Origin of the sequence: Streptomyces sp. NPDC020807 (assembly GCF_040641575.1) — a bacterium.
Lineage (GTDB): Bacteria > Actinomycetota > Actinomycetes > Streptomycetales > Streptomycetaceae > Streptomyces.
This window is the reverse complement of record NZ_JBFADU010000004.1, coordinates 113,927-518,027: the sequence shown is the minus strand read 5'-3', so window position 1 is coordinate 518,027 and position 404,101 is coordinate 113,927. Positions and strand designations below refer to the sequence as shown.

The following is a 404,101-nucleotide window of genomic DNA, read 5'->3' as shown; positions in this document are numbered from 1 at the left end:
TCGCCCGACCCCCGCCCCGTACCGTGAGGCCATGACGCCCACCTTCGACGGCCCCGCCCCCCTCGCCCTCACCGTCCTCACCACCACCGACAGCCGCGCCAAGGCCGACGCCCTCGCCCGCGGTGCCGTCGAGGCGCGGCTCGCCGCCTGTGCGCAGGTCTCCGGGCCCGTGACCTCCGTCTACCACTGGCAGCGGGCGATCGAGACCGCCGAGGAGTGGCAGGTGGTGTTCAAGACGACGGAGGCGGCCTACGAGGCCCTGGAGGCGCACCTCCTCGCCGCGCACGACTACGAGACCCCGGAGGTCCTCGCGACCCCGGTCGTGCGGGCGTCCGCCGCGTACCTGGCGTGGCTGGGCCGCGAGGTGGCGCACCCGTGAGCGCGCTGCCGTTCTTCGTGTACGGGACGCTGCGCCCGGGCGCGTACAACCACGACCGGCTCCTCCTCGGCCGGACCGTCGCCGAGGAGGACGCCCGACTGCCCGGTGCGCTCCTGCACGACGGCCCGGGCTATCCGTACGCCGTCCCGGGCGCCGGGACGGTCGCGGGCGCGCTGGTGACGGCGGCACCGGAGGCGTACGGCGAACTCCTCGGCGTCCTGGACCGGATGGAGTTCGACGCGGGGTACGAGCGGGCCGCCCGCGAGGTGGTGCGGGAGCGGGGCGGCCGCGAGGTGACCGCCTGGGTCTACACGGCGGCGCCGGGGACGCGGGTCGGCCCGCTCATCCCCGGCGGCGACTGGTTCACGAGGGTTCCGGAACCCGCTCCAGGCGCACCGCGCACACCTTGAACTCCGGCATCCGCGAGACCGGGTCGAGCGCCGGGTTCACCAGCGTGTTCGCCCGCCCCTCCCCGTACCAGTGGAACGGCATGAAGACGGTGTCGGCGCGGATCGCCGTCGTGATCCGGGCCGGTGCGACCGCCCGCCCGCGCCGGGAGACGACCGCGAGCGGTTCGCCCTCGGCGACGCCGAGCCGCTCGGCGAGGCGCGGGTGGAGCTCGACGAACGGGCCGGGCGCCGCCGCGTTCAGCTCGTCGACGCGCCGGGTCTGCGCGCCCGACTGGTACTGGGAGACGACCCGGCCGGTGGTGAGGACCACCGGGTAGTCGGCGTCCGTCTCCTCGGCCGCGGGGCGGTGGACGACGGGCACGAACCGCGCGCGCCCGTCGGGGGTCGCGAAGCGGTCGAGGAAGAGCCGGGGCGTTCCGGTGTGGTCCTCGGCGGGGCAGGGCCAGAAGACCCCCCGCTCCTCCTCGATGCGGCGGTAGCTGATGCCCGCGTAGTCGGCGGGGCCGCCGGAGGAGGCGCGGCGGAGTTCGTCGAAGACCTCCTCGGGATCGGTTGGGAAGCCCTTCTCGCGTCCGGCGTCGAGGAGTCCGGCGAGCGCGCGCAGGACCTCCAGGTCGCTCCGTACGCCCGGGGGAGGGGTGAGGGCCCGGCGGCGCAGCAGGACCCGGCCTTCGAGGTTGGTCATCGTGCCCGTCTCCTCGGCCCACTGGGTCACCGGCAGGACCACGTCGGCCAGTTGGGCGGTCTCGGAGAGGACGACGTCGGCGACGGCGAGGAAGTCGAGCGAGCGGATCCGGTCCTCGACGTGCGCGGCGGCGGGGGCGGAGACGACCGGGTTGGAACCCATGAGGAGCAGCGCCCTGACGTCGCCGCCGAGTGCGTCGAGGAGCTCGTACGCGCTCCGCCCCGGCCCCGGCAGGGACTCCGGCGGGACGCCCCAGACCTCGGCGACGTGGGCGCGGGCGGCGGGGTCGTCGAGCTTCCGGTAGCCGGGCAACTGGTCGGCCTTCTGGCCGTGTTCGCGGCCGCCCTGGCCGTTGCCCTGGCCGGTGAGGCAGCCGTATCCGGAGTACGGCCTCCCGGCGCGGCCGGTGGCGAGGCAGAGGTTGATCCAGGCGCCGACGGTGTCGGTGCCCTTGGACTGCTGCTCGGGGCCGCGCGCGGTGAGGACCATGCCGGTCCCGGGGAACGTGCCACCGTCCGCGTCGCAGAACATCGCGACGGCCTCGCGCAGGCGCGGCACGGACACGCCGGTGATCCGCTCGACCTGCTCGGGCCAGTGGGACATCGTCGCGGCGCGGGCGGCCTCCCAGCCCTCGGTGCGCCCCGCCACGAACTCCTCGTCGACCCGTCCCTCGGCGATCACGAGGTGCAGCATGCCGAGGGCGAGCGCGAGGTCGGTGCCGGGGCGCGGGGCGAGGTGGAGGTCGGCCTGTTCGGCGGTGCGGGTGCGGCGCGGGTCGATCACGATCAGCTTGCCGCCGTTGGCGCGCAGTTCGGTGAGGTAGCGCAGGGCGGGAGGCATGGTCTCGGCGAGGTTGGAGCCGACGAGGATCACGCAGCCGGTCTTCGGGATGTCCTCCAGCGGGAAGGGGAGTCCCCGGTCGAGGCCGAAGGCCCTGCCGCCCGCGGCGGCGGCGGACGACATGCAGAAGCGGCCGTTGTAGTCGATCTGCGAGGTGCCGAGCACGATCCGGGCGAACTTGCCGAGCGTGTACGCCTTCTCGTTGGTGAGTCCGCCGCCGCCGAAGACCCCCACGGCGTCGGCGCCGTGGTCGGCTCGGGCCCGGCGCAGTCCGTCGGCGACGGCGGCGAGTGCCTCCTCCCAGGTCGCGGGAGCCAGGGCCCCGGTGTCAGGGCGTCGGACCAGGGGCTCGGTGAGCCGGACCCGGGAGGAGAGTACGGAGGGGGCGGTGCGGCCCTTGCCGCAGAGCGCGCCCCGGTTGACGGGGAAGTCGGTCCGCTCGACCACTTCGGCGGGGAGGGCCGGGTCGCCGGTGGGGCGCAGCGACATGCCGCACTGCAGGGCGCAGTAGGGGCAGTGGGTCGGCGTCGGGGCCTGGACGGCGGTGGCGCCGCCGGGGGCCTCGGCTGTGGCGTCGGACATGCGGCCAGCGTGCGTCAGGCGTGTTACGCGGGACGGCGCGGCGTATTACGGCCGGGGTGCTCTCCGCTCAGCTCACCGGGCCGGGGCCGGTGAGGCGAGGGCCCCACGTGCCGGGGCCGGTGCGGCGAGTGCCTCGGTGACGCCCGTCTCCCGCGGTCCGAGGAAGTGGGGGTCGGGGCGGAGGCCCGCGTCGAGGGCGGCCTTGCCCGCGGCGAGGATCTCGCGGGTGGTGCCGTAGTACCAGACGCCGTCGTGGGGTTCGGCGACCCCGACGCCGTACGACTCCACTCCGGCGCGGTCGCAGAGGGCGACGGCCCGCTTGATGTGGAAGTCCTGGGTGACGAGGACGGCCCGGTCGACGCCGAAGACCTTCTTCGCGCGGACGCAGGAGTCCCAGGTGTCGAAGCCCGCGTAGTCGCTGACGATCCGGGCCTCGGGGACACCGCGCTCGGTGAGGTACGCGCGCATGGCGCTGGGTTCGTCGTAGGAGGTCCTGCTGTTGTCGCCGGTGACGAGCAGGACCCGGACCTTGCCGGTGCGGTAGAGCTCGGCGGCGGTGTCGAGGCGGTGCGCGAGGTACGGGGTCGGGCGGCCGTTCCACAGTCCGGCGCCGAAGACGACGGCGACGTCCCGGGAGGGGACGTCGGCGGCGGTGCGGAGCTTGCCCGCGGCGGCCGTGTGCATCCAGGTCGCGGGGGCGAGCGCGAGGACGGCGCCGAGCATGACGGCCTGGACGGTGCGGCGGCGGGCCCGGGGGGTGCGGGGGATCAGTCGGGTGAGCCGTCGTCGTCCGGTCATGCGGGGAACCTCCGGGGTCGCTTCCTTGGGCGCTTCCTTGTCACCCCGTCCGACGCGGTTCGGCGGTGTTCGGTTCGCCGGGGCGCCGGACTGTTCCGTACAGCACACCGGCGAGCGCGAGGCCGAGGACCATGCCGAGGAGCTGGGCGGCGGCGTAGGCGGGGACGGAGCCGGGGGCGATGCCGGTGAAGGAGTCGGTGAAGGCGCGGCCGAGGGTGGCGGCGGGGTTCGCGAAGGAGCCGGAGGAGGTGAACCAGATGGCGGCGGCGATGTATCCGGCGACGGCGACCGGGGCGAGGCCGGGGCGGCCGATGTGGCGGAGGCCCTGCACGACGAGGACGAGCCCGGCGGTGGCGACGGCCTCGCCGAGCAGCAGGTGCGGGGCCGAGCGCGGCTCGGTGGCCCAGGCGCCGGGCGCCCGGCCGAACATGGCCTCGGCGAGGAGGGCCCCCGCGACGGCGCCGGCGAGCTGGGCGCCGATGTAGGCGAGGACCTGCCGGGTCGCCTCCGCGTCACGTCGGCGGGACCACCCTTCCGACAGGGTGACGACCGGGTTGAAGTGGGCGCCGGAGAGCGGGCCGATGAGTGCGATGAGCAGCCCCAGTCCGAGGGCGGAGGCGGCGGCGTTGGCGAGCAGCCGGACGCCGATGTCCTGGCTGAGCGCGTCGGCGCGGATGCCGGAGCCGACGACGACGGCGACGAGGGCGGCGGTGCCGATGAACTCGGCGGCGGCGCGGCGGGGGAGTGAGGGCGGTGACATTCTCATGGCGGAAAAGATTTTCCGTGATTCGGAACGAAAAAGGAAGAGAGAGGGGCGGGACCGGACCCGTACGATCCGCCCGTGATCAACAACGACGTCCTGAACGACGCGGTCCGCAACAACGCCGAGTGGTGCGAGGCCATGTGCCGGGCCCACGGCCTCACCGGCGCCTTCGGCCCCCGGGCCTGGACCAGCGCCGCGCGCACGCCGCTCTACTACCCGGACGCGGTGACGCTCACGGCGGACGCCGGGGCGGCGGACGCCCTGGCCGGCGTCGACCGCACCGCTCCCGGCGCCTCCGTCAAGGACAGTTACGCCCGCCTCGACCTCGAAACCGAGGGCTTCCGGCTCCTCTTCGACGCCCGGTGGATCGCCCGCCCGGCGGGCCTCCCGGCCCCCGACGCCGTCGGCGACTGGCGCCCGGTCCGTACGCCCGGCGAACTGGCGGCGTGGGCGCTCGCGTGGAGCGGCGGCGACGCCGAGGAGGCGGCCCTGTTCCGGCCCGAGCTCCTCGCGGACCCCTCGACCACGATCGTCGCGGGCCACGCTGAGGACGGCACGATCCTCGGCGGCGCGGTCCTCACGACGAGCGCCCGGGTCACGGGCGTCTCCAACGTCTTCGGCCCCGACCCGTCCGCGACCTGGGCGGGCGTCCTCTCCGCGGCCCCCGCGGACCGCCCCCTCGTCGGCTACGAAGCGGGCGACGACCTCCTCCCGGCCCTCGCCGCCGGCTTCGAGGAGATCGGCCCCCTGAAGGTCTGGCTGGACGCGTAGCCGGGGCCGCGAGCCGGGTCGTGGCGTACGGGCCGGGCCGCGGGCCGGGTCGTGGCGTACGGGCCGGGGCCGCGGGCCGGGTCGTGGCGTACGGGCCGGGGCCGCGGAGCACGGACCCGGCCGCCGCAGCCTGCCCTCCCGGCCCGGCCCTCCCTGCCGGGCCCTCCCTGCCCTGCCCTGCCCTGCCCTGCCCCGCCCCGCCCCCGGAGTGTGAGGTCGTGGCAATCACCCGTGACCCCCGCGCAACGGGGGCGCAACGTCCCGGCGGCACGATCGGGGCATGAACCAGTCGCGTACCCCCTCCCGACGGCCCGTCCTCGTCGCCGTCGGGCACGGCTCACGGGACCCCCGTGCCCAGGAGACCCTGGAGCGGCTGCTCCAGCGGGTGCGGGAGGTGCGGCCGGAGACCGACGTGCGGCTCGCGCACATCGAGCTCAACGCGCCGCTGCTCGACGAGACGCTCGCCGCGATCGCCGCCGAGGGCCGCGAGGCCGTCCTCGTGCCGCTGCTGTTCGCCCCCGGCCACCACGTCACCCACGACCTGCCCGCAGCCGTCGAGGCCGTCCCCGGCCTCCGTGCCGCCGTCGCCCGGCCCCTGGGGGCCCACCCGCTCCTCGTCGAGGCGCTCGCCGACCGGCTCGCCGAGGCCGGATGGATCACGGGGGACGGCGTGGTGCTGGCCTCCGCCGGGTCGCGGGACCCCCGGTCCGGCGCCGAGACCCGGCGGATCGCCGCCCTCCTCGGCGAGCGGCTCGGCGTCCCCGTCGTCCCCGCGTACGCCTCCGCCGCCGCCCCCACCGTCCCCGACGCCCTCCGCGCCTTCGCAGCCCGCGGCCGGCACCGCGTCGCCGTCGCCTCCTGCTTCACCGCCCCCGGCCTCTTCGCGACCCGCGCCGCCGCCCACGCCCCCTGGATCGCCTCCGCCCCGCTCGGCGACCACCCGGCCCTCGCCCGGCTGATCCTGCACCGGTACGCACGGGCCGCCTTCCCCGTGAGGCAACTCGTCGCCATCTGAGTACTTCTGTCGGTGCCTCCGGTTACCTTCGAGACATGGAAGGCATCGAGGACACCAAGGGCAGCGCGGCCACCGCCGGCACCACCGGAACCGCCGACACCACGGGCACGCCCGGCTACGACCCCGCCGCCACCGAGCGCTGGGCCGCCGAGCCCGACAAGCGACCCGGCCGCACCGCCTTCCAGCGGGACCGCGCCCGCGTCCTGCACTCCGCAGCCCTGCGCAGGCTCGCCGGCAAGACCCAGGTCGTCACCCCCGGCACCCGGGGCCACCGGTGGGACGCCAGCCCCCGCACCCGCCTCACGCACTCCCTGGAGTGCGCCCAGGTCGGCCGCGAGCTCGGCGCCGCCCTCGGCTGCGACCCCGACCTCGTCGAAGCCGCCTGCCTCTCCCACGACATGGGCCACCCGCCCTTCGGGCACAACGGCGAGCAGGCGCTCAACGACGCCGCCAAGGACTGCGGCGGCTTCGAGGGCAACGCCCAGTCGCTCCGCCTCCTCACCCGCATCGAACCCAAACGCTTCGTGAAGAACGACGAGGGCGAGCTCGTCAGCGTCGGGCTCAACCTCACCCGCGCCGCGCTCGACGCCGCCACCAAGTACCCCTGGCCGCGCGGCGGACACCCCGACGACCCCGGCTCGCCCAAGTTCGGGGTGTACGAGGACGACCTCCCCGTCTTCGCGTGGATCCGCGAGGGCGCCCCCGCCCACCGCAAGTGCTTCGAGGCCCAGGTCATGGACTGGTCCGACGACGTGGCCTACTCGGTCCACGACTTCGAGGACGGGCTGCACGCCGGCCACATCGACCCCAACCTCCTCCTCGCCGAGCCCGAGCGCGCCGACATCTTCGCCGTCGCCGTCGGCCGCTACGTCCCCGAGGACACCGACCCCCAGGAGCTCGCCGAGGCCCTCGACCGCCTCGTCGACCAGGAGTGGTGGCCGCACGGATACGACGGCTCGGCCGTCGCGCAGGCCCGCCTCAAGGACGCCACCAGCCAGCTCATCGGCCGCTTCTGCCTCGCCGCCGAGGGCGCCACCCGCCAGGAGTACGGCACCGGCCGCCTCACGCGGTACGCCGCCGAACTCGTCGTCCCCCGCGCCACCCGCAACGAATGCGCCGTCCTCAAGGCCGTCGCCGACCGGTACGTGATGCAACGCGCCGAGCAGGAAGTCCTCCGCGCCGACCAGCGGGTCGTCGTCACCGAACTCGCCGAGGCCCTCGTCCTGCGCGCCCCCGACGGCCTCGAACCGCAGTTCAGGGCCGCGTTCGACGCCGCCCCCGACGACCGGGCCCGCAAGCGGGTGATCGTCGACCAGATCGCCAACCTCACCGACGCCTCCGCCCGCGCCCTCCACACCCGCCTCCACCCCCACCACCGCTGAGCCGGTCCAGGCCCCCGCCCTCTTCCGCCGTCCCGTTCCGTGCGGGACCCTCGCAGGCACGCCCCGGGGGCGTAGGTTGGAAGCGGTCGCAACGAGGAGGAATCGACGTGGTCGACGCAGATCAGACCTTTGTCATCGTCGGCGGGGGCCTGGCAGGGGCCAAGGCGGCGGAGACCCTCCGCGACGAGGGGTTCAACGGCCGGGTGATCCTGATCGGCGACGAACGCGAGCACCCCTACGAACGGCCGCCCCTCTCCAAGGGCTACCTGACCGGCGCGAAGGAGCGCGACAGCGCCTTCGTCCACGAGGCCGGCTGGTACGCGGCGCACGACATCGAACTGCACCTCGGCCAGTCCGTCACCGCCGTCGACCGGGACGCCCACACCGTCCGCCTCGGCGACGGCACCGTCATCCGGTACGACAAGCTCCTCCTCGCCACCGGCGCCGAGCCCCGCCGCCTCGACGTCCCCGGCACCGAGCTCGCCGGCGTCCACCACCTGCGCCGCCTCGCCCACGCCGACCGGCTCCGCCAGGTCCTCACCGGCCTCGGCCGGGACAACGGCCACCTGGTGATCGCCGGCGGCGGCTGGATCGGCCTGGAAGTCGCCGCCGCCGCCCGCGGCTACGGCGCCGAGGTCACCGTCGTCGAGGCCGACCCCACCCCGCTCCACCGCGTCCTCGGCCCCGAGCTCGGCCAGCTCTTCGCCGACCTCCACGCCGACCACGGCGTCCGCTTCCACTTCGGCGCCCGGCTCACCGAGATCGTCGGCCAGGACGGCATGGTCCTCGCCGTCCGCACCGACGACGGCGAGGAGCACCCGGCGCACGCCGTGCTCGCCGCCATCGGCGCCGCGCCCCGCACCGCCCTCGCCGAGAACTCCGGGCTCGCGCTCGTCGACCGCGCCGACGGCGGCGGCATCGCCGTCGACGAGTCGCTGCGCACCTCCGACCCCGACGTCTTCGCCGCCGGCGACGTCGCCGCCGCCCTCCACCCGCTCCTGCGCCACCGCCTCCGCGTCGAGCACTGGGCCAACGCCCTCAACGGCGGCCCGGCCGCCGCCCGCGCCATGCTCGGGCAGCACGTCTCCTACGACCGGGTCCCCTACTTCTTCTCCGACCAGTACGACCTGGGCATGGAGTACTCGGGCTGGGCGCCCCCGGGGACGTACGACCAGGTCGTCGTCCGGGGCGACACCGGCAAGCGCGAGTTCATCGCCTTCTGGCTGAAGGACGGCCGGGTCCTCGCCGGGATGAACGTGAATGTGTGGGACGTCACAGACCCCATCCAGCAGCTCATCCGCGCCCGGACGCCCGTGGACCCGGACGCCCTCTGCGACCCCTCCGTCCCCCTGGAGAGCCTGGTCTGATCCGAGCCGCTTCCCCGTAGACTTCCTGCGTGGCAGGCAGGATCAACGAAGACGACGTGAAGGCGGTACGGGACGCGGTCCCGATCGACGCCGTCGTGTCCGAGTACCTCCAGCTGCGCAACGCGGGCGGCGGAAACCTCAAGGGTCTCTGCCCCTTCCACGACGAGAAGTCGCCCTCCTTCCAGGTCAGCCCCAGCAAGGGACTGTTCCACTGCTTCGGCTGCCAGGAGGGCGGCGACACCATCGCCTTCGTGATGAAGATCGACCACCTCTCCTTCTCGGAGACGGTCGAGCGCCTCGCCGCGAAGGCGGGCATCACCCTGCGGTACGAGGAGGGCGGCTACAACCCCGGCCACCAGCGCGGGGAGCGCATCCGCCTGGTCGAGGCCCACAAGGTCGCCGCCCAGTACTACATCGACCAACTCGGCTCGCCCGAGGCCGAGATCGGCCGCAAGTTCCTCGCCGAGCGCGGCTTCGACCAGGCCGCCGCCGCCCACTTCGGCGTCGGCTACTCACCGGCCGGCTGGGACCACCTCACCCGCTTCCTGCGCGGCAAGGGCTTCTCCGACAAGGAGCTGATCCTCTCCGGCCTCTCCCAGGACGGCCGCCGCGGCCCCATCGACCGCTTCCGAGGCCGGCTCATGTGGCCGATCAGGGACGTCGGCGGCGAGATCGTCGGCTTCGGCGCGCGCAAGCTCCGCGACGACGACAACGGCCCCAAGTACCTCAACACGCCCGAGACGCCGATCTACAAGAAGTCCCAGGTGCTCTACGGCATCGACCTGGCGAAGAAGGACATCGCCAAGGTCAGCCGGGCCGTCGTCGTCGAGGGCTACACCGACGTCATGGCCTGCCACCTCGCCGGCGTCACCACCGCCATCGCCACCTGCGGCACCGCCTTCGGCGCCGACCACATCAAGATCCTCCGCCGGCTCCTCATGGACAACGGCTCGGCCCGCGTGATCTTCACCTTCGACGGCGACGCCGCCGGCCAGAAGGCCGCCCTGCGCGCCTTCGAGGACGACCAGAAGTTCGCGGCGGAGACGTACATCGCCATCGCCCCCGACGGCATGGACCCCTGCGAACTGCGGCTCGCCAAGGGCGACGAGGCCGTCGCCGAGCTCGTCCAGCCCCGCACCCCGCTCTTCGAGTTCGCCCTCCGGCAGATCGTGAACCGGTACGACCTGGAGACCCCGGCGGGGCGCGCCGCCGCCCTCGACGAGGCCGCCCCGATCGTCGCGAAGATCAAGAACATCGCCTCCCAGCACGAGGTCGCCGTCCAGCTCGCCGGCATGCTCGGCATCCTCGACGAGCGGTTCGTCGTCCGCCGGGTCTCGCAGATCGCCCGCTGGCAGCGGCAGGGCGGGGAGCGCGGCGCCGACCGGCAGGCCCGCCCGCAGCGCACGTACGACACGCCCGCCCCGGCCGCCGTCACCCCCGGCCCCGCGCTCAACCTGCGCAGCCCCGCCCACCGCACCGAGCGCGAACTCCTCAAGCTCGCGCTCCAGCGCCCCGAACTGGTCTCCCCGGCCTTCGACGCCTACGGGATCGACGAGTTCACCGCCCCGCCCTACGCGGCCGTCCGCCAGTGCGTCCAGGACGCGGGCGGCGCCACCGGCGCCCCCTCCGACTACCTCGACGCCGTCCGCGAGGCCGCGCCCAACGACTCCGTCCGGGCCCTCGTCACGGAGCTCGCCGTCGAGACGATCTTCGCCAAGTCCGTCGACGAGGCCTACGCGAGCGACCAGCTCGTGACCGTACGGCTCCGGGCCGTCGACCGACGCATCCGCGACGTCCAGGGCACCCTCGCCCGGCTCGGCGCCAACGGCGACCCCGCGCAGGTCGCGGCCGTCCAGAACGAACTGTGGGTGCTCACCCAGTACGGCCAGTCGCTGCGAAACAACGGCGCGGCGGCGCTCTGAAGCACGCTGGGTCACTCGGCGACCTCAAAAAGTGACCGCACGCCCCTCGTGCCGCGATGTGTCGTACCCCACACTGGATGACGGTGTCGTTCCGCCCCTCCCTGGAGGTCGCCCGCCGTGCAGACCGAGATCCAGCCCGAGATCCAGCCGGAGACCCGGCCCGGGAACCAGACCGCCGAACCGGACGACGAGCAGGCCGAACTCCCGGAGATACCCGTCCAGCGCGCCCGCACCGACCTCGGCGGCAACGGCCCCTCCTCCGACCTCTTCCGCCAGTACCTCCGCGAGATCGGCCGCATCCCGCTCCTCACCGCCGTCGAGGAGGTCGAACTCGCCCGCCGGATCGAGGCCGGCCTCTTCGCCGAGGAGAAACTCGCCAGCACCCCCGACCTCGACACCCGGTTGGCGGGCGACCTCGACCGGATCGTCGTCCTCGGGCGGATGGCGAAGCGCAAGCTCATCGAGGCCAACCTCCGCCTCGTCGTCTCCGTCGCCAAGCGGTACGTCGGCCGCGGCCTCACCATGCTCGACCTCGTCCAGGAGGGGAACCTCGGCCTCATCAGGGCCGTCGAGAAGTTCGACTACGCCCGCGGCTACAAGTTCTCCACGTACGCGACCTGGTGGATCCGCCAGGCCATGTCCCGCGCCCTCGCCGACCAGGCCAGGACCATCCGCGTCCCCGTCCACGTCGTCGAACTGATCAACCGGGTCATCCGCGTCCAGCGCCGCATGCTCCAGGAACGCGGGTACGAGCCCACCGCCGAGGAGGTCGCCGCCCAGCTGGACCTCGCCCCCGAGCGGGTCGGCGAGGTCCTCCGCCTCGCCCAGGAACCGGTCTCCCTGCACGCCCCCGTCGGCGAGGAGGAGGACGTCTCCCTCGGCGACCTCATCGAGGACGGCGACGCCGCCTCACCCGTCGAGTCCGCCGCGTTCCTGCTCCTCCGCCGCCACCTGGAAGACGTCCTCTCCACCCTCGGCGAACGCGAACGCAAGGTCGTCCAGCTCCGCTACGGCCTGGACGACGGCAGGCCCCGCACCCTGGAGGAGATCGGCCGCATCTTCGGCGTGACGCGCGAACGCATCCGCCAGATCGAGTCCAAGACCCTCGGCAAACTCCGCGACCACGCGTACGCGGACCAGCTGCGGGGGTATTTGGACTAGGACCCGTGTCGATGATGTGGACATGGGGCGGGGGTGATCTGACGGATGCCGAGTGGGAACGGCCGCGGCTGTTCCTGCCGGTCAGCAACAGGCGTTGCGGCAGGTGGCGGGATCACCGGCAGGTGATCAACGGGATTCTGCACCGGGTGCGGACCGGCGTTCAGTGGCGTGGCCTGCCTGAACGGTTCGGCCCGTGGAAACGGTCTACGAACGCCACCGCCTGTGGTCGGCCGACGGAACCCGGGAACGCCTGCTCCGGCAGGTGCAGCCGAGGCCGACGCGGCCGGGGAGATCGACCGGGACATCCCGGTCGACTCCACCATCGTGCGGGCACATCAGCACGCCGCCGGCGCCCGGACCGAACCACCGACGGCTCCCGGCTCAAAGGGGGGCGCGGCGGCAGAACACCAGGGCGAAATGCCCTGGCAGAGCCTCGTCGAAGAGCGGTACAAGAAACGCAACACCGTCGAACGGACGATCAACCGGCTCGAGCACGCCAGAGCGGTGGCCACCCGCTACCACAAGCGCGGCTACGTCTTCCTCGGCACCGCTGCCGCCGCAACCCTCGCCATCTGGTTCCGCACGTGACGGCCGGACAAGTCCTAGGTAAACACCGCCTTGACCAGTGTCTGCTTCACCCTCTCGAACCTCCCGGCCATGGTGGGCAGGTCCATTTCGACGTCCCCGGAGGTCAGCGAGCCGGTCAGGGTCTTGGTGCCGTCGGGCGTGCTGTACATCAGTGCGCCCCAGCCCCAGAACCCTCCGTTGTGGTGGAGGACAGTGCCGCCGCCGTCCAGCTCCTCCACGAACACCCCCAGGCCGTAACCCATCGTGGGGTCCGCGACGCGCATCTCGGCCAGAAGCTCGGGCGAGACGAGCTTGCCGCTGTTCAGCGCGGAGAAGAACGTGTGGAGGTCCCGGCTGGTCGAGATCATGTCGCCGGCGGCGGATACCCAGGAGGGGTTGAAGCGGGTGGTGTCGACCACCTTCCACTGTCCGGCGTCGTCGTAGCCGAAGTAGCCGTGGGCGTGCGGCTCGGGGATGTCCTCCCGGGTCTCCGGAAGGAGGGTGCCCGTCAGCCCGAGCGGGCCCAGGATCAGCCGGTGCGTCTCCTCGGGCAGCGAGCAGCCGGTGACCTGCTCGATCAGGAGCCTGGCCAGGACGTAGTTGGTGTTGGAGTAGCTCCAGGCCGTCCCCGGATCGAACCGCGACGGCTTCGCCAACGCCCCCCGCACCAGCTCCTCCGGCCGGTAGGTCGCGTGCTGCAGGTCCACCCACTCCTTGCCCCACCCGGCGACCACACCGGGTTCGACCGACCCGTCCTTGGAGAACTCGCCGGTGAAGTTGAACAACCCGCTGGTGTGCTGCAGGAGCATCCGTACGGTGATCCGCCGGTCGAGCCGGAACTCGGGCAAGTGGTCGGCCACCAGGTCCTCGAGGCCGAGCCTGCCCTCGGCCACCAGCTGCAGGACGACGGTCGCGACAAAGGTCTTGGTGACGCTGCCGACCCGAAAGTGCCCGTCGGTCGGCGGCTTCGCGGTCCGGCCCAGCTCGCTCACCCCGGCGCTGCCGACCCACTCGCCGAGCTCGTCGTTCACGCGCAGCTGCACGCCGGCGAATCCGGCGCCGACGATCTCCTGCATGGCCTTCCGCAGCTCGGGGCGGTCCTGCGCGGCGGCGGTGTTCTGCTCACTCATGGTGATTCCTCATCTCGCGTCAGCGGGTGTGAGATGAGCGTGGACCCTGACCCAAGGTCAAGGTCAAGGCGATGGCGGAGCGTTACTCTCACCCCATGGCACAGGGGCTCACGATCGGTCAGGCGGCGGCTTTCGTCGACATCACCGTCAAGACGGTGCGGCACTACCACCGGCTCGGCCTGGTCGCCGAACCGGAACGCGACCATTCCGGCTACCGGCGCTACGGTTCGACCGACCTGCTGCGCCTTGTCCAGGTCCGGGCCCTGGCCGGGGCGGGCGTACCGCTGGCCGAGATCGGCGATCTGCTCGACGCCGAGCCCGAGCGGTTCGCCACCGCCCTGGACGACGTCCGCCGCCGGCTCACCGAACAGATCGAGGAGCTGACCGCCCGCCGCGACACCCTGCACCGGCTCGCCCACGGTGACCGCGCCCTGCTGCCCGACCGGGCCTGCGCGGTCCTGGAGCGACTCGCCGAGCTCGACTTCAGCCCCGACTACGTCACCACCCAGCGGGAGGCCCTGGTGCTGTCGCGGGCGCTGACTCCCGAGGTCTTCGACCTCTTCCTGGCCAACCTCGAACACCGGCTCGACGACCCCGAGTTCGTCGAGCTGACCAAGCGCGGCTGGGAGGCGAGGTCCTGGGATCCCGACGACCCGCGGATCGAGGAGCTGGCCTCAGCGGTGGCCGCCAACCTGCTGGGCGCCCGCGCGCTGCTGACGCTGCCGGCCAAGCAACCGCACGGTCCCGACGCGGCCTCCCGGTACGGCGTGGTCAACCACCACCGGGAGGACGAGGCACCGTCCGTGGCCCGGCTGAACGGGCTGGTCGAGGGGCACCTGCGCGCGGCGGGCATTGATATCCCGCGTCAGTGATGGACTGCTGCCAACTTGATCGCCCGGACAGGGCCTAGGGGACGGCCGACCCTGAGCGGGCTACCCGGGGTCTAGTCGATCTCCCGCACCGTGAGCGTCCACGGCGCGTCCGTCTCGAAGAGCATCAGCAGCGGCCCCGCCGGGATCGGGACGGTGTGCGCCAGCGGGCCGGTGCCGCTCACGGCAACGGCGGGGTGGGTCAGGAGCGTCGTGCGTCCGGCGACCTCGTGGTACGCCATGCTGACGTAGCCCCGTCCCTTCTCGTCTGCCTCGACCTGCACCCGGAGGTCGGCCGCGCCGCCCGTGTACAGCAGGGCCTCGGGGCCGCGCCCGCTCAACGTGCCCGTCAGGTGCCTGGCGGCGGCGACGGGGCTCACGCGCAGGGCCCAGCGGTTGCCGACGCGCGCGTCGACGCGCAGCTGGAGGGGGCGGTCCCCGGGGGCCCGGACGACCGAACTCCCCGCGAAGTCCTGGAGGGTGGTGTTCGCGATGATGTCGTCGTCCCTGCCGAACTTGGCCAGCGAGAAGACGCCGAAGTAGCCCCCGCCCTCGCGCGCGGCCTCGACCAGGACGGGACCGGGCGGCACACGGCCGTCCGTACGCACCACCCGCTCGCCCTCGCCGGTGGCCGTGAAGGGCTCGAAGACCGGCCCGAACTCCCATCCCGCGACGAGCTCGTACGGCCGCGAGGCGTGCGGGAGTCCGGCGGGGAAGGGCGGTGCGACGGGGGCGGGCTGCGCGGTGGGAACGGGCGGTGCGACGGGGGCGGGGGCGGGCTGCGTGGCGGGGGCGGGCGGTCCGCCGGCCTCAGGAGCAGGTCGGGCCGGCGCCGCCTGGGCGGACAGGACCCGCCACGGAGACCGGGCCAGCGCCTGGCTCGGCGCCTCGGTCCCGGCCCCGGCCTCCGCCCCGGACTTTGCCGAGCCCCCGCCCCCGACCCCGTACGCCGTGACGAGCTCGGCGAGCCCGGAGGCGTACCCCTCCCCGATCCCGGTGAACTTCCAGCCGCCCGACTCGCGGAAGAACTCGCCGAACACGACGGCCTCCGCGTCCTCCGGCGCGGCTATCAGCCAGGCGACGACCACCTCCCGGTCCGGAGCCATCGCCGCCAGCGAGCCGGGGCCCGCCGGGCCGGCGATGACGATCCGCTCGACCTCCGGCTCCACCTCGTGCAGCGCGAGGGACAGGACCCCGCTCTCCTTGTGCCGGACGGCGCCGGAGGGATGGACCGGCCGGCCCTCGAAGACCATGTCCGCGTCCCCGCGGACCCGGCCGTCCGCGCCGACGAGCAACGCCGCCGTCCCCGTCCGCCCGATGCCGACCAGAAGGGTGACCGACGGCACCCAGGAACTCTCGTTCGTGTGACCCATGCCGCACATCATGCGGCACGGGTCACACGCCTCGCAGGGGCCGGGTCAGTCGACCTCGGCCACCGCCTGCGCGAACTGCGCCGCGTACAGCCGGGCGTACGCCCCGCCGGCCGCGAGGAGCTCCTCGTGGGTGCCCTGCTCGACGATCGAGCCGCTCTCCATCACCAGGATCACGTCCGCGTCCCGGATCGTGGAGAGCCGGTGCGCGATGACGAAGGACGTCCGCCCGTGGGCGAGGCGCGCCATCGCCTTCTGGATGAGGACCTCGGTGCGGGTGTCGACCGAGCTGGTGGCCTCGTCGAGGACGAGGATCACCGGGTCGGACAGGAACGCCCGCGCGATCGTGATCAGCTGCTTCTCGCCCGCGCTGACCCCGGCCCCGTCGTCGTCGATGACGGTGTCGTAGCCCTCGGGCAGCGTCCGGACGAACCGGTCGGCGTGCGCGGCCCGCGCCGCCTCCTCGATCTCCGCCCGGGTCACCTCGCGCGTCGCGCCGTACGCGATGTTCTCCGCGATCGTGCCGCCGAAGAGCCAGGTGTCCTGGAGGACCATGCCGATCCCGGCCCGCAGGTCCTCGCGGGACATCTTCGCGATGTCGACCCCGTCGAGGGTGATCCGGCCGCCCGTGACCTCGTAGAACCGCATGAGCAGGTTGACGAGGGTCGTCTTGCCCGCGCCGGTCGGTCCGACGATCGCGACCGTCTGGCCGGGTTCCACCGTGAGCGACAGGTCCTCGATGAGCGGCTTGTCGGCCTCGTAGCGGAAGGCGACGTCCTCCAGGGCCACCCGGCCCTTGAGGGCGACGGGCTTCTCGCTCTTCGGCGCGTCCGGCTCCTGCTCCTCGGCGTCGAGGAGCTCGAAGATCCGCTCCGCCGACGCGACGCCCGACTGCACCAGGTTCGCCATCGACGCGACCTGCGTCAGCGGCATCGAGAACTGGCGCGAGTACTGGATGAACGCCTGCACGTCACCGATGGAGAGCGTGCCGCTCGCCACCCGCAGACCGCCGACGACGGCCACGAGGACGTAGTTGATGTTCGAGACGAAGAACATCACCGGCTGCATGACGCCGCTGTTGAACTGCGCCTTGAACCCGGCCTCGTACAGCTCCTCGTTCTGCCGCCGGAAGTCCTCCGCGGACTCCTCCTGCCGCCCGAAGACCTTCACCAGGGTGTGCCCGGTGTACATCTCCTCGATGTGCGCGTTGAGCGTGCCCGTGGACTTCCACTGCTGCACGAAGTGCGGCTGCGAGCGCTTGCCGATCCTCGCCGCGACGACGACCGAGACCGGCACCGTCACCAGCGCCACCAGGGCGAGCAGCGGCGAGATCCAGAACATCATCGCGAGGACGCCGACGATGGTCAGCAGCGAGTTGATCAGCTGGCCCATCGACTGCTGGAGCGTCTGCCCGAGGTTGTCGATGTCGTTGGTCGCCCGGGACAGCACCTCGCCGCGCTTCGCCTTGTCGAAGTACGACAGCGGCAGCCGCGACAGCTTGGTCTGGATGTCCTCGCGCATGCGGAAGACCGTCCGGTTGATCACCAGGATCGACATGCGGGTGGAGACCAGCATGAGCAGGCCCGCCGCCACGTAGACGAGGAGGACCCAGAGCAGGACCTCGCCGACCGCGCCGAAGTCGATGCCCTGTCCGGGCGTGAAGTCCACCCCGGACAGCATGTCGGCCATGCCGCCGTCGCCGTCGGCCCGGAGCTTCGCGAGGGCCTCCGCCTTCGTGACGCCCTCGGGCATCTGCCGCCCGACGACCCCCGCGAAGACGAGGTCGGTCGCCTTGCCGAGGATCTTCGGCCCGACGACCGAGGCCGCCACCGACAGCACACAGGCGACCAGCATCACCCAGAGCGCGGTCCGCTCGGGCGCGAGCTGCTTCAGGAGCCGCTTGGTGGACCCCTTGAAGTCGATCGACCGCTGGTCGGGGCCGCCACCGGCCATCATGCGTCCGCCAGGACCGGCCATCAGGCTGCCTCCGCCTCGGTCAGCTGGGAGAGCACGATCTCCCGGTACGTCTCGTTCTCCGCCATCAGCTCCTGGTGCCGGCCCGTGCCGACCACCCGGCCCTCGTCGAGGACGACGATCCGGTCGGCGTCGCGGATGGTCGCCACCCGCTGGGCGACGATCACCACGGTCGCGTCCGCCGTCTCCGCACGGAGCGCCGCGCGCAGCAGGGCGTCCGTCTCGTAGTCGAGCGCGGAGAACGAGTCGTCGAAGAGGTAGATCTCCGGCTTCTGCACCAGCGTCCGCGCGATCGAGAGCCGCTGCCGCTGACCGCCGGAGACGTTGGTGCCGCCCTGCGCGATCGGCGCGTTCAGGCCGTGCTCCAGCTTCCGTACGAAGTCGGCGGCCTGGGCCACCTCCAGGGCGTGCCAGAGCTCCTCGTCGGTCGCGTCGGGATTCCCGTACCGCAGGTTGGTCGCCACGGTCCCGGAGAAGAGGTACGGCTTCTGCGGCACGAGGCTCACGGTCTTCGCCATGAGCGCCGGGTCGAGCTTCCGCACGTCGACGCCGTCGACGAGGACCTCGCCGCCGGTCGCGTCGAAGAGCCGGGGCACGAGCCCGAGCAGCGTCGACTTGCCGCTGCCGGTCGAGCCGATGATCGCCGTGGTCTCCCCCGGCAGGGCGACGAGACCGACGTCCTTCAGTACGGACTCCTCGGCGCCCGGGTACCGGAAGTCCGCGCTCCTGACCTCCAGGTGCCCGCGCCGGTCGAGGGCCGTCACCGGCTCGGCCGGCGGCACGACGCTCGTCTCGGTCCCGAGGACCTCCTCGATGCGCTCGGCGCAGACCTCGGCACGCGGCACCATCATGAACATGAAGGTGGCCATCATGACCGCCATGACGATCTGCATCAGGTAGGCGAGGAACGCGGTCAGCGCGCCGATCTCCATGCCGCCGCTGTCGATGCGGTGCGCGCCGAACCAGACGACGGCGACGCTGGAGACGTTCACGACGGTCATGACGACCGGGAACATCAGCGCCATCAGCCGGCCGGTCGCCATCGACACGTCGGTGAGGTCGGTGTTGGCGCCGCGGAAGCGCTCCTCCTCGTACCCGTCCCGGACGAAGGCGCGGATGACGCGGTTGCCGGTGATCTGCTCGCGCAGCACCCGGTTCACCGTGTCGAGCCGCTCCTGCATGGTCCGGAACAGCGGCCGCATCCTCCGCACGATGAGCGTCACCGAGATGCCGAGGACCGGCACGACGGCGAGCAGCACGGCGGACAGCGGCACGTCCTGGCCGAGGGCCATCACGATGCCGCCGACGCACATGATCGGCGCGGAGACCATCAGCGTGAACGCCATCAGGGCCAGCATCTGGACCTGCTGCACGTCGTTGGTCGTGCGGGTGATCAGCGACGGCGCGCCGAAGTGCCCGAGCTCGCGGGCGGAGAAGGACTGGACCCGGTCGAAGACGGCTCCCCGGATGTCCCGGCCCAGCGCGGACGCCGTACGGGCGCCGTAGAAGACGGCGCCGATGTTGCAGACGACCTGGACGACGGAGACGCCGACCATCAGCGCGCCGAAGCGCAGGATGTATCCGGTGTCGCCGTTGACGACACCGTTGTCGATGATGTCGGCGTTCAGCGTCGGCAGATAGAGGCTCGCGCAGGTCTGCAGGAACTGGAGCAGGACGAGCAGGGCGATCGGTTTTCGGTAGGGCCGGAGGTGGGTCCGGAGAAGTCTTATGAGCACGGGACCTACTATCGCCCGCGGGCAGTGACCGTTACGAGCGAGTTTGGCGCGTGTCAGGGGAACCGCCCGGCCCCGGCCCGCGAACCCTTGTCAAAGCTTTACGCAGGAGGGCCGGTGGACCCGGGGGACCACCGGCCGGAGAGTCCTCCTACTGTCCCGCGAACGCCCCGGGGTGGATCTGCTCCCGCGTGGCCACGTACTGCTGGCGCACGGCCTGCCCCACGGCGAGCTCCTCGCCGGGCTCCAGGATCTGGGCGGCGGCGCCCTGCCAGGCCGGGGGAGCGCCGGGGGACAGCGTGCCCCGGGCGACGCCGAGGGCCCACGCGGCCTGCCGCGCGGCACCGAGGGCCGCGTAGTCGGCCGGCTGGGGGACGACGACCTGCGCGCCGAAGAGCGCGGGGGCGATCGCCTGGACGGCCGGCAGGCCGGCGGCGGCGCCGAGCAGGAAGATCCGCCGCACGGTGACGCCCCGGCCGCGCAGGACGTCCATGGCGTCGGCGAGGGCGCAGAGCATGCCCTCGAAGGCGGCGCGGGCGAGGTGCTCGGGCTTCATGGACTCGCGGCGCAGGCCGCTGAGGGTGCCGGCGGTGTGCGGAAGGCTGGGCGTCCGCTCCCCTTCCAGGTACGGCAGGAGCACCAGCCCGGACGAGCCCGGCGTGGACTTCAGCGCGAGCTCGGACAGCTCCTCCAGCGACTCCGCGCCCAGCATCTCGGCGGTGCCGCGCAGGGCGCGTACCGCGTTGGAGGTGTGGACGACGGGCAGGTGCATGCCGGTGGCGTCCGCGAAGGAGGTGATCACGCCGCCGGCGTCGGCGAGGGCCTCGTGGTGGACGGCCATGACGGAGCCGGAGGCGCCGAGGGAGACGACGGCGTCGCCGGGCCCGAGCCCGAGACCGAGGGCGGCCGCCATGGTCTCCCCGGTACCGGCGGAGATGAGCAGCCCCTCGGGTGTGGTCCCGGCGGCCTCGGCGGGAGCGAGCACCTCGGGCAGTTCCGCGGGATGACCGAGCGCGAGTTCCAGCAGGTCGGTGCGGTAGGCCCCGGTACGGGCGGACCAGTAGCCGGTGCCGGAGGCGGCGCCCCGGTCGGTGGTGCGGCGTGCGGGGCGGCCGAGGAGCTGCCAGACGAGCCAGTCGTGCGGCTGGAGGACTGCCGCGACGCGCTGCGCGTTCTCGGGCTCCGAACGGGCGAGCCAGCGCAGCTTCGCGACGGGCTGCCCGGCGCCCGGCACGGAACCGACGGCCTCGGCCCACGCCGCACGGCCGCCGAACGACTCGACGAGGTCGGCGGCGGCGACCTGGGCCCGCTTGTCGTTGCCGACGAGCGCGGGGCGCACGAGCGCGCCCTGCGCGTCGAGCGGCACGAGGCCGTGCTGCTGGGCGGAGACGCCGATGGCCTGGACGCCCTCCAGGAGGCCGCCGGTCGCGGCCTGCCCGAGCGAGAGCAGCCAGGCCTGCGGGTCGACCTCGGCGGCCTTGGGTTCGATCTGGTGAGGGGCGTACCCCTGGCGCAGGACGGCACCCGTGTCCGTGTCACAGACGACGATGCGCGTGAAACCTGCAGAGCTGTCGAGTCCGGCGACTATCCCCATGGCAAGTGATTCTGCCGCACTCGACCGCCTGCACGCCTCACGGCTCAGGTGTTGCTGGTGCCCCAGTCGTCGTCCTCGACGCGTCCGTTGCTCCGGACGCGGTCGCGCAGACCGGGGACCCGCTCGGTGACGGAGGCGGGCAGCTTGTCGCCCACCGTCTCGCCGACGACGTGCACCGCCTTCCCGGCGAACTGGCGGCCGGTCTGGGCGGCGGACTCGGCGGCGTTGCGCACGGCCGGGTTCTGCGAGAAGTCCTTCGCGGCCTTCTTCATCTGCTCGTAGCGCTCGCGTCCCGCCCGTGTGCCGACCACGTAACCGAGGGCGAGTCCCACGACGAACGTCAGCTTGTACCGCACGACGGCGATCCTTCCCTGGAGGCCCTGGGGATACCGATTGGCGGAGCACCCCCCTGCTTGCGCTAATGTATGTCTCGCAGCGAGCGACCGCCCGCCCGGTTCGACCGGATCGGGTACGTTCGGTGCAACGCAGCAATCCCCTGTAGCTCAATTGGCAGAGCAGCCGGCTGTTAACCGGCAGGTTACTGGTTCGAGTCCAGTCGGGGGAGCGCGATCCCCTGTAGCTCAATTGGCAGAGCATTCGGCTGTTAACCGGAGGGTTACTGGTTCGAGTCCAGTCGGGGGAGCAGAACGGAAGAGGACCCTTCGGGGTCCTTTTTCGCGTCTCCGGGAACCACGCGCCCCGGGACGCGGTCTTCATGGTCAGCAGAGCCGATCACCCGGAGCAGGAGATCGTATGACCGGCTATGCTGCGGCAGACGGCGCGCACACATGTACGTGCCTCAACGCTCGGGGCGGTAGCTCAGCCGGTTAGAGCAGCGGACTCATAATCCGTCGGCCGTGGGTTCGAGTCCCACCCGCCCCACTACTTCAGGGCGCAACAGAATCGTTCTGACCAGGTACTTTCCCGGTCAGGCGGCTCTGGCTGTGATCGCGCACGGCCTTCATTCTCGCGCTCCTCTATATGTTTGGACAGAGTGTTTGGACGCGAGTGGTCCGACACGCCCAAGTCACCCAGACGCCGCAGAGACGCCCCTGTCCGACCATCATGCTGTGAGCCACCTCACAGCATCCGGCATCGTGGTCCGTGAAAGTGCGAACTGGAGCACCGTGACGTTCAGCCGCTGATCGTCGGGGATGGCGTAGCTCAGGTTCTCGACTCGCAGGAAGACCAGCCGGTTCCCACTGCACCGCTCCTGAGTCACTTCTCAGCCGCTGCAACTGCAGCGCCCTACTCGGAGTGGCGTGCCGGAGCTCAGAGCAGGCCGAGGAGATCGCCATCAGGTCGAAGCCGGGCAGCGACCACCCTCAGTCGGCCGCAGCTCGCGTCCTGGACGTGGTCGAGGGCGAGACCTCCTGGAACGTCGCGTCCGGGATGTGTAGGTGCTTCGATTCTGCGTCACGCGTGCTGCGTCTATCGCTGTCGACCTGAGGAGTGCAACGGACCTACTACAGCCCGGCACCAGCATGGACGTCGAAGAACAGCGCCCCGGCGTGGCTGTGCAAACTGGCCTCCTGTGAGGCCAGGGTCGCCCGCCGGCGTTCATGGTCATGGGCCTGATCGGGACCGCCAGGCCGGGGTCGGTAGGCCCTGGACCCGGCCCGACCGCGTCGTGGCCGACAAGGGCTACTTGGCTGGGAAGATCCGCGCCTACCTGGGGCGACGCGGCATCGCCTGCACGATTCCGGAGCGGGCCGAGTAGATCAACGGACATATTCGTCGCGGCGAAGCCCAGTGCCGCCTCGATCGCATCGCCTGCGCACGCCATGACGCCATCGAACGCTGCTTCAGCTGACCAGAACCGGGCCTTGGTCGCCCGCTACGACAATGAAGCCGTCCACTGCCAAGCCAAGGTCACCCTCGATCGCTTCAAACTCTGGCTCCATTCACATTCCGAACGTGACCCAGTGATGATCAACGGTCACGGCCGCAACTATGTCCCGTCCAACATCACTCAGGAAGCCAACGTTGTGATGTAGGTCTCCTGCTTGGGTGGCGCACGACACGCCGAGGACCGGATTGGGTGATGCGGGACGTAGGTAGAGCCCGGTGAATCGTCGGAGGCCTGCAATAGCATGGTGCGCAGGTCGAGGAGCGACGCCGCGTGCACGGTGTCTTAGCGGCAGGAGAGGCATGTCAGCGTCGGGTCTGGTGGCCCTGCGGAACGTGTGTGTTCCGCGGGAGGATGTGCTCGAAGGCGGGTTGGCGGACAACCACTTCGCAGCGCAACTCGACAAGGTGGTCCGTGACGCGGCCCACTATCCGGTGTATGGCGACGCGGAGGCATTCTTCGCGCAGACCTACCCCACGAGCGGCCTGAAGACGCTGCTTGCCAAGACATTCGGCCGTCTGACCGGAGCGAAGGGTGTCGCGGGGGAGAACGGTGTGCTTCGCCCGACGACCTCGTTCGGTGGTGGCAAGACCCATGGCCTGACTGCGGTCTACCACCTCGCCAAGGGCGCTCGGCCGTCCAACTTGACAGAGTTCCTCGACCTGAGCCTGCTTCCCGACGGCCCAGTCCAAGTTGCGGCCCTAGTCGGCGACGCCCTCGACCCCACCGCGGGCCTTGAAACCAGCGGTCATCGAACCTACACGATGTGGGGTGAGATGGCCGCCCAGATCAGCGAAGACGCTTTCGCGGCGATGGAGGCGAACGACACCCAACGCACCGCTCCAGGCACCGCCACGATTAAGGCCGCCTTCGGCGGCAAGCCCACGGTAGTGATCGTCGACGAGATCGCCAAGCACCTGCGCACGGTGGCCTCCTCTGGCAGTGAAGACGTTCGCCGCATGGCTGGCGCGATCCCTGTCTTTCTCGGCAACCTCTTCGAGGTCGCCTCTGACCCGACAAACAAGGTCTCGGTCATCATCACCTTGGCCGCGACCACTAACGCGTTCGGCGCGGAGACCACTGAGATCAGCGAGCTGACCGGTGAGGAAAAGGAGAAGGCTGACGCTGCCAACGCTGCTTCGGTCAAGGCTGCCCAAGAGACTGGCGATGTGCTGACCCGCGCGGTGCAGCCCAGCGCAGTGATCAAGCCGGCCGATGACAACGAGATCGGAGAGATCCTTAAGAAGCGTATCTTCGCCTCCGTTGACGAGGACGCTGCCAAGGCAGCTGGGGATGCCTACCGGGACTTCTACGAGAAGCTCGCCAAGACCGAACAACTCGCCGGTGGTGCCGAGCACCCGGCCTCCTACGGCGACCTGGTCACCAAGAGCTATCCCTTCCACCCTGAGCTGGTCCGCGTCCTCGATAAGCGCCTGGGCAACATAACGGAGTTCCAGCGCGCCCGCGGCGCCCTGAAACTCCTGGCCGAGGTCGTGGCCAACATCTACACCACCAATGACGACACAGCGATCATCAACGTCGGCGACATTGATTACTCCAGTGAGCCGGTTCTGAATCACCTCACTGACGGCCTTGGCCGCGCCGAGTACGCGAGCGTGGCCAAGGGTGACTTCGCTTCTAACGCCTCCCACGCGGCTGTCGTCGATACTGACGTCTTCCCTGGCAAGCCTGCCTACGCCACCCGGGTGGCCCGCACGGTGTTTACCCACTCATTGGAGATGGTCTCCACCGCGGGAGCAGGACGCAACGACTGGCTAGTTGGCACCCTCCACCCCGGCGAGGACGCCGCCATCTTCGAGAAGGCGCTGACCGAATCGGAGAAAGTCTTCTGGCACCTGTCGTACGACGGTGCTCGCTGGCGCTTCAACATTGAGCCCAACGTCAACGCCATCATCGAAACAGAGAAGCGTAACGTCGCCAACACCGCGGTCGCCGCGGAAGTCGACAGCCTGGTACACAAGGCGTTCGCCAACGACGGCGGCGTCACTGCGATCCATTTTCCGTCAGGCCCTGCCGAGATCCCAGACAAGGCCGCTCTGCGGGTGGTGGTGCTCGACCACGATGTCGTCACGGTCGATCCGCGCCACGCCGACCAGCCGCCGGTACCGATTGTGGAGATGCTTGACAAGGTCGGCTCCGTCGGCACACCGCGCAAGTACCGCAACTCCCTGGTTTTCGCCCTTGCCGATGCCGAGCAGGTCTCCGTACTCAAGGACCGCGCACGTGCTCTGATCGCCTCCAACAATCTTGCTGCAGACAGCCACCGGCTGGGCCAGTTCAGCGAGGAGGTCCGTAAAAAAGTCGAGACCTATGACAAGGAAGCCCGTCTTCAGGCACGCATCGCGGTCACCCGGTGCTTTAAGCACATCTACTACCCGGCCGACGAGAAGGCCACCGACTATCTGCGTCACCGCGAGCTCCCCGCCCAAGCCCAGGGCGACCCGAAGAATGCCACCTCAGCAATCATCACCCTGTTGACTGACGAGGATAAGATTCGCACGAGCCCGTTCACCGCCTCCTTTCTGCGCACCCGCACCTGGGCCAACAAGGAGGCCGCGAGCACGGCCGCGATCGCCGACTACTTCTGGTCCGATCACAAGGTCGCCATCGTCCGCAATGCCTCCCTGCTGCGCGACGCGATCGTCAACGGCGTCAACCACGACAACTGGGTCTACTACGACTCCGCCAGAGGTCGGGCCTACACGGCTAACAACCAGGCTGGCATGTCGATCACCTTCAGCGCCGACACCGAGGTCATGACCATGACCGAGGCGCAGAGGCGCGGCCTGTTGGTCCGTAAACCCACCCAGACCGACCTCCGCTCGGTGCTCACCGGCGATCAGCTCACCGGGGCCGACCTCCGCGCCCGCCTTGAGGCTGTTTGCGGCGGCGAGCCCTCCAAGACTGACGTCCTGGACCTGCTGGCCACCGCCGTCCAGTCCAGCGAGTACGGCTGGTTCGTCGTTACCGATACCGAGCCCGCCCCCGGTGTTCGGGCGCTCTCGCCTTCGGCGATCAAGGACAAGGGTCTCGACAGCCTTCGCATGCTGCCTCGCGAGACCGCCGACGAGATCGGCGTCGAGGTTCCCACCCGTACTGCCACCTCCAAGACCTTCACTGCGAGCGGCCCCGGCGGCGCGGCCATGCAGACCCTGCTCGACGCCGTTTCCGACTACACGATCCGCACCATCTCGACTCTCACTTTGAAGGTGAGTGCGGACTCCGCGTCTGGCACGAGCGACCTCGACCTCGCCGTCGCCTCGCTCGGCATGCTGCAGAAGCAGACCATCACGGTTCGCGCCACCATCCGTGCCGAGTACAAGGGACTCACCGGGGGCGGCATCCAATTCCAGGGCACCGCCGAGCGCGCTGAATTCCAGATAGCCTACGGTCACGCCAAGAAGGCGCTCACCGCCGCCACGAAGGTGGCTGGCGATGTCACCCTCACCTTCCGGTTCAACCCACCACTCGACGTCGACGACCTGCAGTTCGCGCAGATCCACGACGTGATCAAGAAGCTTGGCATCAAGAGCACAACGATGACTGCGGAGGTGACCAAGTGACCCTGCCCCGTGCGACGACCGTCCCGAGCCGACGGCTTGCTGCCGTCGCCGGCGTCCGCGGCTTCCGTCTCATCGTGAAGCCCGGCCGCGGCGAGACCTACGGCCTCACTATCGAGGAGGCTTATGGCGAGGTCGGCTCCGTCTTCGCAACGGCCGTCGTCACCCTTACCCCGCAGCAGACGGGCCGCGTCGTCGACGCCCTCTTCGCTGCCGTGAAGCGATCGGGCCACCAGCCCAGTGTGCTGGCCTTCACCCGCAAGGCACCCATCCGGCTCACCGAACCTGATGGTCTACGCCTAGCACTGATCCTGCTGGTTACCCAGCCCATCGCCAAGAACGAGCGTGTCCGAGCCCTCGTCGCCGGCGTCAATGCCATGAGCACCGAGGAGACCTATTACTGGTACTCCAAGTGCGTTGGGGTCGGCGCTAACCGTGCTTGCAAAGCCCTCCGTACACTCCTCTCTGACAACTGAAAGAGCCACCTCATTGAGTACCAAACCACGTGTCCTCATCGAGGACTGGCTCCCCGTCGCCGAGCTCGGCATCGAGTCCCGCCGCGAACGCGGCGCCGCCTCCGCGCTCCCCCCGCTCTCCTTCCTCCATATCTGGTGGGCTCGTCGTCCCCTCGTCGCCTCCGCCGCTGTTGCTCTCGCGGGTGTCCTCCCCGCATGGTCCGAGGAGCTCGCTAAGGCGTTTCCCGATGCCGCCGAACTCCAGAACGAGGCTGCCTACCGCCGCTGGCTGCTCCACCTCGTTGGCATTTGGGGTGACCCGGTGCATGGGCGGAAGGTCATCGACGCGGCTAACGCCGCAGGCGTGAAGCTCAAGGGAAACGGCTACGGCTACAAGCAGGCCTTCCGTAACCCTGTCCCGCGCAAGGACATCGACCTTCTCCACGCGGTGCTCATCCATACCTGGGGCAAGCTCCCGACATTGGCCGACCCCACCGCCGGCGGCGGAAGCATCCCGTGGGCGGCGTCCCGCCTCGGGCTCCCGGTGGTGGCCAACGACCTTAACGGCGTTGCCGCTAGCGTGCTCAAGGCTGGCGTCGAGATCCCTGCAGCCAGGGGGCTCGACCTGGTTCCAGAACTGAAGAAGTGGGGGCAGCTTCTTGTCAAGCGCGTCGAGGAGCGACTCAAGGAGTACTTCCCCCTCCAGGGTGGAGAGAGCGTCGTCGCCTACATCTGGACGAACGCCATCCCTTGCCCTCGCACGGGCCGCCTTGTACCGCTCCTGCCTGACAAATGGCTGCGCAAGACCGCAGGCAAGGAAGCCGCCGTCCGGATGCTCACCGAGTACGATGGCGTCGAGCTCTCCGAGCCGATCTTCGAGGTTGCCCTCGGCAAGGACGTCGACAAGGCCGATGCGTCAACCGGCACCACGGCGCGGGGCAAGGCCATCTCGCCCTACGACCAGCTCGTCATCGACGGCGACTGCATCAAGCAGGCAGCTCAAACCGGCCAGATGAAACAGGTGCTTTACGCCGTCGCCATCCGCAAACCTTCTGGCGAACGCACCTTCCGTGCCCCCACCCCCTCCGACCTCGAGGCCATTGCTGCCGCTGAGGCGAAGCTTGAGGAAGTGAAGGCGCTGTGGCAGGCGACGGGCGTGTTGCCTTCCGAAGAGATCCCGGTCGAGGCCAACTACGACCGCGGTCACCGTATGTACGGCATCAACACCTGGCTCGACTTCTTCCTGCCCAGGCAGGCACTTGTCCACGGCACATTTGGAGACGAGTTCGCGAAGCTCATCCCTGAGGTGGTGAGCTCACTCGGAGATCAGGCTGAGGCCGTCCTTTTTGAGTTGGCGCTGATGCAAGGCAAGGCTCTCAACTGGAACTCACGCTCGACCTCGTGGAACATCTTCCGGCAAGGCATGCGGAGCGTCTTCGAGAAGCACAACTTTTCATTCAAGTGGACATTCGCAGAGTTCGAAGGTGCGACGGCTCTCTACTCGTGGTGTCTTGAACAACTACTCGATGCCTATGGCGGCATCGCACGTCTACTCGACGAGACTGGCGCCTCAGATTTTAACCTGGAGAATCGACTTAAGCGCGAGGTAACTGTACTTCAGGGTAGTGCGGCACAACTGGCGCTTCCGGATGAATCGATCAGCCACATTTGCATGGATCCGCCATACTATGACAATGTAATGTATGCCGAGTTGGCTGACTACTTCTATGCTTGGGAGAAGAGGACCCTCGGCCGACTCGTCCCGGAATACTTCCACGATGATCTGACCGACAAAGAGAACGAAGCAGTCGCAAATCTGGCACGCTTTGCCGCAATGGGTAAGCGTAAGCGAGAACTTGCAGATCTCGACTACGAATCGAAGATGACCAGTATCTTCGAGGAATCCCGGCGAGTGCTTGCCGGGGGTGGCGTTCTCTCGGTCATGTTCACTCACAAGAAGGCTGACGCCTGGGACACGCTTGGCATGGGACTCTTGCAGGCTGGATTTACCATCGAGACGTCGTGGCCGATTAATACAGAATTTGAACACTCGCTGCACGTTGCGAATGTGAACGCAGCGGAGTCCACTATTATGCTCGTGTGTCGCAAACGCGACGCCCGTGACATCAGCGTCAAAGTATATCTCGATGACATTGAGCAGGATGTTCGCCAGGCAGCCCGTGACGCAGCGATGCGTTTCCAGCATGACGGGATTGAGGGCGTCGACCTGCTGTTGTCGACGTACGGCCCGACGCTCTCGGTGATCTCGCAGAGCTGGCCGGTCTACTCCTCGACCCCGGACGAGAGTGGCCGCGACAGGTTGCTGCGGCCCGAGGAGGCCCTTTCTCTAGCCCGTGAGGAGATCGTGGACCTGCGCCGTTCCCGCCTGGTCGGTAAGGCGGCGAAGGTCGACACGCTCACCGACTTCGTACTGCTGGCGTGGGATACTTTCGCTGCCCGGGATTTCCCCTTCGATACTGCCCGTCTCTTGGCCCTCGCCGTCGGTGGGCTCGATGTCGATGCGCTCGAGCGGGCCAAGGTGGTCTCAAAGTCCGCCGGTAAGGTCACTCTGCTCACCCCGAGCGAGCGGGTGCGGCGTGGTGGCGACTCCGCAGCCCCCGGCGTGCGGCCCGAGGCTCAGTCTTTCGACTTCATCATCGACGCAGTCGACACGACCCTGTACATCGCCGAGCACGATGGCATGCCGGCGGCCAAGCGATTCCTCGACAAGCACGGCTTCACCAACGACGCAGGACTTATCTCCACCCTGCAGGGTCTGGTGAATGCGATGCCGCGCACCAAGGTCAAGGGGGACTGGGTCGTGCCCGAGGCGGGGCGCCTTGACACCCTGTGCACGCTTTACTTCCCTGATGTGACTCTGCCAGAGGCCATCGACGTGGCCACGCTGGTCGAGGATAAGCCCGACGCGCTCTTCGAGATGGAGTGAGGTTGGCCGAGCACGACGATGCTTCGTGCCCTGGTGCCGCCGCCAAGTCGGCGGCACCGGCGCAGGGTGGTCTCTTCGACCACGACCCTGCCACGGCAGAGGAATCGTTCCGCAGCGTGACGTTGAAGGCGATGTACTCGCCCGACGATGCGCCGTTTGACACGTTCTACGAGCCGTTGCTTTCCAGGGCTGTCGCTTACGACCGTGCGGTCGGCTATTGGTCAGGGGCAGAGCTGCAGTTTGCCGCCCAGGGTACGGCATACTTCATCGCTGGTGGCGGCGTGATGAGACTCATCGTCGGAGCCCAGCTCGGCAAGAAGGACGTCGACGCGGTGCTCTCCGGCACTCCGCTCGACGATGTAGTCGCCGAGCGTCTACTGGCTGACCCCGGCCTAGAGGGGACGAAGATCGTGCAGAGCGAGCACCTCAGCGTGCTGGCCTGGATGGTCGCCAACGACCGCCTTCACATCCGGGTCGGCGTCCCGGTCGACAAGCACGGACACCTGCTCACTCACCAAGAGTCGGGCCGCTACTTCCATACCAAGTACGGGATCTTTACAGACCGCTACGGCCACAGGGTGGCATTCAGCGGCTCTAACAACGCCTCGGTTACCGCGTGGGTGAAGAACCATGAGACCTTCGACGCCTACCGCTCCTGGCGTACCGAGTCATGGGAGGACTATGGAGAGCCCAAGGAGCGAGCGTTCGAGCGTCACTGGCGTGCCAACCCCGACGAGGGCTGGGCGATCATCGACCTGCCCACCGCCGTCCGGGAACACCTGATAGAGCACGCTCCCGACGCTCCGCCGTTCCCCTTCGACACGCTCGTGTCGCAGCCGAAGCCCGAGGAGGCCGACCGCGAGGCGCAGCCTGTCGACGTCGATTTGCAGGCGGCCTGGGACGAGTTGGTCTCTCTCCGGGATGCGCCCAAGGTTTCAGCATGGACTGGCGTGGGTACAGCGTGGGCTCAGCCGCTGCCGCACCAGGCCGAGCTGATCCACCGGGTGGTGTCGACGTACCCGCGTGGCTATCTCTTCGCCGACGAGGTCGGTCTCGGTAAGACCATCGAAGCAGGCATGGTGCTACGTGAGCTCTTCACCTCCGGTCGAGCGAAGAGGGCGCTTCTGCTGGTGCCCGCCTCGGTGATGAAGCAGTGGCAGGAGGAACTCCACGAGAAGATGAACCTCGACGTTGCCCGCTACGACAAGGGCGGCTTCTTTGACCGGTTCGACCAGCCCATCGCGACCGATCCGAAGACAAACCCGTGGTCGGCCTTCCCGATCGTGCTCGCCTCCTCCCACCTTGCTCGCCGCCGGACTCGCCGTACGGAGATCCTCGACGCCGGACCGTGGGATGTGGTCCTCGTCGATGAGGCCCATCACGCTCGCCGCCGCGGCTCCAAGGCGACTGACACTCCCAACTCCCTGCTTGCTTTGCTCCAGGAGATGAAGAAGCGCGATCTGTGGCGTGCGCTCTATCTCGCTTCGGCGACCCCGATGCAGATGCACCCCCACGAGGCCTGGGACCTCATCGAGCTCCTCGGGCTGCCGGGCAAGTGGGGTGAGCAGGCATTCTTCTTCACGCAATATTTCACCTACCTCGGCGACCCGCCCGAGCGTCGCGGCTGGAAACTCATCTGCGACATGCTGGAGGACTACTTCTCCGATCCACTCGCCGAACGCGACTATGAGTTGGAGCAGCAGGTCAACGACGCACTCGGATGGGCCGACGCGTTGACAGTGACCGGGATGGCTGACAACCCACCCTCGCCTGACCTCAGAGCACAGTTCCCCAATGTCACCTCCGAGTGGATGGATAGGTGGGCTCGCCGTCACACCCCGATACGTGATCGAATCTTCCGCAACACCCGTAAGACCATGCGGGCCTATCAGGCAGCCGGCATTATTCCGGCTTCGATCGTCATCCCGTACCGGCATGTCACCGATGAGTTCATTCCCCTAGCGCCGAACGAGCGGAAGCTGTACGAACGCATCGAGGAGTACATCCGCCGCCACTACAACGCCTATAAGTCCGACAAGGCCACCAAGGCCCTCGGCTTCATCATGACCATCTACCGGCGCCGGCTGACCTCCTCCTTCGAAGCGATCAAGAAGTCCCTGCAACGCCGCCTCGACGTACTCGAGCAGGGCAAGAGCCTCGCCGATCTCCTCACCGACGACGACGGCGTCGACCTGGAGAACTCCCTCTTCGACCCTGAGGCCTTCGACGTCCGCGCCGACCGCCTCAAGAAGGAGATCGGCGAGCTCCGCTCATTCCTCAACGATCTTGGCGACATCACCGGCGAGGACACCAAGGCCAAGAAGCTCGTCGAGGACCTGGCCGAGTCATTCAAGACGTATGACTCGGCAGTGGTCTTCACTCAGTACACCGACACCATGGAATACGTCCGCGAGCGCCTCCTGGCCGCCGGTTACTACAGACTCGGCTGCTACTCCGGACGTGGTGGGGAGATCTACGATCCCGTAGCAGGGGAGTGGAATCCGGTAACCAAGGCCGAGATTAAAACCCTATTCCGCAACGGCGATGTCGAGGTCTTGATTGGCACCGACTCGATGAGCGAGGGCCTCAACCTGCAGACGTCGGGCCGGCTTATCAACTACGACATGCCCTGGAACCTGATGCGTGTCGAGCAGCGCATCGGCCGTATCGACCGCATCGGTGCCACCTACGAGCACCTACAGATCAGCAACTATTTCTACGAAGACACCGTCGAGGAGCAGGTCTACAAGGGCATCAAGGAGGACTATGACGACTTCACCAACATCCTCGGCGGCGCTGCCCCTGTCCTCGGCACCGTCGAGAAGGCTATCGAAGGCCTCGCTCTTGCCGCGAACCTCAGCGACGGAGTCATCGCCAACGAGATCGCCAGCATCCGAACCCAGATCGACGGCATCAATAGCCAGCCCGTCAGCACCGACGTCCTCGGCACCCCTGACGATGACATCACCATCAGAACCCCGCCGGAGCTGGCCGGAGACGTCACTCCGGCAGAACTTGCCACCAAGCTCACGAACAACCTCCTCTCAGGGCGCTGGCTGACCCCAGACGACGGACGTCCCGGTATCTACAGGCTCTCCCTTCCACGCGACGATGCCCGTGTGTCCTTCGGACGTTCCGACGGAACCATGTCCGTCGAGTGCTATTTGGGCCAGCCGCCCACGACCTCAGTCCCCGTGACGTTCGTCCGCGACATCTGGGATACCAGCAGCGACAGCGATCTCGTCTTCCTGACCTACGGGTCACCCGAGTTGGGCTCGCTCCTGCCCGTTGAACCCGGTGAGTGACCGATAGCTTTAGGGTGCCACGAGAGGAACGCTGAAATGGTTGCCGATGTGGCCCACACTCCCAAGATCATTGCATCAAAGGATTCGCCAGTCTGAACGATGCGCTGGCGAGGTATCGCTGAGTCGTGCTGAAGGTGGCCTCGGATGATAGATATGGCCGATGGAATGGCCATGGAGGCTTCATTCTGGGCGCCAGGGGGAGCCTCCAGGGCTGATAAAAGGTCTGGGTGATCTTGATGGAGTGCAGGTCAGGCCAGGCCGAGCAGGTCCAGTGGCGGGTGAAGGGCGCGTAGGGGGCCTCGCGCAGGCCGGCGGCGATGCTGTTGTGTCCTGCGGTGCGGAGGGTGTTGATCGCCGTGTTCCGCAGCGTTGCCATGTTCTCTGGTCCGTGCCCGGTGCGGATCTTCGAGGCGTCCTCGGCGAATGCGGTGTCCCTGACGAAGTGGACCCGGTTCTCGATCACCCACTGCGACCTGGCCAGCTGTCCGATCCGCTGCGGCGATGCCTGACGGGCTGTCAAGTCGCTGATCGCGTTGACGGTCTGCCGGGTGACCTTGCCGGCCCTCAGGTCGGTCGGTGCCGCAGGATCTTCGCGGCCTGCACTGCGTACGGAAAGTCCAGGCCAAGGCCGGAGACGGTCAGCACCAGGGTCGAGCGGGTCTCGCGGCGACCGTGTCCGCGCTCGCGGTCGTAGCGCCTGGCGGTGACCATGTTCCATGGCAGGGACCGCAGCGCGGCGGACAGGCCCGGCTGGTTGGCCTTGACCACGAACAGGTAGTGCGCATGCTTCTTCTCGACCAGGAAACGGGCATGCTCACGCTGTGTGTGCAGGGCGTCGGCAGTGACTACGGTGCCTGCCAGGTCGAACGGGGCCAGCAGGCGGGCGAAGCCGGTGATCTCGTTGGTCTTGTCGGGGACTCGCAGCTGGGTGACGGTGTGTCCGGCCCCGGTGACCGCAGACAGCAGGTGGGCGGCCGGGGCGTCCACGGTGCGCGAACCACGCGCGCTCTTGCCGTCCAGGGCCAGGCTCTCGACCCCGGCCGGGGCGTATCCGAGCAGGTCGGCCAAGCCACCGGGGCACACGGCCAGCAGCACGCGGCGGACAGTGGAGGTGCTCGGGGCGATGCGTACGCCCAGGGCGCCGGCACGGCGGACCGCCAGGCGGGCGAGGGCGTCTTGCGGAGCGGAGCGGGCCCACTGGTCGATGGCGAGGTAGGAACGGGCACCCGCCAGCACCGCGCAGGCGGCCAGCAGCACCGACGTCAGGGAGTGGCGGCGGCCACGCCGGTCACGCGGATCGGGAAGGGTCTCCAGACGGTCCGCCACCGCCGGGATCTCGCGGTGTTGACGTGAGGGCGACTTGGTCAGGCAGACGGTGGCAGGCTGACGGCACATCGAAGCTCCGGTTGTTCAGGGCGACTTGCGAGGTCACCCCGTAAACCGGAGCTTCGTTGCGTGCGTGACGCCTCTCCAGAAGATCGCCACCCTGCGGTGACCAGCGGCGCCACATGATCACCCAGACTTTGAATCAGCCCTGGGGGAGCCTCTGCGCGTTGGAATGTGAATCCGTCGCGCGCGAGTCCGAAGCCGCCTGCTGAGCTGGCGCGACGCTCGGGCGGCCCGCCGAGTAGCCCCGGATGAGACAGGGTTTGGACGGCGTTTGGACACAAGGACAGGAAAGGACTGGCAAGGGTAGGGGAGAGGGGGACCCCTTCACCCGGCTTGACCAGGCAATACGTCAATCCTGGGCATCAAAAACCAAGGCCGCCAAGATCCCCAAAGGACTCATAATCCGTCGGCCGTGGGTTCGAGTCCCACCCGCCCCACCACGAGAAAGTCGCCGTGACCAGCGAAAATGTTGGTTTCAGCGTAGCGCTGGCGAGGCTTTCGCCACACTTTCGCCACACCGACGCGCCGTACGATCCCTCGTATGGCTTCAATCAAGACGCGTGAACGACAGTCCGGAGACGTCACCTACACCGTCGTTTGTGCGGGACGGCGTCTCCCGCACGGGCGACTGGTGTCGCGAACCCTTCGATGACGTGACGCTGGCGGAACGTTTCCGCGACCTGGTCAACGGTCACGGACAGCAATGGCCGCCGGGGTGGGTCAAGGGTGAGGGCTTCGTCGAGGCTGCTGAGCCAGCGGCGTCCGAAGCGGAGATGTTTCCTGCGTACGCCCCACGCCTATGTGGAACTCCTGACCGATATATCCGAGCACACCAGAACCAACTACACGAGGTTCATCGACAACCACCTGGCCCCGTGGTTCGGAGAGTTGTCTGCTTCGGATCGAGGGGACAGGATCACCCGCGACCACGTCAGCCGGTGGATCCTGGACCTCCAGGACGGGAAGCCGGGTCCCCTGCACCCTCCGGGGACGGAACGCCGCAAGTACGCGGCGAAGACGATCGCCAACCTCCAGGGTCTGCTCTACAGCATCCTCCAGTCCGCCGTGGACGCCGACCCTTCTCTCCGTGACTCGAACCCTTGCGCGCACACCAAGCTGCCCAAGGGGAACGACACGGAGGACGACGAGGTCTTCCTGGAACCTGAGGAGTTTGCCCTCCTGCGCGAGCACGTTCGTGCCGACGCCGTCGACATCATCGACGTCCTGATGAGCACCGGCCTCCGGTGGGGTGAGGTGACGGCCCTCCAGCCCCGGGACTTCACGTTGGTGTCCAAGCGGCCCACGCTTCGCGTGTAGCGCGCCTGGAAGCGACGGGGCGAGGGCGGGACGTTCCTCGGCGCCCCCAAGACGAAGAAGTCGCGCCGGACCCTCGTGCTCACGCCGGAGCAGGTGCAGCTGTTCCAGCGGCTCTGCCGCGGGAAGAAGCCTACCGACCTCGTTTTCACCGCCCCGGAGGGCGGCGCCTGGCACTCCGGCGTGTTCCACGCGCATCGCTGGAAGCCCGCCCTGAACGGAGCCAACGCCGCCGGCCTCACCAAGCGCCCGCGCATCCACGACCTTCGCCATACCCATGCCTCCTGGCTCATCGCGGGCAAGGTTCCGCTGCCCGTGATCCAGGCGCGCCTGGGCCACGAGTCGATCACGACAACGGTCGACCGGTATGGACACCTTCTGGAGTCCTCGGACGACGAGGTCGTGGCAGCCGTCGAGTGGGCGATGGGCGCAGCGATTCCGCGGAACGCCGCCCAGGCGGCCTGAGGAAGCTGTGGGGAGCCGAGGCAGGCCAGCGGCGCTTCCCGTTCCGGCCTCCCGTCCTGATTACGCGCCGGCAGGCATGGCCGTACGACCCCGAGTGTCGGTGGGGCCGAATAGCATCCGGGCGACGCAGGTGGAGTCCGCTTGGCCCCGGACGCCACCTGTCTTCGAGTGAGCTGGTCACATGAGGGGAGACGCGGCTATGGCGTGGGAATCGGTACTGGTGTCGGAGTTCCAGCGGCTCCAGTCCAGTCCGGACGCGCATCGGCGCGGCCGGAAGTTCGAGGAGCTGCTGGAGCGGCTCTTCCAGAACGCGCACTTCCGCGTCCAGCGCAACCCCGGCACCGCTCGCCCCAGGCAGACCGACCTTCTCGCGAGTTATGGGGACACCTGGTATCTGATCGAGGCCAAGTGGGAGAAGGCCCCCATCAACGTGGACACCTTCGATGCCGTGCGATCTCGGATGGAGCGCGCAGTCCCTTCCGCGGTGGGCGTGATCATCAGCATGTCCGGCTTCACGGACACCGTCATCCCAGAGGTAGAGAAGTTCAGAGGGAAGCAGCCCATCCTGCTCATCGGGCCGAAGGACCTGTTGCAAGTCCTCCGCGCGCCGGAGTCGCTTGCCAACCTCCTGCGCATCAAGCGGGAAGAACTCATGGTTCATGGGCGCGTTCACCTGAGCGAGGAGACCACGAGGCGTGCTCGCCGCCGTTCGGTTTCGGACCTGCCGGCCGCAGCGCTGACGGTCCTTGGTGTCGATCAGCAACCGCTCCCGTACGTGACAAAGGAGGGCGGATTCGCAGGGCTGGTCTTTGCGCACGATCTCCCAGATGTTGACTGGGTGATCGCGGGCGGCAGGGGTGTGACGCTGGATCTGCCAGTAAGTCGAATCGACGAACGTGGGCTCATCGATCTCGTTCACACCCTCAACTCCATGGGATGGACAACGTCCCAACCAAGCTGGAGTATCCGGCAGTTGAATGTGGGGTGGCATGGCACCGGAGCGCGCGAGTTCGTTGGGGTTCTCGCTGCGAGGGCGGAGCGCTACCAGGACCTTCCCGAGGAAGAGGTCCATCACTCTGAGCAGGTGACCTACTTCGACACCTGCGCAGGCGGCGGCTTTTACACCCTTAGCGCCGACATCTCCACAGACGGCTCCAGAGTCACCGGCTGCAACGTGTCGTTCCAGCTGGTCGGCGTGCCCGTTGATGTCCATCCCCTTCGGCACCTGTTCGAGCAGTACGACGCAATGCCCGTCGGCTTCTTTCGCCCGCTTGCCGGGGCGTCCGTGACCCGTGGAAACTTGGAAGCTGATGAGCCGCTGCAAGCCGTTGGGTATGTCGTCTCCTCGGACACGTTCCCGGATGGTGCCCTGGTCGGCGATCTGGCGGGCTCGGCGGCGGGGTCTGATCCTCCGGAACGGTGGGTCACGGGCATCGTGGCCCGGAACCCGTACTTCAAAGCGGACGGGGCGTTGACGCCGGAAGGATGGCCGAGTGTGCTCGCCACCAGCGAGGTCATCGTGTGTGCTCTCCGATCCCACCATCCGCTGACGAAGATCCCGGACGCCTACTCCCTGGTCTCGTGGGAGCGTGCGCGCACATCGGACGCGGAGGTCTTCCGGCCCGTGGCCGACTGGTAGTCCGTGGCTGAGGCCGGTGCCACATCGGCAGTGCCTGTAGGGCATCCTGTACGTGCTGATCAACGACATCGCCTGGCAAGGGCTGCCGCTGGAGCTGTGGTTCGGCTCGCGCCAGAGGTGCTGGCAGCGGTTGGACTGGCAGAGGGCCGGGGTCTTCGGTAGGCCGCACCGGATCCTGCTCGCCGAGCTGAACGCGGCCGACGAGCTGGACTGGTCCCGGGGATGCGTCGACGGTTCCCAGTCCGTGTCAAAAATGGGGTGTCGACACCGGTCCGTCGCCGGTCGGCCGGCGGCAGCCGGGCGGAAATCATCATCTGATCTGTGACGGGCGCGGCACCTCATTCAAGGTCATCGCCACCGCTGCCAACGTCAACGACGTCACCCAGCCCCTAGCCTGATCGACGGCATCCCGCCCGTCGTCGGACGCCCGGGCCGGCCCCGACGACGCCCTGAGGCCTGGTGGCGACAAGGGCTACGGCTCCGACCCCAATCGCTGCGAACTGCGTAAGTGCTGGACCCCGCCGGTGATCTCCCGCAGGGGCTCCTCGAGCATCGAGGGCCTGGGTAAGATCCGCTACGTCGTCGAGCAGATCTTCGCCCCGCTCCATCAGTTCAAACGCCTCGCCGTTCGCTGGGAACGCCGCACTGAACTCCACTCGCCTTCGTCTCGTTCGCCTGCAGCCTCATCTGCTGTAGACGCCTCAAGAACACCCGAACATGATCGTGTTGCGAGCTCTTACAGTTGCGTCCAGTCGGCCGCGATCCAACCCGTGATAGCGGCAACGACCCATCAGTGCACGGGCCCTCGCCCGCTGACGCCGCCGTCAACTACTGCCCTCATGCCGCCGATAGGCCCCTCCGGAACCTTCGGAGGGGCCTATCAGTTTGCCTGTGCTACAGAAGTGCGTCGATCATTCGACGGAACCAGACGGACATCTCCATCCCGTCCTGGCGCGGGTCGTAGCACGCTTCAGCCCTATCTAGCCAAAGCGCTGCTAGCTCCTCTTCGCGCGGACCAGAACTCAGCACCCTTTCAATGGCAATTCTCAGTTCCTCGACCAACTCGGGAGGTTCACTGTCTCGGAACTCAGTCAAGATTTGGATAGGATCCTCTGTCTCCAGGTCGTAATCCTGATGGAAATATGCCTGTGCGAGGTATTGAAGTTTTTCCACTTCTATCACGGGCTCGGGTAGGAAGTGACAATGTGGTACCCGTTCGGCATCGAAGGATTCCGTTGCAGGACGGTGGTCACCCCCGAAGGCGAGAGAACGCTCTGCGTGGCACGCTCGTACACCCTCCATCCGCGGCATTCATCGGCCCGTTAATCACCAGACGCCTTCCACTTCCCGAAAGCCATTGAGAGATATCCCCTTGATTGGCGGCAAGGTTTCCACCCGTAGCCCTCTCCGCTGCTGCCAAATCGGTAAAGGTCGAGGAGTGGCGGATGTTGCGGGCTGCCAGTTCAGCGTCAGTCTTGCCTACGTAGCGCGCGATCGCGTGACCACCCGCAGCTTCATGCCGGGCAAGGGGGCAGCTGCTGTTGTGAACGAGGACCGGCGTGGCGCCCGCCAGTACATAGTACGTGGGCTACGCGACCCCTCTCTACCTGCGTTTTCGCAGGTCAAGCGGTATTCAACAGTCCGCTGATGTACGGGTTCGGCCGGGGTTGTTCGTGGCCGTCGCCGTCCCTACTGCCGTCAAGCGCCCTGCTTGATCAGGAAGGCCGGTGGCCTCGCGGCGGCCCGGAGGCGATCTCTCGGCCCCGTGTATAGCGGGACTCGCAACGCCGGACTCTCTGGCGGTGAGGAAGCCGGCCGAGAGGGGTCCAGGCTGGCGCTGGGAACTTCGCTCCCCGCCAGAGGCGACGCCGGCCACCGCCCTCGGTGAGCCCGGCGACAGACGTGAGGGTCGACCCCTGGCTGACCCTGTGCCTGCGATCCAGCCGTAGGACGGTCGTAGGCGATAGCTTGCTCCGCCAGGAGCCTGCCCCGGTCACCCCGACGAGCTGGCTGGTTGCCGCTCCCGCATCCCTGGGTAATGCTCCGGTTGCCGAGGGCGACTCGCCGCCTGCTGCGCCGCAGACTTCCGAGTAAACGGCGGGTTTGTCGGCGAAGGCAGCCAGCCCCAGCGGGCGGGGCCCGCCTTGAATCTCGTAGAGAAAATCTGAACGCACCGCCCTGACCGGCGTCCCGGCGCGGTGGGTCAGCGGCCCCGCTCACCGCTGCCTGACTCCAGGGCCTCGATGCGGCCATGAAGGTCGGCGATCTGCTGAGCAGCCTCGGCCAGCGCACGTTCCAGCGCCTCGACGCGGGCCACCGTCCCGGTGGCGGGCGTGGTCGCCGCGGGGCCGTCGAGGTCATCAGCGTCGCCGACGGCGTGGTCGTGGTGGGCGACGAAGGCGCCCTTGCCGGGCCGGGAGACCGCCCACCCCTCCTGCTTCAGCAGGGCCATGGCCCTCTGCACGGTCAGGCTCGCCGCCCCGAACTCCCGCATCAACACGGCCTGCGTCGGCAACGCATCCCCGGGCCGCAGCCCGCCGGAGCGGATGCGCTCGCGCAGGGTCTCGGCGATGACCTCGAACGTCAGCGGTACCCCGCTGCCCGCCGGCCTGCGCCCGCGCCGTCTCGTCACCACGCCTGGTCACCCCTGCTTTCCACGCCCTCTACCAGCAATGTCCGGCCCTTCCAAGCCGGGAAACCGGCCCACACTACCCGCGTCCCGACCCCACAGAAAGGAATGAGGAGGGATGCACTTGAATCGCAAGGACGCCCTGGCCAAGCTCACCGAGAAGATCGCCGCCAGCAACCGCGGCCTCCCCGTCCCCTCCGCGCAGGGCAGCGTGGCCGCGTACCTGACGTACTGGCTGGAGAACGTCGCCGTCCACCACCTCCGCGAGAACACCCACACCCGCTACACCACCTGCGTCCACCGGTATCTCATCCCCGGCCTCGGCAAGAAGAAGCTCACGAAGCTCACCGCCAAGGACGTCCGCACCTGGCTCAACCAGCTCCGCACCACCTGCCAGTGCTGCACGCGCGGCCTCGACGCCCGGCGTGATCAGCCCCGCTGCTGCGCCGCCAGCCAGTGCTGCCACAAGCTGCTCTCCCCGCTGACGCTCACCTACATCCACTCCGTGCTCAAGTCCGCCCTGGAACACGCCGTCCGCGAAGAGGAGATCCCGCGCAACGTCCGCACCAGCACCCCGCGGCCCCGACGCTTCGAACCCCTCACCGCCAACGAAGCCCGCCAGTCCCTCGCGGCCACGCGCGAACACCGGTTGCACGCGCTGTTCGAACTGGCGCTCCACATCGGACTCCGCAAGGGCGAACTCCTCGGCCTGCGCTGGGAAGACCTCGACCTTGATGCGGGCACCGCCGCCGTCCGCCGAACCCTCCAGCGCACAAGCGCGGGTGGGCTCACCACGCTGCCCACCAAGACACGGGCCTCCGAGCGCCGCATTGCCCTGCCCACGCTGCGTCCAGTTGCTGAAGCTCCACCACCAGCAGCAGAAGCACCAGGGCGAGGCCGCAGGCACCGCATGGCAGCACGACGGGCACGTGTTCACCACCGCGCAGGGCCGACCGATCGACCCGACCAACCTCACCCGCGCCTTCATCACGCTCCTTCGCAAGGCCGGCCTCCGCCGCATCCGCTTCCACGACCTGCGGCACTCCGCTGCCACGCTGCTCCTGGAACAGGGCGTCGAACTCGTCGTGATCAAGGAACTCCTCGGCCACGCCCACATCAGCGTCACCGCCACCGTCTACGCCCACGTCCGACTCCGCCTCCAACGCGACGCTATCGACATCCTCGGCCACGCCCTCCGCAACCCAGCCGAGAGCGCAGGCCAGCCCGACTGCGGTGACGACCCACCGCTCTGCGCAGCCCCCGTCCGCTGACGTTGCCGTCAACTACTGCCGTCAGACCGTGCTGAAGCCCCGCCAGGACGTATCTGACGGGGCTTCACATTTGCACCTGCGTGAGGGCTCTATCGCCCCCAGGCAGACTCACGGAACCGCCGCACCTGAGAGGTGCTCGTCGACCACTCAGAGATGCGGTTTCCATCCTCGTCGACCGACGATCGAGCCTCTACGTACCGCCACGGCTCCTGCGGGTTGAACTGCTCGCTGAGTTCGTCCAGGAAGATGATCGAGTTCTGCACGTAGACCTCTTCCCCGTCCCGATACATCGGCCAACAGGAGATGAAGTTACTGGCCGCCGGATCGGTGATTGAGGCGATGAGGCAGGAGGTTGAATTATCGGCCTCTTCTAGCTTCCTCAGCGCACCATCCCAGCTTCGGCGATAGTCATCCACCGTCCAGAAACTCAGGTCCATCAGGAACGTCTCCGTGAACTCGCCGACCCTGATCCTGCCGACCGCCTCAAGGGGTAGCGAACTCGTACCCTCTGAGGTCGGACAATCGATCACCTCGATCACGAAGTCGTCATTCCTTGAGGTAGTTGAGATCTGGGTCATAGGTTCCGATCCGTTGTCCCTTGCGATTGAACATCTTCCAGCCATCCGACACGTTATGCCCGTCGACATCAGGCGTGATGTAGTTCTTTCCGTTAGAGAAGACCACCTGACCGTGCGAATTGAACGGTGCCTTCTGTGCGGGAATCCTTGTTCTATACCCGAGCGCACCTGCCCGATCAGCCACGGTCCCGGCGTAAAGTTCTCGACTCTGCCGACTGCGCTCAGCCACCGTATCCGGATGGTAGGGGTCACCCTTGAGCGCGGGGGAAGAGGTATACCCCTCCGGGAGGTCACAGTTGCTGTTGTGAACGAGAACCGGCGTAGCGCCCGCCAGTACATAGTACGTGTGCAGGTCGTCGACCGTGAGGTTGTAAACCTCGGCGCTGATCGCAGTGTGGCGCCGAAGGCCCAGTACCCGGACCCGGTTTCCCTTCTGATCCTGCAGCCATTGGCCCGTTCGCAGGTGTGTGGCGTCCGCCCAGCGGTCAAGCCCAGGAAGCCAGAACGGGTGGTGGGCAGTCGCGGTCAGCGATGCGATCCCGTTCGGTGTTCCGAGCCTGATCTCCACGAGTTCCTTGTGACCCTCGCCCTTGATCTCGGCGGTGACCGGCTTGGCGTGGATGGATCCGTCCCGAGTGTCTCCGGCAAGGACCAGTTCGCCGACCTTCACCTCTTCGATCGGCTTCGTGGAACCGTCGGCCATGAGGACCATCGTCCCTGGCGTGAAGCTATTGCAAGGGGGCGTCGGTGTCAGCTTCTTGATCTGCTTGGTGAAGTGCCTCGATATTCCAATTCCTGAAGGCCTGCCGCCGCCTTCGAACGCGCCCGCCTGGGCACCTTTCTCGAGCTCTACGAGCTTGAGAAGATGTTCCATTTCCTCCCCGCAATCAAATGCGTCCGGTCCGGCGCACGTGTTGGAGGCTGCGGAAAGAATGTCGTTCGAAGTTATCCCTCGGGGGCTTCTTTGCTTGTCGAGATTGTCCCCGTAAGCCTTCTTGAAGGCCTGGAGCTTAGCTCCCGAGTAGTAGGTCGATGCTGCCGATTCGATGAGATCCGACGCGGCTGCGGCTTCTAGGTTGAAGACATAGACCGGGTCGCTTGCATCGACTGGTGTGTTGAACTTTTTGAAGTCGCCCGTCGTCCTCTCATCCCACTTTCCATCGGAGCCGATAGAGCAGCTGGTTCCGCGGTCCGCGCAGGGTGAGAGACCCGAAGGGTCGCTCATGGACACCGGGCTGTTGTTGGCGTAGTTGTACCCGTTCATTTGGAGCGGGTCGGTCACGTCGATGAGGGGGTCGGCGGAGATGAAGCGGCCGATGTGCTGGTCGTATTCGCGGGCGCCGATGTGGGTGAGGAGGGTGGCGCTGTCGTCGATTCCGACGCCGAGGTAGCTGCGCTTGTTGGGCCAGCTGGTCGGCTTGGTGCCGCGGGCTTCGCCGTAGGGCTTGAAGGAGCGGCGGGTGACGGGCTGGGTTCCGCCGGCTTCGACGGTTGTGTGAGCGGTGCCCAGGTGGTCCGTCAGGAGGACGTTGTACTTGTGGCCCGTGCTGGACTGGTTCGTCGTGGTGCGGACCACTGTGGGGGCACCGGGATGGCTGTAGGCGCGGGAGGCGCGGGTGATGAGGCCGACGGAGTCGGTGGTGAGCTCGGTTTCGCCGAGGTAGAGCGTGCTACCGCTGGGTGAGTCTTCGAGGAGGCGGTTGCCGTCGGCGTCGTAGACGTAGCTGGTCTTGTTGGTGCCGGCGGTGATCGAAGCGAGCTTCTGCTCAGGCGTCCACTCGAGGTCGTGATTCGGGGCGCTCTGCGGGGGGTTGCGCCACTTGGTCGTGCCCGTGGCGTTGTAGGTGTAGTAGGTGGTCTCGAGCGGTGTGGGGGAGGTTACGCCGGTCAGCGTGTGGGGCTGGGTGGCGCTGTACTTGTAGGTGTAGCTGATGTTGTCTGCTGCGACGCCCGCCGGGTCGTGCTCGACCTTCGTGGCCCGGTTACCGATCCAGTCGTAGGTGAAGGACTGGCGGTAGGCGGCGCTGCCGGTGACGCCGCTGGTGGCAACCGTTCCTGCGTAGGGGGAGGCCTCGGCCAGGTCAGCTGGCGTGGTGTTCGCGGCGTAGGTGGCGTCGACCACGGGGCCGCTGGAGGGGGCGCCGGAGCTGTTGTAGCCCCAGGTGCTTCCTGTGGCGGCCTTGCAGCCGATGCCTGCTCCGTTGGGCTTGATGTTCGAGGTCCAGGCGTTGACCAGCTGCCCCATGACGTCATAGGTGAAGCACTGGTTGTCCCAGGTCGTGCTCGTGGTCGAGACGGCGTCCTGGCGTGCGCTGGCGGTGATCATGCCTGCGTTGTCGTAGGCGTAGCCGGTGTCGGAGATGCGGTGGGGGCCGGCCTTCTCGCGGTCGGTCACCGTGCGCATGAGGCGACCGGTGTGCTCGTCGATGAAGTTGGTCGTCCAGACGCGGTAGGGCTGTGCGCTGGAGACCGAGCGGAGGACTTCGCCGTACGGGGAGTAGGTGACGTCGGAGGTGTACCAGGCGTGGCCTGATGTGGACTCGGGCAGACCGTCTTCGTTGTAGCGGGTGATGACCTTCTCGGTCGGCAGACCGCCCTTGGCAGGCAGCGTGACGGAGAGTGGCTTGCCGGTGAGGGTGTACGAGTAGCCGTAGGTGTACGTGCCGGACAGGCCCGTTGTCATGGCGTTGGACGGGATGATCACCTGGCGGCCCGTGGGGCGGTACTCGGTGTCGTAGCCCGTGACCTTGGTGACGTAGTCGCCGGTGCTGGTGTGACGCTTGGACTCCGAGGGCAGACCGAGTGCGCCGGCCACGTCGTAGGTGTACACCTTGACCGGGTCCTGCAGCTTGGAGCCCTCGTGGACCGTTGTGACGCGGCTGAGCGTGTCGTAGGTGGTGTACGTGGTCTGGCCAGTCGCGTCGGTGACGATGGTGGGGCGGTCGGCGGCGTCGTACTGGGTCTGCGTGATGCCGGTGTCGGGATCCTTGGCCGAGGTCACTCGGCCGCGGACGTCATAGGTGTACGTCCACGAGTTGCCGGCCGGGTCGGTGACGACATCGCGGTTGCCGCGCTTGTCGTAGCTGTACTTGGTCGAGCGGTACTTGCCGGATGCGACGTGGTGCCTGAGTTCGGTGACGCGGCCCAGGGCGTCCGTGACCGTGGTAGTCGTGGGAACGCTGGAGCCGGCCGGGTCGACGGTGGTGGTGGTGTCGCCGTATGTGGTGGTGGTCCAGGCGGCGGCGCGGGGCTTCCCGTTGTACGGGATCTCCCTGACGGGGCGTTCCATGCCGTCATAGACGGTCTTGACCCGCCTCTTGACGAGGGTGGCGGACTGGACCTTGAACAGGTCGGTTGCCGGTTCGCCCTTGACGAGGTAGCCGCTGGTCTGTTCAGCGACGAGACCGTGGTCGTTGTACAGCGTGTCGGTGATGATGCGGCCGGGGCCGTGGGCCTCGGCTTGCGTCTGGACCTGCCGCATCAGGCCGTCGTAGAGCGTGACCTGGCGTGCGTAGCCGCCGTCGTCCTTGAGGGTCTTGACGGTGACCGCCGTAGGGCTGGTCATTCCGTTGGAGGCGACGTTTGCGCTCTGGTAGCTGATGTCGACGTCAGGGGTCTGGGTCCCGGAAGACCGGGAAGGGGTCCAGCCCTTTGTGAGGCGGCCGAGAGCGTCGTACTGCATGCGGGTGACGCGACCGTTGGGGTCGGTGACCGTCAGCGGCAGAGAGCGACCCGGGTCGAAGGTCGTCGTGGTGGCATGGCTCTTGGTGTTGATCGTCTTGACCGAGGTGACCGGTCCTCCGGTGTCGCCCGGCGTGTACTGGGTCTCCGTCTTGCCCGTCGCCGGCTGGGTCACGGTACGCGGACGGCCGAGCGGGTCGTAGGTGGTGCTGGTGGTGACGGAGTGGGTGCTGCCGGTGCCGTCGATCGCGGCCACGCTCGTCACAAGGCCCTTGGTGGGCTCTGTACCGAGGTTGAGGCCGTCGTAGCGGGTCTCGACCGAGCCCTTCAACTCGGTTGCGACGTTGGCATTGGAGTGGTTCGCGCACGTGGTGGCCGTGGTTCGGACCGTGCTGGGCAGGCCGATCAGCCACGCGGTGGTGTTGTGGACGTAGGACGTCTTGGTGCAGGTCTGCTCGGAGAGGGTTTCCGTCGTGCCGTTGTCGGTCACGACGGCGGTCTCGACGCTGGTGGGCAGCCCGTTGCCGTCGCGCGTGAGGGTGGTAGAGCGGACACCCCTCCAGTTCGCGCCGTCAGCCTGGATGGTGTCCGTCTTTTTGATGCCTGTGCGGTAGGCACGCAGCGGGGACAGCACCGTGTCGTTCTCGGCACGACGCTCACGCGACGCGGTTTCCACGGACTCGTCAGGGAAGGTCCGGGTACGGCTCTTGAAGACCGGCTTGGTGGCCGTGTTGTTGTCGAAGTAGGTCTTGGATGTGTCGGAGTTAAGGAAGGTGAGAGTCTCGGCCGTCATGCCGGCGTACTGGGGGGCGTCGTCGGCGAGGAGAACGGTGCCGTCGACGGAGTCCTTGACCTCTCCGCCTATGCCCTGGAAGTACAGCGTCGTGGATCGGGACTGTGACGCGGGCGCGTGCGGAGGGTCCCCCGGCTTCGGGCTGCTTGTGGGAGGAACGGTCTTGGGGCCCTTGGTGACGGTGACTCGTCGGTAGCCGCGCCAGCCGCTGTAGGTGCGCAGGCCGGGGCGGAGGAACTCGTCGTCGCTCTTGGCCCAGGCCGGCCACGCGTACGAGTAGTAGGTCCTGACGGGCTTGCCGAAGATCGTGGCGACCTTGTCGGTCTCGGTGACCGAGTAGACGACGTACCTGTTGAACCATGCCTTCGCGGGAGCCTTTTCCTCCCCGTCAGGCGACCAGCGGACCGGGTAGCAGGAGCCGTTGGCTTCGCCCTTGTCGGTCTCCGGTTCGTACTGGCAGCCGCCGATGTACTCGACCTCGATGTCGGCGCCGGCTTCGGTGGCGACGGTTCCGATGCGGGGGCGGGTGAACCCGGGACGCTTTGTGTCGCCCGCCTTCCTGACGAGGTTGGGAAGGTGCTTGTCGAGGAGGTACTTCTGCAGCGAGGCGGGCGATCGCTTGCCTACTGTGTAGGGAGCGAAGCTGACGCCGTCCTTCGACTGAACGGTCCCGGTCGTGTCACCCGGGGCGAAACCGCGACGGGTGATCGACTTGAGCCACATGCCGGGAGCGGTGTCGTACAGATCCTCGGGGAAGTGCTGGTCGAGCGTGTACGTATCGACTTTGCCGAGCTCGGTCTGGCCGGGGCGGACGGGGCGTTCGGCGTTGGTGGTGACGGTCCTGAGACGGAGCTGCGTCCAGAAGGACGGGAAGCCGGGGCAGAGCTTAGAGGTTTCAGCGCAGTTGAGGGATCCCGGAGTGTCCCACCAGGGACGGTAGGACGTGGGGTTGCCGGGCTTGAATTTCGTGGAGGCGCAGTCGGCAGACGACTTGGTGCAGCGCTCAGCAGTGCCGAAGACGACGGTAGCGGAGGGCTTGGTGAGGTCGTTCGCACGCATGCCGTACTCGATGCTGATCGGATGGGCGGAGCGTTCGTACTGCTCGGGCTTGACCCCGTCGCGCTTGCCACGGACGGCGTAGTAGTTGGACTCCTGGCCCCAGTTGACGACCATGACGTTGCCGTGAACGTCTTCGACCTTGTCCAGGCCCCAGCGCCACGCCTGCTGCTTGCCGGTGCCGCAGCGGGAGGAGGCGAAGGCCGTCTGGTAGCAGGGCTCGCCAGGGTGGTTACCGAAGACAGGGACAGTGGATACGGAGTTGGTGACGGCGTGCCCCCCACCCACGTCGTTTAGCCCGAAGTGGTATTGGGTGCCGTCAGTAGTGGTTACCTTCCACCGCTCGCCGTTGTCGTCGCCATTCGTGCCGCCGGTGATGCGCTCGACGCGGGTGCCGTCGTCCTTCTGGGGACGGTAACGCTCGGTGGCGTTCTCGGGGTTGGTGCTCGCCGAGTCGTCGCGGACGAGCTCGGTGGTGGTGCCTCCGAGGGACATGACCGCGTTGTAGGAGACCCAGCAGAGGTCGCTGGTCTTGTCGGCCTTCGCCGCGTTGTTGGGGGTCTTCGCGGAGAGCGTGCGGGTGTCGTCGTTGCAGGTGCGGTAGCGACGCTCGATGAAGCCCGGGCTGTAGTCCCAGCCTTCACCCACCCACGACGCCTGACCGGAGGAGACGGCGGTCTTGCCGTCGACCGTCTGCGAGTTGTAGGAGAGCGTGACGTTGGGGGCAGGGCCGGCCGGGGCCGGCGGCATGACCATGGGGTAGGACCACGTGAACGCGCCAGAGGAGCCGCCCGCGGACCACTTGCCGCTGGAGGCCAGAGGACTCGCCCTGAAGGAACCGCCCGGGCCTATGCCGGAGTCGACGGTGCCGAGGACCGTCTTGTCGCCGGATGCCGCTGCGGGTGTCGCGGTGTAGGCGGCCTGTATGAAGCCCGAGGTGGGGCCGGTTGCCGTGGCGGCGGTGGGCGTCACCGTGCCGTCAGCGGCGGTGTCGACCGTGGCGGTGAGGGTGTTGGTGACAGGGTCGTTGACCGTTTCCAGTTCTTCGTACTCCTGGCAAGCCGGTACGAGCGGTGTGGTGAGGTAGCACTCGGGGAACTGGGCCAGGGTCAGACGGGATGCCCAGTCCGCGCCTTGAAGGTTCTCGAAGGCGGAGTACTGGATGCCGACGGTGAGAGGAACCGAGCCGGCTGCGGGGGCCTGGACGGCGATGACCGAGCCGACCTTGAGGGCCTCTTGGTCCTCGGTGATCTCTTTGCTGCGATCGACGACGCTGAACTGCCACGTGCCTGTCGGGGCGGGGTAGCCCTCGGCCTGGCCGGCGACGATGGGGAGATTGGGGATCTGCGTGAGATCGCTCGCCTCTGTCGTCTCCGTAGTCGTCGCTGTGTATGCGGCAGGGGTGACAGCCGGAGACCCGAAGGTGAAGGGCTCGGTTTCGGGAGCCGGCGGTGTGGTCGTGCCGGCCGGCGCCTGCTGCTGGTCGGCGGTGACCTCGACCTTGAGCGACTCGAGTTCCTTCTCGAACGTCTCGCCCTCGACGGGCTTTTCGGGCTCGATGGCCTCGAGCTCAAGCGGCTCGGCATCAAGGGTCTCGCGCCCGGTCTCGACGTTCCCGGGGTCCGGCGGCATGGCCAGGGACTGGGCAGGCAACAGGCCTACCAGCAGGGCCGCGCCCAGCGCGGGTATGACGGTGCGCCGAACCCGGCGACGGGCTTGACGGTGACGAGCGAACAAGGCGAGGTCCCTCCGGACCACTTGGAGCGGGCCGGAGGCACGCCACAGGTGATTGCACTTCAGATTCGGAAGATTCTGCGTGCACTTCGTGAAGGAATGCCAGAGGAGTTGTAATCGACGTGAGGATTGTCACGGTGCGTAATCATCTAGATGGTATCGGAATCCTTAATTCCGGATGCATCGTGCATTCATGTCGCTCATGGGCGTAGGGGGCCATGGGGATGTGTGGGGTATCGCGGTGCGAAGTAGCTGTTCGCGACGACTGTTTATGTCGTTTTCCTGTTATCTGTGCCTGCGTCGATGTGTAGCAAGTGCCTGCATGCATCGTGTGCCGTATCGACGCGTGTACGCAGTGAGGGCACGGGGCGCCCTCTGGGTGAGCCGAAGGCGGGGTGACGCAGCGAGGTTGATGGGCCATCATCGGCTCGCCCGGCCATACGCGCGCGGTGTCGATTCCGATCCGGATTCCCACCTTCGCTGACGCGGTGGCGGGCTTCGTGGTTTCAACCGGTGCCGCCAGGGCCCGGAATGCGTGGGAAGAAGGGTCCTCACCCGATGAGACAGACATGGCAGCGGCCGGCGAAACGGCGCGTGAGTGCCGTGGTGGTCGCGGCCGCGCTCGCGGCGGGCGGCATCACCTACGCAGGCTTCCAGGCCGGCCCTGGCGACCAGGCGACGACCGTTCCGGACGAAGGCAAGAAGGGTAAGGGCGGGCCTGCGAAGCGGACGGTGGACGAGGTCTCGGCCGCCTCCTCGGCCCGTAGGACCGGCAAGCCCGTCGAGGTCACCGCGCTGCGGACCATACGCTCGACCACCTGGGCGCGGCCCGACGGGCTTACGACGAAGAAGCTCTACGCATCCCCGATCTGGGCCAAGGTCGGCGATGAGTGGAAGAAAATCGACACGACGCTGAAGCGGTCCGATTCGGGTTGGTCGCCGGCCGCCACGAACACGCGGGTCGTGTTCTCCGGCGGCGCGGCCGGAGCCGGCGCCGCTCGGGCATCGCGTGGGCAGGTTCACCGGGTTTCGCTCGTGAAGAGCCTGAAGATGGAGGGCGAGGCGGGCACTCCGCTGATCACCCTCACCGTCGGTGGCACGGAGGAGATCCCCGAGACCCACGAGATCCAGCTCACGTGGCCGGGGCCTGTCCCCACGCCGATCATCAACGGCTCACGTGCTCTGTACCCGGAGATCCTCCCGGGGGCGGACCTGGTGCTGACCGCGGAGGACAGCGGCTTCGCGCAGATCCTCGTCGTGAAGAACCGCCAGGCCGCAGCTGACCCGCGCGTCGCGCAGCTCTCGTACGGGCTCTCGTCTTCCACGCTTACCTTCAGTCTCGACGACTCGTCCGGCATCGTGACGGCGGAGGACCTCGACGGACAGGAGGTCGCGCTCTCGCCCACGCCTCTGATGTGGGACAGCAGCGGGACGCCGGCCGTCACCGACGGCGAAGTCGGCGCCTCCTCGCAGCCGACCGGGCCCGAAGCCCCCGAAACGCCGGCCACCACCCCTGCCCCTGACCCGTCCAACACGCCCGATGACGCCACGAGCGCGCCGGAGCCGAGCACCAGCACGACGACCGAACCGCCGGCGGACGACAACATCGACCCTGACGTCGAGGACCTGCCCACTGCCACGGACGAAGCCGCCCCCACCGTCACCGACACGCCGCTGCCGTCGGCACCGGCGGAACCGACGCCGGCCCCCTCACAGACCGGGGATGCGGCGACGCTGAACCTGCCGCTCCTCAACGGCCCGTCCCCTGACTCTCATGGCGAGGTCGTCGAGGCCGAGCTCGGTGACGGTACATGGCTCCTCACGCCCAATCAGGACTTCCTCAACGATCCGACCACGGTCTATCCCGTCTTCATCGACCCCACCGTCAAGAAGCACACGCAAGACTGGACCATCGCCTACAAGAAGCACCCCAAGGCGACGTTCTTCAACGGTGCGGACTTCAACGCAGGCGGCACACATGAAGCCCGAGTCGGCTACGAGTCCGACACCTGGGGCACGTCCCGGTCCTTCTTCAACATCGCGTACGACAAGAGCCTCAAGGGCGCGAAGATCCAGAAGGCAACCTTGCGGATGCTCGAGACGTATTCCTGGTCTTGCCAGGCGCGTTCCATGTCCGTCCATTCCACCGGTCGTATCAACGGCAAGACCAACTGGAAGAACGCGCCGCCCCTGACCGACTCGAACCTGGCGGCGCCCGCCCGCAGCTTCGCCCACGGCTACAAGAGCGGCTGCCGTGACGCGTACGAGACGTTCAATGTTCTCGGAGTCGCACAGAAGGCCGCCGACGCGGGCAAGAGCATGATCACCTTCGGCCTGCGGGCCAGGGACGAGAAGTCGCAGTTCTCGTGGAAGAAGTTCCAGGCCGACGGTGACAATGCCCCGTATCTGGAAGTGACCTACAACCGGGCACCCACCGCTCCCACCAACATCGACCTCGGCCCCGACTTCAAGTGCACCACCACCACGCCGTACGTCAGGGTCGGCTCCTCCAGCCTCACCTTCACCGCGCGGGCGACGGACCCCGACAAGAACCTTGACTACCTCGACTTCGCCCTGTGGCCGACCGGCAAGTGGTCCACCACCGGCGACATGCTCAGGTCCACGGGCACCGTCTCCGTGGGCGCCGACACCGACGCCGCCACACGCACCACGTCGGCCTTCTCCACCAGCGGGCTGGTGAACAACACCGTCTACTCGTGGTCCGTGCGGGCCGTCGACGCCGCCGGTGCCACGTCGGCGTACAGGCCGACCGTTCCCTGCCGGTTCATTTGGGACGAAGCGGCCCCTCGGCCCCCTCGGGTCACCTCCACCGACTTCCCCAACGCCGACGGCTCCGAGAACGGTTTCGGAAACGAGCCTGAGGACTCCAACTGGTCGAAGTTCAAGTTCGGGTCCTCCGGAAGCTTCAAGTTCCAGGCCATGGATACCGACGTCATCCGGTTCGAGTACGGCTTCAATGCCAACAGCTACCCCTACTCCCTCTCCCGGACCGCCGGCGCACCCACCACGACCATCAGCACGTTTTCGGGCGCCAAGCCACCTACAGCAGGGCCCAATGTGTTGTACGTGAGGGCCGTTGACGGAACCGGTCACGTCTCCGAACCCACCAAGTACTTCTTCTACGTCACCCCCCGCGACAAGAAGGACTCCCCGGGTGATGTCACTGGTGACGGGCTCCCCGACTTGTTCAACGTGCCGTCCAGCAACAACCTGCGGTTGTTCCCGGCGCATGCCGACAACAGCACCCCGCCCAAGGGCACGGGCAAGTTTGACTACTCCATGTCCGGGGCCTACCAGCTGAACGCGGCCAGGGATCCCAACGGCGGCGACAAGGAACCGGTCTTCACCGCTCCCCCGTCCGCGCATTTCAAGGATGCGCTGATCACCCACAACGGCGACTTCTACGGCGGTGACGGGCTGGAAGACATCGTCGTGCGTACCGGCGGCAAGCTATGGATCTATCCCGGCGACGGATACGGTGCGGTGAACGTCACCAAGCGCCGCGAGATCCTTCTCCCCTCTGATGCCCCTGCCCCCTCCTCGCTTAGCCAGATAGTTGCCGTCGGAGACGTTACCGGGGACGGCCTCCCCGACGTGTTCGCCACTGCTGGAGATGCCCTATGGGCCTTCACCGGCTACACCGGCGCCTCCTTCGCCGACGCCCAGATGCTGACCAGCGCTCCTTGGGCAGACCGTGACATCGTCTCCGTCGCAGACAGGAGCGGAGACGGCGTACCCGACCTGCTCTTCCGCGGTGAGCAGGAAGGGCGCGGACTTCTCCTGCGTCAGGGCAAGCCCGCCGCTGGTGGCGGCGTCGACCTCACGTCTTTGTCCGCCGGCGCCAATTCCAAGACCGGCGAAGACGAGATCTACGGAACCACCGGATGGGGGAAGGCCAGCATGAGATTCGTCATCGGAACCCCCGACGTCAACGGCGACGACATCCCCGACACCTGGGCCGTCTCAACCGACGGAACGATGTACTTCTACGCCGGAGGACGTACCGCCCACGTCAGCCACATCACCGCCAGCTGGATCAACTGGAGTGGCAGCTACACCTTCGGCTGACCACCAACGTGAGGAGAGGGTGACTGCGCATCACGGTCACCCTTTCCCGCCTCCAGGCGTCGCTGTGATGAGCCGCGGGAGCGATGCGGCAATGGGGTGCGCCAGCAAGGGGCGCGGTGTTCGCGTGGAAGGTCGGTAGCTGCGCGGGAGGTGGTGTGGCGAACGCCTAACGGTTCCCGCTGGAACGGGATCGAGGGAGATCCAGCCGGATGGAATCGGAGGGATTTGTCCGACTCTTTTGCATCGCCGCAGGTGAGACGCGTCATCGAAATGGGTTCGAGTCCCACCCGCCCCACCAGCGACGTATGGCTTGAACTGTGGAGACGCCCCCTCGGGGGCGTTTTCTCGTTTCCGGGCACCGGTGTGTGCGTCCACCGCGATGGTGTCACGGCGATACCACCGATCCCGGGTGTGACACGCCGCACACGGTGGTGAACCTCTGCTCCCGCGGCCGCTGGTGCGTACGTGGTGTGCGCGCCTGTCAGTTTCCGGTGGCGTACGGGGAAACGCCCGCGGCCGTGCGGATTGCCGGGAGCGCGGAGTAGAGGGTCGCGCCGGGGCAGAGGGTGGCGTAGCCGTCGCGGTGTCCCGAGACGGTGTTGAGGGTGGCCGCCTGCCCTTTCGTCCACACGCCGGTGTCGGCGGCGGCGGTGAGCGTCACCTTCGCCTCCGGGTCGACGCCGTGCAGACCGAGCTTCCAGGCGGCGAGGTCGGCGATGGCCTGCTTGGCCGCGGCGGTCGGCGTGGCGGTTTCGTAGTTGCCGAGCAGGGAGATGCCGGCGGAGTAGCTGTTGAACCCGTAGGTGTGCGCGCCGAGGACGGGCCTGTCGACGCCGCCCGCGCGGCCCTCGTAGACCGTGCCGCACTTGTCGACGAAGAAGTTGTAGCCGATGTCGTTCCAGCCGTTCGTCTTCACGTGGTACGTGAGGATCGCGCGGATGATGGCGGGGGAGTCGGCGCAGGCGTAGTCGTTCGTCCCGGCGGTGTGGTGGACGAAGACGGCGGAGAGCTTGCTCAGGTACGAGGGCGGGTCCTGGACGAGTGACTCGTCCGCGCCCCAGCCGGCGCGGCTGACGATGGCGGGAGCGGTCGGCGGCGTCGTCGGCGTCGGCGTGGGCGGCACGGTCGGTGTGGTCGGAGCCGTGGTGCTGGGTTCGGTGGTGCCGCTCGGTTCGGTGGTGGGAGCGGGGCTGGTCGGCTCCTGCGTGGGCTCCGCGCTGGAGGTCGGGTCCGCGGGGGTTTCGCCGGCGGTGGGTTCGCCCGTCGTCCCTTCCGTCGGGTCGGTGCCCGGGGCGGACTCGGTCGGGGTGGTGGACGGAACCGGCTCCTCGGGCGCACTGGCCGAAGCCGTCGGCTCCTCGGTCGGAGGCTGCGATGGCTCGCCGCTGCCGGAGCCGCCTTCCGTGCCGCCCGGCGCGGCGCTGCTCGTGGCCGTCGTCGGTGCGTCGGTCGGCGTGGGTTCGGAGGGCTGCGGCGTGGGCGCGGTGGGGGTGGTCTGCGTGGCGTCGGGGGAGGTGGTGACCTTGCCCTTCCCCTTGCCGCCGCTGCGGTTGCCCTTGACGGTCTCGCCGGGGTCGATCATGTCGAGCCGGAGCGCGTCGGGCACCGCGGTCTCCTCGCCGTCCGCGACGACCCGCGCCTCGACCCCGTCCGACGGGCCGACCCACAGCGGCTCCGAGGCGCCCCGCACGTCCGGCTCTCGGCCCTCCGCGGACTCCGGCGCTCGGACGTCGAAGTCGAGGTCGCGCCATGCGCTCCACTCGCCGGTGGCGGCGGCTCGGGTACGGACCTGAGCGGTGCCCTCGAAGGTGTCGCCGCTGTCCTCCCACGAGACGCCGATGAGCGAGAACGTCTGTGTCGCGGTGCGCGGGAGCGCGCGCTTCTTCGCGTCCTTGCCGTCCAGGGTCAGTGCGTGTGCCTTCGCCGACCGGGTTCCGTCACCGGTGCCGGTGTCCTCGCCACCCGCCGAGGCGGCGACGGCGGTCACGCCCGTGCCTCCCAGGAGGACGATCCCCGCCGCGAGCCACGTCGCTCGCCGCTTGCTGCTTGCCCGCCTGGCGCGGGCTCCTCTCGGACTCATGTCCCATCCCTTGCAGGCAGTTGATCAGTATGAGCGGTCGGTCGCCGGAGGCCATGCATTTCGGGAAAAAGGAAACGAGGAGTGAGGGCGCGCGTGGTGACGCCCTCACTTTTCCCTTGCTTTTCGGATTTCAGGGTCGAAGGACCCCGCATTTTGGCCGCGCGGCGCAGTGGTTATACACGATCCGCGCGATCCGGCGCACGCGAGCGGTCAAATCGGACACCGTGCCGACCGGCGGCAACTCCCGCCGGTCGGCCCTACATCACGCCGCCGACCTGGTGCGAACCAGCGGAGCATTCGGTCGAAAAGAGACTCTTCGAGGCGGGTGTTTATCCCTTATGCGGCCAGGGTTGACTCGCCTTCACGAGGGTGACTAGAAAGCCTCCTGCGAATTCGCGGGCTCGTTTCCTATCGCCTTCTCGCGGTCATCTCGCACTGTTCCAAGCCGGGCGGGTGTATCCGCTCCGGCTCGTTCGGCATGCCCCTTTCGCGTCAAGCGGCACGGGTGTGCCGATGACGAGAGGTTTCGTGGTGAAATTCCCACACAGGAGAGTGCTCTCCTGTCTGGTCGTATCGGCGGTGGCGGGCACACTCCTGCCGCAGATCGCCTATGCGGCCCCACCGTCGTCGTCCACGGACGACGGCCCCGGTGTCTTCGACACGATCGCCGGCTGGTTCTCGGACGACGGTGACGATGACGGTGACCGTGAAGAACCGGCACCCCCGCCCGCCGGTGGGGCACTGGAGATACCCAGCCGGGAGAAGCTGCCCAAGGGCGAGAAGCTTCCGAAGGCGAAGCGGGTCAAGGAGCTGACGGGCAAGCGCACCTCACAGGCGCGCTTCTGGCAGCTGTCGGACGGCCGCGTCGAGGCCGAGCTGACGGCGGTGCCGACCTCGTACAGGTCCGGCGCCTCCTGGAAGCCGGTCGACACCACCGTGCGTGCCACCCGGGACAAGGGCTTCGACTTCGCCAACACGGCCAACACCGGCAAGAGCTGGTTCGGTTCGGAAGCCGGCGGGTTCATGCGGTTCGAGGCGGAGACCGGCGGCGCGATCACGCTCGGGCTGTCCGGCGCCGGCCCGCTCAAGCCGGAGGCGAAGGGCGACCGCGTCGTCTACAAGGACGCCGTCGCCGGGGCGGACCTGTCGTACCGGGTCGGCAACGGCCAGGTGAAGGAGGACATCGTCCTGGCCGAACGCCCGGCCGGTCCGGTGTCGTTCACCTTCACCCTGGACACCGAGGGCGGTCTGACGCCGAGGGCGCGCAAGGACGGCTCGATCGCCTTCTTCGGCGAGGCTCCGGGCACCCCGGTCATGGTGATCCCGGCCCCGTACATGACGGACGCCAGGAAGGACCCGCAGTCGGTCACCGGTGGCACGTACAGCACGGCCGTCACCCAGAAGCTGACCCGGGACGCCGACGGCCGGGGCTGGAAGCTGACCCTCACGCCGGATGCCGCGTGGCTCGCCGCGAAGGAGCGCCAGTACCCGGTCGTCATCGACCCGACGATCACGATCACCCCCATCGCCTCGGACTCCGAGGACACGATGGTCCTCTCCGACCAGCCGACGGCCAACTTCAACAACACCTGGAAGCTGTCGGTCGGCAAGACGGACACCGGCATCGCGCGCTCGCTGATCAAGTTCCCGCTGAGTGAGGTTCCGGCGGGAGTGAAGGTCGACGCGGCCCGCCTCAGCCTGTACTACGACCAGTCGCACACCACCAACGGCAACGCGGTCGCCCTGGAGGCGCACCGCGCCACCGGTGCGTGGACCGAGGCGGGCGCGACGCCCGCGAACTGGTCCAACACCAGCGCGCTCGTGGGCGAACTGTCCGGCACCACCGTGCAGCTGGACGACGGTGACGCCGGTACGGCCGCCGTCGGCGAGTGGCCGCGGGGTACGACCACGGGCGGCGCGGCGACCAACGACGACTACGCCTTCAACAAGAACGCGCTCACGGGCGAGTCGTACACCTGGCAGCCGAGGGTCCCGGAGACCGACACCTACCGGGTGGACGCGCACTACCCGGCGGCGGCGGACGCGGCCACGGCCGCCCCGTACACGGTCACCCACAACGGCGGCACCAGGAACTACACGGTCAACCAGACCGGCACCGGTGGCGTCTGGAAGACCCTGGACGCGACGGAGCTGAGCTTCGCCAAGGGCAACGCCGGAAAGATCACCCTCGGTGACACGGGCTCGGGCACGACCCGCGCGCTGGCCGACTCGGTGAGGCTGGTGAACCCCGCCGAGATCACCAAGGCCGCCTGGGACTACAACAAGTGGCACGACTTCCCGGTCGCCGACACGGTCCAGAAGTGGGTCTCCGGCACGGCCGTCAACCACGGCTTCGTGCTCAAGGCCAAGGACGAGTCGGGCACCGCGCCGCCGGGCGGCCCGCGGTACGAGGCGGCCGACGGCAACGCCTACGGCGGCGAGACCTCCACCTACCCGCGCCTGACCGTGACCTACGGGGCGGTCGGCACCTCGCTGAACTCGCCGACCGTGGTCCACTCCACCGGCCCGGAGCTCTCCTGGGCGGCGTACGCCAACGGCAGCGGTGACACCGGCCTGGACATCGTGGAGTACCAGCTGCACCGCTCCACGCAGCAGGCCTTCACCCCGTCCGCCGCGACGCTGATCGCCCCGATCCCGACGGGCACCACCGCCTACACGGACACCACGGCGGTACCGACCCCGGACTCCTCCTCCAGCGAGATCGGGAAGTCGTACTACTACCAGCTCGCGGTCAAGACCAAGAACGGGCAGCTCCTCGGCTCGCCGACCCGCATCGTCGGCATCCCCAAGGCCGGCCGGACGATGAGGATCATCCAGGCGGGCCAGGTCGACACCACGCTCTCCTCCCAGCAGCCGACCGTGAACCACGACGGCCTGGTCTCCGGGAAGGCGCAGAGCTGGCTGAGCGTCGGCAACAACTCCGGCACGTACGGCAAGACCCGCGCGGTCCTGAAGTTCCCCACGACGTCCATCCCCACCACCGCCACGGTGCTGGAGAACAAGATGTACATGTGGGGGGCGGAGACCACCAGCACCACCAACGGCGCGATCTACGAACTCCACTCCCTGACAAGGGACTTCACCGAGACCCAGGCCACCTGGAACAACGCGAACTCGACCACCCCGTGGACCACGGCGGGCGGTGACTTCTCCGCCACGGTCTCCGACACCGTCCCGCAGATCACCGACGAGGTCGGCCGCCACTGGTGGGACGCCACCGGACTCATGCAGTCCTGGGTCAAGACCCCCACCAACAACAAGGGCGTCCTGGTCAAGCTGAAGGACGAGACCGGCACCGGTCCGCAGGAGCGCACCCTCTTCCTGTCCGCCGAGGCACCGGACCCGCAGCTGCGCCCGTACATGCAGGTCATCTACGTCGACGCGACCACCGAGGACACGTACTACGCGCCGACGACCCCGGCCCGGATGACCCCGAACTCGCAGTACACGGTCGAGTTCACGGTCACCAACACCACTGCCACGGCGTGGGCGGCCGGCGAGCGCGAGCTGTCCTACACCTGGAAGCTCCCCGACGGCACGGACGTGACGACCGGCGGCAACCAGCTCAAGACCGAGATCCCGGCCCTGCTGCCGGGCAAGTCCGCCACGATCCAGGCGAAGGTCGCCACCCCGATCAACTCGGACTCCGGCAACAAGCGCAACGAGTACGTGCTCGGCTGGGACGTCCGCAAGATCGCCGACGGCACCTGGCTCTCCGCCGGCACCGGTGGCATCCCGTCGCTGAAGCAGAACGTCGCGGTCGAGGACCCCACCTCCAACAGCCTCGGCCTGGAGAACTTCTACAGCTACACGGGCAAGAACACCGGTGCCGGCTCCACGGTGATGAACAACCTGGCCTCCGGCAACAGCGTCTGGCAGTACAACGCCTTCACCAACCCCGGGCGGGGCCTGAACACATTCGCCCGATTCGCCTACAACTCGCAGGACACCTCCGACACGGTCGCCGGTCACGGCTGGTCGATGCAGGCCGCGGGACCGATCCGGCTCGGCGCCCCCCTCGACTTCCAGCCCAACCCGAATCCGACGGAGATCCGTCTCCCGGACGGCGACGGCACCACGCACGTCTTCCGCAAGCAGGCGGACGGCACGTGGAAGGCCCCGGCAGGCGTCCACTACAAGGTCACCATGAAGGCGGGCCTCGACTGCAAGCCCACCAAAGACCCGGTCCCCGACGCCTGGACGCTCACGCGCCCGGACGGCACCCGCTTCTTGTTCGGCTGCGACGGCTACCTGACCTCGACGGTGGACAAGAACGGCAACACCCAGACGTTCACGTACGAGGAGCGCAAGTCCAACAACAAGCCGACCAAGTTCCTGACCTACATCACGGACCCGGCCGGCCGGCAGACGCTCACCGTCGACTACTTCAAGAAGGGCGACGCGTCCTACGAGTACATCGACGGTTCCGGTGCGAAGGTCACCGGCTCGAATCTGAACAACTCCAAGATCTACGACCACGTGAAGTCCATGAAGGACGTATCGGGCCGCACGATCACCTTCCACTACACCGACAAGGGGCTGCTCGGCCGGATCACCGATGGTGCCGGCTCCGCCCAGCCCAAGGTCTTCTCGTTCACCTACGACGCCACGCAGGGGAACAAGAACGTCAAGCTGGTAAAGGCGGCCGACCCACGCGGCAACGCCACGAACCTGGCCTACTACGCACCGCAGGCCGGCGACGATCCGAAGTACCACTGGTGGACCAAGACGATCACCGACCGCCTTGGCGGGAACACCGGCTTCGTGTACGCCGCGAACGCGTCGAACGTGAAGTTCACCGATACCAAGGTGACCGACGCGGAGTCACGCGTGACCACGGATGTGGCCGACGATTTCGGTCGCCCCGTGCAGACGACCAATGCCAAGTCCCAGACCACCAAGATGAGCTGGGACGCGGACAACAACGTCACGTATCTGGAGGAGGACAACGGGGCGAAGACGGCGTACTGCTACGACTCGAAGACCGGCTACCCGCTGTGGGAGCGCGACGCCGAGAACAACAAGGCAGGTGTCCCGCCTCCCTCCGACTGCGCTCCGGGCATGTATCCGGCGAACTCGGTCCAGTACGGCTATCAGAACCGGTTGGACGGCTACTCGGCGGACCTGGTCACCAAGACCTCCCCTGAAGGCCGCAAGTGGCAGTTCGCCTATGACTCCTTCGGCAACCTGAGGGGCGTCACCGATCCCAAGGGCGTCGCGACGGCCACGGTGGGCGACTACACGGTCTCGTACGAGTACGACGCCTACGGTCAGCTCACCAAGGTGGCGGACGCCAACGGCAACCCGACGACGAACTCCGATTTCGGTCCGACGGGCTACCCGGCGCGCATCACTGATGCGCTGGGCAAGACCACCTTGTTCGCCTACGACGAGCGGGGGAAGGTCACCGACGTCACGGATGCCTTGGGAGTGAGGACCACCCAGACGTACGACGCCTTCGGCCGCACCCTCGCGCACACAGCGCCCAAGAATCAGGCGGCCGGTGAAATGATCACCACGCCGGCACCTGAGTACGACGCCAACGACAACGTCATCAAGGCGATCGGACCCAACGGCGCGGTCTCCGCCGCCGTCTACGACGCCGGGGACCAGGTCATCTCGGCCACCGCTCCCAGGTATACCGCCACCTCGGACGAGCGCAAGTCGGTCTACACGTACGACAAGGTCGGCAACCTCAAGGCGACGACCGAGCCGAAGGGCACTCTGACCACGTCGGATGCCACGGACCACGTCACCACGAACTACTACGACGAGATCTACCAGCTCACCGCGGTGGTCAACGCGGCCGGCGACAAGATCAGTTACGAGTACGACAACGTTGGAAACGTGGTGAAGACGCTCGCACCGAAGAAGAACGCGACGACGGACACCACCGACTACACCAACCGGACGGCCTACGACCTGAACCATCGGGTCACGACCGTGACCGATGCCCTGGGCAAGTCCTCGTCGCGAAAATACGACAAGGACTCCCTGGTCATCGAATCGACCGACACGGGAAGCAACACGACGTTCACGAGTTACGACGAGCGCGGGATGCAGAAGGAGGTCAAGGTGCCCTATGAGGGCACGACCTTCCGCACCACGCGATTCGAGTACGACGAGGTCGGCAACACGACCAAGGTCATCACTCCGCGAGGCACGGAGACCACCTCCGTGGCGGACGACTTCACTCAGCGCACCGAGTACGACGCGCTGAACCGGCCCTTCAAGCAGTTCCTGCCCTATGCCCCAGGAGACAGCCGCTACAACGATCCCAACGTCTACACCCAGAACTCGTTCGACGAGGTGGGCCGGCTGACGAAGACCTCGTTGCCGCCGTCGGCGGGCCAGACCGTCCGCAACGACACGGTCTACGAGTACTTCGACAACGGCTGGGTCAAGCAGTCGACGGACCCGTGGTCGATCTCCACCAGTTATGACTACACCGAGCTCGGCCAGCAGAAGGCCCGTACGCTCACGTCCGCCGGCGGTTCCTCGAACCGCACCATGACGTGGTCGTACTACCCCGACGGCAAGCTGAAGTCGAAGTCGGACGACGGTGTCCCGGTCGGCAGGTCCGAGGTCGTGGTCGACAACTCCGACGCCCAGAACTCCTCCTCCACGGGCACCTGGCTCAAGGGGGACGTGGCGGGTCAGCACGGTTATGACCACCACACGCACGCGGCCGGCGCAGGAACCGACGCCTTCACGTGGATACTGAACATCCCCAAGGACGGCAGCTACACCGCGTATGTGAAGTACCCGAAGGTGACGGGGGCGGCGGTGGCCGCGAAGTACACCCTTTCGCAGGGAAGCACGATCCACCCGTCCGTGATCAAGGACCAGAACGTGAATGACAGCGTCTGGGTGTCCTTGGGGTCGTACGACCTCAAACAGGGCAACGACGCCAGGCTCAAGCTGGAGCAGAACAGCGGTGGCGTCGTCATCGCCGACGGTGTGAAGCTCGTGCGTGACACCACGGCTGAGACGGACTCGGAAAAGAGGTCCTTCGCCTACGCCTATGACGTCAACGGCAACCTGACGTCGATCGATGACACCTCCTCTGGCTCGAAGATCGACGCCTACACGATCTCCTACACAGGCCTCAACCAGGCCGCGAAGATCACGGAGGCACTGGCCGGCCAGGAGAAGAAGGCCACGTCGTACACCTACGACGCCAACGGCCAGATCCTCGCGGTGAGTCATCCCGACCAGTACAGCGCTTACACCTACGACCCGCGCGAACTGGTGGAGACCGTTTCCGTCGGCGACAGCGCGAGTGACGCCAACCCGAAGGTGAGCAGCTACACGTACACCGACCTCGGGCAGAAGCTGAAGGAGACCAAGGCCAACAAGAACACCGTTGAGTACGCGTACTACCTCAGCGGAGCCATGAGGTCGACGGCGGAGAAGAAGCCGAACGGCACCCTCGTCTCCTCGCACACCTTCGCCTACGACGCCAACGGCAACAGGACGCAGGACGTCTCCAGGAAGATGAACGCGGACGACCACGCCGCGTATCTGGATTCGACCACCACCTACACCTATGATCCGGTCGACCGGCTTGCCGGGTCCGTCAAGACGGGCAACGGCGCGTCGAGCGACACGTACGTTCACGACGACAACTCGAACGTCATCAGCCAGACGGTCAAGAACAAGTTCACGACGTTCACGTATGACCGCAATCGACTGCAGTCCTCTTCGGTGTCGGGAACCGGATTCTCGTACAACTACGACCCGTTCGGGCGCCAGGAGTCAGTTACCTCCGGCGGCAAGGTGGTCGAGCGAACGGCGTACGACGGTTTTGATCACGTCGCCGAATCCCAGAAGCTGGATGAGTCCGGCTCGATGACGTCGACCACGTACACGTACGACCCGCTGGACCGTACGGCTTCCAAGACGGTCGGCGGCAAGAGCACCGACTACACGTACCTCGGTCTCTCCGGGGAGGTGCTCGACGAGGAGGTAGCCGGTCAGGTCACCAAGTCGTATCAGTACAGCCCGTGGGGTGAGCGGCTGTCGCAGGTCAGTCACCGGACCGACGGGTCCCGTGAGGACGCCTTCTACACCTACAACGGCCGTACGGACGTGGAGGCTGTGACCACCAGTACCGGTGAGACCAAGGCCACGTACGGCTACACCGCGTACGGCAGCGACGACGAGGCCGATTTCACCGGCATCGACAAGCCGAGCAGTGCCGATCCGACCAAGGAGGCGTACAACCCCTACCGCTACAACGCCAAGCGCTGGGATGCCCAGTCCGGCACCTACGACATGGGTTTTCGGGATTACAACCCGGGGCTGAACCGCTTCACCACGCGGGACATGTACAACGGTGCCCTGGGCGACATGGGGCTGGGAAGCGATCCCTTCACCGGAAATCGCTACGCGTTCACCGGAGGGAATCCCACCAGCTTCATCGAACTCGACGGCCACATCTTCGGCATCGACGACATCTGGGACTCCGTCCGGCAGATGGTCAAGGACGCCAAGAAAGCCAGGAAGACGCTCGGAATCGCCCACCCCAACGACCGGACCACCAGGCACAATCAGGCACAGGCGGTGGCCTCCGGTGAAATCAAGAAGCAGGCGGCCGCCCTCGGTGTGACGGACTTCGAGGTGATCCAGGGCCCGAAGCTCGACAATGCCAGCAAGAAGTGCCGGGCCAACCCGTCTGCCTACTGTCCCAACCCCGGATACATCGACATCCTCGGCCACGACAAGCGTACCGACACCTATTTCGTCTGGGAGGTGAAGTCGGCGAGCGAGGCAGCCAAGGCGGTGCCGGAGGCGCAGTGGTACGTGGACCGGCTGAAGGCGAACGGCGAGAAGGCCGTACTGGGGTGGACCATCGGCGGTCCGTACGAAGTCCCCGCTTCGGGCGACCAGGTCGTCGGCCCTGCCGAGGGGGCCGTCATCTACGGCAAGCCGAGCAACAAGAAGTTCAACAAGGTCCTGTCCTCCAGCCCCGCGGCCGCCACCCAGGGACAGTCCGCGGAGCCCACTCCGCAGCCGAGCGCGGGGCCGGGCCCAGGTGCCTACCCCGGAATCGCCTACCAGCCCGGTCTCGGGCACATTCCTCAGCCGGAGGGTGGAGTGAACCACTGGCCGCTGCTGGTTCCGGTCGCGCTGGTCGCTCTCCCCGTGGTGGCCGCGGCCGGTACGACGGCCTCGGGCACCGCGATTACCGTGGGTGTCACCGCAGCCATGTTCGAGCTGGCGGCATGATGGCCGAGGTGAAAGGAGAGCAATGATTTCGCAGAATGCCTGGCGCCGGCGCCATCTCGTACCTGTCGCCAAAGAAGCGGGGCTCGTCCCGGACGGCAGCGTGTTCAGGATGCTGGGGGAGCACGGCGACTGCGCGGTACTCGAGCTGCAGGCGCATCCGATGGACCCGGAACGCCAGAGCTTCTTCGTCCGGGTGTCCGTCGTTCCGTTGACAGAACGTGCTTGGACCCAGCGCCAGCACTGGGAGCAGGCCAAGGATCACCTTCCCACGTCGGGATCCGGGATGCTGAGGTGGGAAGTGACGCCACCCGCGGCCGTCTCCTTCGATCCGGAAGGTGATGGGTCGGTCGGTGCCCTGTGGGCGTACGGGGCAGGCATCGAACCGGATGAGTGCGCGCAGCAGTTGATCGGCGTGCTGCGCGAGCACACGTTTCCGGCCATGCGGCGATTCCTGGACCGTGATGCGCTGGCGGCGGAGATGCGAGAGCGTACCGCGCAGCTACGGCATCGCCGCCCGCCCGGTTGGGCGGCCGTACTCCTCCAGGTCGACAGGGTGCCGCCAGCGGCCCTGGAACCCCTGCTGGAAGAGGTGGAGGCCGACTATCCGCTCGCGGATGAGTTCGTCGCCTGGGCGCGGGAGTACTCGGCACGGCACTGGGCTGCGGCCTGACGGCTGCTCTCGCGTCAGGGTCGTCACCCCGTTCGGTGGGAGCGGTGTGACCGCCCCACCGTCCGGCCGGACTCGCCGCCGGGCGCCGACAGGTGCCCGGCGGCGAGGTCTCCACAAGTCCGGACCACGCTCACGGTGCGGCGTTGATCACCACGTGAGCCCGTGATGATCCGGTACCCGGTTCTTTCGTGGTTGCTCGGTAGTGGCTGTTCTCGTATTCGACGGGTCAGCCCGGTCTTGAACAGGCCGGTCGTGCTCTCCATCAGGGCGTTGTCGTAGGCGTCGCCGACCGATCCGATCGAGGCGGCGATGCCGGCGGTGAGATCCTCGACCTTTTCCTGACGTCCGTGGCCGAGACGTGAAGTACGGGGTGGGTGTCCTGTCGTCAGGGCACCCGCCCCTCCGCGTTTCGTGCCGGAGACCGCACGGCGGGCCCGATCCCTGGGGGATGTGGCGGTGATCACAGCGTGGAGCCGTGATGATCCCCGCGCCCGTTCCGCTGGATTCCGCGAGGGCCGCGGAGGAGCAGTGGCCCAGGAGGACCACGGAGGACCGGTCGCCGGCCGGTTCGCGTACGAAGGGCGGGAAACGATGGACCGTGTCGGCCGGACGCTGCGAGCCTCCGAGATGAGTGGGTACGCCGCCGAGTTCGTCTCCCGCGCGACGGCGAGAGCACGCTTGCCGCTGGACTACTCGGTGGCCAGCCTGCGCATCGTGGACCGGGTGGTGGACGGGCTGCGGCGGACGACCGACGACCCTGCCGCCGTCAGACAGGCCCTCCAGGGCCTCGGCGCTTACGCCGGTGAGGTGTTCGTGTGCCGGTACGGCGCGCGCTGGGTTGACTTCGACGAGGAGACCTGCGGGCTCTTCCGGCAGCCGGTCGGTGTGCGCAGCACGGACGGGCGGGCGTGGAACCCGTTGGGCAAGGTGGTGAACCGCTTCGAGTCGGGCGTCGCGGAGTCCGTGCACGAGCTTTCCTTCCTCTTCCCGGGGCGAGTTCGGACCTCCCCGCTCTCGGGGTGCGCCGGCGGGCGCGTAAGGTAGCGGGCCGGGAAGGGGGCGACGGCGCCGGTCGGTTGCCGCGTTCCCGGACGACATCACGAAGGAAGATCGACTGGCACCGATGAAGGCTCACGATGTTGTGCTGGGGCGTGCTGTCGAGCGAGCCCAAGCCGGCGACGAGGCGGCCTTCGCGGAGGCGTACCAGCTCGTGCACCCGGGACTCCTCGGATATCTGCGGGGGATGGTCGGGCAGGACGCCGAGGACGTTGCTTCCGACGCCTGGCTGGAGATAGCGCGGGACCTCGGACGGTTCCGCGGTGACGGCGCGGGCTTTCGCGGCTGGACCGCGACCATCGCTCGCCACAGGGCGCTCGACCACCTCCGGCGCGTGCGGTCCCGCCCGCTCCACGACCTGTTCGACAGGGACGTGCTGGATCTGCCCGCGCGGCAGGACACCGCGGGTGAGGCCATGGAGACGCTGGCCACCGGGCGGGTGTTAAGGCTGGTCGCAGGCCTCTCCCGGGAGCAGGCCGAGGCCGTGCTGCTGAGGGTGGTGGTCGGACTCGACGGGCCGACCGCGGCACGGGTACTGGGCAAGCGGCCCGGTGCGGTACGGTCCGCTGCGCATCGCGGACTGAGGCGACTGGCGATCCAGCTACGGGGAGGTGACAGGTGAAGCGGGGCCGTGCAACGGGCGACAACCACGAAAGCGACGCTGCGGCGGAGGCGTTGCGGGCGGCGCTGCGCCCGAACGAGCCCCTGGGCGAGGACGGGGCGCGACAGGCGGTCGCCGCGTTCCGCGCCGCTCGCGACGCGGGCATGCACTCCGGTCCGGGCGCGCCGCGGACGCGTCCCCGTGACGACTGGCGGCCGGTCGAGGATCGGAGCATGGGGCGTTGGTCGAAGGCGGTGCTGGTCGCGCTGGTCTCCGGCATGACGCTGGGCGGCGCGGCGATAGCCACGGACGAACTGCCGACTCCTCTGACCGATCTGCTGGAGGACCGTCCTGAGCCGGGTGCCGGCCCGCTCCCGTCGGCATCGCCCGAGGGGGCTGCCGCGTCCACGTCCCCTGAGGAGGGCACCGCGTCCGTGCCGCCCTCGGAGCCGACTCCGTCCGCGGTACCGGTACGGGAGACCTCCGTGCCCGGGCCGACGGAACCGGAGCGAGTGCCGCCCGGTGCCGCGGTCAGCCACGAGGCCCTGTGCCGTGCGCACGAGCAGAGGACGGGGCGTGCGGGTGAAGCCCCGGACGCGACCGCTCTGCGGCGTCTGGTCGAGGCGGCGGGCGGGAAGGAGGCCGTGTCGGCCTATTGCGAGAAGTTCACAGGCGGGTCCAAGGACCGCGACAAGACCTTCCCTGCGGCGGGGGACGACGGACAGGACCGCGGCTGGAATCGTTCCGAGGGCAGGAACGACCCCGCGGATCGCCGCTAGGGCGTGTGTCGATCGGGCCGGATCAGGCGTCTGGTGCGGTGAGTGGGTTGGCGGTCGGATCGCGGGGCTTCTCGCGTCAGTCAAGGGGTGGTTGATGGACGTCTGTGTCTTCCTGTCGTCGGTGGATCTCGACGAGCGGTTCTCCGGGCCCGCCGAGGCGCTCGGGCGGCTGCTCGGGGAGCGGGGGCACACGCTCGTCTGGGGTGGGTGCGATGCCGGGCTCATGCGGGTCGTCGCCGACGGGGCCGCCGCCGGCGGTGGGCGGATGGTCGGGGTGTCCGTCGAGTTCCTCGCCCACAGGACGCGGTGGTCGGCCGACGAGGTCGTCATGGCCGGGGACCTCGCCGAGCGCAAGGCGGTCATGCTGGAGCGGTCCGACGCCGTCGTCGTCCTCGCCGGCGGGCTGGGCACGCTCGACGAGGCCGCGGAGGTCCTCGAGCTCAAGAAGCACGGCAGGTGGGCGAAGCCCGTCGTCTTCGTCAACTCCGCCGGTTTCTACGACGGGTTGGAGACTCAGCTGCGGAGGATGGACGCCGAGGGGTTCCTGCCGGTGCCGCTCGATCGGCTCGCCTGGTTCGCGGACGGTGTCGTCGAGGCCGTCGACCGGCTCGAGTCGGCGGAACCCGCCGTGCTGGTGAGGTGAGTTCCGCCGGCCCGTCATCGGCGGGTCGTTCAGATGGCGCTGGAGCCGCCGTCGACCGGGATCGCCCCGCCGGTCACGAAGGACGCCTGGTCGCTGAGCAGCCAGGCGGCGGCCCGCGCGACCTCGACGGGGGCGGCGAGCCTCGGCTGTACGGCCCTGGCGACGCACGCCGCCTCCAGTTCGGGCGCGGCCTCGAAGGCCTGCTCGAGGAGTTCGGTCCGGGTCGCGCCCACCATCAGGGCGTTGACCCGGATGTCGTGCGCGCCGTACTCGGCGGCCGCCGCCCGGGTCAGGCCGAGGACGGCGTGCTTGGCGGCGACGTACGGGGCGATGGCGCCGGTCGCGAACGACCCGGCGTTGCTGGAGGTGTTGACGACGGAGCCACCCCTGCCGCTCTCGATCATGACGGGCAGCTGCGCCTTGAGGCAGTTCCACACGCCGCGCACGTTCACGTCCATGGCCTGGTCGTAGACGGCGTCGTCGGTCAGGTGCAGCAGGGTGCCCATGGTGCCCCAGCCGGCGTTGTTGAAGGCCCCGTCCAGGGTGCCGAAGGCGGTGACCGCCCGGTCGACGATCCGGTCCACGTCGGCCCGGACGGTCACGTCGCCGGCGACGGCCTCGGCCCGCCCGCCCTCGGCGCGGATCTCGGCCGCCAGCTTCTCCAGGGCCTCGGCCCGCCGGGCCGTGACGACGACTGCGGCGCCCTCGGCGGCGAAGAGCCGCGCGGCGGCGGCGCCGATGCCGCTCGACGCCCCCGTGATCATGATCGTGCGCCCGGCCAGGATCCCCGCGTCGTTCGCCATGTCGTTGCCTCCCCGATTCGGATGTAGGACGGGGAAAACCTTGTCACCTGTTCGGGGGTGGCGCCATCGGCTTCGGCCGCTGCCGGGCCGACGGCGCCCCCGTCGCGTCAGTACGTCAGGATCGCCGGGTCGCTGACGCCCGTCGCGCCGGTCTCCACGTGGCCGGCGAGGCGGCGGAGGAAGTCGGTGTTCGACGGGGTGGTGACCGTGACGTCGTACCAGCGGGAGGCGCCGGACGGGGTGACGGAGTGGGTGACCGTCGCACCCTTCGGGACGGAGACGTTCGCGGTGCCGCCGCCGTAGGCGTTGGTCACGGTGAGCTGGACGGCGGCCGCCGTCGCGTTGGTGAAGGTGAGGTCCAGGGCACCGGTGGTGGCGTTGTGGCGGGCGGTGAGCTCCGGGACCGCGGTCTTGCCGGGGGAGCGGAAGCGGCGGAGGAAGCCGTTGGGGCCGTGGACCGTGAGGTCGGTGACGCCCTTCGAGTACTTGGTGTTCCAGGTGTCGGCGATCGACTTCCCTGCCTCGGCCGTGTACGTCCAGGGGGCGTCGGTGCGGTTGGCCGAGGTCACGTAGAACTGGGCGCCCGCGGTCGGGCCGCCGGAGAAGGCCAGCCGGTAGGTGCCCGCCGTGGTGTCGGCGGTGCCGTCGACGTACGGCGCGTACTTCAGCGGGCGGGTGGGGCGGGAGCCGGGCTCCTGGCGCGGCATCGTGCCGACGGCCGGGGCGGTGGCGAGGAAGTCCGGGTGGCGGTTCCTGTCCGGCGGGTAGTAGCCGGCGGTCGGCGGCAGCGGGGCGGTCTGGGTGTTCGTGCGCGTGAAGTCGAAGGCCGAGGTCAGGTCGCCGCAGACGGCCCGGCGCCAGGGGGAGATCTGCGGCTCCTGCACGCCGAAGCGCTTCTCCATGAACCGGATGACCGAGGTGTGGTCGAAGGTCTCGGAGCAGGCGTAGCCGCCGGTGGACCAGGGGGAGACCACGATCATCGGGACGCGCGGGCCGAGGCCGTACGGTCCGGCGGTGTAGCCGACCTTCCCGGGGAAGTGGTCGAGCGTGGTCGGGACGGTCGACAGGCCCTGGGAGGCGGAGCCGGGGACGTACGGCGGGACGACGTGGTCGAAGAAGCCGTCGTTCTCGTCGTACGTGATGAACAGGGCCGTACGGGCCCACACGTCCGGGTTCGAGGTGAGCGCGTCCAGGACCTGCGCGATGTACCAGGCGCCGAAGTTGGAGGGCCAGTTGGCGTGCTCGGAGAAGGCCTCGGGGGCGGCGATCCAGGAGACCTGCGGGAGGCGGCCGGCCTGGACGTCGGCGCGGAGGATGTCGAAGTACCCCTCCCCGGCCTTGGCGTTGGTGCCGGTGCGGGCCTTCTCGTACAGCGGGTTGCCGGGCTGGGCGTTCCGGTAGCTGTTGAAGTAGAGGAGCGAGTTGTCGCCGTAGTTGCCGCGGAAGGCGTCGTTGATCCAGCCCCAGGAGCCGCCGGCGTTCAGGCCGTCGCCGATGTCCTGGTACACCTTCCAGGAGATCCCGGCCGCCTCCAGGCGCTCGGGGTAGGTCTTCCAGCCGTAGCCCGCCTCGGCGTTGTTGAGGACGGGGCCGCCGCCCGTGCCGTCGTTGCCGGTGTGGCCCGACCAGAGGTAGTAGCGGTTCGGGTCGGTCGAGCCGATGAACGAGCAGTGGTAGGCGTCGCAGACGGTGAACGCGTCGGCGAGGGCGTAGTGGAAGGGGATGTCCTCGCGGTTGAGGTACGCCATCGTGGCCTTGGTCTTGGCCGGGATCCAGTTGTCGTACCTGCCCTTGTTGAAGGCGCTCTGGCCGCCCGCCCAGTCGTGGTTGAGGCCCTGGAGGTACTCCATGCCGAGCTTGTCGCTGGTGGGGCGGAAGGGCAGGGTGACCTGGCCGCCGGACGACTGGTTCCAGACCGACTTGCCGCTGGGCAGGGTCACGGGGCGGGGGTCGCCGAAGCCGCGGACGCCCTTCATGGCACCGAAGTAGTGGTCGAAGGAACGGTTCTCCTGCATGAGGACGACGATGTGCTCGACGTCCTGGATCGTGCCGGTCGAGCCCTGCGCGGGTATCGAGGCGGCGCGGGCGATGCTCTCCGAGAGGAGGGTGAACGCGGCGGCGCCGCCGGTCAGCTGGAGGAACCGGCGGCGGTTGAGGTCGGCCATGGGGGGATTCGTCCTTCGAGGGTAGGCGTCGTACGGACCGTGCGGGTGCGGGTGCGGGTGCGGGTGTGCACGTGCCGGTGCGGGTCGGGCCCAGGACAGCAAAGGTGAACAACTGTTCAGCGGCCGTCCCATGACTGCCCGCCGTACGCCGAACGAACCCCACGTGCCACAGAAGGGGGTCAGTAGGGGATGACGGACCCCGGCGGAGCTCCCTACCGTCCCTGCTGTGAACACCGCACCGGAGGGCCCCCAGATCACCGGCACCACCCGGCTGTTCGCCGTCCTCGGCGACCCCGTGGCGCAGGTCCAGGCACCCGCCATGCTCAACCCGCTCTTCGCCCGGCTCGGCACCGACGCCGTCCTCGTCCCCGTCCACGCGACCCCCGAGCGGCTCGCCGACGTCGTCCGCGGACTCCAGGCGATCGGGAACCTCGACGGGCTCCTCGTCACCGTCCCGCACAAGACGGCCCTCCTCTCCTTCGCCGACGTCGTCAGCCCGGCCGCCCTCCTCGGCGGCTCCACCAACGCGCTCCGCAGGACCGGTGACGGCCGCTGGGAGGCCGCCAACTTCGACGGCGAGGGCTTCGTCCGCGGCCTGCGCGCCGCCGGACACGACCCGGCGGGACGGCACGTCAGCCTCGCGGGCGCGGGCGGCGCGGGCTGCTCCATCGCGGTCGCCCTGCTCGACGCGGGCGCGGAGCTCACCGTCTGGGACCGGGACGCCGACCGCGTCCGCACCCTCGTCGACCGGCTCGCCGCGCGGTGGCCGGGCCGCGTCACCGGCGCCGGCGCGCCCGTACCGGCCGACATCGCGGTCAACGCGACCCCCATGGGCCTGCGGCCCGACGACCCGCTGCCCTTCGACCCGGCGGAGCTGGACGCGGGCACCGTCGTCGCCGACATCGTCATGAAGCCGCGCCGCACCGCCCTGCTCGCCGCCGCCGAGGAACGGGGGCTCCCGGTGCAGTACGGAGCGCCGATGCTCGCCGAACAACTGGCCCTGTACAAGGACTTCTTCCGGCTCTGAGCGACGGTAGGGGGGACAGTGGGGGGACGGTTACCGGGGGATGGCCTCCCCTCGGTGATCTCTTCCTACTCTCCCTTCCATGCCCGCACTCATAGAGACCGCCGCCCGTCCCGGCGCTCCGGCCCGGCAGCTTCCGCCGGCGCTGGAGGAACGGGTCGCCGAAGCCCTCGACCGCCCGGCCGCCCAGCAGCCCACCTACCCGGACCCCGAGGCCGTCGCCGCCGCCCGCGCCGGCCTGGAGCGCCTGCCCTCCCTCGTCCTGCCCGGCGAGGTCGACCGCCTGCACCACCGTCTCGCCGAGGTCGCCAACGGCCAGGCGTTCCTGCTGCACGGCGGCGACTGCGCCGAGACCTTCGACGGCAACACCGAGGCCCACGTCGGCGCCAACCTGCGCACCCTGCTCCAGATGGCCGTCGTCCTCACCTACGGCGCGAGCCTGCCCGTGGTGAAGGTCGGCCGGATCGCCGGACAGTACGCCAAGCCGCGCTCGAAGGACACCGACGAGCTCGGCCTGCCCGTCTACCGCGGCGACATCATCAACGCCGTCACCCCCGCCCCGGGCGCCCGGGTCGCCGACCCGCAGCGCATGGTCCAGGCGTACGCGCACTCCAGCGCCGCCCTCAACCACGTCCGCGCGGTCGTCGACTCCGGCATGGCCGACCTCGGCCGCGTCCAGGGCTGGAACCTCGACTTCGTCCGCGACTCGCCCGCCGGCGAGCGGTACCGCGCCCTCGCCTCCGAGATCGACGCCGGACTCCGCTTCATGTCCGCGTGCAAGGCCGACCACAGCTCCCTGCACACCACCGAGATCTACGCCAGCCACGAGGCGCTGCTGCTCGACTACGAGCGCGGCCTGCTCCGCACCGGCACCGGCGCGGACGGCGAGGAGAAGCTGTACGGCCTCTCCGGCCACTTCCTGTGGATCGGCGAGCGCACCCGGCAGCTCGACGGCGCCCACGTGGCCCTCGCCCAGCTGCTCGCCAACCCCATCGGCCTCAAGATCGGTCCGACGACCACGCCCGAGCAGGCCGCCGAGTACGTCGAGCTGCTCGACCCGGAGAACACGCCTGGCCGGCTCACGCTGATCAGCCGGATGGGCGCCGGGAAGGTCCGCGAGGTGCTCCCGGCGATCGTGGAGAAGGTCACCGCCACCGGCCACAAGGTGATCTGGCAGTGCGACCCGATGCACGGCAACACCCGTGAGACGCCCAGCGGTTACAAGTCCCGCCACTTCGACGACATCCTCGACGAGGTCAAGGGCTTCTTCCAGGTCCACCGCGAGCTCGGCACCCACCCCGGCGGCCTGCACATCGAGCTCACCGGCGACGACGTGACCGAGTGCCTCGGCGGCGCCCGGCAGCTCGACGACGCCTCGCTCGTGGCCCGCTACGAGACCAACTGCGACCCCCGGCTCAACCCGGAGCAGTCGGTCGAACTCGCCTTCCTGGTCGCCGAGCTGATGCGCGGCTAGGCGGTCCGGACCCGGACGCCGAAAAGGCCGGTGGGCACGGCCGCTGCCGTGCCCACCGGACGGGGGGCCTCCCGGATCCGGACGGGGGAGGCCTGCCCGGGAGACGTTTCGGGGTGCTTCGGGAACGGGCGCCTCAGGAGCGGGCGACCGGCTCCGTCCCGGCGCGGTCGGCCGGGCGCTGACCGGGCACGGTGCCGAGGTCGCCGGCCGGCTCGTCGACGCGCTGAGCCGCCGCGTAGGCCTCGCGGTCCTTCTTGGAGCGGGCCCACAGGCGCATGGCAGGCATCTCGACGCAGGTGTAGAGCAGCCAGCCCGCGAGCAGCGTCGCCGCGAACATGCCGATCATGACCAGGACGGCGACCGGGGTGCTGAACTGGCCGTTGCCGAGCAGCGCCTGACGGCCCCAGAAGATCACGATGCCCTGGGCCAGGTAGAAGCCGAAGGAGACGTTGCCCAGCCAGACCATGACCTTGCCGTTGAGGCGGGTCCTGGCGCCGCGGACGTCGGCGGCCGCGAGGGAGGCGATGACCACGCTGAACGGGATCGCGGTCGTGGCGACGAAGTTGTACGGGGCCGGCACGTAGATGGAGGCCGCGTAGCCGATGGCCGTGAGCGCGATGACCGGGACGGGGCCGATCTTCGGCCACTTGCCGGCGAGCACGATCCGGGCGAGCAGCATGCCGAGCACGAACTCGAACATGCGGTTCGGCGGGAAGGTGTAGTTGAACCACATCTGCGAGGGCGACAGCGGGATCATCGGGTTGCTGGGCAGCGGGGTGATGAAGTACGTCGTCACGAGACCCACGCCGATGGTGCCGGCGACCATCGCGGCGGCCCAGTGGTAGAGCCGGTTCACCGGAATCTTGCGGACCAGCAGGAGCAGGGCCGGGAAGGTCAGGTAGAAGAGCATTTCCGCGCAGAGCGACCAGGACGGCGCGTTCACGCTCATCTGCACTTCGAGCTTGTTCACCCAGGAATTCGCCAGGAAGAAGCTGAGGAATCCGGTGGTCACCGAGGTGTAGGCGTAGGCGAAGAGGCCGAGCGCCAGACCCCAGGTCACGAGGTGGTTGGGGAAGACCTTGACGAACCGGCGCCGCCAGTACGCGGTGAGCTTCTCGCCGGGCTTCACCGACCAGGTGATGACGAAGCCGCTGAGCAGGAAGAAGAAGGAGACGCCGAGGAATCCGGCCGGCCCGAAGAACTTCAGGAGGCCGTTCGCGATGTCCTGGTCCGCGAAGGGGTTGACCGGTCCCGAGTGGTCCACCGGGCCGATCGGCTGGAGCGCGTGGATGAAGAACACCAGAAGGGCGGCGAAGAACCGGACACCCGTCAGCGAAGGCAGCGACGCGCGCTTTCTTCGTATCGCCGGGTCGGTATCCACGGTGGGCATGGTTGCGGACACGTCGTGTCTCCAATTCGGGACGGTGTGTGGTCGTGTGTGGCGGCACGACGACATTAGGTAAGGCGCGCCCCGGCGCACACCCGTAGCGCCCCCCTGTCCCCCCGATCCCGAGAAATAAGGGGGCGGCTAGGGGAATACGCGCCACAACGTCACTGAATACGGTCTACCTGCATTACTGCCTTGCTTCGGCATTACTGCTCGATTCGCTTTTTTTGACAGTACGTACTTTCTACGGAGGACTCATGCTCGACCGCAGGAACCTGCTCCGTGCCGGTGGCGCCCTCGCCGCGACGGCCGCCGCCGTCGGTACCGGGACCGCCGCCTACGCCGAGGGCGGCGGCAGCGCCGGCGCCACCGCCTCGGCCGACTGGGCCGGGCTCAGCACCCGCATCCAGGGCGACATCGTGCTCCCCGGCGACACCGCCTACGAGGCCGCCAAGCAGCTCACCATCGGCGAGTTCGACGCCATCACCCCGGCCGGTGTCGTGTACGCCGAGACCGCCGCCGACGTCAGCAACGTCGTCCGCTTCGCCCAGGACAGCGGCCTCACCCTGCGCACCCGCAGCGGTGGCCACAACTTCGCGGGCTGGTCCACCGGCAGCGGCATCCTCCTCGACGTCAGCCGCATCAAGCACATCACCGGCGGCGGCCAGCCCACCGTCCACGTCGGCCCCGGCGTCCAGAGCATCGAGGCCGTCACCGCCCTCAAGCAGTACAACCAGCAGTTCGTCACCGGCACCTGCCCCGACGTCTGCGTCGGCGGCTTCCTCTCCGGCGGCGGCATCGGCTACCAGAGCCGCGGCTTCGGCATCGGCTCCGACAGCGTCGTCTCCGCGAGGATCGTCCTCGCCGACGGCCGCGTCGTCCGCGCCTCCAAGGACTGCAACTCGGACCTGTTCTGGGCGATCCGCGGCTCCGGCGGCGGCAACTTCGGCGTCGTCGTCGACTTCGAGGTCAAGCCGATCTCGGCGCCCCGCATGCACTTCTACGAGCAGATCTGGAGCTGGGACCACGCCGACGCGTTCCTCGACGCCTGGCAGAAGTGGTACGTCACCACCCCGCGCAACAGCAACGCCCAGGTCATCGTGATCCAGCCGGACGCCGGCTCCGGCCAGCCGCCGATCATCCTCCAGCAGGGCGCCTACTACGGCACCAAGGCCCAGGCGGACGCCGGCCTCGCGGACCTCAACAGCCGCGTCGGCGCCACCCCGGCCACCAGCAAGGTCCTCGACCTGCCCTTCTCCGACGGCATGCAGTACGTGTACGGCCTCGGTGACGGCGCCCAGCACCCGCCGCGCACCCAGTGGCAGCGGATGCGCGCCCGCATGGTCTCCAAGCCGCTCGGCACCTCCGGCACCGCCGCCGCGCTGGCCGCCTTCGAGGGCACCCCGGTCGCCGGCCAGACCCGCTACCTCAGCTTCATGGGCCTCGGCGGCGCCGTCGCCGACAAGGCCGTCAGCGACACCCCGTTCATCCACCGCAACGCGCTCTTCCACGTCGGCTTCGGCGTCGCGCTGCACACCCCCACCCCGACCACGGAGGCCTCCTCCGCCGCCGTCGCCTGGGCCACCAACGGCTTCAACACGATCGACCCGCTGTCCACGGGCCACTCGTACATCAACTTCCCGGACACCTACCTGCCGAACTGGCAGGACGCCTACTACGGCTCCAACTACAGCCGCCTGGTCCAGGTCAAGAAGACCTACGACCCGTACCGCTTCTTCAACCACCCGCGCGCCATCGGCAACTGACACCCCGCCACCCCCCCACCACTCCAGAGAGGCACTTGCGATGACGGTCACCGAGAACGAGACCGGCGAGCTCCAGGCGGCCGCCACGCCCCCTCCGGGCTGCCCCATGCACGGCAAGATCCCGGCCTACCCCTTCGGGGAGCCGGTCGCCACCGACCTGCACCCGGCCTACGCCAAGGTGCGCGAGGAGGCGGCGCTCACCCGCGTCGACATGATCTACGGCGGCGAGGCGTGGCTCGCCACCCGCCACGCCGACGTCAAGACGGTCCTCGCCGACCCCCGGTTCAGCCGCGAGGCGACCGTCGGCAAGGACGTGCCCCGGGTCCGCAAGACCTTCGAAGAGCTGAACATCATCAGCATGGACGACCCGGAGCACGGCCGTCTGCGCAAGCTCGTCGCCAAGGCGTTCACCGTCCGCCGGGTGGAGCAGATCCGCCCGCGCGCCCAGGAGATCGCCGACGAGCTGCTCGACAAGATGCTGGCCGGCGGCAACACCGGTGACCTGGCCTCCCAGTACGCCTGGATGCTGCCGATCACCGTCATCTGCGAGATGCTCGACGTCCCGCTCGAGGACCACTACAAGTTCCGCGCCTGGATCGACACCTGGCTGACGCTCGGCGACGAGCACACGGTCGAGGAGATGAACGAGGCGCGGTTCGAGAAGCTCCCCGAGTACATGGCCGACCTCATCGCCAAGCGGCGCGCCGAGCCGGGCGACGACCTGCTGTCCGCCCTCGTCGCCGCCCGCGACGAGGAGGACAAGCTGAGCGAGGAGGAGCTGATCACCATGTCGATCGCGCTCCTCGCGACCGGCCACCACACCACGGCGAACCAGCTCGCCAACCACCTGTACATCCTCCTCGACCGCCGCGAGGAGTGGCAGCGCCTTGTCGACAGCCCCGAGCTGCTCAACAAGGCCATCGAGGAGCTGCTGCGCGTCACCCCGCTCAGCCCGTACTCGGAGAACACCCGCATCGCCACCGAGGACATCGAACTCGGCGGCCAGCTCGTGAAGGCCGGCGAGGCCGTCATGATCTTCCCGGCGGTCGGCAACCGCGACCCGCGGGTCTTCGAGAACCCCGAGGAGCTCGACCTCACCCGCGAGCACAACCCGCACATCGCGTTCGGCCACGGCATCCACCACTGCCTGGGCGCCCCGCTGGCCCGCCTGGAGCTCCAGGTCGCCATCGGCACCCTGCTCCGCCGGCTGCCCGAGCTCGAACTCGCGGTGCCCGCCGCCGAGGTCCCCTGGAAGACCGACAACGTGGTGCGCGGCGTCGCCGCCCTGCCCGTCCGGTGGTGACCCGGTGACCTGGCGCATCGAGGTCGACCAGCACGCCTGCATGGGTGCCGGTCTCTGCAACGGCAACCTGCCCGACCGCTTCCGCCTGGAGAACGGCAAGGCCGTTCCCGTCGAGGCCCTCGTCGAGCCGGACGAGGACGTGCTGGACGCGGCCGACTACTGCCCCTACCGGGCGATCAACATCACCGTCGAGGCCACCGGCGAATCCCTCGTCGCGCTCGACTGAGCCGTACGTCCCCACCGTACGGCCGGACGTCTCCCGGGCCGCCGCCGCACCGCCGCGCGCGGCGGCCCGGAAGTCCCCGCCCCGCCCCTCCCACACTCCCTGACCTTCAAGACAGGAGAACGGTCGTGACGATCACGACGACCGAGCCGGAGAGAAAGTCCGCCACCGGGCGGCCCTCCGGTTCCGGCTCTGGCACCGGTCCCGGCACCCCGTCCGTCAGCTGGTGGCGTCGCCCCTGGGTCGGCCCGCTCGCGACCGTGGCCGCGATATTCATCGTCTACGCGGTGCCGCCCTACCTCACCTTCGACCCGGCGACCTCCAAGATCCCGGCGAACCCGAACTACGCCTGGCACTACCCGGTGCTCGTGACCCACATCCTGTGCGGCACCATCGCCCTGGTGACCTGTTGCCTCCAGGTGTGGCCGGTGCTGCGCGACCGTCACCCGCAGGTCCACCGGGTCAGCGGCCGTCTCTACGTCTTCGCCGGTGTGGTGCCGTCCTCGATCGCCGGCGTCGCCTCCGCGATCGCCAGCCCCTCCGGCCTCATCATGCAGCTGGCGACCGTCACCTCGTCCACGCTGTGGGTCTTCACCGCCCTCATGGGCTTCCGGATGGCGCTCCAGGGCCGCATGGACGAGCACAAGCGCTGGATGGTGCGCAGCTTCGCCCTGACGATGTCGATCATCGTCAGCCGCGTCCTCGGCGTGATCTACGACTACACGCTGCTGCCGCCGCCGGTCACCACCGACATCCCGACCCTGATCGCCTGGGGTCAGGCCCGCGCCGGACTCGCGTCCTGGCCGGGCTGGATCATCCCGCTGCTCATCGCCGAGTGGTGGCTGATCGAGCGGGGCGCCACCGCCCGCCACAAGGCCCGCGAGGCCCGCCGCAAGGCCGCGCTCGCGAAGTCGTCCACGACGTCCTGATCCCCGTTCTCCGGCTGTCCGGCCGAGGGGAGCACACGACGGAGGCCGCCTCCAGAGTCTGGAGGCGGCCTCCGTCGTGCACGGAACCCGTCGGGCGGGAGGACGTGTCAGGCGAGCTTCTGCCGTTCGCCGGTCGCCGCCGAGCGCTTGATCGCGTCGAGCGTGCGGTGGGTGCGGACCGCCGTGGCGAACGACGGGTCGAAGGGCTCGCCGGTCCGGACGGCCCGCGCGAGGTCCCCGTACACCTGGTGCACGTTGCTCACGGCCGACATGACGCCGCCGAGCGCGGGGGCGTACCGGTGGGGAAGTTCGAGCGTCTCGACCGGGCCGCCGTTCGCCTCGGCGAGCGTGAGGATCCAGTTCGGTGCCACGAGCGAGTCGTCGGTGGAGCGGAGCACGAACCGGCCGGTCCGCCCGTGCACCTCGATGCGGAAGCCGTCGCCGCGCGGTCCGCCCGTCATGAAGTGGGCGGAGGCCGCGGCGCCCGACTCCAGGAGGCCCGCCACCACGATCTGGTCCGGCGAGGTCACCGCGAGGGGTTCGCCGGTCTCCTGGAGCGTGATGGTGCGGATCCGGGTCGTCAGGGTCGCGGACAGCTCGGTGAAGCCGCCGACGGCGGAGCCGAACATGTCGAGGGAGTGGCCGCCGATGACGGCCACGTGGTTGACGCCCTTGGTGTGGTCGAAGAGGTTCGCGTACCGCTGCGACCAGACCTCGGGGGAGGAGATCGAGTACGTCAGCGAGGCGGAGAGCACGTCGCCGACGACGCCCTCCGCGACGAGGTCGCGCAGGTACCGGACCATCGGGTGGTGCCGGGACTGGAGCCCGACCGCCGCCTGGACGCCGGCCGCCGCCGCGCTCGCGCGGAACCGCTCGGCGGTCTCCGCGTCCAGGGCGAGGGGCCACTCGCTGTACACGTGCTTGCCGGCCGCGATGGCGGCGTCCACCAGGCCGTCCCGCTGCGGGAGTTGTACGGCGATGGTGACGAGGTCCACCTCCGGGTGCTCCATCAGGGCGCGGGCGTCGTCGAAGGCGTGCCGGGCGCCCCACACGCCGGCGGCGGCACGGGCCGACTCCTGGCTGGTCCCGGCGACCGCGGTGATCTCGTAGTCGTCCTGGGAGGCCGCGAGGGCGGGGAGGTGGATGGCGCGTCCCCAGCCGCGTTCGGCGTGCGCCCCGACCACTCCCACTCGGATCCTGTCCGCCACGGTGAAACCCCTTGATCTTTCGTCGTTCTGGTCGAGTCTGCTGGTGAACGGACCGGAGCGCGACCGGGGTTCCTCACCGGTCGCGCTCCGGTCCGAGAGTGTCGGGTCCGTCGGTGTCAGTGGACGACGACGGGCTCTGCGGGGGCGGCCTGCTCGGCGGGCTTGTCCGCGGCCTGGGCGGCGGCCGGCTTGTCCCGCAGGACGAAGAAGGTCACGAGCCAGGCGGCGAGGACGAAGCCGGCGGAGAGCATGAACCCGAGGCTGTAGCCGTCGCGGAGGGCCTCGATCTGCGGGGTGCCCTCGGCGACCAGGTTGTTGCTGTACGTGGTGGCGACCGTGGCGAGGACGGCGAGGCCGACAGCGGCACCGGCCTGCTGGGCGGTGGTGTTGAGGCCGGAGGCGAGACCGGCGTCCTCCGGGGCGGCGGCGGACATGGCCCGCATGATGACGGCCGGGACGGTGAGGCCCATGCCGAAGCCCTGGATGATCAGCGTCGGCAGGACGTCGGTGGCGTAGCTGCCGTCGACGGGCGCCCGGCTGAGCAGGAGCAGACCGATGGAGAGGAAGAAGAGACCGGAGAGGAGGACCTTGCGGGTGCCGAACTTGGCGGTCAGCTTCGAGGTGAAGAAGAGCGACATGGTGCCGATGACGATGGGCGCCGGGAGGAAGCCGAGGCCGGTCTCCATCGAGTCGAAGCCCAGGATGCGCTGGAGGTACAGGGCGTTGAGGAACTGGAAGCCGAAGCCGGCCGCGAAGAGGAGGACGACCGTCAGGTTGGCGCCGGAGATCTCGCGGTTGCGGAAGATGCGCAGGGCGAGCAGCGGACGCGCGGCCTTGGCCTGGCGGACGAGGAAGGCGACGATGAGGACGACCGCGAGCGCGCCGTAGACGGAGAGCTCACCGGCGGTGAAGTTCTCGTCGGAGATCTGCGAGATGGTGAAGACGCCCAGCGAGAGGCCGGCGGTGACCAGGACCGCGCCGATCGCGTCGGCACCGGCCTTGAGGCCGAGGCCGGGACGGCCCTGGAGCAGCTTCAGACCGGAGACCAGGGCGAGCGCGCCGATCGGCAGGTTGATGAGGAACACCCAGTGCCAGCCCAGCGTCTCGGTGATGACGCCACCGGCGATGAGGCCGAGGGAGGCGCCGCCCGCGGAGACGAAGCCGTAGATGCCCATGGCCTTGACCTGCTCGGCGGGCTCCGAGTAGAGCCCGATGATCATGCCGAGGACCACGGCGGAGGCGAGGGCCGCGCCGACGCCCTGGAGGAAGCGGCCGGCGATCAGCATCTCCGAGTTGGTGGCGATGCCGCACAGCAGCGAGGCGAGGGTGAAGGTCACCAGGCCGGAGAGGAAGACCTTCTTGGTGCCGATCAGGTCGCCCAGGCGGCCGGAGAGGAGCAGCAGGCCGGCGAAGGCGATGAGGTACGAGTTCACGACCCAGGACAGACCGCCCTGGGTGAAGCCCAGTTCGCTCTGGATGGTGGGCAGGGCGACCGTCACGATCGTCCCGTCCAGGACGATCATCAACTGCATGGCGCACAGAATGGCGAGCGCCAGCCCGCGCGAGCTGGTTTTCGTCTCTGAAGTCACGGATCTCTTCTTTCTGGGGTGTCCCGGAGCCCGGGGGTGTCCCGGAGTCCGGGGGGTTCGGGGGATTCGCTGCACGTGGGCTGACAAGTGCGGCTCACTCAGGGCGGCTGCCTAAGTGCACGTCTTGTTACAGAGAACATGGTCTGGGACCATGAACCGAAGTGGAAGGAGGCACTTTTATGTCTCAGGGGAACACCGATGTGACCGCCGAGGTCAGCGCGTTGAAGGAGTGCGAAACTCCTGCCGCGCAGGCCGCCTGTTCGGTGCTGGAAGTGCTCGGCAGGGTCAGCGGGAAGTGGAGCATCGGCATCCTGCTCGTCACCACCCAGGGTCCGGCCCGCTTCACCGAGCTGGAGCGCCAGGTCAAGGGCATCAGCCGCCGCATGCTGACGCTGACCCTGCGCAACCTGGAGCGCGACGGGCTGCTGACCCGCACCGTCTACCCGACCGTGCCGCCGAAGGTCGAGTACACGGCGACGCCGATGGCGCGCGAGCTGTACGACTCGCTCGTCGGCCTCAGCGGCTGGGCCGAGCGGCACGTCGAGGCGATCGACCGGGCCCGCCAGGACTACGACCTGACGGCCGCGGCGGCGAGCTGACGACGGGGCGCCCCGCACGGGGGTGAGGGGCGCCCGCGTCACCGGACTCACGCCACCGTGGCCGGTGCCGTCAGCCGCTCACGGAGCCCGTCGACGAGCTGCTCGGCGGAGGCCCTGTCGAAGGCCGCGCCGTACACGTAGGTGTCGGGCCGGACCAGGACCGTCCGGGCCCTGGCGCCGCCCAGACCCGCCGCGCCGCCGATCCCGTCCACGTACGCCGTGAAGGCGCCGTCGACGTCACGGACCTGCACGACGCCGTCGGCCGAGGCCCCGAGGACGGCGTCCGCGTCGCGGAGCCACACCAGGCGGGCGCCGAGGCGGTCGAGGAACTCCCGCCTTTCGGCGTCCAGTTGCTCCGCCGGGTTGTCACGGGAGACGAACACGAACCCGCGGCCCACGACCTCGTCGAACAGGCCCGTCGTGCCGTCCGCCGCCGCCACCCGCGGCTGCGGCACCTGGTCGCCCGAGCCCGGCCGCCGCCGGCCCTTCGCGTCCCGGGCCAGCAGACCCTTCGTCAGCGGCTGGAACGGCGACTGCTGGGGCCGCGCCAGGTTCCGCTCACGGGCCGCGATCATCACCTCGTCCCGGTCCGCCGCCGCCTTCGCGTCCGTCTGGCAGATCACCTTGCCGAGGTTCATCGACATCGTGATCGCGTGCTGGACGTGCGCCCGCCGCTCCTCCGGATACGAGTCGAGCAGCGACTCGTCCGCGAGCCCGGACAGCACCAGGTCCAGCTTCCACACCAGGTTCGCCACGTCCCGGAAGCCCGAGCTCATGCCCTGCCCCGCGAACGGCGGCATCAGGTGCGCCGCGTCGCCGGCGATCAGCAGCCGTCCCGAGCGCCACTCCTTCACCGTGGACGCCTGGAAGGTGTACACCGCGTGCCGCTCCATGATCCCGTCCTCGCGCGAGATCCCGCAGAGCTCCAGGAGGCGCCACGCCGTGTCCGCCGTGTCCATCTCCTCCTTGGTCTCGCCCGGCAGGAGCATGAACTCCCACCGCCGGTGCCCGGGGCCCGCCGACACCTGGGTGCGCGGCCGGGCCGGGTCGCAGATCTGGAGGTTGTTCGGCGTGAACTCCCTCCGGTCGTGCAGGATCAGGTCGCAGATCAGCCACTCGTGGTGGAAGTCCAGGTCGACCGCGGGCGAACCGATCCTGCGCCGGACGAAGCTGTTGGCGCCGTCGCAGCCCACGATCCACCGGCCGCGCAGCGTCCGCCGGACGCCCTCCCGGTCCTCGACCGCGAGCTCCACGCCCTCGCCCGTCTCCACCAGGTCCACGGCCTCGTAGCCGCGCACCACGGTCAGCTGCGGCAGCTCCGCGCCCCTCGCGATCAGCGCCGTCTCCAGGCCCGGCTGGTACATCGACGTCGACTCCGGCCAGCCGTTGCGGCCGTGCACCTCCGCCGCCCCGATGTACAGCAGGTCCCGGCCCTCGCCGTTGCGCCACATGTAGTCGCCGGACGGCTCGCCGACCGACGCCAGGTGGTCGGCGACGCCCGCCGTCGCGAGGACGCGGGCCGCCTCCCCGTCGAACGCCACCGCGCGCGGCATCGTGTACGGCTTGGCGTGCCGCTCCACCACGATCACCCGGCGGCCCCGCTGGGCCATCAGGTTCGCGAGGACCTGCCCCACCGGCCCGTATCCGACGACCAGCAGATCGGCCTCGTCCTCGGGCCACCACGCGTCGCTCGAAGCAGCGGACGCAGACATCGTGCACTCCTCTCGTTCGGTAGGGCGGGTCAGTCCTGGAGCAGGATGTTCTTGATCACGGCGTCCAGGTCGGGCTGCTTCACCAGGACCCGGACCTTCTCCCGGCCGTCCTCGACCGTCAGCAGGCGCCGGCCGGTCAGCGTGAGCTGGCCGTTCTCCAGCGCGCGGCCGCGGATGTACGTGACGTTCGCCGCCAGCATCTGGGCGTACGCGTCCAGGACCGGGTTGTCGGCCTCCAGCCACTCCGAGAAGTGCCGCGGCTGGAGCCGGAAGCGGTGGATCGTGCCCCACTCGCCGTCCCGCGCCCGGCGCTCCAGGTAGTGGAAGCCCTCCCCGTCCGGGTCCGCGGCCGAGGTCTCCGTGATCCGGAACTCGCTGCCGTACTGCTCCTGCGGCTCCGGCGAGACCCGCACGGGCTCGATCAGCGACGGGCCGGAGAAACCGACGTCCGCCACGTACCACTCGCCGTCGATCCGGACCCCGTTGAAGAGGTGCTCCAGCTCGGGACCGAAGCTGCCGTCCGCGCCGCGCACGCCCGCCGACAGGACGACCACCTCGAAGCCGAGGCGGCCGAGCAACGCCCGGAACAGGCCGTTGAGTTCGTAGCAGACGCCGCCGCGCCCGCCGGTGACGACCTCCTTGTAGACCAGGTCGACGTCGATGTCGACGCCGTCCCAGATCCGCGTGCCGCGCTCGGCGTTGAGGAAGTTGTCGAAGGGGACCACCCGCATGTGGGCGTGGTGTAGGACCCGCAGGGTCTCCAGGGTCGGCTCCGGGTGCGGACCGGTGTGGCCGAGCTTCCCGAGGTAGTCGTCGATGTCGAACATGAGGGTCTCCGTGTCTGGTGGAAGAAGAAGGGTGTGTCAGGCCTGGGCGGCGGCCGGCTCGGCGACCTTGCCGACGAGGAACTCGGCGACCATCGACGGCGTGGGGTGGTCGAACAGCAGCATCACGGGCAGCTCGACGGCGAGCTCCTCGGCGAGGCGGTTGCGCAGCTCCACGGCGGTCAGCGAGTTGAAGCCGACGTCGAAGAAGGCCTCGTCGTCGTCGACGTCGTCCGGCGTCGCGTGGCCGAGCACGGCGGCCGTCTCGGTCCGCACCAGGTCGAGCAGCGCCTCCAGGCGCTCCTCGCCGGCCAGGCCGGCGATCCGCTCGGCGAACGATTCCTCGGACGACGTCATGGCGTTCTCCTTCTCGGGGTCGATGAGGTCTGCGGCCGACAGCTCACCGGCGCCGGCGCCGGAGGGCTGGACCTGCGCGAGCCAGTACTGGCGGCGCTGGAAGGGGTAGGTGGGGAGTTCGACGTGGGCGGCCTTCGCACCGCCGAGCGCCGGGGCCCAGTCGAGGACCGCGCCGCGGACGTGCAGCTCGGCGGCGGAGGTCAGGAAGCGCTGGAGGTCGCCGTCGTTCCGGCGGAGCGTCCCGCCGACCACGGTGGGCGCTCCGGCCCGGCTCTCGGCGATCTCGCGGACCGGCATGTTGAGCACCGGGTGGGCGCTGACCTCGACGAAGACCCGGAAGCCGTCGGCGACGAGCTGCTCGACGGACTCGCCGAAGCGGACCTGGTGGCGGAGGTTGTCGTACCAGTACGCGCGGTCCAGGCGCGTCCCGCCGTCGAGCCAGGCGCCGCGCAGGGTCGAGAACATCGGGATCCGCGGCGCGGTGGGCTCCAAACCGTCGAGCACGAGGGAGAGTTCGTCCTCGATGCGCTCGACGTGGCTGGTGTGGGAGGCGTAGTCGACGGGGATCTTGCGGGCCCGGACGCCCTCCGCCTCGTACGCGGTGTGCAGTTCGTCGAGCGCGTCGGCGTTTCCGGCGACGACGGTGGAGGTCGGGCCGTTGACGGCGGCGATCTCGATGCGGCCCGCGTAGGCGGTGAGACGGTTCTCCACGTCGGCGAGCGGCAGAGGAACGGACATCATGCCGCCGAGGCCCGCGAGGTGGGCGCCGATCGCCTGGCTGCGCAGGGCCACGACACGGGCGGCGTCGTCGAGGGTGAGCGCCCCCGCGACGTGGGCCGCCGCGATCTCGCCCTGGGAGTGGCCGATGACGGCGTCCGGGACCAGGCCGTGGTGCTGCCAGAGCCGCGCGAGCGACACCATGACGGCGAAGGAGGCCGGCTGGACGACGTCCACGCGGTCGAAGGCGGGCGCCTCGGGGGTCTGGCGGACGACGTCGAGCAGGTCCCAGTCGACGTACGCGGACAGGGCCGCCGCGCACTCCGTGATCGCCTCGGCGAACACCGGGGAGGAGTCGAGGAGCCGGGCGCCCATGCCGGCCCACTGGTGGCCCTGGCCGGGGAAGACGAAGGCGGTCCTGCCGTCCACGTCCGCCAGGCCCGAGACGACCAGCGGCGACGCCTCGCCCGCGGCGAGCGCCTTCAGACCGCCGTTCAGCTCCTCGCGGTCCGCGCCCACGACCACCGCGCGCCGGTCGAGCCGGGCCCGCCCGAAGGCGAGCGCGTGGCCGACCGCCACGGGGTCGAGCCGCTCGGCGCCGGTGAGGAGCCGCTCGGCCTGGGCGCGCAGGGCGCCCGCGTTCTTGGCGGAGAGCAGCCACGGGACGGCGGCCGGCTCGGGCGTGGCCGCCGCCGCGGGGGCCTTCTCCGGGGCCTGCTCGATGATGACGTGGGCGTTGGTGCCGCTGACGCCGAAGGAGGAGACGGCCGCGCGGCGCGGGCGGTCGAGCTCGGGCCACGGGCGGGCCTCGGTGAGGAGCTCCACCGCGCCGGCCGACCAGTCGACCTTCGTCGACGGCTCGTCCACGTGCAGGGTCTTCGGCAGCACGCCGTGGCGGATCGCCTCGACCATCTTGATGATGCCCGCGACACCGGCCGCCGACTGCGCGTGCCCGATGTTCGACTTGAGGGAGCCCAGCCACAGCGGCTGCTCCGGGTCGCGGCCCTTGCCGTAGGTGGCGATCAGGGCCTGCGCCTCGATCGGGTCGCCGAGCGTCGTGCCCGTGCCGTGCGCCTCGACCGTGTCGACGTCGGCGGCGGTCAGGCCCGCGTTCTTGAGCGCCGCGCGGATGACGCGCTGCTGGGAGGGGCCGTTGGGGGCGGTGAGGCCGTTGGACGCGCCGTCCTGGTTGACCGCCGAGCCGCGCACGACCGCGAGGACCGGGTGACCGAGCCGCTCGGCGTCGGAGAGCCGCTCCACGAGGAGGACGCCGACGCCCTCGGCCCAGCCGGTGCCGTCGGCGGCCTCCGCGAAGGCCTTGCAGCGGCCGTCCTCCGACAGGCCGCGCTGCGTCGAGAACTCGACGAAGACGCCCGGCGTGCCCATGACGGCGGCGCCGCCCGCGAGGGCCATGTCGATCTCGCCGTTGCGCAGAGCCTGCACCGCGAGGTGGAGCGCCACCAGCGAGGAGGAGCAGGCCGTGTCCACGGTGATCGCGGGGCCTTCGAGCCCCAGCGTGTACGAGACGCGGCCGGAGGCCACGCTGCCGGAGTTGCCGGTGCCGAGGAAGCCCTCCAGGCCCTTCGGGGAGAACTCCAGGCCCGGCGCGTAGTCGTGGTACATCACGCCCGAGTACACGCCGACCCGGCTGCCGCCCAGCGCGCTCGGGTCGATCCCGGCCCGCTCGAAAGCCTCCCAGGAGGTCTCCAGGAGCAGCCGCTGCTGCGGGTCCATCGCGAGCGCCTCGCGCGGCGAGATCCCGAAGAAGCCGGCGTCGAACTCGCCCGCCTCGTGCAGGAACCCGCCCTCGCTGACGTACGAGGTGCCCGACCGCTCCGGGTCCGGGTCGAAGAGCCGCTCCAGGTCCCAGCCGCGGGTCTCGGGGAAGCCGGAGACGGCGTCCCCGCCCGCGTCGACCAGACGCCACAGCTCCTCGGGCGTCGACACCCCGCCGGGGAGCCGGCAGGCCATGCCGACCAGGGCGATCGGCTCGCGGGCCGCGTCCGCGATCCGCTGGTTCTCCAGCTTGAGCCGCTCGTTCTCCATGAGCGAGGCGCGCAGCGCCTCCACGAGCTGGGCGCTCTTGTCGCTCTTGTCGCTGGGCGTTCCCATCGTTTCCTCCACTGTCAACAGTCCGTAGGTATCGGTCGGTCGGCGTCAGTTGCCGATGGCGCCCAGGGCGCGGGCCACGAGATCGTCGGCGTCCATCGAGGCGATCCGGTCGAGTTCCTCGGCGGTGGCCGCCTCGGCCTCGGCGGTCGACTGCGCGGGGATCCCGTCGGCCTGGAGGTCGTCGGCCGTCGCGTCGGTGTCGGGGACCAGCTCGGAGAGCAGGTGCCGGGTCAGCGCGGCCGGGGTCGGGTAGTCGAAGACCAGCGTCGCCGGGAGGCGGATGCCGGTCGCCGTCGCGAGCCGGTTGCGCAGCTCGACGGCGGTGAGGGAGTCGAAGCCGACGTCCTTGAAGGGCTGTTCGGCCCGGATGGGCGTGTCGCCGAGGACGGTCGACGCGTGGCTCCGTACGAGGTCGAGCAGGCGGCGCTGCCGGTCGGCCCCGGGGAGCGCGGCCAGCTGGTCGGCGAGGGACTCCTCGCCGGCCTCCGCGCTGTGCGCGGCCTTGCGGGGGACCCGGACGAGACCCTGGAGGACGACCTGGAGGCTGCCGTCCGCCGCCGCCTGCCGCAGGGCGGGGAAGTTCATCTTGCTGGTGACGAGCGCCGGGTGCGGGGAGCGCAGGCCCGCGTCGAGGAGCGCCATGCCCTCCTCGGCGGTCAGCGCCGACGCGCCCTGGCGGCTCATGCGGCTCTGGTCGCCGCTGTCGAGGTGGCCGGTCATGCCGCTCGCGTCGCCCCACAGGCCCCAGGCCAGGGAGACGGCCGGGGTGCCTTCGGCGCGGAGCCGGTGGGCGTAGGCGTCGAGGGCGGCGTTGGCGGCGGCGTAGTTGGCCTGGCCGGGGTTGCCGAGGGTGCCCGCGGCGGACGAGAAGAGGACGAAGGCGGCGAGGCCGAGGTCCTTCGTGGCCGCGTGGAGCACCTCGGCGGCGTCCGTCTTCGGGGTGAGGACGGTGTCGAGGTGGCGGGCGGTCTGGGCGGTGACGGTGGCGTCGTCCAGGACACCGGCCGTGTGGACGACGGCGGTGAGCGGGTGCGCCGGGTCGACCGTGGCGAGCAGGGCCGCGACCTGGCCCGCGTCGCCGGCGTCGGTGGCCGTGACGGTGACCGTCGCGCCGAGGGCCGTCAGCTCCTCGCGGAGTTCGGCGGCGCCCGGGGAGGCCGGCCCGCGGCGGCTGACCAGGAGGAGGTTGCGGATGCCGTGCTCGGTGACCAGGTGGCGGGCGGTGAGGGCGCCGAGGGTGCCCGTACCGCCGGTGACCAGGACCGTGCCGTCCGGGTCGAGCGGGCTGCCCGCCCCCGGGACGCTCGTGCGGGCCAGGCGCGGGACGGTGATCCTCCCGCCGGTCAGGGCGAGCTGGGGCTCCCCGGTGGCCAGGGCGGCCCTCAGGAGCGGGGCGGACCGCTCGTCGGTGTCGACCAGGACCAGGCGGTCCGGGTGCTCGTTCTGCGCGGTGCGGACCAGGCCCCACACGGCGGCCTGCGCCGGGTCGTCGAGCGCGCCCCGGGTCAGGACGACGAGACGGGTCTCGTCGGGGGTGGCCAGGTGGGCCTGGACGGCGGTGAGGGCGCGGCCGGCCAGCGTCCGGACGTCCTCGGCGCCGCCCGTCAGGTCGAGGACCGGCCAGTCGGGGCCCTGCGCGGCGGGAGCGGCGATCTCCTGCCACTCCAGGCGGAACAGGGAGTCCCGCAGCGGGTCCTGCCCCTCGCCGAGCCGGCTCGCGTCCACCGCGCGGAAGGTGAGGCCGCCGACGGTCGCGACGGGGGCGCCGGTGGCGTCCGCCGCCTCGATGACGACCGTCTCGCCGCCCTGCGGGGCGAGGCGGATCCGCAGCCGGTTCGCGCCGGTGGCGTGCAGGGCCACGCCGTTCCAGGAGAACGGCAGCAGCGTCGTGCCCTCGTCGGCCTGCGGGCCGGTGCCGAAGGCCGCCGTGTGCAGGGCCGCGTCGAGCAGCGCCGGGTGCAGTCCGAAGGCGGCGGCGTCGTCCGCGGCCCCGTCCGGGAGCGCGACCTCGGCGAACAGCTCCTCGCCGCGGCGCCAGACCGCCCGCAGGCCCTGGAACGCGGGCCCGTACTCGTACCCGGCCGCGAACCGCAGGTCGTAGAAGTCGTCGACGGACAGGCCCTCGGCGCCCTTCGGCGGCCAGACGCCGAAGTCGTACGCCTCCGCCCGCGGGGCCGCCGAGGCGGAGGTGAAGCCGGTGGCGTGGCGGACCCACGACCCGGCCTCGGCGTCCTCGGCGCGCGAGTGGACGGTCACCGGGCGGCGGCCGAAGGTGTCGAGCGCGCCGACGGCCACCTGGACGCGGACCGCGCCCGAGGCCGGGAGCGTCAGCGGGGCCTCGACGACCAGCTCGTCGAGGACGCCCGTGCCCGCCTGGTCGCCGGCGCGGACGGCCAGCTCCACCAGCGCCGTGCCGGGCAGCAGGACCGTCCCGGCGACGGCGTGGTCGGCGAGCCACGGGTGGCTCTTCAGGGACAGCCGGCCGGTGGCCAGGACCCCGCCCGTGTCCGGGAGTTCGACCAGGGCGCCGAGCAGCGGGTGCTCGGCCGCGTCGAGCCCGGCGGAGCCGACGTCGCCGGCCTTGTCGGACTTCTCCAGCCAGTAGCGGCTGCGCTGGAAGGCGTACGTGGGCAGCTCGACCAGGCGCGGACGGGCGTCGGCGAGTGCCGGCGTCCAGTCGACCTTCACGCCCCGGACGTGCAGGCCCGCGAGCGAGGTGAGGAAGCGGGTCGGCGTGTCCTCGCCCCGGCGCAGGGTGCCGGTGGTGACGAAGGGGGAGTCGGCGCGGGTGTCCAGGACGTCCTGGACCGCCATCGAGACCACCGGGTGGGCGCTGACCTCGACGAAGACCCGGAAGTCCTCGGCGACGAGCTTCTCGACGGACTCGCCGAAGCGGACCTGGTGGCGCAGGTTGCTGTACCAGTACCGGGCGCCCATGGCCGTGGTGTCGAGCCAGTCCGCGTGCAGGGTCGAGAAGAGCGGGACCTCGGCCGCGCGGGGCGCCACCTCGGCGAGGACGCGGGCGAGTTCCTCCTCGATGCGCTCGACGTGGCTGGTGTGGGAGGCGTAGTCGACGGGGATCTTGCGGGCCCGGACGCCCTCCGCCTCGTACGCGGTGTGCAGTTCGTCGAGCGCGTCGGCGTCACCGGCGACGACCGTGGAGGTCGGGCCGTTGACGGCGGCGATCTCGATGCGGCCCGCGTAGGCGGTCAGGCGCGCCTCGACGTCGGCGAGCGGCAGCGGCACCGACATCATGCCGCCGAGGCCCGCGAGGTGGGCGCCGATCGCCTGGCTGCGCAGGGTCACGATCCGGGCGGCGTCGTCGAGGGTGAGCGCCCCCGCGACGTGGGCCGCGGCGATCTCGCCCTGGGAGTGGCCGATGACGGCGTCGGGGGTGACGCCGTGGTGCTGCCAGAGCCGCGCCAGGGACACCATGATCGCGAAGGAGGCGGGCTGGACGACGTCCACGCGGTCGAAGGCGGGCGCGTCGGGGGCCTGGCCGATCACGTCGAGCAGGTTCCAGTCGACGTACGGCTCGAAGGCCTTGGCGCACTCCTCGATCGCCTCGGCGAAGACGGGGGAGGCGCCGATCAGGCGGGCGCCCATGCCGGCCCACTGGTGGCCCTGGCCGGGGAAGACGAACGCCGTCCTGCCGTCCACGTCGGCCGTGCCCGAGACCAGCTCGGCCGCCGGGGCGCCCGTCGCCAGGGCGCCGAGACCGGTGGCGAACGCCTCCCGCTCCTCGCCGATCACCACGGCCCGCTCGGAGAAGAGCGCCCGCGAGGTCAGCAGGGTGTGCGCGACGTCCGCGGCGGCCAGGTCCCCCGCGGCGGCGGCCAGGCGGCCGCCCTGCTCGCGCAGGGCCTGGGGGGACTTGGCGGAGAGCAGCCACGGGACGACACCGGGGGCGGCGGGCGCCGGGGGCTCCTCGGCCGAGGCCGCCGGGGCCTGCTCGATGATGACGTGCGCGTTGGTGCCGCTCACGCCGAACGCCGAGACGGCGGCGCGGCGCGGACGGTCCACCTCGGGCCACGGGCGGGCCTCGGTGAGGAGCTCGACGGCCCCCGCCTCCCAGTCGACCTTCGTCGACGGCTTGTCGACGTGCAGGGTCTTCGGGAGGACGCCGTGCCGTATCGCCTGGACCATCTTGATGATGCCCGCGACACCGGCCGCCGACTGCGCGTGCCCGATGTTCGACTTCAACGAGCCGAGCCACAGAGGCTGTTCGGCCTTGCGGCCCTTGCCGTAGGTGGCGAGGAGCGCCTGCGCCTCGATCGGGTCGCCGAGCGTCGTGCCCGTGCCGTGCGCCTCGACCGCGTCGACGTCGTCGCCGGTGAGCCCGGCGTTCTCGAGCGCGGCGCGGATGACGCGCTGCTGCGAGGGGCCGTTGGGCGCGGTGAGGCCGTTGGAGGCGCCGTCCTGGTTGACCGCCGTGCCGCGGACGACCGCGAGCACGGTGTGGCCGAGGCGCTCGGCGTCGGAGAGCCGCTCGACGAGGATGACGCCGACGCCCTCGGCCCAGCCGGTGCCGTCGGCGGCGTCGGCGAAGGCCTTGCAGCGGCCGTCGGTGGACAGACCGCGCTGGCGGGAGAACTCCACGAAGGTGCCGGGCGTCGCCATGATGGCGGCGCCGCCGGCGAGCGCCATGTCGATCTCGCCGTCCCGCAGCGCCCGCACCGCGAGGTGCAGGGCGACCAGCGAGGACGAGCAGGCCGTGTCCAGGGTGAGGGACGGGCCTTCGAGACCGAGGGTGTACGAGACGCGGCCGGAGGCGACGGCGGGGGCCGTGCCGGTGCTCAGGTACCCCTCGACCTCGGCCGGGGCGTTCTCCATGTCCGTGGCGTAGTCGTGGTACATGACGCCGGAGTAGACGCCGACGCGGCTTCCCTTCAGCCCCGCCGGGTTGATGCCGGCCCGCTCGAAGGACTCCCAGGAGGCTTCGAGGAGCAGGCGCTGCTGCGGGTTCATCGACAGCGCCTCGCGCTGGTTGATGCCGAAGAACCCGGCGTCGAACTCGGTGGCGCCGTCGAGGAACCCGCCCTCGCTGACGTACGAGGTGCCCCGGCGCTCCGGGTCCGGGTCGAAGAGCCGCTCCAGGTCCCAGCCGCGGTCCTCGGGGAAGCCGGCGACGGCGTCGCTGCCGGCCTCGACGAGCCGCCACAGCTCGTCGGGGGTGGATATCCCGCCGGGGAGGCGGCAGGCCATCCCGACGATGGCGATGGGCTCGGACTTGGCCGCCTCGGCGTCACGGAGACGCTTGTTGGCCGTCTTCAGGTCGACGAGGGCCCGCTTGAGGTAGTCGCGGAGCTTCTGGTTGTCGGTGCTGTTCGTCGTGGTGTTCGTCGTGCTGCTGGTCGTGGTGTTCGTCGCGGTGTCGGTCGTGGGGGACTCGTTGGACATGACCGGGTCTGTCCCTTCCAGGTGTCGGTGGGTGGACGGCTGCTGCCAGGGCGGGATCAGGACAGGTCGAGCTCACCGTCCATGAGCGCGAACAGCTCGTCGTCGGTCGCCGACTCGATGTCGATGTCCAGGTCGAGGTCGATGCCGGACTCGCCGGGGGCAGGCTCGGCCGGGGCCGCGTCGGCGGCGGGAGCCGCGTCGGAGAGGCCGAGCTCCTCGGTCAGCTGCTCCGCGAGCTCCCCGGGCGTCGGGTAGTCGAAGATCAGCGTGGCCGGCAGGCGGACGCCGGTCGCGGCGGCGAGGCGGTTGCGGAGCTCCACCGCGGCCAGGGAGTCGAAGCCGAGCTCCTTGAAGGCGTTGTCCGCGCCGATCGCCTTGGCGGTGGCGTGACCGAGGACGGTCGCCGCCTCCGTCCGGACGAGTTCCAGCACGGCCTTGGCCCGTCCGGCGGCCGGCAGGGCCGCCAGGCGGTCGGTCAGGGACTCCTCCACGACCGTCGCCGTCCGGGCCGCCTTGCGGGGCGCGCGGACCAGGGACCGGAGCAGGGCCGGGATCTGCTCGGCGTCGGTGGCGGCCTGCGTGCGCAGACCGGCCAGGTCGAGCCGGGCGGTCACCAGCGCGGTGTCGTCCCTGGCGGCGAGGCCCGCGTCGAGCAGCGCGAGCGCCGTCTCGGTGGGCATCGCGGTGATGCCGGTGCGCTTGCCGCGCTTGAGGTCGGCCTCGCTCAGCTCGCCGGTCATGCCGCTCGCCTCGGCCCACAGGCCCCAGGCGAGGGAGACCGCCGGGGTGCCCTCGGCGCGGAGCCGGCCCGCGAGGGCGTCCACGTAGGTGTTGGCCGCCGCGTAGTTGGCCTGCCCGGGGTTGCCGAGCGTGCCCGCCGCCGAGGAGAAGAGGACGAAGGCGGCCAGGTCCTGGTCCTTCGTGGCCTCGTGGAGCCGGTGCGCCGCGTCGATCTTGGCGCGGAAGGCGGTGTCGAACCGCTCCGGGGTCTGGGCGGTGATGACGCCGTCGTCGAGGACGCCGGCCGTGTGGACGACGGCGGTCAGCGGGTGCGCCGGGTCGACCGTCGCGAGCAGGGCCGCGAGCTGGTCGGGGTCGGTCGCGTCGGTCGCCGACACGGTGACCGTGGCGCCGAGGGCGGCGAGCTCCTCGCGGAGCTCCTCGGCCCCGGGCGCGGCCGGGCCGCGGCGGCTGATCAGCTGGAGGTGCTTGATGCCGTGCTCGGTGACCAGGTGGCGGGCGGTGAGGGCGCCGAGGGTGCCCGTACCGCCGGTGACCAGGACCGTGCCGTCCGGGTCGAGCGGGCTGCTCGTGTCCGTGACGGAGGCGCGGGCGAGGCGCGGGACGGTGATCCTCCCGGCCCGCAGGGCGAGCTGGGGCTCGCCGGTCGCGAGCGCGGCCGGGAGCAGCGAGGCCGAGCGGGGGTCGGTGTCGACCAGGACCAGGCGGTCCGGGTGCTCGTTCTGCGCGGTGCGGACCATGCCCCACACGGCGGCCTGGTCGGGGTTCTCGACCGCGTTGCGGGTGAGGACCACGAGCCGGGTGCCGTCGGGGTCGCCCGCCAGGTGGGCCTGGACGGCGGCGAGGACGCGGCCGGTGAGGGCGCGCACCTCCTCGGTGCTCTCCGTCAGGTCCAGGACCGGCCAGTCGGCTCCGGTGGTGCTGCCCGGAGCAGGGACCTCCTGCCACTCGACCCGGAACAGCGCGTCCTTCAGCCGGTCCTGCCCGCCGCCCAGCTGCGCCGGGTCGACGGCCCGGAAGGCGAGCGATCCGACCGTGGCGACGGGGGCGCCGGTGGCGTCCGCCGCCTCGACGGAGACGGTGTCGCCGCCCCGGGGGGTGATGCGGACCCGCAGGCGGGCCGCTCCGGCGGCGTGCAGGGTGACCCCGTTCCAGGCGAACGGGAGGAGGACCTGTCCGGCCTCCGTCTCGGCGACCGCGCCGAAGCTGGTCGTGTGCAGGGCCGCGTCGAGCAGCGCAGGGTGCAGGCCGAAGGCGGCGGCCTCGGCGGTGGCCTCCTCCGGCAGGGCGACCTCGGCGAACAGTTCGTCGCCCCGGCGCCAGACCGTCCGCAGGCCCTGGAACAGCGGGCCGAACTCGTGGCCCGCGGCGGCCTGCCGGTCGTAGAAGCCGTCGATGTCGACGGGTTCGGCGTCCGCCGGCGGCCAGGCCGTCAGCGTCCCCTCGGGTGCCTGCCCGGCGGAGGTGAGGGAGCCGGTGGCGTGCCGGACCCACTCGTCGGCGCCGTCGGCCCCTTCCGTACGGGAGTGGATGCCGACCGTCCGGCGGCCGTCGCCGTCGGCGGCGCCGACCAGGACGCGGACCTCGACGCCGCCGCGCTCCGGGAGGACCATCGGCGACTGGAGCACCAGCTCCTCCAGGACCCCGGCGTCGATCTGGTCGCCGGTGCGGACGGCCAGCTCGACGAGGGCGGTGCCCGGCACCAGGACCGTGCCCGACTTGGCGTGGTCGGCGAGCCAGGCGTGGCTCTTGAGGGAGAGCCGGCCGGTGGCCAGGACCCCTCCGTCCTCCGGGAGTTCGACGACCGCGCCGAGCAGCGGGTGTTCGGCGGAGGCGAGGCCGAGCGAGGCCGCGTCCGTCGTGCCGGCCGTCGCCTCGGCCCAGTACCGCTCGCGCTGGAAGGCGTACGTCGGCAGGTCGACGCGGCCGGCCCCGGTGCCGTCGAAGGCGGCGGACCAGTCGGCGCGGGTGCCGTGGACGTACAGCCCGGCGAGGGCGGCGAGGAGCGTGCGGGGCTCGGAGCGCTCGCGGCGCAGACCCGGCACGATCACCTCCGTGCCCGAGGTGCCGGTGCCGTGGGCGGCGTCGGCGTCGAGCGTCTCGCGGGCCATCGCCGTCAGGACGGCGTCCGGGCCGATCTCCAGGAAGCGGGTCGTGCCCGCGGCCCGCAGGTCGCGCACGGCGTCGGCGAACCGCACCGGCTGCCGGACGTGGTCCGCCCAGTAGTCGGCCGTGCCGAGCCGGTCCAGGCCGACGCCGGCTCCGGTCAGCGTGGAGACCACGGGGATACGGGGCTCCGCGTACGAGAGTCTGGCGGCGACCTTCCGGAACTCGGCGAGCATCGGCTCCATGCGGGCCGAGTGGAAGGCGTGGCTGACCCGGAGGCGCTTCGTCTTCCAGCCCTTCGCCTTGCAGACCTCGGCGACCGCGAGGACGGCGTCCTCGTCGCCCGATATCACCAGCGCCGAGGTCCCGTTGACCGCGGCGACCCCGGCCCGGCCGTCGGCCGGGAGCAGCGGGAGCAGCTCGGCCTCGCCGGCCTGGACGGCGACCATCGCGCCGCCCTCGGGCAGGGCCTGCATCAGCCGGCCGCGCGCGGCGACCAGGGCGGCGCCGTCGGCGAGCGAGTAGACGCCCGCCACGTGGGCGGCGGCCAGTTCGCCGATCGAGTGCCCGGCGACGGCGTCGGGCCGTACGCCCCAGGACTCGACGAGCCGGAAGAGGGCGACCTGGGCGGCGAACAGCGCGGACTGGGTGTAGACCGTGCGGTGCAGCAGCTCGGCGGCCGGAGTGTCGGGGTCGGCGAACACCACGTCCTTGACGGGGAGTTCGACGTGCCCGGCGGCGACCAGGTGCCGGTCGAGCTCGGCGCAGGCCGCGTCGAAGGCTTCCGCGTAGACGGGGTACGCGGCGTACAGCTCGCGGCCCATGCCGGTCCGCTGGCTGCCCTGGCCGGTGAAGAGGAAGGCCGTACGGCCGGCGGCGGGGGCGCCGCCGACGACCGACCCCGGGAGCGCGCCGGAGGCGAGACCGTCGAGCCCGGCGAGCAGCTCCTCGCGGTCGGCCGCCACGACGACCGCCCGGTGGTCGAGTTCGGCGCGGGAGGCGGCCAGGGAGTACGCGACGTCCGCGAACTCCGACCGGGTGGTGCGCCCGCTGTCGCGGAGCCACTCGGCGAGGCGCGCGGCCTGACCGGCCAGCGCCTCGGGCGACTTGGCGGACAGCACGTACGGCAGGATCTCGGCGGGTTCCTGCGCGGCCGCGGCCACGGGGGCCTTCTCCGGGGCCTGCTCGATGATGACGTGGGCGTTGGTGCCGCTGACGCCGAAGGAGGAGACGGCCGCGCGGCGCGGACGGTCCACCTCGGGCCACGGGCGGGCCTCGGTGAGGAGCTCCACCGCGCCGGCCGACCAGTCGACCTTCGTCGACGGCTCGTCGACGTGCAGGGTCTGCGGCAGGACGCCGTGCCGGATCGCCTGGACCATCTTGATCACGCTCGCGGCGCCGGCGGCGCCCTGCGTGTGCCCGATGTTCGACTTCAGCGAGCCGAGCCACAGCGGCTCCCGGTCCGCGTCGCGGTCCTGGCCGTAGGTGGCGAGGAGCGCCTGCGCCTCGATCGGGTCACCGAGCCGCGTGCCCGTGCCGTGCGCCTCGATCGCGTCGACCTCGGAGCCGGTCAGACCGGCGTCCTGGAGGGCGGCGCGGATGACGCGCTGCTGGGAGGGGCCGTTGGGGGCGGTGAGGCCGTTGGACGCGCCGTCCTGGTTGACCGCCGTGCCCTTCACGACCGCGAGGACCGGGTGGCCGAGCCGTTCGGCGTCGGAGAGCCGCTCGACGAGGAGCAGCGCCACGCCCTCGGCCCAGCCGGTGCCGTCGGCGGCGTCGGCGAAGGCCTTGCAGCGGCCGTCGGGCGACAGACCGCGCTGACGGGAGAACTCCACGAAGGCGTCCGGCGTCGTCATCAGTGCGACACCGCCCGCCAGCGCCATCGTCGACTCGCCGGTGCGCAGCGACTGCGCGGCCAGGTGGAGCGCGACGAGCGAGGAGGAGCAGGCCGTGTCGACCGTGAGGGCCGGGCCCTCGAGGCCGAAGGTGTACGAGATGCGGCCGGAGGCGACGCTTCCGGACGTGCCGGTCAGCCGGTAGCCCTCCAGCTCGCCCGCGCCGTGCTGCATCCGCAGGATGTAGTCGCGGTCGTTGACGCCGACGAAGACGCCGACGCGTTCGCCGCCCAGACCGGTCGGGTCGATGCCCGCCCGCTCGAACGTCTCCCACGTCGTCTCCAGGAGGAGCCGCTGCTGCGGGTCCATGGCGACGGCCTCGCGCGGCGAGATCCCGAAGAAGCCGGCGTCGAAGACGGTCGCCGTGTCCAGGAACGCCCCGTGCCTGGCGTACGAGGTCCCCAGGTGCTCCGGGTCCTCGTGGTAGAGCGCCTCCAGGTCCCAGCCGCGGTCCCGCGGGAGCCCGCCGATGATGTCGGCGCCGTCGGCGACGATCCGCCACAGCTCGTCGGGGCCGTCGGCGCCGCCGGGGAAGCGGCAGCCCATGGCGACGATGACGATCGGGTCGTCGTCCTCGGAGGCCGTCGCGCGGCCCCCGGCCGTCACGGCCCGCTCGGGCTCGTCGCCGACCAGGTCGGCGAGGAGCTTGCGGGCGAGGACGGTCGGCGTCGGGTAGTCGAAGACGAGCGTGGTGGGCAGGGTGAGCCCGGCCCGCTTGCCGATCCGGTTGCGCAGCTCGACGGCGGTCAGCGAGTCGAAGCCCAGCTCCTTGAAGGCGCGCTTCTCGTCGATGGCGTCGGCGGTCGCGTGTCCGAGGACGGTCGCGGCCTCGGCCCGCACCAGGTCGACGAGGGTCCGCTCGCGCTCGGCCGGGGCGAGCCCGGCGAGCCGCTCGGCCAGCGCGTTCCCGCCGCCGGCGGCGGCGGGACCGGCCTGCGCGGCGACCCGGCGCAGCGGCCGGACGAGCCCGCGGAGCAACGGCGGGACCGGGTCCGTGACCGAGCGGGCGCGGAGCCCGGCGAGGTCGAGCCGGGCGGCGACGAACGCGGCCTCGGGGGAGCGGAATCCGGCGTCGAGGAGCGCCATGCCGGCCTCTGCGGAGAGGCCGAGCATGCCGTCCCTGCGGTGGCGCTGGAGCGCCGCCTCGTCGAGGTGGGCGGTCATGCCGCTGACGTCGGACCAGTAGCCCCAGGCGAGGGAGGTCGCCGGGGTGCCTTCGGCGCGGAGCCGGTGGGCGTAGGCGTCGAGGGCGGCGTTGGCGGCGGCGTAGTTGGCCTGGCCGGGGTTGCCGAGGGTGCCGGCGGCGGAGGAGAAGAGCACGAACGCGGACAGGTCCAGGTGCTTCGTGGCCGCGTGGAGCACCTCGGCCGCGTCGATCTTGGCGCGGAAGGCGGTGTCGAGCCGCTCGGGGGTCTGGGCGGTGATCACGCCGTCGTCGAGGACGCCGGCCGTGTGGACGACGGCGGTGAGCGGGTGGGCCGGGTCGATCCCGGCGACCAGCGCCGTGACCTGGTCGGGGTCGGTGGCGTCGACGGCCTTGACGGTGACCGTGGCGCCGAGGGCGGTGAGCTCCTGGCGCAGCTGGTCGGCGCCCGGGGTCTCCGGGCCGCGGCGGCTGATCAGGAGGAGGTGGCGGATGCCGTGCTCGGTGACCAGGTGGCGGGCGGTGAGGGCGCCGAGGGTGCCGGTGCCGCCGGTGATCAGGGCCGTCCCGTCGGCGTACAGCGGGCTCGCGGTGCCGGGGACGGTGGTGCGGGCCAGGCGCGGGACGGTGATCTTCCCGCCGGTCAGGGCGAGCTGCGGTTCGCCGGTGGCGAGGGCCGCGTGGAGCAGGCCGGCCGACTCGACGTCGGTGTCGACCAGGACCAGCCGGTCCGGGTGCTCGTTCTGCGCCGTTCGGACGAGACCGCGTACGGCGGCCTGGGCCGGGCTGTCGACCGCGCCGCGGGTCAGGACCACGAGCCGGGTGTCGTCGGGGTCGGTGGCCAGGTGGGCCTGGACGAGGGCGAGGGCGCGGGCCGTGACGGTCCGCACGTCCTCGGTGTTCTCGGTCAGGTCCAGGAGCGGCCACCGCTCGCCGGCGGTCGTGCCGGGGGCGGGGGTCTCCTGCCACTCCACGCGGAAGAGCGAGTCCCGCAGGGAGTCGCCGCCGCCCGCGAGACGGGCCGAGTCGAGCGCGCGGTAGGTGAGTTCGCGCACCGACAGGACGGGGGAGCCCGCCGAGTCGGCCGCCGCCAGGGTCACCGAGCCGTCGCCCTGCGGGCTGACGCGGACCTGGAGGCGGGCCGCGCCCGACGCGTACAGGGAGACGCGGCGCCAGGTGTGCGGGAGCAGCACCTTGCCGTCACGGGCGGCGGAGCCGAGCGGGCCGAAGGCCGCGACCGACAGGGCCGCGTCGAGCAGCGCCGGGTGCAGGCCGAAGGCGGTCGCGGAGCCCGCGAGCTCCTCGGGGAGCGCCACCTCGGCGTACACCTCGTCGCCGTGGCGCCAGACCTTCCGCAGCCCCTCGGCGAGGCCCTCGACGTCGACGGCCTCGGCGCTCTGCGGCGGGCGGACCGTGAAGTCTCCGGCGAACGCCGTGGACTGGGCTGCGAGGTGGCCGATCGCGTTCCGCGTCCAGTCGTCGGAGTCGTCGGTACGGGAGTGGACGCTGACCGCCCGGAGGCCGGTCTCCCCGGCCGCGCCGACCTGGACGCGGACCCGGACGGCGCCGCGCTCGGGAAGGACGAGCGGCTCCTCCAGGACCAGTTCCTCGATCATTCCGGCCGACACGTGGTCACCGGCCCGCACCGCGAGCTCGAAGAGGACCGAGCCGGGCACGGCGGCGGACCCGCCGGCCGCGTCGGCGGCCAGCCACGGGTGCGTCTTCAGGGACAGCAGGCCCGTCGCCAGGACGCCACCGGAGCCGGGGAGTTCGACGAGCGCGCCGAGCAGCGGGTGCTCCTCGGTCGCCAGGCCGAGCGCGCCCGCGTCCGTGCTGCCGGTGCCCTCCAGCCAGTAACGGCGGCGCTGGAACGGGTAGGTGGGCAGTTCGACCCGGGCCGGGTGGGGATCGGTCAGCACGGTCCGCCAGTCGAGCACCACGCCGCGGACGTGCAGCTCGGCGGCGGAGGTCAGGAAGCGCTGGAGGTCGCCGTCGTTCCGGCGCAGCGAACCGCCGGTCACCCAGGGGCCGTCGGCCCGCGCCTCCAGGATCTCCTGGACCGGCATGCTGAGCACCGGGTGGGCGCTGACCTCGACGAAGACCCGGAAGCCGTCGGCGACGAGCTGCTCGACGGACTCGCCGAAGCGGACCTGGTGGCGGAGGTTCGCGTACCAGTAGCGGCCGTCGAGGACGGTGTCGCCGTCCAGCCACGCGCCCCGCAGGGTGGAGAACACGGGGATGCGCGGGGCGGTGGGTTCCAGGCCGTCGAGGACGCGGGCGAGTTCGTCCTCGATGCGCTCGACGTGGCTGGTGTGGGAGGCGTAGTCGACGGGGATCTTGCGGGCCCGGACGCCCTCCGCCTCGTACGCGGTGTGCAGTTCGTCGAGCGCGTCGGCGTTTCCGGCGACGACGGTGGAGGTCGGGCCGTTGACGGCGGCGATCTCGATGCGGCCCGCGTAGGCGGTGAGACGGTTCTCCACGTCGGCGAGCGGCAGAGGAACGGACATCATGCCGCCGAGGCCCGCGAGGTGGGCGCCGATCGCCTTGCTGCGCAGGGTGACCACGCGGGCGGCGTCGTCGAGGGACAGGGCCCCGGCGACGTGCGCCGCCGCGATCTCGCCCTGGGAGTGGCCGACGACGGCGTCCGGCGTGAGCCCGTGGTGCTGCCAGAGGCGCGCGAGCGACACCATGACCGCGAAGGAGGCGGGCTGGACGACGTCCACGCGGTCGAAGGCGGGGGCGTCGGGGGCCTGCCGGATGACGTCGAGGAGGTTCCAGTCGACGTACGGGGCGAAGGCGGCCGCGCACTCCTCGATCGCCTCGGCGAAGACCGGCGAGTCCTCGACGAGCCGCGCGCCCATGCCGGCCCACTGGTGGCCCTGGCCGGGGAAGACGAACGCGGTCTTGCCGCGGACGTCGGCCGTGCCCGTGACGAGCTCGGCCGCCGGCTCACCGGCCTCCAGGGCCGCGAGACCCGCGACCAGGGCGTCCTCGTCGGCCGAGACGACCACGGCCCGCTGGTCGAGCGCGGCCCGCGTGAAGGCGAGCGCGTGCGCCAGGTCGGAGCGGTCCGCGCCACGGGCGACGGCGGCGAGCTGCCCCGCCTGGGCCCGCAGGGCGTCCTGCGACTTGGCGGAGACCAGCCACGGGGTGACGGCGCCGGCCGCGCGGCCCGCGTCCTCGCCGGCGGGGTCGGAGTCCGGGGCCTGCTCGATGATGACGTGCGCGTTGGTGCCGCTGACGCCGAAGGAGGAGACGGCCGCGCGGCGCGGACGGTCCACCTCGGGCCAGGCGCGGGCCTCGGTCAGGAGCTCCACGGCTCCGGCCTCCCAGTCGACCTTCGTCGACGGGCGGTCGATGTGGAGGGACTGCGGCAGGACGCCGTTGCGGATCGCCTGGACCATCTTGATGACACCGGCGACACCGGCCGCCGACTGCGCGTGCCCGATGTTCGACTTGAGCGAGCCCAGCCACAGCGGCTCCTGGTCCGCGTCGCGGTCCTGGCCGTAGGTGGCGAGGAGGGCCTGCGCCTCGATCGGGTCGCCGAGCATGGTGCCCGTGCCGTGGCCCTCGACCACGTCCACGTCGCCGCTCGTCAGGTGCGCGTTGGCCAGGGCCTGGCGGATCACCCGCTGCTGCGAGGGGCCGCTCGGCGCGGTGAGGCCGTTGGAGGCGCCGTCCTGGTTGACCGCCGAGCCGCGCACGACCGCGAGGACCGGGTGGCCCAGGCGCTCGGCGTCGGAGAGCCGCTCCAGGAGGAGGACGCCGACGCCCTCGGCCCAGCCGGTGCCGTCGGCGGCCTCGGCGTACGGCTTGCAGCGGCCGTCGGGGGCGAGCGCCCGCTGCCGGGAGAACTCGACGAACGAGGTGGGCTCGGCCATCAGCGCGACACCGCCGGCGAGCGCCATCGTGCACTCGCCGTTGCGCAGCGACTGCGCGGCCAGGTGCAGGGCGACCAGAGAGGACGAGCAGGCCGTGTCGACGGTGAGCGCCGGGCCCTCGAGGCCGAAGGTGTACGAGACGCGGCCGGAGGCGACGCTGCCCGCCGAGCCGGTGCCCCGGTACCCCTCCAACTCCTCGGGCGCGCCCGTCACATGGGTGCCGTAGTCGTGGTACATGACGCCGGAGAAGACGCCGACGGGCTCGCCGCGCAGCCGCGACGGGTCGATGCCCGCCCGCTCCAGGGCCTCCCAGGAGGTCTCCAGGAGGAGCCGCTGCTGCGGGTCCATGGCGGTCGCCTCGCGGGGCGAGATGCCGAAGAACTCGGCGTCGAAGTCGGCCTGGTCGTAGAGGAACCCCCCCTCGCGGACGTAGCTGGAGCCGGGGCGGCCGCCCTCGGGGTCGTACAGCTCCTCCAGGTTCCAGTCGCGGTCCTCGGGGAAGCCGGAGACCGCGTCGCGGGCCTCGGCGACGAGCCGCCACAGCTCTTCGGGGGAGGTGACGCCGCCGGGCAGGCGGCAGGCCATGCCGACGATGGCGATCGGCTCGTCGGATCCGGCGACCTCGGGGCGGACCTCCTCCACGGCGGCCTGGATCCCGTTGAGCTCCGAGTGGAGCAGACGGGCGACGGCCTGCGGGGTCGGGTGGTCGAAGGCAAGGGTCGCGGGCAGCTTGAGACCGGTGGTCTCGGTGAGGCGGTTGCGCAGGGCGACGGCGTGCAGCGAGGTGAAGCCGAGCTCCTTGAAGGCGCGCTCGGGGCCGACCCTGTCGATGGAGCCGAGGTCGATGACCCGGGCCGCCTCCGTGCGGACGACGTCGAGGAGGACGCGGAGCTGCTCGGGCTCGGGGAGCGGCGCGAGGCGCTCGCGCAGGGCCTCCGCGATCGAGGTGTCGGCGGTCGCGGGCGTCGCCGAGGTGTCGATGAGCCCGGTGAGCAGGACGTTCACCGAGCCGGTCGCGAGGGTCGCGGTGTCGAGGCGCATCGGCAGGCAGTGCGCCTGGCCGCCGAGGAGCGCGGCGTCGAACATGGCGAGGCCGTCGGCGGTGTCGAGCGTGCCGACGCCCGGCTCCTCCGGGCCGCCGTCGGTGACGGCCGGCTCCCAGGGGCCCCAGCCGAGCGACAGCGCGGGCAGGCCGCGGTCGGCGCGGTGCTGCGCGAGGGCGTCGAGGAAGGTGTGGAAGGCGGCCCGGCCGCCCTCGCCGGGGGCGCCGAGGAGCGTGTCGGCGGAGGAGCAGACGACGAACGCGGCGAGGTCGTGGGCGCGGGACAGCTCGTGCAGGTGGAGCAGGGCGCCGACGGCGGAGGCGAGCGGCCGGTCCGGGCGGACCGCCAGCGCGGTCTGCCAGCCGTGGGCGTGGACGACGGCGGTGACCGGGCGACCGGCCTGGTCGAGGGCGGCGGCGAGCGCGCCCCGGTCGGTCAGGTCGCAGGCGGTCGCGCGGACCTTCGCGCCCAGCTTCGTCAGCTCGGCCGCGAGGCCGGTGACGCGCTCGTCGGCGGCGTCGTGCGAGGTGATCAGGAGGACGTGCCGGATGCGGTGACCGGTCACCAGGTGCCGGGCGAGGGCCGCGGCCTGCGGGCTCTCGGCGCCGGTGACGACGACGGCGCCCTGCGGGTCGAGGACCCGTCGCTCGGCCGGGTCGGCGCTCGCCGCGACCCGGGCGAGCCGGGGCACGAGCGGGACGCCGGTGCGCAGCGCGAGCTGCGGCTCGCCGGAGGCCAGGGCGGTCGGCAGCGCCTCCAGGGAGGCGGGGGCCTCGTCGAGGTCGAGGAGGAGCAGACGGCCCGGGTGGGCGGCCTGGAGGGAGCGCAGGAGGCCCCAGACGGGAGCGTGCGCGATGTTGTGGAGGGTCTCGCGGGGTCCGGCGATGACGGCGCCGCGGGTGGCGACGGCGAGCCGGGTGGCGGCGAGGCGCTCGTCGCCGAGCCAGACCTCGACGCGGCCCGCGAGCTCGTCGACGGTACGGCCGACGGCGCCCGCGAACTCGGCGGCGGAGGCGGCCTGCGGGACGTCGAGGCCGAGGACGACGGTGCCGGGGACGGTGGGGGAGCCGGCGAGCCGCTCCTCCAGGCCGCCGGCGATGGCGTCCGCGTCGGCGCCGGTGACCAGCCAGTGCTCGGCGGCCCCCGCGGCCTCCGGCACGTCCTGGGCGGTGCCGCCGGTCAGCGGGATCCAGTCGAGGCGCAGCAGCGACTCGAAGTGGCTGGCGTTCGCCGCCCGCAGCCGCATCGGGCGGCTGAGCAGCTTGTGACGGGTGATCTTCCCGGACTGGGTGCGGGGGATCGACTCGGTCTCGTACAGCTCCTCGGGCACCTTGAAGTAGGCGAGCCGCTCGCGGCAGGCGGCGTAGAGGAGTTCGGGGTCGAGGCCCTCGGGTCCGGGGACGACGAAGGCCACCGGGACCTCGCCGAGCACGTCGTGCGGCTTGGCGACGACGGCGACGTCGGCGACGCCCGGCACGGACCGCAGGACCTCCTCGACCTCGCCGGGGTGGATGTTCTCGCCGCCGCGGATGATGAGTTCCTTCAGGCGGCCGGTGATGCGGAAGTACCCGGCGACGTCACGCCTGGCCAGGTCGCCGGTGCGGTACCAGCCGTCGACGAGCGCCTCGGCGGTCGCCGCCGGGTCGTTGTGGTAGCCGACCATGACGTTCGGGCCGCTGACCCAGACCTCGCCCTCCTCGCCGGTGGGCACGTCGTTGCCGGTGTTCGGGTCGACCAGGCGGACGTTCACACCGGGGACGGGGATGCCGCAGGAGCCCTCGACGCGGTCGCCGGTCGGCCACTTCATGGTGATGGAGCCGCAGGTCTCCGTGGAGCCGTACGCGTCGAGCAGCTTCGCCCCGTACAGCTCCTCGAAGCGGGTGTGCAGGTCGGCCGAGGTGACCGAACCGCCGACCAGGCACATGCGCAGCCGGGGCGCCTGGAAGCCCTTGCGGGAGGCCGCGGCGACCAGCTGGTGGTACATGGTGGGCACGCCGGCCAGGAAGGTGGAGTTCTCCTCGCGGAGCGCGGCGAGGACGTCGTCGGCGGCGAAGCCGTCGACCAGCCGGGCCGAGGCGCCGACCGTGGTCACCGCGACGACGCAGACGATGTGCGACAGGCTGTGGAAGAGCGGAAGCGGCCACAGCACCCGGTCGTCGGCCGAGAGTTCGGGGATCGGGACGTAGCTGGCGCTCACCGACCACAGCGCGTTGCGCTGGGTGGAGAGCACGCCCTTGGGCTTGCCGGTGGTGCCGGAGGTGTAGAGCATCCAGGCCACGTCGTCGAGGCCCAGGTCGTCCCGGGCCGGGGTGGCGGGCTCGGTCGTCGCGAGCGTCTCGAAGGAGGCGCCACCGGCCGGCACGCGGCCGTTGCCGGTCACCACGATCCGCACCGGGCTGCCGGCGCCGAGGACCCGCCGCACCTGGTCGACGTGGGCCGGGTCGGTGACGACCACGCGGGCACCGCTGTCGGACAGCAGGTGGGTCAGCTCGGCGTCGGTGGACCGCGGGTTCAGCGGCACACCGATCGCGGCGGCGCGCACGATCGCCAGGTAACTCTCCACGGTCTCCACCCGGTTGCCCAGGAGGATGGCCGCGCGGTCGCCCGGCTGGAGGCGCAGCGCCGCGAGGTGACCGGCGATCCGGCCGGTCCGCTCGGCGAGCTGCGCCCAGCTGACGGAACGCTCGGAATCGCGGTAGGCCACCTTGTTCCCGAAACGCTTCGCGTGCGCCGTGAGCAGTTCCGGCAACGGTCGGATCAGCTCGGTTCGCAGCATGTCCACACACCCCTCGATAACGCGACGGAAACAACGAATAACGCTCTACAGATCTCAACCGATCACGACGAGTCTCGTTGCTTGACGTGCGTTCTGAACCCCAGTCAACCCCCCTAAGGGCTCCCTGACTCGGGTGTGCGGAGCGGTAATCGCCCCCTAGGAGATAGTGGCGGCGGGGGCGACGGCCCTAGCATGGAATAAACGGGCATTCCCGCAGGTGAAAGGGGAATGGTCGCATGGAGAGAATCGTAACGGAAGGAATTCCCGGTGAACGTGACAGCTCCCGACCCGACACACCTCACGGCCCTTGAATCGGATCATGAAGAGGCCTACGGCTTCGAATTCAGCGACGACGTGACGCTGGCCTCCAAGGAACTCGCGCAGGCCGTCGCCGCCGAACCCGCGCTGACCGCCGACGAACAGCTCGCACTCGCCGTGTGGCACGTGCGGCACGTCGTCGCGCTCATTCCCGAGGGAAGTCGCCGCGGATTCCTCTTCCAGTGCTGGCAGCACTGGACGGAGGGCCTCACGCCCGACCGCCGCACCGCCCTCTACGACCGCACCCAGGCCGCCGGTTCGGCCCTCGACGACGGCCCGCCGGCCATGAGCGGCGCGACCGAGCAGGCCTGGGACGCGTACCTGCGCACCCTGCGCCGCTCCGTCCACGCCTGGAACGAGCAGGGCGCCCCCGTCAACTACCTCCTCTTCGACCACGCCCACCTGACCCACCGACGCCTGCGCATCCCCGCCGTCACCGAGGCGCTCGCCGCCCGCACGGTCCGCGCCGCGCTCACCCCCTCGGGCGCGGACCTCCAGCCGATCGCCGTGCCGGCCGCCGCGCTCCAGACCGCGTGAGACGGGCCCCGCACCCCGCACGGGCCCTCCTGAAGGCCCCCGAAAGGACCCCCTGATGACCCAGCAGCTCGCGGCCCGCCACCAGGTCGAGGTGGGCCTGGGCGACCGCTCGTACACCGTGCACATCGGCCCCGGCGTGCGCGCCCTGCTCCCCGCGGCGGTCGCCCGTCTCGGGGCGCGGCGCGCGGTCGTCGTCTCGGCCCGCCCCGCGCACTGGCTCCCCGAGCTCGGCGTCGAGACCCTGCGGATCGACGCCCAGGACGGCGAGGTCAACAAGACCCTCGCCACCGTCGCCGAACTCACCGGCGCCTTCGCCCGGTTCGGCCTCACCCGGGACGACGTGATCGTCTCCTGCGGCGGCGGCACCACGACCGACATGGTCGGCCTCGCCGCCTCGCTCTACCACCGGGGCACTCCGGTGATCCACCTGCCCACCTCGCTGCTCGCCCAGGTCGACGCGAGCATCGGCGGCAAGACCGGCGTCAACCTGCCCGAGGGCAAGAACCTCGTCGGCGCCTACTGGCAGCCGGCCGAGGTGCTCTGCGACACCGACTTCCTCGACACCCTCCCCGAGGCCGAACGGATCAACGGGTACGGCGAGTTGGCGCGCTGCCACTTCATCGGCGCCCCGGACCTCCACGCCCTCGACCTGGTCGACCAGATCGCCACCAGCGTCGCCCTCAAGGCGTCCGTGGTCACCCGGGACGAACGCGACCAGGGCCTGCGGCACATCCTCAACTACGGCCACACCCTGGGCCACGCCCTGGAGCTGGCCACCGACTTCCGGCTCCGGCACGGCGAGTCCGTCGCGATCGGCACGGTCTACGCCGGGCTGCTCGCCGCCGCGCTCGGCCGCGTCGACGCGGCCCGCGCCCAGGAGCACCGCACGGTCGTCGCCTCGTACGGGCTGCCCGTGACGCTGCCCGAGGGGGTCGGTCACGACACCCTGCTCCGCTACATGCGCCGCGACAAGAAGGCGGGCGCGGGCCTCGCCTTCGTCCTCGACGGCCCCGCCGGCGCCGAACTCGTCAGGGACGTACCGGAAACGGTCGTCCTCGACACCCTGGCGGCGATGCCCGTGGGCGGCTGAACCGCCCCTCCCCGTACGCCCTCCCCGTACGGCCAGACACGCGAAACGGCCCGGACTGTGCAGAGTCCGGGCCGTTTTCGTGGTACCCGCCAGGGGCGACGGGACCGGTCCTCGCCTACGCGACGGGAACCGCCCCCGGGCACAGGGCGAGCAGGTCGGCGGGCCGGCGCAGCACCGCCTCGGGGCCCGCCGCGAGGAGGACGTCCTCGTCGACGCCGGCCCACAGCGCCGCCGCCGGCACGACACCGGCGCCGCGCGCGCTCTGGAGGTCGGTGACCGCGTCGCCGACCATCACCGTCTGCTCCGGCGGCGCGCCGAGCACCGACAGGGCGCGCAGCACCATGTCGGGCGCGGGCTTGGGGTTGGCGACCTGGTCCGAGCCGATGACGATGTCGAACAGCGGCAGCAGCTCCAGTTCCGCGAGGAGCGCCCGCGCCCGGTCGCCGGCCTTGCCGGTGGCGACCGCGAGCGGGATGCGGCGCGCGCGCAGCTCGTGGAGGAGCTCGCGGACGCCGGGGAAGACGGGGACCTGCCCCTGGAGCCGGTAGCTCTCCCGGACGAACGGGCCCTCCATCGCGAGGGGAAGGCCCATGATCCGCATGATGTCGGGGAAGTACCGGCCGAGGTGGCGGTTGTACTCCGCGAACGGGGCCTCACCCGCCCCCACGACCTCCCGGTACGCGATGCTGAACGCCTCGCGCATCACCTCGTAGCTGTCGACGATCACCCCGTCGAGGTCGAACACGACCGCACGGAAGGTGCGGTCGGTCCGGCCCGCGGCGGGAAGGCCGTCGGTGAACTCGCTGAACCCGGCGTAGGGCGTCGTGTAGCCCGGATAGTCGCCCAGGGCGTCAGGCATGGTGATCCTCCGTGGTGAGCAGCGTCGAGTGGGGCACCGTCCGGGCCGCTCTTGTGGAGCGGGCGCCGATCCGGGCCCGGCGGGCCGAGCGGTAGATGCGCTCGATCACCGCGATGGTGCGGCGGACCTCGTCCACGGTCCGCCCCTGTGACGCGGGGTCGGCGAGCAGCGTCGGCAGTTCGTCGAGCTGCTGCAGGTACTCCGCCCCGATCTCCTCCTCCGGCAGCGGCACGTCGATCTCGACGCCGTCCCGGACGCGAACCAGCTGCGAGCCCTTCCGCCGGTTCGGGCTGAACCCGAACGTGCAGGTCAGGGTGGCGCTGCCGTGGCTGCCGTCGACCCGGATCCGGGTCACGTCGTACGGCTCGTGCGAGGCCCAGCTCGCCCTGATCGCCACGGACACGCCGTCCTCGGTGATCAGGAAGCCGCGTGCCGTGTCCTCGACGTCGCCGTCCGAGGCGTCCTGCTTCGGCGCGTCCTCGCGCCAGGCGGCCGCCGACGTGCGGTCGTTGACGAAGTCGTCCGAGACCGTGCCCACGGCCTGGTCGAAACCGACCGGGCCGATGATCGGGCCGACGGTGTCGAGCAGGTGCCAGCCGAGGTCGACCAGGGCCCCGCCGCCCGCGAACTGCCGCTGGGTGAACCAGCCGCCCGCGTCCGGCACGCCCCTGGCCCGCACCCACGACAGCTCGATGTGCCGGAGCTCCCCGAGGTCCTCGGTGATGACCTGGCGCAGCATGCGGACGTCGGAGCGGTAGCGGGCGGCGCTGCCCGCGAGGAGCGTCGCGCCGCCGGCCTGCTCGGCGGCGGCGAGCTGTTCCGCCTCCGCCGAGTTGAGGCAGACCGGCTTCTCCAGGAAGACCGGGATGCCCATGCGCAGGATGCGGGAGGCGACCGTGGAGTGGAGGTGGTTGGGGACCGCGACGACCGCCAGGTCGGTGTTCGACCTGTCGAGCTCCGCCACGTCCGTCAGGAGACGGGTGCCGGTGCGGTCCTGGGCGATCTCCGCGTGGGCCGCCGTGTTGGGGTCCACCACGGACGACACCGCGAAGGACGGGTGCTGGCGCAGCCGGGGCAGCCAGATGGACTTGGCGGCCCAGCCGAGGCCGACCACACTCGTACGGACCGGATCACGCGCCGGTCCGAGCGCGCTCACCGGGGTGTTCACGACCGCGCGACCTCGGCGGCGACGGCCCCGGCGATGGCGTGCATCTGCTCCTCGGAGCCGAGCAGGGTGCGGTGGTGGATCCAGATGGTGTCCGCGGTGATCGCCTCGGTGACGGGGCAGCGCTCGGCCAGCTCGGCCACGGTCGACTTCGGGGCCGCGTACTCCCAGAAGCCGTCCGAGCGGTAGATCGCGCGGAACGCGATGAACGCCGGGACGCCCCGCTCGACGAGCCGCTGCACGAGGGCGTTGCGGTTCTCCTCGGTGATGCCGGGGATGCGGAACATCTGCATGTAGTGCGGGTTCACGTTGACGCGCTCGTCGCGGCCCTGCGGCACGACGCCCGGGATCTCGGCGAGCAGCGAGGCGAGGAGCGGGGCGCGCTGCTCGCGGGTGGCGATCTGCTCGTCCAGGCGGCCCAGCTGGGCGCGGAGGACGGCGGCGGAGAACTCGTTCATCCGGAAGTTGGAGCCGGACGTCTGGTGGTAGTACCGCTTGTCCGTGGCCGGCCGGCCGCAGCTGTGGCGGAGGAACGCCTCCTGGTACGAGGCCTCGTCGGGGAAGGTGACCGCGCCGCCCTCGCCGGCCGTCATCAGCTTGCCGTTCTGGAAGGAGAACGCGGCGATCGAACCGAGCTCGCCGGCCTTCAGCCCGTTCCACTCGGAACCGTGCGCGTGCGCGGCGTCCTGGATCAGCGGGATGCCGGTGTCGGCGGAGATCTTGCCCAGGGCGTCCATGTCCGCGAAGTGACCGGCCATGTGGACCGGCATGATCGCCTTGGTCCGGTCGGTGATCGCGGCCTTCGTGGCCTCCGGGTCCAGGCAGTACGTCACCGGGTCGACGTCCACGGGGACGGCGACCGCGCCGAGGCGCTGCGCGGCCTGCGAGGAGGAGATGAAGGTGAAGGCCGGCACGATCACCTCGTCGCCCTGGCCCACGCCCAGGACCTGGAGGGCCAGTTCGAGGGCGTGCGTCCCGTTGGTGACGGCCAGGGCATAAGGGGCGCCGTGACGGTCGGCGAACTCGCGCTCGAAGGAGTCGACCTCGCTTCCGCCCATGCGCCACCACTGGCCCTGGTCGAGGGCGCGCACGAGGTTGGCGCGCTCCTCGTCACCGTAACGAGGCCAGGTCGGAAGGGAGGCGAGCAGCTGCTGCTCACGATCAGTCATGGGGAACCAGTCCTTTTCGGGGAGGATCTCGAATCCGGAGAGCCTGGAATAGTGCCGGAGGAGCGCGATAACGTGCCCTGGCCGCTTGGCCGATGGTTTTCTCTCGTCCGGGGAATATCACGCTACCGCGCGGACGGCACTGGACCCCATCCCCTACAGGGTCCCTTGTGACCCCCCTTAATGTGCGCCTACGGGCCCCTTCACGGGCATGGTGGCAGTGAGGTCCTGCTACAACTTTCCAGAGGCGATAAACCACTCTCTCTGAATGTTGTGCGAGGTGAATCATGAGCGCGATACTCCTGCTGAATGGCCCCAATCTCGGAATCCTCGGGCAGCGTGAGCCGGAGGTGTACGGCACCGACAGCCTGGCCGACATCGAGCGGGCCGTGAGCGAGGAAGTCGCGGGACCCGGCTGGAAGGTCAGGTCGATCCAGCACGACTCCGAGGGCGACCTGGTCACCGCCATCCACGCGAACTACGACACCGTCGGGGCGATCGTGAACCCCGGCGCCCTGATGGTCGCCGGCTGGAGCCTGCGCGACGCTCTGGCCAGCTACCCCCGGCCCTGGGTCGAGGTGCACCTCTCCAACGTGTGGGCGCGCGAGCAGTGGCGCCACGAGTCGGTGATCGCCCCGCTCGCCTCCGGTGTCGTCGTCGGTCTCGGCGCCCTCGGCTACCGGCTCGGCGCCCGCGCGCTGCTGGCCATCGCGGGACAGGTCCCGGCGCCCGCGGGCCGCTGAGGCCCCCCCCCGCGCACCGCTTCCGTTCCCCCCCACCGTCACGGCACAGGAGTCCCCATGAAGGCCACGGCCACCTGCTCCCAGCAGTGGATCCGGCGCTACCACCCCAAGCCGGAGCGCCGGATCACCCTGGTCGCCCTGCCGCACGCCGGCGGGTCCGCCAGCTACTTCCACCCGCTCTCCAAGGGGCTCGGCCCCGACGTCGAGATGCTCGCCGTGCAGTACCCGGGCCGGCAGGAGCGGCGGCACGAGGCCCCGGTGGAGGACATCGGGGAGCTGGCCGACCGCATCATGGAGTCCCTGATGCCGTGGGACGGGCCCATAGCCCTCTTCGGCCACAGCATGGGCGCGACCGTCGCCTTCGAGGTGGCGCGCCGCTGCGAGGCGGCCGGAGCGCCGCCCGCCGCGCTGATCGTCTCGGCCCGTCGGGCGCCCTCCGCGGTCCGCGACGAGCGGTACCACGAGCTCGACGACGACGCGATGCTCCGGGAGATGAAGGTCCTCGGCGGCAGCGACGCCGCCCTCAGCCTCGACGAGGAGCTCGTCCGCCTCACCCTGCCGGTGCTGCGCAGCGACTTCCGCGCGGTCTCGGCCTACCGGTGCGCCGACCCGACCCCGCTGACCTGCCCGGTCACCGCGCTCGTCGGCGCCGCCGACCCGCGGGTGAGCGCGGACGAGGTACGGCTCTGGTCCCGGCACACCACCGGCCCGTTCCAGCTGAAGGTCTTCAGCGGCGGCCACTTCTACCTCGCCGACCACCAGCAGGCCGTGACCGACCTGATCCGCACCACGCTGACCCCCCACATGAAGTGACCCGCCCCGAGTGACGGACCGAAGGAGAAAGTCCCCATGGCGCTCTTGGACATGACGGCCACGCGGCGGTTACGGGACGAGGCGGCTCCGCTGGAGGAGTTCCTCGACCGCGTGAGCGGCAAGTGGACGATCCGGATCCTCTCCGGTCTGCGGCATCCGCGCCGATTCACCGAGCTGGAGCGGTCGCTCGACGGCATCAGCCGGCGCATGCTCACCCTGACGCTGCGCAATCTGGAACGCGACGGTCTGGTCGTACGGACCGTCTTTCCGACCGTTCCGCCGAAGGTCGAATACGCACTGAGCCCGCTGGGCTCGGAGCTCCTGGATTCCCTCACGCCGCTGACGGCCTGGGTGGAACGCAACCGCTCCGTTCTGGAAGCGGCGCGAAACGCTTATCGGGACCGGGCCGCGGCCTGAGAAAGGCCCCACGAGGGGCCGAAGGGGAGAAGGCGATGAATCGGCTGGGAATCGACGTGGGGGGCACGAAGATCGCGCTCCGCCTGGAATACGCGGATTCCGCGACGGGGGAGATACGCACGCGCGAGGTCGTGCGCCGCTGGTCCGAGCCCGCCACCCTCGACACCGATCTCGCGACCCTCGCCGAGGCCGTCGCCGCCGTCGCCGACCCGGTCGTCCCCGTGGCCTCCGTGGGCGTCGCGATGCCCGCGACCCTCGACCGCGACGGCAGGGTGCGCGGCTGGCCCAACCGCCCCTTCTGGCAGGGGCTCGACCTGGCCGAGGTGCTCGCCGAGCTGCTGCCCGGCGCGGCCGTGCGGACCGCCGACGACGGCGACCTCGCGGCGCTCGCCGAGGCGGACGCGGCCGGCTGCCGCGACCTGGTCCACATCGGCGTCGGCACCGGCATCGGCGGCGGCGTCGTCCTCGACGGCCGCATCAGCCCCGGGACCGCGCGCGGCTCCTGCGAGGTCGGCCATCTGATCGTCGACCGTGCGGGGGAGCGGTGCGACTGCGGCCGGCGCGGCTGCGTCCAGTCCGTCGCCTCGGGCCGCGCGGTCCTGCGCCGCGCCTCCGCCTGCCGGGGACGGGTCGTCGGCTTCGACGAACTGCGCACCGCCTGGCTGGAGTCGCAGCCGTGGGCGGTGAAGACGGTCACCGAGAGCGCGGACGCGGTGGCGACGGCCGCCGTCGGCCTCTGCGAGCTGATGCATCCTCAACTCGTGACGGTGGGCGGCGGGTTCGCGGCCGGGGTGTCCGGTTACGTGGACGAGGTCGCCCGGCGCGCCAAGGAGCTGTCCCGCCCGGCCGGGCCCGAGGTCCGGGTCGTGCCGGCGCTGCTCGGCGGCGCGTCGTCGCTGGACGGGGCGGTCCTGCTGGCCCGCGCGGAACGCTAGCGGCGCGTCGACCGGGAGCGCTAATCAGGTGCACGTCAAAGGACCGTGAGCGACATGCTCACGGTCCTCCTCGTTTCCCTCAGGCGGCCCGGCGGATTTCCTGGCGCACGCCCCCGGGGTCCCGGCGGCTGTCCTGGCGCACGCCCCCAGGGTCCCGGCGGCTGTCCTACATGCCCCGGTAGCGCACCGACCGCAGCGGTCGCCGCCCCAGGTTGCCCGTGGCGCGCAGCCGGCTGCACCGGTGGGCCCCGGTCCCGCCCCCGCCCCCGGCTCCCGACAGCTCGGGCTCCTGGGCCGGCGCGGGTGCCGGGTTGGGCGTCGGGAGGCCGGACGCGGTGAGCTGCTGCGGCACCCGCCCCGACCAGCGCGGCCCGGCGTCGTGCGTGAGCCCCGCGTCGTGGTTGAGGATGGCGTGCTCCAGCTCGCGCAGTTCGCGGCCGGGGTCGAGGCCGAAGGAGTCGAGCAGGACCGTGCGCGTGCGCTGGTACGCGGCGAGCGCGTCGTGCTGCCGGCCGCAGCGGTACAGCGCCAGCATCAGGAGCCCGCACAGGCGCTCCCCGGCGGGCTCGACGGCCGCGGCCTGCTCCAGCTCGCCCAGGATCTCCTGGTGCCGGCCCTGGTCGAGCGCCTCCTGCACGCAGTCCTCGTAGACCGAGAGCCGGACGCCCTGGAGCGCCGTCAGCTCGGGCCAGGCGACGCCGGCCTCGGCCAGGTCGGCGAGTGCCGGGCCCCGCCACAGGTCGAGCGCCGTCCGCAGGTCGGCGAGGCCCGCCTGCCGTTCGCCGGAGGCGAGCCGGGCGCGGCCCCGGCGGACGAGGCGGTGGAAGCGGAAGAGGTCGAGCTGCTCCTCGTCGACGGTCAGCCGGTAACCGGGGGCGCAGGTCGTCAGGGTGACGGGGGCGGCCGGGTCCATGTGCTGGTCGAGGATCTTGCGCAGCCCCGAGACCGCGTTCTGGATCATCTTCCGCGAGGTGGTCGGTGCCTCGTATCCCCACAGCGCGTGCATGAGCTTGCTGGTCGGGATGATTTCGTTCGCGTGCAGCAGGAGGAATCCCGCGGTAGCCCGCTGATTGAATCCGCCCATATTCACGGGTTCGTCGAAAGAGAACGCTTCAAGGGGTCCGAGCAAATTGAATCGCACGCCGGTTCACTCCAGCCGAAGACGGGACGGGGGTGCGTTTCCGCAGCATCACCCCTACAGTAAACAAACCGTTCGACCTGTTTGTCAACCGGCAAGGTCCCCCTGTCGCCCGCCGCCCGGCGCGGCCTGATGAAGGTGCAGGTCGGTGCTGTGGCAAAGGGTTTTGCGATCCCGGAACGGGCCGGCGCAGACACTCTCCAGGGGGTCGATCCCAGCCCGGAATGGTCACTTCCGGAACGGTTCCGGTCGCCGATGGGCGGACGGTTGCCACTCGGTGGGCGAGGAAAAACCCCCCGCCCTTGAGGGGTTGCTAGCTTCCCGGAGGGCATGGACAAGACCCTCTGAGAATCGAATGACGACCATCGGAACGAGCAGGACTTCCAGAACTGGAGGATGACCAGTGGAACTGGTCGAACGCGCCGAACAGGCAATGCACCTGAAGCAATTGATGACCGAATGCGCCGCGAAGAGAGGGCGGGTCGTCCTGCTCGACGGCGCCTCCGGCAGCGGCAAGACCGAGCTGCTGCACCGGATCGCCGAGCACGCCGGCTACGGGGACGGACTCGTCCTGCGTGCCGCCTGCTCCCGCGCCGAGCGCGCCCTGCCGTTCGGCGTGCTGGGCCAGCTGCTGCGCAGCGCCGTCCTTCCCGACGAGCAGGCCCGCGCGATCGACGCGCTGCTCGACCGCGCCGTCGCCGACGCCGCAGCGGGCCCCGCGGACGCCGACCCGTCCGCGTCGATCGGCCCCGAGCTGGCGCACACCCTCCACGAGGTGGCGCAGGCCGTCCTGCGTCTCGCCGAGACGCACCCCGTCTTCCTCGGCATCGACGACATCCGTCACGCCGACCGGCACTCCCTCGACTGCCTCCTCTACCTGGCCCGCAGGATCGGTTCGGCACGCGTCATGCTCGTCCTGACGGACGACCCGGAACTCCCGGACAGCAGCCCCGTGTTCCGTACGGAACTACTCGACCAGCCGCACGCCCGGCGGATGCCGCTCGCCCCCCTCACCGAGGTCGGCGTCGTCTCCTTCCTCGCCTCCGCCATCGACCGGCCGACGGCCGAGCGCCTCGCACCGGAGTTCCAGGCCGTCGCCGACGGCAACCTGCTGCTCCTGCACGCCCTCCTGGAGGACCACCGCGCCACCGGCGGCGTACGCCCCGGCGGATACGGCCGGGCCGTGCTGCGCCAGCTGAGCCGGGTCGACCCGCCGGTCGCCGAAGCCGCCCGCGCGCTCGCCGTCCTGGACGGCTCCGCGACCGCCGAGCGACTCGCCCGCCTGACCGGTGCCGACGCGGCCAGGACCGAGGCCGCCCTGCGGACGCTTTCCGCCTGCGGGCTCGTCAACGGCCTCGCCTTCCGGCACGAGGTGGCCCGCCGGGCCGTCCTCGACGACCTGCACGCGACCGCCCGCGCCGCCCTCACCGTCAAGGCCGCCGAACTCCTCTACGAGCAGGGCTCCCCGGCCCCGGAGACCGCACGTCTCCTCGTCGAGGCGGGCGCCCCGGCGGGGGACTGGAGCGTGGACGTCCTCCTGGAGGCGGCCGAGCAGGAGCTCATCGCCGGCCGCACCGTCCGCGCCACCGCCGCACTCGAAGCTGCCCTGGTGGCCCACGCCGAACCGACCGCGGAGCGCGCGGCCGTCGAGGCCCGGCTCGTCCAGGTGCGCCGGCTCTCCGACCCGGCGACCGCCGAGCACCACCTGACGGCCCTCGCCACCGCCGCCCGCACGGGCAAGCTCGACCCGGTCAACACGATCGACCTGATCCGCCAGCTCCTCTGGCAGGGCAGGACCGCCGACGCGAGCGAGCTCCTGGAGCGGCTGCGCGGCGCCGAGCTCGAACCGCACGGCGAGGCCGCCGCCCTGCTCCACGACACCGAGCAGTGGATCGCCTGGACCCACCCGACGCTGGCCAAGCGCGGCCGCCGCCCGCAGGACGCGGCCCGTGCCGCGGACGTCGTCGCCCGCCGCACCGACCCCTGGCGCCGGCCCACCGCGCTCCTGGCCGACGCCCTGGTCAACGGCCGCGGCCACCAGGTCGTCGAGCGGGCCGAGCAGGTCCTCCGCGACCGCGGCCCGAGCTACGACATCACCTGGCCCGAGGAGCCGGCGCTCCTCGCGCTCGGCGTGCTCCTCGCGGCCGACCGCCCGGACGCCGCCGCCTGGTGCGACCGCCTGCTGAGCGAGGGCCACACCCCGTACTCCCCGACCTGGATGGCGCTGCTCTCCTCGGCCCGCGCCGAGGCGGCCGTCGGTCTGGGCGACCTCACCGGCGCCGTCGCCCATGCCCAGCAGGCCACCGACCACATCACCCCGAACGCCTGGGGCGTGGCCATCGGCGTCCCGCTCGGCAGCCTGGTCCTCGCGACCACCCGCATGGGCCACTACGACGAGACGGAGGCGTACCTCACCCGGGCCGTCCCGCAGGCCATGTTCCAGACCCGGTACGGCCTGTACTACCTCCACGCCCGCGGCCAGTTCCACCTGGCCACCGGCCACCATCACGCGGCCCTCGCCGACTTCCTCGCCTGCGGCGAGCGGATGCGCGACTGGGGCATCGACGTCCCCGGCATCGTCCCGTGGCGGACCAGCGCCGCCGAGGCCTGGCTCGAACTCGGCAACCGCGAGCAGGCCGGCCGCCTCGCCTACGACCAGCTCGGCCGCCCCGGCACCAACGGCGCCCGCCCGAGGGCCCTGGCCCTGCGCGTGCTCGCCGCCGGCGGACCGGTCGGCCGGCGCCCGCAGATGCTCACCGAGGCCCTCGACCTCTTCGAGCAGGTCGGCGACCGGTACGAGCAGACGCGCGTCCTCGCCGACCTGAGCAACGCCTACTACGAGCTCGGGGACAGCCGCCGCGCCAGGACCCACGCCCGCCGCGCCCGCCACCTCGTGGGCATCTGCGGCGCCGCGCCCCTCGGCGAGGTGCTCCTCTCCTTCGGCGACGACTCCGACGACTCGGCGGGCCCCGGCTCCCCGCAGTCCGACGCGCTGCTCACCGGCTCCGAGCGGCGGGTCGCCGCGCTCGCGGTCGGCGGCTACACCAACCGGGAGATCGCGACGAAGCTGTTCATCACCCCGAGCACGGTGGAGCAGCACCTCACCCGCGTCTACCGCAAGCTGGGCGTGCGCTGCCGCAAGGACCTGCCCGTCGAGCTGACCATCGGCGGTGGCGAGGCGGTGCAGGTGGGTGTGGAACAGGACGCCTGACGGCCCGGAACGCGCGAAAGGGCGGGGCGGCCCGTGGAGGGCCGCCCCACCCGAGGGGGAGAGCGGAGAAGGCGGTACGGAAGGTCAGGCGATCCGGAGGTCGGCCAAGTGCCTTCTGTACCAAGGGAGTCCGGCGGCGAGTCCCGCTCCGAACCCCGGTCCGGGGTCGAGCGAGAGCCGGTTCCAGACGCGACTGGACTCGTAGTAGTGGTCCATGGTGAGCAGCGCGTGCTGATGGGCCGACAGCTGGGGCAGGGCGCGCGTGGAGAGCTCCAGGTGCGCCGAGCGCGGCAGGTCCATGGCGGGCTGCGGGATGTTGAGCCCCTGGCACAACCGGGCCATGACGGAGCGGAGCGTCACGGGCCGCGGGTGGTTGACGTGGTAGACGCTGCCCCGGTCGGCCGACCAGTCCGACGATGCGAAGACGGCGATCGCACGCGCCAGGTCGCGCACCCCGATGAGGGAGGTACGGGCGCTGCCGCCTTCGGCCCAGACGGGGACCTTGCGCAGCAGCCGGCAGAGCAGGGGGACGAACCACTGGTCCCCGGCCCCGTACACGAGATGGGGGCGGAGCACGATCCCGCCGCGTTCCAGAACGGTCTGTTCGGCGCGGAGCCGGGAGGCGCTGGCGGCGGACGCGGGGTTGGGCGTCAACTGGCCTTCGCTGGCGCCGCGATGGGGGCCACTCCCGTAGACCGAAGCGGTCGACACGTACAACATGCGCTCGACACCCGCCTGTTGGGCGGCCTCCGCGAGCGCGCGGGTTCCGATGTCATTGACCACCGCGCACATCGCGGGGTCGCGGCCGACGTAACTGGCCATGTGCAGAACGGTGTCGACGCCTTCGCAGCAGCCGTCGAGGCTGGCGGGGTCGGACAGATCACCCGGTACGGCCCGTACTCCGGCGTCGGTCATCCAGCCGGGCAGCGGGCGGCGCGTCAGGACGCGCAGGTCGGATCCGCGGACGGGCCCGAGGGTGGATCCGAGGACGGATCCGGGGGTGGATCCGAGGGCGGATCCCGGGGCGGTGTGGGGTAAGGGCCTCAGCAGCTCCCTGACCACCGCGCCGCCGATGAAGCCGGTACCTCCGAGAACGAGTATCACGCGTGCCTCAACCCGCCGTCAGGCTGACGGTGATGGAGGCGGCGATGGTGCCGCCCTGGGCGAAGTCGACGCGCACCGTCCAGGTGTTCCCCGGCCCGGGGACGGCTTCGGTCGCGGTGAGGACGCAGGTGCTGTCGAACTCCACGTACTTGTCGAAGACGCAGTTCATGGCGTTGGCGAGCGCGTCGGGCCGCTCCAGGACGGCGAGCGAGGCCTGCCGCGCCGCCTCCATCACGACCATGCCGGGGACGTGGTCGAGCGGGTGGTCGAAGAGCACCGGGTGGTCGGCGTCGGCGCGCAGCGTCCACGTCCGGCCGACGCCCGTGGCGCCGAGCACCACGTCGAAGCCCCAGTGCCGGCCGACGGACGCCGGGGTGACCGGCTCGGGAAGGTTGCGCTGCGGGGTGTTCTCGGTGGCGGACCCGCGCAGGCGGCGGTAGAGGGCCGGCGGCAGGCAGGTCACGGTCATCGAGCCGCTGCCGACGGACACGCCGTCGCGCAGGCACTCGATGTGGGTGACGTAGCCGCTGACCGTGTTGCCGCGCCGCTTGATGTTGCTGCACCGCACGTCCAGCAGGACGTGCGCGGGGCGGTCGCCGAGCAGGGCGCCGTCCGGGGTGATGGCGTGGGTCGCGTCGTGGGAGAGGAACTGGTGGCCCATGGGCACGCCGTAGCCCTGGTGTGCGACGAGCAGCTGGACCTGGCGGACGGTCTCCGCGAGGAGCATCGGGTCGTGCCAGCGGCGGGCCACGGGGCCGTAGTAGCTGTGGCTGCGCGGCCACTGGGCGCCGACGCGGAAGTGGTCGGGGCCGATCTGCCGGATGCCGGTCACGAAGACCTCGGCGACGCCGGCGCGGTGCACGAGGGTGCGGGGTACGGTCTGAAGAAAGAGGTCGGATTCGTCGGTTATGACGTTCTCTGTCGTTTCGTCCATGCTCGTGATGAGAGTCGCAACGCGCATCAGGGCCCCCCTGGAAGTTGTTTTGTACATGACAGATACGCCGACGGGTGAGTCGGTTCGGCAACTTGAGGTGCGGTGGAGCGGTGACCAGAACAATACCAGTTAGTTGGTTTTTTGCGAGAGGTGAGGGCAAACTTGTTCCCGGGCGTACGCGGTACCGCGCAGGGGGACCATGCGGCGGGGTGCGAGCGGACGCACAGGATTCGGAGGTTGTGTCGCATGGCCAGGCAGGAACGAGCGGAAGTCACACGGAGTGCCATCCTCGAAGGGGCCGCAAGGGCGTTTGAAAAGGCGGGGTTCGCCGGTACGAGCCTGAGCGACATCGTCGGCGAGGCCGGCGTCACCAAGGGTGCGCTCTACTTCCACTTCGCCTCGAAGGAAGAGCTGGCCCAGGCGGTCGTCCAGGAGCAGTTCTCCGTCTGGGACAACGCCCCCGAGGGCGAGAACCTCAGCGTTCAGTCGGTCATCGACCTGCTGCACAACATGGCCGAGCAGCTCCAGGAGAGCACCAAGGTCCGGGCCGCGATCCGGCTCGTGGTCGACGCGAGCTCGTCCGCGGGCGCCAACGCGGACCCGTACGTGAAGTGGATCGAGCTGATCCGCAGCTGTCTCGCCCAGTCGCAGAGCCGGGGTGACATCAAGGCCGGGATCGACGTGGAGGCCGTGGCCAACCTGATCGTCGGCTCCTGGACGGGCCTTCAGCTCTCGGCCCAGGTGCTGACCGGCCGCAAGGACCTCAACGAGCGGACCACCCTGATGTGGCAGATGATGCTGCCGGGTCTGGTGCCGCCGCGGCGCATCGCCCGCTTCCACCCCGAGGGCACCGGCCGGCCCGCGCTCGGCGCGGACGCGGCCGGACAGTAGTCGTACCCCCTCGTTTCGTCCCCCCGTACCGCGCCTCCCCTCCCCAGGGGTGGTGCGGCCGGATGCGGTTCAGCCCTGGTGGCTGAGCTCCGGCTCCACGCACCCTTCGGGGGGCGAGGTGCGGTACGCGTCGACGACGTCCCCCGGCGTGATCGCCGGCAGCAGGACGTCCCACAGGTCGGCGAGCCGCTGCTCGGTCTCGTCCGTCGACTGGTTCGGGCGCCTGAACCCCTCCAGGGAGAACAGCGTGGCCGAGGCCAGCGCGCACGCCGAGTTCTTCGGCGCGTTCTCCCTCAGCTCACTCCGGTCCGCCGCCAGCGCGAAGTGCTTCTGGGCGGTCTCGTGCCAGATCCGGTAGTGGTCGAACCGCACCGGCTCGTCCTCCGGCCACTCCCGCTGGAGCCGCACCGCCGCGCGGACCACCGGCTCCTCGTGCAGCAGCCGGTTGAGCCGGTGGGTGATGTCGATCAGGTGCTGGAGCGGGGAGACGGTGTCCCCGCACGGCGCGTCCGTCATGACGTCCTCGAAGCGGCCTTCGGCGATCTCCATGACGGCGGCCGCCACCTGCTCCTTCGAGGAGAAGTGGAAGTAGAACGCCCCCTTGGACACCCCCGCGGCGCGGGTGATGTCGTCCAGGCTCGTCCCGAAGTAGCCGTTGCGCTCGAATTGCTCGGCCGCGCCGGAGATGATCCGGCGCAGGGTGCGCTCCGCGCGCTCCTGCTTGACCATCAGCTGTCCTCCTTAGCATCAGCCCCCGTACCGTCATTATAAAACCGGTCGAATGGTTTGTGTTTAGAGGTGTGCAGCAACTTCTTTGGCGGATTTCAGCGGAACGTCCGCGTCCGCCACCGCCGCGGGGGACAGGAGCGTCCGGGACGCGATCAGCCGCCGTCCCTGCGCCAGGTCGCGCGGCCGTCCCACCGACAGCACCGCCACGAGACGCCCCTCCCGCAGCCAGCACACGCTCCACGCCTCGCCGTCCGGGTCCCCCCGCCACAGCGTCGTGTCGGCGGCGCCGTGATGCCCCGCGTACTGGACGAACCTGCCGAACTGCTCGGACCAGAAGTAGGGGACCGGGTCGTACGTGACGTCCGCGGGCCCCCCGTCCTCGGCGGCCACGATCCCGGCCGCGACCGTACGGGGCCCGTGGAAGGCGTTGTCCCAGTGCTGGACGAGCAGCCGCTCGCCGAAGAGCGCCGACGGGAAGGAGGCGCAGTCGCCGACCGCGTACACCCGCTCCGCCGAGGTGCGCAGCCGCTCGTCGGCGACGATCTCGCCCCGCTCGCCGAGCGTGATCCCCGACCCGGCGAGCCACCCCGTCGCGGGCCGCGCGCCGATGCCGACGACGACCGCCCCGGCCGCCACCCGCGAGCCGTCCGAGAGCGTCACCGCACCCGGCTCGACGCCCGACACCCGTACGTCGGTGCGCAGTTCGGCCCCGGCCTCGTCGAACCAGCGGGCCATCGGCGCGGCCACCGCCTCCGGCAGCGCCCCGGCCAGCGGCCTGCGGGCCGCCTCCACCACGGTCACCCGGCAGCCGGCCTCCCGCGCCGCCGTCGCGAACTCTGCGCCGATCCAACCCGCCCCGACCACCACGACGTCCTGCCGCGCGTCGAGGACCGGCCGCAGCCGCTCCGCGTCGTCGACAGTCCGCAGCAGGTACACCCCGGGCCGCTCCTCGGTCCCCGGCAGCAGGACGGGCTCCGCGCCGGTCGCCAGGACCAGCGCGTCGTAGGCGAGCGGCCCCCCGGAGGTGTCGACCTCGCGGTCCGCGGGCCGCAGGCCCTTGGCCTCGACGCCGAGGAGCAGCTCGATGCCGAGCTCCTCGTAGTCGAACGCGAAGGTCGGGTCGCCGTCCTTGCCCTGGAGCACCGACTTGGACAAGGGCGGGCGGTCGTACGGCCGGTGACGCTCCGCGCCCACCAGCCGGATCCGCCCGGCGTACCCCTTCTCACGCAGCGCGACCGCGGTCTGCACCCCGGCCACGCCCGCGCCGACGACGACGACGCCCGCGCCGGGCCCCGTCCCTGTCGTTGCTCCTGCCACCTGGTCCTCCTCGTCCCGTCGCCGGGTCCCGTCCGGACCCGCGTGGGCATCGTCGCGGACGGGTGCGCGCCACCTCCATCTCCCGGGCCAGGTTCAGGGGGCCGGTAGGGGGTGTCCGGGCACGCGGCGGCTACCTAGCGTCATCAGTGGCGCGGACAGGTGCGGGGATCGGCAGCGACGGCGATCCGCCGCCACGAGGATCCATTGCGACGAAGGCGAGGAAGGCCATGGCCCGCGAGTCGGAGTCGGGACTGCCCATCGAGCCGGTCTACGGGCCGGAGACGCTCGACGACGGCTGGGACCCGGCACAGAAGCTGGGAGAACCCGGCAAGTACCCCTTCACCCGGGGCGTGTACCCGTCGATGTACACGGGTCGTCCGTGGACGATGCGGCAGTACGCCGGTTTCGGTACGGCGACGGAGTCGAACGCCCGCTACAAGCAGCTCATCGCCAACGGCACGATGGGCCTCTCCGTGGCCTTCGACCTGCCGACGCAGATGGGCCACGACAGCGACGCGGCCATCGCCTCCGGCGAGGTCGGCAAGGTCGGGGTCGCGATCGACTCGATCGACGACATGCGCGTGCTCTTCTGCGGCATCCCGCTCGACGAGGTCTCCACCTCGATGACGATCAACGCCCCCGCCGCCCTGCTCCTCCTCCTCTACCAACTCGTCGCGGAGGAGCGGGGGATCGCCGCCGACCGGCTGACCGGAACGATCCAGAACGACGTCCTGAAGGAGTACATCGCGCGGGGCACGTACATCTTCCCGCCGAAGCCCTCGCTCCGGCTGATCGCCGACATCTTCAAGTACTGCCAGGCCGAGATCCCGAAGTGGAACACGATCTCCATCTCCGGCTACCACATGGCCGAGGCCGGCGCCTCGCCCGCGCAGGAGATCGCGTTCACCCTGGCCAACGGCATCGAGTACGTCCGCACGGCCGTCGCCGCCGGCATGGACGTCGACGACTTCGCCCCGCGCCTGTCGTTCTTCTTCGTCGCCCGCACGACGATCCTGGAGGAGGTCGCCAAGTTCCGCGCGGCCCGCCGGATCTGGGCGCGGGTGATGAAGGAGGAGTTCGGCGCGAAGAACCCCAAGTCGCTGATGCTCCGGTTCCACACGCAGACCGCGGGCGTGCAGCTGACGGCCCAGCAGCCCGAGGTCAACCTCGTCCGCGTCGCCGTCCAGGGCCTCGCCGCCGTCCTCGGCGGCACGCAGTCCCTGCACACCAACTCCTTCGACGAGGCCATCGCCCTGCCGACGGACAAGTCGGCCCGCCTCGCCCTCCGTACGCAGCAGGTCCTCGCGTACGAGACGGACGTGACGGCCACCGTCGACCCCTTCGCGGGCTCCTACGTCGTCGAGAAGATGACGGACGAGGTCGAGGCGCTCGCGGTCGAACTCATGGGGAAGATCGACGAGATGGGCGGCGCGGTCGCCGCGATCGAGTGCGGCTTCCAGAAGGCCGAGATCGAGCGGAGCGCGTACCGCATCGCGCAGGAGACCGACAGTGGCGAGCGGGTCGTCGTCGGCGTCAACCGCTACACGATCGAGGCCGAGGAGCCGTACGAGCCGCTGCGCGTCGACCCGGCGATCGAGGCCCAGCAGGCCGAGCGCCTCGCCAAGCTGCGGGCGTGGCGCGTGCAGTCACGGGTCGACGACGCGCTCGCCCTGGTCAAGAAGGCGGCCGCCGGGGACGACAACCTCCTCTATCCGATGAAGGAGGCCCTGGAGGCCCGCGCCACGATCGGCGAGGTCTGCGACGCGCTGCGCGAGGTCTGGGGCACGTACGTCCCCGCCGACGCGTACTGACCCTGCCCCCACCACCCCCGACGACGAAGGAGCACAGCACAGTGGAGAGCCCGCCCCGGATCCTGGTGGCCAAGCCCGGCCTCGACGGCCACGACCGCGGAGCCAAGGTGATCGCGCGGGCGCTGCGCGACGCCGGCATGGAGGTCATCTACACCGGCCTTCACCAGACGCCCGAGCAGATCGTGCACGCAGCCATCCAGGAGGACGTCGACGCCATCGGCATGTCCATCCTGTCCGGCGCCCACCTGACCCTCTTCCCGCGCGTCCTCGAACTGCTGCGGGAGCGCGACGCCGGTGACATCACCGTCTTCGGCGGCGGGATCATCCCCGACGCGGACGTCGAACTGCTCCTGGAGCAGGGGGTGGCGGCGCTGTTCACGCCCGGCACGCCGATCGAGCGGGTCGTGAGCTGGGTCAGGGAGCGGACGGCGAAGGTCCCGGCGTGACCGGCCGTCGCGCGCTCCAGCGCGCCCTGGCCCGGTGCCGGTCCGGCTGCTGGAGCGTCGTGCGGGTGCTGGGGGTGGTGGTGCCCTGAGGTCTACTCGACGACGAGCTCGACCGCGATGTTGCCGCGGGTGGCCTTGGAGTACGGGCAGAACGCGTGGGTCTTCTCCAGGAGGGCGAGGCCGGCCTCGCCCTGGAGGTGATCGGGGAACTCGGCGCGCATGACGACCGCGAGGCCGAAGCCGCCGTCCGCCGCGTCCTTGCCGATGGAGACCTCGGCGGTGACCGAGGCCTCGGAGACGTCGATCTTCTCCTGGCGGGCCACCACGCCCATGGCGCTGGCGAAGCAGGCCGCGTACCCGGCGGCGAAGAGCTGCTCGGGGTTGGTGCCCTGGCCGTTGCCGCCGAGCGCCTGGGGGTGGGCGAGGGGGAGGTCGATGTGGCCGTCGGAGCTGACGGCACGGCCCTCGCGGCCGTTGGCGGTGGCGACGGCGGTGTAGATCGCGTCCATGGGGTGACATCCGTTCTGTCGGGAGGAGTGCGGAAGTGCTCCTCCATTGATAGCGCACGATTCAGTTGTGCACAACTCAATCGCGTGTGTCGATCCTCGCGTACCCTGAACACATGGAGACGACGAAGACGGCGGAGACGACGCTCGGCGCGGTCCCGGACGCGGAGTTCCTCCGCCTCGACCACCAGATCTGCTTCTCGCTGCACGCCGCGACCCGCGCCTTCAACGGCGTCTACCGCGAGGCCCTCAAGGAGCTCGGCCTCACCTACCCCCAGTACCTCGCCATGCTCGTGCTCTGGGAGCACGGCGAGCTGCCCGTGAAGGGCATCGGCGAGCGGCTCCGGCTCGACTCCGGCACCCTGTCCCCGCTGCTCAAGCGGCTCGAAGCGGCCGGCTACGTCGAGCGGCGGCGCAGCCCCGAGGACGAGCGGTCCGTCACCGTGCGCCCGACCGCCGAGGGCACCGCGCTCCGCGAGCGCGCCCTCGGCGTCCCGCGCCGCATCGCCGCCGCGACCGGCCTCGCGCTCGACGAGATCGTCGACCTCCGGCAGCGCCTCGACGCCCTGGCGACGCGCCTCGACGCCGTCGGCCCCGAGGCCCTCGCCGCCTGCGTCGAATCCAAAACGTAAGGAGCGCGAGGGAAGATCACTCCTATACTCGGACGATGTCCGAGATCACCGTCAGACGCGCCACCGCCGACGACTCCCCACGGCTCACCCGGCTCGTCCGGACCTCGGCCGCCTACCGGGGCGACTACGCCGCCATGGTCGAGGGGTACCAGGTCGGCGCCACGTACATCGAGCACCACGAGGTCCACGTCGCCGTCGACGCGACCGGCCGCGTCCTCGGCTTCTACGCCCTGCTCGTCGACCGGCCGGAGGACGCCGAGCTCGACCTAGCCTTCGTCGCCGACTCCGCCCAGGGCCTCGGCATCGGCCGCCTCCTCATGGAGCACATGACCGGCCGCGCCGCCGCCCACGGCATCGCCTCCGTGCGGGTCGTCGCGCACCCGCCGGCCGAGGAGTTCTACCTGCGGACCGGCGCCGTCCGCACCGGAACCGTCCCGCATTCCGGACGGATCCACTGGGATCGCCCCGAAATGCGGTACACGACCGGATGACCACGACCCAGGAGCAGGAGCCCGGGCAGGCCCCGAGCCGCCGCCGCCTCCTCGCCGACCTCACGCCCCTGCGCACCTCCGCCGACTTCCGACGCCTCTGGTTCGGCGGCACCGTCTCCTGGGTCGGCCAGGGCATGACCGCGCTCGCCATCTCCCTCCAGGTGTACGAGATCACCCGCTCGCCGTTCTCCGTCGGGCTCGTCGGCCTCTTCTCGCTCGTCCCGCTCGTCGCCTTCGGCCTGTACGGCGGCGCCATCGCCGACACCGTCGACCGCCGCAAGCTCGGCCTCTCCAGCGCCTGCGGCTCCGCCGTCCTCTCGGTCGCGCTCGCCACCGCGGCCTTCACCGGCCTCCGCAGCGTCTGGTTCCTCTACGGGATCGTCTCCCTCCAGGCCGTGTGCGCCGCCCTCATATCGCCCGCCCGCAGCTCGATGATCCCCCGGCTCCTGCCGCCCGAGCAGCTGCGCGCCGCCAACGCCCTCAACTCGATGGTCATGACCTTCGGCACCCTCGTCGGGCCGAGCCTCGGCGGCATCATCGTCGGCGTGGGCGGCTTCCAGGCCGCGTACACCATCGACGCCCTCGCCTTCTCCGCGAGCCTCTACGCGATGTGGCGGCTGCCGTCGATGCTCCCGGACCGCAAGGGAGACAAGCGGGCCTCCGTCCTCGACGGACTGCGCTTCCTCGCCACCCGACCCAACCTGCGGATGACGTTCTTCACCGACCTCTGCGCCATGGTCCTCGCCCACCCCCGCGCGCTCTTCCCGGCCATCGCCGTCCTCTGGTACGGCGGGGACGCGAGGACGACGGGCCTCCTCGTCGCCGCGCCCGCGGTCGGGGCGCTCCTCGGCGGGGTCCTCTCCGGCTGGCAGGGCCGCATCCGCCACCACGGCCAGGCGATCCTCGTCGCCGTCGCCTGCTGGGGCACCGCCGTCGCGGTCTTCGGCCTCACCAGGAACCTCTGGATCGGCCTGCTCCTGCTCGCCGTCGCGGGCTACTCGGACACCGTCTCGATGATCTTCCGGAACACGATGATGCAGGTCGCGGCCCCGGACGAGATGCGCGGCCGGCTCCAGGGCGTCTTCATCGTGGTCGTCGCCGGCGGCCCCCGGCTCGGGGACTTCCTCGCCGGCTCCGTCGCCGACCTGACCTCCCCGGCGGTCGCGATCACCGGCGGCGGCCTCGCCTGCGTCCTCGCGATCGGCCTCCTCGCCCTGTACGGACGCGGCTTCCGCCGGTACGACGCCCACGACCCCACCCCGTAGCGGCCGGCCCACCCCGTAGGGGCCGGTCCATCGCGGAGCGGCCAGGACCGGCCGGGCTCCGTGAGCCGGGGCCCGGCTCCTCCCTACTCAACCGCCGACGGGCAGCGACTTCTTGAGGATCTTCCCCAGGTCGTTGCGGGGGAGCGCGTCGAGGTAGCGCACCACCCGGGGCCGCTTGTGCGGGGCGAGCAGCGCGGCCACGTGGTCCGCCAGCTCCGCCTCGGCGGGCGGCTTCTCCGCGTCGGCGGGCACCACCCACGCCACGATCCGCTCGCCCAGATCCGGATCGGGCTCGCCCGTGACGGCCGCCTCCCTCACCCCCGGGTGGTCGAGCAGCGCGTTCTCGATCTCACCGGCCCCGATCTTGTACCCGCCGCTCTTGATCAGGTCGGTCGCCTTCCGCCCCACGAGCCGCACCGTCCCGTCGGCCTCCCGGACCGCCATGTCGCCGGTGCGGAACCAGCCGCCGTCGAAGGCGGCGGCCGTGGCGTCCGGCCGGTTGAGGTAGCCGGAGAAGAGGTTCGGACCGCGCACCTGCACCTCGCCGACCGTCTCCCCGTCGAGCTCCCCGCAGACGGACCCGTCCTCGTCGACCAGCCGCAGCTCCACGCCCGCGAGCGGCACGCCGACGGTCCCGGGGCGCGGGCCGCCGCCCGGCAGGACGCTCGTGTTCATGAGCGTCTCGGTCATCCCGTACCGCTCGACGACCGTCCGGCCCGTCGCCGCCGCGATCCGCTCATGGTCGTGGAGCGGCAGCGCCGCCGACCCCGACACGAGCAGCCGCGCCCCCGCGAGCGCCTCGACGAGCCCGGCGTCCTCGTCGAGGGCGTCGGCGATCCGGTGGTACATCGTCGGTACGCCGAACAGCATCGTGCCGCCCCCGCCACCCAGCTCCCGGGCCACGCCCTCCACCGAGAACGCGCCCAGGTGCCGGACCTCGCCGCCGCGCCGCAGCGGGCCGAGGACGCCGAGGATCAGGCCGTGGACGTGGAAGAGCGGCAGGGCGTGCACGAGGACGTCGTCGGCCGTCCACGACCAGGCGTCGGCGAGCGCGTCGAGGGAGGCGGCGACGGCCCGCCGGGAGAGGACCACGCCCTTCGGGGGGCCGGTGGTGCCGGAGGTGTAGACGACGAGCGCGGGTGCCTCGTCGTCCTCGGGCTCGGCGACGGCGACGGCGGCCGCCTCGGCCGGGTGCAGCTCGACGTCGAGGCGGGGGAGACCCGCGAGCCCCTCCGGAAGCGTGTCCTCCGGCCCCGCGAGCACCGCCCCCGGAGCACTGTCGGCCAGGATGTGCGCCAGCTCCCGCCCGCCCGTGCGCGGATTCAGCGGTACGGCGGGCACGCCCGCGAGCAGCGCGGCCACGACACCGACCGCCGTGCGCGCGCTCGGAGTGGCCCAGACGGCGACCCGCTCCGTACGCGGCAGCCGGGCCGCCAGGGCACCGGCCGCGCGGGCCAGTTCGCCGTACGTCAGCGTGTCCGTGCCGCAGCGCAGGGCCGGCCCGTCGGCTCCGGTCGGGGCCGTCAGGGCGGGGAAGAGCGCACTCACCGGTCGTACTCCTCGGGTCTCGTGGACAGGGGTCTGCCTTGAGGTGGCCGGAGGAATTCTGCCCGTCGGTCGAGGAATCCCGCCCGTCGGTCAGGGAGTTCGCGCTGTGATCTTCGCCGTCTCCGCCGCCTCGTCGCCGCCCGGCCGGATCCCGCGCATCCGCCCGTACGCGTACACGCAGCCGGCGAGCGCCAGGTCGGAGAGGAGCATGAAGCCGATCGAGTACGAGCCCTTGGCGCTGTAGATCGCGCCCATCACCAGCGGCGGCACGAAGCCGCCGAGGCCGCCCATCGCGCCGACGATGCCGGTGACGCTGCCGACCTTGGCCTGCGGGGTGACCTGGGAGACGAGCGCGAAGACGGAGCCGCTCGCCGTGCCGAGACCCGCGGCCATGACGAGGAGGGCGATCGTGCCGCCCGGGTTCAGCTTCGGGTCGAAGGCCTGGACGATCGCGAAGAGCGCGACCACGCCGAGCGCGAAGGCCGTCACGACCGCCGGGTGGATCCGGTCCGACAGCCAGCCGCCGATCGGCCGGAAGACCACGGTGACCAGCGCGAACCCGGCCGCCTTGGTGCCCGCGTCGGTCGGGTCGAGCTCGTACCAGGTCTTCAGGTACGTCGGCAGGTAGACGCCGAACGCGACGATGCCGCCGAAGCCGATCGCGTACAGCGCCGACAGCTCCCAGGTCACCCGCAGCCGCCCGGCCGAGCCGAGCCGGGTCGCGAGGGAGGCGGTGGGGACGGGCCGGTCGGGCCGGTCCGTGATGAGGAGCGCGGCGAGGACGGCGTACACCGCGAGCGCGACGGCGACCACGATGAAGGGCAGGTTCTCGCCGTGCTCGGCGATCCGGGGCGTGAAGTAGCCGGAGAGCGCGACACCGCCCATGCCCATGCCGAAGACGCCGAGCGCGAGACCGCGCTTGGCGGGCGGGAACCAGGAGTTGACCAGCGGGATGCCGATGGCGAAGGTCGTGCCGCCGAGGCCGAGGAGGAAGCCCACGACCAGCATCAGGCCGTAGCTGTCCTTGACGACGGTCAGGAGCAGCACGGGGATGATCGTCAGCGCGGAGACGACCGGGAACATGAGCTTCGCGCCGTACTTGTCGGTCAGCGCGCCCGCCGGGATGCGGCCGACCGAGCCCACCAGGACGGGCACCGCGACGAGCAGCGACTGCTGGAACGAGCTGAGTTCGAGGCGCTCGCCGTACCAGCTGGCGAGCGGCGCGATCAGGTCCCACGCCCAGAAGGTGAGCGTGAAGCCGATGGTGGCCATCACCAAGTTGCGGTAGGCCGTCGCGGTGGGGGGCTTGGTCTCGGTGTCCACCCCTCCAGTCAAGATCGGGGCGGGAGGAGCGGCGCGCGGGGTTACGCCGTACGGGTCCGTTCCACGGGCCGGATCGCCGCGGCCGGGCGACGACCGCCGGCGGGATCGCTACGGCCGGGCGACGACCGGCGACGGGATCGCCGCGGCCGGGCCCCGACAGTCGGCGGGACCACTACGGCCAGGCGACGACCGTCGGCGGGGTCGCGTCGTCCTCCACCCGCAGCCGTACGCCCCCGCCCCCGGCCACGCCTCCGTCCCCGGCCGTCACCTCGACGGTGATCGCCCCGACCCCGGCCCGGCGGTGGGCCGCCGCGAGCGCCCCGCGCAGCACGGCGAGCAGCCGGTCGGCCTCCGCCTCCTCCACGAGCGTGTCGACCGCGCCCGAGAAGTGCACGGACGGCTGGAAGCCGAGCAGCGCCGCCGCCCCGCCGGTCTCGCGCAGGACCCGGCCGCGGAAGGAGGTCGGCGCGTCCGCCGGCGGCTGCTGGAGGGCGAAGATCGTCGTCCTGACCTCCTGGATCGTCGAGTCCAGCTCGTCCACGGCCTTGCCGAGCAGCGCGTCCTCGTCGGAGGAACCGGCGGCCCGCCGCCGGGTCGACTCCAGCATCATCTCCGTCGCGAACAGCCGCTGGACCACCAGGTCGTGCAGGTCACGGGCGATCCGGTCGCGGTCCTCGTACACCGCGAGCCGCTCCCGGTCCTGCCGGGCGTCCGCGAGGACGAGCGCGAGCGCCGCCTGCGAGGCGAACTGCGAGGCGAGCAGCCGGTCCACGGCCGAGTAGGGCGCGCCGCCGCGCCGCCGGGGCAGGGCCAGGGTGCCGATGAGCTTCCCGCCGCTCTGCAGCGGCAGCATCATCGACGGGCCGAAACGGGACCGGACGTGCGTGGTCATCCGGGGGTCGGTCGACGAGTCGTCGACGAAGACCGGCTCGCCGCCGAGGAGCTGTTCGAGGACGGGGGAGCCGGGCGCGATCGTCGTGCCGATCAGGTCGCCGGGGTCGTCGTTGGTCGAGGCGGCGACGATCTCCATCCCGCCCTCGGGGGTGGGCTGGAGGACGACCCCCGCCGAGGCGTCGGCGAGGATCCGGGCCTGCTCGGCCACGGTCATCAGGGCGTTCTCCGCGGACTCGCCGGTGAGCAGCGCGGTCGTCACGGCCGCCGCGCCCTCGATCCAGCGCTCCCGCTGCCGGGTCGTCCCGTACAGGCGGGCGTTGCCGATCGCGATCCCGGCCTGGGCGGCGAGGATCCGGAGGAGCGCGAGGTCCTCCTCGGTGAACCGGCCGGTCCGCTTCTCGGTGAGGTAGAGGTTGCCGAAGACCTCGGTGTGCACCCGGATCGGGACGCCGAGGAAGGAGTGCATCGGCGGGTGGTGCGCGGGGACGCCGGCGGAGCGCGGATCGGCCGTCAGGTCGTCGAGCCGCAGCGGCCGGGGGTCCCTGATGAGGACGCCGAGCAGCCCGGTGCGGCCGTCGGGGACGTGACCGACCGCGGCCACCTCCTCGTCGGTCATGCCCGCGGTGTAGAAGCCGGTGAGGTGGTCGTGGTCGGGGTCGACGACCCCGAGCGCCCCGTAGCGCGCGTCGGTCAGCTCGGTGGCGGAGTCCACGATGTGCTGCAGGGTGGCGCGGAGTTCGAGGTCCGTGCCGACGCTGAGGACGGCTTCGAGGAGCAGGGGGAGACGGGGACCGCCGTCGTCGCGGTCCCGGTCCCGGTCCTGGTCCTCGTCCGTGGCCTCACCCATGATCGTCATGGTCTCATTGTCAGATGAATCGGTCGATTCGGGCGGTTGGGCGTGCGCCCGCTACTCCACCTCGGCGAGCGGGTTCCGCACGGACAGCGGATCGAGGGTCATCGGCTGCACCTTGCCCTCCAGCATCGCGCCGAGCCCCAGGACCGCGCACACGTCCGGCCGTTCGGCGATGTGCACCGGCATGCCCGTCGCCTCGCGCAGCATCTGGTCCAGGCCCGGCAGCAGGGCGCTGCCGCCGACCATCATGATCCCCCGGTCCGCCAGGTCGGCCACCAGGTCCGGCGGGCAGTCCCGCAGCACCTTGCCGATGCCGTCGAGGACGGCGGTCAGCGGCGTGTGGATGGCCTCGCGCACGGCGGCCGTGTCGACGGTCACCGAGCGGGCCAGACCCGTCGCCACGTCCCGGCCGTGGATCTCCGTGGACGCCGGACCGTGCGGGGTCAGGCCGTTGCCGCTCAGGGCGAGCTGGAGCGGGCGCACCGACTGGCTGGGCAGCATGAGTTCGTGGTGGTGGCGCAGGTGCTGGATGACGGCGTGGTCGATGGCGTCACCGCCGATCGGGATCCGCTCGGCGGTCACGATCGCACCGAGGGACAGCACGGCGACCTGCGTGGTCGCCGCCCCGCAGACCATGATCATGGTGGCGGTGGGCTGCTCGACCGGGAGCCCGCACCCGACGGCGGCGGCGATCAGGGTGTCGACCAGCTCGACCCGGCGCGCCCCGAGCCCCACGAGGGTCTCCACGGCGGCCCGCTGGGCGAGCGGGTCGCTGTCGTGCGGGGTGCAGGCGGCGGCGCGCAGCCGCGGCTTGCGGCGCAGCTGGCGTCGGAGCTTCTCACCGAGCAGGTGACGGAGCATCCGCTGCGCCATCTCGATGTCCACGACGGTGCCGCCGGAGACTGGTCGGGCGACACGGATGTAGTCGGGCGTACGGCCCGTCATCTTCTCGGCGAGCGCACCGACGGCGATCAGCGCGCCGGTACGGGTGTTGACGGCGGCGACACTCGGCTCGTCGACGACGAGTCCGGCGCCCTTGACGAAGACCCGGGTGCGTGCGGCTCCCAGGTCGACGGCGACATGGCAGCGGCGCAGCTGGTCAAGGCTGACGGTCACGGCGGATCCTCCGGAATGCGGTGCTGGCACGGGCGAGGTGTTTCGCGTTGCGCGGTCCTGCTTCGCATGGTGCGACCAGTTGGCGCCGCGCGCGCGTTGGAGTGAGCCGCTAGGGAGCGTCCTGCCGGCCGTGCCGACCTGACCGGCAAGACACCCCCTAGAGGTCCGCCGACCCATCCGATTCGAACACCCCTGGTGCGACCTGCGGTTTCCTCACAGGATCCACACCCTGCGCGCCTACCTCGCGCCTTGCGGCGCGTCATACCCTGCGGTCCTCATGGATTACTGCTATGCGTGCCGCAGGCACCTCAACGGGGCCCTCGCCTGCGCCGGATGCGGGACGCCCGCCGAGGAGCTCACCGAGGAGCTGCGGTACGAGTCCCCGCGCGTGACCGTCGTGGCGCACGACCCCCCGGCCGTCCCCCTGGCCGCGGGCGGCGGCCGCGCGGCCACGCGCCGCGGCCGGCGGACGCGCGGGCGACGGCGCCGGAACCGTACGGCCCTGCTCGGGGCGGCGGGACTGGTCCTCGCGGTCGGCGCGCTCGGCACCCTCAAGGCGGTCCTGGCGGAGCCGGGGACGGAGGGCGGCGCGGCGACGGCGGTGCGGGAGCTGGAGGTCGCGGAGCCGGAACCCCTGCCCGAGGGGCCCACGGCTCCGGCCGCGGACCCGCCGCCGATGACGGCGACGCCTTCGGACGCGGGCACGAGCGCGAGTGTGGGCCCGGACGCGAGCACGGCTGACGGTACGGACGCCGAGCCGGAAGGCGGCACCGGCACCGGCACCGGCGACACCGCCGGAGGCGCGGCCGGTACGTCCCCGACCGCCGCTGGTCCGGCGACGGGGGAGGAGCCGACGCGGCCGCCGGCCTCGGTGACGCCTTCCGCCGCCCCCACGGAGCCGCGGCCGGGCCCGTCGACGGCGGTCCCCGCCACGTCCCCGGCCAGGCCGGTCAAGGCGACGGACCGGGCGCCGACCGAGTCCCCGGGGCCGTCCGTGTCGGCGTCGGTGACGGTGACTGCGGCCACGACGACGCCCCCGGCGCCGCCGCCGGGCGCGACCGCGACGCCCGCCCGGACGCCGAGCGCGACGCCGACGCCCACGCCCTCGCCCTCCCGGACGTGCACCCCGTTCCTGTGGTGGTGCGTCTAGGACCTGTCCGGCGGCCGGTCCGGCCCTGATCCGCCGGAGGCCCAAGACACCCCCTAGACGACGTCCTCGCCGAGCATGCGCTTGAGCAGGTCCCTCAGCAGTGTGCGCTCGACCTCGGTCAGCTCGCCGAGGGGCTCGCGGGCGAAGTCCAGGGAGTCGCGCAGTCGCCGGGCCGTCTCCTTCCCCTCGTCCGTGGGCACGGCCAGCTTGACCCTGCGGTCGTCCGGGTCGGGCCGCCGCTCGACGAGGCCGCGGGCCTCCAGGCGGTCGACTATCCCGGTGATGTTGGAGGGCTCGCACTTGAGCTTCTGGGCGATCCGCCGCATCGGCAGCGGGTCGAGCGAGAGCAGCCCGAGGACCCTGGCCTGCGCGCCGGTCAGCGAGTGCTGGGCGGCCGCCTGCTCGTACTCCTCGTAGTACCGCGCCACGACCGTGCCGATCAGCTCGACGACTTCGAGGGTCAGGGGGTCCGTGCGTGTGGTGGCCATGGGTCACATCCTACTCGGATACTTGACAACATGAAATATCCAGGCGCATGGTTGTTTCAGTAAGTGAACCTTTCTTGCTCCGAAGCTTTCCTGGAGGCCGAGCTCATGTCCGTTCTTCCCGCGTCCAGCCGTGAGTGGCACCTCGTCGCCCGCCCGCACGGCTGGCCCACCGCCGCCGACTTCGCCCTGCGTGAGGTCCCGGTCACGGAGCCGGCCGAGGGCCGCATCCTCGTGCGGAACCTCCACTTCTCGGTCGACCCGTACATGCGGGGCCGGATGAACGACGTGAAGTCGTACATCCCGCCGTTCCAGCTGGACCGTCCGATGGACGGCGGCGCGGTCGGCGAGGTCGTCGCGTCCAACGCGGAGGGCTTCGCCGTCGGCGACCACGTGCTGCACGGCCTGGGCTGGCGGGAGTACGCCGACGTACCGGCGCAGCACGCGACCAGGGTCGACCCGTCCCTCGCCCCCCTCTCGGCCTACCTGGGCGTCCTGGGCATGACGGGCCTGACGGCCTACGCCGGCCTGTTCGAGGTGGCCTCCTTCAAGGAGGGCGACACGGTCTTCGTCTCCGGTGCCGCGGGCGCCGTCGGCAGCCAGGTGGGCCAGATGGCGCGGCTCAAGGGCGCCTCCCGGGTCATCGGCTCCGCGGGCTCCGACGAGAAGGTGAAGTTCCTCGTCGAGGAGCTCGGCTTCGACGCGGCCTTCAACTACAAGAACGGCCCGGTCGCGCAGCAGCTCCGCGAGGCCGCCCCCGAAGGCATCGACGTCTACTTCGACAACGTCGGCGGGGACCACCTGGAAGCCGCGATCTCCTCGCTCAACGTGCACGGCCGCGCCACCATCTGCGGCATGATCGCGCAGTACAACGACACGGAGCCGGTCGCCGGCCCGCGCAACATGGCGATGATCATCGGCAAGCGCCTCCGCCTCCAGGGCGTCCTGGTCGGCGACCACTACGGGCTGCAGGACCAGTTCGTGCGGGAGGTCGGCGGCTGGCTCGGCTCGGGCGAGCTCAAGCACCGCGAGACCTTCGCCGAGGGCATCGAGAACGGCGTGGACGCCTTCCTCGGTCTCCTCCGCGGAGACAACACCGGAAAGATGATCGTCTCGGTGACCCGCTAGTCTTCCCTCAGCCGTCGCGATCGTGGGCGCGAGTCGCGGCGAACTGACAAAGGAATCACCGGCATGTCCATCCAGCACTCCGACGTCCTCTACACCGCCGTCGCCACCGCCGAGAACGGCCGCGACGGCCGGGTCGCCACGGACGACGGCCAGCTCGACGTCGTCGTGAACCCGCCGAAGGCCATGGGCGGCTCGGGCGCGGGCACCAACCCCGAGCAGCTCTTCGCCGCCGGCTACAGCGCCTGCTTCCAGGGCGCCCTCGGCGTCGTCGCGCGGAACGAGAACGCCGACGTCTCGGGCTCGACTGTCACCGCCGAGGTCGGCATCGGCAAGAACGACGACGGCTTCGGCATCATCGTCAAGATCTCGGCGACCATCCCGAACGTGGACGCCGAGACGGCGAAGAGCCTGATCGAGAAGGCGCACCAGGTCTGCCCGTACTCCAAGGCGACCCGCGGCAACATCACGGTCGAGCTGGCCGTCTGAGCTCGGCACCCGCACACTGGGTGAGGGCCGCACCCCGACCGACCGGGGTGCGGCCCACTCGCGTACGGGGGCGTCCCCGGGCCCGCATAAAGTGTCCCCATGCGTGATCTCGGGGCGGGTTTCAGGTACCTCATACAGGGCCAGAAGTGGGTGGCGACCCACGGCCGATGGTTCGGCTTCGGCCTGCTCCCGGGCCTGGTGACCCTCGTCCTCTACATGGGGGCCCTCGTCGGCCTCGCCTACGGCGCGGACGACCTGACGGCCTGGGCGACCCCGTTCGCCGACGACTGGGGCTCGCCCTGGCTCGGCCTCTTCCGGGGCGCCCTGACGGGCGTGGTCTTCGGCCTCGGCCTCTTCCTCGCCGTCATCACCTTCACGGCGGTCACGCTCCTCGTCGGCCAGCCCTTCTACGAGTCCCTCTCCGAAGAGGTCGACCGCAGCGTGGGCGGCGAGGCGCCGGAATCCGGACTCCCGCTCTGGAAGGACCTCTGGATCTCCGCCCGGGACAGCCTGCGGGTCCTCCTGCGGGTCGCGTTCTACGGCATCCTGCTCTTCGCCTGCGGTTTCATCCCCGTGATCGGCCAGACGGTCGTCCCGGCCGTCGGCTTCTGCGTCTCGGGCTTCTTCCTCGCGGAGGAGCTCACCGCGGTGGCGCTCCAGCGCAGGGGAGTGGAGCTCAAGGAGCGCCTCGGCCTCCTCCGCGGCCGCCGCCTCACGACCCTCGGCTTCGGCGTCCCCCTCGTCCTCGCCTTCCTGATCCCCCTGGTCGCGGTCTTCCTGATGCCGGGAGCGGTGGCGGGCGCGACCCTCATGGCCCGCGACCTGCGCGGCGAAACGCCCCAGGGCGACGACGAGGAAGAGGACGCCGGCACGACGGGCGGCCCCGCGGGCGGCGCGACGTCCGACACCACGGCCTGATCGGCTAGCCCCCCACCACCGGGTGCAGCTCCGGCCGGGCGTCCCACCACGTCCGGTAGAAGGGGTTGTTGTCCACGTTCGCCAGGTACGCGCGAGCCGCCGCCCGGTACAGCAGTTCCGCGTGCGGCGCCGGGACCGAGGCGCGGTTCCAGGCGAGGCGGATGCGGCCCGTGACCGGGTCGCCCTCCAGGGGGCGCAGGACCGTGCCGTCCGCCGCCGGTGCCGTCGGCTGGCTCATCGAGATCGCGCGGCCCGCCGCGATCAGGTCGTAGTGCATCTTCCGGTCGGCGACCCGGTGCCGGAGCACCGGCGTGAACCCGGCCCGCCCGCAGGCCGCGACCAGCGCCTCGGGGCCCCCGTCGTCGTCCTCCACGAGCGTCATCCACGACTCGCCCGCGAGCTCCGGCAGCGCGATCCGTTCCTTCGCCGCCAGCGGGTGCGCCGCCGAGAGCCGTACGCAGAACGGTTCCTTCGGGACCAGGGTCCGGGCCGTCGTCCCTTCCGGCAGCGGCACCTCGTGGTCGTTGACCTCCCCGTACAGCACCGCGTCGTACCGGCCCGCCCCGAGCTGCCGCGTCAGCGTCGTCGCCGAGTGCTCCACGGTCACCGACAGGTCCCGGCCCGTCATCTCCTCCTCCAGCTCGCCGAGGAGCCGGTCGACGAGGACCAGCAGGATGCAGCCGAGCCGCAGCGAGGTGTGCGGGGAGACGGCCCGCGCCCCGGCGGCGAGCGCGTCCATCTCGCCGAGCACGAGCCGCGCCTTCGAGAGGACGAACTCGCCCAGCGGCGTGGGTTCGACGCCGTGCCGCCCGCGCAGGAACAGCTCCCCGCCGGCGACCCGTTCGATCCGTTTCAGCTGGGCCGAGAGCGCCGGCTGCGAGACCCCGAGCCGCCCGGCCGCGCGCCCCAGGCTGCCCGCTTCCGCTATCCGGCAGACGGCTTCAAGATGCCTCAACTCCAGCTGCATTTCAGCAGCGTACGCAGCCCGCGACGGCCGCACCATAACCCGCGTCTTATGCCGGATGAGATGTCCCGAAGTGGCCATGTCCACGCCCATACTCGGCGCGACGATCAGTCTCCCCGCAGGAACCCCCGCACACGTGCACGTGATCGTCACCCGCACGATCAGCCGCGATCCCCACCCAGATCCCCACCGCGATCCCCACCCCGATCGGAGCCAACGTTGTACCCCACCCGACTCACGGCGACCGTCGCCGCGCTCGCGCTCTCCGCGAGCCTGGCGACGGCCCTCGCCGGCACCGCCGCCGCCGCGCCGCAGGCGCAGCCCGTACCGCCCGGGCACGGCAAGTCCCTCGCGCTCGCCGCCGCCGACCGCGCCGCGGACAGCGGTCTCGACGAGCTGCGCCACGGTGCCGACGAGGAGCTCGTCCGCACCTCCGTCACCCCCTGGGACAACGGCCTGTTCTACGCCGCCTACGAGCGCACCTACCGCGGCCTCCCCGTCGTCGGCGGCGACGCCGTCGTCGTCTCCGACAGCACCGGCAAGGTCCGCGAGGTCACCGGGGCCAAGGCCCCCGCCATCAAGGTCTCCACCAGGGCGACCGTCACCGCCGAGGCCGCCCTCGCCACCGCCCGCGGCCAGCTCGCCTCCGTGGAGAGCGCGAGCGCCCCCGAGCTGACCGTCCTCCTCAAGGGCGGCAAGGCGGTGCTGACCTGGCACACCCGGGTCATCGGCCGCACCGCCGGGAACGCCCCGAGCGCCCTCGACACCTTCGTGGACGCCCGCACCGGTTCCGTCGCCCAGGCCACCGACAAGGTCAGCCACGCCGACGGCCGCGGCTACCACAACGGCAACGTCACCATCGACACCGCCGCGGGCTCCATGACGGACACCAGCCGCGGCGGCTTCAAGTGCGGCGGCCAGAACGGCAGCGCGTACACGGGCTCCTCGCCGTGGGGCAACAACGGCGCCAACGACCTCGTCACCGCCTGCGTCGACATCATGTACGCGGCCCAGCGCGAGTCCGACATGCTCAAGCAGTGGTTCGGCTACAACGGCATCAACGGCCAGGGCGGCATGGTTCCGGCCCGTGCCGGACTCGCCGAGGTCAACGCGTACTACGACGGTACGAAGACGACCTACGGCCGCAACCAGAACCAGACCAACCAGCTCACCGGCATCGACGTCGTGGCCCACGAGTACGGCCACGAGATCTTCGACCGGACCCCGGGCAGCACCGGTTCGTCCAACGAGAACGGCGGCCTGAACGAGTCGACGGGCGACATCTTCGGCGCGCTCACCGAGCACTTCGCCAACAACCCGAACGACACCCCCGACTACACCGTCGGCGAGGAGCTCAACTTCACGGGCAACAACCAGCCCATCCGCAACATGTACAATCCGTCGCTGATCAACGGCGACCCCAACTGCTACACCCAGCTGAGCTCCGGCACCGAGGTCCACGCCGCCGCCGGCCCGCAGAACCACTGGTTCTACCTTCTCGCCGAGGGCTCCAACCCGGGCAACGGCAAGCCCAACAGCCCCATATGTTCCGGCGGTCCGTCCTCCGTGACCGGCGTCGGCATCCAGAAGGCCGGCAAGATCTTCATGGGCGCCCTGCTCATGAAGACCTCCTCCTGGAACCACCTCGCCGCCCGCAAGGCGACCCTGACCAGCGCCAAGAACACCTACGGCAGCACCGAGTGCAACGCGGTCAAGGCGGCCTGGAACGCGATCGGCGTCCCCGCCCAGTCCGGTGAGACCGACTGCGGCGGCACCACCACCCCGGACTTCTCGCTCGCCCTGAACCCGACCTCCGGTTCGGTCCAGCCGGGCGCCTCCGCCACCTCCACGGTGAGCACCTCCACCACCGGCGGCAGCGCGCAGACCGTCCAGCTCTCCGCGAGCGGCGCCCCGAGCGGCGTCACGGTCTCCTTCAGCCCCTCCTCGGTGACCTCCGGCTCCTCCTCCACCATGACCGTCCAGGTCGCGGCGGGCACGGCCAACGGCACCTACCCGATCACCGTCACCGGTACGGGCTCCGCGACGCACACCGTCACCTACCAGCTGTCGGTCGGCACCACCACGCCGCCCACCGGCTGCGCCAACGCCGAGGCCACGTACCAGGGCAGCCTGACCTCCGGCCAGGCCGTGGCCCAGCCGGACGGCTCGTACTACTACTCCGCCACGGCCGGCACCCACGTGGGCTGCCTCCGCGGCCCGTCCGGCGCCGACTTCGACCTCTACCTGCAGAAGTGGAACGGCTCCGCCTGGGCGGACGTGGCCGTCGGCGGCACCGCGACCGCCAACGAGGACACCAGCTACTACGGCACCGCCGGCTACTACCGGTACGTGGTCCACGCGTACAGCGGCTCCGGTACCTACACGCTGGGACTGAGCGCCCCGTAACGACGGGGGCGGGGGAGGCCCGTCGCGGACCGGGGGTTCCGCGACGGCCTCACGAGGGCGGAGGGCCGGGCGGTCGTATGTCCCACGACCGCCCGGCCCTCCGTGCACGGGTCAGGGGCCGACGTCCGCCAGGACGAAACCGGCCTCCCCGCCGCCCGCGTCCGCGATCCGCCGCCCGTCCGGCCCCCAGGCCCCGGCCCCGCCGCAGCCCACCCCGTCCTCGTTGGGCCCGAGGACGTTGCCGAGCACCACGTACAGGCCGAAGTCCCGTGCCCGTACCGGGTAGACCTTCTCGAACGAGTCGTTGTCGGCGCCCAGCACGGAACTCGCCAGGTACACCGGACAGCCGTCGGCGGCGGCCCGCTCCGCGAGTTCCGGGAAGCGGTTGTCGTAACAGGTCGCGAGCGCGAACCGGACCCCGTCCAGCGCGAACCGCCCGTCGACCGTCCCCGGCACGAAGACCTCGGCCTCGATCCCGTACAGGTTCCGCTTGTCGTACCGGGTGAGGGTCCCGCCGTCGGGCCCGATGACCAGCGTGGCCAGCCCGATCCCCGAAGCGCCCTTCCGCACCGGCCCGTTGACCACCGCGGCCGCTCGGGCCTCCCGGCACGCCTCCCGCACGGGCCCGAGCCGTCCGTCGTCCTCGGCGAGGACCAGCGAGGGCGTGTCCCGGATCAGCGTCGGCTCGTACCCGGTCAGGCAGAGCTCGGCGAAGACCACGACCCGGGCCCCCGCGGCCCCGGCCTCCCGGATCAGCCCCGCGATCGTACGGACGTTGGCGTCGATGTCCCCGGCGACCGGGGCGAACTGGCTTGCTGCGACGATCATGTGCTCATCATCCCGTGCCCGTCGGCCCGTGTCCGTCGCCCCGCGCCCACGCCTCCGCCGTCTCCCGCAGCAGCTCCAGGAACGCGGTCGCCGCCACCGTCGGCGCCGGCGGGGTCGCGGCGCAGATCCGCCGGTACGGCACGTCGTCCGGGTGGATCGTGACGAGCGTGACGTCCCGGCGTACGGCCGTCGACGCGAGCGCCGGTACGAGGGTGATGCCGAGCCCCGCCGCGACGGCGCCGAGCTTCGCGATCCAGTCGTGCGCCAGCAGGCCCGTGCGCGGCCGGAAGCCGGCGGCGACCGCCGGGCGGAAGAGGGTGTCCTCCAGCCGCTCGGCCCCCACGATCCACTCCTCGTCGGCGAGTTCGGCGAGCCGCACCGCCCGGCGTCCCGCGTGCGGATGCCCCGCCGCGAGGGCCACGAGCATCGGCTCGTCGAGGAGGTGGTGGAGCCGCACGCCGTCCGGCGCGCGGGTGTCGAGGGCCGGGCTGACCACCGCGAGGTCCTGCTCCCCGGCGGCGACCTGGCCCAGGTGCTTCACCGAAGGTCCCTCCGTCCGCGTGACGGTGACGCCGGGATGCCGCGCGCGGAACGCGGCCTGCGCGCGCGGGACGAGGGCCGCGTTGGCGCTGGAGAACGAGCCGAGCCGCAACAGCCCGCCCTCCAGGGTCCGCAGCGCCTCCAGCTCGGCCCGGGCGGCCAGCAGCCGGTCCCGCACGGCCTCGGCGTGCGGGAGCAGCACCCGGCCGGCCTCGGTCAGGCGCACCCCGCGCGGCAGCCGCTCGAAGAGCACCGCGCCCGTGTCCTCCTCCAAGGACTGCACCTGTCGCGAGATCGCGGACTGGGTGTAGCCGAGGACGCGGGCGGCGGAGGTGAAGGAGCCCTCGCGGGCGACGGCGAGGAAGGCCTCGTACAAGCCATGAGCATGCTGCATGACACTCATGCTAGACATTCGCTTGTCGCATGGGAGGTCCCCTCGTAGCGTCGAGGGCATGGAGAACACGGAGAACAACGACCTCGCGCGGAAGCAGACACAGACGCAGACACCCGCGCCGCAGCGGATCGCCTTCCTCGGGCTCGGCTCGATGGGCCTCCCCATGGCCCGTCGACTCCTCGACGCCGGGCACCCGTTGACCGTCTGGAACCGTACGGCCGCCAAGGCCGACGCCCTCGTCGCCGACGGCGCCGCGCGCGCCGCCACGCCCGCCGACGCCGTCCGCGACGCCGACGTCGTCGTCACGATGCTGGCCGACCCCGCCGCGGCCCTCGCCGTCGCCGACGAGATCCTCCCGGCGCTGCGCCCCGGCACCCACTGGATCGACACCTCGACCGTCGGCCCGGACACCGTCCGCGCGCTGGCCGCCCGACTGCCCGAGGGGGTCACGCTGATCGACGCGCCCGTCATGGGCAGCGTGGACCGGGCGGCGGCGGGGGAGCTGCTGATCCTCGCGGGCGGCGACACCGTGCCCGTCGCCGCCGTCCTCGACCGCCTCGGCGCGGTCACGCCGTGCGGCGGCCCCGGCACCGGAGCCGCGCTCAAGCTGGTCCTCATCAACGCCGTCATCGGCGGGGTCGCCCTGGTCGCCGAGGCCCTCACCCTCGCCGACGGACTCGGCCTGCCCCGCGAACTCGCCCTGCGGACCCTCTCCCAGGGCCCCCTGGCGGGAGCCGTCGGCCGGGCCACCGCGACGGGTTCGTACTTCCCCGTCGCCCTCGCCGCCAAGGACGTCGCCCTCGCGACGGGCGCGGCGAAACTGCCCGTCCTCGAAGCGGTCCACGCGGCCCTGACGGTTGACCCGGCGCTGCTCTCCGAGGACCTGTCGGCCGTGGCCCGCTAGGAGGTCACGCCCTCCCCGCGGACAGCAGGCGCAGGAAGTCCCGGAACGCCTCCGGCATGTCCACCGCCGACGGGTCGAGGAGCCACTGGTACTGGAGGCCGTCCATCACGGCGGTCAGGAGCGGCGCCGCCCGCTCGGGCGTCAGCCCGCCCGGCAGCCGCTCGCCGAACTCCAGGCGCAGCACCTCGGCCATGTTGGCCCGCACCTGCGCGTACCGCTCGGTGAAGAACTCCCTGGCCGGGTGCCCGTCCGTCACGCTCTCGCCGAGCAGCGCGGAGAAGGTCTGCACGATGCCCGGCCGCATCGCGTTGTACTCGACGAGGGAGTCGAGCAGGTCGAGCCGCCAGCTCTCGCCGCTGCTGGCCCCGCTCGTGTCCCAGCGGTCGCGCTCCTCCAGGACGGCGACGAGGAGCGCTTCCTTCGTCGGGAAGTAGTGCAGGAGCCCCTGCTGCGTCAGCCCGACGCGCTCGGCGACGGAGCCCAGCGTGGCGCCCCGGTAGCCGCGCTCGGCGATCACTTCGAGGGCCGCCCGCAGGATCTCCGCGCGCCGCTCCTCGCTCTTTGCCCGCGCCATCGCCGTGGCTCCTTTCCGGATGTCTTCCCGAGACCGTACCGCCCCCAGAAAATAACAGACTGATAACGTTGCCTACCGATCTACAGGTAGATGGGTGCACGATGGGGTGCATCGGGGTGATCTGCACGTCAAAGAGGAGACGACGATGGTGGACGTGGACGTGGACGTGGACGTGGACGTGGACATGGGCGTGGGCGTGGGCGCAGGCGTGGTCGTGGACGAGGCGGCCGACGCCGCGCGCGAGGCGGCCGTCGAGGCGGCGCTCGGCAAGCTCGACCTGGACGCCAAGACCCGGCTGCTCGCCGGGCAGGACATGTGGTCCCTGCCCGCGCTGCCCGAGATCGGCCTGGAGTCCCTGGTCATGTCCGACGGCCCGATCGGCGTCCGAGGCGTCCGCTGGACCGCCGACGACCCGTCCGTCGCCCTGCCCTCCCCGACCGCCCTCGCCGCCGCCTGGGACCCCGCGCTCGCCCGCCGCGCCGGCCGCCTCCTCGCCCAGGAGGCCCGCCGCAAGGGCGTCCACGTCCTCCTCGCGCCCACGGTCAACCTGCACCGCACCCCGCTCGGCGGCCGCCACTTCGAGGCCTACAGCGAGGACCCGTACCTGACCGGCGCGATCGGCACCGGCTACGTGCAGGGCGTCCAGGACGGCGGCGTGGGCACCACCGTCAAGCACTTCGTCGCCAACGACGCCGAGACGGACCGCTTCACCGTCGACAACCGGATCGCCGCCCGCCCGCTCCGCGAGCTCTACCTCGCCCCCTTCGAGGCCATCGTCAGGAACGCCCGCCCCTGGGGCATCATGACCGCCTACAACCAGGTCAACGGCGTGACCATGACCGAGCACCACCACCTCGTCAACGAGGTCCTGCGCGGCGAGTGGGGCTTCGACGGCTTCAACGTCTCCGACTGGATGGCCGCCCGCTCCACCACCGGCGACATCGAGGGCGGCCTCGACGTCGCCATGCCCGGCCCGCAGACCGTGTACGGCGAGGCGCTCGCCGCCGCCGTCCGCGCCGGCGAGGTCGCCGAGACCGCCGTCGACACCGCCGTACGGAACGTCCTGCGGCTCGCCGCCCGCGTCGGCGCCCTCGAAGGCGCCCCCGCCGTCGTCACCGAACCCCCGGCCACCGTCGACGGCGACGCCCTCGCCCGCGAGATCGCCCGCCGCGGCTTCGTCCTCGTGCGGAACGAGTCCCGCGAAGGAAGGACCGCCCTGCCCCTGAGGAACGGCACGGTCGCCCTCTCCGGCGCCGCCGCCCGCGACGCCCGCGTCCTCGGCGGCGGCTCCGCCCAGGTCTTCCCCGACCACGTCGTCTCCCCGCTCGACGGCCTCACCGCCGCGCTCCCCGAAGGCGCCCTGACCTACACGATCGGCGCCGACCCCAGCGACGAACTCACCCCCGCCGGCTCCGTCTCGTCCGGGTTCACCCTCGTCGCCCGCTGCCGCGACGCCGAGGGCACGCTCCTCGGCGAGGGCACCCTGCCCAACGGCCAGGTCCAGTGGATCGGCGACGACCTCCCCGCCGGCGTCACCCACGAGGCCCTCGCCTCCATCGAGGTCGTCGGCCGCTTCACCCCGCGCGAGAGCGGCGAACACGCCTTCGGCACCCGCGGCCTCGGCGCCTTCCGCCTCGCCGTCGGCGGCGAGACCCTCTTCGACGGCGTCCAGGCCCTCGGCCCCGAGACCGACCCCTTCGAGGCCTTCTTCGGCTCCCCGGTCGAGCGCGCCAAGGTCGCCCTCACGGCGGGCGAGACCGTCGAGGTCTCGCTCCTCCACACCCTCGACAAGGAGTTCGCGGCGCCGCTCCCGGCCGTCATGTTCTCCTTCGTCCACCTCGGTCCCCGCCGTGACCCCGACGAACTGATCGCCGAAGCCGTCGAGGCCGCGCGTGCCGCCGACACCGCCGTCGTCGTCGTCGCCACCACCGAGCGCGTCGAGTCCGAGGGCTTCGACCGCAAGGACCTCGCCCTCCCCGGCCGCCAGGACGACCTCGTCCGGGCCGTCGCCGCCGTCAACCCGAACACCGTCGTGGTCGTCAACGCCGGCTCCCCGGTCGAGCTGCCCTGGCGCGAGGACGTCGCCGCGGTCCTGCTCAGCTGGTTCCCCGGACAGGAGGGCGGGGCCGCCCTCGCGGACGTCCTCACCGGCGCCGAGGAGCCCGGCGGCCGCCTCCCCACCACCTGGCCGGCCACCCTCGCCGACACCCCCGTCACCGAGGTCACCCCCACCGACGGCGAACTCCACTACAGCGAGGGCGTCTTCATCGGCTACCGCGCCTGGGCCAAGGCCGGCGCCGTCCCCGCGTACGCCTTCGGCCACGGCCTCGGCTACACGACCTGGTCGTACGACGCCCTCACCGCCACCCCCGAGACGGTCACCGTCCGGCTCACCAACACCGGCGACCGCACCGGCCGCGAGGTCGTCCAGGTCTACCTGGCGCCCACCGGCGACGACGCGGCCCGCCACGAGCGCCCGGAGCGCTGGCTCGCCGCCTTCGGGAGCGTGGAGGCCGCCGCCGGCGAGACCGTCGAGGTCACGATGGCGCTGCCGCGCCGCGCCTTCGAGATCTGGGACGAGGAGACGAACGACTGGGCGTACGTCCCCGGCGGGTACGAGGTCGTCGCCGCGCACTCCGTCACGGACGCGCGCCTGACCGCGACCCTGGAGGTGTGACCCTCCCGAGAACGGCCCCGGGGCGTGACCTGACGGCCGCCCCGGGGTTCCTCATCTCCCCGTGATCCGCTCGTACGCGATCTCCGCGAGCCGCGCCTGCCCCGCCACGCTCGGATGGAACCAGTCCCAGGCGCTCAGCTGCCCGCCGCCGAAGCGGTACGCGAAGACCGCCCCGCCGTCGTACCGGCAGAGCCGGTCCTCCGCGCAGACCTCCGCGAGAGCCTCGTTGTACGCCATCACGCGCTCCCGCACCGACGTCCGGCGCCGCTCCGCGGCCGCGCTCAGGTCGTCGGGGTCCGCCAGCATGGAGCCGCAGATCCCCAGCTTCCACACGTCGGGCCCCGCGCCGAGCCGCCCCGTCGACCACAGGTGGCGCAGGTCCGGCAGGCTCGACACGTACACCAGCGCCTCCGGAGCGTCCTCGCGCAGCCTCGCGAGCGCCGTCTCGAAGGAGAAGCGGAAGTCGGCGACCGGGGTCATCTGCGCGGGGGTGGGCCGGCAGGCGTCGTTGGCGCCCATCATCACCGTCACGAGCCCCGGCTCCTCCGCCGCGGCCCGGGCCATCTGCTCCGGCAGCTCCGCCATCCGGGCGCCCGTCCGGGCCAGGTTCCACGTGTGCGTGGCCGCCTTCCCGGGGCCGAGCAGCCGCACCGCGAGGCTGTTCACGGCGGCGTCGGTGCCGGTCGCCCAGGAGGCCTCGGGGCAGTCGGCCAGGACCGCGCAGGCGTCGAAGGCGCGGGTCATGGAATCGCCGAGGGCGGCGAGGGAGGCGGGGGCGACGTCCCAGGGGGAGGCGGGCGCGGAGGGCGCGGGGGAGGCGGGCGAGGACCGCGTGGGCGCGGGGGACGTGGGCGCGGGGGACGTGGGCCGGGCGGACCCCGTGGCGGCCTTGGGCTCCGGTCGCTCCTCCGCCGCGCACCCGGCGCCGACGAGCACCGTGGCGGCCACCGCGAGCGCGAGCGTCACACGCTTTTTTCCGCGACCGCGCATCCCCGGCCCCTCCTTCGGCGTCCTGCTGGGTGAAAGGTTGGTGTTCACCCGCCCCCGGACCGACCGTACGTCACACCGATGTCGGTGCGGCACGGTAGCTTTTCCCCCGTCGAACCAGAGGCGCCTTTGCCGACCGGCTCCGGTAAATTACATCACGTCACATGCTGTCCCCTTTATGAGGGTTTGCCCTGGAGGTCCCGGTGACGACACGTGGAGTCCTGTACGTACACTCCGCACCGCGCGCGCTCTGCCCGCACGTCGAATGGGCGGTCGCGGGCGTCCTCGGTGCGAGGGTCCAGCTCGACTGGATCCGCCAGCCGGCGTCCCCCGGCACGTGGAGAGCCGAGTTCTCCTGGCAGGGGCAGACCGGCACCGCCTCCAGACTGGCCTCCGCGCTGCGCGGCTGGCAGATGCTCCGCTTCGAGGTCACCGCGGAGCCCTGCCCCACGGCCGAGGGCGAGCGCTACAGCGCCACGCCCGACCTGGGGATCTTCCACGCCGTCACCGGCATGCACGGCGACATCCTGATCCCCGAGGACCGGCTGCGGGCCGCCCTCGCGCGCTCGCTCCAGGGCGAGACCGACCTGGAGGCCGAGGTCGCCAAGCTCCTCGGCAAGCCCTGGGACGACGAGCTGGAGCCCTTCCGGTACGCGGGCGAGGGCGCCCCGGTCCGCTGGCTGCACCAGGTCGTCTGAGCAACTCTTCGCCGTACGGACAGACGGCCCCGCCCTCACGGGCGGGGCCGTCTGCCTTTTCACGGGGCCGGGTCAGACGTGACGGCCCTTCCTGCGGCGTCGCGCGGCGAGCGTCAGGCCCGTACCGGCGGCGACGGCGAGCGCGGCCGCCGCGCCGAGCGGTCCGGCGAGCGACCCGCCGGTGTCGGGAAGCTGACCGCCACCGCCGTGGTGACCCCCGCCGCCCGAGGTGCCGCCGCCGGAGCTACCGCCCGAGCCGCTGCCGTTGGAGCCGCCGCCCGAGATGCCGCCGTCCGTGGGGGAAGGGGACGGGGTCGGGTCGGTGGACGAGGACGGGCTCGGCGTGGGCTCGGTCGTCGGCGGGGTGGTGGGCGGAGTCGTCGGCGGGTCGGTCGGCGGAGTGGTCGGCGGCGTGGTGGGCGGGGTCGTCGGCGGTGTCGTCGGCGGCTCCGTCGGCGTCAGCTCCTTGACCTCGGTCGTCGTGGTGCAGTCCGCGTCGCGGGCGGCCGTCGGGCAGTTGCCGCCGGGCTTGTCGCCGGTCACGGTGTTCGTCATCGTCCTGTCGCCGCTCACCGGGTCGTTGACGGTGACGGAGTACGTCAGCTTCACGCTCGCGCCGACGGCCAGGTCACCGGTCCAGCTCAGCTCCGGCTCGGCGTACGTGAGCGTGCCACCGGAGGCGCTGTCGGCGTCGCCGTTGTAGGTCGCGTCGTCGAGGACGTCCGTCAGGTCGTCGGTGACGGTCAGCGCGGAGATCGCGCTGTTCCCGGTGTTGGCGACCTCGACCTCGTAGGCGACCTTGTCGCCGGGGGCGGCGGTCTTCCCGTCGTGGTCCGAGGTCTTCTTGATCTGGTACGCGGCCTTGGCCTTCACCGTGTTGCGCACGGTGTTGCTGGTGCGTTCCTGGGAGCGTTCGGTCTGGTCGCCCTTGAAGGCGACCTTCGCGGTGTTGTCGAGCTTCGTCCCGGCGGCGGTGCCGGGGGCGACCTTCACCTTGAAGGAGACGGTGGAGGAGGCGCCGGGCGCGAGGTCGTCGGCGGTGCAGGTGACGGTGGAAGCCTGCGCGGTGCAGTCCGGGTTGGACCCGGCGACGTACGAGACGCCGGCCGGGAGCTCGTCGGTGAGCGTGACGTCCGTGGCGGTGTCCAGGTCGTCCGTGCCCGGGTCGCCCGCGTGCGCGTTCGTCAGGGTGAAGGTGTACGTGATCTCGCCGCCGGGGTCGACCAGACCGGGCGGGGTGTCGTTCGTGGCACCGGCCGGGTCGTTGGCCTTGACGACCTGGAGGTCCGGCTCGCGCGCCTCCAGGGCCAGCCAGACGGCCTGCGGGTGGAGGGCGTCGCCCGCGCCGTTGATCTGGAGCAGGGCCTGCGAGCTGTTCGCGGGGATCTTGCCCGTGACGTCGATGATCGGGGCGTCGTAACCGTAGTTGGTGACGGGGGCCGGATCGCGGGTGGTGATGTTGGCGCCGGTGCCGTCGGCGGCGACCTCGTCGATGCGGCTGGTGAAGGCGTTGGTGGTGGTGACGCCGGCCGGACCCGGCATGGCGAGCGCGGTCAAGTTGTCGGCTGCCGAGCCGACCAGGGCCTGGTCCCCGGAGATCGGCGCGTCGCCGTCGCCGACGGTGACGCCCATCGTGGCGGCGGCCGGGGCCCCGCTCGGGGTGCGGATGCCCGCGAGGGTGAGGGTGGTCGTGGGGTTCGGGTCGCGAAGCAGCTGGAAGCCGTCCCAGACCTGGAGGTAGCGCAGGGGCTCCGAGGCGTCCTCGTAGGCGACGACCAGTGACCAGCCGCCCCAGCAGCCGACGTTGTTGCCGCCGAAGTTCTGCGCGGAGGAACGCCCGGCGCAGGCCTGGATGTCGGCGACGGTGTACGAGCCCGCTCCGGCGGCCTTCACCTGGGCGGTGACGTCCGCGACGGCGCCGGCGGCCATCAGCGGCTCCGGCGGGGTGCCGCCGACCTGCTGGTCGAAGTAGTCGTAGGTGTCGGCCGTGACCTGCGTGTAGTCGCTGCCGCCGGGGACCTTCCAGGACACGGTGTTCCCCTTGGCGAGGTCGCCGGGGGTGCCGCTGGTGCTGGTGTTCGTCGGGTTGAACTGCCAGTACAGGCGGGCGGAGAGGACGGTGGCCCCGGCCGGGATCGTGAGCTCGGCGGAGGAGGCGTTGTTCCCGGGGGCGCTCGCGTCGGACTTCACGTACATCGTCCGGTTGTTGTTCGTACCCTCGGTGTCGTTGCAGACGCTGCCGTCGCTGGGATCGCAGGTCAGGACCGAGTTGGAGGCCATCGTCAGATTGCCGTGCGCGAGGAGGGAGACGACCGGGTCGGGCCCGATGGGCCGTTGCGTCCCGGCCCCGCGCGGCGCGGCCTGCCCGGCGGCGCCGGCGAGAGCCGGCACCCCCGCGGCGAGCGCGGCGGCGGTGACGGTGCCCAGGACGGGCAACAGGATGCGGTGCGGTCGACGACGTCTGCGGTGACGACGGATCATGGGGGCGCCTCTCGCGGCCGGGACGGTACGGGCGCCAGCATCACACGGGCGTTCCCCCATAAATGGGGAGACACGCACGATGATCCGCTTATGTGACGAAACGGCGAAGACCCGCTCCCTTGGGAGCGGGTCTTCGCCGGGACGAACGCGCGGATCAGACCGAGCGGAACGCCAGGACCACGTTGTGGCCGCCGAAGCCGAAGCTGTTGTTGATCGCGGCGATGGTGCCCTGCGGCAGCTCGCGGGGCTCGCCCCGGACGATGTCCGCGTCGACCTCGGGGTCGAGGTCGTCGATGTTGATCGTCGGCGGGGCCAGGCGGTGGTGGAGGGCCAGGACCGTCGCGACGGTCTCGATGCCGCCCGCGCCGCCCAGGAGGTGGCCGGTCATCGACTTGGTCGCGGAGATCGCGACGTGGTCGAGGTCGTCGCCCAGGACCGCGCGGAGCGCCTTGATCTCGGCGACGTCGCCCTGCGGCGTCGACGTGGCGTGCGCGTTGAGGTGGACGACCTCGGACGGCTTGAGGTCCGTCGACTCGAGCAGGTTCCGCATCGCGGCGGCGATGCCGCGGCCGGTCGGCTCGGGCTGCGCGATGTGGTGGCTGTCGGCCGAGAGGCCCTGGCCGAGCACCTCGCAGTAGATCCGCGCGCCGCGGGCCTTCGCGTGCTCCTCGGACTCGAGGACCACGACGCCGGCGCCCTCGCCGAGCACGAAGCCGTCGCGGCCCGTGTCGTACGGACGCGAGGCCTTCGTCGGCTCGTCGTTGCTCTTGGACATCGCCATCATGTTGGCGAAGGCGGCGATCGGCAGCGGGTGGATCGCGGCCTCGGTACCGCCGGCCACCACCACGTCGGCACGGCCGGTACGGATCATCTCGACGGCGTAGCCGATCGCCTCGGCGCCCGACGCGCAGGCGGAGACCGGGGTGTGGACGCCCGCCCGGGCGTTCACCTCCAGACCCACGTTCGCGGAGGGGCTGTTGGGCATGAGCATGGGCACGGTGTGCGGGGAGACGCGGCGGACGCCCTTCTCCTTCAGCACGTCGTACTGGTCGAGCAGCGTGGTGACACCACCGATGCCGGACGCGATGACGGAACCGAGCCGCTCGGGCACGATCTTCTCGTCCTCGCCGGCGGGGGCGGTGTAGCCCGCGTCGGCCCAGGCCTCGCGGGCCGCGATCAGCGCGAACTGCGCCGAGCGGTCCAGCTTGCGGGCGAGCGGGCGGGGCAGGACGTCGCCGGGGTCGACGGCGACCGGCGCGGCGATCTGGACGGGCAGTTCGGCGAACCGCTCACCCTCCAGGGGCTTGACGCCCGAGCGTCCCGCGATCAGACCTTCCCAGGTCGATGCGGAGTCGCCACCCAGCGGTGTCGTTGCGCCGATACCGGTGACGACCACGGTGCGATTGGTCGAGCTCACAGGAATTGTTCTCCATGTGTGTGATGGTCGGAATTACGGCGCCACCGCCGGGTGGCGTACCGGGCCAGCAGGGACCGAGATCAGCCCTGGTGGTTGAGGATGTAGGAGACGGCGTCGCCCACGGTCTTCAGGTTCTTGACGTCCTCGTCCGGGATCTTGACGTCGAAGCGCTCTTCGGCGGCGACGACGACCTCGACCATGGACAGCGAGTCGACGTCCAGGTCGTCGGTGAAGGACTTGTCCAGCTGGACGTCCTCGACCGGGATGCCGGCGATCTCGTTGACGATGTCGGCGAGGCCGCCGAGGATGTCTTCCTGGGTGTGAGCCATAGTGGCGCTCCTTCTTGCGGGGTTACTTCGGTAAGAGAAGGCGTACCGGATGATCCGGCGTGCCTAGGGGAGGGTAACGACCGTCGCGGCGTAGACGAGACCCGCCCCGAAGCCGATGACGAGCGCGGTGTCGCCGCTCTTCGCCTGCCCGGTCGCCAGGAGCCGCTCCATCGCGAGCGGGATCGAGGCGGCCGAGGTGTTGCCGGTGGTCTCCACGTCACGGGCGACCGTGACGTGCTCCGGCAGCTTCAGAGTCTTCACCATCGAGTCGATGATCCGCATGTTCGCCTGGTGCGGGATGAAGACGTCCAGGTCGTCCGCCGTGATGCCGGCGGCGTCCAGCGCCTGCTGGGCGACCTTCGCCATCTCGAAGACGGCCCAGCGGAAGACCGCCTGGCCCTCCTGCGTGATGGCGGGGAACTTGATCTCGCCCTGCTGGTTCAGGGGGAGCTTGGACACGTCGCCGACCTGGAACTCGTTCCACGGCACGGTCTGCTTGATCGTCTCGGACTTGTCGCCCTCCGAACCCCACACGGTGGGGCCGATGTGCGGGTCCTCCGAGGGGCCGACGATCACGGCACCGGCGCCGTCGCCGAACAGGAAGGCCGTCGCGCGGTCCTCCAGGTCCGTCAGGTCGCTGAGCCGCTCGACGCCGATGACGAGGACGTACTCCGCCGAACCCTCGACGATCATGCCCTTGGCGAGGGTCAGGCCGTAACCGAAGCCCGCGCAGCCGGCGGAGATGTCGAACGCGGCGGGCTTGCCCGCGCCGACCTTGTCGGCGATCTCGGTGGCGACGGCCGGAGTCTGCTTGAAGTGCGACACCGTCGAGACGATCACGGCGCCGATCTGCTCGGGCGTGATCCCGGCGGCGGCGATGGCCTTGCCGGAGGCCTCCACCGACATGGCGGTGACGGTCTCCTCCGGGGACGCCCAGTGGCGGGTGGAGATGCCGGAGCGCGAGCGGATCCACTCGTCGGACGAGTCGATCTTCTCGAGGATCACCTCGTTCGGCACGACCCGGGTCGGGCGGTAGCCGCCGACACCCAGGATCCGCGCGAACGGTGCGCCCTTACTGGCCTTGATCTTCGACATGCTTGTCGACACTCCTTCTCAGACGGCCGCGTGCTGGGCGATGAGCGTACGGGCCGCGTCGAGGTCGTCGGGAGTCTTGAGGGCCACCGTGGCGACGCCCGGCAGGGCGCGCTTGGCGATACCGGTCAGCGTGCCGCCGGGGCACACCTCGATCAGCGCGGTCGCGCCGAGCTCCTGGAAGGTCTCCATGCACAGGTCCCAGCGGACCGGACTGGCGACCTGGCCGACCAGGCGCGAGAGGACATCGGCGCCATCGGCGACGACCTGCCCGTCCTTGTTGGAGACGTACCGCACGGACGGCTCCGCCGGGGACAGCTCGGCGGCCGCCTCCTGGAGCTTCGCGACGGCGGGCGCCATGTGGTGCGTGTGGAAGGCTCCGGCGACCTTGAGCGCCACGACCCGGCGGACGCCCTCGGGCTTGTCCGCGTCCAGGGCCGCGAGCTGCTCCAGCGTGCCGGCGGCCACGATCTGGCCCGCGCCGTTCACGTTGGCGGCGGTCAGGCCGAGCTTCTCCAGGTGCGGGACGGTCACCTCGGGGTCGCCGCCGAGCAGGGCCGACATCCCGGTCGGGGTGATCGCGGCGGCCTCGGCCATCGCGAGCCCACGGGTGCGTACGAGGCGCAGGGCGGCGGTGTCGTCGAGGACGCCCGCGAACGCGGCGGCGGTGAACTCGCCGACGCTGTGACCGGCGACGGCGCCGGGGGTGACGTCACCGAGGGCCGCGGCCGAGAGCAGGCCGGCGGCGACGAGCAGCGGCTGTGCCACGGCGGTGTCACGGATCTCGTCCGCGTCCGCCTTCGTGCCGTAGTGGACGAGGTCGAGCCCGATGGCGTCCGACCAGGCCGCGATGCGGTCGGCGGCGCCGGGGAGGTCGAGCCAGGGAGTCAGGAAGCCGGGCGTCTGAGCGCCTTGGCCGGGAGCGACGAGTACGAGCACCCTCACACTCTCTCTTGCGGACGGCTCCCGGCGCCCGTGGGGACAAGGACGAAGAACCGTCGGGGGAATTGTTGGTCTTCGACAAAAGTCTAGGACTGGGGATCCGCGTCGGCCAAGCGTCCCAGAATGAGGGCGATCCGGAGCGTGAACGCCGAGCGGACGTCGGAGGGCGACCAGCCGGTGACGTCGGTCACACGTCGGAGCCGGTAGCGCACGGTGTTCGGGTGCACGAAGAGCATCCGGGCGGCGCCCTCCAGGCTGCTCGCCTGCTCCAGGTAGACACTCAGCGTCTCCAGGAGCGCCGAGCCCGCCTCCTCCAGTGGTCTGTAGATCTCCTCCACCAGCTGCTCGCGCGCCGAAGGGTCGGAGGCGATGGCGCGCTCCGGGAGGAGATCGTCCGCCAGGACGGGCCGCGGCGCGTCCTGCCACGCCGAGCAGGCCTTGAGACCGGCCGCGGCGGCCTGCGCGGAGCGGGTCGCGGCGAGCAGGTCGGGGACGACGGGACCGGCCACGACCGGACCGGCCGCGTACGGCCCGATCAGGGACTTCGCCACCGCGAGCGGGTTGTCGTTGCCGCCGGCGATGACGACGAGACGGTTCCCGAGGACGCCGGTGAGGACCTGGAGCTTCGCGTGCCGGGCGGCCCGGCGGATCGCCTCGACCGTCAGCTCGCTGTCGCCGTCGGGGGCGGTGCCGAGGACCACGCAGACGTGGTCGGGCGAGTTCCAGCCGAGCGCGGCGGCCCGCGAGACGGCGCCCTCGTCGGCCTCGCCGGAGAGCACCGCGTTCACCACGAGCGACTCCAGGCGCGCGTCCCACGCGCCCCGGGCCTCGGCGGCCTGCGCGTACACCTGGGCGGTCGCGAAGGCGATCTCCCGGGCGTAGACGAGCAGCGCCTCGCGGAGCACGGCCTCGTCGCCGGGGGCGGCGACCTCCTCGATCGCCGACTCCATGACCTCGATCGTCGTCCGGACCATCTCCACGGTCTGGCGCAGGGTGATCGCCCTGGTCAGCTCGCGGGGCGCGGTGCCGAAGACGTCCGTCGAGATCGCCTGCGGCGTCTCGGGCCGCCGGAACCACTCGGTGAACGCGGCGATGCCGGCCTGGGCGACCAGGCCGATCCACGACCGGTTCTCGGGCGGCATCGCCCGGTACCACGGCAGCGTCTCGTCCATGCGCGCGATGGCGCCGGCGGCGAGTCTCCCGGAGGACTGTTCGAGGCGCTTCAGGGTCGCGGCGTGCGGATGAGCGGCGTTCGTGGGTTCTGGCACGGGGACAAGACTGCCTTATCGGGGCGCCGACGTGCGGGGGCGGGGCTGATTCCCCTCGGACGCCGGCCGTCGGGGGAGGGCTACGGTGACCCCCGTGACACGTATCCGGACACGCATCCAGCGCGCGGGCGAGCGGTACCCCGGGGGTGACCCCGCCGCCGGGATCGAGACCCGGCACGCCCTCTCCTTCGGGCCGCACTACGACCCCGACAACCTCCGCTTCGGCGCGCTCCTCGCCTGCAACGAGGAGCGGCTCGCGCCCGGTGCGGGCTTCGACGAGCACCCGCACAGCCACACCGAGATCGTCACCTGGGTCGTCGAGGGCGAGCTCACCCACCACGACACCACGGGTCACACCACGCTCGTCCGCCCCGGCGAGCTCCAGCGGCTCAGCTCCGCCGGCGGTGTCCGGCACGTCGAGCGCAACGACGGCGCCGCGCCCCTGGTCTTCGTCCAGATGTGGCTGGCCCCGCTCGCGCCCGGTGGGGAGCCCTCGTACGAGGTGGTGCGCGGGGGCGCGGGCTCCTGGTCGTACGCCCTGCCGGAGGCGGACGCGCTGCTGCACGTCCACCGCCCGCGCGCGGGGGAGCGGATCGCCCTGCCGGCCGCCGACTTCACGTACGCGCACGTCGTACGGGGCGGGGTGACGCTCGGCGGCGGCGAGGAGCTCGGACCCGGCGACGCCGCCCGGATCACCGATGCCGAGGGGGACACCCTCGTGGCCACGGCCGACGCGGAGCTTCTCGTCTGGGAGATGCGGGACTGGCGCAAGGGCCTGGGCGGCTGAGGCCGGGGCGGCCGGCGCCGGGGCCGGGGCGGGCGGCGCCTGGGCCGCCGGGGCCGGGGCCGGAGGGCCCGAGGCCGGGGCGGGCGGGGCCCGGAAGGCCGCGACCGGCTCTTCAGGCGAGCGCGCTCTTCGCCTTCCACGCCTCCCAGCCCAGGTTCCACGCCCCGTAGCCGTTGCCCTCCGCCACGACCCCCTTCGTGTCGCGGCCGGTGATCTCGACGGGGTCGCCGACCCTCACGGAGGCGTAGAAGGAGGCGGCGTCCTCGTCGCTCATCCCGATGCACCCGGAGCTCTTGTTGGCCCTGCCGAAGTAGGCCGCGTTCCACGGGGCCGCGTGCGCGTACATCCCCGACCAGGTCAGCCGTACCGAGTAGTCGACCATCTTGTCGTAGGCGTCGCCGAGGCCCACGGTCTCCGAGTTCATGTTGATCGTGCCCTCCTTCGCCATCACGACCGCCGTCCCCCGCCAGGACCGCTTGTCCCCGCCCGGCGTGCCGCCGGAGACCGGGATCGTGCGGACCGGCCGCCCGTCCCGCTCCAGGGTCAGCCGCTGCCGGTCCAGGTCGACCTCGACGACCTGGGCGGCGCCGACGGTGAAGCCGGTGCGGTAGTCCCGGACGAACCAGCCGCCGCCCGAGTCCGTGCCGTTCAGGTCGGCTTCGAGCGTGACCTCCGTGCCGGGCTTCCAGTACTCCCGGGGCCGCCAGTCGACGCGGTCGCGGCCCGACCAGTCCTTCACCCAGCCCCAGGACCCCTCGGTCGCGTTGGAGGTGGTGACCTTCAACTGCCGCTCCACGTCAGCCTTCCGTGTCACCGGAAGGTCGAAGACGATCGACAGCGGGTGCGCGATCCCCACCGTCGTGTTCTTCCCGGGCGCGAGGGTCAGCTTGTTGACCGCCTTCGGCTCGGGCGTCACGAAGGAGGACCGCGTCGTCGACTCCGCGCCGTCGGCGGCCCGGGAGACCACCTCCACCGTGTACGAGGTCCCCGGAGCGGCCCTGCGGTCCGACGTCCACCGCGAACCGCCCGCGCCCGTACGGCCCGTGAGGACGACACCGTCCTCGTCGGCGACCTTCACGGAGGCCAGGGTGCCGCCCGACGCCGTCACGGAGACGGGCCGGCCGGCCGCCCTGTCCACGACGGCCACCTTCACCGGACCGGCCGCCGGAGCACCCGTGGACGGCGACGACGGGGAGCCCCCGGGCCCGCTCGCCGCCTGCGCCGAGCACGCGGTGAGCGAGACGGCGAGGGCGACGGCCGACAGGGTGGAACGGGACGCGCGCAGGGGCAGCACGAAGGACCTCCGGAGCAGGAGAGGGGTGGGCGAGAAGAGGGGGATGCCCGGACTGTAGGCCGCCCCGGCCGTTCCCGCGCGCCGGAAACCCCATGTGACGGGGGCTGCGGCGGAACGGTCACGGTCCGGTCACATTGACCGCGCGGCTCCGTCGCATTCGGCTGTGAGCCTGCTGTGCGCCCCCACCCCGAGGGGCGGAACCAGGAGGCCCCCGTTGTGTCAGCGCTGCTCGTGACGGCCGCACCCACCGACCGCCGTGCCCCCGTCGCCCCCGCGGGCCCGGTCCGGCTCGGTCCCGTGTCCCCCGAGACGTACCGCGCGTTCCTCGCCCGCCGCGCCACCGGCGCCGAGGGCCCCAGCTTCCTCCAACTCCCCGCCTGGGCGCGGGTCAAGGGCGGCTGGAGCCACCAACTCCTCGGCTGGGGGCCCGAGTCCGGAGCGCTCACCGGTGTCGCCCTCGTCCTCCTCCGCCCCTTCCCCGGCACCCGCAAGTACTTCGCCTACCTCCCCGAGGGCCCCGTCGCCGACTGGTCCGACCCCGACCTCGACGGCTGGCTCTCCCCGCTCCTCGGCCACCTGCGGGCCGCGGGCGCCTTCGCCGTGCGCATCGGGCCCGGGCCCGCGTACCGCCGCTGGAACGCCGCCACCGCCAAGGCCGCCGCAGGACCCGGCCGCCGGCTCGCCGACGTCCTCGCCGACGAGGTCGACCCCCTCGGCACCGTCGTCGCCGAGCGCCTGCGCGCCCGCGGCTGGCGCAAGTGCGGCGGCGACTCCGAGGACGGCGCCGACGCCCAGCCCCGCCACGTCTTCCAGGTCCCGCTGACCGGCCGCTCCACCGACGACCTGTGGTCCGGACTCAACCAGGAGTGGCGGCGCAACGTCCGCAAGGCCCGCAAGTCCGGCGTCGAGATCACCGTCGGCTCCGCCGCCGACCTCCCCGAGTTCTACCGCCTGCTCCGCGTCACCGAGGAGCGCGACGGCTTCCGCCTCGGCCGCTCCCTCGCGTACTACGAGCGCCAGTACGCCGTCCTCAACGCCGAACACCCCGGCCGGATGAAGCTCTACCTCGCCCGCCACGAGGGCGAGATCCTCGCCGCCCACACCATGGTCACCGTCGGCGGACGGGTCTGGTACCAGACCGGCGCCTCCGCCGACCACCGCCGCGAGGTCCGCCCCTCCAACGCCCTCCAGTGGCGCATGCTCCTCGACGCCCACGCCTCCGGCGCCGCCGTCTACGACCTGCGCGGGGTACCCTCCACCCTCGATCCGGACGACCGCGCCCACGGGCTGCTCCGCTGGAAGCTCGGCACGGGCGGCCAGGTCGTAGAGACGCTGGGGGAGTGGGAGACGCCGATGCAGGGAACGACGAACGGGGCGCTGTACCGCGCCTTCCAGGCCTACCTGGCCCGCCGATGACGGCCACGCTCACGGCCCCGAAACCGCACAGGAAGACCCCCTCCGCGCTGCGCTCCGGCGCCCTCATGGCCTCCGGCTCGCTCGTCTCCCGCGCCACCGGCTTCGTCCGCGCCGCCGTCGTCGCCGCCGCCCTCGGCGCCGGCTACGTCGCCGACGGCTACGCGGTCGGCAACTCCGTCCCCACCATCGTCTACACGCTGCTCCTCGGCGGCGCCCTCAACGCCGTCTTCGTCCCCGAACTGGTCAAGGCCGCCAAGGAGCACGAGGACGGCGGCGTCGCCTACACCGACCGCCTCCTCACCCTCTGCGCGCTCGCCCTCGCCGTCCTCACGGCCCTCGCCGTCCTCGCAGCGCCCGGGATCGTCGACGCGTACACCGACTACGCGGGCGAGAGGCGCGAGACGACGATCGCCTTCGCCCGCGCCTGCCTGCCGCAGATCCTCTTCCTCGGCCTCTTCACCCTCCTCGGGCAAGTCCTCAACGCCCGCGGCCGGTTCGGCGCCATGATGTGGACCCCGGTCCTCAACAACGTGGTCGTCGTCGCCGTCTTCGGCCTCTTCCTCCTCGTCTCCGACGGCGGCGGACTCACCCCCGGCGAGACCGCGCTCCTCGGCTGGGGCACCACCGCCGGCATCGCGGTCCAGGCCCTCGCCCTCGTGCCCTCGCTGCGCGCCGCCGGCTTCCGCTGGCGCCCCCGCCTCGACTGGCGCGGCAGCGGCCTCGCCGCCCCGCTGCGCTCGGCCGGCTGGCTCGTCCTGCTCGTCCTCACCAACCAGGCCGCGTACTGGGTGACGACCCTGCTCGCCACCTCGGCGGGTTCCACCGTGAGCGGGGGCGGCCTCGCCGCGTACAACAACGCCTACCTCCTGTGGGCCGTCCCGCACGGCATCGTCACCGTCTCCCTCGTCACGGCCCTGCTGCCCCGCATGAGCGGCGCCGCCGCCGACGGCGACCTCGCGGCCGTCCGCCGGGACGTCGCCTACGCGCAGCGGACGAGCGCCGCGGCGGTCGTCCCCGCCGCCTGCGCCCTCTTCGCCCTCGCCGTCCCCCTGATGACGGTCGTCTTCGGGTACGGGAGGACCGGCGCCGCCGACATCCGCGTGATGTCCTGGATCCTTGTCGCCTTCGCGCCCGGACTCGTCGCGTTCTCCGGGCAGTACGTGTGCACCCGCGCCTTCTACGCCCTCCGGGACACCCGCACCCCGTTCCTGCTCAACCTCGTGATCGCCGGCCTCAACGCGGGCCTCTCCCTGGCCGCGTACCACTGGCTCCCGCGCCACTGGGCCGTCGCCGGGATGGCGGCGGGGTACTCGCTGGCGCTGTGGGCGGGCTGGGGCCTCACGGCGTACGTCCTCCGGAGGCGGCTCGGGTCCGCCGACCGCGCGAGCGAAGGGTCCGCCGACCGCGCGAGCGAAGGGGGCGCGGGCCTTGCGAGCGAAGGGGGCGCGGGCCGAGCCCTCGGGCGCCTCCTGATCGTGGCCGTCCCCGCCACCGGATACGCCCTCTTCGTCACCGACCTCACGGTCACGGCGGCCGGCCCGTTCACGGGCGCCCGGGCCGGCGCGGTCCTGGCCGGCCTCGCCGGCGGGCTCACGGTCGTGGCCGCCTTCGCCGCCCTGGCCCGCCCCCTCCGCCTCACCGAGGTCCAGTCACTCGTCGGCGCGGCCAGGGCACGGCTCCACCGCACCTGACCTCCCCGGCTACCTCCCCCTCCCCCTCAGCCGTCCGCACCGACCTTGGGATACTCCCTCCATGCCCCGCGTGCTCCTCATAGAAGACGACCCCTCCGTCCGCGAAGGGGTCGAGCTCGGGCTGCGGCGCCGCGGGCACGAGGTGCGGACCGCCGCCACCGGCGAGGCCGGACTCGCCGCGCTCGACGAGTTCCGTCCCGACCTGCTCCTCCTGGACCTGATGCTCCCGGGCATGAACGGCGTCCAGGTCTGCCGCCGGGTCCGCGAGGACAGCCAGCTCCCGATCATCATGCTGACCGCGCGCGGCGACGACTTCGACGTCGTCGTCGGCCTGGAGGCCGGTGCCGACGACTACATCGTCAAGCCCGCCCGCACCGAGGTCATCGAGGCCCGCATCCGGGCCGTCCTGCGGCGCATCGAGGAGCCCGGCGGGGGCCGCCCGGCCGTCGAGTTCCACGGCGAACTCGCCGTCGACCGGGCCGGACTCACCGTCGCCAAGTCCGGCGAACGCGTCGCCCTCGCCCCCTCCGAGCTGAAGCTGCTGCTCCACCTGTCGGCCGCGCCCGAGCAGGTCTTCAGCCGCCAGCAGCTCCTCGAACACATCTGGGAGCACAGCTACCACGGCGACGCCCGGCTGGTCGACGCCTGCGTCCGCCGCCTGCGGAACAAGATCGAGGACCCCGGCGAGCCCCGCTACATCCAGACCCTGCGCGGGTTCGGCTACCGCTTCGGACCGCTGTGAAGACGTGCGTGGCCCCGGCGGCCCCCGCGGAGGACCCCGCGGCGGTCCCGGCCGCGGGCCGCCGGAGGAGGGCCCGCGCCCCTCGTCTGCGCCCCCACCCCTTCGGCCTCCGCACCCGGCTCGTCCTCGCGTTCCTGCTCGTCGCCGCCGTCGGCTGCGGCACCACCGCCGCGCTCACCTACCGGGCGGCCCGCAGCGCCATCCTGGAGCAGACCCAGGACACCGCCGTCTCCGCCTTCCGCGAGCAGGTCGACGCTTTCACCGTCAACCTGCCGCCCAGCGGCGAGGACCTGCGCGACATGGCCCTCCAGATCGCCCGCCAGGGCAAGCCCCGCCCGTGGCGGGTGTACGCCGAGTACGGCACCCTGCGCGTCTCCTCCACCGACCGCCCCGGCTCCTCGGTCATCACCCCCGAGCTCAGGGCCCGCGCGACCGATCGGGACGCCACCCCGCACGGCAGCTTCCAGCGGGTCGTCAAGAACGGGACGCCGTACCTGACGATGGCCGTCCCCGCCGTCTTCCGGCACTCGCCCCGGGGGACGGCCCAGCCCACCGGACTCGTCGTCTACGCGGTCATGGAGCTCGACGAGGAGGAGGCGAACATCGAGGCGATGGTCGCCGCCGCCCGCGACGGCGCGCTGCCCGCCCTCGCCGTCGCCCTGATCCCCGCGCTCCTCGCCGCGCGAGGGGTCCTGCGCCCGGTGCGGGAGCTGCGCCACGCGGCCCACAGCATGGGCGCCGGCCGCCTCGACACCCGCATCCACTCCAAGGGCCGCGACGAACTCGCCGACCTGGCCCGGACGTTCAACGAGTCCGCCGCCGCCCTCGAACGGTCCGTCACCGAGCTCCGCGAGGCCGAGGCCCGCGCCCGCCGCTTCGCCTCCGACGTCTCCCACGAACTCCGCACCCCGCTGGCCGGGATGCTCGCCGTCACCGAGGTCCTCGACGAGGACGCCGACTCCGGCACCCTCGGCAGCGACACCGCCCGCGCCGTCCGCCTGATCAGCGCGGAGACCGGCCGCCTCGCCGTGCTCGTGGAGGACCTGATGGAGATCTCGCGCTTCGACGCGCGCGCCGCCGAGCTCCACACCGACGAGCTCGACGTCGCCGACTGCGTCCGCATGACGCTCAGGAACCGGCACTGGACCGACCCCGCCACCGTCGTCCAGGAGCTCGCCCCCGGCATCCGCGCGCGCCTCGACCCGCGCCGCTTCGACGTCGTCGTCGCCAACCTCGTCGGCAACGCGCTGCGGCACGGCGGCGCCCCGGTGACGGTACGGGTGTACGCGGCGGGGGACCACGTCGTGACCGAGGTCGCCGACCGGGGCCCTGGCATCCACCCGGACGTCCTGCCGCACGTCTTCGACCGCTTCTACAAGGCCGACCCGGCCCGTACCCGCTCGGCGGGCAGCGGCCTCGGACTGGCGATCACGCTGGAGAACGTACGTCTGCACGGAGGCACCGTGGAGGCCGCCAACCACCCCGCCGGCGGCGCCGTCTTCACCGTACGGATGCCGCTGTGAGCCGCCGCGCCCGCGTGACCGCGTCCCTGTGCGGGCTGCTGCTGCCGCTCACCGCCTGCGGCATCCAGGGCACCGACGTCGTCGAGGCGGGCGGCGCCGCGACCGCCGGGGTGAACATCCCCGACGAATGGCCGCTGCTGTACTTCGTCGGCCCGGACGGCACCTCGATGCCGGTGGTCCGCGGCGGCGGGCTGCCGTTCGACGGGTCCGGGGAGGTGCGGAGCGGCCCGGGGCTCGCCGACCCGACCCGTACCGATCCCTCGGGCCACGGGCCCGTCGCCACCGACAAGGTCCTCGCCGCGCTCCTCGCGGGCCCGCGGCCGGACGAGGTGACGGCGGGCCTCACCACGGCGCTCCCGCGCGGCGCCGGTTCCCCGCACGTCTCCGAGGACGAGTCCGGCGGCACGGACGACCGCCGGCTCCTGCTCCTGCGGGCCCCGTTCCCGGTCACCGGCCTGTCGGCTGCCGCCGTGCGCCAGCTGGTGTGCACGACGGTCCACGCGGAGGACGGCACCGGCCGCGCCGAGGTCACCGTGACGGGCCCGGACGGGGCCCTGCCCACGGCGACCTGCGAACACGGCCGGAAGATCGACTAGGCAGCGCCCGGGGGCACCCCCTAGGGGCGAGTCGCCCCCTACAGGCCCCGCAGCCCCGCGAGGACCGCGTCCGTGAACGGCGGCCAGGCCTCGACCGCCCACGCCCCGAAGGGCCGGTCGGTGAGCGCCACGCACGCGGCCCGCGCGTCCGGGTCGACCCACAGGAAGGTGCCCGCCTGCCCGAAGTGCCCGAAGGTGCGCGGCGAGGAGGTCGCGCCGGTCCAGTGCGGGGACTTGGAGTCGCGGATCTCGAAGCCGAGCCCCCAGTCGTTCGGCTTCTGGTGCCCGTAGCCGGGCAGGATGCCGGTCAGGCCGGGGTACGTGACGGTCATGGCGTCCAGGACGGTCCGGGCGTCGAGCAGCCGGGGCGCCTGCACCTCGGCGGCGAAGCGGACCAGGTCGTCGACGGTCGACACGCCGTCCTTCGCGGGCGAGCCCTCCAGCGTCGTCGACGCCATGCCGAGCGGCTCAAGGACGGCCTGGTGCAGGTACTCGGCGAAGGGGATGTCGGTCGCCTTGGCGACGTGGTCGCCGAGCGCCTCGAAGCCGGTGTTCGAGTAGATCCGGCGGGTGCCGGGGGCCGCCATGACCCGGTTCTCGTCGAAGGCGAGCCCCGAGGTGTGGGCGAGCAGGTGGCGGACGGTCGAGCCCTCGGGCCCGGCCGGCTCGTCGAGGTCGATCGCCCCCTCCTCGTACGCGACGAGGACGGCGTACGCCGCGAGCGGCTTGGTGACGGAGGCGAGCGGGAAGCGCCGCGAGGTGGGACCGTGCGACCCGGCGAGGGTGCCGTCGGCACGGACGACGGCCGCCGCCGCGGTGGGGACGGGCCAGTTCTCGATCAAGGCCAGGGTCGACGCGAGGCCCGGCACGCTGCTGCTCTCCATGGGGCCGAGCCTACTTGCTCCACCCGAGGCCGGTCCTACTTGCTTGGAGTGCACTCCAACCTTTTAGCGTGGGACCCATGAGCGTGATCGAGAGCACGACCGGGCTTGCCGGGAAGGACCGCTACACGATCAGTGAGGTGGCCGCCATCACCGGGCTCACCGCGCACACCCTGCGCTGGTACGAGCGGATCGGCCTCATGCCGCACGTCGACCGTTCGCACACCGGGCAGCGCCGCTTCACCGAGCGGGACCTCGACTGGCTCGCCTTCGTCGGCAAGCTGAGGCTGACCGGGATGCCGGTCGCCGACATGGTCCGGTACGCCGAGCTGGTGCGCGAGGGCGACCACACCCGGGACGAACGCCGGGAGCTCCTGGAGGCCACCCGGCGCGACGTCCTCGGCCGGATCTCCGAGCTGCAGGACACGCTCGCCGTGCTCGACATCAAGATCAGCCATTACGGGAACCACGGGACCGCATGCGGAGGCACACCTTCATGACCAGCGTGACCAGGATCGACACCGTACGCCTCGGAGCCGAGGACCAGGACGGCCCCGAGATCGGCGTCCAGGGCTTCGGCGCCATGGGCATCAGCGAGTTCTACGGGGACACCGACGAGGCCGCGGCCCGCGACACCCTCGACGCGGCCCTGGAGGCCGGCGTCACCCTGATCGACACCGCCGACATCTACGGCAGCGGCGCCAACGAGGAGTTCCTCGCGCCCTTCCTCGCCGCCCGTCGCGACGAGGTCACCCTCGCCACCAAGTTCGCCATCGAGCGGCGCCCGGACGACCGCGCCTACCGCGGCGTCCGCAACGACCCCGCCTACATCAAGCGGGCGGCGGAGGGCAGCCTGCGACGCCTCGGCGTCGAGACGATCGACCTCTACTACATGCACCGCCGGGACCCGGAGATCCCCTTCGCCGATTCGGTCGGCGCCATGGCGGAGCTCGTCCAGGAGGGGAAGGTCCGCTTCCTCGGGCTGAGCGAGGTCACCGGGCCCGAGCTGCGCGAGGCGTACGCCGTGCACCCGATCGCCGCCCTCCAGTCGGAGTGGTCGCTCTTCTCGCGGGACGTGGAGCGCAGCGCGGTCGGCGCCGCCGCCGAGCTCGGCGTGACCTTCGTGCCGTACTCGCCGCTCGGCCGCGGCTTCCTGAGCGGGGCGTTCGCGGACGCCGGGAAGGACCTGTCGAGCAGCGACTTCCGCCAGTACCAGCCCCGGTTCACCGGCGAGAACGCGGAGCGGAACGCCACCCTCCTCGACCCGGTACGGAAGATCGCGGCGGCCCACGGGGCGACCCCGGCGCAGGTCGCGCTGGCCTGGGTGCAGCAGCGGGCGGCGGTGCACGGCCTGACGGTCGTCCCGATCCCCGGCACCCGCAAGCGCTCCCGCCTCCTGGAGAACGCCGCCGCGACCCGGATCACCCTCACCCCGGAGGAGCTGGCCGAACTGGAGCCGATCGCGGGCCTGGTGGCGGGCGACCGCTACCCGGACATGAGCCTCACGTCGGCGGCCCGCGAGGTCTGAACCCCGCTCGGGGGGATTCACGCGAGCCCCAGGGCGAAGGCCCCGAACCCCGCCGCGAGCACGCCCGCGAGGACGCGGCGGGTCCGGCCGGCCTTCGCCCAGGGGGACTCGAAGCCGCGCGCGTACCGCCCGACGAGGACGAGGAGACCGGCGAAGACCGGCATCCAGGCGAGGCGGGCGAGGATCCAGCCGGCCGAGTCGGGGGCGCCGACGAGTCCGGGGACCTCCCCGGCGTACGAGGCGGGGATCGCGGCGGCGAGCATCGCCGTCTGGTGCCAGCACAGGATCGTCATGGCGGACAGGTTGACGATCACGACCGGCGCCCAGAGCGCGGGCCGCTTCAGGAGCCCGCCGATCCGGTCGCGGAGCAGGATCGCGGCGCCGCTCTGCGCGGCGGCGAGGGCGAGGACGAGCAGCGACGGCGGGTGCGAGTTGGTGCGGGCCTCGCCGGGGACGCCGACCATGGACGCCGGGTAGCCGAACTGGAGCAGGAGGGCGGCGAAGAGCGCGGTCCCGCCGAGCAGCAGGGCCCAGGCGTGGCGCCGGGTGACGCGGCCCTCGCCCCAGGAGACGCCGAGCTGGTAGGCGAAGAGCCAGCCGGGCAGGATGTTCAGGAGGCTGAGCCAGGACGGCACGGCGTCGGCGTACGGCCCGTACCGCAGGAAGTCGACGACGGCGACGGAGCCGAGGAGCGGCGCGGCGGCCCAGACGCCGAGACGGCGGGCGGCGCGGACGCAGTACGGGGTGAGCGCGGTGACGACGGTGTAGACGCCGACGAACCAGAGTGGCTGGATGACGAGCGTGGACGCCGTGCGCAGGGTGTCGACGGGGACGCCGAACCCGAAGTGGAGCAGGGGGAGCAGGGCGGCCCAGACGGCGGTGACGCCGAGGACGGGCCGGCCGAGCCGGGCGAGGCGGCCGCCGAGCCACGCGCGCGTGGAGCCCTTGCGGCGCCGGTAGGAGAGGACGGAGGCGTAGCCGCCGACGAGGAAGAAGATCCCGAGCATCTGGAGGAACCAGCTGGCGGGGGCGAGGGCGGCGAAGGTCCCGAGCGGGCTGGCGTTGTGGATCGCGCCGTCGGAGGAGAGGGTGAAGCCGCCGAGGAGCCAGTGCCCGGTGGGGACGGCGAGCAGCGCGAGGGCGCGGAGGCCGTCGACGGCGCGGTCGCGGTGGGCGGGGGTGGAGGACTCGATCCGGCGGGCCAGCTTCGTCAGGGAGGTCATCGGACGTCCCCTTCGGCGATCGCGGCGAACGCGCGCAGGGAGGACGTCCCGGCGGCGAAGTACCCGGCGTGGCCGTCGGCGTCCCCGGCGGGGACGGGCCGGGCGCCGAACTCCGGATCGGTCGGGTCGGTGCCGTGGCCGAGTCCGGCGAGTTCGACGTTCGGGACCCTGTCGATCCAGTCGGTGGGGTCCTTCGCGGCCCAGACGCGGGCGGAGGTGCCGAGCGCGGCGACGTTCGCGGCGCGCATGCCGGGGGAACCGAGGACGACGAGGTCCTTGGCCTTCAGGTCGTGGGCCGCGAGGCCGCAGACGACGGAGCCGTAGCTGTGGCAGAAGACGGAGGGCCGGGCCGCCCCGGCGGGCCGGACGGCCACGAGCCCGTCGACGAAGCGGGTGAGGCGCTCGGCCCCGGCCTCGGCGAGCCGGCCGGTGGCGGCGTCGAGGCCGACGCCGACGGGGGTGGTGTACCCGGCCCAGGCGACGACGGCCGTCCGTCCGCCGGTGGCGCGGTGCAGGGAGGCCGCCATGTCGGCGAGCGGCCGGACCCGGCCGGCGTCGACGTCGGAGCCGGGGACGATCACGGCGACGTTCTCGGCCCGGGCGAGGTCCCCGTGGACGAGGACGGCCTGTCCGCGCCCGCGCGGGTCGTGGGCGAGCACCCGCGCGCCCCCGTCCTGGGAGAAACGATCCCGCGTGCCGCGCTCGTTGGCCGCGTACCGCAGGGCGGGGGGAGCCCCGTCCAGGTTCCCGACGACCGTCGGGTACCTCCGCGCCAGTTCCTCCTGTCGTACGGGATCGAGTCCCGCGAAGAACCGCGCGATCTCGACGGCCCCCGTCGCCCAAGGATCCGGCAACCCGGCGGCACGCCAGGCGCCCGTCCCCTCGGGAGGTCCGGTGACGGGGTCCTGGGCGTCACCGGACGCCCAGCCCGCCGTCCCGGCGGTCACGGCGGCGACCAGGGCCAGGGTGGTGAGGGTCCTCGTGAAGCGGCGCATCCGTCGCTCCCTCCCTTTTCTCTCGCTCGTTCTCGGCGAGGGAAAAGTAGGAAGACGGCGGGTGACGGCACGTCACACCGGGGAGCCAACCTCGGACCGGTACCGGGGTAGGGGGTGGAGGAGAGGCCGTCCCCAGGCGGCGGGTGGGGTTATCCCCCGGCGGGGTCACTCCTGGGGGCGTGCTCACTCCCCGGGCGTCACGAGCCCCGACTCGTACGCGAAGACCACCGCCTGCGCGCGGTCGCGCAGGTCGAGTTTGGCGAGGACCCGCCCGATGTGGGTCTTCACCGTCTGCTCGGCCAGGACGAGTTGCCCGGCGATCTCCTGGTTCGACAGGCCGCGCGCGACGAGTTGGAGGACCTCCGTCTCGCGCGGGGTGAGCCCGTTCAGACGCAGGGCCGCCGTGTCGCGGCGCGGCGCGGGCCGGGAGGCGGCGAAGTCGGCGATGAGCCGGCGGGTCACGGAGGGCGCGAGCAGGGCGTCACCGGCCGCCACGACCCGTACCGCCGCGATGAGGTCGGCCGGGGGCGCGTCCTTCAGGAGGAAGCCGGAGGCACCGGCGCGCAGCGCCTCGTACACGTAGTCGTCGACGTCGAAGGTGGTCAGCATGAGCACCTTCGGGCGGTGGGTGACCCCGGCCGGCGGGTGGAGGATCTCGCGTGCCGCCGCGAGGCCGTCCATCTCCGGCATCCGCACGTCCATGAGGACGACGTCCGGGTGGACCGAGCGGGCCACGTCCACGCCCTGACGGCCGTCCGGTGCCTCGCCGACGACGTCGATGTCGGTCTGGGCGGCGAGGAGGGCGGCGAAGCCGGCCCGCACCATGGCCTGGTCGTCAACGATGATCACGCGGATGGTCACTGGGTGTCGCCCTCGTCCTTCGAGTCGGTCTCGTTCTCGTCCTCGTCCGTGCCCTCGCCCTCCGGGCGGAGCGGGAGCCGGGCCGCGACGCGGAATCCGCCGTCCGGCAGCGGCCCGGTGTCGAGCGAGCCGCCCGTCAACCGTACGCGCTCCCGCATCCCGACGAGCCCGTGCCCGGTGCCGTCCGCGCCCCGCTCGACCGCGGGACTCCGCTCCTCGGACGGGCCGTTGACGACGAGGACCGTCAGCCAGCCGTCGCCCGCGGCCCGCACGGAGACCCGGGTCGGCGCGCCGGGCGCGTGCCGGACGACGTTGGCGAGGGCCTCCTGCACGATCCGGTACGCCGACAGGTCCACGGCCTGCGGGACGTCCCCGAGGTCGGCGGCGAGCGACAGCTCGGCCGGCACCCCGGCCCGTACGGTCGCCTCGACGAGTTGCTGGACCCGGTCCAGGCCCGGCTGAGGGGCCCGTTCGCCCTCGCTGCCCTCGCTGCGCAGCACCGACAGGAGCCGCCGCATCTCGGCGAGCGACTCGCGCGCGCTCGCCGCGATGGAGGTGAACTCCTCGCGGGCCGCGTCCGGGAGGTCCGGGATGCGGTACGGGGCCGAGTCGGCCTGCACGGTGATCACGGACATGTGGTGGGCGACGACGTCGTGCAGCTCACGGGCGATCCGCGCGCGCTCCTCCAGGAGCGTGCGCCGGGCGCGTTCGGCCTCGCTGATGGTCTCCTGCTCGACGAGCCGCCGCTGCGCGTCGCCACGCGCGCGTACCGCCGAGGTGAGCAGGAGCAGGACGCCGCTGAGGACGAGCAGCAGGATGTGGAGGCTGGTGTCGCCGGCGGGCCGGAAGACCTCCAGGACGAAGCCGGTGGCGCCGGTCGTCAGCCAGACGCCGAAGAGGGCCCGGCGGTGCTCGCGCAGGCCGAGCGCGAGCATCAGGGCGCAGTAGCCGACGACGACCGGCGGGGTCCAGGGCCAGAGGTCCGCCCGGGGGCCGTCCGAGCCGAGGATCGCGAGCGCGCCGAGGACGTCGGCCGGGAAGATGACCCACCAGGCCTGGAGGGGGCGGGAGACGGCGAGCAGGAGCGGCGCTGACTGCGCGGTGGCGAGGGCCCCGGCGAGGGCGCCGTTGACGCCGTAGTCGTTGATGAGGACGGTGGCGGTGGAGGGGAGCAGCGCCGAGACGAAGGCGAGCGCGATGCCGTACGGCAGCAGGCGCACCCAGCGCGAGGAGGCGTCGGCGAGCAGGGGCGCGCCGGGGACGCTCGGGGTGGTGAGTGCCGCCCCGAGCCCCTGGAGCGATGCGCGTGTCCGCTCGCCCGCCCGGCGGATGCGCGGCGTGAGCCGCTGGTCGGTAGCCATGATCCGCCCAGGGTAGGCAGCGGGACCCGCCGTCGACGTCATACCGGGGTGGGCCGTGGGACCCGCTACCCGGGTATGACGTCGGCCTCCCTCGGGTCGCTCACAGCTCGGCGAGCAGTTCCGCCTTCTTCGTCGAGAACTCCTCGTCCGTCACCAGTCCCGCCTGGTGCAGTTCACCGAGGTGCCGAATCCTTTCCGCGACGGCCCCGGGGACGGGGACGGCGGCGTGGAGCGTGTCGGGCGCGGGGGAGGGAGCGGGGATGCGGACCTTGCCGCGGATCGCCGCGAGGACGGCGGCGGCGAAGGGCAGCGACTCGTGCACGGGCCCGTACCCGAGGCCGAAGACGACCGAGGAGGGGTCGCGGTCCGGCTGCGCGACCGGGACCGCCCCGCCGCGCGGCAGCAGGCGGAGGTACCCGTCGACGATGTCCGGCGAGCGCCATTCGACCCCGCTGAGCTCCCGTACGGAGAAGGTCTGGTCGCCGGCCTTCCACTTCTCCGAGGACGCGCCGGTCGAGGACCAGCGGAACGCGACCTCGCCCGTGCCGTCGAAGTGCGCCCGCCCGTCGTACGTCTTGAAGGAGCGGGGTCCGGCGGGCGCGGCGACGAGGAAGCCGTCGGCCCGGTCGTCCGGGCCGGCCTCCGGGGGGAGGAGCGCCCGCAGCTCGTCCCTGTAGTGCGCGGCGAGCGTCTCCCGGTCCGCCGGCAGCACCAGGCGGTACGGGTCGCAGCTCTCCTTCAGCTGCCCCGCGGCAGCCTCCATCAGGGGGTCCGCTCCGGGCCTCGGCACCGCGTGCAGCACGACGGTTCCCCGCTTGCCAGGAGTGAGCGTCACGGCAGCCAGGGCCTCGTGCGGTACGCGTCGTTCGCGCAGCGCGTTGAAGAGCCTCGGCGTGCGGTTCCCCCGGTCGAAGCGGGTGACGAGGGCGTCGCTCTCGAACTCCCAGGTGGCATGAATTCCGGCCAGCACATCACCCATGCGCCTCATCGTAAGCGGCGCGTGCCCCTGCGTCGCCCCCGCGTTTGCGGGGGAAATCCCGTGATCTACGCGCGTCAGGGCCCTTCCCCGCCGGATATTCCACGATGGCAAGCGCTGTCGGCACGTGCACAGATCACGTCATCGAACGCACCGACGCCTATCGCGGCGAAGTTGCCGAGACTGTCCGTACCCGGCTCGAAATAGCCGCCGTGGCCGACCGCTCCGGCCGCCGAGACGAGCCGCGCGCCGAATTCCGGTTCGACCGGGTCCGCGCCGTGCCCGACCCCGCCGACCTCCATGTGCGGCACGTCGGCGATCCAGTCGTCCTCGTCCCGCATCGCCCACACGCGCGCGTGCGTGGCGAGCTCCCCGGCGTGCTCCACCCGCATGCCGGGACTCCCCGCGACGGCCAGGTCCGTGACGCGGGCGGGCAGCCGGGGCGCGGCGAGACCGCACAGGACGGAGCCGTAGCTGTGGCAGAACAGCGCCACGCGCGCGTTCCCCGGCAGCGCCGTCACCATGTCCACGAGGCGTACGGCTCCGTTGGCGGCGAGCCGCCCGGTGATCGCGTCGACGCCGACCCCGGCGGGCGCGGTGTAGTCGGCCCAGGCGATGACGGCGACCCGGGCGGCGGGGTCGGCGCGGCGCTCGGCCTCGTACAGCGACCTGGCCATGCCGACGGGGGCCGCGTACCGGCCGTGGGTCTTCTGGAAGGTGAGGAGGGTCGTGTCGACGCCGGGCACGACGACGGAGACCCGGCGGGCCCGCTCCAGGTCGCCGAGTACCTCGGCGGCGCGTCCCCGGCCGGTCGGGTCGAAGGCGAGGATGCGGCGGTCGGAGCTGAGGAGCGAGGAGAAGCGGTCGACCCGGCGCCGTGCCTCGTGGAGGCCCTCCGCGGAGAGCCGGGGGTCGTCGACGCGGTCGCGTTCGGCGGCGAGGGCCTGGGCGAGCGTGATCCGGTTGGCACGGTAGCGGAGGGCGACGGGGGCGCCGTTGAGGTTGCCGACGACGAGGGGGTGCCGCTGGGCGAGCCGCAGGCCCCCGGCGGGCCCGAGCCGGGCGAAGAAGGCGGCGACCGCGCCGGCCGCGGCGCCGGCCGGATCGGGCAGCGGACGGTGGTCGACGCGGTCGCGCGCCCAGGCGGCGAGGGCGGCCTCGCGGGACGGGCCCGGCGCGGGCCGGTGCCGGATCGTCGTCCAGCCGGTGGTCGCGAGCAGCACGAACACCACGGCGAGCGCGAGGAGCGCGCGCGTGACGGCGGGGGCGAGCGGGGCGTCGACGGTGGTCACGGGCGGCCACCCTACGGGGGTGGTCCGGTGCGCCGGTACGCCGGTGGGGGTGTAGTGCGGAGCGGTACCGGCCGGGTACGGGGCGTGGTGATCTCCGGCCCCGCCGGGGCTACTTGGGGTGGCCCGGGGGCTACGGCCCGTACGGGTCGGCGCCACCGTCCGTCAGGGCCGCCGCCGTGGGTGAGGGCCGCCACCGTGGGTGAGGGCCGTCGCCACCGTGGGTGAGGGCCGCCGCCACCGTGGGTGAGGGCCGCCGTCGCGTCCGCCGCGGGGCTCCGCTACCGCCAGTGCGGTGCGAGCGCCGGGCCGAGGTGGTCCAGGTAGCGCTCGGTGAGCGCGCGGATGGCCGCCAGGCTCTGGTCCGTGCCCCGTCCCCACATCTGGCCGGTCACCCGCATCACGCCGCTGAACGCGGCCACCGCGATCCGGGGGCGCGGGTCCGCGTCGACGTCCAGGTCCTCGCGCTCGGCGACGATCCCCGCGATCGTCTCCTCCAGCTCGGTCGAGCGGCGCAGGTGGGCGGCGAGCAGCGCGGGCGTCGACTCGATCATCCGGAAGGTCCGCAGGTGCAGTTCGACGGGGACGACCTCGGCGATGGCCTCGCCGACGGTGTCCCAGGAGCCGAGGACGGCGTTGCGGAGCGCGTCGAGGGGGGCCTCGGCGGCCGGGCGGGCGCGGAGCGCCTCGATGAAGCCCTCCTCCACCATCTGCTGGACGGCGAAGGCGACCTCCTCCTTGGAGGAGAAGTACCGGAAGAAGGTGCGCTGCGAGACCTCGACGGCGTCGACGATCTCGTCGACGGTGGTCCGCTCGTACCCGTGGGTGGTGAAGAGCTCCAGGGACACCCGGATCAGCGCGTCACGCGTGCGCTGCTTCTTCCGCTCGCGCAGGCCGGGCACGGTCACGTCAGGGGTCCTCTTTTCAGGCATTTCGTCTGCTCAGGGTACCTGTGAGCTACGTGACAGTTACCGTCGCGTGAATCGCTTTGTCAATTGTCAGTGACTGTCATTAGCCTCTTCGCATGACTAGTCAGACCACCATGGAAAAGACGCCGCAGGATCAGGGGGGCGCCCGGGAACCGGTACCGGTCCCGGCGAAGGGACTGCGCGGTCATCCGTGGGTCACTCTGTTCGCCGTGGCGGTGGGCGTGATGATGGTCGCGCTCGACGGCACGATCGTCGCCATCGCCAACCCGGCCATCCAGGCCGACCTCGGCGCCACGCTCGACCAGCTCCAGTGGATCACCAACGGTTACCTGCTCGCGCTCGCCGTCGCCCTGATCACGGCCGGCAAGCTCGGCGACCGCTTCGGCCACCGCCAGACCTTCCTCATCGGCATCGCGGGCTTCGCCGCCGCCTCCGCCGCGATCGGCCTCTCCGACTCCATCGGCGCCGTCATCGCCTTCCGCGTCCTCCAGGGCGTCTTCGGCGCCCTGCTGATGCCGGCCGCCCTCGGCCTGCTCCGCGCCACCTTCCCCGCCGAGAAGCTGAACATGGCGATCGGCATCTGGGGCATGGTCATCGGCGCCTCGACGGCCGGCGGCCCGATCCTCGGCGGCTTCCTCGTCGAGCACGTCAGCTGGCAGTCCGTCTTCTTCATCAACGTGCCGGTCGGCGTCGTCGCCCTCCTGCTCGGCCTCTTCGTCCTCAAGGACCACCGCGCCGAGAACGCGCCGCGCTCCTTCGACGTCCTCGGCATCCTGCTCCTCTCCGGCGCCATGGGCTCGCTCGTCTGGAGCCTCATCAAGGCCGGCGCCGACTGGGGCTGGGGCAGCGGCAAGACCCTCGGCTGCCTGGGCGGTTCGCTGCTGCTCTTCGTGCTCTTCGCCTTCTGGGAGACGAAGGTCAAGGAGCCGCTGATCCCGCTGGCCATGTTCCGCTCCGTGCCGCTCTCGGCCGGTGTCGTCCTCATGGTCCTCATGGCCTTCGCCTTCATGGGCGGCCTGTTCTTCGTCACCTTCTACCTCCAGGGCGTGAAGGGGCTCGGCCCGATCGACGCCGGTCTGCACCTGCTCCCGCTGACCGCGATGATGATCGTCTCCTCGCCGCTCGCCGGCGCCCTGATCACCAAGTTCGGTCCGCGGGTGCCGCTGGTCGGCGGCATGGTCTGCACGGCCGTCGCGATGTTCGGCATGATCACGCTCTCCGCCGGCACCGGCACCCTCGTCATGTCCCTCTGGTTCGCGCTCCTCGGCCTGGGCCTCGCCCCGGTCATGGTCGGCGCCACCGAGGTCATCGTCGGCAACGCGCCGCTGGAGCTCTCCGGCGTCGCGGGCGGCCTCCAGCAGGCCGCCATGCAGGTCGGCGGCGCGCTCGGCACGGCCGTGCTCGGTGCCGTCATGTCGGCGAAGGTGTCGAGCACCTTCGCGGACAACTGGGCCGCGGCCGGCATCCCGGTCCCGGCGGACCCGCGCCTGGAGCAGGCCGCCGAGTTCGGCATGGCCCCGGCCGAGATGGCGAAGGCCCCGGGGATGACCCCCGACCTGTTCGCCACCGTCACCGACGTCATCCACGACACGTTCCTCGACGGCATGGGCCTGGCCTTCACCGTCGCCGGCGCGGTCGCCGTCGTCGCGGCCCTCGTCGCCACGCTCACCAAGCGCGGCGAGAACGCGGAGGCGGGCATGGGCGGCGGCCACATCTGACGCCGCTCCGACCTCGGGGTTCCCGTAGGGGGCCGTCACCCGTTCGCGTGAACGGGGGCGGCCCCTCTTCCGTTGGGGGTCGACCTCCGCCACTCTCGTGATTACGGAGAGTGACGAAGTGAAGTGTGGCGAATCGGGGGTTGAAGACATGCATACGAAAAGCGTTCTGGCGGTGCTCCTCGGGGTCCTTCTGGTGCTGCCGGGGACGGGGAGCGCGACCGCCGCCCCACCGGGGGCCACGACCCTCGGCGCCTGCGGGCCAGGCCGGCTCTGCCTCTGGCCCAAGCCCGACTTCAAGGGGAGGCCGTGGACGTACGAGCTGGCCACGACCGACGTCGACAGCTGCGTCGCCCTGCCGGCCGGCACCTCGGCCCAGTCCCTCGCGAACCGCGCGGGACGCCCGGTGACGACGTACCAGTCGGCCGAGTGCGAGGAGACGGGCGAGTTCGAGACCTACCCGGGCCGCGGGGGTACGTGGGTGCCGCAGGCGCCCTACGAGGTCAGAGCGTTCAAACTGTGGGAGCGGTAGGCGCGGCGGGCGAGGGGATCTCCCGTGGAGCCGCGTCCGACAACCGCGCGACCTCAGCCCGCAGCTCGCGCACCTCGCGGGTGAGCTCCTCCAGGAGCTCGGTCTGCCGCCGCTCCGCCGCGTCGTCCCGGTCGAAACGGGCGATGAACCAGGCCGCGATGTTGGCGGTGACGACACCGAGCAGGGCGATGCCCGACAGCATCAGCCCGACCGCGAGCACCCGGCCGAGGCCCGTCGTCGGCGCGTGGTCGCCGTAGCCGACCGTCGTCATCGTCGTGAACGACCACCAGACCGCGTCCCCGAGCGTCTTGATGTTGCCGTCCGGGGCGTCCCGCTCGACGTGCAGCACGGCCAGCGAGCCGAACATCATCAGCCCGACCACCGCGCCCGCCACATAGGTGGTGAGCGTTATCTGCGGGGCCATCCGGGCCCGCCGGCCCACGAGGAGGAGCGTGGAGACGACCCGCAGCAGCCGCAGCGGCTGCACCATCGGCAGCAGGACCGCGAGCAGATCCAGCGGGTGGGAGCGGACGAAGGCCCAGCGGGCCGGGGCCAGCCCCAGACGGACGACGTAGTCCAGCGCGAAGGCCCCCCAGACGGTCCACTCGACATGGGTGCACAGCCGGTGCACCCACGGTGGGGCTCCGGGGGCGACGATCGGCACCGCGTAGGCGACGCCGAACGCGACGGCGAGCACCAGGAGCGGTGTCTGGGTTCGCTGTTCCCAGCGGAGCTTCATGACGGGCATGAACGGCATCGTAGGGAACGGCGAAGGGCGGCGGGACCAGGTCCCACCGCCCTCACCAGCCGAAACGGACCGTCAGGAGGCCCTCACCGCCGTCAGGCGTCGCCGCCCGCGGCGCCCGGGTCGGCGGCCGCCACGTCCAGGAGCTGGTAGCGGTCCACGGCCTGCTTCAGGGCCGAGCGGTCGACCTTGCCCTGGCGGGCCAGCTCGGTCAGCACCGACAGCACGATCGACTGGGCGTCGATGTGGAAGTAGCGCCGGGCGGCGCCCCGCGTGTCCGCGAAGCCGAAGCCGTCCGCGCCCAGCGAGGTGTACGGGCCGGGGACCCAGCGGGAGATCTGGTCCGGGACCGAGCGCATCCAGTCGGAGACGGCCACGAACGGGCCCTCGGCGCCCTGGAGCTTGCGCGTCACGTACGGGACGCGCTGCTCCTCGTCGGGGTGGAGCAGGTTGTGCTCCTCGACGGCCACGGCCTCGCGGCGCAGCTCGGTCCACGAGGTCGCGGACCAGACGTCGGCCCGGACGTTCCACTCCTCGGCGAGGATCCGCTGCGCCTCGATCGCCCACGGCACGGCGACGCCGGAGGCCATGATCTGCGCCGGGATCGAACCGGCCTCGGCCGGCTTGAAGCGGTGGATGCCCTGGAGGATGCCCTCCACGTCCACGTCCGCCGGCTCGGCCGGGTGCTGGATCGGCTCGTTGTAGACGGTGAGGTAGTAGAAGACGTCCTCGGCGTCCTGGCCGTACATCCGGCGCAGGCCGTCCTTGACGATGTGCGCGATCTCGAAACCGAACGCCGGGTCGTAGGCGACACAGGCCGGGTTGGTCGAGGCGAGCAGCTGCGAGTGGCCGTCGGCGTGCTGGAGGCCCTCGCCGGTCAGCGTGGTGCGGCCGGCGGTGGCGCCGAGCACGAAGCCGCGCGCCAGCTGGTCGGCCATCTGCCAGAACTGGTCGCCGGTCCGCTGGAAACCGAACATCGAGTAGAAGACGTAGACCGGGATCAGCGGCTCGCCGTGCGTGGCGTACGCCGAGCCGGCGGCGATCAGCGAGGCCGTGCAGCCGGCCTCGGAGATGCCGTCGTGGAGCATCTGACCCGTCGGCGACTCCTTGTAGGCGAGGAGGAGTTCGCGGTCCACCGCCTCGTACTGCTGGCCGAGCGGGTTGTAGATCTTGGCGCTCGGGAAGAAGGCGTCCATGCCGAAGGTGCGGTACTCATCGGGGGCGATCAGCACGAACCGCTTGCCGATCTCCTTGTCCCGCATGAGGTCCTTCAGGATGCGGACGAAGGCCATCGTCGTGGCGATCGACTGCTGCCCGGAGCCCTTCTTCGCGGCCGCGTAGGTCTTGTCGTCCGGCAGGACCAGCGGCTTCGACCGCACGACGCGGGTCGGCACGTAACCGCCCAGCGAGCTGCGGCGGTCGTGCATGTACTGGATCTCCTCGGAGTTCCGGCCCGGGTGGTAGTACGGCGGCAGGCCGTCCTCCAGCTGCCGGTCGGTCACCGGGATGTGCAGCCGGTCGCGGAAGCGCTTGAGGTCGTCGACCGTCAGCTTCTTCATCTGGTGGGTCGCGTTGCGGCCCTCGAAGTTGGGGCCGAGCGTCCAGCCCTTGACGGTCTGCGCGAGGATCACCGTCGGCTGGCCGGCGTGCGCCTTCGCCGCCGCGTAGGCCGCGTAGATCTTCTTGTGGTCGTGACCGCCGCGGCCCAGGTGCAGGATCTGCTGGTCCGACATGCCCTCGACCATCGCCCGCAGGCGGTGGTCGTCGCCGAAGAAGTGGTCGCGGATGTAGCCGCCGGTCTCCGTCGCGTACGTCTGGAACTGGCCGTCCGGGGTGGTGTTCAGCCGGTTGACCAGGATGCCGTCGCGGTCCTGCGCGAGCAGCGGGTCCCAGGAGCGGTCCCAGATCAGCTTGATGACGTTCCAGCCGTTGCCCCGGAAGATCGACTCCAGCTCCTGGATGATCTTGCCGTTGCCGCGCACCGGGCCGTCGAGGCGCTGGAGGTTGCAGTTGACGACGAAGGTCAGGTTGTCCAGACCCTCGCGGGCGGCGATGGAGAGCTGGCCGAGCGACTCGACCTCGTCCATCTCGCCGTCGCCGAGGAAGGCCCAGACGTGCGACTTGGAGGTGTCGGCGATGCCGCGCGCCTCCATGTACCGGTTCATCCGGGCCTGGTAGATCGCACCGAGGGGGCCGAGGCCCATCGAGACGGTCGGGAACTCCCAGAAGTCCGGCATGAGCCGCGGGTGCGGGTACGACGACAGGCCGTTCGGGAACTTCGACTTCTCCTGGCGGAAGCCGTCGAGCTGCGTGTCGTCGAGCCGGTCCAGGAGGTACGCGCGGGCGTAGATGCCGGGGGAGGCGTGCCCCTGGAAGAAGATCTGGTCGCCGCCGTCGCCCTCGTCCTTGCCGCGGAAGAAGTGGTTGAAGCCCACGTCGTAGAGCGAGGCGGAGGAGGCGAAGGTGGCGATGTGACCGCCGACGCCGATGCCCGGGCGCTGGGCGCGCGAGACCATCACGGCCGCGTTCCACCGGGTGGCGTTGAGGACCTTGCGCTCGATCTCCTCGTTGCCGGGGAAGAAGGGCTCGTCCTTGGTGGCGATGGTGTTGACGTAGTCCGTGCTGCGCATCTCGGGCACTGCCACGCGCTTCTCGCGGGCCCGCTCGATGAGCCGGAGCATGAGGTAACGGGCCCGCTCACGGCCCCGCTCGTCGACGGCCGCGTCGAGGGAGTCAAGCCATTCCTGGGTCTCTTCCGGGTCGAAATCCGGGACCTGGCTGGGAAGGCCGCCAATGATGATCGGGTTGCGATCGGATCCGGGAGCCACGCTCTTCCTTCGCTGTCGGTGGTACCCACGGGGCCACGGAGTGGTCGGGATGTCCATCGTGTACCCCGTCTGCGCCAGACGTCACATTTACCGAGGGGTAACCCCCAGTGGTCCTCCACGATCGGGGTGCGGTCAAATCGCAACCTTACGCCCATCTCGCGCATGCGTTTCGTCCGGGCGTTCGGCAGACTGAAACCTCAGAAGTTCGTAAACCGGGATGAATCATGTGTGTCTGATCACGGAGAGCGGCCGGAGCGTGCCGGAAGTTGGGGCGAGACGGCCCCAAACGTCACCGTTTCGGCGGTCTCCGCGGCCCAGTACTTGCGCGATGAGCCCCGGCACGTGTGGACTACGGCCAGTGCCGCGCGCCTACGCGTGGCCCACAGAATTTTCCGAATGAGCAGGAGGCAAGCCGTGAGCGCGACCGCGGACCACGCGGAGGAGCGGACCAACCCGGCAGCGAGGCTGGGGTTCGAGCCCGGACAGGTGGTCCAGGAGATCGGCTACGACGACGACGTCGACCAGGATCTCCGTGAAGGCATCGAGTCCGTTATCGCCCAGGACCTCGTGGACGAGGACTACGACGACGTCGCCGACGCCGTCGTCCTCTGGTTCCGCGATGAGGACGGTGACCTCACCGACGCCCTGGTGGACTCCATCGGTCTTCTGGAGGACGGCGGCGTGATCTGGCTGCTGACGCCGAAGACCGGCCGTGACGGCTACATCGAGCCGAGCGATATCAACGATGCCGCGCAGACCGCTGGTCTTTCCCAGACCAAGAGCATCAGCGTCGCCAAGGACTGGGCGGGCGCCCGTCTGGTGGCCCCCAAGCGCTGATCACCACGCTGCGAGGAGCCCCCGCCGACACACCGTCGGCGGGGGCTTTCCCGTACAGGCCGTAGGCTGGCCCCACCGACGCGGTCCGAGGCCGGGCCGTACGGCGAGGCGAGCGTCGAAGGGACACGCAGACGATGGCGATCGAGGTCGGCACCCGGGCCCCGGACTTCGAGCTGAAGGACAACCACGGGCGCACCGTGCGGCTCTCCGACTTCCGCGGCGAGAAGAACGTCGTGCTGTTCTTCTACCCCTTCGCCTTCACCGGCGTCTGCACCGGTGAACTGCGCGAGCTGCGCGACGACCTCCCGGTCTTCGTCAACGACGACACCCAGCTCCTCGCCGTCTCCAACGACTCGATCCACACCCTCCGCGTCTTCGCCGAGCAGGAGGACCTGGACTTCCCGCTGCTCTCCGACTTCTGGAAGCACGGCGAGGCCTCCCGCGCCTACGGCGTCTTCGACGAGGAGAAGGGCTGCGCGGTCCGCGGCACCTTCGTCATCGACAAGGCCGGCGTCGTCCGCTGGACCGTCGTCAACGCCCTCCCGGACGCCAGGGACGCGGCCGACTACGCCAAGGCCCTCCAGGCCCTCTGAGCCCCCGGCGGCCGTCCCGCCGCCGCCTCCCGACGCGTCCACGGGTCGACACCTTCGATTTCCCGGTCGAATCGACTGTTTCGACCGGGAACCCGTCACTAGGATCCAGACGTTGATCCGATGCCAACGCACGACCAGGGGCGCTGCCCCTGAAAACGTATGGAGGGACTCGTGGGAGTCAGCCTCAGCAAGGGCGGCAACGTCTCGCTGACCAAGGAGGCCCCTGGCCTCACCGCCGTGACCGTCGGTCTGGGCTGGGACGTCCGCACCACCACCGGGACGGACTTCGACCTCGACGCCAGCGCCATCCTGGTGAGCGAAGAGGGCAAGGTCCGCAACGACCAGGACTTCGTGTTCTTCAACAACCTGAAGAGCGCCGACGGCTCGGTCGAGCACACCGGTGACAACCTCACGGGCGAGGGCGAGGGTGACGACGAGCAGGTCAAGGTCAGCCTCGCGACCGTGCCGGCGGACGTCGCCAAGATCGTCTTCCCGGTCTCGATCTACGACGCCGAGAACCGCCAGCAGTCCTTCGGCCAGGTGCGCAACGCGTTCATCCGCGTCGTGAACCAGGCCGGCGGCGCCGAGATCGCCCGCTACGACCTCTCCGAGGACGCCTCCACGGAGACGGCCATGGTCTTCGGCGAGCTCTACCGCCACGGCGCGGAGTGGAAGTTCCGCGCGGTCGGCCAGGGGTACGCCTCCGGTCTGCGCGGCATCGCGCAGGACTTCGGCGTCAACGTCTGAGTCCGAGCCTTTCGAACCGTCCGGCGCCGCACCCTCCGTGCGGCGCCGGACGTGCCTCATCACCCTCGGGGAGGAAACCGCACATGGGCGTCACGCTCGCCAAGGGAGGCAATGTCTCCCTCTCCAAGGCCGCTCCCAACCTCGTCAAGGTCCTCGTCGGGCTCGGCTGGGACGCGCGCTCCACCACCGGAGCCCCCTTCGACCTCGACGCCAGTGCCCTGCTGTGCCAGTCCGGCCGCGTGCTCGGCGACGAGTACTTCGTCTTCTACAACCAGCTCCGCAGCCCGGAAGGCTCCGTCGAACACACCGGCGACAACCTCACCGGCGAGGGTGACGGCGACGACGAGTCGCTCATCGTGGACCTGTCCCTGGTCCCGGCCCACTGCGACAAGATCGTCTTCCCCGTCTCGATCCACGAGGCCGACAACCGCTCCCAGACCTTCGGCCAGGTCAGCAACGCGTTCATCCGCGTCGTGAACCAGGCGGACGGCCAGGAGCTCGCCCGCTACGACCTTTCCGAGGACGCGTCCACGGAGACCGCGATGATCTTCGGCGAGCTCTACCGGTACGGCGGCGAATGGAAGTTCAGGGCGGTCGGTCAGGGGTACGCGTCCGGGCTTCGGGGCATCGCTCTAGACTTCGGGGTCAACGTTTCGTAAAGCCCGTAATTTCACGATGGGGTAGACAGTGGTTCTGAAAACCTTCGGCTGGTCGTTCGCGATCACTGCGCTCGGCCTGGTCGCGGCGGTTCTCTACGGGGGGTGGGAAGCGTTCGGGGTCGTCGCGATCCTCTGCGTCCTCGAGATCTCGCTCTCGTTCGACAACGCGGTGGTCAACGCCGGAATCCTGAAGAAGATGAATGCCTTCTGGCAGAAGATCTTCCTCACGATCGGTGTGCTCATCGCCGTCTTCGGCATGCGGCTGGTCTTCCCCGTCGTGATCGTCGCCATCAGCGCGAAGATCGGCCCGATCGAGGCCGTCGACCTCGCGCTCAACGACGCCGAGCGCTACGAGCAGCTCGTGACCGACGCGCACCCGTCGATCGCGGCCTTCGGCGGCATGTTCCTGCTGATGATCTTCCTCGACTTCATCTTCGAGGACCGTGACATCAAGTGGCTCGCCTGGCTGGAGCGCCCGCTGGCCAAGCTCGGCAAGGTCGACATGCTGTCGGTCTGCATCGCCCTCATCGTCCTGGCGATCAGCGCCATGACCGTCGCCACCCACGCCCACCAGCACGGCGGCACGCACATCGACGCGTCGTCGACCGTCCTGCTCTCCGGCGTCTTCGGCCTCATCACGTACCTGATCGTCGGTGGCCTCTCCAGCTTCTTCGAGAACAAGCTGGAGGAGGAAGAGGAGCGCGAGCACGAGGCGGAGGAAGAGGCCAAGCGCACCGGCAAGAAGGTTTCCGCGGTCCAGCTGGCCGGCAAGGCCGCCTTCTTCATGTTCCTCTACCTGGAGGTCCTCGACGCCTCCTTCTCCTTCGACGGTGTCATCGGCGCCTTCGCGATCACCAACGACATCGTCCTGATGGCCCTCGGCCTCGGTGTCGGCGCGATGTACGTCCGTTCGCTGACGGTCTACCTGGTCCGCCAGGGCACCCTCGACGACTACGTCTACCTGGAGCACGGCGCGCACTACGCGATCGGCGCCCTGGCCGTGATCCTCATGATCACCATCCAGTACCAGATCAACGAGGTCATCACCGGCCTCATCGGCGTCGTCCTGATCGGCTGGTCCTTCCTGTCGTCCGTCCGCCGCAACAAGGCGCTCGCGGCGGCCGAGGCGGCCGGGGGCAAGACCGAGGTGTCCTCCGGGGTGTGACACCCCGGGTAACGAGGAAAGCTCTCCTGCGGGGCGGCCGGTGGACCCGGCCGCCCCGCAGGCATGTGCGGACAGCAGAACATCACTGGGGGGTGAAGGCGCCATGGCCTTCTGGGACAACCTGTTCCCGAACAGGGCGGCGCGGTTCGACACCGGCGGCACCGCGTCGAACACGGTCGAGCTGACCAGACGGCGCCCGACGGTCTCGCTGACACAGCAGGGCGCGGCCAACGGCAACCTCCGGGTCAACCTCTCCTGGCGAATGCGCAGCTCCGACCTCGAAGGCCGCTCCCGGACGAGCGGCCGCCTGCTGCGCAACCCCTCCCAGTTCTTCAAGCCCGAGGTCGTCCAGGCCCACACCCAGGGCATGGTCAACGTCGACCTGGACCTCGGCTGCCTCTACGAGCTCGCCGACGGCAGCAAGGGCGTGGTCCAGCCCCTCGGCGGCTTCTTCGGCGACCTGAACGACGCCCCGTACGTGAAGCTCAGCGGCGACGACCGCTTCGGCGGCTCCTCGGGCGAGACGATCTTCATCAACCTGGACCACAAGGACGAGATCAAGCGGCTGCTCTTCTTCGTCTACATCTACGACCAGACCCCGGCCTTCGACCGGACGCACGCCAAGATCACGCTCTACCCGAGCAACGGCCCGCGCATCGAGATCGAACTCGACGAGCGGGCCCCGCAGGCCCGCTCCTGCGCGGTCTTCTCCGTGGAGCACGTCAAGGGCGAGCTGACCGTCCGACGAGAGGTCCGCTTCGTCTACGGCTTCCAGGCCGAACTGGACCGGCTGTACGGCTGGGGCCTCCAGTGGGGCCGCGGCTACAAGAGCAAGGCCTGAGGAGGCCGGCGGCCCCGGCCCGGCGGGAGGAGGGGCGGGGGCCGCCGCGGTCAGGGCCGTACGAACTGCGGACCCATCGGCGGCATCCGGAACTCGGGGGCGGCCTGCGGGTACCCGTAGGCGGGCGCCCGGTCCGGCATCGGCGGCACGGTCGGCTGCGGCGGTACGGGCGTGTGGGCGACGGTCGCGTCGAAGTCGGGGGTGCCGGCGGCCGGGAAGGCCTCCTGGCCGCCCTGGAGGCCCTCAGGGCCGCCCTGCCCAGCCTGCGCGGCCTGCCCCTCGTCCTGGGCGTCCTCGTCGACCGAGATGCCGAAGTCCGTGGCGAGCCCGACGAGCCCGGTCGGATAGCCCTGCCCCACCGCGCGGAACTTCCAGCCGTCCCCGCGCCGGTACAGCTCACCGCAGATGACGGCCGTCTCCTCGCCGGTCTCCGCCGTCACGTCGAACAGGGCCAGCGGCTCGCGCCCGGGGCCCGCGGCCGCGTCGTACAGCAGGATCCGGAGGTCCGAGACGGAGCGGAAGGTGCCGCCGTCCGAGGAGGCGGCGACGATCACCCGGTCGACGGAGCCCTCCAGGTTGCCGAGGTCGGCCTCCACGGTGTCCGTGAACCCCTCGGTGTCCCGCTTCTTCGACAGCCGCCGCACGCACCCCGAGGGGTGCCGCGGCTGGTTGTAGAAGACGAAGTCCTCGTCGGACCGCACGCGCCCGTCGGCGCCCAGGAGCAGGGCCGAGGCGTCCACGTCGGGGACCCCGGGGCCCGGGGTCCAGCGGAGCACGGCCCGTACGGCCGCGGTGTCGAGAGGGACGTTGGAGCCCTTCAGCATCGCGTGCGTCATGACCGCAATCCTGCCCTCCCGCCCGACCCGCGGACAACGCGGGGGCACCACCAGTAGCGGGTCGACATGACCGATGTCGGGGAGTTACCTGAATTTCATGCGCGGAGGGAACTAAGGACACCCGCACCTACGTACTATTACCGGCCACATGTCATGAGGGGCCCGCAGGGCAGACGGGGGATTTACATGCGTCATTTCGGGCACATCCCGTCCGCAACGCGGACCGGGCTGTTCCACCAGGAGCCGGCCGACTTCACGGCCGACTCCCCCGCGAGCACGCTCGCGGTCGCCCTCGGCGCCACGCTCTACAGCCCGGCCACCCGGCCGAAGCTCGCCGACGACATCCGCAAGCAGGCGGCCCGCGGGGTCGTCTCCATGGTCCTCTGCCTGGAGGATTCCATCGGCGACGGCGACGTCGAGGCCGGCGAAGCCAACCTCGTCCGCCAGTTCGCCGACCTCGCGGCCGGCGGCACCGGCGTCCCCCTGCTCTTCATCCGCGTCCGCGCCCCGCGCCAGATCACCGATCTCGTCGCCCGCCTCGGCGACACCGTCCGGCTCCTGTCCGGATTCGTACTGCCGAAGTTCACCGAGACCCGCGGCAGCGCCTTCCTCGAAGCGCTCACCCAGGCCGAGCGGACGAGCGGCAGGCGACTCTTCGCCATGCCCGTCCTCGAGTCCCCCGAGCTCCTCCACCTGGAGACCCGGGCCGAGACCCTCGCCGGGATCGCCTCGATCACCGACAAGCACCGCGACCGCGTCCTCGCCCTCCGCCTCGGCGTCACCGACTTCTGCAGCGCGTACGGGCTCCGCCGCTCGCCCGACATGACCGCGTACGACGTCAAGATCGTCGCGAACGTCATCGCCGACGTCGTCAACGTCCTCGGCCGCTCCGACGGCACCGGCTTCACCATCACCGGCCCCGTCTGGGAGTACTTCCGACCCGGCGAGCGCATGTTCAAGCCCCAGCTGCGCCGCAGCCCTTTCCTGGAGGGCCGGGCCGAGGGCCTGCGCACCGCGCTCATCGAGCACGACCTCGACGGCCTCCTCCGCGAGATCGAGCTCGACCGGGCCAACGGCCTCCTCGGCAAGACCTGCATCCACCCCACCCACGTGGTCCCGGTGCACGCCCTCTCCGTGGTCAGCCACGAGGAGTGGAGCGACGCCCAGGACATCCTGCGCCCCGAGCAGGACGGCGGCGGGGTGCTCCGATCCGCTTATACGAACAAGATGAACGAGGTGAAGCCGCACCGCGCGTGGGCCGAACGCATCCTCCTGCGCGCCGAGGTCTTCGGCGTCGCGAAGGAGGACGTCGGCTTCGTGGAGCTGCTCACCGCCGGACTCTCCGGCTGAGGTGCCGGGCTGTCCGGCCGAACCGCCGGGCTGTCCGGCTGACGCGCCGGGCTGTCCGGCTGACGAAGGGACGTCGACGACGTGGTGTGGACCGGAACGTGGGTCGCGGAGCGACTGGGCGTCGAACTGATCGGCGGCGAGGAGCTACCGGCCCTGTTGGGCCTCGCACTGCGGCGCAACCCCAAACGGGCGCACCTGCTGGTCTCGACCGTGCTCGGCAAGCACGTGCCGCAGCGCCCCTCCGTCGTGTACGGCTCCGCCCTCGGCCTCGGCGTGCGGGTCCGCGGGCTCCTCGGCGAGGAGGAGGCGGCCCGTGCCGTCGTCCTCGGCTACGCGGAGACCGCCACCGCCCTCGGCCACGCCGTCGCCGACGGCCTCGGCCTCGCCCCGTACCTGCACTCCACCCGCCGCCCGGTCGCCGGCGTCGCCCGCGCGGGCGGCTTCGAGGAGTCCCACTCCCACGCGACCTCGCACCTGCTCCTGCCCGAGGACCCGAAGCTCCTGGAGGGCGGCGGGCCGCTGGTCCTCGTCGACGACGAGTTCACCACCGGCAACACCGTCCTCAACACCATCAGGGACCTCCACGCCCGATACCCGCGCGAGCGGTACGTCGTCGTGGCCCTCGTCGACATGCGCTCGGCCGCCGACCTCGGCCGCCTCGACGCCTTCGCGGAGGAGATCGGCGCCCGCGTCGACCTGGTCTCGCTCGCCGCCGGCTCCGTACGCCTGCCGGAAGGGGTCCTGGAGAAGGGCCAGGCGCTGGTGGCGGAGCACGAGCGCGCGGACGAGGAGAAGCCCCACGCGACCGAGGGCGCCACCGCGCCCGCCCCCGCCATCGCCTCCGCGCCCGTGCCCGCCCCCGCTTCCGTGCGCGTCCCCCTCGACTGGCCCGCAGGCCTCCCCGACGGCGGACGCCACGGCTTCACCCCCGACCACCGGGCGCGCCTCGAAGCGGCCCTCCCCGCGCTGGCGGACGGGATGGCGGAGGCCCTCCGGGGCGGCGGTCCCGCCGCTCCCGGCAGCCCCCGCGTCCTCGTGCTGGGCTTCGAGGAGCTCATGTACGCGCCCCTGCGCCTCGCCACCGCCCTGGAGGAGGCCGGACACGACGTCCGGTTCTCCACCACCACCCGTTCGCCCGTCCTCGCCGTCGACGACCCCGGCTACGCGATCCGCACCCGGCTCGTCTTCCCCGCCCACGACGACCCGGCCGACGGCCCCGGCGAGCGGTACGCGTACAACGTGGCCGGCGCCGGCTTCGACGCCGTCGTCCTCGTCGTCGACTCCGCCGCCGACACCGCGGAGCTGCACGCCCCGGACGGCCTGCTCGCCGCGCTCGCGGCGCACGTCCCGCGGGTACTGCTCGCGGTGATCCCCTCGTACACGCCCACGGTCTCCCCGTACACGGACTCCACGAGCCCCGCGCACTCCGCGAGCCCCGCGCACTCCACGCACTCCACGAGCCCCGCGCACTCCACGCACTCCACGGACTCCGACGAAGCTCCCGAAAGGAGCTCCATGCTGCCCGAGCCCCTCCGCGGCCCCGCCTTCTCCTCGTACGCCCCCGAGGAGGTCGGCTGGCTCCTCCAGGACCTCTCGGACGTCGAGCTGGAGGCGCCGACCGAGGAACGCGAGGAAGCCATCCAGAGCGGCGGCGCCCACTACGCCGAATCGCTGCCCGTCGAGTACCAGCCCAGCGCCCGCTACCAGGAGCTCTTCCACTCGGCCCTGGAAGGCTCCGCCGCCCGGATCGCCCGCGCCGTCGGCACGGTCACCGAGACCGTCCTCGCCGAGCGGCCCGGCCGCACCCCCGTCCTCGTCTCGCTGGCCCGCGCCGGCACCCCCGTCGGCGTCCTCATGCGCCGCTGGGCGGCCGCCCGCCACGGCCTCGACCTCCCGCACTACGCCGTCTCGATCGTCCGCGGCCGCGGCATCGACGCCAACGCGCTGCGCTGGCTGGCGGCCCACCACGACCCGGCCGACGTCGTGTTCGTCGACGGCTGGACCGGCAAGGGCGCGATCACCCGTGAACTGACCGAGGCGCTCAAGGAGTTCGACGGCTTCGACCCGGAGATCGCGGTCCTCGCCGACCCCGGCTCCTGCGTCCGCACCTACGGCACCCGCGAGGACTTCCTCATTCCCTCCGCGTGCCTCAACTCCACGGTCTCCGGCCTGATATCGCGTACGGTGCTCCGCTCCGACCTCGTCGGCCCGAACGACTTCCACGGCGCGAAGTTCTACCGCGAGCTCGCCGGGGCCGACGTCTCCGGCGAGTTCCTCGACGCCGTCGCCGCCCGCTTCGACGAGGTCGCCGAGACCGTCGAGGTGGACGTCAAGGAGCTCCTCGCCACGGACCGCACCCCCACCTGGGAGGGATGGGCCGCCGTCGAGCGGATCAGCGAGGAGTACGGCATCCACGACGTCAACCTGGTCAAGCCCGGCGTCGGCGAGACGACCCGCGTCCTGCTGCGCCGCGTCCCCTGGAAGATCCTCGCGAAGCGCGGTGCGGGCGCGGACCTCGCGCACGTGCGACTGCTCGCCGAACAGCGGGGTGTCCCGGTCGTGGAGGTCGACGAACTCCCGTACAGTTGCGTGGGTCTGATCCACCCTCAGTACACGAGGGGTGCGACAGGAGCCGACGGCAAGGCGGTGGTGTCCCAGTGAGCGGCAAGCGCCCGAACGGAACGCCCCAGCCCTCGGAGCCGCGTGCGACGCTGGTCGCGAGCGACCTCGACCGCACCCTCATCTACTCCAGCGCGGCCCTCTCCCTCGGCATGCCGGACGCGCAGGCGCCCCGGCTGCTGTGCGTCGAGGTCCACGAGGCGAAGCCGCTCTCGTACATGACCGAGGACGCGGCCGACCTCCTCGCGCGGCTGACCGAGGAGACCGTCTTCGTCCCGACGACGACGCGGACGCGGAAGCAGTACCAGCGGATCCAACTCCCGGGCACCGCACCGAAGTACGCGATCTGCGCGAACGGCGGCCACATCCTCGTCGACGGCGTCTCGGACCGCGACTGGCACCGGACGGTGGTGAGCCGGCTCGCCGAGGAGTGCGCACCCCTCTCCGAGATCCGCGCCTACCTGACGGCGACGACGGACCTGTCGTGGGTGCGCAAGCACCGGGTGGCCGAGGACCTCTTCGCGTACCTCGTCGTCGACCGCGAGCGGCTCCCCGAGGAGTGGCTGCGGCGCTTCGGCACGTGGGCGGGGGAGCGCGGCTGGACGGTCTCGCTCCAGGGCCGCAAGGTGTACGCGGTGCCGAAGCCGCTCACGAAGAGCGCGGCCGTCCGCGAGGTCGCCCGGCGCACGGGCGCGACGCTCACGCTCGCGGCGGGCGACTCACTCCTCGACGCGGACCTGCTGATGGCGGCGGACCGGGCCTGGCGCCCGGGCCACGGCGAACTCGCGGACAGCGAATGGCACGCCCCCCACCTCGACGTCCTCGCGGAGCGCGGGGTGGCGGCGGGGGAGGAGATCCTCCGCCGCTTCCGCGCCGCGGTGGTGACGGGCTAGCCGCAGCAGCCACCGCCACAGCAGCCGCCACCGCCCCCGCCGCCGCTCGGCGCGGGGGCGGAGCCGGCACTGCCGCCCACGGCGACGGCGGACAACAGCTTCACGGTGTCGTCGTGTCCGGCGGGGCAGGTGGCGGGGTCGGAGGACTCGGCCATGGGGCGGGTGAGCTCGAAGGTGTCACCGCAGGTGCGGCACCGGAAGTCGTAACGAGGCATGAGGACAGGCTAACGGCGGGCGGGGCCCTGGGCCACGGCCCCGCACGGGCCCCGGGTCACCGCCCCGAGCACGAGCCCTGGGTCACCGCCCCGCACGGGCCCGCGGTCAGTGCCCCACCCAGACCCTGGGTCACCGCCCCACCCCGACCCTGGGTCAGTGCCTCACCCAGACCTTGGGTCAGTGCCCCGCCCCGGCTCCCCGCTCCTCCCGGATGTGCTCCACGACCTGCGCGGCGGTGGCCCGAACCCCCTCCAGCTCACCCAGGAAATGCCAGTAGTCCGGGTGGCGGCCCTCAAGGGAGTCGACGGCCCGGTCGAGACGGGCGACGGCCTCGTCGAGGGGTCGGGCGTGGCGCGGGTCGGGCGTCTGGCGGCCGTCCATCGCGAGCCGCTGGGCGTCCCGCACGGCGAACCGGGCGCGGTCGGTCTCGGCCTTCGGGTCCTTGGCGACGGCGTCGAGACGGCGGAGTCGGTCGCCGGCGGCGGAGACGGCCTCGTCGGTCGAGTCGAGGAGGGCGCGGACGGTCGAGAGCAGGGAGGTCGCGTCGGGCCAGCGCTGCTCGGCACGGGCCTTCGTGGCCTCGGCGAGCCGCTCCCCGGCCTGCCGGAGCGTGCCGGCGGCCTGCTCGGGGACGTGCTGGAGGTCCTGCCAGCAGGCGAGCGAGAACCGCCGCCGCAGCTCGGACAGGACCGGCTCGACGCCCCCGGCGCGGGTGGTCAGCGCCTCGGCGCGGGTACGGAGGGAGACGAGCCGCCGGTCGATCTCGGCGGCCCGCTCGGGAAGCCGCTCGGCCTCGACCCGTATGGCCTCGGCATCCCGCAGGACACGGTCGGCGCGCTGGAGCGTCTCGGCCACGCCGTGCCGCCCCGCGCCCTCGTTGAGCCGCGTCAGCTCGGGCCCGAGCCGGGCGAGCCGGAGCGCGAGGTCGTCGGCGCGCAGCCCCCCGTCCCGTACGGAGTCGAGCGCGCCACCGGCGGCGCGCAGGGCCTGCCGGGCCCGCTCGACGGCGGGGGCGAGCCGGGCGAGCTGCGTCTCGGCACCGGCGAGCAGCGGCGCGAGCCCTTCCTCGAACCGTTCGAGCTCGCCCTTGACGGCGTCGAGCTGCTCCTTGGCACGGCTCAACTCCACCCGGGCCCGCTCGGCGGTACCGGCGTCGAGCTCGTCCCGGTCGAGATCGTGCGCGTCGACGGCCCCGATGTACACGTGGCTGACCTCGTCGATGCGACGCCCGAGGGCCGCGAACCCCTCGACGGCACGCCGGGCCTCGGGCGAGTCGTCGACGGCGGTGATGGTCTCGATCGAGATCCGCAGCCCGCGCTGCGCGGTGTCCAGCTCGTAGAACGCGGAAGCGGCCGCGTCCTTGGCCGCCTGCGCCTCGGCCCGCTGCCCCTCGCCCCGCCCGCCGAACCACCGCCGGGTCCCACCCCCGGCGAACGCCTGGGGCAACAACGCCCCCACCAACAAGGGCAACGCGATCCCCAGCCCCAACACGGACATCCCGGACGTCGCCCTGCCCCTAGCGTCGCTCGCCGCCACGTACCTCTCCCGTGCTGTGTCCGCCGTGCCCGGTCCGGATTCATTCTCCCACCAGCCATAGACGAACACACGACCTGATCAGTTCACGCCCACGCTCCGTGACCGAGCCGACACCGAAAGCCCCACCCCCCGAATCGGTTTCGGAACCGCCCACCCGGCCATGTACGCTGTTGCCTCTTCCACGGGTGCGTAGCTCAGGGGTAGAGCGCTGCTCTTACAAAGCAGATGTCGGCGGTTCGAAACCGTCCGCGCCCACCAGTACGAAGGCCCCCGCAGCAGTCCCTGCGGGGGCCTTCGTCTTGCGCGCCGGCGGGGAGGGGTGGTCGTGGTTGACGTGTCCTCGGGGGGTGGGTGTACTCGGGGGATGGTTGAGGTGGGGGACGCGCCCGGCGCGGGGGTGCGGCGGGGTGAGATGACGGCCGAGCGGTATGTCGAGGGCCGGTTGACGCAGTATCAGGAGTGGTACGACGTCAAGGCGACGCGGATGAAGGCGATGTATCTGCGGATGCGGACCGTGTCCGTCGTCGGTGGGGCGCTCGTGCCGGTGTTCGTGAACGTGGATCTGGCGTTCGCCCGGGTCGTCGCGACCGTGCTGAGTGTCGTCGTCGTGGCCGCCGTCTCGCTGGAGAGCGTCTACCGGTATCGCGAGCAGTGGAAGAACTACCGGTCCACCGAGCAGCTCCTCGGGCACGAGCGGGTGTACTTCGAGGCGCGGGTCGGGCCGTATCGCGACCTGGGTGGGCGGCAGGCGTTCGCGCTGCTCGTCGCGCGGGTCGAGAAGGCCATCGCCAGTGAGAACTCGGCGACCTTGAACGTCATGACGCTCGGCGGGCAGGTCGGCGCCGATGTCCAGGAGCGTGCGGTGCCCGCTGCTCGCCGGGAGGGCGAGGGGGACGGCGAGGGGGAGCGGGGCTGAGGGGGTGTGGCCCCGGGGTGTGTCGGGGCCACAGGTCGTCAGGTGCGGCGCGGGGTCAGCACCACTTGTAGTCGACGGCCGTCGAGTTGTACGAGCAGCCGTCCACCCACGCGCCCGACGCCTTCCGCAGCGTCGCCGTGTCCTTGTCGTTGTTCCAGACGTATGCGGCGCGGTTCTGGTAGACGCTCGTCGCGTTGTTCGTGCCCTTGCCCGTGCGGACGGTCACGATCTTGCCCGCGCCCAGCGTGAAGCTGCCGAACGTGTACTTGTGCGCCGCCGCGTCCGTCAGCGTCCAGCCGCGCAGGTTGACCGCGTACGGGGTCGTGTTGCGTATCTGCACCCACTCGCCGTTCAGGCTGTAGTTGGTGCGCGTGTCCGAACCCGGGCTGTCGTAGTAGATCTTGTACAGGTGCACCGAACCGGCGGCCTGGGCCGGCGAAGGCAGGAGGAGGACGCCGGAGGCGGCGGCCGCGGTCACGGCCGCGAGCGTGCGTACGCGAAGCATGGATGTCCCTCGGTGTGAGTGGCCGTACTCCCGGTCGTGGGGTCCGGCGAGCACACAGAATATGCATGTTGTGTGTGCCACCTTCACCTTGTCCGCACAAGTTCGGCCACGTTCGGCAGACCTCTGTCCGCCGTCCGCGGCTCAGGCGTCGAAGTCGTACTCCAGGACGTACGACGACGAGTCCAGCGTCATCTCGTTCAGCTCCACCGCGACCCCCGGCGCCGTGAACGCCGTCCGGCCGATCAGGACCACCGGCGTGCCGAACTCCAGGGCCAGCAGGTCCGATTCCTCCGCCGTCGGCATCCGGCAGCGGATCTCCTCGCGGAACCGCACCGGCCGGTGCCCCAGCTCCGCCAGCCGCGCGTACGTGCCTCCCGGTCCCGTGTCCGGCTCGGCGATCGGCGTCCCGCGCACCAGTTCCGCCGAGAGGTACGAGACCGAGAGCAGCACCGGCTTCGTGTCCAGCACGAAGCGGCGGCTGCGGACGCAGACCGGAGCCCCCGGTTCCAGGTTCAGCGCCCCGGCGACCCGCTCCTCCGCCTCCGTCTCCGCCACCTCGATCCGGTCCACCACCAGCGCCCTGTCCTCCACGTCCGCCGACCAGACCGAGCGGCCGCTGCCCCACAGCTCTCCCGAGAGGCGCGGGATGCCCCGGCGGCGCAGCGGGCGGAAGACCCGGACGAAGACCCCGGCGCCCTTGCGGGCCTCGGCGAGGCCCTCGTTCCGCAGGACCGACAGGGCCTGGCGGGCCGTCATCCGCGCCACGTCGTACGTCGTCATGAGGTCGTTCTCGCCGGGCAGCCGGTCACCCGGCGCGAAGGCCCCCGACTGGATCGCGGTTCTCAACTCGTCGGCGATGCGCTGGTACTTGGGCCGACGGGCACTGTCCTGGTCAGTCACGGGTGAACCACTCCCTTCATCTGCGGGACACCCTACGGCGCACCCCCTGGGCAGGGTGCACACGTGTGCGCCGTCCCGCCCCGTCGATCCATCCATCGGGGGACATCTCTAGAGATACGTTGACAGGGAGGTGTCTCCCCGCTTCTCTGGTTCTCCCCAAGCTTCAGGACCGGGACGGAGGGGATGCGTGCAGCCGCTGCCCGAGGTCGGTGACCTCGTCCGCGACACCGCCACGGGGCGGGTCGGTTTCTACGTGGAGTGCGTCTCCGGGCGCTTTCTGATCCGGGCCGTCCACGGCGGCGCCGAGTGGGAGGCCGAGCCCTCCGACGTCCAGCTCGCCACGCCCCTGCGCGAGCTGCGGGCCCGCGCCGCCGAGATCAACGCGCGGAGCCGCCGCGGTCTCGCCTGAGCCTCCTGCGGTTGTCAGTGGCGCGCGCCACACTGGAGGCATGTGCCGCAGCATCAAGACTCTCCGCCCGCCCGTACTGCCCCAGGAGGCCACCGAGGAGGACTTCCACGCCGCCGCCCTCCAGTACGTCCGCAAGGTCTCCGGCTTCCGCGCGCCCGCCGCCCACAACCGGGAGGTCTTCGACCGCGCCGTCGAGGAGATCACCGAGGCGACCGCGAGACTCCTCGCCGGTCTGGAGGTGCGTGGAGCGCGTTCCCCCGCCGGGTGAGACCGGCCGGCCGATGAGCTCACTCAGGCCGATGACGTCAGTGAGGCCAGTGGGGTAAGTGAGGCCAGTGGTGTCAGTGAGGCCGGTGGGGTCAATGAGACCGGTGGTGCCTGTGGTGCCTGTGGTGCCGGTGAGGTCGACGCGGCGGGGCGGCGGGCTTCAGGAGGCCGCGGCCGGGGTCGGTCCCGGGCGGCGGATGAGGTACGCGGCCAGGCCGCCGGCCAGGAAGAGCGCGAGGGTCGACACCCCCGCGCTGAACCAGGTCGCGCCCAGCCACTGGCCCCCCAGCCAGCCGAGCCCCACGCTGTAGGACGCCCAGGTCACGCCCGCGAGCGCCGACCACGGCAGGAACTCCTTGCTGCGGCGCTTCGCCGCGCCCGCGCCCAGGGAGACCACGGAGCGGCCCGCGGGGGCGAAGCGCGCCAGGACCACGAGCAGGCCGCCGCCGCGGGTCAGCGCGGTGCCGAGACGTTCCTGCGCCGCGCGCAGGCGCCGCGAGCGGGCGAGGGCCCTGTCCAGCCGGGGCCCGCCCCGGCGGGCCAGCCGGTACGCCAGGAAGTCGCCGAGCACGGACGCGCCGACCGCGCAGAGGAGCAGGGGGAGGAGGGAGGGGACGTCGGGGGAGGCCGCGGTGGCCGTCGCCGCCGCCGTGGCGGCGGTGATCACCAGGAAGCCGCTCGGCAGCACGGGCAGGAAGACGTCGAGCAGGATCGACGCCGTCACCACCGGGTAGATCCAGGGGCCGGCGGTCAACGACCGCAGCGAGCCGAGGCTGTCGAGCAGATTCACAGGGCCAGAGCCTACGCGGGGTTCCCCGAGCCCCGACCGGGCGGGGGCCGGGTGCCGGTGGAGGGGGCCTTGAGGGACCGCTCGCAGGAGCGCCGCCTGCCGGAGTGCGCCGGAGGCCGCGCCCCGGGGTTTCACCGCCCCCGGGGCGCGCCCCGCCCGGCTCAGCAGCCGTTCAGGACCGACGTGAGCGCGCTCTTCTCCGCCGAGTCGACGCTGAGGTTCCAGTGGTGCTTCACGTGCACCCACGCCCGGGCGTACGTACAGCGGTACGCCGTGCGCGAGGGCATCCACTCCGCCGGGTCCTGGTCGCCCTTGGCCTGGTTGACGTTGTCCGTGACGGCTATGAGCTGGGGGCGCGTCAGGTCGTTCGCGAAGGCCTGGCGCTGGGAGGTCGTCCACGCGTTCGCGCCCGAGCGCCACGCCTCGGCGAGCGGGACCATGTGGTCGATGTCGAGGTCGGAGGCCAGCGTCCAGGTGGCGCCGTCGTACTCCGAGTACCAACTGCCGCTGACGGAGGCGCAGCTGGAGTCGGTGACGACGTTCACGCCGTCGCGCTTGAGGACGGTCTCGCGGGTGTTGCAGGTCCCGGACTGGGTGATCCAGTGGGGGAACAGGTCCCGGCTGTAACCCGTGGAGGAACCTTCCGCCTTGACCGTGAGCGCGGCCAGGTACGTACGGGCGGTCGTCGCGCTGACGGGGGTCGGCATCGCGGCCTGGGAGGCCGGGGCGGTGGCGAGGAGGCCGGTGACGGCGAGGGCGGCGGAGGTGGCGAGCACGGCGATTCGACGCGCGTAGATCTTGCCGACGGGCATGGGAACTCCCTTGAGGTGGAGGGACGTTGGCCGGAATTCGTCCCCGCGGGCGGCGGGCGCCGGCCCGGTCATCGTGGCGGCGCGAGGTTTCCTTGCGGGGTGCGCCAGGTAACAGCGTGACGACATGAGCACGTCACATCAAGGGGTGTGCGGTTCCTGAGGGAGTGACAGGTTCCGGCCGGGGGCGGGGCCTTGCACGCCGGTGGAGTTCATGTGTGTCCGCGGGTGCGCGACGTCCGTGCGTGCGCGACGGGCCCGGGTACGTGAAAGGGCCCGGGTACGTGAAAGGGCCCGGGTACGTGAAAGGGCCCGGCCCGCCACCTCCGTTCCGTACGGGAGGTGGCGGGCCGGGCCCCGGAGGCCTCGGTCCTAAGGCGTCAGGCGGAAGCGGTCAGCGTGATCGTGCCGTCCTCGGCCGTCTCGATCCGCAGCTCCGTCAGGTCCGCCACGTGGATGTCCGGCGCGAACGCCGCCGCGCGCGGGCCCACGCCCACGATCCGCATGCCGGCCGCGCGGCCCGCCTGGATGCCGGCCTCGGAGTCCTCGAAGACGACGCAGTCCGCCGGGTCGACGCCCAGCTCCGCCGCGCCCTTCAGGAAGCCCTCCGGGTCCGGCTTGCTGGCGCCGACGCGCTCCGCCGTCACCTGGATCTCCGGCATGCGCAGTCCGGCCGCGCCCATCCGTGCGCGCGAGAGCGGCACGTCGGCCGAGGTCACGAGGGCGTGCGGGAGCGCGGTGATCGCGTCCATGAAGGCCGGGGCGCCCGCGACGGGCACGACGCCGTCCAGGTCGGCCGTCTCCTCGGCGAGCAGCACGGCGTTGTCCGCGTGGTTCTCCGCCATCGGACGGTCGGGGAGCAGGACGGCCATCGTCGCGTACCCCTGGCGGCCGTGGACCACCTTGAGGACGGCGTCGGCGTCCAGGCCCTGCCGGTCGGCCCAGCGCCGCCAGCAGCGCTCGACGACGGCGTCCGAGTTGACGAGGGTGCCGTCCATGTCGAGGAGGAGGGCGCGGGCGGTGAGCTGCTGTGCCGGGGTGGTGGCGGCCATTCGGGTCTCCAGAGGGGGTGGCGGAGAACGAAGCGGTCCCGCCCGCCGGTCAGGGTTTACGGGCGGGGCCACTTTGTTTTTCCACGATACAAAATCGGGCGCCGTCTTGGCCAACCCGGTCCGCTCCGTGGACGCGCCGTAATCCCCCGGTCACTGCCCGGGCAGCCAGGTGTGCTGCTCCAGGACCTCGCGGGTGGCGGGGCCGTACACGCCCTTCGGGTCGTCGTCGATCGACTGCCAGGACTGGTAGGTCTTCACCGCGCGCCAGACGTCCTGGTCGTACTCGCCGTCCGGGTCCCCGTAGTAGAGGCCCACCTGCTGCAACCGCTGCTGGAGCTCCTCCACCTCGGCGCCCGTCGAGCCGTAGCTCAGCGTCGGCGCCGCCGTCCCGCTCTCCTCCGGTGCCTCCGGCGCCTCGGGCGCCTGTGTGCTGGGGGCCGCCGAGGTCGTCGACGGCGGTGCGGTCGGGGCGGTCGCCGGGGCCGTCGTGGTCGCCGCCGGGGGAGCCGCCGCGCCCGTCGTCACCGCCGGGGCCGCGGTGGTCCGCGTGGCGGACGGGGAGGGCGAGGCGGAGGTGGTCGTGGCCGTCGGCGTCGGGCGCCCGGTCGGCGAGGAGGCGCTCGGCTCCGGGGTGCCGGACGAGGAGGAGCCGGAGGGGGAGGGGGCCTCCTCCGACACGGCGATGTTCAGGGACGCGCTCGTGGTCACGTCGGGGACGGTCGCCCGGTCGTCCGTCTCGTCCCCGCCGCCGAGGACCGCCGCCGCGAGCGCGGCGGTGCCGGTCACGGCGACCGCGGCCACCGCCGCGACCATCGTCCCGCGCCTGCGCCGCCGCGCCGCCCGCCCCGCGCGGGTGTTCCGCTCGTCGGCCGGGTCGACGACGCGGCCGATGCCGTGGAGGAGGAGCGGCGCCGTGTCGGGGTCGGAACCGAAGCCCGGGTCGGAGCCGAAGCCCGGGTCGGAGCCGAAGCCCGGGCCGGAATCGAGGTGGGGGTCGGCAGCGGGGCCCGCGCCGAAGGCGGAGCCGTCGTCGGAGGGGCCCGCGTACTGCCGCGGGTGGGGCTGGACGGCGGTGAACTGCTCCGTCGGGTACGCGTCGGGGTACGCCCCCGCCCCCGGAACCGCCCCCGAACCCGCCCCAGGAACCGCCCCCGGCACAGGGCCCGCCCCCGGACCCGGGCCGGGAGTCGGACCCGGGCCCGGGTCGGCCTCGGGCGGAAGCGCCTCCACCCGTATCGCCGTCAGCTGCGCCGTCGGCGGATCGTCCGCCGACACCGGCAGGACGTGGTACTCCACCGCCGGCGGTCCGTCCTGCTCCGTACGGCCCTCGGCCGCGTCCAGCGTGACGTACGGCCTGATCCGCAGCGGGTCGAAGTCCTCGGCCGCCGCTATCTCCGCCTGCGCGCAGGCGCAGCCAGGTCTTTGTACACCGCATTCAGGACAGACGTGTCCGGTCATCGATGGGTCCCCTCCCCGATCCAACTGCGAGCGATTATGCAGCCCACGCCCGTTCGGCGGGTGAACAGGAGCTCGCTCCGGCAGGCCATATCCGGACATTCGGATCACGATGGAGCAATGGCCCAGGAAACCAGTCCCTCCCAGCTCGGCGACGCCCCCGTGCCAGGTCAGGGGCAGAGCCGCCGCACGGTCCTGGTCGCGATCGGCGCGCTGCTGCTCGGCATGCTGCTCGCCGCCCTCGACCAGACGATCGTCTCCACCGCCCTGCCGACCATCGTCAGCGAGCTCGGCGGCATGGAGCACCTCTCCTGGGTGGTCACCGCCTACATGCTGGCGTCGACGGCCGCGACCCCCCTGTGGGGCAAGCTCGGCGACCAGTACGGCCGCAAGAAGCTCTTCCAGGCCGCCATCGTCCTGTTCCTCATCGGCTCCGCGCTCTGCGGCATCGCCCAGAACATGCCCCAGCTCATCGCCTTCCGCGCGGTCCAGGGCCTCGGCGGCGGCGGCCTCATGGTCCTGTCGATGGCGATCGTCGGCGACCTCGTCTCGCCCCGCGAGCGCGGCAAGTACCAGGGGCTCTTCGGCGCCGTCTTCGGCGCCACCAGCGTCCTCGGCCCGCTGCTCGGCGGCCTGTTCACCGAGCACCTCTCCTGGCGCTGGGTCTTCTACATCAACCTGCCGATCGGGATCGTCGCCCTCTTCGTCATCGCCGCCGTGCTCCACATCCCGGTCCGCTCGACCCGGCACAGGATCGACTACCTCGGCACCTTCCTCATCGCCTCGGTCGCCACCTGCCTCGTCCTCGTGGCCTCGCTCGGCGGCACCACCTGGGACTGGGGTTCGCCGCAGATCATCGGCCTCGCCGTCCTCGGAGCCGTACTCCTCGTCTGGTTCGTGTACGTCGAACGGCGGGCGGCCGAACCGGTGCTGCCGCTCAAGCTCTTCCGGATCAGGACCTTCACCCTGGTCTCCGTCATCAGCTTCGTCGTCGGCTTCGCGATGTTCGGCGCGATGACCTACCTCCCCACCTTCCTCCAGGTGGTCCAGGGCGTCAGCCCGACGATGTCCGGCGTCCACATGCTGCCGATGGTCCTCGGCATGCTCCTCACCTCGACCGCCTCCGGCCAGATCGTCTCCCGCACCGGCCGCTGGAAGGTCTTCCCCCTCGCCGGCACCGCGCTCACCGCTATCGGCCTGCTCCTCCTCCACCGGCTCACCGAGACCAGCTCCACCTGGGAGATGAGCGTCTACTTCTTCGTCTTCGGCGCCGGACTCGGCCTCGTCATGCAGGTCCTCGTCCTCGTCGTGCAGAACGCCGTCTCGTACGAGGACCTCGGCGTCGCCACCTCGGGCGCGACCTTCTTCCGCTCCATCGGCGCCTCCTTCGGCGTCGCCGTCTTCGGCACCGTCTTCACCAACCGGCTCACCGACAAGCTGGACGCCGTCTTCGCGAGCGCCGGTACGCAGCCGCCGCCCGGCGTCGGGCCCGAGCAGGTCGCCGCCGACCCGCGCGCGATCGCCGAGCTCCCGCCCGAGCTGCGCCCGTCCGTCCTCCACGCGTTCGCCACGTCCATCACCGACGTCTTCCTGTACGCGGCCCCGGTCGTCCTCGTCGCCTTCGTCGTCGCCTGGTTCCTCAAGGAGGACAAGCTGCGCGGCGCGGTCACCGCGCCCGACACCAGCCAGACCCTCGCCTCGAACCCCGTCGAGCGCTCCTCGTACGACGAGTGCGCCCGCGCCCTCTCCGTCCTCGGCACCCGGGAGGGCCGCAAGGCGGTCTACGAGAAGATCACCGCGCGGGCGGGACTCGACCTGCTGCCCGCCGCGAGCTGGCTGCTGCTGCGGATCCGCCGCCACGGAGCCGTCGAGCCGGGGCGCCTCGCCGAGACCACGCCCGTACCGCTGCGGGTCATCTCCGAGGCGGCGCGGCAGGTGGAGGAGCGGCGACTGGCCCACCGCGAGGGCGTGCAGCTGGTCCTCACCGAGGCGGGCGTGGCGACGGCGGCGAAGCTGGCCAAGGCCCGCGAGGAGTCGCTCGCCGACCTCCTCGGCGACTGGTGGGGGCCCGACCGGCCCACCGACCTCGTGAAGCTCGTGGAGGAGCTGACGGCGGAGCTGGCCGGCTCGGACGCGGAGCGCCCCCGCGCGCCGGAGCCGCCCCGCGACCACCGGGCGTGAGACGCGGCCGGGAGGTGGTCAGAGCTCCTTGCCGTACCAGATGTCCATGTACGGCCCCGAGCAGTACGCCGGTATCTCGCCGTACCCGTGGCGCACGTACAGCCCGCGCGCCTCGACCAGGTCCAGGCGCGTGTTGAGCACCATCCGGCGCGCCCCGAGCGCCCGCGCCTCGTCCTCCAGGGCGCGCATCAGCCCGTCGGCGCCGCCGCGGCCGCGGAACGCGGGCCGCAGGAAGACCCGGGTCAGCTCGGCGCGTTCGCCGTCGTCGAGCAGGAGGACCCCGCCGCAGCCGGCCGGCTCCCCGCCGAGCCGGGCCACCAGGAACCGCCCGGTCGGCGGCGTCAGCCGCTCGACCCCGTCGTCCGCGAGCCCCTCGTCGATCTCCGCCTCCGTCGCGGGCCGCTTCCAGTAGCTGCCGGCGACGTCGCCGTAGTACGCGCGGCGGAGGGCGGCGGCGTCCGGGGTGTCGACGGCCTCGGGGGTGAAAGTCCAGGTCATGCCGCCATTCTGCGACGGACCGGCCCCCGGGCTCGCGTGAATTACCCAGGGACCGCCCGGGACCGCCCGGGACCGCCATGGGACCGACCGGGACCGCCATGGGACCGCCATGGGACCGCCCGGGACCACAGGGGACTACTTGGGGGAGGCCTGCTGGACGACCTCGAAGGACCACAGCGTCGAACCGGTGGCCGCCGGCTTGGGACGCTCGCCGCCACCGCCACCGCCACCGCCACCGCCACCCTCACCCTGGCCCGCGCCGCCGCCCGCGCCGTGCGCGGCCTTCATGGAACCGTTCATCCACGCCTGGAAGTCCTCCTCGCTGCGCCAGCGGGTGTACACCAGGTACTGGTCGGTCCCCTCCAGGGGCCGCAGCAGCTCGAACCACTCGAACCCGTCGGAGCCCTCCACGGCCCCGGCCCGCGAGGCGAACCGCTTCTCCAGGACCTCACGCTGCTCGGTGGGGACGGTCAGGACGTTGATCTTCACGATGCTCATGGAGGGCAGGATATGACCCGGGGCTCCTCGGTGATCGGGACGGACGCGGCGGGCGCGGTGCGGGGGCTGGCCGGGCGGTGGGTGTCGCTGCTCGGGGACGGGGACTTCGTCGTCTCGCCCGTCGGGCTGTGGCTGGCGCTGGCGGCGGTGGCCTCCGGGGCCCGGGGGCGTACCGCCGAGGAGCTGGCGGGGCTGCTCCGGGTCGAGGGGGCGGCGGCGGCCGAGGCCGTCACCGGCGCCTCGCGGGCATGGGGCGCGGACGGCGGGGTCACGGTGGCGACCGGGGTGTGGAGCACGCTGCCGATCCGCGAGGCGTTCGAGCGGGGGCTTCCCGACGTGCGGTTCGGGCAGCTGCCGGGGGACTCCCGGCAGGCGTCCGCGCAGGAGGAGCTCGACGCGTGGGTACGGGGCACCAGTGGCGGGCTCGTACGGGAGCTGCCGCTCGGGCTCGACGGGTCCGAGGACCTGGTCCTGCTGAGCGTCCTCGCGCTCAGGGCCCGGTGGCGGGTCGCCTTCGCGCCGGAGCTCACCCGTGACGCGCCCTTCACCGACGGGGACGGGGTCACCCGCGGCGTACCGACCATGCGGCAGCGGATCCCCGCCCGGTGGGCCTGGACCGTCGCCGGGGCGACGGTCGTCGAGCTGCCGTGCGCGGGGGAGGGGAGCGTGCGGGTCCGGTTCGTGCTCGGTGCCGACGGGGAGGGACCCGCCGACGTCCTGCCCGCCGCCTGGGCCCCGGCCGCCGCGCGGGAGGCGCTGCGCGCCGACGCCGCCGAGCTCGCGCTGCCGCGCTTCGCCCTCCGGACGAAGACCGACGCCCACGCCCATCTGGAGTCCCTCGGCGTCCGGATGGCGCTGCGGCCGGACGCCGACTTCTCGGGGATCTCGGCGGTGGCCACGTACGTCGCCAGGGTCCTCCAGGAGGCGGTGGTCGAGGTCGGCGAGGAAGGCGTGGAGGCCGCCGCCGTCACCCAGGTCGTCATGACCCGCAGCGCCGCCGCGCCCCGGCCGCGGGTGGTGGAGCGGATCGCCTTCGACCGCCCCTTCGGGGTGGTCGTCGTCGACGGGACGGGCGGGGTGCCGCTGTTCGTGGGGTGGCGGCGGGGCACGCCTTCGGACAGGGATGAGGGCCTGTCCGGCCGATCAGGGTCGGACAGGCCCTAGCCGATCACGCGGGCCAGGAGCAGACCGTCGTACCCCTTCGAGCCGACCGTCTGGAACGCCGTCGCGTCCAGGCGGGGTTCGCGGGCGACGAGTTCGAGCATCTCGCGGGTGCCGGTGATGCCCGGGTCGTCGGGGTGGTCGGTGGCGACCCGGCCGTTCCGCACGACGTTGTCGACGACGATCAGCGAGCCGGGGCGGGTGAGCTTCAGGGCCCAGCGGACGTAGTGCGGGTTGTTGACCTTGTCGGCGTCGACGAAGACGAGGTCGAAGGGGCCCGCTCCTTCCGCCTCCAGGAGCGGCAGGGTGTCGAGGGCCGCGCCCGTCCTGACCTCGACGGCCTTCTCCAGGCCGGCGCGGGCGATGTTGGCGCGGGCCACGTCCGCGTGGGCGGGGTCGTACTCGAGGGTGACGAGGCGGCCGTCGGCGGGCAGGGCGCGGGCCAGCCAGATGGTGCTGTAGCCGCCCAGGGTGCCGATCTCCAGGATGTTCCGGGCGCCCTGCGTCGCGGCGAGGAGGTGGAGCAGCTTGCCCTGGTTGGGGGCGACCGCGATCTCCGGCAGGCCGGCCGCCGCGGAGGCGGCGAGCGCGGCGGTCAGGGCCTCGTCCGGCGGGGCGAGCAGGCCGGTGAGGTAGTCGTCGACGTCGTTCCACTGAGTGTTCGCCATATGAGGGAACGTACACCCGGGTTGGCGGGGAAGGCGGTGCCGCCGTGGGGGCACGGCGCCACCGCCCGGCCCGGCGTCACGCGGACGTGCGGACCCTCAGCTCCTTCACGCCGTTCAGCCACGCCGCCCGCAGCCGTCGCGGCTCGCCCACCAGCGTGAGGTCCGGGAGGACGTCCGCGATCGCGTTGAAGATCAGCTCGATCTCCTTGATCGCGAGCGACTTGCCGAGGCAGAAGTGGGGTCCGCCACCGCCGAAGCCGAGGTGCGGGTTCGGGTCGCGGGTGATGTCGAAGCGCTCGGGTTCGGTGAAGACCTCCGGGTCGTTGTTGGCGGAGGAGTAGAAGATGCCGACGCGGTCGCCCGCGCGGATCTTCTGCCCGCCGATCTCGGTGTCCTGGGTCGCGGTCCGCTGGAAGGAGACGACGGGGGTCGCCCAGCGCACGATCTCCTCGGCGGCGGTCGCCGGACGCTCCCGCTTGAAGAGCTCCCACTGGTCGGGGTGGGTGAGGAAGGCGTGCATGCCGTGGCTGATGGCGTTGCGCGTGGTCTCGTTGCCGGCGACGGCGAGCAGCAGGACGAAGAGGCCGAACTCGTCGGAGGAGAGGTTGCCCTGGCCCTCGGCGGCGACGAGCTGGGTGACGATGTCGGCGGCCGGGCACTCCTTGCGCTCGGCGGCCATGCCCATCGCGTAGCCGATGAGCTCCATGGCGGCCTCGGCGCCGACCTCCTCGGTGATGGCGTACTCCGGGTCGTCGTACGCGATCATCTTGTTCGACCAGTCGAAGATCCGGGAGCGGTCCTCCTGCGGCACGCCGATGAGTTCGGCGATGGCCTGGAGGGGCAGTTCGACGGCGACCCGGGTGACGAAGTCGAAGGTGCCGTCGGCGTCCGCGGCGGCCCTGGCCTCCTCGGCGATGGCCCGGGCGCGGTCGCGCAGGGCCGTCTCCAGGCCGCGGATCGCCCGGGGTGTGAAGCCGCGCTGGACGATCTGGCGGACCCGGGTGTGCTCCGGCGGGTCCATGTTGAGCATGATCAGCTTCTGGACGTCGATCTGCTCCTGGGCGATGGACTCGTTGAAGCGGATGACGGCCGTGTTGAGGTTCGAGGAGAACAACTCCGGGTGCGTGGAGACGTACTTGACGTCCGCGTGGCGCGTGACGGCCCAGTACCCGGAGTCCTGGAAGCCGGTGATCCCGGTCGGCTGGGGGCACCACCACACGGGCGCGGTCCGCCGCAGTTCGGCGAACTCGGGGAAGGGCACGCGGGTGCGGAGCAGATCGGGATCGGTGGCGTCGAACCCTTCGGGAAGGTGAGGACAGGGCATCGGCAACACGCCTCCATAATCTGATGGTCCATCAGAAACTGTCGCGAAAGTTAGTAACGACTTCTCCAAGTAGCAAGGGTCGGAGCGGGAACTGTTGCGTCCCGGACCCTTGCGTACCCGGGGTAGCAGTCATAAGACTGCTTGCAGAACTAGAACGCGTACTAGTTACCCCGTGACGCCGACCGGACGAGGTGCCGGGACACCACGACCGGTCGAGGAGAGGACGAGCTCATGGCCGCGGAACCCGTCATCGTCGAAGCCGTACGCACGCCGATCGGCAAGCGCGGAGGCGCGCTCGCCAACCTCCACCCCGCCTACCTCCTGGGCGAGACCTACCGCGAACTCCTCGGTCGAACCGGCATCCACGCCGACTGCGTCGAGCAGATCGTCGGCGGTACGGTCACCCATGCCGGCGAGCAGTCCATGAACCCGGCGCGCACCGCCTGGCTCACCATGGGGCTGCCGTACGAGACGGCCGCCACCACCGTCGACTGTCAGTGCGGCTCCTCGCAGCAGGCCAGTCACATGGTCGCCAACATGGTCGCCGCCGGGGTCATCGACATCGGCATCAGCTGCGGCGTCGAGGCCATGTCCCGCGTGCCGCTCGGCTCCGGCTCCAAGCACGGGCCCGGCAAGCCGTTCCCCGACGAGTGGAACGTCGACCTGCCCAACCAGTTCGAGGCCGCCGAGCGCATCGCCCGCCGCCGCGGCCTCACCCGCGAGCGCGTCGACTCCCTCGGCCTGCTCTCCCAGGAGAGGGCCGCGGCCGCCTGGGCAGAGGAGCGGTTCAAGCGCGAGACCTTCGCCGTGCAGGTCCCGACGACGGAGGCCGAGCAGGCCGCCGGGCAGGGCATGTGGCGGCTCGTCGACCGCGACGAGGGTCTGCGCGACACCACCATGGAGGGCCTGTCCCGGCTCAAGCCGGTCATGCCGACCGCCGTCCACACCGCCGGGAACTCCTCGCAGATCTCCGACGGCGCCTGCGCGATCATGTGGGCCTCCAAGCGCATGGCCCGCGCCCTCAAGCTCCGGCCGCGCGCCCGGATCGTCGCGCAGGCCCTCGTCGGCGCCGACCCGCACTACCACCTCGACGGTCCGGTCGACGCGACGCGGGCGGTGCTCGGCAAGGCCGGGATGTCGCTGCGGGACATCGACCTCGTCGAGATCAACGAGGCCTTCGCGTCGGTGGTGCTCAGCTGGGCGCAGGTCTTCGACCAGGACCTGGAGAAGGTGAACGTCAACGGCGGCGCCATCGCCCTCGGCCATCCGGTGGGGGCGACGGGGGCGCGGCTCATCACCACCGCCCTGCACGAGCTGGAACGCACCGACAAGGAGTTCGCGCTGATCACGATGTGCGCGGGCGGGGCGCTGGCGACGGGGACGATCATCCAGCGCCTGTAGGGGCTCGACGGGGAAGGGCGGGGGCCGGGGTGCGGACGCGCCCCCCGGCCCCTTCCTCACGCGGTGGCGGCCAGACCGCCCAGCAGTCGCCGCACGTGGGGCTCCGCGTCGGCCGGATCCAGGGGCGCGTGCCCGACCAGGAGCCGGTACCAGAAGGGCCCGAAGACCAGGTCGACCGCGTACTCCAGGTCCAGGTCCGGGGCCAGCTCGCCCCGCTCGACGCCCCGGCGCAGCAGCCCGGCCACGACCGCCCGCCGGGTCTGGGCCCACTCCTCGAACCGCACGGCGAACGACGGGTCGAGCTGGGCCTCGGCCATCAGGCCGCGCAGGGCGTTGACCCGGAACGGGTGCTCGACCACGCGGTACAGCTGCTCGACGAAAGCCACCAGGTCCGTGGCCACGCCCCCGGTGTCCGGCTCGGGCATCCGGCGGGCGAGCGCGGGGCCGTAGGCGTCCATGACCAGGGCGGGTCTCGTCTTCCACCAGCGATAGAGCGTGCTCTTGGCGACACCGGCCCGTGCCGCCACGCCCTCCATGGTGAGCTCGCCGTATCCGGCCTCCTCGACGAGTTCCGCGGCGGCCGTCAGTACCGCGTCGCGTGCTTCCTCGCTGCGGACCCTGCCGCCTGTCCGCGCGTTCGTTCCTGCCATGGACTTCACCGTAGCAGCGCGTTGACAGCAATCGAAACGCTACGTATCGTTTCGATTGAAGGGTCCGGAGAACGGATCCGGAATCCATGGCACGAATCCACGGGGGATCCTCCACATGAGCACGATCGTCGTCTCGCACATGCTCGCCACCACCGGTGACACGCTCTGGTACCCGTCCCTGCGGACCGCGCTCGCCCCCGAGGGGCACGAGGTCCGCATCCCCGACCTGCCCGACCCGGAGACCCCGCGGCCCGAGGCCTGGCTGAAGGCCCTCGTCGCCGAGGCCGACCCGGCCGCCGCGCCCGACACCGTCCTCGTCGGCCACAGCCTCGGCGGGGTCAACGTCCTGCGCCTGCTCCAGGAGCACGACACCGACACGTACGGCCCGTACGCCGGTGTCGTGCTCGTCGCCAGCATGGCCAAGGAGGTCGGGTACGAGGCACTCGCCGACTTCTTCGAGCCCGGCTTCGACTGGGGCCGGATCCGGCGCGCGGTGCGCGAGGTGCGCGTGCTGCACGCGGTGGACGACCCGGTCACCGGCGACGCCACCCCCGAGCACCTGGTCTCCTTCGCCCGCGACCTGGGAGCCACCGTCACCCTCACCCCGGAGGGCGGCCACTTCCCGACCTGGGGCGTGGAGCTGACCGAGCTGCCGCAGGCGCTGCGCCTCGTGCGGGAGGTGCTGCCGGCCGCGGAGTAGCCGAGCGGCCGGGTTCCACCTGGCGCTCCGCCGGGCACTCTGCCGGGCGCTCCGCCAGGCGCTCCACCTGGGACTCCGCCAGGGCGCTCCGCCGGGCGGTCCGCCGCGCTCGGGCGGCGGAAGTGCCGTCCGGAAACGCCGCAGGCCCCGCCCCTCCGTGAGGAGGGCGGGGCCTTGCGATGGGCCGGCGGCTGACCGCCGGCGGCTGGCGGCTGGCGGCTGTCGGCTTAGTACCAGCCGTTGGCCTGCCAGAACGCCCAGGCGGCGTTCGGGGAGCCGTAGCGCTCGTTCATGTAGTTCAGGCCCCACTTGATCTGCGTGGCCGGGTTGGTCTTCCAGTCGGAGCCGGCCGAGGACATCTTCGAGGCCGGGAGGGCCTGGACGAGGCCGTAGGCGCCGCTGGACGAGTTGGTGGCGGTGTGGTTCCAGCCGGACTCGTGAGCGACGATCTTGCTGAAGGACGCGTACTGCGAGGCGGGGACGATCTGACGAGCGAGCTCCTGCGGGCTGGCGGCGGAAGCCGAGCCCGTCGTACCGAGCGCCACGCCCGTCGCGCCCAGCAGGACGGCCGCGGTGGCGGCGAGGGTGCGCTTGCGGGCAACGGCACGAGTGGTGAGCGAGCTGATCAACGTATCTACCTAACGTCGGGAACAAGGACCGCGCCGGGCGTTTTCGGCAAGCCGGAACCAGGGCCCGGGGGAACCGGGATCTGGGGGGAACCGGCCGTCCGAGGCTCCGTGGTGAACACCGGCTGCCTGGCGACGTCCTCCAATGAACCAGGCCCGGAGCCCCGGCGCAATGACCCCCATTACGAGGAAGGTTCGGATGTGGGGGGTAGATGCCGGACGAGTGGCTTGAGGTGTTTCCGCAGGTCACCGGAGCGTGTGGCGTGATTTGGGCGAGTTTGCCCGTCTACTATTCCGGCTCGTTTGTGACGTGGGTCCTGTGGGGCGCCTCACCCGCGAGGCCCTTTTTCGGGCCTTCGAATGTGACCTGGGCCTCGAAGTTCGCCCTTCGAGTCGCACGGCGAAGCGCCTTCAGGAGCGTGGATCCGATGGTGAGGGTGAGGACCACGGTGAGAACGGCCCGGCCGAGGTCCCAGCCGAGGGACGTGGCGGTGACGTAAGCGAGGAAGCGGACCAGGTTCTCCGGCAGGCTCGCGCCCGGCTGGAAGGAGATCCCGCTGCTCAGGCCCTGGAGCAGCACCCAGCCCTGAAGGTTCATGATCGTCCCGTACGCGAACGCCGCCACGAACCCGTACGCGGACAGCATCAGCAGCTCGGCTCGCCCCCGGACCCGGTCCGGGCCCGGCAGCAGCCCCGCGCCCATCGTGAACCAGCCCATCGACAGCATCTGGAACGGCATCCACGGGCCCACACCGCCCGTGAGCAGGGCCGACGCGAACATCGTGACCGCGCCGAGGACGAAGCCGAAGCCCGGACCGAGGACCCGGCCGCTCAGCACCATCAGGAAGAACATCGGCTCCAGGCCGCCCGTCCCCGCGCCCAGGGGACGCAGCGCCGCGCCCACGGCGGCGAGCACGCCCAGCATCGCGACCGCCTTCGCGTCCATGCCGGAGTCGGCGATGGTCGCGACGACGACGGCGACGAGGAGGGGGAGCAGCGCGGCGAAGAGCCACGGGGCGTCGCCCGCGTGCGAGGTCACGGCCGAGTCCGCGTCCGCGAAGAGCGGCCACGTGAAGGCGGCGAGCCCGACCAGGGAGACGAGGACGAGGGCGGCGACCGAGCGGGGGCCGAGGCGGAGGACGCGGACGGAGCGGGTGTCTGTTCGCGTCACAGCGCCGCCTCCACCTGCTCGACCGTGAGCCACGGCAGCGGCGCGAGGATTTTCGCCACCTGCGGCGAGAAGGCGGGCGAGGAGACGACGACCTCGGCCGTCGGGCCGTCGGCGACGACCTCGCCGTCCGCGATGATCACCACACGGTCGGAGAGCTCCGCGGCCAGCTCCACGTCGTGCGTCGCCAGCACGATCGCGTGACCGTCCGCCGCCAGGGCGCGCAGGTGCGCGACCAGGCGCGCCTTGGCCGCGTAGTCGAGGCCGCGGGTCGGCTCGTCGAGGAGGAGAAGGGGCGGGCGGCCGGTCAGGACGACGGCCAGCGCGAGCGCGAGGCGCTGCCCCTCGGAGAGGTCGCGTGGGTGGGTCTCGTCGGCGAGCCCCGGGATCAGCTCCTCGACGAGGGCGCGGCAGGTGCCGGGGGCCGCGTGCGCGTCCGCGTCGGCGGCGCCGCACTCGGCGGCGACCGTGTCCGCGTAGAGGAGGTCCCTGGGTTCCTGCGGGACCAGGCCGACCTGGCGGATCAGCTCCGCCGGGGCGGTCGTGTGCGGGATCCGGCCCGCGACCCGGACCGTGCCGGCGGTCGGCTCGACCATGCCGACGAGCGTGGAGAGCAGGGTGGACTTGCCGGCGCCGTTGCGGCCCATGAGGGCGACGGTCTCGCCCGGCTGGACGGTCAGGTCGACGCGGCGGAGGGCTTCGACGCGGCCGCGGCGGACGCGGAGGCCTTCGGCGAGGAGGAGGGGGGCGGTGGGGGTGGGTGCCGGGGGGAGGGTGCGGCGCCGTCGCAGGAACGGGAGGAAGCCCCCACCCCGCCCCTTCCCGAAACCGGGGCCCTGCCCCGGACCCCGGTCCTCAAGCGCCGGCGGGGCTGATTCGGGGGCGCTGCCCCCGGGCCCCTGCGCCTCAAGCGCCGGCGGGGCTGATTCGGGGGCGCTGCCCCCGGGCCCCTGCGCCTCAAGCGCCGGCGGGGCTGAATCGGGGCCCTGCCCCGGACCCCGGTCCTCAAGCGCCGGACCGGCTGAATCGGGGGCGCTGCCCCCGGACCCCCGCGCCTCAAGCGCCGGCGGGGCTGGAGGTGCCGCCGCCGAAACGCGGAGCACGCCCGACGCCTGCGGCTCGGTCAGGGCGGCACTCTCCAGCTCGTCCGGCCTGGACAGGGCGGCACCCTCCAGCCCGTCCGGCGTCTGAGGACCGGGGTCCGGGGCAGCGCCCCGGTTTCGGGAAGGGGCGGGGTGGGGGAGACGCCCCGCAGGGTTCGCCGATGTCCCCGCCGCCGGCAGCCGGTCCGCCAGGCGCTCCTTCAGTGCGCCCGACCGTCGCCGCGCGTCCCGCACCGTGAGCGGCAGCGGATCCCAGCCCGCCACCCGGCCCAGGCCCACCACCGGCGGGTGGATCGGCGAGACCGCCATCATCTCGGCGGGCGTGCCGAGCACCGCCTCCGGCAGCAGCAGCACCTGGTCCGCGTACTGGACCACCCGCTCCAGGCGGTGCTCGGCCAGCAGGACCGTCGTGCCGAGGTCGTGGACCAGGCGCTGGAGCACCGCGAGGACGTCCTCCGCCGCCGACGGGTCCAGCGCCGACGTCGGCTCGTCGAGGACGAGGACCTTGGGGTGCGGGGTCAGGACCGAGCCGATCGCGACCCGCTGGCGCTGGCCGCCGGAGAGCGTCGCGATCGGGCGGTCGCGGAGCTCCGCGAGGCCCAGGAGGTCGAGGGTCTCCTCGACCCGCCGCCGCATGACGGCGGGCGCGAGGCCCAGGGACTCCATGCCGTACGCGAGCTCGTCCTCCACCGTGTCCGTCACGAAGTGCGCCGACGGGTCCTGGCCCACCGTGCCCACCACGTCCGCGAGCTCCCGCGGCGGATGCGTCCGGGTGTCCCGGCCGTCGACCGTCACCCGGCCGGTCAGCGTGCCGCCCGAGAAGTGCGGGACCAGGCCGGACACCGTGCCGAGCAGGGTCGACTTGCCGACGCCGGACGGGCCGACGAGCAGCACGAGCTCGCCTTCGGGGATCGTGAGGTTCACGTCCCGGAGCGTCGGCGGGGCGTCCTCCGCGTACCGGACGGAGACGTTCTCGAAGCTGATCACGACACGGACTCCTTGCCGACGGTCGGGGGTACGGGCGCCACCCACGCCGGCAGCAGGCCCACCAAGACCGACAGCGCCGGCCACACCGGCAGCTGCGGCGCTTCGAGCGGTACGACCCCGGGGTGCAGCGCCTCCGGCGCGTACTGGTTCGCCCAGATCATCAGGACCGCGACCGCGATCCCCGAGCCCGCCACCAGCCAGGCCCTGGCGCCCCAGCGGTCGGGGCGGTAGCGCGTGCGGACGGTCCGGCGGCCCCCGAGCCGGAGCCCGGCCATCGCCGCGAGCAGGCCCGCGGCGAGGAGCGGCAGCCCGTACCCCGCTCCCTCCGCCGCGAGGAGCCCGTACGAGCCCGCGCAGACGCCGAGGAGGCCGCCGAGGGTGAGGAGGTTCGTCGTGCGGCGGACCGAGGGCGGGACCTGGGCCGTCCGGCCGTATCCCCGCGCGTCCATCGACGCCGCCACCGCGATCGAGCGCTCCAGCGCTCCTTCCAGTACGGGCAGGCCGATCTGGAGCACCGCCCGCACCCCGCCCGTCGGGCGCCCGCGCAGCCGGCGGGCCGTACGGAGCCGGGACACGTCCGCGACCATGTTCGGCGCGAACGTCATCGCCACGACGACGGCGACCCCCGCCTCGTACAGCGCGCCCGGCAGCGACTTGAGCAGCCGGGCCGGGTTGGCCAGCGCGTTCGCCGCGCCGACGCAGATCAGCAGGGTCGCCAGCTTCGCGCCCTCGTACAGGGCGAAGACCAGCTGCTCGGCCGTGACCCGACCCCCGATCCGGATCCCCTGCACCCAGTCGGGCAGGGGCACCTCGGGCAGGGTGAACAGGGTGTGCGTCCCCGGGATCGGCGATCCCAGGAGCAGCGAGAAGACCACGCGCAGGAAGACGACGAACAGGCCGAGCTTCACGAACGCGCCGTACGAGCGGGCCCAGGGCGCGTCCGTGCGGCGGGCCGCGACGACGTACCCCGCGACCCCGACCAGCAGGCCGAGGAGCAGCGGGTTCGTGGTGCGGGAGGCGGCGACGGCCAGGCCGAGCGCCCACAGCCACCAGGCTCCGGCGTGCAGGGCGTTCGAGCGGTTCGCGACGGGGGCCGTGAACGCGACGGGGGCCGTGAACGACGCGTGGACCGTCGGGGCGGGCGTCGTCGTGCGGGCGGGACGGGGGGCGGGAGTCATCCGCGCCGGCGGGCCTTCCAGATCGCCGCCCCGCCGAGGGCGAGCACGGCCGCCCCGCCGGCGAGCACGCCGAACGACGGGCCGCCGTCGACCGGCTTCGCGCCGGAGGCCGAGGCGGGGCTCCCCGAGGGGGTCGCGGTCGTGTCCGGGGCCTCGGCCACCTGCTCGCCGCAGCCCTTCGACGGGTATCCCGCGATGGCGCACAGCATCGCCGCGTCGTTGTACCGCAGCGGCTTCGCCACCGCAGCGAGCGCCTCCGCGCCCGAACCGGACTCGGGGACCTGGGCGCAGCCGAGCCGGACCGTCTCGGCGGGCGGCGTCTCGCCCGGCGGGGCGTCCTTCGGGCCGCCGAAGTCGACGACGACCGCGATCCGCTTGGTCCCGGACTTCTCCGCCACGTCCCCGCAGATCTTCGCGAAGTCGGGGGCGGGGGTCGGCGTGGAGGTGTCGCTCGTGCCCTCGCTGACCGCGAAGCGGAAGCCGATCGTGGCGCCGTCGGCGGGGCGGGCCGTCGCCGGGCCGAGGGTGGCGTACGCCCAGGGCTTGCCGCCGTCGCTCTCCCAGAACGACCAGTAGCGGTAGCCGGCGGCCTGCGCCGGGGCAGCCGCGAGGGCGGTCAGCGTCAGGGCCGCGCCGGCGGCGGCGACCCTGCCGGCGAACGTCCGGGAGGTCACTTCTTGCGGCCGCTCATGAGGAAGCCGATGCCGACGCCGACGACCATGCCGATGCCGATGATCCACCAGACGTCGAAGCCGGAGTCCTCGTCGTCCGTGGCGGCGGTGGAGTTGTCCGCGACCTTCGGCTCGGGGCCGAGGGCGTTGAGCTCCGAGACCAGGTTGACGGTGCCGAAGGCGCTCGGGTCCGTGTCCATCGAGCGGGCCGCGAGGATCAGCTGCGCGTACGCGGCGGGGCCGTTCTTCTTCGCCCACGCGGCGGAGTTCTCCTGCAGCCACTCCAGGGAGGGCAGCGCCTCGTCGGTGGCGCCGGTCGCGGCGAGCGCGATGACGGCGTCGGCGGTGTTGCCGACGTCGGGCTTCTCGGTGGTGTCGGTGGCGCCGGGCATCGGCGGGGCGACGAGGTAACCGGTCTTCGCGAGGGCCTTCGCCAGGTAGGCGGAGCCGTTGAGCGCGGCCCGCTCGGCGGTCGGCTTCGTCAGGTCCTGGCAGGTCGGCTTCTGCTCGGGCTCGACCTTGCGGGCGACGACGCTCTTGCCGAGCCCGGCGAGGGTGGCGGCGGCCGTCGCGTCCGCGTTGGCGACCAGCTTGCCGTCCTTGTCGGGCTGGTACGCGAAGGCGCCCGCGTCCGCCTTGTCGGAGGACGAGCAGGGCAGGGCGAAGGAGAGGAGCGCGTCGTAGGGGTTGTGGCCCTCGACGGAGGTGAAGTCGGTGGGCTTGGTGCCGGTCGCGGCGAGGGCGCTGACGATGACCGAGGTCGAGTTGGCGTCGCTGGGGCCGCCGGGGGAGTAGCTCCAGCCGCCGTCCTTGTTCTGTACGGTCCGCAGCCAGTCGGTTCCGGCCTTGACGGCCGTGGCGGCCTTCTCGGGTTCGACGTACTGGCGGCGGACGGCGCCGAGCGCCTGCACGGCGAGCGCGGTGGCGTTGGTGTCCCGCATCGTCTTGTCGTCGCAGGGCTTGGTGGAGTCCGCGCGGTACGAGCTGAAGGAGCCGTCGGCGCACTGCTGGGCGAGGAGCCACTTCACGGCCTGGTCGGCGGGCTGGTAGCCGGCGCCGCGCTGGGCGAGGAAGGCGTAGGACTGGCGCCAGACGCCGTCGTACGTCGGGTCACCGGAGCCGTACAGGCCGACGATCGCCCCGGAGGTGCCCGTCGCGGACGTGTCGGACGTGGAGGGGGAGGGCGCGGCGGCGGCCGGGGCGGCCAGGGCCGCTCCGGAGCCGATGACGACGGCGGCGGTCGCGAGCGCGGCGGCTGCGCGGCGGACGGTGTTCATGGGGCCCTCTCCTGCGGCCGGGCTCCGGCACGCCTCTGGGCACCAGGCTCCGGCTCCGTATTCCTCGACGGTGCCGGCCTTCACGTCCCGCGCGGGGCATTCCGACTCGCGCGTCCCCTGGTGGGGGCGGCTTACGGCTGCGGGGTCAGTGCCGGATTCGCACCGGCTTCCCCCCGCGTACGGGCATGATGACGACCACGACACTGTACCGGCCCGAGGATCGCGGCCCCCGTGCCTCACACCGCGACGTACGTCACCGGGTCCGTCCCCGCCACCGCCTCCGCCCGGCCCAGCTTCACGAGCCGCCGCAGGTGCGCCTCGGCCTCGCTGACGGCGATGTTCCGGGAGTCGTGGGGGATCCGGTCCCAGGGCCGGTTCCACTCCATCCGCTCGGCGAGCTGCCACGGCGTGAGGGGGGAGGAGAGGAGGGCGAGGAGCCCGGTGAGGCGCTCCTCGTGGTGGGCGAGGAGCTCGGCGACCCGCCCGGCGGCGTCGGCGAAGGCGTACTGGTGGGCCGGGAGGACCTCGGCGACCCCGAGGCGGCCGATGCGCTCCAGGGAGTCGAGGTAGTCGCCGAGGGGGTCGGTCTCGTGGGCCTCGCCCGGGTTCTCGTACAGGCCGATGTGGGGGGAGATCCCCGGGAGCAGGTGGTCGCCGGAGAAGAGGCGGCCGTGGCCGGGGAGCCCGGCGGGGTGCTCCTCCTCCAGGTGGAGGCAGACGTGGCCGGGGGTGTGGCCGGGGGTCCAGACGGCGCGGAGCCGCCGTCCGGCGAGGTCGAGGAGTTCGCCGGGGACGATCTCGCGGTCGGGGACGGCGGAGCGCAGGCCGGGAAGGGTGCGCATCCGTCCGGCGGCGCGCGCGGCCCGGAGCGGGGCGAGGTGCTCCTCGGGGGCGCCGACGGCGGTCAGCTTGTGCGTCATGTAGTCGAGCCAGGTGCCGGGCTCGGCGGAGCGGGTGCGGCGGACGACGGCCGTGTCGGCGGCGTGCATGGCGATCCAGGCGCCGGACTCCTCGCGGACCCGGCCGGAGAGGCCGTGGTGGTCGGGGTGGTGGTGGGTGATGACGACGCCGTGGATCTCCCGGACGGAGAGTCCGAGGGCGGTGAGCCCGGCGGTGAGTTCGGCCCAGGAGGCGGGGTCGTCCCATCCGGTGTCGACGAGGACCGGGCCGCGGTCGGTGTCGAGGACGTGGACGAGCGTGTGGCCGAGGGGGTTGTCCGGGATGGGGACCCGAAGGGACCAGACGCCTCCGCCGTGCTCGGTCACCTGGGTCATGTCTGCCTCATCTTCCCGAAGCCGTAAGGGGCTTGATCTCCGCGTACCGGACCGTTGCCCATCATAACTAGAACTGGTATCAGTTCTGAGGCATCGTCAGAAGTGTTTTCGCGTCCCTCAGTCCTCCCGGAAGGCGGCGGTCATGACCGAGCTTGTGGAGCACGGAAAGCTGTTCATCGGCGGGGAGTTGACCGACCCGCTCGGCAGCGCGGTCATCGAGGTGATCTCGCCGCACACGGAGGAGGTCATCGGCCGCGTCCCGCACGCCTCCGAGGCCGACGTCGACCGGGCCGTCGCCGCCGCCCGCAGGGCCTTCGACGAGGGGCCCTGGCCGCGGATGACCCTGGAGGAGCGGATCGCGGTCGTCACCCGCATCAAGGACGCCATCGCCGCGCGGTACGAGGAGATCGGCCGCGTCATCAGCGCGCAGAACGGCTCACCGTACTCCTGGTCGATCATGGCCCAGGCGCTCGGCGCCATGATGGTCTGGGACGCGGCCGTCACCGTCGCCCGGGACTACTCCTTCGAGGAGCGGCGCGGCGGCGTGCTCGGTCCGCTGCTCGTGCGGCGCGAGCCGGTCGGCGTGGTCGCGGCCGTCATCCCGTGGAACGTGCCGCAGTTCACCGCCGCAGCCAAGCTGGGGCCCGCGCTCCTCGCCGGCTGCACCGTCGTGCTCAAGCCCTCCCCGGAGGCGCCGCTCGACTCGTACATCCTCGGCGAGATCGCGGCCGAGGCCGGGCTCCCCGAGGGCGTCCTGTCGATCCTGCCCGCCGACCGCGAGGTCAGCGAGTACCTCGTCGGTCACCCCGGCGTCGACAAGGTCTCCTTCACCGGCTCGGTCGCGGCGGGCAGGCGGGTCATGGAGGTCGCCTCGCGCAACCTCACCCGCGTCACCCTCGAACTGGGCGGCAAGTCCGCCGCCGTGATCCTGCCCGACGCGGACCTCGACACCGCCGTCGCCGGGATCGTGCCGGCCGCCTGGATGAACAACGGCCAGGCGTGCGTGGCCCAGACCCGCATCCTGGTGCCCCGCTCGCGGTACGACGAGATCTCCGAGGCCTTCGCCGCCGCGGCCGGCGCGCTCGTCGTCGGCGACCCGCTCGACCCGGCCACCCAGGTCGGCCCGCTCGTCGCCCGCCGCCAGCAGCAGCGCTCCCTCGACTACATAGGCATCGGTCAGGCGGAGGGCGCCAAGGTCCTCGCGGGCGGCGGCCGCCCGGCCGGACTCGACCGCGGCTGGTACGTCGAGCCGACGCTCTTCGGCGGCGTCGACAACTCCATGCGGATCGCCCGCGAGGAGATCTTCGGCCCGGTCATCTGCCTCCTGCCGTACGGGGACGAGGCCGAGGCCCTCCGCGTCGCGAACGACTCCGACTTCGGCCTCAGCGGCAGCGTCTGGACCGGCGACGTCGAGCACGGGATCGACTTCGGGCGCCGGGTGCGCACCGGCACCTTCAACGTCAACACCTTCAGCCTCGACATGCTCGGCCCCTTCGGCGGCTACAAGAACTCCGGCGTGGGCCGCGAGTTCGGCCCCGAGGGCTTCGGCGAGTACCTGGAGCACAAGATGATCCACCTCCCGGCCGGATACGGGGACGCGTGATGGGCGACCGCTGGCACGTCGAGGTCGACCGGAGCGTCTGCATCGGCTCCGGCATGTGCGTGAACCACGCCCCGAAGGGCTTCCGCCTGGACTCGGCCCGCCAGTCCCACCCGACCGCGCCGGAGACGGACGCGGGGGAGCGGATCCTGGCGGCGGCGGAGGGCTGTCCCGTGGAGGCGATCCTCATCACGCTCGCGGACGGGGGCGAACCGGTCTATCCGCCCGAGGAGTAGGGCCGGCCGACTGGCCCGGGACGCCCGCCTCGTGAGGTGCCGTCATTCCCACGTGCAAAACTGTGCGTCGTTCAACGGGGGCAAGAAGCCTTCGTGCGTGCGTATTTGGGAGTGTTGTGCGCAAGGCGAAGATGGTGGCCGCGGCCGCCGGTGTGATTCTGCTCGTCGCGGGCTGCGGGAGCGAGGGCGGCTCGGACAAGGGCGGTTCCGCGTCCGGGGGTTCGTCCTCGGCCGGGTCCTCCGCGACCGGTGGTTCGGGTGGCGGCGGTGACGCCGGGCAGAAGCTCGACGTCGACGCCGTCACCAAGGAGATCACCGACGCGGCGACGGGGGCCGGCTTCACGCAGGACTCGACCGGCGAGGGCGTGCCGGCCGAGGCCAAGGACTGCATGGTCAGCTGGACGGCCGACGCCGAGAAGGCCGCGGACCCGGCGAAGTCGTACGCGGACTCCGTCGCGACCCTGGCCAAGGGCGGCTGGAGCGAGCAGCGGAGCTCCGGCGCGGGCGGCTCGGTCATCAAGTCGCTGAAGAAGAGCAGCTGGCAGCTCCAGGCGAGCAACCACTCGGCGGGCCCGCTGAAGCTGGTCATGTTCGTGGCCGTCGACAGCGGCCCGGAGTGCGCGGCGGCCATCGCCGCGAGCAACGCCACGGCCGGTCAGGGGTCCTGACCCGGTCGGGTGGGACCGTCCGTGCCCCGGCGCCGGGGCACGGACGGTCCCCCTCAGCGGGGTTCCGGCTCCACGAGGTCGATCAGGCGGCAGACCGTCTCGATGTCGATCTTCACCTGTGCGATCGACGCCCGTCCGGACAGCCAGGTGATGAGGGCCGAGTGCCAGGTGTGCTCGATCACCCGCACCACCGACAGCTGGCGCGGGGTCGGGTCGGAGGTCCCCATCGCGTCCAGGATGATCGCGGTCGTCAGCCGCGAGACCGTGTCGACCTCGGGGCTCACGCCGCGGTCGGCGAAGGTCAGGGCCCGCACCATGGCGTCCGCGAGCTGCGGCTCGCGCTGGAGGGCGCGGAAGGCCCGCATGAGGGTCTCCGCGACGCGCTCCGCGGGGGCCGCGCCCGCCGGGGGCCGCTTCCGCAGGGTCGTGTGCATGTGCTGGAGCTGGTCCTGCATGGTCGCGACCAGGAGGTGGATCTTGGAGGGGAAGTAGCGGTACAGCGTGCCGAGGGCCACGCCCGCCGCCTCCGCGACCTCGCGCATCTGCACGGCGTCGAAGCCGCCCCGCGCCGCGAGCTGGGCGCTGGCGTCCAGGATGCGCCGGCGCCGCGCCTCCTGCCGCTCCGTCAGGGGTGGCGACGCGGGTCTGAGCTCCGGCCTGCTCTCTGCGGTCATGGGGTCCCGTTCCGTGGGGTGGGGGGCGACAGTATGGCGTTCCGGCCGCCGTGGCGCGAATCACCTGGTCCGGCTCTCACCACGGAGCTACCAGCCGGTAGATTCTGTCCTCCTCGACTGATCGAGAACGATCAAGTCTGTAACTTGTTCTAGATTAGCGCGAGCGGTTACGCTCCGGCGAAACACGCTCGAAGGGGGTCGCGCATGACCGCGGAAGCCATCGAGGCAAGCCCGGCCGGCCCCCGGCAGGCCGCCTCCGCGGACGGTGACCGTCCGCTGCGGATCGCCCTCCTCACGTACAAGGGGAACCCCTTCTGCGGAGGACAGGGCGTCTACGTCCGCCACCTCTCCCGCGAGCTCGCCCGCCTCGGCCACAGCGTCGAGGTCATCGGCTCGCAGCCGTACCCCACCCTGGACGACGGCGTCCCGCTCACCGAGATCGCCAGCCTCGACCTCTACCGCTCCCCGGACCCCTTCAGGACCCCGAAGCGCGACGAGTACCGCGACTGGATCGACGGCCTCGAGGTCGCCACCATGTGGACCGGCGGCTTCCCCGAGCCGCTCACCTTCTCCCTCCGGGCCCGCCGGATGCTCGCCGCCCGCCGCGGCGACTTCGACGTCGTCCACGACAACCAGACCCTCGGGTACGGGCTCCTCGGCGGCCCGCGCGCCCTCGGCGCGCCCCTCGTCACCACGATCCACCACCCCATCACCGTCGACCGGCAGCTCGAACTCGACGCCGCCGCCGACTGGAAGCGCCGCGCCTCCGTCCGCCGCTGGTACGCCTTCACCCGCATGCAGAAGCGCGTCGCCCGCAGGCTCCCGACCGTCCTCACCGTCTCCGGCACCTCGCGCCAGGAGATCGTCGAGCACCTCGGCGTACGGGAGGACCGCATCCGGGTCGTCCACATCGGCGCCGACACCACCCTCTGGTCCCCCGACCCGGCCGTCGCCGAGGTCCCCGGCCGGATCGTCACCACCTCCAGCGCCGACGTCCCCCTCAAGGGCCTCGTCCACCTCGTCGAGGCGCTCGCCAAGCTCCGTACCGAGAACCCCGACGCCCACCTCGTCGTCGTCGGCAAGCGCGCCGAGGACGGCCCCGTCGCCCAGGCCATCGAGAAGTACGGGCTCGGCGGCGCCGTCGAGTTCGTCAAGGGCATCACCGACGCCGAACTCGTCGACCTCTACCGCTCCGCCCAGGTCGCCTGCGTCCCCTCCCTTTACGAGGGCTTCTCGCTGCCGGCCGCCGAGGGCATGGCCACCGGGACCCCGCTCGTCGCCACCACCGGCGGTGCGATCCCCGAGGTCGCGGGCCCCGACGGCGAGACCTGCCTCGCGGTGCCGCCCGGCGACGCGGGGGCGCTGGCCGCCGCGCTGGGGCGGGTGCTGGGAGACCCCGAGCTCCGTGCCCGCCTCGGCGAGGCCGGCCGGGCCCGCGTCCTGGACCGTTTCACCTGGGCCCGCGCGGCCCAGGGCACCGCGGACCTCTACCGCGAGGCCGTCGCCCGCCGGGGCGCACGGCCCCGGCCGTGACCCCCGCCCCGTACCCGGCTGCACCTCCGCACCACCCCCGTCCCGACCACGAAGGCAGGCATTCGTGCTGACCGTCGACTTCACCCGCTTCCCGCTCGCCCCCGGCGACCGCGTGCTCGACCTGGGCTGTGGTGCGGGCCGGCACGCCTTCGAGTGCTACCGGCGCGGCGCCCAGGTCGTCGCCCTCGACCAGAACGGCGAGGAGATCCGCGAGGTCGCCAAGTGGTTCGCGGCGATGAAGGAGGCCGGGGAGGCGCCCGCCGGGGCCACCGCCACCGCGATGGAGGGCGACGCCCTCAACCTGCCCTTCCCGGACGAGTCCTTCGACGTCGTCATCATCTCCGAGGTCATGGAGCACATCCCGGACGACAAGGGCGTCCTCGCCGAGATGGTCCGCGTCCTCAAGCCCGGCGGCCGGATCGCGATCACCGTGCCCCGGTACGGCCCCGAGAAGATCTGCTGGGCGCTCTCCGACGCGTACCACGAGGTCGAGGGCGGCCACATCCGCATCTACAAGGCCGACGAGCTCCTCGCCAAGATCCGCGAGGCCGGCCTCAAGCCGTACGGCACCCACCACGCGCACGCCCTGCACGCCCCGTACTGGTGGCTCAAGTGCGCCTTCGGCGTCGACAACGACAAGGCGCTCCCGGTCCGCGCCTACCACAAGCTCCTGGTCTGGGACATCATGAAGAAGCCCGCCCTGACCCGGGTCACCGAGCAGCTCCTCAACCCGGTCGTCGGCAAGAGCTTCGTGGCGTACGCGACCAAGCCGCACCTCCCGAAGGCGCGGGCGCAGGCGTGACCAGCCCCGAGCGGATCGCCGAGCACCTCGTCCTGCCCGGGGTGCTCACCGCCGAACAGGCCGCCGAGACCGTCGCCGGGATCCTCGCCACGCAGCGCGAGGACGGCGCCATACCGTGGTTCCGGGGGCACCACCTCGACCCCTGGGACCACACCGAGGCGGCCATGGCCCTCGACGCGGCCGGCGAGCACGAGGCCGCCGCCCGCGCCTACGCCTGGCTCGCCCGCCACCAGAACCAGGACGGCTCCTGGTACGCGGCCTACCACGACGGCGACCCGGACGACGTCACCGACCGGAGCCGCGAGTCCAACTTCGTCGCCTACATCGCCGTCGGCGTCTGGCACCACTACCTCTCCACCGGCGACGACGCCTTCCTCGACCGCATGTGGCCCGTCGTCTACGCGGCCGTCGAGTTCGTCCTCGGACTCCAGCGGCCCGGCGGCCAGATCGGCTGGAAGCGCGAACCCGACGGCCGGGCCGTCGAGGACGCGCTCCTGACCGGCAGCTCCTCCATCCACCAGGCCCTGCGCTGCGCCCTCGCCATCGCCGAGGCCCGCGAAGAGCCGCAGCCCGACTGGGAGTTGGCGGCCGGCGCGCTCGGCCACGCGATCCGCCGCCATCCCGAGCGCTTCCTCGACAAGTCCCGCTACTCGATGGACTGGTACTACCCCGTCCTCGGCGGCGCCGTCACCGGCGAAGAGGCCAGGGCCCGCATCGAGTCCGGCTGGGACGCGTTCGTCGTCCCCGGACTCGGCGTCCGCTGCGTCGTCCCCAACCCCTGGGTCACCGGCGGCGAGTCCTGCGAACTCGCCCTCGCCCTCTGGGCGATCGGCGAGTCCGACCGGGCGCTCGCCGTCCTCCAGGACATCCAGCACCTGCGCGCCGCGAACGGCATGTACTGGACGGGGTACGTCTTCGAGGGCGACAGCGAGACCGACAGGGCGATGTGGCCCGAGGAGCAGACCAGCTGGACCGCCGGCTCCCTGCTGCTCGCCGTCGCGGCCCTCGGCGGCGAGGAGGCGACCGTCGCCGTCTTCGGCGGCGAACGGCTCCCGACGGGGCTCGACCCGGACTGCTGCTGAGGGGCGCCGGACCTCCGCCGAGGGGCGCCGGACCTCTGCCGAGGGGATCCGGACCTTCGTCGAGGAGATCCGGACCGCTGCCGAGGAGCGGACGGCGGGCCCGCGCGGGCCCGCCCGAGTGGCGGGCGCGCGGGACCGGGGCGAGGCTGGCGTGACGAGCCCCAGGGAGGTCCCGTCGTGCCCAGAAGTACGTCGCGCGGAGTCGCCGCGCTCCTGCTGTCCAGCACCCTGCTCCTGACCACCGCCGCGTGCGGCGGCGACGACACGCAGAGCGTGAGCTCCGCCGTGGCGGCGACCTCGTCGGCGTCGCCCTCGGCGTCGGCGAGCTTCGAGCAGCAGAAGCTCGCCAAGACCCGGTTCGTGGCGAACGCGGGTCTGGCGGCGGGAGCCGCGTACCAGTGGATCGTGAAGCCCTACAAGGCGGGCAAGTTCACGAAGGGCGCGGACGGGCGGACCTTCGCCCTCGTGAAGGCGGGCCTCGCGGGGGCGTTCACGTACAACCGGCTCAAGGCCGCCGTGAACAACGCCAAGGGCGACCCGCTGCTCTCGAAGGCGGTCGCGCCGCTCTCCGCCGGGATCGAGTCGCTCAAGGACCTCGGGACGAAGCTCCGCAAGGGCGAGGCGGGCGCGGCGGACGTCGGCGCCTTCGAGTCCGTCATCAACAGCGTCAAGGACGCCGGCAAGAGCGCCGGCGCCACGGTCGTGGACAAGGTCCCGAGCACGGCCCAGCTCTCCGGCGGCTGACACCGGGCCGGCACCGGGGTTGACCTCAACCTTGGTTGAGGGACGAGGGTCGTGTCATCGAGCGAGCACGAGGCGAGGAGCCTGGCGATGACACGACCCACGATTCTGGTGACCGGCGCGACCGGAAAGGTCGGCGGCGCGGTGGTGGACCTGCTGCACGCGGCGGGCGTGCCCGTGCGGGCGCTCGTCCGGGGTGCGGCCGACCTCCCGGCGGGCGTGGAGGCGGTCCGCGGCGACCTCGCCGACCCCGCGTCGCTGGGTCCGGCCCTGGACGGCGTCGACGCCGTCTTCCTCGTGTGGCCGTTCCTCGGCTCCGAGGGCGCGGCGGACGTGGTCGACGCGATCGGGAAGCACGCCCGCCGCGTGGTGTACCTGTCGTCCGCCGGAGTCGCCGACGTGGCCGAGGGGGACGCGCCCGGGGAGGCGATCACCAGGTTCCACACGGACCTGGAGCGGCTCGTCGAGGCCTCGGGGCTGGAGTGGACGGCCCTGCGGCCCACCGGCTTCGCCGGCAACACGCTCGGCTGGGCGGACGAGCTCCGCGCCACGGGCGTGGTGCGTGCGCCGCTGGCGCGCCTCGCCCGCCCCCTGATCCACGAGGCGGACATCGCCGCGGTCGCCGTCGAGGCGCTGACCACCGACGCCCTGCTCGGCACCCGCCCCCTGCTCACCGGACCCGAACGCGTCACCCAGGAACGGCAGGTGGCCCTCATCGGCGAGGCGACCGGGCGGCCGGCGCGGTTCGAGGAGATCGGCCTCGACGAGGCCGTCGAGGGGATGAAGGCCGCCGGCTACCCGCCGGAACTGGTGGACGCCGTCCTGCCCGCCCAGGCGGGCATGCTCGACGCACCCGAGCCGGTCAACGACGAGGTGGAGCGCATCACGGGCACCCCGGCCCGCGGCTTCCGGGAGTGGGCGGCGGACCACGCCGCGGACTTCCGCTGACGGGTCGGGCTTTCACCGGCGGGGTCGGGCTTCCGCCGTCGGGTCGGGCTTCCGTCGGAGGGGCCGGGCTTCCGCCGGGCGGGTGCGGGCCTCAGGAGTTGAGCTCCGCCAGCAGGCGGAGCGTGGCGGGGTCCGGGGCCGTGACGAGGAGGTCCGTCACCGGGCCCCTCCGCCACGCGTCCAGGCGCGCGGCGATCCGCTCCCGGGGGCCGACGAGCGAGATCTCGTCGGCGAAGGCGTCCGGGACGGCGAGGACGGCCTCCTCACGGCGCCCCGCCGCGAACAGCTCCTGGATGCGGGCGGCCTCCTTCCCGTACCCCATCCGTCCCATCAGGTCGGCGTGGAAGTTCCGGGCCGCGTGCCCCATGCCGCCGATGTAGAAGCCGAGCATGGCCTTCACCGGCAGCAGCCCGGCCGCGACGTCCTCGCAGAGCCGCGCGCGGACCATGGGCGCGACGAGGAAGCCGTCCGGGAGGCGTTCGGGGAGCGCGTACACCTCGGACCAGCGGTCCGGGGACCAGTACAGGGGGAGCCAGCCGTCGGCGATGGCGAGGGTCTGCGCGATGTTCTTCGGGCCCTCGGCGCCGAGGAGGACCGGCAGGTCGGCCCGGAGGGGGTGGGTGATCGGCTTGAGGGCCTTGCCGAGGCCGGTGCCGTCCTCGCCGGCGTACGGGTGCGCGTGGAAGCGGCCGTCGAGCGTGACGGGGCCCTCGCGGCGCAGGACCTGGCGGATGACGTCCACGTACTCCCGGGTGGCGGTCAGCGGGGAGCGGGGGAACGGGCGGCCGTACCAGCCCTCGACGACCTGCGGTCCGGAGAGGCCGAGGCCGAGCATCATTCGGCCGCCGGAGAGGTGGTCGAGGGTGAGCGCGTGCATCGCGGTCGCGGTCGGGGTGCGGGCGGCCATCTGCGCGACGGCGGTCCCCAGCCTGATGCGCGAGGTGTGCGCGGCGATCCAGGTGAGCGCGGTGAACGCGTCGGAGCCCCAGGCCTCCGCCGTCCACACCGAGTCGTAGCCGAGGCGCTCGGCCTCGCGGGCGAGGTCGAGGTGGGCGGGGGAGGGGCCGCGGCCCCAGTAGCCGAGAGCGAGTCCGAGGCGCATGCCCGCATCCTTTCTGACGGATAGTCAGATTGTGTGGTGCGGGGGACTGTACGCCAACGGCCCCCCGCCCGGAAGGGATTCCGTGGCGGGGGGCCGTGGGTGTACGGGGCGGGGGTCAGCCGCGCTGGATGCCGTTCGTGTCCTGGAGGACACCGCGGCGGCCGTCCTGCGTCTGGGCGACCAGGCCCGGACCGCGCTGCTCGACGGCCAGGTACCAGGTGCCGGGCGCCAGTTCGGCGATCGGTGCCTGCGAGCCGTCCTCCGCGTACAGCGGACGGGCGACCGGGACGGCGAACCAGAAGGGCGCGAAGTCCGAGGCCGGCGGCTGCGCGGCCTCGGGCTGCGGCTGCTGCTGGGCCTGCGGGGCCTGGGCGGCCTGCGGCTCGGGCTGCTGCTGCGCGGCGTGCGGCTGCGGCTGGGCGTGCTGCTGCGGGCCGGGCTGGCCGCCGAACGGCTGGCCGCCGCCCTGCGACGGGTCCTGCACGCCGTACGGCTGCTGCTGGTGCGGCTGCGGGCCGCCCGGGTATCCGTACCCGCCGGGGACGCCCTGCTGACCCGGCTGGCCGGGCTGCATGCCGTACGGCGACTGCGCGGACTGCGGCGAGGGCGCCGGCATCAGCGGGGCCTTCAGCGCGGGGACCAGCGGGGCGGCGACGGCGGCACCGGCCACGAGCAGGGCGCCGATCAGGCCGAGGATGAGGCCGATGCCCGCGTTCTCCGCCTCGAAGAGCCACATGAGCAGGGTCCACGCGGAGGCGATGGCGAAGCTCGCGCCGACCTGGCCGAGCTCCAGGCCGGCCACCTTGCGGGGCTGCGGCAGGGCGTGCGAGACGACGACGAGCGCCGCGCCGGCGATGCCGAGGAGGAAGGAGCCCCAGCCGAGGGGCGACATCTCCCAGGAGTTCGGGGCGTCGTACCGGGCACAGAACTCGGGGCCGGCGTCACAGCTGGAGATGCCGAGGAACGAGGCGATGAACAGCACCACCGCTGCACCGATCAGCACGCCATCGCCTCGGGTGAGGGAGCGGATATTCACGTAAGAGTCCTTCGTCGGGTCGTCGTCGCGTCGTGCGCGGCGTCACGTCGGGGTGGCGCTCAGGTCGTGGCACGGGGGTCGCCCCATGGTACGGAGCGAATCTATCGCTCGCCGGTTCTCCCCTCCGAGGGAGGTGTCCCTACCCTCCGGGGGAGGAGTCCCTACCCTCCGAGGTAGCTCTCGATGCCGTCCGCCAGGCCCTGCGCGGCCTTCTGGCGCCAGGCCGCCGAGGACAGCAGCGCGGCGTCCTCGGGGTCTCGCATGTTGCCGCATTCGACGAAGACCTTGGGGACGGTCGAGAGATTCAGGCCGCCGAGGTCGCTCCGGACGTCCAACCCCGTCCCGGAACCGATGTAGTTGGAGGGCTTCGTGCCCGTCGCCCGCCCGAAGCGGTCGGCGATGTCCTCGCCCAGCGCGCGGGACGGGCCGACGATCGCGCCGGTGTCGGCGGCGCCGGAGTGCACGCGGGCCGGGAGGATCACGTGGAAGCCGCGGTTGCCGACGGCCGAGCCGTCCGCGTGGACGGAGACGACGGCGTCGGGACGGGCCTCGTTGCCGATCCGCGCCCGCTCGTCGATGCACGGCCCGAAGGGGCGGTCGGCGTCGTGGGTGAGGACCACCTTCGCGCCGCGCGCGGTGAGGAGGTCCCGCAGGCGGTGCGAGACGTCGAGGGTGAAGGCGGCCTCGGTGTACGCGGCCCGCGCGGCGGTCGCGTTCGTGGAGGTGCCGGTGGTGTCGCACTCCTTGCGGGCCGTGCCGATGTCGACCTTCTCGTTGATCTCCCGGGTGTGCCGGAAGTTCCCCGGGTTGTGGCCCGGGTCGACGACGACGGTCCGGCCGGCGAGGGGGCGCCCGGCCGAGGCGGAGGCGGTCGCGGCGGCGGAGGCCGTGGCGGACGCGGGCGCGGATGCGGATGCGGGGGTGGACGCCGACGCGGAGGCCGTGGCGGGTGGCGGCGACTGGGTTCCGCTCTTCCCGGAGGCGTCGAGGGCGTCGGAGCCGTCGGCCGCCCGGGAGGCTCCGCAGCCGGCGAGCGCGGCGCAGCAGCCCGCCAGGGCGAGCGCGAGGGCGAGGGGGCGGGGGGCGGTCTTCCGGTGGTCGTTCGGCACCCCGCGACTTTAGGGCCTGGTGGGGGCGAATGCCCGTACCGGGGGCGTCGCAGCTCGGTCACCGTCTCTTTCGCCACCGGGTTCCGGAAACGTGTGGACGCGTGTGCCGGGACGGTGAAGGGTAGGGGAAGGAGGCGACGGTGGGGGGTGCCACCGCGCATGGACCCACGAGGGGGAACCGGTGGGGGAAGAACCGAACGACGCACGCCCCGAGCCGTCCGACCGCATTCCGGGTGACGGCGGGTTAGGGCAGGGAAGCACCGGCGCTACGGGCGGTACTGGCGCTACGGGCGGTACTGGCGGTACGGGAGGTACTGGCGGTACGGGCGGGACGCAGGGTGGCTTCGGAGGCCCGGCGCCGTGGGAGGCCCCGGGGCAGCCGGCCGGCCCGCCTCAGGGGACGCCGCCGAGCGACCCCCCGAGCGCGCCGGTGAACACGCCGCCGAGCGTGCCTCAGGGCACGCCTCCGGGGACGCCGCCGCCTGCCGGGGGCTTCGGTCCGCCGCAGGGCGGCGCCGTACCCGCCGCGCAGGGCCCGGTACCCGCCGCTTCCGGCCCCACCCCCGGTTACGGGCAAGGCCCGGGCCCCGCCCCGGCTCCCGCCCCCGGCTGGTCCGGCGTCGGGACGGTCCCGCCGCCGCCCGCCGCCCCGCCCGGCTACGGTCCCGGCGGCGGAGGTGCCGACCCGCGCGGCCGGGCGAACCCGGCGCAGGCGGCCATGATCGGTCTCCTCAACCTGTCCTGCCTCGGCCTCGGTTACGTCCTGCTGCGGAACTGGATCGGAGCCGTCCTCTGCTGGATCGCCACCGTCGCCCTGCTCGTCGTCGCGCTCCCCGCCGACGTCGACGGCGTCCCCCGGGGCGTCCTCATCGGCTACGGAGTGGTCCTGCTCGCCGCGGCCGTCGACGGCGCCCGGCGCGGGCTGCGCGCGACGCTGCGGATCGGCGCGGCCGTCCGCCGGCTCGCGCTGCCGCTCGCCGTCGTGCTCCTCGCCGTCCCCGCGGGCGGCACGCTCGCGTACGGGGCGGCCCGCGACGAGGCGAAGGAGCAGCAGCTCCTCGACATGCTCGCGGCGGCGGACGCGCTCGTGAAGTCGGCCGACGGCCTCGCCTTCGCGAAGGCCGAGCCGTCCTACGCCACGGCGCTGACGGCGTACCAGGACCTCGGACTGCACTACGCGGGCTCGCGGGCCGGGAAGCTCGTCCCGGCGCGGCTCGACGCGTACTACGAGACGCTGTCCGCCCCGTACGAGAAGAACGACTTCTGCGGCGCGCTCGCCCCGCTGCGGCACCTGCGGGGGCTCGCCGGGACCGTCGACAAGGAGCTCCTCGGGAACCGGCCGGCGAAGACCGACGAGCCGCTCGCGCGCTCCCTCTACGAGTGCGGCACGGCCGCGCTCGCGGCGACGACGGTCGTGCCGAGCGCCGCCGAGAGCCTCAACGAGCTGATGACCACGTTCCCGACGTCGCCGCACACGGCCAAGGTCGAACCGGCCCTGCGGGACGCGCTCAAGCGGCGTACGGACACGCTCGACAGCGGCTCCGACGCGTGCGGCGCGACGGCGGAGATCCGCACGCTCCGGACCACGCTGAACGACATGCCGGACGCCTCCCTCGAAGGCGTCACGCGCGATGCCAAGGCGGCCGTCCAGCGGGGCGACTTCGCCTGCGGGACGGAGCACTTCAAGAAGAAGGAGTACGAGGAGGCGATCGCGTCGATGACCGACTACGCGAAGGCCTACCCGGACAGTCCGCAGGCCGCGCACGCCCGGGACATCGCCATCGCCGCCGAGATCGCCGAGGAGGAGCCGGCGGCCGGGAAGCGCCTGCCTCCGGCGAAGGACCCCGGCGGCGAGCGGATGGTCCTGGTCATCAGCAACGACGGGCCGGGTTCGGTCGAGGTGCTCTACACCGGTCCCATCACCGGCAAGGTCACGCTCAAGGCCTGCGCGACCTGCAAGAAGTACCAGGAGCCGCTGCTCGTCAACTCGCCGAAGATCAAGGCGTGCGCGGGTCCGGCCTCGAAGTACCCGAAGGCGACGCTGCTGCTGCCCGCCGGCGACTACCAGTTCCTGCAGAAGCGGGCGGCGAGCGGATCGTCGTACGGGGACACGAAGGCCAGCAAGACGAAGATCGAGCGGGGGTACAGCTACACGAACTGTCTGTACGTGACCAGCCTGTTCTGAGCCCCGGGCGCAGGGTGGCGGGACCGCACGGCCCCGCCGCCCCCGCCGCTCCCACCGGCTCAGCGGCGGCGCAGCACCCGGAGGGAGTCGGTGACCGAGACCTCCTCGAAGTCGCCGGACTCCAGCGCCCGGAGGTAGATCCGGTACGGGGCCTGTCCGCCGTCCGCCGGGTCCGGGAAGACGTCGTGGATGACGAGCAGGCCCCCGGGGGCGACCTTGGGGGCCCAACCCTCGTAGTCGTTCACGGCGTGCTCGTCGGTGTGCCCGCCGTCGACGAAGACGAGGCCGAGCTCGCCGCCCCAGGCCTGCGCGACCAGCGGCGAGCGGCCGACGACCGCGATGACGTGCTCCTCCAGGCCGGCCTTGTGCAGGGTGCGGCGGAACGTCGGCAGCGTGTCCATCAGCCCCACCTCCGGGTCGACCACGGTCGGGTCGTGGTACTCCCAGCCCGGCTGCTGCTCCTCGCTGCCCCGGTGGTGGTCGACGGTCACCGCGACCGTCCCCGCCTGCCGGGCGGCGTCGGCGAGCAGGATCGTGGACCGCCCGCAGTACGTCCCGACCTCCAGGAGCGGCAGGCCGAGCTTGGCCGCCTCGGTGGCGGCCTCGTACAGCGCGAGCCCCTCCACGACGGGCATGAACCCCTTGGCCGCCTCGAAGGCGGCAAGGATCTCGGGAGCGGGCTCGGCGGCCATGGGTCCTCCTACTGGCGGGTACGCGGATACGCGCGCCCATCGTGCCCTACGCGCCCGCCCCCCGACACCGTCAGGCCCCCGCCGGCACCGCCCGGGTGCCGGTCAGGCCCCCGCCGGCACCGCCCGGGTGCCGGTCAGGGCCCGCCGGCACCGCCCGGGTGCCGGTCAGGCCCCCGCCAGCACCGCCCGCAGCTTCCGTATGCCCGCGGCCCACGTGTCGTCGCCGGACTCCTCCCACAGTTCGAGGAGCTCCGACTCCGGCCCGAGCGTGCGGTCCAGGGCGGCGACGGCGAGCGGGCGCAGGGCCGCGGGGAGTTCGGGCAGCGGCTGCTTCGGCCCGTACGAGGTCGCGACCGCCTCCCCGCCCGGGCACCCCGCGGCGACCAGCGCCGCCGCCGCGACGGCCTGTGCGGCGTAGTCCGAGTCCAGGTAGGCGTCCTCCCCGGTCCCGACCACCTCCTGGAACGCCGCCCGCAGCACCTCCGCCCGCCGCTCGGCGGGCGCTTCGTCGACGCGCCACGAGAAGTCGGCGGCGGCGTCGTTGTCGAACGGACCGATGTCCCAGGTGCCCATGGTGTGCTCACTCTCTCCGTCGTACGGGGTGTGGTTCGACAGCGATCGTGACAGGCGCCACTGACAACGGGCCGCCTCCGGTGTGGCACGCCGTCAGTCGTCGACGCCCAGGTCTCTGCGCATGGCGTCCTTCATCGCGCCCAGGAAGGGCCAGACGTCCTGGTGGAGCGCGTCCTCCATGGCCGCCAGCTCCGCCGCGTGCGCGTCGGGGTCGTCCAGGTACGTCCGGAGCGATCCGTACGCTCCGAGGAGCCGTTGCCTGGCCTGGCCGACGTGCTGCCGAACGGGGGCCGGGGCGATCATCTGGGACTCCGCGAAGCAGTCCCGGAAGGCGCCCCTGGCCGCCTCCAGGGTCTCCAGGGAGGCGGCTTCGTCCTCGCCGCGCCGCACCGCGTGCAGGTGGTTCGTCATCGAGGTCAGGAAGTGGCGTGCCGTGGTGTTCAGCGCGATGTAGCACGCGCGCCGGCGCTCCAGGCTCTCGCGCTGCCGTTGCCGCTCCTGCTCCGCGTGGGCCGACCGCTCGGCGTGGGCGTGCTCCTCGCGCCGCTGCTCGGCGGCGGCCCGGAGCTCCAGGAGCTTGGTGCGCTCCGCGCGGCTCTGCGTCAGCAGCGCCGCGCCGAGCGTTCCGGCCACACCGACCACGGCGATCAGCAGCGCCGTCAGGCTCGCGTTCATGGTGTTCCCCCCGTGCGTGAAGCGGTCCTCCGGACGATCCTTGCACGGCGCGGAGCCTCCGTCCGCTGTCCATGTGCCCCCTGACGCCCTGCATCTGACTTATCGTCAGCTCTTCCGTCGCAATGGAACGTGTTCTAGTCTGCGCCGCATGGGCATCGCCATCACGCACGAACAGCGGGAGCTCGGCCGGTCCGTCCGGGGCTGGCTCGCCCGGGCCGTACCGTCCGAGGAGGTGCGCAAGCACCTCGACGTCCCCGGCGCCGCCGCCGGGCGCCCCGCCTACTGGGACGCCGCCGTCGGACAGGGGCTCCTCGGACTGCACCTCCCCGAGGAGTACGGGGGCGGGGGCGGCGACCTCGGAGACCTCGTCGTCGTCGTGGAGGAGGCCGCGCGGGCGCTGCTCCCGGGGCCGTACCTCGGCTCCGTCCTCGCCGCCGAGGTCCTCCACCGGGCCGGCGGCCACGGGGAGCTCGTCGCCGCGATCGCCGGCGGCGAGCGGATCGCCGCCGTCGCCCTCGGCGGCACCGGCAGCCTCACCGCCGTCCGCGCCGACGGCGGCTACCTGCTCGACGGCCTCGCCCCGCCCGTCCTCGGCGGCGCCCAGGCCGACCTGCTGCTCCTCCGCGCCGCCACCGCCGACGGCTCCGTCTGGCTCGCCGTGGACACCGCCGACGCCGAGGGGCTGACCGTACGGCCCCACGAGAGCGCCGACCCGACCCGGCCCACCGCCGAGGTCACCGCCCGCGCCGCCCACGTCCCCGCCGCCCGCGCCCTCGACCTCGAACCCGGCCTCGTCCGCGACCTCGCCGCCGTCCTCCTCGCCGCCGACGCCTGCGGCACCGCCGCCCGCGCCGTCGACACCGCCGCCGAACACGCCCGCACCCGCGAGCAGTTCGGCCGCCCCATCGGACAGTTCCAGGGCGTCAAACACCTCTGTGCCGACATGCTCGTCCGGCTCGAACAGGCCCGCGCCCTCGCCTGGGACGCCGCCCGCGCCACCCACGACCCCGCCCGCTCCCTCACCGCCGCCCTCGCCGCCGCCACCGCCCTCGACGCCGCCTTCACCTGCGCCAAGGACTGCATCCAGATCCTCGGCGGCATCGGCTTCACCTGGGAACACGACGCCCACCTGCTCCTGCGCCGCGCCCTCGTCGCCCGCCAGCTCCTCGGCACCGGCGACCACCACCGCCTCGCCGCCCTCCGGCACGCCGCCGACGGCGCCCGCCGCGGCCTCCGCCTCGACCTGCCGCCCGAGGCCGACCCGTACCGCACCGCCGCCCGCGAAGCCGTCGCCCCCGCCGCCGGACTCGACCCGGCCGCCGCCCGGCGCGCCCTCGCCCCCACCGGCTACGCGGCACCGCACCTCCCGGAGCCGTACGGCCTCGGCGCGGGCCCGCTCCAGCAGCTCGCGGTGCAGAAGGAGCTGGAGGAGGCCGGGATCACCGTCGCCGGACTCGGCATCGGCGCCTGGGTCGTCCCCTCGCTCCTCGCCCACGGCACCCCCGCCCAGCAGGCCGAGCACCTCGCCCCCACCCTGCGCGGCGAACGCCTCTGGTGCCAGCTCTTCTCCGAACCCGAGGCCGGGTCCGACCTCGCCTCCCTCCGCACCCGCGCCGAACGCGCCGAGGACGGGACCTGGCGGATCACCGGCCAGAAGGTGTGGACGAGCGCCGCCCAGTGGGCCCACCACGGCATCCTGCTCGCCCGGACCGACCCCACCGCCCCCAAGCACAAGGGGCTCACCTACTTCCTCGTCGACATGAGGAACACCCCGGGGATCGACATCCGGCCGCTCAAGGAGATCACCGGCGACTCCCTCTTCAACGAGGTCTGGTTCGACGGGGCCGTCCTGCCCGCCGACGCCGTCGTCGGCGAGGTGAACGACGGCTGGCGGGTCGCCCGCAACACCCTCGGCAACGAGCGCGTCCACATGGCCGACCAGGTCGTCTTCGACAGCGGCCTCGAAGCCCTCATCCAGCGCGCGGAACAGGCGGACGGCGCCACCCGCGTACGGATCGGGGGCCTCCTCGCCGAGGCCCACGCCCTCGCCTGCATCGGCCTGCGCACCACCCTGCTCCAGGTCTCCGGCCTCGAACCGGGCGCGGGCGCCTCCGTCCGCAAGCTCGTCCAGACCCTCCACCAGCAGAAGGTCGCCGAGCTCACGCTCGAACTCCTCGGCCCGGACGGCGCCCTGCGCGAGGGCCCCGGCGAACGGGCCCTGCACGGACTGCTCATGTCCCGCTGCCTGACCATCGCGGGCGGCACCACCCAAGTACAGCTGAATGTCGTCGCCGAGCGCCTGCTCGGCCTGCCGAGAGACTGAGGGGAGCCACGATGACCGCCAAGGCCTACGTCGTCGGCGTCGGGATGACGAAGTTCGAGAAGCCGGAGACCCGGGACTGGCAGTACTGGGACATGGCCGGGGAGGCCGGCACCGCCGCCCTCGCGGACGCCGGGATCCCGTACGGCAGCGTGGAACAGGCCGTCGTCGGCTACTGCTTCCAGGCCTCCACCGCAGGACAGCGTGCCGTGTACGAGCTCGGTCTCACCGGCATCCCCGTCTACAACCTCAACAACAACTGCGCGACCGGCTCCACCGCCCTCATGACCGCCCGGCAGTTCGTCGAGGGCGGCGTCGCCGACTGCGTCCTCGCCCTCGGCTTCGAGAAGATGACCAAGGGCGCCCTGGGCGGCGGCGCGGGCGCCGGCGACTTCAAGACCTCGCCCGTCGCCCGCCACTACGGCATCATGGCCGCCGCCCACGGCTTCGAGATGTCCCCGCCCACCGCCCAGATCTTCGGCAACGCGGCCCGGGAGCACATGGAGCGGTACGGGACGACGGAGGTGCAGCTCGCCGCCGTCGGCGCCAAGAACCACCAGCACTCGGCGAACAACCCCAACGCCCAGTTCCAGGACGTCTACACGGTCGACGAGATCCTCGCCGCCAAGACCGTCCACCGGCCGCTCACCAAGCTCCAGTGCTCGCCGACCTCCGACGGCGCGGCGGCGGTGCTCGTCGTCTCCGAGCGGTTCGTCGAGGAGTTCGGGCTGCGGGAGAAGGCGGTGGAGATCGCGGGCCAGGCGATGACCACCGACACCGACGCGTCCTTCGCCTCGGGCTCCTGCATCGACGCCGTCGGCCGCCCCATGTCGCGGGAGGCGGCCCGTCTCGCGTACGAGCGCTCCGGGCTCGGCATCGAGGACGTGGACGTCGTCGAGCTCCACGACTGCTTCTCCATCAACGAGCTGCTGACGTACGAGGCGCTCGGCATGTGCGCGGAGGGCGCCTCGGGCAAGCTCGTCGAGTCCGGCGCGACGACGTACGGCGGCCGCTGGGTCGTGAACCCCTCCGGCGGCCTCATCTCCAAGGGCCACCCGCTCGGCGCGACCGGCCTGGCGCAGGCGGCGGAGCTGGTGTGGCAGCTGCGGGGCGAGGCGGGGCCGAGGCAGGTGCCGGGGGCGCGGGTCGGGCTCGCGCACAACATCGGTCTGGGCGGGGCGGCCGTGGTGACGCTGCTGCGGAAGTCCTAGGTCCACGCCTGGGTCGATATCCGGATGTACGGGGCAGGAGCGGTCTGCGACCATGACACCCATGCCGCAGACCGACGCCACCGACGCCACCGACGTCACCGACTCCGCCACGAGCGCCCCTCCCCGACCGCCCCGCCCCCTCCGCCCCTGGCTGATCGTCGCGACCGCCTGCGCGGGCCAGTTCCTCGTCGTCCTCGACGTCTCCGTCGTGAACGTCGCCCTGCCCTCGATGCGCACCGACCTCGGCCTGTCGCCGCTCGGCCTCCAGTGGGTCCTGAACGCGTACGCCATCGCCTTCGCGGGCTTCATGCTGTTCGGCGGCAGGGCGGCCGACCTGTACGGGCGGAAGGCGGTGTTCCTGCTCGGGCTCGGGCTCTTCACGGCGGCCTCGGTCGTCGGCGGCCTGGCGCCGTCGGGGCCGTACCTGATCGGCGCGCGGGCGGTGCAGGGCCTCGGTGCCGCCTTCCTGTCGCCGGCGACGCTGACCCTGATCACCGGCGCGGTCCCGGCGGGCCCGGCCCGCACCCGCGCGATCGGCACGTGGGCGGCGGTCGGCGCGGCCGGCGGCGCGGCGGGCGGGTTCGTCGGCGGGGCGCTCGTGGACCTGCTGTCCTGGCGCTGGGTCCTCCTCATCAACATCCCCGTCGGCATGGTCGTCCTCGTCGCCGCCGCGCTCGGCCTCCGCGAGACCGGCAAGGGCACGGGCCGCCGCCTCGACCTGCCCGGCGCCGTCCTCGTCACGGCGGGCCTGGCCACCCTGGCGTACGGGATCGGGCGCACCGAGGAGACGTCCTGGACCGACCCGTCCGTCCTCCTCACCCTCCTGGGAGGTCTCGTCCTCCTGGCCGCCTTCGTCGCGGTGGAGGCCCGCGCCGAGGTCCCGCTGATGCCGCTGTCCCTCTTCCGCAACCGCGCGGTGACGGCGGCCAACGTGGCGATCCTGCTGTGCGGTTCGACGTCCTTCGGCATGTGGTTCTTCATGACGGTGTACGCGCAGAACGTGCTCGGCTACACCCCGCTCCAGGCGGGCCTGGCGCTCGTCCCCAGCTCGCTCAGCGTGATCCTCGGCTCCAAGGCGGCCCCGCGCCTCATGCGGACGCTCGGCGCCCGGAACGTCGCCGTGGCCGGCGCGCTCATCGGCGCGGCGGGCTTCGCCTGGCAGTCGACGCTGACCGCCGACGGCACCTTCCTGGGCACGATCCTCGGCCCCGGCATCCTCATGATGCTCGGCCTCGGCCTCGCCACGACCCCGCTCGCCACCCTCGCGACGAGCGGCGCGGCCCCGGGCGACGCGGGCCTGGTCTCGGGCCTCGTCAACACCTCCCGCACGATGGGCGGAGCCCTGGGCCTCGCGGTCCTGTCGACGGTCGCGGCCTCGGCGTCCGCCGCCGCCTCGGGCGCCCTGGTCCCGGGCTACGCGACGGCCTTCCGCGCGGCGACGGGCATCCTCGTCGTGGCGGCGGCCTTCATGGCGCTGGCCCTGCCGAAGCAGCCGCGGCGCGCGGACTGAACACCGGCGGCGGCCCGCGGCCGCCCCCGCCGCTACAACCACCCCTGCTGACGCGCCGCCCGCACCGCCTCCATGCGGTTGCGGGTGGACGTCTTGCCGATCGCCGACGACAGGTAGTTGCGGACGGTGGACTCGGAGAGGCGGAGCTTCGCCGCGATGTCCGCGACCGTCGCCCCGTCCACCGAGGCGGCGAGAGCCTCCCGCTCGCGGGCGGTCAGCGGGTTCGGACCCGCGCCGAGCGCCGCCGCGGCGAGCGCGGGGTCGATGACCGTCTCCCCGCGCAACGCCATCCGCACGGCCTCCGCGAGCTCCTCGACCGGCCCGTCCTTGACGAGGAACCCGACCGCGCCCGCCTCCATGGCGCGGCGCAGATATCCGGGCCGGCCGAAGGTCGTCAGAATCAGCACCCGGCACTCCGGCGCCTGATCCCGCAGGTCCGCCGCGGCGTCGAGCCCCGACCGCCCCGGCAGCTCGATGTCGAGCAGGGCCACGTCGGGCCGGGCGAGCAACGCCGCGTCGACGACCTCGTCCCCACGCCCCACCTGCGCCACGACCTCGATGTCGTGCTCCATCCCGAGCAACAGCGCGAGCGCGCCGCGCATCATGCCCTGGTCCTCGGCGAGAAGGACGCGCACCGACTTCACGGGGCGGTGGTCCTGCGGCATCTCGGTCATGGACAACAGCGTAGGTCCGCCCCCACGACACCGCGCCGCGGTCGGGCTACCGGCTGCTCAGCGGTGGCCTCCGTACGAGGCGATCAGCGCGTCCACCACGGCCGCCGCGTCCGCCTCGGCCACGCCCTCGGGGTACTCCGGGAGCAGGTCGTCCCAGACGGGCATCCACGACCCGTACAGCTGGCTCTGGCCCTCGGGGCGGGCGAAGAACCAGATGTGGAGGTGGGCGCCGCCGTCGCCGATGCGATAGACGTGGGCCCGCGAGACATGCGGGAGCGCCTGGACGTGGCGGGCGATGTGCGTGCTGAGCACGCCCAACTCGGCCGCCAGGTCGTCGGGCAGGTCCGCCAGGTCGTGGTGGTCGAGCGGGTGCAGCATCAGCACCAGCGGCACGCCGGCCTTCGGTATCCGGGTGAGCCGCCACCGCTCGTCGAACCAGATGCCCTCCTCGCCGCTGCGGCACGATGCGCAGTCCGCCGGGTCCTCCCCGTGCCGGGGAGGCTCGGGCAGTACCGGCGGGCGCAGAGGCGCGACGCGCAGGCCGTCCGGTTCGAACGGGCTGATGTCCCACCCCGTCATACGGGCCAGGGGGAGCCGTCGTTCGGCGTCGGCGGCGGTCGTCGCGTGGTCGTAGAACTCGTCGGGTCGCAGTGCCATGGGCGAAGGCTACTGGCGTTCGAGGGTGCCGTCGCTCGCGGTGCCCGAGCCCGTCTCCGTGGGGAGCTCGGCCGTGACCCGGAAGCCGCCCCGGGGGCCCGGGCCCGTCGTCAGGGTGCCGCCTGCCGCCGCGACCCGTTCGCGCAGGCCGACCAGGCCGGTGCCGGGCGCCTGTCCCAGCGGGCCGCGGCCGTCGTCCGTCACGGTGAGGCGGATCCGGTCGGGCGTGCCGTCGAGGGCGATCACGCAACTCGTCGCCCCGCTGTGGCGGATGGCGTTGGTCGCGGACTCCCGTACGACCCAGCCGAGCAGCGCCTCCGTCTGCGGCTCCGGAAGCGGGCCCGCCTGGTGTACGACCGGGGAGATGCCCGCTGAGGAGAGCGCGTCGCGTGCCCGGTCCAGCTCCGCCGTGAGGCTGCCCTCGCGGTAGCCGGTGACGGCCTCGCGGATCTCGGTGAGGGCCTGGCGGCCCACCGACTCGATGTCGCCCACCTGGGCGAGTGCGGCGTCCAGGTCGTGCGGGGCGAGCCGCCGCGCGGCCTCCGACTTCACGACGATCACCGAGAGGGTGTGGCCCAGCAGGTCGTGCAGGTCGCGGGAGAACCGCAGTCGTTCCTTCTCGACAGCCGCCCTGGCCAGCTCCTCCCGGGTCACCAGCAGCTGCCGGACCGTCTCGTCGAGCGCGAGGATCGCGGCCGTCACCATCACGGAGATGAACGTGCCGTACACGATGCCGACGGAGTCCCAGTCGTCCCGCCAGAACGTCACCGCGCCCACCGCTCCGACCAGCGGGAACGTGATCAGAGGCAGCAGCTTGCCGCGCCGGACCACCGCCCCGACCGCGAGGCCCAGGAGCGGGAAGAGGAGCAGCCACTCGCGGCCGTAGCCGGTGGCGAGCGCGAACGTGAGAACGGCGAAGAGCGCGAGGAGACCCCAGGTTCGCGGGGTCTTCCTGCGGTGCGGGTCGAAGGCGCGGAAGACGAGGACGACGTACAGCGTGGCGAAGCCGAGCAGTCCGAGCCCGCCGGCCCAGGGGTACGGCGCCTCGCCGCGGAGGAGGTGGGAGAGCGCGCCGCCCGCCATCAGGAGCCAGGGCAGCAGGCTCAGCCCGGTCGGCCCGCGCCCCGACCGGGCCCGCGCTCGCTTCCGTACCCCCGTGACCGCCTTCGCGACCCGTCCGTTCCGCACGCCCGCTCCCTACGCCGTCCTCGCCGAACGACGGTACGAGACGGCCGCGTACGCGCCGAACAGCGCCGTCCACACCGCGACGACCGTCGGGGCCGTCACCCCCGGGGCCGTCCCGTCCGCCACGGACACGCCCAGCTCCGCGAAAGGGTGGGTGGGGGTGTAGGCGGAGAGGACGCGGAGCCAGTCGGGGAAGAGGGCGGCGGGGAACCAGAGGCCGCCGACGACGGCGAGCCCGAGGTTGCACGCGACGTTGACGACGCCGGCCGTCTGGGGCGTGTGCCGGTAGCCGTTGCCGAGGCCGAGCAGGGTGAAGGGGAGCGAGCCGAGCCAGAGGACGAGAGCGACGGCCGGCCACTGCCAGGCGTCCAGGCGGACGCCGTTGGCCAGGCCACCCGCGAGGAGGACGCCCCCGATCGCGGGGAGCACGACCACCGACCCGGTCAGGGCGCGGCCCGTCACGATCTGGCGGGGTGTCATGGGAGTGACCCGCAACTGCCGGAGCCAGCCGGTGGACTTGTCCTCGGCGATCCCGGTGCCGACGGAGAGGGCCGCACCGAGCGCTCCGTACGCCGCCATGCCGACCATCGCGGCCGTCCTGTGCCCGCCGTCGACCGTGCCGAGGTTGGTGAAGAGGAGGTACATCATCACCGGGACGCCGATCGTCGCGATGGTGAAGCCGGGGTCGCGCAGAGTGCGGCGCACTTCGAGCCGGACGTACGCGGTGATCATCGGACGCTCTCCAGAGGCGTGGGCACCGGGGACGGTCGGTGGGTGAGGGCGAGGAAGGCGTCGCCGAGGGAGGCCGGAGCGACGTCGAGGGAACGGATCGCGTCCCGCTCCGCGAGCGCGCGGACGGTCGCGTCGGGATCGCTCGTGCGCAGCCGGGCCCGGTCGCCGCGGAGCTCGTACGACGTGACGCCGGGGAGCAGCCCGAGCCACTCGGTCGTGCCGCCGCCGAGGTCGAAGGAGACGTGGCCGCCGCCGGCGGCCCGCTTGAGCTCCCCGGTCGTGCCGTCGGCGCGCACCCGACCGGATTCGAGGACGACGATCCGGTCCGCGTGCGCGTCGGCCTCCTCCAGATAGTGCGTGGAGAACAGGACGGTGTTGCCGCGGAGCGCGTAGCCGCGCAGGGAGCCCCAGAACTCCTGCCGGGCCTCGACGTCGAGAGCGGCCGTCGGCTCGTCCAGGACGACCAGTTCCGGGTTGCCGGCAAGGGCGACGGCGAAGCGGACCCGCTGGACCTGCCCACCGGAAAGCCGGTCGACGCGGCGGCCGGCCAGCTCGGTCAGCCCGGAGACGGCGAGCACTTCCCCGACCGGCATCGGTGCGGGGTGGGTGCGGGCGACGAACGTGACGAGTTCGCGGACGGTGACCCGCGGTACGGGCCGACCCTCCTGGAGCATCGCACCGACCCGGCCGGCGGCGACGGCGCGGGCCGGTGTGGCGCCGAAGAGGGAGACGCGGCCGGTGTCGGGCTCGTCGAGGCCGAGGAGCAGGCCGATGGCGGTGGACTTTCCCGCGCCGTTCCGTCCGAGCAGGGCCACGGTCTCGCCCCGTCGGACGGTGAGGTCGAGCCCGTCGACGGCGCGGACCGTCCCGTGGATTCTGGAGGCGGCCTCGAAGGTGACCGCGGGTGCGTCTGTCATACGGATGACGCTAGGGATCCGGGTGCCCTTCCCGGCAGGCGCGGACGTACGGACTTGGCGGTGACAAATGTCCTGGGGCATGGATCTGACGTTTCGTCAGTTCGCGCCCTCCGGAAGGGTTCCCAACTCCATGCGCCTCGGCTATACATGGGGTCCACCGACCTAGAACGCGTTCTAGAACGGCCGCGTTCCGGGACGGTCCCGCGCGGCCTCGGTGCGACCGACGGTGCGGACGGTCGCGCCGAGGTCTTTTTCGTGTCCCGCCCACGAGGAGCAGCAGCCCGATGCCGATCGACCCCGCCAAGGCCGTCGCCGCCGAACCCCGCAGCGCCGAGATCTCCTGGGACCACAAGGACGTCCAGCTCTACCACCTGGGACTCGGCGCGGGCGTGCCCGCGACCGATCCCGACGAGCTGCGGTACACCCTGGAGTCCCGGCTCCACGTGCTGCCCAGCTTCGCCACCGTCGCGGGCGCCGGGATGGCGGTCGCCGGGGGGCTCTCCGCCCCCGGCGTCGACGTCGACCTCGCCGCCGTCCTGCACGGCGGCCAGACCGTCACCCTCCACCGGCCGCTGCCCGTCAGCGGCCGGGCCGTCTCCACCTCGCGCGTCGCCGCCGTGTACGACAAGGGCAAGGCCGCCGTCCTCGTCCTGCGCACCGAGGCGTCCGACGACGACGGGCCGCTGTGGACCAACGACGCGCAGATCTTCGTCCGGGGAGAGGGCGGCTGGGGCGGGGACAGGGGCCCCTCCGAGCGGCTGCCGCTTCCGGAGCGCGCCCCCGACGCCACCGTCGAGCGGCCGATCCGCGAGGAGCAGGCGCTGCTCTACCGGCTCTCCGGCGACTGGAACCCGCTCCACGCCGACCCCGAGTTCGCCAAGCTCGCCGGCTTCGACCGGCCGATCCTGCACGGCCTGTGCTCGTACGGCATGACCCTCAAGGCCGTCGTCGACACCCTCCTCGGCGGGGACGTCACCCGCGTCCGCTCGTACCGCACGCGCTTCGCCGGAATCGTCTTCCCCGGCGAGACCCTCCGCGTCCGGATGTGGGCCGAGGAGGGCCGCGTCCAGGTGACGGTCACCGCCGTCGAGCGCGACGACGCCACCGTCCTCGCCGACACCGTCGTCGAACACTCCTGATCCGTAGTAGATCCGCGATCCGCACCGATTGGAGCCGCACCATGCGCGCAGCCGTACTGCACGAGATCGGCCAGGACAAGCTGGAGGTCCTCGACGACGTCGAGGCGGTGGGCTTCGGGCCCGGCAAGGTGAAGATCCGGGTACGGGCCACCGGGCTCTGCCACTCCGACGTCTCCGCCATGAGCGGCATCCTCCCGCAGCCCGCCCCCTTCATCCCCGGGCACGAGGGCGCCGGCGAGATCCTCGACGTCGGCGACGGCGTCACCGGGCTCACCCCCGGCCAGCGCGTCCTGCTCTGCTGGCTGCCCGCCTGCGGCACCTGCGCCGCCTGCAAGCGCGGCCAGACGCAGCTCTGCCTGGCCGGGTTCTTCAACGCCGGAGTCCCCAACTTCAAGCGCCCCGGCGGTGACGTCTTCGGCTTCGCCGGCACCGGCACCTTCACCGAGGAGGTCGTCGTCCCCGCCGGCTGCGCCGTGCCCATCCCCGACGACGTCCCCTTCGACATCGCCGCCCTCATCGGCTGCGGCGTCACGACGGGCCTCGGTGCCGCCATCAACACCGCCCAGGTGAAGGCCGGTTCCTCGGTCGCCGTCATCGGCTGCGGCGGCGTCGGCATCTCCGCCATCCAGGGCGCGAAGCTCCAGGGCGCCGCCCAGATCATCGCCGTCGACCCCGTCGAGTCCCGCCGCGAGGCCGCCCTCCGCTTCGGCGCCACCGAGGCCGTCGCCCCCGACGCCCTCGCCGACGCCAAGCAGCGGATCACCGGCGGCGAGGGCTTCGACTACGTCTTCGAGGTCGTCGGCAAGTCCGCCACCGCCCGCACCGCGTACGAGACGACCCGCCGCGGCGGCACCCTCTGCGTCGTCGGCGCCGGGGCCCTCGACGACTTCCTCCAGCTCAACATGTTCGAGCTGTTCTTCGACGAGAAGCGGATCCTCCCCTCCATGTACGGCGGCGGGGACGTCCTCACCTCGTACGAGCGGACCATCGCGCTCTGGCGGGCCGGCCGCATCGACCTGGAGTCGCTCATCACCCACCGGGTCCCGCTGGCCGGCATCAACGAGGCCATCGAGCAGATGCGGACCGGTGTCGCCCTCCGTACCTGCATCGAGATCTGAGAGGACCCCTTCCATGTCACTCCCTCTTGAGGGGCTGAGCGCGATCGTCACCGGCGCCGGGCGCGGTCTCGGCCGCGCCGAGGCGCTCGAACTCGCCCGGCTCGGCGCGGCCGTCGTCGTCAACGACTACGGCCAGCCGGGACGCGACGGCTCCGGCGACGCCTCCGCCGCGCCGGCCGAGGAGGTCGCCGCCGAGATCCGCGCGGCCGGCGGGCGGGCGGTCGCCCACCTCGGCGACGTCTCCGACTTCGAGACGGCCCGCGGCCTGGTCGACCTCGCGGTGAGCGAGTTCGGGAAGCTGGACGTCCTGGTCAACAACGCGGGCATCCTCCGCGACCGGATGGTCTTCTCGATGAGCGAGGACGAGTGGGACTCGGTGATCCGGGTCCACCTCAAGGGCCACTTCAACACCACCCACTTCGCCGCCGTGCACTGGCGGGGCCGCTCCAAGGCGGGGGAGACCGGCGTCTACGGCCGGATCGTCAACACCTCCTCCGAGGCCTTCCTCGCCGGTTCGGCCGGACAGCCGAACTACGCGGCGGCCAAGGGCGGCATCGTCGGCCTCACGACCTCCTCGGCGCTCGCGCTCGCCCGGTACGGGGTGACCGCCAACGCCATCTGCCCGCGGGCCCGCACCCGGATGACCGAGGACGTCTTCGCCGGCTTCGCCGAGCCGACCGGCGAGGGCGACCTCGACCCGCTGTCCCCGGAGCACGTGGCGCCGCTCGTCGGCTACCTCGCCTCCCCGGCCGCGGCCGGGGTCAACGGACAACTGCTCGTCGTCCACGGCGGGATGGTCGCGGTCGTGGACCGGCCGAAGGTGTCGGCGAAGTTCGACACCTCCAAGGAGGCGTTCACGTACGAGGAGCTCGACGGGCTCCTCACGCCGCACTACGCGTCCCGCCCGGCCGGCGAGACCTTCGCCGCGGCCGAGGTGCTCGGCCTGAAGAAGGGCTGAGCGGGGACGGAACCGGTCCAGGGGGGACACGGTGGGGAACGGTGGGGAACGGTGAAGGGCCCCGGGGAGACCCGGGGCCCTTCACCGTCTCGCGTCACCGAATCCGGTCACCGCGCGTCGGGTTCGCGGCGGTGGCGCCCGTGCGGGGAGGACGTGGAGTCCTCCGCCGACGAGGCCTTGCCGCGGTGCTTCCCGGAGCCGTTCGGCTCCTGGCCCTCCGTGCTCGCTTCCGACTTGCTGGAACTCACCGCTGGAACTCACCCCGTAGAAATCGGTCTTGCCGTGCGGCCCGTGAGTCTAACCAGCCGGTTTGCGGTCGGTCAGGGGCGCCTGCTGCAAGGGCACCGGACGGCACACCCGCGGCTCGTCGGCGTCCACCACGACGCCGGGGTCCAAGGCCACCGCGGGGTCCAAGGCCACCGCGGGGTCCGGCTCCGGTTCCGGCGGGACCTCCAGCTCCGCGAGCCCGCACGGCGTCTCGGCCGTCACGTGCGGCAGCCGCAGCACGCCCTCCGCCGTCCACAGCCCCGACCCCGCCAGCCACCCCGCCGGCGCCGCCGCCTGCACCAGGCGGCGCGACGACGGCTCCCAGGTCCCCACCCAGCTCCCGCCGCCCGCGTCGATCCGCAGCGCCACCGAGCAGCTCTCCGGCATCAGCACCTGCCCCGGCTGCACGGCGAAGGGCGTCACCTCCGCGTCGTCCAGCCGCAGGCACTCCGGGAACCGCACCGGCAACAGGCTCCCGAGCACCCCCCAGCCGAGCCGCTCCCGGCCCGGCGACGGCGCGTCGGAGCGGATCAGGAGCAGCCCGCTGTCCGGGTCGGCGAGCAGCAGCCGGTCGTCGCTCTCCTCGGTGATCTGGAGCAGGGGCGTGACCTCGCCACCCCGCTCCAGGTCGACGGCGACGGCCTTCACCGGCCCGTCGCCGAGCCGCCGGTCGAGCGCCAGCATCCGGCCCGTACGGTCCAGCCACACCCCGCCCGAGCAGTCTCCCCTCACCTCCGCGACCTGCTCGGGGCCGAACGCGCCGCCCGCCACCAGCCACAGCGTCGTCGTGTCGGGGCCGACGCACATCGCGTACGCGCAGATGCCGTCGGGCGAGGGCGGCAGCAGGACCAGCCGCTCGGAGCCGGGCGCCTCCACGGCGCCGAGCTGGAGCTCGCCGGTCTCCGGGCCCGTCGGGTAGAGCAGGGAGAACGTGATGCGCCGGCCGTCGACGCGGCGGGCGACCAGGACCCGGCCGTCGGCGAGCGGCAGCACCTGGGTGCCCGGCTCCTCCGGCTGGCCGAGGGGGAGCGGGACGGCGTACGGCTCCGGGCCGTCGAGCGTCCACCGCTCCACGAACAGGGCGTCCCCGGCGCCCGCGAGGCGCGCCGCGTAGGCGCCGTTCGCCGTGATCACGAACGGGCTGTCGTGCCCGAGGTCCCCCTCGCGGCCCTCGTCCTCCCCGGAGTCCTCCCCGGTCTCGATGGCACACGCTGTCATCGACTCGTCACCTCCGGCCCCGAAGCTAGTTTTCGCACTTCCTGCCGAACAACACGACCCCGGTCACTTCACACATAAGGGTGGTCGTCGATCGGTTCGGCCGCGGGGGAGGGGGCGGCTGTGCTGGAGTGGCCGGTGGTGAGTAAGGTAAGGCGAACCTAAGCGGAGTCTGTGGCTCCGTCCAGGTCGTGCCCCCGTCCCCGTACACCCCGTACCAGGAGCTCCGTATGTCCTTCCGCCGCCGCGGTACCGCCACCGTCGTCGCCCTCGCCGCCGCGCTCTCGCTCGCGGCCTGCGGAGGAGGGGACAACGGATCCGACGCCTCCGCGAAGGAGACCAGCGGAGCCAAGGAGGCCCAGGGGGACGCCGGCAAGAAGAAGGACGTCGCCACCGGCGGCAAGGACTTCGGCGACGCCGCCGCCAAGACCGCGGCCATGGGCACGGACGCCAAGGCCGGGCAGTTCCCGCGCACCCTCACCCACGCCCTCGGCACGACCGAGCTCAAGGCCGCGCCCAAGCGGGTCGTCGTCCTCGACGTCGGCGAGCTCGACAACGTCGTCTCCCTCGGCGTCAAGCCCGTCGGCTACGCCCCCTCCGAGGGCGACGACGGCATCCCCGGCTACCTCGCCAAGGACGCCGGCAACCCGAAGTCCGTCGGCACCATCAACAACCTCAACCTCGAGGCCATCGCCAACCTGGAGCCGGACCTCATCCTCGGCAGCCAGCTGCGCGCCGCCGACAAGTACGACGAGCTCTCGCAGATCGCGCCGACCGTCTTCTCCATCCGCCCGGGCTTCACCTGGAAGGAGAACTACCTCCTCAACGCCGCCGCGCTCGACAAGACCGCCGAGGCGAAGACGAAGCTCGCCGCGTACGAGACGAAGGCCAAGCAGCTCGGCACGGACGTCGGTCCCGACAAGCCGACCATCTCCATGGTCCGCTACCTCCCCGGCAAGATCCGCCTGTACGCGAAGGCCTCCTTCATTGGCACGATCCTCGAGGACGCCGGTCTGCCGCGGCCCAAGAACCAGCAGATCAACGAGCTCGCCGCCGAGATCAGCCCCGAGAAGATCGACGAGGCGGACGCCGACTGGATCTTCACCGGCGTCTACGGCGACGCCAAGGCCACCAAGAAGAGCGCCGCCCAGGCCAACCCGCTCTGGAAGAACCTGGGCGCCGTCAAGAAGGGCCAGGCGAAGGACGTCCCGGACGAGACCTGGTACCTCGGCCTCGGCGTCACGGCCGCGAACAGCGTCCTCGACGACCTGCGCGCCGACCTCGTGAAGTAGTTGTCCACAGCCCAGATCTGCGGGGCGCGGAAGAAAGGTAGCCTTTCTCCCGTGCCCCGTCTGTCTGAAGTCATCGCCGAGCTCGACGCCCTCTGGCCGCCAGAGCGCGCCGAGTCGTGGGACGCCGTCGGCACCGTCTGCGGCGATCCCGACGCCGAGATCGGCCGCGTCCTCTTCGCGGTCGACCCCGTCCAGGAGATCGCCGACGAGGCCGTCGCCCTCGGCGCCGACCTCCTCGTCACCCACCACCCGCTCTACCTGCGCGGTACGACGACGGTCTCGGCCGGCCACTTCAAGGGCCGCGTCGTGCACGGACTCATCAAGAACGACATCGCGCTCCACGTCGCGCACACCAACGCCGACACCGCCGACCCCGGCGTCTCCGACGCCCTCGCCGGCGCGCTCGACCTCCGGGTCGTCGGCCCCCTCGTGCCCGAGAACAACCTCGGCCGGATCTGCGAGCTCGACCGCCCCGAGACCCTCGCCGAGTTCGCCGCCCGCGCCGCGAAGCGACTGCCGTCCACCGCGCAGGGCATCCGTGTCGCGGGCGACCCCGGCATGACCGTCCGCCGCGTCGCCGTCAGCGGCGGCTCCGGCGACAGCCTCTTCGGAGCCGTACGGGCCGCCGGAGTGGACGCCTTCCTCACCGCCGACCTGCGCCACCACCCGGCCTCCGAGCAGACCCAGCAGTCGCCGCTCGGCCTGGTCGACGCCGCCCACTGGGCCACCGAATGGCCCTGGTGCGAGCAGGCCGCCGCGCAGCTCGACGAGATTTCCGACCGCCACGGCTGGGGCCTCCGCGTCCACGTCTCGAAGACGGTCACCGACCCCTGGTCCTCCCACCACACCTCCCCTGGAGCCCCCAACTGAACGCCGCGCCCGCCGACCAGATCCGCCTCCTCGACGTCCAGGCCCTGGACGTACGACTCCAGCAGCTCGCCCACAAGCGCAAGTCGCTGCCCGAGCACGCCGAGATCGAGTCGCTGACCAAGGACCTCACCCAGCTGCGCGACCTGCTCGTCGCCGCGCAGACGGAGGAGAGCGACTGCGGCCGCGAGCAGACCAAGGCCGAGCAGGACGTCGACCAGGTCCGCCAGCGCGCCGCGCGCGACCAGCAGCGGCTCGACTCCGGCGCCGTCTCCTCCCCGAAGGACCTGGAGAACCTCCAGCGCGAGATCGTCTCCCTCGCCAAGCGCCAGGGCGACCTGGAGGAGGTCGTCCTCGAGGTCATGGAGCGCCGCGAGTCCGCGCAGGAGCGCGTGACCGAGCTGTCCGGCCGGGTCGAGGCCGTGCAGGCCAAGGTGGACGACGCCACCGCGCGCCGCGACGCCGCGACGGCCGAGCTGGACACCGAGGCGGGCGCCGTCACGAAGGAGCGCGAGGTCGTCGCCGGTGCCGTCCCGGACGACCTCCTGAAGCTGTACGACCGCCTGCGCGAGAAGCAGGGCGGCATCGGCGCGGCCCGGCTGCACCAGCGCCGCTGCGAGGGCTGCCGCCTGGAGCTCGACGTCACCGAGGTGAACGAGATCCGCGCCGCCGCGCCCGACAAGGTCGTCCGCTGCGAGAACTGCAGCCGCATCCTGGTCCGCACCTCGGAGTCCGGCCTGTAATGACCTCTTCACGCGAGCTGATCGTCGAGGCGGACGGCGGCTCCCGGGGCAACCCGGGGCCCGCCGGTTACGGCGCCGTGGTCCTTGACCCGGTGACGGGCGAGACGCTCGCGGAGGCGGCCGAGTACATCGGCGTGGCGACGAACAACGTCGCCGAGTACAAGGGCCTGGTCGCCGGCCTCAAGGCGGCCATGGCGCTCTTCCCCGACGCCACGGTCCACGTCCGCATGGACTCCAAGCTCGTGGTGGAGCAGATGTCCGGGCGCTGGAAGATCAAGCACCCGGACATGAAGCCGCTGGCGGCGGAGGCGGGCCGGATCTTCCCGTCGGGCCGGGTCCGGTACGAGTGGATCCCCCGCGAGCTGAACAAGCACGCGGACCGGCTCGCCAACGAGGCGATGGACGCGGGCAAGCGCGGCCGCCAGTGGGAGCCGTCCGGCTCGACGGCCGCCCTCGACGCCTCGGCGGCCCGCAACGCGGCCGCCCCGCCCCCGTCGGGTCCGCCCGGCGACGCGGCGGCGGGCGCGGCCCGAGCCCGCGCGGCCCTGACGGGCACGCCGTCCGGAGCGCCGACGACCCCCGCCGGCACGGGCCTGGGCACGGGTGCCTGGCCCACGCCGACCCCGGCCCCGCAGCCGGGCGACGGCCTGTTCGCGGCGGAGGCCGTGACGTCGGGAACCGCACCGGTCGCCTCCGGCGACTTCGAAGCCGAGGCGGCCGCCGCGGCCGCGACCGGCCACGCTGCACGGGCCCACACGAAGAGCGGCACGACCGCTGCAACCGCCCCGACCACGGCGCCCGGGACGACCACGGCGTCCGGGACGACCACGGCGTCCGGCCTGGCCACGGCTCCCGGCTCCGCCGCGGTGCCGGGCCCGGCCACAGAGTCCGGCCCGGCCACGGAGTCCGACCCGGCCACGGCTCCCGACTCCGCCTCGGCGGCTGGTTCGGCCTCGACGGCCAACTCCGCCGCGACGGCCGGCTCCGCCTCGACGGCCGGTGCCGTCTCCTCCGCCCCCCGCCAGGGGTGGACCGGACCCGACATGGGGGCGCCCGCCACCTTCGTGCTGTTGCGGCACGGGGAGACCGCGCTCACGCCCGAGAAGCGGTTCTCCGGGAGCGGGGGGTCCGATCCGGAGCTGTCGGCGGCCGGGCTGCGGCAGGCCGAGGCCGTGGCCGAGGCGTTGGCCGCGCGGGGGACCATCCAGGAGATCGTGAGCTCGCCGCTCACCCGGTGCCGCCAGACCGCCGCCGCCGTCGCCGCCCGGCTCGGGCTCGACGTGCGGATCGAGCGCGGGCTGCGCGAGACGGACTTCGGTGCCTGGGAGGGGCTCACCTTCGGTGAGGTCCGCGAGCGGTACCCGGCGGACCTCGACGACTGGCTCGCCTCCCCGAAGGCCGCGCCGACCGGCGGCGGCGAGAGCTTCGCCGCCGTCACCCGGCGCGTCTCCGCCGCGCGGGACCGGCTGACCGCCGCGTACGCCGGCCGGACGGTCCTTCTCGTCACCCACGTCACCCCGATCAAGACCCTGGTCCGGCTCGCCCTCGGCGCCCCGCCGGAGGCCCTGTTCCGCATGGAGCTGTCGGCCGCCTCGATCTCGGCCGTGGCCTACTACGCCGACGGCAACGCCTCGGTGCGGCTCCTCAACGACACCTCCCACCTGCGCTGACGAACCGTCCGCAAACGGCTGGACCCCGGCCCGGCCGCGTACCACCATCGACTCCATGACCTGGACCTTCACCGAGGACGCCGACGCCTTCCGGACCGCCGCCGCCGGCCTGCTCGCCGCCGAGGCGACCCGCAACACCGCCGTCCTGACCCTCATGGGCGCCGCCGGGCGGCTCGGCTGGTGGACCGAGGCCGACGGCCGGGTCACGGGGGTGCTCGCGGTGTCCCCGCCGCGCGTCCCCGCCTTCGGCGCCGTGACCGTGGAGGCCGCCCGCGCGCTCGTCCTGCCGGAGGGGGAGGAGCCCACCGCCGTACGGGGGGAGACCGCGGCCGTCGAGGCGTACGCGGAGGCCACCGGCCGCCCCTGGCGCCCCACGGTCCGCATGCGGCTCTTCCGCCTCGGCGAGCTCACGGAGCCCGACCCGCCCCCGGCCGGCCGCGCCCGCCGGGCGGTCGCCGCGGACCTGCCGCTCCTCACCGGCTGGACCCGGGAGTTCGCGCTGGCCATCGGAGAGGAGCCCGCCGAGGACTACACGGGCTTCGTCACCGACCGGATCTCCGACGGCCGCCTCTGGCTCTGGGAGGCGGCCGACGGCCGCCCCGTCTCGATGGCCGCCGTCTCCCGGACGATCGAGGGCCAGGCGCGCGTCCACCTCGTCTACACCCCGGCCGCCGAACGCGGCCGGGGGTACGCGGCGGGGGCCACCGAGGCGGTGAGCCGCGCCGCCCTGGACGCCGGCGTCGCCCACGTCCTCCTCTTCACGGACCTCGCCAACCCCATCAGCAACGCCCTGTACCAGCGGCTCGGCTACCGCCCGGTGACCGACCACCTGGGCGTGGAGTTCGAGCCCTCGCCACCGAACGTATGATCGCCGCCGGATCCAAGGGGAAGGTGGGGGCGTGGAGAGCTCGCTGTCGGGCAGGGGAATCAGTGCGAGATTCAACGGGGCGCGCCTGAGCGTCGTCCGTGACGGCACGACCTGGACGATCCCGCTCCGGGCTATCGCGTACGTCGGGGGCGCGGCGGACCGCGCCGAGGTGCGGATCGCGATCTCCGGCCCCGACTCCGGCGGGGCCCGGCACGGGCTCGGCGGCTCCGTCGTCCTGGCGGGTCCCAACCGGCACGCCGCCACCGCCTTCGCCGACCACGTCCGCGCCTCCCTCGCCGGTGTCGAACCCGCCGAGGACGGCCACGCCCTCGTGACCGTCGAACGCCCGCCCCTCGCCACGCTGCCCACGGGTGACAAGAGCTCCCGGGCCGTCCTGATCGGCTTCCTCGTCTGCCTCTACGTCGGCGCCCTCTGGGCCGTCGGCGCGACCGGCCCCCGCCCCGCCGGGCAGGCCGTCGCGTCCCTGACCGTCGGCGGCGCGCTCTTGGCCCTCGGCGCGGTGGGCCTGTGGCGGGTCGCCCGCCGGTTCCGGAACAGCCGTATCCTCCGTACCCGCGGCATCGGCGTCGTCGGCCAGGTCGACGGCTACCTCCGGATCTGGACCAGCGGCGGCCACACCTGGGTCTTCCCGCACCTCAGCTACACGACCGCCGACGGCCGCCGCTTCGAGGGCGTGACCTCGGCCGTCTCGGCCGGCTGGGATGTCCGCACCGCCAAGACGACGGAGGTCCTGTACGACTCCGCCGACCCGCGCCGCGCGGGCGTCCCGCCGACGGCCGGCTTCCTCGCCCGCAGCACCGTCCTCGGCCTCGTGTCCCTCTTCCCGCTGCTCCTCGGCCTCCTCGCGATCCTGATGAACACGAGCCTCTCCGTCGCCCCCTGAGCGACCCGCCTACGACACGGCGAGCGCCGCCGCCCCCCGCGCCAGCGCCTCCACCCGTGCCCAGTCGCGGGCCGCGAGGGCGTCGGGCGGCACCATCCACGTACCGCCGACGCAGCCGACGTTCGGCAGGGACAGGTAGGCGGGGGCCGAGGCGAGGGAGATGCCGCCGGTCGGGCAGAAGCGCGCCGACGGGAGCGGTCCCGCGAGGGATTTCAGGTACGGGACGCCGCCCGCCGCCTCCGCCGGGAAGAACTTCATGTCCCGCACCCCGCGTTCGAGGAGGGCGACGACCTCCGTGGCCGTCGAGACGCCCGGCAGGAACGGCACGCCCGAGTCCCGCATCGCGCGGAGCAGGCCGTCGGTCCACCCAGGGCTCACCAGGAACCGGGCCCCGGCCCGGACCGCGTCCGCGACCCCGGTCGCCGAGACGACCGTCCCCGCCCCGACGACCGCGCCCGGCACCTCGGCGGCGATCGCCCGGACCGCGTCGAGCGCGACGGGGGTGCGGAGGGTGACCTCGACGAGCGGCAGGCCGCCGGCGGCGAGGGCGCGGGCGAGGGGGACGGCGTCGGCGGGGTCGTCGAGGACCACGACGGGCACGACGGGGACGACGGAGGCCGAGGCCAGGTCGAACACACTCGTCGGGGGCGGCGCCAGGCTGCTCGTCATGGCGTCATCCTGCCGACGTCGCGCGCACCCCGCAACGCTCGTTGCACACTCTGCAACGGGCGGCCCGTCAGGTCAGTGGATCTCGTCCACCAGCACGTCGAGCGCCCCCGCCTTGCCGGTCTCCTCCACCACGTACCCGAGGTCCCGCAGCGCCACGACCAGCTCCTCCGGCGACCCCGGCGCCGCACCGGCCTCCAGGAGGCTCCGGACGATCCGGCCCTTCGTCGCCTTGTTGAAGTGGCTGACGACCTTCCGGGTCGGCGCGTGCAGCACCCGCACGGTCGCCGTCCGCGCCGCCACCTCGCCCTTCGGCTTCCACGCCGAGGCGTACGCCGACGAGCGCAGGTCGAGCACGAGCCCGTCACCGGCCGCCTCCGGCAGCACGGAGACCATCGCGCCCCGCCAGTGCGCGCCCAGCGCGCCGAGCCCCGGCAGCTTGACCCCCATCGAGCAGCGGTACGACGGGATCCGGTCGGTCACCTTCACCGCGCCCCACAGGCCCGAGAAGACGAGCAGGGAGTCCCCGGCCCGCTTCCGCGCCGCCGCGTCCAGGGTCTCCAGACCCAGCGCGTCGTACAGGACACCCGTGTAGATCTCGCCCGCCGGGCGCGCCCCGGCCGTCCGCAGCTCGACGTTCTTCGCGACCTCGCCCCGCAGCCCCTCGCTCAGGCCGAGGACCTCCCGCGCCTTCTCCTCGTCGGCCGCGCACAGCTCGACCAGCTCGTCCAGGACCGCCGCGCGCGCGTCCGCGAGCCCCGGCAGGGACAGCGACTCCGGCTTGAGCGGCGCCCCGCGCCCCGAGGAGGCCTTGCCTTCGGAGGGCGGCAACAGCACGAGCACGGTGGTTCTCCTTCGTACGGTACGGGGGTGGGGGTGCGGCCCCGGCAGTCCAGCGTACAAAGGGGGAGGAGCCGGCCCCGAACCCGTACGACGTGCCGAGCCCCGCCCGTCCCCCTACGCTCGGGTCCATGCCCCGCCGCCACATCCACGTGACCGGCGCAGCCGAGGCTCCGCTGAGGGCCGCCCTGCGCGCACTCCGTACCGAGCTCGCGATCCCCGACGCCTTCCCGCCCGCCGTCCTCGCCGAGGCCGAGGCCGCCGCGAAGAGCCCCCGCCTCCCCGCGTACGACGCGACCGACCTCCCCTTCGTCACCATCGACCCGCCGACCTCCACCGACCTCGACCAGGCCATGCACCTGGCCCGCAGGGCCGACGGCGGCTACCGCGTGCACTACGCCATCGCCGACGTCGCCGCCTTCGTCGCGCCCGGCTCCGCGCTCGACGCCGAGGCCCACCGGCGGGTCCTCACCCTCTACTTCCCCGACGGCAAGGTGCCCCTCCACCCCGCCGTCCTCTCCGAGGGCGCCGCGAGCCTCCTTCCCGGCGAGCCCCGCCCCGCGCTCCTCTGGCGGATCGACCTCGACGCCGAGGGCCGGCGGGTCGCCACCGACCTGCGCCGCGCCCTCGTCCGCAGCCGCGCCAAGCTCGACTACGCGGGCGTGCAGCGGCGGATCGACGACGGCACGGCCGAGGAGCCGCTCGCGCTGCTCCGCGAGATCGGCCGCCTCCGCGAGGCCCTCGAAGCCGAGCGCGGCGGGATCTCGCTCAACGTCCCCGAGCAGGAGATCGTCGAGCGGGACCACACCTACTCCCTCGCCTACCGGGCACCGCTGCCCGCCGAGGGCTGGAACGCGCAGATCTCGCTCCTCACCGGCATGGCGGCGGCCGACCTCATGACGGCCGCCGGCACCGGCATCCTCCGCACCCTCCCCACCGCCCCCGACGGGGCGGTCTCCCGGCTGCGCCGCTGCGCGCGGGCGCTCGGCGTCGACTGGCCGCACCACGTCTCGTACGCCGACGTCGTCCGCTCCCTCGACCCGGCGAACCCGCGCCACGCGGCCTTCCTCCAGGAGTGCACGACGCTCCTGCGCGGCGCCGGGTACACCGTCTTCACCGACGGGCACGTGCCGAGCCCGGCCGTCCACGCGGCCGTCGCCGACGAGTACACGCACTGCACCGCGCCGCTGCGGCGGCTCGTCGACCGGTACGCGGGCGAGCTCTGCGTCGCGGCCGTCGCGGGCAACGAACCCCCCGAGTGGGTACGGGCCGCGCTGCCCACCCTCCCCGACGAGATGGCGGCGGGATCGCGCCGCGCCAACACCGTCGAGCGCGAGAGCGTCGACATCGTGGAGGCGGCGCTGCTGCGGGACAGGGTCGGCGAGGTCTTCGACGCGTACGTGATCGACGTGAAGGAGCGCGAACCGGCCGTCGGTACGGTCCACCTCGACGACCCGGCGGTCGTCGCCCGGATCGCGGGCGGCGCGGCCCGACTGCCGCTGGGGGAGTGGGTGCGGGTCAGGCTCGCGGAGGCGGACCCTGGGTCGGCGAAGGTGCTGTTCGCTCCGGCGTGAGCGCGTCCCTCAGGGTGCGTACGAGCGTCCGCGGGTCGTCGGCGTGCACCCGGATCAGGGAGACCTGCCGGGGCGCGCCGAGCAGCCGGGGCGCGTCGACGGGCTCGGCCAGCTCGATCGTGACCGTCGTCTGCGACCCGACGGCGAGGTTCAGCTCGCCCTCGGCCTTCTCGTGGGTGAAGAGCGACTCGTGCCGGACGGCGGAGACCAGGCCCAGCGGGACGCGGACGTCGACGTGCGCCGCCTGCCGCAGGCGCAGGACGCCGCCGGTGAGGGTGTGCGGGCGGGTCACGGAGGCCGCGTGGAGGCCGAGGACGAAGAGCACGGTGTAGACGTCGAGGACGAGGACGACGGCGTGGACGGCCGGCCAGGAACCGAGCAGGTACGACATGCCGACCGTCTCGACGAGGCACACGAAGGCGAAGCCGTACATCAGGGCGGCCTGGTCGCGGGCGTGCGGGAAGACCCGGTCGGCGCCCTCGACGCCGTGCGGCCGCCGGGCGACCCACCGGCCGAGGCTCGTCATGAGCCGCAGCTCGTGCCCGACGAGCCGGAGCACGTTCTCGGGCACGAGCTCGCCGAGGGCCCGGCGGGCGGAGAGCCCGCGCCGCCGGAGCCGGAGGAAGACGACGGCCTCGACGAGCAGGAGCGCGAGGACGAGCACCTCCCCGGCGAGCAGCACGGAGTGGGGCACCCGCACGCCGGCGAGCAGGCAGACGAAGAGCACGACCTCGGCGGGCAGGGCGGTGTACGCGACGGCGCGGAGCCCCCTGAGGAGCGGTCCACGGGAGGTCAAGGCGATCTCCTCTCCGCCACGAGGGCGAGGGCGCGCCGCACGGCGGCGGACTGGGCGGGGGCCAGGTCGGCGAAGAAGGCGTCGGCGAGCCCGCCGGAGCCCTCCGGGGGAAGCTCGACCGCCAGGGCATCGGGAAGGACGGCGGCGAGGGCCCGGGCGGCCTCGTCCACCCGGGGGTCGTCGGGCGAGGTGTCGGCGAGGGCGTCGAGGAGCGCGTACAGCTCCGTCGCGCTCCCCGAGACGTCCCGCATCAGCCGCATCAGCTCGACGCGCTCGGCCTCCGGGACGACGGTGTCGAGGAGGGAGAGGATCTCCCGGTCCTTCGCGGCCATCGGCGACTCGGGCAGCTCGCCGAGCCCCGCCAGCAGCGCGGCGAGCTCGGGCGACACGGGCCCGTCGGCGGGCAGCAGCCCGGCACGGGCCTCGACGAGCAGCGGGGCGAGCCGCGCGCGCCGCTCCCGGATGACGGCCTCCTGCCGCCGCAGGTCCTCGTCCAGCTCCTCAAGGACCTCCACGAGCCCCCGCCCCGCGTCGTCCGCGAGCACCCCGCGCACCTCGTCGAGCCCGAGCCCGAGCTCGGCGAGCCGCCGGATCCGCGCGAGCAGCACGGCGTCCCTGACCCCGTACTCCCGGTACCCGTTGGCCAGCCGAGGCGGCTCGGGCAGCAGCCCCGCCTGGTGGTAGTGCCGCACGGCCCGGGGGGTGACCCCGACGAGTGCGGCGATCTCGCCGATACGCATGCGGCCAGTAGAAACCCTGACGTTGCGACAAGGTCAAGCGAGGGTTCCGGCGCCGCGTCCCGATCCTGTGGGCAAGTGCCGCTGCTACGCCCGCGGCGGCATCCCGCTCCACCTGCTCGTGGACCGGGACACGTCGACCGTGACGCTCTTCGGGGAGCCGGAGGACGGCGAGTACCGCCGGCGGGACCTCGCCCCCTTCGGCAGGTCCCTTCCCCTCCCCGCCCCCTTCGCCTTCGACCTGGAGGCGGCCGACCTCCTCTGAATCACGCATCGTGAATCGGCGGGTAGCATGGCCGTACGGCAGACGAGCCGGGCGGGCGGCCGCGTGGAGATCCCCGGATCTCCCCGAGGAACGTCCGGGCTCCACAGAGCAGGGTGGTGGCTAACGGCCACCCGGGGTGACCCGCGGGACAGTGCCACAGAAAACAGACCGCCGGGAGCTTCGGCCCTCGGTAAGGGTGAAACGGTGGTGTAAGAGACCACCAGCGCCTGAGGTGACTCAGGCGGCTAGGTAAACCCCACTCGGAGCAAGGTCAAGAGGGGACACCTCGGTGTCCCTGCGCGGATGTTCGAGGGCTGCTCGCCCGAGTCCGCGGGTAGACCGCAGGAGGCCGGTGGCAACGCCGGTCGTAGATGGATGGCCGTCACCCCGACGACCGCGAGGTCCCGGGGGACAGAACCCGGCGTACAGCCCGACTCGTCTGCCTTCAGTCTGTGAGAAGGGCCCCTGACCAGGGGCCCTCTTCGCGTGCCCGGCGTCAGTCGTGGTGGGGCACCGCGCGCCACGAGCCCGCCGCCCTGGCGGCGGGCGGGCGGCTCCAGCGGGCGGTCGTGCGGGCGGGTTGCGGGGGCGTGCGCCGCGGGGGTTCTCGCTGGAGGCTGGCCAGGAGCGCGGCGGTGACCGCCGCGACCTCCTCCGGGGTCGGGTTGCCGTTCAGGATCCGCACGGGGCGGACGGGGGCGGCGGTGGACTCCGCCGGGTGCGGCGGCAGCGGGAAGGGCGTCGATGCGGGCATGGGCGGTGGCCTCCTGTGCGTACGGGACGGGAAGCCAGACCTAGTCCCGGGCCGGAGCGCCGGGCAAGCCCCTCAGGGGGCCCCTGCGTGACAACCCCTCAGGGTCCCCGCGCCGCCGTCCCGCCTCAGGCGAGGATCTCCACCCGCCACTGCGGCTCGCGCTCGTCCGTGCGGAGCACGACGGGCTTCGGGAGCGAGGAGCGGTCCTCGAAGAGGTCGCGGCCGAGGGGGAGGCCGTTCTGGTCGATGACGTAGAGCCCGGCGTCGAGGTCGTCGAGGCCGGTGACCGTCCGGACGCCGCCGTCGGGCTCCGCGCGCTGGAGGCGCCAGAGGGAGGCCGGCGACGCGTCGGGGCGGACGGCGGCGGGGGCGCGTTCGGCGCCCTCCGCGACGATCGTGTCCTCCGTGCCCTTCACGGTGAAGCGGAACCCGTCGCCCTCCGGGCTCACGGCCCACTCGGCGGCCTGTTCCGGGTGGGCGAGGAGGCCGACGAGGCGGCCGTCGAGGACACCGACCGGTGCCCCCTTCGCGTACAGCTTCACGACCTTGACGACGTCGGACATCGAGCCTCCCGTACGTATCGCACGAACGCGGACATATGCGCCGATCTTGCCCGTACAGCGACGAGCCCGGCCACTGAACACGCGCGCCGGGCGGGACGCTACCCCCGGCCGATGTACGGCATGGCCGTCGCCATCACCGTCGCGAACTGCACGTTCGCCTCCAGCGGCAGCGCCGCCATGTGGACCACCGTGGCCGCCACGTCAGCCGCGTCCATCACCGGCTCGGCCGCCAGCTGACCGTCGGCCTGGAGGATGCCGGTCTGCATGCGGGCCGTCATCTCCGTGGCCGCGTTGCCGATGTCGAGCTGGCCGCAGGCGATCCGGTACGGGCGGCCGTCGAGCGACAGGGACTTCGTGAGGCCCGTCATCGCGTGCTTCGTCGCCGTGTACGCGATCGAGTGCGGACGCGGCACGTGCGCGGAGATCGAGCCGTTGTTGATGATCCGTCCGCCCTGCGGGTCCTGCTCCTTCATCGTCCGGAAGGCCGCCTGCGCGCAGAGGAAGGCGCCCGTCAGGTTGACGTCGACGACCGCGCGCCAGGTCTCCGGGTCCAGGTCCTCGACGGGGACGCCACCGCCGGCGAACGTCCCCGCGTTGTTGAAGAGGAGGTCGACCCGGCCGTGGCGGTCGCGGACCGCCGAGAAGAGGGCCGCGACCTCCGTCGCCGACGTGACGTCGGTGGGCACGCACAGGAAGTCGCCGTCCGGCGCGAGGGCGGCCGTCTCCTCAAGGGCCGCCGCCCGGCGTCCCGCGAGCGTCACCGACCAGCCCGCCGCCGCGAGCGCCAGCGCCACGCTCCGGCCGATCCCCGACCCTGCTCCCGTCACCACTGCGATGCTCATGGGCGGGGAGCGTACGCGAGACGCGTGCAGGGGGAAATCACCTGTCCGAGACGTGAACAGCCTGCTCGGAGGGGTAGCGGACGCCGATCCGCTCCCGTACCGCGTCGAGGGTCCGCATCACCGCGAGGGAGCCGTCGAGCGGGACGAGCGGCGACTCGGTCTCGCCCGCCCGGAGGGCGCGCATGACCTCGGCCGCCTCGTGCCGGAAGGTGAGCGGGTCGTCCGTCGCCGTGAACTCCTCCGGCTCCCGGCCGGGCCGGTGCAGGGTGAACCTCTCGGGGAAGAAGAAGCCGCGCGGGACCTCGATCCGGCCCTCCGTGCCCGTCACGGAGGCCGTCAGCGGGGTGTCGGCGACGAGCGAGCAGGACAGCAGCGCCGAGGCGCCCGACTCCCAGCCGAGCAGCATGCCCGTGTTCAGGTCGACGCCCTCCGGCGAGAGCAGCGCGTGCGCCTGTACGGAGTCGGGTTCGCCGAGCAGCAGGTGGGCGAAGGACACCGGGTACACGCCCAGGTCGAGGAGCGCGCCGCCGCCCACGGCGGGGTCGCGCAGCCGGTGGTCGGCGGCGAAGGGGCCCGGGAGGCCGAAGTCCGCCTGGACCGTGCGGACCTCGCCGATCGCCCCGCCGCGCACGAGCTCCGCGAGCCGCAGGACCAGCGGGTTGCAGTACATCCACATGGCCTCCATGAGGAAGCGGCCGCGGTCCCGGGCGAGGGCGACGAGCTCCTCGGCCTCTCCGGAGTTGAGGGTCAGCGCCTTCTCGCAGAGCACCGCCTTCCCCGCCTCCAGGGCGAGGCCGGCGGCCTCGCGGTGGGCGTGGTGCGGGGTCGCCACGTACACCACGTCGACCTCGGCGTCGGCGACGAGCCCGGCCCAGTCCCCGTACGCCCGCGGTATCCCGAACCTCTCCGCGAAGGCCTTCGCGGAGGCCTCGGTGCGGGAGGCCACCGCGACGATCTCGGCGCCTTCGAGCGCCGCCAGGTCCGTCGCCATCCGCTCGGCCACACCGCCGGTCGCGAGGATTCCCCAGCGCACCTTCTGACTCATGTCCCCACCCGTTCCCACGTTCCTCGGAGGTCTCGACCACTCCTGTCGAGCTGAGAGCATAGGGAAAGATTCAACGAAATGGAGCGGTTGATGCCGAAGATCGGCCAGGAAGCAACAGAGGGCTCAACACAAGGGCACATAACCGAAAATGTTTCGGAGGTCGGAGCCGCCTCGGGCGACTCCGCCACCCGGCGCACCGGACTCCTGGTCACGCTCGTCCTCGGCGGCCTCACGGCCCTGCCCCCGCTCTCCATGGACATGTACCTCCCGGCCCTGCCGGAGGTCACCGGCGCGCTCCACGCGCCCGCCGCCACCGTCCAGCTCACCCTCACCGCCTGCCTCGCCGGCATGGCCCTCGGCCAGCTCGTCGTCGGCCCCATGAGCGACAAGTGGGGCCGCAGGCGCCCCCTGCTCATCGGCATGGTCGTGTACGTCCTCGCCACCGCCGTCTGCGCCCTCGCGCCCACCGCCGACCTCCTCATCGGCTTCCGGCTGCTCCAGGGCCTCGCCGGCGCCGCCGGCATCGTCATCGCCCGCGCCGTCGTCCGCGACCTCTACGACGGCGTCGAGATGGCCCGCTTCTTCTCCACCCTCATGCTGATCTCCGGCGTCGCGCCGATCGTCGCGCCCCTCGTCGGCGGGCAGATCCTGCGGATCACCGACTGGCGGGGCGTCTTCCACGTCCTCACCGTCGTCGGCGTCCTCCTCACCCTCGTCGTCTGGCGCTTCCTCGGCGAGACCCTGCCGCCCCAGCGCCGCCACGAGGGCGGGCTCGGCGACGCCCTGCGCACGATGCGCGGCCTCCTCGCCGACCGGACCTTCACCGGCTACGTCCTCACCGGCGGCCTCTCCTTCGCCGCCCTCTTCGCCTACATCGCCGCCTCGCCGTTCGTCGTCCAGGAGATCTACGGCGCCTCGCCGCAGACCTTCAGCCTGCTCTTCGGCCTCAACTCGGTCGGCCTCATCGCCGCCGGCCAGGTCAACGGCAAGCTCCTCGTCGGCCGCGTCAGCCTCGACAAGGTCATCGCCTGGGGCCTCGCCGCCACCCTCCTCGCCGCCGTCGCCCTGCTCCTCATGACCACCGGCGCCTTCGGCGACGTCGGCCTCGTGCCCGTCGCCGCCGGACTCTTCGTCCTCATGACCGCGATGGGCCTCACCCTCCCCAACTCCAACGCCCAGGCCCTCATGCGCACCCCGCACGCCGCCGGCTCGGCCTCCGCGCTCCTCGGCACCTCCTCCTTCCTCATCGGCGCCGTCGCTTCCCCGCTCGTCGGCATCGCGGGCGAGCACACCGCCGTCCCCATGGCCCTCGTGCAGCTCGCGAGCGCGGTCCTCGCCGTCGTCGCCTTCCTCGGCCTGTGCCGCCCCTGGCGCGCCACCGCGCCTTCCGCCTGACCCGGTGTGACGATCGGCCGCATGTGCCACTACTGCGGCTGCCGCGAGATCCCGCTGATCAAGGAGTTCATCGCCGAGCACGAGGCGGTGACCGACCTCGCCGGGGACGCCGTCCGCGCCCTCGACGCCGACGACCGGGAGGGCGCGCGGGCCCTCGTCGACAGGATGGCCGTCCTCCTCCTCGCCCACTGGAAGGGCGAGGAGGACGGCCTCTTCGCCGTCATGCGGGAGAACGAGGAGTACCGGGCGTACGTCGACGCGCTCGCCGTCGAACACCGCGAACTCGCCGCCTTCCTCGCCCGCCTCGACCTCGACTCGGCCGAGCAGCGGGCCGCGTTCCGGAAGGCCGTCGACGAACTCCACGACCACATCGCCAAGGAGGAGGACGGCCTCTTCCCGGCCTCCCTGACCGAACTCACCGGCGAGCAGTGGAACCTCTCCTTCGACGCCTGGCGCGCGGTCCACACGGGCCAGGCGCTCAGCGGGCCCGCGTAGCCCGAGGGGCCGCCCAGGGGGTGTCTCGTCGGTCAGGCCGGGCTCGCCGACGAGACACCCCTAGACTGTTTCGGTGAACGCCTCCGCTCCCTCCGCCGACTCGCTGCGCGCCGCCCTCGCCGGTCTCCTCGACGGGCTGCCGCCCACCCAGGCGGCCCGTGCCGTCGAGCGGCTGATCGCCAACTACCGGGGGACCACACCGACGGACGCCCCCGTGCTGCGCGACCGCTCCGACGTCGCCGCGTACGCCGCGTACCGCATGCCGGCGACCTTCGAGGCGGTACGGGGCGCACTCGGCGCACTCCGCGACGCGGCCCCCGAGTGGGCGCCCGCCACGCACACCGACGTCGGCGGCGGCACGGGCGCGGCGAGCTGGGCCGTCGCCGAGGCCTGGGAGGAGGCGCCGCCCCGGACGACCGTCATCGACTGGGCCGAGCCCGCCCTCGCCCTCGGCCGCGAACTCGCCGAGGGCGCCTTCGACGCCGAGTGGCGGGGCGAGCGCATCGGCACCGCGCTGCGGCTCCCCGACACGGACCTCGTGACCGTCTCGTACGTCCTCAAGGAGCTCACCGAGGCCGACCGGGCGACGCTCGTCGCCGAGACGGCCCGCGCCGCCCGGGCCGTCGTGATCGTGGAGCCCGGCACCCCCGACGGCTACGAGCGGATCATCGCCGCCCGCACCCTCCTCGTCGACGCCGGCTTCACCGTCGCCGCGCCCTGCCCGCACAGCGGCGCCTGCCCGATCGCGCCCGGCACGGACTGGTGTCACTTCTCGGCGCGGGTCAGCCGCTCGTCGCTGCACCGCCAGGTGAAGGGCGGCTCGCTGCCGTACGAGGACGAGAAGTACGCGTACGTCGCCGCCACCCGGTTCCCGGTGACCCCGGCGGCCTCCCGGATCACCCGCAGGCCGCAGATCCGCAAGGGCCTGGTCCAGTTCGACGTCTGCGGGCCCGACGGGCTCGGCCGCGAGACGGTCACCAAGCGCCACGGGACCCTCTACAAGCAGGCCCGTGACGCCGAGTGGGGCGACTCCTGGCCGCCCCACGAGGAGGGCTGAGACCTACGGCCGGAGCTCCTGGGTGCAGCACTTCACGCTGCCGCCGCCCTTGAGGAGCTCGCTCAGGTCCATCCCGAGCGGTTCGAAGCCGCGGCGGCGGAGCGGCTCGAAGAGCCCGACCGCCGCCTGCGGCAGCAGCACGTGCAGGCCGTCGCTGACCGCGTTGAGTCCGAGCGCCGCCGCGTCCTCCTCCGTAGCGGTCAGCGCGTCGGGGAAGAGCCGTTCGAGGACGGCCCGGCTGCCGGGCGAGAAGGCGCCGGGGTAGTACATGACCTCGTCGCGGACGTCGTCCAGGACGCAGAGCGCCGTGTCCAGGTGGTAGTAGCGCGGGTCCACCAGCTCCAGGGTGATCACCGGCCGGCCGAAGAACTCCTGCGCCTCGCCGTGCGACAGGGGGCTGGAGCGGAAGCCGTGCCCGGCGAGGATCCAGGAGGCGGTGACGGCGAAGTCGCCCTCCCCCTCGTTCACGTGCTCGGGGGCCCGCACGGCATCGTCCGGCCAGCCGTTTCCGCGGAACCAGGACAGGTGCGCGGCGGCCTCGTCGGCCCGCTCCGGGTGGGCGAACCGCGCGCCGAGGACACGGCCGTCGACGACCGTCGCGCCGTTCGCGGCGAAGACCATGTCCGGCAGCGCCGGGTCGGGGGTGAGGAGCTCCACGGTGTGGCCGAGCGCGCGGTAGCGGTCGCGCAGGTCCTCCCACTGGGCGAGGGCGAGCGGCAGGTCGACCGGTTTCGTGGGGTCCATCCACGGGTTGATGGAGTACGTCACCGTGAAGTGCGCGGGTGGGCACATCAGGTAACGGCGGGGCGAGGAAGTGCGCGGAGTGGGGCGCAAAGGGGGCTCCTCACGGACGAACGAGCTGACGGAAGAACCGAGAATCGGTGGACCTCATGGTCCGCTCCCGGGCGGCTCCGCGCTGTGGACCGTTCGGGTGGTTCGACCCGCGCACAGGTGAGCGAGACGGCGCGTCTCGTTCGGTGCTAGATTCGGACCATGCCCGATGCCAAGTCCCCCGACGCCAAGTCCCCCGACGCCTCCCGCCGCAGCGAGCGCTCCCGCCGCGCCATCTTCGACGCCGCCCTCGCCCTCGTCTCCGAGACCGGCTACGCGAAGACCACCATCGAGGGCATCGCCGCCCGCGCCGGGGTCGGCAAGCAGACCATCTACCGCTGGTGGCCCTCCAAGGCCGCCGTCCTCCTCGACGCCTTCCTCGACCTCGCCCGGCAGGCCGACGAGGCCCTCGGCGGCGAGGCCGGGAGTGAGATCCCCGACACCGGGGACCTCGCCGCCGACCTCCGGCACGTGCTCCGCGCCACCGTCGACGAGTTGAACGATCCCACCTACGACGCCCCGACCCGCGCCCTCGCCGCCGAGGGGACCGTCGACGCCGAGCTCGGCGCCCGCTTCACCGAGGCCCTGCTCGAACCCCAGCTCCAGTACTACGTGCGGCGCATCGAGGCAGCTCAGGCCGCCGGGGACGTCGACCCGGAGGCCGATCCGCGGCTCGCCGCCGAGCTCCTCGTCGGCCCCCTCCACCACCGCTGGGTCCACCGCACCCGGCCGCTCACCCACGCCTACGCCGACGCCCTCGTCGACCAGGTCCTGCGCGGCCTCGCCCCGAGGGCGTGAACACACCGCGCACACAGGTTCCCCACCCCGGTTCCGCACTCCGGTCACCCGAGGCGCAGGATGGTGGGACCATGGGCAGAGCCGAACGGGCGAGCAAAAGCTGTGAGGGGATAGATGGGCGACGGCATCGGCCGCTACCGCGGCACGGAGAGCAAACTCGCACAGTGGCTGCGCCGCCGCCCCAAACGCGGCGCGGCCGGTGACCAGGACGACCGCGAGAAGCTGCTCCTGGCCGTCGCCGCCGCCGGGCTGCCCCTGGCCCCCGCCGCGTACCCCGTCGGCTACAGCTGTTCCTGCGAGCGGATCGGCTGTCCCACCCCCGCCCGGCACCCCGTCTCCTTCGCCTGGCAGACGCAGTCGACCACCGACCGCGCGCAGATCGAGCGCTGGGCGCGCAACGAGCCCCAGGCCAACTTCATCACCGCCACCGGCATGGTCCACGACGTCCTCGACGTGCCGCTGGCCGCCGGCCGCGCCGCCCTGGAGCGCCTCCTCGCCGAGGGCGTCGAGGTCGGACCCGTCGCCGAGTCCGCCGACGTCGACACCTTCGGCGGGCGCATGCTCTTCTTCACCGCCACCCGGGGCACCCCCGAGGACGAGGACGAGTGGTGGCCGTGCGAGCTGGACTGCCATCCCGAGACGATGGACGAGCACCCGGGCCTGCGCTGGCACTGCCGCGGCAGCTACGTCCTCGTCCCCCCGGCCCGGCTTCCCGGTGACGAGGACGACCACCCGGTCGTCGCCTGGGTCCGCGGCCCCGAGCACCCCCTGCCGGACCCCCTGAACCTCCTGGAGACCCTCCAGGACGCCTGCGCCCGCCACGTGGCCGAGCTGGAGGCCGGGGGCGACGGCGCCCACCAGGCCCACGAGATCGCCTGGCCGCTGACCCGCTGACCCGCTGACCCGCTGGCGCGATGAGTCCCTGACCCGCTGAGCCCCTCGGGGGCCGGCCGCTGTCAGAACCAGTGCAGGCAGTGCGGCGGACGCTCGGCGCCGAAGACGGCGTCGGCCAGCGCGGCCGCGCCCGGCCGGTGCGCCGTGACGTGCCCGGCGCGGACCAGCGTGCTCGGAGCCGTACCGCCCAGGTAGACCGATCCCAGGTCCCGCACGTCCAGGCTGAGATCGGGCTCCCGGTCCGTCGGGACGCAGTCCGCCCCGCCGTCCCTGACGGTCAGCAGATGACGGCCGCGTTCGCCGAGGAACGGGTCGACGACGTCGAGGACGAGCTCCCCGTCCGCGGGATACCGGCGCGCGGTCAGCGCGCGCGGCACGTCGAGGATCCGCACCCAGAGCCAGTCGGTCACGTCGTTCACCGTCCCGGCCCGGAAGTCGGCGAACTGCCAGCGCAGCGGATGCCCCGGCGGGACGTGCCGGAAGACCACCCGCTCGACCAGGTCGTGGTCGAGGACGAACCGCGCCAGGGCCGTGAAGACGGCGTCGTCCGTCGTCACGGTCTCCTCCACCTTCAGCGTCTGGTCGTCGCCGATCGTGTAGACCGCGTACCCGTCGGCGGTGCCCTCGGCGTCCCGGTGGACGGCGACGTAGCGCGGCGCCCGCGAGACCGGGGGCTGGCCCGCGCCCAGGGCCCACCAGCGGGGCGGCCGGGACAGCGCGCCGGGCGTCGCCCGGCGGTACCGGTCGTAGACCTCCTCCAGGAGCTCTCCGCAGTCGGAGCGCCTCAGGAGCTCGACCGACCCGGTGTCCCGGGCCTCTCCGCCCCGGGGGAGCGCGAGGGCGGCCCCATGGCGCGGGACCGTCAGCCGCTCCGTGTACGTGGCGGGGCCGTAGCCGTACCGCCCGTAGATGGGAGCCTCCGAGGCGAGGAGCACGGAGAGGAACTCCCCGTCCGCCCGCAGGTCCTCCAGCTGCTGCCGCATCATCGCCGTGAGCACCCCCCGGCGCCGGTGCGAGGGCACCACGCCGACGGCGGAGACCCCGGCGGCGGAGGCCACCGCCCCGCCGGGCAGGGTGAGTTCGAAGGCGTACGTACCGGCGGTGCCGACGGCCCGCGACCCGTCCTTCGACCCGGCGTCCTCGGCCACGGCGAGCAGACAGCGGTCCAGCTCCAGCGCCGCCCACCAGACCCCGCCGCCCTCCTCGTCCGGGGTCTCGGGAAAACGGCCGAACGCGGCGTGGAGGGTGTCGACGAAGACCTCGCGGTCCTCTTCTGTGGTGGGTCGTATGCGCATGGGCCCAGTGCACCGCCGGCACCCGGACCGGGCAACCGAATTAAACCGGCCGGTGGTTACCGGCTGCGGGCCACGGGCTCCGCCTCACGGGCTCCGCCTCACGAGCCCTGCGCGCCGACGATCCCCTGGATCCGGCCGGTGATCGCGACGCCGTTCCGCTCCGTGCCCGCGGGCTTCACCAGGGCCACCTGGTTCGACACCCACTCCTTGGTGACGGTGTTCGTCACCGTGCCCTTCAGGAGCGCCTTGACGCCCTCCTCGACCTTCGGCCGGTAGCCGGGCGCCGCCGTCTGCCGCTCGAAGTAGCGGGTGGCGAAGAAGACGAACGCGCCGCCGTCCCGCGTCCGCAGCCCGAGCGGCGCGAAGTCGCCCTGGTCGGCGGCGCGGTCGACGTACTGGGTGGCGAGCGCGGGCCGCTTGGCGTTCTTCGCGCGCCGCTCGCGCCACTGGGAGGTGTGCGGTCCGGCGGCGTACGGGCCGGGCGACCCGTCCTTGAGGTAGGCCGCGTACCGCGTACCGAGCTGGGAGGGCGGGACGGCGAGGGCGTCGGTGTCCGCGGCGACCGGCACCGCGTACCCCTCCTCCTCGGCGAAGGCGGGTATGACGGAGGGGGGCACGATCGCGAGGTGGGCGGCCTCCCACAGCTGGTGCGGCCCGTTGCGGACGAAGACGAGCAGCCAGCGCTGGTCCCCGTCGCCCTGGTCGACGTCCGTGTTCGCGTCCGCGTCCGCGACGAACCAGCGCGGCCAGCCCGTCGTGCGGGGCACGACGAACCGGGCGTCCGTCAGGGCGAGGGGGCGGTGGTTCTTGTTGCCGCCGGGGGAGGTGGCCGCGCCCGAGCGGAGCCCGGCCTGGTTGATCTCGCCGAGCGGACCGGTGACCCGGCCCGCGTCGAGGGCCGGGTCGTAGGCCTTGTCGGCCGCGTTGTAGGCGGCGGTGAAGTCGGCCAGCGCCTGCGCGGCCTCGTCCCGCCCGGCCGCGGGTACGAGCGCGAGCTCGCCGTGGACGGTGACGCAGCCGCTCGCGGTCAGCGCGAGGACGGTCACCGCCGCCGTCGCGCCGAGCGCCCTGACGGACCGTGCCGTCAGCCGCGCGCCTGCCGCACGCCGACCGGTCTCACGCGCTCGTCTCGGCGCTCGCCGCAGCCCCAGCCTTGTCATCGGTCGCCTTCTGCTTCTTCTCCCGCACGGACGGACCCGACCCTATCGGGGCCAGGAACAGCGCGAGCGTCGGGATCAGATACAGCGCCCACACCGTGACCTGAAGGACCGTCGGGTCGGGCTGGAAGTTGAAGACGCCCTTGAGGAGCGTGCCGTACCAGCTGTCCGGCGGGATCGTCGCCGAGACGTCGAAGGCCTTGTCGGCGAGGCCGCCGAGGAAGCGCGCCTCCTGGAGGTCGTGGACGCCGTACGCGAGGACACCGGCCGCCACCACGACCAGCATGCCACCGGTCCAGGTGAAGAACTTCGCCAGGTTGATCTTCAGTGCGCCCCGGTAGAAGAGCCAGCCGAGCAGGACCGCCGTGAGCAGGCCGAGGAGGACGCCGGCCAGCGGCCCGTACGAGCCGCCCTCACCGTTCTCCGAGGCCGCCCGCACCGACGCCCACACGAACAGCGCCGTCTCCAGGCCCTCGCGGCCGACGGCGAGGAACGCCGTCGCGACCAGCGCGCCCGTGCCCATCCGGAGGGCCGCGTCGAGCTTGCCGTGCAGCTCGGCCCTGAGGTGCCGGGCCGTGCGCCGCATCCAGAAGACCATCCAGGTCACCAGGACGACGGCGACGATCGACAGCGAGCCGCCGAGCAGCTCCTGCGCCTCGAAGGTCAGCTCCTGCGAGCCGAACTCCAGGCCCGCGCCGAACGCGAGCGAGACGCCGACGGCCACGCCGATGCCCGCCCAGATCGGCTTCAGGGCGTCCTTGCGCCCGGTCTTCACCAGGTACGCGATGAGGATGCAGACGACGAGGCTGGCTTCCAGACCCTCGCGCAGGCCGATCAGATAGTTACCGAACACGTCGGCTTCCCTCCACGAAGTGCGGACGTGCGTACGGGTATGCAGAGGAGCATGCGTACGTGCGTGCGTGCGTCACGAGAACAGCGCCCGGCCCCACCAGTCGTCCTTGTCCCGGACGCCCGGCGGGATCGCGAACAGCGCCGAACCCACGTGCTGGATGTACTCGTTGAGGGCGTCCGCCCGGCCCAGCGCCGTCTGCACCGGGATGAAGCCGGTGCGGACGTCCTTCTGGTACGCCAGGAAGAACAGGCCCGCCTCCAGGCGGCCGAGACCGTCCGTGCCGTCCGTGAAGGAGTAGCCGCGGCGCAGCAGCGTCGCCCCGTTGTTGCTGTCCGGGTGGGCGAGCCGGACGTGCGAGTCCGGCTTCATCGCCTTCAGGAACGGCTCGTCGTGCTCCTTGGCCTTGCCGACGGGCGCGCCCTCGCGCTTGTCGCGGCCGAAGATGTCCTCCTGCTCGGCGAGCGGGGTGCGGTCCCAGGTCTCGACGTTCATCCGGATGCGGCGGGCGACCAGGTACGAGCCGCCGTCCATCCACGCGGCCGGACCCTCGGCGTCCTTGCCGGAGACCCACACGTGCCGGGCGAGCCGCTCGGTCTCGGTGCCGGCGATGTTCCGCGTGCCGTCCTTGAAGCCGAAGAGGTTGCGCGGGGTCTGGGCGTCCGGGGTCGTCGAGGACGTCTTGCCGAAGCCGAGCTGCGACCAGCGCACCGCGACCTTGCCGAAGCCGATCCGCGCGAGGTTGCGGATGGCGTGCACGGCGACCTGCGGGTCGTCGGCACAGGCCTGCACGCAGAGGTCGCCGCCGCTGCGTGCAGGATCCAGGTTGTCACCCGGGAACTTGGGCAGATCCACCAAGGCCCCGGGTCGCTTGTCCTTCAGCCCGAAACGCCCGTCGAAGAGCGAGGGGCCGAAGCCGATGGTGAGGGTGAGACGGGAGGGCTTGAGGCCGAGGGCCTCGCCGGTGTCGTCCGGCGGCGCCTCCGGCAGACCGCCGTACGCGCCCTCGCCGACCTCGGCGCCGGCCGTCATCCGCTCGGCGGCCCGCGTCCAGTCCTTGAGGAGCTGGACCAGCTCCGCGCGGTCCTTCGTCGTCACGTCGAAGGAGGCGAAGTGGAGCCGGTCCTGCACGGCGGTGGCGATGCCGGCCTGGTGCGGGCCGTGGAAGGGCACGGCGCCGCCGCTGTCGGCGACGGGCGCGGTGGCGTCTCCGTCACGGGTGATGACGGCGGCGGCCCCGCCGGCCGCGACGGCGCCGAGCGCGAGCCCGGCCCCGCCCCAGCCGATGACCGTGCGGCGCGAGGGGGCGGCACCCTCCGGTGCCGCGTCTCCCGGCGCGGTGTTCGTGTCGACGGACTCGCTCATGGCGCAGACCCTCCGGGTACCGGGACGGTTTACTTGACGACCGCGGCGGCGAGCTTGGAGAGCGGCTCGGCCAGCGCGTTGACGCCGTCCGACAGCTCCTTGCGCTCGGCCTTGCCGACCTTGTCGTACGAGGTGAACTCGTAACCGGTCTTGTCGGCGCGGTACTTGTCGAGCAGCGTGTTCAGCGCGGCGAACTGCTTGTCGAGGTCGGCGACGAGCTTCGGGTCGTTCTTCGCGGCGACCGGCTTGAGCAGCTCGAAGGACTTCTGCGCGCCCTCGACGTTCGCCTTGAAGTCGACGAGGTCGGTGTGCGAGTACCGCTCCTCCTCGCCGGTGACCTTGCCGGAGGCGACCTCGTCGAGGAGCTCCTTGGCGCCGTTGGCCATCGAGGTCGGCGTGATCTCGGCCTTGCCGACGCGCTTCACCCAGTCCGCGAGGTCCTTGTCGAGGGTGTCGGCGAGCTGCTTCTCGCGCTCGGTGATCTTCTTGTCCTGCCAGAGCGCCTTCTCCAGGCGGTGCCAGCCGGTCCAGTCCTTCGCCGGGTCCTGGCCCTCCTCGAGGCCGTCCTCGCGGACGTCGACCTTCGGGTCGATGTCGCCGAAGGACTCGGCGACGGGCTCGGTGCGCTCCCAGCCGATGCGGGACTCGGCGTACGCCTTCTTGGCGGCCTCGACGTTCCCCGCGCGGACGGCGTCGGTGAAGACCTTCACCTTGGGGAGCGTCTCGTCGGCCTGCGCCTGCACGTACTGGCGGTACGAGGCGACGGCGGCGTCCATCTCCGGGGAGCGCTTGGCGGTCGAGGCGCCCGCGCCGGTGATCTTGACGGCCTGGCGGATGCCCTCGCCGACCATGCCCGGCTTGCAGGCGATCGTGTAGTCGCCGGCCTTGATCTCGGCGGTGATGGTGGCCTTGGTGCCGGGGCCGATGTTCTCGCGCTCGGTGACGATCCGGTCGTCCGGGTAGAGGACGTAGACCTCGGTCACCTTCGAGCCGCGGTTCTCGACGGCCAGCTTCACGTGGCCGGCCGGGAACTCGGTCTTCGACACCTCGCAGGAGTCGTCCTTGGCGACGACGGTGATCGCGCCGTCCTCCGCCTTGGCGTCGCTCTTCTCGGCGCAGCCCGTGACGGCGGTCAGAGCGGCCGCGGTCGCGGCTGCGGTGACGACGGAGAGACGGACGGCTCGCATGAGGGCTCCAGGGAGGGGAGGGCGTCGGACTGAGTCGGACTGAGGCGGACCTAACTTAACCGAGGCTTACCTTGGCTGTACCCGCCCGTCCCGTGATTCACCTCTCAGCTCCGGCGGCCCGGACACAGGCGGATCACAGGGATCTCATGGCGGCCTCATGGCCCGGTCAAGAGACGGTCAAGTGGGGCGATTCGTCCCTTTCGTGAAGTCGTGTCGGGACGACGAGGGGGACCCCGGTCCGCGGGTGCGGGAACACCTCCACCGGCTGCCGGTAGACCCGGCCCAGCAACTCCGCGCCCAGCACCTCCCCGGGCGGTCCGTCCGCCGCGACCCGCCCGCCGTGCAGCACCGCGACCCGGTCCGCGTACGCCGCCGCGAGCCCCAGGTCGTGCAGGACGACGACCACCGCGTCCCCCGCCGCCGCCCGTTCCCGGCAGACCCGCAGCACCAGTTCCTGGTGGCGCAGGTCCAGCGCCGCCGTCGGCTCGTCGAGCAGCACGAGCCCGGCCCGCTGGGCCAGGACCCGGGCGAGCGCGACCCGGGCCCGCTCGCCGCCCGAGAGCGCGGAGAAGGGCCGCGCCGCGAAGGCCCCGACCTCGGTGGCCGCCATCGCCGCGGCCACCGCCGCCTCGTCCTCGTCCTCCCGCTCGGTCCCGGCCCACGGCGCCCGGCCCATCCGGACGACCTCGGCCACCGGGAAGGAGAAGGACAGCGCCGCGGCCTGCGGCAGGACGGCCCGGCGCAGGGCGAGTTCCCCGGCCGGCCAGTCCCCCGCCGACCGCCCCCCGATCCGCACCTCCCCGGCGGACGGCGCCAGGTCGGCGGCGAGCGCGGCGAGCAGCGTCGACTTCCCCGCCCCGTTCGGCCCCACCAGGGCGAGGACCTCCCCGGCGCGCACCTCGATCCGGACGCCGTCGAGCACCGTCCGCCCGCCGAGCGCGACCCGCAGCCCGACGGCCTCGGCGACGAGCGCGCCGCGCGGGACGGGGGAGGGCAGCGCCCGCGCGCGACGGCCCGCCGCCAGGTCCCGGACCAGTGTCCGGACCAGTGACCGGACCCGTGCCCGGGCCCGGTCCCGGACCGGGCCTCGGGACCGTACGGACTTCGTCATGCCCAACCACCTTGCCTGCGACGGGTCCTGCGCAGCAGCCAGAAGAAGAACGGGCTGCCGATGAGGGCGGTGAGGACGCCCAGGGGGAGTTCGGCGGGCGCCGCGACCGTACGGGCCGCCAGGTCGCCGGCCGCGAGGACCACCGCGCCGCCGAGCGCGCTGCCCGGCACGAGGAAACGGTGGCCGGGGCCGTTCGCCATCCGCAGCAGGTGCGGCACGAGCAGCCCGACGAAGGTGATGATCCCGGCGACCGCCACCGCGGCGGCGGTGAGCAGCGCCACCACCAGGACCAGTGCGACCCGCAGCCGCTCCACGTCCACGCCCAGGTGCCGGGCCGGCCGCTCGCCGAGCGCGAGCAGGTCGAGACGGCGGGCGTAGAAGGGGGCGACGGCCAGGCCGACGAGGGCGCAGGGCAGGACGGCGAGGACCTTCGGCCAGGTGGCCTGGGCGAGCGAACCCAGCTGCCAGAAGGTGATCTGGGAGAGCTGCGCGTTGTCGGCGAGGAAGACGAAGAGGCCGATCAGCGCGCCCGCGAAGGCGTTCACCGCGATGCCCGTGAGGATCAGGGTCACCACCTCCGTACGACCGCCGGAGCGCGACGTCGCGTACACGACGAGCACGGTCAGGAGCCCGGCGGCGAAGGCGCAGACCGTCACCGTCCAGCTCCCGAGGAAGGTGAGGCCGAGCGAGATCGCGCCGACCGCGCCGACGGCCGCGCCCGCCGAGATGCCGATGACCCCGGGCTCGGCGAGGGGGTTGCCGAACACGCCCTGCATGAGGGCGCCCGCGCAGCCGAGCGAGGCCCCGACGAGGACGGCGAGGACGACCCGGGGGAGCCGGATGTTCCACAGGACGCTCTCCGCCGTGCGGTCGAGCGCGTGCCCGCCGAGCCCGAGCCGGTGCAGGCCCGAGGCGAGGACGTCGCCGAGCGGGATCTCGTACGCGCCGACGCCCGCGGAGAGGAGGGCGAGGAGGAGCAGCGCGGCGAGGAGCGAGCCGGCGAGGAGGGCGGCGCGGCGACGGGGGGCGGGGACGTCCGCCGCGGGGGCGGGGGCCGCGGGGGCGGGGGCCGCCGGGGTCTCCTCGGGCGGGGCGGTCTCGGGGGTGCTCTGCAGAACCGTCACTTCCCCTCCCCGTACAGCTGGTCGACGAGGGAGGCCAGGACCTGGTCGGTGCGCGGGCCGTAGTTGAGGAGGACGCCGTCGTCGACGGCGACGATCCGGCGGTCGGCGCCGGCCGGGGTCTCGGCGACGCCGGGGAGCGCCACGAGCCCGTCGACCCCGCCGACCGAGGCGAGTCCCTTGCTCATGACCAGGATCGCGTCCGGCGCGGCCTGCGCGAGGGCCTCGCTGGTGAGCGGGGTGAAGTCCTTCGTCAGGCCCGACTCCTTGCCCGCGTCCACCGCCCCGGCCGCTTCCAGCAGCGAACTCGCGCCCGACCCGGCCCCGCCGAGCAGGTAGACGGCGGCCGAGCCCCGGAGGTAGAGGAAGGCGACGCGGGGCTTCCCGGCGCCGGCCGGGACCGTGCTCCGTACGGCGTCGACGCGGTTCTCGGTGCGCTGCTTGAGTGCCGTGCCGGAGGCGGGCACGCCGAGGGCGGCGGCGACGGCGTCGATCCGGGCGCCGACGTCCGCGAGCTCCTTCGCGGGCTTCACGACGACGAGCGGGATGCCCGCGTCGCGGATCTGGGCGACGGCCTCGGCCGGTCCGGTCGTGGACTCGGCGATGACGGCGGTGGGCCGCAGGGAGAGGACGCTCTCGGCGGAGACGTCGTGGGCGCGGGTCACCACCGGGAGTTCCGCGGCCTGTTCGAAGGTGGCGGTGATGTCGCGGGCGACGACGTTCCGGCCGAGGCCGAGGGTGAAGACGATCTCGTTGAGGGAGCCGCTGAGCGGCACGATCCGCTCGGCGGAGGTGACGGTGACGGAACGCCCGTCGGCGGAGGGGACCGTGACGGGCAGTCGGGGAGCGGCGGGGGCGGCGAGCGGCTCGACGCGGTCGGGGGCACCGGCTTCCGCGGAGGCCCCCTTGCCTCCGCCCGCCGTTCCGCCGGCTCCGTTCCCTCCGCCGGCCTGGCCGCCGCATCCGGTCGCCGTGAGGGCGAGCGCGAGCGCGAGGGCCGTGGTCAGCGCTCCCGCGAGGCGAGTTCTGCGCACCGGGCACCGTCCTGTTCTTGTCGTGAGGCGATGTGCTTAGGTTAGCCTTACCTAAGTTTCCGGTCCATGTCGCCCCCTGAAAGGGGTCCCATGCTGCTGTCCAGATCCGCCCGCGCGCTCGCCGTGAGCCTCTTCGCGGCCCTGCTCGCCACCCTCGTACCGGCACCCGCCGCCCACGCGGCGGGCCGGACGGTGCAGGGCGGGCGGCTCGACTGGGGCATCAGGACCTCCTTCCAGAGTTACGTCACCGGGCCCATCGCCCAGGGGAGTTGGGGGCTCACCGGCGGCGCCGCCACGGTCGGCGGCGGCCAGTTCCGCTTCCACTCCGCGAAGGGGTTGTACGACCCCGGCACCGGCGCCTTCGACGCGGCCTTCTCCGGCGGCGTCCGCTTCACCGGCCACCCCACGGCGGACGGCGGCAACGAACTGGACCTCACCATCAGCCGCCCCCGGGTCGTGGTCCAGGGCGGCCGGGGCACCCTCTACGCCGACATGGCGAGCAAGGCCAAGGGGAGCGGACGGGTGACCACGTCGGCGGGCGTGCCGCTGGCCACGCTCGACCTCGGCGCCGTCGACATGCGCGGCGGCACGAGCCCCGTCGCCCTCACGGGCGTCCCGGCCACGCTCACCGCGCAGGGCGCGACGGCGTTCGCCGGGTACTACCCGGCGGGGACGGCGCTCGACCCGGTCAGCCTGAGCGTGGACGTCCCGACGCCGAAGACGCCGAAGACGCCGAAGACGCCGAAGACCCCGGAGGCGCCGAATACGCCGAAGACCCCGGAGGCGCCGGGGTCGGCTTCGGCCCCCGAGGCGGCCCCCACCGTCCGGGCGGTGCCCACGAACCAGGCGCCCGCCGCGGGTTCACCCTCCTCGGCACTCCACGCCGCCGCCGTGGACTGGGGAGTCCGCCGCACCTTCCGCGAGTACGTCACCGGGGCCGTCGCCCAGGGCGGGTGGAGCCTCGCGGGCGGAGCCCAGGACGGCGGCGCGCTCTTCCGCTTCCCGAGCGGCAAGGGCGCCTACGACCCCGCGAAGGGGAGCCTCGACGCCGCCTTCGCCGGCAGCGTCCGTTTCACCGGCGCCCACCTCGACCTCGCCCTCGCCCACGTCACCGTGAAGGTGACCGGCGGCAAGGGCACCCTTGCAGCCGACGTCACCAGCGGCGGGACGACCACGAAGGCCGTCCCCCTCGTGACCTTCCCGGCTCCCGCCCTCACCCCGGAGAACGGCCTCGCCGTCGTCACCGAGGCCCCCGCGACCCTCACCGAGGGCGGGGCCCGGGCCTTCGGCGGGATGTACAGGGCGGGGACCGCGATGGACCCGGTCTCGCTCGCGGTCGCCGTCGACGCGAAGGCCCAGCTGCCCGCGCTCCCGGACCTCGGCAGCGACGCGAAGCCGACCGCGCCGGCCCCGTCGCCGAGCGCCGCGGAAACCACCGCTTCCGCGCCTTCCGCGCCTTCCGCGCCTTCCGCGCCTTCCGCCCCTTCCGATCCGGTCGCGACGTCCGCGGCGGCCTCGGACCCGGCCTCCCCCACCCCGTACCTCGCGACCGGCGGGGGCGTGCTGCTCGCGGCCGTGCTCGCGGTCCTCACGGCCGTACGCCGCCGTCGCCGCCGTACCGCCCCCACCGCCACGAACTGACCTCGCGCACCACCTAGGAGAACGCCCGACATGGCCACCGCCACCCCCCTGCGCCGAACCGTCACCCTCGCCGCCGCCGTCGCCACGGCCGCCGCCCTCGGCACCGGCGCCGTCGCCCTCGCCCTGCCCGCCGCCGCCGACTCCGCGCCGCCCGTGGCGCTCGGCGACGGCACCCTGGACTGGGGCATCAAGCAGTCCTTCCGCTCCTACCTGGCCCAGCCGTTCTCGAAGGGCAGGACGACCGTCGAGGGCGGAGCCGTACAGGCCGCGAACAACGGCACCTTCACCTTCGTCGACGGCACCGGCACCTACGACGTGACCACCCACGCCACCGCCAACTCCTTCAAGGGCGGCGTCCGCTTCGAGGCCCACGACGGCACCCTCGACATCCGGATCTCCGACGTCCGGCTGACGACGAAGGGCTCGGCGGCGCCGACCGGCGAGATCCTCGCCGACGTCGTCACCAAGGAGAAGGACGGCAGCGTCAGCACCCGCGACGACATCGCCCTCGCCGCGCTCGACATGACCGCCGTGCGTCCGTCCCAGGGCGCGGGCGGTGCGATGGTCTTCAAGGACATACCGGCGAAGCTGACGAAGGACGGCGCGGCGGCGTTCGCGGGCTTCTACAAGGAGGGCGACGCGCTCGACGCGGCGACGCTCACGGTGAAGGCGGGGGCGAGGCCGACGACGGCCCCGCCGACCACTCCGCCGACCACTCCGCCGACGACCCCGCCCACGACGCCGCCGACGACGGCCCCCACCACTCCGCCGGTCACGCCGACGACCCCGCCGACCACGGCACCGACCACGCAGCCCCCGACCACCCCGCCCACCACCCCGCCGGTCACGCCGACGACCTCGGCCACGCCGACGAGCCCGGCTCCCACCGCGACCGCGACCGCCACCGCCACCGCGACCGCGACCACCGACGCCGGTGTCGTCAACGGCCGCCTCACCTGGGGTGTGAAGCAGAGCTGGCAGCGGTACGTCGGCGAGATGTGCGGCGGTACGGTCACCGCCTCCGGCGGTGCGGTGAAGCGGGGCTCCGCCTACGACTTCGGCTTCGTCAAGGCCGACCTCGACGCCGACGCCCGCAAGGCCGACGCCGCCTTCTCCGGCCGCCTCGCCTTCACGTGCGCCGCGCACGGCATCGACTGGACCGTCGCCGACGTGAAGATCAAGGCGAAGGGGACCAGCGGCACCCTCACCGCCGACGTGACGTCCGCCCAGGGCACGCGTAACGACGTGGTCTTCGCCGACCTCGACCTGACGAAGGTCGACTGGTCCGCGAAGGACGGGCTCGTCACGCTCGCCGACATCCCGGCGAAGCTGACGGAGGCCGGGGCCGCGACCTTCTCCGCCCCGGGCGGCCAGGGCGGCTACCCGGCGGGCACCCTGATGGACCCGGTGACCGTGACGCTGGCGGCGGAGAAGGACGCGGCACTGCCGACGACGGCTCCCCCGTCCACCTCCACGACCGGTGGGACCTCGGCGGGTACGGGTTCCACGACCGGGGGCTCCTCGACGGCCGGCGGCGGGGGTTCGGTCGGCGGTGCGGGCTCGGTCGGCGGGACGGGTTCCGCCGGCGGGGCCGGTACGGCGGGCGGCGCGGGCGGTGCGCTCGCGGCCACCGGTTCGTCCGCCCCGGCCGGACTGCTCCTCGGCGCGTCCGGCCTGATCGCGGCGGCCGGCGGCGCGGTCGTCATCGCGGTGCGGCGCCGGGCGACGGGAGCCTGAGACGCGGGGTCCGGGGCGGGGTGCGGGCGGGCCGCTGCGCGGGGCCTTCCCCCACCCCGCCCCTTCCCGAAACCGGGGCTCCGCCCCGGACCCCGCGCCTCAAAGGCCGGCGGGGCTGGATTTTCCAGCCCGCCCGGCGTTTGAGGGCCCGCCCGCCCCCCGCGGTGGTTCAATGCCGCCATGAACACGACCGTCACCGTCAACGCCACAGACATCGACGTCCTCCGCGTCTTCTGCGCGGGAGACGGCCGCCACGGCAACCGCCTCGGGGTCGTACGGGACCCCGGTCACCACCCCGACGAGGCGTCCCGCCAGGCCCTCGCGAAGGAACTCGGTTTCAGCGAGACGGTGTTCGTGGACGACCCGGAGCGCGGCTTCGTCGACATCTACACACCCGGCCTGCGGCTGCCCTTCGCCGGGCACCCGCTCGTCGGCACCTCCTGGCTGCTCGACCTGGAGGTCGTACGGCCCCCGGCGGGCGAGGTGTGGGTGCGTCAGGACGGGGAGTTCACCTGGATCGAGGCGCGCGCCGAGTGGGCCCCGCCGCGGACGCTGCGGCAGTACGGCTCCGCCGCCGAGGTGGACGCCCTCGACGTTCCCGAGCCGGGGGAGTGGATCTACGCCTGGGCGTGGGAGGAGGAGGCCGCGGGCCGGATCAGGGCGCGGGCCTTCCCGGGGCGCGGCGACGGCATCGACGAGGACGAGGCGACGGGCGCGGCGGCGCTGCTCCTGACGGCGGAGCTCGGCCGGGCGCTGAACATCACGCAGGGCCGGGGGTCGCAGCTGCTGACCGCCCCCGGCCCCGACGGGATCGTGGAGTTGGGCGGACGCGTCCGCCTGGAAGGCACGCTCACGCGCTGAACGCTCACGCGCCGAACCCTCACGCGCTGAGCGGGAACTCGCTTCCCAGCTCGCGGAAGAGCGCCGTGTTGAAGTCGAACGCGCGCCTGCACTCGTCGACGATCCGCTGCTTCTCCAGGTCGTCGGCGTTCACGCCGTCGAGCAGCTCGCGGTAGGCGCGCTTGAAGGCGGCGGGGTTGGAGATCTCGTCGAAGACGTAGAACCGGACGCCGTCGCCCTTGCGCGCGAAGCCCCAGGTCCGCTCCGCCTTGTCACGGATGATCTGGCCGCCCGAGAGGTCGCCGAGGTAGCGCGTGTAGTGGTGGGCCACGTACCCCGCGGGCCAGTCACGGGCGCACTCGGCGACCCGCTCGGCGTAGGCGACGGTGGCCGGCAGCGGGGAGGCGGAGGCGCGCCAGTCGGGACCGCGCAGGTGGGCGAGGTCCTGCTCCAGGGCGGCCGTGCGGAACAGCTCCCGCTGTATGAAGGGCCCGGCGACCGGGTCCTCGCGGAGGGAGTCGGCGCCCTCTTCCAGGGCGCGGTAGACGAACCAGAGCTGCTCGGTGTAGCGCGCGTAGGCGTCGACGGCCAGACGTCCGCCCAGCAGGTCGCCCATGAAGGACGACGTCTCCGCCTCCGTGTGCTGCTCGTGCGAGGCCGTACGGATGAGCGTGGAGAAGGGCGTGTCCAAGGCGTGCCTCCGGGACCGATGGGACGGGAACCAGTGACGATCCTGCCAAGTTAGGCTTACCTAAGTCAACTGGTTCCCGACGTCCTGTCGGTAAAAAAGTACCCCGATCGGGGGTCAGGGCAACGTAAGGATTTCGGCCCCGTTCTCGGTCACGACGAGCGTGTGCTCGAACTGCGCCGTCCGCTTGCGGTCCTTCGTCACCACGGTCCAGCCGTCGTCCCACATGTCGTAGTCGTGGGTGCCGAGGGTCAGCATCGGCTCGATGGTGAAGGTCATGCCGGTCTTGATCTCGGTGGTGTGGTGGGGGGAGTCGTAGTGCGGCACGATCAGGCCGGAGTGGAAGGACGAGTTGATGCCGTGCCCGGTGAAGTCGCGCACGACGCCGTAGCCGAAGCGCTTGGCGTACGACTCGATGACCCGGCCGATGATGTTGATCTGACGGCCCGGCCGCACGGCCTTGATCGCGCGGTTGAGGGACTCCCGGGTCCGCTCGACGAGCAGCCGCGACTCCTCGTCGACGTCGCCGCAGAGGTAGGTGGCGTTGTTGTCGCCGTGGACGCCGTTGATGTACGCCGTGACGTCGAGGTTCACGATGTCGCCGTCGCGCAGCACCGTGGAGTCGGGGATGCCGTGGCAGATGACCTCGTTGACGGAGGCGCACAGCGACTTCGGGAAGCCGCGGTAGCCCAGCGTGGACGGGTAGGCGCCGTGGTCGCACATGTACTCGTGGGCGACCCGGTCGAGCTCGTCGGTGGTGACGCCCGGGGCGATGTGCTTGGCGGCCTCCTCCATCGCCCGGGCGGCGATGCGGCCGGCGATCCGCATCCGCTCGATGGTGTCGGAATCCTGCACCTCGGGCCCCGTGTACGGGGCCGGGGCGGGCTTCCCGACGTACTCGGGGCGGCGGATGGAGCCCGGGACGGTGCGGTGGGGGGAGAGCTCCCCCGGTACGAGAAGCGACTGGCCAGACATGTCAGCGAGTCTAACGACCGCGGGTGGGGCAGCATGGTGTCGGAGGAAGGAGCCGACGACGATGGCCCTGTTCAAGAAGCGCGCCTCGGGCAAGCCGGGCGAGTGGTACTACTGCCTGGAGCACAAGAAGGTGGAAGAGGGCCCCGAGTGCCCCGCGAAGAACCGGTTCGGTCCTTACGCCAGCCGGGAGGAGGCCTCCCACGCGATGGAGACCGCCCGCGAGCGGAACCTGGAGTGGGAGACGGACCCGAAGTGGCACGACAAGGGCGGCGCCACTCCCGAGGAGTGACGTGGAAGGGGCGGCCGTCGGCCGCCCCTTCGGCCCGGGGGACGTCTCGCCTACCCGACCGCAGCCGTCTGCTGGGCCTTGCGGCGCAGCGAGTCCTCGTCGGTCTCGGAGTCGTACGTGAGCAGCTTCGGCAGCGCGAGGCAGAGCAGACCCACCGCGGCGACGCAGGCGACGCCGCCCGACCAGACGGCCGCCCGGGTGCCGGTCCAGCCCGCCGTGACGCCCGCCCGGAGCTGGCCCAGCTGCGGGCCCACGCTGTAGGAGAGCACCTCGATGCCCGCGAGGCGGCCGCGCAGCTCCTCCGGGATCGTCTGGTTCCAGATGGTGGAGCGGCCGAGCCCGCTCAGCATGTCGCCGGCGCCCGCGAAGGCCAGGCAGAGCAGGACCAGCCAGACGTTCCCGAACCAGCCCGCCGCCGCGATCGCCAGACCCCAGGCGGCGGCGCCGCCGGCCACGAGCAGGCCGTGGCGCCGGACCTTCGAGGTCCAGCCGCTGGTGAGGCCGAGCACGAGCGAGCCGACCGACCCGGCCGCGTACATGAGGCCGAGGGCCCACTCCGCGTCCAGGTCGTCCGCGAGGAACGGGAAGACCGCGTTCGGGAACGCGAAGAACATCGCGGCGAGGTCGATCGCGTACGTGCCGAGGAGGACGGGCCGCGACCACGCGTACCGCGCGCCCTCCGCGATGCCCCGCAGCGAGGGCTTCTCCGCGTCGTGCGCGGGCGGGGCGGGGGAGAGGCGGCGGCACATGAGGACGGAGACGGCGAAGCCCGCGATCGTGACGGCGTAGCCCGGGGCGTGCCCGGCGAGGGCGACGACGAGCCCCGCCACCGAGGGGCCGGCGATCGAGCCGATCTGCCAGCGCAGCGAGTTCAGGGCGGCGGCGGCCGTCTGGTGCTCGTGCGGCACGATCCGCGCGAGCAGTGAGTCGAGCGCGGGCCGCTGGAGCCCGGCCAGCGCGGAGACGCCGGCGGCGACCACGTACAGCGGCCACAGCAGCGGCTCGGGAAGCAGCGAGTTCAGGAGCAGCAGCCCGGCGAGCGCGCCGAGCCCCGCCTCGGTCCAGACGATCACCTTCCGCCGGTCGACGGCGTCGGCCAGCGCGCCGCCGTACAGCCCGAAGACGACCAGCGGGACCAGTTCGACGGCTCCCATCGCGCCGACGGCGAGCGGCGAGTCCGTCAGGTCCTTGATCTGCAGGGGCAGCGCGATCATCGCCATCGCGCTGGCGAAGTACGTGACGAGCCCCTGGGTCCAGAGCAGCCGGAAATCGCGCGAGGCGCGCCACGGCGCCAGGTCGGGGAGGAGGGAGGAAGGTGACACGAGGGGCCATGTTCCGGCCCGAAAGAGGCCGGGGCAACCGAATAAGCGACCCCCCCTCCTCAGAGCGCCGGGAAGGCGCCGGAAAGGGCCGGGAAGGGCCGGGAAGGGCCGGGAAGGCGCCGGAAAAGGGCCGGAAAAGGGCCGGAAAAGGCCTGGAAAAGGCCTGGAGGGCTCCCGCTACCAGCGCGGCGGCGGGGGCGCCGTGAGACGGTCGGCCAGTTCCGCGAGACGGTCCCTGAACCGGCGGGTGCCCCGGGGCGACGGCAGGCTGTTCTCGCCGGCCGCCGCGCTCACCAGGTGCTGGACCGTGTCCAGGTCGACCTCGGCGCCCTCGGCGACCGTCAGCGTCTCGTGGGCCAGCCCCCGCACCTCCGCGTCCCCGCCGTCCAGGGACAGCACCGTCGCCCCGGCCCGCCGGGCGTCGTGCACCCGCTGGAGCAGCCCCTCGTCGGGCCGCCGCGGGGCCACCATCAGCAGGGTCGCGCCGCGCCGCGCCGTCTCCAGGCGCTGGAGGCCGACCGCCAGGTGGGCCGGGTCGTCGGGCCGCACCCGGTGGCGTACGAGCGTGGGGGCGAGCTCCGGGGTCCCCGACCAGGCGGCCTCGTCGACGAGGTGCGCGGCGAGGTGCCAGGGCTCGTACTCCTCCGTGCCGACGAGCAGCAGCCCGCCCCGGTGCGGGACGACCGAGGTGCGCAGCGCGCCAGCGAAACGGCGGGCTGCCCCCGGCCACTCCGTCCCGGCGAGCACCTCTCGCAGCAGCGCGACTCGTACGGCATCCATGAGGACGCATCTTGCCGCAGTGGGGGAGGGCGCACGGACGTCCGGGGGAGGTTCCCGCCGTACGGGTCGGGTCCCGCGACCCGACCGGTCGGTAATGTCGGGTCCATGACTTCCTCCAGCGACTCCACCGTCCCGTCGTCCCCGGCGGCGCCCGCCATGGCCCCCGCCACGGCCCCCGCCAAGGCGCCCGCCAAGGACCCGTGGGACCTCCCCGACGTCTCGGGCCTCGTCGTCGGCGTCCTCGGCGGCACCGGCGAGCAGGGCCGCGGCCTCGCCTACCGCCTCGCCAAGGCCGGCCAGCGGGTGATCATCGGCTCCCGCGACGCCTCGCGGGCGGTCACCGCCGCCGAGGAGATCGGCCACGGCGTCGAGGGCGGCGACAACGCCGAGTGCGCGAGCCGCTCCGACGTCGTGATCGTCGCCGTGCCGTGGGACGCGCACGCCAAGACGCTGGAGTCGCTGCGCGAGGAGCTCGCCGGCAAGCTCGTCGTCGACTGCGTGAACCCGCTCGGCTTCGACAAGAAGGGCGCCTACGCCCTCAAGCCCGAGGAGGGCTCGGCCGCCGAGCAGGCGGCGGCGCTGCTGCCCGGCTCCCGGGTCACCGCCGCGTTCCACCACCTCTCGGCGGTGCTCCTCCAGGACACGTCCCTGGAGGAGATCGACACGGACGTGATGGTCCTCGGCGAGGAGCGCGCCGACGTCGAGATCGTCCAGGCGCTCGCCGGCCGCATCGCCGGCATGCGCGGCGTCTTCGCCGGCCGGCTGCGCAACGCGCACCAGGTCGAGTCGCTGGTCGCGAACCTGATCTCGGTGAACCGCCGGTACAAGGCGCACGCGGGCCTGCGGGTCACGGACATCTGAGAGACCGGTACGGGCCCGGCGCCGGGCATGGGGGACACTGGACGGGCACCAGCAGCCGTACCGGACAGGAGCCGTCCCCCATGCCCCGCCTCGCTCTCTACGCCCTCGTCGTCTGCGTCCTCGCGGTCGCCGCGGCCGTCGTCTCCTTCGTCCAGGGCAGCTTCCTCGGCGTCATCTGGGTCGCGCTGGCGGGCCTGTCCTCGAACATGGCGTGGTACTACGTCCGCCGCGCGAAGCTCGACAAGGCGGCGGTCTCCCAGGCCTCCCAGGCCTAGGAGACCTGGCAGAACTCCGGGGTCTCCTCCCAGAACCGGAACAGCTGCGACCCGCAGTACCGGCTGGCGCCGTCGACCCCGAGGGCCTGGAGCAGCCCGTCGACGGCGTCGAAGAAGAACGCGTTGACCGCCGGGACGAAGAGCAGCGCGATCACGATGAAGAAGCCGTAGGGCGCGTACGGCTCGATCTGGCGCTTGATCCGGTACGACAGCCAGGGCTCGACGACGCCGTACCCGTCCAGGCCCGGCACCGGCAGGAAGTTCAGGATCGCCGCGGTGACCTGGAGGAACGCCAGGAACGCCAGGGCGAACCGGAAGGCGAGCGGCACGCCGTCGAGCGCGCCGAGCCAGAACGGCGCCGTGCACACCACCGCGAACAGGACGTTCGTGAGCGGCCCGGCGGCGGAGATCAGGCTGTGCTTCCACCGGCCCCTGATCCGGCCCTGCTCGATGAAGACGGCGCCGCCGGGGAGACCGATGCCGCCCATGATCACGAAGAGCACGGGCAGGATGACGCTGAGCACGGCGTGCGTGTACGCGAACGGGTTGAGCGTCAGGTAGCCCTTGGCGCCGACGGTGATGTCCCCGCCGTGCAGGGCGGTACGGGCGTGCGCGTACTCGTGGAGACAGAGCGACACGATCCACGCGGACGTCACGAAGAGGAAGACGGCGAGCCCGGGGGAGGCGGCGAAGTCCGTCCACACGGCCCAGCCCGTGACGGCCATGACGGCGAGGATCGCGAGGAAGACGGGACTGATCCGCCGCTCGTGGCGCCGCGCGGTGGCGGTGGACATCGGGACCCCCCGTAAGCCGACAACATACTCCAGGCCCAACGTACTGCCCCCGGCCCACGGTTCCACCCCTCCGCCCCGGGGGGGGGACCCGCCCGCCGTGGGCCCGGCCCGGGAGGCCGGGTGGGGGTCACGGAGAATGGGGGCGTGCGCTACTTCGTGCTTGGGGCGGCTGAGGCCCGGACTCCCGACGGCACCGACCTCCCCGTCGGCGGCCCCCGCGTCCGCGCCCTCCTCACCCTCCTCGCCCTCCGCCCCGGCCGCCCCGTCCCGGTCCCCGTCCTCGTGGACGGGATCTGGAGCGGCGACGACGAGCCGCCCGTCGACGCCGTCGCCGCGCTCCAGGCCCTCGTCGGCCGCCTCCGCCGCGCCCTGGGCCGTACCGCCGTCGTCTCCGCCGACGGCGGCTACCGACTCGCAGCCGACCCCGACGACGTCGATGCCCACCGTTTCGAGCGGCTGACCCGCGAGGGCCTCGCCGCCGGCGACCCCGCCCGCGCCGCCGCCCTCCTCGACGAGGCCCTCGGCCTCTGGCGCGGCCCCGCCCTCGCCGACCTGCCCGACCGGGGCGCCGAGGCCGCCCGCTGGGAGGCCCGCCGCCTCGACGCCCGCCGCGCCCGGCTCGCCGCCGCCCTTGACCTCGGAGACGCCGGGACCGCGCTCCCCGAGCTGACCTCGCTCTGCGAGGCCCACCCGCTCGACGAGCCCCTCCAGGCGCTCCGGATCCGCGCCCTGCGGGACACCGGCCGCGCCGCCGAGGCCCTGGCCGCGTACGAGAAGGTCCGCCGCGCCCTGGCGGCCCGGCTCGGCGCGGACCCGTCCCCGGCCCTGCGGGCCCTCCAGGCGGAGCTCCTGAACCCCGGCACGCCGGCCACCCCGCCCGCGTCCACGGCCCCGCCCCGGGCGACGGAGGGCGCGGCGACCCCGGCGGCCCCGCAGGTGTCCGCAGCCCCCGGGGCCGCGGCCGTCCCCGTGGCCGCGCCCGTGCCCGGCAACCTCCGCGCCCGCCTCACCAGCTTCGTCGGCCGGGACGAGGACATCGCCGCCCTCCAGGACGACCTGCGCACCGCCCGGCTCGTCACCCTCCTCGGCCCGGGCGGCGCCGGGAAGACCCGCCTCTCGCAGGAGGCGGCGGAACGGGGCGCCGCGGCCTGGCCCGACGGCGTGTGGGTCGCCGAGCTCGCCCCCGTCACCGACCCGGAGGCCGTCCCCGAGGCCGTGCTCGCCGCCGTCGGCGCCCGCGAGACCGTGCTGCGCGGCGCGGGCGCCGAGGAGCTGCGCGGCGGCGGCGATCCCGTCGCCCGGCTCGTCGAGCACTGCGCGGGCCGCCGGATGCTGCTGGTCCTCGACAACTGCGAGCACGTCGTCGCCGCGGCCGCCGGGCTCGCCGAGGCGCTCCTCGCCCGCTGCCCGGACCTCCGGGTCCTGGCGACGAGCCGCGAGCCGCTCGCCGTACCGGGGGAGGCGCTGCGCCCCCTCGGGCCGCTGCCCGACGCGAAGGCGCTGCGGCTGTTCGGCGAGCGCGGGGCCGCGGTCCGCGCCGGGTTCCGCACCGGGGAGGACCCGGAGGCCGCGGCCGAGATCGTCCGCCGTCTGGACGGGCTGCCGCTGGCGATCGAACTGGCCGCCGCCCGGCTGCGGATGCTGACCCCGCGCCAGATCGCCGACCGCCTCGACGACCGTTTCCGCCTCCTGACCTCGGGGGCCAGGACCGTCCTGCCCCGCCAGCAGACGCTGCGCGCGGTCGTCGACTGGTCCTGGGACCTCCTGGACGCCGGCGAACGCGCCGTCCTGCGCCGCCTGTCGGTCTTCACCGGCGGCTGCGACCTGGAGGCCGCGGAGGCCGTCTGCGCCGCGGCCGACGACAGCCCCGGCGGCGCCCCTGACGCCCGCGACACCTCCGGCGCCGACGGCACCCCTGACGCCCGCGACACCTCCGGCGCCGACGGCACCCCTGACGCCCGCGACACCTCCGGCGCCCACGACGGCCCCGGCGCCCACGACGGCCCCGGCGACGCCCACGACGCCCACGCCACCCCCGACGACGTGCTCGACGTCATCGGCTCCCTCGTCGACAAGTCCCTCGTCGTCTCCGCCCCGGCCCCCGCCGGCCCCGGCATGCGCTACCGCCTCCTCGAAACCGTCGCCGAGTACGCGGCCGAGCGGCTCGACGAGTCCGGCGAGCGGGCCGCCACCGAGCGCCGCCACCTCACGTACTACCGCGAACTCGCCCGCCGTACCGACCCCGAGCTCCGCTCCGCCGGGCAGGTCGCGGCCATGGCCCGGTTCGGGACCGAGTACGGGAACATCCGCACCGCCCTGCGCCGGGCCGTCGCCCTCCGCGACGAGGACGAGGCGCTCGTGCTCGTCCACGCCCTGCTCTGGTACTGGCAGATGCGCGACCTGCGCGCCGACGCCCTGCACTGGTCCGAGGCCGCCGCCGCTCTCGGCCCCGACCCGTTCGTCCCGCCCGCGGCCCCCGTCGTCCCGCTCCACGAGCCCTGCACGGCCGCCCCGCCGCCGCTCTCCGAGGAGCAGCGCTGGGAGGCCCGGCGCGGGGTGCGGCTCGTCGAGCTCCTCAGCATGGACCACGAGACGGGGCGCTGGACCACCCCGGAGGGCGTGCGGCGGCTGCGTGAGATGACCGCCGTGTACGAGCCCGGGCTGCCGCAGACCTGCCGGCTGCCCGGCTCCTTCGCCGTCTTCGCCGTGCTCATGATCGGCGAGGCGGGCCGGCTCCGCGAGATCCTCGACACGACCGTCGCCGCCTGCCGCCGGCACGGCTACGACTGGGAGCTCGCCAACGCCCTCCAGATGCGCGCCAACATGTTCGCCAACCGCGCCGACCTCGCGGGCGAGGCGATCCGCGACGCAGACGAGAGCCTCGCGGTCTTCGGCCGCCTCGGCGACGCCTGGGGCGCGGCGGAGGCGCTCTCCTCGCGCGCCGAGGCCCGCGAGCGGCTGCTCGAGTTCCAGGGCGCGGCCGAGGACTTCGCCGCCGCCATCGGGTACGCCGAGAAGATCGGCGCCCAGTCGCAGATGGCCCTCCTCCGGGCCCGGTACGCGGACGTCCTCGTCGAGGCCGGTCGCCTCGACGAGGGCGAGGCGATCCTCCGCGAGATCGTCGACGGCAGGCACGGTCCGGGGCACGAACCGGTGCTCGGTGCCCGGCTGTTCCTCGCCATGGCGCTCGGCCGTACCGGCCGCGTCGCCGAGGCGCGGGAGCACCTCCTCGCGCTCAGGGAGGAGTTCGGCTCGGAGACCCTCTCCATCTTCGAGGGCTTCACCCTCGGCTGCCTGGCGTGGCTGGACGCCGTGGAGGGGGAGTACCGCACGGCGTTCGCGCTGGCCGCGGAGGCGTACGGACGCGCCCTGGGCGACCTGTCGCTGATGGTGGCGCCGCAGATGCCGGGGGTCCACGCGGTCGTCGCCGCCTGGGCGCTCGCCGGCCTCGGCGGCCCGTCCGCGCGGTACGCGGCGACGCTGCTCGGGGCCCGGGCGGGCCTGGTCCCGGCCGGTCACCTGCCGCCGCCGATGGAGCGGGAGAACCTGGTGAGGGCCACGGAGCTGACCCGGTCCGTCCTCGGGGACGCGGTCTTCGACCAGGCGTACGCCGAGGGCGGCGGTCTCTCGAAGGAGGAGACCGCCGCCCTGCTCGGCCGCGCCGCCGACGCGATCAGTGAGCGCGCCGAGTCGTGAACCCGAATCCCTCGCGGGTCAGGTCTTCTTGCGGAACTTCGTCACCGCCAGCGGCGCCGTCACCACGGTGATGAGCGCCGCCCAGCCGAGCGTCATCCACACCGAGTGCGCGACCGGACCGCCGTTGATCAGGTTCCGCGCCGCGTCGGCGAGGTTCGACAGCGGGTTGTAGTCGGTGAAGGTCTCCAGCCAGCCGGGCATCGAGCTCGTCGGCGCGAAGATCGACGAGCCGAACTGGAGCGGCATGAGGACCAGCATCGCCATGCCCTGCACCGCCTGCGCCGTCTTGAGGGTCAGACCGAGCAGGATGAAGATCCACATCAGCGAGGCGCCGAAGACCATCGACAGGCCGATGGCCGCGAAGAGGTTCCAGACCGAGGTGTGGATCTCCATGCCGAGCAGGAAGCCCATGCCGAGCAGGATCGCGGTGGCGATCAGCATCCGGCCGACCTCGACGACGATCTTCGCGATCAGGACCGAGGAGCGGGCGATCGGCATCGTCCGGAACCGGTCCATGACCCCCTTCTTGAAGTCGTCGTTGATGCCGACTCCGACGGCCATGGCGATGTTCATGCCCATCATCGCCATCAGGCCGGGCGTCACGTAGTTGACGTACGCCTCGTTGTTGCCCTTGCCCGCGATGGCGCCGCCGAAGACGTACACGAACAGCAGGATGAAGATGATCGGCATCAGGACGGCGTCGAACATCGACTCCGGGTCCTGCTTGATCTGGAGGGCGTTGCGGCGGGCCAGGGCGCCGATGTGCCGCACGTTGGCCCGCAGGCCGATGCGGCCCTCGGCGGCCGGCGCGGGGCGCGCGGGCGGCGTGCCCGGCGCGTCGACGGGGGACTTCCCGAGCGTGGTCGTGGTCGTGGTGCTCATGCGGCGACCTCCTCGTCGATCGAGCCGGCGAGCGCGTCGGAGACTCCGGCGTCGGCGGTCTTCTGGCCGGTGATCGCGAGGAACACCTCGTCCAGGCTGGGCAGATGGGTGCCGATCTGCGCGATGCCGAAGCCGCGCGCGCCGAGCAGTGCGACGACGGCCGTCAGCTGCTCGTCGGTGAGGATCGGGACGTAGAGCGCCCCCTCGTCGGGCACGACGGTCGATCCGGCGACGCCGTCGAGGCCCGTCTCGCGGAGCGCGGCGGCCATCGGGGCGAGCTGGGCGGGGTCGATGGGGCGGATCTTCAGGGTGCGGCCGCCGACCTTCGCCTTGAGCTCGTCGACACCGCCCTTCGCGATGACCTTGCCCCGGTCGACGACGGTCAGCTCGCTCGCGAGCTGCTCCGCCTCCTCCATGTACTGGGTGGTGAGCAGGACCGTGACGCCCTCGGCGACCATCCGCTGCACCTCGTCCCACACCTCGTTGCGGGTGCGCGGGTCGAGGCCCGTGGTCGGCTCGTCCAGGTACAGGACGGAGGGGCGGCCGATCATCGAGGCGGCGAGGTCGAGCCGCCGCCGCATGCCGCCGGAGTAGGTCATCGCGGGGCGCTTGGCGGCTTCGGTGAGCGAGAAGCGCTCCAGCATCTCGTCGGACCGGCGGCGGGCGTCGGCGCGGGAGAGGTCGAGCAGCCGGCCGATCATGTAGAGGTTCTCCCAGCCGGAGAGCTTCTCGTCGACGGAGGCGTACTGGCCGGTGAGGCCTATGGTCCGGCGCAGCTGGCGGGGGTGCTTCACCACGTCGTAGCCGGCGACGACGGCGGTCCCGGCGTCCGGGACGAGGAGGGTGGACAGGCAGCGGACGAGGGTGGTCTTCCCGGCGCCGTTCGGCCCGAGGACGCCGAGGACGGTGCCCTCCCGCACGTCCAGGTCGACCCCGTCGAGGGCCTTGGTCGCGCCGAAGTGCTTCACGAGGCCCCGGACCTCGACGGCGTTGGTGTGTGATCGCGTCATGCCCCCACTAGACCAGCCGCCACCGACAATCCCCCGACAGACGACCGACAGCCCGCCGACGGGCTGTCGGCCGGGCTGCCGGTGCGCTCGCGTCAGGTCAGTGGAACGTGTGCTCCTCCGCCGGGAACTCGCCGCCGGCCACGTCCTCCGCGAAGGCGCGGGCCGCGTCGCCGAGGGTCTCGCGGAGGTTCGCGTACTGCTTGGTGAAGCGCGGGACCTTGCCGCCGGTCAGGCCGGCCATGTCGGTCCAGACGAGGACCTGCGCGTCGGTCGCGGCGCCCGCGCCGATGCCGATGGTCGGGATGTGCAGGGAGCGGGTGACCTCGGCGGCGAGCTCGGCCGGTACGAGTTCCAGGACGACGGCGAACGCGCCCGCGTCCTGCGCCGCCTTGGCGTCGCTGAGCAGCCGGTGCGCGGCCTCGTCGCTGCGGCCCTGGACCCGGTAGCCCATGGTGTTCACGGACTGCGGGGTGAGGCCGAGGTGGGACATGACGGGGATGCCGGCCTGGACGAGCAGCTCGGTCTGGGGGAGCGAGCGCTCGCCGCCCTCCAGCTTGACCGCGTGCACGCCGGCGTCCTTGATCAGGCGGGTGGCGTTGCGCAGGGCCTGGACGGGGCCCTCCTGGTACGAGCCGAAGGGGAGGTCGCCGACGACGAGGGCCCGCTTGGTGCCCCGGACGACGGCGGCGGAGAGGAAGGTCATCTCGTCCATCGTGACCGGGACGGTGGTCTCGTAGCCGAGGTGACAGTTGCCCATCGAGTCGCCGACGAGGATCACGGGGATGCCCGCCTCGTCGAAGACGGACGCGGTCATCGCGTCGTAGGCGGTGAGCATGGGCCACTTCTCGCCGCGGGCCTTGGCGGCGGCGATGTCGTGGACGGTGATGCGGCGCGTGCCCTTGCCCCCGTACAGCGCCTTGCTGCTGTCGGCGGTCGTCTTCTGGGCAGCCTGAAGCGTCATGGTGAACGGCTCCTTCGTCATCTCGAGGCGCCCTGACGGCGTCCCCGGACCACATCCATGGTGGCACTTCGGCGGGCCGGCGGGGAAGCGGGCCGAAGTGGCGCTGTTCACAACCCGCCCACGGCCCGGTAACGGACCGCAGCGTAAAGACTCGTCCATGGTTTTCGATACGAGACGGTCTCGTATCGAAAAGCCTCTACAGTGAGGACCATGTCAGCCCTCTCCACCCCGCCCCGCGTCCCCGAGGCCGTCCACCGGCGCCGCTGGGCGATCCTCGGCGTGCTCATGCTCAGCCTGTTGATCGTCGTCCTCGACAACTCGATCCTGAACGTGGCCGTCCGGACGATCGCCGCCCCCGCCCCCACCGGCATCGGCGCCACCCAGAGCGAGCTGGAGTGGTCGATCAACTCCTACACGCTCGTCTTCGCCGGCCTCCTCTTCACCTCCGGCCTCCTCGGCGACCGCCTCGGCCGCAAGAAGGTGCTGCTCTTCGGCATCACCGTCTTCGGCGTCGGCTCCGCCCTCGCCGCCTTCTCCGGCACCCCCGGCGAGCTCATCGCCTACCGGGCCGTCATGGGCCTCGGTGCCGCCTTCGTCATGCCCGCGACCCTCGCGGTCCTCATGAACGTCTTCGAGCGCGACGAGCAGCCCAAGGCCATCGGCATCTGGGCCGGCAGCGTCGGCCTCGCCATCGCGATCGGCCCGATCACCGGCGGCGTGCTCCTCGACCACTTCTGGTGGGGGTCGATCTTCCTCGTCAACGTCCCCGTCGTGCTCCTCGCCCTGGCCCTCATGGTCTGGCTGGTCCCCGACTCCCGCGACCCGAACCCCGGCCGGATCGACATCCCCGGAGTGCTGCTCTCCGTCCTCGGACTCGTCCTCCTCGTGTACGGCATCATCCGCGGCGGCGAACTCGCGAGCTTCACCGACCTCACGGTCCTCGCCCCGGCCCTCGGCGGCCTCGCGGTCCTCGCCCTCTTCGTCCTGCACGAGCGGCGCAGCGACCACCCGGCGATCGACATGGCCTACTTCAGGCGGCCCGCGTTCTCGGCGGCCGTCGCCGCCATCGCGCTCGTCTTCTTCGCCCTCATGGGCGTCACCTTCTTCTCCGCCTTCTACCTCCAGAGCGTGCGCGGCTACAGCGCCCTGCAGTCCGGCCTGCTGATCCTGCCGCTCGCCGTCGCGCAGATGGTCTTCGCACCCCGGGCCCGGCTCGTCGTCGACCGCTTCGGCGCCCGGGCCGTCTGCACGGCCGGCATGCTGTTCGTCACCGCCGGCCTCGCCGCCTTCGCGTTCTTCGACGCGTCGACCCCGATCTGGGTCATGGAGGTCGTCTTCTTCCTCCAGGGCACGGGCATGGCGCACATCATGCCGCCGGTGACGGTCGCGATCATGCAGGCGCTGCCCCGCGAGAAGGCCGGCTCCGGCTCCGCCATCAACAACACCTTCCGGCAGGTCGGCGGCGCGATGGGCGTGGCCGTCCTCGGCTCGGTGCTCTCCTCCACGTACCGGGGCGAGATCGAGGGCCACCTCGGCGGCGTCCCGGCCGCCCTGCGGGACACGGCCGGCGAGTCCATCGAGGGCACCCTCGCGGTCGCCGAGAAGCTCGGCCCGGCCGGCCGTGACCTCCTCGCCCCCGCCTACGACGCCTTCCTCGACGCCATGCACGTCACCGCCGTCGCCTCCGCCGCCATCGCCTTCGCCGGGGCCGTGGTCGTGGCGGTCTTCCTCCCCGGCGGCAGGCCGCAGGAGCCCGGAGCCGCGCCCGCCGCCGACGCCCGGCGGGGCTCGGTGCCCGCGCCCGGCGCGGAGGCGGGAGAATCGGCCCGTCGATAGGCGGACGCCGTCGACCGGTGGACGAGCGGGCCACCGTACGGACGAGAGAGGCGGAGCGCGCGTGTCGCTGCACGACGGCGGGGGCCAGGACCCCCGGAACGACGACGGGTCGTCCCGCGCTCCGCGCCGCGGCCGCCCGCGCAGCGAGGCCGCCGAGCAGGCCATCTTCGACGCGGCGGTCGCCCTCCTGGAGGAGGGCACCCCGCTCGTCGAGATCTCCATCGAGAAGCTCGCCCGCACCGCCGGCGTCGGCAAGGCCACCATCTACCGGCGCTGGTCCGGCAAGGAGGAGCTCTTCGTCGACCTCCTGCGCTCCGTGGAGTCCCCGGACCCGGTGCTCCCCGGCACCTCGGTCCGGGACGACCTCGTCACCCTCCTGGAGTCCATCCGGCAGCGCGGACTGGCCAAGCGGACGTCGGCCGTCCTCCACCACGTCTTCTCGGAGATGCAGTTCTATCCGAAGCTGTACGAGGCCTACCACCGCACCGTCATCGAGCCGCGCCGCCGCCTCGGCCTCGACGCGGTGCGGCGCGGGATGGAGAGCGGCGAGATCCGCGACGACCTCGACGTCGAGCTCGTCAACGACCTCTTCACCGGCCCGCTCCTGCTCCGTACGGTCATCCGCCCCGGCAGCACCCTGGAGCCCGGCCTCGCCGAGGCGGTCGTCGACACCGTCCTCGACGGCCTCCGGCCCCGCGCCTGAGGCCATCCGCGCCCGCCGTGCCCCGGCGTGAGCTCGAACACCTGCACCTGACCTGCACAAATGTGCGCGTTCTGTCACAGGGTCGGCCCCCGGACCGCCGACAGGAACCCGGCACGGGCCGCCGCTCGTCCCTGGGGGAGTACGAGGGTCCCGGGATCGCCTAGTGTCGACACCGGGTCACGCGAGACGGCAAGGCGGCACGGCAGAGTGAAGGACAGGGCGATGGCGCGGGTGGACATGACGGGGACCGAAAACGGCGGCGCGGGGGACGAGCACCCCGCCTCCGGATCCCCGTCGAGGTCCCGGTTCCGCACCTCGCTCGCCCGGCTCAGGCGCGACCCGGGCATCTGGCGCCGGGGCGTCGTCGTGGCCGCCGCCGCGGTCGCCGTCACCTTCGTCATGGTCTTCCACGCCGAGATCCCCAACACCGTCGGCAACCTCGGCAGCCTCACCGAGACGTTCCTCCCCTGGTTCGGCGTCTTCGTCCCGCTCCTGCTGCTCCTCGCCCTGCTGCGCCGGTCCGCCACCGCCCTGATCGCCGTCCTGCTGCCCGCGATCGTCTGGCTCAACCTCTTCGGCGGCCTCGTCGCCGACAAGTCCGTCCCCGGCGGCGACCTCACCGTCGCCACCCACAACGTGAACGCCGACAACCCCGACCCCGAGGGCACCGCCCGCGCGCTCGCCGCCTCCGGCGCCGACGTCCTCGCGCTGGAGGAGCTGAAGGGCGACATGGTCCCGGCCTACGAGCGGGGCCTCGCGGAGACCTACCCGTACCACTCCGTCCAGGGCACCGTCGGCCTCTGGAGCAAGCTGCCGCTGCGCGACGCCGAGCCCGTCGACATCGAGATGGGCTGGACCCGCGCCATGCGCGCCGACGTCGTGACCCCCAAGGGCGAGGTCGCGGTGTACGTGGCCCACCTGCCGTCCGTCCGGGTCAAGCTGAACGCCGGCTTCACCGCCAATCAGCGCGACAACAGCGCCAACGCCCTCGGCGCGGCCCTCTCCCGCGACCGGCACGAGCGGATCGTCCTCCTCGGCGACCTCAACGGCACCATGAACGACCGCTCGCTGAACGCCGTCACCTCCCAGCTCCGCTCCACCCAGGGCGCGGCCGGCGACGGCTTCGGCTTCAGCTGGCCGTCCTCGTTCCCGATGGCCCGGATCGACCAGATCATGGTCAAGGGCGTCGAGCCGATGTCCTCGTGGGCGCTGCCGGCGACGAAGAGCGACCACCTGCCCGTCGCCGCCCGCGTGAAGCTCTGAGCCCCGAGGGGCTCAGCCCCTCGTCTCCCGCCAGCCGTTCGTGATCGGCAGCCGCCGGTCCTTCCCGAAGCCCTTCGCCGAGATCTTCGTGCCCGGCGGGTACTGGCGCCGCTTGTACTCCGCCGTGTCGACCATCCGCAGCGTCCGCGCGACGACCTCCTCCTCGTACCCGGCGGCCACGATCTCGTCCTTGCCGCGGTCCCGGTCCACGTACAGCGCGAGGATGCCGTCGAGGACCTCGTAGTCCGGCAGCGAGTCCGTGTCCACCTGGCCGGGGCGGAGTTCGGCGCTGGGCGGCTTGGTGATCGAGCTCTCCGGGATCGGCGGGGTCATGCCGCGCTCCTCGGCCGCCCGGTTGCGCCAGCGCGCGAGCCGGAAGACGTCCGACTTGTAGACGTCCTTGATGGGGCCGAACGCGCCGACGGAGTCGCCGTACAGCGTCGAGTAGCCCACCGCGAGCTCGGACTTGTTGCCCGGCGCGAGGACGATGTGCCCCTCCTGGTTGGAGAGCGCCATGAGGGTCGTGCCGCGCAGCCGGGACTGGAGGTTCTCCTCGGCGAGCCCGGTGAGCCCGAGCGAGGCCATGTACGCGTCGAACATCGGCTCGATCGGGACCGTGCGGTAGTTCAGGCCGGTGCGGCGGGCCAGCTCCGCCGCGTCGGAGCGGGAGTGCCCGGAGGAGTACTTCGAGGGCATCGACACCCCGTACACGTTCCCCGCGCCGACCGCGTCGCAGGCGATCGCGGCGACGAGCGCCGAGTCGATGCCGCCGGAGAGGCCGACGAGGACCGAGCGGAACCCGTTCTTCGCCGCGTACGCGCGCAGTCCCACGACCAGCGCCGAGTAGACCTCCTCGTCGTCGTCGAGCCGGTGCGCGTACCCGCCGGCGAGCTCCGGCTCGTACGCCGGGAGCGGCTTCTCGGAGAGCACGACGCGGTCGATCCGCAGACCGTCGTCCACGACCCCGCTCGGCGCGTCCGGCCCGGCGGCCGGGAGCTCCAGGTCGACGATCACGCTGCCCTCGACGAACTGCGGGGCCCGCGCGATCACCTCGCCCGCCGCGTCGACGACGATCGAGTCGCCGTCGAAGACCAGCTCGTCCTGGCCGCCGGTCGACGCCAGGTACGCCGTGACGCAGCCCGCCTCGCGGGCCCGCCTGCGGACCAGTTCGAGCCGCGTGTCGTCCTTGTTCCGCTCGTACGGCGAGGCGTTGACCGACAGCAGCAGCCCGGCCCGCGCGCTGCGCGCCGCCGGGACCCGGCCGCCGTCCTGCCACAGGTCCTCGCAGATGGCGAGGGCCACGTCGATCCCGTGCACGCGGACGACCGGCATCGTGTCGCCCTGCACGAAGTAGCGGTACTCGTCGAACACGCCGTAGTTCGGCAGGTGGTGCTTGGCGAACCGGAGCGCCACCTCGCCCCGGTGCAGCACGGCGGCGGCGTTCTCCGGGGAGCCCGCGGGCCGCCCGAGCCGGGGCACGGCGTGCTCGGAGCGGTCGAGGTAGCCGACGACGACCGGCAGGTCGCCGAAGCCCTCGTCGGCGAGGCGCCGCGCGAGCCCGCGCAGCGCCTCCCGGGAGGCCTCGACGAAGGACGGCCGCAGGGCCAGGTCCTCGACGGGGTAGCCGGTCAGCGCCATCTCGGGGAACGCGACGAGATGCGCGCCCTGTCCGGCGGCGTGCCGGGTCCAGTGGACGATCGCCTCGGCGTTCCCGGCGATGTCACCCACGGTCGAGTCGATCTGATTCAGGGCGAGGCGTAGTTGAGGCACCCCGCCAGCATAATCGTCAGACCGACGCGATGTCCCGGGAAACGTCCCGGGAAGTCTCCGGGAAAACCGTCAGAGAAACGTTCCGTCAGGCCGGCCACCGCCCCCGCCGTGCTCTCGCCCCCGCGCCCCTTCCCGACATGCGCCCCCGTCCGACCCCGTCGATCATGGGCCCATGACGACCACTGACGATCCGGCGGAGTCGGCCCGGCCCGACGGGGCCGACGCGCAGACCGTCCAGGACGACGGCACCAGGAAGCAGTTCATCTCCTGGCTCACCCTCGCCTTCATGACCACCGCCTCGGTGGCGAGCCTGAGACCCTCGCCGTCCATGGCCATCTACGGCCTCGCGGCGGTCTTCCTCTACCTGCTCCCGGCGATCGTCTTCCTGCTCCCCACCGCCCTCGTCGGCGCCGAGCTCGCCTCCGGCTGGAACGGCGGCATCTACCGCTGGGTCAGCGAGGCCCTCGGCAAGCCCCTCGGCTTCGTCGCGGTGTGGTGCCAGTTCGCCATGACGATCGCGTACTACCCGAGCCTGCTCGCCTACGTCGCCTCGACCTTCGCGTACGTCATCGACCCCTCCCTCGCGGAGAACGGCCTGTACGTCGCGATCGTCATCATCGTCATCTACTGGAGCGGCGTCCTCATCTCCTCGCGCGGGACGAGGACGATCGCCGGCCTCTCCTCCTTCGGCCTCGTCATCGGCACCCTCGTCCCCGGCGTGCTCCTCGTCGTCCTCGGCCTCGTCTTCCTCGGCCAGGGCAACCCCTCCGCGCAGCCGATGACCGCCGACCACTGGCTCCCGCCGTGGACCGGCCTCGCGAGCCTCGTGCTCATCGTCAACAACTTCCTGTCCTACGCGGGCATGGAGATGAACGGCGTCCACGTCTCCTCGCTGCGCCGGCCCAAGAGCGAGTACCCGAAGTCGATGTTCCTGGCGACCGGTCTCGTCCTGCTGATCTTCATCCTCCCGGCCCTGGCCATCGCCTGGGTGATGCCGGCCGAACAGCTCAGCCTCACCGCCGGTCTGATGCAGGCCTTCGAGGCCTTCTTCGACCACTTCTCGATCGGCTGGATGACCAAGGTCGTCGGCATCATGCTGGTCTGCGCCGCCCTCGGCGGCATGCTCACCTGGCTGTCCGGGCCCGCCAAGGGCCTCGTCCTGCTCTCCCGGCAGGAGGGCTACCTGCCGCCCTCGCTCCAGAAGTTCAACAAGGACGGCGCCCCGCAGAACATCATGATCGCGCAGGGCGTCGTCACCACCCTGATCGCCGTCCTCTACGCCTTCAGCGACGACGTCTCCAGCTCCTACTGGATGTTCTCCGTCATCACCGTGCAGATCTACCTGATCGCGTACCTGCTGATGTTCGTCGCGGTCGTCAAACTCCGCAGGTCCCAGCCGGACGTCGAACGCGGCTTCCGCGTCCCCGCCGTCGAATGGGTCGCGGGCGTCGGCTTCGTCGCCTCCATCGCCGCACTCGTCATCGGCTTCGTCCCGCCCGACCAGTTCGGCGACCAGCCGCTCTGGCGCTACCTGCTCATCGTCGGCGGCGGCCTGCTCGTCCTCGGCATCCTCATCCCGGCCGCGCTGCTCAAGTACCGCAAACCGAGCTGGGTCCACCCGGACCACAGGGAACCCACCGGCACCCCCTGACGTTCGAACCCATATGCACGGAAAGGCGACGCGAGCGGCGGCGGTCCTCCTCGGACTCGGCGCGCTCGCGTACACCGCCTGGGTCCTCGAAGTCCTCGTCCGGACCGGCCTCGACCCGGTCCGGACGTACGTCTCCGAGCTCGCCGCCGCCGACCAGCCCCTCGGCGGCCTCTTCCGCGCCACCGACCTGGTGGCCGGACTCCTCGTCCTCGCGGGCGCCGTGACCGCGCTCGCCGCGAGACGGGGGACGGGGCTCGCCCGGGAGAGACGCTGGGAGCTCGCCGGCTGGCTCGCCCTCGCCCTCTTCGGCGCCGCCACCGTCGCCGACTCCCGGCTCCCGCTCAGCTGCACCCCCACCGCCGACCCCGAGTGCGCGGCCCGCGAGACCGCCGGACTCGTGCCCGCCACCCACACGGCCCACGCCGTCAGCTCCAGCCTCGCCATGACCGGCGCCCTCGTCGGCATGGTCGCCCTCACCGTCGCCGCCCGCCGCTACGGCCACCTCCCCCCGCTCGCCCGCACCGGCCCCGCCCTCGTCGCCCTGGAGCTCGCCGCCACCGCCTGGACCCTCGGCGCCGTCGCCGCCTTCGAGGCCGGCAGGGGCACCTGGTCCCTCGGCGCGGGCCAGCGCCTCCAGGTCCTCCTGGTCGCCGTCTGGCTGGCCGTCCTCGCCCACGCGACGGCACGGGAGGAGCGGCGGTGACCTTCTTCGTACGCCTCGGGGGCACCGCCCACCACGTGGCCGTCGACGGCACCGGGCCCCTCTGCGTCCTGTCCGCCGGACTCGGCCTGAGCTGGTTCGACTGGGACCCGGTGGTGCCGCTGCTCGCCCCGTACCGCACGGTCGTCCGCTTCGACCGCCCCGGCCACGGCCTCTCCGCCCCCGCGTCCGCCCCGCCGACGGCCCGCGGCGAGGCGGACCGCGTGGCGGCCCTCCTCGACGCCCTCGGGCACCCGGGCCCGGCCACCGTCGTCGGCCACTCCGTCGCCGGCTTCCACGCCGAGGCCTTCGCGCGCCTCCACCCCACCCGTACGGCCGCGCTCGTCCTCGTCGACTCCTCGGTGGAGGAACGCCCCCGCCCGGCCCGTACGGACGCCGTCGCGAGGGCCGCGGGCCGGGTGCTGTCGGCCGCCGGGCTGCCGGCGGCGCTCGGCCCGACCGCGCGCCGGGCGGCCGTACGGAACGACCGGACGCCCCGCGACCTCGTCCGCCGGGTCTACGGCACCTCCCGCGTCCTCCGCGGCGCCCTCCTGGAGAACGCCCACTACGGCGCGGTGGCCGCCGAGCTCCTGGCCCTGCGGGAGAGCCACCCCCTCCCGGCCGGCCTCCCCGTCACCGTCCTCGCCGCCCCCGACGGCTCCGCCCGCTGGGAGCGGCGCCAACGCGCGCTGGCCCGGCGGCTCGGCGCCCGCTACGAGGCGGCCGAACCGTCGGGCCATCTGGTCATGCGGGACCGCCCCGACGCCGTGGCCGGGGCGGTCCTCCGCACCGGTCAGGAAGGCGCGTAGACGCTCTCGCAGAACGCCTTGAGCTGGTCGTCCGAGAGGTGATGGGCCAGGTCGGCCTCGCTGATCATGCCGACGAGCCGCTTGCCCTCGATGACGGGGAGGCGACGGATCTGGTGGCTCTGCATCTCCTGCAGGACCGCGCCGACGTCGGCGCCCGCCTCGACCCAGCGGGGCGTGCCCTCCGCCATGGAGCCACAGGTGATCTTCGCCGGGTCGTGGCCCATGGCCACACAGCGGACGACGATGTCCCGGTCGGTGATGATGCCGCAGAGCCGTTCGTTCTCGTCGGCGATCGGCAGGGCGCCGACGTTGAGGTTGCGCATCATCTGCGCGGCGCGGTCGAGCGTCTCGTGGGCCGGGATCCACTCGGCCCCGGGATGCATGATGTCCTTCGCCGTGGTCATGGGCTTCGAACCTTTCGTCGGACGTCGTCGTACGAGCGTGTCCCCGAGCCCACTCATTGTCGGCGCGCGCGACGGCCCCCGCGACCGCAGCGGGTCACGGGGGCCGTCGTCGTCACGGAAGGGCCGGTCAGGCGGCTCCGCGCTGCTTCAGCATGTCCGCCATCAGCAGGATCTCGGACTTCTGGGCGTCGACCATGCCCTGCGCGAGATCGCGCTCGACGCCGGGGACGCACCGGCTCACACAGCCCTCGGCCATGTGCACCCCGCCCTTGTGGTGGACGGTCATCAGCTGGAGGTACAGGACCTCGGCGTCCCGGCCGCTCGCCCTGCGGAGCGCGTCGAGCTGGGCGTTGGTGGCCATGCCGGGCATGACCGCCCCGTCCGAGGACTCGCTCGGCATCCCCATCCAGGCCATGGGCTCGATGCCGGACTCGAACTTGGGCAGCCCCCACAGGTCGAGCCAGCCGAGCATCATGCCCCGCTGGTTGGCCTGCGTGTTGGCGATGTCGTACGCGAGCCGGCGGACGGCCTCGTCCTTCGTCCGGTCCCGGACGATGAAGGACATCTCCACGGCCTGCTGGTGGTGGACCGCCATGTCCCGGGCGAACCCGGCGTCGGCGGACCCCGACGTCGGGGTACGGGGAGCCTCGTCGCGCTCCGCGGAGGCGACGGTGACGGCGCCCCCGGCGAAGAGCAGCGCGAGCGCGACGGCGGTGGCGGCGGCCCAGCGGGTCCGGTCGGGCCGGCGCGGTGCCTCCGGCTCCTCCGTCCCACCGGTGCTCACCGGGGTCACTGGCCCATCCCCGTACCGCCCTGACCGGAGCCGTCCAGGCCACCGGTGCAGGCGGCACCCGGCTCGGGGGTCTGCGGGCCCTGGACGTACTTCGTGAAGAAGGCGTCGACGCGCGGGTCGGAGGCGCCGTCGACGGTGACCTGCTTGCCCCAGGCGGAGAGCATGATCTTGCCGGACTGGTCGTCGACCGGGCTCATCAGCGAGTACTTGGTCTTGCCGACCTTCTCGGCCAGCTTCTTCACGTCGCCCTGGTCGGCCTGCTTGTTGTACGTGACCCAGACGGCGCCGTGCTCCAGGGAGTGGACCGCGTTCACGTCCGCGACGGGCTTGTCGTAGACGACGCCGTCGCAGTTCATCCAGACCGGGTTGTGGTCACCGCCGACCGGCGGCTTCATGTCGTACTTGACGGCGGTCTCGACGTGGTTCCGGCCGAGCTTCTTGGCGTCCCAGGTCTTCTCGCCGGCGATGGGGGCCTTGGCGGCTGCTTCCTTGGCGTCCTGCTCGTCCGACTTCTTCATCAGCACGAAGGTGCCGAAGCCGACGAGGCCGAGGACGACGACGCCGGAGATGCCGAGGGTGATGAGGCGGGAGCGGCGCTCGCGGGCCTGCTCGGCGCGGCGCATCTCCTCTATTCGGGCACGGCGGTCGGCGGTCGTGGAGCGGTTGGCGGCCATGGTGGTGTCGTCCTTCTGGGGGATGGGAGGGAGAGTCCGGCACAGGACGTGCGGGTCGGTCGATCGGTGGATGAACCGTTTCCGCTACGTCCGGAGAACTTGAAGGACGTGCAGGTCCGGCGCCCGGGGCCGGGCGCCGGAGCGGTGCGCGGGACCGGCGTCGGCGGCCGTGTCGAGGCGCGGGTGACCGCCGGCCGCGTGGAGCGGGGAGTCGAGCGGGGGCGCGCCGAGCACCGCGGGGGAGAGGGAGGGGAGGAGCGAGCAGCCGCCGCGGTCGTACGGGCAGACGTACTCGCCGGTCTCGGTGACGGCGACGGCCCGGACGTCGTACGTCGCGGGCGCGGAGTCCGCGGCCTCCCCGTGGTGGTCCCCGTCCCCGGGTTCCACGCCCCCCAGACAGACGAAGAGCGCGGCGAGGAGCGTCGCCACGGCACTCGCCAGTGCCATGGGACGCGCGTGTCGGAACAGGCGTACGAGCCGCGGGGCCCCCATGGGCGGAGATCGTAGTGGGCGAGGGGCCCCTGTGGGCCGAACGGGGTACGAACCCGTTCGGGCACAGGGGGGACGCTCAGGGACGGAACCCGACATTCCCCCCTGCTCCCCCGTTACCTGTGTCACAGCCGAGCAGGCAGTATGGGTACGCAACGTGCGCGAAACCATGTGGTGGGATGCTCAGGTGCCCCCCGATGCACCGGAGGCGGTGGGAGCAGGCGGCCTGACCAGCGAGGATGGGTGTGGAAATGGACAAGCAGCAGGAATTCGTGCTCCGTACGCTCGAGGAGCGCGACATCCGCTTCGTGCGCCTCTGGTTCACCGACGTGCTGGGCTTCCTGAAGTCGGTGGCCGTGGCACCGGCCGAGCTTGAGCAGGCCTTCGACGAGGGCATCGGCTTCGACGGCTCCGCGATCGAGGGCTTCGCCCGCGTATACGAATCGGACATGATCGCCAAGCCGGACCCGGGCACCTTCCAGATCCTGCCCTGGCGCGCGGAGGCCCCCGGCACGGCCCGGATGTTCTGCGACATCCTCATGCCCGACGGTTCGCCGTCCTTCGCGGACCCGCGCTACGTCCTCAAGCGGGCCCTCGCGAAGACCTCGGACCTGGGCTTCACCTTCTACACCCACCCCGAGATCGAGTTCTTCCTCCTGAAGGACAAGCCCCTCGACGGCACGCGCCCCACGCCCGCCGACAACTCGGGCTACTTCGACCACACGCCGCAGAACGTGGGCATGGACTTCCGCCGCCAGGCGATCACCATGCTTGAGTCGATGGGCATCTCGGTCGAGTTCTCCCACCACGAGGGCGCCCCCGGCCAGCAGGAGATCGACCTCCGCTACGCCGACGCGCTCTCGACGGCCGACAACATCATGACCTTCCGCCTGGTCATGAAGCAGGTGGCTCTCGAACAGGGCGTCCAGGCCACCTTCATGCCGAAGCCGTTCTCCGAGTACCCCGGCTCGGGCATGCACACCCACCTGTCCCTCTTCGAGGGCGACCGGAACGCCTTCTACGAGTCGGGCGCCGAGTACCAGCTCTCCAAGGTGGGCCGCTCCTTCATCGCGGGCCTCCTCAGGCACGCGGGCGAGATCTCCGCCGTGACCAACCAGTGGGTCAACTCGTACAAGCGCATCTGGGGCGGCTCCTCCCGCACGGCCGGCTCGGGCGGCGAGGCCCCCTCGTACATCTGCTGGGGCCACAACAACCGCTCCGCCCTCATCCGCGTCCCCATGTACAAGCCCGGCAAGACGGGCTCCTCCCGCGTCGAGGTCCGCTCCATCGACTCCGGCGCCAACCCCTACCTGACCTACGCGGTCCTCCTCGCCGCCGGCCTCAAGGGCATCGAGGAGGGCTACGAACTCCCCGCCGGCGCCGACGACGACGTCTGGGCCCTCTCCGACTCGGAACGCCGCGCGATGGGCATCGAACCGCTCCCGCAGAACCTGGGCGAGGCGATCGCCCTGATGGAGAAGAGCGAACTGGTCGCGGAGACCCTCGGCGAGCACGTCTTCGACTTCTTCCTCCGCAACAAGAAGCAGGAGTGGGAGGAGTACCGCTCGGAGGTCACCGCCTTCGAGCTGCGGAAGAACCTGCCGGTGCTGTAAGGGCGACGGCAAGCGAGCCCGGCGCCGCCCTCGCGGCGGGGCCGGGCCACAATGGCCGCCATGACCGACGGAATAACCTGGCTGGCGGCCCCGCAGTCCATCGCGTACGGCGGCTACGGCGTCGTCCTGGCCCGGGGCCTGACCCCGGACCAGCTGATCACCCGACTGTCCGAGGCGCTCCACGACCCCGGGACCCCCAGCCCCCTCGGCGATCTCACCTCCGCGGAGCTGATCGAGGAACTCGACCTCGAGTACGACGGCGACCCCGCCCTCCGTGTCGGCGAGGACGGCGACTGGGTCTACGCCGTCATGTACGGGCCCTGGCAGGGCGAGTTCGAGCCCCTCTCACCGGTCTCCCGCGACGGCGCCCACGTCTTCCACCTCGAATTCGAGGAGACGAACGGCAAGCCGGTCCCGCCGTTCTTCCACTACTTCCACGACGACCGCCTCCAGTGCGGCTTCAACCTCCACCTGGACGGCTCGTGGGGGTACGGGTGGCCGGAAGGCGTCCCCGAAGTGGCTTCGGCGATCCAGGAATCGCTGACTGCGGCAGGACTTCCCTCCGAGCGGATCCCCGCCCGCGAGGTCCACCGCACGGCCCTCCACGTCCTCGGAACCCACTTCGGCCTCGACCTCCCCAGGTCCCGCGTCCTGGACGAGGCGCTCCCGTCCGTCGTTCTGGAACGGTGAGCGAACAGGGACCCGCCCCTACGGCAACTCCCGCGTCAGCCAGGCCACTTCGCCCGCCTCGCCCTCCACCGTCACCCGGTCCCGGGTGAAGCCGAGCTTCTCCAGGACCCGCAGCGACGGCTCGTTCCACGTCCCCACGGTCGACCAGAGCCGCTCCCGCCCGGTCGCCGCCGCGGCCCCGACGATCGCGCGGGACGCCTCCGTGGCGTACCCGCGGTTGTGGGCGTGCTGGAACAACTCGTAGGCGATCTCCGGCTCTTCGAGGGTGGCGCGGCCGACGATCAGGCCGCAGTACCCGATGAAGTCGCCCTCCTCCCGGCGCCGGATCGGCAGGAGGGCGATCCCGTTCTCCGCCGTCGCGGCGAGCATCTCCCCGATGGCCTTCCGGATCCGCTCGACGGGCGGCTTCCCCTTGCCCCGCTCGGCCAGCAGCTCGCAGAACTCCTCGGCGTCGGACTCGGCCCACGGCCGCAGGATCAGACGCTCGGTCTCCAGGTGGTACGACATCGTCGCGTAGGTCGGCATGACCCCCACTCTGCCCCGGGCACCGGAAAAGCGTTGTCCGGGGGAGGGGAAAGCCCCACACTGCACCCCTATGAAGATCGAATCCGTCGCCACCGGGCGACTCCTCCTCCACCCCGTCACCGTCGACGCCGCGCAGCGGATCGTCGCCAGGGAGCCGGGGGAGGGGGACCGGTGGGGTGAGGCGTATCCGCAGGACGGAGACGTGCGGGCTTGTACCGGGTTCCTGCGGGGAGTCGCCGAGCGGGGTGAACCCGGGGTCTACCGGCCGTACGAGATACGGCTCGACGGGGTCGTCGTCGGCGGGATCGGGTTCCACGGGCCGCCGGACGCGGACGGGGTCGCGACCGTCGGGTACGGGCTCGTGCCGGCGGTACGGGGGAAGGGGTACGCCTCCGAGTCCCTGCGCGCCCTGATCGGCATCGCCCGGCGGGCCGGCGCCTCCGGGGTCAGGGGAGACGCCGACCTCACCAATCCGGACTCGCACCGGGTGATGGAGGCGGCCGGTATGCCGTGCGTGGGGGAGGACGAGACGCTGCGGTACTTCGAGGTCCGGTTCGCGGACTCAGCGCTCTGAGAGCTCCGACGGGGCCTCCTGGACCACCCAGCCGTTGCCGTCCGGGTCCTCGAACGTCATGAACGAGTTCCACGTGTCGCCCTTGCCGTCCTCCCAGCCCGACGCGCCGATGTGCATCACGGCGGAGACGTCGACGCCGCGGCCCACCAGCTCCGCGCGCGCCGCCTCGATGTCGGTGACGCAGAGCTGGAGGCCGTGCAGGGTGCCCGGCTCCATGTCCTTCGCGCCCGGCATCGGCGGCATGCCGCTCAGCAGCGCGATCGAACAGCGCGAGCCCGGCGGCGTCGCCTGGATGATCCGCACCCCCGGCGCCACCTCGTCGTCCAGGTCGATCGTGAAGCCGCACTTCTCCCCGTAGAACTCCTTCGACTTGTCCATGTCGGTCACGGGGACGGGGACGACTTCCAGGGTCCAGTTCATGTTCCTGCTCCTCCGGAGGGTGGACGGACTGAAGTACCACCGTCGCCCACGGACCCCCCGGTCCGCACCCCGGATCAGCGGATCGCCGGCGTCCAGTGCAGCCTGCCGTCCAGGCCGATCGCCGCCACGCCCTCCCGGCCCGCGTCCGGCGCGCCCGAGAAGAGGAAGCCCTCCAGGCTCCACTGGGGGCGCGTCCCGCCGCGGCCCAGCGGGGCCGTCGCCAGGAAGCCCGTGCGGGAGCGGACCGCGAGCATGCCCTCGCCGCCCGTCGCGCCGCTGACCGGGCCGAAGCCCGCCACGCCACCGGTCAGCTCCCGGTACGGCGAGACCGGTCCCGTCCCCGAGAAGTCGGCGCTCCGCAGGTCGCCGGAGGACGGCTTGCGGAACCAGAGCCGTACGCCTCCGTCCGCGTCCGTCGCCGGGGTCGCGCTCAGCGCGAGCGTCGTCGGCGGGAGACCCGTCGGCGTCGGGCCGACGAGCGGTCCGCCGGGGCGCCGCGCCGCCCACACCAGGACGGTCTTCGGGGTGCTGGCGAAGACGTAGCCGCGGCCGGAGGAGTCCGTCGCCGCCACCGGGTCGCCGTACACGTCGGCCCCGCCGAGCACCCGCCACGGCCCCCACGTGCCGTCCGTGCCCTGCTCGCGGGCGGTGAGCCGGTGCGCGCTGTCGCGCAGGACGAGCGTCGCCCGCCCGTCCCGGCCCACCGTCACGGTGGGCGCGCTGATGTCGGAGGTGCCCGCCGCGTCGCCCCGCTCGGGCGTGCCGAGCGAGCGCCACGGGCCGAAGGGACCCTCCGGGCCCGCCGTCGTCCGCTCGGCGGTCACGACCTCGCGCCGGTACTCCGCCGGGCCGCCGTCCAGCCGCGTCCGCGTGCCGAAGACCGCGATCCGGCCGTCCGGGCGCAGCACGGAGGTGACCCCGCTGTCGAGGCCGCCGCCGGGCTGGAGCTCGGGGCCGTGCCACGTGTCCCCGCCGGCGGGCTTCCGCCAGGTGGCGAGGTGCCCGTCGAGGACGGCGAAGGCGTGGAGCCCGCCGGTCCGGTCCCGCTGGACCCAGGTCGTGGAGGTGCCGCGGGCGTACCGGACGGTCGACGTCCAGCCGTTGCCGGTGGGCCGCACCGCGACCTTCAGGTCGCCGCAGCCGGCCGCGGTCCCGCAGTCGTTGACCCGGTCGAGCCAGGAGTACGTCTTCAGGGTCTTCAGCTTCTCGCCCGACGTCTCCGGGTCGAGGGTGTGCGGCAGCGTCGTCGTCGGGTAGCCGAGGTAGTTCTGCACGCCGACGTGCGGGTGCCCCGGCACGCGCGCGTACCGGTCGAGCGCGGCCTGCGCGAACCGCGCCCCGTACAGGTGGTCCTGGTGGTCCCGGAGCTTCCCGCTCCCCGGGTACGTGCCGGGGGACGGGTCCTGCATCCGCACGAAGGTCGGCCGGAACCGCTCCAGGATCCCGGTGATCACGTCGACGACCTGGTCCTTGGTGTACGTGAAGTCCGCCGCGACCGGCGTTCCGGCGGCGCGCTGCGAGGCGAGCGCCGGGACGCGGCCGTGCCAGAGGCCGTTGAGGCTGTGCGGGCTGTCGCCGTTGGTCGACCCCGCCTCCTTCATCTGCACCCACACCAGCGTGACGTGCGGCTCCGCGCGCAGGGTGTCCAGCTCGGCGCTCGCCCCGCCGACCGTGGGGATCGTCGTCCGGTCCCAGGGGCTGGTACGGCTTCCGGTGGCCATCTCCGCGTACGCGGCGCGTATGCCGTTCTGCCGGGCCTCCGCGTACCCCGCCTTGTCGGGCGCGACCACGCCGCGCTTGGCCGCGTTCATGCCGTCCGCCTCGCCCGAGGTGAGGTAGACGGAGGTGAGGGGGTTCCCGGAGCGCAGGGACTGGGAGATGTCGGGGTTCATGAAGAACAGGTCGTCGTCCGGGTGCGCCACGATCTGCAGGACGGAGGCCCGCTGGTGGGCGGGGCGCGGCGGGACCTCGGGGGCCTTCGACCCGGCCGCCTCGGCCGCCGCCGCCTTGGGCGCGGCCGCCTTGGGCGCGGCGGCCGTGGGCGCCTGAGCCGGGGAAGGAACCGAGGAAGGAGCCGAGGAAGGAGCCGAGTCCGGCGCCGAAGCCGGCGCCGGGCTCGCCGTCACCGAGAGCAGCCCCGCGAACGTGCCCGCCACCAGGACGGCCGTCACGAGGGGCGTCACGACCCGGCGGCGGGACGAGGGGGCGGCGGCGGGGCGGCTGACGGGCATGGGTGAGGGCGCGCTTTCACGGGAGACGACGTGGGGAGGGGGCTGCGGACAGCAAGACGAAGTTCCCAGGATGACGGTTCATTCCGTCCGAAAAGCGATGATTGTGGGGGACGTCACGTGTGATCCCTTACGATCCGAAGGCCTGAACACCCCCGGCCCCCGCGCCGGATAGGCTCGATCCCCCGGGTCGCCCCCGGGGCCCTTCCGGGGCCGTCCCCCGGACGGACACGCTCGGAGGGAGCCGCGGAAATGACCGTGCCGGGACGCGAGCCGGGACGTGCGCCGGGACGCAGGAGCAGTACGTTCACCCGCCTCCTCCGACACGGGTTCACGGACCCCTCGGAGGCCGAGAAGCTGCTCGACGTCCCCGAGCTGGCAGCCCTCCGCGGCGACGCCGTCCTCCTGGAGGCCCTCGGGGCCACCGCCGACCCGGACCTCGCCCTCCGCGGCCTCGTCCGCCTCGTCGAGGCCCAGCCGGAGACCGAGCGGCAGACCCTCACCACCACGCTGCTCTCCGCCAAGCCGTTCCGTGACCGGCTCCTCGGCGTGCTCGGCTCCTCGGAGGCGCTCGCCGACCACCTGGCCCGTCACCACCGCGACTGGGAGACCCTCGTCACGTACGAGGCGGCCGACCTCCACCCGGGCGTCGCCGAGTTCGAGCACGGTCTCGCCGAGGCCACCGACGAGGTCGCGCTCCGCGTCGCCTACCGCCGCTGCCTCCTCGCCATAGCGGCACGGGACGTCTGCGGCACCATCGACGTCGCCGAGACCGCCGCCGAGCTCGCCGACCTGGCCACGGCGACCCTCCGCGCGGCCCTCGCCATCGCCCGTACCGCCGCGCCCGCCGACGCCGCGCAGTGCCGGCTCGCCGTCATCGCGATGGGCAAGTGCGGCGGCCACGAGCTGAACTACGTCTCCGACGTGGACGTCATCTTCGTCGGCGAGCCGGTGGAGGGGGCCGACGAGGGCAAGGCGATCCAGGCCGCGACCCGCCTCGCCTCGCACCTCATGCGGATCTGCTCGGAGACCACCGTCGAGGGCACCATCTGGCCCGTCGACGCCAACCTCCGCCCCGAGGGCCGCAACGGCCCCCTCGTCCGCACGCTCTCCTCCCACCTCGCCTACTACCAGCGCTGGGCGAAGACCTGGGAGTTCCAGGCCCTCCTGAAGGCCCGTGCCGTCGCCGGCGACCCCGACCTCGGCAGCCAGTACATCGACGCCGTCTCCCCGCTGGTCTGGCAGGCCGCCGAGCGCGAGAACTTCGTCGCCGACGTCCAGAAGATGCGCCGCAGGGTCGTCGACAACATCCCCGCCGCCCAGGTCGAGCGCGAGCTCAAGCTCGGACCCGGCGGCCTCCGGGACGTCGAGTTCGCCGTCCAGCTCCTCCAGCTCGTCCACGGCCGCAGCGACGCCACCCTCCACAGCGGGACGACCCTGGACGCGCTCGCCGCCCTCGCCGCCGGCGGCTACGTGGGCCGCGCCGACGCCGCCCAGCTCGACGAGGCCTACCGCTTCCTGCGCGCCATGGAGCACCGCATCCAGCTGTACCGGCTGCGCCGCACCCACCTCGTCCCCGAGGACGAGGCCGACCTGCGCCGCCTCGGCCGCTCCCTCGGCCTGCGCACCGACCCCGTCGCCGAGCTGAACAAGGAGTGGAAGCGGCACGCCTCCGTCGTCCGGCGCCTCCACGAGAAGCTCTTCTACCGGCCGCTCCTGGACGCCGTCGCCCAGCTCGCCCCCGGTGAGATCCGGCTCAGCCCCAAGGCGGCCGGACAGCGCCTCGAAGCCCTCGGGTACGCCGACCCGGCCGCCGCCCTGCGCCACCTGGAGGCCCTCGCCTCCGGCGTCAGCCGCAAGGCCGCCATCCAGCGGACGCTGCTGCCCGTGCTCCTCGGCTGGTTCGCCGACTCCGCCGACCCGGACGCCGGCCTCCTCGGCTTCCGCAAGGTCTCCGACGCCCTCGGCAAGACCCCCTGGTACCTGCGGCTGCTCCGCGACGAGGGCGCCGCCGCCGAGAACCTCGCCCGGGTCCTCTCGGCCGGCCGCCTCGCCCCCGACCTGCTGCTCCGGGCGCCCGAGGCCGTCGCGATCCTCGGCGACCCCGAGGGGCTCACCCCGCGCGGCCGGGACCACCTCGAACAGGAGGTGCTCGCCGCGGTGGGCCGCGCGGACGGTGCCGAGCAGGCCGTCGCCGCCGCCCGCGGGGTACGCCGCCGGGAGCTGTTCCGTACCACCGCCGCCGACCTCATCGGCTCGTACGGCACCGAGGACAACCCCCGCGAACCCGACCCCGGCGCCCTCGTCGACCGGGTCGGCGAGGCCGTCACCGACCTCAACGCCGCCACCATCGCCGGAGCCCTGCGGGCCGCCGTCCGCGCCGAGTGGGGCGACACCCTCCCGACCCGCTTCGCCGTCATCGGCATGGGCCGCTTCGGCGGCCACGAGCTGGGTTACGGCTCCGACGCCGACGTCCTCTTCGTCCACGAGCCCCGCGAGGGCGTCGACGAGCAGGAGGCCGCCCGGGCCGCGAACCGGGTCGTCGCCGAGATGCGACGGCTCCTCCAGCTGCCGACCGCCGACCCGCCGCTCCTCATCGACGCCGACCTCAGGCCCGAGGGCAAGAGCGGCCCCCTCGTCCGCACCCTCAAGTCGTACGAGGCGTACTACCGCCGCTGGTCGCTCGTCTGGGAGAGCCAGGCCCTGCTGCGCGCCGAGCCGATGGCCGGCGACCGGGACCTGGGGGAGCGGTTCATCGAGCTCGTCGACCCGCTGCGCTACCCGATGGAGGGGCTCGGCGAGGACGCGGTCCGCGAGATCCGCCGCCTCAAGGCCCGCATGGAGTCCGAGCGGCTGCCGCGCGGCGCCGACCCGACGCTCCACGCCAAGCTGGGGCGCGGCGGCCTGAGCGACGTCGAGTGGACGGTCCAGCTGCTGCAGATGCGGCACGGCTGGGTCGAACCGGGCCTGCGGACCACCCGTACCCGCGAGGCCCTCGCCGCCGCGCACGCCGCCGGGCTCATCCCGACGGACGAGGCGCAGATCCTGGACGAGGCCTGGGTGCTCGCGACCCGGGTCCGCAACGCGGTGATGCTGGTGCGCGGCCGTCCCGGGGACACCTTCCCCTCGGACCCGCGCGAGCTGGCCGCGGTGGGCCGCTACCTGGGGTACGAGGCGGGGCACGTCGGCGAGATGGTCGACGACTACCGGCGGATCACCCGCCGGGCCCGCGCGGTGGTCGAGGAGCTGTTCTACGGAGCGTGAACGGAGCTGTCGGTGTCGGCCGCCTCGTCCTTCTTGCGGGGCCGGGACCGGGCCACCACCGTCCCCGACGGCTCCACCAGCTTCGGCAGGCGGTGCGGCCGGGAGCCGTACCAGAAGTACGAGACGAGGAAGCCGAAGGCCAGGCAGAGGATGCCGCCGAGGGCGTCCATCCAGAAGTGGTTGGCGGTGGCGACGATGACGACGAGCGTGAACGCCGGGTAGAGCAGGCCGAGGATCTTCGCCCAGGGCGCCTTGGCCAGCAGGAAGATGGTGACGCCGCACCACAGCGACCAGCCGATGTGCATCGACGGCATCGCCGCGTACTGGTTCGACACGTGCTTGAGGTTGCCGGAGGCCATCGAGCCCCAGGTGTGGTGCACGAGGACCGTGTCGACGAAGTCCATGCTGGTCATGAGCCGCGGCGGCGCGAGCGGATACAGGTAGTAACCGACGAGGGCCACACCGGTGGTGGCGAACAGGACCGTGCGGAACGCGGCGTAACGGCCCGGGTGCCAGCGGTAGAGCCAGACGAGCACACCGATGGTCACGACGAAGTGCAGGGTCGCGTAGTAGTAGTTCATCGAGACGATGAGCCAGGTCACCGAGTTCACGGCGTGGTTGACGGCGTGCTCGAAGGCGAGGCCGAGGGACTGCTCGGTCTGCCAGATCCAGTCGGCGTTCTTGAGCGCCTGGGCCTTCTGCTCCGGCACCGCGTTGCGGATGAGGGAGTAGGTCCAGTAGCTCACCGCGATGAGCAGGATCTCGAACCAGATGGTGGGGCGGCGCGGCGTGCGCGCGCGCAGCCGCGCGAACCTGCCGTCGGCCTCGATGGGTGACGACGGGGTCGTCCGGTCGTCCAAACTCTTCACGGTCGTTTCACCCATAGGCAGAGAGTTTGCCAGATGCCTCCCCCCGACCGATCATCCCTCGGTCGGGTCCGGGGCGCACCCGCTCCTCCTCAGGAAGGAGTGCCGGAACCGTCCCGACCAGGGGCGACGGCCGGCACGGGGGCCGGGGCCGGCGCCGAGGCCGTGGAGCCCCGGACGACCAGCTCCGGCATGAAGACGAACTCGGAGTGCGGGGCCGGGGTGCCCCCGACCTCTTCCAGGAGGGCGCGGACGGCCGCCTGGCCCATCGCCTGCACGGGCTGGCGGATGGTGGTCAGCGGCGGGTCCGTGAAGGCTATGAGCGGGGAGTCGTCGAAGCCGACGACGGAGACGTCCCGGGGGACGTCGAGGCCCTGCTGGCGGGCGGCCCGGATCGCGCCGAGCGCCATCATGTCGCTCGCGCACACGATCGCGGTGCAGCCGCGGGAGATGAGCGCCGACGCGGCGGCCTGGCCGCCCTCCAGGGTGTACAGGGAGTGCTGGATGAGGGCCTCGGACTCCTCGGCGGAGAGGCCGAAGCGCTCCTCCATGCCCTTCTGGAAGCCCTCGATCTTCCGCAGCACCGGCACGAACCGCTTGGGTCCGACGGCGAGGCCGATCCGGGTGTGGCCGAGCGCGGCCAGGTGCGTCACCGCGAGCCGCATCGCCGCCCGGTCGTCGGGCGACACGAAGGGCGCCTGGACCTTGGGGGAGAAGCCGTTGAGCAGGACGAACGGGACGCCCTTGCCGCGCAGCTGGTCGTAGCGGGTCATGTCGGCGGTGGTGTCGGCGTGCAGGCCGGAGACGAAGATGATGCCGGCCACCCCGCGGTCCACCAGCATGTCGGTGAGCTCGTCCTCCGTGGACCCGCCGGGGGTCTGGGTGGCGAGCACCGGGGTGTACCCCTGCCGGGTGAGGGCCTGCCCGATGACCTGCGCGAGCGCGGGGAAGATCGGGTTGTCCAGTTCGGGGGTGATGAGGCCGACGAGTCCGGCGCTGCGCTGCCGCAGGCGGACGGGACGCTCGTAGCCGAGCACGTCGAGTGCGGCAAGCACGGATTCGCGGGTGGCGGTGGCCACACCGGGCTTGCCGTTGAGCACGCGGCTGACTGTGGCTTCACTGACCCCCGCCTGGGCTGCGATGTCGGCGAGCCGCGCGGTCATGGGAGTGGACTGTACCGGTCACCGCGCGTATTGCCCACCGAACACCGCAAGAGCGCTGCAAGAACCCAGTTTCGGGCACCTTTCGCAAGGGCTTGCAAGGTTTGCGGCGGGCTCGTGGGGCGTACGAGGCCGGAAGTGGCCGCCCGAACCCCTGTCAACCGGCCATTCGGCAACCTTCAAGACACGCGGATGTAACGATCGCCGTGTCTTGCAGAAATTTCACGCAAGCTCTTTCGGTGAGTTTTCAACCCTGTTACGTTCCTGGCAACCCGGAGCGCCGCGAGGGAGCGGTCGCATGAGGAAGGTTCCAGCCCACTCGTCATCCCGGGATCACTGAAGGAGTTCACATGCGGCGTGGCATAGCGGCCACCGCGCTGGTCGCGGCCCTGGGCGTGACCCTGGCGGCGTGCGGTAGTGACAGCGGTTCCAACGGCGGCGGCGAGAAGGCCTCCGGCGAGCTCTCCGGCACCGTGACCTGGTGGGACACGTCCACGGTCGGCTCCGAGGACAAGGTCTTCAAGAAGATCGCCGAGAGCTTCACCAAGAAGCACCCGAAGGTCACCGTCAAGTACGTGAACGTGCCCTTCGGTGAGGCGCAGAACAAGTTCAAGAACGCCGCCCAGTCCGGCTCCGGCGCGCCCGACGTCATCCGCTCCGAGGTCGCCTGGACGCCCGACTTCGCCAGCCTCGGCTACCTCCAGCCGCTGGACGGCACCGCCGCGCTGAAGGGGCAGGAGGACTTCCTCCCGCAGGCCGCCGCCTCCACCAAGTTCGACGGCAAGACCTACGCCGTGCCGCAGGTCATCGACTCCATGGGCATCTTCTACAACAAGAAGATCCTCAAGGACGCCGGCGTCGAGGTCCCGAAGTCCATCGCCGAGCTCAAGACGGTCTCCGCCAAGATCAAGGAGAAGACCGGCAAGACCGGCCTGTACCTCCGTGGCGACGACCCGTACTGGTTCCTCTCCTTCCTGTACGGCGAGGGCGGCGACATGGTCGACGCCTCCACCAAGACCGTCACGATCGACAACGCCCAGGGCGTCAAGGCGCTCGCGACCGTCAAGGACCTGGTCGACTCGAAGGCCGCGATCACCGACGCGTCCAACGGCTGGGAGAACATGCAGGCGTCCTTCAAGGACGGCAAGGTCGCGATGATGGTCAACGGCCCGTGGGCCGTCACCGACACCTACGCGGGCAAGGAGTTCGCCGACAAGGCGAACCTGGGCATCGCCCCCGTCCCGGCCGGCTCGGCCGGCCAGGGCGCCCCGCAGGGCGGCCACAACCTCGCGATCTACGCCGGCTCCAAGAACATGGACGCCTCCTACGCCTTCACCGAGTACATGACCTCGGTCGAGACGCAGACGCAGATCGCCAAGGAGCTCAGCCTGCTCCCGACCCGCGAGTCCGTCTACACGAAGTCGGACGTCGCGACCAACGAGATGATCCAGTTCTTCAAGCCGGTCGTCGACAAGGCGGTCGAGCGCCCCTGGATCCCCGAGGGCGGCAGCCTCTTCGAGCCCATCAAGACCGAGTACGCCAAGGTCCTCACCGGCCAGACCACCCCGGAGAAGGGTGCCAAGGCCATCGGTGACTCCTACCGCAAGCTCCTGAAGGACTGGAAGTAAGAAGGAAGGCAGGCCGGCTGATGGCTGTGGACACCAGCAGCCAGTCGGTGGCGAAGGCCGCGGGCGACAGCGTCGCCCGCGGCCGGAGCCGCGGAACTGGTACCTCCGAGGGCGCGGTCAAGCGCTCCCTCTCCACGCACTGGTACGCCTGGGCGATGGTCGCCCCGGTGGTGGTCGTGATCGGTGTGATCATCGGATACCCGCTGATCCGCGGCATCTACCTGTCGCTCACCGACGCGAACGAACGCAACGTCGCACGATCCATCGGCGCCAACCAGATCCCGGCCACCTACGAGTTCGTCGGCCTGGACAACTACGTCGACGCCCTCACCGGCGGCCAGTTCCTCGGCACCCTCGGCTGGACCCTGCTGTGGACGGTGGCCTGTGTCTCCGTCACCTTCGGCCTCGGCCTGGCCCTCGCCAACATCCTCAACCGCAGGATCGCCGGCCGCTCCGTCTACCGGATGCTGCTGATCCTGCCCTGGGCGGTGCCGGGCTTCGTCTCCGTCTTCGCCTGGCGCTTCCTCTACGACGAGCGCCGCGGCCTGCTCAACCAGATCCTCGGCGGCGTCGGCATCGACGCGCTGCCGTGGCTCAACGACCCCACCTGGGCCAAGTTCTCGGTCATCACCGTCAACGTCTGGCTCGGCATCCCGTTCATGATGATCGCCCTCCTCGGCGGTCTCCAGTCCATCCCCGGCGAGCTCTACGAGGCCGCCGAGATGGACGGCGCGAACGCCTGGCAGCGCTTCCGGCACATCACGATGCCCGGCCTCCGGTCGGTGTCCACCACCGTGATCCTGCTCAGCACCATCTGGACGTTCAACATGTTCCCGGTGATCTTCCTGCTCACCCGGGGCGGACCCGGCGAGGCCACCCAGATCCTCGTCACCCAGGCGTACAAGTTCTCCTTCGAGATCAGCCCGCGCGACTTCGCCCAGTCCTCGACCTGGGGCGTCCTGATCCTGGTCCTCCTGATGATCTTCGCCGCGGTCTACCGGCGAGTCCTCCGCAAGCAGGGAGAAGTCTGGTGACCACCACGACCCCCACCGCGGCCCCCGCCCCGCGGACCAACGCCCCGATCCGCGGGAGGCGCTCGCCGCTCGCCTCGGTCGGACTGCACCTCACCCTGATCGTGACCTCGGTGGTCGCCGTCTTCCCGGTGCTCTGGGTGTTCCTGACCTCGCTCAAGCCGCCGGTGTACGCGAGCAGTACGGACTTCTTCAAGGAGACGACGCTCGACAACTACACGAAGCTCCTCGACGACACCCCGTTCCTCACCTGGTTCGGCAACTCGCTGCTCGTCGCGGGCCTCACCACCGTCCTCGGCGTCTTCATCGCCTCCACGACGGGCTACGCCGTCAGCCGCTTCCGCTTCCCCGGCAAGCGCGGGCTGATGTGGACCCTGCTCGTCACCCAGATGTTCCCGGTCGCCGTCCTCATCGTGCCGATCTACAACATCATGTCGACGATGGGCCTGCTCAACCAGCCGGCCGGCCTGGTCATCACGTACCTGACGATCGCCGTCCCGTTCTGCGCCTGGATGATGAAGGGCTTCTTCGACAGCATCCCGCGCGAGATCGACGAGTCGGGATACGTCGACGGGCTCACCCCCTTCGGCACCTTCTGGCGCCTCATCCTGCCGCTCGCCAAGCCGGGCATCGCGGTGACCGCCTTCTACTCCTTCATCACCGCCTGGGGCGAGGTCGCCTACGCCTCCGCCTTCATGGTCGGCGACGAGAACCTCACCCTCGCCGGCGGACTCCAGAAGTTCGTCAACCAGTACGGCGCCCAGTGGGGGCCGATGTCCGCGGCCTCCGTCCTGATCGCCATACCGGCCGCGCTGGTGTTCCTCTTCGTCCAGCGGCACCTGGTGACCGGCATGTCCGCCGGCGCCGTCAAGGGCTGACGGTCCGGGGTGTCCCGCCCCCCGGCCCCGAGTACCCCGCCAGAACGCCCCTCCTTACCTCTCAGGGAAGACATGACCCAGCATCTCGCCACCCCGGCCGACGCCCCCACCACCGGCACGCACACGGGCTGGTGGAGAGACGCGGTGATCTACCAGGTCTACCCGCGCAGCTTCGCCGACGGCAACGGCGACGGCATGGGCGACCTGGAGGGCATCCGCAGCCGGCTGCCCTACCTCAAGGAACTGGGCGTCGACGCCGTCTGGCTCTCCCCGTTCTACGCCTCGCCGCAGGCCGACGCCGGGTACGACGTCGCCGACTACCGGGCCATCGACCCGATGTTCGGCTCGCTCCTCGACGCCGACGCCGTCATCCGCGAGGCCCACGACCTGGGCCTGCGGATCATCGTCGACCTCGTCCCCAACCACTCCTCCGACCAGCACGAGTGGTTCCAGCGCGCCCTGCGCGAGGGCCCCGGATCGCCGCTGCGCGAGCGCTACCACTTCCGCCCCGGCAAGGGCGAGAACGGCGAACTCCCGCCCAACGACTGGGAGTCCATCTTCGGCGGCCCCGCCTGGACCCGTACCGAGAACGCCGACGGCACCCCCGGCGAGTGGTACCTCCATCTCTTCGCCCCGGAGCAGCCCGACTTCAACTGGGAACACCCCGCCGTCCGCGACGAGTTCCGCTCCATCCTGCGGTTCTGGCTCGACATGGGCGTCGACGGCTTCCGCGTCGACGTCGCCCACGGCCTCGTCAAGGCCGCCGGACTCCCCGACATCGGCGCCCACGACCAGCTGAAGCTGCTCGGCAACGACGTGATGCCCTTCTTCGACCAGGACGGCGTCCACGAGATCTACCGCACCTGGCGGCAGATCCTCGCCGAGTACGACGGGGACCGGATCCTCGTCGCCGAGGCGTGGACCCCCACCGTCGACCGCACCGCCCACTACGTGCGCCCCGACGAGATGCACCAGGCCTTCAACTTCCAGTACCTGGGCACCCACTGGGACGCCACCGAGCTCCGTGCCGTCATCGACGCCTCGCTCGGCGCGATGCGCCCGGTCGGCGCCCCCACCACCTGGGTCCTCTCCAACCACGACGTCACCCGGCACGCCACCCGCTTCGCCAACCCGGCGGGCCTCGGCACCCAGCTGCGCGAGGCCGGCGACCGCGAGCTCGGCCTGCGCCGCGCCCGCGCCGCGACGCTGCTCATGCTCGCGCTGCCCGGCTCCGCGTACGTCTACCAGGGCGAGGAGCTCGGCCTGCCCGACGTCACCGACCTGCCCGACGAGGTCCGCCAGGACCCGTCGTTCTGGCGGGCCAGCGGCCAGGACGGCTTCCGCGACGGCTGCCGGGTCCCGATCCCGTGGACCGTCGAGGGCTCCTCGTACGGCTTCGGCGACGGCGGCTCCTGGCTGCCGCAGCCCGCGGCCTGGGGCGCCCTGAGCGTCGAGGCGCAGACCGGCGACCCCGGCTCCACCCTGGAGCTGTACCGCAGCGCCCTCGCCGTGCGGCGCGAGCGCCCCGAACTCGGTGCGGGCGAGGCCGTCGAGTGGCTGGAGGCACCCGAGGGTGTGCTCTCCTTCCGCCGCGACGGCTTCGTCTGCACCGCCAACACCACCGGCCGGGCCATCACCGTCCCGCTGCCCGGCCGGTATCTCCTCTCCAACGAGGACGTCCGCGTCGTCGCCGTCGACGACGAGGACACGGTGGAACTGCCCGCCGACACCACCGTCTGGTGGGCGGTGTGACGGTTCCCCTGCCGCGGGTCGCCGGAAACGGCGCCCCGCGGCTCGCGGACATCGCGGCCCAGTCCGGCGTCAGCGAGGCCACCGTCAGCCGCGTCCTCAACGGCAAGGCGGGGGTGGCCGGGGCGACCCGCCACAAGGTGCTCGCCGCGCTCGACGTGCTCGGCTACGAGCGTCCCGTACGGCTCAAACGCCGCAGCGCGGGGCTCGTCGGGCTCGTCGTGCCCGAGCTGACCAACCCGATCTTCCCCGCCTTCGCGCAGGTCGTCGAACAGGTCCTCGCCGGCTACGGCTACACACCGGTCCTCTGCACCCAGATGCCCGGCGGCGCCACCGAGGACGAGCTCGTCGAGCAGCTCGTGGAGCGCGGGGTGGCCGGCATCGTCTTCCTCTCCGGCCTCCACGCCGACGCCACCGCCGACCCGTCGCGCTACGCCCGGCTCAGCGACCGGGGCGTGCCGTACGTCCTCATCAACGGCTACAACGAGAACATCGACGCCAACTTCGTCTCGCCCGACGACCGGGCCGCGGCCCGGATGGCCGTACGGCACCTCGTCGAGCTCGGCCACGAGCGGATCGGCCTCGCCATCGGCCCGACCCGCTACGTCCCCTCGCGCCGCAAGGCCGAGGGCTTCGCCGCCGAGCTGTACGAGTCCCTCGGCGTCGAACGGGCCGCCGCCGAGCGGTTCATCAGGCCGACGCTCTTCGGCGTCGAGGGCGGGCACGCGGCCGCCGACATCCTGCTCCGCGAGGGCTGCACCGGCATCGTCTGCGCCTCCGACCTGATGGCGCTCGGCGTGATCCGGGCGGTCCGCGCCCGTGGCCTCGACGTGCCCCGGGACGTCTCCGTCGTCGGCTTCGACGACTCCCCGCTCATCGCCTTCACCAGCCCGCCGCTGTCCACCGTCCGCCAGCCCGTGCAGGCGATGGCGACGGCGGCCGTCGGCGCGCTCCTGGAGGAGATCGAGGGGAATCCCGTGCAGCGCACGGAGTTCGTCTTCCAGCCGGAGCTGGTCGTGCGCGGTTCCACCGCGCAGCCGCCGCAACTCCTTTCGTAACGGCTTGCATTCGGGCGTGCGGAGAGGTTGACCGCGCGCCCGTACGCCCATACGGTCACGGCTGAAAACAGTTGCTGAACTTTTCGGCAACTTCTTGCACCCGCTCTTGCGACAGGGACGTCGTACAGGAGGAAGCATGGCAAGAAAGACCGTGGCCGCTGCACTCGCCCTCGTGGCGGGAGCCGCTGTGGCCGTCGCGGTGACCCCCCAGGCGCAGGCCACCCCGCCCGGAGAGAAGGACGTCACCGCGGTGATGTTCGAGTGGAAGTTCGCCTCCGTGGCACGGGAGTGCACCGACCGCCTCGGCCCCGCCGGATACGGATACGTCCAGGTCTCGCCGCCCCAGGAGCACCTCCAGGGCGGCCAGTGGTGGACCTCGTACCAGCCCGTCAGCTACAAGATCGCCGGACGTCTCGGCGACCGCACCGCCTTCAAGAACATGATCGACACCTGCCACGCGGCCGGCGTCAAGGTCGTGGCCGACTCCGTCATCAACCACATGGCGAACGGCTCCGGCACGGGAACGGGCGGGACCTCGTTCTCCAAGTACGACTACCCGGGCCTCTACTCCGGCTCGGACATGGACGACTGCCGGTCCAGCATCTCCAACTACGGGGACCGCGCCAACGTCCAGAACTGCGAACTGGTGCAGCTCCCGGACCTCGACACGGGCGAGGACTACGTCCGCGGGAAGATAGCCGGGTACCTCAACGACCTGCTCTCGCTCGGCGTCGACGGCCTCCGCATCGACGCGGCGAAGCACATGCCGGCCGCGGACCTGGCCAACATCAAGTCCCGGCTGACCAACCCGAACGCCTACTGGAAGCAGGAGGCCATCTTCGGCGCCGGGGAGGCCGTCTCCCCGAGCGAGTACCTCGGCAGCGGCGACGTCCAGGAGTTCCGCTACGCCCGTGACCTCAAGCGGATCGTCCAGAACGAGAAGCTCGCCTACCTCAAGAACTTCGGCGAGGCCTGGGGCTACATGCCCTCCGGCCAGTCCGGCGTCTTCGTCGACAACCACGACACCGAGCGCGGCGGCGACACCCTGTCCTACAAGGACGGCGCGAACTACACGCTCGCCTCGGTCTTCATGCTGGCCTGGCCGTACGGCTCCCCGGACGTGCACTCCGGCTACGAGTGGACCGACAAGGACGCGGGTCCGCCCAACGGCGGCCAGGTGAACGCCTGCTACGCCGACGGATGGAAGTGCCAGCACGCCTGGCGCGAGATCTCCTCGATGGTGGCCTTCCGCAACACCGCGCGCGGCCAGGCCGTCACGAACTGGTGGGACAACGGCGGCAACGCGATCGCGTTCGGCCGTGGCACGAAGGCGTACGTGGCGATCAACCACGAGTCGTCGGCCCTGAACCGCGCCTTCCAGACCTCCCTCCCGGCCGGCACCTACTGCGACGTGCAGTCGAACACCCCCGTGACGGTCAACGCGTCCGGCCAGTTCACCGCCACCCTCGCCGCCAACACGGCCGTGGCCCTGCACGTGAACGCCCCCGCCTGCGGCTCCGGTACGACCCCCACCACGCCGCCGACGACGAACCCGCCCGCCACCTCGGGCGCGTCCTTCAACGTCAACGCCACCACGGTCGTCGGCCAGAACATCTACGTCACCGGCAACCGCCCCGAGCTCGGCAACTGGGCCCCCGCCTCCGCCCTGAAGCTCGACCCGGCCGCGTACCCGGTCTGGAAGCTGACGGCCTCCCTGCCCGCCGGCACGTCCTTCGAGTACAAGTACATCCGCAAGGACGCGGCCGGAAACGTCACCTGGGAGTCCGGCGCCAACCGCACCGCGACCGTCCCCTCCTCGGGCGTCGTCACCCTGAACGACACCTTCCGCAGCTGAGCCCGCCCTCTCCGCAGGGCCGCCCCCACCGGGGCGGCCCTCCCACCCGTACCCCCGTCCCTCCTCCAGGGAGCACCCCCGTGATACCCAAGAGAACGGCGGTCGCGCTGGCCGCCGCCCTGTGCGCGGCCCTCGTGCCCGCCGTCCCCGCGACGGCGACGGCCCCCGGCAGGGTCCCCGCCCCGCCGTCCGACAAGGCGCTCGCCGCGCAGCCCGCCCGCCAGGACCTCACCCGGGAGCAGTTCTACTTCCTGCTGCCGGACCGTTTCGCCAACGGCGACACCGGCAACGACCGCGGAGGCCTCGTCGGCAGCCGCACCGAGACCGGCTTCGACCCGTCCGACAAGGGCTTCTACCAGGGCGGTGACCTCAAGGGCGTCACGGAGCGGCTCGACTACATCAAGGGGCTCGGGACCACCGCCATCTGGCTGGCCCCGATCTTCAAGAACAAGCCCGTGCAGGGCGTCGGCAAGGACGCCTCCGCCGGCTACCACGGCTACTGGATCACCGACTTCACCCAGGTCGACCCGCACTTCGGGACCAACGAGGACCTGGAGAAGCTGATCGCCGCCGCCCACGCCAAGGGCATGAAGGTCTTCTTCGACGTCATCACCAACCACACCGCCGACACCGTGGACTACACGGAGAAGAAGTACGGCTACCGCCCCAAGGGCGCCTACCCGTACCTCGACAAGGACGGTCGCCCCTTCGACGACCGGACCGCCCTCGGGAAGGTGGACGCGGACTCGTTCCCGTACACCCTGGAGCAGAAGGCGGAGATCAAGGTCCCGTCCTGGCTCAACGACCCCACCATGTACCACAACCGGGGCGACTCCACCTGGACCGGCGAGTCCGTCGAGTACGGCGACTTCGTCGGCCTCGACGACCTGTGGACCGAACGCCCCGAGGTCGTCGAGGGCATGAAGGAGATCTACGAGACCTGGGTCCGCGACTTCGACATCGACGGCTTCCGCATCGACACCGTCAAACACGTCGACCTGGACTTCTGGACCCAGTGGGCCACCGCCCTCGACGCGTACGCCAGGAAGCAGGGCCGCGAGGACTTCTTCATGTTCGGCGAGGTCTACTCCGCCGACCCCGCCGTCACCTCCCCGTACGTCACCCGCGGCCGCCTCGACGCCACCCTCGACTTCCCCCTCCAGGACGCGGCCCGCGCCTTCGCCTCCCAGGGCGCCGGCGCCGACCGCCTCGCCAGGGTCTTCGCCGGTGACTACCGGTACACCACCGACAAGGCCAACGCCTACGAGCAGGTCACCTTCCTCGGCAACCACGACCTGGGCCGCATCGGCGGCTTCCTCAAGCAGGACAACCCGGGCGCCTCCGACGCCGAACTCGTCCGCCGCTCCCGCCTCGCCAACGAGCTGATGTTCCTCTCGCGCGGCAACCCGGTGATCTACTCCGGCGACGAGCAGGGCTTCACCGGCGCCGGCGGCGACAAGGACGCCCGCCAGCCGCTGTTCGCCTCGCGGGCGGCCGACTACCTCGACGACGACGAGATCGGCACCGACCGCACCCACGCCTCCGACGCGTACGACACCACGCACCCGATCTACCGCTCCGTCGCCGAACTCTCCGCCCTCACCAAGGCCCACCCGGCCCTCCGCGACGGCGTCCAGCAGGAGCGGTACGCCGAGGGGAACGTCTACGCCTTCTCCCGCACGGACGCGAAGGCCCGCGTCGAGTACCTCGTCGCCACCAACAGCGCCACCACCGACAGGACCGTCACGGTCCCCGTCGACTCCACCGCCTCCTTCCGCCTCCTGTACGGGGGCCAGGGCGCGGTCACCACCGAGGACGGGGCCGTCACGGTCACCGTCCCCGCCCTCTCCTCCCTCGTCCTCAAGGCCGACGCCCCGCTCCCGGCCCCCACCGCGAAGCCGACCGTCACCCTCGACGCCCCGGCCGCCGGAGCCACCGGCACCGTCGAGCTCTCCGCCGACGTCACCGGCGGCGGCCTCAACCGGGTCGTCTTCGCCGCCCAGACCGGCGACGGCCCCTGGAAGGTCCTCGGCACCGCCGACCACGCCCCCTACAAGGTCACCCAGCACGTGACCGCCGCCGCCGGAACGGCCCTGCGCTACAAGGCCGTCGTCGTCGACAGCGCCGGCCGCACCGCGAGCGCCACCGCCGCCACCACCGCCGGCCAGGTCCCCGCCCCGGAGAAGCCGGTCGCCGTCGAGCGCACCCACGCCGTCGTGCACTACAAGCGGGAGGACGGCGACTACACCGGCTGGACCCTGAAGGCCGCCGGCCAGGAAGCCGCGTTCACCGGCCGCGACGCCCACGGCGCCTTCGCCTGGGTCAAGGTCCCCGAGGGCGCGTCCACCGTCGCCTACACCGTCGAGAAGGACGGCACCGCCGACGGCCCGCAGCGGACCGTCACCCTCGGCCGCACCGGCGAGGTCTGGATCACCCAGGGCCAGGACGGCCAGTCCGACACCGACCCGGCCCCGGCCCCGCAGGACAAGACCAAGGCCGTCATCCACTACCAGCGTCCCGACGGGAACTACGACGGCTGGGGCCTCCACACCTGGGGCGGCGCCGCCCAGCCCACCGACTGGTCCAAGCCGCTGATGCCCGTCCGCTTCGACGCGTACGGCGCCGTCTACGAGGTGCCGCTCACCGACGGCGCGACCTCCCTCTCGTACATCCTCCACAAGGGCGACGAGAAGGACCTGCCCACCGACCAGAACCTCGACCTCGCCACCTACGGCCACGAGATCTGGGCGCTCTCCGCACAGCCCAAGTACCTCCTCCCGACCGTCGGCGGCGCCCCGAGCCTCGACCTCGGCAAGGCCGAGGCCCAGTGGATCGACCGGAACACCGTCGTCTGGAAGGTGAAGACGAACGACGCCACCAGCCAGCAGCTGGTGTACGCCGAGGACGGCGGGATCACCGTCACCGACGGCGCCCTGAGCGACGAGGGCAAGTGGCTCCGCCTCACCCCGTCCGCCCTCACCGACGCCCAGAAGGCGAAGTTCCCGCACCTCGCCGCCCACCCCGCCTTCACCGTCGACCCGCGCGACGCCGACCGCGTCCGCGCCTCCCTGCGCGGCCAGCTCATCGCCACCCAGCGCGCCGCCAACGGCGCCCTGCTCGCCGCCACCGGCGTCCAGACCGCGGGCGTCCTCGACGACCTGTACGCGCCGAAGGCCACCAAGGCCGCGCTCGGCCCGGTCTTCCGGAACGGCCGCCCCACCCTCTCGCTCTGGGCCCCCACCGCCCAGTCCGTCGCCCTCGAACTCGACGGCAGGACCGTGCGCATGCGGCGCGACGAGAGCTCCGGCGTCTGGTCGGTCACCGGGAAGAAGGACTGGGCCGGGAAGCCCTACCGGTACGTCGTGAAGGTCTGGGCCCCCAGCGTCCAGAAGGTCGTCGAGAACAAGGTCACCGACCCCTACTCCACCGCCCTCACCACCGACTCGGCCCGCAGCCTCGCCGTCGACCTGACCGACCCCCGCCTCGCCCCCAAGGGCTGGAAGGAGCTGCGCAAGCCGGCCGCCGTGCCGCTGCGCGACGCCCAGATCCAGGAGCTCCACATCCGCGACTTCTCGATCGCGGACCCCACGGCCAAGGCCGGCCACCAGGGCACCTACCTGGCCTTCACCGACAAGAACAGCAAGGGCTCGCAGCACCTCAAGGCCCTCGCCGCCTCCGGCACCTCCTACGTCCACCTGCTCCCGGCCTTCGACATCGGCACCGTCCCCGAGAAGAAGTCCGCGCAGACCACCCCCGCCTGCGACCTGAAGGTGTACGCCCCCGACTCCGAGGAGCAGCAGGCCTGCGTGGCCGCCGCCGCGGCCAAGGACGCCTACAACTGGGGCTACGACCCGCTGCACTACACCGTCCCCGAGGGCTCCTACGCCACCGACCCCGAAGGCACCCGCCGCACGGTCGAGTTCCGGCAGATGGTCCAGGCCCTCAACGGCGACGGCCTCCGCACGGTCATGGACGTCGTCTACAACCACACCGTCGCCGCAGGACAGTCCGACAAGTCCGTCCTCGACCGGATCGTCCCCGGCTACTACCAGCGCCTCCAGGCCGACGGCACCGTCGCCACCTCGACCTGCTGCGCCAACACCGCGCCCGAGAACGCGATGATGGGCAAGCTCGTCGTCGACTCCGTCGTCACCTGGGCCAGGGAGTACAAGGTCGACGGCTTCCGCTTCGACCTCATGGGCCACCACCCGAAGGCCAACATCCTCGCCGTCCGCAAGGCCCTCGACGCCCTGACCGTCGCCAAGGACGGCGTCGACGGCAAGGCGATCGTCCTCTACGGCGAGGGCTGGAACTTCGGCGAGATCGCCGACGACGCCCGCTTCGTCCAGGCCACCCAGAAGAACATGGCCGGAACCGGCGTCGCCACCTTCTCCGACCGCGCCCGCGACGCCGTGCGCGGCGGCGGCCCCTTCGACGAGGACCCGGGCGTCCAGGGCTTCGCCTCCGGCCTCTACACCGACCCCAACACGTCGACGGCCAACGGCACCCCGGAACAGCAGAAGGCCCGCCTCCTGCACTACCAGGACCTCATCAAGGTCGGCCTGACCGGCAACCTCGCCGACTACACCTTCACCGACACCGCGGGCCGCACGGTCACGGGCCGGCAGGTCGACTACAACGGCTCCCCGGCCGGCTACGCCGCCGCCCCCGGCGACGCCCTCGCCTACGCCGACGCCCACGACAACGAGACCCTGTACGACGCGCTCGCCTTCAAGCTCCCGGCCGGCACGTCCCCGGCGGACCGCGCCCGCATGCAGGTCCTCGCCATGGCCACGGCCACCCTCTCGCAGGGCCCGGCGCTCTCCCAGGCCGGCTCCGACCTGCTCCGCTCCAAGTCCCTCGACCGCAACTCGTACGACAGCGGCGACTGGTTCAACGCGATCCACTGGGACTGCGCCGACGGCAACGGCTTCGGCCGCGGCCTGCCCCCGGCCGCCGACAACAAGGCCAAGTGGTCCTACGGCAAGCCGCTGCTCACCAACCCCGCCCTCACGGTCGGCTGCGAGCAGATCGACGGCGCCTCCGCCGCCTACCGGGACCTCCAGAAGATCCGCACCACCGAGCCGGTCTTCTCCCTGGAGACGGCCGACCGCGTCCAGTCCGCCCTCTCCTTCCCGCTCTCCGGCCGCGACGAGACCCCGGGCGTGATCACCATGCGCCTCGGCGACCTGGTCGTCGTCCTCAACGCGACCCCGCGCGGCACGACGCAGACGATCGGCGACCTGGCCGGAAAGGGCTACGCGCTCCACCCGGTCCAGGCGGGTGGTTCCGACCCGGTCGTGAAGACGGCCGCGTACGAGCCGGGTACGGGCACGTTCACGGTCCCGGCCCGCACCGTCGCGGTCTTCAGGGCCGGGTGAGGGCCCGCTCCCACAGCGTGACCGAGTACCGGGTGCCGTCGGCGGCGAGCTTGTCGGGCTCCTCGCCGACCACCCGGTAACCCGCGGCTTCGTAGTACGTACGGAGCCGCGGGTTGCTCGTCATGGAGTCCAGCCGCACCACCGAACGGCCGAGGGCGGCGACCCGCCCCTCGGCGTGCGCGAGCAGCGCCCGCCCCGTGCCGGCGGGCGCCGTCTCCCGGTCGGCCATCAGCCGGTGCACGTACCCGGCGACCGGGGGCTGTGGACCCCAGGCGTGCTCGTCCTCCCACCACAACTCGTACGCGCCGACCGCGAGGCCCTCGTGGTACGCGATCCAGACCTCGCCCTCCGCGATCCGCCGGCGGAAGTGTCCGGAGTCCCGGGCCCCCGGCCGCCACTGGTCGACGCCCTTCCGCACGAGCCAGTGCGCCACCTTGTCGAACAACCCCACCAGAAGGTCGAGATCGCGCGAGTCCGCCTGTCGAAAGGTCACTTGTGCCGTCATGGCGATCACCGTATAGCTGGGTTCAGACGCCCGTTCCCCTGGAGTGACCCCATGCCGCAGATCACCGTCGACTACTCCGCGCCCCTCGACCGGCGCGGCTTCGCACGCGCCCTGCACCCGCTCGTCGTCGACACGGTGGACGCCGAACTCGACGCCTGCAAGACGCGCTTCCGCGAGATCGAGGAGCTGATCGTCGGCGACGGCTCGACCTACGACGTGATCGTGCACGTCGAGATCGCCCTGCTCTCCGGCCGCCCCGACGCCGACAAGGCGAAGCTCGCGGAGGCCGTCCTCGACATGCTGCCGACGTTCCTGCCGGTGCCCGAGGACGTCCGGCTCTCCGTCGAGGTCCGCGACCTCGACTCCTCCTACCGCAAACGCTGATCCGGCACCAGCGACTCCGCCGGCACCAGCGACCCCGCCGACGGCACGAGCGACCCCGCCGACGGCACGAGCGCGGCGAGCCGGGCCACGAGATCCCCGAAGGGGCCGTCGGCCGGCTCGTCCGCCAGGATGCGGAGGAGGACCTCCGCCATCTCCTCGTCGTACGCCGCGCTCACCGCCGCCAGCGCGGCGAAGTCGTGCACGAGCTGCAACTCCAGCTCCGCGCGCGGCACCCGGCGGCCGTCCAGCCACAGCAGCGCCGTCGACTCGGCGAGCGAGACCCAGGAGCGGACGACGAGTTCCAGCCGCGCCGAGGGCCTCTCGACCTCCAGGTGGGCGAGGATCTGCTCGTACGCGGCCTGCCGCACCTCGTCGATCATCGCGTTCGTCGTGGACGAACCCACCGCCGGACCCCCGCGCATGAGCGCGGCGAAGCCGGGCCCGTGCTCGTCGACGAAGTCGAAGAACCGGCCCATCACCCGCAGGAGGCGCGCGCCGAGGGGCCCGTTCGGCGGTTCCACGAACCGGGCCGCGAGCTCGTCGGCGGCCCGCCGCAGGGCGGCCTCGTAGAGGCTCTGCTTGCCGGGGAAGTAGTGGTAGACCAGCGGCCGGGAGATCCCCGCGGCCGCGGCGATCTCGTCGATGGAGACCTCGTCGGGAGAGCGGTGGCCGAAGAGTTCGAGGGCCACCCCGATCAGCTGCTGCTTGCGCTCCTCGACGCCCATCCTGCGGCGTACACCGGTCGTCATACGAACAGCCTAACGGCGTCCGATACGCTCCTGGTCCATGAGCGCCTCCGACCAGGAAACCCCGGCAGCGGAGACCGACGGGCAGGCGCCCGACGGTCTCACCCCGAAGCAGGCGCGGCGACTTGCCGTCACCATCGCCTCCGCCGTCCTCGTGACGCTCGCCGTCGTCCTCGTGATCCGCCTCGCCAGCCGCACGTCCGTCCTCGTCGTCGGCGTGTACGGTCTCGCGATGATCCTGTGCGGGGTCGTCATCGAACTCTCCCGCAACGGCCGTACGCGCCTGGCCACCTGGCTCCTGGCGGGCGGCCTCGCGGCGGCGCTGGCCTTCGACTGGCTGATCCTGCCGTAGCGGGTGCGTCCCGCCGCCGGGGCGGCCGGGGCTCCACCGGGACGCCGCGGTGCCGGCCCCTACAAGTCGAGGACGAGCCGCTTCCCCGCGCACCGCGACACGCAGATCAGCATCGAGTCCTCCCGCTCGGCCTCCGTGAGCAGCTCGTCCCGGTGGTCGATCTCCCCGCCCAGGACCCGCTGTTGGCAGGTCCCGCAGAATCCCTGCTCGCAGGAGTACGTGATCCCGGGCAGCTCGGCGCGGACCGCCGCCAGGAGCGACTGGTCGGCGGCCACCTTCACCGTACGGCCGGAACGGCGGAGTTCGACCTCGAAGGGGGAGCCGCCGGTCGCCGGGGCGGCGGTGAAGCGCTCCAGGAACGGCGTCCGGCCGTCCGGAAGCGCCGCGCCCACGGCCGCCATGAGCCCCTCGGGCCCGCAGCAGTACACGGCGGTCTCGGCCGGCACGTGCGCGAGGAAACCGAGATCGGGACGGCCTTCCTCCTCCTCGGCGACGACCGTGACGCGCCCGCCGTCACCGCCGAGCCGCTCGACCTCCGTCACGTACGGCATGGTGGACCGGCTCCGCCCGCAGTAGACGAGCCGCCACTCCGCCCCGGCGGCCTCGGCGGCGCGCACCATCGGCAGGACCGGCGTGATGCCGATGCCGCCGGCGACGAAGACGTACGCGGGGGAGTCGACGAGCGCGAAGCGGTTGCGGGGGCCCCGGATCTCGATCTCGACGCCCTCCTGGAGCGCCTCGTGGACCTCGCGAGAGCCGCCGTCCCCGTCCTCGACGAGCCGGGCGGCGATCGTGTACGCGCGGGAGTCGGCGGGGTCCCCGCAGAGCGAGTACTGCCGGACGAGGCCGGAGGGCAGGACGAGGTCGACGTGGGAGCCGGGCCGCCAGGCGGGCAGGCCGGCCCCTCCCGTGGCCTCCAGGCGGAGTTCGACGACCCCGTCGGCGGGGGTGGTGCGCCCGGTGACGCGGACCTTGCGGGGGGCGGTGCGGCCCCGCCCGTACCCGGAGACGGGCACGTCGAGCGCGGGCAGCGGCCACAGCGGGGCCGTGGACATCCGGCTCCGGACGGCGCGGCGGACGAGCAGCGCTGCCCCGGCCCCGGCTCCGGCGAGGACGGCGGCGGTGGTCAACCGGGGCATCAGCGGCCCCCGTTGGCGCCGGGCGAGGCGGTCAGGTAGGCCACGGCCTGCGCGGTGTCCCCCTCCTGGGAGGGGTGGTAGGCGCGGCTCAGGTAGCGGGGTATGGAGCGCAGCATGTCCGGGGTGGAGGGCAGCACGCCCTCCCGTCCCCTGCGGACGAACTGGCCCACGGAGGGCTTGGCGCCGACGAGCGTCGGGTCGTTCTCCATGAAGAAGCGGACGCCCCGCTGCCAGAGGAAGACCATCGCGGAGAAGGCGGTCGCCCAGGTGCGGGCACGGCGCCGGTAGCCGCCGTCGAGGTGCTGGAAGAGCTCGAAGGCGACGGCCCGGTGCTCGACCTCCTCGGCGCCGTGCCAGCGGAGCAGGTCGAGCATGACGGGGTCGGCGCCGCGGCGGTCGAGCTCGTCGGCGTTGAGGACCCAGTTGCCGAGGAAGGCGGTGTAGTGCTCGATGGCGGCGATGAGCGCGACCCGCTCCATCAGCCACCAGCGGCGCGGGCGGCCCGGGGGGAGGGTGCGGTCACCGAGGAGCTTCTCGAAGAACCAGTCGACCTGGGCGGTGTACGGGGTGGGGTCGAGGCCCAGCTTCCTGAGGTGGGGGAGGACGTCGTCGTGGGCCTGGGAGTGGACGGCCTCCTGGCCGATGAAGCCGATGACGTCCTCGCGCAGCCGGTCGTCGGTGATGTACGGCAGCGCCTGCTTGTAGACGTGCACGAACCAGCGCTCACCGGCCGGGAGCAGCAGGTGCAGCACGTTGATCGTGTGGGTGGTGAAGGGGTCGCCGGGAACCCAGTGGAGCGGCGTCTTCTCCCAGTCGAAGGAGACCTTGCGGGCCACCAGTGCGGGCTGCGTATTAGACATGACGTCAATGTACTGAGCGGTAGGAGTGAGCGACAGAGTCCGAACACCCCTTTTTCGCCACGGGGATGCCGACGCGGAGACGGCGACTGCTCCCGGGACCGCCGGGGGCTCCGGGGAATCCCCGGGAGCCCCGCGGAGTCCGCTCAGCGCAGGGCCGCGACCGGCGTCCCGTCCTCCGCCGTGCCGCGCAGGTCGGCCCGCGCCCCCGCCGACGCCCTGACCGCCAGGAGCGACCCCTCGGCGCGCCCCCGCACGCCCCCGGTCGCCTCCACGGAGGCGACGTCGTCGCTCCCCGCCGCCAGGACGTACCAACTCCCGCCCGGCGCCCGCCACAGGACGCCCGCGAGGACCCGGGGATCGCGGACGCCGCACGAGGGGGAGTTCTCGGAGTGGGCGGCCACGGCGGCGGGCACCTTCGGGTCGGGGACGAGGAACTGGGCGAGGGCCCGGCCGCCGGTGCCCCGCCAGGTCTCGGCGCGGGAGCACACCCACGCCCCCTGTCCCGCGCCCTCCGGCAGCGCCTGCCGGGCGAACCGCCAGGCGTTCACGGACCGCACGCCGTGGCCCCGCGCGGCGGAGAGCCCGCAGGCCGTACGGGCCCACGCCTGCCGCGCGTCCGGCCCGGTCGCGTCCACCGGCCGGTCCGGGGCGCCCCAGAGCAGCCGGGCGGGCGCGAGCTCGCCCAGGTCGCTCAGGAGCCGGGTGCCGGAACCGTCCCCCACCTGGAGGGTGTTCCAGCGGGCGCACTCCTTCGTCTGGGCGGCGGGGCTCGGCACCGGCTCGGTGACGCCGTCGGCGTCCCGCGCGAGCGGCCAGGCGGCCTTCGCGGGGGCGAGGAGGTCCCGTACGCCGACCTCCCGGGCCCAAGGGGCGGTGAGGTAGCGGACGTTGCCGGACGCGCGGGAGACGACCAGCGCGAGGGAGCCGACGGAGTCGGCGGCGTCGGTACGGGCGAAGTCGAGGCCGGCGCCGTCCGTGCCCTCCACGGGCTCGGCGTACCGCACGGCCCGCAGCCCGTCGTGGAAGAGGACGACACGGGCCCCGTCCACCAGCCCCGCGAAGAGGAGCTGCGGCGACCCCATGGGCGGCCCCACGGGCGTCCCCGGCGTGGCGGACGAGGTCACGGAGAGCCCCGGCCGCGCCCACACGGCCAACGCCCGCCGCAGCAGCGCGCGATCCGCCACGAGCGAGCCCCGGGCGGGCCACGCCGAGAAGTCCCGCCGCGTCGCAGCGGTCCACGCCCCGGCGGGCACCCGCTTGACGGCGGCGGGGTCGAGCGCGGCCTCGGCGGCGGGGTTGCGGGCGTAACTCGGCGCGGCGGCCCCGTTCCGCCCCCACCCGTCCCCCGGCAACCCGAGCAGCGCGCCGCAGGCGGCGAGTGCGACGACCCCGACGGCGGCGGCCCGCAGGTGCTGACGGCGCCGCAGCAGATCGGTGGGCCGGGCCTGGAGGGAGCACGGATCGAACTCGGGCGATTCGAGCAGGGCGGCACCACTGAGCCGCGCGGACCGGAGGGGACGTGCGTCGCCCCCGGCGCTGCCGGGCTGGGCGGTGGCCCCGCCGGGTCCGTGTCGCCGGTTGTCCCCGTCGTCGCCGGTGTGCTGCGCGGGGCCCTCGCCCGGACCTCGGCCTCGGCCGGCGCCGTCGGGGTCGCCGGGCTGGGCGGTGGCCCCGCCGGGTCCGTGCCGTCGGGTGTCTCCGCCGGCGCCGCCGGGCTGCGTGGTGCCCCCGGCCGGTCCACGGCTTCGGCCGTCCCCGTTGTCGCCGCCGTCCCGGCCCGGCCGCCCGGTCCGGCCGTCGTCGGGTCGTCCGGCGGCGCTTCCGCCGTCCTGGCCGGAAGGGAGTCGACCGGAAGAGGAGCGCCCGCGCGCGGGGTCGCCCTGCGTGGCACGCGCGTCCGTGCCGTCCTCGCCGACGCTCCGGTCGGCCCCGCCGCCCCAGGCGTCGGCCAGGCGACCGAGCCGGCCGAGGCGGCCGGACCCGTCCCGGGTTCCGGCCCGCCCGGGCCCGGCCTGCTCGCCGACCCGTGCGGGCCGCCCGTCACGACCGGCGGGGCCGGGGGCACCGGGGGCCCCGGCGCCCCCGCCGTGCCGACCGGGGCCTTCCGGCCCCCCGGCGGCGGCGTTCCCTCCGGTTCCTCCGGCTCCTCCGGGTCCCTGCGGGCCCCCGGCCGTGCCGGGTCCCCCGGCGGCGCTGCGCCCACCGGCCTCGGTGTCGCCGGCGTCCTCCGCGGTGTCGAGGGTGTCGAGCGCGTCCAGCGCGTCCGCCTCCGCCAGGGCCGTCGCCGGGTCGGTGACGCCCGCCGCCGCCAGGACGCGGAGGACCTCCGCGTCGCCCTGGCGTTCGAGGCCGCGGAGCACGTACGCGGCACGGCCGGGGCCCGAGAGGGTGGACAGGCGCTGGTCGAGGGCGAGTTCGTCGGCGCCGCCGACGCGGGGGAAGACCCGCAGTCCCCACACCTGGGGCAGCAGCGGCGGGAACTGGGCCCGCCGGGGCAGGGCACGGCGCCGCAGCGGGAGGCCGGCGACGATCGCCTGCCGCAGCACCTCGCCCCGTACGTACGCGTACCCGGGATCGACCGCGTCCTCCGTGCGCCGCGGCGCCGGGACCGAGGGCCCCGGCACCCGCCGCCGCGGCAGCGAGCGCTGGACGAGCGCGTGCGCGGTCAGGACCCGGCGGTTGCGGCCGAGGGACGGAGGCAGCACCAGGTAGGCGATGCGGACGAGCCGGGGATAGCGCTCGACGAGCGCGGCCTCGGCCTGCTCGACGTCGACGGGACCAACGGGCGAGGGGACGAGATCCTGGGTGCTCACGTTCAGCAGAACGAGCGATTCATCCGATGGTCACCCCGGCGGCCGCCCCCGCCGTCACACCGGCCCGTCCGCCGTCAGGCGCTCGCGCAGCAGGTCCGTGACCTCGTCGGGCACGCCGAGCCCGTCCCGTACGTACTTCTCCATCGACCCGTGGCGGAACTCGACCTCGTCGAGCGCCGCGTCCAGGTACTCCGGCAGGACGCCGATCAGCTGGAGCGCGAGGTCCGGGTCGCCGCCCTGCGCGGTGAAGCCCTCGATCATCGGCGCGAACGCCTGCCGTACCGCAGGGTTGACCGCCAGGTACTCGCTCCGCACGGTCTCCGCGTCCGCGCCGAGCAGCGTGAGCACGACCGTCGCCGCCCACCCCGTCCGGTCCTTGCCCGCCGAGCAGTGGAAGAGGAGCGGCCCGGCACCGGGCGTGCCGAGCTCGGTGAGGAGGGAGCGGTACGCGGCGCGCGCGGCGTCGCCGGAGACGAAGGTGCGGTAGGTCCGGGTGAACGCGGTGCGGACCCGGCCCCCGCCGAGGTGCTCCTCGGCGAGCGCCGGGTCGGAGAGCAGGACCTTGAGGCGGGCGGCGGGCGGCAGCCCGCTGGTGGCCAGGTGGTCGGCGAGCACGTCCGCGACGAGCAGCCGCGCCCCGGCCGGCAGCCGGTCGGGGCGCTCGCCGCGCTCGCTGTCCGTCCTCAGGTCGACGACGGTCCGGACGCCGAGGCCGGCGACGAGCGGTTCGGCGGGGTCGAGCCGGTCGAGCTGGGCGGAACGGAGGACGAGCCCGGGACGGACCGCGCGCCCGTCGCCGAGGGGCAGCCCGCCGAGGTCGCGGAGGTTGGCGACGGAGGTGGTGGGGATGGCGGGCATGGCGTCGGCTCCTCCGGTGCGGCTCTGGCTGCGGCTACGGCCACTGTCGACCGTAGTGGATCACCGGAATCACGCCAGTTCGGCCAGGGGACCTGCGCGGCCACGGCCCCGCACGACCACCGGCCCCGCACGACCACCGGGGGCCGTACGGCCACGTGGGACCCGTACGGTCACGGGGATCCGCACGACCTCCGGGACCCGTACGGCCACGGGGCCCCGCACGGCCACCGGCGGGCCGTATGACCACCGGGACCGCACGGTCACCGGGACCCGCGCGACCTCCGGGACCCGCACGACCTCCGGGACCCGCGCGGCCACCGGCCCCGCGCGGCCACCGGCCCCGCACGACCACCGGCCCCGCACGGCCACCAGGGGCCGTACGGCCACCGGGACCCGCGCGGCCACCGCGGACCCGCACGGCCCCGGGAGCCCCGGGAGCCCCGGGCGCCCCCGGCAACCTCGGCTCACGCCTCCGCGAACGCCGTCGCCAGGAACTCCGCCTCCCGCTCCGGCGAGATCCCCTTGGCAGGCCGGTCGGCCCGTGCGGGCACGGCGCCGCCGAGCGAGTTCATCCACGCCCAGGTGTCCGCGACGGTCTCCTCCACCGGCCGGCAGCGCAGTCCCGCCGCCACGGCCCGGGACACGTCGGCCGTGTGCAGGGCGTCGTACATCTCGCCCGGCGGCAGCCACACGGGCAGCTCGATCCAGGGCTCGAACCCGGCGGCGAGGACCGCCTCCGGGGCGGCCCACCGCAGGCGGGCGTCCGAGCCCGTCGTCCGGACACAGGCGTCGAGCAGCTCGCCCATGGTGGTGTGGCCGGGCGGCGAGACGAGGTTGTACGGCCCCGAGAGCCCGGCCGCGACGGCGTCGAGCGTCCAGGAGGCGAGGTCGCGGACGTCGACGTACTGGAGGGGGAGCGTGCGCGGCCCGGGGGCGAGGACGTCGCCGCCGCGGGCGATCCGGCCCAGCCACCAGGGGAGCCGGCCGACGTTCTCGTACGGGCCGACGATCAGCCCCGCGCGGACGTGCAGCGTCCGGTCCTCCCCGAACGCGGCCGTCGCCGCGAGCTCGCCGCCGCGCTTCGCCTCGGCGTACGGCACGTCACCGGCGTCCGGCGAACCCTCCACGAGCGGCCCGTCCTCCGCGAGCCCGGCGGCGGGCGGCCAGGCGTAGACGGAGCGGCTGGATATGTACGCGTACCGACCGACCCGGCCGGCGAGCAGCCGGGCGACGTCACGGACGGCCGAGGGCGCGGCCGACCAGGTGTCGACGACGGCGTCCCAGGTCCCGTCGGCGAGCGCGTCCAGCCCGCCGACGCGGTCCCCGACGAGGGCACGCGCTCCTTCCGGGGCAGGATGCCGCCCCCGATGGAAGACGGTCACCTCCCATCCACGTCCCAACGCGGCCTCGACGACCGCCCGGCCCACGAACTCCGTACCACCCAGCATCAGCAGCTTCATGATCGAACCCTGCCCGCCGAGGACGACCGGGACCACACGATTCCGCTGCGAGGGGATTCCGCCGGAGGAGAACGCCCGACCCGCGGAGCGGCGGGCGGCGTTGCCGGGAGGCGGTCTGTCGTCCCCGGTGGGCGGGTGACACCATGGCCGACGATGACGGATGCCCGGTCGCCCCTGCGCGCCCTGCGAGCCGCACTGTTCGCGGTGGTCTGCGTGGCGTTGGCCGCCGTGGGGCATTCGTCCATGTCTGCGCACCGGCTCTCCGCCCCCGTCCTCCTCGCCGCCCTCGGCGCGACCGCGGCCGTCGCCTGGGCCGGGGCCGGACGGCGCCGGGGCGCGCCCGCGGTCGCGGGCGCCATGGCCGTCCTCCAGGGCGCCCTGCACCTGATCTTCTCCACGACGGGCGCGCACGCGACCGGCCACGCCGCCGCCGCGCCGCACCGGCACCCGCTCACCGGCATGCCGGCCGGGCACGCCGCCTCCATGGACCCGGTCCAGACGGGGGTCATGGACGCGATGAGCGTCACCGGCTCCGGCCCCGCGTCGGGCCCCGGCATGCTCGCCGTCCACCTCCTCGCCGCCCTTCTCTGCGGCCTCTGGCTGGCCCGCGGCGAGGCCGCGTTCTTCACGCTCGCCGAGGCGGCCCTCGCGTACGCCTCCACACCGCTGCGCCTGCTCCTCGCCCCCGTCCGCGTCCCCGACGCCCCGCGCGGCCCGGTCCGCCGGGCACGCCGCGCCGCCCACCGGCCGCACACCGTCGTCCTCGCGCACGCCCTCTCCCGGCGCGGCCCGCCCCGCCCCGTCGCACCCCGCGCCACGGCCCTCGGAGCACAGGTCTGACACCGGGGGTCTCCTCCCGTTGTCCCCCGAACACTCCAAGGACGGTCCGTCATGGCCATCGACGATCCCGCACGCCCGGACACAGCACCCGAGGCCCCCGGAGAAGCGGCGCCCCCCGCCCGCCCCGGCACCTGGAGCGCCCTGCGCCCCCTCGTCCTCCGCCTCCACTTCTACGCGGGCGTCCTCGTCGCCCCCTTCCTCCTCGTCGCCGCCGTCAGCGGCCTCCTCTACGCGCTCTCGTTCCAGGCCGAGAAGGTCGTGTACGCGCACGAGCTCGAGGTCCCGGTCGGCGACACGACCCTGCCGCTCTCCCAGCAGGTGAACCTCGCCCGCAAGGCCAACCCGAACGGCACCGTCACCGCCGTCTGGCCCGCCGCCGAGCCCGGCGCGACCACCCGGGTCCTGATGGACGACCCGGACGTCCCCGAGGGCACCTCGCTCGCCGTCTTCGTGGACCCGTACACCGGAGACGTCCGCGGCCAGCTGCCGAGCTTCGGCAGCTCCGGCGCCCTCCCGCTGCGCACCTGGATCGACGGCCTCCACGCCGACCTCCACCTCGGCGAGCTCGGCCGCAACTACAGCGAGCTCGCCGCGAGCTGGCTGTGGGTGATAGCCCTCGGCGGCGCCGCGCTCTGGTTCGGCCGCCGCCGCAGGAACAAGCGCGCCCTCCTCGTCCCCGAGGGCGGCCCGGCCTCCCGCCGCCGCACCCTCTCCTGGCACGGTTCGGTCGGCCTCTGGGCGGTCACCGGACTCGTCCTGCTCTCCGCCACGGGCCTGACCTGGTCGCGGTACGCGGGCGAGAACATCGGCGTGGTCCAGGACGGGCTCGGCGGCGCGACCCCGAAGCTCTCCGCCGCGCTCGACCCGGCGGCGGGCGCCGGCTCCTCCGGCCACGAGGGGCACGGCGCGGGCCACACGGGCACGACGACCACGCCCCAGGGCCCGGACATCGGCGTCGACAAGGCGCTCGAAGCGGCCCGCGCGGCCGGCATCGACAGTCCCCGGGTCTCCGTCGCCCTCCCCGCCGAGGGCAAGGGGTACGTCGTCAAGGAGACGGACACGCAGTTCCCGCTCCAGCTGGACTCCGTGGCCCTGAACCCGGCCGACGGCGCGGTCGTCGACCGGCTCGCCTTCGCCGACTACCCGCTCCTCGCGAAGCTGACCCGGATCGGCATCGACGCCCACACCGGCGTCTTCCTGGGCCTGGCCAACCAACTCGCCCTCGCCGCCCTGGCCCTGGCGCTGATCCTGCTGATCCTCTGGGGCTACCGCATGTGGTGGCTGCGCCGCCCCGGCCGCCCGGTGGCGCGCGGTGCCTGGCGGAAGGTGCCGGTGACGGCGCTGCTGCCGATCGCGGCGGTGACGGCGCTCGTCGGCTGGTTCGTCCCGCTGCTCGGCCTGAGCCTGCTGCTGTTCCTGGCGGTGGACCTCACCCTCGCCCTGGCGGCGAAGGTGAGGGCCCGGACAACTCGCTGATCAGGGCGTGTACTTGTAGCCGACCCGCCGCACGGTCTGGATCGTGCGGCGGTGCTCGGCGCCCAGCTTCCGGCGCAGCCGGGCCACGTGGACGTCGACCGTACGGCCGTCGCCGACGTGCCCGTACCCCCACACCGTGGTCACCAACTGGTCGCGGGTGTGCACCCGGTGAGGGTGTGCCACCAGGTGGGCGAGGAGCTCGAACTCCAGGTACGTGAGGTCGAGCGCCTCGCCGTCGACGACGGCGATCCGCCGGACCGTGTCGATGGCCACGGGCCCTTCCGGCTGCTCCGCGGCCGGTTCCCCGGCCGCCGGGGCGGGGGCGGGGGCGGTCGACAGGGCGGCGGCGTCGGCCGGTACGAGGACGAGGTACCCGACCATCGGGGGGCGCCCCGGCAGCGTCGGCAGCGTGTGCGGCGGCGCGGGGAGCAGGGTGGCGCCGGGCGGCAGGAAATCGGCGACCTGGGAGAGGTCGACGGCCTCGTTCGGATGGACGGCCCGGAGTCGGTGCCGGCCGGGACGGGCGAGGGAGGCGGCGGCGGAGGCGGCGGAGGCGGCGGGGACGGCGGGGACGGCGGTGGCGGTGTAGGCCATGGCTGAAGTCAGCTCTTTCACGCGGAGGAGGAAGACGGGGAGTTCTCCTGCGCGTCGGCCGAAGGCCGGGGGATCGGACTGCCGATCGGGGCTTTAGAGGGCCGACGCGTTCATCGCGCGACAACACACCCGGTCGAAGTCGTGGTGCTGACGGGAAGGCCAGAACGGCTCGAGGTCGTGACGACCTGTCGCGGTGTCGTTCTTCTTCGTGGCCATATCCCTATTGAATCAGAAGGGAATGCGTCCGACGACCCCTTCGTCGGCCAAACCCCGTGACGTGCGTCCCACATGACGGAAACAGACGAGGAGAGGCGCCCACCGTGCGGAACGGTGGGCGCCTCTCCCTCAGGACGGTGCGGATCAGACCTGGCCGGCCTCGGCGAGCGCCTCGCAGCAGGTGTCCACGATGAGGCGGGTCACCACGTACGGGTCGACGTTCGCGTTCGGGCGACGGTCCTCGATGTAGCCCTTCTGGTCCTGCTCGACCTGCCACGGGATGCGGACCGAGGCGCCGCGGTCCGAGACGCCGTAGGAGTACTGGTCCCACGGGGCGGTCTCGTGCAGACCCGTCAGGCGGTCGTCGATGCCGGCGCCGTAGTTCTTGACGTGGTCGAGCGGCTTCGAGCCCTTGCCGAGCGACTCGCACGCGGTGATGATCGCGTCGTAGCCCTCGCGCATGGCCTTGGTGGAGAAGTTGGTGTGCGCGCCGGCGCCGTTCCAGTCGCCCTTGACCGGCTTCGGGTCGAGGGTCGCGGAGACGTTGAAGTCCTCGGCGGTGCGGTAGAGCAGCCAGCGGGCGATCCACAGCTGGTCGGAGACCTCCAGCGGGGACAGCGGGCCGACCTGGAACTCCCACTGGCCGGGCATGACCTCGGCGTTGATGCCGGAGATGCCGAGACCGGCCTTCAGGCAGTTCTCGAGGTGCGCCTCGACGATCGGACGGCCGTGGATCTCGTCCACGCCGACGCCGCAGTAGTAGCCGCCCTGCGGGGCCGGGAAGCCGTTGACCGGGAAGCCGAGCGGGCGGGTGCCCTCGAAGAAGGTGTACTCCTGCTCGATGCCGAAGATCGACTCCTGGGAGGCGTACTTCGCGGCGACCTCGGCCAGCGCGGCGCGGGTGTTGGACTCGTGCGGCGTCATGTCCGTGTTGAGCACCTCGCACAGCACCAGGACGTCGTCGCCGCCGCGGATCGGGTCCGGGCAGACGAAGACCGGCTTGAGGACGCGGTCCGAGGCGTGGCCCTTGGCCTGGTTCGTGCTGGAACCGTCGAAGCCCCAGATCGGCAGCTCGTCGAGCGCGAGCGGAGCACCGGCGATGATCTTCGTCTTGGAGCGAAGCTTCGCGGTCGGCTCGGTGCCGTCGATCCAGATGTACTCAGCCTTGAAGGTCACGGGTCTCATCCTTTTGCCTGCGGTGGCGTGCTGCTGCGGTGGTGGTCCGCTGCGGCTCGCGGCACTGCGAGAAGCTGCGGTCTTGGCGCTGACGCGCTGTTTCGTTCGACCGCAGCTTGGCAACACGGGATTTCCCATCGGTTGCCCGTTTGTGAACCCCGTGTTACTCGGCCATCCGTTCAGGCCCGGGGCGCCTGTGCGAGGCGGGGTGTGGCGGGGGTGCGCCGTCGTATACGAGGAGGGGCTGTCGGACCCACAGGGCAGACTGGGGACCATGGCGACGCATCACAAGACCCGCATCGGACTCCTCGGCACCGGCCCCTGGGCGGCCCGGACGCACGCGCCCGCGATCGCGGGCCACGAGGGCGTCGAGTTCAGCGGCGTGTGGGGCAGACGGCCGGAGGCGGCGGCGGAGCTCGCGGGCACGTTCGGCACGAAGGCGTACGAGGACGTGGACGCCCTCTTCGCGGCGAGCGACGCGGTCGCGTTCGCCCTCCCGCCGGACGTCCAGGCGCCCCTGGCCGTCCGCGCGGCGGAGGCGGGCTGCCACGTCCTGCTCGACAAGCCGGTGGCGACGACGGTGGAGGGCGCCCGTGAGGTGGCGGAAGCGGTCGAGGCGGCCGGGGTCGCCTCGGTGGTCTTCTGCACGCTCAGGTTCGCCCCGCCGACGGCGAGCTGGATCGAGGAGCAGACGGCGGCGGGGAACTGGTTCCTCGGCGAGTCCCACTGGCTGGGCTCGCTCTACGGCCCCGGCTCCGCCAGCCCGTACGCCGACTCGCCCTGGCGCCGCGAGAAGGGCGGCCTCTGGGACGTGGGCCCGCACGTCCTCTCGGTCTTCCTGCCGGTCCTCGGCGACGTCACGGACATCACGGCGGCGGCCGGCCCGGCGGACACCACCCACCTGATCCTCCGCCACACCTCGGGCGCGACCAGCACCGCCACCCTCACCCTGAGCGCCCCGCCGGAGGCGGCGGAAGCGGCCCTCACCCTCTACGGCACGGCGGGCAAGACCGAACTGCCCCGCTGGGAGGGCGCGGCGGCCGCCTACGGAGCGGCCCTGGACGCCCTCACCAGCGACACCCCCCACCCCTGCGACGCCCGCTTCGGCCTCCGCCTGACCGAGATCCTGACCGAGGCGGAACGCCTCGCGGCCGGTGCCTGACCGGAGGGAGGCCCGCACCGCCTCCCTCGCCACCGCGCCCGAGGCCCTCAAGGCCGGGCTCGCCGACGGGGGCCGGTCTCGGCCATGTGGCGCAGGGGCAAGAGGGCCAGGAGCTGGTGATGACGAAGCCGATCAGCCCCGCCGGCGCTCGATGCGCGGGGGCCGGGGGCGGCGCCCCCGGTTTCGGGAAGGGGCGGGGTGGGGGAGGGCCCGCCGCAGGCGCCTTGCCCACCCGCACCCGCCCCGCGCTCCCTACGGCCGCAAGGCCTCACCCAAGGCACCGCACAGAGCGTCGAGCGCCGGCTCGTACAGGCGGTCCGGCGGGGTCGCGTAGCCGACGACCAGGCCGTCCGGTGGGGCGGGGCCGGTTGCCTCGGGGTGGCGGTACGAGGCCAGGCCCTCGACGGCCACCCCGTGGCGGGCCGCCGCCGCGAGGGCCGCGGCCTCCGTGCCGGCGGGGAGCTCCAGGACGGCGTGCAGCCCGGCGGCGATGCCCGTGACCCGTACCTCGGGGACGTGCTCCGCGAGGACCGCCGTCAGACGGTCGCGGCGGACGCGGTACCGCTGCCGCATCCGCCGGACGTGCCGGTCGTACGCGCCGGAGTCCAGGAACTCCGCGAGCGTCAGCTGCTCCGTCGCCGGGGTGTGCGGCTCGCGGAGGCCCTTCGCCGCGACCACCGGGTCCACCAGGGCCGCCGGCAGGCACATCCAGCCGATGCGCAGGGCGGGGGAGAGGGCCTTGCTGACGGAGCCGAGGAAGGCCGTCGCCTCCGGGTCGAGCCCCTGGACCGCGCCGACCGGACGCCTGTCGTAGCGGAACTCGCCGTCGTAGTCGTCCTCCACCACCAGCCCGCCCGACGTGCGCGCCCACTCCAGGACGCCCGTCCGCCGCTCGGGATGCAGCGGTCCGCCGGTGGGGAACTGGTGGGCGGGGGTCAGGAGCACCGCCGCCGCGCCCTCCGGGATCTCCGCGACCCGCGCCCCGTCCCCGTCGACGGCCACCGGCACCGTTCCGGCGCCCGCCTCGCCGAACAGGCTCCGGTGGAAGGGGAGCCCGTACGCCTCGACCGCCCACGGCGCCGCCGGACCGAGGACGCGCGAGAGCAGCCGCAGCGCGTGCGCGGCGCCCGAGCAGACCACGATCCGGTCCGGTGTCGTCCGGACGCCCCGGACCCGCGCCAGGTACGCGGCGAGCGCCCGCCGCAGTTCGATCCGCCCCTGCGGGTCCCCGATCCCGAAGGCCTCGTGCGGCGCCGCCGTCAGCGCGCGCCGGGACGCCGCGAGCCAGGCCGCGCGCGGGAAGGCGCTCGGGTCCGGCTTGCCCTGGACGAGGTCGTACGGGAGCGGGGGAGGCGCCACCGGTCGCACCGGCCCCGGGGTGGGGGCGGCGACCCGGTCGGCCACCCGCGTCCCCGATCCCTGCCGGGACGTCAGCCAGCCCTCGGCGACCAGCTCGGCGTACGCGTCGGCCACGGTGTTCCGGGCGATCCCGAGGTCGGCGGCGAGCGAACGGTACGGCGGCAGCGGTGTCCCGGGGGCCAGCCGTCCGCCGCGCACGGCCTCGCGCAGCGCCCGGGTCAGCGCGGCGCGCCGGCTGCCGCCCGCGCCCAGCTCCAGATGCAGGTCGGCCCCGAGGCCGCCGGGCCCAGCGGCCTCACCGAGCGTCACACCGCTCAACGGGACAGCGCGTCCCGCACGGCCTCCTCCGACCGCGCCACGACGGCGGTGCCGTCCTCCGCCGTGATGATCGGCCGCTGGATCAGCTTGGGGTGCCCGGCGAGCGCCTCGATCCACCGGTCGCGGTTCTCCGCGTCCTTCGGCCACTCCTTGAGCCCGAGCTCCTTGGCGGCGGCCTCCTGGGTCCGGGTGATGTCCCACGGTTCGAGGCCGAGCCGGTCGAGGACCTGCCGGATCTCGTCCGGCGAGGGCACGTCCTCCAGGTAGCGGCGGACGGTGTAGTCGGCGCCCTCGGCGTCGAGCAGGGTGAGGGCAGAGCGGCACTTGGAACAGGCGGGATTGATCCAGATCTCCATGCCCCACACGGTACCCCCCAGGCCGCCCTCCACCACCCCCCAAACCCTGTCTGGCCAGGGGCGATTGTCAGTGGTGGCCACTAAAATAAGGGGTGAAGGTGAGGGTCCCGGGGAGGGCCCGCACCCACCCTTCGCCAGGAGGTAGCCCATGGCTCTCGCCGTGATCCGGACGCCGTCGCTCGAAGCCTGGAAGCCGCTCCAGAGGAAGCCGCTGCCCGCGGGCCGCCCCCGCGAGTGGTACGTGACGCACAACCGCCGCCTGAAGGCCATGCGCCTGGCCATCGCCCTGCTCGACGCGGGGGTCTACGTGCCGTCGAAGGCCACGAACGCGACGATAAGGACGACGGCCGCCGGCATCGGCATCCACCCGCCGTCCGACACCACCTGCCGCATGGTCCGCGCCCTGATCCGCTACGGGCGCTGACACCGGAGGGGCGCTGCCCGGACGGATCGGTCCGGGCAGCGCCTCCGGCGGCGGGGTCCGCCCCCTACCAGGCCACCGGCAGCCGCTCCGGGAGCCGCTTCATGAAGTTGGTGCGCCACACCAGCTGTTCGACCGGCAACGCGAGCCGCAGCCCCGGCAGCCGGTCGAGGAGCGTCTCCAGGGCGACCTCGGCGTGCCGCTTGCCGAGCGCCGTCGCCGGGCAGTAGTGCCGCCCACCGCCGAACGACAGGTGCTCGGCGGCGTTCTCCCGGTCCGGCCGGAAGGCCAGCGGGTCCGGGAACCTCTCCGGGTCGTGGTTGGCGGCCTCCACGAGCACGAGGACGAGCTCACCGGCCCGCACCTCCACGTCGCCGAGGCGCACGTCCTCCAGGGCGAGCCGCGGCAGTCCGTCGCCGATCGACAGGTTCACCCGCAGCAGTTCGTCCATGGCCCCGGCGACGCCCTCCGCGCCGCCGGCGGTCAGGACCTCCCGGACGTCCGGCCGCGTCAGGACGGAGACCAGCGCCATCGTCAGGAACCCGGCGGTGGAGACGACTCCCGCCCCGAACAGGGTCACGCCCACCGTCGCCAGCATCTCGTCCGTCAGGTGCGCGTACTCGGGGTCCCCGCGCAGCGCCGCGAGCTCGGCCATGAGCCCGCCCGTCGCCGGGTCGTCCAGGCGCTCGGTCATGTAGGCGATGTCCCGGTCCCAGTTCAGCCCGGCCGCCTCGATCTCGCGGGGCGCGTTCATGAAGGCCACGTCCAGGCTGCGCAGCAGCCGCGGCCCGTCCTCCTCGGGGATGCCCAGCATCCGGCAGTGCAGCCCCGCCGAGTACGGGTCGGCGTAGGAGCCGCGCAGCTCCCCGGGCGCCCCCTCGGCGACCAGCGCGTCCACGAGGGACGCGGCCCGCGCCCGCAGCCACTCCTCCAGGCCGGGCGCCTTCGGGTTGATGGCCTTCATGACGGCCTTGCGCAGCCCGGCGCCGGTGATGTTCCCCATGTTGTTCACGACGTGCGGCGGGATCGTCAGCGCGTACTGCCGGGGCGCTCCCGGGGCCGAGGTGTCCTTGAGGCTGAACCGCGGGTCCTCCAGGACCTGCTTGCACAGCTCGTACGAGGAGACCAGCCAGGCGTCGGCCCCGGCGATCGTGCGGACCTTCCGGACCGGCTCGGCGCGCAGCGCGCCGATCTCGGCGGGCAGCCGGGTGCCGTCCCAGTCGAAGGGGAAGGCGGGCGGTTCGTTCGTCATGACCGCGGTCATCGCGCGTCTCCTTCGGCGGGCGTGAGGATGCCGTGCCCCTGGTTGCGGGAGGCACGCAGCCCGGTGCCCCGGGCGTAGAGCAGGTCGGCGAGGGGCAGGGCCTGGTGGTAGCAGTTGAGCGAGGAGGGCACCCCGAGGATCGCGGGGGTGTCGAGGAAGAGCGGCACCTCGGCGCAGATGTACGCCCGGCACACGGCCTTCTGGAGCGTGGTCGCCTCCTGCCCCGGCGCCAGCTTTCCGGCGAGGAAGATCCCGGTGAGCGCGTCGCAGGTCTCGCGTACCACCGGATCCCCGTCGACGGCCGCCACGACCTGACGGTGCAGTTCCTGGTACGCGGGCAGGTCCCGGAACTCCGACATCCCGCGGGCCCGTACCCGTAAGCCCGTGGGATCCGCCTCCGCGGCGGCGGCGCCGACCTTCGCGCGCACCCCCCGGAGGTTCTTGACGGCCTTGCGGCGCGCCTCGTCGGGCCCGTACCCCAGGGCCTCGTACATGTCGGCGACGTGCAGGTCGGTGTAGACGAGATCGACCTGGTCGAAGTGGTCCGTGCCCCAGCGCGTCAGCTCGTGGAGCCGCTGGGCGGTGAAATAACTGTTTCCCGGGGAGACGCCGATGACCACGTGTGCGCCTTCTTCGGCGATGACACGGCAGTGGTCGGTGTACGGCTGGAGCCGGAGCGTCTCTGCAGGGGCGAAAGCCGCCTGAGTCACGTAGGCAGTCCTCATCGCGCCAGCTAGTCCCAGCGGAGCCCAGTGCTCCGGGTGTGGCGGCAGCGACGACGACACGCTATCGCCCGGTCGCGGAGAGCGAACCCTTTACCCGTGGGTAGGGGTGGGAGTTCGTCACCTCTTCGCATGCCCGTGGCGCGGAGGACGCGGGACGGGGCGGCCGTCAGAGCCAGTTGCGTTCCCGGGCGGCCAGCGCGGCCCGGAAGCGGTTGGGCGCACCCAGACGCCGCATGAGTGCGGCGACGTGACCCCGGTAGGTCCTGAGGGACATGCAGAGCTCGCGTGCGCCGGCCTCGTCCTTGTTCGCCCGCGCCATGGCGCGCAGGACGCGGAGCTCGGTGTCGCTCGGCAGGTCGTCCACGACCCCGTACGACCGTGACCAGCGGGACTCGAAGCCGGCCAGCAGGTGCGACAGCAGACCGGGCTGGCGGACGACCAGGGCCCCCTGCGTGATGTCCGCCGGGTCGGTCGCGACGAGGGCGGTCCGCCGGTCGAAGACCACCATCCGTTCGAGGGGCCCGCTCGTCCCTCGCACCTGGGCGCCCTGCGCCGACAGCTCCGCCACGAAGCGGCCGACCTTCGGGGATTCGAGCGCGTCGGCGTGGACGAGGGTCCGCATCCGCAGGCCCCGGCGCAGGTACTTCAGGTCGGAGCTCCTGACCGCGTCGAAGGCCGCGGCGAGGATCGGTCCCGGGTGCGTGGTCAGCCGTTCCTCGCGGGAGAAGAACGACAACTCGTCGACACAGGCGACCACTTGGTCGAGCCCCTCGACGTACTGCAGCTCGGTGAGCTGCCCCCGCCTCCCGGTTCGCCTGTCCTCGGCCAGACTCTCCACCAGGTGGCGCGAGGAGGCGACGCGCCGGATCTCTCCCTGCAGCCCGTGGATCCGTATCCGCGTCAGCCGGTCGACCACGGACGCCGGATCCGCACCGCTGAACGTCCGTTGGTCGGCCGTTGCCACCATGCCGAGGTCCCGGAGCCTGCCGAGCGCGGCTCCGGCGGCCTCCTGGTCGATCCCGCACTCCACGGCGATCGCGGCGATGCCGATCCCCGGTGACCGCAGGGTCGTCCGGTAGACCGCCTCCTCGCCCGCACTCACGCCCAAGGGGGCGAGCGTGTTGCCCTCCACCGCGTCCATGTCCACCCGTCTTCCTGTCGGTGCCTGTGCCGGATGGAGATCCTTCAACGGGTCCGGCGCGTCCCCAAGGGACCTAAGGCCGTTCCCGGCGGGACCATCGGCCCGGCCCCGTACCCGTGCTCCCGGGCGACCGGGAGCCGGTCGCGCCGACGCGGCACGCGCCTGCGGGTCGCCAAAGGAGCTGCCTGCCGGAGGAGTTCGACGCCGCCCGGCCCCGCGTCGGCGGCGACGCGACGCGCCCGCTTCGCCTGACGGCCCATAGAGCGGATTTATGGGGCCATAGACCTGCCCGCGGGCGGACGGCGGGGCTGCAGGAACCTGCGGTCGGTCCCCGCAGGGAGTGCCCTCGTCTCCGGCCCGGAACCTGGCCCGGCCGCTCATAGCTTGGGTCGGGTCCGTGGCGACGCCCCCCGAGGCCGTCGCCCCGGATGAAGGGGGCCGCGGTGCCCTGAACCGACACAGGAGAAGAGCGACAGTGAGGCGGAAACGCACGGCCTTGACGGTGATCGGCGTGCTCGCGAGCGGCATGCTGGCGAGCGGTGCGGCGGCGACGGCCGTCGCCGCCGACGACCGTGCCGGAGAAGGGGTCGACGGGGGTCTGGTCGTCGAGACGAACGCTCTCGCCGAGAACGACTACATCGCGCACGTCACGGAGCCCGAGGGCCAGGACGACGGACTGCCCGGTGGCCTGATCAAGGTGACGACCAGCGACGGCGCCACCTTGTTCGTGTACTGCCTCGATGCCGGCACCGCGCTGAAGCGAGGCGCCGCCTACCGAGAGGCAGGCCGGTCCGAGGTGCCCACGCTGAAGGACAACCCGGACGCGGGGAAGGTCGACTGGATCCTGCGACACGGCTATCCGGCGGTGTCCGAGAAGGTGCTCGGCAAACAGATCGGCGCCGAGCTCTCCAAGAACGCGGCGGCCGGTGCGACCCAGGCCGCCATCTGGCGCCTCACCAACCACGTCAAGGCGGTCCCGTGGGACCCGGCGGGAGCCGAGCTCGCCGACTATCTGGCGGCCCACGCCGCCGACACCGAGGAACCGGCCCCCTCCCTGGCCCTCGCCCCCGACACGGTGACCGGGCCCGCCGGCTCGGTACTCGGGCCGATCACCATCGGTTCCACCGGCGATCAGACCGGCGTCTCCCTCGACCCAGCGGCCGTCACGGCCGGCGTGGTGCTGACCGACCGGGACGGGAACGTGGTCTCGGACGACAGCGGCAGGCTGATCGAAGCCGCCCTGGACGGTGAGTCGGTGTTCGTGAAGGCCCCGGCCGAGGCAGGGCAGATCGACGCGACCGTCTCGGCGATGTCCTTCGTCCCGGTCCCGCTGGGCCACAAGCTGGTCAGTACGGGCAGCCAGGCCCTGGCTCTGGTGGGAGGTGACAGCGTTCCGGTCACCGCGCACATGAAGGCGAGCTGGACCGCCGCCACCTCGCCGTCGCCCACGCCTACGGCCACTGCCACGGCCACACCCGCGCCTACGGCCACGGCCACGACCGAACCCGCGCCAACGGCCACGGCCGACCCGAGCGGCTCGGCGAGCCCGGACCCGAGCCAGTCCGTCTCCCCGACCGCGACGAGCGTGACGACCGCACCGACGGCCACGACCGCGCCGACGGCCACGACCGCCCCCGGCGTCACACCGGACGCCACGCACTCGGCCGAGGCGGGGGCCTCGGCAGCGGCCGCCACCGGCGGCGCCGGAGACTCGGAGCTCGCCTCCACCGGCAGCTCCGGCGTGCTCTGGTTCCTCGCCGTGTCGGGCGGAGGGCTGGTCGTACTCGGCGCCGCCGTGGTCCTGATCCACGAATGGCGCCGTCGTTTCCGCACCATGGGCTGAGACGAGCGGACCCCGGGTCGGCGTGGTGCCGACCCGGGGTCCGTTCCGTGTGTCTCCGCGGCTCAGGCGAGCCGCACCGCTTTAGAGGTCGAAGTAGAGCTCGAACTCGTGCGGGTGCGGGCGCAGCTGGATCGGGGCGATCTCGTGGGTGCGCTTGTAGTCGATCCAGGTCTCGATGAGGTCCGAGGTGAAGACGCCACCGGCCTGGAGGTACTCGTTGTCGTCCTCCAGGGCGCGGAGGACGGCCTCGAGGTTGGTCGGGACCTGCTGGACGTTCGCGTGCTCCTCGGGAGCCAGCTCGTACAGGTCCTTGTCGATCGGCTCCGCCGGCTCGATCTTGTTCTTGATGCCGTCGAGGCCCGCGAGGAGCAGCGCCGAGAAGGCGAGGTACGGGTTCGAGGACGGGTCCGGCGCGCGGAACTCGACGCGCTTGGCCTTCGGGTTCGAGCCGGTGATCGGGATGCGCATGGCGGCGGAGCGGTTGCGCTGCGAGTACACCATGTTGACCGGCGCCTCGAAGCCCGGGACCAGGCGGTGGTACGAGTTCACCGTCGGGTTGGTGAAGGCGAGCAGCGACGGGGCGTGCTTGAGGATGCCGCCGATGTAGTAGCGGGCGGTGTCCGAGAGGCCCGCGTAGCCGGTCTCGTCGTAGAACAGCGGGTCGCCGTTGGACCAGAGCGACTGGTGGACGTGCATGCCCGAGCCGTTGTCACCGAAGATCGGCTTCGGCATGAAGGTCGCGGTCTTGCCGTTCCGCCAGGCGACGTTCTTGATGATGTACTTGAACAGCATCAGGTCGTCGGCCGAGGCCAGCAGCGTGTTGAACTTGTAGTTGATCTCGGCCTGGCCGGCGGTGCCGACCTCGTGGTGCTGGCGCTCGACCTGGAGGCCGACGTTCTCCAGCTCCAGGGACATCTCCGAGCGCAGGTCGGCGAAGTGGTCGACCGGCGGGGCCGGGAAGTAGCCGCCCTTGTAGCGGACCTTGTAGCCGCGGTTGTTCTCCTCCGCACCGGTGTTCCAGGCGCCGGCCTCGGAGTCGATGTGGTAGAAGCCCTGGTTCGCCGAGGTCTCGAAGCGGACCGAGTCGAAGACGTAGAACTCCGCCTCGGGGCCGAAGTAGGCGGTGTCGGCGATGCCGGTGGAGGCGAGGTACGCCTCGGCCTTCTTCGCGATGTTCCGCGGGTCGCGGCTGTAGGCCTCGCCCGTGATCGGGTCGTGGATGAAGAAGTTGATGTTCAGCGTCTTGTCGCGGCGGAAGGGGTCCACGCGCGCGGTCGACAGGTCGGCGCGGAGCGCCATGTCGGACTCGTGGATCGCCTGGAAGCCGCGGATCGACGAGCCGTCGAACGCGAGCTCCTCGGACGGGTCGAAGGCCGTCGCCGGGATCGTGAAGTGCTGCATCACACCCGGAAGGTCGCAGAACCGGACGTCGACCATCTTGACGTCGTTGTCCTTGATGAACTTCTGGACCTCGTCGGCGTTCTGGAACCCGTGCGTCTGGGACATCCCACTCCTCCTACTCCCGGCCCGGGGAGGGGCGGGGTTGCAGCTCGGTCGTGCGGCCAATTGCGGTTGGCACACGCTGGTCCCGACCTTAGGCAGACGGGATTTCTCCGGCGTGACCCAATTGTTTCGTCCAAGTTAACCGGACCCGGTGACGTTCCTCGATCCGACACCGGTGCGGCGGCGTGCGCCTACCCGGGCCGAAGTGATCGAAAACGGGCACAGTACCGTGGTCGGGTGGACAACAGGCAAGCACTCGGATCGTGGCTCTCCGGCCCCCGTGCCGCGGCGGAGCAAGCAGGCGTGGACTTCGGTTACCGGGGTGAGCAGCTGGGCCTCCCCGAGGAGGGGCCCGGGTCGATCGCCCGCCCGGGACGCCGGCTCGGCGCCCTCGCCGTCGACTGGGCCCTCTGTCTCCTGATCGCATACGGCCTGGTCACCGACAGCTACGGCCAGGCGACCAGCAACTGGGCCCTGGGGCTCCTCTTCGTCATGAGCGTCCTGACGGTCGGCACCGTCGGCTCGACGCCCGGCAAGCGCCTCTTCGGCCTGCGGGTCGTCTCCGTGCGCGGCGGCCGCCTCGGCGTCCTGCGCGTCGTGCTCCGCTCCGCGCTCGTCTGCCTCGCCATCCCGGCCCTCATCTGGGACCGCGACGGCCGCGGCCTCCACGACCGCCTCTCGGGCGCCGTCCAGGTCCGCGGCTGAGCGGCACACGCGGACGAGGAAGGCCCCGGACCGAGATCATCGGTCCGGGGCCTTCCTCGTCACGTCGTCGTGGGTCAGCGCATCTTTCCGCCGCGCGGCATCCGCATGCCCTTCGGCATCGGACCCTTCGGAAGGGGCATGTTGGACATGAGGTCACCCATGGCCCGAAGCCGGTCGTTCGCCGCGGTCACCTGCGGGCCGGTGAGGACGCGGGGCATCTTCAGCATGGTCGTGCGGACCTTCTTCAGCGGCACCTGGCCCTCGCCGTCGCCGACGATGATGTCGTGCACCGGCACGTCCACCACGACGCGGCTCATGCGCTTCTTCTCGGCCGCGAGCAGGGACTTCACCCGGTTCGGGTTGCCCTCGGCGACGAGCACGATGCCGGCCCGGCCGACCGCGCGGTGCACGACGTCCTGGCTGCGGTTCATCGCGACCGCCGGGGTCGTCGTCCAGCCGCGCCCGACGTTCTGCAGCACCGCCGCCGCCGCGCCCGGCTGGCCCTCCATCTGCGCGAAGGCCGCGCGCTCGGCGCGCCGCCCGAACACGATGGCCGCCGCGAGCAGCGCCAGGACGAAGCCCAGGATGCCCAGGTAGACCGGGTGACCGATGAGGAAGCCGATCGCGAGGAGGACACCGAGTACGCCGATGCCCACGCCAGCGACGACAAGTCCGACCTTCGGGTCGGCCTTCCGGGTCATCTTGTACGTGAGGGCGATCTGCTTGAGCCGCCCCTGGTTCGCAGCGTCAGCGCTGCTCGTGTTTGCCTTCCTCGCCATGTCCTGAAGTTTACGTGGCCCGCGAGGCACGGCCCGACGCGGCCTCCATCACATGCAGGGCCTCGACCCGGTCCCTGGCGTGTCGCCGGTCCTCCAGGACGGAGGTCCAGGCGTTGCGGCGCGCGGTGCGCTGCCCGCCGCCGAGCAGCAGGGCCTCCACCGCCCGCAGGGCGTCGGTGACGGACGGGATCGCGCTGACGCGGACGTGGTGCGTCGATGCGGCCGACATGGCGGGGTCCTCCCGGGGACGATGGCGGTGAGTGAAACCAGGCTCACCGTCTGGTGTTACCAGGGCGTGACCCGAGGGTCAAACACTGGTGAAGCGTGGACGCGGCGCCGGCCGCCGAACAGGGGTTCCCCTCCGGCGTGTCGTTGCGGGGCAGGGGTGCCCCCGGGACGGCGACGCGGCCCGTACCCCTCCGCTGACCTGCGAAGGCGTGCGAGCCGCGTGGTGTGCGCGAGGTGCGGTCAGACGGCCTGCGTGGCGTTGTCGACCGTGCCGCGCTTCTCGATCGCCTGCTGGAAGAGGCGGCCGGCGCGGTACGAGGAGCGGACCAGCGGGCCCGACATCACACCGGAGAAGCCGATCGCGTCGGCCTCCTCCTTCAGCTCCACGAACTCCTGCGGCTTCACCCAGCGCTCGACGGGGTGGTGCCGGACGGAGGGGCGCAGGTACTGGGTGATCGTGATGAGCTCGCAGCCCGCCTCGTGCAGCTGACGGAGCGCCTCGCTGACCTCCTCGCGGGTCTCGCCCATGCCGAGGATCAGGTTCGACTTCGTGACCAGACCGTAGTCACGGGCCTGGGTGATGACGTCGAGGGAGCGCTCGTAGCGGAAGCCGGGACGGATCCGCTTGAAGATCCGCGGGACGGTCTCGACGTTGTGCGCGAAGACCTCGGGGCGCGAGTCGAAGACCTCCTTGAGGAGCTCCGGCACCGCGTTGAAGTCGGGGGCGAGGAGCTCGACCTTCGTGCGGCCCTCGGCGCGGTCCGCCGTCTGCTGGTGGATCTGGCGCACGGTCTCCGCGTACAGCCAGGCGCCGCCGTCCTCCAGGTCGTCGCGCGCGACGCCGGTGATGGTGGCGTAGTTCAGGTCCATCGTGACGACCGACTCGCCGACGCGACGGGGCTCGTCGCGGTCGAGGGCCTCGGGCTTGCCCGTGTCGATCTGGCAGAAGTCACAGCGCCGGGTGCACTGGTCACCGCCGATGAGGAAGGTGGCCTCGCGGTCCTCCCAGCACTCGAAGATGTTGGGACAGCCCGCCTCCTGGCAGACCGTGTGCAGGCCCTCGCTCTTCACGAGGCTCTGCATCTTCGTGTACTCCGGACCCATCTTCGCGCGGGTCTTGATCCACTCGGGCTTGCGCTCGATGGGGGTCTCGGCGTTCCGGACCTCCAGGCGCAGCATCTTGCGTCCGTCGGGGGCGACTGCGGACACATCGGCTCCTGTAGCTTCGATTCTTCGGCGCACACCAGGGTACGCCGTTGCTTCCCATGCCTTACTACGTCTGGCCAACCTCTGGCCAGCGCCCTGCATTCCTCAGACGGAGGCGGGCGCCGCTTCCGCCGGACGCTCGATCTCGCGGGGCCTGAGCTCCGCGTTCTCCAGGACGTCCCGCAGGTGGCGTTCCACCACCGGCAGCACCTCCGCGATCGTGAGGTCGCGGCCCAGCTCGTTGGCGAGCGAGGTGACGCCCGCGTCGCGGATTCCGCAGGGGATGATCCGGTCGAACCAGGCGTTGTCCGGGTTCACGTTCAGCGCGAAGCCGTGCATCGTGACGCCCTTGGCGACCCGGATGCCGATCGCGGCCAGCTTGCGGTCCTCGCGGCGCTGGCCGGCGTTGGACGGCGCGTACTCGGGCCCGTTCAGGCGCGGGTCGAACTCCTCGTCCGTGAGACGGGGGTCGAAGTCCAGGTTCAGCCCGCCGAAGGAGGGCCGCTGCTCGACCGGGTCGCCGAGCACCCACACACCGCTCCGCCCCTCGACCCGGGTCGTCTCGACGCCGAACTCGGCGGCCGTGCGGATCAGGGCGTCCTCCAGGCGGCGGACGTGCGCGACGACGTCCACCGGGCGGGGCAGCTTCAGGATGGGGTAGCCGACCAGCTGGCCCGGACCGTGCCAGGTGATCTTGCCGCCGCGGTCCACGTCGACGACCGGCGTCCCGTCCAGCGGGCGCTCGCTCTCCGCCGTACGCCGTCCCGCCGTGTAGACCGGCGGGTGCTCCAGGAGCAGACAGGTGTCGGGAGTCTGGTCGGCGAAGCGGGCGGCGTGCACCTCGCGCTGCTTGTCCCAGGCCTCCTGGTATTCGACGGCTTCCTCGCCGAACCCCAGGCGGACGAATCGCAGCTCACTCACGGCCATGCCTCCTCCTGGATGCCGCGGCCGGTCCCCGGGGGTCGTCCCGGGCCGGTGCGGCACCATGCGTCATTCGCGCCCATGCCACTGTACGGCGGCGCGCGGGACACCCCTCCGGCAGGTTGACGGGGAGGCCTACGTCAGCGATGCCGTCAATCCTCACACGATCGGATGAATGTGGGGCGAAGGTGGCGGTACGGGCGGTCGGGGCCGCTAAATTCACGCCGTTCCATGAGGGTCCGAACGGGCTGCACCTGGGCCCGGAAGGCAGGAGACCGCACAGCTGATGACGGAACGACCACCGCAGCGCATCCCGAACCGCCAGCTCGCCGCGCTCATCGCCGAAGCCGGGTTCTCCCATGCGGGCCTCGCCAGACGGGTGGACCAGCTCGGTCTGGAGCACGGCCTCGACCTGCGGTACGACAAGACCTCCGTGACCCGCTGGCTCCGCGGCCAGCAGCCGCGCGGCACGACCCCCGCGCTCATCGCCGAGGTCTTCACCCGGCGCCTCGGCCGCCGGCTCTCCGCCCAGGACCTCGGACTCGACGCCTGCGCGCCGGTCTACGCGGGCCTGGAGTTCGCGGCGACGCCCGAGGAGGCCGTGGACATCGTCAGCGGGCTGTGGCGGAAGGACTCCGGCAGCCACGCGGAGCTCCGCAAGATCGCCTTCACCCCGGCGGGCCTGGTGGTCCCCAGCCGGGACTGGCTGATCGGCAGGGCGGACGAGCGGGTGGCACGGGGCGAGCCGGCCCCGGCGGCGCGTCAGGGGCCGCCCCCGGAGCCCCGCCCGTCGCACGGACCCCGCAGCCCCGGCACCCCCGCCTCCTCCCTCGACCCGAGGGTCCCGCCCCAGGGCCGCTTCTCCGTCCCCCGCCAGAGGGGTACGGACAGGGGCCCCGGCCAGCGGGTCTCCAGCGGCGACATCGCGGCCCTCCGCTCCGTCGGCGAGCTCTTCCGGACGCTCGACCACGCGTACGGCGGCGGGCACGCGCGCCAGGCGCTGGTCAGGTACCTGGAGCACGAGACGGAGCCGATGCTGCGCGGCACGTACGGGGAGTCCGTCGGCCGCCGCCTCTTCGCCGCGGCCGCCGACCTCACCCGGCTCGCCGGCTGGACCTCCTACGACATCGCGGCCCACGGCCTCGCGCAGCGGTACTTCGTCCAGGCGCTGCGGCTCGCGCAGGCGGCGGGGGACCGGGCGTACGGGTCGTACGTGCTCCTCACCATGAGCTGCCAGGCGGTGTACCTGGGCCACGGGCGCGAGGCCGTGCAGCTCGCGCGGGTCGCGCAGCAGGGGGTGGGCCCCGGCGCGCCGCCCGCGGTGCAGGCGATGCTCCACGCCATCGAGGCGCGGGGGCACGCGGTGCTCGGCGAGGCGCGGGTGTGCAGCGCGTCGCTGGTACGGGCGGAGCGGGCGCTCGAGGCGGCGCGGCCGGGGGACGAGGTGCCGTACTGGGCCCGGATGTTCGACGAGGCCCAGCTCGCGGACGAGCTGGGGCACTGCCACCGGGACCTCCAGCAGTACCGGCCGGCCGCGCAGCACGCGGAGCGGGCCCTCCAGCTGAGGGCCCCCGGCTTCGCCCGCAGCCGCCTCTTCTGCCGTGTCGTCCTGGCCACCTCCCGCCTCGCGCTGGGCGAGCTGGACCAGGCGTGCGCGCTGGGCGCGGAGGCGGCGCAGCAGGCGTCGGAGATGCGGTCGGCCCGCGCGGTCGAGTACGTACGCGACTTCGAGCGCCGCCTGGAGCCCTACCGGGACGCGGCGGCGGCCCGCACCTACCGAGACCGAGTAGCCACCCTGAACTGACCCGCCCCTGGCGGGCCGGCACCCGCCATCCGGGCGTCACCCGGAGGACCCGCCCCGGCGCGGGGCGGTGCCCGTGATCGGGGCCGGGCCCCGGAGGACCCGCCCCTGCGCGGGGCGGTACCCGTGATCCGGGCCGGGGCCCGGAGGACCCGCCCCTGCGCGGGGCGGCGCCCGCCATCCGGGACGACGCCCCTTGCCGGGCCCAGGCTTCCGGGCCTGGACCCGCACCCCGCGTGCGGCGCCGTGGTGGGTTGTGCCCACCCGCCCCCGTGCTCGGCGAGCAGGGGGGACCCCCGGCCGCGCGGAACGTCTGCCCACAACCGGGGGCCGCAGCTCGGGCGGCGAGCCCGACCGGCCCGCCGGCCCGGGGCGGCACGCCGCAGCCCCCGTCCCGGCGGGCCGGGGGTCGGCGGCCCGCAGGTGCCCGCCCGGTGGGGGCGGTCAGGCCGCCTCTTCCGTGCGGAGGCGGGTGGTCGGGAGGCCCAGGTCCTTGAGGAGGGCTTCGGCGGCCCGGTGGGCCGAGGCGAGGGCGCCTTGGGGAGTGGACGTCTCGCGGTGGTCGCCGCACACGTACAGGCCCGCCAGGAGGCGGACGGGCCGGCTCCCGTCGTGCGGCGGCGGCATCGACGGCACCGCGTCCGGGGTGTGGTGCAGCGCGAGCAGCTCCCAGTCGTCCGTCGACGTCCCGTACAGCGTCGCCAGGTGCTTGCGTACCCGCCGGTCCGCGTCGTCCGGCGGCGGCCCCAGGACGACGGAGGTGATCAGGGGCCGGGAGGCGGGGGCGCGGGTGGGGTCGACCGCGCTCATGACCGCCGTGTGGGCCACCGGCCCCCCGGGGTCGGACTCCAGGAGCAGGGACGGGTCCGGGGTCGGTGCCGCCGGCGCCGTGTGGTGCAGGACCGTCACCGGGTGGAAGCCCGGCGTCCGCAGCCCCGGCAGCAGTCCCGCCGCCGACCGCGCCCCCGTCGCGAGGAGCATCGCCCGGCAGCCGAACACCCCGTGCTCCGCCGTGGTGACCCGCGAGACGGACGCGTCGGTGACGCGGACGCCCGTGCGGACCGTCCCGGTGGGGAGGGCCGCCGCCAGGCGCTCGGGGAGCGCCGACGAGCCCCCCTCGGGTACGGCGAGCCGCCCCCGCGCGAAGGCCCGCAGTGCCAGGTCGGCGCGGCGGCTCGACGTCCCCAGGTCGGGGTCGGCGAGGAGCGCCGCGAGCAGCGGCCGCAGCACCCCCTGGACGGTCCGCGCGGGCAGCCGCGCCGACAGCGCCTCGCGGGCGGTCCGTTCGGGGCGGGCGAGGAGCCGTGGGGACGGCGTCGCGGCCAGGCGGACCAGGGAGGCCCCCAGCCGCGCCTGGTCCAGGGACGCCGCAGGCCGCCGGGGGGCGCTCGCGAGGGCGCGCGCCACGTTCAACGCTCCCCCCACGCTCCGGGCGCGCGTGTGCGACGCACCCCACCGCGCGTGCCGCCCGTCGCTGTGCACGAGCACCCCGGGCGCGAACGGGCGCAGGGGCAGCCCGTCGAGGCCCGGCGTGGCCCGCAGCTCCTCGGCCGAGAGGGTGAGCAGGGGGCCCACCCGGTCGAGGAGGAAGCCGTCGACGGCGTCGGTGGCCATCCGGCCGCCGACCCGCTGCTCCTCCTCCAGGACGAGGACGTCGAGTCCGGCCCCGACCAGCCGGTGGGCCGCCGCGAGTCCCGCGATCCCGGCTCCGACGATGACGACGTCGACGGTCTCCGTGACGTCCTTTCGCTGTGCGGTACTTGAGGTCTTTGCGGTACTGAGCACGTGCCCCTCCCCAGGTCGGCGCCGCCGGTGGGAGGCGTTATGCCCCCAACCGGCCCCCGGAATGCCCGAGTTCGCGGTCGTTTCACGCAATGGGCATCGAGCGTAGGCAGCGCTCCCACGGAAGTGGTCCCGCGCGCACCGGGGTTCACGCAGCACGGGGGAGCACAAGCGCCTCGAGGCGGGGTGGAGTCAGCGTGCCGCGGCCCTGATCGCCTCGTCGATCGTCGGGAAGGCGAAGGTGAACCCGGACTCCAGGAGCCGGGAGGGCAGGACCCGCTGACTCCCCAGCACGTCCTGCGCGAAGTCGCCGAGCACCAGCCGCAGCGCCGGTGCCGGCACCGCGCAGACCGTCGGGCGGCGGAGGACCCGCCCCATCGCCGCCGTCACCTCCCGGTTGGTGACCGGCTCGGGGGCGGTGAGGTTCACGGGGCCCGACAGGGACGGGGTGTCGACGAGGTGCCGCAGGGCAGCCACCTCGTCGTGGAGCGAGATGTGGGACCAGTACTGGCGCCCGTCGCCCATCCGCCCGCCGAGCCCGGCGCGGAAGACGGGGAAGAGCCGTCCCCACGCGCCGCCCTGGCGGGCCACCACGAGGCCCGTGCGGGCGTACGTGACCCGGATGCCCGCGGCCTCGGCCGGGGCCGCCGCGGCCTCCCACTCCACGCAGACCGACGGCAGGAAGCCCGTGCCGGCCGGGGCGCTCTCGTCCACCGCGCGGCTGCCGGTGTCCCCGTACCAGCCGAGCGCCGTGCCGCAGACCAGCGCCTCCGGCGGGTTCGCGAGTCCGGCGAGGGCCTGGGCGATCGCGGTGGTGCCGAGGACGCGGCTGTCGCGGATCTCCCGCTTGTACGCCTCGGTCCAGCGGCGCTCGCCGACGCCCGCGCCCGCCAGGTGCACGACCGCGTCCACGCCGACGAGCCCGGCGGCGTCCACGTACAGCCGTTTCGGGTCCCACTCGACCTCGTCGGCGGTCGCGGCGGGCCGCCGGACCAGCCGGAGGACGTCGTGGCCGTCGGCGCGCAGGGAGCGGACGAGGGCGGCGCCGATGAGCCCGGAGGCTCCGGTGACGGCGACCCGCTTGCGGGTGGCGGAAGGCTGCATGGCCCCATCCTGCCCCGTCCGCTCCGCCGCATGGCACAGTGGCCGCCATGATCGTGCCGGAGACGCAGATACGTACCGCCGTGCTGGACGACGACGCCGCGCTCGCCGCGCTCGACGCCGACACCTGGTCGACGCTCCACGCCGTGCTGCCGCGGCCGACGGAGCCGTACGGGCCCTTCTTCGACCAGCGCCACGTGCCCGGGGACTACCTCGTCGCCGTCCACGAGGGCGAGCCCGTCGGGTACGTGCGCGCCGTCAACCCGACCCCGCTCGCCGCCACCGCCCACGTCCGCCAGATCCAGGGCCTCGTCGTCGCCGAGTCCGCACGGGGCAGAGGGGTGGCGCGGGCGCTGCTGCGCGCCGTCATGGACCGGTCCCGCGCGGAGGGCGCGCGCCGGATCACCCTGCGGGTCCTCGGGCACAACGCGCCCGCGCGTGCGCTGTACGCCTCCGAGGGCTTCGTGGTCGAGGGGGTGCTGCCGGGCGAGATGCTCATCGCGGGGGAGTACGTCGACGACGTCCTCATGGGCCGCTCCCTGCTCGACGCCCCCCGGGGGCTGTCCGGCGGATCAGGGTCGGACAGGCCCTAAGCTCCCGCCGGGTCCCCCAACAGCCTCATCCCGCCCATGAGTTCGCGCAGGCACCGGACCGCGAGCTCCGAGGGCGAGCCGGGGCCGCGGACCGGTGCGTCCGTCTCGGCCCAGCTCTCCAGCGCGATCCGGATCGCGTCCGTGGCCGCCGCCGCCGCGAGCCGTACCTCCAGGGGGTCGGCGTCCGGCCCCGCGAGCCCGGCGACGACCTCGCGCAGCCGCTCCTCCGACTCCTGGTTGACCCGGTACCAGACGGCCCGCAGGGCCGGGTCCTCGACGGCCGCCCGCAGGAGGCCGCGCGTCCAGCGCAGCCCCTCGGCGGCCGTCTCGTCCTCGGCGGCGAGGGACTCGGCGATCGAGCGCTCCAGGACGGCCGGGAGTCCGCCGGCCGCCTCGGCCCGGTGCTCGGCGAGGCGCTCCCGCCACCGCTCGGCGCCCACCGCGAGGAGGGGGGCCACCGCGTCCTGCTTCGAGCGGAAGTAGCGGTAGAAGGTGCGCAGCGCGACGCCCGCCCGCTGCGCGATGTCCTCGGCGGTGGTGCCGTCGGGTCCGTGCTCGGTGAAGAGCTCGGCGGCGGCGCGCGCGATGTCCAGCTGGGTGGCCGCCTTGCGGCGCTCCGTCAGGGTCCGGGTGGGGGGCGTGGCGCCCTCGGGCTTGGTGCTCACCCACGAAGCGTACGCCCCCGAATGCCCAAAGTGCACGATATGCAGCTATGGCAAAACGTGCCACTTGGGCGTACGGTGGCAGCAATTCCCGCCGAACGCTCTCCCGAGAGGTAGTCGCCATGACCCAGCTGACCCGTTACGAAGGACGCCGCGCCCTCATCACCGGCGGCGGCTCCGGCATCGGCCAGGCCACCGTCCTGCGCCTCCTCGCCGAGGGCGGCCGGGTCGTCGCCGCCGACATCAGCGAGGACGGCCTCAAGGACACCGTCGCCAAGGCCGGCGACGCCGCCGACCGCCTCACCACGGTCGTCGTGAACATCGCCGACGAGGAGTCCGTGCGCGCCGGCGTCGCCGCCGCCGTCGAGGCCCTCGGCGGCCTGGACGTCCTGGTCAACGCGGCCGGCATCCTCCGCTCCTCGCACACCCACGAGACGAGCCTCGACTCCTTCGAGCAGGTGCTCCGGATCAACCTCACCGGCACCTTCCTCATGATCCGCGAGTCGATCCCCGCCCTCCTGGAGGGCGACGACGCGGCCGTCGTCAACTTCTCCTCGACCTCCGCGATGTTCGCCCACCCCTACATGGCGGCCTACGCGGCCAGCAAGGGCGGCATCCAGTCCATGACCCACGCCCTCGCCGCCGAGTACGCCAAGCAGGGCATCCGCTTCACCGCCGTCCAGCCCGGCTCCATCTCCTCCGGCATGACCGACGGCTCCGGCGCCAGCAAGCAGTCCGTGGGCCCCGGCCTCCCCGAGGACACCGACTGGTCGCTCTTCGCCAAGCTGGCCCCCGCCCTCGGCCAGGGCTTCGCCGGCCCGGAGACCGTCGCGAGCGTCGTCGCCATGCTGGCCTCCGAGGACGGCAGGTTCATCACCGGCACGGAGGTCCGCGTCGACGGCGGGACGCACTTCTGATGACCGCCGCCGCTGACGTCACCGCCGCCGAGGTGTTCGCCGGACGGACCGCCGTCATCACCGGCGCCTCCTCCGGCATCGGCGCCGGGCTCGCCCGCGAGGCGGCGCGGCTCGGCATGAAGCTCGTCCTCGCCGACATCGCCGCCGACCGGCTCGCCCTCTTCGCCGAGGAACTGCGGGCCGGCGGCGCCGAGGTCGAGTCCGTGGTGACCGACGTGTCGGTGCCCGCCTCCGTCGAGGCGCTCGCCGACACCGCGTACACCCGCTTCGGCACGGTCGACCTGCTCGTCAACAACGCCGGGATCATGGCCCTCGGCTACTCCTGGGAGATCCCGGCCGAGCGCTGGGACGCCATGCTCCGCGTCAACATCGGCGGGTACGTCAACGGGATCCGCGCCTTCGTCCCGCGCATGCTGGAGCGCGGCGAGAAGGCCTGGGTGGTCAACGTGTCCTCGGTCGGCGGCCTGCTGCCGAGCCCGCTGATGGCCCCGTACAGCGTCACCAAGTTCGGCACGCTCGCGCTCACCGAGTCGCTGTACCACGAGATGCGGATGAAGCAGGCGCCGATCCAGGTGTCCGTCGTGACGCCCGGCTCGGTCAGGAGCGAGATCTTCTCGGCCGCCAGGCCGGGAACGACCGCGCCCCCGGAGGTCACCGCCTTCGGCGAGCACCTCCAGAACCTCGCCGACGAGCACGGGCTCACGCCCGAGGAGCACGCCGGGCGGGTCTTCCGGATGGTCGCCGAGGGGAAGTACTGGGCGATCCCGCAGCCGGAACAGCTCTTCCCGGCGCTCCAGCCGCGCACGGACATGATCCTCGCGCAGGAGAACCCCCGGCTCCAGCCGGGCTGAGCACGGCCGGCGAGGGGTGCGGACCCACCGGGGTCCGCGCCCTTCCCCGTACCGCTACGACGTCCCGAAGCGCTGCCACAGCCTCGGCAGGCGCGCGGCGAGCGCGTCGTCGTCCGACAGGTCGAGGGGCGTGCCCAGCGGCTCCCCGCCCGGCATCGGAATCCCCAGGTCGGGCGTCTCGGCGCCGGTCAGCTGCTCGTACGCCTCGTCCGCCGCGAACCCGATCTCCTCGCCGTCCCCGTCGATCTCCAGGTCGAAGTCGAGGAGCAGCTCCGCCAGCGCGTCCGGCTCGTGCACCGCGCCCTCGAAGACCTCCCGGCCCTGGCCGATGAGCCAGCAGCGGAAGGAGTCGAAGGCCTCCTCGCCGGTCCCGTCGAGGATCAGGGCCGCCGCGCCCCACAGGTCCCAGAGGTACGCGCGGTTGTAGCGCGCCTCGAAGTGGCGGGCGTAGTCGAGCACGGAGTCGGGATCCAGCCTGGTCAGCCTCTCCACGAGCAGATCGGCCTGATCCTCGGGGTCGCCCTCGGCGGCCTCGCGGGTGGCGTCGATGATCTCCCAGAACTCCGTCTCGTCCATCACGGGACCAGCATCGTGGGTCGGGGGGCGCGGCGCACCCGGAATGACCGGACGGAATCCGGACAGAAGATGTCGTACTTTCCTGTCAGGGTGGAAGCCATGACGACGGAGAACACATCACTCGCCGGTCGTGTCTGCCTGGTCGCCGGGGCCACCCGGGGCGCGGGGCGGGCCATCGCGGTCCAGCTCGGCACGGCCGGGGCCACGGTGTACGTGACCGGGCGCACCACCCGCGAGAAGATCAGCGAGGTGGGCCGCGCGACCGAGACCATCGAGGAGACGGCCGAACTGGTGACGGCCGCCGGCGGCGAGGGCATCGCCGTCCCCACCGACCACCTGGACCCGGAGCAGGTCCGCGCCCTGGTCGGGCGGATCGACCGCGAGCGGGGCCGGCTCGACGTGCTCGTCAACGACGTGTGGGGCGGCGAGCACCTCATCGGCTCCGCCTTCGGGAAGAAGACCTGGGAGCTCGACCTCGCCGCCGGGCTCAGGATGCTCGAACTCGGCGTCCGGACGCACGCCGTCACCTCGCACACCGCCCTGCCGCTGCTCGTCCGCCACCCGGGCGGGCTCGTCGTCGAGGTCACCGACGGCACCGCCGCGTACAACGCCACCCGCTTCCGCGAGAACCTCTTCTACGACCTCGCCAAGAACGCCCCGATCCGGATGGCCTTCGGCCTCGGCAAGGAGCTGGAGGAGTACGGCGGCACGGCGGTCGCGCTCACCCCCGGCTGGCTCAGGTCCGAGCAGATGCTCACCACCTTCGGCGTCACGGAGGAGACCTGGCGGGACGCCGTGGAGAAGATTCCCGACTTCGCGATCTCCGAGTCCCCGGTGTACGTCGGGCGCGCGGTCGCCGCCCTCGCCGCCGACCCCGACCGCCACCGCTGGAACGGCCGGTCCCTGTCGAGCGCCGAGCTGGCGGGGGAGTACGGCTTCACGGACGCGGACGGCTCGCGGCCGGACGCGTGGGGATTCATCGTCGCGGGAGAGACGGGGCAGCCGGACGCGGCGGACTACCGCTGAAGGCGCCCGGGGGCCCGTCACCCGTACACGTCACCCGGTGCCGTCACCCGTACAGCGTGCCGAGCCCCCGCGCCGCCTCCGCGAACCGTTCCCGCAGCGTCGCCGGGGCCAGGACCTCCGCCTCCGGCCCGAGGCCGAGCAGCTGGGCGAGGGCGACCTCCTCGCTCTCCACCGCCAGGGTGACGCGCAGTCGCCCGTCCGGCTCCGTGACCCCGGCGGCCAGCGCCTCCTCGGCCGCCGGCCGGTCCGTCACGTACGGGAGCCTGCGCGCGCCCGCCTCCGTGAGGCGCAGCTCCACCTCCGCGCGGAGGAGGGAGCGGGCGAACGAGGCCGCCCGGTCGGACCAGAACTCCGCCAGGTCGAAGCCCCCGTCCCGTACGAAGGGTTCGCCCACCGCCACCGCCGTGAAGCGGTCCACGCGGTACGTGCGGAACGCGGAGCCCGCGTCCGCGCAGAGGTACCAGACGCCGGCCTTCAGGACGAGGCCGTACGGTTCGAGCTCACGCTCCACCTCCTCGCCGCCCCCGCGCCGGTAGCGGGCCGCGAGGCGACGGTCCGCCCAGACCGCCTCCGCCACCGGGGCGAGCAGCTCCGGGACCTCCGGCTCCTGGAACCAGCCGGGCGCGTCGAGGTGGAAGCGCCGGGCCGCCGACTCGGGGGCGTCCCGCAGGGACGGCAGCAGCGCCGCGGAGACCTTCAGCCGGGCCGCCGAGGCCGCGTCGTCCAGCCCCATGTCCCGCAGCGCGCCCGGCAGCCCGGACAGGAACAGCGCCTCCGCCTCACCCCGGGCCAGGCCGGTGAGCCGCGTACGGTACCCGCCGACGAGCCGGTACCCGCCGGACCGTCCCCGCTCCGCGTAGACCGGCACCCCCGCCTCCGAGAGCGCGAGCGCGTCCCGCGTGACGGTCCGCTCCGACACCTCCAGCTCCCCGGCCAGCTCGGCCGCCGTCATCGAGGGACGCGACTGGAGGAGCAGGACCATCTTGATGAGGCGGGCGGCACGCATGAACCCATCATGCGTGCCGCCCGCCCCGGTGAAGCAAGGACCCTTACAGGCCGTAGCGCTCGCGCGCCTCCTTCACGGCCGTCGCGCGGATCTCGCCGCGGCGGGCCAGCTGGGCCAGCGTCGCGACGACGATCGACGGGGCGTCGACGCCGAAGTGGCGGCGGGCCGCCTCGCGGGTGTCCGAGAGGCCGAAGCCGTCGGCGCCGAGCGAGGTGTAGTCCTGCTCGATCCACTGCGCGATCTGGTCCGGGACCTGGCGCATGTAGTCGGAGACCGCGAGGACCGGGGAGGTGATGCCCTCCAGCGCCTTGCGGACGTACGGGACCTGCTCCTCGCCGCGCAGGAGGGCCGCGTCGGCCTCCAGGGCGTCCCGGCGCAGCTCCGTCCAGGAGGTCGCGGACCACACGTCGGCGGCCACGCCCCACTCCTCGGCCAGCGTCTTCTGGGCCTCCAGGGCCCAGTGGATCGCGGTGCCGGAGGAGAGCAGCTGGATGCGGGCGGCGTTGGCGGGCAGGTCGAGACCGGCCGACTCCGCCGTGTTGAAGCGGTAGAGGCCCTTGACGATGCCCTCGTCGATGCCGGACGGCTTGGCCGGCTGCGGCATCGGCTCGTTGTAGACCGTCAGGTAGTAGAAGACGTTCTGGTCCTCGCCCTCGGCGGCCTCGCCGTACATGCGGCGCAGACCCTCCTTGACGATGACCGCGACCTCGTAGGCGAACGCCGGGTCGTAGGTCAGCGCCGCCGGGTTGGTGGCCGCGATCACCGGCGAGTGGCCGTCGGCGTGCTGGAGGCCCTCACCGGTCAGGGTGGTGCGGCCGGCGGTCGCGCCGACGAGGAAGCCGCGGCCGAGCTGGTCGCCGAGCTGCCACATCTGGTCGGCGGTCCGCTGCCAGCCGAACATCGAGTAGAAGATGTAGAACGGGATCATCGCCTCGCCGTGCGTGGAGTACGCGGTGGAAGCGGCGATGAAGTCGGCCATCGAGCCGGCCTCGGTGATCCCCTCGTTGAGGATCTGGCCGTTGACGGCCTCCTTGTAGTACATCAGCTGGTCGCGGTCGACCGGCTCGTACGTCTGGCCCTTCGGCGAGTAGATGCCGAGCGACGGGAAGAGGGACTCCATACCGAAGGTACGGGCCTCGTCCGGGACGATCGGGACCCAGCGCTTGCCGGTCTCCTTGTCGCGGATCAGGTCCTTGACGAGACGCACGAACGCCATCGTGGTCGCCATCGACTGCGAGCCGGAGCCCTTGTCGAACGCGGCGAAGGCCTTCTCGGCCGGGGCCGGCAGCGGCGCGAGCGCGTGGGTGCGGCGGGCCGGGGCGGGGCCGCCGAGGGCCGCGCGGCGCTCCTGGAGGTAGCGGACCTCGGGGGAGTCGGCGCCCGGGTGGCCGTAGGGCACCTGGCCGTCGACGAACTGCGCGTCCGAGATGGGGAGTTCGAGAAGGTCACGCATGTTCTTGAACTCGTCGGTGGTGAGCTTCTTCATCTGGTGGTTCGCGTTCTTCGACGCGAAGCCCTCACCGAGGGTGAAGCCCTTGACGGTCTGCGCGAGGATGACCGTCGGCGCGCCCTTGAACTCCAGGGCGGCCTTGTACGCGGCGTACACCTTGCGGGGCTCGTGGCCACCGCGCGAGAGGTGGAAGCACTCGAGGATCTTGTCGTCGGACAGCAGCTTGGCCATCTCGACGAGCGCCGGCTCCTTGCCGAAGAAGTCCTGGCGGATGTAGGCGGCGTCGCGGGTCTGGTACGTCTGGACCTGCGCGTCCGGCACCTCGCGGAGGCGGCGGACGAGGGCGCCGGTGGTGTCGAGCGCGAAGAGCTCGTCCCAGGCGTTGCCCCACAGCGACTTCACGACGTTCCAGCCGGCGCCGCGGAACTGGGCCTCCAGCTCCTGCACGATCTTGAAGTTGGCGCGGACCGGGCCGTCGAGGCGCTGCAGGTTGCAGTTGATGACGAAGGTCAGGTTGTCGAGACCCTCGCGGGCGGCGAGTGCGAGTGCCGCCGTCGACTCGGGCTCGTCCATCTCGCCGTCGCCGAGGAAGGCCCAGACGTGGGACGCGGAGACGTCCTTGATGCCGCGGTTCGTCAGGTAGCGGTTGAAGCGCGCCTGGTAGATCGCGGAGAGGGGGCCGAGGCCCATGGAGACGGTGGGGAACTCCCACAGCCAGGGGAGGCGGCGCGGGTGCGGGTAGGAGGGCAGGCCGTTGCCGCCGGACTCCTGCCGGAAGTTGTCGAGGTGGCCCTCGTTCAGGCGGCCGTCCAGGAACGCGCGGGCGTAGATGCCGGGTGCGGCGTGGCCCTGGATGTAGAGCTGGTCGCCGGAACCGTCGGCTTCCTTGCCCTGGAAGAAGTGGTTGAAGCCGGTCTCGTAGAGCCAGGCCGCGGAGGCGAAGGTGGCGATGTGGCCGCCGACGCCGTACTTGGAGCCGCGGGTGACCATCGCGGCCGCGTTCCAGCGGTTCCACGCGGTGATCTTCCGCTCCATCTCCTCGTCGCCGCCGAACGCGTCGACGGACGGCTCCGCGGAGGTGGGGATGGTGTTGACGTAGTCCGTCTCCAGGAGCTTCGGCAGGGCGAGGCCCGCGCCTTCGGCGTGCTGGAGCGTGCGGCGCATCAGGTAGGCGGCCCGGTGGGGGCCGGCGGCCTTGGTGACGGCGTCGAGGGAGGCCGCCCACTCGGCGGTCTCCTCGGTGTCACGGTCCGGGAGCTGGTCGAGCTCGCTCGGAATCTTGCCTACGGGATCGGTCATGATCGCCGCCTTCCGGACAGGTGGGGTGGAGATAAGGGGGGCCATGTCTGGCAGGACAGGGCGAAGGGGCCGGGTGACGGCCCGCCGAAGACTGTAAACCGACGATCGATGATCGATCAAAGGGTTGAAGAGAGAAACCTCTTCAAATCGAGAAAGTCGGCACAGGGTGCCAGCGCGAAGGGCACCCGGTGCCGCGATTTCGTCCCGTTTTCGCAGGTCGGGAGGGCCGTACGGAGCGGATCCGCGCACGGATGAGCGGGCCCGTCCGAAGACGAGCCCGCTCACTGTGAGTAATGCCATGCGGGGCGTGCGGGGCTCAGGCCCGGGGCGCGCAGCCCAGGACGTGCGCCTTCACGAGCGCCCCGATGTTCGGGTCGCCCCTGCGGAAGGCCTCCACCAGCTCCTGGTGCTCCTCCGCGTACGACTTCTGGACCGTGCCGAGCCAGCGGATCGACAGGGCCGTGAAGACCTCGATGCCGAGCGTCTCCCAGGTGTGCAGCAGTACGGCGTTGCCCGCCGCCTTCACCAGCTCCCGGTGGAAGGCCACCGTGTGCCGGACCTGCGCGGTCCCGTCGGCGGCCGCGTCGGCCTCGTACAGGGCCGCCACGTGCGGCTCCAGGGTCGAGCAGTCGGACGCGAGCCGTCCGGCGGCCAGCTCGGCCGCGATCTGCTCCAGACCGGCCCGGACGGGGTAGCTCTCCTCCAGGTCGGCCGCCGTGAGGTTGCGGACCCGGACGCCCTTGTTCGGCGCCGACTCGATCAGCCGCAGCGACTCCAGCTCGCGCAGCGCCTCGCGGACCGGGGTCTGGCTGACCTCCAGCTCGGTCGCGATCCGGCGCTCCACGATGCGCTCGCCCGGCTTCCAGCGGCCGCTGACGATCCCCTCCACGATGTGCTCGCGGATCTGTTCGCGCAGCGAGTGGACGACGGGGACGGTCATGAAAGCTCCTCGGGGAGGGTCGACCCTTAGACAATACGGCGGCGCCCCCGCCCGGAAACACTTCCGGGCGGGGGCGCCGCAGGTGAGGCTCGTTACGTTGCGCCTCGATGGCCGTACGAGGTCACGGCTCAGAGGCCGAGGTCGACCTCGAACTCGCCGGCCTCCAGGATCGCCTTGACGGCCGTCAGGTAGCGGGCGGCGTCCGCGCCGTCCACCAGACGGTGGTCGTAGGAGAGCGCGACGTACGTCATGTCGCGGATCGCGATCGTCTCACCCAGGTCCGGGTGGTTGATGACGACCGGACGGCGCACGGTGGCGCCGATGCCCAGGATGGCGACCTGGTTCGGGGGCACGATGATCGTGTCGAACAGCGCGCCGCGCGAACCGGTGTTGGAGATGGTGAAGGTCGCACCGGCGAGGTCGTCCGGCGTGATCTTGCCGGCGCGCACGGCGGCGGCCAGCTCCGCGGTCTTCTTCGAGATGCCGGCGATGTTGAGGTCGCCCGCACCCTTGATGACCGGGGTCATCAGACCCTTCTCGGAGTCCACCGCGATACCGATGTTCTCGGTGTCGAAGTAGGTGATCGTGCCCTCGTCCTCGTTGATCCGGGCGTTGATGACCGGGTAGGCCTTCAGCGCCTGGGCCGCCGCCTTGACGAAGAACGGCATCGGGGAGAGCTTGACGCCCTCACGGGCCGCGAACGCGTCCTTGGCACGGGCGCGCAGCTTCATCAGCTTGGTGATGTCGACCTCGACGACCGAGGTCAGCTGGGCCTGGCCGTGCAGCGCCTTCATCATGTTGTCGCCGATGACCTTGCGCATGCGGGTCATCTTGACGGTCTGACCGCGCAGCGGGGAGACCTCCAGGGCCGGGGTCCGCGAAGACGCAGAGGCGGCCGGGGCCGCGGCCGGAGCGGCCGGGGCCACGGCGGCGGCCTTCTTGGCCTCGGCGGCGGCGAGGACGTCCTGCTTGCGGATGCGACCGCCGACGCCGGAACCCTTGACGGCCGACAGGTCGACACCGTTCTCGGTGGCGAGCTTGCGGACCAGCGGGGTCACGTACGCGCCGTCCTCGGCGGGGGTGGCCGGAACCGGGGTGACCAGCGCCGGAGCGATGGACGGGGCGGCCGGGGCGACCGGGGCCGGGGCGGCCACGGGAGCGGCCGGGGCGACCGGCGCGGGCGCGGCGACCGGAGCGGCCGGAGCCACCGGGGCGGGCGCGGCGACCGGAGCCGGAGCGGCGGCGGGAGCGGCCGGAGCCGGGGCGGCGGGGGCGGCCGGAGCGGCACCCGCGGCACCGATGACGGCGAGCTTGGCGCCGACCTCGGCGGACTCGTCCTCGGCGACGACGATCTCCAGGAGAACGCCGGAGACCGGCGCGGGGATCTCGGTGTCGACCTTGTCCGTGGAGACCTCGAGCAGCGGCTCGTCGGCCTCGACGGTCTCGCCGACCGACTTCAGCCAGCGGGTGACGGTGCCCTCGGTGACGGACTCGCCCAGCGCGGGCAGCACGACGTCGGTGCCGGAGGCGGCGCCACCGGCCGGGGCGGCCGGAGCGGCGGGCGCCTCGGCGGCCGGCGCCGGGGCGGCCGGGGCCTCGGCCACGGGGGCCGGGGCGGCGGGGGCGGCGGCGGGCTCGGCGGCCGGAGCCGCGGCGGGGGCCGCGGCACCCGTGCCGTCGTCGATGATGGCCAGCTCGGCGCCGACCTCGACCGTCTCGTCCTCGGCGACCTTGATGGAGGCCAGGATGCCCGAGGCGGGGGCGGGGATCTCGGTGTCGACCTTGTCGGTCGAGACCTCGAGCAGCGGCTCGTCGGCCTCGACACGCTCACCCTCGGCCTTGAGCCAGCGGGTGACGGTGCCCTCGGTGACGCTCTCGCCGAGCGCCGGCAGGGTTACGGAAACCGACATGGTTTCAGTTGCTCCTAACGAATTGCGGAAAGTGGTCGTCGCGCCCTGTGATGACGGGAGTCGTCAGTCGTGGGAGTGCAGAGGCTTGCCGGCGAGGGCCAGGTGGGCCTCGCCGAGCGCCTCGTTCTGCGTCGGGTGGGCGTGGATGAGCTGCGCGACCTCGGCCGGCAGCGCCTCCCAGTTGTAGATCAGCTGCGCTTCGCCGACCTGCTCGCCCATGCGGTCACCGACCATGTGGACGCCGACCACGGCACCGTCCTTGACCTGGACGAGCTTGATCTCGCCCGCGGTCTTGAGGATCTTGCTCTTGCCGTTGCCCGCGAGGTTGTACTTCAGGGCGACGACCTTGTCCGCACCGTAGATCTCCTTGGCCTTGGCCTCGGTGATGCCGACGGAGGCGACCTCGGGGTGGCAGTACGTCACCCGCGGCACGCCGTCGTAGTCGATCGGAACGGCCTTCAGGCCCGCGAGGCGCTCCGCGACGAGGATGCCCTCGGCGAAGCCCACGTGCGCGAGCTGGAGCGTCGGGACGAGGTCGCCCACGGCCGAGATCGTCGGCACGTTGGTACGCATGTACTCGTCGACCAGGACGTAGCCGCGGTCCATCGCGACGCCCTGCTCCTCGTAACCGAGACCGGCGGAGACCGGGCCGCGGCCGATCGCGACGAGCAGCACCTCGGCCTCGAAGGTCTTGCCGTCGGCCAGGGTGACCTTGACGCCGCTGTCGGTGTACTCGGCGCCCTGGAAGAAGGTGCCGAGGTTGAACTTGATGCCGCGCTTGCGGAAAGCGCGCTCAAGAAGCTTCGAGCTGTTCTCGTCCTCGACCGGGACGAGGTGCTTCATGCCCTCGATGACCGTCACGTCGGTGCCGAAGGACTTCCACGCCGAGGCGAACTCGACGCCGATGACACCGCCGCCGAGGATGATCGCGGACTCGGGGACCCGGTCCAGGTTCAGCGCGTGGTCCGAGGTGATGATCCGGTTGCCGTCGATCTCCAGGCCGGGGAGCGACTTCGGCACGGAGCCGGTGGCGAGGAGGACGTGACGGCCCTCGACGCGGCGGCCGTCGACGTCGACCGAGGTCGGGGAGGAAAGGCGCCCCGTGCCCTCGATGTACGTGACCTTGCGGGAGGCGACGAGACCCTGGAGACCCTTGTAGAGGCCCGAGATCACGTCGTCCTTGTACTTGTGCACGCCCTTGATGTCGATGCCCTCGAAGGAGGCCTTGACACCGAACTGCTCCGCCTCGCGCGCCTGGTCGGCGACCTCGCCGGCGTGGAGCAGGGCCTTCGTCGGGATGCAGCCGTTGTGCAGGCAGGTGCCGCCGAGCTTGTTCTTCTCGATCAGTGCGACGTCCAGGCCCAGCTGCGCTCCGCGCAGCGCCGCGGCGTAACCGCCGCTACCGCCGCCGAGGATCACTAGGTCGAAAACGGTGCTGGCGTCGTTCGCCACGTCACGTCCTCCATGCATGTGCGCTCGTCGCCGGTCTTCCATGACCGGGCGGCGGCTGGTGTCCGGCCGCTTTATTTCGGCCCTGTGGTGGGGGCCCTGTCCTGCCGAGAACCCATCTTCGCACTTGTTGACGGACGACGGGACGCGGGGCCGTGCTCTGAGACGGCCGATCGTCCGTACGGCGGGGTCGTGGCGGCGTACGAAGGTACGGATTTCGTCGCGGGCGAACAGATGTCGAACAGACGGGGACGGCCCCGGGCGCGATGCCCGGGGCCGTACCGTCACGCCACTGCCGGGAAGGCTCAGAGCTCGCCGGCGGCGGTGAGCTCGGCCAGCTTGACCAGGGTGCGGACCGAGGAACCGGTGCCGCCCTTCGGGGTGTACCCGTACGGGGCGCCCTCGTGGAAGGCCGGGCCCGCGATGTCGAGGTGGGCCCAGGTGATGCCCTCGCCGACGAACTCCTGCAGGAAGAGACCGGCGACCAGGCCGCCGCCCATGCGGACGCCCATGTTCGCCATGTCGGCGGTGGAGGAGTCCATGGACTTGCGCATGTCCGCGGGGAGCGGCATCGGCCAGGACTGCTCGCCGACCTCCTCGGCGATCTCGTGGATCGCGGTACGGAAGTCGTCGTCGTTGGACATGATGCCGAAGGTGCGGTCGCCGAGCGCGAGGACCATGGCGCCGGTCAGGGTCGCCACGTCGACGATCGCGTCCGGGTGCTCCTCGGAGGCCTTGGTCAGCGCGTCGGCGAGGACGAGACGGCCCTCGGCGTCGGTGTTCAGGACCTCGACGGTCTTGCCGCTGTACATGCGCAGGACGTCACCCGGGCGGGTGGCGTTGCCCGACGGCATGTTCTCGGCGAGGGCGAGCCAGCCGGTCACGTTGACGGCGAGGCCGATGCGGGACGCGGCGACGACGGTGGCGAAGACGGCGGCGGCGCCGGCCATGTCGCACTTCATCGTCTCGTTGTGGCCGGCCGGCTTGAGCGAGATGCCGCCCGAGTCGTAGGTGATGCCCTTGCCGACCAGGGCGAGGGTCTTCTCCGCCTTCGGGTGGGTGTAGGCGACGCGGACGAGGCGCGGGCCGCGGACGGCGCCCTTGCCGACGCCGAGGATGCCGCCGTAGCCGCCCTTCTCCAGGGCCTTCTCGTCGAGGACCTGGACCTTGAGCCCGTGCTCCTTGCCGGCGGCCTGGACGGCGGCGGCGAAGGACGCGGGGTAGAGGTCGTTCGGCGGCATGTTGATGAGGTCGCGGGCGCGGTTCATCTCGTCCGCGACGGCCTGGGCGCGCTCGGCGGCGGCCTTGTAGGCCTTGTCGCGCGGCTTGGCGCCGAGCAGGGCGACCTCGGCCAGCGGCTTCTTCGCGTCGCCGTTCTCCTGGTACGCGGTGTAGGCGTACGCGCCGAGCAGGGCGCCCTCCGCGATGGCGGCGGCGTCCTCGGGGGAGCCGACGGGCAGCGCGAACGCGGCCTTCTTCGTGCCGGTCAGGGCGCGGGCGGCGACACCGGCGGCGCGGCGCAGCACCTCGGCGTCGAAGGACTCGCCCTCCTCGGGGGCGGAGCCCAGGCCGACGGCGAGGACGACGGGGGCCTTGAGGCCGGCGGGGGCGGGCAGCTTGGTCGCCTCACCCTCGGCACCGGAGGCGCCCAGGGTCTCCAGGACGGCGGCGAGCCGGCCGTCGAAGGCCTTGTCGACGGCCTCGGCGCCCGAGGCGACGACGAGCGCCTTCCCGGACTTCGCGACGCCGACGACGAGGGCGTCGGCGCGCAGCGTCGCCGCGCCGGCAGTGCTGAGAGTGAGAGCAGTCACGGTGGTGAAATCTCGCTTCCATTGAGTTCTGTGGCGGTCGAGGGATGGGCCGACCGTGCCCGCCGCATCGTATTTCGGCCCGGAGAGCGCCGAGAACGAGCCTACGCTCGCTCACCGCGTTCGCTCACGGCGGCAGGGATTCACTCATCCGTGGTGTCTCTTTCATGTTTACCCTTCCGGCTCGTCGCGCCCGGTCACACTCGCCTCATTCACGCAAGGACGCCACGCCGTCCTTCGCCTCATCTGCGACATCTCCACAGGTTCCGCCGGTCCGGGCGGGGGCCTGTCGAGGGGGGACATCCGCCATGGACTCCGACCGAATCCGTACGCCCAGAAACGCCTCCAAGATCGCGGCCCTCGCCGCCGCCGCGCTGCTCGCCACCGTCGTCCCGTCCGCGCAGGCGGTCGCCGCGACGGCGCCCCGGATCGATCTCACCGTGCTCGTCGTCGACGACGGCGGCAGCGCCGTCGGCGCGATCGCCGCCGAGCTGAAGGGTTCCGGCGTCCCGTTCCGCCGGATCGACCTCAACGACCCGAACCGCCCCGTCCTCGACACCGCCTTCCTCAGCGACACGGTCGACGGCCGCCCCCGCGCCAAGTACCAGGGCGTCGTCCTGCCCCACGAGACCGCCTTCGGCCCGGACTCCGCCGAGCACACCGCCCTCCAGGCGTACGAGCGGACCTTCGGCATCCCGCAGGTCGACGCCTACACCTGGTCGCACCCCGGCGTCGGCCTCGACTACACCGACCAGGGCGGCTGGTCCGGTGTCCTCGACGGCACCACCGCCGGCGTGACCGCCGCCGGGCAGGCCGGGCCCTTCGGCTACCTCAAGGGGGCCGTCACCTTCGAGGACAACGACCCCTCGATCGCGGAGGGTTACGGCTACGCGGGCCGCCCCCGCGCCGGCTACACCAGCTTCCTCGACATGCCGGTCGAGGGCGGCGGCCGGGCCAGCCTCGTCGGCGAGTACGCCGCCGACGGCCGCCGCGAACTCGTCGTCACCTTCGCCTACAACCAGTACCAGCGCCAGTTCCGCGCCCTCGCACGCGGCATCGTCGAATGGCTCACCCAGGGCGTCCACCTCGGGCAGAACCGCAGCTACCTCTCCGTCCACGTCGACGACGTCTTCGCCCCCGACGCCCGCTGGGACACCGCCCTCAACTGCACCCCCGGCGACTTCGACTGCGTCGGCGACGACGGCGAGGGCGTCAACCCCGTCCGCATGACCGCCGCCGACGCCCAGTACGCCGCCGCCTGGCAGAAGTCCTCCGGCTTCACCCTCGACATGGTCTACAACGGCGGCCAGGGCGAGCAGTGGAAGACCGAGCACGGCGGCACCGACGCGCTCACGGCACAACTGGTCGCCGACCGCGCCCAGTACCGCTGGATCAACCACACGTACACCCATCCCTTCCTCGGCTGCGTCCAGGACAACACCACCGTCCCCTGGCGGTGCGCCAAGGACACCTCCGGCAACACCCTCTGGGTCAGCCGCTCCGAGCTCTCCGGCCAGATCCGCAACAACCACAACTGGGCCGTCGGCAAGGGGATCTCCGTCGACCGCACCGAACTCGTCACCGGCGAGCACTCCGGCCTCAGGACCCTGCCCCAGCAGCCCGTCGACAACCCCAACCTCGCCGGAGCCCTCGCCGACAACGGCGTCAAGTGGCTGGCGAGCGACAACTCCCGCGAACCGCAGCAGCGCGCGGTCGGCGCCGCGCTCACCGTCCCGCGCCACCCCATGAACGTGTACTACAACGTCGGCACCGCCGCCGAGATGGCCGACGAGTACAACTGGATCTACACCTCCCGCGCCGACGGCGGCAGCGGCATCTGCGAGTCCAACCCGGCCTCCACCTGCCTGCCCGCCCCCCTGGACACCGCCACCGGCTACGCCGAGCACATCGTCCCGCAGGAGGCCCGCACCGCCCTCTCGCACGTCCTCGGCAACGACCCGCGACCGCACTACGTCCACCAGTCCAACCTGGCCGAGGAGCGCATCCTCTACCCCGTCCTCGACCGCGTCCTGGCCGACTACCGGGCCCTGTTCGCGGCCAACACCCCCCTGGTCAACCCGCGCCAGAAGGACGTCGGCACCGAGCTGAGCCGCCGCGCCGCCTGGGACAAGGCCCTCGCCGAGGGCAAGGTCACCGCGTACCGCGTCGGGAACACGGTCACCGTCAAGGCGCCCTCCGGCGTCACCGCGCCCGTGACCGCCCCCGAGGGCACCCGCAAGCAACTCCTCCTCGGCTCCACCGTCTTCGGCACGGCCTACGCGGGCACCCGCTCCGCCTGGACGGCGCCCGAACTGCTCCAGACCGCCATCACCCTCACGCTCCCGACCGCCTGACGGCCTGACCAGCACGTTCTGGGGGGACACGCACATGCCGAGCAGTGGCCGTCACGTCACCATGCTCACCGAAGGCACCTACCCGCACGTCCACGGCGGCGTCAGCACCTGGTGCGACCAGCTCGTCCGGGGCATGCCCGAGGTCGACTTCGAGATCCTCGCCCTGACGGGCTCCGGCCGCGAACCCGTCACCTGGGAGCTGCCGCCCAACATCACCCGGCACACCGCGTTCCCCCTCTGGGGCCACCCGCAGGGGCCGACGTCCGCCCGGTTCGCCGGAGCGCGTCGGCCCCTGCGGGGGCGCGAACACCGGGCCTTCCTCGACGCGTACGAACGTCTGCTGCTCGCGCTCCTCGACCCCGAGGCCGGCTACGACTTCGGGACGAGCCTGTACGAGCTCGCCGTCCTCGCCCGGCAGGGCCGGCTCACCGCCGCCCTCCGCTCCGAGCCGGCCCTCCGCTCCCTCATGTGGATCTGGACCATGCCGCACCTGCCGACGCTTGCGGCCAGGCCCACCGTCCACGACGCCCTCACCGCCACCGACCTGCTGGAACACGCCCTGCGACCGCTCGCCGCCCGGATAGCCCCCGGCGGTGTGGCGCACGCGGTCTCCAGCGGACTCGCCACCCTGCCCGCGCTCACCGCGCAGCACTTCGAAGGGGTGCCCTTCCTGCTCACCGAACACGGCATCTACCTCCGCGAGCGCTACCTCGGCTACCGCACCGACGCGCAGCGCTGGCCCGTCAAGGCCCTCATGCTCGGCTTCTACCGCGAGCTCAACACGCTCGGCTACCGCAAGGCCGACCTCATCACCCCCTGCAACCAGTACAACCGGCGCTGGGAGGAGCGCGGCGGCGCCCCCGCCGAACGCATCCGCACCGTCTACAACGGCGTCGACCCCGCCCTCTTCCCCGAGGCCGGACCCGAGCCCGGGACGCCCACCCTCAGCTGGTGCGGACGCGTCGACCCCATCAAGGACCTGGAGACCCTGATCAGGGCGTACGCGATCTGCCGCGCCGAACTCCCGGCGCTCCGGCTCCGGTTGTTCGGACCGGTCCCGGCCGGCAACGAGGACTACCGGACCCGCCTGGAGAAGCTCGCCGCCGAACTCGGCGTCGCCGACGGGGTCACCTTCGAGGGCCGGGTCTCCGACGTCCCCTCCGCCTACGCGGCCGGCAACGTCGTCATGCTCTCCTCCATCAGCGAGGGCTTCCCCTTCTCCCTCATCGAGGCCATGTCCTGCGGCCGGGCGACCGTCTCCACGGACGTGGGCGGGGTGCGGGAGGCCGTCGGCGACGCCGGACTCGTCGTCCCGCCCCGCGAGCCGGCCGTCATGGCCGCCGCCGTCACCGCCCTCCTGCGGGACGACGCCCGCCGCGCCGAACTGGGCCGCCAGGCCCGGCAGCGGGTCGTCGACCGCTTCACGCTCAACCGCTCGGTGGACGGATTCCGCCAGATCTACCGGGAGCTGGCGGGCGAACCCTGCCTCCCGGAGGTCGCCCCGAAGCTGACGATCCCGTCCCCGAGGCGCACCCCGAAGGCGGCCGCCGTTCCCCCGCAGGCGCCCGCACCCGCTCTCGTCGCAGGAGGCACCCCCGCATGAGCGGCTCGCTCTGGCTGAAGCCGCCCGCCGCGGCGGCGGCCCCGCTCCCGTCGGTCCCGCCCCCGCGCGCCGGCGCGGCCACCGCAGCCGACCCCGTCGACGAACTCGCCGAGCGCCTCGACGAGTTCGTCGCCGGAGCCGTCCACCCCGACGAGATAGCCGCGCTCCTCGAATCCGACGGCATGACCGACGACCACATCCGCCTCACCTACGGCCGCGCCGACTCCTTCGCCCTCGCCGAGGACCTCTACGCGCGCGTCGAACGGCGCCACACCGCGCCCGAGGCGCCCGACACCGGGCCCTGGCACTCCGAGCTCGCCGGCTGCCTCCTGCGCGGCCTCGTCTTCGCCCTGCCCGGCCTCGCGTACGTCCTCGCCGCCCCGCTCCTCGCGGGGGAGCAGGGGCGGTACGGGCTCCCCGGCGGCACCGTCCCCCTCCTCGCCGGCGCGGTCACCGGCTGGGTGTGGAACCAGGTCCTGTCGCACCGCGCCTACACCTGGCTCGGCCTCGGCGACCGGGCCGCCGCCGCCCGGACCCTGCTCACCGGTGCCCCGGCCGGTGCCCTCGCCGGCACGGTCGTCGCCTTCGCGACCTCCGTGCCCGGCGAGGCGCCCGCCGCCCTCTTCGCCGCCGGGCAGGCGCTCTACCTCGCCGCCGCGACCGTCCTCCTGGTCCTCGGCCGCGAACGGGCCCTGCTCTGCGCCCTGTCGCCGCTCGCCGGGGCCTTCCCCGCGTTCCGCTGGGACCTCCCCGCCCCGCTCCGCACGGCCCTGCTCCTCGCCTCGCTCACCGCCGCCGTCGCCTTCGCCGCGCGCGTGCTCGGGCCGGGCCTCGCGCGGGGCGCGGCGGGCCGGGGCGGGCCGCCGCGCGCGGCCTCGCTCCCGTACGGTCTCTTCGGCCTCGGCAGCGGGCTGCTGGTCCTCCAGGCGGGCATCGGCGACACCCTGGTCAGCGGGGCGGGCGCGGTCGTCGCCCTCACCGTCTCCATGGGCCCGGCCGAGTGGCTGCTGCACCGCTTCCGGACCGAGAGCCTGGTCCGGCTGCGGACCCTGACGACCGCCCGCGAGTTCCGCCGCGCGGTCACCGGCACCCTCGTCCTCTGCCTCGGCGGCTACCTCACCGTGCTCGTCGGCCTCACCCTGGCCGCGACCCTCGCCTGGCCGGGCGTGCCGATGCCCACGCTCCCGCGCGTGATCACCCTGCTCCTCATCGGGACCGTGCTCTGGCTGGGACTGCTGCTCCAGGCGTTCGGCGCCGTCGCGAGCGCGGCGGCCGTCTGCCTGCTCGCCTCGGCCGCGCAGCTGGCCGCGCCCGCCGCGGGGCCGCTCGCGACCGGGGGAGCGGCCGCCCTGCTCGGCCTGCTCACCTGTGCTCTGCTGGTACGACCGACCGCGCACCGCGCGTAAGGAGGAGACCGCAACCGTGCCCGCATCCCTCCTGGTGCCGTTCTACGAGCACCCCGCCGACCGTCCCGAGGCCTGGTCGGCCCTGCTCGGGGCCGCGCCCTCGCTGTACGGGGTGGTCCTCAACCCGGCGAGCGGCGCGGGCGAGGCGGCCGACCCCGCCTTCGCCGAGGCCGCGGCGCGGCTGCGGGAGGCCGGGGTCCGGGTCCTCGGGTACGTGGACACCGACTACGGCCGCCGCCCGCACGCCGAGGTCGTCGCCGACCTGCTCCGGCACCGGGACTGGTACGGCGCCGACGGGGCCTTCCTCGACCAGGTCGCGACCGCGCCCGCCGCCCTCGCCCACTACGGCCGGATCGCGGTCGCCGCGCGGGCGGCCGGGGCCGCGACCCTCGTCCTCAACCACGGCACGCACCCGGACCCGGGGTACGAGCGACTGGCCGACCTCCTCGTCACGTTCGAGGGTCCCTGGGACACGTACCGCACGCTCGACCTCCCGGTCGCCCCGCACTACTGCCACCTCGTCTACGCCGCCCCGCCCGGCGTCCGCCCCGCGACCCCGGTGCACTGCGCCGTCCCGGGCACGGGCGCGCACCCCTGGGGCACCCTTCCGTACCTCCTGGAGCCCGCCCGATGAGACCCGCCCGGACCAGACGCCGCCTCCCGCTCCTCGCGGCCCTGTTACTCCTCGCGACCGCCTGTACGGCCGCCCCCGACCACGACCCGAAACCGGAGGACGCGCGTTGGCGGCCGAAGCCCGGCCTGGCCTGGCAGTGGCAGCTCAGCGGCCGCCTCGACCCGACGGTCGACGTCCCCGTCTACGACATCGACGGCTTCGACCACCCGGCCGCGACCGTGGCGGACCTGCACGACCGGGGCCGCAAGGTCATCTGCTACCTCTCCACCGGCGCCTGGGAGGAGCTCCGGCCGGACGCGGGGAAGTTCCCGAAGGCCGTCCTCGGCAAGGGGAACGGCTGGAAGGGCGAACGCTGGCTCGACATCCGCCGCGTCGACGTCCTGGAGCCGCTCATGGCGGCGCGGCTCGACATGTGCCGGGACAAGGGCTTCGACGCCGTCGAGCCCGACAACATGGACGGCTACCTCAACCCGACCGGCTTCCCCCTCACCGCCGCCGACCAGCTCCGCTACAACCGCCTGATCGCCCGCATGGCCCACGACCGGGGCCTCGCCGTCGGCCTCAAGAACGACCTGGACCAGATCCCGAAGCTCCTCGCCAACGTCGACTTCGCGGTGAACGAGCAGTGCGCCGAGTACGACGAGTGCGGCCGCCTCGCGCCGTTCGTCGCGGCCGGCAAGGCGGTGTTCCACGTCGAGTACGAACTGACGAACGACCAGTTCTGCCCGCAGGCACGGAAACTGGGCCTCAGCTCGATGAGCAAGAAGGAGGAACTCGGGGTCTGGCGGAAGCCCTGCTAGAGACCCGGTCCCAGCGTCAGCGCCACCAGCGCGACGGTCGCCGCCGTCTCCTCCAGCGCGCCGAACACGTCCCCGGTCACCCCGCCGAACCGCCGTACGCAGCGCCGGAGCAGCAGGGCCGCCGCCCCCAGGGCCGCGCCGGTCGCCACCACGTTCCGGACGGCGTCGTAGGGGGAGAGGAGCAGGCCCGCCGCCGCGGCCGCGACCAGGGTCAGGCCGGTCACGAGCGTCGCCGAGCGGACCGGGACCGTCGCCGCGACGATCGCGCCGAGGCCCTCGGGCCGGGCCGGCGGCACCCCGTGGCGGGAGGCGTGGGTGAGGGCGAGCCGGGCGACGGTCGCGGCCAGGGCGGCACCGATCGTGCCCTGCGCCCAGCCTTCCCCGTACAGCGCGTACAGGGCGGCGACCTGCGCGAACAGGACGAGGACGACGGCGATCACGCCGAACGGGCCGATGTCCGACTGCTTCATGATGCGCAGCGCGTCCTCGGCCGGCTTCGCGCTGCCGAGGCCGTCCGCCGTGTCCGCGAGTCCGTCGAGGTGGAGGCCCCGGGTGAGGACGGCGGGGACGGCGACGGCGGCGACGGCGGCGAGCAGCGGTCCCGAGCCGAGCAGCAGGAGCGTCCCGCCGAGCGCGGCGGCGCCGAGGCCGACGGCCAGTCCCGCGAGCGGCGCGCAGAGCATGCCGGCGCGCGCCGCGCCGCGGTCCCAGCGGGTGATGCGGGCGGGGAACACCGTCAGGGTGCCGAAGGCGAAACGCAGGCCGTCCATCCGGGCAGGGTAATGGGCGATCAAGGACGGTAGATTGCCCATACCGCACATATCGGAACGGGGTGGCATGGGTCACTGGTTCACCCGGAACATCGTCGAGCCGGGAAAGCTCCCGACGCTGCTCGCTCTGACGTCCTTCGTCCTGACATTCCTGGTCACCCGGACCGTCACCCGCCTCATCAGGGCGGGCAAGGGCCCGTTCAGGAACGTCTCCTCGGGAGGGCTCCACATCCATCACGTGGTCCCCGGCGTCGTCCTCGCCGTCATCGGCGGCTTCGGTGCGGTGGGCAGCGGCCGGCACGGGGTCGGCGCCGCCGTCTTCGCCGTCGTCTTCGGGATCGGCGCGGGGCTCGTCCTCGACGAGTTCGCGCTCATCCTCCACCTCGACGACGTGTACTGGACGGACGACGGCCGCAAGAGCGTCGAGGTCGTCGTGCTCACCGCCGCCCTCGTCGGCCTCGCCCTCAGCGGCTTCTCGCCCCTCGGCGTCGACGACGTGACCAGCGAGGAACGCCAGGACCGGGCCACCTTCCTGCTGACCCTCCTGGTGAACTTCCTCTTCGTCCTCACCGCTCTGGTGAAGGGGAAGTTCCGGACGGCCGTCTTCGGCACCCTGATCCCGTTCGTCGCCCTCTTCGGAGCCGTACGGGTCGCCCGTCCCGGCTCCTGGTGGGCCCGCCGGTTCTACGGCCGCCGCAAGCACGCCCGGGCCCGCTCGATACTCCGCGCCTACCGGCACGACAAGCGCTGGACGAAGCTCCGGCGCCGTTTTCAGGACCTGATCGGCGGCTTCCAGGAGCGCGTCCCCGGCGGGGGCTCCACCCGTTCCTGACCCCGCTCGCGCCAGGACTGGACGGCGATCAGGACGAGGACGCCCGCGATGGCCGCGAGGTGCTCCTTGCCCGCGAGGTTCGGCTTGACGATCACCTCGACGACCATGGCCACGACCACCGCGCCCCCGGTCCACCAGGCCCGGTAGCGCCAGCAGACGTAGACGGCGAGGCCCACGACGGCCGCCGACGGGCCGGTGTCGACGACCTGCGCGTCGGAGGCCGGGAGCCCGAGGACGCTGTCGGGCCCGAGGGCGATGCCCACGCGCGCGTACAGCGTCCCGCACAGCGTCGCCAGGTAGGCGACGGCGAGCGTCCGCCACCGGCCGAGGCAGATCTCGGCGATCCCGAACACGAGCAGGACCTGCGCGAGCGCGCCCCAGACGGGCAGGTCGAGCGCGGGGACGAAGAGCGAGAGGGGCGTACGGAGCAGGGCGAGCCACAGCGGGTCCTCGGCGCGTACGGAGCCGATGTCCTGGACCGGCTGATAGCCCCAGCCCTGGTTCTGGACCACCTGGAACGCGGCCGTCAGGCAGACGGCGGCGAGCGTCATCGGGACCGCCCGCCACCCCCGCTCCGCGAGGCCCGCCCGCACGGTCCCGAAGAGCGGACCCCACTCGCGCCGGGCGAAGGCGCCCACGGCGTTGCTCAACGGCCGCCCTCCAGATGCTTGCGGTGGAGCCACTTCGGAAGGCCCGGGGCTTCGAGGAAGCCCTCGGCCCGCCCGGCGGCGAGGCCGATGCGCGGCAGGTCCGCGCTCTTCTCGAAGAGCATGAATCGGGGCTCCCAGATCGGTCGGTACTTGGCGTTGGCGCGGTACAGCGACTCGATCTGCCACCAACGGGAGAAGAAGCTGAGCAGCGAACGCCACACGCGCAGCACGGGTCCCGCCCCGAGCTTCGAGCCACGTTCGAAGACGGAGCGGAACATCGCGAAGTTCAGCGAGACCTGGGTGATCCCGATCTCCTTGGCGCGCTGGAGGAGCTCGATCACCATGAACTCCATCAGGCCGTTCTCGGAGTCCCGGTCGCGGCGCATGAGGTCGAGCGACAGCCCCTTCGGCCCCCACGGCACGAAGGAGAGCAGCGCCCGCAGGTCGCCCTTGTCGTCCGTGCACTCCAGCATCACGCAGCGGCCGTCGCGCGGGTCGCCGAGCCGGCCGAGCGCCATCGAGAACCCGCGCTCGGTGGCCCCGTCCCGCCAGTCGTCGGCCTTGCGGAGCAGCTCGGCCATCTCCTCGGCCGGGATGTCCTCGTGGCGCCGGATCCTGACCTCGTACCCGGCCCGCTTGACCCGGTTGAAGGCCTGCCGGACCGTCCGCATCGCCCGCCCGTCCAGGGTGAACTCGTCCGTCTCCACGATCGCCTCGTCGCCCAGCTCCAGGGCGTCGAGGCCGTGCCGGGCGTAGATGACGCCGGCCTCCTCGCTCGCGCCCATGACCGCCGGGATCCAGCCGTGCTCGCGGGCCTCGGCGAGCCACGGCTCGATCGCCCCCGGCCAGGCCTCGGGGTCGCCGATCGGGTCTCCCGAGGCGAGCGAGACCCCGCCGACGACCCGGTAGGCGATGGCGGCCTTCTCGCTCGGCGACCACACGACGCTCTTCTCGCGGCGCAGCGCGAAGTAGCCGAGCGAGTCCCGGTCGCCGTACTTGTCGAGCAGTGTCCGCAGCCGTTCCTCGTCCGCCTCGGTCAGCGGGTCGACGGCCCGGCGCGAGCGGAAGGCGGCGAAGAGGACCGCGAAGAGCAGCAGCGTGGACAGGACGTTGATGGTGACGTCGACCCAGCCGGGGGTGCTGATCCCGGCGAACCCCGAGTCGTCCACGGCCAGGGTGACCAGCCGCATCACGCCGTACCGCCAGCGTTCCAGGAAGGTCGAGTGCTCCGTCGAGGTGTTGGTGACGGTGACCAGGACGGCGGCGGCCAGCGAGGTGACGAGCAGTCCGAGGACCGCCACGACCGCGGCGAGCAGCGGGTTGGAGCGGTCGCCCTTCGCGTAGAACTCCCTGCGGCCGAGCAGCAGCGCCAGGACGAAGGCGGCGGTCAGGACGAGCGAGACCCAGTTCTGCGCGTGCTCCCGGATCTCCGGGAAGAACATCACCAGCGCGAAGAGCAGCAGGAAGAGCCCGCTGAGGACCAGGTTGAGGATCCACGCGGCCCGCTTCCTGCGGCGCATGGTGATCGCCAGGAAGAGCGTGAAGACGCCGGAGGCGAAGCCGGCCGTGAGCATGTACGGGGTGAAGAAGTCGTCCTCGTTGTGCCGGCGCAGGTCCTGGCCGAACGACACCCAGACGGCGCTCAGGAAGTTGATGAACGTGACGACGCGCAGGTACCAGACGGCGAACGCGGCGCTGCGCCGCGAACGGACGGTGGAACCCCGGGGCGCCGGGTCCCGGGGGGCTGAGCCTCGGGGCGCTGCTTCGGCGGACAAACGGACCTCTCCCATGAAAAGCGATCATATGGGGCACCGATGGCCGTGCGCAGACGCCGGAGGCGGCTGTGCGCGCGTCGCGCCCACAGCCGCCTCCGGAGCAGTCAGGTCCTTTCCCCCGGTCAGGCCTCCTCGGCCGCCTCCGCGTCCGGAGTGGTCGGATCCGGTCGCTCGGGCAGCTCCGCGGCGAGGGCCGCGGCGGCCTGGACGAGGGGAAGCGCGAGCAGAGCCCCGGTTCCCTCACCCACATGGACGCCGTGGTCGAGCAGAGGGTTGAGCGCCATCCGGTCCAGCGCCTTCGACTGCGCCGGCTCCCCGCTCACCTGCCCCGCCAGCCACCAGTCCGGCGCGCGGAACGCCGCCCGCTGCGCCACCAGCGCGCAGGCCGCGCCGACGACACCGTCCAGGATCACCGGCATCCGCCGCACCGAGGCCTGGAGCAGGAAGCCCGTCATCGCCGCCAGGTCCGCGCCGCCGACCGCCGCGAGCAGCTCCAGCTGGTCGCCGAGGACCGGCCGGGCCCGCCGCAGCGAGTCCCGGATCGCCGCGCACTTGCGCATCCACGCCAGGTCGTCGATCCCGGCGCCGCCCCGGCCGGTCACCACCGAGGCGTCCGTCCCGCACAGCGCCGCGATCAGCGTCGACGCCGGGGTCGTCCCGCCCACGCTCAGGTCCCCGAGCACCACCAGGTCGGTGCCCGAGTCCGCCTCCTCGTCGGCGATCGCCATGCCGAGCCGGACCGCCGCCTCGGTCTCCTCGGCCGTCAGCGCGTTCTCCACGTCGATCCGGCCGCTGCCGCGCCGCACCCGGTGGCGCACCACGTCGGCGGGCAGCAGCTCCGGCTCGCAGTCGACACCGGCGTCCACGACCCGCACCGGCACGTTCATCGAGCGGGCGAGCACGGCCACCGGGCTCGACCCGTCGACCACCGCGCGCACCAGCTCGTGCGCCGTCCCCGCCGCCCGGCCCGACACGTCGAGCGCGGCGACCCCGTGGTCGCCCGCGAAGAGCACCACCCGCGGCTGCTCGATAGCCCGCACCTTGACCGTCGCCTGCGCCGCCGCCAGCCACTCGCCCAGCTCGTCGAGGCGCCCGAGCGCCCCCGGCGGCACGCTCAGCCGCTCGCGGCGCTCCTCGGCGTCACGCCGGATCCCGCCGTCGGGGCGCTCGATCAGATCGGAGAAGTCGTCCAGGTTCAAGGGGTCCCACCTTGTGACATGAGCAAGGGCCGTCGGTGCCATGGGTGCCGTCGGCGGCACAGGTGATCGAACCCTACCCGCGCAGGACGACCGCCTGTCCGGCGACCACGAGGAGAACCTCCTCGCACTCGTCGGCGAAGGCCGCGTTGAGCCGCCCCAGCTCGTCCCGGAACCGCCGCCCGGCCGGGGTCGCGGGCACCACGCCGGACCCGACCTCGTTCGTCACCGCCACCACGGTCCGCCGGGTGGCCCGCACGGCGGCGACGAGCTCCGCCGTCCGCTCCCGCAGCGCGGCCTGCCCGCCGTCGGCCCACCGGGCGTCGTCCCAGGCACCCACCTCGTCCATGACGTGCGTCAGCCACAGCGACAGGCAGTCGATGAGCAGCGCGCCCCCGTCGTCCTCCCGCAGCAGCGGGACGATCTCGGTGGTCTCGGCGGTGCGCCACACCCCGGGCCGCCGCTCCCGGTGCAGGGTGACCCGCTGGTCCCACTCGGGATCCCCCTCCCGGGTGCCCCCGGTGGCCACGTACAGCACCTCGGGGAAGCTCTCCAACCGCCGCTCGGCCTCGACGGACTTCCCGGACCGGGCCCCGCCCGTCACGAGGGTGCGCCGCGGCACGTCGGGCACCTCGTGGTAGTCGCCGACGTACAGCGTCGTCCCGTCCGGTACGGCCCTGGCCCCCGCCGCCGCGAGCCGCCGGTCGAGCTCGGCGCCGGTGGGCACGTCGTGGTCCAGGTGCACGGCGACGACCTCGGTCGCCGGACCGACGGCACCGGTCGCCCGCAGCCGGGCGAGCCCGTCCGGCCGGCCGGTCACGTCGGCGACGACCATGTCGTACGGGACGGCCTGCCCGTCGGGCAGCCCGGCCGGAGCGCCGCCGGGCGGCAGGTACAGCAGCCGCAGCCCCTCGGCCGAGGTCACCTCGTACCCCGTCCCCGGCGCGTCCATCGCGACGGCCCGCACCCGGTGCCCGCTGATCAGCGTCAGCTCCCGCCCGTCCGGCACCCGCCCGGCGGTCGGCAGCCCGGCGGGCACCTCGACGGCCGGCCCGTCGTGCGGATGGGTGAGCAGCACCTGCCGTACGCCGACGAGCGAATGTCCGGAACGGGCGGCGGCGAGGGCGGCCCCCGGCGTCAGATCGAGCAGCAGGGCCCCGTCCACGAGCAGCGCGGTGGCGGCCCGCGTACGGGTCCCTCGGGAGAGCGCGCACACGGCGCAGGGGCATTCGGGGCGGGGGAGCCCGAGCGGGGCGCCGGTGCCGAGCAGAGTCAGTTCCACCCTCAGATCCTCCCGCGCCACCGCGAGCCGTGCGCGCCCGGCTACGCTGCGGGCAGGAAACCGATCACCGGTGAGCGCCTGGAGGCGGACATGGCATGGACGTGGCGGTTCGAGAAGTCCGACGGCACGGAGGTCGAGCCCTCGGTGACGCCCGAGGAGTTCAGCACGCAGGGCGACGCCGAGAACTGGATCGGCGAGAACTGGCGCGACCTCCTGGGAGGCGGCGCCGACCAGGTGACCCTCTCGGAGGACGGCACCAAGATCTACGGCCCGATGCCCCTGGACGCGGAGGGCTGACCGCGCCGCGCCGCGCCCTCCCCGGGCGCGGCGCCCTCCCCGGGCGCGGCGCCCTCCCCGGGCGGCGGGCTACATCTCGCCGAGGGTGATGTCCGTCTTGTGGCTCTCCGTGCCGCGGACGTACACCGTCGTCACCACGTCGCCCGGCCGCCGCGAGGCCAGCGCCTCGGACAGGGACGTGATCGTCGTGATGTCGGTGTCGCCGAAGCGGGTGATCACGTCGCCCGGCTTCAGACCGGCCTTCCCCGCCGCCCCGTCCGCCGGCGCCTCGACCACCGCCACCCCGGCCGGGTTGTAGTCGTCGTCGAGCACCGTGCGCCCGGTGATGTTGAGCGCCGCCCGCCCCGAGTCCGTGACCTTCCCGTCCTTGATGATCTGGTCGGCGACCGTCCTCACCATGGACGCGGGGATCGCGAAGCCGATCCCGGGCGCCGATCCGCCGCCCAGCGCGGGGTCGGTCGCCGCGAGCGTGGGGATGCCGATGACCTCGCTGTCGAGGTTCAAGAGCGCGCCCCCGCTGTTGCCGGGGTTGATCGCCGCGGACGTCTGGACCATGTTCCCGATGGTCGCGCCCGTGCCCCCGCCCGTACGGCCCTCGCTCACCGTGCGGCCGGTCGCCGAGACGATGCCCTGGGTGACGCTGCCGGACAGCCCGAGCGGGGAGCCCATCGCGAGGACGATCTGCCCCATGTCGACGGCGGCGGAGTCGCCGAACCGCGCGGCCCTGAGCCCCTGCGGCACGGTCGTGAGTCTGATCACCGCGAGGTCCTGCTCGGGGTACGAGGAGACCAGTCGCGCCTCCACCGGCTGCCCGCCCGTCGCGGCCGTGACCTTGAAGGTCTTCTCCTCGCCGACGACGTGCGCGTTGGTGACGACGTGCCCCTTGTCGTCGTAGACGACCCCGGAGCCGAGGCTGCTCGCCGCGTCGATCTGCACGACCGACGGCAGGACCTCCTTGATGACGGCCTGGTAGTCGTCCTGGAGGTCGTTGGCGGCGAGGGGCGCCGCCGCCTGGGTGGACAGCGCGGGCCCGGCCGGGTCGCCGCCGGCGGAACAGCCGCCGACCAGCGCGGCGGCACAGACCACCGCGGTCAGGGGCAGCGGGAGACGCCGGGCACGGGTGCGGGCAGGGGAGAGGTCCATGCTCCGGAGTATCGATTCGCCCGGGTCCGCGGGCGCGCCGAGCGCACCCGATCAGGTCCCGGCAGCGGCCCGGACCCCACGACCGGGCCCCCGGCCCGGGCCGGGGCCTCAGCCCCGCACACCGCACAGGTGGAGCAGGGCCGCGACGCGGCGGTACGGCTCCGTCCGCCCCGCCCGCTCCTCCGCGGCGAGCAGCCGGTCCAGCTCCTCGGCGGCCGGCAGGCCCGTCTCGGGCGGGACCCCGTCGGTGAAGACCCGCACCCCGTACCAGGCGTGCAGCGGCGCGGCGATGCCCGCGAGGGTGGACGTCAGGGCGTCGAGCCGGTCGGCCCGCACCTTCACCCCGTCGTCGTCGGTGTAGACATCGGTGTCGAAGCCCGCGAGGGCCCCTGACCAGTCGCCGGCGAGCCCCGGGCGCATGGCGAGCGCCTCCGCGTTCCGCACGACCAGGGAGAGCAGGCCGCCGGGCGCGAGCATCCGCGCCAGGCCGGCGAGCAGGGCGTCGGGCTCGTCCGCGTACATGAGGACGCCGTGGCAGAGGACCACGTCGAAGCTGCCCGGCAGGAAGTGGACGCCGGTCTCACGGCCGTCGCCCTCGATCATCCGGACCCGCTCGCGGATCCCGGCGGGCTCCGTCGCGAGCGACTCGCGGGCCGCCTTCAGGAGCTCGGGGTCGGCTTCGAGGCCCGTCACCGTGTGCCCGGCGCGGGCCAGCCGCAGCGCCTGCGTGCCCTGCCCCATCCCGGCGTCGAGGATCCGCAGCCGCTGTCCGACGGGATAGCGGGCGGATATCTGCTCGTCGAGCTGGCGGGCGATGAGCTCCTGACGGATGGTGTCGCGCAGCCCGCCGTGCCCGGCGGGCCAGTGCACGACGACGGGCAGCACGGGGCCACCCGTCACCGACGCGTCGACGCCGAAGGCGCTCAGGGCCGCTCTCCGCGCTTGACCTGCGGCTTCGGCAGCCGCAGTCGGCGCATCTGGAGCGTACGCATGAGGCCGTAGGCCACGGCACCACGCTTCGGCTCGTTCGGGAAGCGCTCGTTCAGCTGCTTCCGGAGGCGGATCCAGATGCCGATCGAGTCGATCACGATCAGAACGATCACGCCGAGCCAGAGCAGCAGCGAGATGTTCTGCAGCGCCCGGTTGGCGTTGCCGAAGAGCGACAGCACGAGGATCACCACGGCCATCGGCAGGAAGAACTCGGCGATCGCGAAGCGGGAGTCCACGAAGTCGCGGACGAACTTGCGCACCGGACCCTTGTCGCGGGCCGGCAGATAACGCTCGTCGCCGCTCGCCAGCGCCTCACGCTGTCGGGCCAGGTCCGAGCGACGCGCCTCGCGCTGACGCTTGGCGGCCTCCTTGCGGTCGGTCGGCACCGTCGCGGCGCGCTTGCGCTGGGTCTGCGCCTCACTCCGCTTCGGTGTCGGGCGGCCCTTGGGGGCCTCGGGGTCGCGGGGCTGCTTGGAGAGGTCCGCCGTCACCTTGTCGGTGGGGGCCTTCTCATCCTTCGAACGGCTACGGAACACAAAACCCAAGGGTACGGGGTGGTGGCCGGGAACCCGATGCCGCCCGGGAACGATCCGCTAACGGACGGCGTCTTGTGACGTACGCACACGGGGCGGGAGGGGGTTCCCCCGGGGTCCCCCCTACTCCCTGGGCGGGAGGACGGGCCACGTCCAACTCGTCCTTGGGGAGGAGCGCATCCCGCCCCGAACAGTGCGGTAATGGAGACAGGGCCCGTAGTGTGGATCCTGTTGGAGAGCTGGAGCCGAAGTCCGTCAGAAGGGGGCGCGCGAAGCCCATGAGCGGTGTCATGAAGCGTATGGGGATGATCTTCCGCGCGAAGGCGAACAAGGCCCTTGACCGGGCCGAGGATCCGCGCGAGACGCTCGACTACTCCTACCAGAAGCAGCTGGAGCTGCTGCAGAAGGTGCGGCGCGGCGTGGCCGACGTCGCCACCTCCCGCAAGCGGCTCGAACTCCAGCTGAACCAGTTGCAGGGCCAGTCCGCCAAGCTGGAGGACCAGGGCCGCAAGGCGCTGGCGCTCGGCCGCGAGGACCTGGCGCGCGAGGCGCTGTCCCGCAGGGCCGCGCTCCAGCAGCAGGTCAGCGACCTGGAAGTGCAGCACCAGACGCTCCAGGGCGAGGAGGAGAAGCTCACCCTGGCCGCGCAGCGCCTCCAGGCCAAGGTCGACGCCTTCCGCACGAAGAAGGAGACCATCAAGGCGACCTACACGGCGGCGCAGGCACAGACCCGCATCGCCGAGTCGTTCTCCGGCATCTCGGAGGAGATGAGCGACGTCGGCCTCGCGATCCAGCGGGCCGAGGACAAGACCGCGCAGCTCCAGGCGCGGGCCGGCGCGATCGACGAGCTCCTCGCCTCGGGCGCGCTCGACGACCAGTCGGGGCTCGGCAAGGACGACATCCAGGCCGAGCTGGACCGGCTCTCGGGCGGCACGGACGTCGAGCTGGAGCTCCAGCGGATGAAGGCCGAGCTGGCCGGCGGCTCGTCGGCGCAGCAGCAGGCGATCGAGGGCAGCGGCACGGAGCAGCAGCGCCCGCGCTTCGAGAAGTAACGGCGAGACAAGCAACCCCGACCGACAGGACGCGTCATGATCGTACGGATCATGGGGGAGGGCCAGCGGACGCTGGCCGACAGCCACGTCGTCGAGCTGAACCGGCTCGACGACGAGCTGCTCGCGGAAATGGAGTCCGGTGACGAGGAGGGCTTCCGCCGCACGCTCGCGGCCCTCCTCGACGAGGTCCGCCGCCTCGGCGAACCGCTCCCGGACGAGGCACTGGAACCCTCGGAGCTGATCCTCCCCTCCCCGGACGCGTCCCTGGACGAGGTCCGCGCGATGCTCACCGACGACGGCCTGATCCCAGGCTGAACGCCGACCGCCCCCGACCCCGCCGCGTCCGAGTCGCGGATCCGGGACAGAGCCGAATCCGGCTCCGCCGCGTTCGGCGCGCGGGGTCCGGGACAGAGCCGAATCCAGCCCCGCCGCGTTCGGCGCGCGGGGTCCGGGACAGAGCCGAATCCAGCCCCGCCGGCGCTTGAGGCGCGGGGTCCGGGGCAGAGCCCCGGTTTCGGGAAGGGGCGGGGTGGGGGAGAAGGCCCGCCGCAGGCGGGAGACGGCCCCCCGCACCCCCACCGCCCCCCCCGCACCCGCGCCCCCCCGCCGCAGGCGCCCCGTACCCGCGCCGCCCCGCCCACCCCGTACCGTTTCGCCACGTGACCCCCGCCGCCCGCCTCCGCGCCTGGTTCCACGCGCACCCGCTCGCCTTCGACGCCGCCATCGCCGCCGGCACCCTCGTCTGCATGGTCGCGGCCTCCTTCACCGACCCCCACGGCAGCCCCGAGGGCCCCACCTTCGGGGACCGGGCCCCCGACCCGTGGAGCGTGCTGATCATGGTCGTGGGGGCGGCCGCGCTGGTGCTCCGCCGCCGCAGCCCCTTCGCGGTGCTCTGCTTCACCGTGACGATCTGCCTGGTCGAGCTGGTCAACGACACCCGCCCCGCGCCGATCGCGATGAGCGTCGTCGTCGCGCTCTACACCGTCGCCTCCCGCACCGACCGCCCCACCACCTGGCGCGTAGGCCTCGTCACCATGGCCCTGCTCACCGCCGCCGCGATGGTCTTCGGCCCGACCCCCTGGTACGCGCAGGAGAACCTCGGCGTCTTCGCCTGGACCGGCATGGCCGCCGCCGCGGGCGACGCCGTCCGCAGCCGCCGGGCCTTCGTCGACGCCATCAGGGAGCGCGCCGAGCGCGCCGAGCGGACCCGCGAGGAGGAGGCCGGCCGCCGCGTCGCCGAGGAGCGGCTGCGGATCGCCCGCGACCTCCACGACGTCGTCGCCCACCACATCGCCCTGGTGAACGTCCAGGCCGGCGTCGCCGCCCACGTCATGGACAGGCGCCCCGACCAGGCGAAGGAGGCCCTCGCCCACGTCCGCGAGGCGAGCCGCTCCGCGCTCGACGAGCTCCGCGCCACCGTCGGCCTGCTGCGCCAGTCCGGCGACCCCGAGGCCCCCACCGAACCCGCCCCCGGCCTCGCCGTCCTCGACGGGCTCCTCGACAGCTTCCGGAAGGCCGGCCTGCCGGTCACCCTGGCCCGTACCGAGAGCGAGCACGACCGCCCGCTCCCCGCGACCGTCGACCTCGCCGCGTACCGGATCGTCCAGGAGGCCCTGACCAACGTCCGCAAGCACGCGGGACCGGACGCCGTGGCCGAGGTGAGCGTCGTCAGGGTCGGCCGTACGGTCGAGATCACCGTCCTCGACAACGGCACCCCGCAGACCCCGGCGGAACCGCGGTCCGACTCCGGCGGTCACGGCCTGCTCGGCATGCGGGAGCGGGTCAGCGCCCTCGGCGGCACCCTGACCACCGCACCCCGCTACGGCGGCGGCTTCCGCGTGCAGGCGATACTGCCGGTGACCACGACCCGTACCGGAGAGGGGGAGGACGCGTGACGCCGGTGATCCGGGTGCTGCTCGCCGACGACCAGGCCCTGCTGCGCAGCGCCTTCAAGGTCCTCGTCGACTCCGAACCCGACATGAGGGTGGTCGGCGAGGCCGCCGACGGCGAGCAGGCCCTCGCCCTGGCCCGCTCGGAGCGGCCGGACGTCGTCCTCATGGACATCCGCATGCCGGGTACGGACGGCCTCGCCGCGACCCGTGCCATCACGGCCGACCCCGAGCTCGCGGACGTACGGATCGTCATGCTGACGACCTTCGAGGTCGACGAGTACGTCGTGCAGTCGCTGCGCGCCGGAGCCTCCGGCTTCCTCGGCAAGGGCGCCGAGCCCGAGGAGCTGCTCGGCGCGATCCGGATCGCCCACGCCGGCGAGGCGCTGCTCTCCCCGGCCGCCACGAAGGGCCTGATCGCCAGCTTCCTGGCGCAGGGCGGCGGGCTCGACCCGGCGGGCGACGCCGGACGGCCGTACCCCGAGCGGCTCGCCGCGCTCACCGCCCGCGAGCGGGAGGTCCTCGTCCTCGTCGGCGGCGGGCTCTCCAACGACGAGATCGCGGAGCGGCTCGACGTCAGCCCGCTCACCGTGAAGACGCACGTCAACCGCACGATGGCCAAGCTCGGCGCCCGCGACCGGGCCCAGCTGGTGGTCACGGCGTACGAGTCGGGTCTGGTGCGTCCGAGGACGGAGTAGCTGCCGCGTACTCCAGACGCGGTATGCGCGGCATAAGGATGTGGACCTCGGGGCCGAGGACTTCCGGCCCCGGATGGCAGAGGGTAGGGGCCGGGGGGAGCGCATCAGGTCCTGGCTGCTCCCGTTCGTCGCCGAGTACGCCACAGAAGAGAGACCCCATGTCCTGGCTGTCCAGATTCAGCCTCGCGCAACGGGCCCTGATCGGGCTGATGTCCATCGTCGCGATCGTGTTCGGCGCGATCGCGATACCGCAGCTGAAGCAGCAGCTGTTCCCCTCGATCGAGCTGCCGATGGTCTCGATCCTCGCCCCGTACCAGGGCGCCTCTCCCGATGTGGTCGAGAAGCAGGTCGTCGAACCCCTGGAGAGCAGCCTCAAGTCCGTCGACGGGCTGAAGGGCGTCACCGCCACCGCCTCCGAGGGCATGGCCGTCGTCATGGCCTCCTTCGACTACGGCGACGACTCCACCAAGCAGCTCGTGGCCGACGTCCAGCAGGCCGTGAACCGGGCCCGCGCCCAGCTGCCCGACGCGGTCGACCCGCAGGTCATCGCCGGCTCGACGGACGACATGCCGACCGTCGTCCTCGCCGCCTCCTCCGGCAAGGACCAGCAGGCCCTGGCCGACCAGCTGGAGCGGACCGTCGTCCCCGCCCTCGAAGGCATCGAGGGCGTCGGCCAGGTGTCCGTCAGCGGCGTCCAGGACCTCCAGATCTCCGTCGTCCCGGACCAGCGCAAGCTGGCCGCGGCCGGGCTGAACACCATGAAGCTCGCCGAGGCCCTCCGCTCCGGCGGCGGCACGATCCCGGCCGGCTCGTTCTCCGAGGACGGCAGGAGCCGCACGATCCAGGTCGGCGGCGGCTACACCTCGATCGAGCAGATCCAGGACCTGCGCATCCCGGCGGCCGTCCCCGGCAAGGGCAGGGCCGTCCGCCTCGGCGACGTCGCCGAGGTCCGCCAGGAGGAGTCGCCGGCCGTCTCCCTGACCCGCACCAACGGCAAGCCCAGCCTCGCCGTCATGGCGACCATGGACAAGGACGGCAGCGCCGTCGCCATCTCCGACGCCGTCGAGGAGAAGCTCCCCGAGCTCCGCCGCGACCTCGGCGACGGCGCCGAGCTGACCGTCGTCTCCGACCAGGGCCCGGCCGTCGCGAAGGCCGTCTCCGGCCTGACCACGGAGGGCGCGCTCGGCCTCGTCATGGCCGTCCTGGTGATCCTGGTCTTCCTGACCTCGATCCGCTCGACCCTGGTGACCGCGGTCTCCATCCCGCTCTCGGTCGTCCTGGCCCTGATCGTGCTGTGGACCCGCGACCTGTCCCTGAACATGCTGACGCTCGGCGCGCTCACCATCGCCATCGGCCGGGTCGTCGACGACTCGATCGTGGTCCTGGAGAACATCAAGCGGCACCTCGGCTACGGCGAGGAGCGCCAGGCGGCGATCATCACCGCCGTCCGCGAGGTCGCCGGAGCGGTCACCTCCTCGACCCTCACCACCGTCGCCGTCTTCCTGCCGATCGGCCTGACCGGCGGCATGATCGGCGAGCTGTTCGGCTCGTTCTCGCTGACGGTCACGGCGGCCCTGCTCGCCTCGCTGCTCGTCTCCCTGACGGTCGTCCCCGTGCTCTCGTACTGGTTCCTCCGCGCCCCCAAGGGCACCCCTGAGGACCTGGAGGAGGCCCGCCGCCTGGCCGAGGCGAAGGAGGAGAGGAGCCGTCTCCAGCGCGCGTACGTGCCGGTGCTGCGCTTCGCGACCCGGCGCCGCCTCACCAGCCTGGCCATCGCCGTCGCCGTCCTCGTCGTCACCTTCGGCATGACGCCGTTCCTGAAGACGAACTTCTTCGACCAGGGCGAGCAGGAGGTGCTGAGCGTCCAGCAGGAGCTGCCGCCGGGCACCAGCCTGAGCGCCTCCGACGAGGCCGCGAAGAAGATCGAGAAGATCCTCGCGGAGACCGAGGGCGTCAAGGACTACCAGGTCACCGTCGGTTCCTCCGGCTTCATGGCGGCCTTCGGCGGCGGTACGGGCTCCAACCAGGCCTCGTACAAGGTCGGCCTGGAGAGCTCCGACGCGTACGAGAAGACCCGCGACGCCCTGGAGAAGGCCTTCGCCGGACTCGACGGCATCGGCGACACCACCATCGCGGCCGGTGACGGCTTCGGCAGCCAGGACCTGAGCGTGGTCGTGAAGGCGGCCGACGCGGACGTCCTCAAGGCCGCCTCCGAGCAGGTCCGCGCGGCCGTCGCCGGGATGAAGGACGTCACCGACGTCCAGAGCGACCTGGCCCAGTCCGTCCCGCGGATCTCCGTGAAGGCCAACGAGAAGGCCGCCGACGCGGGCTTCGACTCCGGCTCGCTCGGCATGATCGTCGCCCAGGCCGTCCGGGGCACCCCGGCCGCCAAGGCGATCCTCGACGACACCGAGCGGGACGTCCTCATCACCTCGGCGAAGCCGACCACCACCCTGGCCGAGCTGAAGGCGCTGCCGCTCGGCCCGGTGAAGCTGGGCGACGTCGCGACCGTCGAACTCGTCCCGGGCCCGGTCTCCATGACCCGGATCGACGGCGCCCGCGCGGCGACGATCTCGGCCAAGCCGACCGGCGACAACACCGGCGCGGTGAGTGCGGCGCTCCAGACGGAGATCAACGCCCTCGACCTGCCCGAGGGCGCCACCGTCAGCATCGGCGGCGTCTCCGAGGACCAGTCCGAGGCGTTCACCAACCTCTTCCTGGCGATGCTCGCGGCCGTCGCGATCGTCTTCATGCTGCTCGTGGCGACCTTCCGGTCGCTGATCCAGCCGCTGATCCTGCTGGTCTCGATCCCGTTCGCGGCCACCGGCGCCCTCGGCCTGCTCGTCGCCACGGACACCGCGATGGGTGTCCCGGCGATGATCGGCATGCTGATGCTCATCGGCATCGTCGTGACCAACGCGATCGTCCTGATCGACCTGATCAACCAGTACCGGGCCCAGGGCCTGGGGGTCGTCGAGGCCGTGGTCGAGGGCGGCCGCCACCGGCTCCGCCCGATCCTGATGACCGCCCTGGCGACGATCTTCGCGCTGCTGCCGATGGCCCTCGGCATCACCGGCGAGGGCGGCTTCATCGCCCAGCCGCTGGCCGTGGTCGTGATCGGCGGCCTGATCACCTCGACACTGCTGACCCTCCTCCTCGTGCCGACGCTGTACGCGATGGTGGAGCTCCGCAAGGAGCGCCGGGCGAAGAAGAAGGCGGCGAAGAAGGCCGGGAAGGAGAAGGCCGGGAAGGAGAAGGGCGACGACATCGTGGACATGCCGCAGCAGGCGGACGTGGACCCGGTGACCGCCTCCCTGCTCGACGTGCTCGACTGACCCGCTGACGCCGGCCCACGGGCCCGCCGACACGGAGAAGGGGTGCCCCACCGCGGTGGGGCACCCCTTCTCCGTACGTGAGGAACCGTTACGGCAGGGCGAGCATCCGCTCCAGCGCGAGCTTGGCGAAGCTCTCCGTCTCCTCGTCGACCCGGATCTGGTTGACGAGGTTGCCCTCGGCCAGCGACTCCAGCGTCCACACCAGGTGCGGCAGGTCGATGCGGTTCATCGTCGAGCAGAAGCAGACCGTCTTGTCGAGGAAGACGATCTCCTTGTCCTGGTCGGCGTAACGGTTCGCCAGGCGGCGGACGAGGTTCAGCTCCGTGCCGATCGCCCACTTCGAGCCGGCCGGGGCCGCCTCCAGGGTGTTGATGATGTACTCGGTCGAGCCGACGTAGTCCGCGGCGGCGACGACCTCGTGCTTGCACTCGGGGTGGACGAGGACGTTCACGCCCGGGATGCGCTCGCGGACGTCGTTGACCGAGTCCACCGAGAAGCGGCCGTGCACCGAGCAGTGCCCGCGCCACAGGATCATCTTCGCGGCGCGCAGCTCCTCGACGGTGAGCCCGCCGTTCGGCTTGTGCGGGTTGTAGAGCACGCAGTCGTCAAGGGACATGCTCATGTCGCGGACGGCGGTGTTGCGGCCCAGGTGCTGGTCCGGCAGGAACAGCACCTTGTCGCCCTGCTCGAAGGCCCAGTTCAGCGCCCGCTCGGCGTTGGACGAGGTGCAGATCGTGCCGCCGTGCTTGCCGGTGAACGCCTTGATGTCGGCCGAGGAGTTCATGTACGAGACCGGCACGACCCGGTCGGCGATCCCGGCCTCGGTCAGCACGTCCCAGCACTCCGCGACCTGCTCGGCGGTGGCCATGTCGGCCATCGAACAGCCGGCCGCGAGGTCCGGCAGGACGACCTTCTGGTCGTCGCCGGTGAGGATGTCGGCCGACTCGGCCATGAAGTGCACGCCGCAGAAGACGATGTACTCGGCCTCGGGCTTGGCCGCCGCGTCGCGGGCGAGCTTGAACGAGTCGCCGGTGACGTCGGCGAACTGGATGACCTCGTCGCGCTGGTAGTGGTGGCCGAGGACGAAGACCTTGTCCCCGAGCTTCTCCTTGGCGGCGCGGGCGCGCTCCACGAGGTCCGGGTCGGAGGGCGACGGCAGATCGCCCGGGCACTCCACACCGCGCTCGCTCTTCGGGTCGGCCTCGCGGCCGAGGAGGAGGAGGGCGAGGGGAGTCGGCTGGACGTCGAGATCCGGACGGGGCTGGGCGGTGGTCACGTCACGCACCCTTTCTTGAGGGTCTTCTGCTGAGGGTCTTCGGCAACGCTTTTCGTCGAAATGACGCTATCTATCATAACCGCTTCGCGTCAGCATGACGATGTCCATAGTGTCGATGTGACGAATTCGCCGTCCCCGCTCCGGTGCCGGGTGTGCGAGCATGAAAGAGGAAAGACCCCACGCGGCCCGGAATGAATCCGGGGCACCGACGGTTCCACCGTTGGCAAGCAGTCTCCGTACACACCGGGAGAGAAGCAGATGTCCGTATCGGACGAACAGACCACTGTCAGCGACGGCATCCTCCTGTCCGACGCCGCCGCGGCCAAGGTCAAGGCCCTCCTCGACCAGGAAGGCCGCGAGGACCTGGCCCTGCGCGTCGCCGTTCAGCCCGGTGGCTGCTCCGGCCTGCGTTACCAGCTGTTCTTCGACGAGCGTTCGCTCGACGGCGACGTCGTGAAGGACTTCGACGGCGTCAAGGTCGTCACCGACCGCATGAGCGCCCCGTACCTGGGCGGTGCCTCGATCGACTTCGTGGACACCATCGAGAAGCAGGGCTTCACGATCGACAACCCCAACGCCACGGGCTCCTGCGCCTGCGGCGACTCGTTCAGCTGAGCCCGTAGCTGTACGTCCGTGAGGGCGGCGGTCCGGTTCCCCGGGCCGCCGCCCTCACGCGTTCCCCCGCCCCCGCGGTCAGCTCCGGGGGACGCCCTCCCCGCTGGCCCCGTCCACCACGGTCCGGGAGTCGAGCGGCCGGTCGAGGGCGACCGTCTTCGTCACCTCGACGGCGATGGCGACGCAGGCCCGGTCGGGATCGCGGGGCGTCTCCTTGATCCGTACGGTGACCCGGTCGGCGCTCTCCTGGGCCGTGACCGCGTAGTCGCTGCACACCCCGCCCCAGAAGGTGACGGTCAGCTTCCGGCCGTCGGCGTCGGCCCGGTACGACTGGATCAGCCGCGCGGGAGCCGGCGTGGACGTGGGCGCGGGCTCGCCCGGCGCCACCCCCTGGCCGGGGACGAGGGCGCTCTGCGCCACCGTGTAGGGCGCGGTGCCCGCCGGGTCGGCGGTGAAGAGCCACGAGGGCACGAGCAGCCGCTCGCCCTCCACGTCCCGGGGAGCGAGCCCGAAGACCGCGTCCGTGACGGGGACCTGCTCGGGCGGGGCCGAGGCGGCGGTCGGGCAGCCCTGAGGCTCCGTGGGGTTGCCGGGCGCGATCGGCTCCACGGGCGCGACGGGCTCCACGGCGGCCCCCGCGGGCGGGTCGGTGGCACACCCCCCGATCCCGACCGGCCCCGTGCCCTTCGACGCCTCGTTCAGCTCGGCGAGGGCCTTCTCCGCCCCGACGACGGGGTACGCGGCGTCCTCGGCCGGCTCCTTGAGCATCCCGCTGGCGGCGACCGTCCTGCCGTCGGGCCCGATCTGGAAGCCGGTGGACCAGCCGTGGGTGGGCAGCCCGCCCACGACGGGATCGGCGTTCACGAGCCGCACCGACCCGTTCACGACCTGGGTGGCCGTCACCTTGGCGTCGTCCTGCCCGACCGCCTTGAGGACCGGCGCGGCGGCCGCCCTCGCGGCGGCCTCGCTCACCGGGGAGCCGCCGGGGGAGGGCTTGGTCTCGCCGGGCGGGGGACAGGCCTTGCCCTTGAGGCAGGTGTCGTCGACGGGCCCGCCGTCGTACCAGGAGTACGTCCAGTTCCCCGGCGCCTTCCGGGCGACGTCGAGGCGCGCCCCCGAGCCGTCCTTCTCGGGCCGGATCGTCCAGACGTCGCCGACGAGCGCGGGGGCGCCG

Annotated in this window: 326 protein-coding genes, 4 tRNA genes, 1 other RNA gene, 4 pseudogenes and 1 riboswitch (1 of these 336 only partly in view); of the genes and pseudogenes, 163 read left to right on the top strand and 172 right to left on the bottom strand. The window is 72.3% G+C overall.

The features are described 5' to 3' along the window. The first annotated feature begins 31 nt into the window (after positions 1 to 31). Together cutA and AB0G79_RS10030 are read left to right on the top strand one after the other, a co-directional pair. On the top strand, positions 32 to 379 hold the full coding sequence (gene cutA, locus AB0G79_RS10035; RefSeq protein ID WP_360803109.1) for a divalent-cation tolerance protein CutA: 348 nt from the start codon (positions 32 to 34) through the stop codon (positions 377 to 379). Beyond that, a complete protein-coding gene (locus tag AB0G79_RS10030) occupies positions 376 to 789 on the top strand; it encodes a gamma-glutamylcyclotransferase family protein (RefSeq protein ID WP_360803042.1) in 414 nt (137 codons plus the stop codon). Before cutA ends, AB0G79_RS10030 begins: the two co-directional genes overlap by 4 nt. On the opposite strand, the gene AB0G79_RS10025 is transcribed toward AB0G79_RS10030, so the two are convergent. The 3 genes from AB0G79_RS10025 to AB0G79_RS10015 form a co-directional block, all read right to left on the bottom strand. Beyond that, positions 743 to 2,896: a molybdopterin oxidoreductase family protein gene (locus tag AB0G79_RS10025; RefSeq protein ID WP_360803039.1), complete on the bottom strand. Its 2,154-nt coding sequence runs from the start codon at positions 2,894 to 2,896 to the stop codon at positions 743 to 745. The genes AB0G79_RS10030 and AB0G79_RS10025 overlap by 47 nt on opposite strands. Positions 2,897 to 2,968: 72 nt before the next feature. Further along, positions 2,969 to 3,694: an ElyC/SanA/YdcF family protein gene (locus AB0G79_RS10020; protein ID WP_360803036.1), complete on the bottom strand. Its 726-nt coding sequence runs from the start codon at positions 3,692 to 3,694 to the stop codon at positions 2,969 to 2,971. 40 nt (positions 3,695 to 3,734) lie between these two features. Beyond that, the gene (locus tag AB0G79_RS10015) at positions 3,735 to 4,460 is read right to left on the bottom strand and encodes an aquaporin (protein ID WP_360803033.1); all 726 of its coding nucleotides are present in this window, start codon (positions 4,458 to 4,460) and stop codon (positions 3,735 to 3,737) included. A gap of 135 nt (positions 4,461 to 4,595) precedes the next feature. Between AB0G79_RS10015 and AB0G79_RS10010 the strand changes: the two genes are divergently transcribed. From AB0G79_RS10010 to AB0G79_RS09980, 7 genes and pseudogenes are all read left to right on the top strand, one after another. After that, complete coding sequence (locus AB0G79_RS10010) at positions 4,596 to 5,228, top strand: hypothetical protein (protein WP_360803107.1); 633 nt, start codon at positions 4,596 to 4,598, stop codon at positions 5,226 to 5,228. A 280-nt stretch (positions 5,229 to 5,508) separates the two neighbouring features. After that, complete coding sequence (locus tag AB0G79_RS10005; RefSeq protein WP_360803030.1) at positions 5,509 to 6,243, top strand: sirohydrochlorin chelatase; 735 nt, start codon at positions 5,509 to 5,511, stop codon at positions 6,241 to 6,243. A 35-nt stretch (positions 6,244 to 6,278) separates the two neighbouring features. Beyond that, positions 6,279 to 7,625: a deoxyguanosinetriphosphate triphosphohydrolase gene (locus AB0G79_RS10000; protein WP_360803027.1), complete on the top strand. Its 1,347-nt coding sequence runs from the start codon at positions 6,279 to 6,281 to the stop codon at positions 7,623 to 7,625. Between the two features lie 107 nt (positions 7,626 to 7,732). Next, entirely contained in the window at positions 7,733 to 8,992 is a 1,260-nt protein-coding gene (locus AB0G79_RS09995; protein ID WP_360803024.1) for an FAD-dependent oxidoreductase, read from the top strand. Positions 8,993 to 9,021: 29 nt separating this feature from the next. Next, complete coding sequence (gene dnaG / locus AB0G79_RS09990; RefSeq protein ID WP_360803021.1) at positions 9,022 to 10,914, top strand: DNA primase; 1,893 nt, start codon at positions 9,022 to 9,024, stop codon at positions 10,912 to 10,914. Positions 10,915 to 11,031: 117 nt separating this feature from the next. Beyond that, complete coding sequence (locus AB0G79_RS09985) at positions 11,032 to 12,075, top strand: RNA polymerase sigma factor (protein ID WP_360803018.1); 1,044 nt, start codon at positions 11,032 to 11,034, stop codon at positions 12,073 to 12,075. A gap of 14 nt (positions 12,076 to 12,089) precedes the next feature. Next, positions 12,090 to 12,663, top strand: a pseudogene (locus AB0G79_RS09980) (IS5 family transposase). 14 nt (positions 12,664 to 12,677) lie between these two features. Here AB0G79_RS09980 and AB0G79_RS09975 read toward each other — a convergent pair. Next, positions 12,678 to 13,772, bottom strand: coding sequence for a serine hydrolase domain-containing protein (locus tag AB0G79_RS09975; protein ID WP_360803015.1), 1,095 nt, complete (start codon positions 13,770 to 13,772; stop codon positions 12,678 to 12,680). Between the two features lie 95 nt (positions 13,773 to 13,867). Between AB0G79_RS09975 and AB0G79_RS09970 the strand changes: the two genes are divergently transcribed. Further along, a complete protein-coding gene (locus tag AB0G79_RS09970) occupies positions 13,868 to 14,644 on the top strand; it encodes a MerR family transcriptional regulator (protein ID WP_150264669.1) in 777 nt (258 codons plus the stop codon). A 71-nt stretch (positions 14,645 to 14,715) separates the two neighbouring features. Here AB0G79_RS09970 and AB0G79_RS09965 read toward each other — a convergent pair whose 3' ends face one another. The 5 genes from AB0G79_RS09965 to AB0G79_RS09945 form a co-directional block, all read right to left on the bottom strand. Beyond that, positions 14,716 to 16,014: a TerD family protein gene (locus AB0G79_RS09965; RefSeq protein WP_360803012.1), complete on the bottom strand. Its 1,299-nt coding sequence runs from the start codon at positions 16,012 to 16,014 to the stop codon at positions 14,716 to 14,718. Between the two features lie 45 nt (positions 16,015 to 16,059). Then, positions 16,060 to 17,988, bottom strand: coding sequence for an ABC transporter ATP-binding protein (locus AB0G79_RS09960; RefSeq protein WP_360803009.1), 1,929 nt, complete (start codon positions 17,986 to 17,988; stop codon positions 16,060 to 16,062). Further along, positions 17,988 to 19,721 carry an ABC transporter ATP-binding protein gene (locus AB0G79_RS09955; protein ID WP_360803006.1) on the bottom strand — a complete coding sequence of 578 codons (1,734 nt, stop codon included), beginning with the start codon at positions 19,719 to 19,721 and terminating at the stop codon, positions 17,988 to 17,990. Before AB0G79_RS09955 ends, AB0G79_RS09960 begins: the two co-directional genes overlap by 1 nt. A 148-nt stretch (positions 19,722 to 19,869) precedes the next feature. Further along, positions 19,870 to 21,312 (bottom strand): FGGY family carbohydrate kinase, encoded by a 1,443-nt coding sequence (locus AB0G79_RS09950; protein WP_360803003.1) that lies wholly within the window; start codon positions 21,310 to 21,312, stop codon positions 19,870 to 19,872. A 44-nt stretch (positions 21,313 to 21,356) separates the two neighbouring features. Further along, on the bottom strand, positions 21,357 to 21,668 hold the full coding sequence (locus AB0G79_RS09945) for a YtxH domain-containing protein (RefSeq protein ID WP_360803000.1): 312 nt from the start codon (positions 21,666 to 21,668) through the stop codon (positions 21,357 to 21,359). Between the two features lie 136 nt (positions 21,669 to 21,804). Here AB0G79_RS09945 and AB0G79_RS09940 point away from each other — a divergent pair. The 8 genes from AB0G79_RS09940 (at position 21,805) to AB0G79_RS09905 (ending at position 33,449) form a co-directional block, all read left to right on the top strand. Further along, positions 21,805 to 21,877: transfer RNA gene (locus AB0G79_RS09940), tRNA-Asn, on the top strand. A 5-nt stretch (positions 21,878 to 21,882) separates the two neighbouring features. After that, positions 21,883 to 21,955: transfer RNA gene (locus tag AB0G79_RS09935), tRNA-Asn, on the top strand. 165 nt (positions 21,956 to 22,120) lie between these two features. Then, positions 22,121 to 22,194, top strand: a tRNA-Ile gene (locus AB0G79_RS09930). A 902-nt stretch (positions 22,195 to 23,096) separates the two neighbouring features. Then, positions 23,097 to 23,309 carry a hypothetical protein gene (locus tag AB0G79_RS09925; protein ID WP_360802997.1) on the top strand — a complete coding sequence of 71 codons (213 nt, stop codon included), beginning with the start codon at positions 23,097 to 23,099 and terminating at the stop codon, positions 23,307 to 23,309. Between the two features lie 154 nt (positions 23,310 to 23,463). After that, positions 23,464 to 26,745, top strand: a complete 3,282-nt coding sequence (locus AB0G79_RS09920; RefSeq protein ID WP_360802994.1) for a DUF499 domain-containing protein — start codon at positions 23,464 to 23,466, stop codon at positions 26,743 to 26,745. Then, a complete protein-coding gene (locus AB0G79_RS09915; protein WP_360802991.1) occupies positions 26,742 to 27,218 on the top strand; it encodes a hypothetical protein in 477 nt (158 codons plus the stop codon). The genes AB0G79_RS09920 and AB0G79_RS09915 overlap by 4 nt, the downstream gene beginning before the upstream one ends. Before the next feature lie 13 nt (positions 27,219 to 27,231). Beyond that, entirely contained in the window at positions 27,232 to 30,144 is a 2,913-nt protein-coding gene (locus AB0G79_RS09910) for a DUF1156 domain-containing protein (protein WP_360802988.1), read from the top strand. 2 nt (positions 30,145 to 30,146) lie between these two features. Continuing rightward, a complete protein-coding gene (locus AB0G79_RS09905; RefSeq protein ID WP_360802985.1) occupies positions 30,147 to 33,449 on the top strand; it encodes an SNF2-related protein in 3,303 nt (1,100 codons plus the stop codon). 67 nt (positions 33,450 to 33,516) lie between these two features. Here AB0G79_RS09905 and AB0G79_RS09900 read toward each other — a convergent pair whose 3' ends face one another. Together AB0G79_RS09900 and AB0G79_RS09895 are read right to left on the bottom strand one after the other, a co-directional pair. Next, the gene (locus AB0G79_RS09900) at positions 33,517 to 33,978 is read right to left on the bottom strand and encodes a hypothetical protein (RefSeq protein ID WP_360803104.1); all 462 of its coding nucleotides are present in this window, start codon (positions 33,976 to 33,978) and stop codon (positions 33,517 to 33,519) included. Between the two features lie 35 nt (positions 33,979 to 34,013). Then, a complete protein-coding gene (locus AB0G79_RS09895) occupies positions 34,014 to 34,775 on the bottom strand; it encodes an ISAs1 family transposase (RefSeq protein ID WP_360802982.1) in 762 nt (253 codons plus the stop codon). An 864-nt stretch (positions 34,776 to 35,639) separates the two neighbouring features. On the opposite strand from AB0G79_RS09895, the gene AB0G79_RS09890 reads away from it, so the two are divergent. The 3 genes and pseudogenes from AB0G79_RS09890 to AB0G79_RS09880 all read left to right on the top strand — a co-directional run bounded on the left by AB0G79_RS09890 (position 35,640) and on the right by AB0G79_RS09880 (position 38,256). Beyond that, positions 35,640 to 36,155: a hypothetical protein gene (locus AB0G79_RS09890; protein WP_360802979.1), complete on the top strand. Its 516-nt coding sequence runs from the start codon at positions 35,640 to 35,642 to the stop codon at positions 36,153 to 36,155. 60 nt (positions 36,156 to 36,215) lie between these two features. Continuing rightward, positions 36,216 to 36,617, top strand: a pseudogene (locus AB0G79_RS09885) (tyrosine-type recombinase/integrase); the annotation flags it as partial. Between the two features lie 199 nt (positions 36,618 to 36,816). Continuing rightward, positions 36,817 to 38,256: a restriction endonuclease gene (locus tag AB0G79_RS09880; protein WP_360802976.1), complete on the top strand. Its 1,440-nt coding sequence runs from the start codon at positions 36,817 to 36,819 to the stop codon at positions 38,254 to 38,256. Between the two features lie 894 nt (positions 38,257 to 39,150). On the opposite strand, the gene AB0G79_RS09875 is transcribed toward AB0G79_RS09880, so the two are convergent. The 3 genes from AB0G79_RS09875 to AB0G79_RS09865 form a co-directional block, all read right to left on the bottom strand. Beyond that, a complete protein-coding gene (locus AB0G79_RS09875; protein WP_360802973.1) occupies positions 39,151 to 39,558 on the bottom strand; it encodes a contact-dependent growth inhibition system immunity protein in 408 nt (135 codons plus the stop codon). Next, positions 39,506 to 39,703 (bottom strand): RNase A-like domain-containing protein, encoded by a 198-nt coding sequence (locus AB0G79_RS09870; protein ID WP_360803101.1) that lies wholly within the window; start codon positions 39,701 to 39,703, stop codon positions 39,506 to 39,508. The genes AB0G79_RS09875 and AB0G79_RS09870 overlap by 53 nt, the downstream gene beginning before the upstream one ends. Positions 39,704 to 40,459: 756 nt before the next feature. Continuing rightward, entirely contained in the window at positions 40,460 to 40,891 is a 432-nt protein-coding gene (locus AB0G79_RS09865; RefSeq protein WP_360802970.1) for a winged helix-turn-helix domain-containing protein, read from the bottom strand. Between the two features lie 124 nt (positions 40,892 to 41,015). On the opposite strand from AB0G79_RS09865, the pseudogene AB0G79_RS09860 reads away from it, so the two are divergent. Further along, positions 41,016 to 42,156 (top strand): annotated as a pseudogene (locus tag AB0G79_RS09860) (site-specific integrase); the annotation flags it as partial. Between the two features lie 89 nt (positions 42,157 to 42,245). Here AB0G79_RS09860 and AB0G79_RS09855 read toward each other — a convergent pair. Then, positions 42,246 to 42,695: a hypothetical protein gene (locus AB0G79_RS09855; protein WP_360802967.1), complete on the bottom strand. Its 450-nt coding sequence runs from the start codon at positions 42,693 to 42,695 to the stop codon at positions 42,246 to 42,248. Between the two features lie 7 nt (positions 42,696 to 42,702). Continuing rightward, the gene (locus AB0G79_RS09850; protein ID WP_360802964.1) at positions 42,703 to 50,001 is read right to left on the bottom strand and encodes a polymorphic toxin-type HINT domain-containing protein; all 7,299 of its coding nucleotides are present in this window, start codon (positions 49,999 to 50,001) and stop codon (positions 42,703 to 42,705) included. Between the two features lie 591 nt (positions 50,002 to 50,592). On the opposite strand from AB0G79_RS09850, the gene AB0G79_RS09845 reads away from it, so the two are divergent. Further along, complete coding sequence (locus tag AB0G79_RS09845) at positions 50,593 to 54,087, top strand: DNRLRE domain-containing protein (protein ID WP_360802961.1); 3,495 nt, start codon at positions 50,593 to 50,595, stop codon at positions 54,085 to 54,087. A 481-nt stretch (positions 54,088 to 54,568) separates the two neighbouring features. Here AB0G79_RS09845 and AB0G79_RS09840 read toward each other — a convergent pair whose 3' ends face one another. After that, complete coding sequence (locus tag AB0G79_RS09840) at positions 54,569 to 56,167, bottom strand: N-acetylmuramoyl-L-alanine amidase (protein WP_360802958.1); 1,599 nt, start codon at positions 56,165 to 56,167, stop codon at positions 54,569 to 54,571. Between the two features lie 513 nt (positions 56,168 to 56,680). On the opposite strand from AB0G79_RS09840, the gene AB0G79_RS09835 reads away from it, so the two are divergent. From AB0G79_RS09835 to AB0G79_RS09810, 6 genes are all read left to right on the top strand, one after another. Then, complete coding sequence (locus AB0G79_RS09835) at positions 56,681 to 65,419, top strand: DNRLRE domain-containing protein (protein WP_360802955.1); 8,739 nt, start codon at positions 56,681 to 56,683, stop codon at positions 65,417 to 65,419. 22 nt (positions 65,420 to 65,441) lie between these two features. Further along, positions 65,442 to 66,089, top strand: coding sequence for a hypothetical protein (locus AB0G79_RS09830; protein WP_360802952.1), 648 nt, complete (start codon positions 65,442 to 65,444; stop codon positions 66,087 to 66,089). Between the two features lie 627 nt (positions 66,090 to 66,716). Continuing rightward, positions 66,717 to 67,133 carry a hypothetical protein gene (locus AB0G79_RS09825; protein ID WP_360802949.1) on the top strand — a complete coding sequence of 139 codons (417 nt, stop codon included), beginning with the start codon at positions 66,717 to 66,719 and terminating at the stop codon, positions 67,131 to 67,133. Between the two features lie 79 nt (positions 67,134 to 67,212). Further along, positions 67,213 to 67,767 (top strand): RNA polymerase sigma factor, encoded by a 555-nt coding sequence (locus tag AB0G79_RS09820; protein ID WP_360802946.1) that lies wholly within the window; start codon positions 67,213 to 67,215, stop codon positions 67,765 to 67,767. Beyond that, positions 67,764 to 68,525 (top strand): hypothetical protein, encoded by a 762-nt coding sequence (locus AB0G79_RS09815; protein ID WP_360802943.1) that lies wholly within the window; start codon positions 67,764 to 67,766, stop codon positions 68,523 to 68,525. Before AB0G79_RS09820 ends, AB0G79_RS09815 begins: the two co-directional genes overlap by 4 nt. Before the next feature lie 94 nt (positions 68,526 to 68,619). Next, positions 68,620 to 69,168 carry a TIGR00730 family Rossman fold protein gene (locus AB0G79_RS09810; RefSeq protein WP_360802940.1) on the top strand — a complete coding sequence of 183 codons (549 nt, stop codon included), beginning with the start codon at positions 68,620 to 68,622 and terminating at the stop codon, positions 69,166 to 69,168. Positions 69,169 to 69,197: 29 nt separating this feature from the next. On the opposite strand, the gene AB0G79_RS09805 is transcribed toward AB0G79_RS09810, so the two are convergent. Together AB0G79_RS09805 and AB0G79_RS09800 are read right to left on the bottom strand one after the other, a co-directional pair. Continuing rightward, complete coding sequence (locus AB0G79_RS09805) at positions 69,198 to 69,932, bottom strand: SDR family oxidoreductase (RefSeq protein WP_360803098.1); 735 nt, start codon at positions 69,930 to 69,932, stop codon at positions 69,198 to 69,200. Between the two features lie 146 nt (positions 69,933 to 70,078). Next, positions 70,079 to 72,136: a phosphocholine-specific phospholipase C gene (locus AB0G79_RS09800; RefSeq protein ID WP_360802937.1), complete on the bottom strand. Its 2,058-nt coding sequence runs from the start codon at positions 72,134 to 72,136 to the stop codon at positions 70,079 to 70,081. A 226-nt stretch (positions 72,137 to 72,362) separates the two neighbouring features. Between AB0G79_RS09800 and AB0G79_RS09795 the strand changes: the two genes are divergently transcribed. After that, complete coding sequence (locus tag AB0G79_RS09795; protein WP_360802934.1) at positions 72,363 to 73,163, top strand: shikimate dehydrogenase; 801 nt, start codon at positions 72,363 to 72,365, stop codon at positions 73,161 to 73,163. Between the two features lie 79 nt (positions 73,164 to 73,242). Beyond that, positions 73,243 to 74,634 carry a class II 3-deoxy-7-phosphoheptulonate synthase gene (locus tag AB0G79_RS09790; RefSeq protein ID WP_360802931.1) on the top strand — a complete coding sequence of 464 codons (1,392 nt, stop codon included), beginning with the start codon at positions 73,243 to 73,245 and terminating at the stop codon, positions 74,632 to 74,634. 133 nt (positions 74,635 to 74,767) lie between these two features. Here AB0G79_RS09790 and AB0G79_RS09785 read toward each other — a convergent pair whose 3' ends face one another. Continuing rightward, the gene (locus tag AB0G79_RS09785; RefSeq protein WP_360802928.1) at positions 74,768 to 76,015 is read right to left on the bottom strand and encodes an acyltransferase; all 1,248 of its coding nucleotides are present in this window, start codon (positions 76,013 to 76,015) and stop codon (positions 74,768 to 74,770) included. 263 nt (positions 76,016 to 76,278) lie between these two features. Here AB0G79_RS09785 and AB0G79_RS09780 point away from each other — a divergent pair, with 263 nt between their 5' ends. The 4 genes from AB0G79_RS09780 (at position 76,279) to AB0G79_RS09765 (ending at position 80,242) form a co-directional block, all read left to right on the top strand. After that, positions 76,279 to 77,787 carry an FAD-binding protein gene (locus AB0G79_RS09780; protein WP_360802925.1) on the top strand — a complete coding sequence of 503 codons (1,509 nt, stop codon included), beginning with the start codon at positions 76,279 to 76,281 and terminating at the stop codon, positions 77,785 to 77,787. Positions 77,788 to 77,827: 40 nt separating this feature from the next. After that, positions 77,828 to 79,090: a cytochrome P450 gene (locus AB0G79_RS09775; protein WP_360802922.1), complete on the top strand. Its 1,263-nt coding sequence runs from the start codon at positions 77,828 to 77,830 to the stop codon at positions 79,088 to 79,090. Between the two features lie 4 nt (positions 79,091 to 79,094). Continuing rightward, on the top strand, positions 79,095 to 79,316 hold the full coding sequence (locus AB0G79_RS09770) for a ferredoxin (RefSeq protein WP_360802920.1): 222 nt from the start codon (positions 79,095 to 79,097) through the stop codon (positions 79,314 to 79,316). Between the two features lie 125 nt (positions 79,317 to 79,441). Next, entirely contained in the window at positions 79,442 to 80,242 is an 801-nt protein-coding gene (locus AB0G79_RS09765; protein ID WP_360802917.1) for a DUF2306 domain-containing protein, read from the top strand. 107 nt (positions 80,243 to 80,349) lie between these two features. Here AB0G79_RS09765 and AB0G79_RS09760 read toward each other — a convergent pair whose 3' ends face one another. Continuing rightward, positions 80,350 to 81,450 (bottom strand): Gfo/Idh/MocA family oxidoreductase, encoded by a 1,101-nt coding sequence (locus AB0G79_RS09760; RefSeq protein ID WP_360802915.1) that lies wholly within the window; start codon positions 81,448 to 81,450, stop codon positions 80,350 to 80,352. Positions 81,451 to 81,566: 116 nt separating this feature from the next. Beyond that, positions 81,567 to 83,039 carry an MFS transporter gene (locus tag AB0G79_RS09755; protein ID WP_360802912.1) on the bottom strand — a complete coding sequence of 491 codons (1,473 nt, stop codon included), beginning with the start codon at positions 83,037 to 83,039 and terminating at the stop codon, positions 81,567 to 81,569. A 179-nt stretch (positions 83,040 to 83,218) separates the two neighbouring features. Here AB0G79_RS09755 and AB0G79_RS09750 point away from each other — a divergent pair, with 179 nt between their 5' ends. Continuing rightward, on the top strand, positions 83,219 to 83,638 hold the full coding sequence (locus AB0G79_RS09750) for a helix-turn-helix domain-containing protein (protein WP_360802909.1): 420 nt from the start codon (positions 83,219 to 83,221) through the stop codon (positions 83,636 to 83,638). A 47-nt stretch (positions 83,639 to 83,685) separates the two neighbouring features. Here the strand turns inward: AB0G79_RS09750 and AB0G79_RS09745 are convergent, their stop codons facing one another. The 5 genes from AB0G79_RS09745 to AB0G79_RS09725 are packed head-to-tail and all read right to left on the bottom strand — an operon-like array spanning position 83,686 to position 108,346. Further along, the gene (locus AB0G79_RS09745; protein ID WP_360802906.1) at positions 83,686 to 85,350 is read right to left on the bottom strand and encodes a bifunctional 3-(3-hydroxy-phenyl)propionate/3-hydroxycinnamic acid hydroxylase; all 1,665 of its coding nucleotides are present in this window, start codon (positions 85,348 to 85,350) and stop codon (positions 83,686 to 83,688) included. Positions 85,351 to 85,379: 29 nt separating this feature from the next. Continuing rightward, positions 85,380 to 86,177, bottom strand: coding sequence for an arylamine N-acetyltransferase (locus tag AB0G79_RS09740; RefSeq protein WP_360802903.1), 798 nt, complete (start codon positions 86,175 to 86,177; stop codon positions 85,380 to 85,382). Positions 86,178 to 86,213: 36 nt separating this feature from the next. Further along, positions 86,214 to 89,360, bottom strand: coding sequence for a beta-ketoacyl synthase N-terminal-like domain-containing protein (locus AB0G79_RS09735; protein ID WP_360802900.1), 3,147 nt, complete (start codon positions 89,358 to 89,360; stop codon positions 86,214 to 86,216). 45 nt (positions 89,361 to 89,405) lie between these two features. After that, positions 89,406 to 94,760, bottom strand: a complete 5,355-nt coding sequence (locus AB0G79_RS09730; RefSeq protein ID WP_360802897.1) for a type I polyketide synthase — start codon at positions 94,758 to 94,760, stop codon at positions 89,406 to 89,408. A gap of 56 nt (positions 94,761 to 94,816) precedes the next feature. Continuing rightward, a complete protein-coding gene (locus AB0G79_RS09725) occupies positions 94,817 to 108,346 on the bottom strand; it encodes an SDR family NAD(P)-dependent oxidoreductase (protein ID WP_360802894.1) in 13,530 nt (4,509 codons plus the stop codon). 267 nt (positions 108,347 to 108,613) lie between these two features. On the opposite strand from AB0G79_RS09725, the gene AB0G79_RS09720 reads away from it, so the two are divergent. Beyond that, on the top strand, positions 108,614 to 109,201 hold the full coding sequence (locus AB0G79_RS09720) for a hypothetical protein (protein ID WP_360802891.1): 588 nt from the start codon (positions 108,614 to 108,616) through the stop codon (positions 109,199 to 109,201). A gap of 55 nt (positions 109,202 to 109,256) precedes the next feature. Then, positions 109,257 to 110,291, top strand: coding sequence for a 3-dehydroquinate synthase family protein (locus tag AB0G79_RS09715; protein WP_360802888.1), 1,035 nt, complete (start codon positions 109,257 to 109,259; stop codon positions 110,289 to 110,291). A gap of 115 nt (positions 110,292 to 110,406) precedes the next feature. On the opposite strand, the gene AB0G79_RS09710 is transcribed toward AB0G79_RS09715, so the two are convergent. The 3 genes from AB0G79_RS09710 to AB0G79_RS09700 are packed head-to-tail and all read right to left on the bottom strand — an operon-like array spanning position 110,407 to position 113,484. After that, positions 110,407 to 111,150 (bottom strand): HAD-IA family hydrolase, encoded by a 744-nt coding sequence (locus AB0G79_RS09710; protein ID WP_360802885.1) that lies wholly within the window; start codon positions 111,148 to 111,150, stop codon positions 110,407 to 110,409. Beyond that, positions 111,143 to 112,318: a Gfo/Idh/MocA family oxidoreductase gene (locus AB0G79_RS09705; protein WP_360802882.1), complete on the bottom strand. Its 1,176-nt coding sequence runs from the start codon at positions 112,316 to 112,318 to the stop codon at positions 111,143 to 111,145. The genes AB0G79_RS09710 and AB0G79_RS09705 overlap by 8 nt, the downstream gene beginning before the upstream one ends. Further along, positions 112,315 to 113,484: a DegT/DnrJ/EryC1/StrS family aminotransferase gene (locus tag AB0G79_RS09700; protein ID WP_360802879.1), complete on the bottom strand. Its 1,170-nt coding sequence runs from the start codon at positions 113,482 to 113,484 to the stop codon at positions 112,315 to 112,317. The genes AB0G79_RS09705 and AB0G79_RS09700 overlap by 4 nt, the downstream gene beginning before the upstream one ends. 284 nt (positions 113,485 to 113,768) lie before the next feature. On the opposite strand from AB0G79_RS09700, the gene AB0G79_RS09695 reads away from it, so the two are divergent. From AB0G79_RS09695 to AB0G79_RS09680, 4 genes are read left to right on the top strand one after another with little or no spacing between them, the layout of a single operon-like run. After that, the gene (locus AB0G79_RS09695; protein ID WP_360802876.1) at positions 113,769 to 114,224 is read left to right on the top strand and encodes a type II 3-dehydroquinate dehydratase; all 456 of its coding nucleotides are present in this window, start codon (positions 113,769 to 113,771) and stop codon (positions 114,222 to 114,224) included. Positions 114,225 to 114,281: 57 nt separating this feature from the next. Then, complete coding sequence (locus AB0G79_RS09690; RefSeq protein WP_360802873.1) at positions 114,282 to 115,037, top strand: alpha/beta fold hydrolase; 756 nt, start codon at positions 114,282 to 114,284, stop codon at positions 115,035 to 115,037. 36 nt (positions 115,038 to 115,073) lie between these two features. After that, complete coding sequence (locus tag AB0G79_RS09685) at positions 115,074 to 115,454, top strand: helix-turn-helix domain-containing protein (protein WP_360802870.1); 381 nt, start codon at positions 115,074 to 115,076, stop codon at positions 115,452 to 115,454. A gap of 35 nt (positions 115,455 to 115,489) precedes the next feature. Continuing rightward, entirely contained in the window at positions 115,490 to 116,389 is a 900-nt protein-coding gene (locus AB0G79_RS09680) for an ROK family protein (protein ID WP_360802867.1), read from the top strand. A gap of 166 nt (positions 116,390 to 116,555) precedes the next feature. Here the strand turns inward: AB0G79_RS09680 and AB0G79_RS09675 are convergent, their stop codons facing one another. Further along, positions 116,556 to 117,473 (bottom strand): AfsR/SARP family transcriptional regulator, encoded by a 918-nt coding sequence (locus AB0G79_RS09675; protein WP_360802864.1) that lies wholly within the window; start codon positions 117,471 to 117,473, stop codon positions 116,556 to 116,558. 457 nt (positions 117,474 to 117,930) lie between these two features. Here AB0G79_RS09675 and AB0G79_RS09670 point away from each other — a divergent pair, with 457 nt between their 5' ends. After that, positions 117,931 to 120,738 carry a LuxR family transcriptional regulator gene (locus AB0G79_RS09670; protein WP_360802861.1) on the top strand — a complete coding sequence of 936 codons (2,808 nt, stop codon included), beginning with the start codon at positions 117,931 to 117,933 and terminating at the stop codon, positions 120,736 to 120,738. A gap of 84 nt (positions 120,739 to 120,822) precedes the next feature. On the opposite strand, the gene AB0G79_RS09665 is transcribed toward AB0G79_RS09670, so the two are convergent. Together AB0G79_RS09665 and AB0G79_RS09660 are read right to left on the bottom strand one after the other, a co-directional pair. Then, the gene (locus tag AB0G79_RS09665; protein ID WP_360802858.1) at positions 120,823 to 121,842 is read right to left on the bottom strand and encodes an NAD(P)-dependent oxidoreductase; all 1,020 of its coding nucleotides are present in this window, start codon (positions 121,840 to 121,842) and stop codon (positions 120,823 to 120,825) included. Between the two features lie 7 nt (positions 121,843 to 121,849). Further along, positions 121,850 to 122,776 (bottom strand): ScbA/BarX family gamma-butyrolactone biosynthesis protein, encoded by a 927-nt coding sequence (locus AB0G79_RS09660; protein ID WP_360802855.1) that lies wholly within the window; start codon positions 122,774 to 122,776, stop codon positions 121,850 to 121,852. A 246-nt stretch (positions 122,777 to 123,022) separates the two neighbouring features. Between AB0G79_RS09660 and AB0G79_RS09655 the strand changes: the two genes are divergently transcribed. Further along, on the top strand, positions 123,023 to 123,667 hold the full coding sequence (locus AB0G79_RS09655; protein ID WP_360802852.1) for a ScbR family autoregulator-binding transcription factor: 645 nt from the start codon (positions 123,023 to 123,025) through the stop codon (positions 123,665 to 123,667). Positions 123,668 to 123,736: 69 nt separating this feature from the next. Here AB0G79_RS09655 and AB0G79_RS09650 read toward each other — a convergent pair whose 3' ends face one another. Together AB0G79_RS09650 and AB0G79_RS09645 are read right to left on the bottom strand one after the other, a co-directional pair. After that, on the bottom strand, positions 123,737 to 124,396 hold the full coding sequence (locus AB0G79_RS09650) for a ScbR family autoregulator-binding transcription factor (RefSeq protein WP_360802849.1): 660 nt from the start codon (positions 124,394 to 124,396) through the stop codon (positions 123,737 to 123,739). A gap of 63 nt (positions 124,397 to 124,459) precedes the next feature. Further along, entirely contained in the window at positions 124,460 to 125,713 is a 1,254-nt protein-coding gene (locus tag AB0G79_RS09645) for an FAD-dependent oxidoreductase (protein WP_360802846.1), read from the bottom strand. 227 nt (positions 125,714 to 125,940) lie between these two features. Between AB0G79_RS09645 and AB0G79_RS09640 the strand changes: the two genes are divergently transcribed. Both AB0G79_RS09640 and AB0G79_RS09635 read left to right on the top strand, forming a co-directional pair. Then, positions 125,941 to 127,524 (top strand): methylmalonyl-CoA mutase family protein, encoded by a 1,584-nt coding sequence (locus tag AB0G79_RS09640; RefSeq protein WP_360802843.1) that lies wholly within the window; start codon positions 125,941 to 125,943, stop codon positions 127,522 to 127,524. 41 nt (positions 127,525 to 127,565) lie between these two features. Next, positions 127,566 to 127,970: a cobalamin B12-binding domain-containing protein gene (locus tag AB0G79_RS09635; RefSeq protein ID WP_360802840.1), complete on the top strand. Its 405-nt coding sequence runs from the start codon at positions 127,566 to 127,568 to the stop codon at positions 127,968 to 127,970. A 92-nt stretch (positions 127,971 to 128,062) separates the two neighbouring features. Here AB0G79_RS09635 and AB0G79_RS09630 read toward each other — a convergent pair whose 3' ends face one another. Further along, entirely contained in the window at positions 128,063 to 128,479 is a 417-nt protein-coding gene (locus AB0G79_RS09630) for an organic hydroperoxide resistance protein (RefSeq protein ID WP_360802837.1), read from the bottom strand. Positions 128,480 to 128,592: 113 nt separating this feature from the next. Between AB0G79_RS09630 and AB0G79_RS09625 the strand changes: the two genes are divergently transcribed. The 3 genes from AB0G79_RS09625 to AB0G79_RS09615 are packed head-to-tail and all read left to right on the top strand — an operon-like array spanning position 128,593 to position 130,864. After that, on the top strand, positions 128,593 to 129,108 hold the full coding sequence (locus AB0G79_RS09625) for a MarR family transcriptional regulator (RefSeq protein WP_360802834.1): 516 nt from the start codon (positions 128,593 to 128,595) through the stop codon (positions 129,106 to 129,108). A gap of 35 nt (positions 129,109 to 129,143) precedes the next feature. Then, complete coding sequence (locus AB0G79_RS09620) at positions 129,144 to 129,599, top strand: GNAT family N-acetyltransferase (protein ID WP_360802831.1); 456 nt, start codon at positions 129,144 to 129,146, stop codon at positions 129,597 to 129,599. Next, a complete protein-coding gene (locus tag AB0G79_RS09615; protein ID WP_360802828.1) occupies positions 129,596 to 130,864 on the top strand; it encodes an MFS transporter in 1,269 nt (422 codons plus the stop codon). The genes AB0G79_RS09620 and AB0G79_RS09615 overlap by 4 nt, the downstream gene beginning before the upstream one ends. Before the next feature lie 87 nt (positions 130,865 to 130,951). On the opposite strand, the gene AB0G79_RS09610 is transcribed toward AB0G79_RS09615, so the two are convergent. The 4 genes from AB0G79_RS09610 to AB0G79_RS09595 form a co-directional block, all read right to left on the bottom strand. Next, positions 130,952 to 132,412 (bottom strand): acyl-CoA synthetase, encoded by a 1,461-nt coding sequence (locus tag AB0G79_RS09610; protein ID WP_360802825.1) that lies wholly within the window; start codon positions 132,410 to 132,412, stop codon positions 130,952 to 130,954. Between the two features lie 90 nt (positions 132,413 to 132,502). Continuing rightward, entirely contained in the window at positions 132,503 to 133,684 is a 1,182-nt protein-coding gene (locus tag AB0G79_RS09605) for an MFS transporter (protein ID WP_360803095.1), read from the bottom strand. 223 nt (positions 133,685 to 133,907) lie between these two features. Further along, the gene (locus AB0G79_RS09600; protein ID WP_360803092.1) at positions 133,908 to 135,476 is read right to left on the bottom strand and encodes a GAF domain-containing protein; all 1,569 of its coding nucleotides are present in this window, start codon (positions 135,474 to 135,476) and stop codon (positions 133,908 to 133,910) included. Between the two features lie 60 nt (positions 135,477 to 135,536). Then, a complete protein-coding gene (locus AB0G79_RS09595; RefSeq protein WP_360802822.1) occupies positions 135,537 to 136,598 on the bottom strand; it encodes a rod shape-determining protein in 1,062 nt (353 codons plus the stop codon). Between the two features lie 277 nt (positions 136,599 to 136,875). On the opposite strand from AB0G79_RS09595, the gene AB0G79_RS09590 reads away from it, so the two are divergent. Next, on the top strand, positions 136,876 to 137,748 hold the full coding sequence (locus AB0G79_RS09590; protein ID WP_360802819.1) for a hypothetical protein: 873 nt from the start codon (positions 136,876 to 136,878) through the stop codon (positions 137,746 to 137,748). Between the two features lie 53 nt (positions 137,749 to 137,801). Here the strand turns inward: AB0G79_RS09590 and AB0G79_RS09585 are convergent, their stop codons facing one another. After that, entirely contained in the window at positions 137,802 to 138,236 is a 435-nt protein-coding gene (locus tag AB0G79_RS09585; RefSeq protein ID WP_360802816.1) for a MarR family transcriptional regulator, read from the bottom strand. Positions 138,237 to 138,341: 105 nt separating this feature from the next. Between AB0G79_RS09585 and AB0G79_RS09580 the strand changes: the two genes are divergently transcribed. From AB0G79_RS09580 to AB0G79_RS09570, 3 genes are all read left to right on the top strand, one after another. Beyond that, on the top strand, positions 138,342 to 139,361 hold the full coding sequence (locus AB0G79_RS09580; RefSeq protein WP_360802813.1) for an NADP-dependent oxidoreductase: 1,020 nt from the start codon (positions 138,342 to 138,344) through the stop codon (positions 139,359 to 139,361). Positions 139,362 to 139,424: 63 nt separating this feature from the next. Then, on the top strand, positions 139,425 to 139,847 hold the full coding sequence (locus AB0G79_RS09575) for an organic hydroperoxide resistance protein (RefSeq protein WP_030693363.1): 423 nt from the start codon (positions 139,425 to 139,427) through the stop codon (positions 139,845 to 139,847). A gap of 99 nt (positions 139,848 to 139,946) precedes the next feature. Next, complete coding sequence (locus AB0G79_RS09570) at positions 139,947 to 140,765, top strand: EI24 domain-containing protein (RefSeq protein ID WP_360802810.1); 819 nt, start codon at positions 139,947 to 139,949, stop codon at positions 140,763 to 140,765. Between the two features lie 4 nt (positions 140,766 to 140,769). Here AB0G79_RS09570 and AB0G79_RS09565 read toward each other — a convergent pair whose 3' ends face one another. Continuing rightward, positions 140,770 to 141,732: a LysR family transcriptional regulator gene (locus AB0G79_RS09565; protein ID WP_360802807.1), complete on the bottom strand. Its 963-nt coding sequence runs from the start codon at positions 141,730 to 141,732 to the stop codon at positions 140,770 to 140,772. Between the two features lie 216 nt (positions 141,733 to 141,948). Between AB0G79_RS09565 and AB0G79_RS09560 the strand changes: the two genes are divergently transcribed. Then, positions 141,949 to 144,135, top strand: a complete 2,187-nt coding sequence (locus AB0G79_RS09560) for a M4 family metallopeptidase (RefSeq protein ID WP_360802804.1) — start codon at positions 141,949 to 141,951, stop codon at positions 144,133 to 144,135. Positions 144,136 to 144,246: 111 nt separating this feature from the next. On the opposite strand, the gene AB0G79_RS09555 is transcribed toward AB0G79_RS09560, so the two are convergent. Continuing rightward, positions 144,247 to 144,963, bottom strand: a complete 717-nt coding sequence (locus AB0G79_RS09555) for a carbon-nitrogen hydrolase family protein (protein ID WP_360802801.1) — start codon at positions 144,961 to 144,963, stop codon at positions 144,247 to 144,249. Between the two features lie 7 nt (positions 144,964 to 144,970). Further along, positions 144,971 to 145,897 carry a LysR substrate-binding domain-containing protein gene (locus AB0G79_RS09550; protein WP_360802798.1) on the bottom strand — a complete coding sequence of 309 codons (927 nt, stop codon included), beginning with the start codon at positions 145,895 to 145,897 and terminating at the stop codon, positions 144,971 to 144,973. 58 nt (positions 145,898 to 145,955) lie between these two features. Here AB0G79_RS09550 and AB0G79_RS09545 point away from each other — a divergent pair, with 58 nt between their 5' ends. Further along, entirely contained in the window at positions 145,956 to 146,801 is an 846-nt protein-coding gene (locus AB0G79_RS09545) for an NAD(P)-dependent oxidoreductase (RefSeq protein WP_360802795.1), read from the top strand. 4 nt (positions 146,802 to 146,805) lie between these two features. On the opposite strand, the gene AB0G79_RS09540 is transcribed toward AB0G79_RS09545, so the two are convergent. Next, positions 146,806 to 147,375: a TetR/AcrR family transcriptional regulator gene (locus tag AB0G79_RS09540; protein WP_360802792.1), complete on the bottom strand. Its 570-nt coding sequence runs from the start codon at positions 147,373 to 147,375 to the stop codon at positions 146,806 to 146,808. A gap of 184 nt (positions 147,376 to 147,559) precedes the next feature. Here AB0G79_RS09540 and AB0G79_RS09535 point away from each other — a divergent pair, with 184 nt between their 5' ends. After that, positions 147,560 to 150,052 carry a glycoside hydrolase family 3 C-terminal domain-containing protein gene (locus AB0G79_RS09535; protein ID WP_360803089.1) on the top strand — a complete coding sequence of 831 codons (2,493 nt, stop codon included), beginning with the start codon at positions 147,560 to 147,562 and terminating at the stop codon, positions 150,050 to 150,052. A 51-nt stretch (positions 150,053 to 150,103) separates the two neighbouring features. On the opposite strand, the gene AB0G79_RS09530 is transcribed toward AB0G79_RS09535, so the two are convergent. Then, positions 150,104 to 151,018, bottom strand: a complete 915-nt coding sequence (locus AB0G79_RS09530) for an SGNH/GDSL hydrolase family protein (protein ID WP_360802789.1) — start codon at positions 151,016 to 151,018, stop codon at positions 150,104 to 150,106. Positions 151,019 to 151,242: 224 nt separating this feature from the next. On the opposite strand from AB0G79_RS09530, the gene AB0G79_RS09525 reads away from it, so the two are divergent. After that, positions 151,243 to 151,737 (top strand): DUF3145 domain-containing protein, encoded by a 495-nt coding sequence (locus AB0G79_RS09525; RefSeq protein WP_360802786.1) that lies wholly within the window; start codon positions 151,243 to 151,245, stop codon positions 151,735 to 151,737. Positions 151,738 to 151,809: 72 nt separating this feature from the next. On the opposite strand, the gene AB0G79_RS09520 is transcribed toward AB0G79_RS09525, so the two are convergent. The 6 genes from AB0G79_RS09520 to fasR form a co-directional block, all read right to left on the bottom strand. Beyond that, positions 151,810 to 154,218 carry a hypothetical protein gene (locus tag AB0G79_RS09520; protein WP_360802783.1) on the bottom strand — a complete coding sequence of 803 codons (2,409 nt, stop codon included), beginning with the start codon at positions 154,216 to 154,218 and terminating at the stop codon, positions 151,810 to 151,812. Between the two features lie 154 nt (positions 154,219 to 154,372). Beyond that, complete coding sequence (gene fabF / locus AB0G79_RS09515; protein ID WP_360802780.1) at positions 154,373 to 155,635, bottom strand: beta-ketoacyl-ACP synthase II; 1,263 nt, start codon at positions 155,633 to 155,635, stop codon at positions 154,373 to 154,375. Between the two features lie 80 nt (positions 155,636 to 155,715). Then, positions 155,716 to 155,964, bottom strand: a complete 249-nt coding sequence (locus AB0G79_RS09510; RefSeq protein WP_360802777.1) for an acyl carrier protein — start codon at positions 155,962 to 155,964, stop codon at positions 155,716 to 155,718. Positions 155,965 to 156,027: 63 nt separating this feature from the next. Next, positions 156,028 to 157,059, bottom strand: a complete 1,032-nt coding sequence (locus tag AB0G79_RS09505; RefSeq protein WP_360802774.1) for a ketoacyl-ACP synthase III — start codon at positions 157,057 to 157,059, stop codon at positions 156,028 to 156,030. Between the two features lie 18 nt (positions 157,060 to 157,077). Continuing rightward, a complete protein-coding gene (locus tag AB0G79_RS09500; protein WP_360802771.1) occupies positions 157,078 to 157,995 on the bottom strand; it encodes an ACP S-malonyltransferase in 918 nt (305 codons plus the stop codon). Positions 157,996 to 158,084: 89 nt separating this feature from the next. Then, the gene (gene fasR / locus AB0G79_RS09495; protein WP_360802768.1) at positions 158,085 to 159,266 is read right to left on the bottom strand and encodes a fatty acid biosynthesis transcriptional regulator FasR; all 1,182 of its coding nucleotides are present in this window, start codon (positions 159,264 to 159,266) and stop codon (positions 158,085 to 158,087) included. A gap of 94 nt (positions 159,267 to 159,360) precedes the next feature. On the opposite strand from fasR, the gene AB0G79_RS09490 reads away from it, so the two are divergent. Then, complete coding sequence (locus AB0G79_RS09490; protein ID WP_360802765.1) at positions 159,361 to 160,053, top strand: pirin family protein; 693 nt, start codon at positions 159,361 to 159,363, stop codon at positions 160,051 to 160,053. A 112-nt stretch (positions 160,054 to 160,165) separates the two neighbouring features. Here AB0G79_RS09490 and AB0G79_RS09485 read toward each other — a convergent pair whose 3' ends face one another. After that, positions 160,166 to 161,347 (bottom strand): Ig-like domain-containing protein, encoded by a 1,182-nt coding sequence (locus AB0G79_RS09485; protein WP_360802762.1) that lies wholly within the window; start codon positions 161,345 to 161,347, stop codon positions 160,166 to 160,168. Positions 161,348 to 161,578: 231 nt separating this feature from the next. Between AB0G79_RS09485 and AB0G79_RS09480 the strand changes: the two genes are divergently transcribed. The 5 genes from AB0G79_RS09480 (at position 161,579) to AB0G79_RS09460 (ending at position 167,315) form a co-directional block, all read left to right on the top strand. Continuing rightward, complete coding sequence (locus AB0G79_RS09480; protein WP_360803086.1) at positions 161,579 to 162,763, top strand: peptidoglycan bridge formation glycyltransferase FemA/FemB family protein; 1,185 nt, start codon at positions 161,579 to 161,581, stop codon at positions 162,761 to 162,763. Then, positions 162,760 to 164,454 (top strand): murein biosynthesis integral membrane protein MurJ, encoded by a 1,695-nt coding sequence (gene murJ / locus AB0G79_RS09475; protein ID WP_360802759.1) that lies wholly within the window; start codon positions 162,760 to 162,762, stop codon positions 164,452 to 164,454. The genes AB0G79_RS09480 and murJ overlap by 4 nt, the downstream gene beginning before the upstream one ends. Positions 164,455 to 164,515: 61 nt before the next feature. Beyond that, positions 164,516 to 165,196, top strand: a complete 681-nt coding sequence (locus tag AB0G79_RS09470; RefSeq protein ID WP_360802756.1) for a response regulator transcription factor — start codon at positions 164,516 to 164,518, stop codon at positions 165,194 to 165,196. An 86-nt stretch (positions 165,197 to 165,282) separates the two neighbouring features. Continuing rightward, positions 165,283 to 166,719, top strand: coding sequence for a HAMP domain-containing sensor histidine kinase (locus tag AB0G79_RS09465; protein ID WP_360803083.1), 1,437 nt, complete (start codon positions 165,283 to 165,285; stop codon positions 166,717 to 166,719). Beyond that, a complete protein-coding gene (locus AB0G79_RS09460) occupies positions 166,716 to 167,315 on the top strand; it encodes a hypothetical protein (protein WP_360802753.1) in 600 nt (199 codons plus the stop codon). Before AB0G79_RS09465 ends, AB0G79_RS09460 begins: the two co-directional genes overlap by 4 nt. Positions 167,316 to 167,353: 38 nt before the next feature. Here the strand turns inward: AB0G79_RS09460 and AB0G79_RS09455 are convergent, their stop codons facing one another. Then, a complete protein-coding gene (locus tag AB0G79_RS09455) occupies positions 167,354 to 168,199 on the bottom strand; it encodes a serine hydrolase domain-containing protein (RefSeq protein WP_360802750.1) in 846 nt (281 codons plus the stop codon). A 77-nt stretch (positions 168,200 to 168,276) separates the two neighbouring features. Between AB0G79_RS09455 and AB0G79_RS09450 the strand changes: the two genes are divergently transcribed. Both AB0G79_RS09450 and AB0G79_RS09445 read left to right on the top strand, forming a co-directional pair. Continuing rightward, positions 168,277 to 168,696, top strand: a complete 420-nt coding sequence (locus AB0G79_RS09450) for a MerR family transcriptional regulator (RefSeq protein WP_360802747.1) — start codon at positions 168,277 to 168,279, stop codon at positions 168,694 to 168,696. Next, positions 168,693 to 169,724: an aldo/keto reductase gene (locus AB0G79_RS09445; protein ID WP_360802744.1), complete on the top strand. Its 1,032-nt coding sequence runs from the start codon at positions 168,693 to 168,695 to the stop codon at positions 169,722 to 169,724. Before AB0G79_RS09450 ends, AB0G79_RS09445 begins: the two co-directional genes overlap by 4 nt. Positions 169,725 to 169,741: 17 nt before the next feature. Here the strand turns inward: AB0G79_RS09445 and AB0G79_RS09440 are convergent, their stop codons facing one another. The 7 genes from AB0G79_RS09440 to AB0G79_RS09410 all read right to left on the bottom strand — a co-directional run bounded on the left by AB0G79_RS09440 (position 169,742) and on the right by AB0G79_RS09410 (position 177,337). After that, the gene (locus tag AB0G79_RS09440; protein WP_360802741.1) at positions 169,742 to 170,947 is read right to left on the bottom strand and encodes an acyltransferase; all 1,206 of its coding nucleotides are present in this window, start codon (positions 170,945 to 170,947) and stop codon (positions 169,742 to 169,744) included. Then, on the bottom strand, positions 170,944 to 171,942 hold the full coding sequence (locus AB0G79_RS09435; RefSeq protein WP_360802738.1) for an alpha/beta hydrolase: 999 nt from the start codon (positions 171,940 to 171,942) through the stop codon (positions 170,944 to 170,946). Before AB0G79_RS09435 ends, AB0G79_RS09440 begins: the two co-directional genes overlap by 4 nt. Before the next feature lie 183 nt (positions 171,943 to 172,125). Further along, complete coding sequence (locus AB0G79_RS09430; RefSeq protein ID WP_360802735.1) at positions 172,126 to 172,803, bottom strand: response regulator transcription factor; 678 nt, start codon at positions 172,801 to 172,803, stop codon at positions 172,126 to 172,128. Then, positions 172,800 to 174,164 carry a sensor histidine kinase gene (locus AB0G79_RS09425; protein ID WP_360802732.1) on the bottom strand — a complete coding sequence of 455 codons (1,365 nt, stop codon included), beginning with the start codon at positions 174,162 to 174,164 and terminating at the stop codon, positions 172,800 to 172,802. Before AB0G79_RS09425 ends, AB0G79_RS09430 begins: the two co-directional genes overlap by 4 nt. Before the next feature lie 100 nt (positions 174,165 to 174,264). Next, positions 174,265 to 175,143, bottom strand: coding sequence for a DUF4429 domain-containing protein (locus AB0G79_RS09420; protein WP_360802729.1), 879 nt, complete (start codon positions 175,141 to 175,143; stop codon positions 174,265 to 174,267). Between the two features lie 74 nt (positions 175,144 to 175,217). Then, positions 175,218 to 176,432 (bottom strand): alpha/beta hydrolase, encoded by a 1,215-nt coding sequence (locus AB0G79_RS09415; RefSeq protein WP_360802726.1) that lies wholly within the window; start codon positions 176,430 to 176,432, stop codon positions 175,218 to 175,220. Positions 176,433 to 176,710: 278 nt separating this feature from the next. Then, on the bottom strand, positions 176,711 to 177,337 hold the full coding sequence (locus AB0G79_RS09410; protein WP_360802723.1) for a TetR family transcriptional regulator: 627 nt from the start codon (positions 177,335 to 177,337) through the stop codon (positions 176,711 to 176,713). A gap of 116 nt (positions 177,338 to 177,453) precedes the next feature. On the opposite strand from AB0G79_RS09410, the gene AB0G79_RS09405 reads away from it, so the two are divergent. Next, on the top strand, positions 177,454 to 179,076 hold the full coding sequence (locus AB0G79_RS09405) for an MFS transporter (RefSeq protein ID WP_360802720.1): 1,623 nt from the start codon (positions 177,454 to 177,456) through the stop codon (positions 179,074 to 179,076). 148 nt (positions 179,077 to 179,224) lie between these two features. Further along, positions 179,225 to 179,605: a peptidase inhibitor family I36 protein gene (locus tag AB0G79_RS09400; protein ID WP_360802717.1), complete on the top strand. Its 381-nt coding sequence runs from the start codon at positions 179,225 to 179,227 to the stop codon at positions 179,603 to 179,605. Here the strand turns inward: AB0G79_RS09400 and AB0G79_RS09395 are convergent. Both AB0G79_RS09395 and aceE (AB0G79_RS09390) read right to left on the bottom strand, forming a co-directional pair. Then, on the bottom strand, positions 179,586 to 180,344 hold the full coding sequence (locus AB0G79_RS09395; protein WP_360803080.1) for a potassium channel family protein: 759 nt from the start codon (positions 180,342 to 180,344) through the stop codon (positions 179,586 to 179,588). The genes AB0G79_RS09400 and AB0G79_RS09395 overlap by 20 nt on opposite strands. Before the next feature lie 101 nt (positions 180,345 to 180,445). Next, a complete protein-coding gene (gene aceE / locus AB0G79_RS09390) occupies positions 180,446 to 183,178 on the bottom strand; it encodes a pyruvate dehydrogenase (acetyl-transferring), homodimeric type (RefSeq protein WP_360802714.1) in 2,733 nt (910 codons plus the stop codon). 414 nt (positions 183,179 to 183,592) lie between these two features. Here aceE (AB0G79_RS09390) and AB0G79_RS09385 point away from each other — a divergent pair, with 414 nt between their 5' ends. The 6 genes from AB0G79_RS09385 (at position 183,593) to AB0G79_RS09360 (ending at position 188,020) form a co-directional block, all read left to right on the top strand. Then, positions 183,593 to 184,015: a DUF3052 domain-containing protein gene (locus tag AB0G79_RS09385; protein ID WP_360802711.1), complete on the top strand. Its 423-nt coding sequence runs from the start codon at positions 183,593 to 183,595 to the stop codon at positions 184,013 to 184,015. A 134-nt stretch (positions 184,016 to 184,149) separates the two neighbouring features. Continuing rightward, a complete protein-coding gene (locus tag AB0G79_RS09380; protein WP_360802708.1) occupies positions 184,150 to 184,608 on the top strand; it encodes a peroxiredoxin in 459 nt (152 codons plus the stop codon). Between the two features lie 171 nt (positions 184,609 to 184,779). Further along, on the top strand, positions 184,780 to 185,355 hold the full coding sequence (locus tag AB0G79_RS09375) for a TerD family protein (RefSeq protein ID WP_026058190.1): 576 nt from the start codon (positions 184,780 to 184,782) through the stop codon (positions 185,353 to 185,355). Positions 185,356 to 185,438: 83 nt separating this feature from the next. Beyond that, a complete protein-coding gene (locus tag AB0G79_RS09370; RefSeq protein WP_360802704.1) occupies positions 185,439 to 186,014 on the top strand; it encodes a TerD family protein in 576 nt (191 codons plus the stop codon). Positions 186,015 to 186,042: 28 nt separating this feature from the next. Further along, positions 186,043 to 187,179 (top strand): DUF475 domain-containing protein, encoded by a 1,137-nt coding sequence (locus AB0G79_RS09365; RefSeq protein ID WP_360802701.1) that lies wholly within the window; start codon positions 186,043 to 186,045, stop codon positions 187,177 to 187,179. A gap of 103 nt (positions 187,180 to 187,282) precedes the next feature. Then, entirely contained in the window at positions 187,283 to 188,020 is a 738-nt protein-coding gene (locus AB0G79_RS09360) for a Tellurium resistance (RefSeq protein ID WP_360802698.1), read from the top strand. A 50-nt stretch (positions 188,021 to 188,070) separates the two neighbouring features. Here the strand turns inward: AB0G79_RS09360 and AB0G79_RS09355 are convergent, their stop codons facing one another. Continuing rightward, positions 188,071 to 188,856 (bottom strand): TerD family protein, encoded by a 786-nt coding sequence (locus AB0G79_RS09355; protein WP_360802695.1) that lies wholly within the window; start codon positions 188,854 to 188,856, stop codon positions 188,071 to 188,073. 186 nt (positions 188,857 to 189,042) lie between these two features. On the opposite strand from AB0G79_RS09355, the gene AB0G79_RS09350 reads away from it, so the two are divergent. The 3 genes from AB0G79_RS09350 to AB0G79_RS09340 all read left to right on the top strand — a co-directional run bounded on the left by AB0G79_RS09350 (position 189,043) and on the right by AB0G79_RS09340 (position 193,718). Further along, positions 189,043 to 190,206, top strand: a complete 1,164-nt coding sequence (locus tag AB0G79_RS09350) for an HpcH/HpaI aldolase/citrate lyase family protein (RefSeq protein ID WP_360802692.1) — start codon at positions 189,043 to 189,045, stop codon at positions 190,204 to 190,206. Between the two features lie 81 nt (positions 190,207 to 190,287). Beyond that, entirely contained in the window at positions 190,288 to 192,867 is a 2,580-nt protein-coding gene (locus AB0G79_RS09345) for a phosphoribosyltransferase (protein WP_360802689.1), read from the top strand. Next, positions 192,864 to 193,718 carry an HAD family hydrolase gene (locus AB0G79_RS09340; protein WP_360802686.1) on the top strand — a complete coding sequence of 285 codons (855 nt, stop codon included), beginning with the start codon at positions 192,864 to 192,866 and terminating at the stop codon, positions 193,716 to 193,718. The genes AB0G79_RS09345 and AB0G79_RS09340 overlap by 4 nt, the downstream gene beginning before the upstream one ends. Here AB0G79_RS09340 and AB0G79_RS09335 read toward each other — a convergent pair. Further along, entirely contained in the window at positions 193,715 to 193,933 is a 219-nt protein-coding gene (locus AB0G79_RS09335) for a zinc ribbon domain-containing protein (protein WP_360802683.1), read from the bottom strand. The genes AB0G79_RS09340 and AB0G79_RS09335 overlap by 4 nt on opposite strands. A gap of 178 nt (positions 193,934 to 194,111) precedes the next feature. Then, positions 194,112 to 195,431, bottom strand: coding sequence for a hypothetical protein (locus tag AB0G79_RS09330; protein WP_360802680.1), 1,320 nt, complete (start codon positions 195,429 to 195,431; stop codon positions 194,112 to 194,114). A 222-nt stretch (positions 195,432 to 195,653) separates the two neighbouring features. Here AB0G79_RS09330 and AB0G79_RS09325 point away from each other — a divergent pair. Together AB0G79_RS09325 and AB0G79_RS09320 are read left to right on the top strand one after the other, a co-directional pair. Next, positions 195,654 to 195,728 (top strand) — tRNA-Val (locus tag AB0G79_RS09325). A 106-nt stretch (positions 195,729 to 195,834) separates the two neighbouring features. Next, positions 195,835 to 196,386: a DUF4231 domain-containing protein gene (locus tag AB0G79_RS09320; protein WP_360802677.1), complete on the top strand. Its 552-nt coding sequence runs from the start codon at positions 195,835 to 195,837 to the stop codon at positions 196,384 to 196,386. A 55-nt stretch (positions 196,387 to 196,441) separates the two neighbouring features. Here the strand turns inward: AB0G79_RS09320 and AB0G79_RS09315 are convergent, their stop codons facing one another. Both AB0G79_RS09315 and AB0G79_RS09310 read right to left on the bottom strand, forming a co-directional pair. Beyond that, on the bottom strand, positions 196,442 to 196,891 hold the full coding sequence (locus AB0G79_RS09315) for a lamin tail domain-containing protein (RefSeq protein ID WP_360802674.1): 450 nt from the start codon (positions 196,889 to 196,891) through the stop codon (positions 196,442 to 196,444). A gap of 141 nt (positions 196,892 to 197,032) precedes the next feature. Continuing rightward, on the bottom strand, positions 197,033 to 197,791 hold the full coding sequence (locus tag AB0G79_RS09310) for a GntR family transcriptional regulator (protein ID WP_360802671.1): 759 nt from the start codon (positions 197,789 to 197,791) through the stop codon (positions 197,033 to 197,035). Between the two features lie 187 nt (positions 197,792 to 197,978). Here AB0G79_RS09310 and AB0G79_RS09305 point away from each other — a divergent pair, with 187 nt between their 5' ends. Together AB0G79_RS09305 and AB0G79_RS09300 are read left to right on the top strand one after the other, a co-directional pair. After that, the gene (locus tag AB0G79_RS09305; protein ID WP_360802668.1) at positions 197,979 to 198,200 is read left to right on the top strand and encodes a hypothetical protein; all 222 of its coding nucleotides are present in this window, start codon (positions 197,979 to 197,981) and stop codon (positions 198,198 to 198,200) included. Positions 198,201 to 198,240: 40 nt separating this feature from the next. After that, positions 198,241 to 198,468, top strand: coding sequence for a DUF2277 domain-containing protein (locus AB0G79_RS09300; protein WP_360802667.1), 228 nt, complete (start codon positions 198,241 to 198,243; stop codon positions 198,466 to 198,468). Between the two features lie 159 nt (positions 198,469 to 198,627). Here AB0G79_RS09300 and AB0G79_RS09295 read toward each other — a convergent pair whose 3' ends face one another. The 4 genes from AB0G79_RS09295 to AB0G79_RS09280 form a co-directional block, all read right to left on the bottom strand. Beyond that, the gene (locus AB0G79_RS09295) at positions 198,628 to 199,251 is read right to left on the bottom strand and encodes a VTT domain-containing protein (RefSeq protein WP_360803077.1); all 624 of its coding nucleotides are present in this window, start codon (positions 199,249 to 199,251) and stop codon (positions 198,628 to 198,630) included. Between the two features lie 167 nt (positions 199,252 to 199,418). Continuing rightward, a complete protein-coding gene (locus tag AB0G79_RS09290; RefSeq protein ID WP_360802664.1) occupies positions 199,419 to 200,069 on the bottom strand; it encodes an HNH endonuclease family protein in 651 nt (216 codons plus the stop codon). A gap of 377 nt (positions 200,070 to 200,446) precedes the next feature. Next, on the bottom strand, positions 200,447 to 201,118 hold the full coding sequence (locus AB0G79_RS09285) for an HAD-IA family hydrolase (RefSeq protein WP_360802661.1): 672 nt from the start codon (positions 201,116 to 201,118) through the stop codon (positions 200,447 to 200,449). A 150-nt stretch (positions 201,119 to 201,268) separates the two neighbouring features. Beyond that, positions 201,269 to 202,576 (bottom strand): peptidoglycan-binding domain-containing protein, encoded by a 1,308-nt coding sequence (locus AB0G79_RS09280; RefSeq protein WP_360802658.1) that lies wholly within the window; start codon positions 202,574 to 202,576, stop codon positions 201,269 to 201,271. 117 nt (positions 202,577 to 202,693) lie between these two features. Between AB0G79_RS09280 and AB0G79_RS09275 the strand changes: the two genes are divergently transcribed. After that, positions 202,694 to 204,754, top strand: coding sequence for an MFS transporter (locus AB0G79_RS09275; RefSeq protein ID WP_360802655.1), 2,061 nt, complete (start codon positions 202,694 to 202,696; stop codon positions 204,752 to 204,754). An 18-nt stretch (positions 204,755 to 204,772) separates the two neighbouring features. Here the strand turns inward: AB0G79_RS09275 and AB0G79_RS09270 are convergent, their stop codons facing one another. Next, positions 204,773 to 205,252, bottom strand: coding sequence for a GNAT family N-acetyltransferase (locus tag AB0G79_RS09270; RefSeq protein ID WP_360802653.1), 480 nt, complete (start codon positions 205,250 to 205,252; stop codon positions 204,773 to 204,775). 135 nt (positions 205,253 to 205,387) lie between these two features. After that, positions 205,388 to 205,750, bottom strand: coding sequence for an antibiotic biosynthesis monooxygenase (locus tag AB0G79_RS09265; RefSeq protein WP_360802651.1), 363 nt, complete (start codon positions 205,748 to 205,750; stop codon positions 205,388 to 205,390). A gap of 12 nt (positions 205,751 to 205,762) precedes the next feature. On the opposite strand from AB0G79_RS09265, the gene AB0G79_RS09260 reads away from it, so the two are divergent. Next, positions 205,763 to 206,914 (top strand): serpin family protein, encoded by a 1,152-nt coding sequence (locus tag AB0G79_RS09260; RefSeq protein ID WP_360802648.1) that lies wholly within the window; start codon positions 205,763 to 205,765, stop codon positions 206,912 to 206,914. Here the strand turns inward: AB0G79_RS09260 and AB0G79_RS09255 are convergent. After that, positions 206,911 to 207,579, bottom strand: coding sequence for an O-methyltransferase (locus AB0G79_RS09255; RefSeq protein WP_360802645.1), 669 nt, complete (start codon positions 207,577 to 207,579; stop codon positions 206,911 to 206,913). The genes AB0G79_RS09260 and AB0G79_RS09255 overlap by 4 nt on opposite strands. A gap of 76 nt (positions 207,580 to 207,655) precedes the next feature. Next, on the bottom strand, positions 207,656 to 208,903 hold the full coding sequence (locus tag AB0G79_RS09250; protein WP_360802642.1) for a cytochrome P450: 1,248 nt from the start codon (positions 208,901 to 208,903) through the stop codon (positions 207,656 to 207,658). A gap of 231 nt (positions 208,904 to 209,134) precedes the next feature. On the opposite strand from AB0G79_RS09250, the gene AB0G79_RS09245 reads away from it, so the two are divergent. After that, positions 209,135 to 210,304 carry a steroid 3-ketoacyl-CoA thiolase gene (locus AB0G79_RS09245; protein WP_360802639.1) on the top strand — a complete coding sequence of 390 codons (1,170 nt, stop codon included), beginning with the start codon at positions 209,135 to 209,137 and terminating at the stop codon, positions 210,302 to 210,304. Between the two features lie 56 nt (positions 210,305 to 210,360). On the opposite strand, the gene AB0G79_RS09240 is transcribed toward AB0G79_RS09245, so the two are convergent. Then, the gene (locus AB0G79_RS09240) at positions 210,361 to 210,954 is read right to left on the bottom strand and encodes a TetR/AcrR family transcriptional regulator (protein ID WP_360802636.1); all 594 of its coding nucleotides are present in this window, start codon (positions 210,952 to 210,954) and stop codon (positions 210,361 to 210,363) included. Between the two features lie 115 nt (positions 210,955 to 211,069). Here AB0G79_RS09240 and AB0G79_RS09235 point away from each other — a divergent pair, with 115 nt between their 5' ends. Beyond that, complete coding sequence (locus AB0G79_RS09235; protein ID WP_360802633.1) at positions 211,070 to 211,654, top strand: alpha/beta fold hydrolase; 585 nt, start codon at positions 211,070 to 211,072, stop codon at positions 211,652 to 211,654. A 227-nt stretch (positions 211,655 to 211,881) separates the two neighbouring features. Here AB0G79_RS09235 and AB0G79_RS09230 read toward each other — a convergent pair whose 3' ends face one another. From AB0G79_RS09230 to AB0G79_RS09200, 7 genes are all read right to left on the bottom strand, one after another. Next, positions 211,882 to 212,283, bottom strand: a complete 402-nt coding sequence (locus tag AB0G79_RS09230; RefSeq protein WP_360802630.1) for a transglycosylase SLT domain-containing protein — start codon at positions 212,281 to 212,283, stop codon at positions 211,882 to 211,884. A gap of 286 nt (positions 212,284 to 212,569) precedes the next feature. Further along, on the bottom strand, positions 212,570 to 213,451 hold the full coding sequence (locus AB0G79_RS09225; RefSeq protein ID WP_360802627.1) for an ECF transporter S component: 882 nt from the start codon (positions 213,449 to 213,451) through the stop codon (positions 212,570 to 212,572). Beyond that, on the bottom strand, positions 213,448 to 215,538 hold the full coding sequence (locus AB0G79_RS09220) for an ATP-binding cassette domain-containing protein (RefSeq protein WP_360802624.1): 2,091 nt from the start codon (positions 215,536 to 215,538) through the stop codon (positions 213,448 to 213,450). The genes AB0G79_RS09225 and AB0G79_RS09220 overlap by 4 nt, the downstream gene beginning before the upstream one ends. After that, entirely contained in the window at positions 215,535 to 216,716 is a 1,182-nt protein-coding gene (locus tag AB0G79_RS09215; RefSeq protein WP_360802621.1) for an energy-coupling factor transporter transmembrane component T, read from the bottom strand. The genes AB0G79_RS09220 and AB0G79_RS09215 overlap by 4 nt, the downstream gene beginning before the upstream one ends. Continuing rightward, on the bottom strand, positions 216,713 to 217,390 hold the full coding sequence (locus tag AB0G79_RS09210; protein WP_360802618.1) for an SCO2322 family protein: 678 nt from the start codon (positions 217,388 to 217,390) through the stop codon (positions 216,713 to 216,715). The genes AB0G79_RS09215 and AB0G79_RS09210 overlap by 4 nt, the downstream gene beginning before the upstream one ends. Beyond that, positions 217,387 to 218,664: a prenyltransferase/squalene oxidase repeat-containing protein gene (locus AB0G79_RS09205; RefSeq protein WP_360802615.1), complete on the bottom strand. Its 1,278-nt coding sequence runs from the start codon at positions 218,662 to 218,664 to the stop codon at positions 217,387 to 217,389. The genes AB0G79_RS09210 and AB0G79_RS09205 overlap by 4 nt, the downstream gene beginning before the upstream one ends. 94 nt (positions 218,665 to 218,758) lie before the next feature. After that, a riboswitch (cobalamin riboswitch) is annotated at positions 218,759 to 218,837 on the bottom strand. A gap of 63 nt (positions 218,838 to 218,900) precedes the next feature. Then, positions 218,901 to 219,938 (bottom strand): MBL fold metallo-hydrolase, encoded by a 1,038-nt coding sequence (locus tag AB0G79_RS09200; RefSeq protein ID WP_360802612.1) that lies wholly within the window; start codon positions 219,936 to 219,938, stop codon positions 218,901 to 218,903. A 142-nt stretch (positions 219,939 to 220,080) separates the two neighbouring features. On the opposite strand from AB0G79_RS09200, the gene AB0G79_RS09195 reads away from it, so the two are divergent. From AB0G79_RS09195 to AB0G79_RS09185, 3 genes are all read left to right on the top strand, one after another. Then, positions 220,081 to 221,541, top strand: coding sequence for an aldehyde dehydrogenase (locus tag AB0G79_RS09195; RefSeq protein WP_360802609.1), 1,461 nt, complete (start codon positions 220,081 to 220,083; stop codon positions 221,539 to 221,541). Then, the gene (locus tag AB0G79_RS09190) at positions 221,541 to 221,774 is read left to right on the top strand and encodes a ferredoxin (RefSeq protein ID WP_360802606.1); all 234 of its coding nucleotides are present in this window, start codon (positions 221,541 to 221,543) and stop codon (positions 221,772 to 221,774) included. Before AB0G79_RS09195 ends, AB0G79_RS09190 begins: the two co-directional genes overlap by 1 nt. 116 nt (positions 221,775 to 221,890) lie before the next feature. Then, a complete protein-coding gene (locus AB0G79_RS09185; protein ID WP_360802604.1) occupies positions 221,891 to 222,442 on the top strand; it encodes a hypothetical protein in 552 nt (183 codons plus the stop codon). A 53-nt stretch (positions 222,443 to 222,495) separates the two neighbouring features. Here the strand turns inward: AB0G79_RS09185 and AB0G79_RS09180 are convergent, their stop codons facing one another. Next, positions 222,496 to 223,116, bottom strand: coding sequence for a TetR family transcriptional regulator (locus tag AB0G79_RS09180; protein WP_360802601.1), 621 nt, complete (start codon positions 223,114 to 223,116; stop codon positions 222,496 to 222,498). Between the two features lie 204 nt (positions 223,117 to 223,320). Here AB0G79_RS09180 and AB0G79_RS09175 point away from each other — a divergent pair, with 204 nt between their 5' ends. From AB0G79_RS09175 to AB0G79_RS09155, 5 genes are all read left to right on the top strand, one after another. Further along, the gene (locus AB0G79_RS09175; protein ID WP_360802599.1) at positions 223,321 to 224,649 is read left to right on the top strand and encodes a glycosyltransferase family 4 protein; all 1,329 of its coding nucleotides are present in this window, start codon (positions 223,321 to 223,323) and stop codon (positions 224,647 to 224,649) included. A gap of 64 nt (positions 224,650 to 224,713) precedes the next feature. Then, positions 224,714 to 225,451, top strand: a complete 738-nt coding sequence (locus AB0G79_RS09170) for a class I SAM-dependent methyltransferase (RefSeq protein ID WP_360802596.1) — start codon at positions 224,714 to 224,716, stop codon at positions 225,449 to 225,451. Then, the gene (locus tag AB0G79_RS09165; protein WP_360802593.1) at positions 225,448 to 226,533 is read left to right on the top strand and encodes a prenyltransferase; all 1,086 of its coding nucleotides are present in this window, start codon (positions 225,448 to 225,450) and stop codon (positions 226,531 to 226,533) included. The genes AB0G79_RS09170 and AB0G79_RS09165 overlap by 4 nt, the downstream gene beginning before the upstream one ends. Positions 226,534 to 226,710: 177 nt before the next feature. Then, complete coding sequence (locus tag AB0G79_RS09160; protein WP_360802590.1) at positions 226,711 to 227,277, top strand: hypothetical protein; 567 nt, start codon at positions 226,711 to 226,713, stop codon at positions 227,275 to 227,277. A gap of 87 nt (positions 227,278 to 227,364) precedes the next feature. Then, positions 227,365 to 228,222, top strand: a complete 858-nt coding sequence (locus AB0G79_RS09155) for an NAD(P)H-binding protein (RefSeq protein ID WP_360802587.1) — start codon at positions 227,365 to 227,367, stop codon at positions 228,220 to 228,222. A 91-nt stretch (positions 228,223 to 228,313) separates the two neighbouring features. On the opposite strand, the gene AB0G79_RS09150 is transcribed toward AB0G79_RS09155, so the two are convergent. The 3 genes from AB0G79_RS09150 to AB0G79_RS09140 form a co-directional block, all read right to left on the bottom strand. After that, positions 228,314 to 229,324 (bottom strand): LLM class F420-dependent oxidoreductase, encoded by a 1,011-nt coding sequence (locus AB0G79_RS09150; protein ID WP_360802584.1) that lies wholly within the window; start codon positions 229,322 to 229,324, stop codon positions 228,314 to 228,316. A gap of 115 nt (positions 229,325 to 229,439) precedes the next feature. Beyond that, a complete protein-coding gene (locus tag AB0G79_RS09145) occupies positions 229,440 to 230,360 on the bottom strand; it encodes a hypothetical protein (RefSeq protein ID WP_360802581.1) in 921 nt (306 codons plus the stop codon). Between the two features lie 161 nt (positions 230,361 to 230,521). Continuing rightward, on the bottom strand, positions 230,522 to 231,469 hold the full coding sequence (locus AB0G79_RS09140; protein WP_360802578.1) for an N-acetylmuramoyl-L-alanine amidase: 948 nt from the start codon (positions 231,467 to 231,469) through the stop codon (positions 230,522 to 230,524). Between the two features lie 448 nt (positions 231,470 to 231,917). On the opposite strand from AB0G79_RS09140, the gene AB0G79_RS09135 reads away from it, so the two are divergent. Beyond that, positions 231,918 to 233,654, top strand: coding sequence for a hypothetical protein (locus tag AB0G79_RS09135; RefSeq protein ID WP_360802575.1), 1,737 nt, complete (start codon positions 231,918 to 231,920; stop codon positions 233,652 to 233,654). 59 nt (positions 233,655 to 233,713) lie between these two features. Here AB0G79_RS09135 and AB0G79_RS09130 read toward each other — a convergent pair whose 3' ends face one another. The 3 genes from AB0G79_RS09130 to AB0G79_RS09120 form a co-directional block, all read right to left on the bottom strand. Then, entirely contained in the window at positions 233,714 to 234,346 is a 633-nt protein-coding gene (locus tag AB0G79_RS09130; RefSeq protein WP_360802572.1) for a class I SAM-dependent methyltransferase, read from the bottom strand. Between the two features lie 165 nt (positions 234,347 to 234,511). Beyond that, a complete protein-coding gene (locus tag AB0G79_RS09125; protein WP_360802569.1) occupies positions 234,512 to 234,919 on the bottom strand; it encodes a DUF4259 domain-containing protein in 408 nt (135 codons plus the stop codon). Positions 234,920 to 235,012: 93 nt separating this feature from the next. Further along, on the bottom strand, positions 235,013 to 235,594 hold the full coding sequence (locus AB0G79_RS09120; protein ID WP_360802566.1) for a hypothetical protein: 582 nt from the start codon (positions 235,592 to 235,594) through the stop codon (positions 235,013 to 235,015). A 148-nt stretch (positions 235,595 to 235,742) separates the two neighbouring features. Between AB0G79_RS09120 and AB0G79_RS09115 the strand changes: the two genes are divergently transcribed. From AB0G79_RS09115 to AB0G79_RS09105, 3 genes are all read left to right on the top strand, one after another. After that, positions 235,743 to 237,917 carry an acyl-CoA dehydrogenase gene (locus tag AB0G79_RS09115; RefSeq protein WP_360802563.1) on the top strand — a complete coding sequence of 725 codons (2,175 nt, stop codon included), beginning with the start codon at positions 235,743 to 235,745 and terminating at the stop codon, positions 237,915 to 237,917. An 11-nt stretch (positions 237,918 to 237,928) separates the two neighbouring features. Next, complete coding sequence (locus AB0G79_RS09110; RefSeq protein ID WP_360802560.1) at positions 237,929 to 239,125, top strand: lipid-transfer protein; 1,197 nt, start codon at positions 237,929 to 237,931, stop codon at positions 239,123 to 239,125. 61 nt (positions 239,126 to 239,186) lie between these two features. Beyond that, positions 239,187 to 240,635 carry an MFS transporter gene (locus tag AB0G79_RS09105; protein WP_360802558.1) on the top strand — a complete coding sequence of 483 codons (1,449 nt, stop codon included), beginning with the start codon at positions 239,187 to 239,189 and terminating at the stop codon, positions 240,633 to 240,635. Between the two features lie 32 nt (positions 240,636 to 240,667). Here the strand turns inward: AB0G79_RS09105 and AB0G79_RS09100 are convergent, their stop codons facing one another. The 5 genes from AB0G79_RS09100 to AB0G79_RS09080 form a co-directional block, all read right to left on the bottom strand. Further along, on the bottom strand, positions 240,668 to 241,309 hold the full coding sequence (locus AB0G79_RS09100; protein WP_360802555.1) for a response regulator transcription factor: 642 nt from the start codon (positions 241,307 to 241,309) through the stop codon (positions 240,668 to 240,670). A 57-nt stretch (positions 241,310 to 241,366) separates the two neighbouring features. Next, entirely contained in the window at positions 241,367 to 241,966 is a 600-nt protein-coding gene (locus AB0G79_RS09095; protein ID WP_360802552.1) for a hypothetical protein, read from the bottom strand. 9 nt (positions 241,967 to 241,975) lie between these two features. Beyond that, positions 241,976 to 243,073, bottom strand: a complete 1,098-nt coding sequence (locus tag AB0G79_RS09090; protein WP_360803074.1) for a sensor histidine kinase — start codon at positions 243,071 to 243,073, stop codon at positions 241,976 to 241,978. A 90-nt stretch (positions 243,074 to 243,163) separates the two neighbouring features. Further along, positions 243,164 to 243,883, bottom strand: a complete 720-nt coding sequence (locus AB0G79_RS09085; RefSeq protein WP_360802549.1) for an ABC transporter permease — start codon at positions 243,881 to 243,883, stop codon at positions 243,164 to 243,166. Then, positions 243,880 to 244,800: an ABC transporter ATP-binding protein gene (locus AB0G79_RS09080; RefSeq protein ID WP_360802546.1), complete on the bottom strand. Its 921-nt coding sequence runs from the start codon at positions 244,798 to 244,800 to the stop codon at positions 243,880 to 243,882. Before AB0G79_RS09080 ends, AB0G79_RS09085 begins: the two co-directional genes overlap by 4 nt. Positions 244,801 to 245,084: 284 nt before the next feature. Between AB0G79_RS09080 and AB0G79_RS09075 the strand changes: the two genes are divergently transcribed. From AB0G79_RS09075 to AB0G79_RS09065, 3 genes are read left to right on the top strand one after another with little or no spacing between them, the layout of a single operon-like run. After that, positions 245,085 to 245,939 carry a MaoC/PaaZ C-terminal domain-containing protein gene (locus AB0G79_RS09075; protein WP_360802543.1) on the top strand — a complete coding sequence of 285 codons (855 nt, stop codon included), beginning with the start codon at positions 245,085 to 245,087 and terminating at the stop codon, positions 245,937 to 245,939. 41 nt (positions 245,940 to 245,980) lie between these two features. Then, on the top strand, positions 245,981 to 247,057 hold the full coding sequence (locus tag AB0G79_RS09070; RefSeq protein WP_360802540.1) for a Zn-dependent alcohol dehydrogenase: 1,077 nt from the start codon (positions 245,981 to 245,983) through the stop codon (positions 247,055 to 247,057). 13 nt (positions 247,058 to 247,070) lie between these two features. Then, positions 247,071 to 248,015, top strand: a complete 945-nt coding sequence (locus AB0G79_RS09065; protein WP_360802537.1) for a 3-oxoacyl-ACP reductase — start codon at positions 247,071 to 247,073, stop codon at positions 248,013 to 248,015. Positions 248,016 to 248,122: 107 nt separating this feature from the next. On the opposite strand, the gene AB0G79_RS09060 is transcribed toward AB0G79_RS09065, so the two are convergent. Both AB0G79_RS09060 and AB0G79_RS09055 read right to left on the bottom strand, forming a co-directional pair. Then, on the bottom strand, positions 248,123 to 248,263 hold the full coding sequence (locus tag AB0G79_RS09060) for a hypothetical protein (protein WP_360802535.1): 141 nt from the start codon (positions 248,261 to 248,263) through the stop codon (positions 248,123 to 248,125). A 49-nt stretch (positions 248,264 to 248,312) separates the two neighbouring features. Continuing rightward, positions 248,313 to 249,500 (bottom strand): hypothetical protein, encoded by a 1,188-nt coding sequence (locus AB0G79_RS09055; RefSeq protein ID WP_360802532.1) that lies wholly within the window; start codon positions 249,498 to 249,500, stop codon positions 248,313 to 248,315. A 227-nt stretch (positions 249,501 to 249,727) separates the two neighbouring features. Between AB0G79_RS09055 and AB0G79_RS09050 the strand changes: the two genes are divergently transcribed. From AB0G79_RS09050 to AB0G79_RS09025, 6 genes are read left to right on the top strand one after another with little or no spacing between them, the layout of a single operon-like run. Further along, complete coding sequence (locus AB0G79_RS09050; protein ID WP_360802530.1) at positions 249,728 to 250,789, top strand: iron-siderophore ABC transporter substrate-binding protein; 1,062 nt, start codon at positions 249,728 to 249,730, stop codon at positions 250,787 to 250,789. 51 nt (positions 250,790 to 250,840) lie between these two features. After that, positions 250,841 to 251,659 (top strand): Nif3-like dinuclear metal center hexameric protein, encoded by an 819-nt coding sequence (locus AB0G79_RS09045; protein ID WP_360802527.1) that lies wholly within the window; start codon positions 250,841 to 250,843, stop codon positions 251,657 to 251,659. Continuing rightward, positions 251,656 to 252,399, top strand: coding sequence for a C4-type zinc ribbon domain-containing protein (locus tag AB0G79_RS09040; RefSeq protein WP_360803071.1), 744 nt, complete (start codon positions 251,656 to 251,658; stop codon positions 252,397 to 252,399). Before AB0G79_RS09045 ends, AB0G79_RS09040 begins: the two co-directional genes overlap by 4 nt. Next, entirely contained in the window at positions 252,399 to 254,069 is a 1,671-nt protein-coding gene (locus AB0G79_RS09035; RefSeq protein ID WP_360802524.1) for a bifunctional RNase H/acid phosphatase, read from the top strand. The genes AB0G79_RS09040 and AB0G79_RS09035 overlap by 1 nt, the downstream gene beginning before the upstream one ends. Positions 254,070 to 254,124: 55 nt before the next feature. Then, positions 254,125 to 254,937, top strand: coding sequence for a GNAT family N-acetyltransferase (locus tag AB0G79_RS09030; RefSeq protein WP_360802521.1), 813 nt, complete (start codon positions 254,125 to 254,127; stop codon positions 254,935 to 254,937). Between the two features lie 31 nt (positions 254,938 to 254,968). Continuing rightward, positions 254,969 to 255,841 (top strand): DUF3592 domain-containing protein, encoded by an 873-nt coding sequence (locus tag AB0G79_RS09025; RefSeq protein WP_360802518.1) that lies wholly within the window; start codon positions 254,969 to 254,971, stop codon positions 255,839 to 255,841. Between the two features lie 9 nt (positions 255,842 to 255,850). Here AB0G79_RS09025 and eda read toward each other — a convergent pair whose 3' ends face one another. Both eda and yaaA read right to left on the bottom strand, forming a co-directional pair. After that, positions 255,851 to 256,510, bottom strand: a complete 660-nt coding sequence (gene eda / locus AB0G79_RS09020) for a bifunctional 4-hydroxy-2-oxoglutarate aldolase/2-dehydro-3-deoxy-phosphogluconate aldolase (protein WP_360802515.1) — start codon at positions 256,508 to 256,510, stop codon at positions 255,851 to 255,853. Positions 256,511 to 256,582: 72 nt separating this feature from the next. Continuing rightward, positions 256,583 to 257,350, bottom strand: a complete 768-nt coding sequence (gene yaaA, locus AB0G79_RS09015; protein ID WP_360802512.1) for a peroxide stress protein YaaA — start codon at positions 257,348 to 257,350, stop codon at positions 256,583 to 256,585. 128 nt (positions 257,351 to 257,478) lie between these two features. Between yaaA and AB0G79_RS09010 the strand changes: the two genes are divergently transcribed. Further along, complete coding sequence (locus tag AB0G79_RS09010) at positions 257,479 to 258,921, top strand: RNB domain-containing ribonuclease (RefSeq protein ID WP_360802509.1); 1,443 nt, start codon at positions 257,479 to 257,481, stop codon at positions 258,919 to 258,921. On the opposite strand, the gene AB0G79_RS09005 is transcribed toward AB0G79_RS09010, so the two are convergent. After that, positions 258,866 to 259,717: a hypothetical protein gene (locus AB0G79_RS09005; protein WP_360802506.1), complete on the bottom strand. Its 852-nt coding sequence runs from the start codon at positions 259,715 to 259,717 to the stop codon at positions 258,866 to 258,868. The two genes, AB0G79_RS09010 and AB0G79_RS09005, sit on opposite strands and share 56 nt — an antisense overlap. Then, the gene (locus AB0G79_RS09000; RefSeq protein ID WP_360802503.1) at positions 259,714 to 260,457 is read right to left on the bottom strand and encodes a MerR family transcriptional regulator; all 744 of its coding nucleotides are present in this window, start codon (positions 260,455 to 260,457) and stop codon (positions 259,714 to 259,716) included. Before AB0G79_RS09000 ends, AB0G79_RS09005 begins: the two co-directional genes overlap by 4 nt. Before the next feature lie 73 nt (positions 260,458 to 260,530). Between AB0G79_RS09000 and AB0G79_RS08995 the strand changes: the two are divergent. Together AB0G79_RS08995 and rnpB are read left to right on the top strand one after the other, a co-directional pair. Then, a pseudogene (locus AB0G79_RS08995) lies at positions 260,531 to 260,719 on the top strand (Uma2 family endonuclease); the annotation flags it as partial. 43 nt (positions 260,720 to 260,762) lie between these two features. Beyond that, positions 260,763 to 261,161: RNase P RNA component class A (gene rnpB / locus AB0G79_RS08990), an RNA gene on the top strand. Positions 261,162 to 261,215: 54 nt separating this feature from the next. On the opposite strand, the gene AB0G79_RS08985 is transcribed toward rnpB, so the two are convergent. From AB0G79_RS08985 to AB0G79_RS08970, 4 genes are all read right to left on the bottom strand, one after another. Then, the gene (locus AB0G79_RS08985) at positions 261,216 to 261,473 is read right to left on the bottom strand and encodes an acyl-CoA carboxylase epsilon subunit (RefSeq protein WP_360802499.1); all 258 of its coding nucleotides are present in this window, start codon (positions 261,471 to 261,473) and stop codon (positions 261,216 to 261,218) included. A 125-nt stretch (positions 261,474 to 261,598) separates the two neighbouring features. Next, the gene (locus tag AB0G79_RS08980; protein WP_360802496.1) at positions 261,599 to 262,036 is read right to left on the bottom strand and encodes a hypothetical protein; all 438 of its coding nucleotides are present in this window, start codon (positions 262,034 to 262,036) and stop codon (positions 261,599 to 261,601) included. Between the two features lie 98 nt (positions 262,037 to 262,134). Continuing rightward, on the bottom strand, positions 262,135 to 262,878 hold the full coding sequence (locus AB0G79_RS08975) for an SDR family oxidoreductase (RefSeq protein WP_360802493.1): 744 nt from the start codon (positions 262,876 to 262,878) through the stop codon (positions 262,135 to 262,137). Between the two features lie 37 nt (positions 262,879 to 262,915). Then, positions 262,916 to 263,923 carry a Gfo/Idh/MocA family oxidoreductase gene (locus tag AB0G79_RS08970; protein ID WP_360802490.1) on the bottom strand — a complete coding sequence of 336 codons (1,008 nt, stop codon included), beginning with the start codon at positions 263,921 to 263,923 and terminating at the stop codon, positions 262,916 to 262,918. 90 nt (positions 263,924 to 264,013) lie between these two features. Here AB0G79_RS08970 and AB0G79_RS08965 point away from each other — a divergent pair, with 90 nt between their 5' ends. The 3 genes from AB0G79_RS08965 to AB0G79_RS08955 all read left to right on the top strand — a co-directional run bounded on the left by AB0G79_RS08965 (position 264,014) and on the right by AB0G79_RS08955 (position 266,870). Further along, complete coding sequence (locus AB0G79_RS08965) at positions 264,014 to 265,318, top strand: Bcr/CflA family multidrug efflux MFS transporter (protein WP_360802487.1); 1,305 nt, start codon at positions 264,014 to 264,016, stop codon at positions 265,316 to 265,318. Positions 265,319 to 265,339: 21 nt separating this feature from the next. Further along, positions 265,340 to 265,813: a hemerythrin domain-containing protein gene (locus AB0G79_RS08960; RefSeq protein ID WP_360802485.1), complete on the top strand. Its 474-nt coding sequence runs from the start codon at positions 265,340 to 265,342 to the stop codon at positions 265,811 to 265,813. Positions 265,814 to 265,886: 73 nt separating this feature from the next. Beyond that, a complete protein-coding gene (locus tag AB0G79_RS08955) occupies positions 265,887 to 266,870 on the top strand; it encodes a small ribosomal subunit Rsm22 family protein (RefSeq protein ID WP_360802482.1) in 984 nt (327 codons plus the stop codon). A gap of 3 nt (positions 266,871 to 266,873) precedes the next feature. On the opposite strand, the gene ddaH is transcribed toward AB0G79_RS08955, so the two are convergent. Next, complete coding sequence (gene ddaH / locus AB0G79_RS08950; protein ID WP_360802479.1) at positions 266,874 to 267,704, bottom strand: dimethylargininase; 831 nt, start codon at positions 267,702 to 267,704, stop codon at positions 266,874 to 266,876. A gap of 159 nt (positions 267,705 to 267,863) precedes the next feature. Here ddaH and AB0G79_RS08945 point away from each other — a divergent pair, with 159 nt between their 5' ends. Next, positions 267,864 to 268,499, top strand: coding sequence for a TetR/AcrR family transcriptional regulator (locus AB0G79_RS08945; protein WP_360802476.1), 636 nt, complete (start codon positions 267,864 to 267,866; stop codon positions 268,497 to 268,499). A 114-nt stretch (positions 268,500 to 268,613) separates the two neighbouring features. Next, positions 268,614 to 269,393, top strand: coding sequence for a bifunctional DNA primase/polymerase (locus tag AB0G79_RS08940; protein WP_360802473.1), 780 nt, complete (start codon positions 268,614 to 268,616; stop codon positions 269,391 to 269,393). 62 nt (positions 269,394 to 269,455) lie between these two features. Here AB0G79_RS08940 and AB0G79_RS08935 read toward each other — a convergent pair whose 3' ends face one another. From AB0G79_RS08935 to AB0G79_RS08900, 8 genes are all read right to left on the bottom strand, one after another. Next, positions 269,456 to 270,688, bottom strand: coding sequence for a GNAT family N-acetyltransferase (locus AB0G79_RS08935; RefSeq protein WP_360802470.1), 1,233 nt, complete (start codon positions 270,686 to 270,688; stop codon positions 269,456 to 269,458). A gap of 98 nt (positions 270,689 to 270,786) precedes the next feature. Then, the gene (locus AB0G79_RS08930) at positions 270,787 to 271,848 is read right to left on the bottom strand and encodes a hypothetical protein (protein ID WP_360802467.1); all 1,062 of its coding nucleotides are present in this window, start codon (positions 271,846 to 271,848) and stop codon (positions 270,787 to 270,789) included. Beyond that, positions 271,805 to 272,698, bottom strand: coding sequence for an iron uptake transporter permease EfeU (efeU, locus tag AB0G79_RS08925; protein ID WP_360802464.1), 894 nt, complete (start codon positions 272,696 to 272,698; stop codon positions 271,805 to 271,807). The genes AB0G79_RS08930 and efeU overlap by 44 nt, the downstream gene beginning before the upstream one ends. Before the next feature lie 72 nt (positions 272,699 to 272,770). After that, entirely contained in the window at positions 272,771 to 274,060 is a 1,290-nt protein-coding gene (efeB, locus tag AB0G79_RS08920; protein ID WP_360802461.1) for an iron uptake transporter deferrochelatase/peroxidase subunit, read from the bottom strand. Between the two features lie 29 nt (positions 274,061 to 274,089). Further along, complete coding sequence (gene efeO / locus AB0G79_RS08915; protein WP_360802458.1) at positions 274,090 to 275,247, bottom strand: iron uptake system protein EfeO; 1,158 nt, start codon at positions 275,245 to 275,247, stop codon at positions 274,090 to 274,092. A gap of 166 nt (positions 275,248 to 275,413) precedes the next feature. Beyond that, complete coding sequence (locus tag AB0G79_RS08910; RefSeq protein ID WP_360802455.1) at positions 275,414 to 276,358, bottom strand: heme ABC transporter ATP-binding protein; 945 nt, start codon at positions 276,356 to 276,358, stop codon at positions 275,414 to 275,416. Next, on the bottom strand, positions 276,355 to 277,482 hold the full coding sequence (locus tag AB0G79_RS08905) for an iron ABC transporter permease (protein ID WP_360802453.1): 1,128 nt from the start codon (positions 277,480 to 277,482) through the stop codon (positions 276,355 to 276,357). The genes AB0G79_RS08910 and AB0G79_RS08905 overlap by 4 nt, the downstream gene beginning before the upstream one ends. Beyond that, positions 277,479 to 278,513, bottom strand: coding sequence for an ABC transporter substrate-binding protein (locus tag AB0G79_RS08900; protein ID WP_360802450.1), 1,035 nt, complete (start codon positions 278,511 to 278,513; stop codon positions 277,479 to 277,481). The genes AB0G79_RS08905 and AB0G79_RS08900 overlap by 4 nt, the downstream gene beginning before the upstream one ends. A 90-nt stretch (positions 278,514 to 278,603) precedes the next feature. On the opposite strand from AB0G79_RS08900, the gene AB0G79_RS08895 reads away from it, so the two are divergent. The 3 genes from AB0G79_RS08895 (at position 278,604) to AB0G79_RS08885 (ending at position 282,752) form a co-directional block, all read left to right on the top strand. Further along, positions 278,604 to 280,154 (top strand): HtaA domain-containing protein, encoded by a 1,551-nt coding sequence (locus tag AB0G79_RS08895; protein WP_360802447.1) that lies wholly within the window; start codon positions 278,604 to 278,606, stop codon positions 280,152 to 280,154. Positions 280,155 to 280,184: 30 nt separating this feature from the next. Beyond that, complete coding sequence (locus tag AB0G79_RS08890) at positions 280,185 to 281,891, top strand: HtaA domain-containing protein (RefSeq protein WP_360802444.1); 1,707 nt, start codon at positions 280,185 to 280,187, stop codon at positions 281,889 to 281,891. 180 nt (positions 281,892 to 282,071) lie between these two features. After that, entirely contained in the window at positions 282,072 to 282,752 is a 681-nt protein-coding gene (locus tag AB0G79_RS08885) for a PhzF family phenazine biosynthesis protein (protein WP_360802441.1), read from the top strand. Positions 282,753 to 282,771: 19 nt separating this feature from the next. On the opposite strand, the gene AB0G79_RS08880 is transcribed toward AB0G79_RS08885, so the two are convergent. Both AB0G79_RS08880 and map read right to left on the bottom strand, forming a co-directional pair. Then, complete coding sequence (locus AB0G79_RS08880; protein WP_360802438.1) at positions 282,772 to 283,422, bottom strand: biliverdin-producing heme oxygenase; 651 nt, start codon at positions 283,420 to 283,422, stop codon at positions 282,772 to 282,774. Between the two features lie 114 nt (positions 283,423 to 283,536). After that, positions 283,537 to 284,394 carry a type I methionyl aminopeptidase gene (map, locus tag AB0G79_RS08875; RefSeq protein WP_360802435.1) on the bottom strand — a complete coding sequence of 286 codons (858 nt, stop codon included), beginning with the start codon at positions 284,392 to 284,394 and terminating at the stop codon, positions 283,537 to 283,539. A gap of 61 nt (positions 284,395 to 284,455) precedes the next feature. Between map and AB0G79_RS08870 the strand changes: the two genes are divergently transcribed. Then, positions 284,456 to 284,683, top strand: a complete 228-nt coding sequence (locus AB0G79_RS08870) for a hypothetical protein (protein ID WP_360802432.1) — start codon at positions 284,456 to 284,458, stop codon at positions 284,681 to 284,683. A gap of 50 nt (positions 284,684 to 284,733) precedes the next feature. On the opposite strand, the gene AB0G79_RS08865 is transcribed toward AB0G79_RS08870, so the two are convergent. Both AB0G79_RS08865 and AB0G79_RS08860 read right to left on the bottom strand, forming a co-directional pair. Next, the gene (locus AB0G79_RS08865) at positions 284,734 to 286,005 is read right to left on the bottom strand and encodes an MFS transporter (protein WP_360802429.1); all 1,272 of its coding nucleotides are present in this window, start codon (positions 286,003 to 286,005) and stop codon (positions 284,734 to 284,736) included. Between the two features lie 177 nt (positions 286,006 to 286,182). Beyond that, positions 286,183 to 286,785, bottom strand: coding sequence for a hypothetical protein (locus AB0G79_RS08860; RefSeq protein ID WP_360802426.1), 603 nt, complete (start codon positions 286,783 to 286,785; stop codon positions 286,183 to 286,185). Between the two features lie 156 nt (positions 286,786 to 286,941). On the opposite strand from AB0G79_RS08860, the gene npdG reads away from it, so the two are divergent. Further along, the gene (gene npdG, locus AB0G79_RS08855) at positions 286,942 to 287,646 is read left to right on the top strand and encodes an NADPH-dependent F420 reductase (protein WP_360803068.1); all 705 of its coding nucleotides are present in this window, start codon (positions 286,942 to 286,944) and stop codon (positions 287,644 to 287,646) included. An 80-nt stretch (positions 287,647 to 287,726) separates the two neighbouring features. Continuing rightward, positions 287,727 to 287,921 (top strand): hypothetical protein, encoded by a 195-nt coding sequence (locus AB0G79_RS08850; RefSeq protein WP_360802423.1) that lies wholly within the window; start codon positions 287,727 to 287,729, stop codon positions 287,919 to 287,921. Here AB0G79_RS08850 and AB0G79_RS08845 read toward each other — a convergent pair. Then, positions 287,918 to 288,715: a site-2 protease family protein gene (locus tag AB0G79_RS08845; RefSeq protein WP_360802420.1), complete on the bottom strand. Its 798-nt coding sequence runs from the start codon at positions 288,713 to 288,715 to the stop codon at positions 287,918 to 287,920. The genes AB0G79_RS08850 and AB0G79_RS08845 overlap by 4 nt on opposite strands. 144 nt (positions 288,716 to 288,859) lie before the next feature. On the opposite strand from AB0G79_RS08845, the gene AB0G79_RS08840 reads away from it, so the two are divergent. Further along, a complete protein-coding gene (locus AB0G79_RS08840) occupies positions 288,860 to 292,411 on the top strand; it encodes a BTAD domain-containing putative transcriptional regulator (protein WP_360802417.1) in 3,552 nt (1,183 codons plus the stop codon). Positions 292,412 to 292,429: 18 nt separating this feature from the next. On the opposite strand, the gene AB0G79_RS08835 is transcribed toward AB0G79_RS08840, so the two are convergent. The 3 genes from AB0G79_RS08835 to panB form a co-directional block, all read right to left on the bottom strand. Further along, positions 292,430 to 293,293, bottom strand: a complete 864-nt coding sequence (locus AB0G79_RS08835) for an ABC transporter permease (RefSeq protein WP_360802414.1) — start codon at positions 293,291 to 293,293, stop codon at positions 292,430 to 292,432. Next, on the bottom strand, positions 293,290 to 294,303 hold the full coding sequence (locus tag AB0G79_RS08830) for an ATP-binding cassette domain-containing protein (protein WP_360802411.1): 1,014 nt from the start codon (positions 294,301 to 294,303) through the stop codon (positions 293,290 to 293,292). Before AB0G79_RS08830 ends, AB0G79_RS08835 begins: the two co-directional genes overlap by 4 nt. A 97-nt stretch (positions 294,304 to 294,400) precedes the next feature. Further along, positions 294,401 to 295,264 carry a 3-methyl-2-oxobutanoate hydroxymethyltransferase gene (panB, locus tag AB0G79_RS08825; protein WP_360802408.1) on the bottom strand — a complete coding sequence of 288 codons (864 nt, stop codon included), beginning with the start codon at positions 295,262 to 295,264 and terminating at the stop codon, positions 294,401 to 294,403. 210 nt (positions 295,265 to 295,474) lie between these two features. On the opposite strand from panB, the gene AB0G79_RS08820 reads away from it, so the two are divergent. From AB0G79_RS08820 to AB0G79_RS08810, 3 genes are all read left to right on the top strand, one after another. Then, complete coding sequence (locus AB0G79_RS08820; protein WP_360802403.1) at positions 295,475 to 297,100, top strand: MFS transporter; 1,626 nt, start codon at positions 295,475 to 295,477, stop codon at positions 297,098 to 297,100. Positions 297,101 to 297,161: 61 nt separating this feature from the next. Further along, positions 297,162 to 297,803 (top strand): TetR/AcrR family transcriptional regulator, encoded by a 642-nt coding sequence (locus AB0G79_RS08815; RefSeq protein ID WP_360802400.1) that lies wholly within the window; start codon positions 297,162 to 297,164, stop codon positions 297,801 to 297,803. 222 nt (positions 297,804 to 298,025) lie between these two features. Beyond that, entirely contained in the window at positions 298,026 to 299,066 is a 1,041-nt protein-coding gene (locus tag AB0G79_RS08810; RefSeq protein ID WP_360802397.1) for an endonuclease/exonuclease/phosphatase family protein, read from the top strand. A 12-nt stretch (positions 299,067 to 299,078) separates the two neighbouring features. Here the strand turns inward: AB0G79_RS08810 and AB0G79_RS08805 are convergent, their stop codons facing one another. Beyond that, complete coding sequence (locus AB0G79_RS08805; protein ID WP_360802394.1) at positions 299,079 to 300,836, bottom strand: NAD+ synthase; 1,758 nt, start codon at positions 300,834 to 300,836, stop codon at positions 299,079 to 299,081. Between the two features lie 172 nt (positions 300,837 to 301,008). On the opposite strand from AB0G79_RS08805, the gene AB0G79_RS08800 reads away from it, so the two are divergent. The 3 genes from AB0G79_RS08800 to AB0G79_RS08790 are packed head-to-tail and all read left to right on the top strand — an operon-like array spanning position 301,009 to position 303,996. After that, on the top strand, positions 301,009 to 302,487 hold the full coding sequence (locus AB0G79_RS08800) for an APC family permease (protein WP_360802391.1): 1,479 nt from the start codon (positions 301,009 to 301,011) through the stop codon (positions 302,485 to 302,487). A 13-nt stretch (positions 302,488 to 302,500) separates the two neighbouring features. Next, on the top strand, positions 302,501 to 303,190 hold the full coding sequence (locus AB0G79_RS08795; protein WP_360802388.1) for a DUF998 domain-containing protein: 690 nt from the start codon (positions 302,501 to 302,503) through the stop codon (positions 303,188 to 303,190). After that, positions 303,187 to 303,996, top strand: a complete 810-nt coding sequence (locus AB0G79_RS08790) for an alpha/beta fold hydrolase (protein ID WP_360802385.1) — start codon at positions 303,187 to 303,189, stop codon at positions 303,994 to 303,996. Before AB0G79_RS08795 ends, AB0G79_RS08790 begins: the two co-directional genes overlap by 4 nt. On the opposite strand, the gene AB0G79_RS08785 is transcribed toward AB0G79_RS08790, so the two are convergent. From AB0G79_RS08785 to AB0G79_RS08770, 4 genes are all read right to left on the bottom strand, one after another. Next, positions 303,981 to 304,400, bottom strand: coding sequence for a CBS domain-containing protein (locus AB0G79_RS08785; protein WP_360802382.1), 420 nt, complete (start codon positions 304,398 to 304,400; stop codon positions 303,981 to 303,983). The two genes, AB0G79_RS08790 and AB0G79_RS08785, sit on opposite strands and share 16 nt — an antisense overlap. A gap of 127 nt (positions 304,401 to 304,527) precedes the next feature. Then, a complete protein-coding gene (locus AB0G79_RS08780; protein ID WP_360803066.1) occupies positions 304,528 to 305,097 on the bottom strand; it encodes a DUF305 domain-containing protein in 570 nt (189 codons plus the stop codon). Positions 305,098 to 305,189: 92 nt separating this feature from the next. Beyond that, positions 305,190 to 305,867, bottom strand: coding sequence for a DUF3105 domain-containing protein (locus AB0G79_RS08775; RefSeq protein ID WP_360802379.1), 678 nt, complete (start codon positions 305,865 to 305,867; stop codon positions 305,190 to 305,192). Between the two features lie 84 nt (positions 305,868 to 305,951). Next, positions 305,952 to 306,314: a hypothetical protein gene (locus AB0G79_RS08770; protein WP_360802376.1), complete on the bottom strand. Its 363-nt coding sequence runs from the start codon at positions 306,312 to 306,314 to the stop codon at positions 305,952 to 305,954. Between the two features lie 293 nt (positions 306,315 to 306,607). Here AB0G79_RS08770 and AB0G79_RS08765 point away from each other — a divergent pair, with 293 nt between their 5' ends. Together AB0G79_RS08765 and AB0G79_RS08760 are read left to right on the top strand one after the other, a co-directional pair. Beyond that, the gene (locus tag AB0G79_RS08765) at positions 306,608 to 307,969 is read left to right on the top strand and encodes a glutamine synthetase family protein (protein ID WP_360802373.1); all 1,362 of its coding nucleotides are present in this window, start codon (positions 306,608 to 306,610) and stop codon (positions 307,967 to 307,969) included. A gap of 60 nt (positions 307,970 to 308,029) precedes the next feature. Continuing rightward, a complete protein-coding gene (locus AB0G79_RS08760) occupies positions 308,030 to 308,659 on the top strand; it encodes a hypothetical protein (protein WP_360802370.1) in 630 nt (209 codons plus the stop codon). A gap of 18 nt (positions 308,660 to 308,677) precedes the next feature. Here AB0G79_RS08760 and AB0G79_RS08755 read toward each other — a convergent pair whose 3' ends face one another. Beyond that, positions 308,678 to 309,184 (bottom strand): GNAT family N-acetyltransferase, encoded by a 507-nt coding sequence (locus AB0G79_RS08755; RefSeq protein WP_360802367.1) that lies wholly within the window; start codon positions 309,182 to 309,184, stop codon positions 308,678 to 308,680. 70 nt (positions 309,185 to 309,254) lie between these two features. Here AB0G79_RS08755 and AB0G79_RS08750 point away from each other — a divergent pair, with 70 nt between their 5' ends. Continuing rightward, a complete protein-coding gene (locus AB0G79_RS08750) occupies positions 309,255 to 309,758 on the top strand; it encodes a GNAT family N-acetyltransferase (RefSeq protein WP_360802364.1) in 504 nt (167 codons plus the stop codon). Here AB0G79_RS08750 and AB0G79_RS08745 read toward each other — a convergent pair. Together AB0G79_RS08745 and AB0G79_RS08740 are read right to left on the bottom strand one after the other, a co-directional pair. Beyond that, complete coding sequence (locus tag AB0G79_RS08745) at positions 309,747 to 310,178, bottom strand: VOC family protein (protein ID WP_360802361.1); 432 nt, start codon at positions 310,176 to 310,178, stop codon at positions 309,747 to 309,749. The genes AB0G79_RS08750 and AB0G79_RS08745 overlap by 12 nt on opposite strands. 74 nt (positions 310,179 to 310,252) lie before the next feature. Further along, on the bottom strand, positions 310,253 to 312,409 hold the full coding sequence (locus AB0G79_RS08740) for a PIG-L family deacetylase (protein WP_360802359.1): 2,157 nt from the start codon (positions 312,407 to 312,409) through the stop codon (positions 310,253 to 310,255). A 249-nt stretch (positions 312,410 to 312,658) separates the two neighbouring features. Here AB0G79_RS08740 and AB0G79_RS08735 point away from each other — a divergent pair, with 249 nt between their 5' ends. Further along, positions 312,659 to 315,670, top strand: coding sequence for a bifunctional [glutamine synthetase] adenylyltransferase/[glutamine synthetase]-adenylyl-L-tyrosine phosphorylase (locus AB0G79_RS08735; RefSeq protein WP_360802356.1), 3,012 nt, complete (start codon positions 312,659 to 312,661; stop codon positions 315,668 to 315,670). On the opposite strand, the gene AB0G79_RS08730 is transcribed toward AB0G79_RS08735, so the two are convergent. Together AB0G79_RS08730 and AB0G79_RS08725 are read right to left on the bottom strand one after the other, a co-directional pair. Further along, the gene (locus tag AB0G79_RS08730) at positions 315,658 to 316,554 is read right to left on the bottom strand and encodes a phosphatase PAP2 family protein (RefSeq protein ID WP_360802353.1); all 897 of its coding nucleotides are present in this window, start codon (positions 316,552 to 316,554) and stop codon (positions 315,658 to 315,660) included. The genes AB0G79_RS08735 and AB0G79_RS08730 overlap by 13 nt on opposite strands. Before the next feature lie 74 nt (positions 316,555 to 316,628). Next, positions 316,629 to 317,699: a LacI family DNA-binding transcriptional regulator gene (locus AB0G79_RS08725; RefSeq protein ID WP_360802350.1), complete on the bottom strand. Its 1,071-nt coding sequence runs from the start codon at positions 317,697 to 317,699 to the stop codon at positions 316,629 to 316,631. A gap of 347 nt (positions 317,700 to 318,046) precedes the next feature. Here AB0G79_RS08725 and AB0G79_RS08720 point away from each other — a divergent pair, with 347 nt between their 5' ends. The 7 genes from AB0G79_RS08720 (at position 318,047) to pulA (ending at position 331,276) form a co-directional block, all read left to right on the top strand. Then, positions 318,047 to 319,324: an extracellular solute-binding protein gene (locus AB0G79_RS08720; RefSeq protein WP_360802347.1), complete on the top strand. Its 1,278-nt coding sequence runs from the start codon at positions 318,047 to 318,049 to the stop codon at positions 319,322 to 319,324. A gap of 20 nt (positions 319,325 to 319,344) precedes the next feature. Then, positions 319,345 to 320,358 carry a sugar ABC transporter permease gene (locus tag AB0G79_RS08715; RefSeq protein ID WP_360802344.1) on the top strand — a complete coding sequence of 338 codons (1,014 nt, stop codon included), beginning with the start codon at positions 319,345 to 319,347 and terminating at the stop codon, positions 320,356 to 320,358. After that, entirely contained in the window at positions 320,352 to 321,233 is an 882-nt protein-coding gene (locus AB0G79_RS08710) for a carbohydrate ABC transporter permease (RefSeq protein WP_360803063.1), read from the top strand. The genes AB0G79_RS08715 and AB0G79_RS08710 overlap by 7 nt, the downstream gene beginning before the upstream one ends. 72 nt (positions 321,234 to 321,305) lie before the next feature. Further along, positions 321,306 to 322,985, top strand: a complete 1,680-nt coding sequence (locus tag AB0G79_RS08705) for a glycoside hydrolase family 13 protein (RefSeq protein WP_360802341.1) — start codon at positions 321,306 to 321,308, stop codon at positions 322,983 to 322,985. Next, the gene (locus AB0G79_RS08700; protein WP_360802339.1) at positions 322,973 to 324,040 is read left to right on the top strand and encodes a LacI family DNA-binding transcriptional regulator; all 1,068 of its coding nucleotides are present in this window, start codon (positions 322,973 to 322,975) and stop codon (positions 324,038 to 324,040) included. Before AB0G79_RS08705 ends, AB0G79_RS08700 begins: the two co-directional genes overlap by 13 nt. 136 nt (positions 324,041 to 324,176) lie before the next feature. Continuing rightward, positions 324,177 to 325,895 (top strand): carbohydrate-binding module family 20 domain-containing protein, encoded by a 1,719-nt coding sequence (locus AB0G79_RS08695; protein WP_360802336.1) that lies wholly within the window; start codon positions 324,177 to 324,179, stop codon positions 325,893 to 325,895. An 80-nt stretch (positions 325,896 to 325,975) separates the two neighbouring features. Continuing rightward, entirely contained in the window at positions 325,976 to 331,276 is a 5,301-nt protein-coding gene (pulA, locus tag AB0G79_RS08690) for a pullulanase-type alpha-1,6-glucosidase (protein ID WP_360802333.1), read from the top strand. Here the strand turns inward: pulA and AB0G79_RS08685 are convergent. Next, on the bottom strand, positions 331,263 to 331,781 hold the full coding sequence (locus AB0G79_RS08685; protein WP_360802330.1) for a GNAT family N-acetyltransferase: 519 nt from the start codon (positions 331,779 to 331,781) through the stop codon (positions 331,263 to 331,265). The genes pulA and AB0G79_RS08685 overlap by 14 nt on opposite strands. Before the next feature lie 51 nt (positions 331,782 to 331,832). On the opposite strand from AB0G79_RS08685, the gene AB0G79_RS08680 reads away from it, so the two are divergent. Next, on the top strand, positions 331,833 to 332,165 hold the full coding sequence (locus AB0G79_RS08680; protein WP_360802327.1) for an isomerase: 333 nt from the start codon (positions 331,833 to 331,835) through the stop codon (positions 332,163 to 332,165). Here the strand turns inward: AB0G79_RS08680 and AB0G79_RS08675 are convergent. Further along, complete coding sequence (locus AB0G79_RS08675) at positions 332,150 to 332,914, bottom strand: TetR/AcrR family transcriptional regulator (protein WP_360802324.1); 765 nt, start codon at positions 332,912 to 332,914, stop codon at positions 332,150 to 332,152. The genes AB0G79_RS08680 and AB0G79_RS08675 overlap by 16 nt on opposite strands. Positions 332,915 to 332,951: 37 nt before the next feature. Between AB0G79_RS08675 and AB0G79_RS08670 the strand changes: the two genes are divergently transcribed. Beyond that, positions 332,952 to 333,263 (top strand): hypothetical protein, encoded by a 312-nt coding sequence (locus AB0G79_RS08670; RefSeq protein ID WP_360802321.1) that lies wholly within the window; start codon positions 332,952 to 332,954, stop codon positions 333,261 to 333,263. 59 nt (positions 333,264 to 333,322) lie between these two features. Here AB0G79_RS08670 and AB0G79_RS08665 read toward each other — a convergent pair whose 3' ends face one another. The 5 genes from AB0G79_RS08665 to AB0G79_RS08645 form a co-directional block, all read right to left on the bottom strand. After that, entirely contained in the window at positions 333,323 to 334,402 is a 1,080-nt protein-coding gene (locus AB0G79_RS08665; RefSeq protein ID WP_360802318.1) for a PDR/VanB family oxidoreductase, read from the bottom strand. Next, positions 334,402 to 335,262, bottom strand: a complete 861-nt coding sequence (locus tag AB0G79_RS08660) for a metal-dependent hydrolase (RefSeq protein ID WP_360802315.1) — start codon at positions 335,260 to 335,262, stop codon at positions 334,402 to 334,404. Before AB0G79_RS08660 ends, AB0G79_RS08665 begins: the two co-directional genes overlap by 1 nt. Before the next feature lie 143 nt (positions 335,263 to 335,405). Beyond that, complete coding sequence (locus AB0G79_RS08655; protein WP_360802312.1) at positions 335,406 to 338,075, bottom strand: hypothetical protein; 2,670 nt, start codon at positions 338,073 to 338,075, stop codon at positions 335,406 to 335,408. Positions 338,076 to 338,129: 54 nt separating this feature from the next. Then, positions 338,130 to 338,933, bottom strand: a complete 804-nt coding sequence (locus AB0G79_RS08650) for a tyrosine-protein phosphatase (RefSeq protein WP_360802309.1) — start codon at positions 338,931 to 338,933, stop codon at positions 338,130 to 338,132. 464 nt (positions 338,934 to 339,397) lie between these two features. Then, positions 339,398 to 340,393, bottom strand: a complete 996-nt coding sequence (locus tag AB0G79_RS08645; protein ID WP_360802306.1) for an NAD-dependent epimerase/dehydratase family protein — start codon at positions 340,391 to 340,393, stop codon at positions 339,398 to 339,400. Positions 340,394 to 340,636: 243 nt separating this feature from the next. Here AB0G79_RS08645 and AB0G79_RS08640 point away from each other — a divergent pair, with 243 nt between their 5' ends. Together AB0G79_RS08640 and AB0G79_RS08635 are read left to right on the top strand one after the other, a co-directional pair. Further along, positions 340,637 to 341,233, top strand: a complete 597-nt coding sequence (locus AB0G79_RS08640) for a hypothetical protein (protein ID WP_360802303.1) — start codon at positions 340,637 to 340,639, stop codon at positions 341,231 to 341,233. A gap of 51 nt (positions 341,234 to 341,284) precedes the next feature. Beyond that, the gene (locus AB0G79_RS08635; RefSeq protein WP_360802300.1) at positions 341,285 to 342,709 is read left to right on the top strand and encodes a PepSY-associated TM helix domain-containing protein; all 1,425 of its coding nucleotides are present in this window, start codon (positions 341,285 to 341,287) and stop codon (positions 342,707 to 342,709) included. On the opposite strand, the gene AB0G79_RS08630 is transcribed toward AB0G79_RS08635, so the two are convergent. Both AB0G79_RS08630 and glnII read right to left on the bottom strand, forming a co-directional pair. Beyond that, the gene (locus AB0G79_RS08630) at positions 342,710 to 343,303 is read right to left on the bottom strand and encodes a winged helix-turn-helix domain-containing protein (protein WP_360802297.1); all 594 of its coding nucleotides are present in this window, start codon (positions 343,301 to 343,303) and stop codon (positions 342,710 to 342,712) included. A 360-nt stretch (positions 343,304 to 343,663) separates the two neighbouring features. Continuing rightward, complete coding sequence (gene glnII, locus AB0G79_RS08625; RefSeq protein WP_360802294.1) at positions 343,664 to 344,695, bottom strand: glutamine synthetase; 1,032 nt, start codon at positions 344,693 to 344,695, stop codon at positions 343,664 to 343,666. 274 nt (positions 344,696 to 344,969) lie between these two features. Between glnII and AB0G79_RS08620 the strand changes: the two genes are divergently transcribed. After that, positions 344,970 to 345,857: a Gfo/Idh/MocA family oxidoreductase gene (locus tag AB0G79_RS08620; protein ID WP_360802291.1), complete on the top strand. Its 888-nt coding sequence runs from the start codon at positions 344,970 to 344,972 to the stop codon at positions 345,855 to 345,857. Positions 345,858 to 346,109: 252 nt separating this feature from the next. Here the strand turns inward: AB0G79_RS08620 and AB0G79_RS08615 are convergent, their stop codons facing one another. Further along, complete coding sequence (locus tag AB0G79_RS08615) at positions 346,110 to 347,525, bottom strand: PLP-dependent aminotransferase family protein (protein WP_360802288.1); 1,416 nt, start codon at positions 347,523 to 347,525, stop codon at positions 346,110 to 346,112. Between the two features lie 5 nt (positions 347,526 to 347,530). Next, on the bottom strand, positions 347,531 to 347,890 hold the full coding sequence (locus tag AB0G79_RS08610) for an arsenate reductase family protein (protein WP_360802285.1): 360 nt from the start codon (positions 347,888 to 347,890) through the stop codon (positions 347,531 to 347,533). Positions 347,891 to 348,038: 148 nt separating this feature from the next. On the opposite strand from AB0G79_RS08610, the gene AB0G79_RS08605 reads away from it, so the two are divergent. Next, positions 348,039 to 348,314: a hypothetical protein gene (locus AB0G79_RS08605; protein WP_360802282.1), complete on the top strand. Its 276-nt coding sequence runs from the start codon at positions 348,039 to 348,041 to the stop codon at positions 348,312 to 348,314. A gap of 64 nt (positions 348,315 to 348,378) precedes the next feature. Here AB0G79_RS08605 and AB0G79_RS08600 read toward each other — a convergent pair whose 3' ends face one another. From AB0G79_RS08600 to AB0G79_RS08590, 3 genes are all read right to left on the bottom strand, one after another. Further along, the gene (locus tag AB0G79_RS08600) at positions 348,379 to 349,575 is read right to left on the bottom strand and encodes a cytochrome P450 (protein ID WP_360802279.1); all 1,197 of its coding nucleotides are present in this window, start codon (positions 349,573 to 349,575) and stop codon (positions 348,379 to 348,381) included. Next, positions 349,572 to 350,285 carry a tRNA-dependent cyclodipeptide synthase gene (locus AB0G79_RS08595; protein ID WP_360802276.1) on the bottom strand — a complete coding sequence of 238 codons (714 nt, stop codon included), beginning with the start codon at positions 350,283 to 350,285 and terminating at the stop codon, positions 349,572 to 349,574. Before AB0G79_RS08595 ends, AB0G79_RS08600 begins: the two co-directional genes overlap by 4 nt. A 181-nt stretch (positions 350,286 to 350,466) precedes the next feature. Then, positions 350,467 to 351,441 carry a helix-turn-helix transcriptional regulator gene (locus AB0G79_RS08590; protein WP_360802274.1) on the bottom strand — a complete coding sequence of 325 codons (975 nt, stop codon included), beginning with the start codon at positions 351,439 to 351,441 and terminating at the stop codon, positions 350,467 to 350,469. A gap of 502 nt (positions 351,442 to 351,943) precedes the next feature. On the opposite strand from AB0G79_RS08590, the gene AB0G79_RS08585 reads away from it, so the two are divergent. Beyond that, positions 351,944 to 353,284: a thioester domain-containing protein gene (locus AB0G79_RS08585; protein ID WP_360803060.1), complete on the top strand. Its 1,341-nt coding sequence runs from the start codon at positions 351,944 to 351,946 to the stop codon at positions 353,282 to 353,284. Positions 353,285 to 353,365: 81 nt separating this feature from the next. Here the strand turns inward: AB0G79_RS08585 and glnA are convergent, their stop codons facing one another. Continuing rightward, the gene (gene glnA, locus AB0G79_RS08580; protein WP_360802271.1) at positions 353,366 to 354,790 is read right to left on the bottom strand and encodes a type I glutamate--ammonia ligase; all 1,425 of its coding nucleotides are present in this window, start codon (positions 354,788 to 354,790) and stop codon (positions 353,366 to 353,368) included. Positions 354,791 to 355,024: 234 nt separating this feature from the next. On the opposite strand from glnA, the gene AB0G79_RS08575 reads away from it, so the two are divergent. Next, positions 355,025 to 355,492: an RDD family protein gene (locus AB0G79_RS08575; protein WP_360802268.1), complete on the top strand. Its 468-nt coding sequence runs from the start codon at positions 355,025 to 355,027 to the stop codon at positions 355,490 to 355,492. A 74-nt stretch (positions 355,493 to 355,566) separates the two neighbouring features. On the opposite strand, the gene AB0G79_RS08570 is transcribed toward AB0G79_RS08575, so the two are convergent. The 4 genes from AB0G79_RS08570 to lipB all read right to left on the bottom strand — a co-directional run bounded on the left by AB0G79_RS08570 (position 355,567) and on the right by lipB (position 358,626). Next, positions 355,567 to 356,271, bottom strand: a complete 705-nt coding sequence (locus AB0G79_RS08570) for a DUF4191 domain-containing protein (protein ID WP_360802265.1) — start codon at positions 356,269 to 356,271, stop codon at positions 355,567 to 355,569. A gap of 10 nt (positions 356,272 to 356,281) precedes the next feature. Next, entirely contained in the window at positions 356,282 to 356,500 is a 219-nt protein-coding gene (locus AB0G79_RS08565; RefSeq protein WP_360802262.1) for a hypothetical protein, read from the bottom strand. A 239-nt stretch (positions 356,501 to 356,739) separates the two neighbouring features. Next, positions 356,740 to 357,708, bottom strand: a complete 969-nt coding sequence (gene lipA, locus AB0G79_RS08560; protein WP_360802259.1) for a lipoyl synthase — start codon at positions 357,706 to 357,708, stop codon at positions 356,740 to 356,742. Positions 357,709 to 357,810: 102 nt separating this feature from the next. After that, positions 357,811 to 358,626, bottom strand: a complete 816-nt coding sequence (gene lipB / locus AB0G79_RS08555) for a lipoyl(octanoyl) transferase LipB (protein ID WP_360802256.1) — start codon at positions 358,624 to 358,626, stop codon at positions 357,811 to 357,813. 286 nt (positions 358,627 to 358,912) lie between these two features. Here lipB and AB0G79_RS08550 point away from each other — a divergent pair, with 286 nt between their 5' ends. Then, positions 358,913 to 360,430, top strand: a complete 1,518-nt coding sequence (locus tag AB0G79_RS08550) for a regulator (protein ID WP_360802254.1) — start codon at positions 358,913 to 358,915, stop codon at positions 360,428 to 360,430. A gap of 441 nt (positions 360,431 to 360,871) precedes the next feature. Here the strand turns inward: AB0G79_RS08550 and AB0G79_RS08545 are convergent, their stop codons facing one another. Then, the gene (locus AB0G79_RS08545) at positions 360,872 to 362,212 is read right to left on the bottom strand and encodes an NAD(P)/FAD-dependent oxidoreductase (RefSeq protein ID WP_360802251.1); all 1,341 of its coding nucleotides are present in this window, start codon (positions 362,210 to 362,212) and stop codon (positions 360,872 to 360,874) included. Positions 362,213 to 362,401: 189 nt separating this feature from the next. Beyond that, positions 362,402 to 363,313 carry a TIGR01777 family oxidoreductase gene (locus AB0G79_RS08540; protein WP_360802248.1) on the bottom strand — a complete coding sequence of 304 codons (912 nt, stop codon included), beginning with the start codon at positions 363,311 to 363,313 and terminating at the stop codon, positions 362,402 to 362,404. A 47-nt stretch (positions 363,314 to 363,360) separates the two neighbouring features. Here AB0G79_RS08540 and AB0G79_RS08535 point away from each other — a divergent pair, with 47 nt between their 5' ends. After that, entirely contained in the window at positions 363,361 to 363,903 is a 543-nt protein-coding gene (locus tag AB0G79_RS08535) for a GNAT family N-acetyltransferase (protein ID WP_360802245.1), read from the top strand. Here AB0G79_RS08535 and AB0G79_RS08530 read toward each other — a convergent pair. Beyond that, positions 363,900 to 364,568 (bottom strand): TetR family transcriptional regulator, encoded by a 669-nt coding sequence (locus tag AB0G79_RS08530; protein WP_360802242.1) that lies wholly within the window; start codon positions 364,566 to 364,568, stop codon positions 363,900 to 363,902. The two genes, AB0G79_RS08535 and AB0G79_RS08530, sit on opposite strands and share 4 nt — an antisense overlap. A gap of 119 nt (positions 364,569 to 364,687) precedes the next feature. Here AB0G79_RS08530 and AB0G79_RS08525 point away from each other — a divergent pair, with 119 nt between their 5' ends. Next, positions 364,688 to 365,482, top strand: a complete 795-nt coding sequence (locus tag AB0G79_RS08525; RefSeq protein ID WP_360802239.1) for an SDR family oxidoreductase — start codon at positions 364,688 to 364,690, stop codon at positions 365,480 to 365,482. Further along, complete coding sequence (locus tag AB0G79_RS08520; protein WP_360802236.1) at positions 365,482 to 366,333, top strand: SDR family NAD(P)-dependent oxidoreductase; 852 nt, start codon at positions 365,482 to 365,484, stop codon at positions 366,331 to 366,333. Before AB0G79_RS08525 ends, AB0G79_RS08520 begins: the two co-directional genes overlap by 1 nt. 54 nt (positions 366,334 to 366,387) lie before the next feature. Here AB0G79_RS08520 and AB0G79_RS08515 read toward each other — a convergent pair whose 3' ends face one another. Next, positions 366,388 to 366,909 (bottom strand): DUF4240 domain-containing protein, encoded by a 522-nt coding sequence (locus AB0G79_RS08515; protein ID WP_360803057.1) that lies wholly within the window; start codon positions 366,907 to 366,909, stop codon positions 366,388 to 366,390. A 99-nt stretch (positions 366,910 to 367,008) separates the two neighbouring features. Here AB0G79_RS08515 and AB0G79_RS08510 point away from each other — a divergent pair, with 99 nt between their 5' ends. After that, complete coding sequence (locus tag AB0G79_RS08510; RefSeq protein WP_360802233.1) at positions 367,009 to 367,935, top strand: SDR family oxidoreductase; 927 nt, start codon at positions 367,009 to 367,011, stop codon at positions 367,933 to 367,935. A gap of 43 nt (positions 367,936 to 367,978) precedes the next feature. Here the strand turns inward: AB0G79_RS08510 and AB0G79_RS08505 are convergent, their stop codons facing one another. The 6 genes from AB0G79_RS08505 to AB0G79_RS08480 all read right to left on the bottom strand — a co-directional run bounded on the left by AB0G79_RS08505 (position 367,979) and on the right by AB0G79_RS08480 (position 377,800). Further along, on the bottom strand, positions 367,979 to 368,941 hold the full coding sequence (locus AB0G79_RS08505; RefSeq protein ID WP_360802230.1) for a YafY family protein: 963 nt from the start codon (positions 368,939 to 368,941) through the stop codon (positions 367,979 to 367,981). A gap of 43 nt (positions 368,942 to 368,984) precedes the next feature. Next, positions 368,985 to 371,690 (bottom strand): pyruvate dehydrogenase (acetyl-transferring), homodimeric type, encoded by a 2,706-nt coding sequence (gene aceE, locus AB0G79_RS08500; RefSeq protein WP_360802227.1) that lies wholly within the window; start codon positions 371,688 to 371,690, stop codon positions 368,985 to 368,987. A gap of 316 nt (positions 371,691 to 372,006) precedes the next feature. Continuing rightward, a complete protein-coding gene (locus AB0G79_RS08495) occupies positions 372,007 to 372,630 on the bottom strand; it encodes a GntR family transcriptional regulator (protein WP_189835045.1) in 624 nt (207 codons plus the stop codon). A gap of 128 nt (positions 372,631 to 372,758) precedes the next feature. After that, positions 372,759 to 374,540 (bottom strand): 2-oxoglutarate dehydrogenase, E2 component, dihydrolipoamide succinyltransferase, encoded by a 1,782-nt coding sequence (sucB, locus tag AB0G79_RS08490; protein WP_360802224.1) that lies wholly within the window; start codon positions 374,538 to 374,540, stop codon positions 372,759 to 372,761. Between the two features lie 63 nt (positions 374,541 to 374,603). Next, the gene (gene lpdA, locus AB0G79_RS08485; RefSeq protein ID WP_360802221.1) at positions 374,604 to 375,992 is read right to left on the bottom strand and encodes a dihydrolipoyl dehydrogenase; all 1,389 of its coding nucleotides are present in this window, start codon (positions 375,990 to 375,992) and stop codon (positions 374,604 to 374,606) included. Between the two features lie 302 nt (positions 375,993 to 376,294). Further along, complete coding sequence (locus tag AB0G79_RS08480; protein ID WP_360802218.1) at positions 376,295 to 377,800, bottom strand: leucyl aminopeptidase; 1,506 nt, start codon at positions 377,798 to 377,800, stop codon at positions 376,295 to 376,297. A 305-nt stretch (positions 377,801 to 378,105) separates the two neighbouring features. On the opposite strand from AB0G79_RS08480, the gene AB0G79_RS08475 reads away from it, so the two are divergent. Genes AB0G79_RS08475 through AB0G79_RS08455 form a run of 5 tightly spaced genes read left to right on the top strand, consistent with a single transcriptional unit; the run spans position 378,106 to position 384,594 of the window. After that, complete coding sequence (locus tag AB0G79_RS08475; protein WP_360802215.1) at positions 378,106 to 380,151, top strand: hypothetical protein; 2,046 nt, start codon at positions 378,106 to 378,108, stop codon at positions 380,149 to 380,151. A gap of 34 nt (positions 380,152 to 380,185) precedes the next feature. Then, positions 380,186 to 381,754, top strand: coding sequence for a GT4 family glycosyltransferase PelF (pelF, locus tag AB0G79_RS08470; RefSeq protein ID WP_360802212.1), 1,569 nt, complete (start codon positions 380,186 to 380,188; stop codon positions 381,752 to 381,754). Continuing rightward, complete coding sequence (locus AB0G79_RS08465; protein ID WP_360802209.1) at positions 381,751 to 383,160, top strand: hypothetical protein; 1,410 nt, start codon at positions 381,751 to 381,753, stop codon at positions 383,158 to 383,160. Before pelF ends, AB0G79_RS08465 begins: the two co-directional genes overlap by 4 nt. Positions 383,161 to 383,176: 16 nt before the next feature. Next, positions 383,177 to 383,794 (top strand): spherulation-specific family 4 protein, encoded by a 618-nt coding sequence (locus AB0G79_RS08460; protein ID WP_360802206.1) that lies wholly within the window; start codon positions 383,177 to 383,179, stop codon positions 383,792 to 383,794. After that, entirely contained in the window at positions 383,791 to 384,594 is an 804-nt protein-coding gene (locus AB0G79_RS08455; RefSeq protein WP_360802204.1) for an endo alpha-1,4 polygalactosaminidase, read from the top strand. Before AB0G79_RS08460 ends, AB0G79_RS08455 begins: the two co-directional genes overlap by 4 nt. Here the strand turns inward: AB0G79_RS08455 and AB0G79_RS08450 are convergent. Beyond that, positions 384,591 to 385,364, bottom strand: coding sequence for an adenosylcobinamide-GDP ribazoletransferase (locus AB0G79_RS08450; RefSeq protein ID WP_360802201.1), 774 nt, complete (start codon positions 385,362 to 385,364; stop codon positions 384,591 to 384,593). The two genes, AB0G79_RS08455 and AB0G79_RS08450, sit on opposite strands and share 4 nt — an antisense overlap. Positions 385,365 to 385,431: 67 nt before the next feature. On the opposite strand from AB0G79_RS08450, the gene AB0G79_RS08445 reads away from it, so the two are divergent. After that, the gene (locus tag AB0G79_RS08445; protein WP_360802198.1) at positions 385,432 to 386,196 is read left to right on the top strand and encodes a hypothetical protein; all 765 of its coding nucleotides are present in this window, start codon (positions 385,432 to 385,434) and stop codon (positions 386,194 to 386,196) included. Here AB0G79_RS08445 and AB0G79_RS08440 read toward each other — a convergent pair. The 4 genes from AB0G79_RS08440 to AB0G79_RS08425 all read right to left on the bottom strand — a co-directional run bounded on the left by AB0G79_RS08440 (position 386,136) and on the right by AB0G79_RS08425 (position 391,099). Then, positions 386,136 to 386,846 (bottom strand): hypothetical protein, encoded by a 711-nt coding sequence (locus AB0G79_RS08440; protein WP_360802195.1) that lies wholly within the window; start codon positions 386,844 to 386,846, stop codon positions 386,136 to 386,138. The two genes, AB0G79_RS08445 and AB0G79_RS08440, sit on opposite strands and share 61 nt — an antisense overlap. After that, on the bottom strand, positions 386,843 to 388,636 hold the full coding sequence (locus AB0G79_RS08435; RefSeq protein WP_360802192.1) for a phosphatidylglycerol lysyltransferase domain-containing protein: 1,794 nt from the start codon (positions 388,634 to 388,636) through the stop codon (positions 386,843 to 386,845). The genes AB0G79_RS08440 and AB0G79_RS08435 overlap by 4 nt, the downstream gene beginning before the upstream one ends. Before the next feature lie 107 nt (positions 388,637 to 388,743). Continuing rightward, entirely contained in the window at positions 388,744 to 389,820 is a 1,077-nt protein-coding gene (cobT, locus tag AB0G79_RS08430) for a nicotinate-nucleotide--dimethylbenzimidazole phosphoribosyltransferase (RefSeq protein ID WP_360802189.1), read from the bottom strand. A gap of 73 nt (positions 389,821 to 389,893) precedes the next feature. Beyond that, positions 389,894 to 391,099, bottom strand: coding sequence for a bifunctional adenosylcobinamide kinase/adenosylcobinamide-phosphate guanylyltransferase (locus AB0G79_RS08425; protein ID WP_360802186.1), 1,206 nt, complete (start codon positions 391,097 to 391,099; stop codon positions 389,894 to 389,896). 90 nt (positions 391,100 to 391,189) lie between these two features. Between AB0G79_RS08425 and AB0G79_RS08420 the strand changes: the two genes are divergently transcribed. Next, complete coding sequence (locus AB0G79_RS08420; RefSeq protein ID WP_360802183.1) at positions 391,190 to 391,396, top strand: hypothetical protein; 207 nt, start codon at positions 391,190 to 391,192, stop codon at positions 391,394 to 391,396. Positions 391,397 to 391,465: 69 nt separating this feature from the next. Here the strand turns inward: AB0G79_RS08420 and AB0G79_RS08415 are convergent, their stop codons facing one another. The 3 genes from AB0G79_RS08415 to AB0G79_RS08405 form a co-directional block, all read right to left on the bottom strand. Continuing rightward, positions 391,466 to 392,539, bottom strand: coding sequence for a trypsin-like peptidase domain-containing protein (locus tag AB0G79_RS08415; protein WP_360802180.1), 1,074 nt, complete (start codon positions 392,537 to 392,539; stop codon positions 391,466 to 391,468). Between the two features lie 108 nt (positions 392,540 to 392,647). Next, positions 392,648 to 393,424 (bottom strand): methyltransferase domain-containing protein, encoded by a 777-nt coding sequence (locus AB0G79_RS08410; protein ID WP_360802177.1) that lies wholly within the window; start codon positions 393,422 to 393,424, stop codon positions 392,648 to 392,650. Positions 393,425 to 393,462: 38 nt separating this feature from the next. Beyond that, positions 393,463 to 394,065, bottom strand: coding sequence for a DUF3043 domain-containing protein (locus tag AB0G79_RS08405; protein ID WP_360802174.1), 603 nt, complete (start codon positions 394,063 to 394,065; stop codon positions 393,463 to 393,465). A gap of 275 nt (positions 394,066 to 394,340) precedes the next feature. Here AB0G79_RS08405 and AB0G79_RS08400 point away from each other — a divergent pair, with 275 nt between their 5' ends. From AB0G79_RS08400 to AB0G79_RS08380, 5 genes are all read left to right on the top strand, one after another. After that, a complete protein-coding gene (locus AB0G79_RS08400) occupies positions 394,341 to 395,114 on the top strand; it encodes a PspA/IM30 family protein (RefSeq protein ID WP_360802167.1) in 774 nt (257 codons plus the stop codon). A 36-nt stretch (positions 395,115 to 395,150) separates the two neighbouring features. Continuing rightward, positions 395,151 to 395,429: a hypothetical protein gene (locus tag AB0G79_RS08395; RefSeq protein ID WP_360802164.1), complete on the top strand. Its 279-nt coding sequence runs from the start codon at positions 395,151 to 395,153 to the stop codon at positions 395,427 to 395,429. Positions 395,430 to 395,773: 344 nt separating this feature from the next. Then, a complete protein-coding gene (locus tag AB0G79_RS08390; protein WP_360802161.1) occupies positions 395,774 to 397,009 on the top strand; it encodes a sensor histidine kinase in 1,236 nt (411 codons plus the stop codon). Beyond that, entirely contained in the window at positions 397,006 to 397,701 is a 696-nt protein-coding gene (locus tag AB0G79_RS08385; RefSeq protein ID WP_360802158.1) for a response regulator transcription factor, read from the top strand. Before AB0G79_RS08390 ends, AB0G79_RS08385 begins: the two co-directional genes overlap by 4 nt. 158 nt (positions 397,702 to 397,859) lie before the next feature. Next, positions 397,860 to 401,036 (top strand): efflux RND transporter permease subunit, encoded by a 3,177-nt coding sequence (locus AB0G79_RS08380; protein WP_360802155.1) that lies wholly within the window; start codon positions 397,860 to 397,862, stop codon positions 401,034 to 401,036. A gap of 88 nt (positions 401,037 to 401,124) precedes the next feature. Here the strand turns inward: AB0G79_RS08380 and nadA are convergent, their stop codons facing one another. Beyond that, positions 401,125 to 402,321, bottom strand: a complete 1,197-nt coding sequence (gene nadA / locus AB0G79_RS08375; protein ID WP_360802152.1) for a quinolinate synthase NadA — start codon at positions 402,319 to 402,321, stop codon at positions 401,125 to 401,127. Between the two features lie 249 nt (positions 402,322 to 402,570). Between nadA and AB0G79_RS08370 the strand changes: the two genes are divergently transcribed. Then, a complete protein-coding gene (locus tag AB0G79_RS08370; protein WP_360802149.1) occupies positions 402,571 to 402,927 on the top strand; it encodes an iron-sulfur cluster assembly accessory protein in 357 nt (118 codons plus the stop codon). A 78-nt stretch (positions 402,928 to 403,005) separates the two neighbouring features. Here the strand turns inward: AB0G79_RS08370 and AB0G79_RS08365 are convergent, their stop codons facing one another. Next, positions 403,006 to 404,101: the 3' portion of a hypothetical protein gene (locus AB0G79_RS08365; RefSeq protein ID WP_360802146.1), read on the bottom strand. The gene runs 365 nt beyond the window's last position; the window shows 1,096 of its 1,461 coding nt (coding positions 366-1,461); its start codon lies beyond the right edge, outside the window — the gene reads right to left on this strand; it ends in the stop codon at positions 403,006 to 403,008.

Coding starts and splice junctions, on each gene's coding strand:
- AB0G79_RS08785 (WP_360802382.1), bottom strand. CDS start 304,400: ATGACCACGGCGAAGGACATCATGCATCCCGGGGCCGAGTGGATCCCG.
- AB0G79_RS09965 (WP_360803012.1), bottom strand. CDS start 16,014: ATGGGTCACACGAACGAGAGTTCCTGGGTGCCGTCGGTCACCCTTCTG.
- murJ (WP_360802759.1), top strand. CDS start 162,760: ATGACGGCCACGCTCACGGCCCCGAAACCGCACAGGAAGACCCCCTCC.
- AB0G79_RS08935 (WP_360802470.1), bottom strand. CDS start 270,688: ATGCGCATACGACCCACCACAGAAGAGGACCGCGAGGTCTTCGTCGAC.
- AB0G79_RS09650 (WP_360802849.1), bottom strand. CDS start 124,396: ATGGTCAAGCAGGAGCGCGCGGAGCGCACCCTGCGCCGGATCATCTCC.
- AB0G79_RS08770 (WP_360802376.1), bottom strand. CDS start 306,314: ATGGCACTGGCGAGTGCCGTGGCGACGCTCCTCGCCGCGCTCTTCGTC.
- AB0G79_RS08525 (WP_360802239.1), top strand. CDS start 364,688: ATGACCCAGCTGACCCGTTACGAAGGACGCCGCGCCCTCATCACCGGC.
- AB0G79_RS09805 (WP_360803098.1), bottom strand. CDS start 69,932: ATGATCACGGGGGCGTCGAGCGGCATCGGCGCCGCCGCCGCGCGGCTC.
- AB0G79_RS08455 (WP_360802204.1), top strand. CDS start 383,791: ATGAGACCCGCCCGGACCAGACGCCGCCTCCCGCTCCTCGCGGCCCTG.
- AB0G79_RS08670 (WP_360802321.1), top strand. CDS start 332,952: ATGAGCGCCTCCGACCAGGAAACCCCGGCAGCGGAGACCGACGGGCAG.
- AB0G79_RS08445 (WP_360802198.1), top strand. CDS start 385,432: ATGGGTCACTGGTTCACCCGGAACATCGTCGAGCCGGGAAAGCTCCCG.
- AB0G79_RS09320 (WP_360802677.1), top strand. CDS start 195,835: ATGGTTGAGGTGGGGGACGCGCCCGGCGCGGGGGTGCGGCGGGGTGAG.
- AB0G79_RS08665 (WP_360802318.1), bottom strand. CDS start 334,402: ATGCCCCGGTTGACCACCGCCGCCGTCCTCGCCGGAGCCGGGGCCGGG.
- AB0G79_RS08415 (WP_360802180.1), bottom strand. CDS start 392,539: ATGGACCTCTCCCCTGCCCGCACCCGTGCCCGGCGTCTCCCGCTGCCC.
- AB0G79_RS08605 (WP_360802282.1), top strand. CDS start 348,039: ATGGCTCTCGCCGTGATCCGGACGCCGTCGCTCGAAGCCTGGAAGCCG.
- AB0G79_RS08620 (WP_360802291.1), top strand. CDS start 344,970: ATGGCGACGCATCACAAGACCCGCATCGGACTCCTCGGCACCGGCCCC.
- map (WP_360802435.1), bottom strand. CDS start 284,394: ATGTCTGGCCAGTCGCTTCTCGTACCGGGGGAGCTCTCCCCCCACCGC.
- AB0G79_RS08610 (WP_360802285.1), bottom strand. CDS start 347,890: ATGGAGATCTGGATCAATCCCGCCTGTTCCAAGTGCCGCTCTGCCCTC.
- AB0G79_RS09535 (WP_360803089.1), top strand. CDS start 147,560: ATGGGCGTGGGCGTGGGCGCAGGCGTGGTCGTGGACGAGGCGGCCGAC.
- AB0G79_RS09730 (WP_360802897.1), bottom strand. CDS start 94,760: ATGTCCAACGAGTCCCCCACGACCGACACCGCGACGAACACCACGACC.
- AB0G79_RS08370 (WP_360802149.1), top strand. CDS start 402,571: ATGTCCGTATCGGACGAACAGACCACTGTCAGCGACGGCATCCTCCTG.
- AB0G79_RS08835 (WP_360802414.1), bottom strand. CDS start 293,293: ATGAGCACCACGACCACGACCACGCTCGGGAAGTCCCCCGTCGACGCG.
- AB0G79_RS10015 (WP_360803033.1), bottom strand. CDS start 4,460: ATGAGAATGTCACCGCCCTCACTCCCCCGCCGCGCCGCCGCCGAGTTC.
- aceE (WP_360802227.1), bottom strand. CDS start 371,690: ATGACCGATCCCGTAGGCAAGATTCCGAGCGAGCTCGACCAGCTCCCG.
- AB0G79_RS08740 (WP_360802359.1), bottom strand. CDS start 312,409: ATGCCCGTCAGCCGCCCCGCCGCCGCCCCCTCGTCCCGCCGCCGGGTC.
- AB0G79_RS09575 (WP_030693363.1), top strand. CDS start 139,425: ATGTCCATCCAGCACTCCGACGTCCTCTACACCGCCGTCGCCACCGCC.
- AB0G79_RS09065 (WP_360802537.1), top strand. CDS start 247,071: ATGTCACTCCCTCTTGAGGGGCTGAGCGCGATCGTCACCGGCGCCGGG.
- AB0G79_RS08720 (WP_360802347.1), top strand. CDS start 318,047: ATGCGGCGTGGCATAGCGGCCACCGCGCTGGTCGCGGCCCTGGGCGTG.
- AB0G79_RS08810 (WP_360802397.1), top strand. CDS start 298,026: ATGGCGCGGGTGGACATGACGGGGACCGAAAACGGCGGCGCGGGGGAC.
- AB0G79_RS08850 (WP_360802423.1), top strand. CDS start 287,727: ATGCCCCGCCTCGCTCTCTACGCCCTCGTCGTCTGCGTCCTCGCGGTC.
- AB0G79_RS09355 (WP_360802695.1), bottom strand. CDS start 188,856: ATGACGCACGCGATGCTGAAGGGCTCCAACGTCCCTCTCGACACCGCG.
- AB0G79_RS08590 (WP_360802274.1), bottom strand. CDS start 351,441: ATGGACGCGGTGGAGGGCAACACGCTCGCCCCCTTGGGCGTGAGTGCG.
- AB0G79_RS08515 (WP_360803057.1), bottom strand. CDS start 366,909: ATGGACGAGACGGAGTTCTGGGAGATCATCGACGCCACCCGCGAGGCC.
- AB0G79_RS09835 (WP_360802955.1), top strand. CDS start 56,681: ATGACGAGAGGTTTCGTGGTGAAATTCCCACACAGGAGAGTGCTCTCC.
- AB0G79_RS08735 (WP_360802356.1), top strand. CDS start 312,659: ATGACCGTGCCGGGACGCGAGCCGGGACGTGCGCCGGGACGCAGGAGC.
- AB0G79_RS09600 (WP_360803092.1), bottom strand. CDS start 135,476: ATGGGTGAGGCCACGGACGAGGACCAGGACCGGGACCGGGACCGCGAC.
- AB0G79_RS09820 (WP_360802946.1), top strand. CDS start 67,213: ATGAAGGCTCACGATGTTGTGCTGGGGCGTGCTGTCGAGCGAGCCCAA.
- AB0G79_RS09110 (WP_360802560.1), top strand. CDS start 237,929: ATGACCGCCAAGGCCTACGTCGTCGGCGTCGGGATGACGAAGTTCGAG.
- AB0G79_RS09725 (WP_360802894.1), bottom strand. CDS start 108,346: ATGCTGCGAACCGAGCTGATCCGACCGTTGCCGGAACTGCTCACGGCG.
- AB0G79_RS08505 (WP_360802230.1), bottom strand. CDS start 368,941: ATGCGTGCCGCCCGCCTCATCAAGATGGTCCTGCTCCTCCAGTCGCGT.
- AB0G79_RS08965 (WP_360802487.1), top strand. CDS start 264,014: ATGCCGAAGATCGGCCAGGAAGCAACAGAGGGCTCAACACAAGGGCAC.
- AB0G79_RS08800 (WP_360802391.1), top strand. CDS start 301,009: ATGACGACCACTGACGATCCGGCGGAGTCGGCCCGGCCCGACGGGGCC.
- AB0G79_RS08885 (WP_360802441.1), top strand. CDS start 282,072: ATGAACACGACCGTCACCGTCAACGCCACAGACATCGACGTCCTCCGC.
- AB0G79_RS09950 (WP_360803003.1), bottom strand. CDS start 21,312: ATGGGGATAGTCGCCGGACTCGACAGCTCTGCAGGTTTCACGCGCATC.
- AB0G79_RS09455 (WP_360802750.1), bottom strand. CDS start 168,199: ATGGAGAGCAGCAGCGTGCCGGGCCTCGCGTCGACCCTGGCCTTGATC.
- AB0G79_RS09625 (WP_360802834.1), top strand. CDS start 128,593: ATGGAGACGACGAAGACGGCGGAGACGACGCTCGGCGCGGTCCCGGAC.
- AB0G79_RS09250 (WP_360802642.1), bottom strand. CDS start 208,903: ATGCCCTGTCCTCACCTTCCCGAAGGGTTCGACGCCACCGATCCCGAT.
- AB0G79_RS09745 (WP_360802906.1), bottom strand. CDS start 85,350: ATGTCTGCGTCCGCTGCTTCGAGCGACGCGTGGTGGCCCGAGGACGAG.
- AB0G79_RS08685 (WP_360802330.1), bottom strand. CDS start 331,781: ATGACGGCACAAGTGACCTTTCGACAGGCGGACTCGCGCGATCTCGAC.
- AB0G79_RS09565 (WP_360802807.1), bottom strand. CDS start 141,732: ATGCAGCTGGAGTTGAGGCATCTTGAAGCCGTCTGCCGGATAGCGGAA.
- AB0G79_RS09035 (WP_360802524.1), top strand. CDS start 252,399: ATGACCTCTTCACGCGAGCTGATCGTCGAGGCGGACGGCGGCTCCCGG.
- AB0G79_RS09150 (WP_360802584.1), bottom strand. CDS start 229,324: ATGCGCCTCGGACTCGCTCTCGGCTACTGGGGCCGCGGCCCCTCCCCC.
- AB0G79_RS09875 (WP_360802973.1), bottom strand. CDS start 39,558: ATGGAGGGTGTACGAGCGTGCCACGCAGAGCGTTCTCTCGCCTTCGGG.
- AB0G79_RS08475 (WP_360802215.1), top strand. CDS start 378,106: ATGGACTCCGACCGAATCCGTACGCCCAGAAACGCCTCCAAGATCGCG.
- AB0G79_RS09710 (WP_360802885.1), bottom strand. CDS start 111,150: ATGCCTGACGCCCTGGGCGACTATCCGGGCTACACGACGCCCTACGCC.
- AB0G79_RS08705 (WP_360802341.1), top strand. CDS start 321,306: ATGACCCAGCATCTCGCCACCCCGGCCGACGCCCCCACCACCGGCACG.
- AB0G79_RS09425 (WP_360802732.1), bottom strand. CDS start 174,164: ATGGCTACCGACCAGCGGCTCACGCCGCGCATCCGCCGGGCGGGCGAG.
- AB0G79_RS08945 (WP_360802476.1), top strand. CDS start 267,864: ATGCCCGATGCCAAGTCCCCCGACGCCAAGTCCCCCGACGCCTCCCGC.
- AB0G79_RS08775 (WP_360802379.1), bottom strand. CDS start 305,867: ATGGCCGCCAACCGCTCCACGACCGCCGACCGCCGTGCCCGAATAGAG.
- AB0G79_RS08495 (WP_189835045.1), bottom strand. CDS start 372,630: ATGACCGTCCCCGTCGTCCACTCGCTGCGCGAACAGATCCGCGAGCAC.
- AB0G79_RS08750 (WP_360802364.1), top strand. CDS start 309,255: ATGAAGATCGAATCCGTCGCCACCGGGCGACTCCTCCTCCACCCCGTC.
- AB0G79_RS09175 (WP_360802599.1), top strand. CDS start 223,321: ATGACCGCGGAAGCCATCGAGGCAAGCCCGGCCGGCCCCCGGCAGGCC.
- AB0G79_RS09445 (WP_360802744.1), top strand. CDS start 168,693: ATGACCAGCGTGACCAGGATCGACACCGTACGCCTCGGAGCCGAGGAC.
- AB0G79_RS09350 (WP_360802692.1), top strand. CDS start 189,043: ATGCGTCATTTCGGGCACATCCCGTCCGCAACGCGGACCGGGCTGTTC.
- AB0G79_RS09115 (WP_360802563.1), top strand. CDS start 235,743: ATGGGCATCGCCATCACGCACGAACAGCGGGAGCTCGGCCGGTCCGTC.
- AB0G79_RS08960 (WP_360802485.1), top strand. CDS start 265,340: ATGTGCCACTACTGCGGCTGCCGCGAGATCCCGCTGATCAAGGAGTTC.
- AB0G79_RS08830 (WP_360802411.1), bottom strand. CDS start 294,303: ATGACGCGATCACACACCAACGCCGTCGAGGTCCGGGGCCTCGTGAAG.
- AB0G79_RS08635 (WP_360802300.1), top strand. CDS start 341,285: ATGGCCATCGACGATCCCGCACGCCCGGACACAGCACCCGAGGCCCCC.
- AB0G79_RS09700 (WP_360802879.1), bottom strand. CDS start 113,484: ATGACTGATCGTGAGCAGCAGCTGCTCGCCTCCCTTCCGACCTGGCCT.
- AB0G79_RS09880 (WP_360802976.1), top strand. CDS start 36,817: ATGGCGTGGGAATCGGTACTGGTGTCGGAGTTCCAGCGGCTCCAGTCC.
- AB0G79_RS08650 (WP_360802309.1), bottom strand. CDS start 338,933: ATGCCCGCCATCCCCACCACCTCCGTCGCCAACCTCCGCGACCTCGGC.
- AB0G79_RS08630 (WP_360802297.1), bottom strand. CDS start 343,303: ATGGCCTACACCGCCACCGCCGTCCCCGCCGTCCCCGCCGCCTCCGCC.
- AB0G79_RS08535 (WP_360802245.1), top strand. CDS start 363,361: ATGATCGTGCCGGAGACGCAGATACGTACCGCCGTGCTGGACGACGAC.
- AB0G79_RS09695 (WP_360802876.1), top strand. CDS start 113,769: ATGAGCGCGATACTCCTGCTGAATGGCCCCAATCTCGGAATCCTCGGG.
- AB0G79_RS09585 (WP_360802816.1), bottom strand. CDS start 138,236: ATGGCCACCACACGCACGGACCCCCTGACCCTCGAAGTCGTCGAGCTG.
- AB0G79_RS09570 (WP_360802810.1), top strand. CDS start 139,947: ATGCGTGATCTCGGGGCGGGTTTCAGGTACCTCATACAGGGCCAGAAG.
- AB0G79_RS09360 (WP_360802698.1), top strand. CDS start 187,283: ATGGCCTTCTGGGACAACCTGTTCCCGAACAGGGCGGCGCGGTTCGAC.
- AB0G79_RS08970 (WP_360802490.1), bottom strand. CDS start 263,923: ATGAGTCAGAAGGTGCGCTGGGGAATCCTCGCGACCGGCGGTGTGGCC.
- AB0G79_RS08910 (WP_360802455.1), bottom strand. CDS start 276,358: ATGACGAAGTCCGTACGGTCCCGAGGCCCGGTCCGGGACCGGGCCCGG.
- AB0G79_RS09735 (WP_360802900.1), bottom strand. CDS start 89,360: ATGGGAACGCCCAGCGACAAGAGCGACAAGAGCGCCCAGCTCGTGGAG.
- sucB (WP_360802224.1), bottom strand. CDS start 374,540: ATGTCGGTTTCCGTAACCCTGCCGGCGCTCGGCGAGAGCGTCACCGAG.
- AB0G79_RS08745 (WP_360802361.1), bottom strand. CDS start 310,178: ATGAACTGGACCCTGGAAGTCGTCCCCGTCCCCGTGACCGACATGGAC.
- AB0G79_RS09640 (WP_360802843.1), top strand. CDS start 125,941: ATGGCCCGCGAGTCGGAGTCGGGACTGCCCATCGAGCCGGTCTACGGG.
- AB0G79_RS08435 (WP_360802192.1), bottom strand. CDS start 388,636: ATGGGAGAGGTCCGTTTGTCCGCCGAAGCAGCGCCCCGAGGCTCAGCC.
- AB0G79_RS09010 (WP_360802509.1), top strand. CDS start 257,479: ATGCCCCGCCGCCACATCCACGTGACCGGCGCAGCCGAGGCTCCGCTG.
- AB0G79_RS08870 (WP_360802432.1), top strand. CDS start 284,456: ATGGCCCTGTTCAAGAAGCGCGCCTCGGGCAAGCCGGGCGAGTGGTAC.
- AB0G79_RS09290 (WP_360802664.1), bottom strand. CDS start 200,069: ATGCCCGTCGGCAAGATCTACGCGCGTCGAATCGCCGTGCTCGCCACC.
- AB0G79_RS09195 (WP_360802609.1), top strand. CDS start 220,081: ATGACCGAGCTTGTGGAGCACGGAAAGCTGTTCATCGGCGGGGAGTTG.
- AB0G79_RS09920 (WP_360802994.1), top strand. CDS start 23,464: ATGTCAGCGTCGGGTCTGGTGGCCCTGCGGAACGTGTGTGTTCCGCGG.
- AB0G79_RS08755 (WP_360802367.1), bottom strand. CDS start 309,184: ATGCCGACCTACGCGACGATGTCGTACCACCTGGAGACCGAGCGTCTG.
- AB0G79_RS09260 (WP_360802648.1), top strand. CDS start 205,763: ATGACCCGGGGCTCCTCGGTGATCGGGACGGACGCGGCGGGCGCGGTG.
- npdG (WP_360803068.1), top strand. CDS start 286,942: ATGGCCCCCGCCACGGCCCCCGCCAAGGCGCCCGCCAAGGACCCGTGG.
- AB0G79_RS08730 (WP_360802353.1), bottom strand. CDS start 316,554: ATGGGTGAAACGACCGTGAAGAGTTTGGACGACCGGACGACCCCGTCG.
- AB0G79_RS10005 (WP_360803030.1), top strand. CDS start 5,509: ATGAACCAGTCGCGTACCCCCTCCCGACGGCCCGTCCTCGTCGCCGTC.
- AB0G79_RS09205 (WP_360802615.1), bottom strand. CDS start 218,664: ATGAACACCGTCCGCCGCGCAGCCGCCGCGCTCGCGACCGCCGCCGTC.
- AB0G79_RS09215 (WP_360802621.1), bottom strand. CDS start 216,716: ATGACTCCCGCCCCCCGTCCCGCCCGCACGACGACGCCCGCCCCGACG.
- AB0G79_RS08845 (WP_360802420.1), bottom strand. CDS start 288,715: ATGTCCACCGCCACCGCGCGGCGCCACGAGCGGCGGATCAGTCCCGTC.
- AB0G79_RS08645 (WP_360802306.1), bottom strand. CDS start 340,393: ATGAAGCTGCTGATGCTGGGTGGTACGGAGTTCGTGGGCCGGGCGGTC.
- AB0G79_RS09800 (WP_360802937.1), bottom strand. CDS start 72,136: ATGGCCGACCTCAACCGCCGCCGGTTCCTCCAGCTGACCGGCGGCGCC.
- AB0G79_RS09120 (WP_360802566.1), bottom strand. CDS start 235,594: ATGAACGCGAGCCTGACGGCGCTGCTGATCGCCGTGGTCGGTGTGGCC.
- AB0G79_RS09245 (WP_360802639.1), top strand. CDS start 209,135: ATGGCCGCGGAACCCGTCATCGTCGAAGCCGTACGCACGCCGATCGGC.
- AB0G79_RS09630 (WP_360802837.1), bottom strand. CDS start 128,479: ATGGACGCGATCTACACCGCCGTCGCCACCGCCAACGGCCGCGAGGGC.
- AB0G79_RS09400 (WP_360802717.1), top strand. CDS start 179,225: ATGCATACGAAAAGCGTTCTGGCGGTGCTCCTCGGGGTCCTTCTGGTG.
- AB0G79_RS09810 (WP_360802940.1), top strand. CDS start 68,620: ATGGACGTCTGTGTCTTCCTGTCGTCGGTGGATCTCGACGAGCGGTTC.
- AB0G79_RS09285 (WP_360802661.1), bottom strand. CDS start 201,118: ATGGCCGCCACCACCCCGGCACAGCAGCTCACCGCCCGCGCCCTCCTC.
- AB0G79_RS09605 (WP_360803095.1), bottom strand. CDS start 133,684: ATGGCCACCATCGGCTTCACGCTCACCTTCTGGGCGTGGGACCTGATC.
- AB0G79_RS09405 (WP_360802720.1), top strand. CDS start 177,454: ATGACTAGTCAGACCACCATGGAAAAGACGCCGCAGGATCAGGGGGGC.
- AB0G79_RS09685 (WP_360802870.1), top strand. CDS start 115,074: ATGGCGCTCTTGGACATGACGGCCACGCGGCGGTTACGGGACGAGGCG.
- AB0G79_RS08510 (WP_360802233.1), top strand. CDS start 367,009: ATGACGACGGAGAACACATCACTCGCCGGTCGTGTCTGCCTGGTCGCC.
- AB0G79_RS08820 (WP_360802403.1), top strand. CDS start 295,475: ATGTCAGCCCTCTCCACCCCGCCCCGCGTCCCCGAGGCCGTCCACCGG.
- AB0G79_RS09180 (WP_360802601.1), bottom strand. CDS start 223,116: ATGACCGCAGAGAGCAGGCCGGAGCTCAGACCCGCGTCGCCACCCCTG.
- AB0G79_RS09440 (WP_360802741.1), bottom strand. CDS start 170,947: ATGACCTCCCTGACGAAGCTGGCCCGCCGGATCGAGTCCTCCACCCCC.
- AB0G79_RS09070 (WP_360802540.1), top strand. CDS start 245,981: ATGCGCGCAGCCGTACTGCACGAGATCGGCCAGGACAAGCTGGAGGTC.
- AB0G79_RS09000 (WP_360802503.1), bottom strand. CDS start 260,457: ATGCGTATCGGCGAGATCGCCGCACTCGTCGGGGTCACCCCCCGGGCC.
- AB0G79_RS09270 (WP_360802653.1), bottom strand. CDS start 205,252: ATGACCTGGACTTTCACCCCCGAGGCCGTCGACACCCCGGACGCCGCC.
- AB0G79_RS09255 (WP_360802645.1), bottom strand. CDS start 207,579: ATGGCGAACACTCAGTGGAACGACGTCGACGACTACCTCACCGGCCTG.
- panB (WP_360802408.1), bottom strand. CDS start 295,264: ATGACGCTTCAGGCTGCCCAGAAGACGACCGCCGACAGCAGCAAGGCG.
- AB0G79_RS09540 (WP_360802792.1), bottom strand. CDS start 147,375: ATGGCGCGGGCAAAGAGCGAGGAGCGGCGCGCGGAGATCCTGCGGGCG.
- AB0G79_RS08600 (WP_360802279.1), bottom strand. CDS start 349,575: ATGACCGCGGTCATGACGAACGAACCGCCCGCCTTCCCCTTCGACTGG.
- AB0G79_RS09335 (WP_360802683.1), bottom strand. CDS start 193,933: ATGCCTCGTTACGACTTCCGGTGCCGCACCTGCGGTGACACCTTCGAG.
- AB0G79_RS10020 (WP_360803036.1), bottom strand. CDS start 3,694: ATGACCGGACGACGACGGCTCACCCGACTGATCCCCCGCACCCCCCGG.
- AB0G79_RS09095 (WP_360802552.1), bottom strand. CDS start 241,966: ATGGCACTGCGACCCGACGAGTTCTACGACCACGCGACGACCGCCGCC.
- AB0G79_RS08760 (WP_360802370.1), top strand. CDS start 308,030: ATGACCGACGGAATAACCTGGCTGGCGGCCCCGCAGTCCATCGCGTAC.
- AB0G79_RS09190 (WP_360802606.1), top strand. CDS start 221,541: ATGGGCGACCGCTGGCACGTCGAGGTCGACCGGAGCGTCTGCATCGGC.
- AB0G79_RS09450 (WP_360802747.1), top strand. CDS start 168,277: ATGAGCGTGATCGAGAGCACGACCGGGCTTGCCGGGAAGGACCGCTAC.
- AB0G79_RS09740 (WP_360802903.1), bottom strand. CDS start 86,177: ATGTTCGACATCGACGACTACCTCGGGAAGCTCGGCCACACCGGTCCG.
- AB0G79_RS09550 (WP_360802798.1), bottom strand. CDS start 145,897: ATGCAGCATGCTCATGGCTTGTACGAGGCCTTCCTCGCCGTCGCCCGC.
- AB0G79_RS08930 (WP_360802467.1), bottom strand. CDS start 271,848: ATGACAAGGCTGGGGCTGCGGCGAGCGCCGAGACGAGCGCGTGAGACC.
- efeB (WP_360802461.1), bottom strand. CDS start 274,060: ATGAGCGAGTCCGTCGACACGAACACCGCGCCGGGAGACGCGGCACCG.
- AB0G79_RS09615 (WP_360802828.1), top strand. CDS start 129,596: ATGACCACGACCCAGGAGCAGGAGCCCGGGCAGGCCCCGAGCCGCCGC.
- AB0G79_RS08975 (WP_360802493.1), bottom strand. CDS start 262,878: ATGAGCATCGCAGTGGTGACGGGAGCAGGGTCGGGGATCGGCCGGAGC.
- glnA (WP_360802271.1), bottom strand. CDS start 354,790: ATGTCCCAGACGCACGGGTTCCAGAACGCCGACGAGGTCCAGAAGTTC.
- AB0G79_RS08695 (WP_360802336.1), top strand. CDS start 324,177: ATGGCAAGAAAGACCGTGGCCGCTGCACTCGCCCTCGTGGCGGGAGCC.
- AB0G79_RS09780 (WP_360802925.1), top strand. CDS start 76,279: ATGCTCGACCGCAGGAACCTGCTCCGTGCCGGTGGCGCCCTCGCCGCG.
- AB0G79_RS08680 (WP_360802327.1), top strand. CDS start 331,833: ATGCCGCAGATCACCGTCGACTACTCCGCGCCCCTCGACCGGCGCGGC.
- AB0G79_RS09675 (WP_360802864.1), bottom strand. CDS start 117,473: ATGGGCGGATTCAATCAGCGGGCTACCGCGGGATTCCTCCTGCTGCAC.
- AB0G79_RS08640 (WP_360802303.1), top strand. CDS start 340,637: ATGTCTGCGCACCGGCTCTCCGCCCCCGTCCTCCTCGCCGCCCTCGGC.
- AB0G79_RS09775 (WP_360802922.1), top strand. CDS start 77,828: ATGACGGTCACCGAGAACGAGACCGGCGAGCTCCAGGCGGCCGCCACG.
- AB0G79_RS09435 (WP_360802738.1), bottom strand. CDS start 171,942: ATGCGCCGCTTCACGAGGACCCTCACCACCCTGGCCCTGGTCGCCGCC.
- AB0G79_RS09580 (WP_360802813.1), top strand. CDS start 138,342: ATGTCCGTTCTTCCCGCGTCCAGCCGTGAGTGGCACCTCGTCGCCCGC.
- AB0G79_RS08860 (WP_360802426.1), bottom strand. CDS start 286,785: ATGGATGCCGTACGAGTCGCGCTGCTGCGAGAGGTGCTCGCCGGGACG.
- AB0G79_RS09545 (WP_360802795.1), top strand. CDS start 145,956: ATGGAGAACACGGAGAACAACGACCTCGCGCGGAAGCAGACACAGACG.
- AB0G79_RS09380 (WP_360802708.1), top strand. CDS start 184,150: ATGGCGATCGAGGTCGGCACCCGGGCCCCGGACTTCGAGCTGAAGGAC.
- AB0G79_RS09125 (WP_360802569.1), bottom strand. CDS start 234,919: ATGGGCACCTGGGACATCGGTCCGTTCGACAACGACGCCGCCGCCGAC.
- AB0G79_RS09620 (WP_360802831.1), top strand. CDS start 129,144: ATGTCCGAGATCACCGTCAGACGCGCCACCGCCGACGACTCCCCACGG.
- AB0G79_RS09395 (WP_360803080.1), bottom strand. CDS start 180,344: ATGAAGCTCCGCTGGGAACAGCGAACCCAGACACCGCTCCTGGTGCTC.
- AB0G79_RS08980 (WP_360802496.1), bottom strand. CDS start 262,036: ATGTCCGACGTCGTCAAGGTCGTGAAGCTGTACGCGAAGGGGGCACCG.
- AB0G79_RS09975 (WP_360803015.1), bottom strand. CDS start 13,772: ATGAGTGAGCAGAACACCGCCGCCGCGCAGGACCGCCCCGAGCTGCGG.
- AB0G79_RS08985 (WP_360802499.1), bottom strand. CDS start 261,473: ATGCCCGCATCGACGCCCTTCCCGCTGCCGCCGCACCCGGCGGAGTCC.
- AB0G79_RS09555 (WP_360802801.1), bottom strand. CDS start 144,963: ATGATCGTCGCAGCAAGCCAGTTCGCCCCGGTCGCCGGGGACATCGAC.
- AB0G79_RS09690 (WP_360802873.1), top strand. CDS start 114,282: ATGAAGGCCACGGCCACCTGCTCCCAGCAGTGGATCCGGCGCTACCAC.
- AB0G79_RS08465 (WP_360802209.1), top strand. CDS start 381,751: ATGAGCGGCTCGCTCTGGCTGAAGCCGCCCGCCGCGGCGGCGGCCCCG.
- AB0G79_RS09370 (WP_360802704.1), top strand. CDS start 185,439: ATGGGCGTCACGCTCGCCAAGGGAGGCAATGTCTCCCTCTCCAAGGCC.
- AB0G79_RS08380 (WP_360802155.1), top strand. CDS start 397,860: ATGTCCTGGCTGTCCAGATTCAGCCTCGCGCAACGGGCCCTGATCGGG.
- AB0G79_RS08550 (WP_360802254.1), top strand. CDS start 358,913: ATGACGGAACGACCACCGCAGCGCATCCCGAACCGCCAGCTCGCCGCG.
- AB0G79_RS09330 (WP_360802680.1), bottom strand. CDS start 195,431: ATGTCCGTGTTGGGGCTGGGGATCGCGTTGCCCTTGTTGGTGGGGGCG.
- AB0G79_RS09960 (WP_360803009.1), bottom strand. CDS start 17,988: ATGGCCGGTCCTGGCGGACGCATGATGGCCGGTGGCGGCCCCGACCAG.
- AB0G79_RS08400 (WP_360802167.1), top strand. CDS start 394,341: ATGAGCGGTGTCATGAAGCGTATGGGGATGATCTTCCGCGCGAAGGCG.
- AB0G79_RS09050 (WP_360802530.1), top strand. CDS start 249,728: ATGTCCTTCCGCCGCCGCGGTACCGCCACCGTCGTCGCCCTCGCCGCC.
- AB0G79_RS09840 (WP_360802958.1), bottom strand. CDS start 56,167: ATGAGTCCGAGAGGAGCCCGCGCCAGGCGGGCAAGCAGCAAGCGGCGA.
- AB0G79_RS09970 (WP_150264669.1), top strand. CDS start 13,868: ATGGCACAGGGGCTCACGATCGGTCAGGCGGCGGCTTTCGTCGACATC.
- AB0G79_RS08520 (WP_360802236.1), top strand. CDS start 365,482: ATGACCGCCGCCGCTGACGTCACCGCCGCCGAGGTGTTCGCCGGACGG.
- AB0G79_RS10010 (WP_360803107.1), top strand. CDS start 4,596: ATGTGCCGGGCCCACGGCCTCACCGGCGCCTTCGGCCCCCGGGCCTGG.
- AB0G79_RS09235 (WP_360802633.1), top strand. CDS start 211,070: ATGAGCACGATCGTCGTCTCGCACATGCTCGCCACCACCGGTGACACG.
- AB0G79_RS09100 (WP_360802555.1), bottom strand. CDS start 241,309: ATGACCGAGATGCCGCAGGACCACCGCCCCGTGAAGTCGGTGCGCGTC.
- AB0G79_RS08725 (WP_360802350.1), bottom strand. CDS start 317,699: ATGACCGCGCGGCTCGCCGACATCGCAGCCCAGGCGGGGGTCAGTGAA.
- AB0G79_RS09030 (WP_360802521.1), top strand. CDS start 254,125: ATGACCTGGACCTTCACCGAGGACGCCGACGCCTTCCGGACCGCCGCC.
- cutA (WP_360803109.1), top strand. CDS start 32: ATGACGCCCACCTTCGACGGCCCCGCCCCCCTCGCCCTCACCGTCCTC.
- AB0G79_RS09130 (WP_360802572.1), bottom strand. CDS start 234,346: ATGGCCGCCGAGCCCGCTCCCGAGATCCTTGCCGCCTTCGAGGCGGCC.
- AB0G79_RS09925 (WP_360802997.1), top strand. CDS start 23,097: ATGACGCCATCGAACGCTGCTTCAGCTGACCAGAACCGGGCCTTGGTC.
- AB0G79_RS09280 (WP_360802658.1), bottom strand. CDS start 202,576: ATGACCGGACACGTCTGTCCTGAATGCGGTGTACAAAGACCTGGCTGC.
- AB0G79_RS09265 (WP_360802651.1), bottom strand. CDS start 205,750: ATGAGCATCGTGAAGATCAACGTCCTGACCGTCCCCACCGAGCAGCGT.
- eda (WP_360802515.1), bottom strand. CDS start 256,510: ATGACGAGCAGCCTGGCGCCGCCCCCGACGAGTGTGTTCGACCTGGCC.
- AB0G79_RS09200 (WP_360802612.1), bottom strand. CDS start 219,938: ATGACCCAGGTGACCGAGCACGGCGGAGGCGTCTGGTCCCTTCGGGTC.
- AB0G79_RS09155 (WP_360802587.1), top strand. CDS start 227,365: ATGACACGACCCACGATTCTGGTGACCGGCGCGACCGGAAAGGTCGGC.
- AB0G79_RS10000 (WP_360803027.1), top strand. CDS start 6,279: ATGGAAGGCATCGAGGACACCAAGGGCAGCGCGGCCACCGCCGGCACC.
- AB0G79_RS09240 (WP_360802636.1), bottom strand. CDS start 210,954: ATGGCAGGAACGAACGCGCGGACAGGCGGCAGGGTCCGCAGCGAGGAA.
- AB0G79_RS09420 (WP_360802729.1), bottom strand. CDS start 175,143: ATGGGTGATGTGCTGGCCGGAATTCATGCCACCTGGGAGTTCGAGAGC.
- AB0G79_RS08565 (WP_360802262.1), bottom strand. CDS start 356,500: ATGTCGGCCGCATCGACGCACCACGTCCGCGTCAGCGCGATCCCGTCC.
- pelF (WP_360802212.1), top strand. CDS start 380,186: ATGCCGAGCAGTGGCCGTCACGTCACCATGCTCACCGAAGGCACCTAC.
- AB0G79_RS10025 (WP_360803039.1), bottom strand. CDS start 2,896: ATGTCCGACGCCACAGCCGAGGCCCCCGGCGGCGCCACCGCCGTCCAG.
- AB0G79_RS09830 (WP_360802952.1), top strand. CDS start 65,442: ATGATTTCGCAGAATGCCTGGCGCCGGCGCCATCTCGTACCTGTCGCC.
- AB0G79_RS09080 (WP_360802546.1), bottom strand. CDS start 244,800: ATGACAGACGCACCCGCGGTCACCTTCGAGGCCGCCTCCAGAATCCAC.
- AB0G79_RS09075 (WP_360802543.1), top strand. CDS start 245,085: ATGCCGATCGACCCCGCCAAGGCCGTCGCCGCCGAACCCCGCAGCGCC.
- AB0G79_RS09590 (WP_360802819.1), top strand. CDS start 136,876: ATGGATTACTGCTATGCGTGCCGCAGGCACCTCAACGGGGCCCTCGCC.
- AB0G79_RS09790 (WP_360802931.1), top strand. CDS start 73,243: ATGCCCGCACTCATAGAGACCGCCGCCCGTCCCGGCGCTCCGGCCCGG.
- AB0G79_RS08795 (WP_360802388.1), top strand. CDS start 302,501: ATGCACGGAAAGGCGACGCGAGCGGCGGCGGTCCTCCTCGGACTCGGC.
- AB0G79_RS08450 (WP_360802201.1), bottom strand. CDS start 385,364: ATGGACGGCCTGCGTTTCGCCTTCGGCACCCTGACGGTGTTCCCCGCC.
- AB0G79_RS09505 (WP_360802774.1), bottom strand. CDS start 157,059: ATGTCGAAGATCAAGGCCAGTAAGGGCGCACCGTTCGCGCGGATCCTG.
- AB0G79_RS08895 (WP_360802447.1), top strand. CDS start 278,604: ATGCTGCTGTCCAGATCCGCCCGCGCGCTCGCCGTGAGCCTCTTCGCG.
- AB0G79_RS09300 (WP_360802667.1), top strand. CDS start 198,241: ATGTGCCGCAGCATCAAGACTCTCCGCCCGCCCGTACTGCCCCAGGAG.
- AB0G79_RS08940 (WP_360802473.1), top strand. CDS start 268,614: ATGGGCGACGGCATCGGCCGCTACCGCGGCACGGAGAGCAAACTCGCA.
- AB0G79_RS08715 (WP_360802344.1), top strand. CDS start 319,345: ATGGCTGTGGACACCAGCAGCCAGTCGGTGGCGAAGGCCGCGGGCGAC.
- AB0G79_RS09275 (WP_360802655.1), top strand. CDS start 202,694: ATGGCCCAGGAAACCAGTCCCTCCCAGCTCGGCGACGCCCCCGTGCCA.
- AB0G79_RS08660 (WP_360802315.1), bottom strand. CDS start 335,262: ATGTCTAATACGCAGCCCGCACTGGTGGCCCGCAAGGTCTCCTTCGAC.
- AB0G79_RS08540 (WP_360802248.1), bottom strand. CDS start 363,313: ATGCAGCCTTCCGCCACCCGCAAGCGGGTCGCCGTCACCGGAGCCTCC.
- efeO (WP_360802458.1), bottom strand. CDS start 275,247: ATGCGAGCCGTCCGTCTCTCCGTCGTCACCGCAGCCGCGACCGCGGCC.
- AB0G79_RS09750 (WP_360802909.1), top strand. CDS start 83,219: ATGTCTCAGGGGAACACCGATGTGACCGCCGAGGTCAGCGCGTTGAAG.
- AB0G79_RS08570 (WP_360802265.1), bottom strand. CDS start 356,271: ATGGCGAGGAAGGCAAACACGAGCAGCGCTGACGCTGCGAACCAGGGG.
- AB0G79_RS09470 (WP_360802756.1), top strand. CDS start 164,516: ATGCCCCGCGTGCTCCTCATAGAAGACGACCCCTCCGTCCGCGAAGGG.
- AB0G79_RS09660 (WP_360802855.1), bottom strand. CDS start 122,776: ATGGACGAAACGACAGAGAACGTCATAACCGACGAATCCGACCTCTTT.
- AB0G79_RS09825 (WP_360802949.1), top strand. CDS start 66,717: ATGAGTGGGTACGCCGCCGAGTTCGTCTCCCGCGCGACGGCGAGAGCA.
- AB0G79_RS09715 (WP_360802888.1), top strand. CDS start 109,257: ATGACCCAGCAGCTCGCGGCCCGCCACCAGGTCGAGGTGGGCCTGGGC.
- AB0G79_RS09085 (WP_360802549.1), bottom strand. CDS start 243,883: ATGATCACCGCGTACGTCCGGCTCGAAGTGCGCCGCACTCTGCGCGAC.
- AB0G79_RS09315 (WP_360802674.1), bottom strand. CDS start 196,891: ATGCTTCGCGTACGCACGCTCGCGGCCGTGACCGCGGCCGCCGCCTCC.
- AB0G79_RS09105 (WP_360802558.1), top strand. CDS start 239,187: ATGCCGCAGACCGACGCCACCGACGCCACCGACGTCACCGACTCCGCC.
- AB0G79_RS09655 (WP_360802852.1), top strand. CDS start 123,023: ATGGCCAGGCAGGAACGAGCGGAAGTCACACGGAGTGCCATCCTCGAA.
- AB0G79_RS09680 (WP_360802867.1), top strand. CDS start 115,490: ATGAATCGGCTGGGAATCGACGTGGGGGGCACGAAGATCGCGCTCCGC.
- AB0G79_RS09510 (WP_360802777.1), bottom strand. CDS start 155,964: ATGGCTCACACCCAGGAAGACATCCTCGGCGGCCTCGCCGACATCGTC.
- AB0G79_RS08765 (WP_360802373.1), top strand. CDS start 306,608: ATGGACAAGCAGCAGGAATTCGTGCTCCGTACGCTCGAGGAGCGCGAC.
- AB0G79_RS09520 (WP_360802783.1), bottom strand. CDS start 154,218: ATGATCCGTCGTCACCGCAGACGTCGTCGACCGCACCGCATCCTGTTG.
- AB0G79_RS08890 (WP_360802444.1), top strand. CDS start 280,185: ATGGCCACCGCCACCCCCCTGCGCCGAACCGTCACCCTCGCCGCCGCC.
- AB0G79_RS08675 (WP_360802324.1), bottom strand. CDS start 332,914: ATGACGACCGGTGTACGCCGCAGGATGGGCGTCGAGGAGCGCAAGCAG.
- AB0G79_RS08420 (WP_360802183.1), top strand. CDS start 391,190: ATGGCATGGACGTGGCGGTTCGAGAAGTCCGACGGCACGGAGGTCGAG.
- AB0G79_RS09055 (WP_360802532.1), bottom strand. CDS start 249,500: ATGACAGCGTGTGCCATCGAGACCGGGGAGGACTCCGGGGAGGACGAG.
- AB0G79_RS08395 (WP_360802164.1), top strand. CDS start 395,151: ATGATCGTACGGATCATGGGGGAGGGCCAGCGGACGCTGGCCGACAGC.